This is a genomic window from Rhodohalobacter sp. 614A (assembly GCF_021462415.1).
Taxonomy (GTDB): Bacteria; Bacteroidota; Rhodothermia; order Balneolales; family Balneolaceae; genus Rhodohalobacter.
On the sequence record NZ_JAKEDS010000001.1, the window covers coordinates 1,719,727 to 2,163,934 of the forward strand.

At 42.4% G+C, this 444,208-nt stretch carries 394 protein-coding genes, 1 tRNA gene and 2 riboswitches (1 of these 397 cut by a window edge); of the genes, 142 read left to right on the top strand and 253 right to left on the bottom strand.

Annotation, left to right across the window (positions count from 1 at the left end; all coding sequences use genetic code 11):
- The 7 genes from L0B18_RS06950 to L0B18_RS06980 form a co-directional block, all read left to right on the top strand.
- Window positions 1-2,062, top strand: partial view of a carboxypeptidase-like regulatory domain-containing protein gene (locus tag L0B18_RS06950; RefSeq protein ID WP_234570691.1) — the 3' end only. The gene continues 3,857 nt to the left of window position 1, outside the view; 2,062 of the gene's 5,919 nt are visible here — the last part of the coding sequence; its start codon lies beyond the left edge, outside the window; its stop codon occupies window positions 2,060-2,062.
- Between the two features lie 22 nt (window positions 2,063-2,084).
- Window positions 2,085-4,172 (top strand): fibronectin type III domain-containing protein, encoded by a 2,088-nt coding sequence (locus L0B18_RS06955; protein ID WP_234570693.1) that lies wholly within the window; start codon window positions 2,085-2,087, stop codon window positions 4,170-4,172.
- 102 nt (window positions 4,173-4,274) lie between these two features.
- The gene (locus L0B18_RS06960; RefSeq protein WP_234570695.1) at window positions 4,275-5,648 is read left to right on the top strand and encodes a hypothetical protein; all 1,374 of its coding nucleotides are present in this window, start codon (window positions 4,275-4,277) and stop codon (window positions 5,646-5,648) included.
- Window positions 5,649-5,806: 158 nt separating this feature from the next.
- Complete coding sequence (gene mnmA / locus L0B18_RS06965; RefSeq protein WP_234570697.1) at window positions 5,807-6,943, top strand: tRNA 2-thiouridine(34) synthase MnmA; 1,137 nt, start codon at window positions 5,807-5,809, stop codon at window positions 6,941-6,943.
- A 39-nt stretch (window positions 6,944-6,982) separates the two neighbouring features.
- A complete protein-coding gene (locus L0B18_RS06970; protein WP_234570699.1) occupies window positions 6,983-7,738 on the top strand; it encodes a hypothetical protein in 756 nt (251 codons plus the stop codon).
- Window positions 7,739-7,744: 6 nt separating this feature from the next.
- The gene (locus L0B18_RS06975) at window positions 7,745-8,464 is read left to right on the top strand and encodes a 5'-nucleotidase C-terminal domain-containing protein (protein ID WP_234570701.1); all 720 of its coding nucleotides are present in this window, start codon (window positions 7,745-7,747) and stop codon (window positions 8,462-8,464) included.
- Window positions 8,464-9,393 (top strand): bifunctional metallophosphatase/5'-nucleotidase, encoded by a 930-nt coding sequence (locus L0B18_RS06980; protein ID WP_234570703.1) that lies wholly within the window; start codon window positions 8,464-8,466, stop codon window positions 9,391-9,393. The genes L0B18_RS06975 and L0B18_RS06980 overlap by 1 nt, the downstream gene beginning before the upstream one ends.
- Window positions 9,394-9,408: 15 nt before the next feature.
- Here L0B18_RS06980 and L0B18_RS06985 read toward each other — a convergent pair whose 3' ends face one another.
- From L0B18_RS06985 to L0B18_RS07000, 4 genes are all read right to left on the bottom strand, one after another.
- Window positions 9,409-9,822, bottom strand: a complete 414-nt coding sequence (locus tag L0B18_RS06985; protein WP_234570705.1) for a TonB-dependent receptor plug domain-containing protein — start codon at window positions 9,820-9,822, stop codon at window positions 9,409-9,411.
- A gap of 101 nt (window positions 9,823-9,923) precedes the next feature.
- Window positions 9,924-10,337 carry a TonB-dependent receptor plug domain-containing protein gene (locus L0B18_RS06990; protein ID WP_234570707.1) on the bottom strand — a complete coding sequence of 138 codons (414 nt, stop codon included), beginning with the start codon at window positions 10,335-10,337 and terminating at the stop codon, window positions 9,924-9,926.
- 59 nt (window positions 10,338-10,396) lie between these two features.
- Window positions 10,397-10,810, bottom strand: a complete 414-nt coding sequence (locus L0B18_RS06995) for a TonB-dependent receptor (protein WP_234570709.1) — start codon at window positions 10,808-10,810, stop codon at window positions 10,397-10,399.
- A gap of 215 nt (window positions 10,811-11,025) precedes the next feature.
- Window positions 11,026-12,111, bottom strand: a complete 1,086-nt coding sequence (locus tag L0B18_RS07000) for a branched-chain amino acid aminotransferase (protein WP_234570711.1) — start codon at window positions 12,109-12,111, stop codon at window positions 11,026-11,028.
- A 222-nt stretch (window positions 12,112-12,333) separates the two neighbouring features.
- On the opposite strand from L0B18_RS07000, the gene L0B18_RS07005 reads away from it, so the two are divergent.
- Window positions 12,334-13,680, top strand: coding sequence for a M24 family metallopeptidase (locus L0B18_RS07005; RefSeq protein WP_234570713.1), 1,347 nt, complete (start codon window positions 12,334-12,336; stop codon window positions 13,678-13,680).
- 74 nt (window positions 13,681-13,754) lie between these two features.
- Here L0B18_RS07005 and L0B18_RS07010 read toward each other — a convergent pair whose 3' ends face one another.
- From L0B18_RS07010 to L0B18_RS07020, 3 genes are all read right to left on the bottom strand, one after another.
- Window positions 13,755-14,816 (bottom strand): hypothetical protein, encoded by a 1,062-nt coding sequence (locus L0B18_RS07010; RefSeq protein ID WP_234570714.1) that lies wholly within the window; start codon window positions 14,814-14,816, stop codon window positions 13,755-13,757.
- A 168-nt stretch (window positions 14,817-14,984) separates the two neighbouring features.
- Window positions 14,985-15,635: a hypothetical protein gene (locus L0B18_RS07015; RefSeq protein ID WP_234570717.1), complete on the bottom strand. Its 651-nt coding sequence runs from the start codon at window positions 15,633-15,635 to the stop codon at window positions 14,985-14,987.
- Between the two features lie 118 nt (window positions 15,636-15,753).
- Window positions 15,754-16,170 (bottom strand): DUF1801 domain-containing protein, encoded by a 417-nt coding sequence (locus L0B18_RS07020; protein WP_234570719.1) that lies wholly within the window; start codon window positions 16,168-16,170, stop codon window positions 15,754-15,756.
- 105 nt (window positions 16,171-16,275) lie between these two features.
- Between L0B18_RS07020 and recQ the strand changes: the two genes are divergently transcribed.
- Window positions 16,276-18,453: a DNA helicase RecQ gene (gene recQ, locus L0B18_RS07025; RefSeq protein ID WP_234570721.1), complete on the top strand. Its 2,178-nt coding sequence runs from the start codon at window positions 16,276-16,278 to the stop codon at window positions 18,451-18,453.
- On the opposite strand, the gene L0B18_RS07030 is transcribed toward recQ, so the two are convergent.
- Window positions 18,450-20,141 (bottom strand): TolB family protein, encoded by a 1,692-nt coding sequence (locus L0B18_RS07030; protein ID WP_234570723.1) that lies wholly within the window; start codon window positions 20,139-20,141, stop codon window positions 18,450-18,452. The two genes, recQ and L0B18_RS07030, sit on opposite strands and share 4 nt — an antisense overlap.
- Here L0B18_RS07030 and L0B18_RS07035 point away from each other — a divergent pair.
- Window positions 20,140-20,808: a uracil-DNA glycosylase gene (locus L0B18_RS07035; RefSeq protein ID WP_234570725.1), complete on the top strand. Its 669-nt coding sequence runs from the start codon at window positions 20,140-20,142 to the stop codon at window positions 20,806-20,808. The two genes, L0B18_RS07030 and L0B18_RS07035, sit on opposite strands and share 2 nt — an antisense overlap.
- Here the strand turns inward: L0B18_RS07035 and L0B18_RS07040 are convergent.
- From L0B18_RS07040 to L0B18_RS07055, 4 genes are all read right to left on the bottom strand, one after another.
- Window positions 20,792-23,437 (bottom strand): TonB-dependent receptor, encoded by a 2,646-nt coding sequence (locus tag L0B18_RS07040; RefSeq protein ID WP_234570728.1) that lies wholly within the window; start codon window positions 23,435-23,437, stop codon window positions 20,792-20,794. The two genes, L0B18_RS07035 and L0B18_RS07040, sit on opposite strands and share 17 nt — an antisense overlap.
- Window positions 23,438-23,445: 8 nt before the next feature.
- Window positions 23,446-24,423, bottom strand: coding sequence for a FecR family protein (locus L0B18_RS07045; protein WP_234570729.1), 978 nt, complete (start codon window positions 24,421-24,423; stop codon window positions 23,446-23,448).
- 67 nt (window positions 24,424-24,490) lie between these two features.
- Entirely contained in the window at window positions 24,491-27,703 is a 3,213-nt protein-coding gene (locus tag L0B18_RS07050; protein ID WP_234570731.1) for a DUF5666 domain-containing protein, read from the bottom strand.
- 187 nt (window positions 27,704-27,890) lie between these two features.
- Window positions 27,891-28,484 carry an RNA polymerase sigma factor gene (locus L0B18_RS07055; protein ID WP_234570732.1) on the bottom strand — a complete coding sequence of 198 codons (594 nt, stop codon included), beginning with the start codon at window positions 28,482-28,484 and terminating at the stop codon, window positions 27,891-27,893.
- Between the two features lie 142 nt (window positions 28,485-28,626).
- Between L0B18_RS07055 and L0B18_RS07060 the strand changes: the two genes are divergently transcribed.
- From L0B18_RS07060 to L0B18_RS07070, 3 genes are all read left to right on the top strand, one after another.
- Window positions 28,627-29,475: an LEA type 2 family protein gene (locus L0B18_RS07060; RefSeq protein WP_234570735.1), complete on the top strand. Its 849-nt coding sequence runs from the start codon at window positions 28,627-28,629 to the stop codon at window positions 29,473-29,475.
- Between the two features lie 162 nt (window positions 29,476-29,637).
- On the top strand, window positions 29,638-32,832 hold the full coding sequence (locus L0B18_RS07065; RefSeq protein ID WP_234570737.1) for a sensor histidine kinase: 3,195 nt from the start codon (window positions 29,638-29,640) through the stop codon (window positions 32,830-32,832).
- A gap of 329 nt (window positions 32,833-33,161) precedes the next feature.
- Window positions 33,162-34,385 (top strand): PQQ-dependent sugar dehydrogenase, encoded by a 1,224-nt coding sequence (locus tag L0B18_RS07070; protein ID WP_234570738.1) that lies wholly within the window; start codon window positions 33,162-33,164, stop codon window positions 34,383-34,385.
- Between the two features lie 110 nt (window positions 34,386-34,495).
- Here the strand turns inward: L0B18_RS07070 and L0B18_RS07075 are convergent, their stop codons facing one another.
- From L0B18_RS07075 to L0B18_RS07085, 3 genes are read right to left on the bottom strand one after another with little or no spacing between them, the layout of a single operon-like run.
- A complete protein-coding gene (locus L0B18_RS07075) occupies window positions 34,496-35,914 on the bottom strand; it encodes an NAD(P)(+) transhydrogenase (Re/Si-specific) subunit beta (RefSeq protein ID WP_234570740.1) in 1,419 nt (472 codons plus the stop codon).
- Window positions 35,914-36,201: an NAD(P) transhydrogenase subunit alpha gene (locus tag L0B18_RS07080; protein ID WP_234570742.1), complete on the bottom strand. Its 288-nt coding sequence runs from the start codon at window positions 36,199-36,201 to the stop codon at window positions 35,914-35,916. The genes L0B18_RS07075 and L0B18_RS07080 overlap by 1 nt, the downstream gene beginning before the upstream one ends.
- 33 nt (window positions 36,202-36,234) lie before the next feature.
- Window positions 36,235-37,362 carry a Re/Si-specific NAD(P)(+) transhydrogenase subunit alpha gene (locus tag L0B18_RS07085; protein WP_234570744.1) on the bottom strand — a complete coding sequence of 376 codons (1,128 nt, stop codon included), beginning with the start codon at window positions 37,360-37,362 and terminating at the stop codon, window positions 36,235-36,237.
- A gap of 198 nt (window positions 37,363-37,560) precedes the next feature.
- On the opposite strand from L0B18_RS07085, the gene trxB reads away from it, so the two are divergent.
- Entirely contained in the window at window positions 37,561-38,541 is a 981-nt protein-coding gene (trxB, locus tag L0B18_RS07090) for a thioredoxin-disulfide reductase (RefSeq protein ID WP_234570746.1), read from the top strand.
- A 113-nt stretch (window positions 38,542-38,654) separates the two neighbouring features.
- Here trxB and L0B18_RS07095 read toward each other — a convergent pair whose 3' ends face one another.
- The gene (locus L0B18_RS07095; protein ID WP_234570748.1) at window positions 38,655-39,050 is read right to left on the bottom strand and encodes a DUF4342 domain-containing protein; all 396 of its coding nucleotides are present in this window, start codon (window positions 39,048-39,050) and stop codon (window positions 38,655-38,657) included.
- Window positions 39,051-39,142: 92 nt separating this feature from the next.
- Here L0B18_RS07095 and L0B18_RS07100 point away from each other — a divergent pair, with 92 nt between their 5' ends.
- Window positions 39,143-40,684 carry a YifB family Mg chelatase-like AAA ATPase gene (locus tag L0B18_RS07100; protein WP_234570750.1) on the top strand — a complete coding sequence of 514 codons (1,542 nt, stop codon included), beginning with the start codon at window positions 39,143-39,145 and terminating at the stop codon, window positions 40,682-40,684.
- A gap of 188 nt (window positions 40,685-40,872) precedes the next feature.
- Here L0B18_RS07100 and L0B18_RS07105 read toward each other — a convergent pair whose 3' ends face one another.
- Window positions 40,873-41,592 (bottom strand): SDR family NAD(P)-dependent oxidoreductase, encoded by a 720-nt coding sequence (locus L0B18_RS07105; RefSeq protein WP_234570751.1) that lies wholly within the window; start codon window positions 41,590-41,592, stop codon window positions 40,873-40,875.
- A 158-nt stretch (window positions 41,593-41,750) separates the two neighbouring features.
- Here L0B18_RS07105 and L0B18_RS07110 point away from each other — a divergent pair, with 158 nt between their 5' ends.
- The 9 genes from L0B18_RS07110 to L0B18_RS07150 all read left to right on the top strand — a co-directional run bounded on the left by L0B18_RS07110 (window position 41,751) and on the right by L0B18_RS07150 (window position 51,493).
- Entirely contained in the window at window positions 41,751-42,734 is a 984-nt protein-coding gene (locus L0B18_RS07110) for a TRAP transporter substrate-binding protein (protein WP_234570754.1), read from the top strand.
- Window positions 42,727-43,236 (top strand): TRAP transporter small permease, encoded by a 510-nt coding sequence (locus L0B18_RS07115; protein WP_234570756.1) that lies wholly within the window; start codon window positions 42,727-42,729, stop codon window positions 43,234-43,236. Before L0B18_RS07110 ends, L0B18_RS07115 begins: the two co-directional genes overlap by 8 nt.
- On the top strand, window positions 43,236-44,531 hold the full coding sequence (locus L0B18_RS07120; protein WP_234570758.1) for a TRAP transporter large permease: 1,296 nt from the start codon (window positions 43,236-43,238) through the stop codon (window positions 44,529-44,531). The genes L0B18_RS07115 and L0B18_RS07120 overlap by 1 nt, the downstream gene beginning before the upstream one ends.
- A gap of 11 nt (window positions 44,532-44,542) precedes the next feature.
- Window positions 44,543-46,066 carry a tagaturonate epimerase family protein gene (locus L0B18_RS07125; protein ID WP_234570760.1) on the top strand — a complete coding sequence of 508 codons (1,524 nt, stop codon included), beginning with the start codon at window positions 44,543-44,545 and terminating at the stop codon, window positions 46,064-46,066.
- Between the two features lie 3 nt (window positions 46,067-46,069).
- Window positions 46,070-46,852: an SDR family oxidoreductase gene (locus tag L0B18_RS07130; protein ID WP_234570763.1), complete on the top strand. Its 783-nt coding sequence runs from the start codon at window positions 46,070-46,072 to the stop codon at window positions 46,850-46,852.
- Between the two features lie 20 nt (window positions 46,853-46,872).
- Entirely contained in the window at window positions 46,873-47,511 is a 639-nt protein-coding gene (locus tag L0B18_RS07135; RefSeq protein WP_234570764.1) for a bifunctional 4-hydroxy-2-oxoglutarate aldolase/2-dehydro-3-deoxy-phosphogluconate aldolase, read from the top strand.
- 6 nt (window positions 47,512-47,517) lie between these two features.
- The gene (locus L0B18_RS07140; RefSeq protein WP_234570766.1) at window positions 47,518-48,549 is read left to right on the top strand and encodes a sugar kinase; all 1,032 of its coding nucleotides are present in this window, start codon (window positions 47,518-47,520) and stop codon (window positions 48,547-48,549) included.
- Window positions 48,546-49,952 (top strand): glucuronate isomerase, encoded by a 1,407-nt coding sequence (uxaC, locus tag L0B18_RS07145; RefSeq protein WP_234570768.1) that lies wholly within the window; start codon window positions 48,546-48,548, stop codon window positions 49,950-49,952. The genes L0B18_RS07140 and uxaC overlap by 4 nt, the downstream gene beginning before the upstream one ends.
- Before the next feature lie 113 nt (window positions 49,953-50,065).
- Window positions 50,066-51,493 carry a Gfo/Idh/MocA family oxidoreductase gene (locus L0B18_RS07150; protein WP_234570770.1) on the top strand — a complete coding sequence of 476 codons (1,428 nt, stop codon included), beginning with the start codon at window positions 50,066-50,068 and terminating at the stop codon, window positions 51,491-51,493.
- Window positions 51,494-51,625: 132 nt separating this feature from the next.
- Here L0B18_RS07150 and uxuA read toward each other — a convergent pair whose 3' ends face one another.
- A complete protein-coding gene (uxuA, locus tag L0B18_RS07155; RefSeq protein WP_370647533.1) occupies window positions 51,626-52,816 on the bottom strand; it encodes a mannonate dehydratase in 1,191 nt (396 codons plus the stop codon).
- Between the two features lie 125 nt (window positions 52,817-52,941).
- Between uxuA and L0B18_RS07160 the strand changes: the two genes are divergently transcribed.
- Genes L0B18_RS07160 through L0B18_RS07170 form a run of 3 tightly spaced genes read left to right on the top strand, consistent with a single transcriptional unit; the run spans window position 52,942 to window position 56,741 of the window.
- Window positions 52,942-54,273 (top strand): Gfo/Idh/MocA family oxidoreductase, encoded by a 1,332-nt coding sequence (locus tag L0B18_RS07160; RefSeq protein ID WP_234570774.1) that lies wholly within the window; start codon window positions 52,942-52,944, stop codon window positions 54,271-54,273.
- Window positions 54,274-54,327: 54 nt separating this feature from the next.
- Complete coding sequence (locus L0B18_RS07165) at window positions 54,328-55,719, top strand: 3-keto-disaccharide hydrolase (RefSeq protein ID WP_234570776.1); 1,392 nt, start codon at window positions 54,328-54,330, stop codon at window positions 55,717-55,719.
- 29 nt (window positions 55,720-55,748) lie between these two features.
- Window positions 55,749-56,741 carry a LacI family DNA-binding transcriptional regulator gene (locus tag L0B18_RS07170; RefSeq protein ID WP_234570778.1) on the top strand — a complete coding sequence of 331 codons (993 nt, stop codon included), beginning with the start codon at window positions 55,749-55,751 and terminating at the stop codon, window positions 56,739-56,741.
- A 7-nt stretch (window positions 56,742-56,748) separates the two neighbouring features.
- Here L0B18_RS07170 and L0B18_RS07175 read toward each other — a convergent pair whose 3' ends face one another.
- The 4 genes from L0B18_RS07175 to L0B18_RS07190 form a co-directional block, all read right to left on the bottom strand.
- Window positions 56,749-57,306 carry a DUF6580 family putative transport protein gene (locus L0B18_RS07175; RefSeq protein WP_234570780.1) on the bottom strand — a complete coding sequence of 186 codons (558 nt, stop codon included), beginning with the start codon at window positions 57,304-57,306 and terminating at the stop codon, window positions 56,749-56,751.
- A gap of 152 nt (window positions 57,307-57,458) precedes the next feature.
- Window positions 57,459-58,082, bottom strand: coding sequence for a YceI family protein (locus tag L0B18_RS07180; RefSeq protein ID WP_234570782.1), 624 nt, complete (start codon window positions 58,080-58,082; stop codon window positions 57,459-57,461).
- A gap of 160 nt (window positions 58,083-58,242) precedes the next feature.
- Window positions 58,243-58,830 carry a DNA-3-methyladenine glycosylase gene (locus L0B18_RS07185; RefSeq protein WP_234570784.1) on the bottom strand — a complete coding sequence of 196 codons (588 nt, stop codon included), beginning with the start codon at window positions 58,828-58,830 and terminating at the stop codon, window positions 58,243-58,245.
- A complete protein-coding gene (locus tag L0B18_RS07190; protein ID WP_234570786.1) occupies window positions 58,827-59,750 on the bottom strand; it encodes a YihY/virulence factor BrkB family protein in 924 nt (307 codons plus the stop codon). The genes L0B18_RS07185 and L0B18_RS07190 overlap by 4 nt, the downstream gene beginning before the upstream one ends.
- Before the next feature lie 188 nt (window positions 59,751-59,938).
- Here L0B18_RS07190 and L0B18_RS07195 point away from each other — a divergent pair, with 188 nt between their 5' ends.
- The 5 genes from L0B18_RS07195 (at window position 59,939) to L0B18_RS07215 (ending at window position 66,550) form a co-directional block, all read left to right on the top strand.
- A complete protein-coding gene (locus L0B18_RS07195; RefSeq protein WP_234570788.1) occupies window positions 59,939-60,673 on the top strand; it encodes an NUDIX hydrolase in 735 nt (244 codons plus the stop codon).
- Between the two features lie 113 nt (window positions 60,674-60,786).
- Window positions 60,787-63,453, top strand: coding sequence for a DNA mismatch repair protein MutS (mutS, locus tag L0B18_RS07200; RefSeq protein ID WP_234570790.1), 2,667 nt, complete (start codon window positions 60,787-60,789; stop codon window positions 63,451-63,453).
- A 178-nt stretch (window positions 63,454-63,631) separates the two neighbouring features.
- The gene (locus L0B18_RS07205; RefSeq protein ID WP_234570792.1) at window positions 63,632-64,492 is read left to right on the top strand and encodes a TIM barrel protein; all 861 of its coding nucleotides are present in this window, start codon (window positions 63,632-63,634) and stop codon (window positions 64,490-64,492) included.
- 43 nt (window positions 64,493-64,535) lie between these two features.
- A complete protein-coding gene (locus L0B18_RS07210) occupies window positions 64,536-65,564 on the top strand; it encodes a zinc-dependent alcohol dehydrogenase family protein (protein ID WP_234570793.1) in 1,029 nt (342 codons plus the stop codon).
- A gap of 92 nt (window positions 65,565-65,656) precedes the next feature.
- Window positions 65,657-66,550, top strand: a complete 894-nt coding sequence (locus L0B18_RS07215) for a GntR family transcriptional regulator (RefSeq protein ID WP_234570795.1) — start codon at window positions 65,657-65,659, stop codon at window positions 66,548-66,550.
- Window positions 66,551-66,608: 58 nt separating this feature from the next.
- Here the strand turns inward: L0B18_RS07215 and L0B18_RS07220 are convergent, their stop codons facing one another.
- Window positions 66,609-66,956, bottom strand: a complete 348-nt coding sequence (locus tag L0B18_RS07220) for a four helix bundle protein (RefSeq protein ID WP_234570797.1) — start codon at window positions 66,954-66,956, stop codon at window positions 66,609-66,611.
- A 102-nt stretch (window positions 66,957-67,058) separates the two neighbouring features.
- Between L0B18_RS07220 and L0B18_RS07225 the strand changes: the two genes are divergently transcribed.
- Window positions 67,059-68,978 (top strand): DEAD/DEAH box helicase, encoded by a 1,920-nt coding sequence (locus L0B18_RS07225; RefSeq protein ID WP_234570799.1) that lies wholly within the window; start codon window positions 67,059-67,061, stop codon window positions 68,976-68,978.
- 147 nt (window positions 68,979-69,125) lie between these two features.
- On the opposite strand, the gene hemF is transcribed toward L0B18_RS07225, so the two are convergent.
- The 8 genes from hemF to L0B18_RS07265 all read right to left on the bottom strand — a co-directional run bounded on the left by hemF (window position 69,126) and on the right by L0B18_RS07265 (window position 77,726).
- The gene (gene hemF / locus L0B18_RS07230; RefSeq protein WP_370647534.1) at window positions 69,126-70,034 is read right to left on the bottom strand and encodes an oxygen-dependent coproporphyrinogen oxidase; all 909 of its coding nucleotides are present in this window, start codon (window positions 70,032-70,034) and stop codon (window positions 69,126-69,128) included.
- A gap of 164 nt (window positions 70,035-70,198) precedes the next feature.
- Window positions 70,199-71,248, bottom strand: a complete 1,050-nt coding sequence (hemE, locus tag L0B18_RS07235) for a uroporphyrinogen decarboxylase (RefSeq protein WP_234570803.1) — start codon at window positions 71,246-71,248, stop codon at window positions 70,199-70,201.
- A gap of 11 nt (window positions 71,249-71,259) precedes the next feature.
- Entirely contained in the window at window positions 71,260-72,012 is a 753-nt protein-coding gene (locus L0B18_RS07240) for a uroporphyrinogen-III synthase (RefSeq protein WP_234570805.1), read from the bottom strand.
- A 46-nt stretch (window positions 72,013-72,058) separates the two neighbouring features.
- Window positions 72,059-72,973, bottom strand: coding sequence for a hydroxymethylbilane synthase (gene hemC, locus L0B18_RS07245; RefSeq protein WP_234570807.1), 915 nt, complete (start codon window positions 72,971-72,973; stop codon window positions 72,059-72,061).
- On the bottom strand, window positions 72,966-74,225 hold the full coding sequence (gene hemA / locus L0B18_RS07250) for a glutamyl-tRNA reductase (protein WP_234570809.1): 1,260 nt from the start codon (window positions 74,223-74,225) through the stop codon (window positions 72,966-72,968). The genes hemC and hemA overlap by 8 nt, the downstream gene beginning before the upstream one ends.
- Window positions 74,226-74,228: 3 nt before the next feature.
- Entirely contained in the window at window positions 74,229-75,344 is a 1,116-nt protein-coding gene (hemH, locus tag L0B18_RS07255; protein ID WP_234570812.1) for a ferrochelatase, read from the bottom strand.
- A 161-nt stretch (window positions 75,345-75,505) separates the two neighbouring features.
- Window positions 75,506-76,903 (bottom strand): sensor histidine kinase, encoded by a 1,398-nt coding sequence (locus L0B18_RS07260; RefSeq protein ID WP_234570814.1) that lies wholly within the window; start codon window positions 76,901-76,903, stop codon window positions 75,506-75,508.
- Window positions 76,904-77,024: 121 nt separating this feature from the next.
- A complete protein-coding gene (locus L0B18_RS07265; RefSeq protein WP_234570816.1) occupies window positions 77,025-77,726 on the bottom strand; it encodes a response regulator transcription factor in 702 nt (233 codons plus the stop codon).
- Window positions 77,727-77,880: 154 nt separating this feature from the next.
- Between L0B18_RS07265 and L0B18_RS07270 the strand changes: the two genes are divergently transcribed.
- Together L0B18_RS07270 and L0B18_RS07275 are read left to right on the top strand one after the other, a co-directional pair.
- Entirely contained in the window at window positions 77,881-78,675 is a 795-nt protein-coding gene (locus L0B18_RS07270) for an SDR family oxidoreductase (protein ID WP_234570818.1), read from the top strand.
- Between the two features lie 250 nt (window positions 78,676-78,925).
- Complete coding sequence (locus tag L0B18_RS07275; protein WP_234570821.1) at window positions 78,926-79,468, top strand: hypothetical protein; 543 nt, start codon at window positions 78,926-78,928, stop codon at window positions 79,466-79,468.
- A gap of 42 nt (window positions 79,469-79,510) precedes the next feature.
- On the opposite strand, the gene L0B18_RS07280 is transcribed toward L0B18_RS07275, so the two are convergent.
- A complete protein-coding gene (locus L0B18_RS07280) occupies window positions 79,511-80,431 on the bottom strand; it encodes a DUF58 domain-containing protein (RefSeq protein WP_234570824.1) in 921 nt (306 codons plus the stop codon).
- 201 nt (window positions 80,432-80,632) lie between these two features.
- Here L0B18_RS07280 and L0B18_RS07285 point away from each other — a divergent pair, with 201 nt between their 5' ends.
- The 4 genes from L0B18_RS07285 (at window position 80,633) to L0B18_RS07300 (ending at window position 86,128) form a co-directional block, all read left to right on the top strand.
- Window positions 80,633-81,529, top strand: coding sequence for a dimethylarginine dimethylaminohydrolase family protein (locus L0B18_RS07285; RefSeq protein ID WP_234570826.1), 897 nt, complete (start codon window positions 80,633-80,635; stop codon window positions 81,527-81,529).
- 349 nt (window positions 81,530-81,878) lie between these two features.
- Window positions 81,879-84,302, top strand: coding sequence for a penicillin acylase family protein (locus L0B18_RS07290; protein WP_234570827.1), 2,424 nt, complete (start codon window positions 81,879-81,881; stop codon window positions 84,300-84,302).
- Window positions 84,303-84,348: 46 nt separating this feature from the next.
- On the top strand, window positions 84,349-85,353 hold the full coding sequence (locus L0B18_RS07295; protein WP_234570829.1) for an amidoligase family protein: 1,005 nt from the start codon (window positions 84,349-84,351) through the stop codon (window positions 85,351-85,353).
- Window positions 85,343-86,128 carry a gamma-glutamyl-gamma-aminobutyrate hydrolase family protein gene (locus L0B18_RS07300; protein ID WP_234570831.1) on the top strand — a complete coding sequence of 262 codons (786 nt, stop codon included), beginning with the start codon at window positions 85,343-85,345 and terminating at the stop codon, window positions 86,126-86,128. The genes L0B18_RS07295 and L0B18_RS07300 overlap by 11 nt, the downstream gene beginning before the upstream one ends.
- A gap of 138 nt (window positions 86,129-86,266) precedes the next feature.
- Here L0B18_RS07300 and L0B18_RS07305 read toward each other — a convergent pair whose 3' ends face one another.
- Window positions 86,267-87,061: a tryptophan 2,3-dioxygenase gene (locus L0B18_RS07305; protein ID WP_234570833.1), complete on the bottom strand. Its 795-nt coding sequence runs from the start codon at window positions 87,059-87,061 to the stop codon at window positions 86,267-86,269.
- A gap of 65 nt (window positions 87,062-87,126) precedes the next feature.
- Window positions 87,127-88,884 carry a DNA polymerase/3'-5' exonuclease PolX gene (polX, locus tag L0B18_RS07310; protein ID WP_234570835.1) on the bottom strand — a complete coding sequence of 586 codons (1,758 nt, stop codon included), beginning with the start codon at window positions 88,882-88,884 and terminating at the stop codon, window positions 87,127-87,129.
- A gap of 255 nt (window positions 88,885-89,139) precedes the next feature.
- Here polX and L0B18_RS07315 point away from each other — a divergent pair.
- Window positions 89,140-89,223 (top strand) — tRNA-Leu (locus tag L0B18_RS07315).
- A 204-nt stretch (window positions 89,224-89,427) separates the two neighbouring features.
- On the opposite strand, the gene L0B18_RS07320 is transcribed toward L0B18_RS07315, so the two are convergent.
- The gene (locus tag L0B18_RS07320; RefSeq protein WP_234570837.1) at window positions 89,428-90,210 is read right to left on the bottom strand and encodes a hypothetical protein; all 783 of its coding nucleotides are present in this window, start codon (window positions 90,208-90,210) and stop codon (window positions 89,428-89,430) included.
- A gap of 356 nt (window positions 90,211-90,566) precedes the next feature.
- On the opposite strand from L0B18_RS07320, the gene mscL reads away from it, so the two are divergent.
- Window positions 90,567-90,971 (top strand): large-conductance mechanosensitive channel protein MscL, encoded by a 405-nt coding sequence (mscL, locus tag L0B18_RS07325; RefSeq protein WP_234570839.1) that lies wholly within the window; start codon window positions 90,567-90,569, stop codon window positions 90,969-90,971.
- Window positions 90,972-91,026: 55 nt separating this feature from the next.
- On the opposite strand, the gene L0B18_RS07330 is transcribed toward mscL, so the two are convergent.
- The 4 genes from L0B18_RS07330 to L0B18_RS07345 form a co-directional block, all read right to left on the bottom strand.
- Complete coding sequence (locus L0B18_RS07330) at window positions 91,027-93,363, bottom strand: TonB-dependent receptor (RefSeq protein ID WP_234570841.1); 2,337 nt, start codon at window positions 93,361-93,363, stop codon at window positions 91,027-91,029.
- Window positions 93,363-94,172 carry a FixH family protein gene (locus tag L0B18_RS07335; RefSeq protein WP_234570843.1) on the bottom strand — a complete coding sequence of 270 codons (810 nt, stop codon included), beginning with the start codon at window positions 94,170-94,172 and terminating at the stop codon, window positions 93,363-93,365. The genes L0B18_RS07330 and L0B18_RS07335 overlap by 1 nt, the downstream gene beginning before the upstream one ends.
- Window positions 94,173-94,264: 92 nt before the next feature.
- Window positions 94,265-94,690 (bottom strand): hypothetical protein, encoded by a 426-nt coding sequence (locus L0B18_RS07340; protein WP_234570845.1) that lies wholly within the window; start codon window positions 94,688-94,690, stop codon window positions 94,265-94,267.
- 235 nt (window positions 94,691-94,925) lie between these two features.
- On the bottom strand, window positions 94,926-95,564 hold the full coding sequence (locus tag L0B18_RS07345) for a hypothetical protein (protein WP_234570847.1): 639 nt from the start codon (window positions 95,562-95,564) through the stop codon (window positions 94,926-94,928).
- A gap of 663 nt (window positions 95,565-96,227) precedes the next feature.
- Between L0B18_RS07345 and L0B18_RS19830 the strand changes: the two genes are divergently transcribed.
- The 7 genes from L0B18_RS19830 to feoB all read left to right on the top strand — a co-directional run bounded on the left by L0B18_RS19830 (window position 96,228) and on the right by feoB (window position 102,787).
- Window positions 96,228-96,983: a P-loop NTPase fold protein gene (locus L0B18_RS19830; RefSeq protein WP_234570848.1), complete on the top strand. Its 756-nt coding sequence runs from the start codon at window positions 96,228-96,230 to the stop codon at window positions 96,981-96,983.
- Between the two features lie 8 nt (window positions 96,984-96,991).
- On the top strand, window positions 96,992-98,500 hold the full coding sequence (locus L0B18_RS07355; RefSeq protein ID WP_234570850.1) for a hypothetical protein: 1,509 nt from the start codon (window positions 96,992-96,994) through the stop codon (window positions 98,498-98,500).
- A gap of 247 nt (window positions 98,501-98,747) precedes the next feature.
- Window positions 98,748-98,903: a hypothetical protein gene (locus L0B18_RS07360; RefSeq protein WP_234570852.1), complete on the top strand. Its 156-nt coding sequence runs from the start codon at window positions 98,748-98,750 to the stop codon at window positions 98,901-98,903.
- Complete coding sequence (locus tag L0B18_RS07365; protein WP_234570854.1) at window positions 98,893-99,909, top strand: 6-bladed beta-propeller; 1,017 nt, start codon at window positions 98,893-98,895, stop codon at window positions 99,907-99,909. The genes L0B18_RS07360 and L0B18_RS07365 overlap by 11 nt, the downstream gene beginning before the upstream one ends.
- A gap of 273 nt (window positions 99,910-100,182) precedes the next feature.
- Window positions 100,183-100,401: a FeoA family protein gene (locus tag L0B18_RS07370; protein WP_234570856.1), complete on the top strand. Its 219-nt coding sequence runs from the start codon at window positions 100,183-100,185 to the stop codon at window positions 100,399-100,401.
- Between the two features lie 8 nt (window positions 100,402-100,409).
- Window positions 100,410-100,625, top strand: a complete 216-nt coding sequence (locus tag L0B18_RS07375; protein ID WP_234570857.1) for a FeoA family protein — start codon at window positions 100,410-100,412, stop codon at window positions 100,623-100,625.
- Between the two features lie 11 nt (window positions 100,626-100,636).
- Window positions 100,637-102,787 (top strand): ferrous iron transport protein B, encoded by a 2,151-nt coding sequence (gene feoB, locus L0B18_RS07380; RefSeq protein ID WP_234570859.1) that lies wholly within the window; start codon window positions 100,637-100,639, stop codon window positions 102,785-102,787.
- Here the strand turns inward: feoB and L0B18_RS07385 are convergent.
- The 4 genes from L0B18_RS07385 to L0B18_RS07400 form a co-directional block, all read right to left on the bottom strand.
- Window positions 102,780-103,067, bottom strand: coding sequence for a hypothetical protein (locus tag L0B18_RS07385; protein ID WP_234570861.1), 288 nt, complete (start codon window positions 103,065-103,067; stop codon window positions 102,780-102,782). The two genes, feoB and L0B18_RS07385, sit on opposite strands and share 8 nt — an antisense overlap.
- A gap of 193 nt (window positions 103,068-103,260) precedes the next feature.
- Window positions 103,261-104,091: an outer membrane lipoprotein-sorting protein gene (locus L0B18_RS07390; protein ID WP_234570863.1), complete on the bottom strand. Its 831-nt coding sequence runs from the start codon at window positions 104,089-104,091 to the stop codon at window positions 103,261-103,263.
- Between the two features lie 488 nt (window positions 104,092-104,579).
- The gene (locus L0B18_RS07395) at window positions 104,580-105,227 is read right to left on the bottom strand and encodes an NUDIX hydrolase (RefSeq protein ID WP_234570865.1); all 648 of its coding nucleotides are present in this window, start codon (window positions 105,225-105,227) and stop codon (window positions 104,580-104,582) included.
- Between the two features lie 5 nt (window positions 105,228-105,232).
- Entirely contained in the window at window positions 105,233-105,700 is a 468-nt protein-coding gene (locus L0B18_RS07400) for a nucleoside deaminase (RefSeq protein WP_304622016.1), read from the bottom strand.
- A gap of 173 nt (window positions 105,701-105,873) precedes the next feature.
- On the opposite strand from L0B18_RS07400, the gene L0B18_RS07405 reads away from it, so the two are divergent.
- The gene (locus L0B18_RS07405; protein WP_234570867.1) at window positions 105,874-106,794 is read left to right on the top strand and encodes a PfkB family carbohydrate kinase; all 921 of its coding nucleotides are present in this window, start codon (window positions 105,874-105,876) and stop codon (window positions 106,792-106,794) included.
- 4 nt (window positions 106,795-106,798) lie between these two features.
- Complete coding sequence (rdgB, locus tag L0B18_RS07410; RefSeq protein ID WP_234570868.1) at window positions 106,799-107,389, top strand: RdgB/HAM1 family non-canonical purine NTP pyrophosphatase; 591 nt, start codon at window positions 106,799-106,801, stop codon at window positions 107,387-107,389.
- Between the two features lie 21 nt (window positions 107,390-107,410).
- Here the strand turns inward: rdgB and L0B18_RS07415 are convergent, their stop codons facing one another.
- Window positions 107,411-107,803 carry a GxxExxY protein gene (locus tag L0B18_RS07415; protein WP_234570869.1) on the bottom strand — a complete coding sequence of 131 codons (393 nt, stop codon included), beginning with the start codon at window positions 107,801-107,803 and terminating at the stop codon, window positions 107,411-107,413.
- Between the two features lie 166 nt (window positions 107,804-107,969).
- Here L0B18_RS07415 and L0B18_RS07420 point away from each other — a divergent pair, with 166 nt between their 5' ends.
- On the top strand, window positions 107,970-109,517 hold the full coding sequence (locus L0B18_RS07420) for a sodium:solute symporter (protein ID WP_234570871.1): 1,548 nt from the start codon (window positions 107,970-107,972) through the stop codon (window positions 109,515-109,517).
- A gap of 12 nt (window positions 109,518-109,529) precedes the next feature.
- On the top strand, window positions 109,530-110,462 hold the full coding sequence (locus tag L0B18_RS07425; RefSeq protein ID WP_234570873.1) for a beta-1,6-N-acetylglucosaminyltransferase: 933 nt from the start codon (window positions 109,530-109,532) through the stop codon (window positions 110,460-110,462).
- Between the two features lie 12 nt (window positions 110,463-110,474).
- Here the strand turns inward: L0B18_RS07425 and coaBC are convergent, their stop codons facing one another.
- The 7 genes from coaBC to L0B18_RS07460 form a co-directional block, all read right to left on the bottom strand.
- Complete coding sequence (coaBC, locus tag L0B18_RS07430; protein ID WP_234570875.1) at window positions 110,475-111,674, bottom strand: bifunctional phosphopantothenoylcysteine decarboxylase/phosphopantothenate--cysteine ligase CoaBC; 1,200 nt, start codon at window positions 111,672-111,674, stop codon at window positions 110,475-110,477.
- Between the two features lie 2 nt (window positions 111,675-111,676).
- Window positions 111,677-111,970 carry a DNA-directed RNA polymerase subunit omega gene (locus L0B18_RS07435; RefSeq protein WP_234570877.1) on the bottom strand — a complete coding sequence of 98 codons (294 nt, stop codon included), beginning with the start codon at window positions 111,968-111,970 and terminating at the stop codon, window positions 111,677-111,679.
- 5 nt (window positions 111,971-111,975) lie between these two features.
- Entirely contained in the window at window positions 111,976-112,548 is a 573-nt protein-coding gene (gene gmk, locus L0B18_RS07440; protein ID WP_234570879.1) for a guanylate kinase, read from the bottom strand.
- Entirely contained in the window at window positions 112,541-113,422 is an 882-nt protein-coding gene (locus tag L0B18_RS07445) for a YicC/YloC family endoribonuclease (protein ID WP_234570881.1), read from the bottom strand. The genes gmk and L0B18_RS07445 overlap by 8 nt, the downstream gene beginning before the upstream one ends.
- Before the next feature lie 86 nt (window positions 113,423-113,508).
- Window positions 113,509-114,855, bottom strand: coding sequence for a phosphoglucosamine mutase (gene glmM, locus L0B18_RS07450; RefSeq protein ID WP_234570883.1), 1,347 nt, complete (start codon window positions 114,853-114,855; stop codon window positions 113,509-113,511).
- Window positions 114,856-114,986: 131 nt separating this feature from the next.
- Complete coding sequence (locus tag L0B18_RS07455; protein WP_234570885.1) at window positions 114,987-115,529, bottom strand: cob(I)yrinic acid a,c-diamide adenosyltransferase; 543 nt, start codon at window positions 115,527-115,529, stop codon at window positions 114,987-114,989.
- A 50-nt stretch (window positions 115,530-115,579) separates the two neighbouring features.
- The gene (locus L0B18_RS07460; protein WP_234570887.1) at window positions 115,580-116,197 is read right to left on the bottom strand and encodes an IMPACT family protein; all 618 of its coding nucleotides are present in this window, start codon (window positions 116,195-116,197) and stop codon (window positions 115,580-115,582) included.
- Between the two features lie 206 nt (window positions 116,198-116,403).
- Here L0B18_RS07460 and L0B18_RS07465 point away from each other — a divergent pair, with 206 nt between their 5' ends.
- The 5 genes from L0B18_RS07465 (at window position 116,404) to L0B18_RS07485 (ending at window position 122,923) form a co-directional block, all read left to right on the top strand.
- Window positions 116,404-117,108, top strand: a complete 705-nt coding sequence (locus tag L0B18_RS07465; RefSeq protein ID WP_234570889.1) for a succinate dehydrogenase cytochrome b subunit — start codon at window positions 116,404-116,406, stop codon at window positions 117,106-117,108.
- 30 nt (window positions 117,109-117,138) lie between these two features.
- On the top strand, window positions 117,139-119,058 hold the full coding sequence (locus tag L0B18_RS07470) for a fumarate reductase/succinate dehydrogenase flavoprotein subunit (RefSeq protein WP_234570891.1): 1,920 nt from the start codon (window positions 117,139-117,141) through the stop codon (window positions 119,056-119,058).
- An 18-nt stretch (window positions 119,059-119,076) separates the two neighbouring features.
- On the top strand, window positions 119,077-119,817 hold the full coding sequence (locus tag L0B18_RS07475; protein ID WP_370647535.1) for a succinate dehydrogenase/fumarate reductase iron-sulfur subunit: 741 nt from the start codon (window positions 119,077-119,079) through the stop codon (window positions 119,815-119,817).
- 260 nt (window positions 119,818-120,077) lie between these two features.
- The gene (locus L0B18_RS07480; protein ID WP_234570895.1) at window positions 120,078-120,803 is read left to right on the top strand and encodes an outer membrane beta-barrel protein; all 726 of its coding nucleotides are present in this window, start codon (window positions 120,078-120,080) and stop codon (window positions 120,801-120,803) included.
- 185 nt (window positions 120,804-120,988) lie between these two features.
- Window positions 120,989-122,923: a RecQ family ATP-dependent DNA helicase gene (locus tag L0B18_RS07485; protein WP_234570897.1), complete on the top strand. Its 1,935-nt coding sequence runs from the start codon at window positions 120,989-120,991 to the stop codon at window positions 122,921-122,923.
- Here L0B18_RS07485 and L0B18_RS07490 read toward each other — a convergent pair.
- Complete coding sequence (locus L0B18_RS07490; protein WP_234570899.1) at window positions 122,899-123,297, bottom strand: DUF4296 domain-containing protein; 399 nt, start codon at window positions 123,295-123,297, stop codon at window positions 122,899-122,901. The genes L0B18_RS07485 and L0B18_RS07490 overlap by 25 nt on opposite strands.
- Window positions 123,294-124,013 (bottom strand): SDR family oxidoreductase, encoded by a 720-nt coding sequence (locus tag L0B18_RS07495; RefSeq protein WP_234570900.1) that lies wholly within the window; start codon window positions 124,011-124,013, stop codon window positions 123,294-123,296. The genes L0B18_RS07490 and L0B18_RS07495 overlap by 4 nt, the downstream gene beginning before the upstream one ends.
- Window positions 124,014-124,150: 137 nt before the next feature.
- Between L0B18_RS07495 and L0B18_RS07500 the strand changes: the two genes are divergently transcribed.
- The gene (locus L0B18_RS07500) at window positions 124,151-124,912 is read left to right on the top strand and encodes a type III pantothenate kinase (RefSeq protein ID WP_234570902.1); all 762 of its coding nucleotides are present in this window, start codon (window positions 124,151-124,153) and stop codon (window positions 124,910-124,912) included.
- 9 nt (window positions 124,913-124,921) lie between these two features.
- Here L0B18_RS07500 and udk read toward each other — a convergent pair whose 3' ends face one another.
- The 5 genes from udk to L0B18_RS07525 form a co-directional block, all read right to left on the bottom strand.
- Complete coding sequence (gene udk / locus L0B18_RS07505) at window positions 124,922-125,548, bottom strand: uridine kinase (protein ID WP_234570904.1); 627 nt, start codon at window positions 125,546-125,548, stop codon at window positions 124,922-124,924.
- Entirely contained in the window at window positions 125,541-126,794 is a 1,254-nt protein-coding gene (locus L0B18_RS07510; protein WP_234570906.1) for an N-acetylmuramoyl-L-alanine amidase family protein, read from the bottom strand. The genes udk and L0B18_RS07510 overlap by 8 nt, the downstream gene beginning before the upstream one ends.
- A gap of 112 nt (window positions 126,795-126,906) precedes the next feature.
- On the bottom strand, window positions 126,907-127,365 hold the full coding sequence (locus L0B18_RS07515; RefSeq protein WP_234570907.1) for a hypothetical protein: 459 nt from the start codon (window positions 127,363-127,365) through the stop codon (window positions 126,907-126,909).
- Window positions 127,366-127,410: 45 nt separating this feature from the next.
- Complete coding sequence (locus L0B18_RS07520; protein WP_234570909.1) at window positions 127,411-128,520, bottom strand: fatty acid desaturase family protein; 1,110 nt, start codon at window positions 128,518-128,520, stop codon at window positions 127,411-127,413.
- 226 nt (window positions 128,521-128,746) lie between these two features.
- Complete coding sequence (locus L0B18_RS07525; RefSeq protein ID WP_234570912.1) at window positions 128,747-129,763, bottom strand: cytochrome-c peroxidase; 1,017 nt, start codon at window positions 129,761-129,763, stop codon at window positions 128,747-128,749.
- Between the two features lie 206 nt (window positions 129,764-129,969).
- On the opposite strand from L0B18_RS07525, the gene L0B18_RS07530 reads away from it, so the two are divergent.
- A complete protein-coding gene (locus tag L0B18_RS07530) occupies window positions 129,970-130,128 on the top strand; it encodes a hypothetical protein (protein WP_234570914.1) in 159 nt (52 codons plus the stop codon).
- 9 nt (window positions 130,129-130,137) lie between these two features.
- Here L0B18_RS07530 and L0B18_RS07535 read toward each other — a convergent pair whose 3' ends face one another.
- Complete coding sequence (locus L0B18_RS07535; RefSeq protein WP_234570916.1) at window positions 130,138-130,620, bottom strand: hypothetical protein; 483 nt, start codon at window positions 130,618-130,620, stop codon at window positions 130,138-130,140.
- A 211-nt stretch (window positions 130,621-130,831) separates the two neighbouring features.
- On the opposite strand from L0B18_RS07535, the gene L0B18_RS07540 reads away from it, so the two are divergent.
- On the top strand, window positions 130,832-131,992 hold the full coding sequence (locus L0B18_RS07540; RefSeq protein ID WP_234570918.1) for a DUF2911 domain-containing protein: 1,161 nt from the start codon (window positions 130,832-130,834) through the stop codon (window positions 131,990-131,992).
- Between the two features lie 102 nt (window positions 131,993-132,094).
- Window positions 132,095-132,616: a DinB family protein gene (locus L0B18_RS07545; protein WP_234570920.1), complete on the top strand. Its 522-nt coding sequence runs from the start codon at window positions 132,095-132,097 to the stop codon at window positions 132,614-132,616.
- Between the two features lie 61 nt (window positions 132,617-132,677).
- Here the strand turns inward: L0B18_RS07545 and L0B18_RS07550 are convergent, their stop codons facing one another.
- The 3 genes from L0B18_RS07550 to rsmB are packed head-to-tail and all read right to left on the bottom strand — an operon-like array spanning window position 132,678 to window position 137,155.
- A complete protein-coding gene (locus L0B18_RS07550) occupies window positions 132,678-135,368 on the bottom strand; it encodes a valine--tRNA ligase (RefSeq protein WP_234570922.1) in 2,691 nt (896 codons plus the stop codon).
- 48 nt (window positions 135,369-135,416) lie between these two features.
- The gene (locus tag L0B18_RS07555) at window positions 135,417-135,791 is read right to left on the bottom strand and encodes a GxxExxY protein (RefSeq protein WP_234570924.1); all 375 of its coding nucleotides are present in this window, start codon (window positions 135,789-135,791) and stop codon (window positions 135,417-135,419) included.
- A gap of 44 nt (window positions 135,792-135,835) precedes the next feature.
- Window positions 135,836-137,155: a 16S rRNA (cytosine(967)-C(5))-methyltransferase RsmB gene (gene rsmB / locus L0B18_RS07560; protein ID WP_234570925.1), complete on the bottom strand. Its 1,320-nt coding sequence runs from the start codon at window positions 137,153-137,155 to the stop codon at window positions 135,836-135,838.
- 474 nt (window positions 137,156-137,629) lie between these two features.
- Here rsmB and atpD point away from each other — a divergent pair, with 474 nt between their 5' ends.
- Together atpD and atpC are read left to right on the top strand one after the other, a co-directional pair.
- On the top strand, window positions 137,630-139,123 hold the full coding sequence (gene atpD, locus L0B18_RS07565; protein ID WP_234570927.1) for a F0F1 ATP synthase subunit beta: 1,494 nt from the start codon (window positions 137,630-137,632) through the stop codon (window positions 139,121-139,123).
- A 14-nt stretch (window positions 139,124-139,137) separates the two neighbouring features.
- Entirely contained in the window at window positions 139,138-139,536 is a 399-nt protein-coding gene (atpC, locus tag L0B18_RS07570) for an ATP synthase F1 subunit epsilon (protein ID WP_234570929.1), read from the top strand.
- A 71-nt stretch (window positions 139,537-139,607) separates the two neighbouring features.
- Here atpC and ade read toward each other — a convergent pair whose 3' ends face one another.
- The 4 genes from ade to L0B18_RS07590 all read right to left on the bottom strand — a co-directional run bounded on the left by ade (window position 139,608) and on the right by L0B18_RS07590 (window position 145,839).
- Window positions 139,608-141,224, bottom strand: coding sequence for an adenine deaminase (gene ade, locus L0B18_RS07575; RefSeq protein WP_234570931.1), 1,617 nt, complete (start codon window positions 141,222-141,224; stop codon window positions 139,608-139,610).
- A gap of 7 nt (window positions 141,225-141,231) precedes the next feature.
- Window positions 141,232-141,735, bottom strand: a complete 504-nt coding sequence (locus L0B18_RS07580; protein ID WP_234570934.1) for an OsmC family protein — start codon at window positions 141,733-141,735, stop codon at window positions 141,232-141,234.
- An 83-nt stretch (window positions 141,736-141,818) separates the two neighbouring features.
- Complete coding sequence (locus L0B18_RS07585) at window positions 141,819-145,043, bottom strand: S8 family peptidase (RefSeq protein ID WP_234570936.1); 3,225 nt, start codon at window positions 145,041-145,043, stop codon at window positions 141,819-141,821.
- A gap of 154 nt (window positions 145,044-145,197) precedes the next feature.
- A complete protein-coding gene (locus L0B18_RS07590; RefSeq protein WP_234570938.1) occupies window positions 145,198-145,839 on the bottom strand; it encodes a class I SAM-dependent methyltransferase in 642 nt (213 codons plus the stop codon).
- A 329-nt stretch (window positions 145,840-146,168) separates the two neighbouring features.
- On the opposite strand from L0B18_RS07590, the gene L0B18_RS07595 reads away from it, so the two are divergent.
- The 3 genes from L0B18_RS07595 to L0B18_RS07605 are packed head-to-tail and all read left to right on the top strand — an operon-like array spanning window position 146,169 to window position 148,698.
- Window positions 146,169-147,692, top strand: a complete 1,524-nt coding sequence (locus L0B18_RS07595; RefSeq protein WP_234570939.1) for a polymer-forming cytoskeletal protein — start codon at window positions 146,169-146,171, stop codon at window positions 147,690-147,692.
- A gap of 12 nt (window positions 147,693-147,704) precedes the next feature.
- Entirely contained in the window at window positions 147,705-148,142 is a 438-nt protein-coding gene (locus L0B18_RS07600) for a hypothetical protein (protein WP_234570941.1), read from the top strand.
- Between the two features lies 1 nt (window position 148,143).
- The gene (locus tag L0B18_RS07605; RefSeq protein WP_234570943.1) at window positions 148,144-148,698 is read left to right on the top strand and encodes a hypothetical protein; all 555 of its coding nucleotides are present in this window, start codon (window positions 148,144-148,146) and stop codon (window positions 148,696-148,698) included.
- Between the two features lie 341 nt (window positions 148,699-149,039).
- Here L0B18_RS07605 and L0B18_RS07610 read toward each other — a convergent pair whose 3' ends face one another.
- The 12 genes from L0B18_RS07610 to L0B18_RS07665 all read right to left on the bottom strand — a co-directional run bounded on the left by L0B18_RS07610 (window position 149,040) and on the right by L0B18_RS07665 (window position 162,205).
- On the bottom strand, window positions 149,040-150,272 hold the full coding sequence (locus L0B18_RS07610; RefSeq protein ID WP_234570948.1) for a type II secretion system protein GspD: 1,233 nt from the start codon (window positions 150,270-150,272) through the stop codon (window positions 149,040-149,042).
- Window positions 150,273-150,284: 12 nt separating this feature from the next.
- Window positions 150,285-151,157, bottom strand: coding sequence for a hypothetical protein (locus tag L0B18_RS07615; RefSeq protein ID WP_234570950.1), 873 nt, complete (start codon window positions 151,155-151,157; stop codon window positions 150,285-150,287).
- A gap of 3 nt (window positions 151,158-151,160) precedes the next feature.
- Window positions 151,161-153,431, bottom strand: coding sequence for an SPOR domain-containing protein (locus L0B18_RS07620; protein ID WP_234570952.1), 2,271 nt, complete (start codon window positions 153,429-153,431; stop codon window positions 151,161-151,163).
- Window positions 153,432-153,443: 12 nt separating this feature from the next.
- Window positions 153,444-154,667, bottom strand: a complete 1,224-nt coding sequence (locus L0B18_RS07625; protein WP_234570954.1) for a type IV pilus twitching motility protein PilT — start codon at window positions 154,665-154,667, stop codon at window positions 153,444-153,446.
- Window positions 154,668-154,674: 7 nt separating this feature from the next.
- Entirely contained in the window at window positions 154,675-155,181 is a 507-nt protein-coding gene (locus L0B18_RS07630; RefSeq protein WP_234570956.1) for a cyclic nucleotide-binding domain-containing protein, read from the bottom strand.
- Window positions 155,182-155,553: 372 nt separating this feature from the next.
- On the bottom strand, window positions 155,554-157,338 hold the full coding sequence (locus tag L0B18_RS07635; protein ID WP_234570958.1) for a GspE/PulE family protein: 1,785 nt from the start codon (window positions 157,336-157,338) through the stop codon (window positions 155,554-155,556).
- A gap of 573 nt (window positions 157,339-157,911) precedes the next feature.
- Window positions 157,912-158,199, bottom strand: a complete 288-nt coding sequence (locus L0B18_RS07640) for a type II toxin-antitoxin system RelE/ParE family toxin (RefSeq protein ID WP_234570960.1) — start codon at window positions 158,197-158,199, stop codon at window positions 157,912-157,914.
- 14 nt (window positions 158,200-158,213) lie between these two features.
- Window positions 158,214-158,432, bottom strand: a complete 219-nt coding sequence (locus tag L0B18_RS07645; protein ID WP_234570961.1) for an addiction module protein — start codon at window positions 158,430-158,432, stop codon at window positions 158,214-158,216.
- A 638-nt stretch (window positions 158,433-159,070) separates the two neighbouring features.
- Window positions 159,071-160,423 (bottom strand): type II secretion system F family protein, encoded by a 1,353-nt coding sequence (locus L0B18_RS07650; RefSeq protein ID WP_234570963.1) that lies wholly within the window; start codon window positions 160,421-160,423, stop codon window positions 159,071-159,073.
- Between the two features lie 48 nt (window positions 160,424-160,471).
- Window positions 160,472-160,912: a hypothetical protein gene (locus L0B18_RS07655; protein WP_234570965.1), complete on the bottom strand. Its 441-nt coding sequence runs from the start codon at window positions 160,910-160,912 to the stop codon at window positions 160,472-160,474.
- A gap of 86 nt (window positions 160,913-160,998) precedes the next feature.
- Window positions 160,999-161,430 (bottom strand): hypothetical protein, encoded by a 432-nt coding sequence (locus L0B18_RS07660; RefSeq protein ID WP_234570967.1) that lies wholly within the window; start codon window positions 161,428-161,430, stop codon window positions 160,999-161,001.
- A 511-nt stretch (window positions 161,431-161,941) separates the two neighbouring features.
- Window positions 161,942-162,205 (bottom strand): hypothetical protein, encoded by a 264-nt coding sequence (locus tag L0B18_RS07665; protein ID WP_234570969.1) that lies wholly within the window; start codon window positions 162,203-162,205, stop codon window positions 161,942-161,944.
- A 202-nt stretch (window positions 162,206-162,407) separates the two neighbouring features.
- On the opposite strand from L0B18_RS07665, the gene L0B18_RS07670 reads away from it, so the two are divergent.
- Window positions 162,408-163,667 carry a M16 family metallopeptidase gene (locus L0B18_RS07670; RefSeq protein WP_234570972.1) on the top strand — a complete coding sequence of 420 codons (1,260 nt, stop codon included), beginning with the start codon at window positions 162,408-162,410 and terminating at the stop codon, window positions 163,665-163,667.
- Between the two features lie 492 nt (window positions 163,668-164,159).
- Here L0B18_RS07670 and L0B18_RS07675 read toward each other — a convergent pair whose 3' ends face one another.
- Both L0B18_RS07675 and L0B18_RS07680 read right to left on the bottom strand, forming a co-directional pair.
- Window positions 164,160-164,357 carry a PID-CTERM protein-sorting domain-containing protein gene (locus tag L0B18_RS07675; RefSeq protein WP_234570974.1) on the bottom strand — a complete coding sequence of 66 codons (198 nt, stop codon included), beginning with the start codon at window positions 164,355-164,357 and terminating at the stop codon, window positions 164,160-164,162.
- 12 nt (window positions 164,358-164,369) lie between these two features.
- Window positions 164,370-166,580 carry a choice-of-anchor E domain-containing protein gene (locus L0B18_RS07680; RefSeq protein WP_234570976.1) on the bottom strand — a complete coding sequence of 737 codons (2,211 nt, stop codon included), beginning with the start codon at window positions 166,578-166,580 and terminating at the stop codon, window positions 164,370-164,372.
- Window positions 166,581-166,906: 326 nt separating this feature from the next.
- On the opposite strand from L0B18_RS07680, the gene L0B18_RS07685 reads away from it, so the two are divergent.
- Both L0B18_RS07685 and L0B18_RS07690 read left to right on the top strand, forming a co-directional pair.
- Window positions 166,907-169,075, top strand: a complete 2,169-nt coding sequence (locus L0B18_RS07685; protein ID WP_234570978.1) for a sensor histidine kinase — start codon at window positions 166,907-166,909, stop codon at window positions 169,073-169,075.
- A complete protein-coding gene (locus L0B18_RS07690) occupies window positions 169,053-169,694 on the top strand; it encodes a response regulator (RefSeq protein WP_234570980.1) in 642 nt (213 codons plus the stop codon). Before L0B18_RS07685 ends, L0B18_RS07690 begins: the two co-directional genes overlap by 23 nt.
- A gap of 46 nt (window positions 169,695-169,740) precedes the next feature.
- Here L0B18_RS07690 and L0B18_RS07695 read toward each other — a convergent pair whose 3' ends face one another.
- Complete coding sequence (locus L0B18_RS07695; protein WP_234570982.1) at window positions 169,741-172,449, bottom strand: T9SS type A sorting domain-containing protein; 2,709 nt, start codon at window positions 172,447-172,449, stop codon at window positions 169,741-169,743.
- Between the two features lie 328 nt (window positions 172,450-172,777).
- Between L0B18_RS07695 and L0B18_RS07700 the strand changes: the two genes are divergently transcribed.
- Window positions 172,778-174,277: an asparagine--tRNA ligase gene (locus L0B18_RS07700; RefSeq protein ID WP_234570984.1), complete on the top strand. Its 1,500-nt coding sequence runs from the start codon at window positions 172,778-172,780 to the stop codon at window positions 174,275-174,277.
- A gap of 130 nt (window positions 174,278-174,407) precedes the next feature.
- On the opposite strand, the gene L0B18_RS07705 is transcribed toward L0B18_RS07700, so the two are convergent.
- Together L0B18_RS07705 and L0B18_RS07710 are read right to left on the bottom strand one after the other, a co-directional pair.
- Window positions 174,408-177,116, bottom strand: coding sequence for a serine/threonine-protein kinase (locus tag L0B18_RS07705; RefSeq protein ID WP_234570986.1), 2,709 nt, complete (start codon window positions 177,114-177,116; stop codon window positions 174,408-174,410).
- A gap of 194 nt (window positions 177,117-177,310) precedes the next feature.
- On the bottom strand, window positions 177,311-177,886 hold the full coding sequence (locus tag L0B18_RS07710) for a sigma-70 family RNA polymerase sigma factor (RefSeq protein ID WP_234570988.1): 576 nt from the start codon (window positions 177,884-177,886) through the stop codon (window positions 177,311-177,313).
- Window positions 177,887-178,211: 325 nt separating this feature from the next.
- Here L0B18_RS07710 and L0B18_RS07715 point away from each other — a divergent pair, with 325 nt between their 5' ends.
- From L0B18_RS07715 to L0B18_RS07735, 5 genes are all read left to right on the top strand, one after another.
- Window positions 178,212-179,327: an OmpA family protein gene (locus tag L0B18_RS07715; protein ID WP_234570989.1), complete on the top strand. Its 1,116-nt coding sequence runs from the start codon at window positions 178,212-178,214 to the stop codon at window positions 179,325-179,327.
- A gap of 116 nt (window positions 179,328-179,443) precedes the next feature.
- Window positions 179,444-180,013, top strand: a complete 570-nt coding sequence (locus L0B18_RS07720) for a DUF3570 domain-containing protein (protein ID WP_234570991.1) — start codon at window positions 179,444-179,446, stop codon at window positions 180,011-180,013.
- A 50-nt stretch (window positions 180,014-180,063) separates the two neighbouring features.
- Window positions 180,064-180,615, top strand: a complete 552-nt coding sequence (locus L0B18_RS07725; RefSeq protein WP_234570993.1) for a collagen-like triple helix repeat-containing protein — start codon at window positions 180,064-180,066, stop codon at window positions 180,613-180,615.
- Between the two features lie 48 nt (window positions 180,616-180,663).
- Window positions 180,664-181,386 (top strand): hypothetical protein, encoded by a 723-nt coding sequence (locus L0B18_RS07730; protein WP_234570995.1) that lies wholly within the window; start codon window positions 180,664-180,666, stop codon window positions 181,384-181,386.
- 86 nt (window positions 181,387-181,472) lie between these two features.
- Window positions 181,473-182,012 (top strand): collagen-like protein, encoded by a 540-nt coding sequence (locus L0B18_RS07735; RefSeq protein ID WP_234570997.1) that lies wholly within the window; start codon window positions 181,473-181,475, stop codon window positions 182,010-182,012.
- A 49-nt stretch (window positions 182,013-182,061) separates the two neighbouring features.
- On the opposite strand, the gene L0B18_RS07740 is transcribed toward L0B18_RS07735, so the two are convergent.
- The 6 genes from L0B18_RS07740 to L0B18_RS07765 form a co-directional block, all read right to left on the bottom strand.
- Window positions 182,062-182,862: a dienelactone hydrolase family protein gene (locus L0B18_RS07740; protein ID WP_234570999.1), complete on the bottom strand. Its 801-nt coding sequence runs from the start codon at window positions 182,860-182,862 to the stop codon at window positions 182,062-182,064.
- A 111-nt stretch (window positions 182,863-182,973) separates the two neighbouring features.
- Complete coding sequence (locus L0B18_RS07745) at window positions 182,974-183,972, bottom strand: hypothetical protein (protein ID WP_234571001.1); 999 nt, start codon at window positions 183,970-183,972, stop codon at window positions 182,974-182,976.
- 15 nt (window positions 183,973-183,987) lie between these two features.
- Window positions 183,988-185,013: a PorV/PorQ family protein gene (locus L0B18_RS07750; RefSeq protein WP_234571003.1), complete on the bottom strand. Its 1,026-nt coding sequence runs from the start codon at window positions 185,011-185,013 to the stop codon at window positions 183,988-183,990.
- Complete coding sequence (locus tag L0B18_RS07755; protein WP_234571004.1) at window positions 185,010-186,059, bottom strand: OmpP1/FadL family transporter; 1,050 nt, start codon at window positions 186,057-186,059, stop codon at window positions 185,010-185,012. Before L0B18_RS07755 ends, L0B18_RS07750 begins: the two co-directional genes overlap by 4 nt.
- Window positions 186,059-187,639, bottom strand: coding sequence for a FlgD immunoglobulin-like domain containing protein (locus tag L0B18_RS07760; protein ID WP_234571006.1), 1,581 nt, complete (start codon window positions 187,637-187,639; stop codon window positions 186,059-186,061). The genes L0B18_RS07755 and L0B18_RS07760 overlap by 1 nt, the downstream gene beginning before the upstream one ends.
- Before the next feature lie 91 nt (window positions 187,640-187,730).
- Entirely contained in the window at window positions 187,731-188,354 is a 624-nt protein-coding gene (locus L0B18_RS07765; RefSeq protein ID WP_234571008.1) for a sulfotransferase family 2 domain-containing protein, read from the bottom strand.
- Between the two features lie 144 nt (window positions 188,355-188,498).
- Between L0B18_RS07765 and L0B18_RS07770 the strand changes: the two genes are divergently transcribed.
- Window positions 188,499-189,824, top strand: a complete 1,326-nt coding sequence (locus L0B18_RS07770) for a hypothetical protein (RefSeq protein WP_234571010.1) — start codon at window positions 188,499-188,501, stop codon at window positions 189,822-189,824.
- A gap of 307 nt (window positions 189,825-190,131) precedes the next feature.
- On the opposite strand, the gene ftsZ is transcribed toward L0B18_RS07770, so the two are convergent.
- The 13 genes from ftsZ to mraZ form a co-directional block, all read right to left on the bottom strand.
- Complete coding sequence (gene ftsZ, locus L0B18_RS07775) at window positions 190,132-191,481, bottom strand: cell division protein FtsZ (RefSeq protein ID WP_234571012.1); 1,350 nt, start codon at window positions 191,479-191,481, stop codon at window positions 190,132-190,134.
- A 116-nt stretch (window positions 191,482-191,597) separates the two neighbouring features.
- Window positions 191,598-192,857 carry a cell division protein FtsA gene (ftsA, locus tag L0B18_RS07780; protein ID WP_234571013.1) on the bottom strand — a complete coding sequence of 420 codons (1,260 nt, stop codon included), beginning with the start codon at window positions 192,855-192,857 and terminating at the stop codon, window positions 191,598-191,600.
- A 40-nt stretch (window positions 192,858-192,897) separates the two neighbouring features.
- Window positions 192,898-193,629, bottom strand: a complete 732-nt coding sequence (locus tag L0B18_RS07785) for a cell division protein FtsQ/DivIB (RefSeq protein ID WP_234571015.1) — start codon at window positions 193,627-193,629, stop codon at window positions 192,898-192,900.
- 1 nt (window position 193,630) lies between these two features.
- Entirely contained in the window at window positions 193,631-195,046 is a 1,416-nt protein-coding gene (gene murC / locus L0B18_RS07790; protein ID WP_234571017.1) for a UDP-N-acetylmuramate--L-alanine ligase, read from the bottom strand.
- Window positions 195,046-196,206, bottom strand: a complete 1,161-nt coding sequence (gene murG, locus L0B18_RS07795) for an undecaprenyldiphospho-muramoylpentapeptide beta-N-acetylglucosaminyltransferase (RefSeq protein WP_234571020.1) — start codon at window positions 196,204-196,206, stop codon at window positions 195,046-195,048. The genes murC and murG overlap by 1 nt, the downstream gene beginning before the upstream one ends.
- Window positions 196,203-197,396, bottom strand: coding sequence for an FtsW/RodA/SpoVE family cell cycle protein (locus tag L0B18_RS07800; RefSeq protein WP_234571022.1), 1,194 nt, complete (start codon window positions 197,394-197,396; stop codon window positions 196,203-196,205). Before L0B18_RS07800 ends, murG begins: the two co-directional genes overlap by 4 nt.
- A 79-nt stretch (window positions 197,397-197,475) precedes the next feature.
- Entirely contained in the window at window positions 197,476-198,834 is a 1,359-nt protein-coding gene (murD, locus tag L0B18_RS07805) for a UDP-N-acetylmuramoyl-L-alanine--D-glutamate ligase (RefSeq protein ID WP_234571023.1), read from the bottom strand.
- Window positions 198,834-199,970 carry a phospho-N-acetylmuramoyl-pentapeptide-transferase gene (gene mraY / locus L0B18_RS07810; RefSeq protein ID WP_234571025.1) on the bottom strand — a complete coding sequence of 379 codons (1,137 nt, stop codon included), beginning with the start codon at window positions 199,968-199,970 and terminating at the stop codon, window positions 198,834-198,836. The genes murD and mraY overlap by 1 nt, the downstream gene beginning before the upstream one ends.
- Entirely contained in the window at window positions 199,970-201,457 is a 1,488-nt protein-coding gene (locus L0B18_RS07815; protein WP_234571027.1) for a UDP-N-acetylmuramoyl-L-alanyl-D-glutamate--2,6-diaminopimelate ligase, read from the bottom strand. The genes mraY and L0B18_RS07815 overlap by 1 nt, the downstream gene beginning before the upstream one ends.
- The gene (locus L0B18_RS07820; RefSeq protein WP_234571030.1) at window positions 201,458-203,602 is read right to left on the bottom strand and encodes a penicillin-binding transpeptidase domain-containing protein; all 2,145 of its coding nucleotides are present in this window, start codon (window positions 203,600-203,602) and stop codon (window positions 201,458-201,460) included.
- Window positions 203,599-204,045, bottom strand: a complete 447-nt coding sequence (locus L0B18_RS07825; protein WP_234571032.1) for a hypothetical protein — start codon at window positions 204,043-204,045, stop codon at window positions 203,599-203,601. The genes L0B18_RS07820 and L0B18_RS07825 overlap by 4 nt, the downstream gene beginning before the upstream one ends.
- Window position 204,046: 1 nt before the next feature.
- Window positions 204,047-204,967 carry a 16S rRNA (cytosine(1402)-N(4))-methyltransferase RsmH gene (rsmH, locus tag L0B18_RS07830; protein WP_234571034.1) on the bottom strand — a complete coding sequence of 307 codons (921 nt, stop codon included), beginning with the start codon at window positions 204,965-204,967 and terminating at the stop codon, window positions 204,047-204,049.
- 1 nt (window position 204,968) lies between these two features.
- Window positions 204,969-205,433, bottom strand: coding sequence for a division/cell wall cluster transcriptional repressor MraZ (mraZ, locus tag L0B18_RS07835; protein WP_234571036.1), 465 nt, complete (start codon window positions 205,431-205,433; stop codon window positions 204,969-204,971).
- Between the two features lie 382 nt (window positions 205,434-205,815).
- Between mraZ and L0B18_RS07840 the strand changes: the two genes are divergently transcribed.
- Window positions 205,816-206,439 carry a porin family protein gene (locus tag L0B18_RS07840; RefSeq protein WP_234571038.1) on the top strand — a complete coding sequence of 208 codons (624 nt, stop codon included), beginning with the start codon at window positions 205,816-205,818 and terminating at the stop codon, window positions 206,437-206,439.
- A gap of 54 nt (window positions 206,440-206,493) precedes the next feature.
- Window positions 206,494-206,652, top strand: coding sequence for a hypothetical protein (locus L0B18_RS07845; RefSeq protein ID WP_234571040.1), 159 nt, complete (start codon window positions 206,494-206,496; stop codon window positions 206,650-206,652).
- 50 nt (window positions 206,653-206,702) lie between these two features.
- Here the strand turns inward: L0B18_RS07845 and L0B18_RS07850 are convergent, their stop codons facing one another.
- From L0B18_RS07850 to L0B18_RS07875, 6 genes are all read right to left on the bottom strand, one after another.
- Window positions 206,703-207,728, bottom strand: coding sequence for a hypothetical protein (locus L0B18_RS07850; RefSeq protein WP_234571042.1), 1,026 nt, complete (start codon window positions 207,726-207,728; stop codon window positions 206,703-206,705).
- Window positions 207,729-207,780: 52 nt separating this feature from the next.
- The gene (gene metX, locus L0B18_RS07855) at window positions 207,781-208,827 is read right to left on the bottom strand and encodes a homoserine O-acetyltransferase MetX (RefSeq protein ID WP_234571043.1); all 1,047 of its coding nucleotides are present in this window, start codon (window positions 208,825-208,827) and stop codon (window positions 207,781-207,783) included.
- Window positions 208,828-208,904: 77 nt separating this feature from the next.
- Entirely contained in the window at window positions 208,905-210,233 is a 1,329-nt protein-coding gene (locus L0B18_RS07860; protein ID WP_234571045.1) for an O-acetylhomoserine aminocarboxypropyltransferase/cysteine synthase family protein, read from the bottom strand.
- 191 nt (window positions 210,234-210,424) lie between these two features.
- Window positions 210,425-210,555, bottom strand: a riboswitch (SAM riboswitch).
- Window positions 210,556-210,794: 239 nt separating this feature from the next.
- Window positions 210,795-211,886 (bottom strand): hypothetical protein, encoded by a 1,092-nt coding sequence (locus L0B18_RS07865; RefSeq protein WP_234571047.1) that lies wholly within the window; start codon window positions 211,884-211,886, stop codon window positions 210,795-210,797.
- A gap of 97 nt (window positions 211,887-211,983) precedes the next feature.
- Window positions 211,984-212,865: a GTPase Era gene (gene era, locus L0B18_RS07870; protein WP_234571048.1), complete on the bottom strand. Its 882-nt coding sequence runs from the start codon at window positions 212,863-212,865 to the stop codon at window positions 211,984-211,986.
- 51 nt (window positions 212,866-212,916) lie between these two features.
- Window positions 212,917-213,642 carry a pyridoxine 5'-phosphate synthase gene (locus L0B18_RS07875; protein WP_234571050.1) on the bottom strand — a complete coding sequence of 242 codons (726 nt, stop codon included), beginning with the start codon at window positions 213,640-213,642 and terminating at the stop codon, window positions 212,917-212,919.
- A gap of 110 nt (window positions 213,643-213,752) precedes the next feature.
- Between L0B18_RS07875 and L0B18_RS07880 the strand changes: the two genes are divergently transcribed.
- The 3 genes from L0B18_RS07880 (at window position 213,753) to xylA (ending at window position 217,227) form a co-directional block, all read left to right on the top strand.
- The gene (locus tag L0B18_RS07880) at window positions 213,753-214,313 is read left to right on the top strand and encodes an NlpC/P60 family protein (protein WP_234571052.1); all 561 of its coding nucleotides are present in this window, start codon (window positions 213,753-213,755) and stop codon (window positions 214,311-214,313) included.
- 92 nt (window positions 214,314-214,405) lie between these two features.
- Window positions 214,406-215,899, top strand: coding sequence for a xylulokinase (locus L0B18_RS07885; RefSeq protein ID WP_234571053.1), 1,494 nt, complete (start codon window positions 214,406-214,408; stop codon window positions 215,897-215,899).
- 14 nt (window positions 215,900-215,913) lie between these two features.
- Window positions 215,914-217,227, top strand: coding sequence for a xylose isomerase (xylA, locus tag L0B18_RS07890; RefSeq protein WP_234571055.1), 1,314 nt, complete (start codon window positions 215,914-215,916; stop codon window positions 217,225-217,227).
- 76 nt (window positions 217,228-217,303) lie between these two features.
- Here the strand turns inward: xylA and icd are convergent, their stop codons facing one another.
- Window positions 217,304-218,551 (bottom strand): NADP-dependent isocitrate dehydrogenase, encoded by a 1,248-nt coding sequence (icd, locus tag L0B18_RS07895; RefSeq protein ID WP_234571057.1) that lies wholly within the window; start codon window positions 218,549-218,551, stop codon window positions 217,304-217,306.
- A gap of 286 nt (window positions 218,552-218,837) precedes the next feature.
- Here icd and L0B18_RS07900 point away from each other — a divergent pair, with 286 nt between their 5' ends.
- The 3 genes from L0B18_RS07900 to L0B18_RS07910 all read left to right on the top strand — a co-directional run bounded on the left by L0B18_RS07900 (window position 218,838) and on the right by L0B18_RS07910 (window position 222,252).
- Window positions 218,838-219,041, top strand: a complete 204-nt coding sequence (locus L0B18_RS07900; protein ID WP_234571059.1) for a hypothetical protein — start codon at window positions 218,838-218,840, stop codon at window positions 219,039-219,041.
- Window positions 219,042-219,071: 30 nt separating this feature from the next.
- Window positions 219,072-220,904, top strand: a complete 1,833-nt coding sequence (gene mutL / locus L0B18_RS07905) for a DNA mismatch repair endonuclease MutL (RefSeq protein ID WP_234571061.1) — start codon at window positions 219,072-219,074, stop codon at window positions 220,902-220,904.
- A 217-nt stretch (window positions 220,905-221,121) separates the two neighbouring features.
- On the top strand, window positions 221,122-222,252 hold the full coding sequence (locus L0B18_RS07910; RefSeq protein ID WP_234571063.1) for a tRNA-queuosine alpha-mannosyltransferase domain-containing protein: 1,131 nt from the start codon (window positions 221,122-221,124) through the stop codon (window positions 222,250-222,252).
- 3 nt (window positions 222,253-222,255) lie between these two features.
- Here the strand turns inward: L0B18_RS07910 and L0B18_RS07915 are convergent, their stop codons facing one another.
- The 11 genes from L0B18_RS07915 to L0B18_RS07965 all read right to left on the bottom strand — a co-directional run bounded on the left by L0B18_RS07915 (window position 222,256) and on the right by L0B18_RS07965 (window position 231,715).
- Entirely contained in the window at window positions 222,256-223,185 is a 930-nt protein-coding gene (locus L0B18_RS07915) for a polysaccharide deacetylase family protein (protein WP_234571065.1), read from the bottom strand.
- Window positions 223,186-223,192: 7 nt separating this feature from the next.
- On the bottom strand, window positions 223,193-223,681 hold the full coding sequence (locus L0B18_RS07920) for a GyrI-like domain-containing protein (RefSeq protein ID WP_234571066.1): 489 nt from the start codon (window positions 223,679-223,681) through the stop codon (window positions 223,193-223,195).
- Between the two features lie 24 nt (window positions 223,682-223,705).
- Complete coding sequence (locus L0B18_RS07925) at window positions 223,706-224,173, bottom strand: cytochrome B (protein ID WP_234571069.1); 468 nt, start codon at window positions 224,171-224,173, stop codon at window positions 223,706-223,708.
- Window positions 224,174-224,363: 190 nt separating this feature from the next.
- Window positions 224,364-225,629, bottom strand: coding sequence for an MFS transporter (locus L0B18_RS07930; protein WP_234571070.1), 1,266 nt, complete (start codon window positions 225,627-225,629; stop codon window positions 224,364-224,366).
- 48 nt (window positions 225,630-225,677) lie between these two features.
- A complete protein-coding gene (locus tag L0B18_RS07935) occupies window positions 225,678-226,397 on the bottom strand; it encodes a type 1 glutamine amidotransferase (protein WP_234571072.1) in 720 nt (239 codons plus the stop codon).
- A 63-nt stretch (window positions 226,398-226,460) separates the two neighbouring features.
- Window positions 226,461-227,012 carry a GNAT family N-acetyltransferase gene (locus L0B18_RS07940; protein ID WP_234571074.1) on the bottom strand — a complete coding sequence of 184 codons (552 nt, stop codon included), beginning with the start codon at window positions 227,010-227,012 and terminating at the stop codon, window positions 226,461-226,463.
- A gap of 186 nt (window positions 227,013-227,198) precedes the next feature.
- Entirely contained in the window at window positions 227,199-228,512 is a 1,314-nt protein-coding gene (locus tag L0B18_RS07945; protein ID WP_234571076.1) for a lipase family protein, read from the bottom strand.
- Window positions 228,513-228,713: 201 nt separating this feature from the next.
- Window positions 228,714-228,869, bottom strand: coding sequence for a hypothetical protein (locus L0B18_RS07950; protein ID WP_234571078.1), 156 nt, complete (start codon window positions 228,867-228,869; stop codon window positions 228,714-228,716).
- Window positions 228,870-229,104: 235 nt separating this feature from the next.
- Window positions 229,105-230,019 (bottom strand): helix-turn-helix domain-containing protein, encoded by a 915-nt coding sequence (locus tag L0B18_RS07955; protein WP_234571080.1) that lies wholly within the window; start codon window positions 230,017-230,019, stop codon window positions 229,105-229,107.
- Between the two features lie 55 nt (window positions 230,020-230,074).
- Window positions 230,075-230,803: an SDR family oxidoreductase gene (locus tag L0B18_RS07960; RefSeq protein ID WP_234571082.1), complete on the bottom strand. Its 729-nt coding sequence runs from the start codon at window positions 230,801-230,803 to the stop codon at window positions 230,075-230,077.
- A gap of 18 nt (window positions 230,804-230,821) precedes the next feature.
- Window positions 230,822-231,715 carry an NAD(P)H-binding protein gene (locus L0B18_RS07965; protein ID WP_234571083.1) on the bottom strand — a complete coding sequence of 298 codons (894 nt, stop codon included), beginning with the start codon at window positions 231,713-231,715 and terminating at the stop codon, window positions 230,822-230,824.
- Window positions 231,716-232,038: 323 nt separating this feature from the next.
- Here L0B18_RS07965 and L0B18_RS07970 point away from each other — a divergent pair, with 323 nt between their 5' ends.
- From L0B18_RS07970 to L0B18_RS07985, 4 genes are read left to right on the top strand one after another with little or no spacing between them, the layout of a single operon-like run.
- Window positions 232,039-233,340: a gluconate:H+ symporter gene (locus tag L0B18_RS07970; RefSeq protein WP_234571085.1), complete on the top strand. Its 1,302-nt coding sequence runs from the start codon at window positions 232,039-232,041 to the stop codon at window positions 233,338-233,340.
- Between the two features lie 6 nt (window positions 233,341-233,346).
- Entirely contained in the window at window positions 233,347-233,805 is a 459-nt protein-coding gene (locus L0B18_RS07975; RefSeq protein WP_234571087.1) for a RidA family protein, read from the top strand.
- Window positions 233,805-234,893, top strand: coding sequence for a D-TA family PLP-dependent enzyme (locus tag L0B18_RS07980; RefSeq protein ID WP_234571089.1), 1,089 nt, complete (start codon window positions 233,805-233,807; stop codon window positions 234,891-234,893). Before L0B18_RS07975 ends, L0B18_RS07980 begins: the two co-directional genes overlap by 1 nt.
- 14 nt (window positions 234,894-234,907) lie before the next feature.
- Window positions 234,908-235,987 (top strand): dipeptidase, encoded by a 1,080-nt coding sequence (locus L0B18_RS07985; RefSeq protein WP_234571090.1) that lies wholly within the window; start codon window positions 234,908-234,910, stop codon window positions 235,985-235,987.
- Window positions 235,988-236,056: 69 nt separating this feature from the next.
- Here the strand turns inward: L0B18_RS07985 and L0B18_RS07990 are convergent, their stop codons facing one another.
- The 3 genes from L0B18_RS07990 to L0B18_RS08000 all read right to left on the bottom strand — a co-directional run bounded on the left by L0B18_RS07990 (window position 236,057) and on the right by L0B18_RS08000 (window position 239,652).
- A complete protein-coding gene (locus L0B18_RS07990) occupies window positions 236,057-236,329 on the bottom strand; it encodes a hypothetical protein (protein WP_234571092.1) in 273 nt (90 codons plus the stop codon).
- A gap of 483 nt (window positions 236,330-236,812) precedes the next feature.
- Entirely contained in the window at window positions 236,813-238,321 is a 1,509-nt protein-coding gene (gene dnaB, locus L0B18_RS07995) for a replicative DNA helicase (protein ID WP_234571094.1), read from the bottom strand.
- A 344-nt stretch (window positions 238,322-238,665) separates the two neighbouring features.
- Window positions 238,666-239,652, bottom strand: a complete 987-nt coding sequence (locus L0B18_RS08000; RefSeq protein WP_234571096.1) for an aldo/keto reductase — start codon at window positions 239,650-239,652, stop codon at window positions 238,666-238,668.
- Between the two features lie 270 nt (window positions 239,653-239,922).
- Here L0B18_RS08000 and L0B18_RS08005 point away from each other — a divergent pair, with 270 nt between their 5' ends.
- The 6 genes from L0B18_RS08005 (at window position 239,923) to L0B18_RS08030 (ending at window position 245,270) form a co-directional block, all read left to right on the top strand.
- A complete protein-coding gene (locus L0B18_RS08005) occupies window positions 239,923-241,665 on the top strand; it encodes a PAS domain S-box protein (protein WP_234571098.1) in 1,743 nt (580 codons plus the stop codon).
- A 367-nt stretch (window positions 241,666-242,032) separates the two neighbouring features.
- Window positions 242,033-242,350: a hypothetical protein gene (locus tag L0B18_RS08010; RefSeq protein WP_234571101.1), complete on the top strand. Its 318-nt coding sequence runs from the start codon at window positions 242,033-242,035 to the stop codon at window positions 242,348-242,350.
- Window positions 242,351-242,388: 38 nt separating this feature from the next.
- A riboswitch (TPP riboswitch) is annotated at window positions 242,389-242,490 on the top strand.
- Window positions 242,491-242,561: 71 nt separating this feature from the next.
- Window positions 242,562-243,287: a class I SAM-dependent methyltransferase gene (locus tag L0B18_RS08015; protein WP_234571103.1), complete on the top strand. Its 726-nt coding sequence runs from the start codon at window positions 242,562-242,564 to the stop codon at window positions 243,285-243,287.
- A complete protein-coding gene (locus tag L0B18_RS08020) occupies window positions 243,284-244,348 on the top strand; it encodes an AIR synthase family protein (protein WP_234571105.1) in 1,065 nt (354 codons plus the stop codon). The genes L0B18_RS08015 and L0B18_RS08020 overlap by 4 nt, the downstream gene beginning before the upstream one ends.
- Window positions 244,345-244,998 carry a thiamine phosphate synthase gene (locus L0B18_RS08025; protein WP_234571107.1) on the top strand — a complete coding sequence of 218 codons (654 nt, stop codon included), beginning with the start codon at window positions 244,345-244,347 and terminating at the stop codon, window positions 244,996-244,998. The genes L0B18_RS08020 and L0B18_RS08025 overlap by 4 nt, the downstream gene beginning before the upstream one ends.
- Window positions 244,995-245,270 (top strand): Trm112 family protein, encoded by a 276-nt coding sequence (locus tag L0B18_RS08030; protein ID WP_234571109.1) that lies wholly within the window; start codon window positions 244,995-244,997, stop codon window positions 245,268-245,270. Before L0B18_RS08025 ends, L0B18_RS08030 begins: the two co-directional genes overlap by 4 nt.
- A 134-nt stretch (window positions 245,271-245,404) precedes the next feature.
- Here L0B18_RS08030 and L0B18_RS08035 read toward each other — a convergent pair whose 3' ends face one another.
- Window positions 245,405-245,923 carry a ferritin gene (locus L0B18_RS08035; RefSeq protein ID WP_234571111.1) on the bottom strand — a complete coding sequence of 173 codons (519 nt, stop codon included), beginning with the start codon at window positions 245,921-245,923 and terminating at the stop codon, window positions 245,405-245,407.
- Between the two features lie 94 nt (window positions 245,924-246,017).
- Window positions 246,018-247,052 (bottom strand): aldo/keto reductase, encoded by a 1,035-nt coding sequence (locus L0B18_RS08040; protein WP_234571112.1) that lies wholly within the window; start codon window positions 247,050-247,052, stop codon window positions 246,018-246,020.
- Between the two features lie 237 nt (window positions 247,053-247,289).
- On the opposite strand from L0B18_RS08040, the gene L0B18_RS08045 reads away from it, so the two are divergent.
- Together L0B18_RS08045 and L0B18_RS08050 are read left to right on the top strand one after the other, a co-directional pair.
- Window positions 247,290-247,994: a glycosyltransferase gene (locus L0B18_RS08045; protein WP_234571114.1), complete on the top strand. Its 705-nt coding sequence runs from the start codon at window positions 247,290-247,292 to the stop codon at window positions 247,992-247,994.
- Window positions 247,991-249,715, top strand: a complete 1,725-nt coding sequence (locus L0B18_RS08050) for a glycosyltransferase (RefSeq protein WP_234571116.1) — start codon at window positions 247,991-247,993, stop codon at window positions 249,713-249,715. The genes L0B18_RS08045 and L0B18_RS08050 overlap by 4 nt, the downstream gene beginning before the upstream one ends.
- Here L0B18_RS08050 and L0B18_RS08055 read toward each other — a convergent pair.
- From L0B18_RS08055 to L0B18_RS08130, 17 genes are all read right to left on the bottom strand, one after another.
- The gene (locus L0B18_RS08055; RefSeq protein ID WP_234571118.1) at window positions 249,699-251,708 is read right to left on the bottom strand and encodes a hypothetical protein; all 2,010 of its coding nucleotides are present in this window, start codon (window positions 251,706-251,708) and stop codon (window positions 249,699-249,701) included. The genes L0B18_RS08050 and L0B18_RS08055 overlap by 17 nt on opposite strands.
- Window positions 251,709-251,719: 11 nt before the next feature.
- Complete coding sequence (locus L0B18_RS08060; protein WP_234571120.1) at window positions 251,720-252,700, bottom strand: restriction endonuclease; 981 nt, start codon at window positions 252,698-252,700, stop codon at window positions 251,720-251,722.
- Window positions 252,701-252,735: 35 nt separating this feature from the next.
- Entirely contained in the window at window positions 252,736-253,683 is a 948-nt protein-coding gene (locus tag L0B18_RS08065) for a tyrosine-type recombinase/integrase (protein WP_234571122.1), read from the bottom strand.
- Between the two features lie 141 nt (window positions 253,684-253,824).
- Entirely contained in the window at window positions 253,825-255,540 is a 1,716-nt protein-coding gene (locus L0B18_RS08070) for an IlvD/Edd family dehydratase (RefSeq protein WP_234571123.1), read from the bottom strand.
- A 348-nt stretch (window positions 255,541-255,888) separates the two neighbouring features.
- A complete protein-coding gene (locus tag L0B18_RS08075; protein ID WP_234571125.1) occupies window positions 255,889-259,014 on the bottom strand; it encodes a glycoside hydrolase family 2 TIM barrel-domain containing protein in 3,126 nt (1,041 codons plus the stop codon).
- A gap of 119 nt (window positions 259,015-259,133) precedes the next feature.
- Window positions 259,134-259,865, bottom strand: a complete 732-nt coding sequence (locus L0B18_RS08080; protein WP_234571127.1) for an SDR family NAD(P)-dependent oxidoreductase — start codon at window positions 259,863-259,865, stop codon at window positions 259,134-259,136.
- A 46-nt stretch (window positions 259,866-259,911) separates the two neighbouring features.
- Window positions 259,912-260,307, bottom strand: a complete 396-nt coding sequence (locus L0B18_RS08085) for a DUF2255 family protein (protein WP_234571129.1) — start codon at window positions 260,305-260,307, stop codon at window positions 259,912-259,914.
- Window positions 260,308-260,319: 12 nt separating this feature from the next.
- The gene (locus L0B18_RS08090) at window positions 260,320-260,547 is read right to left on the bottom strand and encodes a tautomerase family protein (protein WP_234571131.1); all 228 of its coding nucleotides are present in this window, start codon (window positions 260,545-260,547) and stop codon (window positions 260,320-260,322) included.
- A 1-nt stretch (window position 260,548) separates the two neighbouring features.
- Window positions 260,549-260,947, bottom strand: a complete 399-nt coding sequence (locus L0B18_RS08095; RefSeq protein WP_234571133.1) for a (R)-mandelonitrile lyase — start codon at window positions 260,945-260,947, stop codon at window positions 260,549-260,551.
- A gap of 70 nt (window positions 260,948-261,017) precedes the next feature.
- Window positions 261,018-261,878 (bottom strand): aldo/keto reductase, encoded by an 861-nt coding sequence (locus tag L0B18_RS08100; protein WP_234571135.1) that lies wholly within the window; start codon window positions 261,876-261,878, stop codon window positions 261,018-261,020.
- Between the two features lie 46 nt (window positions 261,879-261,924).
- Window positions 261,925-263,130, bottom strand: coding sequence for an NAD(P)-dependent alcohol dehydrogenase (locus L0B18_RS08105; protein WP_234571137.1), 1,206 nt, complete (start codon window positions 263,128-263,130; stop codon window positions 261,925-261,927).
- 179 nt (window positions 263,131-263,309) lie between these two features.
- A complete protein-coding gene (locus tag L0B18_RS08110) occupies window positions 263,310-264,176 on the bottom strand; it encodes a helix-turn-helix domain-containing protein (protein WP_234571139.1) in 867 nt (288 codons plus the stop codon).
- Between the two features lie 59 nt (window positions 264,177-264,235).
- Window positions 264,236-265,396 (bottom strand): aldo/keto reductase, encoded by a 1,161-nt coding sequence (locus L0B18_RS08115; protein WP_234571141.1) that lies wholly within the window; start codon window positions 265,394-265,396, stop codon window positions 264,236-264,238.
- 139 nt (window positions 265,397-265,535) lie between these two features.
- Window positions 265,536-265,703 (bottom strand): hypothetical protein, encoded by a 168-nt coding sequence (locus L0B18_RS08120; protein ID WP_234571142.1) that lies wholly within the window; start codon window positions 265,701-265,703, stop codon window positions 265,536-265,538.
- Window position 265,704: 1 nt separating this feature from the next.
- Window positions 265,705-265,839, bottom strand: a complete 135-nt coding sequence (locus tag L0B18_RS19690) for a hypothetical protein (RefSeq protein ID WP_255695579.1) — start codon at window positions 265,837-265,839, stop codon at window positions 265,705-265,707.
- A 52-nt stretch (window positions 265,840-265,891) separates the two neighbouring features.
- On the bottom strand, window positions 265,892-266,647 hold the full coding sequence (locus L0B18_RS08125) for a hypothetical protein (protein ID WP_234571144.1): 756 nt from the start codon (window positions 266,645-266,647) through the stop codon (window positions 265,892-265,894).
- Between the two features lie 127 nt (window positions 266,648-266,774).
- The gene (locus L0B18_RS08130; RefSeq protein WP_234571146.1) at window positions 266,775-267,359 is read right to left on the bottom strand and encodes a DapH/DapD/GlmU-related protein; all 585 of its coding nucleotides are present in this window, start codon (window positions 267,357-267,359) and stop codon (window positions 266,775-266,777) included.
- Between the two features lie 379 nt (window positions 267,360-267,738).
- On the opposite strand from L0B18_RS08130, the gene L0B18_RS08135 reads away from it, so the two are divergent.
- Window positions 267,739-269,679 (top strand): glycoside hydrolase family 97 protein, encoded by a 1,941-nt coding sequence (locus tag L0B18_RS08135; protein WP_370647536.1) that lies wholly within the window; start codon window positions 267,739-267,741, stop codon window positions 269,677-269,679.
- Window positions 269,680-269,773: 94 nt separating this feature from the next.
- Here L0B18_RS08135 and L0B18_RS08140 read toward each other — a convergent pair whose 3' ends face one another.
- The 6 genes from L0B18_RS08140 to L0B18_RS08165 form a co-directional block, all read right to left on the bottom strand.
- Entirely contained in the window at window positions 269,774-270,658 is an 885-nt protein-coding gene (locus L0B18_RS08140; RefSeq protein ID WP_234571150.1) for a helix-turn-helix domain-containing protein, read from the bottom strand.
- A gap of 93 nt (window positions 270,659-270,751) precedes the next feature.
- A complete protein-coding gene (locus L0B18_RS08145; protein WP_234571151.1) occupies window positions 270,752-271,246 on the bottom strand; it encodes a cupin domain-containing protein in 495 nt (164 codons plus the stop codon).
- A gap of 135 nt (window positions 271,247-271,381) precedes the next feature.
- Window positions 271,382-273,142: a glycoside hydrolase family 9 protein gene (locus L0B18_RS08150; protein ID WP_234571153.1), complete on the bottom strand. Its 1,761-nt coding sequence runs from the start codon at window positions 273,140-273,142 to the stop codon at window positions 271,382-271,384.
- Between the two features lie 142 nt (window positions 273,143-273,284).
- On the bottom strand, window positions 273,285-274,349 hold the full coding sequence (locus tag L0B18_RS08155) for an imelysin family protein (RefSeq protein WP_234571155.1): 1,065 nt from the start codon (window positions 274,347-274,349) through the stop codon (window positions 273,285-273,287).
- Complete coding sequence (locus L0B18_RS08160) at window positions 274,346-275,767, bottom strand: di-heme oxidoreductase family protein (protein WP_234571157.1); 1,422 nt, start codon at window positions 275,765-275,767, stop codon at window positions 274,346-274,348. The genes L0B18_RS08155 and L0B18_RS08160 overlap by 4 nt, the downstream gene beginning before the upstream one ends.
- 126 nt (window positions 275,768-275,893) lie before the next feature.
- Window positions 275,894-277,084 carry an imelysin family protein gene (locus L0B18_RS08165; protein WP_234571160.1) on the bottom strand — a complete coding sequence of 397 codons (1,191 nt, stop codon included), beginning with the start codon at window positions 277,082-277,084 and terminating at the stop codon, window positions 275,894-275,896.
- Between the two features lie 229 nt (window positions 277,085-277,313).
- Between L0B18_RS08165 and L0B18_RS08170 the strand changes: the two genes are divergently transcribed.
- From L0B18_RS08170 to L0B18_RS08180, 3 genes are read left to right on the top strand one after another with little or no spacing between them, the layout of a single operon-like run.
- Window positions 277,314-279,725, top strand: a complete 2,412-nt coding sequence (locus L0B18_RS08170) for a TonB-dependent receptor (protein WP_234571162.1) — start codon at window positions 277,314-277,316, stop codon at window positions 279,723-279,725.
- A gap of 20 nt (window positions 279,726-279,745) precedes the next feature.
- Window positions 279,746-281,011: a DUF4374 domain-containing protein gene (locus L0B18_RS08175; RefSeq protein ID WP_234571163.1), complete on the top strand. Its 1,266-nt coding sequence runs from the start codon at window positions 279,746-279,748 to the stop codon at window positions 281,009-281,011.
- 11 nt (window positions 281,012-281,022) lie between these two features.
- On the top strand, window positions 281,023-282,225 hold the full coding sequence (locus L0B18_RS08180; protein WP_234571166.1) for a PepSY-associated TM helix domain-containing protein: 1,203 nt from the start codon (window positions 281,023-281,025) through the stop codon (window positions 282,223-282,225).
- Here L0B18_RS08180 and L0B18_RS08185 read toward each other — a convergent pair.
- Entirely contained in the window at window positions 282,222-282,737 is a 516-nt protein-coding gene (locus L0B18_RS08185; RefSeq protein ID WP_234571168.1) for an NUDIX hydrolase, read from the bottom strand. The two genes, L0B18_RS08180 and L0B18_RS08185, sit on opposite strands and share 4 nt — an antisense overlap.
- A gap of 131 nt (window positions 282,738-282,868) precedes the next feature.
- Here L0B18_RS08185 and L0B18_RS08190 point away from each other — a divergent pair, with 131 nt between their 5' ends.
- A complete protein-coding gene (locus L0B18_RS08190) occupies window positions 282,869-284,152 on the top strand; it encodes an APC family permease (RefSeq protein ID WP_234571170.1) in 1,284 nt (427 codons plus the stop codon).
- Between the two features lie 76 nt (window positions 284,153-284,228).
- Here L0B18_RS08190 and L0B18_RS08195 read toward each other — a convergent pair whose 3' ends face one another.
- On the bottom strand, window positions 284,229-284,888 hold the full coding sequence (locus tag L0B18_RS08195) for a BON domain-containing protein (RefSeq protein WP_234571172.1): 660 nt from the start codon (window positions 284,886-284,888) through the stop codon (window positions 284,229-284,231).
- Between the two features lie 105 nt (window positions 284,889-284,993).
- Window positions 284,994-285,869, bottom strand: a complete 876-nt coding sequence (locus tag L0B18_RS08200; RefSeq protein WP_234571174.1) for an AraC family transcriptional regulator — start codon at window positions 285,867-285,869, stop codon at window positions 284,994-284,996.
- A gap of 238 nt (window positions 285,870-286,107) precedes the next feature.
- On the opposite strand from L0B18_RS08200, the gene L0B18_RS08205 reads away from it, so the two are divergent.
- Complete coding sequence (locus tag L0B18_RS08205) at window positions 286,108-288,447, top strand: ABC transporter permease (protein WP_234571177.1); 2,340 nt, start codon at window positions 286,108-286,110, stop codon at window positions 288,445-288,447.
- Between the two features lie 186 nt (window positions 288,448-288,633).
- Here the strand turns inward: L0B18_RS08205 and L0B18_RS08210 are convergent, their stop codons facing one another.
- Genes L0B18_RS08210 through L0B18_RS08220 form a run of 3 tightly spaced genes read right to left on the bottom strand, consistent with a single transcriptional unit; the run spans window position 288,634 to window position 291,789 of the window.
- Window positions 288,634-289,530, bottom strand: coding sequence for a sugar phosphate isomerase/epimerase family protein (locus L0B18_RS08210; RefSeq protein ID WP_234571179.1), 897 nt, complete (start codon window positions 289,528-289,530; stop codon window positions 288,634-288,636).
- Window positions 289,531-289,553: 23 nt separating this feature from the next.
- On the bottom strand, window positions 289,554-291,263 hold the full coding sequence (locus L0B18_RS08215) for a GMC oxidoreductase (RefSeq protein WP_234571182.1): 1,710 nt from the start codon (window positions 291,261-291,263) through the stop codon (window positions 289,554-289,556).
- A gap of 4 nt (window positions 291,264-291,267) precedes the next feature.
- Window positions 291,268-291,789, bottom strand: coding sequence for a gluconate 2-dehydrogenase subunit 3 family protein (locus L0B18_RS08220; protein ID WP_234571184.1), 522 nt, complete (start codon window positions 291,787-291,789; stop codon window positions 291,268-291,270).
- Window positions 291,790-292,016: 227 nt separating this feature from the next.
- On the opposite strand from L0B18_RS08220, the gene L0B18_RS08225 reads away from it, so the two are divergent.
- Window positions 292,017-293,012 (top strand): LLM class flavin-dependent oxidoreductase, encoded by a 996-nt coding sequence (locus tag L0B18_RS08225; RefSeq protein WP_234571186.1) that lies wholly within the window; start codon window positions 292,017-292,019, stop codon window positions 293,010-293,012.
- A 116-nt stretch (window positions 293,013-293,128) separates the two neighbouring features.
- On the opposite strand, the gene L0B18_RS08230 is transcribed toward L0B18_RS08225, so the two are convergent.
- From L0B18_RS08230 to L0B18_RS08295, 14 genes are all read right to left on the bottom strand, one after another.
- Entirely contained in the window at window positions 293,129-296,479 is a 3,351-nt protein-coding gene (locus tag L0B18_RS08230) for an efflux RND transporter permease subunit (RefSeq protein WP_234571188.1), read from the bottom strand.
- A 19-nt stretch (window positions 296,480-296,498) separates the two neighbouring features.
- Window positions 296,499-297,542: an efflux RND transporter periplasmic adaptor subunit gene (locus L0B18_RS08235; RefSeq protein WP_234571189.1), complete on the bottom strand. Its 1,044-nt coding sequence runs from the start codon at window positions 297,540-297,542 to the stop codon at window positions 296,499-296,501.
- 16 nt (window positions 297,543-297,558) lie between these two features.
- On the bottom strand, window positions 297,559-299,094 hold the full coding sequence (locus tag L0B18_RS08240; protein ID WP_234571191.1) for a TolC family protein: 1,536 nt from the start codon (window positions 299,092-299,094) through the stop codon (window positions 297,559-297,561).
- A complete protein-coding gene (locus tag L0B18_RS08245; RefSeq protein WP_234571193.1) occupies window positions 299,091-299,744 on the bottom strand; it encodes a TetR/AcrR family transcriptional regulator in 654 nt (217 codons plus the stop codon). The genes L0B18_RS08240 and L0B18_RS08245 overlap by 4 nt, the downstream gene beginning before the upstream one ends.
- A gap of 301 nt (window positions 299,745-300,045) precedes the next feature.
- Window positions 300,046-300,516 (bottom strand): GbsR/MarR family transcriptional regulator, encoded by a 471-nt coding sequence (locus L0B18_RS08250; protein WP_234571195.1) that lies wholly within the window; start codon window positions 300,514-300,516, stop codon window positions 300,046-300,048.
- Between the two features lie 106 nt (window positions 300,517-300,622).
- The gene (locus L0B18_RS08255) at window positions 300,623-301,498 is read right to left on the bottom strand and encodes a hypothetical protein (protein ID WP_234571197.1); all 876 of its coding nucleotides are present in this window, start codon (window positions 301,496-301,498) and stop codon (window positions 300,623-300,625) included.
- A gap of 4 nt (window positions 301,499-301,502) precedes the next feature.
- On the bottom strand, window positions 301,503-302,324 hold the full coding sequence (locus tag L0B18_RS08260) for a class I SAM-dependent methyltransferase (protein ID WP_234571199.1): 822 nt from the start codon (window positions 302,322-302,324) through the stop codon (window positions 301,503-301,505).
- A gap of 79 nt (window positions 302,325-302,403) precedes the next feature.
- A complete protein-coding gene (locus tag L0B18_RS08265; RefSeq protein WP_234571201.1) occupies window positions 302,404-302,604 on the bottom strand; it encodes a hypothetical protein in 201 nt (66 codons plus the stop codon).
- A gap of 557 nt (window positions 302,605-303,161) precedes the next feature.
- Entirely contained in the window at window positions 303,162-303,824 is a 663-nt protein-coding gene (locus L0B18_RS08270; RefSeq protein WP_234571204.1) for a hypothetical protein, read from the bottom strand.
- 2 nt (window positions 303,825-303,826) lie between these two features.
- Window positions 303,827-304,270 (bottom strand): RNA polymerase sigma factor, encoded by a 444-nt coding sequence (locus L0B18_RS08275; protein ID WP_370647537.1) that lies wholly within the window; start codon window positions 304,268-304,270, stop codon window positions 303,827-303,829.
- 22 nt (window positions 304,271-304,292) lie between these two features.
- Window positions 304,293-305,351 (bottom strand): alpha/beta hydrolase, encoded by a 1,059-nt coding sequence (locus L0B18_RS08280; protein ID WP_234571207.1) that lies wholly within the window; start codon window positions 305,349-305,351, stop codon window positions 304,293-304,295.
- A 124-nt stretch (window positions 305,352-305,475) separates the two neighbouring features.
- Window positions 305,476-306,729 (bottom strand): RNA polymerase sigma factor, encoded by a 1,254-nt coding sequence (locus L0B18_RS08285; protein ID WP_234571209.1) that lies wholly within the window; start codon window positions 306,727-306,729, stop codon window positions 305,476-305,478.
- 24 nt (window positions 306,730-306,753) lie between these two features.
- Window positions 306,754-307,095, bottom strand: a complete 342-nt coding sequence (locus L0B18_RS08290) for a YciI family protein (protein WP_234571211.1) — start codon at window positions 307,093-307,095, stop codon at window positions 306,754-306,756.
- A 50-nt stretch (window positions 307,096-307,145) separates the two neighbouring features.
- Complete coding sequence (locus L0B18_RS08295) at window positions 307,146-307,532, bottom strand: DUF2784 domain-containing protein (RefSeq protein WP_234571213.1); 387 nt, start codon at window positions 307,530-307,532, stop codon at window positions 307,146-307,148.
- A gap of 377 nt (window positions 307,533-307,909) precedes the next feature.
- On the opposite strand from L0B18_RS08295, the gene L0B18_RS08300 reads away from it, so the two are divergent.
- A complete protein-coding gene (locus L0B18_RS08300; protein WP_234571215.1) occupies window positions 307,910-309,781 on the top strand; it encodes a sensor histidine kinase in 1,872 nt (623 codons plus the stop codon).
- An 11-nt stretch (window positions 309,782-309,792) separates the two neighbouring features.
- Here the strand turns inward: L0B18_RS08300 and L0B18_RS08305 are convergent, their stop codons facing one another.
- The 6 genes from L0B18_RS08305 to L0B18_RS08330 form a co-directional block, all read right to left on the bottom strand.
- Entirely contained in the window at window positions 309,793-310,254 is a 462-nt protein-coding gene (locus L0B18_RS08305) for a GNAT family N-acetyltransferase (RefSeq protein ID WP_234571217.1), read from the bottom strand.
- An 8-nt stretch (window positions 310,255-310,262) separates the two neighbouring features.
- Complete coding sequence (locus L0B18_RS08310) at window positions 310,263-310,991, bottom strand: class I SAM-dependent methyltransferase (RefSeq protein WP_234571219.1); 729 nt, start codon at window positions 310,989-310,991, stop codon at window positions 310,263-310,265.
- A gap of 66 nt (window positions 310,992-311,057) precedes the next feature.
- Window positions 311,058-312,074 carry a Hint domain-containing protein gene (locus L0B18_RS08315; RefSeq protein WP_234571221.1) on the bottom strand — a complete coding sequence of 339 codons (1,017 nt, stop codon included), beginning with the start codon at window positions 312,072-312,074 and terminating at the stop codon, window positions 311,058-311,060.
- A 7-nt stretch (window positions 312,075-312,081) separates the two neighbouring features.
- The gene (locus L0B18_RS08320; protein WP_234571223.1) at window positions 312,082-313,269 is read right to left on the bottom strand and encodes a pyridoxal phosphate-dependent aminotransferase; all 1,188 of its coding nucleotides are present in this window, start codon (window positions 313,267-313,269) and stop codon (window positions 312,082-312,084) included.
- A gap of 21 nt (window positions 313,270-313,290) precedes the next feature.
- The gene (locus tag L0B18_RS08325; protein ID WP_234571225.1) at window positions 313,291-314,871 is read right to left on the bottom strand and encodes a flavin monoamine oxidase family protein; all 1,581 of its coding nucleotides are present in this window, start codon (window positions 314,869-314,871) and stop codon (window positions 313,291-313,293) included.
- A 139-nt stretch (window positions 314,872-315,010) separates the two neighbouring features.
- Window positions 315,011-316,159, bottom strand: a complete 1,149-nt coding sequence (locus tag L0B18_RS08330) for a DNA integrity scanning protein DisA nucleotide-binding domain protein (protein ID WP_234571227.1) — start codon at window positions 316,157-316,159, stop codon at window positions 315,011-315,013.
- Window positions 316,160-316,392: 233 nt separating this feature from the next.
- On the opposite strand from L0B18_RS08330, the gene L0B18_RS08335 reads away from it, so the two are divergent.
- Window positions 316,393-316,986 (top strand): outer membrane protein, encoded by a 594-nt coding sequence (locus L0B18_RS08335; protein WP_234571229.1) that lies wholly within the window; start codon window positions 316,393-316,395, stop codon window positions 316,984-316,986.
- Window positions 316,987-317,097: 111 nt separating this feature from the next.
- On the opposite strand, the gene L0B18_RS08340 is transcribed toward L0B18_RS08335, so the two are convergent.
- The 10 genes from L0B18_RS08340 to L0B18_RS08385 form a co-directional block, all read right to left on the bottom strand.
- Entirely contained in the window at window positions 317,098-318,858 is a 1,761-nt protein-coding gene (locus tag L0B18_RS08340) for a sensor histidine kinase (protein WP_234571231.1), read from the bottom strand.
- The gene (locus L0B18_RS08345) at window positions 318,855-319,898 is read right to left on the bottom strand and encodes an ABC transporter substrate-binding protein (protein WP_234571232.1); all 1,044 of its coding nucleotides are present in this window, start codon (window positions 319,896-319,898) and stop codon (window positions 318,855-318,857) included. The genes L0B18_RS08340 and L0B18_RS08345 overlap by 4 nt, the downstream gene beginning before the upstream one ends.
- Window positions 319,899-320,259: 361 nt before the next feature.
- Window positions 320,260-321,405 (bottom strand): acyltransferase family protein, encoded by a 1,146-nt coding sequence (locus L0B18_RS08350; protein ID WP_234571234.1) that lies wholly within the window; start codon window positions 321,403-321,405, stop codon window positions 320,260-320,262.
- Window positions 321,406-321,512: 107 nt separating this feature from the next.
- Window positions 321,513-322,355 (bottom strand): LytR/AlgR family response regulator transcription factor, encoded by an 843-nt coding sequence (locus L0B18_RS08355; RefSeq protein ID WP_234571235.1) that lies wholly within the window; start codon window positions 322,353-322,355, stop codon window positions 321,513-321,515.
- 104 nt (window positions 322,356-322,459) lie between these two features.
- Window positions 322,460-322,849, bottom strand: a complete 390-nt coding sequence (locus L0B18_RS08360; RefSeq protein ID WP_234571237.1) for a VOC family protein — start codon at window positions 322,847-322,849, stop codon at window positions 322,460-322,462.
- Window positions 322,850-322,869: 20 nt separating this feature from the next.
- A complete protein-coding gene (locus L0B18_RS08365) occupies window positions 322,870-323,451 on the bottom strand; it encodes an O-methyltransferase (protein WP_234571238.1) in 582 nt (193 codons plus the stop codon).
- Between the two features lie 67 nt (window positions 323,452-323,518).
- Window positions 323,519-324,229, bottom strand: coding sequence for a hypothetical protein (locus L0B18_RS08370; protein ID WP_234571240.1), 711 nt, complete (start codon window positions 324,227-324,229; stop codon window positions 323,519-323,521).
- Window positions 324,230-324,244: 15 nt separating this feature from the next.
- Complete coding sequence (locus tag L0B18_RS08375; RefSeq protein WP_234571242.1) at window positions 324,245-324,598, bottom strand: VOC family protein; 354 nt, start codon at window positions 324,596-324,598, stop codon at window positions 324,245-324,247.
- A 177-nt stretch (window positions 324,599-324,775) separates the two neighbouring features.
- A complete protein-coding gene (locus L0B18_RS08380; protein WP_234571244.1) occupies window positions 324,776-325,765 on the bottom strand; it encodes a quinone oxidoreductase family protein in 990 nt (329 codons plus the stop codon).
- Window positions 325,766-325,901: 136 nt separating this feature from the next.
- On the bottom strand, window positions 325,902-326,825 hold the full coding sequence (locus L0B18_RS08385; protein WP_234571246.1) for an SMP-30/gluconolactonase/LRE family protein: 924 nt from the start codon (window positions 326,823-326,825) through the stop codon (window positions 325,902-325,904).
- Window positions 326,826-327,104: 279 nt separating this feature from the next.
- Here L0B18_RS08385 and L0B18_RS08390 point away from each other — a divergent pair, with 279 nt between their 5' ends.
- Entirely contained in the window at window positions 327,105-328,040 is a 936-nt protein-coding gene (locus tag L0B18_RS08390; RefSeq protein WP_234571248.1) for a D-2-hydroxyacid dehydrogenase, read from the top strand.
- An 18-nt stretch (window positions 328,041-328,058) separates the two neighbouring features.
- Here the strand turns inward: L0B18_RS08390 and L0B18_RS08395 are convergent, their stop codons facing one another.
- Entirely contained in the window at window positions 328,059-328,520 is a 462-nt protein-coding gene (locus L0B18_RS08395; RefSeq protein ID WP_234571249.1) for a methyltransferase family protein, read from the bottom strand.
- A 147-nt stretch (window positions 328,521-328,667) separates the two neighbouring features.
- A complete protein-coding gene (locus tag L0B18_RS08400; RefSeq protein WP_234571251.1) occupies window positions 328,668-329,669 on the bottom strand; it encodes an amidohydrolase family protein in 1,002 nt (333 codons plus the stop codon).
- A gap of 232 nt (window positions 329,670-329,901) precedes the next feature.
- On the opposite strand from L0B18_RS08400, the gene L0B18_RS08405 reads away from it, so the two are divergent.
- The 3 genes from L0B18_RS08405 (at window position 329,902) to L0B18_RS08415 (ending at window position 331,997) form a co-directional block, all read left to right on the top strand.
- Window positions 329,902-330,324, top strand: a complete 423-nt coding sequence (locus L0B18_RS08405) for a hypothetical protein (RefSeq protein ID WP_234571254.1) — start codon at window positions 329,902-329,904, stop codon at window positions 330,322-330,324.
- The gene (locus L0B18_RS08410; protein ID WP_234571256.1) at window positions 330,321-330,515 is read left to right on the top strand and encodes a helix-turn-helix transcriptional regulator; all 195 of its coding nucleotides are present in this window, start codon (window positions 330,321-330,323) and stop codon (window positions 330,513-330,515) included. Before L0B18_RS08405 ends, L0B18_RS08410 begins: the two co-directional genes overlap by 4 nt.
- Before the next feature lie 84 nt (window positions 330,516-330,599).
- On the top strand, window positions 330,600-331,997 hold the full coding sequence (locus L0B18_RS08415) for an alpha/beta hydrolase family protein (protein WP_234571257.1): 1,398 nt from the start codon (window positions 330,600-330,602) through the stop codon (window positions 331,995-331,997).
- A 39-nt stretch (window positions 331,998-332,036) separates the two neighbouring features.
- Here the strand turns inward: L0B18_RS08415 and L0B18_RS08420 are convergent, their stop codons facing one another.
- The 9 genes from L0B18_RS08420 to L0B18_RS08460 all read right to left on the bottom strand — a co-directional run bounded on the left by L0B18_RS08420 (window position 332,037) and on the right by L0B18_RS08460 (window position 339,071).
- Window positions 332,037-332,468, bottom strand: coding sequence for a GNAT family N-acetyltransferase (locus tag L0B18_RS08420; protein WP_234571259.1), 432 nt, complete (start codon window positions 332,466-332,468; stop codon window positions 332,037-332,039).
- 120 nt (window positions 332,469-332,588) lie between these two features.
- On the bottom strand, window positions 332,589-333,407 hold the full coding sequence (locus tag L0B18_RS08425) for an alpha/beta hydrolase (RefSeq protein ID WP_234571261.1): 819 nt from the start codon (window positions 333,405-333,407) through the stop codon (window positions 332,589-332,591).
- A 69-nt stretch (window positions 333,408-333,476) separates the two neighbouring features.
- Window positions 333,477-334,262 (bottom strand): hypothetical protein, encoded by a 786-nt coding sequence (locus L0B18_RS08430; protein ID WP_234571263.1) that lies wholly within the window; start codon window positions 334,260-334,262, stop codon window positions 333,477-333,479.
- Window positions 334,263-334,377: 115 nt separating this feature from the next.
- Window positions 334,378-335,055 (bottom strand): hypothetical protein, encoded by a 678-nt coding sequence (locus L0B18_RS08435; protein WP_234571265.1) that lies wholly within the window; start codon window positions 335,053-335,055, stop codon window positions 334,378-334,380.
- On the bottom strand, window positions 335,052-335,948 hold the full coding sequence (locus L0B18_RS08440) for an ABC transporter ATP-binding protein (RefSeq protein ID WP_234571266.1): 897 nt from the start codon (window positions 335,946-335,948) through the stop codon (window positions 335,052-335,054). Before L0B18_RS08440 ends, L0B18_RS08435 begins: the two co-directional genes overlap by 4 nt.
- A gap of 5 nt (window positions 335,949-335,953) precedes the next feature.
- Window positions 335,954-336,319, bottom strand: a complete 366-nt coding sequence (locus L0B18_RS08445) for a GntR family transcriptional regulator (RefSeq protein ID WP_234571268.1) — start codon at window positions 336,317-336,319, stop codon at window positions 335,954-335,956.
- Window positions 336,320-336,467: 148 nt separating this feature from the next.
- Window positions 336,468-337,547: an endonuclease/exonuclease/phosphatase family protein gene (locus tag L0B18_RS08450; RefSeq protein ID WP_234571272.1), complete on the bottom strand. Its 1,080-nt coding sequence runs from the start codon at window positions 337,545-337,547 to the stop codon at window positions 336,468-336,470.
- Window positions 337,548-337,781: 234 nt separating this feature from the next.
- Complete coding sequence (locus tag L0B18_RS08455) at window positions 337,782-338,717, bottom strand: matrixin family metalloprotease (protein WP_234571274.1); 936 nt, start codon at window positions 338,715-338,717, stop codon at window positions 337,782-337,784.
- 168 nt (window positions 338,718-338,885) lie between these two features.
- Window positions 338,886-339,071, bottom strand: a complete 186-nt coding sequence (locus L0B18_RS08460; RefSeq protein ID WP_234571275.1) for a hypothetical protein — start codon at window positions 339,069-339,071, stop codon at window positions 338,886-338,888.
- Window positions 339,072-339,095: 24 nt separating this feature from the next.
- Here L0B18_RS08460 and L0B18_RS08465 point away from each other — a divergent pair, with 24 nt between their 5' ends.
- The 3 genes from L0B18_RS08465 to L0B18_RS19695 all read left to right on the top strand — a co-directional run bounded on the left by L0B18_RS08465 (window position 339,096) and on the right by L0B18_RS19695 (window position 342,933).
- Complete coding sequence (locus L0B18_RS08465; RefSeq protein WP_234571278.1) at window positions 339,096-340,079, top strand: helix-turn-helix domain-containing protein; 984 nt, start codon at window positions 339,096-339,098, stop codon at window positions 340,077-340,079.
- A 356-nt stretch (window positions 340,080-340,435) separates the two neighbouring features.
- Window positions 340,436-342,805, top strand: coding sequence for a TonB-dependent receptor (locus L0B18_RS08470; protein ID WP_234571280.1), 2,370 nt, complete (start codon window positions 340,436-340,438; stop codon window positions 342,803-342,805).
- A 2-nt stretch (window positions 342,806-342,807) separates the two neighbouring features.
- Window positions 342,808-342,933 (top strand): hypothetical protein, encoded by a 126-nt coding sequence (locus L0B18_RS19695; RefSeq protein WP_255695580.1) that lies wholly within the window; start codon window positions 342,808-342,810, stop codon window positions 342,931-342,933.
- 101 nt (window positions 342,934-343,034) lie between these two features.
- Here the strand turns inward: L0B18_RS19695 and L0B18_RS08475 are convergent, their stop codons facing one another.
- The 6 genes from L0B18_RS08475 to L0B18_RS08500 all read right to left on the bottom strand — a co-directional run bounded on the left by L0B18_RS08475 (window position 343,035) and on the right by L0B18_RS08500 (window position 346,719).
- Window positions 343,035-343,199, bottom strand: a complete 165-nt coding sequence (locus L0B18_RS08475) for a hypothetical protein (protein ID WP_234571282.1) — start codon at window positions 343,197-343,199, stop codon at window positions 343,035-343,037.
- A gap of 165 nt (window positions 343,200-343,364) precedes the next feature.
- Window positions 343,365-344,597, bottom strand: a complete 1,233-nt coding sequence (locus L0B18_RS08480) for a sulfotransferase family protein (RefSeq protein WP_234571283.1) — start codon at window positions 344,595-344,597, stop codon at window positions 343,365-343,367.
- 155 nt (window positions 344,598-344,752) lie between these two features.
- Window positions 344,753-345,181, bottom strand: coding sequence for a hypothetical protein (locus L0B18_RS08485; RefSeq protein ID WP_234571285.1), 429 nt, complete (start codon window positions 345,179-345,181; stop codon window positions 344,753-344,755).
- 260 nt (window positions 345,182-345,441) lie between these two features.
- Window positions 345,442-345,630, bottom strand: coding sequence for a type II toxin-antitoxin system RelE/ParE family toxin (locus tag L0B18_RS08490; protein WP_234571287.1), 189 nt, complete (start codon window positions 345,628-345,630; stop codon window positions 345,442-345,444).
- Window positions 345,627-345,860 (bottom strand): addiction module protein, encoded by a 234-nt coding sequence (locus L0B18_RS08495; RefSeq protein WP_234571289.1) that lies wholly within the window; start codon window positions 345,858-345,860, stop codon window positions 345,627-345,629. The genes L0B18_RS08490 and L0B18_RS08495 overlap by 4 nt, the downstream gene beginning before the upstream one ends.
- 157 nt (window positions 345,861-346,017) lie before the next feature.
- The gene (locus L0B18_RS08500) at window positions 346,018-346,719 is read right to left on the bottom strand and encodes a hypothetical protein (protein ID WP_234571290.1); all 702 of its coding nucleotides are present in this window, start codon (window positions 346,717-346,719) and stop codon (window positions 346,018-346,020) included.
- 293 nt (window positions 346,720-347,012) lie between these two features.
- On the opposite strand from L0B18_RS08500, the gene L0B18_RS08505 reads away from it, so the two are divergent.
- On the top strand, window positions 347,013-347,669 hold the full coding sequence (locus tag L0B18_RS08505; RefSeq protein ID WP_234571293.1) for an O-methyltransferase: 657 nt from the start codon (window positions 347,013-347,015) through the stop codon (window positions 347,667-347,669).
- A 134-nt stretch (window positions 347,670-347,803) separates the two neighbouring features.
- Here the strand turns inward: L0B18_RS08505 and L0B18_RS08510 are convergent, their stop codons facing one another.
- From L0B18_RS08510 to L0B18_RS08525, 4 genes are all read right to left on the bottom strand, one after another.
- Window positions 347,804-348,187 carry a hypothetical protein gene (locus tag L0B18_RS08510; RefSeq protein ID WP_234571295.1) on the bottom strand — a complete coding sequence of 128 codons (384 nt, stop codon included), beginning with the start codon at window positions 348,185-348,187 and terminating at the stop codon, window positions 347,804-347,806.
- Window positions 348,188-348,217: 30 nt separating this feature from the next.
- On the bottom strand, window positions 348,218-349,795 hold the full coding sequence (gene glsA, locus L0B18_RS08515; protein WP_234571297.1) for a glutaminase A: 1,578 nt from the start codon (window positions 349,793-349,795) through the stop codon (window positions 348,218-348,220).
- A 15-nt stretch (window positions 349,796-349,810) separates the two neighbouring features.
- Window positions 349,811-350,212 (bottom strand): hypothetical protein, encoded by a 402-nt coding sequence (locus L0B18_RS08520; protein WP_234571299.1) that lies wholly within the window; start codon window positions 350,210-350,212, stop codon window positions 349,811-349,813.
- Window positions 350,213-350,395: 183 nt separating this feature from the next.
- Window positions 350,396-352,066: an alpha/beta fold hydrolase gene (locus L0B18_RS08525; RefSeq protein WP_234571301.1), complete on the bottom strand. Its 1,671-nt coding sequence runs from the start codon at window positions 352,064-352,066 to the stop codon at window positions 350,396-350,398.
- A 294-nt stretch (window positions 352,067-352,360) separates the two neighbouring features.
- Between L0B18_RS08525 and L0B18_RS08530 the strand changes: the two genes are divergently transcribed.
- Window positions 352,361-352,894 (top strand): hypothetical protein, encoded by a 534-nt coding sequence (locus L0B18_RS08530; protein WP_234571303.1) that lies wholly within the window; start codon window positions 352,361-352,363, stop codon window positions 352,892-352,894.
- Window positions 352,895-352,916: 22 nt separating this feature from the next.
- Here the strand turns inward: L0B18_RS08530 and L0B18_RS08535 are convergent, their stop codons facing one another.
- From L0B18_RS08535 to L0B18_RS08630, 20 genes are all read right to left on the bottom strand, one after another.
- The gene (locus L0B18_RS08535; protein ID WP_234571305.1) at window positions 352,917-353,288 is read right to left on the bottom strand and encodes a hypothetical protein; all 372 of its coding nucleotides are present in this window, start codon (window positions 353,286-353,288) and stop codon (window positions 352,917-352,919) included.
- A gap of 229 nt (window positions 353,289-353,517) precedes the next feature.
- Complete coding sequence (locus L0B18_RS08540; protein ID WP_234571306.1) at window positions 353,518-354,969, bottom strand: 2-oxo acid dehydrogenase subunit E2; 1,452 nt, start codon at window positions 354,967-354,969, stop codon at window positions 353,518-353,520.
- A gap of 12 nt (window positions 354,970-354,981) precedes the next feature.
- Entirely contained in the window at window positions 354,982-357,654 is a 2,673-nt protein-coding gene (aceE, locus tag L0B18_RS08545) for a pyruvate dehydrogenase (acetyl-transferring), homodimeric type (RefSeq protein WP_234571308.1), read from the bottom strand.
- 343 nt (window positions 357,655-357,997) lie between these two features.
- Complete coding sequence (locus L0B18_RS08550; RefSeq protein ID WP_234571310.1) at window positions 357,998-358,855, bottom strand: restriction endonuclease; 858 nt, start codon at window positions 358,853-358,855, stop codon at window positions 357,998-358,000.
- Between the two features lie 168 nt (window positions 358,856-359,023).
- The gene (locus L0B18_RS08555; RefSeq protein WP_234571311.1) at window positions 359,024-359,650 is read right to left on the bottom strand and encodes a hypothetical protein; all 627 of its coding nucleotides are present in this window, start codon (window positions 359,648-359,650) and stop codon (window positions 359,024-359,026) included.
- Between the two features lie 328 nt (window positions 359,651-359,978).
- Window positions 359,979-360,761 carry a uracil-DNA glycosylase gene (locus L0B18_RS08560; RefSeq protein ID WP_234571314.1) on the bottom strand — a complete coding sequence of 261 codons (783 nt, stop codon included), beginning with the start codon at window positions 360,759-360,761 and terminating at the stop codon, window positions 359,979-359,981.
- 256 nt (window positions 360,762-361,017) lie between these two features.
- On the bottom strand, window positions 361,018-364,392 hold the full coding sequence (locus tag L0B18_RS08565) for a DUF4175 family protein (RefSeq protein ID WP_234571316.1): 3,375 nt from the start codon (window positions 364,390-364,392) through the stop codon (window positions 361,018-361,020).
- A gap of 113 nt (window positions 364,393-364,505) precedes the next feature.
- A complete protein-coding gene (locus tag L0B18_RS08570; RefSeq protein WP_234571318.1) occupies window positions 364,506-365,387 on the bottom strand; it encodes an MBL fold metallo-hydrolase in 882 nt (293 codons plus the stop codon).
- A gap of 212 nt (window positions 365,388-365,599) precedes the next feature.
- Complete coding sequence (locus L0B18_RS08575; protein WP_234571320.1) at window positions 365,600-365,908, bottom strand: cytochrome C oxidase subunit IV family protein; 309 nt, start codon at window positions 365,906-365,908, stop codon at window positions 365,600-365,602.
- Window positions 365,909-365,927: 19 nt separating this feature from the next.
- On the bottom strand, window positions 365,928-366,587 hold the full coding sequence (locus L0B18_RS08580; RefSeq protein ID WP_234571321.1) for a cytochrome c oxidase subunit 3 family protein: 660 nt from the start codon (window positions 366,585-366,587) through the stop codon (window positions 365,928-365,930).
- Between the two features lie 18 nt (window positions 366,588-366,605).
- Window positions 366,606-368,345, bottom strand: coding sequence for a cytochrome c oxidase subunit I (gene ctaD, locus L0B18_RS08585; protein WP_234571323.1), 1,740 nt, complete (start codon window positions 368,343-368,345; stop codon window positions 366,606-366,608).
- Window positions 368,346-368,349: 4 nt separating this feature from the next.
- Window positions 368,350-369,291 (bottom strand): cytochrome c oxidase subunit II, encoded by a 942-nt coding sequence (coxB, locus tag L0B18_RS08590; RefSeq protein WP_234571325.1) that lies wholly within the window; start codon window positions 369,289-369,291, stop codon window positions 368,350-368,352.
- A complete protein-coding gene (locus L0B18_RS08595; RefSeq protein ID WP_234571327.1) occupies window positions 369,288-370,124 on the bottom strand; it encodes an SCO family protein in 837 nt (278 codons plus the stop codon). Before L0B18_RS08595 ends, coxB begins: the two co-directional genes overlap by 4 nt.
- Window positions 370,125-370,139: 15 nt before the next feature.
- Window positions 370,140-370,649, bottom strand: a complete 510-nt coding sequence (locus L0B18_RS08600) for a transposase (protein WP_234571329.1) — start codon at window positions 370,647-370,649, stop codon at window positions 370,140-370,142.
- 21 nt (window positions 370,650-370,670) lie between these two features.
- Window positions 370,671-371,870, bottom strand: a complete 1,200-nt coding sequence (locus tag L0B18_RS08605; protein ID WP_234571331.1) for a hypothetical protein — start codon at window positions 371,868-371,870, stop codon at window positions 370,671-370,673.
- Between the two features lie 24 nt (window positions 371,871-371,894).
- Entirely contained in the window at window positions 371,895-372,893 is a 999-nt protein-coding gene (locus tag L0B18_RS08610; protein WP_234571332.1) for a c-type cytochrome, read from the bottom strand.
- Window positions 372,894-372,903: 10 nt separating this feature from the next.
- Entirely contained in the window at window positions 372,904-373,455 is a 552-nt protein-coding gene (locus L0B18_RS08615) for a DUF3341 domain-containing protein (protein WP_234571334.1), read from the bottom strand.
- A 7-nt stretch (window positions 373,456-373,462) separates the two neighbouring features.
- Complete coding sequence (nrfD, locus tag L0B18_RS08620; protein WP_234571337.1) at window positions 373,463-374,893, bottom strand: NrfD/PsrC family molybdoenzyme membrane anchor subunit; 1,431 nt, start codon at window positions 374,891-374,893, stop codon at window positions 373,463-373,465.
- 5 nt (window positions 374,894-374,898) lie between these two features.
- Window positions 374,899-377,967: a TAT-variant-translocated molybdopterin oxidoreductase gene (locus tag L0B18_RS08625; RefSeq protein WP_234571339.1), complete on the bottom strand. Its 3,069-nt coding sequence runs from the start codon at window positions 377,965-377,967 to the stop codon at window positions 374,899-374,901.
- Window positions 377,968-378,022: 55 nt separating this feature from the next.
- Window positions 378,023-378,667 (bottom strand): cytochrome c3 family protein, encoded by a 645-nt coding sequence (locus L0B18_RS08630; RefSeq protein ID WP_234571341.1) that lies wholly within the window; start codon window positions 378,665-378,667, stop codon window positions 378,023-378,025.
- Between the two features lie 445 nt (window positions 378,668-379,112).
- On the opposite strand from L0B18_RS08630, the gene L0B18_RS08635 reads away from it, so the two are divergent.
- Entirely contained in the window at window positions 379,113-379,682 is a 570-nt protein-coding gene (locus L0B18_RS08635) for a DUF420 domain-containing protein (protein WP_234571343.1), read from the top strand.
- Window positions 379,683-379,757: 75 nt separating this feature from the next.
- Here L0B18_RS08635 and L0B18_RS08640 read toward each other — a convergent pair whose 3' ends face one another.
- Window positions 379,758-380,465 carry a metal-dependent hydrolase gene (locus L0B18_RS08640; protein ID WP_234571346.1) on the bottom strand — a complete coding sequence of 236 codons (708 nt, stop codon included), beginning with the start codon at window positions 380,463-380,465 and terminating at the stop codon, window positions 379,758-379,760.
- A 175-nt stretch (window positions 380,466-380,640) separates the two neighbouring features.
- Between L0B18_RS08640 and L0B18_RS08645 the strand changes: the two genes are divergently transcribed.
- A complete protein-coding gene (locus L0B18_RS08645; protein WP_234571348.1) occupies window positions 380,641-381,318 on the top strand; it encodes an L-threonylcarbamoyladenylate synthase in 678 nt (225 codons plus the stop codon).
- Here the strand turns inward: L0B18_RS08645 and mtnA are convergent, their stop codons facing one another.
- The gene (gene mtnA / locus L0B18_RS08650; RefSeq protein ID WP_234571349.1) at window positions 381,319-382,371 is read right to left on the bottom strand and encodes an S-methyl-5-thioribose-1-phosphate isomerase; all 1,053 of its coding nucleotides are present in this window, start codon (window positions 382,369-382,371) and stop codon (window positions 381,319-381,321) included.
- A gap of 237 nt (window positions 382,372-382,608) precedes the next feature.
- On the opposite strand from mtnA, the gene L0B18_RS08655 reads away from it, so the two are divergent.
- Entirely contained in the window at window positions 382,609-382,815 is a 207-nt protein-coding gene (locus L0B18_RS08655) for a YgaP family membrane protein (protein WP_234571350.1), read from the top strand.
- Between the two features lie 129 nt (window positions 382,816-382,944).
- On the opposite strand, the gene L0B18_RS08660 is transcribed toward L0B18_RS08655, so the two are convergent.
- From L0B18_RS08660 to L0B18_RS08680, 5 genes are all read right to left on the bottom strand, one after another.
- Window positions 382,945-383,547, bottom strand: a complete 603-nt coding sequence (locus tag L0B18_RS08660) for a DUF1801 domain-containing protein (RefSeq protein WP_234571351.1) — start codon at window positions 383,545-383,547, stop codon at window positions 382,945-382,947.
- Window positions 383,548-383,669: 122 nt separating this feature from the next.
- Window positions 383,670-385,124, bottom strand: a complete 1,455-nt coding sequence (locus tag L0B18_RS08665; RefSeq protein WP_234571352.1) for an OstA-like protein — start codon at window positions 385,122-385,124, stop codon at window positions 383,670-383,672.
- Entirely contained in the window at window positions 385,124-385,768 is a 645-nt protein-coding gene (gene lptC, locus L0B18_RS08670; RefSeq protein ID WP_234571353.1) for an LPS export ABC transporter periplasmic protein LptC, read from the bottom strand. The genes L0B18_RS08665 and lptC overlap by 1 nt, the downstream gene beginning before the upstream one ends.
- Window positions 385,662-386,300 carry a uracil phosphoribosyltransferase gene (gene upp / locus L0B18_RS08675; RefSeq protein WP_234571354.1) on the bottom strand — a complete coding sequence of 213 codons (639 nt, stop codon included), beginning with the start codon at window positions 386,298-386,300 and terminating at the stop codon, window positions 385,662-385,664. Before upp ends, lptC begins: the two co-directional genes overlap by 107 nt.
- Complete coding sequence (locus L0B18_RS08680) at window positions 386,293-387,942, bottom strand: alanine/glycine:cation symporter family protein (RefSeq protein WP_234571355.1); 1,650 nt, start codon at window positions 387,940-387,942, stop codon at window positions 386,293-386,295. The genes upp and L0B18_RS08680 overlap by 8 nt, the downstream gene beginning before the upstream one ends.
- A gap of 186 nt (window positions 387,943-388,128) precedes the next feature.
- Here L0B18_RS08680 and L0B18_RS08685 point away from each other — a divergent pair, with 186 nt between their 5' ends.
- Window positions 388,129-388,413 (top strand): HU family DNA-binding protein, encoded by a 285-nt coding sequence (locus L0B18_RS08685; protein WP_234571356.1) that lies wholly within the window; start codon window positions 388,129-388,131, stop codon window positions 388,411-388,413.
- Between the two features lie 73 nt (window positions 388,414-388,486).
- Here L0B18_RS08685 and L0B18_RS08690 read toward each other — a convergent pair whose 3' ends face one another.
- The 7 genes from L0B18_RS08690 to L0B18_RS08720 all read right to left on the bottom strand — a co-directional run bounded on the left by L0B18_RS08690 (window position 388,487) and on the right by L0B18_RS08720 (window position 402,587).
- A complete protein-coding gene (locus L0B18_RS08690) occupies window positions 388,487-389,287 on the bottom strand; it encodes a glycoside hydrolase family 16 protein (RefSeq protein ID WP_234571357.1) in 801 nt (266 codons plus the stop codon).
- Window positions 389,288-389,381: 94 nt separating this feature from the next.
- Window positions 389,382-392,750, bottom strand: a complete 3,369-nt coding sequence (locus tag L0B18_RS08695; protein ID WP_234571358.1) for a peptidase MA family metallohydrolase — start codon at window positions 392,748-392,750, stop codon at window positions 389,382-389,384.
- A gap of 18 nt (window positions 392,751-392,768) precedes the next feature.
- Window positions 392,769-394,919, bottom strand: coding sequence for a ribonuclease R (gene rnr / locus L0B18_RS08700; RefSeq protein ID WP_234571359.1), 2,151 nt, complete (start codon window positions 394,917-394,919; stop codon window positions 392,769-392,771).
- Window positions 394,920-394,943: 24 nt separating this feature from the next.
- Window positions 394,944-399,584, bottom strand: coding sequence for a translocation/assembly module TamB domain-containing protein (locus L0B18_RS08705; RefSeq protein ID WP_234571360.1), 4,641 nt, complete (start codon window positions 399,582-399,584; stop codon window positions 394,944-394,946).
- Window positions 399,585-399,653: 69 nt separating this feature from the next.
- Window positions 399,654-400,745: a 3-dehydroquinate synthase gene (gene aroB, locus L0B18_RS08710; protein ID WP_234571361.1), complete on the bottom strand. Its 1,092-nt coding sequence runs from the start codon at window positions 400,743-400,745 to the stop codon at window positions 399,654-399,656.
- Window positions 400,723-401,268 (bottom strand): shikimate kinase, encoded by a 546-nt coding sequence (locus tag L0B18_RS08715; RefSeq protein WP_234571362.1) that lies wholly within the window; start codon window positions 401,266-401,268, stop codon window positions 400,723-400,725. The genes aroB and L0B18_RS08715 overlap by 23 nt, the downstream gene beginning before the upstream one ends.
- Complete coding sequence (locus tag L0B18_RS08720) at window positions 401,265-402,587, bottom strand: NFACT RNA binding domain-containing protein (RefSeq protein ID WP_234571363.1); 1,323 nt, start codon at window positions 402,585-402,587, stop codon at window positions 401,265-401,267. The genes L0B18_RS08715 and L0B18_RS08720 overlap by 4 nt, the downstream gene beginning before the upstream one ends.
- Window positions 402,588-402,892: 305 nt before the next feature.
- Here L0B18_RS08720 and L0B18_RS08725 point away from each other — a divergent pair, with 305 nt between their 5' ends.
- The 11 genes from L0B18_RS08725 to purB all read left to right on the top strand — a co-directional run bounded on the left by L0B18_RS08725 (window position 402,893) and on the right by purB (window position 415,727).
- The gene (locus tag L0B18_RS08725; protein WP_234571364.1) at window positions 402,893-403,543 is read left to right on the top strand and encodes a hypothetical protein; all 651 of its coding nucleotides are present in this window, start codon (window positions 402,893-402,895) and stop codon (window positions 403,541-403,543) included.
- A gap of 413 nt (window positions 403,544-403,956) precedes the next feature.
- Window positions 403,957-405,306, top strand: coding sequence for a lysine-sensitive aspartokinase 3 (gene lysC, locus L0B18_RS08735; protein ID WP_234571365.1), 1,350 nt, complete (start codon window positions 403,957-403,959; stop codon window positions 405,304-405,306).
- Window positions 405,306-406,001, top strand: coding sequence for a dihydrodipicolinate reductase C-terminal domain-containing protein (locus tag L0B18_RS08740; RefSeq protein ID WP_234571366.1), 696 nt, complete (start codon window positions 405,306-405,308; stop codon window positions 405,999-406,001). Before lysC ends, L0B18_RS08740 begins: the two co-directional genes overlap by 1 nt.
- Window positions 405,998-406,876, top strand: a complete 879-nt coding sequence (dapA, locus tag L0B18_RS08745; RefSeq protein WP_234571367.1) for a 4-hydroxy-tetrahydrodipicolinate synthase — start codon at window positions 405,998-406,000, stop codon at window positions 406,874-406,876. The genes L0B18_RS08740 and dapA overlap by 4 nt, the downstream gene beginning before the upstream one ends.
- 188 nt (window positions 406,877-407,064) lie before the next feature.
- Window positions 407,065-407,811 carry a 2,3,4,5-tetrahydropyridine-2,6-dicarboxylate N-succinyltransferase gene (locus L0B18_RS08750; protein WP_234571368.1) on the top strand — a complete coding sequence of 249 codons (747 nt, stop codon included), beginning with the start codon at window positions 407,065-407,067 and terminating at the stop codon, window positions 407,809-407,811.
- A 74-nt stretch (window positions 407,812-407,885) separates the two neighbouring features.
- Window positions 407,886-408,329 carry a single-stranded DNA-binding protein gene (locus L0B18_RS08755; protein ID WP_234571369.1) on the top strand — a complete coding sequence of 148 codons (444 nt, stop codon included), beginning with the start codon at window positions 407,886-407,888 and terminating at the stop codon, window positions 408,327-408,329.
- A gap of 169 nt (window positions 408,330-408,498) precedes the next feature.
- A complete protein-coding gene (locus L0B18_RS08760) occupies window positions 408,499-409,824 on the top strand; it encodes a hemolysin family protein (protein WP_234571370.1) in 1,326 nt (441 codons plus the stop codon).
- Window positions 409,825-409,842: 18 nt separating this feature from the next.
- Window positions 409,843-410,883 (top strand): UDP-N-acetylmuramate dehydrogenase, encoded by a 1,041-nt coding sequence (murB, locus tag L0B18_RS08765; RefSeq protein ID WP_234571371.1) that lies wholly within the window; start codon window positions 409,843-409,845, stop codon window positions 410,881-410,883.
- A gap of 2 nt (window positions 410,884-410,885) precedes the next feature.
- Window positions 410,886-412,766 carry a DUF2779 domain-containing protein gene (locus L0B18_RS08770; RefSeq protein ID WP_234571372.1) on the top strand — a complete coding sequence of 627 codons (1,881 nt, stop codon included), beginning with the start codon at window positions 410,886-410,888 and terminating at the stop codon, window positions 412,764-412,766.
- A 64-nt stretch (window positions 412,767-412,830) separates the two neighbouring features.
- Window positions 412,831-414,321 (top strand): M48 family metalloprotease, encoded by a 1,491-nt coding sequence (locus L0B18_RS08775; RefSeq protein WP_234571373.1) that lies wholly within the window; start codon window positions 412,831-412,833, stop codon window positions 414,319-414,321.
- Between the two features lie 110 nt (window positions 414,322-414,431).
- Complete coding sequence (purB, locus tag L0B18_RS08780; protein ID WP_234571374.1) at window positions 414,432-415,727, top strand: adenylosuccinate lyase; 1,296 nt, start codon at window positions 414,432-414,434, stop codon at window positions 415,725-415,727.
- A 67-nt stretch (window positions 415,728-415,794) separates the two neighbouring features.
- Here the strand turns inward: purB and L0B18_RS08785 are convergent, their stop codons facing one another.
- Window positions 415,795-416,307: a Fur family transcriptional regulator gene (locus L0B18_RS08785; RefSeq protein WP_234571375.1), complete on the bottom strand. Its 513-nt coding sequence runs from the start codon at window positions 416,305-416,307 to the stop codon at window positions 415,795-415,797.
- Between the two features lie 155 nt (window positions 416,308-416,462).
- Here L0B18_RS08785 and L0B18_RS08790 point away from each other — a divergent pair, with 155 nt between their 5' ends.
- Window positions 416,463-418,346: an AMP-dependent synthetase/ligase gene (locus L0B18_RS08790; RefSeq protein ID WP_234571376.1), complete on the top strand. Its 1,884-nt coding sequence runs from the start codon at window positions 416,463-416,465 to the stop codon at window positions 418,344-418,346.
- Window positions 418,347-418,367: 21 nt separating this feature from the next.
- On the opposite strand, the gene L0B18_RS08795 is transcribed toward L0B18_RS08790, so the two are convergent.
- The 5 genes from L0B18_RS08795 to L0B18_RS08815 form a co-directional block, all read right to left on the bottom strand.
- Window positions 418,368-418,742 (bottom strand): hypothetical protein, encoded by a 375-nt coding sequence (locus tag L0B18_RS08795; RefSeq protein ID WP_234571377.1) that lies wholly within the window; start codon window positions 418,740-418,742, stop codon window positions 418,368-418,370.
- Between the two features lie 5 nt (window positions 418,743-418,747).
- The gene (locus L0B18_RS08800; RefSeq protein ID WP_234571378.1) at window positions 418,748-419,155 is read right to left on the bottom strand and encodes a DUF1499 domain-containing protein; all 408 of its coding nucleotides are present in this window, start codon (window positions 419,153-419,155) and stop codon (window positions 418,748-418,750) included.
- Window positions 419,156-419,267: 112 nt separating this feature from the next.
- On the bottom strand, window positions 419,268-419,807 hold the full coding sequence (locus L0B18_RS08805) for a TIGR00730 family Rossman fold protein (protein ID WP_234571379.1): 540 nt from the start codon (window positions 419,805-419,807) through the stop codon (window positions 419,268-419,270).
- Between the two features lie 147 nt (window positions 419,808-419,954).
- Complete coding sequence (locus tag L0B18_RS08810; protein WP_234571380.1) at window positions 419,955-420,611, bottom strand: hypothetical protein; 657 nt, start codon at window positions 420,609-420,611, stop codon at window positions 419,955-419,957.
- 84 nt (window positions 420,612-420,695) lie between these two features.
- Window positions 420,696-421,856, bottom strand: coding sequence for a cysteine desulfurase family protein (locus L0B18_RS08815; RefSeq protein ID WP_234571381.1), 1,161 nt, complete (start codon window positions 421,854-421,856; stop codon window positions 420,696-420,698).
- Between the two features lie 343 nt (window positions 421,857-422,199).
- Between L0B18_RS08815 and L0B18_RS08820 the strand changes: the two genes are divergently transcribed.
- Complete coding sequence (locus L0B18_RS08820) at window positions 422,200-423,393, top strand: phosphoglycerate kinase (RefSeq protein ID WP_234571382.1); 1,194 nt, start codon at window positions 422,200-422,202, stop codon at window positions 423,391-423,393.
- A gap of 180 nt (window positions 423,394-423,573) precedes the next feature.
- Entirely contained in the window at window positions 423,574-424,125 is a 552-nt protein-coding gene (locus L0B18_RS08825) for a hypothetical protein (RefSeq protein WP_234571383.1), read from the top strand.
- Between the two features lie 19 nt (window positions 424,126-424,144).
- Here L0B18_RS08825 and L0B18_RS08830 read toward each other — a convergent pair whose 3' ends face one another.
- The 7 genes from L0B18_RS08830 to L0B18_RS08860 form a co-directional block, all read right to left on the bottom strand.
- Complete coding sequence (locus L0B18_RS08830; protein ID WP_234571384.1) at window positions 424,145-424,513, bottom strand: helix-turn-helix domain-containing protein; 369 nt, start codon at window positions 424,511-424,513, stop codon at window positions 424,145-424,147.
- Window positions 424,514-424,527: 14 nt separating this feature from the next.
- Complete coding sequence (locus L0B18_RS08835; protein WP_234571385.1) at window positions 424,528-424,821, bottom strand: type II toxin-antitoxin system HigB family toxin; 294 nt, start codon at window positions 424,819-424,821, stop codon at window positions 424,528-424,530.
- Between the two features lie 302 nt (window positions 424,822-425,123).
- Complete coding sequence (gene drt3b, locus L0B18_RS08840; protein WP_234571386.1) at window positions 425,124-427,181, bottom strand: antiviral reverse transcriptase Drt3b; 2,058 nt, start codon at window positions 427,179-427,181, stop codon at window positions 425,124-425,126.
- A 4-nt stretch (window positions 427,182-427,185) separates the two neighbouring features.
- Window positions 427,186-428,520: an antiviral reverse transcriptase Drt3a gene (drt3a, locus tag L0B18_RS08845; protein WP_234571387.1), complete on the bottom strand. Its 1,335-nt coding sequence runs from the start codon at window positions 428,518-428,520 to the stop codon at window positions 427,186-427,188.
- A 214-nt stretch (window positions 428,521-428,734) separates the two neighbouring features.
- Window positions 428,735-430,843 carry a ComEA family DNA-binding protein gene (locus L0B18_RS08850; protein ID WP_234571388.1) on the bottom strand — a complete coding sequence of 703 codons (2,109 nt, stop codon included), beginning with the start codon at window positions 430,841-430,843 and terminating at the stop codon, window positions 428,735-428,737.
- 239 nt (window positions 430,844-431,082) lie between these two features.
- On the bottom strand, window positions 431,083-431,499 hold the full coding sequence (locus tag L0B18_RS08855; protein WP_234571389.1) for a YobA family protein: 417 nt from the start codon (window positions 431,497-431,499) through the stop codon (window positions 431,083-431,085).
- A 71-nt stretch (window positions 431,500-431,570) separates the two neighbouring features.
- On the bottom strand, window positions 431,571-432,392 hold the full coding sequence (locus L0B18_RS08860) for a hypothetical protein (protein ID WP_234571390.1): 822 nt from the start codon (window positions 432,390-432,392) through the stop codon (window positions 431,571-431,573).
- Window positions 432,393-432,452: 60 nt separating this feature from the next.
- Between L0B18_RS08860 and L0B18_RS08865 the strand changes: the two genes are divergently transcribed.
- From L0B18_RS08865 to L0B18_RS08895, 7 genes are all read left to right on the top strand, one after another.
- Window positions 432,453-433,349 (top strand): DUF4835 family protein, encoded by an 897-nt coding sequence (locus L0B18_RS08865; RefSeq protein ID WP_234571391.1) that lies wholly within the window; start codon window positions 432,453-432,455, stop codon window positions 433,347-433,349.
- 116 nt (window positions 433,350-433,465) lie between these two features.
- Window positions 433,466-434,176 carry a sugar phosphate nucleotidyltransferase gene (locus L0B18_RS08870; protein WP_234571392.1) on the top strand — a complete coding sequence of 237 codons (711 nt, stop codon included), beginning with the start codon at window positions 433,466-433,468 and terminating at the stop codon, window positions 434,174-434,176.
- Window positions 434,173-435,045 (top strand): dTDP-4-dehydrorhamnose reductase, encoded by an 873-nt coding sequence (gene rfbD / locus L0B18_RS08875; protein WP_234571393.1) that lies wholly within the window; start codon window positions 434,173-434,175, stop codon window positions 435,043-435,045. Before L0B18_RS08870 ends, rfbD begins: the two co-directional genes overlap by 4 nt.
- Before the next feature lie 28 nt (window positions 435,046-435,073).
- A complete protein-coding gene (gene rfbC, locus L0B18_RS08880) occupies window positions 435,074-435,622 on the top strand; it encodes a dTDP-4-dehydrorhamnose 3,5-epimerase (RefSeq protein ID WP_234571394.1) in 549 nt (182 codons plus the stop codon).
- Between the two features lie 27 nt (window positions 435,623-435,649).
- Entirely contained in the window at window positions 435,650-436,660 is a 1,011-nt protein-coding gene (rfbB, locus tag L0B18_RS08885) for a dTDP-glucose 4,6-dehydratase (protein ID WP_234571395.1), read from the top strand.
- Window positions 436,661-436,763: 103 nt separating this feature from the next.
- Complete coding sequence (locus L0B18_RS08890) at window positions 436,764-438,227, top strand: M20 family peptidase (protein WP_234571396.1); 1,464 nt, start codon at window positions 436,764-436,766, stop codon at window positions 438,225-438,227.
- 72 nt (window positions 438,228-438,299) lie between these two features.
- Window positions 438,300-438,773: an EVE domain-containing protein gene (locus tag L0B18_RS08895; RefSeq protein ID WP_234571397.1), complete on the top strand. Its 474-nt coding sequence runs from the start codon at window positions 438,300-438,302 to the stop codon at window positions 438,771-438,773.
- A gap of 34 nt (window positions 438,774-438,807) precedes the next feature.
- Here L0B18_RS08895 and recG read toward each other — a convergent pair whose 3' ends face one another.
- Window positions 438,808-440,874, bottom strand: a complete 2,067-nt coding sequence (gene recG, locus L0B18_RS08900; RefSeq protein ID WP_234571398.1) for an ATP-dependent DNA helicase RecG — start codon at window positions 440,872-440,874, stop codon at window positions 438,808-438,810.
- A gap of 191 nt (window positions 440,875-441,065) precedes the next feature.
- Between recG and rpsL the strand changes: the two genes are divergently transcribed.
- The 3 genes from rpsL to fusA are packed head-to-tail and all read left to right on the top strand — an operon-like array spanning window position 441,066 to window position 444,118.
- Window positions 441,066-441,440: a 30S ribosomal protein S12 gene (gene rpsL, locus L0B18_RS08905; RefSeq protein ID WP_234571399.1), complete on the top strand. Its 375-nt coding sequence runs from the start codon at window positions 441,066-441,068 to the stop codon at window positions 441,438-441,440.
- Between the two features lie 21 nt (window positions 441,441-441,461).
- Window positions 441,462-441,932 (top strand): 30S ribosomal protein S7, encoded by a 471-nt coding sequence (gene rpsG, locus L0B18_RS08910; RefSeq protein ID WP_370647538.1) that lies wholly within the window; start codon window positions 441,462-441,464, stop codon window positions 441,930-441,932.
- A 41-nt stretch (window positions 441,933-441,973) separates the two neighbouring features.
- Window positions 441,974-444,118, top strand: coding sequence for an elongation factor G (fusA, locus tag L0B18_RS08915; RefSeq protein ID WP_234571401.1), 2,145 nt, complete (start codon window positions 441,974-441,976; stop codon window positions 444,116-444,118).
- Window positions 444,119-444,208: the final 90 nt, after the last annotated feature.

Here is a 444,208-nt window from a genome sequence, read left to right on the forward strand (position 1 = left end):
GGAAGGTATTGGGGAAGATGAACTTGTAACACTGACAAGCGATGGCTCTTTCCCTTTTCCTGATATTGGGGTGCCGGACTTTGAACTTCGTTTTGGTTCAGCCAGCGAGACAATTGAGTTGTATGGTTTTGATGTGACTCTGAATCTCAATGAGAGCGTGCTGAAAAATGACGGATTTCATATGAACGGTGATATTACTCTGGCTGGCATTCCATTGCTGGACACTGCAACCCTTTCTTTACAGAAGTTTTGGATTGGAACGGATGGTACCGTTCGGGAAGCAACTCTCGATCTGGATCCCAAACCAGAACTTGAACTTGCAAACTGGGCGATGGAATTGGCTTCCGGCGGGTTGTCAGAAACCGGGTTTTCTTTTGGAGGCTCTGTAGAATTGAGCGTTCCGGGATCCGATCCCACCGAAATCACCTTTTCTGATCTGTCTATTTCACCGGATCAGATATTCGGCGGTCAATTTTCGTTGCCATCAACCGGTATCGATGTATACGGCATTGTTCAGCTTCAATCTAAACCGGGCACGGATATTTCATTCGGAAAAGTACAAAATGAGGATGTGTATTACATTACCGGTGCAGCTAAAATTGATCTTCCAAAATATATCGATGAGAGCCTTGTGTTTCGGGAATTTCTTGTTCGAACGGACGGGCAATTCAGCGCAAACATTGCAGCCGATTTTGAAGCAGACTTCTTCGGTTTGGCCGATTTAACGGTCAACGGAGTTACATTTGAAAACATTGGAAGACCCAGTATTTATGTTGACGGTCAATTTGGTTTGAGAGCTATTCCGTTTATCACGGCTCAGGCAGGAGGCATCACTTATGAACCGGGTGGAGATGTCTCTCTCGATAAGATTGATCTCGATTTTGATGTCGGCGGAGTGGCAAGTGTTGGAGCCGGTATAGGGTTTGTAGATACGGCCCAGCGAACCGGATTCAGTGGAAGTGGAAATTTCGGAATTAGCGGTACTCCGCTCGACCTGGAAATAGACTTTTTTTACGAACAGGTAAACAGCGGCGGGATTTCATTTGGTGTTGATGTTAACACAGGCCTTCCACCCATCCAGCTCGGCACGGTAGCTCTGTCTGGCATAGGTGGAGGATTTAAGTACACAACCTCAAATACCGAAATGGAAATAACGTTGAGGGGAGTCATTTCAGTGGCGCCGGGAGCTGAACATGCTATTGCTTTAGATCCTCTTCAGGTAACGGTTGAAGCCGGAAACGGAGCTCCCGTTATCACAGGGCTTGCCCAGGTTGCAATTATGTCTCAACAGATTGCAGACGCTAAACTTACCATCGATTTTGGAAAACCATTTTTCGATTTAGAGGTAAATATTGGGTTCGAAAAACTGCAGGATGTGAATATCACCGTTGATGGCTCTTCACGGCTTGTACTCAGCGGGGAACAGGGAGATCAGTATTGGTTTGTAGGAGCCCGGTACGATGCTTCCTTGTTCGACTTATTTAATGCCAATGCAGACATCCTCGCAGCGTGGAATCTGGATGTCAGTTCTCACCCGGAATACCAGGAATACACCAGTTTCGTCTCATCAGATTATGTAACCGGCGGCGAGATAAATGGCATTCATTTAGATGTAGCTACAGAGTTTGGAATTCCCAAGAAAGACAAAAAATGCGCCGGTTTTCTGGTTGGTGAAGCGTGTGGCTGGTTTCATAACAGCACCCGTTGCCAGTTAAATGCAGATTTCGGAGGTGGAAATTATGGGTTCTTTTTGGGTAGCGATTGGAGCGGCGGGGGGAATGTAGACTTTTTAGGATTTGATGTTATCGGTGCTGATGTCTCTGCCAGTGGCTCGGTTTCGGGGAGTTATATCAATAATGTATGGCGGGCAAACGGCCGGGCAAGTGCTAAAGTTTCCGGGTATATCGGGGACTGTAAGGTGGGTTGCCAAACCAAATTTTGCTGGCCAAGTTGTGGGCTTTTTGATTGCCCTATACCCAAGGGTGCCAGCCTGTGTGTGAGCGGCAGTATTGAGGTAGACTATCGTTCAAACCGTGGTTTACAGGTTTCACTTGATCTCTAAAAATCTTAAAAAATTGACTTCAATGAATCAAAAGAATCGTTTTAGACTGTTACTCATTTTTTTTCTGGCGGGTATTATCATTTCGCCAGCTTTGCTTCGAGCCCAGCAAACCAACGTTCAATATGTAGAGGATATGGTAAACTGGACGGAGAACGGGATGGTTGTTTTTGTATCAGATGCTGCTCTTTCTCCGGACATGCCGCAAACCGGGCGGGTTCAGGGAATTATTTACCGGAGTGTCGGCGATTCTACATCGTACGAAGAGATAGGGAGACTGGGACGGGCAGAATCACTGGAGGAATTTAAAGAACGAGCTTCCGATGATTTAATGGCTGCACTTCTTGAAAGTACTGATGCAGAGACGGAGGAAGAGGTATGGGAGTTTGTTAAAGAACATCCAAAATCAGATGATTATGGATTTTTAGCATTTGATTCTGATTTCTGGAAAGCGTTTGGTACGGCATATTTTGATACGGAAAGTATTGAATTTCCCGAGGGAGAAACGGTGTATTATCAAATAAGATACCTGATGGACGATGGTAGTGTGTCAGATTACAGGATGGTAAGCTCTGACGTGGTAGGCCATCAACCCCGATTGCTTCGCCCGCAGGTGATCGACAGAATGGAGAGAGATAGTTTGGTGAGCGGCACATGGTCATCTCCTATTGAGGGGTCTGAAGATGCTTTTTTCGGCTATATCTATAAACAAATGGGGGATGACGGTGAATTTGAACGGTTACCGGAGCGCTTAATGGCCAGGAGAAATGAAGACAGTCTGCTGGTTTATCAATGGGAGGAAGCTGTTGAACCCGAACGGGCGTACCGCTATTTCATTGAACCTGTTGATCTTGTTGGGAATACCGGCCCTCGTTCTGATACGCTGACAGTTATTTCCGTTGATTTTGAGAAGCTGCCTCTTTTAGGGAATGTAACAGCAATAGACACCACAGCCGGAATTCATCTCAGTTGGGAGAAAATTCCCCAGAAGCCCTATCTCACAGGAATCGAGATTCGGCGTTCGCGCGATGCCCGGAAAGAATTTATCACGTTAGATACATTATCAACCCAGGCAACGGAATATTTGGATACGCAACTCATTCCGAATAAATCTTACTATTACGAATTCAGAATTGTAACGATGCGCCCCAAAAACGAGCTGCCATCTGCCGTTGCGAGTGCTTCGTTTAAAAACGAAATGATGGCTCCGGCGCCACCTTCGGGACTTACAGCGGTTCGGGAGGGAGAAGGAATTCGTTTAGACTGGGATTCTGTTGAAGAGCCTGATCTGTTTGCTTACTACGTCTATCGTGGTACAAGCCGGTACGATTCTCTGGTTGTCGCCTCTCCGGCCATCAAAGATACAACCACATTTTTCGATGATAACGAAATTTTGAGCGGACGAACGAATTATGTCTACGCCGTTAAAGCTGTGAATTTAAGTGAAATGGAGAGTGATTTGTCGGAGATGGTGGTGATTCGTCCCGATCGTGTGGTTCGTCCACCGGCCCCAACCGGAATTGAAGGATATGCCGAGCAGCAGCGAATCCGGCTTGTTTGGCGCGATCAAACTTCACGAGATAACGCCGTTGAAGGCTATAACATTTACAGGAGCAGATCGCCTCTGGAAATGACACCAGACAGTGCTGCTGCCGCCGACCAGGCAGAACAAGCCGGGTTTGAGAAAATAAACGAAGAATTAATAACAACTACGGCTTTTGATGATACTTCCATCGAATCCGGACAAACATATTATTACGCACTCTCATCTATGGATGCATTTGGAGTTGAAAGTTTAATGTCGAATCCGGCGGGATTTACAGGTTCAACACTATCTCTTCGGCCGCCATCTCAGGTAAGTGTAAGACCCGTTTCGGAAGGGATTGAACTGAGGTGGAACCAAACTCTCCAGGATGGCGCAACAGGTTACCGGATTTTTCGGCGAAGCCGTGGCCAATCAGAGTCCACTGCAATCGGTCTCAACGATCTTGAAGAGACAAGATTCCTGGATCAGGATATTTCATCGGGAGAATTGTATTGGTATTCAGTAGCGGTGGTTGGGGAAGAACGAGAGAGTTTTACAAGCCGTGAAGAATCTGTCCGGGCCGATTAAAGCCATTTTTAGGAATCATTTTTGATAGATTTTTTCTGTGGATTTCGCATAAGACCACAAGAAATCATTAAAAAAACGAACCCCACATTTTAAAAACCGATTATGAAATTTATCTACTTATTCCGGTCTCTTCCTGCAGTTGTAATAACTTCGATGCTTCTTCTTTCCTGTTCATCATCAACCGGTCCTTCTGATGATGATGAAGGAGAAACCAATCAAAAAATAACGGAGCAAGGTGTAGATGCAGAACTTGGAGATGAAACGGAATATATAGATGATGAGACCGTAGAATCGGCCATGACCGAAGCTGACAATGAAAATCAAACCTATTCATTTAATCAGCAGGCACTGGCAGATGCCGGAATTGAGCTGGAAGTAGGAGAAGTTTTATTGATTTCAAAAGTGGCACTGGGACGAATTACATCCGTGAGCGAAAATAATGGACAGGTCCAGGTAAAAACAGAATTTGTTGCACTCAATGAAGCTTTTGAGAATGCCGATATCGAGTGGAATCAAACGTTTGAATTTACAGATGAAGTACTGGAAAAATCAGTAATGGTTTATAAAGGTAAAGAATACCATCCTAAAGAAGATGATACCGCTTGTGCAGGGCTTCAGGCCGGGTGCATCGGGTGGAGTTTTGATGTTGGCGAATATAACCTGAAAGGACGGATTGTTGGCCAGGGAGCCGAAGCAGAAGTGATTGTAATCATGTCGAAGCAGGTAGGCGGAGAGAATGTGGCATTTCGCGCAGAGAGTACGATTCAATCCATCGACAATTACACGAATATTCAGATTCGGGATCATGAAACTCAAAAGTTTGATTTTTCAAATCCCAATATGCGGGGTGTGGCTAAATTAAGCCTGGCAGCAGCGGCAGGAGGGTTTACGCAGGATTTAGGTTTTGGGCCTTATACCATGATTCGTTTCCCTTATGCAGTTGGCCCGATTCCGGTAGTACTTGCCATAAAAGTGCGTACAGTTGCTAAATTGGATGTGCAAAGTAGTGCTTCTGCCACTGCTTCCGTTACTTTTTCTTATGGAGGGAGTGCAGGGCTTACCTACGATGGCAAAGATATTACTATCAATGAAAATAAAGGGCTTGAAAACCCACAAATTAGTGAAGGTGCCGGAGATTTGGCTGCTGCTATTGGGCTGAATGTGAATGCTCAATGGGGCTTTACGGCGCCTGAGCTCGAATTGCAGTTGTTTGGAAACGTGTTGGTGCCATATTTGCGGCCCGAATTTTTTCTGGGAGCCAATCTTTGGTGGGGGCCCGTTTGCCAGAATGTAAACGTTCGTTACAATGTAAGTTCGGGTATTGATTTACACTTTCTTGGAAAGAGTTTATCTACCCTTGTAGAAACGCCGGTGGTAGAAGAACAACGCTGGGACTACTCATCACCTGAAAATTGTCATCAACAACATCAACAAAAACAACTTGCCGATCAGGGATATTTAATATTCAGGAATTAAATTACCCGCAATAGAGGTTTATAATTCAAAGCAGAGAATATTTTCTCTATTAAACTCTGATTTGATATATGAAAGGAAAACTCTGCCCGTTGTTCACTACGTGAATTCTACACAGAAAAGTGTTATTTTTTGTGGCTAATCCAAATAGATAAACAGGTATGAGTAAAAAAGGGCGCGTTCTGGTTGCGATGAGTGGGGGAGTGGACTCCTCTGTTGCAGCCGTAATGCTTCACAAACAAGGATACGAGGTGATTGGCATCACCATGAAAACGTGGGATTACCATCGAAGCGGTGGTAACGACGGGAAAGAAACGGGTTGTTGTACCGTGGAATCCATGAATGATGCTCGCCAAATAGCGGTTCGCCACGGTTTTAAACATTTTATCGTAGACATTCGTGATGAGTTTGGGAATTGGGTGATTGACCGGTTCATTGAAGATTATACAAGCGGGCGAACACCTAATCCCTGTGTGCTTTGCAATACGCATATCAAATGGGCCGCCTTGTTGAGACGAGCTGACAACCTGGGGTGTGATTATATTGCTACAGGTCATTATGCAAATGTGCGTGAAGAGAACGGGCGATATATCATTTCAAAAGGGAAAGATCACAATAAAGATCAGTCGTATGCGCTCTGGGGAGTTTCGCAAGAACATCTTGCAAGAACCATTTTTCCGCTTGGTAAATACCGGAAGACTGAAATCCGCGAAATTGCAGAAGAATTTGGTCTGTTGAATGTTGCCACCAAGCCGGATTCGTATGAAATCTGTTTCATTCCTGATAATAACTATCATCGATTTCTCAAGGATAAAGTGGATGATCTTGAAGAACGGGTTAGCGGAGGTGTGTTTGTTGACCAACAAGGCAATGTAGTTGGAGAGCACAAAGGATTTCCGTTTTATACCATTGGCCAACGTCGTGGATTGGATCTGGCGATGGGCAAACCTGTTTATGTGACTCATATCGATGCCGAGAATAACGTGATAACCATCGGCGAAAAGGAAGATCTGATCAGTACAACATGCAAAGCCAAAGAGATCAATCTGGTGAAGTACGACCGGATTCCCGGCGGTGAAATGGAGATTACAGGAAAAATCCGGTATAATGACAATGGCGCTATCGGAACGATCAAGCAATTATCTGATGATGATATACAGATTACATTTCCCGCAGGAAGAGAAGCAATCACTCCCGGACAAGCCGTAGTTTGTTATGAGGGTGATGATGTAGTGGCCGGTGGATGGATCCACAAAGTGAATGTGAAAATGGAACATCAGGTTGAGTTTGAAGTCTGATGTTTAGGTTGTTAAATGAATCTTTTTTGCTTTTTTAATATGTATCCACGCCTGATTTTTTTACTAATTATTACTCTTTCATTGGGTGTAAACGCAGCTTTTGCCCAGTTTGAAGGTGAAATTCGTTTCCGCGTCTTTAACCCGGATCAAAAATCGGAAGAGACTGTGAATATGGAAATGACTTTTACGAAAAATCGGATTTTTATCGATTCAAATACCTCCACAAATGTAATGGCGGGATTGCAGGCCAAAGGCGTATTGGTTCGTCATGATCTTCAGGATTTTGTTGTGATTACGGATCAACAGGAAGCTCTAAAAGTTGCAAAAAGCGATTTGGAGAGTTTGATTAACCTTCTCAACAGAATGAAGGGACGTGAAGAATCAACAGCCAGCCAGCCCTTTCCGTGGGAAGAGAGATTGGTGCAGACAGGCGAGCAAAAAGAAATTTTGGGATATAATGCCCATCAGTTTATTCTCAAAGGAAATGCCGAGGGAGAGTATGCTTCTGTCTGGTTGACCGAGGATATTGTTGTTGACTGGGGATTACTCTCAGATGCCTGGTATGCCATCGGTTCAAAGCAGATTGATCAGGAAGTGCCTATCGAAATTGTGATGAACAACCAGAGTTTTCCTTTATTGATTGAAGCCTTTGAGAAGGATGAGCTGGTTTTTAAAGCAGAGTCCGTTTCTGTTGATGAAAATACTTTTGACCGGTCAAAAACCCGGCTTTCTTCAGATTTAAAAGTGATTGGGCTTACTGATTTGATGATGAACATGTTCATGCAGCAGAACTAATTTCCAATGACATTCAAAAGCTTCCGGTTACTCGGATTTTGCCTACTTCTTACCGGTTGCGCCTACTTTTCCAAAAGTACAGAGATAGAAGAAGTGCCCGCTTCAGTATATCCGTTGCCAGATCCTGAAATTGCTGAAAAACTGGATTCCTATCGTGATTTTTTAAATGAATTGATGGGACAAAAAGTGGCAACCGTAGAAGATACACTCAAATTTGGCAAGCCTGAAGGATCTTTGAGCAATATTGTGGCTGATGCCCTTCGTTTCCAGGCTGCTGCTGAATTACGAAGTTTTGTACATGTTGGCGTTATCGGGGAAGGTTCTTTTCAGCTTTTTCTGCTTCCCGGGGACCTTACAGTAGGCGATGTGTATGAATTTATGCCCTATGATAATCACCTTGTGATATTAACCATGAAAGGATCTCGTTTAATGGAACTCATTGAACAAGTAGCTGAAGTGGGAGGCGCGCCCATAAGTGGTGTACGTTTCAGGATTGACGAAGATGGGAATCCAAATGGGGTTTTGGTAAATGCAGAAGTATTAGACCCGGACCGGAAATATCTTGTTGCTACCAGTAGTTGGTCGGCAAACGGTGGAGATCAATTCCCAGCATTGTGGAATATCTCCGACCGAATGGATTTGGAAGTATCCATTCAGGATTTGTATATAGAATATTTCCGAAACCAGGTAGTGTTAACTACCTCAACCGATGGGCGAATCCGGTAATGATTTCAAGAAAAGAGTTTATAAAACAGTCGGCATATTTGGCCGCCGGTTCCACCTGGCTTGCAGGGTGGGGAAGTCTGGCTGTAAATGATTTTGAAGGCGCATCAATTACAATTCTGTATACAAATGATACACATTCCCGCCTGGACCCTTTTCCATCCAATGCCAGGGAATTTTCGGGGCTTGGCGGAATCGCAAAACGGTCATCTCTGGTTAATAAAATTCGTGCAGAAGAGGATCATGTTCTTTTGCTGGATGCCGGGGATGTATTTCAGGGAACGCCTTGGTTTGATGTGTATGGTGGAAAAGTAGATTTCGAGCTCATGAGTGAAATGGGGTACGATGCGATGGCTATTGGGAATCATGAGTTCGATCTCGGGCTTGAAGGATTTGCTGAAGCAGCTCAACTGGCCAATTTTCCTTTTTTGGCCGCCAATTATTCCACACTCAATACTCCCATCCATCCATTCGTGAAACGTCAGATCATCAAAGAATTTGATGGGTTTAAAATTGGAATATTTGGACTGGGAATTCAATTCGATGGAGTGATTGACCGCTCTCTCCATGAGGGGGTGAGATATCGTGATCCATCTATCATTTCAAAGAGAGTTGTAGAAAGTCTTAAAAATTTTCATCAATGTGATTATGTAATTTGCCTGAGTCATCTTGGATATCAGTATGAAGGAAACAGAATTGATGATGTTAAGCTTGCCGGTTCAGTATCCGGCATAGACCTGATCATCGGTGGGCATACCCACACTTTTTTAGAGGAACCTGTACCGGTAGAAAATCCTGATGGATCAAACACGCTCATCACCCAAATGGGACATGGTGGAGTACACTTGGGAAGAATAGATCTGAAGGTTTCTGATGAATCGGAAAAGCCGACCATCACCAGTCAATATTATACAATTGGAGAAGAAATATAGGCTTGGTTTTCCGGGCTAAATCTTTCTGGTTACTATTTCAACAACTCCATTACCGCCACGAACCCCGTATATGGCAGCTTCATTCCCTTTCAGAACACGTACATAATCAATATCCCGAGGATTAAGCATTCGGTTTGCTTCTGAATAGGAGTGACCAATAGCATGACCATCAATTACAAAGAGCGGAGTGGTTCCGGAGGTGAAGGAATTTACACCCCGAATGTTAACAGAAGCATTATTTCCAGAACCATTAACATTTACCCCGGGCACTTGCCGTAAGTAATCAGCAAGGCTTTGGTAATAATTCATATCGTCGGAAATACTGCCTTCAGGTCTTCCGCTTTCTTCAGATACGGAAGTTCCCACTGATGAACAACCGGCAAACATGAGAGAAAGAGTGATAATCGATAGAAATAAAATTTGTTTCATTTTATTTGACAATTTTGGTTGATTGATTTCCATGATGTAAATACCATAGACTTATACGCCAATTTCCTTCAACTAAAATAATAGACAGATACCTCAACTGGCTATGATTTTTTAGTAGCGATCTCAATGACTCCGTTGGCTCCACGTACCCCGTAAATGGCGGCATCGGGTCCCTTTAAAACGCGAACGTAATCAATATACTTCGGGTCTAATAATCTATTTGCCTGGGAATATGAATTTCCCACAGCCTGACCATCAACCACAAAAAGAGGAGAGTTGCCTGAACTAAAAGAACTAATTCCACGAATAGTTACGTAGGCATTATCTCCTGAACCCCTTACACTTACTCCGGGAACCTGGCGCAGATAATCGGCAAGGCTTCTGTAATAATCTTTATCATCGGTGATACTGCCTTCCGGTCTTCCATTCTCATCAGCTACCGTATTGCTTACTGAGCCACACCCCGCAAATAGAAGTGATAAAGAAAAGAAAGATAGCAGTAGTATTTGTCTCATGTTTCCTCCGCTCTGGGAATGACTTTATCATCGAACTGCTCAGAATAGTATTTTTCAGTTTAGATTTTCCTGGTAACAATTTCAACAACTCCGTTGCCTCCTCTTACTCCGTAAATGGCTGCATCGGGCCCTTTTAAAACGCGTACATAATCAATATACCTCGGGTCAACCATTTTGTTAGCCTCATTATACGAGTAGCCAATGGCATTTCCATCGATAACAAAAAGTGGTGTAATTGGCGAATACCGGGAATCAAATGAGTTGTATCCCCTGATTGTTACTACACCTGAATTAATATTTACACCCGGCACTTTCTGCAGATAATCAGCCAGGCTGGTAAAATAGTCATTATCATCTGAAACACTTCCCTCGGGTCTGTCATTATTTTGTCCTGCAACGGAAGACCCAACAGATGAACAACCAGCAACCAACAGTGAGAGTGAGATGAGTGAAAGAAGGATAAAAGTTTTCATTGTAGTCTGCCTTAATTTAAAAGGGTTATACAGGATAAACGTTTAAAAACAACGCATTGTATTTGCAAACCTGAGGGGAGATAAGCTTTACACATTCACATGAAAAGCTATTTTAAGCAAACAATAGTTTAAATATGAGTGTGGCTACTCATACTCCTGAACCCGTAAAGCTATACTAATCAAGAAATATCAATCGTGCAATTCAAATACAGTTTTTAATACAGAACTGCCGTGCTGATTTGAACAGGATGAATCCAGCCGTGAGTATCTTCAATATTTCCGTACTGAATACCTGTAATAGCATCAAACATTTTTTTGGCAAACGGACCTATTTTCTCGCGGTCCAATGTTACTGTTTCTCCTTTATGATGGATCAAACCAACCGGTGAAATAACAGCCGCAGTTCCGGCTCCAAAGATTTCTTTGAGTGAACCATTTTTGTGAGCCTCAAAAACTTCATCGATAGAGATTCTTCGCTCTTCAACATTTAAGTTCCAGTCTTTTGCAAGAGAAATAACAGATCGGCGTGTGACACCGGGCAAAACAGTTCCAGCCAATTGGGGAGTTATCAATGTATCGCCAATCAGGAAGAAGATATTCATTGTACCAACTTCTTCAACGTATTTGTGTTCTTTAGCATCCAGCCAGAGCACCTGTGTAAATCCCTCTTGTTGTGCTTTCCTGGCAGGGAGAAAACTTCCTCCGTAATTACCGGCAGATTTGGCTTCGCCTGTTCCACCTTTAGCAGCACGAACATACTCATCAGATGTTGTTAAAGAAACCGGGTTGAAGCCTTCTTTGTAGTAAGCAGCAACAGGACTTGTGATAATATAAAATCGGTACTCTTTTGAAACAGTTGCCGCAATATATTCTTCGGATGCAAACATAAACGGGCGGATATAGAGTGAGTGCCCGTGCGTTTCAGGAACCCACTTGTAATCAAGCTGCAGGAGTTTTTCCAGAGCTTCCATAAATACTGATTCTTCAATTTCCGGCATGCACAACCTTTTGGCAGAATTGTTCAGGCGTTTGTGATGATCGGTCGGCCGGAAAAGGTGGATGGTATCCTCATCAGCATAATATGCCTTCATGCCTTCAAAAATCGCCTGGCCATAATGAAGTGCCATCAGAGACGGATCAAATGTAATAGGTCCGTACGGCTTAATTTCAGCTTCCACCCACTCGCCATCGCGGTAGACCATTTCAAACATATGGTCTGAGAATACACGACCGAACTCAAGGTTATTGAAGTCTAATTCTGAAATTCTGCTTTGATCTGTCTGGGTTATCTTTATATTCATGGCTGCCGGGTTAAATTCAACAATACTACGGATTTTGAGTTACCGAATATTTTATCTTCGCTTCGTTCATTGAGATATTATGTAATCCCCCTTTGGACAAAGAGGAGTAAGAATGAATGAAGGCGAAAACAAATTCACACTTATAAATCCTCTCTAAAGATAATGTGTTTTTTTAAAACTGTTTAGCAAAGAATTCTATTGTCAAAAAAAATCAGTAAAAAAATGAAAAAAGCTTTTTTCCTGTTGTTCGCGATCTCTTTTTTGATGCAAAATCCGTCTTTAAGCCAAATCAGGAACGATATTCAACCCGATATTCTCTCAATGCGAGACCGGGCAGCAGTGATGGATCAGTGGACGGAATACCGCCTCGACAATCTGATTCCAGAGTTAATGAGGCGTGAAGGTATTGATATGTGGGTACTTGTTGCGCGTGAATACAACGAAGATCCGGTTCTTTTGACGATGCTTCCGGCCACGTGGCAATCATCCCGGCGCACGACTATTTTGGTTTTTTTTGATGATGGAGAATCGGTAGAGAGACTTGCAGTTGCGAGATATAATATTGGTTTTTTTGAAACACAATGGGACCCGGAAGAAGAACCGGATCAATGGAAACGTTTTGGTGAGGTAGTGGCAGAGCGAAATCCTGAAAAGATTGGGGTAAACATATCAGAGAATTTTGCTTTAGCAGACGGAATCAGCCATACGGATTTTCTGGATGTGAAAAACAGTTTGAGTCCGGAGTTGCAGGATCGCATTGTTTCTGCCGAAAATTTATCAATCGGCTGGCTGGAGACCCGAACCGGGAAGGAGATGGTGGTCTATCCGCAAATCAACAGAATTGCACATTACATTGTGGCGGAGGGATTGTCAGAAAAAGTGATTACACCAGGCGTTACAACTACGCAGGATGTACAATGGTGGTATCGCGAGAAGATTCGGGATTTGAATTTAACGACCTGGTTTCATCCGTCTGTTTCTGTACAGCGAAGTGAGAACGAAAGGCATACGGGTAATTTTGCTGATTACTTTGTGGATGATACGGATGTCATTATGCCGGGAGATTTGATCCACATCGATTTCGGAATTGAGTATTTGGGGCTTTCTACCGATACACAACGAAATGCTTATGTTCTTCGCCCGGGAGAAACCGATGCTCCTGAAGGTCTTAAAGAAGCTTTAGCAATAGGTAACCGGCTGCAGGATATTTTAACGGCTGAATTTAAATCCGGAAGAAAAGGAAATGAGATTTTAGCTTCATCCCTTGAAAAAGCGGAGGCGGAAGACATTAACGCTACGATTTATACGCATCCCATTGGCCATCATGGTCACGCTGCCGGACCTACAATTGGTTTGTGGGATCAGCAGGACGGCGTATCCGGTAATGGTGATTATCCGCTCTACCCGAATACGGCCCACTCAATTGAATTAAACGCTGAAGTTCATATTCCTGAGTGGGATCGAACTGTTCGAATCATGCTTGAAGAAGATGCTTTTTTCAACGGAGACGGTGTTCGTTACATTGACGGACGGATGCAAGAGCTGTATTTAATTCCCAGACAGAAATAAAATTTTCAATTAATTTTACGAATCTAAACCCAAAAATTCGGCAGCAGTCTGGATCCGGCGGTTGATATTTTTATTCAGTTGTTTCGTCTGTTATTACCTCTGCTACTGCTGCGACTTTTACTTTTTTTGTCAGCCCTCTCCCTTTTGACGGTGCTCCGACTTTTTTCGCGATTATTTTCTTTTCTTACGGTTTGTTTGGAATTTCCTCTATCCCGACTGTTTGGGCGAATAGATTCTGACCGACGGCTTTCGGTTCTTTTAACGTTCGAGTTTCTGTTATTTCTCACTCCTTGATCTTTATCCATCGTGGATCTGGATCGTGATCGAATGTTAACCTGTCTCGTTGGCGTTTCTCTAACGTTCGAATTTTCAATAGTTCGACTTCGGCGTGAATTTTGTACTGTTCGGGATGGAGTATAATTTACCTGTGGTTGCTGCTTCACCCTTTGTTTTGCCTGTTTTCTGTCAATCCTTGAAACCTTTTCTATTCTGCCAGTGCGATATCCGTTTCGGCCTCTTTGTTTTTGATAGTTGTTTCGTTCTTTATAAGCTTCTTGTCTAAAGCGATTCAATCGTATTTCATAATCTCTTTCGATTCGAACAAAATAGCGGTAGTCCCGATCATTGTATTGATGGCGGTGTTTGTGCCAATGTCTGTATTTTATAAAGAGTGGATGAGAGTGTCGTTCCCAGTGGCGTGGTAATCGTTGTTCCGGTACCTGTAAAAAAGCAAGGCTTAGTCCACCAAGCCAAATTTGTACGGAGTAGTAGGGAGAGTGGTAATCATCATATGCAAATCGATGCCGGTAATACCAATCATATCCTCTTAAACGGATCATTAAATCGCGATCTCTGTAACCATCTCTGTATCCGGCCTCATAAAGATCGATATCCCACACCATGTCATAAAACCGGTAATCGTTATAGTAGGCATCATTAACGCCATCCATATAACCTTTAAGATAGGCCGTATCATATGGATCCTGGTAGAAACCAGATGAATTGCTCAGTTCAAGTTGAAAGTGGATAAATGGCCGGAAGGATTGATAGCTAAATTCTATATAGGCAGATTGTGCGGTAATCGGTGCACTCAAAACTCCAATCAACAGTATCGTAGCACATAGTCTTTTAATCATAACATCCTCTGCTTAGGTGCGGTTTATATATTGCTACTAATAGATATCAACTATCCGTTAGCGCACCAATAGCATGATAATGCTAAGCTGTTCTAATAAAATAATCAGAGCTATAGAGAATACTTTTTACAGAAAAGAGTAGAAAAATCATCTACTCATTCTATTCTGTTAATCAATCGCAAAACAGTAAAACAGTCCATTGCCACCCGTTCCCTGAAGGTTTGACTGGCTACAACCCCGCGATCCATGAGCGGAATTCCAGGATGTTGGATTCTCTCCGCCACCTGTTCGGTCATGATGACCAACCTGGGCACTGCCATCTTCAGTGCTGCTTGTCCAGTCACTGCACGTTGTGTCTTCATTACCATCAAAAGCCATTCCATCCAGTGTTGAACCGGTCAGGATATCGTGCATGTTTGGATCGTCTCCACGACCATTGACCATTTCACCATTCTCGTCAATGGAGTTTTCTTTATTGAGATTGTTCTCATCACCATGCAGGTGATCCACATTTTCAGCAACCAATATACCGTTAGCGTTGTACCAAGGCCCGTTACCGATACGATCGCGTGCGTTTACAATGGGGTCGGTAGTACTCAGGTAAGCTTTCCAGGTTTTATCGCCTGCACCGGCTTCTTCAGCCAACATCTGGCAGTGTTGGTCAGCTCCTTCAAGACCTCCCAAATCAGCACCATTTCCGGGCCCAACACTTGTAATGAAAAAGCTCATCGGGGAATCCGATTGTGCATGTATTAATGGAACATTCAGGGATAGAAAAATAAGTACGGTTAAAAGAAGAGGAAGATGTTTGGTTCTCATGGCGATAGGATTTGAGGGTTGAAGAAAAAAGCTTGATTTTACTTTACTTAAAATAGTTGAAGTGAACTATCGATACAAATATAGGTAAACTTTATTATTGCTGAATTACCGATCACTTTTAGCCATATTTCTCATCCACATACTTCACAGATTCTTCCACCATCTCTCTCAAGATATCCATATCAATATCATCCAGTTTTTTTACATAGAGGCACGCTTTGCCGGTTCGGTGTTTGCCAAGTTTTTGGAGAAGTTCTTCCTGGCGTTTAAACCCGGACATAATGTAAATAGAAAACTCGCGTTTTCGTGGAGAGAATCCTGCTTTTAGCATATTGCCTTCGCGGCCGCTCTCGTATTTATAGTAATATTGATCGAATCCGATGATGCTCGGTCCCCACATTTTGGGGTCGCAGCCGGTTACTTCTTTCATCAGCTTTACAAGGGAATAGGAATCGGCTATTTTTTGTTGATCATCTAAAGCCTCAATAAAAGATTTTACAGATTGGTCGGTTGGTTGAGTTTTATTTTCAGCCATAACTCAGGTTCTTTAGTTTTAGGACGAATTTTGTAAGGATTTGCAAAAATTGATCTCATATAGATACGAGAAAACTCAAAATTATTCACAATTACAATTCAATAAATGATAGATAAAGCACGAGAAATCCTGCGGCAAACTTTTGGTTACGAAGAGTTCAGACCGTTGCAGGCAGACATTATTCAGAACGTATTACAAAAGAGAGATTCATTGGTCATAATGCCAACGGGGGGTGGAAAATCAATTTGTTACCAGATTCCTTCTATGATTTTTGACGGGTTAACGGTCGTTATTTCTCCGTTGATTTCCCTAATGAAAGACCAGGTAGAACAGCTTGAAGAGTTTGGAGTTCCGGCGCTCTATTTGAACAGTTCTCTAACGCCTGAGCAGTATCAGCAAAACATAGCGAAACTCCGGAGAGGCGAGGCCAAACTCTTGTATCTCGCACCGGAAACTCTGATGATGGACTCTACCCGGCGATTGTTAACAGAATTTACAGTCGACTGTTTTACGATTGATGAAGCCCATTGTATTTCTGAATGGGGACACGATTTTCGCCCCGATTACCGCCAGCTTGCTGAGGTTCGTAAAGATTTCCCAAATGCTGTTTGTTTAGCGCTGACGGCTACGGCTACGCCACGGGTTCGTGATGATATTCAGCAGATTCTTGAGATGAAAGATTCGGCTCGATTCGTGGCCAGTTTTGATCGAAAAAATCTGCTCTTGAAAGTGGTGGATAAAGATAATCCGCTCGATCAAATTCTGGATTTTCTTTATACAAGACCCGATCAATCCGGGATTATTTACTGTTTTTCCAGAAGACAGGTAGATGAACTCTATGCCGATTTGAAAGCAAATGATCGTTCCGTTCGGCCTTACCACGCAGGGCTTTCAGAAATGGCCCGATCCCGAAATCAGGAAGCGTTTATTCGCGATGATGTGGATATTATTGTAGCAACCATTGCATTTGGAATGGGAATCAACAAGCCGGATGTGCGTTTTGTAATTCATCACGACATGCCGCAGAATATTGAATCGTATTACCAGCAAATCGGGCGGGCGGGCCGCGATGGGATCCAGGCAGATTGTCTGCTTCTGTACAGTTATTCAGACAAACAGAAGATTCAGTATTTCATCAACCAAAAAGAAGGACAGGAGAAGGAGGTTGCCAAAAAGCATCTCTATTCAATCATCGATTTTATGGAATATGACGGTTGCCGCCGGATTCCGTTGATGGAATATTTTGGTGAGGAGTACGAAAAAGAGAACTGCGGAATGTGTGACTACTGCCTGAAACAGATGGGAGACAAGCAGGATTTTACCGAGCAGGCTCAAAAGTTTTTGAGTTGTATTGCACGGACTGATCAGCGATACGGAGCGTACCATATTGCCGATGTACTGCGCGGGTCGAAGGCAAAGAAAGTACTGGAAAGTGGTCATGACCAACTTTCTACATATGGGATTGGAATGGAATGGAGTAAGAATCAATGGATTCAACTGTCGCGCATGCTGGTTCGAAAGGGGCATCTGAAGAAAGATCCTGAACACGGAAGTTTGCTTTTGACGGATGAAGCGAAGGCTGTCTTAAAAGGTAATGAGCAGGTAAGGGGTATTCTTGACCGGACTCAAACTACTTCCCCTGAAGAAGCGATGCCGCGAACAGACAACGAGGTTGAGAACAAGTATGATGAACACCTGTTTGAGGAACTTCGCAAGCTTCGGAAAGAGATGGCTGACGAGCAGGAGATTCCGCCATACGTCATTTTCCCGGATACAACGTTGATGGAAATGTCGTATTACTATCCGCAGGATGAGGACAGCCTGATGGGGATTTATGGTGTCGGTTCCATGAAACTGAAGAAATACGGGGATGATTTTCTCGACATCATCAAAAAGTATTGCGAGGAAAATAATGTAGAAGAGCGATCAAAAGTACTTCGCAAAAAAGTGAAGAAAACCCAGTCGAAGCAAAAATATGAGCTGGTGGGAGAGGAGTACAACGAAGGAAAGTCCATCGAACACCTGGCCGAACAGTTTGGCGTGAAGGAAGTGACGATTCTTAGCAACCTTAAAAAGTTCATAGATGACGGGCACAAGATCGATCCCTCCGGATTGCTGGCGGCTTCATCCCTTTCTGAACGGAAAATTGACGAGGTGAACGAGGCAATGGAAAAAGTTGGCCCCGAAATTCTCAAACCGGTCTATGAAGAATTGAATAAATCTGTGGATTACAATGAATTGCGAATTTTACAATTGGCACACATTGCAAGGAATAGGGATTAATCTAATGGTATCCACTTTGCACAGCATCCTTCAGCTCCCATATTATTTTTCTGAGTTCCATCTACTTTCATTATAAACAGATGATTTTCAGGTTCATATTTATCGAAATAATCAAAACGATTAAAAATTATATATTTTCCATCGGGTGACCATTTCGGCCGCTGATTAAGAATGCCGGGTTTTGTATTTGTTAAAACAGTTACATCAGAGCCATCAACATTCATTGTATATATTCTCATACTTTCTTCCTTGGTTTTTGAAATGTATTTAACATATACAATTTTAGATCCATCGGGTGCCCAGTCTGGATAATTATTACTACCATCCTGCTCTTTAGTAATATTAATGATTTGAGAAGTTGTTGTGTCGAAAACAAATAAATTACCTGACCTACTACTAAAGATAATTTTAGATCCATCTGGCGACCACAAAGGACTTGAATAATAATCATTTTCTGAATTTGTAAGATTGATAATATCTGAACCATCAGAATCAATGACATAAATGTCAGCTAAACTGGTATCGTTTTTTTTATAACCACTAAATACAATATTCATTCCATCCGGAGACCAATCTGTTCCACCTGAATGGATTGTTTTATTATCAGTAAGTTGATTTAAACCAGATCCATCAATATTGATGACATATAAGTCTCCCGAATTAGAGAAGGAGATTTTATTACTATCTGGTGACCAAGAGAAACTAATAATCTCTGGATCTTCTGGAGAATGAGTGATTTGTGTTAAATTCGTACCATCCTTATCTATTATGTATAGATTAATTATATCTTCATTTTTTTTTGATGCAGTGAACGCAATTGTGGAATAGTCAGGTGAAGGTGTAATCTGATGAATATATTCATATTCAGGAGATACTATTTCTGTTGTTCCATCAGCAAGTAAAAACCGGAGAGATTTGAAATGATAAGATTTTGCATTCTGGTATACAAATTTATAATTAAAAATGGTTTGGCAGAAAACATCAAATGATAAGTCCACAGTGAATTCGGTTGTTACTGGAATTTCCTGTGGGTTATTTCCTCTGACAGTACAATTTGAAGGAAGATCGCCCAATTCGATTTGATAGGTATCGGGGGCAATATTTTCAAAGAGTAACGTGTCGTTGGCGCCGATTTCATACTGTTCACTATTAATAAAAACAGAGTAGATTTCCTGGGAATTGATGAGTGATGTGCTGCTTATGATTTCAAGAGTTCCAGTCTTATTTAAAGCATCTCCACAATTTATTTCAAAAGTTACACTTTCTTTAGGAGCGTCTTCAATTTTTACCGTTACCGGGTTTAAACCTACTACCGAACATTCTTCCGGTAATTCAAGCAGTTCGACTTTGTAAGTTCCATTATTCAGACTTCCTGATTGAAGGGTGTCGTTGGCGTCCACATGCATTTGTTCTTCTCCTTCGATCCTGACTTCATACCCGGCGGCATTTTCTCCATGAGTGATTGTGATGATTTCGATACTTCCGTTACCCAAATCAGGGCCGGAGTTGTCATTACACCCAATCCATCCGATTAGCAAAAATAAAAGAATAGTTATGAACTGAAATAAATGAGGAGTTTTCATAGACTCCGGGTTGAGTTCCTGATTAATAGTCATTTTCTTTATCTCACTTATTTTAAGTAAGAGATTTTCTGTTTTTAAAGCAACAAATACGAAAGTTTTTAACATGATTGATGAATTTATAAGCTCTTTGAAATATAACCCGGAAGGTCTGTTTAACCCGTGGTACCACAGGGATGAAGAGCATGATGAAATTACCGAAGCTCCCGAAATTCGCCGAAATCAGCTTAAAACATACCTTAGTGAGCGAATCGGAAAGGCGAAGTATCTGTTTATTGCCGAAGCTTTAGGATACCAGGGCGGACATTTCACCGGAATTGCTATGACTTCCGAACGGATTTTGCTGGGGCACCAGGAACCGAAGTATGGAGTGCGGCCCGAACACGTCTTCAGAAATGTTGCTCCGCGCCGGACCAGTTGCCCAACCGTAATAGAAAATGGAATGAGCGAACCCACGGCTACCATCATGTGGGGAGCGTTGATTGAACTTGGCATTAATCCCTATGAAATTGTTTTGTGGAACGCCGTGCCGTGGCATCCCTACAAACCGGAAAAAGGTTTGCTAAGCAATCGAACGCCTACAACAGACGAACTTGAATCGGGATTAAAGCACCTGGAATCTTTTATGAATCTGTTCAGTGATGTGAAAATGGTAGCGGTAGGGCGGAAATGCGAATTGAGTTTATCACAACTTGGGGTAGATCATATTCCGGTACGGCATCCGGCCAATGGCGGAGCCCCAAAATTCAGGCAGCAGGTTAAAAATCTATTTTGATTTCAAACGAAGGCTGAATTCCAAGATCGTAAACCGTTACAATTTCTGAACGGATTGCAGGAACGGTATTTCTTGTCACAATTACCGGCTGATATTCCCTGTACCACGGATTTTGTTCATCCAAAACATTGAAGACCGAAACTTTGGCTGAGAGATTATTCTCCCCGAAATTCCTTGTAAAAAGTGCGGATACATCCAGCCGGTGATAGGGGGCAAGACGGTTAACCTCACCCGTTGCAAAATCAAACGTTCCGGTTACAGAACCACTTGCCACAATGTACGAAGCAAATAACTGCACACCTGACAGCAGTTCAATCCCCAGGTTGGTGGTGCTTGTATGGCGGCGATCCCACGGAGCGTAAAACGGTTCTCCCTCGTTGAGGAATTCGTTCTGTAGCTCGATGGACGAAAGAGTATAGGTTTGGGTAAGTGTGAAAAATCGGTTTCGCGTTCTGGCAAGAAATTCTATTCCTTTCCCGTCCCCGCTATTTTGGAAAAACCATGGTGAATCGTTGAACGTATTTGTAAGGGACTGCGCATTCAGCTCGTGTGATCTCAGGTTTCCATAACTTTTCAGATATCCTTCAACCTGCAAATAAAGTCCTCGAAATGGCTTCAGATATAATCCGGCAGTAAACTGGTCAACAGATGATGGAGGTTGTTCTTCGCCCGACAAAATCCAGACATCGGCCGTAACGGCATTGCTGAATCCAATTCTGTTGATAAACTGATAATTTTTACTATATCCAAGAGAGAATGAAATACGTTCACTTGCAAAAAAATCAGCCATCAAACGGGGAGATATTTTAAAGTAGTTTCCGGCTGAATAGTAATGGCTGCGAACACCGGTTTGAAGATCTAAAAATTCTATAGGAGAAAAATCCGTTTGAAGAAAAAGATCTCCCTGAAATGATGATACGTGCGTATAGAATCGAGAGCGTTCGAACGAGTTTTCCTGGTATTCTCCCCTGTGATAAATTCCTGTAAAACCTGCTTTCAAGTTGAAGTTATTGGTGAAAATGTCAAAAGTTTGATCAAACTGACCACGGTTCATTGTGCTCCTGTTCGTCAAAGGATAGGTAAAGACCGTTGTCTGAGTTGACTCTCCGATTTGAGTTGTATTCGTATAAAGAAAGTCATCTTTACTGAAATAGGTTTCGTAAGCACTCACTGCCAGAGTTGTGTTACTGTAAACGGAAGTTGACAATGAACGTTGATGCTGGCCTGAAAAAGCAAAATTATTCCAGCGATTTTCAGTTTCTACCTCAACATTCCGGAAGCGTTCTTCAAGTGAATTGTTTCTTGTCAGCCGGTTGGCTAAATGGCTGGTTCGGTCTCCGCCAAAGTAAACGCTTGCCATATTACGGCTTCCATCTGTTTGTTCATGGTAAAATTTACCGTGCAGATCAAAATAGTTTACATCGGAATCCAGGGGGGTAACAAGCTCGGTATTGATATTTGGATTGGTACTCATGCTGGTTTTAGGCCGGTTGATATCGAGTCCCCAGTGGATCAGCTTATTGTTATTAAACCAATCCACCTGGTTCATGTAAGATGTACGTCCGGAAATCAGCCAGCTGCTTTTACCTTTTTTGAAAGGGCCGTCGACAGTAGCGCGGACACTCGAATTGCTAACGCTTCCCATTGCATTGATTTCATTGAGCGAGCCGGTGCGGGTGGTCAGAGAAAGTTTTCCGCCAATGGGTGCATTGATGTGTGCGGGTGCTACATTATAGAAAAAGCCGCTGTTTATAACGGCATCTTCATTAAAACTGTCTAACAGGCCAAAAAGGTGGCTTTGGTTAAAAATGGTAATGCCGTCCAATTCCAGGTGAAAGCCGTCAGGAGTACTGCCCCGAATATGTAGTCCTTCATTCATGGCAGTTGTGGGAGCTACGGATGGAAGAACCTGGAGTGCCCGTACCGCATTTCCATCTCCCAGCGGACTAAACCGGTCGGTTTTTATCAAACCTGTGAGGGATGAATCCTGGGGAGAATAGTAATTATTTCCGATTACAATAATTTCGGTTCCCGTAACGGACTGTGGCTGGAGCCGGATCGTAAGATCTGTAATTTGATTGGTTGTGTTGAGGTCAAGAGTAACACTCGATTTTTCGTATCCGACAAAGGATGCGTAAAGAGTGATGAAAGGTTGATTGGCCCCGATTTTAAATTGAAACTGTCCGGCCTGGGATGCAACGGTTCCTTTGAATATTCCCTCTTCTCTCCATGAAAGTGTGCTAAATGGAAGGCGTTCACCGGTTTTAGCATCAACTACCTGGCCGGAAATGAGGATGTCAGCCGTCTTGGTTTGTGGGGTTTGGGTAGGCAGCACTAATAGCTGTTGACCGACAGAATCCACCCTGACTATCAAATCCACAGAAAGCAGATTTTCAGTTAAATCGGCAATTAATGTTTCTTTGTTGGTAGAAAAAGTCAGGTTCAACCCGGAAATTAACGACTCTCTGTAGAGAAAACTGTATTCTGTTTCTTCCTGTATCTGGTTAAAGATTTCAACAAGGGGTTCATTTTCGAAGTTAAAATCCTGGGAAAAAGTAGTCGCAGAAAAAGCAAACAGAATCAGAACAAAGCAAATTAGACTTCGTGCTAGCCTGGGCAGAATTGTCATACTTGGTATTATTCAACAAATTGATACGTGTTGTCCCCAATTGAAGAAAAATTTCCGCCTAAAACAATTCCTAAATTTTCGAGGCTTACAGAACGGTTTTCGAGGGATAATGATCCGCCTAAGACCTCGTTTTTGATATGCCCGGGGATGTTGATCTCAATAGAATAATGGTATTCAAGTTCTTTGATAATAGACGCGGCTGTTCTGTTGTCAAAAATAATTTGATTTTGCTGCCACGAAAGAAATTGTTCAGGTTCAGCTTTTACAGGTTCAGTAATGGATTGATCATTCGCAGCAGCCATTTCTCCGGATTCGAGGGTAACCTGTTTTGATCCGTTTGAGAATTGTACGGATCCTTCTTGCAGGTACACGATGGTTTCATCTCCCCATTCTCTAACATTGAATGATGTGCCCGTTACTTCAACGACTGCGGTTCCAGCCTCAACTAAAAATCGCCGATCCTGATTTGGGGTTACTTGGAAAAAGGCTTCGCCTTCAAGCTTATATTGGCTTTCTGTGTCCGTTTCGTTCATCAAATAAAGTGTAGAACTCGGGCGAAGTTGAATGCTGCTGCCGTCGTTAAGAGTATATGTAACCTGTTCTGAATGAGACTGTGTTAAAATTTCCGGCTGATTATCTCCGGATTGAAGCAAGAATATCGTCAAGAAAGCAGAAACCAGAAGTACGGCGGCTACTTTTAAAAGTGTTGATTTGTCAGTAAAGAGCGAAGATATACTTTGCTCACTTTTCACGTGAGCCTTATGCTTTCCCTCTGTTTGAATAAATGAAGATATTTCTCTCCAGCTTTTTTCCTTGCTCTCAGAGAGTTCATTCTGATAGGTTGAATAGAGAGTTCTTTTATGATCGACAATTTGATCAATCAGGTAGTTGTCGGCAGATAATACGGACCTGTTTTCCTCAAGGAGAGAGCCGATCTTTTGAGCTAATTTACGATCATTTTCCGGTATTTGATTTTCTTGAGACATTGGATGTAGTAAACAAGAACAAGCTGGAATACAGTCAGTTCCCGTTAGTTATTAGGTTTAAGGTCAATTAATCGTCATTCCCTTCAGATTCAAACTCAACTTCTATGACTATATTTTCGTCACTATCGTTAACATAATATTCGCCTTTGGCATCAACTTCATCGCCGTTATTCAGGGCGTCCGCAAGTTCCTGTATGGTGTCGAAATCTCCGTCTATTTTGGAGTTTTCGGTAACGGTAAAGCTTTCTCCCTCGATAACAAAAGAGGAAGAACCGGCTGAAGATACAATCCCTTCAAAATCGAACTCTTCTTCGCTGTCATCGCCACCATTGCCATTATTATTCTTTTTGTCGATGTCGAACTTTACGCCTTTCACAACATTGTTGCCGTTTTCGATATAATATTCGCCTTTGGCTTCAATGTCATCACCGTTGTTAAGTGCATCAGTGAGTTCCTGCATAGATCGGATATCATTTCCCCGGAATTTTGTGTCATCATTCACAAGGAACGTTTCACCATCTATGACAAATGATGAAGACGTTGCAGAGTTAACAATCCCTTCAAATTTAAACTCTTCTTTGTTTTCATCGTCATCACCGTCATCGTTGTCCTCATCATTTTCTTCGACTTTAAATTCAACTTTAATGACAATATTATCTCCATTCTCGATATAATAGTTACCTTCGGCTTCTACATGATTGTCATCATTCAGGGCATCGATGAGTTCCTGCATAGTGGATACATCTTTCCCTTTAAAATTTGTGTTACCATTTACGAAGAAGGTCTCTCCATTCAGGATAAATGACGATGAAGTAGCAGAGGAAACAACGCCCTCAAAATCAAACTTTTCAGGGTCTTCATCACCATTATCATCGTCTCCATCATCACCGTCGTCATCTTCTTCCACTTCGAATTTCACCGAAACCACAATGTAGGTATCACCATCTTCAGAATAATATTCTCCTTCAGCTTTTACATTATCACCGGTATCAAGAGCATCTTCAACTTCCTGGAAAGTGAGGAGATCACCATCATTCTCAATAATCGAATTTCCATCGAGAAAATAAACGCGTCCGTTTGTCAGTTCGAATGAGTTTTCAGCAAGATCTGAAGAACGTATTTTGCCTTCAAATTCACCTGTTTCGCTGTTTTCATCGTCTCCGTCATCATCACCCTCATTATCATCGTCAGTTTCAAATTCTACTTTGATTACAATATTGTTATCCGATTCGTCGATGAAATATTTGCCTTTCGCCTGCACACTATTTCCATTGGTTAGGGCATTGGCTACTTCTTCAAGCGAGTTCAGGTTATCGTCATCAAATTTGGTGTCATCATTAACCTGGAGAGTGAGGCCACCAGAGAGTACAAATGTTTTTGAAGAAAGATTAACCGAGGTAACATCAGCTTTAAAGTCGAATTCTTCCGGCTCTTCTTCGTCATCATCCTCATCATCACCTTTTCGGTCGACCTTAAACTCAAGTTTAACTGCAATATTTTTTTCGCCGTCATTAAAAAATTCACCATTCACATATACATTGTCACCACGCTGAAGGGCTCCTGCCAGGTTGCCGAGTGATTGTATATGATCATCAAATTCTGTGCTCTTCAGGATATGATAGGTGACTCCTGAAACCACAATCGTTTTGGCCGAGGCATCTGCTGAGTTTACTTCTCCTTCAAACTCCAAAGTTTCGGGGACATTGCCATTGTCATCATCTTCAAAATCGTCTGATTTGAAATTCACTTTTGATACAAGCCATGTGCCGTCTGGTTGAGGAGTATATTCCCCTTCGGCTTCTACTTCACCCCCTTCAGAAAGAACTGTAGTCACCTGATGAAGGCTGTCTAGATCTGATTTTTCGTGAATGATCGTGTTCTCGTTGATGACATACGTCTGGCCGTCAGCAAGGGTAAATGTTTTTTCATCGGGGTTTGCGGACTGTACATCTCCCGCGAACTCAAATCCATTTCCTTCGAATTCAAATTTCACATCCGTGACGATTAATGAATCTTCTTCACCCGGAACAAGTTCTCCTTCAGCTTTTACTTTGAATTTATTATCAAGAGCCCACAAAACCCCGGCAAGAGTTGTTAGGTCTCCATCGCTATCGTAAATCGTTTCGTCATTCACATAGAGGAATGTCTCATTTGCAAGTGTGATAGAGTTGGATGTCACATCAACCGTTTCCACAAAATCCTCGAATTCCAGGTCTTCGTCCTCGTACTCAAATTTCACAGTTTGTACGATATGGGCACCATCTGTATTGTCTGTAAAACTACCTTCTGCTTTGATCCGGATACTGGTTCCGAGTGCTGCGAGAACTTCGTCAAGCGATGTCAGGTCTCCATCGGGATCAACCTGCGTATCTGCATTAAAGAGATAAATTTCATCATCAAACAGAGTAAAACGTCCATTTCCATCTGTATTTACCGATCGTACAAATCCTGCAAATTCATTGTCAGCAAGAAGATCGCCTTCTTCCAGTTTTACTTTAAAATTATCCAGTGCATTCTGGAACCGGAGTAGTGCTGTGCCATCGCCATTAAATTCAATGGTTCCGTTGATGGTTTTCATGCTTTCGTTGCCATTCACATTTTTGCTGATAAACATTTCATAGGCAAGCGCTCCTTCAACTCCTTTTTGAAGAGAACCGTCTGTAGAGACAAGCTGATTATTGATTTTCACATCAAGAAATTCAACGGTAAGCGTATAGCTTCTTTCAATTGTATCTCCATTGTCTCTTGTAACCTTGTATTCGCCGTTTCCTTCGTGAGTCCCTGAAATACTGATGATTCCGTCCGAAGCCGTTAGCCCTTCAATCGAAAACTGATCATGGCGCTCGTATGTAGAAATTTTATTGGTGGTAACGATGGAGCCACTTCGTGTGCCGATGTATTCGATCATTTCAATTCTATCACTCTCAAGCCTTGGAGAATAGATAAACGATCCGTCATTGGCATAATAGATGTATTGCAGTTCAGCGTTGGATTCTTTTGATAAATTTTCATTATCAATCGTCCGGCTGATGTTAATCAGGTGCACGCCAGACTCAGGGTTATAACTATAGTTATAATTGCTTTCTGAATTGGAACTGTTCTCTTTATTGGCAGCCACAAAAATTGGCGAGGCGTATTTTTCTGCGATTGCCTCATCCGAAAGATTATTGTTTGAGGGGAGAGTGAATGCATCATTCAGGCTGGCAAAAATCCCATCTTTCTCATCCGACAGAGATTCTGCAATAATCTGGCCGGCAACTTCAAGTTCTTCATCAGTCAAATCTTCTGAAACGGACGACCTATTTGAATCGCTTATATCGCACCCGTTTAGGAGGAGGGCCGCCAGGGAAAAAATTAAAATCCAAGAGCTCTTATTTCGCAGATGTTGATACATATTTCCTGATTGATTTTTATGCTGTGTTCCTTCCTTATACAGAAGCAAACAGTGACAACCCCTAAAGACGTATTTAATTTTCTTTAAAAACCTCTAATGTTTTTCGCAGGTCTTTAAAAGCCAGGGCCATGTGGTTTTCAACCGTTTTAATACTGACCGATAAATTTTCTGCCGTTTCCCGATATGTTAAATCTTGCAAGAAACAACTTTCAAAAACAATTCTTCTTTTCTCCGGCATTCTGGAAACCGCTCTCCGGAATGCTTTGTTTAATTCTTTAAACTCTACCAAATCCTGCGGGGTTCTCGAATTCCCGTTTGTATATTTTTCCAGCTCCAGGAAATGGTGCTCCTGCTCAATATGGTTTAGCATTCTTGTGTAAGCAATGCGAAAAAGGTAGGCTTTTAAAGAGAGTTCCGGTTTAATCTTATGCCTGTTCTTCCAAATATAGATGAATGCTTTTTGAATAAGATCTTCAGCAACGTCACGTCTAACATTCCGGCTCCGGAGAAATACAAAAATAGAATCGTAATGCTCCTCAAAAAAAACTTTAAAAGCTTTTTCGTCTCCGTCTTTAATAGCCTTATATAAATCTTTTTTTGAGTCCCATTTGTCCAGTGAAAGCAGAATAAAAAGGATTAAGGCCTCAATCGTGGGAACAGTAAACATGCTGTATTATTAAATTCCTTTAATATAAAAAAATAGTCAATGATTCGCTTTAGTCAGTATATTTGGACGTAAATTGTTCTGCTATTGTTTTTGTTGATGTGTTGAACTCCCCGAATATTGATTGAACATAACTAATTATTATATGAAGAAGCTCATTTTCACAGTTTTAATTTTAAGTTTTCTGTCTGGCTGCAATACCATAAAAGATCTGGCAAATGTTCAAAAACCCTCTGTAAGGTACAGCAGTATGTCTATCGAGGATATTTCCTTCAGCGATGTAACATTGATATTCGATTTCGATGTAACGAACCCCAACAGTTTCGGAGTGTCTGCGGATCAATATCAGTATGAATTTTTTATTAACGGGAATGAGTTTGTAACCGGTATTCAGAACGAAAAGTTCAGGATTGCTAATAATTCTACAACTACGATTCAGGTTCCCGTATCCCTAACCTTTTCGGAAGTATTTGAAACAGTCAGCTCTGTCGCACGGCAGGATTCCATGGCGTACAGGCTGTCCACAGAAGTGCGATTCGATATAGCAGGTTTGGGAAAACAGCGAGTACCGGTAAGTACACAAGGAGAATTGCCTATTCCAAAAATGCCAAGAATTGAACTCAATAGTTTTGAGGTGGAGGATTTGTCGCTAATGGGAGCAGATTTAGTGGCGGCCTTCCGTATTGAAAATCCCAACCCGTTTGGAATTTCATTTGCAAACACTTTTTACAATATAGAAGTAAACGGAAAAGATTGGCTCAATACTACTCTCGAAAGAAATATCAACCTCAACGGTTCAGAAAGTGATCTCATTACAATTCCAATTCGTCTTAATTCCTCTCAAATGGGTTCGGTGTTGATGGATATGCTAAGGGGTGAAACAGAGTTTGAATATCATCTTACAGGTTCAGCCGAGGTTTCCGCTGATATCAAAGGATTTACCGGCATGGATACAATATCGTTTGACCGCACAGGGACCTACAGAATGGATTGATTTTTTGGGATATTCAGTAAAAGAAGACGGGGCTAAGTTTGCCATTAATACCTTATAAGGAATATAAACGGCTGATTATTAAATAATTATAATTAAAAAAATTTATAGAATTGAGGGATTTTTTTGTAATCTGTTTTTGAAAATCCATTTCAGTACCATTCCATGGCGACGAAATTTTTTTTTCGAGAGTACTACTTGCTTTTTGGTTTTATTATTCTCCTTTTTTCCCCGATCGATATTTATGGACAAGTTTCTGGGTCTGCAAAGATCATTGATCACCAATATATAGTTGGGCGGGGATTTACTACGGAAAATGGCCTGCCGGCAAATGGGGTTAATAGTGTTTTTCAGGATCGCAACGGATATATCTGGGCAGCTACTTATAATGGTTTGGTACAATATAACGGCTCGGATTTTAAGCTTTATAATACCTCCACTCTTAAAAATCTTCGTTCAAACCGTTTTACCGCTGTAACACAGGATCTGGAGGGAAGAATCTGGGCCGGATTGGAATACAGTAACTTCCTGATGATTGATGAGGAAAACGACTCCACAATCACTTACCTCATAAATCAGGAAAAATTTGGTCCAAGTGCCAAAACAAATACCATCACTTTCGACTCTGACAACCGGCCGTGGATTGGTACAACCGGAGGCTTAATCACGATCTGGAATGATGAGGTAAAATATCTGAATGATTTGCCAAACCAGATTGTAAAAAAAGTGATTCATACGGAGGATTTTATCTATGTGCTCTTTTCTGAAACGCTTATGCGGTTAAATAATGACGGCTCTGTAGATAAGATAATAGCGAGACTTTCAGATGATACGATATACTTCGAAAATTCATCCGTGGATGATTTCCAAAATGTAGTTAGTCTGGTCGATTTTGAAATACTGGATGAGAGCATATATCTGCTGAGTGAAGCCAGTCTTATAAAATATGATGATGAACCTGTTGTGATACTGAACCGAGATCAGGTTGGCCAGAGTTCATTTCAGGGTTTTAATGTATATAACGGAACATTTTACATTTATGGAAGAGACGGACTGTTGGAAACGAATTTGTCTGATTCTGATTTTATCTACAGCTCTCATTATAGTGTAGTAGATTTGATATTAGATCACGAAGAGTCCATTTGGATCGCCACGACTTCGAACGGCATCAGGCAATACACATCTACTCCCATTTATCAAGGGCCTGATTACGAAATATTGGATGAACAGGGGATAACAGCCGTGCTGAACGGAACCAATGGCTCTGTGTATGTTGGCACAAACTGTGATGGTGTTTATGAATTTAACGGCACGGATGTCAATCATTATTCCGTTGAAAACGGTATTGAAAATGTTTGTGTGTGGTCTTTGATGGAAGAGGAGGATGGCACACTCTGGGCCGGCACCTGGGGCGGTGGCGTGTATTATAAGTCACCCGGCCAAACAATGTTTGAAGAGTTTACACCACCAATGTTTGAGAATGTCAGTGTATTTTTGGCGCTATATAAAGATCGAAAGGGAAATATCTGGTTTGGTACATATCATAGTGGATTGTTTCGTTATGACGGGACAAATATTGAAGCCATTTTTGATGAGGATGGAGAGCTTCTCTCAGCCGTTCGTAATATCTATGAGACCGAAAAGGGAGGGATAGTTGTAGCCACTGATGAGGGAATAGGTCTTCTTACCGATCATAGAATTATAGAGATTGAGGAAGTAAATCTTTTGGAAACATCCAATTTCAGAACCATTGCGCAAGACAGCAACGGACGTTTTTATTTCGGCAGTTATGGTGGAGGGTTGATTATTTACTCGCCCGGAGAAAATCCAATAACCCTTTCAACCAGGAATGGTCTTTATGATGATACGGTTTCTCAGCTCAATTTTGATAAGAACGGAAATCTCTGGTTAGGTGGAAATTTAGGCATCTTTTTTATTGAGAAAAATCAGGTTGAGCAATATATAAATGGAGAAATCGAGAATGTAAGGGTGTCGCGGATGGGAGTTGAAGAAGGAATGACAATTCGCGAGACAAATGGTGGCTTTATGCCATCGAGCCAGATGACTGTGGATGGCAAACTGATCATTCCCACGGTTCAGGGTGTGAATGTGGTCGATACAAATCAAATGGAGTTAAATAGTCAGGCTCCGGGTGTTTTTGTTGAAGAAGTAGAAATAGATGGTGAAATATTCTTCCCGGGCCAGATCAAATCAATTCCATACAGTGCCCAACGAATTATTTTTCGCTTTTCTGCTCTAAGCTATCAAAATCCGGAATACAATCGATACGAATATCGGCTCGAAGGCTTTGATAAAAATTGGCATCAGGCAGGGAATGAACACGAGGCAATTTATTCATCTCTTCCGGCAGGAAACTATTCCCTAAAAGTTCGGGCCTCGAATAATGACGGCTTTTGGAGTGCGGAACCTGCTTCTATATCTTTCCAAATTTTCCCGCCTTTTTGGCAAACAGCTTGGTTTTATCTTTCAATGGTGCTTTTATTTGGTGCTTTTTTGGTAGTTGCCTACAGGTACAGGGTAAGAAGTATTCAGAAAAATAATCGTGTACTCCAAAACATGGTAGACGAGCGCACCGAAGAGTTGAGTGTTTCAAACCGCGAGTTGAAAAAACATATCGAAGACAGAAACAAACTCCATTCCATTCTGGCACACGATCTTCGCAATCCCTTTGCGGCAATTTTAGGATACATTGAACTCATTAGAAATGAGTTTGAAGCCAAAGACGATCGCGAGTATGTTGAAATGATGAATATGCTGCTGGATTCGGGAAGAAATACCTTGAGTTTGCTCGAAAACCTGCTTCAATGGTCAAGTGCCAAAGAGGGAGGACTTGAAGCTAATTTTGAAGCCGTGGATGTAACAAAACTGGTGGATGAAGCGATTTCAATGACTGATGCACAATCGGCTTTTAAAAATATATTTGTCAGGAATTTGATAGACGAGTCTCATTACGTTTGGGCTGACCGCAATATGATTTTATCCGTTATCAGAAACCTTCTGTCGAATGCGATTAAGTTTTCCGGACGCGATTCTATAGTGGAGATTTCTCTCCGGGAAGAAGGTGAAAAAGTCATTGTATCCGTAGAGGATTCCGGCGTTGGAATTCCCGAAGAAGAAATACACACCATATTTTCGTCTGATAGCAGAATTCAGCAGAAAGTTGGAACTCAGGGAGAAAAAGGAATTGGAATGGGCCTGGTGCTTTGCAAGGAATTTATTGCTAAACACAGTGAAAAGATTTGGGTTGAAAGCACGCCCCGAAAAGGCAGTACTTTTTCATTTTCTTTGAAGAAAGTTCCTGAATATCAACAGAGAGAAATTAATAGACCTACAAATTGAGGTACTTTTTAAACCTCAGGAGCTGTTGACCTCAAATAATTATCCCAAATGAGTCGAGGAGTTTTTGTATCCTCACACTTCCGTTCTGCACTTACATTATTTCTTTAACATCTCTTAGACATCAGTTAGATGATCTCTGATACATAAAAGTGAGATTAGAAGTATTTAAAAGATAAAAAGTGTAAAAAAATTCCAATCAAATACGTAAGTAGCTGATTTTAGGAGAACTATTAAGGAATAATTTTATATTTGAATCAGTTTGGTGAGGAAACAATTGTTGGTTCACCATTAAAAACGGAACCCAGAGTGCTATTAAATTGATACGGATTATGCAAAAATTTCACACTTATGTAAAGTTTTCATCCCTGACAGTTATGCTTTTGATATACGCATTTGCCTGTACGGGACAAGATCATGAGGCTGTCCCGGTAGGCGAACAGGATGTTAATGTGACCTATCAGTCAGATCATTACTTTTCACTTCCTGATACAATTGAAGAAATCTATGAATCGGAAGAGCTTAACTTTCATGTTCAAACAGTTGTTGAGGATGTAGGGGTTGTTTGGGGAATGGCTTTCTTGCCAGACGGGAGTATGATTATTACAAAAAGAGATGGAGACATGCACCTGATTCAAAATGGAGAATTAGTTGAAGAACCCATATCCGGAGTACCGAAAGTTTGGGCACAGGGACAGGGTGGCCTGTTGGATATTGAACCTCATCCCAATTATGAAGCGAATGGTTGGCTTTATTTCAGTTATTCAAAACCAGGACCCGGTGGAGCAAATACAGCGATAATGAGAGCCCAATATGATCCAGACTCTCATTCTTTAACGAATATTGAAGAATTATATTCAGCTACTCCTTTTACGGACAGAGGACAGCATTTTGGCAGCCGTATAAAATTTGATGCGGACGGATATCTCTTTTTTAGTATTGGTGACAGAGGCAATCGTGATGAAAACCCCCAGGATGTGACTCGTGACGGAGGTAAGATTTATCGCCTGAATGATGACGGCACTATTCCGGAAGACAATCCTTTTGTAGGAAGTGAGGGGCTGGATGCAGTCTATACATACGGAGTTCGGAATCCACAGGGAATGGATGTTCACCCGGAAACCGGAATTATATGGACAAACGAGCACGGTCCGCGCGGAGGTGATGAAATCAACGTTCACAAAGAAGGTGGTCTTAATTTTGGATGGCCGGTAATTACTTACGGAATCAACTACAGCGGGACTACCATTACGGAAGACACCGTTAAGGCGGGAATGGAACAACCGGTTTGGTATTGGGATCCATCCATTGCACCTTCGGGAATGGCTTTCGTTACATCAGATCATTATCCCGGTTGGGAAGGTAGTATTCTGAATGGAGCACTGTCGTTTCAGTTGATTTCGCGCATTGTTGTAGATGGAGAAGAGTTTGTACGTGAAGAACGAATTCTGGATGGAATCGGTCGTATCCGTGATATTGAAGAAGCGCCTGACGGTTATATCTATTTCACCAACGAATCGAATGGGACGATTAACCGGATTCTACCGGTCGACTAACGAGCTGATTTGTCTTCCCTCCCAGTGGCTGCAGGAATTAGCTGTTGCCACGAGGAGGAAAGGACTCCAATCTGCGTACAAAAATAATTCTGAGTTGGCGGAATACTATATCAATCCAACTCTTTTATTGCTGTAGCCAATTCTTGCAGCGATTTCTTTGCATCTCCGAAGAACATCTGGTTCTTGTCACTGTAAAACAGTTCATTGTCAATTCCCGCGTATCCCGGACTCATACTTCTCTTGAAGACGATGGTTCGTTTGGCTTCATCTACATTTAAAATTGGCATGCCGTAAATAGGGCTTCCGGGCGATGTTTTCGCAGCTGGATTTACCACATCATTTGCTCCGATAATCAAAACCACATCGGTGGATGGAAAGTCAGGGTTGATCTCATCCATATCATAAAGTTGATCGTAAGGAACATCCGCTTCTGCTAACAGAACGTTCATGTGTCCGGGCATTCGGCCTGCTACGGGGTGAATCGCATATTTTACAGTTACTCCCCGTTCCTCAAGAAGATTCGCGACCTCTTTAAGTACGTGCTGGGCCTGGGCAACTGCAAGTCCGTAGCCTGGGGCAACCACCACTTTTTTGGCATATGCACACTGAATAGCCACATCATCGGCAAATGTCTGCTGAACGGATTTGTCCGAATCTCCGCTGGTAGCAGGACCGCCTTCATCTCCGCCGAATGCTCCGAACAACACATTTGTGAGCGTCCGGTTCATGGCTTTGCACATAATATTTGTGAGGATCAAACCTGCGGCTCCAACCAGTGCACCACTAATAATGAGAAGGTTGTTTCCGAGAACAAATCCAGCCATAGATGCTGCGATACCGGAGTATGAGTTCAGAAGTGATATTACAACCGGCATATCTGCGCCTCCAATGGGGAGCACTGTCAACACACCGATCAGGAGTGCAAGTCCGAACAATACCCAGAAAATGACCTGGCTTGTAGGGTCGGCAGTGAATAAACCCACCAGTACCAAGGCTCCAACAGTTAATACCAAATTGATGATATTTTGCCCCGGCAATGCAATTCGTCCGCCACCGATAAAACCCTTCAGTTTTCCAAAGGCGATAAAACTACCGGTAAAGGTGATAGAACCAATCAGAATACTCAGGCCGGTGGTAACTAATGCCTGAATGTCGAAAAGAGCGGGATCTAACCGGGCCATTTCACCCCAGGCAACAAGTGCTGAAGCGCCCCCGCCAAAGCCGTTGAAAATGGCTACCATTTCCGGCATGGCGGTCATTTGTACTTTTTTAGCGGCTACTGCTCCAATCAGCGAGCCGATGACAACTCCCGCCACGATGAATTCAAAACTGATGATTTCATGGTCGAAAAGTGTAACTGCCACTCCAATAAGCATACCAATCGCGGCAAGCTGATTCCCCGAGCGGGCTGTTGCAGGAGATCCCAATCGCTTGATTCCGACAATAAAAAAGCCGGTGGCGATCAGATAAATTATTTGAATAATATCAGGTAGAAAGGTTTGAATAGATTCTGGAAAAAACTGGCTCATTATTCATCCTCCTTTTTTTTGAACATCTCCAACATGCGGTCGGTCACCATAAATCCGCCAACCACGTTAATAGTGGCAAAAATAATGGCTGCAAAACCAATCCATTGTGAAAAAACACTGCCGGTGGCTCCTGATATAATCAGCGCACCGATGAGCGTAATTCCCGAAATAGCATTAGCTCCGGACATTAGCGGTGTATGAAGTGTTGGCGGTACTTTGGAGATGAGTTCAAATCCAACAAAGGAAGCAAGCACAAATATAAACAGGTTGAAAATCAGGTCTTCCATAGGTTTGTTAGCGTCTTAAATTTTAATTGTTGCCTAACTGTTTTCTTTCACAAAGGGAGAGATAATTTCACCTTCGTGAGTAATAGTAGCATTCAAGATGATTTGGTCTTCGAAATTGAAGTCCGGTTTGCCGTCTTTAATCAGCAGCTCTAAAAGAGATAACAGGTTTTTTGAATAGAGCTTGCTGGCGTGGAATGCAAGGGAGCTCGGAATATTCAGAGGTGCGGCTATCACAACTCCGTTATGTCGAGTAATTTTCCCGGGGTCGGTTACTTCGCAATTTCCTCCTTGTTCAGCGGCAATATCCACCACTACAGAACCCGGATTCATATCTTCGACCATGGCTTTTGTAACAAGCAATGGAGCAGGTCTTCCCGGAATCAATGCCGTAGTAATAACAATGTCCGATTTCTTGACATGCTCGTGAATTACTTCGCGCTGTTTCTCTTGGTTTCTTTGTGAGAGCTCCTTGGCATATCCGCCTTTGGATTCAGTTTGTTCCTCTTCGAGCGGAACTTCAACAAAGGAAGCCCCCAGGCTTTCCACCTGCTCTTTTACCACAGGGCGGACGTCGAAGGCTTCAACAACGGCTCCCAAACGTTTGGCAGTAGCAATGGCTTGTAACCCTGCAACACCAGCGCCAAGAACAAGAACTTTTGCAGGCCGGATGGTACCGGCGGCGGTCATCATCATCGGCATGTATTTATCCAGTTGATCGGCTCCGATCAATGCGGCTTTGTATCCGGCTATGTTACTCATAGAGGAAAGAGCATCCATCGATTGAGCCCGGCTGATTCGCGGAATGGTATCCATTGCCATGGCTTTAATTCCTTGCTGTTTCAGCAGATTAACATAATCTCCATTCTGAAGCGGCCAGATAAAAGACACCAGAACGGTATCCTTTTTTAATTTCTTTACAGTTTCTTCGTCCGGCGCCTGTACGGCTAAAAAGAGTTCACTTTTCTCCAGAACAGTCTCTCTTTTTGATTCGATGGAAGCGCCGGCTTCTGTATATTCTTTATCCGTATAGCTTGATTCAACACCGGCACCTTTTTCGATGATTACATCCAGGCCAAGCGAGATCAATTTTTTTGCACCCTCAGGCGTTAAAGCCACACGTTTCTCATTTTCCTTAGTCTCCTTACAAACTCCAACTGTCAATTTTAGTCCTCCGTTGTCATGGTTTCAGGTAACTTAGCGATTTTTATTTTATTTGCAAGACGAGGTTAGTCTTTAAAACTTTTCTTCCTGAAATTTATAAAAACTTATCCAAAAGTTATCATGTTGATAGAGATAATCGACTATAACATCGCATGAATTTTCTTACCTTAACATTGAAAAATAATAAAGATTAGCAAAATGGAAGATATTCAAGATAAAGTATTAGATGTTGTTATCATCGGAAGCGGTCCTGCCGGTTTAACTGCGGCGCTTTATGCTGCACGTGCAGATCTGAAACCGGTTGTTTTTGAGGGTCCCGAGCCGGGCGGCCAGCTCATGCAAACCACTGACGTTGAGAATTTTCCGGGATATCCCAACGGAGTGATGGGCCCCAAAATGATGGACGATTTTCGTGAACAAGCCAAAAAGTTCGGGGCAGATTGCCGCTATGGATATGTAACGGATATTGATTTTGAAAAACGCCCCTACAAGGTAACCGTTGATGAAGAGACAACCGTTTTTGCCAAATCCATTATCATTTCTACGGGGGCATCAGCAAAATGGCTGAACCTGCCGAGCGAACAGCGTTTGCGCGGTAAAGGAGTCAGTGCATGCGCTACATGTGACGGTGCCTTTTTCCGGGAACAACATGTAATTATTGTTGGCGGGGGTGATACAGCTATGGAAGAGGCTACATTCCTCACAAAGTTTGCATCAAAAGTTACAGTGATTCACCGCAGGGAAGAACTGCGTGCATCAAAAGCCATGCAAAACCGCGCCTTTAAAAATGAGAAAATTGAGTTTATGTGGAATTCCGAACTCCACGAAGTATTAGGAGATCCGGTGGTAGAGGGCGTTAAAATCCTCAATACAAACACCAATGAAATTACAATTCTTGATGATGTAACGGGCGTATTTGTAGCGATTGGTCATAAGCCAAACACCGATCTTTTTAAAGGTGTGCTTACAATGGATGAGGTTGGTTATATCCAGACAAAAGGTCAGTCAAGCGAAACCGATCTTCCCGGAATTTTTGCCTGTGGTGATGCAATGGACCCGATTTATCGCCAGGCGGTAACTGCCGCGGGAACAGGTTGCCGGGCAGCATTAGATGCGGAACGGTTTTTAGCCGATAATGAAATTGATGAGGAAGCAATTGCCCAGGAGCATTGGAAGTAGCCAAAATGGCTTCCTTTATTCTTGAGGGTATTAAAAAAAGAATCATCGGATGAGAGACTGAATTGGATTTTCTGATCCGTACTCATCCGATGATTTCACTTTTGGAAGGAAAACTATTTCTCTTCGGATTCTGAATCATCATCCTTCGATTTGGACTCAGATTTGGTTTCTTTCGTCTCTTCTTCGTCTTCATCTTGAATTTCAATCACTTCCGCTTCCACTTCGTATTCATCATCATCTTCGTCAACTTCTCGCTCAATAAAGACTTTGGCATCATTAACAAACAAGAGAATGGTAGAAATGGCTGTAATCAAGGGAGCATAAACAGCCAAAAGAGCTAATCCAGCAGCACCAATTGTTAACTGACTCTGGAAGAGGGTTTTTCCTGTTTTACTCTTGATGAGGATTCGCCGAACATTTCCTTCTCTGATTATTTTTTTTACCTGAGCAATGATTTCATCAACGGTTCCACGAATTTCTTCAAAGATGGTTTTCTGCGTTTTTTCCATGACTTCACCGTTTCTTTTAGATTTTTTTGTAAGGGATTGGCTTTTCATAGTTCATACTACGAGAAGACCTATAAAAAGATACAATCCCGATTATGCTTTCAAGAGTCTATTGCGCATCGACCATCGGGGTGGATGCCCGTTTGATTGAAGTAGAGGTAAATATGAGCGGCGGTGTTCCCAAATATTTTTTAGTGGGGTTGCCCGATCGTGCCGTCAGCGAATCCAAAGACCGGATTGATGCGGCCCTGAAAAATGCCGGGGCCACTTTTCCACGTGGGAAAATTACCGTAAACCTGGCACCGGCTGATCTTCCCAAAGAAGGAAGTGCTTTTGATCTGCCGATTGCCGTTAGTCTGCTTGCCGTTTCAGGACAAATTGAAACGGACAAACTGGAGCGATCACTCATCGCCGGTGAACTGGCACTGGACGGACAACTTCGTCCCATCAAAGGAATTTTGCCGATGGTGGTTGAAGCCCGAAACCGTGGCCTGAAGTATGCCCTTGTTCCAAAAGATAACGGGGCGGAAGCCGGTGTGGTAGAGGGAATTCATGTGATGGCGTTTGATAGTATACACCAGGTTATGGAATGGCTTGAAAATGAACATGCTTTCTCTCCGGTTGAGATCGACTTAAAAAAACTGTTCTACACGAATGGGAAACATGAAATTCTTGATTTTGAAGATGTTCGCGGCCAGGAAAATGTAAAAAGAGCATTGGAAGTTGCGGCAGCTGGTTCGCATAATTTAGTTATGGTCGGCCCGCCAGGTTCAGGAAAAACAATGATGGCAAGACGGTTACCCACCATTCTGCCGCCACTTTCTTTGGATGAAGCACTTGAGACAACAAAAATTCATTCAGTAGCCGGTTTGGTTGAACCCGGAAAATCGTTGGTTACACAGCGTCCGTTTCGCAGTCCGCATCACACTGTTTCGGATGTGGCACTGGTGGGCGGCGGAAGCATCCCCATGCCGGGCGAAATTTCGATGGCACACAATGGTGTTCTGTTTTTAGACGAGCTTCCGGAGTTTAAACGAAGCGCGCTGGAAGTGATGCGCCAGCCGCTGGAAGACGGAATCGTGAATATTTCCAGGGCCAGAATGAGTGTGAGCTATCCAAGCCGGATTATGCTGGTGGCTTCCATGAATCCCTCGCCAACCGGAGATTGGTACGATCCCACTGATGTAAATGGTGCAACTAACATACAGATGCAACGGTATTTGAGCAAAATCAGTGGACCACTTTTGGATCGAATTGACCTGCATATCGACGTAGAAAAAGTGAGTTTTGACGAGCTGTCGGCCAAAGCCAAGGGAGAGAGTTCCAAACAGATCCGCGAACGGGTTATGGATGCCCGCGAAATCCAAAGCCGGCGGTTTATGGGAATTGAGCACGTACATTGCAACGCGCAGATGAATACAAAACTGGCCCGAAAAATCTGCAAAATTGATCAGGCCGGGGAATCAATGTTGAAAAAAGCGATGAATACGTTGGGGCTTTCGGCACGGGCCTTCGACCGAATTCTCAAAGTGTCCCGAACCATCGCTGACCTCGAACACTCGGAAGGGATTCGAAGCCATCATATTGCGGAGGCGATTCAGTACAGGAGTTTGGATCGTGAGGGGTGGTTAGGATAGCTCAGTATATCTAAACCCATTGTTTGGGAACAAAACAAAAAACCATTCGTACCAAAAAACAAGATGATCACAAGAACAAAAGACGAAAGCAATGGATCGCAATTACGGAACATATTGGAGGGGAAATTGGGTTTTTACTTTGCCATTTATCCTTTTGTTGCTTTACCTGTTTATGTTTTAAATGAGAGTTAAAGCCTGTCAATAATCCAGTTTGGTGTGAGCTTGATGAGCCATGCTACAAAACGCCAGCGCCTGGTTATATAAGAATAGGATTTCTTTTTCTCGATATCGGTTAGCATTTGTTTGACGGCCTTATCCGTCTCCGCCACCCAAAAAAGTCCTTTCTTCCCATCAATCATTTCACTTTTTACAAATCCGGGTTTAACATCGGTAATCGTTATGTCGAAACCTGCCTGATTGCATCGCTGACGATATGCCTGCATATAGGTTGAAATAAATGCTTTGGATGCACTGTAGGGGGCTGCTCTCGATGAACCAAATAAGCCGGCAATCGAAGAAATGCCCACAATTTGTCCGTGTTTTTTCTGGCGAAAGTATTGAAAGGCTTCCCCGAAAAGCTGAACAAATCCGCCCACATTCACATCTATAATTTCCTGTTCCATAGAAATAACAGAGGAAGCAGGATGACTCGAAATTCCGGCGTTCAGCACAATGATATCCATCCCGTCCAATTCTTCAATCAGAGACAATAATTGAGAGCTGGCATTCATCTTTTGTGCTACATCCATTTCCCGAAAATGGAAATTTTCACCTAATTCTTCTCTTAACTGTTCAAGCCTCTCGAGTCTTCTGCCGGTACCGCCAACTATATATCCTTTGTGAACTGCAAGTCGGGCCAGGGATTCTCCAATCCCGGATGTGGCCCCGATGATAATCATTTTTTTCATAACAGAATTAATCTTTGATAATGCGTCTTCTTTAAAGATTATTTCGATTCGCAACGTAAACTATCACTTATTGCCATAAGATGTGTTTGGAAATTTTTCCGATAACCGTTAGAATAAAGATTACTTAACCGGTTAATTTACGGGAGTGTTTAATTCAAATGAGACGATCTGCCATATTCATTCTGTCGGTTTTATCCCTCTTTCTGTTTTCTTGTGGGAGTGAGAGTGATGTTCGTGTACTAAAATTAGGCCACGGCCTCGATAACACCCATTCCGTTCACAAAGCTATGGAATTTATGGCCAAACGGGTTCATGAAGAATCCAATGGGAAGATGAGAATTGATATCTATCCAAGCCAGCAGTTGGGTTCCGAACGGGAGCTTCTGGAGTTGCTGCAAATTGGCAGTCTGGATATCACCAAAGTTTCTTCCAGTGTGATTGAAGGGTTTGAGCCGCTTTATAAAATTTTTAGTGTACCATTTCTTTTTGAGGATAAGGAGCATCGATTTGCCGTTTACGATGGTGAAATCGGCCGCGAATTACTGGAAGCGGGACAAAATATTCGGCTTGTTGGACTTACTTATTACGATGCCGGAACACGAAGTTTTTATACCAAAGATCGGCCGATTCGGCATCCTGATGATTTAGAAGGCATGAAAATTCGTGTTCAGGAAAGCCCGGCTTCTCTGCGGATGGTAAATATGCTGGGTGGTTCAGCGACTCCAATTTCATTTGGTGAACTGTATACGGCTCTTCAACAGGGAATAGTTGATGGGGCTGAAAACAATCCTCCGAGCCTTCATCTGACAAGGCATTACGAAGTTGTGGATTATTACAGCCTGGACGAACATACAGCTGTTCCCGACATGCTTTTTGCCAGCCGGTTTACATGGGAGCGATTAACCGATGAGGAGAAAGAAATCCTTCAGAATGCGGCTCAGGAATCGGCCATTTATCAACGAAAGTTGTGGGAAGAATCCACAAATGAAGCTATGGAAGCTGTTCAGGAAGCAGGGATGGAAATCGTCTATCCGGATAAAGAACCATTCCGGGAAAAACTCCAGCCAATCTACGATGAATATGAACAGGATGAGGAGCTGAACTCTTACATTCAACGAATCCAGGAACTTGCCAATGAATAAACTGATTTCGATTATCGACAAATTTCTGGAATGGTTTATGGTTACGCTGATGGCCGTGCTGGTTGTGGATGTGACCTGGCAGGTTATCTCACGTTATTTGTTGGGAGAGGCGAGTTCATTTTCGGAAGAAGTGGCAAGATATCTCTTAATCTGGATTGGACTTTTGGGATCGGCTTACGCTTATCGAAGAAAAATGCATTTGGCATTTGATCTGTTTACGGATAAGGCCACAGGCAAAGTCAAATACTGGATGGAACTTGTCATTCACTCTTTTGTCATTTTCTTTTCGGTGATTGTTCTGATTTTTGGAGGCTGGTATCTCGTGCAGTTAACCTGGGAGTTGAACCAACTTTCGGCATCGCTTCAAATCTCGCTGGCCTACGTCTATTTTGCCCTGCCTTTAAGCGGCGTATTGATTGTGATCTATGCCCTTGATTTTATTCGCCAGATCGTAAACGAAGGCCCGCAGGAAATAAAGCAACAAATGGATGAGGTTGTCTGATGGAAATAACCGGAATTTTAGTGCTCATAATCAGTTTCGTTTTTCTGCTTTTGATTGGAGTACCCATTGCATTTTGTATTGGCATAGCCACTCTTTTTACGATGTTGGTTAGCATTCCATTTGATCCGGCCATTACCACCGTTGCCCAGCGAATGGCTACCGGTCTCGACAGTTTTGCGCTTCTTGCTATCCCGTTCTTTATTCTCGCCGGGCAGATTATGAACCAGGGCGGGATTGCCCGGCGCCTGATTGATTTCGCAAAATCGGTTGTGGGAATGCTGCCCGGCGGACTCGCTTACGTTCAAATTGTAGCCGCGATGTTGTTTGCATCCATCTCCGGATCTGCGGTAGCCACGGCTTCTGCAATCGGTGGATTTATGGGGCCTCAAATGAAAAAAGAAGGGTACGATATTGAGTTTACAACAGCTCTCAACATCACGTCTTCCACTACAGGTTTGATTATTCCGCCAAGCAACATTCTTATTATTTACTCTTTAGCCAGTGGTGGCGCGTCCATTGCAGCACTCTTTTTGGCGGGATACCTTCCCGGAATTTTAGTTGGATTATCCCTGATGTTTGTCTCAGGTTATTTCGCCGTAAAAAGAAATTATCCTATAAGCGGGAAAGTTTCTTTTAAAGTTGCATTCAGAAAGTTTGTTGACGCACTGCCAAGTCTTTTTTTGGTGATTTTGGTAATTGGAGGAATCGTAATTGGAATCTTTACGGCAACCGAAGCTTCAGCCATTGCCGTTGTTTACGCACTGATATTATCCTTCTTCTACAAAGGCGTGGATTTGAAAGAGTTGAAGGAGGTTTTTCTTTCGAGCTGTAACGTAACAGCGATTGTTGCCATTTTGATTGCAACATCTATGGCAATGTCATGGATTATGTCTTATGAAAATATTCCACTCATCATCAGCGAAAGCCTGATTGCTTTGAGCGATAACCCCATCGTTATTTTGCTTATCATCAACATCATTCTGTTGGCGGTTGGAATATTTATGGACATGACGCCTGCCGTTCTTATTTTCACGCCGATTTTTTTACCACTCGTCGTAGAGATGGGAGTCGACCCCGTTCACTTTGGAATCATCATGATCCTGAACCTCTGTATTGGTGCCTGTACACCACCGGTTGGAAGCGTACTTTTTGTGGGATGCGGAATTTCAGAAATATCCATCACAAGGGTGATAAAACCTCTGCTGCCGTTGTTTGCCGCTATGATCATTTCACTGCTGATCGTAACCTATGTATCTGAAATCACGATGTTCCTGCCTGATCTGTTTGGCTATTAATTCATCAAAAAATGAATAATCAAAAGAAAAAAAATACAAATAAAGAGTGCCGGGAGGTATTAGACTACTTTGATAGTGTTTTGGTCTATGATAATTCTCTTCATTACCAGAACGGTTACTGCTTTTTCCTGATTAAGGATGGTCTCGAAAAATTCCTCATATTGATGAGTGATGAAGCAGATCTCAATGAATCGGGATTTACCGGAGAGATTCAAACGATACACTCCCAGACTTTTTTGAAATGTAAACTAACCCATGAGAATGCAGTAGTTTTACGTTCCAAATTCCATTTTACAAATCCGGTTCTGATTGGAAAAGTTGATTCATACGGGTTGGGAGATCGTCTTGGAAACGCCGGGCCAGCCCATCTTCGTGCAATTATGAATTCAGAGTTTCAACCTGTTCTGGCTCAGCAATCTATTCGGGAACTTGAGCGGACCAAACGAACCGCCGACGAAGTTCTGGACGCGGCAAGCTGGGCGGTTTTTCAGGAAGGATTTACGGAAGGATTCGGAGCCGATGCCGACCACCTCAAAACCACGGATGATATCGACCGGATGGTAAAAGCCGGTTATACGATGTTCACCATCGATCCGAGCGATTTTGTGGTAAATGATGCTGTTGGAATGGATTTGGAGGAACTTCAAGATCAGTTTAAAAAACTTCCATGGGATGCTTTAGGCGTTCAGCCGGATGTACATCTTTTAAGTTATTTTAGAACCTCATTACCTCTTCGGAACGGTGAAATTCTGAATCCATCCGAGAAAGAAGTACTAACCGGAATGGTGAAGTACGGAAACGTGATTGTCCACACCAAAAAGCTGGTGGATTATTTGAAAGAAACGTATCCCGAACATCCGGCTGAATTTGAACTTTCTGTTGATGAAACGGATCAGCCAACCACACCTTTTGAACATTATCTGATTGCCGCAGAAATGAGTCGCTTGGGAATTGACCTGGTTAGCCTTGCTCCACGGTTTTGCGGTGATTTTGAAAAAGGAATTGACTTCAAAGGTGATCTAAAACAATTCCGCGAAGAGTACGAACTGCATCTTGCCATTGCAGAGAAGTTTGGCGGATACAAGCTCAGTATTCATTCCGGAAGCGATAAATTTTCAGTGTATGAAGCCATTGGATCTATAGATTCAGGAACCGTTCACGTAAAAACGGCCGGAACCAGTTATCTCGAAGCATTGCGTACTATTGCCGAAGTAAATCCTGATCTTTTCAAAGAAATTCTCGAATTTTCTTTAAGCAGATTTGATGAGGATAAAAAAACCTATCACATTTCAGCAGATGTGAGTCAAATTCCGAATCCTGATCATCTGAAAAATGAAGAGCTTGTAGCGTTGTTGGATGACAATCATGCCAGACAGGTTCTGCATGTAACATTCGGGTCGGTTTTGTCGGGATCAGATCCGACAGCGGAAACATTTAAAGAGCGGCTTATGAAGTCACTTACAGAGAATGAGAATCTGTATGAAGCGAATCTCGAGAAACATTTTATCAAACATTTAAAACCATTTAAACAATAAATTATGAGTTATTTGACCGATTTATTTGGTCTTGAAGGAAAAGTTGCGGCCGTGATCGGAGGCAGCGGAGTTTTGGGCGGAAAGATGGCCCAGGCACTTGCTGAAGCCGGTGCTAAAACGGCCGTTCTCTACAGCGGAAGCAAAGAAGGCGCAGAAGAACAGGCCGGAGAAATACGAAAAGCCGGTGGAACGGCGATGGTTGCCAAAGCAGATGTCCGGGATGAATCGTCACTCCGCGATGCGTTTAAAAAAATAAATGAAGAATGGGGCAGCATTGACATTTTAGTAAATGCACCGGGAGTGAATTCCACAACAGATATTATGGAAATCACCGAAGAGGAATGGTATAAGATTCTGGATATCAACATGAAAGGAGTTTTTCTAGCCAGCCGGATTGCCGCAGAATATATGATGGATCAGGGTGAAGGTGGCAGCATTATAAATATTACATCGGCTTCATCAGAAATTCCCCTGACCCGTGTTTTTACATACAGTGTTTCGAAAGCTGGAATTGATACAATGACCCGATACATGGCTCGCGAATGGGCACCACAGAATATTCGGGTGAATGCCATCAAACCAGGATTTTTTCCTGCGGAACAGAATAAAAAAATTCTTGATGAAGAGCGTGTGGAGTCAATTATGAGACACACACCGGTCAAACGATTTGGGAGACCCGAAGAACTTGCAGGAGCAGTCATTTGGCTTGCCTCCGAAAAAGCAGCCTCATTTGTAACGGGAGCCATTATTACAGTGGATGGTGGGTTTACAGCGATGTCAATTTAAATCAAAAAAGGAAGTTAAACGTGAACAAGGAAGAAGTTTTATCAGCGATTGAAAAGTTTAAAGCAGTAGCCGTTATTCGTCTGCCGGAACCGGATATGGTAGATCCTGTTTTGGATGCACTATATGAGGGTGGTGTTCGGGTGGCAGAAATTACGATGACGGTACCGAACGCCATCTCATTAATCAGAAAAGCAGTGGCGAAAAGTGCGGATGATTTTGTGATGGGAGTCGGCTCCGTTACCGACGCAAAAATGACCGAACAGGCTGTGGAAGCCGGAGCAAAGTATGTGGTCAGCCCGATCATGAAAAAAGAAATTATTGAGAAGGCAAATGAATTGGGTGTTCCGGTCATGCCGGGAGCATTTACACCCACGGAAATTCAGCAGGCGTGGGAATGGGGCGCGGATATCATTAAAGTATTTCCGGCAGATATTGTGGGAATGGATTTTATCAAAGCGGTGAAAGCGCCATTGCCACATTTAAAATTAATGCCGACGGGCGGTGTGACCCTGACAAATGGCGGCGAATGGATTAAAGCCGGTGCTTGTGCTGTGGGAATCGGAAGTGCACTTGTGAACAAGGAAGCGATTAAACGAGGCGATTACAACACCATCCGGAATAACGCAGAAATTTTGATGTCAAACTTAGGAGTTGAATAACATATTATGGGACAAATTGTAACATTTGGTGAGATTATGCTTCGGCTTTCCACACCGGGACATTCACGATTTATTTCTACAGATATTTATGAAGCCCGGTATGCCGGCGGGGAGGCCAACGTTGCTGTTTCACTGGCGGTATTTGGCCACAAAGCCTGGTTTGTATCACGATTGCCGAACAATGAAATCGGAGATTCAGCTCTTTATGCCGTTCAGAGATATGGTGTAAATACAGATTACATTGTTCGCGGTGGAGATCGTCTGGGAATTTACTTTCTGGAAAGTGGCGCAAGTCAGCGTCCCTCAAAAGTGATATACGACCGGGCGGATTCTGCCGTCAGCCAAATGGATTCAAGTATGGTTGATTGGGATGCAATCTTCGAAGAAAAAGATTGGTTTCACTGGACGGGAATCACCCCCGCTTTGGGAGAAAAACCTCGAAAAGCTGTGGTTGAAGCATGTAAAGCCGCCAAAAAAGCGGGAGTAACGGTGAGCTGTGATCTCAATTTTCGATCGAAACTTTGGACCGAAAAAGAAGCTCAGGCCACAATGAATCCGTTGATGGAATATGTGGATGTCTGCATCGCAAATGAAGAAGATGCACAAAAAAGTCTTGGTTTTGAAGCCGGTGAAACCGACGTGGAAGGCGCCGAACTGGATAACGAAGGATATTCAACACTGGCGCGATCTCTGAAAAAAGAATACGGATTTGATACGGTTGCGATCACTTTACGGGAAAGTTTTTCGGCAAGTATGAACGGCTGGAGTGCGATGTTACACGACGATAAAGATTGCAAAAGCCCTGTGCGGTCCACAAGATATGAGATTGATATTGTAGATCGTGTTGGCGGTGGAGATTCGTTTGCAGCCGGGCTGATTCATGGATTGATAACGAAATCCAATTCACAGGATGCACTTGAATTTGCAGTGGCCTCATCCTGCCTGAAACACACAATTCCGGGTGATTTCAACTTAACGAGTGAAGCTGAGGTTGAGAAACTGGTAAAAAGTGGCGGTTCCGGCCGGGTAGAGAGATGAGAAAAGAATTTATCCATAGTGATTTTCTTCTTCAGAACAAAGCAGCCCGGGAGTTATATCATCATTACGCAGTGCATTTGCCAATTATCGATTATCATTGTCATTTGCCGGCGGAAGAGATTGCAGAAGACATCAACTTCAGAAACCTGACGCACATTTGGTTGGATGGTGATCACTATAAATGGCGTGCTCTTCGAACCTGTGGTGTGGATGAATCGTATATCACAGGCGATAAATCCGACAAAAAAAAGTTTTTGAAATGGGCGGAGACGGTTCCAAAAACGATCAGAAATCCGTTATATCACTGGACACATATGGAGCTGAAGAATCCCTTTGGGATAACCCGCTTGCTCAATGCAGAGTCTGCCGAATCGATTTGGGAAGAGTGCAACGAGATGCTTCAACAGCCGGAATGCTCCACCAGGGGACTCATTAATCGAAATAAAGTGGAAGTGGTGGCAACCACAGATGACCCGACTGACAACCTCGAACATCATAAAAAGTTTAAACGTGAAGAGGGAACAGGTTTTAAAATGGTTCCTACGTTTCGTCCGGATCGGGGAATGCAGATTGAGAATGGAGAAGAGTTCCAAAAGTGGGTCAAAAAACTTGAAAAAACTTCCGATTACTCCATAACAACCTTCAGTGATTTTTTGGATGCTTTGAAACTTCGGCATGATGAGTTTGATGAACTCGGTTGTCGGGCATCTGATCATGGAGTGGATGAGCCCTATTCGGATCCGTTCACCGATCATGAGCTTGAAAGCATTTTTTCGAAAGTAATGCAGGGAATCATGGTTGGCGAAGATGATGTTCGTGCATTTAAATCTGCATTTCTCTATTACTGCGGGTTGATGGATGCTGAAAAAGAGTGGGTTTTTCAACTTCATGTCGGCGCTCTGCGAAATAACAGCTCTCGAAAGATGGAGACTCTTGGCCCCGATACGGGATTTGATTCTATCGGGGATTTTGAAATGGCGCGGCCGCTCTCGCAACTTCTGGATCGGCTGGATGCGGAGGATCATCTTCCGAGAGTAGCTCTTTACAATAACAACCCAAGAGATAACGAACTTTTTGCAACGATGATCGGAAACTTCCAGGATGGAACGGTTCCGGGAAAATTGCAGCATGGACCGCCATGGTGGTTTATGGATCAGAAAGATGGTATTGAACGGCAAATTGAGTCACTTTCAAACATGGGGATTTTGAGCGAGTTTATTGGTATGACCACCGACTCAAGAAGCTTTTTATCGTATTCACGACACGATTATTTCCGACGCGTTCTCTGTAATATACTGGGAGATGATATTGAACAAGGATTGATCCCCAACGATATAGAACTAATTGGGGAAATTGTTCAGAAGGTTTGTTATCAGAACGCCAGAGATTTTTTTAGATATTAAAAGCTAAAAGCATAGAATTTACATGGGATAACTTTTTTAAAATAACTGCTTTAGCATTTGTTTTATCGGTATAAACGGAGTTTTATTAATCAGCTACCTAAATAATAACTGCCATGAAAAAAGATCACTATACCAGGAAGCAATTCTTAAAATCAACCGGAGCCGCAGTAGGGGGAGCATTGATTGCGGGGCCGGCATTTTCACAAATCAGCAAACCGCTCAGCTATTTCAACAAAAGAAGGGTTGCTTTGGTGGGTACCGGTATTCGGGGGATTACCTTTTGGGGACAAAGACTTCAGGAACAATATGGCGATGTGATTGAGTTTGTCGGTTTGTGCGATATCAACCCCGGACGATTGGAATTTGGCAAACAGTTTATTGGTACAAACTGCCCGACTTTTACCGATTTTGATGAGATGATGGATACCACAAATCCGGATCTTTTGATTGTAACGACGGTGGATGCCACTCATCACCAATTTATCATCAATGGCTTGAAACGAAATATTGATGTGATTACCGAAAAGCCATTGACTACCGATGAGTTCAAATGCCAGGCCATTCTGGATGCCGAGAAAGAATCGGAAGGAGAACTGATTGTAGGATTTAATTATCGGTACAGCCCGCATCATACAAGATTAAAAGAGTTGCTGATGAACCAGCGGGTTGGGAAAATTACATCGGTGGATTTTCACTGGTATCTGAATGTTTATCACGGTGCTTCTTACTTCCGGCGCTGGCACGGCATTGAAGCAAGCAGTGGATCGCTTCTGGTTCACAAGGCCACTCATCACTTTGATCTGTTGAACTGGTGGCTGAATTCCGACCCGGTAGAAGTTTATGCTGAAGGAGCATTGGAGCATTATGGAAGTAATAACTCTTTCCGGGGGAATAAATGCCGGGGCTGTCCTCACCAGGAAAACTGCGATTATTACTGGGACATTACTCAGGATAATTTTCTGATGGACTTGTATGTAGATCATGAACACCATGACGGATATCTGCGGGACGATTGTCTTTGGCGACACGAAATAGATATTTATGATAAGATGTCCGTTCAGATTAAGTATGCGAACGACGTTCAGGTTACGTATTCCCTTACAACCTATTCGCCCTACGAGGGAATGAAAATTGGCTTCAATGGTTTTGACGGGCGGATTGACGCCTGGCATGGAATTCCGTGGAGAGAGCAGGAAAAAGTCGATCAAAGTGCTCTGCATTCCCAGGAGATGTCACAGGAAGAGATTGATGAAGCGACTGATTTCGAAGAGATTATGGTGATGGATAATTTTGCATCAGATTACGAGCACATTAAAGTACGCCAAAGCGGAGAAGGGCATGGCGGTGGAGATACCCGTCTTCAAAACCAGATTTTCAGAGATACAGAAGAGGAAGATCCACTCAACCTGGCTGCCGGTAGTCGTGACGGCGCCATGTCAATTCTGATCGGAATTGCTGCACGAAACAGTATCAAATCCGGAAAACCGGTGCGTATAGAGGATTTGACTACATTAAAACCACATCCCACAAGAATGAAGTAGGATGTGAAAGTAGAGTTGTGCTGAAAAAGTAAAACGAATGAAGAATCTCATGGTTCATAGAATGCGCTTTAACCTCGGGATTCTTCTTCATTAACTGGAAAGTTTCATAATCTGCAGTTGAGTGACCGTCGTTTATTCCAGTTCTAACGCAGTTCGAATCCCAATTTCCAATCCGCGCAATTCTGCCAGTCCCCGCATTCGGCCAATACAAGAGTATCCCGGGAATGTTTCTTTTTCAAGATCGTCCAGCATTTGATGTCCGTGATCGGGACGAAAAGGAATATTCAAATCTGTGTGCCCTTCATTCTTTCTGCGGTGTTGTTCCAGGATTAAGGCTTTCATGACTTGTGCTAAATTTCCATCGCCTTCCAAATGATTGGCTTCATGGAATGATCTTCCGGACTCACGCTTCACACTTCTCAGGTGAACAAAATTGATACGGTGTCCTAATGATTCAACCATTTTTGGCAAGTCATTATCAGCTCTGGCACCATACGATCCGGTACAAAATGTCAGCCCGTTATTTGGAGAATCTACCGCCTCAATCAAAGTTCTGGCATGTTCTTCTGTACTTACAACCCGCGGCAAACCAAACAGTGGAAAGGGCGGGTCATCCGGATGAATGGCCATTCGAATTCCCGCTTCTTCAGCCACCGGAATAATTTCCCTGAGAAAATAGATCAGGTTTGATTGAAGGTCCGTGGCTGTGATTCCGTCATAAGTCTTCAGCATTTCCCGAAACTCCTCATATGAATAACCTTCTTCAGAACCCGGCAATCCGGCGAGAATAGTTTTAGTCAGCTTCTCTCTTTCACTTTCATCCAGTTTCTCTGCGAAATCTTGAGCGGGTTTGATGACGTCCGGGTAATATTCGCTCTCGGCCCCTTCTCTTTTCAAAATGAACAGATCAAAAGCAGCAAGGGCAATTTCATCAAATCGTAAAGCCGTTGAACCGTCTGGCAAGAGGTGTTGCAGATCCGTCCGGGTCCAGTCCAAAACAGGCATAAAATTATAGCAAACCGTATCAATTCCGCACGTTCCTAAATTTCTAAGAGTCTGTTTATAGTTTTCAATATACGTATTGAATTTTCCGGTGTGCCGTTTGATATCCTCATGAATCGGAACGCTCTCAACAACCGACCAGCGAAAGCCGGCATCTTCAATTTTCTTCTTGTGAGAATTGATTTCATCAACCGTCCAAACCGAACCGATTGGCAAATGATGAAGAGCTGTTACAATTCCCGTTGCTCCGGTTTGTTTAATGGCTTCAAGTGAGGTTGTGTCATATGGCCCAAACCACCGCCATGTGTGCTCAAATTGCATTTTCATTTTGTTATTGTGTTAAATTTTATTCCCTGGATATTTTCGTTGCTTGAACGTTAGATTATGGTTCATTAGATTACTCTTCTTAACCGGTAAAGTAAATACCATAATATAATTGAAAAAATATGACTTCTCTTAATAGACGGGATTTTATTAAAACAACGGCACTGGCCACAGGAGGACTTGCTTTGGGATTATCAGCGAAGAGTTACGGTCGGGTAATCGGAGCGAATGATCGGTTGAATGTAGTATTCATGGGATGCGGACGACGTGTACCGGCTTATTACGATAGTATTGGAGAGACGTACAACTCGCAACTTGCCTATATTTGTGATGTGAAGAAAAGTCAGCGAGACAGAGTTTTTGCCGAACTTGGAAATCGCCTGGACTACAAACCTGAAGGCATTGAAGATATTCGGGTGGCCCTGGATGACAGCAATGTAGATGCCGTATTTATTGCGACTCCTGATCACTGGCATGGCCCGGCCGCATGGATGGCAATGGAAGTGGGAAAACACGTGTATGTGGAAAAGCCGCTGACTCATAATGCGGCCGAGGGTGAGTACCTGATTCAGGCGCAGCAGAAATATAATCGTGTGCTGCAAATGGGGAACCAGCAACGTTCGTCTTCTCACACCAAAAAAATTATTGAAGAAATTCACAATGGAGTTATCGGTCGGCCATACAAGGCTGTGGCATTCTATACCAATCAGCGTGGCAGAGTGCCGAATCAAAAGCAGCAGGCTCCACCGGCTGACCTGAACTGGGATCTGTTCCAGGGGCCGGCTCCAAGGCGTTCCTACACACATGATACCTGGAATTACAACTGGCATTGGTATGGCTGGGATTATGGAACGGCCGAAAGCGGCAACAACGCTCTTCACGAACTGGATGTAGCCCGATGGGCGCTTCAGGCCGATTATCCGGAGAAAGTGTCTGCAGAAGCATTTAAAAATCATTATCCGGATGATGGCTGGGAAATGTATGACACCATGTACGCCACTTATTATTTTCCGGATGATCGGGTGATTAACTGGGATGGAAAAAGCCGAAACGGTTTTAATACGTACGACGGAGGCCGTGGCACCATTATTTACGGAACAGAAGGCACCGTTTGGGTAGACCGTTCTTTGTACAAGCTGTTTGACCGTGGTGGAAACCTGATACGCGCGGAAGCATCCGGAGGATCAGAGTCTGGGACGGCACTGGGTGGCGGTGGAGATATGTCAACCGCACATGTTGGCAATTTCTTTGATGCAATTCGTGGCCAGGCAGATCCGGTTTCACCTGTGGAGCTGGGAGCAAAAAGTACGCATCTGTGTCACCTTGCAAACATTGCTTACCGCTCGGACAGCGATTTAAATATAGATCCCTCCACCGGAAGAATTCTGGACAACCCAAATGCTATGCAATACTGGGGCCGGGACTACGAACCGGGCTGGGAACCGAAAATGTAATCTTCCTTTGAAGAGAGGCTTTTAATTTTTATTTCATTTTAGCTTAAAACAATCATGAAAAAAACTACCATAAGTTTACTTACCCTTTCATTAATAGTGCTTTTACTACCCATTCAGGCCTGTTCTCAGGAAGATCAGGGTTGGCAGCCTATGTTCAACGGCGAAAATCTTGACGGCTGGACAAAACTGAATGGAGATGCCGAGTATCAGGTTGACGGCAGTACGATTACCGGAATCGCCCAGATGGACACACCCAATACGTTTCTGACCACAGAGGAAACCTATGGGGATTTTATCCTGGAGTTTGACGTAAAAGTGGATCCCCGGCTAAACTCCGGCGTCCAGATCAGAAGTCTGAGTACTGATGATTATATGAACGGCCGTGTTCACGGTTACCAGGTGGAGATTGACCCGTCTGATCGCGCGTGGAGTGGCGGGCTTTATGATGAAGCCCGAAGAGGATGGCTTTATCCTGTCACCGATAATAAAAGGTGTAGCAATGCCTTTAAGAATGGACTGTGGAATTCCTATCGCGTGGAAGCGGTCGGGAATGAGATCAAGACCTGGGTAAACGGTGTTCAATGTACAAATTTGTACGACGATATGACTGCGGAAGGATTCATTGCACTGCAAGTTCACAGCATCAACGATGAGGAATTGGACGGCGCTACAGTACAATGGCGGGACGTGAAAATCATGACGGAAAACCTCGGGGAACACCGAATGAAGGATGATCCGGGCGCGGAAATAGTCAATTGGGTTGCCAATACACTCACTGAGACTGAAAAAAGGCACGGCTGGCGGCTTCTTTGGGATGGCGAAACCACAGATGGCTGGCGACAGGCAAATGGCGGGGAATTCCCGGACCGGGGCTGGGTTGTTGAAGATGGCACGCTTACGGTTATTGAATCGGATGGCACAGAGTCGCCTTTTGGAGATATTGTTACGGAACAGGAGTTCAGTGATTTTATTTTCGAGGTTGAATTTAAGATCACAGAAGGTGCAAACAGTGGTATCAAATATTTTGTGATGGAGGGTTTGAATCCCGGAAGCGGCTCGGAAATCGGTCCTGAATTTCAAGTTCTTGATAACGATAATCACCCTGATGCGAAAATGGGCGTTGCCGGCAACCGAACGGTAGGTTCGTTATATGATATGATTACTGCTACGAATTTATCCGAAGGAGACAGAGATGACATTCGATTTAAAGGAATTGGCCAATGGAATAAGGCAAGAATTGTAGCGAAGGGAAATCATGTGGAACACTGGCTGAATAACATCAAAGTTGTGGAGTATGAACGCGGCTCTCAGATTTACCGCAATTTGGTTCAGAAAAGTAAATACAATGTTTATGAAAATTTTGGTGAAGCCAAAACAGGCCATATTCTTCTGCAGGATCATGGAAACCGGGTCTCATTCCGGAGCATCAAAATCAGGGAACTATAGAATTTGATCACCATCAACAAAGTGATCGCATGAAAAAAAACGTACGTCTGATCGATATCGCGGAGAAGCTGAACCTTACGAAAGTAAGTGTATCAAAAGCTCTTCGCGATCATCCTGATATCTCGGCAGAGACCCGTAAAAAAGTTAAACGCGTTGCCCGTGAAATGGGGTATCGTCCCAATCTGGTAGCGCGATCTCTTACCTCTCAAAAATCTCAGCTTATTGGTGTTATTATACCCAAAATGGCCAATTCCTTCTTCGCATCTATTGTGGAAGGGATTTATAGAATGGCCAACCAGAGTAGATATGAAGTAGTTTTGGGAATCTCACTTGAAAATGAAAAACTCGAAAAGAAGCACATCGAGTCGATGCTCAATATGCGTGTAGACGGGCTATTGGTCTCCATCACAGAACAGACAAGAACCCCGGATCGCTTTGAGATTGTTCGCCAAATGGGAATTGATTTGGTTTTCTTTGACAGGGGATTTGCCAATTCCGGATTTACATATCTTCGCGTTGATAATTATGAGAGTACCAAAAAGGGCGTCCTTCATCTCATTAATAGTGGGGTTCAGAAAATCGCCCATCTTTCAGGGTATGAGCATGTTGAAATTGGGAGGGAGAGAAAGGCCGGATATTTGGAGGCTTTGAAAGAGTCAGGGATTCATATGCCGCCCCAAGCCATAGTGGAAGGCGGATTTAATGAAAAAGATGGATATGCAGGATTTGAACGTTTGTTAAAAGAATATGGTAAACCGGAGGCAATTTTTGCCGTTACTTATCCTGTGGCGCTCGGGGCTCTTGAGTACATGAAAGATCATGGAATAGATCCCGGGGAAATACCAATCCTGGCTTTCGGAAGTAGCGAGTTTAACAAACACCTGGCGAATCCCTTCATCTGTATTGAACAGCCAACCTATGAACTTGGACGAAGGGCGTTCGAGCAAATCATCAAAGAGATGAATGCCAAATCAAAACCATCTCCTGAAATTATCCAGTTAACTTCAGAAATAATCAGCTAAATAGTACTCAGGCTTCAACGGGTTGAAGAGCCGGATAAGCTGCTTTTATCCATTCGTAGGCGCCAAACAGTACAGCGGAATAAACTACATTACCGGCAATCGTATAATGAAAGAATGGAATTGCTGCTGTGTAGCAGGCCATCAAGCCTTCAAAACTCATTGGGTACATTGACCCGCTGACCCAAACACCGAAGTTGCTGATAATGAAAAAGATGACGGATGCTCCGAGTGCACCGCCAAGAACTCTTCCGAAGGTAATTTTTTTGAGGAGATAATATCCCAGAATTACAATCATCGCGATGCTTCCGTACAAGTAAAGAAATCCACCTGTAAACCAGGTAAAGCCATCATAATATTCAGCGTATGTGATATTATTGAGAAGCAAATCACTGATCCAAATTGCAATAAGCGGAACAATCAGGGCCCACTTTTTCCTGGTAAAATAAGCTGCGCCAAAAAGGGCAATTGCACCGATTGGAGTGAAATTATATGCGTGTGGAAGCAGGCGGGTCAGTGCTGCAAAAATGATCAAACCCGTAACAATAAAAATCGTTTTTTTATTCATTGACTCACTAATAGTCGTTCATATTAATTCCTTAAATATAACAGAAGATTCGCAAAAGTGTGAGCTCGAAAATATATAATTGTGAAATAAAAAAAGCCGCATTTCACAACTCAGAAATGCGGCTGATTTCTACCTTAAATATCGCTTGAAAATTATTCGCTTTTTGGTGCGGTTAATTCCAGATTTAATTGAATATCAACCTCATCCCCAACAACAGCGGTGGCGGCCCAATCGCCAACTCCCACACCATAATCGGTTCGGTTGAGCTTGGCATTTGCGGTGATTCCCGCCACTTTTTGTCCTTCTCGCATCGGGTGGTCCATAACGCCAAGCAGTTCAAATGGAAGTTCAAAATCGCGGGTAACGTCGCGGATGGTCAGTTCGCCATGAGCAACAAATTGATTTTCACCGGTTTGCTCAATGCTATTACTTACGAAATGAATGTTTGGCCATTCCTCAGCATTAAAGAAATCTTCAGATTTGAGGTGATTATCCCTTCTTTCGTTTTCTGTATTGATGCCGGATACCGGAATCGTTACATCGATACTGCTGTTTTCAAGATCGTTTGGATCGAATTGAATATTTGCAGTGTACTCCTCAAAAGCTCCGTCAACCGGAGTGAAGAAGTGAGTGATGGTAAAATTGACATTACTGTGAGATTTGTCAATGCTCCACTCATCAATCAGAAGAATGTCTCCATCAGTAGCAAAGCTTTGAGAGAGTGTAATAAGTGTGATGGTAAATAATGTGACTAAGGTTTTTTTAAATACTTTCATTTGTGGTTCAGTTTATTATTAATTTGTTTAATGTTGAACTAAATAATTATTTCAACCGTTTCGTTCCATTGCATTTTTCTGTCGGAAAGTAACAGTTGATTCTGGTCGAAATCTGAATGAAATCTGTAGGAATTTTGAAATTTATAGTGAGAAAAACAGTTTACTCAATAACAAATCGCCACGGTTTGAGCGCGTCTTCTTCGGCATAGTCTACACCAATACGAGGTGTAATTTTGATCTCCTTCTCCTGGAATTCAATTCCGCGGTCTTCAATCCAGAGAGGAGGTTTGGATAGATTTACTGCATTCAGGCCGGTTGTAATTCCCAATGCCTGCGTGAGTTTTCCGGGGCCATTCGCCAGGTTTTTATGATTCGTAATATTTCGCCGCTCTATCATTATATCCACTCCTTCCAGTGGACGAACACCCCGAATCAAAACGGCGTCAGCCAATCCTTCCTGATTTGTAACCACATTTAAGAGATGGTGAATGCCATAACACAGATAAATATAGGCATGACCCGGTTCTCCATACATCACTTCGGTTCGGGCAGTTCGAAGGCCGTTATTTGCGTGGCAGGCTTTGTCGTTACGTCCGCAGTAAGCTTCGGTTTCTGTAATTATTCCGGCTGTAAACCCTGAATGAATATTTGTACAGATCACTTTGCCAAGGAGTTTTCTGCTGGCGTCAACCACGTCGGGGTTCTCATAGAAAGATTTCGGAAGTACTTTAGATGAATCAGGTTTCACGAAATGGCTGTGTATGGATTTTTCTCGATAGCAGGTGCCTGTTCAAGGTACACTTCCTGAAAGGCTCGCGCCATGATGGATGTAATTACAAAAAGAGCAGCTGTATAAAATGCCCACAGACCAATAATCAGGAGAGCGGCATAGCCCTGATAGTAGAAACGGTAAGCTGTAAACGCATATTCCAGGTAAATACTTACCCCGCTTTTTGCCAGTTCAAATAAAAGGGTATAAAGCAGGGCCGCAACAAATGCTACTTTGGCATTCATACGGCGTTCACTGATGTACCTGTAAATCACATAAAAGAGTACAAATGTAAAGAGGATGGGGACGATTCCCGTCAGCCAATCTGAAATCCATCCAAACTCGATAACAATTTCTGTATAGGGGATAGCATAATCATCAAAAGAAAAGAGTGAGATAAACGAGACGGCCATTGTAAAAAAGATGAATACGCCTCCCACAACACCAAATGCAAAAAAGTTATAGACGAGCTCCATAACGGCACTTTTTCGGTCTTTGATATCAAAAACTTCGAACAGCACGTGTTTGAGCGTATGAAAGAGGCCCTGGGCAAAAAACATCAAAATAATGATCCCGGCAATCCCAAAAATTTGACGTGCACCAACCAAAGGTTGAATGAGTGCCTCAATGGTCACGGCGCCTTCAAAAACATCTCCGCTTTGAGTTTCAAAACTGAATTGAGGTAGCAATTCCCTGCCGTATCGAACCAACTCACTGAAAGCCGCATCAATGGATAAAATATATCCCAGGATAGAGATGATAATCAGTGTGAATGGAACAGCACAGGTGAAAAGATTGAAAGTAATAGCCGAAGCATTGAAAAAAACATCTTTCTTCATGCTCAGCTCTCCAACCAGCTTCCAGAAACGCTTAAATTTGTTTTTTTCGAATTCAAACATAGCAAATTTGAAAATAAGCTGATCCCTCTTCAAACTCAAAGGGATGGTTTTACAGATTGTGCGAAATATGAAAGGGGCAGAAATAAATAGCTCTTATTTATAGTCGAAAAGTTCTATTTTATAACCACTTGAAAGTGTAAATGTGTACGTTAAAATTTTGAACCTCTGGATAGTCAATTGTAGTAGGAATGGGGCAACAAGAGCTAAAAAAACCAACTGAAGATTTTTGGGACAAATACCAGCCGGGGTTGGCAATTGATTGCGTCATAGTGGGATACCATGAACGGGAGTTGAAGATTTTGATCATGGAATACGAGAATACCGATTTGTATGCATTGCCTGCTGGATTTATCGAGAAAAATGAAGATTTAGATACGGCGGCTTCCCGGGCACTTTACGAACGCACAGGATTAAAAGATATTTATCTCAGCCAGTTTCATACGTTTGGGAAAAGTGATCGAAACGATACTGAGGCGATGGAAATCATCATGAGAAGTAACGGATTGGATTTTGATAAAGACCATTGGTTGTTGAGAAGGTTTGTATCCGTTGGCTATGTGGCTTTGGTTGATTATAAAAAAGTTAAACCAACGGCCGGTTTTTTATCGAGTCAATGTTCATGGTGTGATTTGGATTCAATTCCGCCACTGATCCAGGATCATCAAAAAATTATAGATAAAGCTATTCTCTATCTGAGAGATCATGTGGATGATAAATTGCTCGGCGCCAATCTCCTGGTTGATACCTTTACAATGAAAGATCTGCAGAAACTTCACGAAACGATTTTGGGTGAGAAATTACACCGCACAGGATTTCATCGCAAAATGATGGATTCCGGTCATCTTGAGCGTCTCGGGAAGAAGAAAACAGGCAAAGCACACCGTTCTCCCTATCTGTATAGATTCTCGAGTGATAAAGAGTAAAGGCTTATCTTAAAAGTACCTGATTTAGTTTGACAATAATGCCCACTTGTTAGTATAAAGTGTACAACATTTTATACCTTGGAGTGAGCAAAAATTAGTGCACAAATCTCAGCATGAGTAAGAAGAAACAGACGCCGTTGATGCGGCAGTATTTTGATATTAAAGAGAAGCACCCCGGAACCATTTTACTATTTCGGGTCGGTGATTTTTATGAAACCTTTTCGGATGACGCCCAACTGATTAGCAAGGAACTGGGTATCACTCTTACAAAACGAAATAACGGGGGCGATCAGACTCCTCTGGCCGGGTTTCCCTACCATGCCCTGGATACGTATTTGCCAAAGCTTGTTAAACGTGGCTATCGAGTGGCCATTTGCGAACAGACCGAAGATCCCGATGAGGCGAAAAAAGCCGGACGCAAAATTGTTCAGCGCGAGGTTACCGAGATCACTACTCCAGGTGTTACGCTCTCAGAAAAATTGCTCGATCACAAGCGAAACAATTATATCGCGTCGATTCATTGGGTGGGCGGAACCGCAGGCATCGCATTTTCAGATATCTCAACCGGAGAGTTTGCCCTGAGCCAGGTTTCCAAAGGAGAATTGGATGCCCTGATGCAATCGCTTCAACCATCGGAAATTCTCCTTCAGAAAAAGTACAAGAATAATCTTCCTGATGAAGTTTCCCGATATAATGCCACTTTTATAGATGATTGGGTGTACCAGGGTGATTATGGTTACAATTTATTGACCGACCACTTCAATACCCACTCGCTTAAAGGTTTTGGGGTTGAAGAACTGGAAATTGCTCACCAGGCGGCCGGTTCACTTTTACACTATATGCAGGAGACGCAGAAGTCTTCGCTGGCTCATTTGCGAAGATTGTACGCCTACGAGAATACTGATTATATGTCGCTGGACGCTTCAACGAAACGGAATCTCGAACTGATTACCACCATGCAGGAAGGCGGAACCGATGGCACTTTGGTTTCCATACTGGATGATACGGTTACGGCAATGGGAGGGAGGCTTCTCCGAAAATGGATCAATCGGCCTCTGAAGAAAGTGAAGTCCATTGAGAAAAGACTGGTAGCGGTTGATTGGCTCTATAAAAAACATGAACGAAGACATGAACTTCGTGAAGAGCTTGGACAGGTTGGAGACTTGGAACGCCTGATTAGCCGAATCAGTGTTGGAAGAACCAATGCACGGGATTTAAAGCAACTTCAACTTTCTCTGGCTCAAATTCCGAGAGTAAAAGCCCAGATTTCCCAATCCGATAATGAACTGTTGGATTCAATTAATGGCCGTTTGAAACTATTGGTGGATGTTCAGGAACGGATTGAAAATGCTATTGAAGAAGATCCGCCGGCCAGTATTCGTGATGGTGGAATTTTTGCTGACGGATTTGATAAAAACCTGGATGAACTTCGGGAAATTGCCCGGAACGGGAAACAATACATCGCCAAGATCAAAGATGGACTGGCGAAGGAAACCGGCATTTCATCCCTGAAAATCGGGTATAACAAAGTTTTTGGCTATTACATTGAAGTAACCAATACTCACAAAGACAAAGTGCCTGACCATTTCATCCGGAAGCAGACACTCGTTAATTCTGAAAGATACATCACACCTGAACTCAAAGATGTTGAGGAAAAAGTTCTCTCTGCCGAAGATAAGAGCAAAACACTGGAAAGTGAACTTTTTGAAGAGCTTCGGTTGTATGTTGCAGAATTTGCCGATGAGATTCAACAGGTTGCAGCAGCATTAGCTGAACTCGATTGTTTGGAATGTTTTGCGGAAGTGTCATTCAGAAATAATTACGTAAGACCCGATGTGAACGATGAGGATCTTATTGATGTGAAAAAAGGCCGTCATCCCGTGGTTGAAAAAACCCTGCCTGCGGGCGAGCCTTTTATTCCCAATGACATTTATCTGGACAATTCCGAATACCAGATTTTGATGATTACCGGTCCGAATATGGCTGGTAAGAGTATCATATTACGTCAGACTGGTTTGCTGGTACTGATGGCTCAGCTTGGTTGTTTTGTCCCGGCTGAAAAAGCAACCATCGGTTTGGTGGATAAAATCTTTACGCGTGTCGGTGCATCCGATAATCTTGCCGCCGGTGAAAGTACATTTTTGGTTGAGATGAATGAGGCAGCCAATATTCTCAACAATGCCACGCCAAAATCGCTTATTCTTCTGGATGAAGTAGGGCGGGGAACCAGCACGTTTGACGGCTTGAGTATCGCCTGGTCATTATCCGAATATCTCCATAACAAACCTGAAGTGGCCGCAAAAACACTTTTTGCAACACACTATCATGAACTGAATGAACTGGAGAGCCGATACGAACGGATCAAAAATTTCAATATCCAGGTGAAGGAGCACGACGGCAAAGTAATTTTTATGCGTAAGCTGGTGCGTGGCGGAACCGACCATAGTTACGGAATCCAGGTGGCAAATATGGCAGGATTGCCGCAGGCGGTGATCAATCGGGCAAAAGAGATTTTATCAAACCTGGAGAGTCACTCGCTTGATGTGAGCCATGAAGGAAATGGCGCCATCCAAAAAACAGCGGCCAAAAAGAAAGCGGCCAGGAAAACAACCCAAGAGGTTGAAAAACAGGAACAACTTCCCCAAATGACGTTGTTTGATACCCATGTTGATCCCAAGATAGAAACCGTCATCAATAAGCTGGAAGCCAGCGATCCGGAACGGATGACACCCATCGAAGCCCTGTTGCTGCTCAGTGAATTGAAAAGAATTGTAAAATAAATGGCCCGGTTTCTCAGGGGATCATAAATGCTTCCTTCTTACATCTTTTGAGTATATCTTAATTGAAGGTGTACATTTTCTTATGTATTCTACTTATCTGATTGGGTTTAAAAAAGTTGCAGGGGTATTCGCTCAGCTCAATCAGTAATAAAAACAGGCAACCAAAATAAAAACAGATATGGAATTTACACGTCGTTCTTTTCTCAAAACATCAGGTCTTCTTGCCGGAGGAGCGGCATTAAGCAGTTTGCCCTTTTTGAAATCATGCGCTGCTGCCGAAATGGAGACAAATACGTTTGGAATACAACTTTATACGTTGAGAGATATCATTGGAGATGATCCGCAGGGAGTGATTCAAAGTCTTGCCGAATTTGGCTACAAACAAATCGAGAGTTATGAAGGCCAGATGGGAATTTTCTGGGGCATGAGCAATACTGAATTCAAACAGTTTCTGGATGATAATGGTCTGACCATGATTTCCACCCATGCAAATGTATTTCAGGATTTTGAACAAAAAGTAGAGCAGCTTTCGGAAATTGGCGTTCCTTACATCACCTGTCCGTACGTAGGACCACAGGAATCAATTGATGATTTTTACTCACTTGCAGAGCAGTTCAACGAAATGGGACAAATTGCCAGCGATGCGGGAATGAAGTTTGCTTATCACAATCATGCCTACTCATTTGAAGAGCAGGATGGAGAAATTCCACAAGTGGTCATGATGGAAAATACCGATCCGGATTTGGTCAAGTTCCAGATGGACATCTATTGGGTGGTTGCAGCCGGAGAAGATCCTGCCGAATGGATGAGAAGATATAGCGGAAGATTTACCAGCGGTCACGTAAAAGACTCTTCAGGCGGTGACGATCCTGAGTCCGTTATTTTGGGTACAGGTACGATTGATTATCCGGCTATCGTGGATGTGGCTCAACAAAATGGAATGGAGTATTTCATTGTAGAGCAGGAAGCTTACACCGATACAACTCCGCTGGATGCTGCCCGCGAAGATGCTGCATACATGAAAAACCTGGATATTTAATCAGCAGCATTTCAAGTTAATTTGATAAAAATGATTCCGGTTTATGAAAGCAATGCTTTTACATGGTGTTGAGGACTTAAACCGGAATCACTCTCCTTTAAAGCTTGCCGATATTCCAAAGCCAAAACCGGGAAAAGGCGAGATTCTCATCAAAGTATCGGTGTGCGGTGTTTGCCACACAGAACTGGATGAAATTGAAGGCAGAACTCCGCCCGAAATTTATCCCGTTGTTCCGGGGCATCAGGTTGTTGGAACTGTGGAAGAGTATGGGGAAGGTGTTGGAAATTTCAAGAAAGGCGAACGCGTCGGTGTCGCGTGGATCTATTCTGCTTGTGGTGAGTGCTATCATTGCAAGGAGGGAGAAGAAAATCTTTGCAAAGATTTTACAGCCACCGGCCGCGATAAAAACGGTGGTTATGCAGAATACATGACCGCTCCCACCGATTTTGCCTATAAAATTCCGAATGAACTGAATGATGAAGAAGCCGCTCCGTTGTTGTGTGCCGGCGCGATTGGGTATCGATCTTTATCACTGACAAACTTATCGGATGGAAAACGGCTTGGCCTGACCGGATTTGGGGCTTCAGGCCATTTGGTTCTTCGAATGGTCCATTATTTGTATCCAAAAAGCGACGTATTTGTATTTGCAAGAAACCCGGATGAGCGGAAGTTTGCACTCGAGCTGGGTGCTGTTTGGGCCGGGGGAACGGAAGAGACAGCCCCCGAACCATTACATGCGATTATCGATACAACCCCGGTTTGGAAACCGGATGTGGAAGCCCTCAGAAATCTTGCTCCCGGTGGACGTCTTGTCATCAATGCCATTCGCAAACAGGATTCAGATATCGATTATCTTCAGAAGATTGATTATTCCACGCATTTATGGATGGAGAAAGAAATTAAATCGGTGGCGAATGTCACCCGAAACGATGTAAAAATGATGCTCAAAATCGCCGCCGAAGCCGGCATCAAACCAGATGTTCAGTTATTCCCGTTGGAGAAAGCCAATGACGCCATCATGGAAATCAAACAGGGAAAAATTAAAGGCGGTAAAGTTTTGCAAATATGTTAGTATTGTAAACTCCGAAGAATCGCGAGCACAAGCGGGATGCTTGCGCTATCTTGTTCCCTGAATCCTGAATCCTGAATCCTGAATCCTGAATCTTGCAACACTCTGCCAAACATATTGCCGATCGAATCCGGTTGATGATTTCCACCAAACAGTTCCAGGTTGGAGAAATGCTGCCTTCCACACGTGAATTGGGAAAACAGTTGGGAGCAAGTTTTCACACGGTTCGGAAGGCTTACCAGCAGTTGGCTGATGAAGGATTGATTGAAAGCGAGCAGGGGCGAGGGTTTATTGTTACCCATCAAAGCACCCAGCTTGATAAATCGGAGCGATTAGAGTTGGGGGCGGAAAAAATCCAGATTTTGCTGGAAGAGCTCATTGGGTACGGTTTGGATGAATCTGAAGTGGAGGCAATTTTCGAGGAGCAGATGAGCTTTATGGAGTGGCCGGACCGAATTCAGAGCATTGCCACAGTTGGGGAAACGATTGAACTGGCCAAGTTGCTTTCGGATTCGATCAAAAATCAGATTGGAGTGAAAAGTTCCGTTATTAAATCAGCAGATTATGATGACCTGATCAGGTACGACGCCCTTTTTGTGCCGATCTATTTGGTCAATGAATTCCGAAATTTAAGTGAATCGATCCGTGTGTTGCCGGTTGTTTTTCATTACGACGCGGATGTTCTTCTTTCTATCATCGATCGATCCGGAATTGAGGCAATTGGTTTGGTTACAGCCGAGGAAGAAACCATTCCAAAAATCATTGATGAGCTTAAAACATTAATCAAGTTTGAAGGGGCATTTGTAGCCGGCGCAACGTATGGAAAATCGTTGCCGCTTTTTGTCCGAAATACGGATTTGATCGTCTACACGCCTGCCAGCGCCCGTTTGGTAGAGGCAAAAATCCCCGAGAAAAATCGCATTAAACTGGAATATATCATTTCAGAAAAAAGTGCCGAGACGATTCGGGCTGAGTTGTGGGATCAGTAGTGAAAAGTGAGAAGTCAAAAAGTGAAAAGTGGGCTTTTACTTCATACATTTTCAACTCTTATTTTGTGAGTGATGATAACATGGCGAATGTTTCATTGGTTAGTTTATTTAAAGAACTGACCTGATCTTTTGATAAGTAATTAAGAACTAAAGCGATTTCAATTTGAGTATCTATTTCAACTAAAGATGATCTTGAAATTTCAAAGAACCTCTTTCTTTCAAGTTTAGATTTTCTCGCCGCTCCTTCAGATATATTTGATGAGATGGAGACAGCCGCTCTTCTAAGCTGGCTGACCAGGCCAAATTTCTCATGGTCTGGTAGTAATTTTGTGACTTCATAAAGTTCTGTGACAAGCTCAATACTTCTTTTCCAGACATTTAATTTTTTGTGATTGAGATTTAACATTTTTTGAAAATTTATTTGGGTTCATCTGTAAGAACCAAGAACTTTAAAACCCTTACAAAACCAAACTTTTCACTTTTTGACTTCTCACTTTTCACTTAAAGAATGAACATCAAGGAACTGATCCGCCAAGCGAAGTCTGCTCTGGAATCGGAGATTGAAACCGTCCGGGAAAAACCATCCACCGAAATTTTGTTTAATGGAGAGCTTGTGAATAGCGGCGTGGGTGATTACGCGGATTATAGTTTTGAATGTCATCAGCCCTCAATACGATTTGCAGAAGAGATTAAAGCTACCATTGATGAAAAGGACTGGTCGATTCATCCGGTTTCGTTTGAAGAAAAAACTGTCGTGCTGAGATTCCCCGAAAAAATCGGGACAGCCATCGAAAAGGTGGATTTGGAATGGGAGAATGATTTTGTACTGAAACGGACACTTTCTGAGCTTGACAAACTGCACGATAAAAAAGAGGACGCGTCAAAACGGCTGGAGAGACTTTTTAATCCGGCAGAGGAAATTATTCCGTCGAATGGTGAAATCATTCATGACGAGAAGAGGAATGAAGCTCAGGCAGATGCCATTGAAAAGGCGATGAAATGCAGGTCGCTTTTTATCTGGGGCCCGCCCGGTACGGGTAAAACCGATACACTTGGATATATCATAGCCAATTATTTGGCTCAGGGTAAAAAAGTACTGTTTGCATCCAATACCAATCGCGCGGTAGATGTGGGATTGTTGAGTGCTCTCCATGCATTGGACCAAATTGAAGCGCATATCAACCAAAATAGGATTACACGGTTTGGTGATGCAGTGCTGGATCATGATAGGCTTGATTCCTACCAGTTTTCAGTTCAAATCGAAGAAACCCATCAGAAGAAAAAAGAAGAAGCTGGTGAATGGATTGACCTGTTGAGCCGAAGAGAGGCGGCATTAAGATCTGTTGAGAAACGACTTCAAAACGGGAAACAACCAACATCGAACCAGGAACTGGAATTGAAGTTGATTGACCAGAAGCTGGAAGATGCCGGTGGGAGAGATCAGCTTGAGACAAAGATTGAAGAACTGACTCAAATCAGTGACCGAAAAGAGCTTTGGAAAAAGCAGTTGGTTGCTACGACTCTTGCCAAAGTTTGTACGTCCGACCTCTTTCACGATCTTGAATTTGATGCCGTGGTGGTAGACGAAGGCTCGATGGCAAATTTACCTTATTTGATGGTGCTGGCGTCGCACGCCAAATGGCATATGGTGGTGGTGGGTGACCCCATGCAGTTGCCGCCGATTGCATTGACATCGGACCAGGAATCCCGCGATTTTCTTGAGAAGGATATTTTTACAACCGTTGCTAATGCAGGTAGCAGCGAAGATCTTTTTGCATGGCATGACAATCACCCGGAATTCACTTCATTTTTTGATACGCAGTATCGGTTGGAGTCGTCACTCGCAGATATCATCAGTACGGTTTTTTATGAAGGGCGGCTCAAAACAGGAAAACTGAAAAAAGCTTCGCTGAGTGAGCTTTCCGACCGGGCCTTTCACTTGGTGGATACCTCAAAATACAGACCGGTTTTAGAACAGAAATCGGGTGAGAGAGGATTTAAACCGGTGAATTTGATTCATCAAAGTGTGATAGAACGGCTCGCTAAAAACATGCAAGGGCGTGGCATTTTTATGGAGCAGGTTGGGATTATCGTGCCGTTTCGAAGTGTGGTTTATGATTTGAGAAATCGACTTTATGATGCCGGAATACGAAATGTAGAAGTCGGCACGATCCACACTTTCCAGGGACGTGAAAAGGATTACATCATTTTTGATACGGTAATGAGCGGAGAAGAACAGAGAGGCCGGACAAGACATTATTCAGTGCGCCCGTTTGATGAAGAGAAAAATGGTATGAGCGTACCACGTCTTTTAAATGTTGCCTTCTCCCGAAGCCGGAAAGAGTTGGTTGTGATTGCCGATATGAATCACATCAACAAAATGTATGGGAATAAGTTTTTGGGGCGGTTGTTAGGGAGGATGGTTTAAAACGAGATAGGATATGTCATTCAGAACGAAAGCGAACGGAGAGAGCTGAAGTGAAGAATCTCATTGTAATGGGACATAAACCTACACAACGAGATTCTTCAGTCGTCCAGAAAAAAGCACTGGCCTCGTTCTGAATGACAGCTTTTTTTAAACCCATTCCTTCGGATTTTTCAAAACCTCAATCAATTCTTCCTCACGACTTCCTTCTTGAGGATTGTAATCATAATCCCATCGAACTTCCGGTGGTAAACTCATCAAAATGGATTCTATTCGTCCACGGGTTTTTAAACCGAAAAGCGTTCCGCGGTCGTGAATAAGATTAAACTCGACATATCGGCCGCGACGAATTTCCTGCCAGTATCGTTCTTCTTCACCATACTTCTTGTCCATTCTCTTTTTTACGATTGGAATGTATGAATCGAGAAAAACTTTACCTGTGTCTTCAACAAAAGCGTGCCAATCTTGAAGACTTCGTTTGTCATCAGCACGAAGATAATCGAAGAAGAGTCCGCCAATTCCCCTGGCTTCACCACGATGTGTATTGAAGAAATACTCGTCACACTGTTGCTTAAAATTTGGATACAGATCCTCGCCATGCTTATCACAAACACTTTTGTACGTTTGATGAAAGTACCGGGCATCTTCTTCAAACAAATAGTATGGCGTTAAATCCGCACCGCCGCCAAACCATCCATCCACCTGGTTTGTCATATCTTCATCATCATACAATTCGAAATAACGGAAATTGGCGTGTACAGTTGGAATCATTGGGCTTTTGGGATGAATCACCAGTGAAATTCCCCCGGCCCAGAACCAACCGCCATCTACATTGAAATGCTTTTTGATGGGATCGGGAAGCTCACCATAAACGGTAGAAATATTCACACCGCCTTTTTCAAATACGGTTCCTTTTTCGATGACACGGGTTTTACCGCCACCGCCGCCCTCGCGGTCCCAGTTATCCTCACGGAACGTTGATTGTCCATCAATTTCCTCAAAAGAAGAACAGATCTCGTTCTGCAGGTTTTGGATGTAGGTTATGAATTGTGTTTTTATGGATGACATGTAATTGGTTTGATTCTAGCGAAGGGTGTGTTTGCTGTGCGTGAGATTCGATACAAATTTGATGCTTACTCAACGTTCAACACACCCCAGAGATTCATCGCTGAACACTCTTGAATTCGTCCCTTCTAAAGAGGGGAGGTTTTTCGTTTGCCTTTTCACGGTTCACTTTTGTAATTCTTCACCGTTTCAACAAAAGCCCTTGCGTGATCAACCGGCACATTCGGTAGTATTCCATGACCCAAATTGGTGATGTATCGTTGAGTTCCAAACCGGTCAATCATGCGCTTGGTTTTCAACTCAATGTCTTTGATGGGTCCCAGCAAATGCGTTGGATCAAAATTCCCTTGCAGGGTTACGTTGTTTCTTGTTTTTTCGCGTGCAAATTCAGGAGAGATGGTCCAGTCGAGGCCCAGTGCAGAAGCGCCGCTTTTGAAAGCAAGCCGTTCCAGCGCATACCAAGCTCCTTTGGCAAACACAATGACAGGCACTTCCTTAATGGCATTTGAAATTTCCATGAGGTAGGGAAGAGACCACTCGTTAAAATCGTCAGGGCTCAAGATCCCCGCCCAGGAATCAAAGACCTGTATAGCTTGTGCGCCAGCGGTTATTTGTGCTTTTAAATAGTCAATGGTGGCTTTTGTGAGTTCTTTCATCACATGGCGGGAAGCATCCGGTTGTTGAGTCAGGAAAGCTTTTGCTTTGTCAAAATTCCGTGAGCCTTCACCCTGAACCATATAACAAAATAGCGTCCACGGAGCGCCGCCAAAACCGATTAAAGGAACTCGTCCATTGAGTTCTTTTCGGGTAAGTGTGATGGCATCCATCACATGCTGCAACTTCTTTGGAACGTCTTCGGCAAGAATAGAAAAAGCGTCATCTACGGTTTTGATGGGATTTCCCATTACCGGCCCTTTACCGGGGACCAGATCAACATCAATTCCCAGTGCTTGTGGGATCGTCAAAATATCCGAAAAGATGATCGCTGCATCCGGTTCCAGCTCATCAATGGGTTGAATGGTGATTTCACAAGCGAGTTCGGGAGTCTCAACACGCTCAAAAAAGGAGTATTTCTCCCGCAGTTTCATATACTGAGGTAGATAACGCCCTGCCTGGCGCATCATCCAAACGGGAGGACGTTCAACATCTTTACCCTTTAAAGCCCGAAGAAACAGATCATTTTTAAGTGGGGGAAATGTCTGGCTCATTCAATAAATCCTCAAGAGAGAACTTCAGTCTTCTCTTTATTCAGCACGTCTGCAACATGTTGCAGGAGATCCTTCGTGTTTGGTTCCGGCGATACATGAACATGCTTGCCTGTTTCGATGCTAAGCTCTTCGGCTGTTGTTTCCCCAATGGCAAAAAGTTCAGGAAGGTTCTTGTTCCAAAAGCCACCACTGTCGCGAAAGGCCTGCACGGCGCTTGGGCTGTAAAAAAGAATTCCATCAGTTTTATGATTCGGAAGCCGCATGTTTTTCAAAATGGTATTGTAAACCACCATGTCTCTTACATGAACGTCAGAATCGCTTAAAAACTGGCGGAATTCATCACGCCGTTTGTCTCCGCAGAAGTGGAGAACGGTCGGTTTTTCTGAATCCTTCATTTTAGAGAAATCTTCAGCAATTTTTTCGGCCAAGCCTACTCCATTTTGTTGCTCGGGCACAATGGCTTTAAATCCAAGCTTTTCGATTGTTTCTGCTGTTTTTTTGCCAACGGCATAAAAGGTGGCGTCTTTGGGGATTTTACCACCCGTACTTTGGAAAAATTCTATTGCTTTTACTGCATTCTGGCTGGTTAAAGCGATAACCGGTTTCTTTGTTGATTTAAATGTCATTTCAATTGCGAACCAATCTTCCCGGAATTCAATCTCAATAGCGGGTTCAATGACAACATTAAGGCCGAGTTTTTCAGCATATTCAATTTGTTCGTCTGTCAGTTCGCGGGTTGCAAAAATATCAAGTGGTTGATTCATGTGTATTTTATTATTCAATAATAGTATTCAAAAGACTGGTACACAGCTACTCCTTCATTTCTTGTACCAGTTTGTCTGCGCCCTGTTCCAATAGTTCTCGGGCGGCTTTTCGTCCCAGGCCCTCAGCCTGGTCTGAAGGAATTTTAAGTTCAATATCGTACTGTAAAGTTCCATCTGTCTTCAATGCAACAGCATGGAGGATAAGATCATTTCCATCAATCCAGGCAAATGCTCCGACAGGTGCACTGCATCCGGCTTCCATTTCGTTGAGCAATTCCCGTTCAATACTGGTACAAAGAGCTGTTTCGGTATGATTGAGTTCTGAGACCACGGAATACGCTTCAGCATCGTCTTCTCTGATCATGACGGCCATAGCGCCTTGTGCAGGTGCAGGAACCATCCAGTCCAGGTATTCGGATATATGATGGTCTAAATTGATTCGCTTTAAACCGGCTGCGGCAAAAATAGCACCCTGCCACTCGTTTTCTTCAACTTTCCGAAGGCGGGTATTCACATTTCCGCGGATATTTGTGATGGTATGATTCGGATAGCGATGAAGCCATTGCGCTTTCCGTCGGTTACTGCTTGTGGCAATCACGGCTTCGATGGAATCATCATCCAAAAAATCTGTTCCTTTTGGAGATACAAGTGAATCCCGCGGATCTTCCCGTTCTAATACAGCCGCAATTTTTAACGGGAGCGGATTTTCTGTGGGTAAATCTTTGTAGGAATGAACGGCCAAATCAATTTTATTGGCGAGAAGAGCATCATCTAAAGCTTTGGTGAAGACTCCTTTTCCGCCCATTTCCGGTAGAGGAGTAGTCAGATCCAGATCTCCTTCGCTCTTCACAAAAATAATTTCTGTAGAATGTCCGGCTTCTTGTAATTTGTTGGAAACGGTTTGTGCCTGCCAGGTGGCGAGTTGACTGTCCCGTGTTCCAATTCGGATGGGATTATTCATGACCGTTTTTCGACTCGAGTTTGAACATTTGTTTTACCATATCGGCAACATCATCTGATTGATAATGGTTTCTTAAATGTTCAATGCTATATGCAGCCAATTTGTTCACGATTCGGCGAGTCAAATTGTCAATTTTATCAAAATCGTCGGTTTCAATTTTATTTCGGAAGAACTCCAGTTCATCTTCGCGAATATTTTCGAATTTTTGGGTAAGCGCCTTAATCGTGGGTACAACCCGTTGCTCATCGAGCCAGAGTTTATAATTTGCAAACTCGTCTTCAATAATCTTCTTCACCAGTGGAATTTCTTCCTGCCTTTTTTTGTATGCTTCGTCCGTTACATCACTGAGCATATCCATATTGGCCACATCTACAAATTCAAGCGAGGAAACTTCCGGATCAATATTTCGGGGTACGGACAAATCCAGCATAATTTTGAATCTCGGCTGGCCGATGGAAGGTTTCATATGCTCCAGCTTAATAATTGGTGTCTCTGCGCCTGTAGCCACAATCACAAGATCGGCCTCTGCAATTTGTTCGGGAAGATCGTCAATGTCGGCTACTTCAAGGTTAAATTTCTCAGCTACAAATTCGGCGCGGTCACGCGTACGGTTGATCAACGTGAGTTTGCCCGCACCAAGGTTAACCAGGTTCTTACAGGTAACTTTACCAATTTTTCCCGTGCCTACGAGAAGAATATTTTTGTCTGTAAGATTATCAAACGTTCGGGTGGCAAACTTAACGGCGGCATAAGCAACGGTTGCGGCTCCGTGCCCCAGGGAAGTTTCGTTTCGGGAGCGTTTGTGAGCGCGGAATACGTGCTGAATGAGCCTGTGCAATTCTCCTGAAATCATTTCCTGGGTGGCGGAATATTCATAGCCTTCCTTCACTTGTTTTACGATCTGCAGATCGCCCAGGATTTGAGAATCGAGCCCGGTGGCTACTTTAAAAAGGTGCCGGATGGCCCGCTCGCCTTCCAATTCAAATCCGTACCTGTGAAATTCATTGAGAGTGCCGTGGCTGTAGGTTGTTAATAAACGAATGACCTCATTGGCCGTAGCGTTTTGGGCAAAAACTTCAGTGCGGTTACATGTCGAGACGATAAACATGCTTTCAATACCTTCGCGTCTCGAGCCCTGAAGCATCAACTCTTTTCGTTCTGTGTCAAGGCTGAATTTCTCTCGTATTTCTACAGGAGCATCCCAGTGATTGATCCCAATAGCTATAAAATCCTGAACGGTTGGATGAACCATTTGCTAAACGTTAACAACTTTTTGTGATTCCTTACTGTCTGAAAAAACGTCTGTTTTGATCTCGTGTTTTAAGCAATTTACGGTTTCTTCAGCTAATGCTTTAATAAAATCGGGATGATCGTTGAGGCCATCCATCACTTTCATATTTTCAAATATAAATCCCTCTCCTTCCAGATTTTCGACGAGCTCCACACCCAGTTCATATAACGTTTCAATGTGATCGGTTACAAAGGCAATCGGAATCATCAAAAAGTTTTTGATTCCATATTCCAAATGTCGTCGCACGAGATTTTCAGTATTTGGTTGAGTCCATTTTTGGGGGCCGACTTTCGATTGAAAACTGAGCCAGTAAGAATTTTTATCATCCCGCCGATCCATAACAGCTTCCACCGTTTCCTTGATTTCAACGGTGTACGGATCTCCGCTGCGAACTTCAAGAAGCGGGGTTCCGTGAGCGCTGAAAATGAAGTGCGTTTTTTGACGGGTCTCTTCATCCATCTCGGAAAGAGCCTGATCAATCCGGTCATTGATCGCTTTTAAATAGTTCTCATTCCGGTGGTAATTCTTTACATGAAATTCCTGCCATGGTTTTTTCCCGTTCGGGAACTTTTCTTTAGCCACGGTTTCCCAGTCGCGGAAACTGCTTCCGGTGGTTGTCCAGGAAAATTGGGGATAGAGAGGCATAAGAACAGCGTGTGTAATTCCATCTTCAACCATTTCATCCATGATTGTATCGGCAAAAGGCAGCCAATATCTCATACAGGTGTACACTTTTACATCAACATCCGGCACATTTTTTTTGAAATATTTTCTGAGAGAACGCCGCTGTCTTTCCGTCAATCCGTTGATTGGAGAACAACACTCTGATACAACTTTGTTTTGTTTGTTGAAGCAATATTTGCTGCCTGTACAACCTTTCGGGCAGCCGTTAATTTCTTTGTAATCTTCGGCCACGTTCGGGGCACGGAATTTTGAGATCAGGTTGGCAAAAATATTTTGTGCAGTGCCACCACCCAGCTTGATGATATCTTCATCGCTGAACAGATTTTTCAGGAAGATTCTCACATTATCTTCATTTGTGGGACCTCCCAGATTCATCAAGACAACACCAATTTTCATACAATTCTCAGATTTAAGACAGACGGTTCCTTTACAGTCGTGTAAACAACCAATTTATTATGAAGGAATCGTGAAGAGTGGCTTACTTAGATTTGGTCTACTCAAGTTGAGATCGAGATCCGAAAATGCTTTCATTGAGATGAAATGGCCGATTTTTAAAATCATGCGTTCACCCGTTCAAGCCGGAACCAGAACTTCGATCCCATACCGGGTTCACTCTCTACATGAATTTCCGTGCCGTGTGCGTTTAAGATGCCCTTCACAACAGCCAACCCCAAACCGGTGCCGCCCTTATCTCTTGATCGTGCTTTGTCGGTGCGGTAGAAACGGTCGAATAACCGATCGAGATGTTCTTTTGAGATTCCGATCCCGGTATCTTCCACTTCAACAATCACAGAGTTTCCTTCAGTTCGGGTGTTGATCTGAACCGACCCTTCCGAAGTGAATTTGATTGCGTTTGATACCAGATTTTCCAGAACCTGCTCAATTTTATCGGGGTCGCCAAACACACGATTCGGTTCGTTGTCGCATTTTAAAGAAAGTCCTTTTTCCTGGGCTTCCGGCTCCAGCATCTCCTTCATCATGCTGACCATGAGCTGCAGATCAAATGGCTTTTTCTCGATGAAATGGTCATCAGAATCATATCTTTGAAGTGTGACCAAATCTTTAAACAGCCGGTTGATGCGGTGTGTTTGACGCGATGCCGTTTTGATATACTTTTTCTTCATATCCTCATCAAGTTCATGCATCTCCAGCATTTCAAGTGCACCGGAGATTGTATGAAGTGGATTTCGGATTTCATGCGCGATATCTGCAAAAAACTGGCTCTGTTTTTGGTACATACGTTTCAGTTCCAGGTTGTCAGCGCGAAGGCGGTCGGCCATCCGGTTCAGGGAATCGGCCAACGTTCCAAATTCGTCTTTTCGGTCCAGGTTCAGTGTTTGATTTGTATTGCCTTCTGCTATATCCCGGGCGGTGGATTCGAGCTCAAGAATGGGTTGGGAAATGTATCTGGAAAACAAAATGCTAACAACGATGACCAGCCCGATCGAGATAAACATGCCGGTATAAATAATCCACCGAATGGTTTTGATGGGGGCATAAACCTGGTCTTTAAAAATGCTTACCCTCAAATATTCGGCAGGATTCTCAGTTCCCTCCAGATGGGTAAATGTGATAAATTGTTCCGACTCGGGATTATCATTCAGAAGAACATCGTCAGTTTGCCGAAGCCTTTGAGTCAGCGAATCTGGCAATGACTCCTCGGCCCTCATTTCTGCATTGTAAGGTACCTCAGCATAAATTCTTCCATCAGAATCATAAATGGCAAGATGATATCCCGACGTGCGTGCGGCTTCATTCAGATTGGTTTCGAAATTCCCGTCAACTTGTAAATTTTGGATGGTTATAGCCAGCCATTCCGAATCGTTAAGGAGCTGGCGTTCACCCTGATCCAACAGATAATTGCGGATAAAAAGAATAGAGTAACTGCTGATGGCTGTAATCCCAAAAATGAGCAGAAGAATAAACGTCCAGGCAAGTTTCGAGCGGATACTCATTTGTTTCTGTTGGTTAGTTGTTTTTTCGTTGTGAGTGGTCAGTTATTAGGTGTCAATTTTTTTCTATTGATTTTAGGCATATTCAACGGCTACACACAACTAACCACAAGCCACTAACAAATTAAACAGTCAGCAGGTCCCGGTTCAGCCCATAACCAATTCCCCGGTAGGTTTTTATCATATCGGCAGCATCGCCCAATTTAAGCCGCAGATTTTTGATATGAACGTCCACTGTACGGTCGAAAACAAACTTGTCATCACCACCAATATGCTCCAGGATTTCCTGGCGGCTGTAAACACGTTTAGGGTTTTGGAAAAAGAGTTCAATCAGCGAGTATTCGGTAGACGTCAGGTCAATACGTTGATCTTTATGGTAGAGATCTTTGCCATTAGTGTCCAGAAGAAGGTCTCCGTGATGAATCCATTTGCTGGTTTGAGGCTGTTGGCGCCTCAACAGAGATTCAATATGTGCCTTCACGAGTTTCAGGCTGGCCGGTTTGGAGATGTAGTCATCGGCCCCGAGTTCTAATCCCTCAATTTCATCTTTTTCTTTATCCTTGGCCGTAAGGAAAATTACGGGAATATCACCCAGCACGGGATGTTTGCGAATGACACTACAAATTTCTTTTCCGTTGACGTATGGAACCATAATGTCGAGCACGGCAATATGAATATCGCTGGCATGTTTATCGATCAAATCGAGTGCTTTTCTCCCATCATGTGCAAGCAATACATTGTAGTCATCCATTTCAAGATAGTTGGCCAACATTTCTGCAGGTTCTACCTCATCTTCTACCAATAATATGGTGTGTTTCAGAATCATAAATTGGAACGTTCATTTAAAATAATTAAGCTAATGCCCAAGGGTATAAAATAATCATTTGAATGGAAGATTCTTTACGAACCTTTCAATCGAATCTGCCTGTCGTAAACTTTATATTTGAGCAAAGAATAAACAATTATAAAAAAAATACTCAATGGATTTACCAAAAAAAGTCGTTTGGATTACCGGAGCATCTTCAGGAATTGGTGAAGCGTTGGCTTATGAGTTTAATAAAAAGGGCGCGAAAGTGATTCTTTCCGCACGGCGTATTGAAGAATTACAGCGGGTAAAAGACAATTGTGAGAATAGTGAAGAAATGGTAAAAATTATTCCCCTGGATTTATCGGAAAGCGAATCTTTTCCGGACAAAGTGGAAGAAGCAAAAGCTCAATTCGGATCCATAGATATGCTTATCAATAATGGCGGGATGAGTCAGCGGGCATTTGCTGTAAACTCTACCATGGAATCCATTCGCCGGTTGATGGAAGTGAACTTTTTTGGCACCGTAGGCCTGACGAAAGAGCTTTTGCCGACATTTATTGAGCAGAAATCAGGCCATATTGTGGTGATTAGCAGTGTGATGGGCAAATTGGGAACACGATATCGTTCGGCATACGCAGCAGCTAAGCACGCTTTACACGGTTGGTTCGATTGCCTTCGCCAGGAAGTGTATGAATATGACATTGATGTGACACTCGTCTGTCCCGGATTCATTCAAACACATATATCTGAGAATGCATTAACCGCCGATGGAAGTAAGTACAACAAAGTAGATGATGCAATGGAGAAGGGAATGCCGCCGAAAGAATTTGTGCGTAAACTTCTGCCCAAGCTGGCAAAGAAAAAAATGGAAGTGTATATAGGCGGTCGGGAAATTCTGGCAATTTACGTGAGGCGTTTATCCCTGCGTTTGCTCAATAAAATCCTGAGGAGAGTAAACGTAACGTAAAAAAAGTTTATGCCAGTCGTTTTCGTTTGTTGAGATAAGCAAGAAGTGCGAGATCAAATGGGCTCTGGGTGTCAATCTCTTCGAAATCCACACCGGCTTCACTGCAGGTTATGAACTTCTCTTGAGTTATTTTTTTCCGTGTGACAAGCTTGACAGGTTTAATTTTGCAGTATAGTTCAAATCTTGTAAGCTTTTGTGAACTGATATTTATCAACGAGAACAAAATCATTTCAACCCAATTCGCAGAATAATGGGCTATAAAAGCAATTCATCATCAAAGATCATCAGTTTATTAATCATAGCATTCTTTGTTGGATGTAATAATAATAATAATGGAGATACAAGACCCGAATTCGTTAAGTCGCTTTATCAACGAGACCAGCTTCCCGACAGTGTGAGACTTGAAGCACGTATTGAAATAAGTAAAGCTCAAAATGACAGTATCCATTTTGTGTTTTTTATAACGAATGAAAAGGAGGCGGATCAGGTGATTATCCATTCAGGAGATTTTGCACACATAGCCATCTATAAAGATTCCAAGCTTATCTTTCCCAATTTTGATCCGAGTAAGATGGTGTATCATTCTGACTACAATGAGTCTGTTATTCCCTCACAGGATCAAATTCAGGTCGGCACAATAAAGTTACGTTTGCCTGAATTCACAGGCGCAAAGGCTGTGGGGTTTGCGCCTTTGAAAATTAAACCGAAGCACCTTAAAGATGTAGACCCACACAACAGCACAGTAAATCCTAAGGAATACTGGCTTATGACTCCGCCTATAACGATTGAGTGAGAGCTTGGAAAGAAGTGATGAGTTTTACAAAGATTTGGAATTTTAAACCAACCGTTTCCTCTTATTAAGATAAGCAAGAAGAGCCAAATCAAACGGGCTTTGGGTATCAATCTCTTCGAAATCCACACCGGCTTCGCTGCAGGCCACTTTAAATTGTTGGGTATACTCGGCTACTTTTTTCTGGTAATCTTCTTTTACCTGGGCCGGAATTACTTCCAGTTCTGACCCGGTTTCCATATCCTCAAACAGGAATTTTCCATCCGGGAAATCGAGCTCGCGTTCACTTTTCTTTTCAAGAATATTGAATAGAAGAACTTCATGTTTTTGATGTTTGAGATGTCTCAGTGAAGAGATCAGGTCACTATGGCCCTGAACGTTTTCAAACAAATCACTAACAATTACCACGAGGCTTCTGCGCTTCAGGGTTTCAGCGAGTTTGTGGAGTGCTTTGGCCGAAGCAGACGCCCGTTTTTCGGTAGCTTTTTTGGGCTCTCCATCCAGAATTTTTTCCAGCTCGTTAAACAGCATACGGATATGGCTGTAGGATGATTTCGCGGGGAAATTATGAATAATATCCTCATCAAAAGTTACCAGCCCGCAGGCATCGCGCTGCCGATGCATCATATGAATGAGAGCCGCAACATAGTGAATGGAATATCGAAGTTTGCTCCATTCAGCAAAATGCTTGAAATACATGGAACTGCTCACATCAAGTACAATATGGGCTCTGAGGTTTGTTTCTGCCTCATACCGTTTCACATAAAAACGTTCGGTTTTTCCATACACTTTCCAGTCGATGTGTTTGAAATCATCTCCCTGGTTGTAGGGGCGGTGCTCGGCAAACTCCACGCTAAATCCGTGATACGGACTTCGGTGTAATCCCGCAATAAAGCCCTCTACAATAGTGCGGGCTTTCAGGTCGAGCGGGGCAAGTTGTGTAAGCAAATTTGGATCTAACAGCATGGAGTTTAAGCTAACAGTTTCGCGGAGATTCGCCAAGTGCTATAGAAACGTTTTGAAGTTGGAGAGATTGCAAAGTTTCTGTCAATGCCTCTGCTGGAAAGATCTTCCACCATATTTATTTGGCTTGAATAAACCGTATATTTATTCGACAATTCTATTGTGGCTAAAAAGCAGTCAAGCACCTCTAAAAAGTATTGAAGCATGAGTCGTATTTATACATCAGTTGATGAAATTGATTTTAAACTTTCCAATTTACCAGCCATGCCGGCACCTGACCGTGTGCTCATGGTCAAGCCCACCTATTTTGATGTGGAATATGTTATAAATCCACATATGAAAGGCCAAATTGGAGATGTAGATAAAATACAGGCCCAGAATGAGTGGGAGCGTCTGATGGATGGTTTTCAGGAATTATCTCTGGATGTTCAGGTTATTGAAGGGGAAAAAGGCCTGCCGGATATGGTTTTCTGTGCGAACCAAAGTCTGCCATATGTAGATAAAGCCGGCAATAAGAAAATTGTAATGGGCCTCATGCGAACCCCGCAACGTAAACCCGAAGTGGAGGCCATTGAAAAGTGGTTTCGAAAACAGGATTACGAAATTCTGCATCTTGATACAGAACGGACTCAGTATTTTGAAGGAATGGGTGATGCTCTCTGGCATTTTAAAAGGCAATTATTATGGGGCGGATTCGGATTCCGGTCTTCCATAACGGCGCTGGAACAGGTTTCTGATTCGTTGGATGTACCCGTCCTCGCCCTTGAATTGACGGAAGAGGCATTTTATCATTTGGATACATGCATGTGCATTTTGAATGAGTCGACGGTTTTGATCTATCCGGATGCCTTTACAGAAGAGGGACTCAAGCTCATCCATAAACTCTTTGATAATGTCATTGTCGCAACCAGATATGAGGCTGAAAAATTACTTGCTGTAAACGCTACCTGCCCGGATGGAAAAAACGTATTCATCCAACAAGGTTGTACAGATGTAAATAAAAACCTGAGAGATGCCGGGTTTGCCGTTCATGAATTCAGTACATATGAATTTCTGAAAAGTGGTGGCAGCGTGTTTTGTATGAAGCTGCTGTTTTGGTGAGTTTGGCTCAGAATTGGCGTAGAGTCATTGCGAGCGAAGCGCGGCAATCTTACCGTTTATTTACACCAGGAATTGCGTCACTTTATCCGCAATAAAAATCACAAAACAAAAGGCCGGGCTTTTACACCCGACCCCTGTGTGTTGGGAAAGAAACAAAACTCATGGACCGATTTTCAAATCGTGACCTGAGTCACTTATTTATGATCGGGATTAATGGATCTAAAACCATCACAAAAGAATCAAATAATCATTTTTACACATGGATTGAATTCTTTAAAAACCGATTTTGAATCACCTTTTTTAGTTAAATCTTTTTATGTTCTTTCGTCCCTTACTCAAATAAAATTCTATGTTGCAGAAAATTTCTCTGTTTATCTCCACAGCCATTCTTGCAGTTCTTCTTTTTGCACTTTCAACACGATTTGGTTCTGTGCCGCCTCTTGGGTCTTTTCTTTCACCAATCCAGGGGTTTTGGGGAAATGCTGAAACAGGTGAGTTAACCGGCACCATCACATTGAATATGAATGATCTGCAGGAAGCCGTTGAGATCTATTTTGATGAAAGGGGAGTGCCGCACATCTTCGCACAAAATGAGCATGATCTTTATTATGCCCAGGGATACATTACTGCGCGGGATCGCCTTTTTCAGATGGAGCTACAGACATACGATGCCGCAGGTCGGCTATCTGAAATTATCGGTCCTTCTATTTTGGACAGAGACAGACGCAACCGCCGATGGGGCATGGCCTACGGTGCCGAAAAAGCCATCGAAGAAATTCAAAAAAATCCTCAGATCTGGGAAGTGGTTACTGCTTATTCTGATGGTGTAAATGCATATATCGAAAGCCTGACTCAAAAAAAATATCCTCTCGAGTATAAAATTCTTGATATAGCTCCCGAAAAATGGGAGCCGCTTAAAACAGCACTATTGCTTAAAAACATGTCGCTGACGCTGGCAGGGCGAAGCAATGACGACCGTACCAGCAACACCATGAAGTATTTTGGTCAGGATTTTATTGAAAAATGGTTTACGGTTAAACCCGAACTGACCGATCCGATTATCCCGCCTTCCAGAGAATGGGATTTTGAAGCTGAACTTCCACCAGCTCCCGATTCGATTTACGTACCGGCTTCTGCACGGGAAATCAGTCCGTACGAACCGCCGGAAGGTGTTGGCAGCAATAATTGGGCGGTAGACGGTACCAAAACGCAATCAGGTTACCCGATTTTGGCGAATGACCCGCATCTCAGCTTAACCCTTCCTTCGATTTGGTACGAAATTCAACTCAATGCTCCGGGCATCAATTCGTATGGGGTTACACTGCAGGGTGCTCCGGGAATTGTTATTGGATTTAATGAAAATATAGCCTGGGGCGTGACCAATGTCGGGGCGGATGTTCTGGACTGGTACGAAATTCAGTTCAGAGATGAATCCAAAGAAGAATACTGGCACGACAATCAATGGAAACCCACAACTTTCAGAATTGAAGAATATGCCGTTCGAGGTGGAGAGACAGTAATTGATACCGTCGTTTATACTCATCACGGGCCGGTGACCGAAGTCACTTCACAAATGGATGAAAATCGTGAACCCGCTTACCATGCTATGCGCTGGATTGCCCACGAAGGCTCCAACGATTTAATGACCTTTTATGGTTTGAACCGTGCGGAAAATTATGATGATTATGTAGAGGCATTAAAGAATTTTACAGCACCGGCACAAAATTTTGTGTTCGCAAGTAACCAGGGGGATATCGCCCTTTGGGTGAATGGAAAATTCCCTAAAAAGTGGAAGTACCAGGGGCGAACAGTCAGTGATGGAACCGATCCTGCTTACGACTGGCAGGGATGGGTTCCGCGAGATCAGGTGCCGCATATCAAAAATCCGGTACGCGGATTTGTAAGTTCGGCAAACCAGGAATCGACCGCGCCAGATTATCCCTATTACCTGGACGATGATTTTGCTCCATTCGAAAGAGGCCGGCGCATTAACGATTTATTGGGCCAGATGGAAAATATCACAATCGACGATATTCAATTCATGCAGATGGATTCCTACAGTTATTATGCCGAAACTTTGCTTCCGTCGCTGTTGGATTGGGTTCAGACAGAAGATCTGGACGAAGGGGAGATGGAGATTTATAATACTTTGATTGAATGGGATTGGTACATGGAAGCGGAGGAGAGTGCTCCATCCGTGTTTCGAAGTTGGGCTTCAAATTTTTACGAATCGATATTTTATGATGAGTATGAGACAACGGAAGCCATCCTGCGTTACCCGGACCGGGATCGATTTGTGGAAGTGATTAAAGATGAGCCGGACTTATCATTCATCGATGATATTACCACCGAAGAAGTTGAAACGCGTTCTGAACGGGCTACCACATCCTTTATAGAAACCATCGCAGAACTCACAGAGGAATTTGGTGAATACGGTGATAGCTGGAAATGGGGGCATGTCATTAATAATGATATTCATCATCTTGCCTACTTGCCGGGGATGGGCATTCAGGATGTGTTTAGCAGCGGGGCATCAGATGCAATCAATGCTACAAACGGTACTCACGGACCTTCATGGAGAATGGTAGTGGAAGTGGGACCTGAAGTCCGTGGCTATGGTGTTTATCCGGGCGGCCAAAGTGGAAATCCGGGATCTAAAAATTACGATGAATTTATTGAGCCATGGAGAACCGGACAGCTTTTTGAACTTCGTTTCTTAAAAAATAAACCTGAAACAGGAGAAAGTTTCCCCCTTCTCATCTCAATGGAATAATTTTTCTTTTCAGGATGTTCAGTTAAGAAATGAACCTTATCACAATATGAAACAGGAGTTTTTAAAACCTCCAAAAACTACAAATTCCGAAGGAAAAGAACGCTCTGCCGGATTTGAGTTTGAGTTTACCGGCGTTGAAATGGATGATGTTGCAGCCATGATTTCGGAGCTGTATGGAGGGGAAGTCAAGCAACTTTCTACGTATGAATTCAGCATCGAAAGAACCCGTTTTGGCGATTTCGGACTGGAATTAGATGCACAGCTTATCCGCGAAAAGAAATACGAAAAGTTTCTTGAAACGATTGGTATTGACATTTCAACCGCCAAAAATCAGGAGACATTTGAGGATTCGTTAATGGAACTCGCTTCTTCCATTGTTCCTTATGAAATTATCACACCTCCGGTTCCACTTTCTCAGATTATGGAATTGACCAGGATGGTTGACGAACTGAGAAATCGGAAAGCAAAAGGAACCGGCAGTTCATTTGTGTATGCTTTTGGCCTGCATATCAATCCGGAAATTCCGGATAACTCAACCCAAAGTATTTTAAATCATTTACGGGCATTTGTTTTGTTTGAACCGTGGATTCGAAAACAGGCAAATATCGACGTAAGCCGGCGCCTGACACCATTTATCAATCGTTATGAGAACGATTATATACAACATATTTTGAATCCCGGTTATCAGCCTGATCAAGCACAATTCATCAAAGACTATTTTGATTATGGAAATAACCGAAACAGGCCGCTGGACATGCAGCCGCTATTTATGTTTTTGGATGAAGAACTAACGGCTGGTTTTCTTGAGGATACACTGACATCAGCAAGACCGACCTTTCATTATCGGTTGCCGAATTGTTCGCTGGAAGATGAAACGTGGACAATGGCAGCAGAATGGAATCGCTGGGTTCTTGCTGAAAGACTGGCTGCAGATGAGGATAAACTGCATCAATTGAGCAGCGAATATCTGAAAATGTGGAGCGAAACGATGATTCGGTTTGAAGCAAAATGGCTTGAAAGAATAGGTGAATGGGCTGAGGATGTTTGGTAAAGAGAGAGCTGTTATTGGTGTTTGCGGACCGGATGACGGCGGCCGGTTTGCCTGGATGTGCACTGCTTTTTGTGTCTGGATTGCAGGTGGAAAGGCGAAGAGAATCCGGCCTAAAGAACCAGCTTCCATCGGTCAGATTGATGGGTTGATATTAGGAGGCGGCGCTGATATTGAACCCGATAAATACGGCCAGGAACGCGAGGTAAAAGGGACGCTTAAAAAAAGTGAGAGAACCATTTTCGAATGGATATTGACCATACTTTTCTTTCCCGTTTATTGGGTTGCGAGATATTTTCAGCACACAAAAAAACATCCGGTAGATCCCGCCCGCGATAAACTTGAATTTGATCTTTTAAAAAAAGCCCTTGACCTGGAAAAACCCGTACTGGGAATCTGCCGGGGAATGCAGTTGATTAATGTACATTTCGGCGGTTCCCTTCACCAGGATATCAGTGGATTTTATGCTGAACAACCGCAGGTATCGACGATTTTTCCCAAGAAAAGAATCACGATTAAAGCCGGCTCGAAATTGGAAAAATTGCTTCAAACGGAGACCTGTGATGTGAATGGGCTTCATAACCAGGCTATCGACAAATTAGGAGAGGGATTGCAGAAAACGGCAAAAGAACTTTATTCAGGTGTCTGGCAGGCCATTGAACATACTGGTTATTCCTTTGTGATCGGTGTTCAATGGCACCCCGAATATTTAATGCAGATCTCCCGCCAGCGAAATATTTTCAAAGAATTGGTTGTGGAAGCGGGAAGAATAGTGTGAAACCGTCATTGCGAGTAACGCGAAGCCCCGAGGTGATTCCTATGGGGCAATCTCTTCTATAAAAAAACAGGAATCGCCACACGATGAAAACATTGGGCCCGCGATGACAGGAGAGATATTTTTTTCATTGACATTGAATTAAAACTTCGCACGGATCGCCCATAAATCCGGGAAGATTGGGTTGTTCAGTGTTTGGCGCAGATATTTTGAGCCATCGGATCCGCCGGTTCCCCGTTTAGTGCCGATCGTTCGTTCCACCATTTTTACATGGCGATATCTCCATTCCATCAAGCCTTCATCATAATCTACAAGCAGTTCACAGAGAAGAGCTGCTTCGGGATCATCTTTCATAATCTCAACCAATTTTGTTTGATTATATTCGGATGGATTATGAACCAAACCCTGTTCGTTGGCTCTTTCTGGTATTTTAATATTATATCCGCGTTTTTGCAGATAGGCACAGAAGCTTTCCCAAAGAGTAGATTCTTTCTCCCGATCCAGAAGGTTTTGCTGAAGATCAGGTTGAGATTCGTGTACGTTGATGACATGAGGCGACCGCATTCCACAGATGATTTCCATTTCGCGAAATTGAACCGATTGAAATCCGCTGGCATTCTGTAAAAATCCCCGAAAACTGTTGAATTCAAGCGGAGTCATCGTTTCCAAAACATCGATTTGTGAAACCATCGTTTTTAGAATGGTGAGAACCCGCCGCAAAGTTTTGGCCGATGACCACGTTTTGCCGGCCTCAAGATCAACTCTCAACTTGTCGAACTCATGCAGAATCTGTTTGAACCAAAGTTCATAAACCTGGTGGATAATGATAAACAGCATTTCATCATGTTCCTCCGGTTCCGATTCAGGCTGTTGCAGTTCCAGCAGCTCTTTGACTTTCAGATAAGAAGTATATGTTAAACTCTTGGATGGATCCATGTTATTTCGTTTAATTGAAGCTTGAATACATGTTTGGCACAATCTCCATACTTATGACCCGATACTCAATACTCGCCTTTTATCCATTTCCCAAACTCTTCCGCACTCCAGGTATTTAGAACGCGATCTGGGCCAAACTTTGCTTTTCGTGCGATCATCACGCCATAGCGAATATCATCAATTCCGTCCGTGCTGTGTGCATCCGGGTTGATGGACGTCATCAAACCAACCTCTTTTGCCTTATTTCCAAACCGCCAGTCAAGATCCAGCCGCCAGGGATTTGCGTTAATTTCAATCGCCGTGTTTTCCTGAACAGCAAGTTCAATCAATTTATTGAGATCGAGTTTGCTTCCTTCCCGTCTTAACAAGAGACGGCCCGTGGGATGTCCTACAATCCGCGTATAGGGATTTTTGATGGCGCTTTCGAAACGCATCATCATTTTATCAAGAGGTAATTCCAGAGCGCTGTGAACACTGGCAATTACAAAATCAAACCCGGCCAGGATTTCTTCGGGATAATCCAGTGATCCGTCTCCCAGGATATCCGACTCAATTCCTTTGAAGATTTTGAAATTCTTCCCGTCATTTTTAAAGGTTTCGTTGAGTTCATCAATTTCATCCCATTGTTGTTTAACCTCATCAATGGAAAGTCCGCCGGCGTAAGCGGCTGTTTTAGAATGATCGGAAATGGCAAGATACTCATAGCCTCGCTCCATGCTGGCTTCCGCCATTTGCTGGATGGTATATTTGCCGTCGCTCCAGGTGCTGTGGGCATGTACAACTCCTTTGATGTCGGATTCCTGAAGGAGATCCATCTCATCATTTTCCTCGTAATACTCAAATTCACCACGATCTTCGCGATGTTCCGGCAGGATAAAGTTCAACCCAAGTTTCTGATAAATATCCGATTCCGATTCGGTTTCCACCGGTTGATCAAAATCGGTCTCTTTATCTTCTGTGAGCTTGAAAAGCCCATATTCGTTAAGTGCCATTCCCCGTTCGCGGGCACGCTGTCTTAAAACAATGTTATGCTCCTTGCTTCCTGTGAAATACATCAGTGCCGCCGGGTACTCTTTGGGTTTTACGATTCGAAGATCCACTTGCCGTCCGGTTTGCGAGCGAACCGAACTCTTGGTTTCACCGCGTCCTAAAACTTCTACCACCAATTCATGAGTGACGAATGCATCAAAAACAGCCTCGGTATTTTCCTGTTCTGCAGATGCAAGAATGTCAATATCGCCAATGGTTTCGCGCGAACGGCGGAGCGAACCTGCGATATCCGCCTGAATCACACCATCGAGGTTTTTCACAAACTCAAAAATAGGCTCGGCAATCGCCAATGCATCATTCAGGTGGCAACGCTCGCCATACTCTTCGAGATAGGCGATGGACTTCAGAATTTTATCGGCGGACTTTTGTCCAAGTCCTGAAAGAGCAGCAACCTCACCGTTTTTGCAAGATTCTTTGAGTTCTGCAATAGTAGTAATTCCGAGTTCCTTATGGATTTTGAGGATATTTTTTGGGCCGAGTCCTGAGATGTTCGTCCATTCAATCAGCCCGGCCGGAACCCGCTCTTTCAAATCTTCAAGTACCGGCATGGTGCCGGTTGCATGATACGCTTTGACATCATCCGCGATTGATTTTCCAATTCCCTTAATATCCGTCAGCGTGTCTTCTTCAATATGTTTGAGGATTTCATCATTTAGTCCTTCGATGGTTTGTGCTGCCCGGTCGAAGGCAATGGCCCGGAACCGGTTTTCACCCGCCAGCTGCATCAGGGTATATACTTCGCGAAGTTTATCGGCTACTTCCTGGTTGGTCATGTTTGGTAAATTTTTTGGTTTGATGATAAACTACGAAAATTCGGTTCGTTCATCATGGAGAAATTTCAATTTCGGGAATCAAGAACGTTGAACAGGGAAGTCAGAACTTTGAACAAAGCGTTTGAAGATCGTCATTCCTTGTTTCGTCTTCAATATTCAAATTTCCTTTCTATAAAACTTTCCATTTAAAGGGAAAAACCCTTACCTTTTAAAGCTCTGAAAGGAGCATTTTAATTTATTGATTTTAGATACCAAGCCCTCGTGGTGGAATTGGTAGACACGCTGTCTTGAGGGGGCAGTGCTGGAAACGGCGTGCTGGTTCGAATCCAGTCGAGGGCACTCAAAAGCCCGCAATTTATAAATTGCGGGCTTTTTTTATTGGCTATGAATCCGATCAGTTTTTAACTAGAACTAGCAATTTATCTCCCGGGTGGAATAGCAAATCCCCAGAGTGGAAATCATCTGAATATCAATCCCATCAAATAAAAAAGCCGAACTGGAATAAACCAATTCGGCTTTTTTTTGGGCTTTTAAATCGCCATATCAACAAGGAGTGTCTTGTAAATTACCATCCCAGCATTTACGCTCGGAGTCTGTTTCATAATAACCTTCCTGGGTATCTGTATTCCAGTGGACAGCAGAACCACTTCCACTTTCAAGCCCTGAGACCGTCATCATAAAGTCACTTGCATCCTGGGTATAAGTGTAGGAACCTTCAATAGCGCCTCCATCTCCGTAAAAGTTAGTTTCAATATTAATCTGAGAGTCTCCTTGTTTTTCCCACTCAGAAACCAACAATGGAACCTCGTTAGATCCATTCGAAGACAGTGCATTTAGTGTCCAGCTGCCACTTGATCCGTCTTTTGTGGTTCTTCCGGATATAAGGGTATAATTCTCAAAACTTCCTTCCGGGCCATTATAAGACATCGTCAAATCCCACAAGAGTTCGTTACCGGTTTCTCTTGATGTTAAAACAACCGAAGCAACTTCTCCTCCATAGGAGTAGTCATAGTCCCATACCCATGCACCATTTTCCATTTCGGCTTGAGATTGTGAAGCACCCTGGAAGAATCCGGTGTAAATCTGGCCGAAAGAAGAAAAATAGCTTAATGATAATGCAAGGTTTTTAGCTACACTAAAATTAGCTGACGTCTGTGTCGCTTTTTGCGGATTATTATTGAGGAAAAAAGACAAGTCTGGTTGAATGTTTTCGAGAGAAGGAAGAGTTGGAGCGCTTCCGTCATCGGAACCAGATGGAGAGTCATCACCACAGGAAACAAGAAGTAGTGCTAAAACAGCAATCATGGCTATCTTTTTAAAAAACATATATGATCTCATTTTTAAGTAAAATTTGGGGTTATTTATTTTTTTCTTGATTGGTTGCCATATACAGAGGTGCTGTGTTGGCTATTGGTATATGCGAAGTAAAAAGGGAAATTGTGTCAAAAAAAGAGAACTATTTTAAAAATCAGGAGACAGGTTCAGTATTGTACACTAAATCATTGAAAAATATTGATTTGAAGGGATTTGAATGTTTGGTGTCTGAGAAATTACTTTTTATACAGGAAAGAATGGGCATGCAAATAGAGTGAACCGGTGAATTCTGTCTCCAGCATATTGCCTCCAATTCCGAAAAGTTGTAAAGTAAACAACAGCTTACCACTAACTAACACGAGACAATTATGAGCATGATCAGTGATTTTAAAAAATTTGCAATGCGGGGGAATGTACTGGATCTCGCCGTTGCCGTTGTGATTGGAGCCGCATTTGGCAGAATTGTCACTTCTTTTGTGAATGATGTTTTGATGCCGCCGATAGGCCTGCTTTTGGGCGGGGTGGATTTTACTTCTTTTATGATCACACTGCAAGAAGCCACCGAAGAAGCTGCAGCCGTTACCATTAATTATGGAATGTTTATCCAGCAGGTTGTGGATTTTATCATTGTTGCGTGGGCTATTTTTATGGTGATTAAATTGTTTGAAAGAACGGCCAGGAAAGAACCGGATGCTCCTCCAGCACCCACCGAACCGCCGGCAGATGTACAACTTCTGACGGAAATTCGGGACCTCTTGAAAACGCAGAAATAGAATGCTTTAAATCCGCGAGGCTGCTAAACCTTCGCGGATTTTGATCCCCTTTTGATTAAAAGCCGTAAGAAACGGTAATCATCACCCGCCGCCCGGCTTCAGGAATATTGCCGATGCTTGTGTGGGTGTGATAATAGTTGTCCGTAAGGTTGCTGACCAGAATGGACGTGTTGAGTGTATTCTTCATCCACGAGCGTTCAAAAGCGATGTTCGCAATGGCATACGCATCGGTTTTATCCTCTGAAGAAGTTGATTCTGCTATCCGGTTTTGTTCGGCCGACCATTCCAGTTCAGCAGTCAGTGTATTTTGATTTTTTGTGATGCTGAGCGTGCTGATTCCTTTAAGCGGAGGAATTAACGGCAACGGTTCGTCCAGCGTCAGGTTTTGGGCGAACAGATATGAGATGCGGTTTTCCAATCTCAGGAATTGTCCCACATTGTTGATGGACCTCAACTCTCCACCCAGGATCATGGCATCGCCGACATTGTCATACCGCTTAAACTGGAAATCAAAATTGCTGATATTATCCGCATCAGACATCACTCCGTCGATATAGTGATAGTATCGTTTGTGAAACAGAGAAAGTGAAATCGATTGGTCGTTCATTTCCCAGGTTGTATTAAGATCACTATTCAGGGAATGTTCGGTTTTAAGCCACGGATTTCCATCATAAAAATAACCGTCCGTATAGTTGTAGATATAGTGTCCGAAAAGCTCGATATGATTCCCCATCCGCTGTGAATAAACCAGGTTTCCTGAAAAGCTCCATCGGTCATTCAGCATCCATAATACGCTTCCCGAAGCGGAGACGAGTGGTTTTGTTTGTGTACTCAGTTCCCGGTCGTATAATCCTTCAAAGAATGAAGCGTGAGTCTCGCTGTTGGTGCCCAGGCTGTTTACCCGAATATTTTCCTCGAATTTCAACATGACGGTTTCAGACAGATCCAGCCGGTGGCGCAAACCAAGGCTTACAGAACGGGTGATCACCTCGTCCATATTGTAAATCATCATATCTTCAATTTCCGGGTCCAGCGGTTCCATCAACATATCTCCGTAAGCTTCAGAATAGAAAGCATTAAAAAACCAGTTTACATTGTGATTTTTCAACATAGCATGTCCGTTGACCCTCGTTCCGAACGTTTTTGTAGTTCCATACATGGGCATGTACATTCCGCGCATGACGGAGCGATTGGCAACATCGCGGTCGTAATCGTCCATCGTGTGGCGGATCGCATTCGCGTAAAACTGAACCGTTTCAACATGAACGTTTTTTTGATTCGGGGCGAATTGGAATTGAATCTGGCCAATATCCGCCAGCGCTTTCGTGGCATCCATCAGCAGGGCAGGATAACCCACATCATACGCTTTATCTGTAATGTAATTGGCTTCAACTGAATGGCCGGATGAAAACGTATGCTTGTAACTGAGGTTCAGGTTCATTTTTTCAAACTGGGTGTTTGCAATGTCCCGGTCACCACCGGCCACAAAATCATCCGCTTTTTTGTATGTGCCTGATAACCGAAATGCATGTTTTCCGGATGAATCTGATCCATTGGCTGTTGCACTCAGCGTTCGATAATTGTCCGGCGCCCGGTAGGACGAACTCAGGTTCATGGAAAATGGAGTTGACTTTGCCTTTTGTGTGATCAGGTTCACTGTGCTGTTTCCGTTTCCATTTTGGGCGATGCCCGATCCGCTTTTATCGATGCTGAGTTTTTCAAGGTTATTGGTTTCCACGTACGATGTAATCGGATCCATTTTATCCACACAGGCTTTAAACACCTGCATGCCGTCGATCATCAGGTTCATGCGCTGATCACTTTGTCCACGAACGACCGGTTCCCAGCCAAAAGCTCCCCGTTTTGTAGCGGTGATTCCATCGATGTTATCTAAAAATTCATCCATGCTGTGGGCTTCATGCCGGTTCTGATAGGAATGAATATTATTCTCCTGACCTTTTGAGCCAACCACAATCAGTTCGGATGTATGCCGGAAAATAACCGGATCGAGAAAAATTAAATTACCAATGCCATCAAGGCTGATTTCTTTGTCTGAAAATCCCAAAGCAGAAATTGTGATTTCGGCATATTCATCGGAATTGATTCTGAACAATCCATTTTCATCCGTGATTGTAATAACCCCCCCGTGGTGATCTTTGATATGTGCACCCATAACGGGTGTTTTTGTACGGTTGTCCTGAACTTCAATGGATCGGGTTTGGGCAAAAAGGTTCGCGGTACTGATGATGATCAGTGTGGTGAAAAAGAATATTTTTTTCATGGCTGTGACCGGAAATCTCAGATTCTCTTTTATCGGGTAGTCTTTGTGATTCGAATATTCTCCCCTCCAAAACAGGAGGGAAGGTTTCCGGATATTCGTTTGGTTTTCCATCACTTCGCCTGAACACTGTATTCAAAGACAACTTCAGGCAGCGTTTCTTCACCAATCGTAAGTTCAACCGAGGTGGTCCAGACTCCACTCATGCTATAGTTGATATCTCCCTCATAAAAACCATTTCCGGTGGCGACTGGAGGCGTGAAATCAGTGGAATGCCCCGATCCGCCTCCCATATCCATATAGGGGTAAACAACCATTTCTGCGTCCGAAACGGAAGGAAAATCCATCATGGTGTTTCGGGTGTGGACCAAGAATGTGAGATCGTTATTTCCGCTGACCGGTTTTTCCGGTGCATACCACGTGATAAAATAGATGCGATCCTGGCTGTCTCTAACACTTGTGAGCCTCCATGAAGAAGCCACATCAATAGGGATATTTCCGGATATGGTTTCACCGGTTTGAGTCTCAAGTTCAAACTCAACAAACCAGCTTCCCATTTCTCCGCCCGGCATAATGAAGACAGCCATATTTTGCATGTACTGGTCATCTTCCTGCGAAGTGGTGGGCTGATCAAAAGGGGTAGAGTGCATCATTTCGCCCATATCCATCATTGGGGAAATGCTGAAAGATTGCGGATGAACAACCTCGCCATCTTGCTCAATTTTCCAATAAAGATCATTTGCCCCGGTTTCGAGTGCTTTTTCTGCGAATAGCGAAATTTTATAACCATCCACAGTAACGGAGTTGACAGGAAGTAAATTCAGGTCGGAATCAGAATCATTTGAAGTGGTGTTACAAGAAACGGCGGCAAACACCAAAGCCGCCACGGCCGCAATACGGCCAAAGCTTTTAAGCGTAATCATAGTTAAATACCTTTTTAAGTTTTTTGAAATAGAACAGAATCATCCTGTAAAAACAGGTTATTCTGAATACATATGAAGAGACGGGTATTTGCCTATGCGCGGGGAGGTTTCAACAATTCATCCGCAATACCGGAAGGAAGAGAGGGTTCGCGAAGAATTTCAAGCCGGTCGGTTTTGTAGGAATAGATCAACGGAGTATCCGTCATATAAACGGCGTTCAATTTGTTGAATTCAATCAGAACGGTCGGGATGCTTTGTGCCTGGTTATGATTGGCTGAGAAATAACAAAAACCGGCTTCTTCGTGAGGAGAAGGTTCATGATGGGACTCAGCCATATTGTTGTCATGGCTGTGATTCATATGCTGCAATTCCGGGTGATGGCAGGTACAGATTTTTTGACCTTTCTCCACGTTGCATGAACAAAAAGTGATTTCACAAAAATGGCCGTCTTTTTGCGTGTGGAGATGATTCACCACCAAACCTGAAACCAGTGTGCCGGCAAAGTTCCAGCAAAGCAACACGATCGTGAGGATGCTGATAATTCTTTGATATGTTGAGGGGGAATGCAATTCCTCGGGGACGCTGATAAACGGGGTTATTATTTAGACGGAGTAAAAATAACACATTTTAAACTCTGTTGTTGAGGAAAATAACAGATGTAACCCGGTTTGAATGGGAAATATTGGTTAAAGAAAGTAAAAGCTTTTTATGTGAATATATTTCAGGCAGTTGAATGCTGTTTATTCTATATCGTCAGGAACGAGGCGAGAGTAATTTATGGATCAGTTCACTGGTGGCAGCCTCATAAAACTCCCGGTCGCTTTGGCGAATAACCGTATATTCTTCTTCCTCAACCAAAGCTGTTGATGCTCCTTCCCAAACTACATTTCCGTTGGTGGCATCCCACAGCAGGCCGTAAATCCGCACATTTTTCTCCCTGGTGGTGTATACATCTCCGTCATAATCACTTTCTGTATCTGTTGCGCTGTTCAGAGAACCAATCTGGATTTTTAATAAATACCGCGCTTCGATCGCCTCACCGATTTTCTTCATTTGAGAATTGTCAATCATCCCGCTGCTGTGATAATTATTGATCATTTCCTGGTAATCGCGAACCAGTCCCCGGTTGTTTAGTTGATTGGAAACCTGGCGACTCCCCGCATACCTGCTGAATTGATAACTTCGCAAAACGCTATCTGCCGCCATCGAAACCACGCTGTTAAAAGTTTGATTGGCCCCGGTAATGGGCAACAGTGCGATGCCATCCGTGCTGATGGATTCTGTTGTGAGTGATCTTTCACGGTATTGCTCTTCGGATGCTGTGTACATCGTAGCCGTACAACCGGACAGAAAAAGAAGCAACAGGGCGAAAGAGCAGAACATTTTTTTCATGATGATTAATCTGGTTTATGATTGAATCCATTCAATCTAATTTCTCTGGAAAGGAGTGGATTATCAATCACATTTTCGTGTGAGGGTTGTATATAACTTCAAGAATTACTGAACTCTTAATTCTATTATTATCATCTTTAGTTAAAGAATTATAATATTCAAAACTATTTTCTGATGAGTAAATTGATATATAATATTACTCAAAAGATATAGATGGTATTCTACCTACGACACTTACAAGTAAATTTTAAAATTATTTGGCGGAATTTTTTAAAGACCCTAAAGAGAATAGTTAATTGGTCTATTTACCATAAAGGTTACAAAAAACTATTATTGGTAGTTTTTCTTGTGTTAATTATAGCTCTTTATAACTCTTTCATAGAGGATATACAAAGTGCGATAGTGAATGATCTATCTTTTCTATTTTGGGATATCAAGAATTTAGAAATATTTCATGTCCTACTTTTATACCTCTTTCTTTTCCTTTTCTTTTTAATATTCGGTAATCGGTGCCATTCATATATAAAAAGACTTTTCAAATCATTCAGGATTTTCGGTACTATTTTTCAACACTATTTAGTATTTGGATCGCTAGTTATTTTCATTTCAAGTTTATTATTAAGTACAGATACGTACCAATCTTATTATTTTTTTAGAAGTGACGTGGTACTAGCAACAATTCTGATAGTGCTTTTAGCCACTCCAATTTCGGTCTATTTATCAAGAAAAGAAGAAAAATTAAGAAGGGATAAATTCTATTCTGAGAAAAATTATATTGAAAAATTTCCTATTCAAAAATCCATTCAAGATAAGATTGGGTTTGAAGGACAGGTGTCAATAATTTTTTCTGATATAATTTCTTATGATCATCGATTTAAAGCACAATCATATTTATTGCTAGGAGAATGGGGGAGCGGTAAAACTTCTTTGTTAAATTTACTGAGAGAAAAAATTATAAACTCGGAGAAAGATCGAGAGGGAAGAAATTTTAATACACTTGAGACTATATATTTTGACGTTTCCCAATTTGAGGATACCAATATTTTATACTTACACTTTTATAATAATATAATCGAAGAGTTAAGTGAGCGATTTATTATACCAGTTTTTGATCGGTATAAGATCATGCAAAGTATCGTGGGAGCATTTGGAAAAAATAATTACTTGAATTCACTCATCAGTTATTTTCTGAGTAAGCAAAGTCCAGGAAAAAATTTAAAGAAAATCTCAAGGTGGTTATATAGCCTAAACCTAACCTTCGTTGTTCAGATAGATGAAATAGATAGATTAAAGGAACAGGAGATTAATGGAGTTTTTAAATTGATAAGGCTTGTAAAAAGCAATATGAGTAATATTGTTTTAGTCAGTGCAACTACTAATAAGGTTTTATATGATCAGTTATCAGAATTAAATAAATAGAGTGAATAATGGATCAGTTTAATAGTTTTATTGGAAAGTATTTTGACAAGGTTTATCAGGTTCCATCTATATCAAATGAAAAATTAAAAGAACTTTTTTGGGATTTGATTAATGAAGTAATAGAAGAATTTCAGAGTAGTTATGATCAAAAAAGTATTAAAGAAGAACTAAATCAAGATATCAAAACCATATTTAAACACTATCAAACTTATGTAACAAATTTTCGAAATTTTAAAAGCTTTGCACAAATATTAAAATCAAATTTTAAAAAACTGAAGAGAGATCTATACACCCCTGATTTAATACTTATGTCATTGATTGAAGCTATGGATTTTAAATTGTTTAGTTTAATCAAAAACAATGGCAGCTTTTTTATTTGTGATGGATTGATATCAACAAGAGAACATCTTTATTTAAAAGGAATTTATCATGAAAAGCGCATTTTTTTAGAGGGGGTAAATAAAACCTACGGTAGTAAAAGGCTTGTAATACTCTATGATCTCTTTCCACTCCTTAAGCTCGTGATGGAATCCAGTTTTGACGAAAACTATAATGAAGAATCTTTTAGACGAAATAGATTACCAATATTAGAGGAGATTGAACAAAAGCAAAAAATTTCTCATCCGCTAATTTTTCCTTTGTATTTCTATTCAGCTTCTAGTGATAAAGTTATTCAACAATTAGCGAGTAAAAATTTTAAAGAGGATATTTTAAAAGCAGCGAAGGATGCTAAATCAATAAAGGATATATGTGATAAATTAAAGGAACTTTTTCCAAAAGAAGACTCTTTTGAAGGATATCGTAGACTTTCATTGAATTGGGTTCACAGAATAATAAGAAATGAGGGGTTATTAATTGCTAAAAATATTTTAATAGCCATATCTTGGTTGGCTAAGGATCTTAAAAATGATGCTGGAGCATTTTATTTATCTGAAAAAAGAGAAGCTGCTTATTTAATTGCGACATATTTAAGTCGGAAAAAAGATGATTATGAACTTTTAATAGAGTTACAGGGGGATAAATCATCGGATGAATTTGCTACAACAGTTATTTATCAGATTATGGATGAAGACAATGCACAAGAATATTTTCATTTCGATGAAAATATTAAAGGTACCATATGTTTTCATTATCTATTGAGAATTAAGCGCAGGCTGGAAAAGAAGGATAGCATATTTAATCAAGATATATTTGACGACTACAAACAATCAATCTGGAGGTGGATGGATGCTGAGGCATTTCTTTTAAAAAATGAGGAGAAGAATCCATTGGATTTCAGTCTAAGAGATTATTTAACAAGGGAACTAAAAGAATCAATCAACTACCTGGACTTATTTTTAGATATGGTGGTTACCACCGACTATGGTCGAAAATTACAAGTACATCTCGACACTTTAAAACAGTTAATGACTGAAGATGAGTTTAAAAAGGTGTTATTTTATTTTAGAAGAAAAAATGAGTTGAAAAATCTAAGCCAAAAAAACTATTTAGCCATCCATAATTCATTATTTTCATAAACATTTTTTTCTAACCAATCACCTCTCTACAAAATCAAACAATCCCTGAACTAAAGATGCAACCAGAGCTTAGGGAACCATATCTTATAAATAGATAAACAGGAAAGAACTGTTTGCCCCATTTCAACAAAATTGAAACGTTGCCGGATACGGTTGTTCTTTTTATTTCAAAAAAATGATTTTCTATCTTGAACCTCCCTGCTGAATAATATTAAGAATAAATATCCGGAATGAGGACGCTACTGTTTTGTGCGCTTTTTTATGCATTGTTGCTATGCGGGTGCCGGAATACGAACTCAGGAGATATCCCCAAACATGTCCGGGAACTGCCAAACGTGACGATTTTTCCGAAAAACACCGCAGCGAAGAGCTCAATAAAGTTGAACCGGGAGATGGTGTTTAGCGACTCACTTTTGCTGGATGAAATTCCCTCTGTAGCTGTTGATGATTCCGGCAATGTCTTTTTCGCGGGGAAATCGTGGGAGAGAAGAGTGATACATCTTTTCGGGCCGGATGGTATCTATCGCCGATCCATCGGGAATTATGGCGAAGGTGAAGGAGAATTCCTGGAAATCAGCGGTATTCAGTTGCGCAATGATAGTCTGTATGTTTTTGATGACGAACTTGAGCGAGCTACCGTTTTTTCATCTGAAGATGGTACGCTTTTAGAAGCCTTCAATCTTAGGCCCGGGAAAATCAACGCGGCAGAAGAGTCAGGTGAAATAAGGTGGAAGCCGGTGTGGGCACGAGAAGACGGAACTTTTCTTGTGCAACGAAAAGAGGAGAAGAATCCTGCATATTATCCCAACCGCTTTCTAAGATATTTCACTATCAACCGGGCCGGCGACATCATTTCAGAAAAGCTTCTTGAGCAGAAGGATACAAAATTTCTTGTGGGAAACTACGCCGGGCGTCCTGCTCCGTTTACGCTCGATATACCGGAACGCTCCCTGTTGGCGATGTCCAATGATCATGAGCTCTATTCAGCATGGACCGGTGAATTTTTGATAAAAGTGTTTGATGCCGATGGAAATTATCTGCGGGCGTATTATCATCCCTTCAATCGGACTAAACTGAATCCTGAAGAGGTTATTCACCCGCGTTACAGCCATAACGTACAGCTCAGACGCATCAGAGAAACAACGGAATATCCGGAGGAGTGGCCGGCACTTTATTCCCTGCGGGTTGATGACAAAAGCAGGATTTGGGTTTCAACGGTTATTGATGACGACGATCACTTTGAATGGTGGGTAATTGACTCAAATTCCGTTTTTGCAAGATTCAAATGGCCGAAAGAGAAGCCTGTTCAGTTCATCAAAGATGATTTTGTTTATACCGTTGAAACAAATTCCGGAGGTTTTAAAGAGGTGGTTCGTTACCGGATTGAAGGAATTTCCGATTTGTATTAATGTTCGGAGATTGCCGCGCTCGTTTTACTCGTTCTCAATGACAGAGGAAGATCTCTTTAGAAGCAGAACGGTAAGCCAGAAATTTGTTGATGTTGTATCAACTATTTTTACAATTTTCCTCACATTTTCTAAAACCGACAGTTGTAAATCCGGCTTATTTTTCAACTGAATAAGAATTCGGATTATTTTATCTTTTTTTATAAATAACTACCCACTTTTTCTTCAATTCCATATCTTTATTTAGATTTATTTCAAATAGAAAAAAGACACTCAATGCTTCCGCTAACCATTACAAAACCCGGCGAAAACGTAAATATTTGCAGTCTTACCTGTAGTTTTGACGAAGCAAAAAGATTGCGTGAAATGGGTTGCGTAGAGGGATCCAGTGCAGTTATCATCTCCAATCAATCCAATGTAATTTTGCAGGTGGGAGATACGCGTCTTGCGATAAACGGAAATTTGGCACGAACAATTTTGGTGAGTCCGGAATAAGTGAAGTGATGAAAAAATTATCTGATCTTAAGAACGCAGGTGTAACAACCATCAGAAATGTGAAGGGTCCTGAAATGCTGCGATTACTTGAAATGGGGTTAACCCCGGGCTCAAAAGTAGAAGTTGTTCGGGCAGCACCGCTGGGCTTTCCAATCGAAGTAAAAATTCGCGGGTATCTGCTTTCTCTTCGAAAATCGGAAGCGGAGTGCATAGAAATTGAATAGGAGTTTTAGAAGTGCAGAGAGAAACCACGATTGCGTTAGTTGGCAATCCAAATACGGGAAAATCTACTCTTTTTAACGCTTTAACGGGATTGAAACAGAAGATTGCCAACTATCCCGGTGTGACGGTTGAAAAGAAAGTGGGCCATGCCATTCTTAATGGAGAGAAGTACAGGATTATCGATCTCCCCGGAACCTACAGCCTGAACCCTAAACAAATTGATGAACGCATTACCTACCAGGTTATAGCCGGAAAATATGAGCATGAGCCGGAGCCCGATCTTGTCGTAGTGATGGTGGATGCCAGCAATCTCGACCGGAATCTTTACCTGGCGACACAAGTAATGGATTTGGGGCTCCCGGTAATCGTGGCCTTGAGTATGATTGATGTGGCTGAAGACCGCGGAATCAAAGTAGATGCGAACAGAATTTCGAAAGGGCTTGGAGTTCCTGTCATTCCAATGGTGGCGAAGGAGGAAAACGATGTACAACAGCTTCGAGAATATATCTCCTCCCATACGTTGGAATCGCCCGGAGTACTCCAATGGGAACCCGGTGAACCGTTGCGAAATGCAATTGAGATCATTATCGAAAAATGGATCAAACCTCATATGGACGTACCCGAACGGGCATGGACGATTGAAGCCCTCCGGTTTATAGGCGATGACCAGGCGATCAATTTAATTCCCGATATCGAGAGGCAGCATCAACTGCGCGAAATTGTTCAGGAAGCGCGAAAAATTCTTGAGGATGCCGGAAAAAATTATGCCGCTGAAGAAGTTTTGAAACGGTATGATTTTATCGAAAAATGCACGGCAGGTTCTGTGCATAAATCGTCCGAAGAGAAAACCACGCTTTCAGACAAAATTGATGAATATGTAACCCATAAAGTGTTTGGGCCCGTCATTTTTGTGATGGTTCTGCTTTTGATGTTCCAGTCCATTTTTTCATGGGCTGAACCGTTTATGAACCTGATTGACCTGTTTTTTATTGAAATGGGAAACTGGATGGCGTCAAATCTTCCGGAGGGAATTTTGAATGATCTTTTGGTTGAAGGTGTAATTGCCGGGTTAGGGGGTGTTGTAATCTTTCTGCCCCAAATCATGTTTCTGTTCTTCTTTATTTCCATTCTTGAAGGAACCGGCTATATGGCACGTGCGGCTTTTGTGATGGACGGATTTATGACACGAATTGGTTTACACGGCCGATCAGTGGTTCCGCTGATGTCGGGCTTTGCCTGTGCAATTCCGGGAATTATGGCCGCCCGAACCATTGAAAACTGGCGGGACCGGATGATCACAATTATGGTGCTGCCATTTATGGCTTGTTCGGCAAGATTGCCTGTTTATGCATTGATGATTGCGGCATTCATACCGGCCACCAAATTCCTGGGAATTTTCACGCTCCAGGGAATTACGTTTTTTGGCCTTTATATTTTTGGAATCGTGATGGCCATTTTCGCCGCGCTCGTGATGAAACAATTCATCAAAACAGATACTCCTTCTCCTTTTATCATGGAACTGCCGAGCTATAAAATCCCAAAATGGTCAGGCGTTTTTCAGAATGTGTTCGATCGCGGAAAAGTGTTTGTTATGGAGGCAGGAAAAATTATTCTGGGGATTTCCATTGTTCTCTGGTTCCTTGCGTCGTTTCCCAAAACGGAACTTCCTGATTCGTTTACTGCAGAAAATTCTGTTGAAAATGTTGAGGACAATCCCGATCAAAGCGCACAAATGGAAGCTTCATACCGGCTGCAACAGAGTTATGCCGGTCAGTTCGGCCAGTTTATCGAGCCGGTGATTAAACCACTGGGTTTTGATTGGAAAATTGGCATTGGTTTGATTACATCATTTGCCGCCCGTGAGGTTATGGTAGGAACACTGAATACCATTTACAGTGTGCAGGATCAGGAGGATGCGGTCTCCCTGCAAAAGAAACTCCAGCGGGATGTGGATAGTGAAACCGGCGAGCCAATATACAATGTATGGACGGCCTTGTCTCTCATGGTTTTCTTTGCTCTGGCCATGCAATGCATGAGTACGATAGCCATCGTAAGAAGAGAGACAAATTCCTGGAAATGGCCCGCCATAATGTTTACTTATATGACTGCCCTGGCATATATCTGTTCATTCGTTGTGTACCAAGCTGGAACAGCTTTTAGTTAAATTTAGATTTTGCTTTGGCGTACGATTGTTTTAATTCATCGGTAGCTTTATCCAGCCCACTTTTAATATCGTCCCACGCATCTTCGCCGGCGTCTTCGAGTTCTTCCAATTTAGCCCGTACACGTTTTTGATTCTTCCTGATCTCATCCATGTATTTGGATGTGTCAATTTTTCTGTCGGCCTGTTTTTGTTTTATTTGGGCCCGCAGCTTATCAACATCTGCTTTCCATTCGTCTAATTGTGCTCTTACTTTTTGTTTATATGCTTCTCTGTTAGCCATAGATAAATGTGATTTTATTCTTGATTTGTTATAAAAACAGAAGACATAACCTATGCGTTCATCTGATTGTTATACAAGCAGTTAGTCTTTCAGGAGAGTGAATATTTTGGAAAAAAGATCAGCCGGATGCGGATAAGTAAAAAAAGAGGATATGAAATAACTCATATCCTCAGAAATAACAACGTAGTAAAAACTATTCAGGGATCGTTACATTGGTCTGAACATCCATCACAATAGTTCTCATGGTCATGGATCCCTCCTCAAGAATTTTTTGAAGCCTTTCCATTTGCGGCTTTAGCGTTTGTTCCATGATTCGTTTTTGCAGGCCGGATGCATTCTTCATTTGTTCTTCGAACTGTGCCATACTTTCTTTGGCCTGGGCCATATCTTCGGCAGACATGGAACTTGAAATGCCGTCAATTTGCATTTCCATCTGGAAAGGAATCATCATGCCGTCAACATTTCTGATATCAGACATTACGATATCCGCCGTCCCGGTATACTCTTCATCATAGTTGATATCAAAGCTCATTCGAAGTGGAATGTAATCCTCAGCATCAATGTACATTCGGCCACTTTGCGGTTCCGCTTGCTGCTGCTGTTCCTGGCCTTCCGGTGTGGTCACCATATCATTATAGAGAGCAGAAACATCTTCAATAAACAGTACATGAGCCCTTCGTCCGTTGACTGTTTCGGTGCCCTCATAAGTGGCATTTTCAACCAGGGCATCATAATTTTCCTGAATGTTGTAGTAGTTTGTTGCCGGTGCTTCTGATCCCGAACTAACCGCCTGCATATTTGGAAATCCATCGGTAACCACTTTTCGGTAATAGGTGGTATCCGGCTCGCTTTCCATAAATCCTTCCATGCGTGTAATCATCATCATGGTTTCTACATCTGCGATAGAACTGGTGTATTGTTCAATCATTTCGTCTAGAATCTCTTCGGGACTTTGAGCAATTAATGAGCTTGAACAAACAAACAGCAATATTGCAGTAATAATTAGGGACTTGATCTTATACATTTTCTTGAAAGTTTAATTGATGAGAATGTGACAAAATGTTATTTCTTTTGATTTGAAACAACACTGGTTTCTTTCTAAGGCGTATTTTTTTTCAGAACTGATTCATATTGTTGATAAATAAATGGTTGTCTGAATGAACCGTAATTTCTGTAAGAATTAGTGGCTGAAAGTATGAACGAATGGAGTTAAAATTTAAGTATTGCTCTCAAACCCGGACTTTTTGGGGCATTCATTTTTGAGTTCGGTTTAAATGTTCATCCTTTATTCAACTCCATCTTAACAATGAAATCGCTTTTCTGAATAGATTAAATTAATAAGTGAACAAGCGTTGTTTTACTTATAAAAAATTGCATTAAATAAATTGTACTATGATATTTACAGAACCAGGTAGATTTAATGAAATTATTATTGATTTAAATCAAAAAACCGAGGCATCTTATATTAAGGAGCACCAAATAATGAGGTCAGGTGCTCCTTACTTTCTATTCTTAGAAATTATCCGCCTTTCTGAATTCATTGTACAACACTAACAACTCACTCATCATCATGGCAGTAGCGCCCCAGAGTGGAACATGATGAATATTCCAATAGGGAACATGGAAGGTGGTATAGGAAAGCTCCCAATCTTCCTCAACAAAATTCTCATCAGAAAGAAGTTCATTCAACGATACCGTAAAAGCTTCTTTTACCTCAGCAGGATTTGGAATCAGTTTTGGTTTCTCTTCCAGGAATCCTACAAAAGGGGTGATTTGATTATCCGTTCGATGCAGATAGAGCGGCGTTATACTGGATGCAAGTTTAACATTGCTTCGCTGAATTCCGATTTCTTCCTCCGTTTCTCTCAAGGCGGTTTCTTCGGGGGATTCAGTTCCTTCCCGGCGGCCTCCGGGAAAACTGATCTGCCCGGCATGACGAATGCTTTCTGTGCGGAGAGTTAAAATAACATGAAGGTCATTATTGGAATCAGGGAATAGAGGTATCAAAACACTGCTGGGATGCGCGGTATCCGATTCTGTACGTGGCAATACAAAATCAGGATCGAGTGGTACGGGCGACATCTTTTTTTGAGCCTCAAAACCGGGGAGTTCTTTTTTTGAGCGCTCTTTTAAAAACTTATGAAAGGAATGCAATCCCATTTAGTTTAGTACTGTGTTTTGTCTTCTTTCAGATCCCATTCTTTAAAAAGGTCAATAGCTTTTTTTCGTTCAGTCTGAATCATCGGGATTCTTCTTTCTTCAGGCGAAAGGTCCAGCTCTTTGTAAATAAAGTCATCATCGAAACCGGCTTTGGCTGCATCTTCTCTATTGGCAGCGTAATAAACACGTTTTGGACGGGCCCAGTAGATGGCACCAAGACACATGGGGCAGGGTTCGCAGGATGTGTAGATTTCACAATCATTGAGCTGAAAACTGTTAAGAATTCGACACGCATTGCGGATGGCAATAATTTCGGCATGAGCTGTTGGGTCATGATCAGAAGTCACACGGTTGTTCCCTTCGGCAATGATTGATCCATTTTTTACGATCACACACCCAAACGGTCCGCCTTGGTTCTTCTTCATTCCCGCACGAGCTAATTCTAAGGCACGATTCATAAACTTCTTTTCCATAAATCATAAAACTTTGATTCGGGCAATAACCTATGAAAAATAAGATTTAAATCGGCAGGAAAAGAATCAAAACTTTGGGTATGCTTTCCTGAAAATTGAATACTACAAAACAGTTGTAAAAGCTGTATTTTTTGCCCTGCATTACAATTACTGAAATAAATTGATCAGATTTTATGTCTCTATTAGTTGTTGGATCTGTGGCTTACGACGGAATTGAAACTCCTTTCGGAAAAGTTGACAAGATTCTGGGCGGTTCCGCTACTTATATTTCTCTCACCTCATCTTATTTTCAAAAAAATGTGAATCTCGTTGGCGTTGTCGGGAAAGACTTCAAGCAGGAGGATATCGATCTCTTCAAAAGTAAAGAGATTGACTTACAGGGCCTACAGATGGATGAAAGTGGAAATACATTCTTTTGGAAAGGAAAGTACCACTATGATTTGAACAACCGGGATACCCTGGATACGCAACTGAATGTGTTTGAGCATTTTGATCCTGTGATTCCTGAATCGTACAGAGATGCCAAATTTATCGCGCTTGGAAATATTGAACCGAGTTTACAGCGTAAAGTTTTGGATCAGGTGGACAATCCCGATCTGGTTGTGATGGATACCATGAACTTCTGGATTGAGGGCACGCCCGAAGCGTTGAAGGAAACACTGAAAGCAGTGGATTTATTGGTGATCAATGATTCTGAAGCCAGGGAACTCGCCGATGAACCCAATCTCATTAAGGCGGCAGAAATGGTTCGTGAAATGGGGCCTGACTTTCTGATCATCAAAAAAGGAGAACACGGAGCGTTGTTATTTACGGAAGACGAAATTTTTTCAGCCCCGGCATATCCCGTTATCGATATTTTTGATCCAACCGGCGCCGGCGATTCTTTCATGGGCGGCCTTTTGGGATGGCTTTCTTATACGAATGATTTGTCGTCCCAGAACTTTAGAAGAGCCGTTATTTTCGGGTCTGTAATGGCCAGTTTTTGTGTGGAGGAATTTGGTCCTGAACGCATCAAAAATCTGACGGAAAAAGAGATTTATGATCGGTACAGGGAATTCCGTCGGTTGAGTGAAATTCCTGAAGTAAGCTCCTGATTGTATGTCGAAACCCACAGAACTGTTTCTCGCTTCCGGGAATCCACACAAAATTGAGGAACTTCAGCAGATTCTGAAGCCGCTTGGTATCCATTTAAAATCAACATTGGATTTTCCGGATGCTCCCGAGGTAGAAGAAGATCAACCCGATTTGCAAGGAAATGCATTAAAAAAGGCTCGGTTTTGGTTTGAGAAAACCGGCTTGCCATCCATCGCCGATGATACTGGTTTGGAAGTAGAAGCTTTGGGCGGTGCTCCCGGAGTCTATTCAGCAAGATATGCCGGAGAGAATGTAACCTACCAGCAAAATGTAGATAAGTTGTTGCGGGAGTTGGGAAACGAAGAAAATAGAAAGGCACAATTCCGAACAGTCATTGCCTATCTGACAGATGACGATGAATACGTTTTTGAAGGTGTATGCAAGGGACAGATCCTTACCGAACAACGAGGGGAGAAAGGATTTGGTTACGATCCTGTATTTCAGCCAACAGGTTATGACAAAACCTTTGCCGAGCTGGATTCTGAAGAAAAAAACAAAATTAGCCACCGGGGAAAAGCCCTGGAAAAATTTCTGCAATTTTTAAAAACAGATTAACCGCAGAGACTCAGAGAAGCATTATTTTAATCGTTCATATAAATTATTGGCTACTCTTTTTATTCCATATTTAATTTTTGGGGTTTGAAAGTTTAATAAGTAGCCGAGACGACAATGTGTTAATTTTAGATAGGTAAGTAACTGGGCAGTATGGATATCAAGTAGATTTTCTACTGTTTTGATTTCTATGACAATTTTTTCATTTACCCATATATCTATTCTATAACCACAATCTAGTTTGACATCTTTGTACCTTAGAGGTAAATGAACCTCCGATCGAACATCCAAATTTTCATTTTTCAATTCATAGATTAAGCATTTTTGATAAGCAGACTCCAGAAGCCCCGGACCCAGTCTTGTGTGAACTTCATAAGCAGCATTAACTACAAGAGTTCCAATTTCATTTTCAGTCATTTCTTAAAATATTTAAATAGTAACTTAACCGTATGAACCGCCTTAAAGTAAATCCTTACAAATTTTCTCTGTGACTTTGTGACTCTGCGGTTAAATCCCTTTTGATTCAATGTCGGAATTCTTTTTCTTTCCAAGGCAATTAATGAGATGATAAATGGTATTTGGAATGGGATTTACTCTGATTGACGGCCTTGTTATTGTTCTGTATTTGATTGTTGTGGCCGTATTTGGAATTTGGTCGGCGGGGACGCAAAAAACGACTACCGATTATTTTTTAGGAGGACGCGAAATGCCTTGGTGGGCTATTCTGTTCTCCGTTGTGGCTACCGAAACCAGCACGCTTACATTCATCAGCATTCCGGCTGTTGCCTATGGCGGAAACCTGATGTTTCTGCAACTGACCTTTGGTTATATCATCGGGCGAATTATTGTAGCTTTTTGGCTCCTGCCGGGATATGTTCATGGTGAGTTGACTACCGCGTATCAATATCTGGAAAAGCGATTTGGTTCCGGAATGCGGAAAGCCGCCAGCTCTACGTTTATAATCACTCGCTTGTTAGCTGATGGTGTTCGTCTCTTTGCGACAGCCATTCCTCTCGCCATTATTTTTCGTTTTGCAGGCGCTTTCAGCGATTGGGGAGACATGGGAATTTATCTCCTCGCCATCTCTGTGATCGCAGCCATTACATTGATTTATACATTTTTAGGCGGTATCAAGGCCGTAATCTGGATGGATGTTGTTCAGATGGTTATTTATATCGGCGGAGCTCTTTTTGCACTGGCACTTCTTTTTGGGAAACTTACTATTCCGGTTTCCGAAGCTTTTGCCGTGCTCAGTGAAGCTGGTAAATTCCAGATGTTTAATTTTGGATTTGATTTGAGCTGGAGTGAATTCCTGGCAGATCCCTATGTGTTTTGGATTGCCATCATCGGAGGGGCTATTTTCTCCATTGCATCTCACGGTACAGATCAGTTGATTGTACAACGATTGCTGGCAACCGGGTCGCTAAAATCAAGCCAGAAAGCATTGGTATGGAGCGGAATTGTAGCCAGTCTCCAGTTCGGGCTTTTCCTCTTTATCGGTTTGATCCTGTTTGTATTCTATGGCGGACAAAGTGCTGCCGATATCGGGCTATCCACAACGGATGAAGTCTTTGCCCGTTTTATTGTCGATCACATGCCGGTTGGTGTTGCAGGCCTGATTGTGGCGTCTCTTTTTGCGGCTGCTATGAGTAGTTTGAGTTCATCACTCAATGCATTGGCTTCATCAACTACATACGATATTATTAAACCGCTGTCCGGTTCAACCTGGGATGATGCCAGGGAACTCTGGGTCTCCAGGATGGTGACAATTTTCTGGGGAGTTGTTTTAACAGGTTCAGCCTTTCTGTTTACATGGCTTCAACTAAGTGGTGATGACCGCCCGGCAATTGTCGAATTGGGGTTGGGAATTGCATCATACACCTACGGCGGACTTTTGGGAATCTTTGTTCTTGGCAAGATTTTTCCAAAGCCGGATAAGACCGATGCCATGATTGGATTTTTCACAGGATTGATTTCCCTTTTGTTTATGGTTGAAGGCGCACTTCAGCAATTTCTTCCGGGGGATGGACTGACCATCGCCTGGCCGCTTTACACAGCTGTTGGCGGAATTATCGTTGTAACCGTGGCTAATCTGAGCTACTTTCTGAGATCAAAATTCGGGAATTCATAAGAGAAACTCGGGATGAGTAAAAAACCATTTCTGGGATTTGTGTTGTTGACACACGAAAAACCCGCTCAAATCTTACGGCTGATAGAACGCCTCAATTTTATGTTTGATGACCCTCCAATCGCCTGTCATCACGATTTTTCAAAATGTGAACTGCCACTTGATGAAATTCCACAAAACGTATCGTTTGTAAAACAATATGTAGAAACCGCGTGGGGAGATTGGTCACTTGTAGATGCAACTCTGAAAGGCATTGATATTCTTTATAGCCGGGATGACGCTCCCGAGTGGTTCATTCTTTTGAGTGGGAGGGACTATCCCATTAAACCGGCGGATCAAATCATTAAAGATATTAAAGATTCTGATTGTGATGCCCACATGTCAGTATTGAAGCTTGTAGAATCCGAACTGGAAAGTGAGATTGAAAAGAGAGCTTTCAAAAAGTATCATAAACTTGAGTTTCGATATCCATCACTCATTCACTTATTACAGTCGATTCGATTCCTCAAGTGGTGGCGGAAAGATATTTACCTGAAACGGTCGATGTTTACAGAATGGGTGATTCCATTTTCAAATGAGTTTAACTGTTTTTATGGAAGCCAATGGTTTTATGCGAATCAAAAAGCAGCGAGTGAGATTTTAAAATTTTATAAGTCTGATTTCAGAGTTCAGTTTTATTACAAAAGAGTTCATGCTCCGGATGAATCTTACTTTCACACTGTTTTGGGAAATTGTAAAGAGTTGAAAGTATGCAATAAGAACTGGCGGCATGTTAATTGGGCTCCGGGTAGTTCACATCCAATAGAGCTTTCTATGGATGATTTGGAAACTCTGATACAATCGGATGACCATTTTGCCCGGAAATTTAATATGGATAAATACCCGGAGATTTTAGACCGGCTGGATGAGCATATTGGTTATGTTGATAAAACCAGAGCAAGAAATTGAAATGCGGGTTTTCTACCCTTTGCCAAATATTCTTTCCAAAATTTCTTTTGCAATCTGATTTTTGCTGCCGGAGAATGTTTGTTCACTATCTGTTCCCAAGAGAAGAATGGTATTCTTATCAGACTCAAATCCTGAATCTTCACCGGACAGATCATTTGCACAGATCCAGTCAAGATTCTTCTTTTTGATTTTTTTCTGGGCATTCTCTTTCAGGTTTTCTGTTTCCATAGCAAAGCCAATCAGAATCTGTCCCTCTTTTTTTTGATTTCCCAGCCATTCAAGAATGTCCGGGTTTCGGGTGAGTTTTAGTTCATTGCTGCCATTCTCCTTTTTTATTTTCTGCTTTTCGACAGATGCTGCTTTAAAATCCGATACAGCCGCAGCCATAATAATCACATCTGCATCAGAATTTTCTTTAATCAGGTTGAAAAGATCATCCGCCGACACAAACGATTTTCTCGGAATTCGATCCGGAATTTCAAGAGAGATGGGGCCGTGGAGTAAAGTGACATCTGCACCTGAAAGTCTTGCAGCTTCCGCCATTGCAAGTCCCATTTTACCACTGCTGGGATTTGAGATATATCGAACGGGATCAAAAAACTCACGTGTTGGCCCGGCACTGACTACTACTTTCTTACCTGTTAGTGGACCTTTGATCCTATGTTTTTTAATAATGTCCTGAGCTTTTTTTAGGATCTCTTCGGGCTCTGGAAGTCTGCCTTTCGCTTCCAGTCCGCTTGCAAGGTAACCTTCCGTAGGTTCCAAAATATAATGTCCCTGAGCTTTTGCCCGCTGCAGGTTTTCTGTAACAGAACTGCTTTCGTACATTTCGCCGTCCATTGTCGGGCAAATCAAAAGGGGACAGCGAGCGGCGAGAACTGTGGAGGTCAGCATATTGTCAGACTGGCCCTGAACAATTTTGGAAAGAGTATTAGCCGTACAGGGAGCAATTACAAAAAGGTCAGCCCAATCACCCCATTGAATGTGTTTGGTCCAGTTTTTACCGGGATTCTCGTTGTTAAAAACTTCAACGGCAACTTCATTCCGGCTGAGGGCAGCAAATGTTTCTGTTCCAACAAAGCGGGTTGCTGAAGGAGTCATGGTTACCCGCACCTCGGCACCCGCTTTTTGAAATTCACGAAGAAGGTACGCTGCTTTATATGCAGCTATACCACCGGTAACGCCCAGTATAATGCGTTTACCGGCAAACATGGTTATCGATCTTCGTTAGGGTATCGGTAGGTTACTTTTCCGTCCAGCATTTCATTTACAGACCGCTGGGTAGCGTGCGGAAGCTGTTCAAATGCTTTGGAAATTCGTTCTTGTTCTTCGTTGAACGTAAACTCGTCTTCATCTTCAAAACCTTCGAAGTACTTCAGTTTTTCGTCGAGTTCGAGTTTTTCCTGGGCGGCAATTTGTCGGGCGCGTTTCGACATAACTACGATTTTCTCGTATTTATTTCCTTCCTTTTCGCCCAGAGATTCAAGATCCAGTGTCTTTATCGGCATAATGCTTATTGAGTTATAAAATTGGTAACAAGTTCTTTGATCTGACTATACGCCTCTTCCAAATCATCGTTGATAACAACATTGTCGAAGCGATTGGCATAAGCCATCTCTTTTTTTGCACGATCGATTCGCGTCTCGAGGGTTTGTACATCCTCGGTTCCGCGTTTAAGCAACCGCTCTTTCAGGACATCAAGCGAGGGCGGCTGAATGAAAATGGCAAGCGCTTCATCGCCAAAAATCTTCTTCACATTCAGTGCACCAAGTACTTCGATGTCAAGCAGAATAAAATATCCTTTTTCAAGCTCTTTTTCAACGTTTGAACGAAGCGTTCCGTATAGAGTGCCATTGTAAAATTCTTCCCATTCAAGAAAGTCGCCGTCATCAATTCGTTCCTGGAATTCTTCTTTTGAGAGAAAATGATAGTGAACGCCATCTTCTTCGCCCGTTCGCGGCTTTCGGGTGGTAGCGCTCACGGAAAAACGAATGTTATCAAAATCGTTGAGCAGACGTTTGGTCATGGTCGATTTTCCACCGCCGCTGGGAGATACCAATACCAGGATCTTGCCTTTTTTACTCAATGTTCTGGACCTGTTCCCGAATTTTCTCGAGTTTCTCTTTTCCTAATACGATATGGTGTGCAATCGTAGAATCGTTCGATTTGGCGCCGATGGTATTCAACTCACGGTTAATTTCCTGTGAAAGAAAGTTCAGTCTGCGGCCAACGGGTTCATCATTATCCAGCGCTTCAAGGAAAAACTTGAGGTGCGATTGGAGGCGAATGATTTCTTCGTTGATGTCCATCTTGTCCACCAAAAGTGCCACTTCCATTTCAAGCCGGTCGGGATCGATATTTTCTTCGTTGATCATACTGCTGATTCGGTTTTGAAGTTTTTCCCGAACTTCCGGCGCACGTTTTTCAGATAGGCCTTTCACAGTTTCTACAATTTCAGCAATTCCTTCAATGAGCTCCGAGAGGTCGTTTCTCAACTCTTCACCCTCTTTTTGGCGCATTTCATTCAACAGAACAATGGACTTTCCAAGAGCGTATTGAGTACATCGCCATATAACTTCAATATCTTCTTCATCTTCTTCCTGGCTTTCAAAAATATTGTCGAACCGAAGAAGATCTTTCATCTGAATGGGTTCTTCAATACCGGCCAGGTTTTTTACTTTGGTCAGCATTTCTGTGTAGGCTTTGATCAACTCTTCGTTGTAAGTGATGTCCGGCGATAGCTGTTCCGTTTTGTCCACATTCACATTTACATGAACTTTTCCGCGGGAAAGTTTTTTTTGAATTTCTTCTTTGATGTCGAACTCGTATTCCTGGATGCTTTGTGGAACCCGAATGGAAACATCGAGATAGCGGCTGTTGAGAGTTTTAATCTCAACGGTAACCTGGAAGCCGTCGGATGAAGATTCCCCGCGGCCAAATCCTGTCATTGATTTGATCATACCGGATGGTTAAATGAAAATTTTTGTTAAAATAATAAAGCTTGGTGACGAAAGCTTGTAATTATAGACCCCGGAAGTGCGCAAGTTTACCGGATGATTGAAAGTACGCTTGCGGCAAGTTTTTCAGCTTCGGCTTTTGTTTTTGCTTCGCTGTACACTCTTACTATAGGTTCCGTATTCGATTTCCGAAAATGAACCCAGCCCTCGTCGAAGTCTATTTTTACTCCGTCTGTTCGATTGATTTTTTCGTTTTGATAGATATCGGCTACTTTATCGAGCAATTCGTCGGCATTCACGCCAAGAGAGTTTAGCTCAATTTTTTGTTTACTCATTTCGTAGTCAGGTAATTCACTTCGGTATTCTGAAGCACTGATTTCCCGTTCAGCCAAAAGCTGTAAGATCATGGTGGCGCCCACTAACGAATCCCGCCCGGGATGCAGATCCGGGTTAATGACACCGCCATTCCCTTCGCCACTGATAACGGCGCCTTCTGCCTGCATTACTTTCACCACGTTGATTTCTCCCACGGCAGATCGATGACAGGTTTGGTCGTATTTTTTTGTGATGTCATCGGCAGCCCTTGAAGAAGAGAGATTGGTGGCCGTATCGCCTTTGTTTTTACTGAGCATAAAATCGAAGGCGGCTACTTGTGTGTATTCCTCACCGAAAAAATTTCCGTTTTCATCTACAAGTGCGAGGCGGTCACCATCAGGATCCGTCACAATTCCCAAATCGCAATCATTTTGTTTCACATAGTCACAAATATCGCCAAGATTCTCGGGAAGAGGTTCGGGATTATGGGGAAATATTCCATTGGGTTCACAATAAAGCTTATGAACATCACAACCGATGGCTTCCAGCATTTCGGGTAGTGCCAGTGAAGCTCCACCGTTCACAGCATCTACAGCTACTTTAAATGATTTCTTCCGGATCAGGTCGGCATCAATATAAGGTAATTCCAGAATTTTTTGGATGTGATAATCAACCGCTTCGTGATCTTCACTGATCGTTCCGATTTTATCATATTTTTGATATGTAAACGTTCCTTTTTCAGCCAGATCCAAAACTTCTCTTCCCTGGTCTGCATCTAAAAATTCACTTTTATTGTTGAGCAATTTTAGTGCATTCCATTGAGCGGGGTTGTGGCTTGCTGTTAAAATAATGCCACCGGCGGCTTTATGTTTCAGAACGCCCATAGCCACGGTTGGAGTGGGGACGATCCCAACTTTTACAACATCACAACCGGTACTTTGGAGCGTGGCACAAACAATGTCTTCACAAATTTGGCCTGTCACCCGGGAATCCCGGCCAACAACAACTGTTCCGCCTTCAAGCCAGGTGCCATAAGCGGCTGTAAATGTTACAAGATTTTCCGGGGTAAGATGCGATCCAAAAATGCCCCGAATTCCCGAGACAGAGATCATTAAAGCCATAGTAAAATAAGTTTTAAAAAAATTGTTTAGCGTTTATTCTATTCAAATATTTTATCAGCAATCAGCAATCAGCAATCAGCAATCAGCAATCAGCAATCAGCAATCAGCAATCAGCAATCAGCAATCAGCAATCACCTACTCTTCCATTGTGTTTCCGGTTCCCCGGCATGTTTATTTTCGTAGCGAGCCATTACAAAAAGAAGGTCTGAAAGGCGATTGAGGTAGATAATAACTTCCTCAGAAATAGGATTGTCTGTCTTCAGGGCAACCGCATGACGTTCTGCACGCCTGCATACGGTTCGCGCCTGGTGAAGCGTTGCTCCCGCCGGAGCGCCACCCGGTAAAATGAATGAGGTTAGAGCAGGCAATTGTTCATCTAACGTATCAATCCAGCTTTCCAGTTTTTGAATTTCTCTGCTTCCGATCCGATCAATTTTTGTTTTTTTGGATGGAAGTGTAGCTAAATCGGCACCCAGCACAAAAAGCTGATTTTGGAGCTCCTCCAGAATTTCTTTTCCATCATCACTCAACGAATATGTTAAGACAATGCCCAGGATGGAATTTAGTTCATCCACTGTTCCATATGCGTGAATTCGCATACTGTTTTTTCCAATACTCGCACCACCAAATAAGGATGTGGTGCCTTTGTCACCTTTTTTGGTATAAATCTTCATAAGCTCATTTTTTTATGAAGGTAAGAAGCTTGGCGGAGTTTGTCAGTTCTTTATTCTTCAATATGAAAAGATTCTCCTGCCTCCTCAAAGCCAATGAGTTGGTGCATTTGAGCAGATACAGTTTTCTCAAATAGATGAAATTGATTTTTGGGGCATCCGAGAGTCAGTTCAACGGTTTCAAGGTATGATGAATCCAGTTCCATAAGTTCAAAGCTGTTTCTCCATTTATCAACCAATGATTGAAGAGAGTAAGCGTATTTTAAAGTGTAAACTTTAATGGGAACCAGCTTTTTTAAAGTGGCAGATCGGATGGTTTGTTGAGCTGTTGTTTGATAGGCGTCAATAAGGCCGGCTTTTCCCAATTTAGTACCGCCATAATATCGAACGACAATCAGAATTACATTTATCAAATTTTGGGATTTGAGCGCATTGAGAATTGGCAATCCGGCAGTTCCGCCCGGTTCTCCGGCATCCGTAGAGAATTCAACCGGGCTGTTTGGGTTGAATTGATAGGCGTAGCAATGGTGTGTGGCGGTAGGATGTTCTTTCTTGATTTTTTCGAGATGGGTTTCAATTTCGGTGTCATCCCGGGAAGGACAAAGGAATCCCAAAAATTTTGAACTTTTGACCCGGTATTCGGATGTAAAAACAGAGGTTACAGTTACCACAGGTGATTCATTTAAATATCAACAATAAGTAATAATTTAGACCTTTTCTTAATAAGCGTGAAATAAGTTTAGAAGTGCTCTAACCTTGCCTTTTATGGTAAAACAAACGAATTTATAAATAAGATTTTTTGAACTGAAATATCGTTCATCTTGCTAGAATATCATTTTTTTAAAAAAATCTTCAGACAACAAACTAATTTAACCATATGCCATCTTTTACTGACGCGCTAAACTCGCAAGTTGGCCGAAAGTTTTTAACCGGAATTACCGGACTTTTGCTCGTCTTCTTCGTCATTTTTCACTTGCTTGGGAACCTGGCTATTTTTGGGGAACCGAATGCCATGAACAGTTATTCGCATTTTTTGCATGAACTGGGACCGCTTTTGTGGGTTGCCAGAATCGGGTTACTGGTTGCTTTCTTGCTCCACGCCTGGATTGGAATTTCAATCTGGTGGAATAAGAAGAAAGCCCGCCCTCAAAAATATAAAGTGTACAGCAGCAAAGGCGGCCCCAGCAAACAGAGCCTGAGTTCGAGAAGTATGGCCTTTACGGGCGTCGTACTTTTTATATTTGTCATCGTTCATGTGAACACCTTTGCTCTTGGGGATCCCGGCTCCATAGCCGTGGATGGAGTGGAAATGCATGATCTGAAAACGTTAGTGCTGGAAACGTTCCAAAGTCCTGTGTATGCTTTTGGGTATACTATCGTGATGATACTTCTGGGTGTTCATCTTGGTCACGGGGTGTGGAGTGCATTTATTTCATTAACGATGCGCAGTAAAACAACATCGGCCGTTATTTATACGATCGGGGTTGGTTTAGCAATTCTTCTCGCCATTGGATTTTTGTTCATACCGCTGTACATCTATTTTGGCGGTGGCTGCGAGGCTGCACTCATCAATTGTAATTAACAGTTTGAAAACTATCATACAGAACTCACTATGAATTTAGATTCGAAAGTACCTCCTGGCCCGTTAGAAGAGAAATGGAACAGGCATTTAAAGGATATCAAACTTGTCTCTCCGAACAACAAACGCAAATATAAAGTCATTGTAGTGGGGACAGGACTTGCCGGAGCCTCAGCGGCAGCAAGTCTCGCTGAACTCGGTTACAATGTTGTCTCATTTTGCATCCAGGATTCCGCCCGGAGAGCCCACAGTATTGCGGCGCAGGGTGGCATTAATGCTGCAAAAAACTATCCAAATGATGGAGACAGCGTCTGGAGACTTTTTTATGATACAATAAAAGGCGGTGATTACAGAAGCCGCGAAGCAAATGTGTATCGTCTGGCTCAAAATTCAAATGAAATTATTGATCAGGCCGTAGCGCAGGGTGTGCCTTTTGCCCGTGAATACGGCGGGCTTCTGGACAACCGTTCATTTGGTGGCGCCCAGGTTTCGCGAACATTTTATGCCCGTGGCCAAACAGGTCAACAGCTTCTTTTAGGAGCCTACCAAGCCATGATGAAAGAAGTCCATTCAGGAAAGATTGAATATCATGCGCGTCATGAAATGCTGGATCTTGTTGTTGTAGACGGCAAAGCCCGTGGCATTATAACCCGGGATTTGGTGAAGGGAACCATCAACCGATGGGATGCCGATGCCGTGGTACTTTGTACCGGCGGATACGGCAATGTTTTCTACCTCTCTACCAATGCCAAAAACTCGAACGTTACGGCTGCCTGGAGATGCCATAAAAGAGGTGCTGCATTTGCAAATCCATGTTTTGTACAGATTCACCCAACCTGTATTCCGGTTTCGGGCGATTATCAGTCCAAACTTACATTGATGAGTGAGAGTTTGCGGAATGACGGACGGGTATGGGTTCCCAGAAAGAAAGGGGATAGCCGGCAGCCAAATGAAATTCCTGAGGACGAACGGTACTACTATCTCGAAGAGAAATATCCAAGTTTTGGTAACCTGGTACCGCGGGATGTGGCTTCAAGAAATGCCAAGATTGTAACGGATGAAGGACTCGGAGTTGGCGAAACAGGAAAAGCCGTTTATCTCGATTTCCGCGATGCCATCAAACGGGACGGTGAAGACACAATTCGAGCCAAGTATGGAAACCTGTTTGATATGTATCAGAATATCACAGATGAAAATCCGTATAAAGTGCCGATGAAAATTTTCCCGGCCGTTCACTATACCATGGGCGGGCTTTGGGTTGATTATAACCTGATGAGCAACATTCCAGGCCTGTTTGTAGCCGGTGAAGCCAATTTTTCGGATCACGGAGCGAATCGTCTTGGAGCCAGTGCTCTTATGCAGGGGCTTTCCGATGGATACTTTATCATCCCCTACACCATTGGAAATTACCTGGCCGATACCAAGTTTGAGAAAATCTCAGTTGATCATGAAGCTTTTGATGAAGCAGCGAAAGCATCCGAAGATCAGCTCAAAAAACTACTCTCTGTTAAAGGAGATAAGACCATTATTGAATTCCACAGAGAACTTGGAAAAATTATGTGGGATAAGGTTGGAATCTCCCGAAGCAAAGAAGGTCTTGAAGAAGCCATCAAAGAAATTCGCGCCCTTCGTGAAGAGTTCTGGACGAATGTTCGCGTGCCGGGCGAGATGAATTACTACAACAAATATCTTGAATTTGCTCTTCGCGTGGCAGACTATTTCGAACTTGCCGAACTGATGGCTATGGACGCCCTGGATCGGGATGAGTCGTGCGGATGCCACCTGCGTGATGAATATCAAAGCGAGGAAGGCGAAGCTATCCGAAATGACGAAGATTATTCATTTGTTTCCGCTTGGGAATATTTGGGAGTCAACGGCAAACTCAATACCAAACTTCATAAAGAAAATCTTGAGTTTGAATTCGTGGAACTGAAACAAAGAAGTTATAAATAACAGGTTTTTATGAGCACAATGACAATTCACCTCAAAGTATGGCGACAGAAAAACGCAGATGATCCTGGTCGTTTTGAGGATTACACATTGAATGAGGTTAACGAACACATGTCTTTTCTGGAGATGCTGGACGTTCTCAATGAAAACCTGATTAAAGAAGACAAAGATCCGGTTGAATTTGACTATGACTGCCGCGAGGGAATTTGCGGTTCCTGTAACCTTGTAATCAACGGACGGGCTCACGGCCCCAAGCATCAAACAGCCGTTTGTCAGCTTCACATGAGAAATTACAGCAATGGCGATACCATTGTTATTGAACCGCCGCGCGCTGCCGCTTTTCCGGTGATTAAGGATTTGGTTGTTGACCGATCTGCTTTCGACAGAATTATTGAAGCAGGCGGATATGTTTCCGTGAAAACGGGGGCAGCTCCTGAAGCAAACTTAATTCCGATTGCACAAGAAACATCCAATATTTCATTCGATTATGCTACCTGCATTGGCTGCGGGGCATGTGTGGCTGCTTGTCCGAATTCTTCTGCATCGCTGTTCACAGGTGCGAAACTTGCACATCTGAACATGTTGCCTCAAGGCCAGCCAGAGAAGAAGCAGCGAACAATGGCAATGGTTGAACAGATGGAAAAGGAAGGATTTGGAGATTGTTCAAATCATGCCGAATGTGAAGCTGTGTGCCCGGTAGGTATCCCAATTTCTGCTATTGCAGAGATGCGTAAAGAGTATCTGAAGGCAACAATTTTTTAAGCTATGTTGTGATTAGTCATTGCGAGTAGAGCGAAACAAGCCCACAGTGTACGCAAGTGAGTGACTTCACCTCGTTCGTAATGACAAGACTTGACTTCTTAAAGCCCTGATAAATGTCAGGGCTTTTTTATTTTTTGAGCAACCCGGAATTCTCCACCAACGTATACAAGCGAAACAGGCGTTCTACGTAAAGTCGAATTCAATAGGGTAGGAAATGGCTTCTTCGTCTGGTTCAATATGAATGAAATAATTGAGTTAATATGAATTTCAAACAAATTACATTAACAGCACTTCTCTTCTGTTTTGGTTTGGCGGGTAACGTTTATTCACAAGAACTTCAGGCAGCGTTAGATTTAGGAGTTGGTATTCCCCAGGGAGACTTCAGAGACCAATCTGATCATCTTGGTGGCGGAATTAATTTAATGGGAGGATACCGTTTTGCAAACTCACCGGTAATGCTTGGACTGGAATTTGGATTTATGAATTTTGGTACCGACACACGTGAAGAACCTTTGAGCACAACGATTCCGGATCTCACTGTGGAAGTTGAAAACAGCTATAATCTTGTTCATGGCGACTTTCTGGTTCGTCTGATCGCACCGCCATCAACATTTCGGCCTTATGTGGACGGACTCCTCGGGTTCAACTACTTCTTCACAGAAACTGTAATTCGTGATCGGGATGATTTCTTTGATGAAGAGAAACTGAGTGATACCAATTATGAGGATACAGCTTTAAGCTATGGGTTTGGTGCCGGAACTCAAATCAGGCTCTGGCAAAAGAAAGGGCCGATGACCAGCGATATGGATGATGTTGAGCCTTCTTCCGTTTACCTGAATTTAAGAGCACGATATATGTTTGGCCGTGAAGCCGAGTACCTGCAAAAAGGTTCTATTGAAATAGAGGATGGAGAAGTTTTTTATGATGTTAGCCAGTCTAAAACAGATTTACTTCATATCAAAATTGGTGTGGTTGTAAACTTTTAAAATCAGGATGGGTTTTGTAATCTTGTAAAAGGTAAGGCATAAGACATGTCATTGCGAGTAATCCGTAATTAGACGGATTACGTAGCAATCTCAAACATCCAGTAGTTCTTAAACACTAAAAAGAGATTGTTTCGCTTAGTTTGCAATGACAGGTGTCTCGTTTTTAAGACAATCAAATATCCGACTTGACAGAAGACAATCCTTTCAAAAAAGCAGAACAAGCACTCCAAAAGTATTGGGGATATTCATCGTTCCGGCCGGGGCAAGGAGATGCCATTCGGTCTGTTCTGTCCGGTAAAGACACCCTTGTTCTTTTTCCAACCGGTGGTGGTAAATCTCTCTGTTACCAGGTGCCTGCTGTTGTCCAAGATGGTTTAACCGTAGTGATATCTCCACTAATTGCTTTGATGCAAGATCAAGTTGAACAGCTCAATCGTGTTGGTATCCGGTCCACATTTATTAATAGCACGCTTCCGTCGTATGAGGTTGAGCAACGTTTGGTTAACGCCCGGAACGGCATGTATAAATTGTTGTATATAGCACCTGAACGTCTTTCTACGGATCTTTGGAAAGTTGAACAACCCAACCTGAATATTGAGTTGGTTGCAATTGATGAAGCACATTGCATTTCTGAATGGGGACACGATTTTCGTCCGTCATACCGCGAGATTCGGCATGAACTTGAAGATTTACCTTCTCAAACCAAATGGCTCGCCCTGACTGCAACTGCCACCCCCGAGGTGAAAAAAGATATACTGGAAAGTTTACAGTTTGAAGATCCGGTTGTGGTGACGGGTGGATTCAAGAGAGAAAACCTGCATTGGTGGGTTTCCAAGACCGAGAAGAAACGAGAGATGCTGAAGAAAACCGTAAAAAAGGCGTCCAGTCTTGGAAGTGGAATTATATATGCGTCCACGCGAAGAGATTGCGAAGAGTGGGCGGACTATTTCACACGACAGGGAATCCCGGCAAAATCTTATCACGCGGGCTTAAAAAGTGAAACAAGGGAACAGGTCCAAAAAGAGTGGATTGACGGCACTATTCCACTTGTGGTGGCGACCAATGCTTTTGGCATGGGAATTGATAAGTCTGATTGCCGTTATGTGGTCCATTACACAATTCCTTTTTCGCTGGAAGCATATTATCAGGAAGCCGGCCGTGCAGGTCGCGATGGAGAAATCAGTTATCCGATACTTCTTTTTAAGGAGAGTGATGTAGATTATTTGAAAAGCCGTGTAGAGCAAAACTATCCTGATTCCGAAACACTTCAAAAAGTGTACGACGGACTTTGTGATGAATTGGACCTCGCCGTGGGAACTCAGCAGGAATCACCGGAGGAAATTCACCTGGAAAATATTTCAAAACGAATTCAACTTCCGTCGTCTCAGATTTCAACGGCTGTCAATCTGTTACAAAGGTTGGACGTGCTTACCCAAATTGATCTTCACGAGCCGAGGGTTGGCATTCAATTCATTGTCAATACAGACTATTTGCTGGATTTTATTGATGAATCGGATCCGGAAAAAGGTCGTTTTTTAGATACTCTTTTTCGGCAATTTGGTCCGCAGGTTTTTTCTGACGTTCAGTATTTGAATGTTTCCTATCTGGCAGAAAAGCTGGAAGTCACTTCCAATCAGTTGTTTAAGGCTCTTAAAGTTTTTGCTGAGCATGATCAGATTTTGACCTTCAAATGGCAGGAAGAGACCCGGCTGGTGCAGGTAAAAGACGCACGATTGGTTAAGCTTCGGGTTGATACAGATCGTGCATATCATTACCGGGACATCCTTTTGAAGAAAATTGACTACATGTCGAGATATGCTTCAACCAATGCTTGCAGGGAAGTTTTTTTGAGACGCTATTTTGGTGAAACAAACTGTGAACCGTGCGGAACATGCGACAATTGTGTTTCTGAGGAGAAGCTTATGATGTCCGTGACAAATAGTGATGTTCAAATTGTTCGGGATGTTGTGCAAAATGAAAAGAAATCTTTTAGGGAAATTTCAAAAAGCGCAAACTGGAACCGTAAAAAAACCCAGCAGGTTCTGTCTTATATGCTTCGGGAAAATTACCTGGAAAATGATGAGTCCGGAGATTTTTATTCCCTTCCCGGCAAAGTCTGACGGAGGCTGTCAAGTTTTTCGCGTGGAGTGGTTTCGAATTTTCTTTGGATAACCTGAATCGAATCGCGTTCCTCTCGCAGTATTTTGTTGATTTCTTTGACCCGTTCAATTTGTTCCTCAATATTTCGCTCATAATATTCATGAGAGATGCGAAATTCATCTTCAGAAACCCCATAAGATTCATACACTTTGGTGCGCAATTCTTCCTGGGAAATGTTGTTTAAAAGTTGCTGGTCCAGCTGATTAATGATCGCAAACTCAATGAACATGCGTTCGTAGGTTTCTTCATTAATGATTTCGTCAGGGGCAGATGATTCAGGTTCGCATCCCCAAAAAATGAGACCAGCAACTATGACAAAGAGAACTTTTCTCACTTCTCGTTCGGGTTTTTGGGATTTAACGGACGAAGCGTAATTTCATTGACCAGGAAATTATCAGGGGTTTCCAAAAGATGAATGAGAGTATCGGCAACATCGTCCGGTTGAAGCATATTATCGTGTGTTTCACTGCCAACCTGATCAAAAAAGTGCGTGGAAATGGAGCCGGGAAACATGGCCGTTACTTTGATTTTGTCATACCGAAGCTCTTTAAAGAGCGCTTCGCTGAAACCCCGAAGTCCATATTTTGTGGCATTATATCCTGAGAGCTGTGGGTTGCCAAGGAGTCCCGCAACTGATGAAATGTTGATAATATGGTGGTGCTCCTCAGACGCCTTCATAAAAGGAACCAGTTCATGAGTGAGGTAAAAAACACCATTCAGGTTCGTTTCAACCATTGTATTCCAATCAGCCACCGAAAGTTTTTCAACATTGCCAAAAATACCAAGACCGGCATTATTGATGAGGACATGGGGGAGATTTTTTTCTGAGAAAGTTTCCTGTACCCACTGGTGAATGTCGTTCGGCTTGGTGACATCCATTTTAATGGGAATAAACTGGTTGCCAAGTTTTTCCTGAACTTCAGAAAGCTTATTCAGCCGGCGGGCAAGACCATAAACTTTGGCTCCTTTTTCGATCAGTTTTTTGCTGAATGAAATGCCAATTCCACTGCTTGCTCCGGTTACGATGGCGTTTTTATTTGATAAATCCATAGAATTCGTTCATTGTTCGTTGAGTGTGGATCATTGTATATACTTTACTTTTTCGGGATTACAATGAATAACAAACCACAACCAACTGACTTTTATTTCAAAATACATTTAAGTAATAAACAAGTTACCTTCACTTGATGAAAAATCGTCAGGCGAAAGCTAAGAAAATGAAAGAACTTTATCTTGATATCGGGAACTCTTTTCTGAAGATGGCTACCCGTAAAAATTCGGATTGGCAGAAAATTTTTGATGGGGAACATGAACGGCTGGATGAGCTGTGTCGTATCATTACATCTTATGGTGAATCTCCAGAAGTTCGGATTTCTTCGGTTCGGAAAGATATTACAAAGCGCCTGATGCAGAACCTTCCGGATATAAAAGTCAGCGAGTTTAAAACCGCAGATATTCCTCCCAAAATGCTCGATTACAAGACTCCTGATACATTGGGTTTGGATCGGTTTTTGGTTTGCCTGGGAGCGATAAAGGAAGCCAGTGACAGAAATGTAGTTGTTATTGATGCCGGTAGCGCATGCACCGTTGATTTGATGACAAAAGAAAACGTGTATTCCGGCGGTGTTATCATGCCGGGGCTTAAAATGATCCGTAACGCGATGGAACATCGCCTGCCGGAATTACCAACCGCCCCTGAGTCCATTCCTGAAACCTGGCCGGGAAAGTCAACCATTGAGAGTATTGAATGGGGTGTGAATGGTAGTTTTGTACATGCAATTAAAGGATTTATTCATCAATACCGATCATCGGTGGGGGATATTGATATTTTTGTTACCGGTGGTGATGCCAGTCTGCTTTTAAAATGGATGGGGAAGGATGAGAAATTGATTCACCGAAAAAATTTGATTTGGACAGGAATGGAAGAATTCGGTTTCCTCATCAAGTGAGAAAATTTCTTAATTCTGATTTAATCTCTCATTAATCAATGCAATCACCATTTGAAGGGCAACTTTGTTTTCGCCACCTCGGGGAATGATAATATCCGAATAGCGCTTGCTCGGTTCTACAAATTCCAGGTGCATGGGGCGTACAAATTTTTCATATTGGTTTAGTACTCCATCCAAATCCCGGCCTCTTTCACAAATATCGCGTCTCAAACGCCGGAGGAGCCTCACGTCATCATCGGTATCAACAAAAATTTTGATATCCATTTTATCTCTCAACTTTGGTTCACTAAAAATGAGGATACCATCCACAAGGATAATTCTCTTTGGTGAGACAGAAACAGTTTGATCTGATCGCGTATGAGCTACAAAATCATAAACGGGAATCTCAATTTTATAACCGTTTCTCAACGCATCAATATGGCGAATCATTAATTCGGTTTCGAGAGACGAAGGATGATCGAAATTCTGTTTTTTTCGCTTTTCCAAAGGCAGGTGACTGAGGTCGCGATAGTAGGAATCGTGTTCCATCAAAAGAACATTATCTCTTCCAATGCTCTTTACTATTTTGCTGACCACCGTCGTTTTTCCCGATCCGCTACCGCCGGCCACGCCAATAATTAAAGGCGTTTCACTCATTGCTGGCTGTATTGTTTTGATAAATACTTCGGTCGTATTCCTGTTTAAAGTCCCGGATTGCCCGGAAAATAGCAGACGCTAAAATTGTTTGGCCATATTCGCTGTTCATGTAGCGCGCCTCATTAGGATTGGAAATAAATCCAAGTTCTACAAGAACGGCCGGGGTAGAGGCATGCCAAAGAACCATTAATCCGGCTTGTTTTACTCCCCTCGATCGCCGCATGGCTCTGTTTCGGAACTGGTGTTCGACCATTGCTGCAATTCTTTCGCTGACAGCAATATTTCCTGCATTGGCCAGCTCATAGATGAGAAGTTCATCTTCCCCAAGTTGGACAGGTCCGCCATTTTTTTCGAGATTTACCACGCTGTTTTCCCGTTTCATAATCTCAAGGGCCGATTCACTTCGGTGCATTCCAAGAAAGAAGACTTCCGAACCGTACGCCCGCTCATCCCGAACGGCATTGAGATGGATTGAAAGAAAGAGATCTGCTTTTGCCCGAGTTGCGATCAATCCGCGTTCTTCCAGTTCAACAAAGGTGTCGTCATCTCTTGTATAAATGACTTCCATATCCGGTAGATGTTCTTTAATATAATCGCCGACCTGCAGAGCAACTTCAAGTGCAATATCTTTTTCTTTCAGCCCGAGTCGCCGATTCATAGAACCGGGATCATGTCCACCATGCCCCGCGTCAATTACAATCGTATTGAACTCCTTTCCTTCTCTCAGAGGAACGAGGGCATTATCTTCAGAATAAACAAATTCCATTGAAGGGGGCTGTTCAAAATCAAACCAGTAGATAAAATTCGTTTGATCGGCAATTTTGTTAATCTCTTCCTCCGAAGCGTATTCCAGTGCCAGGAGCATATCATTGCGATCACGATCCGGGTAGGCCGTAGCTTTCATAAAGGTATTTTCACTCAGAAAAATATCTACGCCAAAGCCATCAACATTTTTATGATAGTCGATGTGAGAGTAGATTTCAGAATCTTGCGGGTGTGTAAAATCAAGGGTATCCAGATATGGTGAGTAAAGCATAAACTGGATGAGATCCGGAGACGGTTGGGATACAGCAAACGAGTCTACTTTTTCAGTGAGATGATATCGAAAAACATGGCCTTTGCCATCACTCCGTTCGTGGAGAGAAAGCCGATCCAGGGTAGCTTGTGCAGACAGATTTCCCGGTGCCCATAAAAATAGCAAGGCAAGAAGAGATAAAATGGTAAGAATCGGAGTTCTTTCCATCATATTAGGCTTTTGAAGTCGAGAAAATTGTCTGGATGATATTGCTTAAATGTACTGAATATTTTGAGATTAGGTAAATTTAATGTTGAAGGTATCTCAAAATTGTTTGGAGGTTTTAGTCCTCATCGGTAATTCCGTTTTGTTCTAAAATAAAATGGGGATTCCACGCGTATGGTCCGCCACCGTTACAGCTACCATTTTCAAGAGTAAGGTTCGGCGGTTGGGCCATATCACAAGTAGAAAATCTTTCGTCTTCAGCATTTCTGATTTTGTCCAATTCGTCGTATCTCTCAATCAGATTTTTCAACCTGTCTTCATTAGTCTCTTGTGTGGAGTACACAAGATAGCCCCACGGACCGCCACAAGGTTTTGCCCCGATCGGCAAAATGCTGCAGTAAGAAACCTGTTCGGCTTTTGCCTCACCCACTTCGTTGTTGATGGCAATAACAACTTCATGTAAATCCATTTCTTCAATGTTTGAAGAAGAACCTGAATTTCCGAAAAAAAGAAAATCTGAACAGGAAATAAAGGATAGTAATCCAAAGATGGATAAAAGGAGAAAAGTATTTTTCATGGATTTAACCTTTTTTCCTTTCAACGGGCAGGATTGGACAATCGTCTATACTTCCGCGGGAGCGTACTGAAAATTCGGATCGCCAAACTTTTTCAGCGTTCGGTAATGAGAAGCAATAGCCTCTCTAAATGTATCGTGGTGATTGTAGGGAATATTAAACTCCTGTGCTGTTTTTTCTACGATCGGGCTGATGGCCGGATAATGAACGCTGCAAACTTTTGGAAACAGGTGATGCTCGATCTGGTAATTCAGACCTCCGATATACCATGAAAGAAGTTTGTTTTTACGGGCAAAGTTATTGGTTGTAACCATTTCATGGATGGCCCAGTGTTCGTCAATCATGTTGTTTTCATCAGGTTCCGGGTGATCGGTAGACTCCACCACATGAGCAAGCTGGAATACAATGCCGAGAATCAGACCGGCGGTAAGATGCAGAGAAATGAAACCAATAATGAGTTGTATCAATGTGATGTCCAGCACCAGCATGGGAATCACAAGTGTATAGCCATAATAAACAAGTTTTGTAATAACCAGGGTAACCCATTCAGAAAGCGGGTGTTTTTTGTTTTCATAGGGCCCCAGCGGATTTTTAAAGAAGTACCAATAATCCTTTACAAACACCCAGAAAAGCGTCGCAAAGCTGTAGGCAAAGAAAGCAAGAATATGTTGAACCCGATGAACCGGCTTGTATTCTGAATGAGGGGAGAGGCGAATGAATTCGGCAACTTCCAGGTCTTCATCATGCCCGTGAATATTTGTATAGGTATGATGGATGATGTTATGCGTAATTTTCCAGATGTAGCCGTTGGCTCCCATCAAATCAAACGTATAGCCAATTAGTTTGTTGACGGTAGAATTGGATGAGTACGCGCCGTGCAGGGCATCGTGAGAGATCGAGAATCCTATTCCCGCCATTCCGATTCCCATCACAATACAGAGAAACCACATCCAGCCAAGAGAAAGTTGCCCCGATAAAATCAGAGCATAGGCCCCAAAATAGACTCCGAGTAGAATCACAGTTTTGGAAACCATCTCGAAATTTGCGTGCCTGGAGAGATGGTTCTCCTCAAAATATTCATTAACACGTTTCTTAACCGTTTTACTGAAATCACGGCTAATTTTATTATTAAATGTAACCTTTGTTACTCCTCCCATAAGAACACACCAAACTATTTAAATACAATTCTTTCAAAATTAACTGAAAAAGCCGACAATCAATAATAATTGTTTCTAATTGTATCTAAGAGCATAAATTGAGGTGCGGCACAACGTCCCTCTGCTATGCCTGCAACAAAGATTATCACGTAAACAGACTCCCTCAAATCGAGTGAATTGCTTGCCTATTATAAATTTGGATGAAGCTCAAAAATTAAAGCTATCCTTATCTCGGCAACACAGGGTGTGGCACAGTTGCAAACTCTCCGGTCAGCGTTTTAAGGAATGCCACAATCTGGTTGACTTCTTGCTCATTGAACCGTCGGTCAAGTTGACTTGTACCCATTATAGACACCGCTTCCTCCAGCGTTTCGGCGGAACCGTCATGGAAATAGGGATACGTCATTTCTACATTTCTTAATGGAGCAACACGAAATACATATTTATCGGCTTCCTGTCCGGTTACATTGTAGCGTCCCATATCATCACCCTCCTGTTGTGCGGCGTGAGAAAAGAGCATAAATGTTTGTCCTCCTAACAGGGGGCCGTTGTGGCAGCTCATACATCCATTATCCATGAAGAGTTGCAGTCCGGCTACTTCATCTTCAGTCAGGGCTTCCCGGTCTCCCTGCAGGTAATCATCAAAAGGAGATCCGTGAGTAATGAGTGTTCTCTCAAAAGCTGCAATAGCTTTGGCAAGGTTGTCGAACGTAAAATAGTTGCTCTCCTCAGGGAAAGCTTCTCTGAAGTAGGGTCGATATCCTGTTTTTTCAAGACGTTCCATCGCCTCTTCGGGAGTGAGATCCATTTCAACATGTGTTTGGATAGGGCCAACGGCCTGTTCTTCCAGTGTTGCTGCGCGGCCATCCAAGAATTGAGCTCTGAGGAAAGCGGCATTGTACACGGTAGGTGTATTTCGCGGGCCAAGGCGTCCGTGTTCGCCGATTGCCACATCACGGTGATCCACACCTGCGGCGCCAACTACGTGACAGGTGTTACACGAAATAATACCAGAACGGGAAAGCTTTGGTTCAAAAAAGAGCTTATGTCCCAAATCGATTTTTGCCGGTGTCATAGGATTGTCTTCAGGAACCGGTGCTTCAGGGGGAACAGGTTGGAAAATGGCCGCTGCTTCTGGTTGCCATTCCTCCGTTTCGCTGCATGCTGTGAAGTACACACTAAAACTAATGAATATGAATAGAGTTACAGTTAGAAGTAAGATAAATCGAACAATCTTTGTCATCTTGATTTCTCCCGAAATTTAAAGTCTTTGTTTTTATAGAATTGAGGTTTATGTGATTAGTAAACCCCGTTAAGATATTCCGGCTTAATTCTTGATTTTTTCAATCGCCGGAAGTGTGATCTCATCTTTTTCTTATACTTAAATGTACCCGAATGGTTAACGATTTGCAATAAAAGTGCGGTCTATTTGATTAAAAACCGTAAAAAATGCTGGCAATTCATTACCAATCTTTCAGCCGATCCATTCGCCGTGCTGTTGTAAATAAATCAGGACCTATTTTCGCCAATGCCCAAATTTGTGTCGGTACTATTCCTCCGGAAATTCTGGTGATGAGAGTTGGAAAAGGTTTTGAAAAAGTTGAATGATAAAGTGATCTACTGATCCACCCCGTTCACTCCCGCAACTTTTAAACAAAGAGTAAGTGTAATGCCGTAACTGATGTGCATTACGATTCCGCCTATCAAAATTAAACCGGGAATCCAGGTGTCTGTATAAAAGATTCCAAACGACTCCCCGGCTGCTTTTGCAAAAAGAGGAGAAATCACCAAACCGGTTACAACCGAAATGATGATCCCGTAAATAATTCCCTGGATAAACCAGTTGCCGGGAATTCGGTTTTGGAGAAATGCCACCCAAAAGAGCGCCATCAAAACACCGCCAACATTAAATGCTGCATTTCCCCAAATCAGGCTGTACACTTCATCTCCATGAACGTGATTGAATGTCTGTTTTAATATGTGTCCGATATCAATGGCGGGCAGCCCGATTCCGCCCTGGAGAAAGGACACCATTGTCATGGTAAAAGTAGCAATAAGACCGCAGATAACGGTTCGCCAAAAAGTAGTTGAACTGATCATAAAAAGCCTCCGAATAAAGTTGATGAGCCATGCCCAAAATTGAGGCCCAACGGTTTGGTTAGCAGTTGATAATTAATATGCTAAAGATGAATAAGATTTTAAAGTGAAGAAATTGAGCAAGTCAATTTTACAATCCTTTAAACCTTGTTTCTTGTGAATTCTTCAATTTTCAAATAGATTCAACCATACTTTCAAATAAAAACAGGGATTTATGAAAAACTTATTGATTGCACTTTTTGCAGTATTTGTGATAGCTGCCTGCGAATCTACAACTAATGATGATAGACGCCAGGTTGGGTTTGTTACACTTCTGGGAAATGACACACTCGCTGTCGAGCAGTTTGAAATGAGTGATTCAAGTATTACGGCACAGGTAATTTTGCGAACGCCGCAAACTACCTTTTCATCTTTTGAACTCTTATTGGATGAAGCTGGTGGAATTCGTGAAATGACACGGACGGACTTTTCATTGGAATCCGGTTTTGAAAGTGAGGGTGAAGTCATCCAGACAATCCACCGCCAGGGAGACAGTCTTTGGGTTGAAACGCAAACAGATGAGGGACTGCAATCTCATTCAGCTCCTTATGAAGAGGGGGTACTGCCGTTTATCGACATGGTTCATTGGCCGTTTGAAGTTGCTTTTGTACATGCGGCGGATGTTGACGCTGATACAATTAACCAATCCATGCTGACCTGGAATAATATTTCGAATTTTGTGATTGCGCAAATTGAAGACGATTCGATGACGGTTCGTCACCCATTCCGTGGTGTAATGGGGGTAGATGTAGCTGACAACGGAGGTATTGAATTGCTGGACGCCGGGCTTACCACACGCAAGTTAAAAGTGTACCGAACGTCCGGGCTTGATATGAACGCTATCGGGCAGAGATTCGCGGCATCCGATCAGCAGGGAAATTCTTTTGGTGAATTGTCGGGTGCAGAAACATCTGAATTTTCTTTCCACAATACGAATTTTAGGGTTGATTACGGATCACCTCAAAAACGAGGGCGCGAACTCTTCGGTGGAATTGTTCCATGGGGCGAACGATGGAGAACCGGCGCAAACCGTGCAACACATTTCTATATCTCGAATGATTTACAGTTTGGAGACCTTGAGGTCCCGGCAGGCGAATACACGCTTTATACAATTCCCGAACAAGATGGAGGTGCGTTAATCATCAACACGCAAACCGGACAAAACGGAACCAGCTATGATCAATCCATGGATTTAGGGCGTATTCCAATGGAAATCTCCACTCAAAATGAAAGTACCGAAGCGTTTACAATTACGGTTGAAGAATCGGGTGATGGCGGCGTTTTGAAACTGATTTGGGGAAACACGGTTTTCTCTTCTCCATTTGAGATTCAGTAAAAGTGGAGATAGATTTTGCGATGATGAATCTGCCTGGATATTGTAAGTGAACCGGCAGTTTACCATATTCCATAACCTATCAACCAATAAAATCAACCAATTATGAAAAAATCTACCATCGTTCTTACGCTGTTACTGGCATTGCTAATGGTGATACCGGTTCAGGCGCAGAATGAAGATCACAGCATTAAAAGTCTTTTTCAGCAACAGTTCAGCTATGCATCACGTGTACTTGACCTTGCCAAAGCCATGCCCGCCGATACCTATTCCTGGAGTCCGGAAGAGGGCGTTCGTTCCGTTGGAGAAGTCTACACACATATTGCACAGGCAAACTATATGATGATCGGCACATTTGGAGTTTCAGCTCCTGTTGATGTCCAAAGTTTGGGATCACTCACTGATAAGGATGAAATTGTCGCTGCTCTGGAACAGTCAAATGAGTTTGTTCTTTCTGCCGCTGCAGATTTGTCTGATGAGCAGCTTTCCAACACTTACGAGTTATTTGGACGTACTGTGAATGGGGAAGGGCTTTTGGTGTTTATCCTGAATCACATGAGCGAGCATGTTGGCCAATCCATAGCTTATGCCAGATCAAATGGTGTTACGCCGCCGTGGAGCGAGTAAGTTTTTACTTTTTGATACCATCAGACTTTCGTAAGGGCAATTTGTGAATTGCCCTTACAATCTATCCTTCGAATTCTGTTAATTGCTTTTGCAACTTTTCCAGGTTCGATTCTGCGTCCGATTTTTTCTTCCTCTCTTTCTCTACCACCGCATCCGGCGCATTTTTTACAAACTGTTCGTTGGCGAGTTTTTTCTCCACACTTTTCAGGAATCCTTCAACTCTGTCGATCTCTTTTTGAATGCGCTCACGTTCTTTTTCCAAATCAATCAACCCTTCAAGCGGAATGTAGATTTCGGATCCATCTACAACGGACGCTGCCGAAGCTTCGGGTTTTTCTGTGTCCACATCGAATGTGATGGAATCAATTGTCAAAAGCTTCCTGTAAATCCACTCCGCAGATGATAATTCATCAGAAAGGGATTTATTCTTTGGTTTGATGAAAATCTTTAGTTCCGCTTTGGGTGATACATTCATCTCTGCCTGGATATTTCGAATGGCGGAAATCTGGGATTGAACGGTGTTAAACAGAGATACAGATTCATCAAACGTTTGGCCAGAGATTTCGGGCCACGAACTAATGGTCAGGGCTTCATCTTCCGCACGATCCTGAATTTGCTGCCAGATTTCTTCAGTGATGAACGGCATAAACGGATGCAACATTTTCATCAAAATCTCAAAGAAACCGAGAGCACGTTCCAGGTTTTCTTTCGGGATATTCTGACCGGCCTGATCCGCTTTGCAAACCTCGATATACCAATCACAAAAATCATCCCAAACCAGTGAATAGATTTTCTTTAAAGCATCGTTAAGCCTGAAGTTGTCGAAATCCTTATTCATCTCTGCCAGCGTCGTCTGAATGCGTCCCATCATCCATTTGTCAGCAAGGTTATCCGGATCGATTTCGGTTGTAGGTTGGTAATTTTCGTTCTCGTCCATATTCATGGTGAGAAAACGGAAGGCATTCCAGATTTTATTGGAGAAATTTCGTCCTTGTTCGCACAGGGCTACATCAAACAGCAAATCATTTCCGGCGGGAGAGGCAAAGAGCATACCCACGCGGGTTCCGTCTGCTCCGTACTTTTGCATCAATTTGATTGGGTCAGGCGAATTTCCCAGCGATTTCGACATTTTACGCCGTTTGTCATCCCGTACAATTCCTGTGAAATAGACATGGCTGAATGGTTTCTCGCCTGCAAATTCATATCCAGAGATAATCATTCTGGCCACCCAGAAAAAGATAATTTCGGGTGCGGTCACCAAAACATCGGTAGGGTAGTAATACGCAAGATCTTCATTAGCCTCTTTTGTTTTGATAAAATCGGGATCAAAAACAGACATCGGCCAAAGCCATGAAGAAAACCAAGTATCCAGCACATCTTCATCCTGGCGAAGATCACTTTCCGGGAGATTTTTATCACCGGATTTTTCCTTTGCTTTTTGAAGAGCTTCCTCTTTGTTTTTAGCAATTACATAATCATCGGCTCCCTCGCCATAATACCAGGCAGGAATTCGATGCCCCCACCACAACTGGCGTGAAATGCACCAGTCGCGAATGTTTTCCATCCAGTGCTTGTAGCTGTTTTTGAATTTCGATGGATGAAACTGAACATCATCATTCATCACGCTTTCGAGGGCCGGTTTACTCAGTTCATCCATCTTAAGAAACCACTGCAGTGAAAGCCGTGGTTCGATGACTACATCAGTTCGCTCGGAATAACCAACTTTATTGGCCATTTCATCAATTTTTACAAGAAAGCCCGCTTTTTCAAGATCGTGGGTGATCAGTTTTCGGACTTCAAACCGGTCTTTGCCAATGTAATGTTCAGCATTTTCAGAAAGGGTTCCATCCGGGTTCAGCATATCAATGATTTCGAGCCCATGCTTTTGCCCGATCTCATAGTCATTCGCATCATGGGCCGGGGTAATTTTCAAACACCCCGTTCCGAATTCGGGATCTACATATTCGTCGGCAATTACTTTTACTTCACGATTTACAATCGGAATGATCACGGTTTTGCCGATCAGTTCCTGATAGCGTTCATCATCGGGATTTACACAAACCGCCGTGTCGGCAAGAATGGTCTCGGGCCGGGTGGTGGCGATGGTTACAAATTCATCCGAAGCCTTGATAGGATACTTCACATAATAGAGTTTGGACTGAACCTCTTTGTGAATCACTTCTTCGTCACTCAAAGCAGTTTGAGCGGCTGGATCCCAGTTTACCATCCTGAGTCCGCGATAAATGTATCCGCGATCATAAAGTTCAATAAAACAGTCGATGACCATCTCATAGAGATCGTCTTCAAGGGTGAATCGTGTTCGTTGCCAGTCGCAGGAAGCTCCAAGTTTGCGCAGCTGTTTCAGGATGATTCCACCGTGTTCTTCGGTCCAATCCCATGCGTGGTTGAGGAATTCGTTTCGGCTCAGGTCCCGTTTGGTAATTCCCTTCTTTCGAAGCATTTGAACAACTTTTGCTTCGGTTGCAATAGACGCATGATCGGTTCCCGGAACCCAGCAAGTATTTTTGCCAAGCATTCGTGCCCGGCGGACCAAAACGTCCTGGATGGTATTGTTGAGCATGTGGCCCATATGCAGGACGCCGGTAACATTGGGAGGAGGAATGACAACCGTATACGATTCCCTTTCATCTGGCTCAGAATGAAAATAGCCATTCTTTTCCCAGTAATCGTACCACTTTTCTTCCGTTGTGGAGGGATCGTATTGCTTGGGGATATCCTGTGCTTTACTCATAAAGAATATTACCACAGAGGGCACAGAGGTGCACTAAGTGGGTTTTGTTTAATTAATAATTCGTTTTATACCTTTTTTCATCAAAGGTACATTGAAGTTTAAAAGTAGCCATAACTTAAAACCTCCCAATTTCAGGTAGGTTAGTACTTGGGCATAATGAACAGGGCTGAAATGTTCTACAGATTTTATTTCCAGTATAAGTTTCTTTTCAACGAGCAGATCTATCCTATAACCGCAATCTAATTTTATATCTTCAAAAGATACTGGAATGGGTTTTTCCTTCTCAACAATTAACCCCTCTTTATTTAAAACATAGAAGAAAAGGTATTCTTGATATGCAGATTCTAATAAACCAGGGCCGGGTTCTTTATGAACCCGGATGGAAGCGCCAATTACTTTTTCCGTTATATCACTCAGAAGCATGTTTAAAAATACTCAGTGAAACTCTCTGTCCTTAGTGGTTTCACCTATTTCACTCTGACTAACCGTACTCCAAAATGTCCATCGCAATCATGGATGTGGGGGAGGGTTTGATAGGCTAATCCGTCCTCGGTCAGTACGCTCTCCGGCAGAAAATCCTCCAGCGGCTCAAGCTCAAAATTGTCGTATTTATCGAGGAATTTTTGAATTTGCTCCCAGTTTTCTTCTGGTTCGATAGAGCATGTACTGTAAATAAGACGACCGCCACGTTTTACGTGATTGGCAGCTTCATCCAAAAGTTCTTCTTGGAGCTTGATGCAATCTTCAAGGTCTTGCTGGGTTCGTTTCCAGCGGAGGTCCGCCCGTTTGCTCAGAACTCCTGTTCCGGTACAGGGTGCGTCTAACAGTACTCCGTCTGCCAGTCTCAGGTCGAGTTCCCTGGCATCGGCGCGGCGGATTTTTATATTTTCGGCATGATAATCCATTGCACTTCTGGCAAGAAGTTCCAGCCTGTCTGAGTTGATATCAACAGCGGTGATAGATCCTTCTCCTTCCATCATATCCGCCATAACAATACTTTTCGTGCCGGGAGCTGCACAAATGTCAAAAATAGTTTCGCCCGGCATTGGCTCAACAATAGTAGGAGCAAATCCGGCTGCAATATCCTGTACCAGGCAAATGCCTTTTTTGATCAGATCCTTGGAAATAAACGGGGCTACAGAATCAACTTTAAAATAACCGGGCAACCAATCACTTTCTTTGTATTGAATGTCCAGCTTATCCATCCGCAATTTAAAGTTTTTGGTCTTTGTGCGAAGGTTATTCACGCGAACATAATAATGGGGACGTTGATTGTTCGCCTGCATCAACTGAAAAGCTTCGCGTTCCCCAAAGCGTTTTACCCATCGTTTTACCATCCATTCGGGATGAGAAAAGGTAGTGGCTACCAGTTTGGTCCGGTCTTCAAATGCCGGTTTTGGAAGCTTGTCAATATCACGCTGAATGTTTCTGAGAATGGCATTAACAAGGTCACCGGATTTCGATCCTAAATTATATTTAGCAATATTAACGGCTTCGTTGATAGAGGCGTAGTCAGGCGTACCGCCCATAAATACAAGTTCGTACAATCCAAGGCGCAAAATGTTTTTCAGAAGGGGTTTCATCTCCTCAACTGTAATACTGGAAAATTCATTGATAATAAAGTCGAGGTAACTCCGTCGTCTCAGAATATTTTGAACATATTCCCGAACCTGCGCACGCTCCCTGGGTTCAAGGTCATTCGCCTCTGAATAGTCTAAGATACCCTCCTTGTCAAATATTAAAAGTAGATCAATACTTACCGATCGTGCAGTAGCTTCCGTTTCCAATTATGTCCGTAAAGTTTAGAAGTTTGAATTCGCTTGAAAATCGGCCTTTTTGCAGCCAAATCCTATATAATAAAACAGTTGTAAATATAGAGGTTTGATCATCTTTTTGCTAATCGTCATAAAGAATATCTGAGTGGTGTTTTTGGAATTGTGGATGTTATTCTGAGGCTTGAGATTACAGGATGGGAGAGATGGAATAGGAGCTAAATAGATGAATTATTCGCAGATTTATGCCGGGCAATTGTTTTTGTAAATTTTTCGAAGCTGAGTCAGCAGTTCGATTTATAAATTTCTAAAACGAAAAACATCATTTAAATAAACTTTGAACAGATAAAACCACCCCATATTTTTTGATTTTTGAAATAGAAAGAGCTAACTTTTGAAGCTGTCATGATTAGTATAATCCATGACAAATAATTCAAGAAATTTTGAAAATTCTATCCTGGCTACAATTGCCATAAAACAACAAGTTGAATGAATAAAGGAACCGTAGCACAAGTTATTGGACCGGTCGTAGACGTTGATTTCGATCATGGTCAACTCCCCAAAATTTTAAATTCTTTATATATCGACAGAGAAGACGGCACCCGGCTCTACCTCGAGGTCGCTCAGCATTTGGGCGAAGACAGAGTTCGTACCATTGCCATGGACTCTACCGATGGTGTTGTGAGAAAAACTGAAGTGATCGATACCGGTGGTCCTATCTCCATGCCTGTGGGTGAAGATATTCGTGGCCGTCTTTTTAATGTTGTTGGCGAAGCTATTGATGGTATCAAACCGCCGGAAGGAAAACGGTCTTATCCCATTCACCGGGAAGCCCCGGCCTTCGAGGACTTGGCTACCAGTACGGAAATGCTTGAAACCGGTATTAAGGTTATTGATCTTCTTTGTCCATATGCCAAAGGTGGTAAAATTGGATTGTTTGGTGGTGCCGGTGTTGGTAAAACCGTTTTGATCCAGGAATTGATTAACAACATTGCAAAACAGCACGGTGGTTTGTCGGTATTTGCCGGTGTTGGTGAGCGAACCCGTGAAGGAAACGACTTGCTTCGTGAGTTTATCGAATCAGGCGTTATCAATTACGGTGATGAATTTAAGAAAGCGATGGAAGAGGGCGAATGGGATCTCTCCAAAGTGGATGAAGAAGTACTTCAACAATCGCAGGCAACTCTTGTGTTTGGCCAGATGAACGAGCCGCCGGGAGCACGTGCACGTGTGGCACTTTCCGGGCTGACAGTTGCCGAATATTTCCGTGATGAAGTTTCCCGGGATATTCTCCTCTTTATTGACAATATTTTCCGATTTACACAGGCCGGTTCGGAGGTATCTGCACTTCTCGGTCGTATGCCTTCTGCTGTAGGTTATCAGCCAACACTGGCTACCGAAATGGGTGACCTTCAGGAGCGAATTACATCTACCAAGAACGGGTCCATTACTTCGGTTCAGGCTATTTATGTTCCTGCCGATGACTTGACCGACCCCGCTCCGGCTACAACATTCTCTCACCTGGATGCTACAACCGTATTGAGCCGTGCACTTACACAGATCGGTATCTATCCGGCTGTGGATCCGTTGGATTCATCGTCCCGAATTCTTGACCCGAAAGTAGTGGGCGAGGATCATTACAATTGTGCGCAGAAAGTGAAGCAAATTCTGCAGCAGTACAAAGACCTTCAGGATATTATCGCCATTCTGGGTATGGATGAACTTTCTGATGAAGATAAACTGGTTGTATCGCGGGCACGACGTGTTCAGCGTTTCCTCAGTCAGCCATTTTTTGTGGCTGAGCAGTTTACAGGTCAGTCCGGTGAGTATGTGAAAATTGAAGACACCATCAAAGGATTCAACATGATTCTTGATGGTGAATTGGATGACTTGCCTGAAAACGCATTCCACCTTGTAGGTACGATTGAACAAGCCCAGGAGAAAGGTGAGCGAATTCTGGCTGAAGCAGAAGCCGAAGCTTAAAACAGACAGGAACCGTGGCAAAAACCTATCAGGCACAACTTTTAACACCCGAAGGCTCACGATTTCAAGGAGAAGTAGTGAGCGTTCAGGTACCCGGCAGTGACGGCAATTTTCAAATGCTCTATAATCATGCCCCGATTGTTTCTTCTTTAGGGATTGGAAAAATCACGATCAAACAAGAAGGCGCAGAAGAATTGAATTTTGCTGTCAGCGGTGGATTTGTTGAAATGAGTAAAAACGAATTGACGATCCTTGCCGAGAAAGCAGAGAAATCAACCGACATCGATATTGAAGAAGCCGAACGGTTGAGAGATGCAATCAAAGAAAGAATCGAAGCGCTAGATTATCGAACCAGGGAGATTGAGACCGAACTGGAAGTTGCAGAAAATCGGCTAAAGGTTGCCGAATCGTAATCTCTGATTCATGTTTTTTATAAAATCCACATCTGTCCCGATGTGGATTTTATGAATGAAATACTTTTTTTTTACTGCTTCACAAACTCAAACGTCTCACCATCAAAGAGTCCTTTATCACTTAGTTTGAGACTTGGAATCACAAGCAGAGCCATAAAAGAAATCAGCATAAATGGGGCGTTCAACGAACTTCCCATGGTTTTGGACATTTTACTGAGGCGTTCATAACCGGCAGCAACATCTTCTCCTTTTTCATCACTCATGATTCCTGCAATGGGAAGCGGAAGAATGTCTTCCTTCTCATCAGAAACGGCGGAAATTCCACCTTTTTGTTCCATAATCATGTTGACGGCTTTGCAGATGAACTCATCAGAAGAACCCACGGCAATAATATTATGCGAATCATGGGCTACAGAGGAGGCTATAGCCCCGTTTTTTAAGCCGAAATTTTTGATGAATGCAATGGCCGGCGGTTTTTTTTCATAGCGGTTTACTACAGCAATTTTCAGGATATCCCGGTCGGGATCCGGTTGAACAATTCCATTCTGAATGGAAAGTTTAGCAATCTCTTTTTTTGTTACTAACTGCCCGTCTTCGGCCACAATCAGGGGTTGATTTTCGTTGTCTGATTTCAGAATTACATCTTCCGGCGTGATTTTATGAGAGGTGAAATGATTAATCTTCCTGGCGTTAACTTTTGAGAAGAGAACTTTGCCATCCTGGAATACCGGCTCTCCGTCAATCCAGGTTTCTTTTACCTTCATCGATTCAGGCTGATCAACAATAATGAAATCGGCCGAATCACCTTTCTGCAGCAGTCCGACCTTCAAGCCGTAATGACGAATTGGAAGAACGGATGAAGCGTGAAGAATATCAAAAAGATCATAACCATGAGAAAGGGTACGTACAACAAGCTCATTAATATGTCCTTGAATTAAATCATCCGGATGTTTGTCGTCCGAACAGAACATCAACTTATCCGGATATGTATCAAATAGCTTAACGAGAGCATTGTAGTTTTTTGCAGCACTTCCCTCACGAATGATAATCAACATACCGGCTTCAAGTTTATCAATCGCTTCTTCAATGGTAAAGCATTCGTGATCGGTAGATATTTCGGCGGCCGCGTATTTTTTTGCTTTTTCTCCTTTCAGTCCCGGCGCGTGTCCGTCAATTGGTTTTCCAAGCTTTAAAGCTGCATCAATCTTAGCCAGAACATCAGGATCATCATTTAAAACTCCCGGCCAGTTCATCATTTCGGAGAGGTAGTGAATGTCATCGCGTTGCAGAAGTTTCTCTACATCTTCTTTGTCAAGTTCTGCTCCGGCGGTTTCGAAAGTAGTTGCGGGAACGCAGGAAGGCACGCCAAAATAAAATTTCAAGGGGACTTTCTTTCCATTTTTGATCATATACTCAACACCCTTTTTCCCACACACATTGGCAATTTCGTGGGGATCAGAAACGGTGGCTACGGTGCCATGTCGGACGGCAAGCCTGGCAAATTCAGACGGAATCAACATCGAGCTTTCAATGTGAATGTGCGAATCAATAAGGCCGGGCATAATATACTGGTCGGGCACACCGTCTGTCTCCCGAACATCTGATATTTTGCCATCTTTAATTTCAATTTCTCCGTTAAAGATTCTTCGCGAAACCGGATCAACTATTTTTCCCTGAACTGTTTTCATAATCTCTCTATTTACTGTGATTGATGGTAATTGACGGTTTTGAAACCAAGGTTTGATAAACAACACAATAGCGTTCGGTCAGTTTCAGGAGGGTTTCAATTTGGTCGTCGGAAGCCTCCGTTTTCAAATCAAAATGGAGCCGGATTTCTTTAAAACCAACCGGCGCTTCTTTGGAGACTCCCAAAGTGCCCCGAAAATCCAGGTCTCCCTCAGCCGAAATGGTGGCGTCTTTCAGCGGACAATCAATGGCTGTGGATACGGCATTTAGAGTAACGCCGGCACATGCAACAAGAGCTTCGAGCAGCATGTCTCCCGAACATACCGCCATGCCGGAACCGCCGGTTGCAGGATGAAGGCCGGCTTTGACCATTGCCTGTCCCGTCTCAATTTTGCAGGAAACTCCTTCTTCCAATTTTCCGGATGCCTTTAATGTGATGAGGGCCGATTCAGGGTCTTTTTTATATTTTTCTTTGAGGGGAGCCTGAAGATCACGTATTGCTTTTGAATCCATGGAGTCTGGTTAAATTCTTTTTCTAAAAGGTATGAGGAAAATGGGTGAAGGTCACCTCAAATCAAAGAAGAAGTGTAGCGGTGTTATTTGATTAAAACCATTTTTTTGGACACCACAAACTGTCCTGTCGTTAGCCTGTAAATGTAAACGCCACTCGACAAATTTGATCCGTCAAACGTAATGGTGTGATTTCCCGCATTTTGAGATTCGTTCACAAGCGTTGCTACTTTTTGTCCGTCAATGGTATAAATATCCAACTCCACACTGGAAGTTTCAGGCAGTGCGTAACGAATGACGGTTGAGGGATTAAACGGATTCGGATAATTTTGTTCGAGATTAAATTCCGATGGAGTTTCCTGTGTTTGATTGATAGCCAGTGGTTCCGGGTAAATAGTCAGAGTAAACCGGGTGTCAGCTGTAGAAGTTTTATCCACCGTCTTCAATTTCATGGAATAGGGGAGCGATTTTACTTTGGCTTTCGATTCAGACAATGAGAAAAAATAGCGGTCTGATTTTTTCATATCGATCACCGAACCGTTTTGATGGTCTGAAAGTGTTAGCGTCCAGGTGGACGGGATATTTTGAAATTCCGGCCAAACCAATTCTACAGAACCGGCCAAAGGAATATATCCGTTGTTATCGGGCTGCCACGCATCCACAGAAATTGGAATTTTTAGAGGTTCCTCCAGGGAAACGGGTAAATTTTTAATCAGGTAACCGATATCATCCACTTCAGACCGAAGAGAAAGGAATGGCTTATAATCCAGAGGATAGAGGTAGGGAGCGTCATTCTCATTTTTTTCAAGAGAACCTGAATCGGAAAAGCTGAACCAGGTATCGGCGGAGTATTTTCCATTTATCTGGGCGGCTATCTGGATAACAGGCGTCGGGCTCCCTTCTTTATGGAACGTAGAAGAAGCACTGGTTTTGGCAGTTGTTGGAATGGTAAGAGTGGGTGTGCTGCCGTGGGTTGAGACAAAAAATCCCTGGAAGGGAGCTATAAGCCCATTTGAAAGACTGCCGCCACTACCGTTCCATGCCCGAAAGCCACCGCCGGCATCGCCGCCGGATGCATCAGGATCTACAAATGGCTCCGGTTGAAAATCATGGTCGTACACATAAACGATGTTTCCGACCTCACTGTTTTTAACAAACTCATCAAAATCTATCGTTGTAGCAAACGGGTTGCCAAGCAGAGTAAACGAAGAATCCGAAGGAGTGCCGGAATATAAAAGATCACTCACGTCCACATCGTTAAGATTCTCTATCCCATTAACAGTAACCGTTTTTGACCAACCGTCTGGTGTGCCGTCATCATTATCATCTTCATAAACAAATACAGCAAAGCCGCTGCCGATACCCACAGAATTTTGAAGGTCGGATACGGCAGGATAACTGTCATTTGATCCGTCAAAAGTTCTGACATTTGAACTTGGGGCAGGTGGATAATCGGAATTCGTCGATCCTTGAGTCCAAAGGGGATCAAGGAATTCCTGGTAGGTTGTTGCCAAAGGAGAACTGAAAAATCTCCAACCTTCTTCCGTTCCGGTAATTTGCTGTTGATAATCTACGCCTTCGTTTCCGGTGATGATGAGAGATAAATTTTGGCTGCCATTTGTAAGCGAATTTTTATGAGTAATAGTAACGGTATAAATCTCATCCGCCGTGGGAGCACTGATATTCACCATCTCAATATTGTCGCGAATATTATCACCTGTTGTGGCATCATCGCCGGGAATTGAAGGATTCAGCGTATAGGGTTGATGGGTTGTTGAACTCTGGTCCTCAAGTTGCAAGTCCAGGTCGTTTACCAACATAAGGTTGGTTGGATTTAATGTTCCATAGGCTGCCGGAGTACCTGGCGGATCTGTCCATGCCATTGTGATTCTCAGGTCTTCAGAACCAGAAGCCTGAACTGTAAATGAAATCGTTTCACCGTCTTGCAGCGTTAATTCCTTGATGTGAAGTCCGCCCTCGGAATTATTCAAGCTCATTACTTCGGCTGCTTTTTGAGTATCCATCAACCCCCAGCCAAATGTATAATCGGGGCCGGGGTTTCCCAGGTCTTTTGCTGTATGAAGAACCAAAGCCTTCAGTGTGGACGAAAGAAGAGTTTCTCCCGGTTGCAGGTTCTCCTGATGTTCTAATAATAACCCGATTGACCCGCCGATCATTGGAGCGGAAAATGAAGTTCCCGAACCAGTACTATAAGCACTATTGCCAGAACCACTGGTAGAATATACATCCACACCTTTGGCTACGATATCGGGTTTAATTCTACCGTCATCAGTTGGGCCAAGTCCGGAATCAGAAGATAAATCTTCGTTTGTATCTACAGATCCCACGGTAATTACATTTTTTGCAAGGGCATTGTAGGTAATACTGTCAAATCCGTTAGTACCGCCATCATCTTCGTAATTATTGTTACAACCATTGCCGCTGTCATAATTGGAGCAGAGAACATAACCATCCGTTTCATAGACAAAATAATCTTGGTTGTCTTTAATGAGTGAGGGTGCTGTATCTCCCCGTTGATTTCCGGCAGGTGTAATAATGAGGTAATTGGGTGCATTAAAGGCAATTGTATCCCATACTTTCGCGAATGTCTCGTCATAAAACCCAAATGAAAAATCCTCAGTTGCGGTGGCGTCACCTTGCCAGTACCAATCACTTCCTATCATATTCCATCCGGCTTCATATCCATAAGGATGAACGGATAACAATAGCCCTCCTGCCGCTGCATCTACCATTTCTCCATGATCATCATTCCAGTCATAACTATTCAAGTTCGCTTCAAATGCCATGCCTTTGGCATCGGAATCCAGACCAGAAGCAATCATAGTTCCTGCAACTCGTGTTGCGTGATTATTGACAGAGGCAGTATTATCAATGACAGTTACTCTTCCTGAAAACTCGGCATGTGTATCACGAACGATTCCAGCATCCCAAATCCCGAGTGTTTGTCCATTGCCGGAAAGACTTAATCCTGCGGCGCCACCGGAATAAACTTCGTCAGTATTAAGGAGATCGGCGCCATCCGCATTAAACGTGGTTGCATAAACCGGTCTTCCATTTACAAATCGTCTTAACTCAGTTACACGTCCGTTTTCAAATTCGTGGCGAATCGGGATGCCAAGCGAATCTGCCAGTTTCAGGGCTTGTTCTTTTTCTTGCTGAAATTGAACAGAATATGTTTTTGAGAGTTGGTTGAGCTTTACCTGGTGAGCTTTATTTTGTGCATTCAGCTCCGCAACCTGGATGAGAAGAAAAAGAGAAAGCAAAATTAAAAGTTGAAAAAACCGCCCCATGTGTAGTGAAAGTAGATTTAGGAAATAATCAGCTCTTACTCAAAGAGTATAAACGATTTTAAGTTAATTAAAAATCATTAATAAAAAATAAGGGGAGTTCATCATTACCCGGGTGAAGCCCAATCTCGATCAGAACTTATTTTAAAAATATAGATTAGATGTCCCGTTTATGTAGAAGAATAACTCTGTCCCCAAGAATAGTCAGCCCAGCGGATAACTGATTTGCCAACCAACGAAATGTTTTCTCAGAATAAAGTGAAACATGAGTGTCTTCTTTTATATAGTACCATTCGCCAAAAGGTTCATCTTCAGGTCTCAGAAGGGTCATAATGCCGAGATTCCCACCCGGTTTTAATAACTTCCATAATCTCTCGAACTCCTTTCCGGGATCGTAGAAATGTTCTGCCGTTTCAGTTGACGTGATAAAGTCATAGCTGTTATTAAATACAGAAGGGGTATTAGCATAAAACGGATCAAACGTCTCCACCCGATGTCCAGCCTCTTCAAACATAATACTTAGTGTTGGCCCCGGGCCTGAACCAAAATCCAAGCCATAGCTGTTGGGTTCAATTCTATCTTTAAGCGGATCGAATATTTGGCTCAAAAAATCCCGGTAGTTTGGGTCGTTGGGATCATTTTCATGATTGTCGTACCGCTGTTTTTCATCGGCAGGAGGGAGCCTTTCTTCCGGGGTTACAAACACCAAATCACAAACAGGGCAGTGTAAATAAGTATAAATGTCATTTCTATGATAATGAACGGCTGTGTTTTGATGGCAAAGCGTGCAAACCGGCATGAATACAGGGAATAGTGGTTAAGCTTAAAAAGAATTTTGTAACTAACAATGGACGAAGATGTAAACTTAATCATGTTCTTTAGAGTGAAAAATGATCATGACTGAAGCAAATGTTAAAAAAGAAAAAAGTTTTGTGATCAAAAATATTGGTAAATTATGATTCAACTGGTCATTTATAATATTTTTTTATAATATAAAAAACTATTTTGGGGTAGTGTGCCGTTATAGTTGTTTCAATTAGAATTTTTGATGTTCTGGTAAAAAACGCGATTTATAATTGATCAGGAAGAATTTAATAGATTCATACTCTTTTTAAATAAAGGCTTTGTATGGGTAAATACGCAATTTTTATAGTCTCTGCTCTCATTTTTTCTCTTCTTACGTACTCAAGTGCATTGAGAAATGCTCTTTTTATGTCTAACACACGGACCGTCGAAAGTCATGGTACGAATCAGGCGTATAATATTGCGCAAAGCGCGATGATGATTGCTGCGAAGGATCTTGTTACGAATGGGGAGGGTAGTTCTTTTTATCCACCTGACAGTACATACGCTTATCCCTCAGTGAATGGGTTTCAGAATTGGGGAGGTATGCATGGATCCTATAATATATTTACGAGAAACCAGGGAGACACATTATTCACAATCCAATCAACTGGTAGATTTGATGGCAGTACATATATTGTATCACTTGGAATAATAAAGACTACTACAGGCGGCGGAGGTGGATTCCCATGGCCTGCTTTTGATGCCGCTATCTATACTGAAGAAGATTTTGACTATAAAAATGGTGTAATTACTGGTGATGTATATTCTGGGGGAAAATTTTCACTATTATCTAATGGAACTGTTAAAGGAGATGTTTTTGTTCCAAATTCTGATATCTCAGAAGCTGTTTATATGAACAGTGGCACAATAGAAGGTAGCCTCTATACTAATAACATACATGCTAACGCAGTAGAATATGATAATTGGGGTGCAACAATAATCGGAGACTTAATGGTTGGTCCAGGTGCTGACCCATCAGAGGTTGCCCCCCCGATTAGTCAATGGCATCCGGGGCATGTGCAGGGTACTCAAGGGGCATTAAGTGAACCTATACCTGAAATAAATATGCCTCAACCCGAATTTCCTGAAACACCTTCTACTTCACTTAGCTTACCACCTATCTACGTAAGCGGTAATACAAATCAAACTTTAGATTTAACTTCTGGAAGCGCCTCAATCTCTTCCATTGATATTCATAATGATACAAATTTGACAGTGTATGTTGGAGATCAGGACAGAACTCTTGTTGTGAATGATTTCAATGTAACACAAGGACATTTAAATGTAGTATCTGAGGGTGAAGGACGGTTACAGCTTTTTATTCAGGATAGCTTTACTCTTAATTCAGGAAGTACAATGAATCATAATTTAAATCCAGGTGGAAATCAGCGTGATCCATTGAGTTTGTTAATTTCATACGCTGGTTCCGGGGGGATAGAATGGAGTGACAATCAAAGGGTCAATGCTAATTTATTCATTAAAGAGGCTGATTTTGCAATAGGAGGGAGTACAGATATGAAGGGAAATATTATAAGTACAGGTGAATTTTTAAAATTTTATGGAGATTCTGATAATTTCTCTCGACTTATTTATGCTCCGAACGCTCATATTCAAATGGGTAGAGAAACATGGGGTGGAGGTTCACCGACAATCCTGGGAAGTATCGTTGCAAAAACAATGAATGCCCCGTCAAATATAACTGTTACATATTCTACTGATTTTGAAGATACATTACCGGATTTACCAGGTAGTGGCGGAGGTGGTGGTGCCGAAACCACAGAATTTGCAATTACCTATTGGAATTAATGGAGAGGTAAAATGTCAACCGGACAAGTTTTTCTTACTTTAGCATCGCTGGTTCTTCTGGGATACATCGTGTTAAACATCCATCGAATGTATGCCGGATCTGTTGAAAGCACAGTGGATATGCAAATGACTTCCGATGCGGTAAATTTTGGTCGTGATTTGAGTGAGGAGATACAGTCTTATGCCTATAAGTATAGTCAGCTGGACGCCGATTTTGCGGATCTGGACGATCCCACGGATCCTAATGCGCGACGTTCCGATACCTCACAGGTGGGCCAGATTTTTCATGCAACAGTGAACCTTCTTGATAAAGCAGATCTTTTGCCAGATATGGCCGGTAATCAGCCAGGGAAAATCGCAGAAATTCGGGTATATGAGGAAGTGGATGACACTCTCCAGTTTAAAGCTGAATTAGTAACTTCAGTCATAGATATGAATTCAGGATCATAATATGGGAGTACAAATTGATTTAATAGTACCACCTATTATCATTGGATTGTTGATTATTCTAATCTTCAGGCTCAATGCTTTTATTATGGAAACATCGGTTGATAACCGTCTCAATAATGATATGCAAACGTTTGCTGAAGTTACTTCACGGGTTATACAAGAAGAAGTTAAAAAAGCATCAGAAATCGACAGTCCTGGCGGTGCTGGTATTCCTGATACAGTACTTGAGTTTATAATAGCTGACCCTTGGGGAGTAAGTCTGGGTGAGAAAGTTACGATTCAAAGATCAGGAAGAAATCTTGAAGTAATTAAAGAGAACCTTGATACGGCTACTGCGGATACAGTCATTTATCCATCAAGCCTTTCTGTGCTTGAATTTAATATGGAAAGGAAACCTGACACAGCTCCGCAACCATATTATTTGAATGTAAAAATAGAAACTGAGAGTAATCCAAATCATCATGCCTCTATGAGAGACTTGGATAAAACTGTAAAAGGCTTTGCAGAAAATGAGATTTATTTGAGAAATGTTCATCGAATTTGTTGCATTCCTTAATGAATGAATTTCATGTTTAGCCTGAAATAAGCGAGAGCCTTCTTTTAACAACATCGCCAATTGCTTGCCAAATGGTTTGAAAACAGTGTAAAAGTACACTGGTAATTTGTCGAAGGTGTACCAAGGATGATACAAGGATGCCCCAACCTATCTCTATCCCCATCCGTTTCTTTATGAAAGGCGGCAAGCTTCGTGAGTCATCAATTGAGTATATGGAATTGAAGATATGTGTGAAGTTGGTTCACTTATCCAACCAATGACTCCCTGATTAATTTATTACAGCGTGAAAGCGAAAACCACCGCCTGATGGATAGATAATCAGAATGTAGGATCTCTCTTGTTTAATCGTTATCCGTTTTTCCTTCAAGGGATTGTTGGCTTTGCATCCGCTGAATTTCTTCCCTGAATTGCTGCCGGGTTTCATCCAGCAAATCGGGTCGCTCTCTGAAAGGCTGATTGAAACGTTCTTCAAGAGATGGCACCAATTCAACTTTCAGAAGTACAACCAATTCCTGTATGGTTTGCTGGGTAGAGTTAAATCCAAAAAGGTATCGCAATCCCAAGAACCACCACGGAAGATCCTTCAAAAAGGGAACGCCCCGACGAAGTGTCTCTACATTCGTTTCATATAAACCTGCTATGACTGTACTCTCTCCGCTCAGCAAGAGTACTTCGGTCATTGCTTCCTGTTTGTTCACAATTGTACTGACAGGATCAGGTTGAGCGGTACTACGTTCCGTCTCAACAGTCATGTAGATGAATGGAGTTCCGTCTTCTGAATAGTAGACATTTGGAGTTACATTCAGAATGGTCCCGGTGCTAAAAAATTCATCGGTAATATTTCCTGCAAAGTCTCGCTGTTTGATTGAAAAATCCTGGCCAACCTGGATGTTACCGGTTCTGCCGTCTAATACCTTAATGGATGGGGATGAGAGTACTTCACCATTTCCACTCTCTTCAAATGCCCGGAAAAGCGAGGTAATATCCCATCTTCCGGTCGAAAAGATTTCACTCCAGTTTACTTCCACATCAAACATTTCACGCTGTACGTCGATGGCAGATGCCGTTTGTACCCGAACTTCGCCGTTTTGAACGGCAGACCAATCGATACCTAACTGGCGAAGCATATCCCGATCTCCCTGGAAGAATGTCGCCGAAATTTTTATTTCTCTCGATCTGAAATCAACGTCAATCTCTTCTTCGTCCTCTTCTTCTTCATCCGTTCCCTGTTCCCGATCCAGGGGGATATTGCGTATTTCATAATACTTTTCGTACTCGGTAACATATAAATTATTGAACTCGGCAATTCTGCTTAAGGCATCTTCCCAGTGCATTTGCGGAATATCCAAACCAATTGCTCCCTCAAAACTAGACTGATTAACAAAAATCTTATTTCTGAATTCAATAGAGAGTTCTTCAAGAATACTTAACGCATCTTGAAAGGCGATATCTTTTGAGAGGACCACAAGTTCATCAGGGTTTGTGTATTCTCTGACAGGTAAGCGATCCTGGCCCAAAACCGTTTGAACCCCCATCAAAAGTATCAGTATTGAAAAAATAATTGGCTTTTTCATGTTGTTATCCATCTAAGGATTATCAGAATTTTCTTGTGAGAGTGAAAGGGTAACTCTGTCAATAATACCCCCTTTGTTTAGTTGAAATACAGCTTGTTGGTTTTCGAGATTAATGCTTATAAGTCTGCCCAGGTAAACCCTGTCGCCTACTCTGAGACGTTTTAATACACCGGTTTGGTCAATAATATGTGCAGTGTTACCGGTTAATGCAATCAGTCGGCTACTTTCAACATTAGTTAAATTTTCAATATTAGGCGGAATGGGGCGAATCAATGGATAATAAGGATTGTGCAGGATACTACCCAGCGGAGAAGAGGTTGACAGATCTGCTCTGTAACTGCTCCAGTCTCCTCTTCGATAGTAAGCACTTAAGACAACCTGGAATTGAACGATGTTTAATTTCTCCAATTCAGACATATTTGTAAGCTGAACGGAACGGATTTGAATGAGAGGTCGGCTATACTCAATCCTGTATAAAAAGTTGGTTAAATTTTCGTAGTTGCCTTCTCCTTCTATATCTGCATTTACAATTCCATGGTCGTCATTTTGTATGGAGTCGGCAAAAGAATAATTTAGCTCTGTAAAAGAAAGCCCCTGGTTTAATTGTTGCAAATAATCATACAGCGCACTCGAACTGTGAGAGGGAAATAATTCTTTGGGATGATTGATTCGGCTGTAAATGGCGTCATTGTAGTTAGCCTGCGCCGTGGAGAACTGATTTGCGTAGTTCTGTACTTCCTGGAGTTCATTCTGTTTTTGATTCAGTGACTCCCGGGTGGTTATAATTTCATCATCAAATCTATTATGTATATACAGCCATCCGCCACCTACCATTATGACGAGGGTCAGTAATAAAATGATTGTATTTCGTATACTATATTTCATTGTCTATTGTCCCTCCCTGATGCGAATGATAAAATTACGCTCCCTGTACTCATCAGGTAGTTCTTGCACAGCTTCCAAAGCTGAAGAAACCGTTTCAAATTGTCCAACACCGATTCGCCACCACGTTCGGTTATCTGCCAAAATTACATCCCATAAGGTAGCTTTATATCCTTCGTCTTTCAGAGTTTCTTCTTCCTTTTTCGCTCTTTCGCTATCGGTGATGGAGTGCAGGACAATAGTATAGGCTCCTTCTAAAAGCTGTTCTTCGGGCCCCATTAATCCGTAAGAACTCGAAGAATTAGTTGGGGATACAATAGCCGGGACTGATATTTCGCGTTGCGGCTCATTTGTGGCTTCAGTATTTGCCTGTACCGGGTTGGAAGTTGGAGGTTGAGGGGTTTGTGAAGAGGTGTTTCCCTGGGAACCGCCAGACACCGGATCTGGTTGTTCAGCAGTGGCTGGGCTCTGAGTTACATTTCCACTCGATTCATCATAAAATTCCTGCTCCGGACCCTCATCGGTTGATGAGTAATTAATCTCGATTTCAGAGCCTTGTTCTGCATCATAATTCCGTTGTGGCAAATCAATGAGAAACGGTTGCATATCCTGGCGAATATTATTTACCCGCATGGTAAAAGAATATACCGTTTGTCCTCTAATATCCGTTTCAGATACGCTTTGAATATTGCCATCCGTAAAAAGAGAAGCGAATTCAGGAATCTGTTCACGAGTCAGCGAGAATCCTTCAAATTGCAGACTATTATTATTTGAAGTGCTGAGAGAAGTCAGCCAGAGATTGGGTATCTCGAAGACGCCTTCGTTTAGCATCCGGATTGTTTCAGACCATTGCTGGCTGTACTGGGCCAGTGAATAAAGGCGTTCATTCTCAGTTTGTATTTCGGCTGTTTCAGCCATCAGGTCTTCCGTCATGGTGGCCACAGGCCGCAACTCATCAATCTGTGTGTTAAGAAGCCGTATTTCCTGCTGCAATTCCGTTAGCTCATTAGAACGGGTTTGGTACAGGTAATTGAGAAAAAGCGGGGTTAATGCTATCAAAATGAGGATGAGAATACCGTGCCATTCCAGCTTCAGAACCCGTTGTTTTTCACGAATATATTCGGGAAGAAGTGAAAGCTGAGAGAACTCTTTTTCGTGCACACCACTTGCAGCCCATGCCGCGCCAATGGCTGTCATGTATGGCTGAAGGTAGACGGGAGAATTCAGGATTTCATCCGCATAACTTAAATGTTTGTGATGAGGTGTTAAAAAATCAACCTCAACATCCTCAAATTGTGTTGAGAAATATTTCTTGGCTTTTTCACTCATTTTTGCGGAGCGAACCAACAGAAGCCTGTTGATTCTAGGGAGATCACCCTTGTCGATTTCAAATAGTATTTTGCTAAATATCGTATTCAAAATATCATTTGAACTTTCCCCTTCGGTGATGATGGGTAAAACATTTACAATCTGTTTGCCCTTCATAAACAGAACTCTGCTGGAGGAGGAGCCGATAGCAATCAAGCCCGTAATATCGTCTTTGGCCAGTGTGTAGTTTGTTCGTGCAAGACCCGCCCAAATAGCTTCATCAGGTAATAACTCGTGGATGAGTACTTTTTTCTTAAGATAAGTTTCAGAGAGCTCAAGAAGGTTGATGAAGTTATACTCATCAGCACTATAGGCAAGAAGGCAGTTGTTCTCGTCAATCTGTACCCACGAATACTGATCGGGATTGATCTCCTGATCGTACACCGGCTGTAATTTATCCCTGAAGAATTCGTGGCGTTCACTTTTCTTCATGGAACCCGGGTTCGCGTTTTTTAAAACCTGGAAAGTAGTTCTCCCAAATGGGATATGGGTACCGATTCGAATTTTGTTATTACCATATTGGGAGAGATAGTCTGCAAGAAGTTGTTCATTATCTCTTTCTGCTTCCGCCTCATCTTCAGTTTTGGTCATATCAAAACTGTCTTCCAGATCGGTAGATTCTTTTTTCTCAAGGGACGTACCTGATCCGGATCCATCAAAGTCATTGAAATCATCAAAGTCCGATCCACTCTTTGATGAAGGATTAGCAGGGTCTAATTCAAAAATCTCTTCATAATCTTCAGAAAAATCGAGATCGCCAATACCGGGTTCATGGACTGTACTGATCGGGTGGGGGAGGTCAATGGTATCTACCTCAAGCAGTTCCAGCCCATTTTTGACAACTCGCAAACGTGCCATTCGAAGCCGGTTATCTTCGTATGTTAAGCCTATAAATTCTTTTTTAGCCAAAGCAGTTATCTTTTATCTTAAAAGTTGTTTGATGCGAGTTTTATTGTTTGCTTGGTTAATTGCTTCTTCGGGACTAATTATTCGCTGATTTACCAATCGTACCAAATCCTGCTCTAACGTATGCATGCCGAACTGACCGCCTTCATTCAACATCTGGTAAATCTCTGAGACATTATTATTCTTAATAGCTGCCCGTACAGGCGGAGTGGCAAGAAGTACTTCTTTTGCTAACACACGAGTTCCTTCAAGAGTATTAATCAATTTCTGGCTAATTACACATGTCAAAACATCGGCAAGACGAACCCGAACCCGTTCCTGTTCATTTAAAGGAGTTTCACCAATAATTCTGTCAATACTCTCCATAGCCGAAGCCGTATGAAGGGTTGAAAATACTTTGTGTCCTGAGTCAGTCACCTCAAGTGCATTCCGAATGGCTACATCATCACGAAGTTCTCCAATAACTACAATATCCGGATCCTGTCGCATGGCCTGAACAATTCCATCCCGAAATGACGCAACATCCTTTCCAACTTCCCTGTGCCGAATGATACACTTTTGTGGTTTATGAACCAACTCTATCGGGGAGGCAACGATAACAATATGCCCTCTGACAGATCGGTTATTTGCATCTATGATTGTATCCAGTGTGGTTGATTTACCGGACCCCGTAATACCGGTTACCAACGTTAAACCGTATTTTAAATATTTGAGGCTTAAATGCCGTGCAACTTCCGGGTGAAGATTCAACCCGGAAAATGGCCTGATTTCATTGTTAATCTGGCGCATGTTCATCGCAAGATTATCCATGTCGAAATAGACGGTAGCACGATAACGGCGGTCTCTGTCGAATGAAAGCGAATATGAAAAGTCGATACTGCGATTCATCACAAGATGCTCCATCTGTTCATCACTGAGCAAATTGAGAATCAATAAATTTGTTTCAAGTAATGTATACTGCTGGCTTTTCTCCCAGGCTTTTTTCGTGCCATGAATACGATACCATACCTTCCCGTTACAGCCATCTCCTCCAAGATCAACATCCGATGCTTCAACTTTTTGCATACGGTTTAAATACTCTTCTATATGATTTCTGAGCATTTTTCGCTCATCGGAGGGCAACTCATATACAAGATTGATCAGATATTGAACTACATCCATTCCCCTAAGCTCTTCGGGAACCACCGATAAGGTTTTGTCAAAATAGGATTTAATATCCTCTTGTACTGATGTAGCCATAACTCCCTTAGTTATCCTCGTTAGGTTGATGAATCAATTTCCGTTGAATATACAATAGTTTTTTTCCTGCGTAAATAAGCTTTTGATTTTGCAGGTCTATTAAATTCATGATAAAGATCTTAAATAAGCGATCAGGCCTTCCTTCAAAGAATTTTAGTACGGTTTCCCGCTCAAAACGTATGACTGCTGCGGGCCTTGTAGCGATCAATGTACCTGAGGGAGCCCTGTTTTTAAATAAAAAAGTCTCACCGATAAAATCCCCAGCCTGAAGTTTAGCTATATAAACATCTTCTTTAAAAAGAGAAACACTGCCATCTGTAACCAAAAAACCGTCATTTACAAAGAGGTCTTTTTCAGAAACTATGGTATCACCCGCATTGTATTCTTCAAGTTTTCCACATAATAAAAACTCTCTGAAATCTTCCGGCGGAAATTTACGAAGCAGGAGTGGAGTTACATCCAAAACCTGTTGTACTCGCTGATGATGTAACAAGTCATTTTTTTGACTATCCATTATTCGCCAATCTTAGATTATCTTTTTTCATCAAAAAACATTTCATTTTTGATATCAAATTGCACCCAAAATTTCAGATATCTTGAGCGTAAACAGTCTGATCATTTTTATGTAAGAGAGTTAGCAAGTAACTTCTTTTTTGCTTTTAGCATAAAAGCACGAATAGTCCCATTCGCGCCATTCATTAAATTGGCAGTAAACATATTACCGGCCAAGTCAATCACCCCCGCAAAAATCCAAAGTACTGTTTAGCGTAGTATTATCTTAATAATCAAATATTAGTAATATTAATAATTTTTAATAAATAAATCTTATATGCACTGAATCCTTTTGTTATTTCTTGCAAAGTTTTTCAAAAGGTTTGTTATTTCATTAATCTTCTAAAGTGATGGCCATCACTTCGTCGATCGTTGTAATACCATTTCTGATTCGTTGTCGCCCTGATGCTCTCAGGGTTAACATCCCCTTACTGGTGGCATGTTTGCGAAGTGCGTCTTCATCAATTTCGTCACCTGCATCGAATATCATTCGTTTTATTTCATTATCAAAAAACAAAGCTTCCATTATGGCAATTCGCCCATCATAGCCATTGTTACATTTATCACAACCAACGGCCTTGTAAAAAGTGATTTTATCAATTTCGTCATCTGTAAATCCAAGATTTCGGGCAGGCTGCCTAATCGCATCTTTATCAAAAGGCTGTTTACAGCGAGTGCAGAGTTTTCGGACAAGCCGCTGAGCCATCACCAGGTTAATGGCATTGGCAATAAGGAAAGGTTCCACACCCATTTTAAACAAACGCGATACGGCACTGGGGGCGTCATTGGTGTGAAGTGTGGAGAAGGTAAGGTGACCGGTATTGGCAAGTTTAATGGCAATTTCTGCCGTTTTGAGATCCCGAATCTCACCTACGAGTACAATATCAGGGTCATGCCGCAAGATTCCGCGCATTGCCTGATCAAAGGACATGTTTTCTGAAATTTTTAACTGGCGCGCTCCCTTAATCAGGTATTCTACGGGTTCCTCAATTGTCAAAACATTGAATTCAGAACTCATAACCGTATGTAACGCAGCAACCAAAGTGGTCGATTTACCAGATCCCGTCGGGCCAGTGATTATAACGATTCCGGAAGGCTGATGAATGGCCTTGTTAAAATCTTCATGAGCCTTTTCCTGCAAACCAAGCTTGTTAAGGTCCGTAATAACCTTTCTATCGTCCAATACCCGGATAACAACAGACTCGAACTTACGCTCAAACTCTTCGCCTACCATTGGCATGATCGATACGCGGAACCGAATATTTGTGGCATCAATTCTACGTTGTATGTAACCATCTTGTGTAGAATCTCTTTCGAAACGGTCCACATTCATTGTTTTGTCTTTTACGACAGCTGACAGGGCTTCAGGTTTTATATTTGGCTGTGTATGCCACACCCTGAGACGGCCGTCCAAACGGAAAAGGATGTCCGTCATATTTTTTTTACCGGGAATAATATGAATATCACTGGCGCCTTTTCGAACAGCCTCAACCAGCATACCCTCCACAAGGGAGTTAAGCATGCTTTTATTAATCTCGGCATCAAGTTCTTCCTCATCCAGCTCTTCTTCTGTGATTTCCGGCTCTTCGTATTCAATATCATCCAGAATTCTGAGAAACTCGTTTCTCTGCTCATAAACTTTATTGATAATGAATTCAACCGTTTCCTGTTTACAATAGGTTAATTCATAAAGTTTATAGGGCAGCTCAGAAGCAATGATGGAAAGCTGAGGGTCTGTTGGATCTGCAGCGGCAAGAATTATAAGATCTTTATCGGCTTTAAAGGGTACCGCTTTACGATAGATCATTTCATCCCCAACCTCTTCAGGAATTTCATCCATCATTTTTCGGATGTTCTCTATCAATTTTTTTGAAGGGGAACCATTTGGCAATACCTCCCGAAAAGCATAAAGACGGGAGATCGTCTTCATTACTTCATGGCGGTCTGCACCAAAATCTTCAACAATAATGGAACTGAGGCGCCGGCGAATAGAAGCTGGCTCTGATTGATGGGTTTTTATAGCCTTTTCCAGATTCTCACGGCTGATAATATCGCTTTCGATAAGAGCTTCTCCAAGCCGTTTTCGAACGAAGAAGTTATTTTTTTTAACGGTGTTCATGTTGCAATGAAGTGTGCCTTACAGCCAATAATGTGAAGGGTGACCTGAATCCTGTAGACCTAATAATATACTTAATATTCAATTATTTACAATATAAGCGTTTTTTGAGTAATTAAGTATTGAGACCGATTGATATGGGAATGCAGTAAAGAAGAAGCGGTTTGCTTTTACACTTTACAAGTAAACGTTTATTCAGAGTTTAAAGTATGAAATGAGGTTGATAAATTGAATAAACGCGTTTCCAGGGCGGGGGATATCTCATAAAATTAGCCTTTGTCTTTATAAAAGATCTTTCAACTCCATCCCGTCTCTCTACGTTTGTCTGCATTTCGCTTAATATTACAGATTTTAAACATAATGCATCACATAGCCTTGTATTGGTTTTGTCTTGTTATTTTTGGACCGCCAAAAGTAACCAAAAACTCTCAGCTGTGATTTCTCCGGCGCTTTGTTTCAAACCATAAATACACCAATCAAGGCTTAAGAATTGGAAGTCCAACAGCGTAACGTAATATAAAAGCAGAACCTCCAGGGAAGGATTACGAAGGAGACCATTGTAACCAGAAAATACATTCATGTCTCAATCCGATCTTTCCAATAGCCAGGCTTTCTGTGGAGGTGTGCAATAGCAACTATCAATATGAGATTTTCATCTATAATTTGATAGATTATTCCATAAGGAAAGCGGTTTGTCAGACATCGATGTGTTCGCTTTGAAAAGGGAGTCCATGCTGTGGGATTTGTTCGAATTCTTTTAAAGGCAGCGAGAATGTCATCGATAAATTCAGAACCCAATCCACGAATCTGTTTTTCATAAAAATCGAATGCATCTTCCAGTTCTTTCTCTGCTGGAGTTAACAATCGTATTTCCAAAATTACCGATTTTTAAACTTCAAGATCGCTTCTTCAACCGATACGGATGAAATCTTTCCTTCCTGATAAGCATTTATCCGGCTTTCGGCTTCCTTTTTCCAAAGACGATCAATAGCCTCATCAGGCACGTGTAGGCTCTTAATGAGAAGATCAATTATCTCTGCTTTATCTTTAACAGGAAGAGCTATAACCTCATTGATAAGTTTCTCTTTATCTCTCATACAAACTAAAATAAAATTCAGGGTTCACAGATCAACTTTACGCTAAACGTACAAATACAACACAAAAGATGATACCCTCGGTATGGGATATATTCGTGGCTCTCTGTATTTGTCTGCATTCCGCTTAATATTACAGATTTTAAACATAATGCATCACATAGACTTGTATTGGTTTTGTCTTGTTACTTTTGGACCGCCAAAAGTAACCAAAAAAACTCTCAACTGTGATTACTTCCGGAGGCACGATTTGCACACAGATTCACAACATGATGACTCCCAAGTGAGCCGATACTGCGATTTCTCCCGTGCTGTGTTCAAAACGTTATACCTCTGCCAATCAAGGTTTACTTTTCATGTTGAACAGAAGTTCTTTGCTTTTACTTCGAAATAGCTTGTCCCAAACAGCCGGGGAAGTTGAAATGTGTTTTCGACTCCGTTCCGACTAAAAAAAGTAGAAACGACGCTCAACCTGACGATGTACAATAAATTTTATATCGAACTCACATTAAAGAATGGTAGAACCGAACCGAGGGATACGAAGGAGGTCTTCGTATCCAGACAAACGATAAAAGCGGAATTTCCGGTGGGATTACAAGATCCCCGAAGCATGGCCGTACTTATACTCACTCAAGAGAGAATTATACTCCATATCCGCCGCTACCGTAATTCGGTTTAATGATAGCCGCTTCAGAAGACACAATCGTGATGTAAATAAGAGCAAGGAAAATAATTAAATTAATGAAAAGATTAATCCAATTAATCACCGATTCCATTTTATAGGTTGTCTGCTTTTCGTAATAATCGGCTAGCTGGCCCGAATTTTCTTTCAGAGAACCGGATTCGGCGCCAAGGCGATAACGGCTAAGTGCACTTTTTGGGAATACTCTTGTTTCTTCGAGGGCTTCAATTAGCCCGGCTCCGTCTTCAAGCATTCTGCGAATGGCTACTTCTTTAATTTGCTTTTCGATATAGGTATTCCGGCAGGCTTCTGCGGCGATTCGTATTACTTCAATATTTTGCCCCGAACCACTATAAAGAGTATGAAATACTCGAGAAAAAATTTCAATACTTGTTTTATGTAGCAATTCTCCGATAACAGGGATTTTTAAGAGAAGACGATCAAGAAGCAAACGCCCCCTTTGGTTTTTCCACATAACGTATAAAACTACAAAAGGAAGGATATGTGCCAGGGTAACAAGAAACCAGTTGTCCTGAAGCCAGTAGCTGATGGCCAGCGCCTGGGCTGTAAGGGGCGGCAGTTCGATGTCAAATTCAAGAAACATTTCAGCGGTAATAGGAAATACGTATCCAACAAAAAACAGCAATGTGGCAATCACGGCCAGAAGTGTAAATGTTGGCATAAACAGTGCCCGCCTCAGATTTTTTTTGAAGTCGGCATCCCGCTCCACAAATTTTGCCGTACTTTCAAATACGCTTGCCATATTACCGCTTGTAGAAGCAACACCCAGCATATAGGCCGCAAACTTTCCAAAGATGTCTTTGTGTTTGCCATATACTTCTGCACCTTCCTTACCATCCCGGAGGTCTTTTTGAATGGCCCGTATAACCTCCTTCATAGAACGGTTGGTGGTGTCTTCATAAAGAAGGGTTAAAATCTGGTCGTAGGGCAGTTTTTGCCGCAAAAGGTCAGCCGAAAGGCGAATAAAAGTAACTACCTCGTCTTTGGGCACCAAACCCTTAAAATCAAACCATTTTTTGCGCACGTAGTCTACGCGATAGCCCATTTTTACAAGGGCGCGTTCTACATCTTCAGAGGAATAGGCCTCCTGTTCTCCGTCTATCGGTTTGCTGCCATTTCTGCGGACCCGGTACAGAAATAATTTTTTTTCGTCGATGGAGTCTACTTTTAAAGACCGGGTTTGGGCTAATTTATATACTCTCTCTTTTGCGGCCTTTTTGGTCGGCGCATCAAACTCACGTAAAACGGTTTTACCCTGGGGTGTTTTTCCTAAGAAACGGAATTGAGGCATTTTGTTTCTATGAGTTCTTATTTAAAACTGCCAATGAATGAATATTTATTAGTTACTTGCACTCTGCTCTGAAATGCTATACATCCACTGATTTGTCTCCGAGTCTCTGGAGACAGTAATTTCTATATTACCTCCACCTGATCTGGGTTCTCCAGTAATACTTAGACTTGTAGAACTTTCAATATTGACTCTGTATAGTCCGTTTTCATTCTCAACAGATGTGCTATCAATAGCTAATTCGCCAGGTATATTTAAGCGGTATAATATTGAACCAATTGTTAGATTATTAAAATCACGCCCGGCTCCACTCATCATCAATGGACGCTCCCAAAGGGGTTGAATGTTGCTGGCAGCGGTAACCAAGTCTTGACGCATTGCGTCTCTGTTTGCATTATCAGCTCCTATCCCAAGGACGTTAACAGCAACAATCGTTGATATACCAACGACGATGACTACTAATATCACCAACAATAATTGTTGTTGTCCCATGTGATTAAGTTATATGCTTAAAAAAAAAAGAATTGAGGCAATAATATTATTGCCTCAATTAAATTAAACAAATTATTTAAACTCTGCTATTGCTCTGTTATAGTAACTTCCCATTCACCTGTAGTTGCATTTCGTTGAACAGTTGCTGTTAAGGTAATGTTTGGGTTACTCTCAGGAATTCCATCGATTTCTATTGCATCTGCTGCTGTAGCCTCAGCAGTGTATGTTGCATTTTCATTTTCAACATTTGAGCTATCTGCTGCTAAAACTCCAGGAATGTTAAGTCGAGCCAAAATTGTATTGTCAGTAACATTCTGAAAATCTCTATTTGCACCATTCATTAATGTTGGTCTTGTCCAAATAGCTTGTGCTTGAACTGAAGCAGCCATTAGATCCTGTCGAACAGCGTCAATATTCGCTTGGTCGGCAGCTGTTCCGAAGATATTGATAGCAACCACAGTGGCGATACCCACAATAATGGTTACCAGAATTACGAGTAAGAGTTGTTGTTGACCCATTTTAATTCACCTTTTGGTTATTTATGGTTTAGATCGTTATTTGTTAAAATTTAAAAATGTTTCGAAGAAGTGACAATATTATCTGAATTTGAGCAAATGAATCGCAAGATACGAATCCATTTGGTTTGAAGAATCTAAACTCGGTATCTCTCTGTTTAGTCTGTCAAATATTATAGATAATAGAGCCAACTTTCTAAGAACTAATTTATTAAAAAAAATTAATATTAAAAATTCTTGCTGAAAATCCGCTTACATCCTTATTTCCAGGCTGTAAATAACAGCTGAACTAACAAATATCAGTAATTAATTTTTAAAACATCAACAATATTAATATTAATTAATGCTGGCATAGAATGCTCTAATTTGCAAATTCTTCTAACCATTTAATAAGCAATGGTTTAGCCTAAAAAAGAAATAATATTATTAGCGAATTTTAATATTAATGTGTTTTAAGGAGGCTTGTCTTCGTGATTTGTTACAGAAAAGGTTGATGTTTAACGTGAATTTGAATTTAAAAATGGTAAAAATGTATAGAATGAATTCGTCCTTCCTTATTGAACATCCCAAAGGGATCCCTTCGAGACACTTTATAAATATCTGCTTTTATAAATGGTAGAAGCACGATTTTGTCGGGCAAGGGAAGCATCAGGAGATCCCTCACATTCGTTCGGGATGACAGTGTATTTGGGGTGTATGAAAGCGGCATATCAGGAATGGATATAAGGTAGGATTCTGCCTGTCGCTGCTTTGACAGAATTTTCAGTGATCTTGTCATTCAGAGTGAAGCCAACCGTGAGGAAGGCAGAACGAAGAATCTCTTAGGAGAAGACCTTTCATATCATAGTTGAGTTGTCTTTTTCACCTGCTAATTAAGAAGCATATGGCTCGAATTCAATGCGTTTATTTGCCGATTTATTATTAACCTTGCTTCTTCGTATTTTTTGCTCAAATAAATGATTGAGATTTAAACCCATTTTATGACACAGACGATTACTGACACCAAACAAAGTGTTCAAAAAACCATTCTGCCAAACGGCCTTAAAATAGTTACCGAACATATAGATAGTATTAAAAGTATTTCTGCCGGTATCTGGGTAAAAACCGGGAGCCGTAATGAACCGGACGCCAAAGCGGGCATCACTCACTTTTTGGAGCATATGCTTTTTAAAGGCACCGAAAACCGTTCAGCGTTTGAAATTGCCCAAAGTATGGAGTCGGTGGGTGGTTATCTTAACGCTTTTACTTCCACAGAGTACACATGTTATTATGCGCGGTGCCTGGACAGCAAACTGGAAGATGCGATAGACGTACTGAGTGATATGGTTCGCCACTCCACATTTCCGGAAGAGGAAATGCAGAAGGAGAAGAACGTTGTGCTGGAAGAGATGAAAATGTATAAGGACAGCCCTGACGACGTCATCCTTGAAGAATTCAGTAATCAGATTTTTCCGGATCATCCTATTGGCAGACCGGTTTTAGGGTTTGAGGATACGGTAGTGTCGTTTACCAGTGAGAGTTTATTTGATTATATAGAAGAGAGATATCAGCCGGATAATTTGCTGGTAGCTGTGGCCGGAAATGTAGATCATCAGGAAGTAGTGCATGCAGTTACCCGGTTGCTGGATCACGAGATGTCTAAGCCTACCGTGAATGAAGAACAGCCGTTACCTCCGTATGAAGTTACCCAAAAAGAAATTACCAAGCCGATTGAACAGGCTCATATGATTCTGGGCCGGCGCGCCCTGAATTACGATCATCCCGATAAATACCTATTGCTGCTGGCCAATACGCTTTTAGGAGGAGGGATGAGTTCCCGGCTTCATCAAAACATTCGCGAAAAATACGGGTACTGCTATTCTATTGGACCATTCAACCAGTCTTATCTCGATTCCGGGCTTTTTGGAGTGTATATCGGCACCGATAAAGATTATGTGCCCCATGTGCGTGAACTGATCAATAAAGAATTTGAACGGATGCAGAACGAAAAAGTGGGTGATAAAGAATTACAGGAAGCGAAAGCACATCTAAAAGGTAAGCTTCTTCTGTCACAGGAAAATACCAGTAACCGGATGACCCGGATGGCAAAAAGTGAAATCTACTTTAATCGTTATGTAACACTCGATGAACTTGTAGAGAATATCGATGAAGTGAATTCCGGTGATCTGCAAAACTTTTCGAAAGACTTTTTTGATCCTTCGATGTATTCAGAAATTTTGCTTGTACCTGAGAAAAAATAATGGCCTCGGATCGAGTGGAAGTAGATCTTTTTGCTTGATGTTCGAAAGTAGATTTTCAGTACAAGCAAAATAATATGGACTCAATAGAAATCTATTGAGAATTGTCAGTTTGAGCGTAGTTTCGGCCTCTTTTTTGGGTCGGAACGGAGTCGAAAATACACTTAGAACTTACATCAGATAAAAGAAAGATTAGTCAGTGTATCTAATTTGAAAAGCAGAATTCAACTGCTTTCAGGGAAATGCCTCATAAAGTAAAAAGAGTACGGGATAAATGTAATCAACAACGTCAATGAAGTCGAACATCATATTTCGACTTCATTCCGGTGGAAAAATACCATCGCGGAATTGTTCCGAAGGGATTCCTTCGGGGCGCTCAAGATGACGAAGTGATTTTAATGCTTCTACCTTATCCCGAACTCAAGTGATGATAAGGGGATCAATATCTGGCTTACCGGCAATGAGAGATATCTATTGCCGGCTTCACCTTTTCTGTTAAGCTTTCTTGTCCCGAAGCTTTTTAATAGCATATCCACCGCCAGCTGCTGCAAGAAGAAACAAACCGCCATCAATAGGGGTCTGTTCGGGTTTGCTTGGTGGTGGTGGTGGCTGGGCTGATGCCAGTTCCGGAAGTATAAATACTGCCGCTACAATAATGACTAAAACCAAAAGTGCAATGTGTAATTTCTTCATTTTATTGATCTCTTATTTAATCAGTGTCAGTTTACGGGTAAGTACAGTTGATCCGGCGTGCAAGCGGTACATGTAAACACCACTGGAGAGGCGAGACCCATCGAAGTCCACCGTGTGGGTTCCCGCGTTTACACTTTCATTAACAAGTGTGGATACATGACGACCTGCCATATCATAAACTGAAAGGGTAACCTCCGATTGTTGTGGAAGCTGGTAGGTTATCTGTGTAGTTGGGTTGAACGGGTTTGGATAGTTCTGTTGCAGATCATAGGCCGATGGCTGTTCCGATCCGCTGTTGATGCTTGCCTGAGTATTAATTAAAAAGCGGGGACCCGTATTTTTGTTCACACCTGCAGGCCTGGTTAAGCCTGTGGGGGCAGTCAAACAGCCCACAATAGCTTTGGCCGGAGCACCATTTGGGGTGAAGGTATACTCAGCTCCCTCGGTCAGCTCTATGCTTTCTCCGGTAACGGTGTCATGCAAGTAGAGTGGTGCCGTTACCCCAATCTTCAAATCGGTAAGGCTCAGAGTCATCGGTTTGTTAGAAGTGGTTTCAATTGAAAGGGGAATGCTTACCTGTTCGCTGGGATAAGGGAAATGCCCGATATCCATCATTTCTCCTTGTTTTACAGTAGAAAGCACAGCATAATCTTCTTCAAAGGGATAAAACTGTACAACGTCACTACTGGTAATTTCAGCGATGCTACCGTTATTGGAAAGCTGTACCCAAGCTGAGTTATAAACATTTTCTCCGCGAACTTCTATGCGCAAGTGGTCCGGCTTATCAGCCTTTTTCCCATAAAATGTTCCGGTTTTGGGAATTTTAACAGGGTCCTGAAAGTCAACACTGGGTGTGCCAGGAATCGCTGTATTTTGCACAACAAATCCCTGGCCGGCAGCGATAATGCCATCCGTTAAGTCTCCGAGTCCCGCATCGTTGGTGGAGACCCATCCGCCACTACCGCCATCAGCGTTGCGATCGTATACCCAAGCGGCCTGCTGGATACCTGTGGCATTCTCATATAAAAGGTTGAAGTCAATGGCAGTGTTAAATGGATTTCCTAACATGCTAAACCCGGCGCCTGCACTGGTAGTGCCATTGGGGGTTCCCAATGTGAGATTGGTGGGGCTGCTAATATCACCGAAATCGGCTACTTTTGGAAATCCGGCTGAGCTTGCGTTTTCAAACTCATCCTGCTCAAATACAGAGATAAGCACTCCGGTACCGGCCGGCATGGTTGCGTTCAAGTTGGTAACAGGGGTCCAATCAGTTCCGTCACTGTTTAATGTAAATACATTTGCACCTCCGGTAGAAGAACGAGCACCGGTGATACCACTTCCTTGTGTCCAAAGGCCGCCGTAGTTTGTGCCACCTGTTTCAAAAGCGCCAAAAAAGTCTGCGTAGCTTTGTTCTTCAGGTGAGGAGATAGTACGCCAGCAAGGGCCTTCAGTGATGGTGATGTTTGTAGGACTAGGTAAGTAGGTATACGTAATTTCCATCCCGCAACCGGCACTGGTCACTTGATCTGATTCGTTATTACCACCAGTAAGAGCAGTATTTAGATAAGTACCAGAAAAGCAGGTGACCTCGAATGTTCCTCCGCCAGCATTCTGGAAGGCACCGAAATCACCGGAAGAGGGGCTGAAGGATTCTGTATTATCCTCTACATTTTGTGTTAATGTACCAGAACTCACTGATTCACCTGGTTCAAGATTAGAAATGGGATAAGAGAATGTTATCTCCAAAGGGGCCTCCCAATCATAATAGCTAGTAGGGGCAGTGTTTACGTTTGGAGTTGTTAGAATTACCTCGTCGATATCAGGATTGGTAGACGTATAAAACATATTTAATGAGGTTGCGACACTTCCATTAGCACTTGAACCAGATCCTGCGAGATTAGAAACATTTATCACCGTTTCGCCGAAACCTGAATAAGTGATTTCAATACCGGTCAGTATTCCCAAATCCGAATCGAAGAGCTGTAACGTTCCAGTCTGATCATCGAAATCTGTGGATTGTAAATCACCCAGAAAACTCCCGCCAGAAACGGTTTCAAGCTGTGCATGGGCTTGGGGCACAACCGTCACCATCGAGGCGAGAACCATCAACAACGAAGCCACGCTGAAAAAAGATGTGCGCCTAATCTTGTGAAGCCTCTCGGGCCGGTCATATACTGTCAAACCAGTAAAAATCTGAATATATTCTTTATTTAATCTCTTCATTAGACTATCCATGTCGAAATATTGAATTTTGAAAACTATTGATCTTGAAATATCAAAGTTGAAGTCTATCTTTTGATCGTGCAGTTTAACTGAGATGAAAAGACATTTTTTATGAGTTGATACTTTCGATAAATGTTAACTTTTTCTAAGCCGAACATATGACATAGTAATTCTGAAATTGAGTGTCATAAAATTTATTACATAAGATTTTATTTCTTTGGGGTATGATGTAGTTCAGTTTGAAAAAAAGAATGTCAAAAAATGTTAGGGGATTCGTAGAGTTGCCTGGCTTCTTATTACATTGGGCAGAATGACTTAGAGGCGCTATGCAGATACCCTTATTTAAAGCTTTTAAAACCGATTATCATTTTAGGACTTCTACCGGTCTTGCGGGGATCCTGGTTGTATTGGTTTTGTTTGGAACGGCTTGCCAATCTCCTCAAAATCAAGTGCCATCCGATGCCTTGGTGATGCAAGAAGTTGAACAAATAAACGCTTTGGTAGATAGTCTTGTAATCAACGAAAACCCGGATCCTGTCGGCTTTATCTTAAGGATGAAACCGAAGAGGGAAGAAGCACGTTTTTCGGACGAGTATAGAAAATATATGGCGGCGATGTATTACCATATATACAGAAGAAATTTTGATGTGGCACTCCGATATGCCGACCGTACACTTCAGCTTTTTGAAAATAAAAGTGATGATCCGGCCGTACAGAGGCATTATCTCTATGCAATTCTTGGAAAGGTGGATGTATTAAGAAGGAAAAAACTTTATGGTACATCCATACAATATTTGCTCCAGGGCTGGCAAATGATCAATGTGGATGAGACGCCATGCCTTGCTTCTCTATATTTGGGAAGATTGGCTACGGTAAGCTACATGCAGGAGAATTATCATAATGCAATTGATTACCGGAATAAGGCCTGGAATGCCACAGAAGTATGTGAAGATTCATCCAACTTTTCGTATTCAGAAAAGAAATTCCAGTATTTCCAAAATATTGCATCCGCTTATTCGGAAGTAAGCCAGTCAGACAGTGCTCTGTCTTATATAAACCTCTCTTTAGATGTTATTGATACTGAACTGGAGGAAAAGGCTAAAACGGAGGCGAATCGCCATTTTATAGAAATGGCAAAAGGAGTTGCCCTGGGTAACTATGCAAATGAGCTTTACAAAGTAGGTGAACAACAAAAAGCTGAAGAATTCTGGAAAGAGAGTATCCGCATAAATCTGCAACCGGGCTTTGCCGATGAACACGCACAGTTTATGAGAATTTACCTGGCAGAATTTTACATTAACGCTGGGCGAATGATTGAAGCCGACACATTACTCAACAATGTGAAAACGTGGCTGGATTCCAATACGAGTGAGACCGGGAAAAGAAGATGGCTAAAAGCTTCCTGGCAATGGTTGGAAAATAATGGAGATTACAGGCAGGCTTATGAGGTTTACCATCAATATGTGGAGTTACAAACCTCTGTGTATGAATCCAGAAGAGAACTTGTCACACTCGATTTAAACAGTCAAATACAATTGCTTGAGAATCAACATCACCTTGAGCAGATGGAAGCAGATAGCCAACTACGCAACGCCTATTTCATTTTTATACTTGTAATATCAATGATGGCATTGGCTATTCTTTTTCTGGTGTGGAGAAGCTGGAAAAATTCCCAAAAAAGCGTCTTGCGGTTAAAAGATCTGAATTATGCCATTCGTAAAAAAAATCTGCAGCTTGAGGAACAAAATAGGGCGATATCAAAAATAATGAGTATTGTCAGTCACGATCTTCGAAGCCCGTTATCGGGTGTTCGGGAAATTTCTGCAGTTATGAAAGGTGATGAAACATTAGGAAAAGAACATCGAAAATGGGCGGGTCTTATTCATAGTACCACCAACCAATCCCTCAAACTTATGAAGGAAATCTTGAATTTTAACCTTCATAAAACCGGAAATAATGGCTTTAAGCGAATCCCCGTATTAAAAAAATCAGTCTCGGTACGCTCATTTTTGCAAAACTGTGTTGATCTTCTTCAGTTGAAGGCAAACGAAAAAAATCAAACCATTCATCTTGAATGCCCAGCCAAACTTAACGCTTATATGGATAAGGATAAGATGACAAGGGTGATAAATAACGTAATTGACAATGCTATAAAATTTAGCCCGAGAAATACCTCCATTGAGGTGAAAGCTGAAAAAAAGCCTTCATCAATGCTCATTTCGATTACTGATTACGGTATAGGTATTCCAGAACAAAAGATAGATGAAATATTCGACATTCATTCCCATTCATCAAAAAGGCGTGGCACAGATAATGAAGAATCCCATGGCCTCGGTCTGTCGATTTCAAAGGAAATTGTTGAAGCTCATGGAGGAGCTATCTGGTTGGAAAGCCAGGAATTGGCAGGAACCACTTTTTTTATTGAACTCCCCACTAATTCGTCAAAAAATGTTAAAGCGCTGACCCCGAGATATGATAAAGATAGTAGTAGCTGACGATCATGTACTCACTCGTGAAGGACTAAAAAACCGTATTCAAAAAGAAGCTATCGACATGAAAATTGTTGATGAAGCTTCTAATGCTTCGGAACTCTTGAAAAAGATCCATGCAGAGCAACCCGATGTGGTTATTCTTGATATTACCCTTCCGGATAAAAACGGCCTGGATGTATTGAAGGATATAAAAATCAATTATCCCAAAATAAAGGTTATTGTGCTGAGTATGCATCCCGAGGAGAGGTATGCTGTTCGGGCATATAAGGCTGGAGCGTCAGGATATCTTTCAAAAGACAGAGAAAATCTTACCAGCGAATTGATTAGAGCCATTCGGGTCATTATATCCCAAAACCGGAGGTATGTCACAAAGGAAGTAGCTTCCCAGCTTGCCGAGTACATCCAGAGTTCGGGCTTTAAAAAACATCTGGAGCTGTCTGATCGTGAGTTTCAGGTATTTTGCTTGATTGCTATGGGAAAAACCATCAAAGAAATTGCGAAGCAACTTTCAATTACCATTCAAACCGTTTATACCTATCGGAATCGGGCAAAAGAAAAGCTGGATCTTGAGACAGATGCTGATTTTACCCGATACGCTATTCAGCACAATTTGATTGACTGAAGTGAAGCTTTTGGGCGTTCTCATTTGATACGAAAACGCCTTTTATTTATTTAACGACTGTCAATTTCCTGGTGAAAACCTGTTGGCTGCCATTAGATCCGATAGCAGTCAGCCTGTATAGATAAATTCCGCTGGTCAGGTGGGAAGCGTCAAAATTAACCTGATGTTCTCCGGCTTCTATCATTCCATCAACAAGTGTAGCAACCTGTCGCCCAATCATATCAAAAATTTCCAGGCGTACGGTGCTACTCTGTGGCAATTCATAACTAATAATGGTAGAAGGATTGAACGGATTTGGGAAGTTTTGTTTGAGACGAATGTCTTCTGGCAATTCGCTTGTACTATTATTCTGAAGAGTCGTAATCAAAAACCGATCAGCCGCCACGGTGGTTTTAGCCTGTTGTGGAGTAGCCGTACAGGGAACGATTCCCTCCGTATCAGGTGAAGTTTTCTCCTGTTGCAAAAGGGTAAAGGAATAGTCAAGAGAGGAAGTAATCGGAACCGATTCTCCCGTGTGTTGATCGTACAGGTAAAGTTCTGTGCCAACAGGAATATCCAGGTCTGTTGCGGAAATGGAGTAAGTTCCGGGTTGTGTAGCCTGAACGGAAACAGGAATATTTATTTCTTCAGTCGGCATGGGAAAATGACCGATATCAGAGAGAGTGCCATCCACTTTTCGAGAGGCAAATAAAGCATATTCTTCAGAAAGCGGTTGAAGCTCAATTGCATCTCCATACACGCGCTCTTCAGAGCCACGGTCAGAGAATCGAATCCAAAGGGAGTTGACACCGGATGGCCCTCGTACTTCTAATCGTACAAAATCTCGCAATTCGTTCTTTTTGCCATAAAACTGTCCACCGGTTGTTTGGGTGGCTTCTGTGAAGGTGAGGGATCCGTCTCCGTTATTTTGGACAAAAAAGCCTTGTCCCGAAGCAATAGCTCCATCAATCAGATCTCCATAATTTTCCGTGTCCGTACTTCGCCATCCACCGGTTCCATTATAATTACGGTCATAAACGTAGGCAGCGCCTGTGAGTTGGTCGGTCGTTAAGGCAGAAAAACTAATGGGGTTGGCATAAGGATTTCCAACAAGAGTCCACCCGCCGTTGGTGTCGTTCATCGGAGGAGTGACATCTCCTTGATGAGCCGCTCCTAACAGAGAGATGGTTTTGGCAAATGGATCTTCAGGCTTCTCGGGACCATCATAGTCGTCATCGGCAAACACACTGATGAGAAATCCGGTGCCGGGAGTAATCTCCTGGTTGAGTGTGGTGGGGGCAATCCATCCGCTTTCATTATCAGAAACGGTGTTATTCCAGACAAATACATTGGAATCCCCCTGTTCATACTCAGCCCCGGCGACCCCTTGCGTCCAAAGTCCATCCAGCATTTCAGCATAGGTCAAACCATCAACGGGAGAAGAAAGCATCCGCCAGCAAGGGCCACCGGTTAATTCTAGGGAAACACTTGCCAAAGAAGCTGTATCTGTATTATTTAGTTGGTTAGGGTCAGATTCATCTCCCGTAACAGTAGCTGAATTTTCGTAATTGCCAGAGGCATTAACTACAGCCACAATTTCTAATGTCTCACTTGCTCCATTTGCAAGAGAGCCGATATTCCATTCACCTGTCAAAGAATTATAGGATCCCCCGGAATTATCACTTTGATAGGTATATCCACTGGGCAACTGATCTTCTACGACAACATTTGTGGCATCTGAAGGACCATTGTTGGTCACTTCCACGATAAACGTAATCGTATTCCCGGAACTTACCGGTCCTGTTGGAGAAATTTCTTTCGTGATTTCCAAATCGGATAAGACGAACGTAATGGTATTTTCATTGTAGGATCCTACAAAAGCAACATCAGATTGCCCGCCGAGAATATGAACAAAAGTAGTTACGTCATCGACATTCGAAGCATTTAATCCAAAATCGGCCAGATCAAAAACACGCAGCCGAATGGCACGCGTATTCTCTGCAGGATTACTATTGCCCGGCTGACTTGCCGTATACTGGAAGGTGCCGGGATCAAAAAATGCCCAAATGGATTCTCCCACAGGATCAATATCTCCTAACGCGACCTGAACTTCATTCCCAACGGTTGTTCCGTTAGTATCCACAAACCTGAAGGTGTCGGTCGCACCGGGATCACCCATTTGCGTAACAATAATATCCGGCGATGTTTCAGTGCCAATCTCATTTGCATCAATTGATTCAACAGGATATTCTGAGTTAAAGCCTTGTGCTATATTAAATACAGCGGTTCCCAGCTCCAATCCCTGATCGCCATCTGTTAAGTAGTAGATATAATTTTGATAGGGTAATGTTTGATATCCGCTATTCGATCCGCCTCCTTCCTGAACAACACCCTGCCATCTGTATGGAATTCCGATAAAGGTACTTCCACCTGTTTGTATCTCTTCTACAGGCAAGGCTCTGAATTCGGTATTTTCATAAGAGCTGGCACCCAGTAAATTTTCCAGGATAGTATTATTAACCCCGGTTGAATAGGTTGTACCACCTACAGTAAATCCCAGCAGGATACTTGAGTCATCCGTTGGAGTTGGGTTTAAAGCTCCTACACCGGAACTCCATCCGCCGTTGTAATTCGTATAGATGTGCGTAATATCCGAATTTTGCGACTGTGCCTGGAAGGGGATAAAGCACAAGATCAGTATCACCCAAAAGTATTTGCCATTTATTTTCTTGTGCCCTGCAAAAGGGGTTTTTTTATCAACTGGAGAACAAGCCACTACTCAATTTTTTTTAATGAAAAGATGCTTTCAGATATATTTGTGGGGGTATTTACCTTGATGAATTTGTCAAGGAAACTAAAAAATAAGACTTCTGATACCGTTTTATAATTAGATATTACTAATGAAATGCTTGCCTGATAATGGTTGCTACTACCAAACTTTTATAGCTGGATCTCTCTATTATTTATAAAAAGAGGAAATGGATTCCAGTGAATTGAGATCATCAAAAAGACTTTGTTAGCCCATCAGGAAATTTTCCGGCGTATCTTGTATTTTTACATCAGATCATCCATCTACAATTCTAAAGATATTTAAGAAGGTATTTATGAGTATAACTTACATTAAGAGTCTGGCCAACCATCAGGATCAAAGCGTAACTCTAAAAGGTTGGATTTATAATATCAGAAGCAGCAAGGCGATCCACTTTTTGGAAGTTCGGGATGGCACCGGGCTTTGCCAATGTATTGTAGCGGCAGATGATGTTTCTGAAGAAGTATTTGAAGCGGCCGGTCATCTAAAACAGGAGAGTTCACTGGAGATCACCGGAAAGGTGATAAAAGATGATCGAAGTATTGGCGGATATGAATTGCATGCAACCGATGTAAAAGTGATTCAAATTGCCGAGAATTACCCGATCACTCCCAAAGAACACGGTGTGGAATTTTTGATGGAAAACCGCCATCTGTGGCTTCGCAGTCAGCGGCAATGGGCAGCTATGAGGGTTCGAAACGAAATTATTTTCGCTATTCATACTTTCTTCCAGGGACGCGGATTTGTGCAGATGGATTCGCCCATTTTTACCGGAAATGCCGCCGAGGGAAGTACCACTCTTTTTGAAACCGATTATTTTGATGAAAAAGCTTACCTGGCCCAAACCGGTCAGCTATATGGAGAAGCTCTTGCCATGGCCCATGGATTGATTTATACATTCGGGCCGACTTTTCGTGCCGAGAAATCCAAAACCCGGCGCCATTTGACGGAATTTTGGATGATGGAGCCGGAAATGGCTTTTTATGATCTGGAAATGAATATGGATCTGGCGGAAGATATGATTAAGGCGGTTGTCTCCACGGTTCTGGAAAAACGGCAGGAAGAGCTGAAAATACTGGAAAGAGATACTTCTGTGTTGGAAAAAACAGCATCAGATGCGTTTAAGCGAATGACATACACCGAAGCGGTGGATAAATTGAAAAGTGATCAAACTGCTGCTTTATTGGATGAGATGGCCGAATCCCGCGAAACAGAAAAAGATGAAATCACAAAAGAGCGCGAAGAGATTAAAAAAGAGCACGGCTCGGCCAAAAAATGGAGAAAAGCCCAGATTGATCAGCGGATCAAAGACATTGGCGCGCGATTGGACCAGATCGAAGAAGACCTCAGAAATATTCCGGGATGGAAAGAGTCGGCCCGAAATTTTGAATGGGGAAATGATTTTGGCGGCAGCGACGAAACCGTTTTAATGATGCAATATGATGTTCCGGTTATTGTAACTCACTGGCCGGCTGAAATCAAAGCCTTTTACATGAAGCGCGACGAAACGGATAAACTGGCTTTGGGCATGGATATTCTTGCACCTGAGGGATATGGAGAGATTGTAGGAGGGAGTCAACGGGAAGACAGTCTGGAAGTTCTTGAAGAACGAATAGCAGAGGAAGACCTGGATAAAAGTGTATTTGAGTGGTATCTCGATCTCAGGAGATTTGGGTCGGTTCCACATTCTGGTTACGGGCTTGGATTGGAACGAACCGTGGCATGGATTTGCGGTTTGCAGCACGTACGGGAGACGATTCCTTTTCCACGAATGCTTGGAAGACTTCGGCCTTAGTCTTTATGGACCCGTGAATTTTAAAAAGTTTGCGGGTCTGATTCAGTGCTGTTTTTCGTATACAATTTATTTCCAAAACAGAAACAGATATCACCTGTTGTTGAAAAGCATTTCAAAAAAATCTGCTTTATTAGTCGTTGCGGCTGGCAATCAAAGCACGATATTCGGCCGCTTTTTCAGGTTTGTTCCAAGTATCATATAATTCAGCTAAATATCGGAAGCTTGTCTGCGTGTCAGGATGATCATTTCCAAGAAGTTCAACACGCTGTTCTAAAGCTTCTAAGAATAAACGCTCTGACTCGGCAAATAAATGTTGTTTGACTTTAATCTTCGCAAGATTGTGGATACTTCGGGCTAATCGGGGGTGTGGTTTCGTAAAAGCTCTTTGATGAATTGAAACAGCACGTTCCTGTAATTGGGATGCTTCTGTAAGTTGCCCCAAATTAAATAGAGTTTGAGCCAGATTATTCAGGTTTGAGCCAACATCAGGATGATTCTTATCCAGTATGGCCTCGCTCATTACTACCGCTTCGCGCAGATAAGGTTCGGCACTGGCATAATCTCCATTAAAATAGAAAGACATACCCAGGTTGTTAAGAGTCAACGCAATTCTTGGGTGTTGTTCTCCCAACAATTTTCGCTGAATCTCAAGTACTTTGTGATAGGTTTCTTGTGCTTCTTTCATCTTACCCTGATTTGCCATTGTAACGGCAAGATTATTCATCGTTAAGGCGACATATGGATGCACATCTCCATAAAGTGCGGTCTGAATTTGTAGCGCTTCAAGGTAGAGAGATTCTGCAGCCTCATAGTCTGCTTTGGAATCGAGCAATGCCCCTAAATCGTTTAGTGTTGTAGCAATCCTGGAATGATTTTCAGGTAATGTATTTCGTTGGATCTGCAACGCCTCACGGTAATAGTTTTCAGAGGTTTCATAATCTCCAAGAAAATAACGTGTACTTGCGAGGCCACTTAAACTTTCAGATACAAGAGGGTGTGAAGTTCCTAATGATGTTTTTCGTATTGTCAGAGCTTTATTATAGAGGGAGTCGGCCGTCTCGTATTCTCCCATATGGCGCAATGTTATAGCAAGACTGTTTAGAGTTTGAGCAATTTCCGGACTATCCTTCCCAAACAGATTTTCTTGCATGACTAATACCTCAGAATAAAGTGAGTCAGCTATGTTGAAAACTCCTTGCGCCCGGTAGAGATCAGCTATGTTTCGTTGACTTTTCGCTACTTCGGGGTGCACTTCACCGTAGGTTTGTCGATTGATTTGAAGCGCCTGAGTAAATAGCGTATCGGCATTTTCGTAGAGAGCAAGGCTGTAATAAGCACGACCAATCACACCAAGCATCTGGGCTTGTACCTCTGGTTGCCTGTTTAGTGCTCTGGCTTGTTCTGTGCCGAGTCTCAGAAGGTGACGAGCTGTGAGTGTATCACCCATCGCCTCATTTGGGTTTCCGGCTTCAAACAGACCCAGCATAAATTCTGTTACTTCTGTGGCTTTTTCGGCTTCCAGTTGTGCCTGTGTACGTTCGGCCGTAATGCGGTAGGAATAAAAAACAGCAAAGCCAATGGCCAGAATCAGAAAAACAGCGGCAACAGAAATCCCCATTTTATGACGCCGAAATAGTTTTCCGATGCGATATTTTATGGTGTCGTTACGGGCAACAAGAGGTAATTTTTTTTGATAATTGTCGAGATCGTCGAGGAGTTGCCCTACCGAGTGGTACCGGTATTCAGGTTCTTTCCGGATGGCTTTGAGGGTTAATGCATCAAGATCGCCGGAGAGTGTTTTTACCAATTCTGACGAAGAGATTCTCCGCAGGTATGCACACGTTTTTAAATCTTCTTGCTGTATTTTTTTGCTTGGAGGAACAGCAGCTTCTTCCTGGACTGCCCTGCTAATCTCCATTAAATTTTTTTCCTTCAAATCCAGTGGATAGGCATCAGCCAGCAATTTGTAGAGCAAAATTCCCAGAGTATAGATATCCGTTGCGGTGGTGATGGCTGCCCCTTTTACCTGTTCGGGGGCGGCATATTGAGGAGTCCAAAATCGTTGTCCGGGCTGCGTTTCAACAAGGGTTGTTCCGTCAAGCGGATCGGCGAGGAGCTTTGCCACACCAAAGTCCAGTATTTTCACAACACCATTCTGATTCACAAAAATATTCTGGTTTTTTAAATCCCGGTGAATCACAAGGTTGTTGTGAGCATATTGTACAGCAGCACAAACCTTTTTGAACAGGTTGAGCCGTTCGTCAATGGTGAGCCGATGTTTGTTGCAGTATTGATCAATTGGAACTCCATCTACAAATTCCATAACAAGGTATGGAATCCCTTCGGTGGTGACCCCACCATCAAACAATTGGGCAATATTTGGGTGATTCAGCCTTGCAAGAACTTCCCGTTCCATCTTGAACCGCCGGATATTCTCTTTGGAATCTACCCCTTGCTTGATGAGTTTAATTGCAACTGTGTGATGAAATTCTCCATCCGTTCGTTCGGCTTTATAGACGGTTCCCATTCCGCCTTCACCGATAGATTCTAAAATGCGATACGCCCCGAATTCTTTCCCTATATACGTTGCTCCTGTATAGGTATTTTCCGCGTTATTCCCCATATCAGCAACAATAAGTTCTTGGTATCTGCCGGATAACGGTTCAAGGAAATTAATTTTTTCTGATTCCTCAATCGATCGGAGCAGTTCCTGAACTTCCTTAAGAAGATCGGGAGAGCCTTGACAAGCAGTTTTGAGGTAAGACTCTTTTTCCTCACCAGCAAGTACCATTGCTGTATCAACAATGGTTTTAATTTTTTCCCATTGACTGTCTTTCATACTTTCATAGAAATTGGAGAAGGTAACTTTCGGTTTTTAACCTACAAACGGAACCATAAATCAATCCGACGATTGTATTTCTTGATGGTTGATATTGTAAAAATCGCTTTAAAAAAGAAAGGACTTATTTTTAAAGCTGCACTTCCAAAAAGACTCGATCCTCAAAAATTCTAAACTACAATGTTTAGGCTGGATCAGATTAATTGTTTTTTGAGCTCTTTATAGAGCCAACCCCGGGCTACTGCCCAATCCCGATACACTGTTCGGGGGGAAAGATTCATGACTTCAGCGATGTCCTCAAAATTCATTTCTCCGAAAAAGCGTAGTTCCACAATTTTTGCCAATCGTTCGTCATAATCGTTCAGTTTGTTAAGAGCTCCATCAATCTGGATTAACTCTTCGGCTTGAAACTCTGCCTTCATTATTTCATCGATAAAAGTAATCTCTTTTTTATCTCCACCTCGTTTTTGTCGACTCATTTTTCGGGCGTGATCAATGAGGATTTGCCGCATGGAGTGTGAGGCAACAGCAAAGAAGTGTGTTCTGCCTTTCCAGTCTATCTGGTCGTGGCGTACCATCTTAAGATACACTTCATGTACAAGCCCGGTTTTGGACCAGGTATGTTCCGCTGGCGAAGCCGAAATCCGGCCTATCTGAGTGTAGGCCAAGTGGCGGAGACGGTCATATACAACGGGAAACAGTTTGTTGTAAGCTTCTTGTGAACCGTTACTTATCTCGGTCAACCGTTCTGTTACTTCTTCTATTTTCATACTGCTCAAAAAACTTTGTCAGTTATTCGCTCATAATGACGTATTAGTATTAAACGGATATCCGGAATGATCAATGGATATGCTTATGAATACCCAAACCCCGCAGGTTTGTTGCTGCGAAAAAGAAGCAGGGTTAAAAAGTCAAATCAAGCATGTTGCTGATCTTTTGGGTCTATGTTTTGCAATGCAAAACGTAACAGAATACAAATCTAATTATACCATAAACCATCAACAACTAAAAAAATGAGTCTTTCCGGTTTGTATCCCATAGAATTAAAAGAAGAGTCTGCTATCGCTAAAAACTATAAGTCAACGGACGAATATCATGCATAGAATAATCAATACCCCATTACAAAATACTTTTTGGTTTACAGCCCTGTTTTCAGGATTTCTGTTTCTTATAAGCTGTTCAATTACAGAGGATGCTAACGCACAGGATGAGGCGGAATCTGGAAATAACATCTCGACGAGCTATGGCTTTACACCGGGCAGCCGCGTTCTCTTTGAAGACGATTTTTCCGACACTCCCATTGGCGATTTTCCGCATCGTATGACCTTTAGAAATGGCTCAATGGAAGTCGTTAACTGGGATGATCAAAAAGTCTTTCAACTCCAGGAGGGGTGCCAGTTCGAAATCCCACTGCCGGAAACTTTGCCCGACAGATTCACCCTCGAGTTCGATATTCACGACTCCAAAAGCTCCGTTGATACAGGCTGGACAGCCATCTACTTTGCGGAACCGGCTGCCCGCGGCTTCTATCCCAATCGACCGGGCGGACCGCCGTTTCTCCGGTTCGCTCATTTTCACGGGTCAGGCTTGCATGCCACAAATTCGAACCAAATTTCAGGGGTTTATAACAGCGGAGGAACGGGTAATACACATCCGGCTCTGGCTGAAGATCTGATGCATGTTGAGGTGCAGGTAGACGGCGAGGCAATCAAAGTATATGCTAATCAGGAGCGAATCGTGAATGTACCGAACGCAGATTTGGGCCGCCATAATGCGATTACAGTTTTGTGTGATGCCAGGGCAGATCCCACATATATCGACAACATTCGGGTGGCGGCAGGTGGTATGGACCTTTACAGTTCCTTAGAATCTGAGGGACGTGTAGCTACGAGAGGTATTCTTTTTGAGACGGGGAGTGATCGCATTCAACCTGGTTCTGCAGCAACACTTGAAGAGATTCTCGGAATGCTCAGGCAGCATGCTGATCTGCGGTTACGTATTGAAGGACATACCGATAATGTTGGTAATACATCATCCAACCAGGAGCTTAGTCAGAGCCGGGCGGAAGCCGTTCGCGATTACCTCGTGGAACAAGGCATTGATGCTTCCCGTCTCGAAGCCATCGGTATGGGTGAAGAACATCCAGTTGCGGACAACAATACGGAAGCCGGGCGCGAACAGAACCGTCGTGTGGAATTGGTTCGCCTGTAGATTTATGTCGGGTTTCCCCAGTAAAGAATTGAAATATGATAAGCATTTGAAAACAGGGACAAAAAGTATCTCACCCCCGAACAACCAACATTCAATATCATCAAACTCAACTTATTATGATTCGTTTTAGCTTTATCCTGACTTTTCTTCTTGCACTTGTGAACCTGTCATCAGCTGATGCGCAAGATACTTGTTATCTGGGCTCATGGGAGTTCGATGCCGCATATACTTACGAAAACGGAGAGTATAGTCCAGGCGGTTCTATGGCCAGTATGCCAATAGAGTTTACGCAGGCTACCGGCAGTGCATTTCTTACATTCGATAATGAAGGTGATTTTACCTATACCTTCGACAGTTGGTCGGCCACCTTTCAAAGCAACACGGGCCCTATTACAACAGAGGTCCGGGTAAATCTGCATGGCGATGTCTGGGGACGTTACAGTCCGTCCGGCGATACATTTCTTACTATGTTTATGAGTGGGGATGGCGTACCAGAACCTAACATTGAATCCTCTACAGTGATCATCCTGGCCGGCCGATCTATGGATGGTCCCGACAATTTCGAGAGCTTTTTCGGGCCGCAAACTTTTGGCGTGGAATACCGCTGTGAAGGCGATTTTCTTTACATCAATGGAGAAAGCGGGGGAGGTGCCTTCAGAAACAGCCGGTATATGCGGGTGAATTGATGAAGAATTAATCTCAACAACAAAAACTATCCAGCAAAAAAAAACAAACCATGAAAATAAAACGAACAATTCTATTTGTACTTCCGATAATGATAGGTCTTATATGTTTCTCTTGTGAAGGGCCGGAAGGTCCGGCGGGTCCGCAAGGTTTACAAGGAGAGGCAGGAGAGCCAGGTCCGGAGGGATCCCAGGGCGAGCCCGGAACCGCCAACGTCATCTATTCTGAATGGATTGATAGTGAATGGACGGAATACACTGCAAGAGAATGGCAAATGTTAATAGAGGATTCCAACATTTCTGTGGATTTTTCCAACAATGGTGGTACGGTGCTGGTATACAGGAGAAACGGTCCGTTGGATGATGCCTGGATTTACCCGCTCCCAAGTGGAAGTGCATACCCGGTAACTTTTGCCATTGATCCTGTAAATACTACCCTGCTCATTGCAGTGGAGTCATCATGTTGTGACATTCCCAGTTGGTTTCATGATGTGCAATTTCGGTATGTGCTGATTCCTGGCGGCGTACTGACGAATGGTAAACAGGCAAAGCTGGATCTGACAGATTACCAAGCCGTAAAAGCCTTTTATGGCATTCCGGACTAAAAATGGTTTATGCCGAAAAATGTCCAAAAAACCATTAATCCACAAAGGATGACCAGAACACTTTCTTGCTTATTTATAGTATTTGCTTTTTCCCTTCTCACACTCTCCTGTGATACAACAGACAGTGGAAATGATCAGGAAGAAATACGCTTTAAAGACGGAATTCCTGTCGAAGTAATGAACCTGTTGGGAGAGGACATGCTGAAGGTGATTGAAAATGACCTCAAAATGCCTATTCACAGGGGCGATAATCCACCGGATATCGTGGCCATGCTTTCGAAAACAGCTCAAGAAAAGTCATCGGGTGCTGTGGGTAAAACCGTCGTAATGTCACCTCTTTTACTTCTTGAAACAAATGTTCCGAGCGATGCGGGTAGCTATGAGCCGGGCCACGAATTTATCGATGAATATTTTCGATTGAGTTCAAACCCAGACGAATTTTTGGTCATTGTTGAAAGGCGTAGTGTTAGTCCATCTGATGGAAAAATTTATGCCACTTCTATTCCGGCTGACTTTATGGTTGGGGGTGAGGGAAACAGATTTACTATATATGGTCAGAATGAAACCGTGTATGAGGATAAGGAAGGAACGTCTTTGGCAATGCGCATTTTTTCCGGGGTTTTTACTGAAGATGGAGCCATTTCTTCCCCGCACTACAGCATATTTATGATTGATGATGGTGGAGTCGAAGACATCATTCCGAGTGGAACAGGCCGTTCATTTATGGATGGAGACGGTTTTGCCACAGTTACCACCTGGCCGGAAGAATAAGAGTCTTCCGGCTTTTAAAATTTGATAAGATCAATCCCTGATTCCGGAATCAAAAAAATAAATAATCATAAAAAAGTAATCATATCATGATGATAATAAATCGAACAACTTTATTTGTATTTCTGATAATTATAGCATTGGCTGGTTTCTCCTGTGAAGGCCCGGTCGGACCAGCTGGCTCCGAAGGTCTAACTGGTCCCGAAGGCCCGCAGGGAGAAAAAGGAGACCCGGGCTCAGTGGATATTATTTATTCAGATTGGTCTCAATTGGATTGGAATTTAAATGATAGCTCTACCTATTTGTATCATAAAATGGAAGTAAATGAGCTTACAGAGGAGTTTATAGAAAGTGGCGGAGTTCTACTCATGTATATCAAGTTTGAAAACCATATATATCCTATCCCTTTTTCAGGTGGAAATGATTACATCAATTATAATATTTCCATACCGGGCAATCTTATGATATCTGTTGGTACCTATGATGGTTCAGGTGTTGAGGCCTTCTTGAAAGAAGGAGAATATCGCTATATACTCATTCCCGGCGGCGTGCTGGCGAATGGCATCCAGGGAAAGCTGGATCTGACGGATTACAACTCTGTGAAAGCCTATCATGGCATTCCGGATTGAAACGGTTAATCCCAATAATGAGTGAAATCTTTGACTTGGAAAATCAAAATCAATCAATCTCAGAAAGCAGATTTTTCAATCGCTCCCAAGCGGCATTCCGGGCGTTTTTGCTTGCCGGGTCAGCATTTGGATCATCACCGGCACGCATAAAAGCATGGCCGGCTCCATCATAGATTTCATACTCGTATGTTTTACCGGACTCCTCCATCATCTTTTGGATGTATGGTATGCCTGAATTGATGCGCTGATCATTTTCTCCGTAAAATCCGTAGACCGGTGCGCTGATATTTTGTACAGCCGCAGCATCTTCCGGAGCGGAGCCATAGAAAACCATAAATGCTTCGGGCACATCATCATTTGTGGCAAAGCGGAATGATTGAGATCCGCCCCAGCAAAAACCGGCAACAACCACGTTACCGTTGGATGCGGGTACACTTAAAATATATTCCTGTACGGCTTTGAGATCTTGCGTGATTTGCTCGGGATCGAGGTTGTAGAGCGCCTCGCGGGCTCCATCAGATGTAGAAAAATCTGATGTTTTTGTGTATTCCTCACTAAACTCTGAGAGGAGGTCGGGAGCAATGGCAATGTAACCGGCAGCGGCAACCTGGTCTGTAAAGCTACGCGCCCACTCATTCAAACCCCGGTTTTCGTGGATGACGATTACGGCTAACGTCTCTTCATTGGTTTCTGGATAGGCTACAAAACTGTGAACGGTACGGCCGTCATATTCCACTTCCACCCATTCATGATGGCGAGGTGAATTTTCCAGTTGTTCGATGGCATAATCCTGCGCCATTAATCCGGTTGTAAGCAGAAAGCTGGCAAGTATGATGAAAAGTGATTTCATAGAATGATGAGGTTTGAGTGGCAGTTGTTGTTCAATAGCAACCAACAATAAATGAATAATCATTCCCCCGCAATCCCGCAAGAGCTTTTACAAGCTTTTAAACATGCTTTTTTATAGCTCCCGAATAATTTCTTTCAACTCATCCTGTGTTTTGAAATGAATGATATTGTCATTCTGTAGATCGCTAAGGCAACCCTTTTGGGGAAGAATAATCGTTTTGTTGTAGCTTTTGGCAAGCGGCACTCCGCCGGAAGTCAGCACTTCCCGGTAGTTAAAAACAAGATAATCGGCGGCGTTCATAAACTCCGGTACACAATTTTCTCTGATGAATTGCGGGATCAGAATTACATTTTCCAGTTTTTTTGTTGTCCTCCGGATCGTTTTATAATACTGCATTTGTCCCTTCTTTACCGGACCTACTACAAGCAGTTTATTATGAACAGGTTCGTCAGCGAAAATTTTGCAAACTTTATCGATCTGTTTATAAGGGCTTATGTGACCAAACATCAAAAAAATCTGGTCCTGGATCTTAATATTCACCTGGTATCTGTGATTGATGGCTTCTATCGCGGCTGCCCGCGGCATCAACTGAGGTGGATATCCCGGATGAGTCCATATCCTGAATTTTTTAGGGGATGTATTGAAGTAGGTGGAGAGTTCACTCACGGCAGACTCACATTCAACAACCAATCGATCGGCTTTTTTTGCAAGCCATTTCCTCATTTTGAAATGCAGCCATTCATGAGAACAATCCGGAGGCAGTTTGTTGTGCACCGACCAAACAAGTTTCCCGCCTAATAACACGTAGAAATAGATGCACATCAGCTTAAAAAAATAGCTCATGGCCGACCAAAATCCCGAATATTGGATCCAATGATAATGCAGAATTACATCTTTCTTGAAAAGCTGATAGAGAACAAATTTTAGATGACCGATTACACTTACATCTGAAATTTTATAATCGGCGGAGGAGAGAATTTTTTTATAAAATAAATAGAGATAGTCTGATTTTTTGTGAGTATAGCGGATTGCCGGAGCCACAAACAAGGTTACCGGATTGGCTTCACTCAAATCATCATAAAGCTCTTCCAGACGATTAATTTGATTCATAACAGTTGTTAATAATCAAAAATAGTATTGAACTCCGAATGAGTGCACAGTTCCGAACCCGGTTGAAAAGGGAACCAATGCATAATTCACTCTGACGGATTCGATGGCCAAACCAAGTCCAACGCTAAAAGGACGCTCAGTAGGTCCCCAGCGATAACCGCCCTGAACAAACAAAAGATCTCCGATATTTACGTCCATTGCAAGACTGAAATAACCTTCATCTTCATTATTTTCAATAAAATCGCTGCTTGGGTTCTCCTTAATCGGTTGACTCCAATCAGCTATTATGCTTAACAAAACAGGCAGGTCATTTTCTCCCGGGGTGGAAAATTGAATCAGGCTGGCGGAAGCTCCTACATTTAAAGAAGAAGGAAGAGAGGTGGATTCTTCGTCCAGACTGTCCATATTTCCAAGGTTTTTTACAGCAACGGCAGCACGAATCTTATCATCCAAAAAAGTGGATGTGAGTCCAAGGTTGAATGCATATCCCGATGCGCGAAACTGGAATACTTCTTCGCGTAAGTACTGCCCTGTAACGCCGATGGAGAAAGGCCCCAATCGTTGAGCAACAGCTCCTGAAAGTGAAAGATAGCGAATGGAAAATTCGCCGGCGGATGGCCCGGGGCGATCTCTGGCTTCAAAACCGTTACTGCCCGATGAATAGACACCGAATGCAAACGCCCGGTCGTTCCGAACAAAATTCATAGCCGCAAACTGGTTGTTTACATTGGCGATCCAAAGAGTATAACTGGCGTCCAGGCTGGATCGGTTTTCTAAAGCCAGTAGAGATGGATTGGAATAAATGGCAGATGGCCCCAGGTTGGCAGCAGTCGTTGCCTCGGATATAGATAGCATCCGCGAAGATGGACCGATATTCAGGAAATCGAGACCGCTTCCGGTATCCTGGGCATAACTTTTTGGGATTGAAATGAAAATAAAGACGATTGTCAATGTTATGGAGGCTATCAACTCAGACCTTGCCAACACAGAGCGGTGGAACGAGTGTAGAAATTTTATGAATGGTAAAAATGCTCTTTTCATAGATTCAGCCTGATTGCGAACACGTGCATGGTTGAAAGTCCTGAGGGTTCTCTGACAAATGCGTAATCGATGGATGGCATAAGCGCATCGTAGGGTAAATGTATGGAAAATCCGGCACTGGGTTGAAAATCATTCGCTTCACCCAGTTCGTTCAGTTGTATACCGCCTCTCAATGTAATTCGTTCATGGATTTGATAGCTTGTACCCGCCCGTAAAAAATTTCCGACCGATGTTAATTCTTCCCGGTTAACGGAACGAGTTTCCGTTGCGGGCTGATCCCCTACACCCGGTAAAGACTCAAAATTTTGCCGGCGGTTTTCAAAATCCATGCTGAGCATCCAATCTTCATCAATTTCATAAGAAATTCCGGCGAGGAGTCGGAGAGGAAATAATTGATGGTTCGTGGATGAATCGGTTCCGTACAAATCGGAGGTGTTAAACTGGTAAGAAGCTAACAAATCCTGAATGGACAATCCCAGCCGTAATTTTGATATCGGCTTCAAAAGAATTCCAATGTCAATGCCAAGTCCTGATGAGGTGGGTACTTCGGGATGATAGCGTGCAAGGTTATACTTTAATCCCACACCTCCCCAGAATGAATCGGAAAAACGAATTCCAAAATTTCCGGCGATTTGGAATTCATTTGTTGAAAGAATTTCGGTGTGATATCCGTTTTGATCGCGCCCGTCAATATTTCCAACACGGCTATGGAGTAGGCTGATTGAAAAACCGGCAGAAGGAGGCAGCTGAAAATGAGAATGAACCATATTGAGCTGGCGGTCGAACCGGAGTACGGCCGTTCCGGCATCTACCTGGATAACATCGGACTTTAAGGCAGCAAATGCCGGGTTGTAGTAACCATAACTTCCTTCAGATAATACGGCGGTCATGGCATTGCCCATCGCCATTCCTCTCGGCGAAAATCCCATTCTTGAAAATGATCCCGCAAAACCACCGGATAACTCCTGTGCATACAGGTTTGAAATGAATCCCGAAGTGATGAAAATCACGGCAAAGAAGAGTGATATGGATTTACATTTTTTCATCAGTCAAGCAGCAAGATTTTTCCGTTTGTAAATCCATCCGACGTTTCAATGGAGTAAAAATAGGTTCCGTTGGATGCGATTCGCCCATTTTCAGTGAGGCCATCCCAAACGGTTTCATAAGATCCCGACGAAGAAACTGTCGGCACGCGAATCGTCCTGACGGAGTTCATTCCAAAGTCAAAAATCCGGATTGTGGCCGGGCCCGGCTGTTCCATTCTATATTTAATTCGAACAACCGAATGTTGCGATGGAGAGAAAGGATTCGGATAGGCATAGGTTTCAACATCCGGCGCATCGGGTTGATATTGATTTCCTCCCGCCAATGGAACATCAACCCGAAGAATTTGCCAGGTTTCGCCGCCATCTGAAGTCGAAGCAACACCATCGGAAGTTCCAACCCATAAACTTTTTTCTGTGGATGCTACCGAAAAATATCGGGCATTTGGTTTAATAAATGTATTTGGGCTGGAAATCTGAGGAATTTGTTCCCACGTTTCTCCATCATCTGTGGAAACGTAAAGTCCGTCATCCGCGGCTACATAAATATCCCCATCCAAAAACCCGATATCATTTGCACGAATTCCTTTCAAAAATTGGTGGAAAGTTTTGCCTTGGTCATCGGTATAAACAATTCCGTATTCATCACGGTTTTCATTGTCCGTGATCCAGTTGGTCATCCAGATGCGTTCGGTTTCAGGCTGCTGACGAATCGTTACCACCCAATTAGAAAGAAGGCCACCGGATATTTCGGGACTCCAGAATAAATGTTTCCATCTGATTTGATCGGTTGGTGCTGTCAGTGCATTATCAGAAATATTAATTCCGGCTGCCGTTCCCATCCACACGCGCTGTTGATCATCAATCAAAAGACCAAAACCGAGTAGGTTGTTATCAAAGCGTGGATCGTAGCGATTTACAACTTCTTCACCCGAAGTCAGCGAAACCCATCCGTAGGATTTCTCCGGCACGAGAGTTAAAACATTCGATGGAGGCAAAATAATCCGTTCCCACGTCTCCCCATGATCCCGGCTTCGCAGTAATCCTGAAGCCCAATTGACGGACAAAAAGGTGTCTTGATAAAAATCCACTTCGTAAGGCGGGGATTGCTCGGGAACCGTAATTCGCGTTCGGATATAGGTTTCATCTCCATACTGAAATTCAATGTCGCAGGGCGGGCCGACGGAAGACGCGTTGCAGGTTTCGTTGTCTGCTTTTTCATCAAGGAGAAAAGGAATAAAATTCCAGTCATTGCCGAAATTATCAGAGAAATAAAAACCCTGGGCTGCGTTGGTTGATTCTCCACCTGCGGTTGATGTAAATCCCAGTCCGGCAAGAATTTGTTCGTTTTGAACTTCAAGCGAAAATACACGGCCGCGTCCGTCAAAAACACTATCGGCATTGGTGGGGACATATATTTCTCCGGTCATTTCATCAAAGGCATTTAACCCGGGACCAATCCAAACCATATTTGCAGAAGATTCAAGCGTTGAACCGGAATTTTGCCGGATGGTTATGGAGCGTTCAGGGATCGGTCCGAAAGTCTGTGCCTGCAGCGAAGTATGTACGGCTGTAACGAACAAAAAAATCAGTAAACAAAAAGAGAAAAAGGAGTTTCTGGACTGCATTTGGAAAAAGTATGAGTGTGGCTTCTCGAAATCAAATCATTAAAATTCAGAATTCATAGCCAAATAGTTCGATGTCGGGTTGAAAGAAATCCTGAACCAATTTTCGGGTTTCATCTGTATAATATTCTCTGTAATGAGTTGTATTGGAAATATTGAGATGCGGCAACTTTTTGGGCTGTATACCAATCTTTTTGCAGATTGTCTTAAACTCCTCATTAATGTTTTCAAACCGTGCAATGTAATCAACCAGTTTCTCTCCATTTTCTGAATAGATGAAATCTTTTTGGAAATCGTGCGGGACAGAACACTTGTGACGGATAAATTCATCGAAATCCTTCATGTTTTTTACCGCTTCGTGCTGATGGTGTCCCTCGTCTTTTAGCATGTATTTGTAAAGAGAGACATTCCAATCCCAGGGATTTCGAACAACAGCAAAGGAAAAGTATGATTGAAAGCTATCATGCCCCATCTTGCGGATTAGGGACGAGGCTTTTATGTGTTTTGAATACGGAATGGGATCCAGATCAAATATTCCAAATCGTTTAAGAACACGATGTGTAAAAAGATGAGCAGGATTGGAGCAATATGGAATGAGTGCCCTGGTAATACTGCTGCCCGCATTCTTATAAATATGAATAAAAATAAAATGGTGTTTTTGGGAAATGAGCATTCAGGATATCGGGCAATAAGCCTATAATTTTAAATCTATAACTATAATATAACCAGTTGTTTAGGGAATCATCTCTTAAAAAAATGGAACAAGAAAATTTAAACCTGATTCAAGAGAGTAACCAGATAATTAAAACAACAATTTATGAAGTCCAAATTTAACTTATTAATTGCGACACTAACACTTTTATTCTTGTTTAATTTAACGGGTTGCTCAGATGATAACAGTACCGGAGACGAGGGAGAGGAGCCGGGGTCTCACGCTACCATTAATGGTGCTATTCAAGATGAATTTTCTAAAAGTACTACTGACACGAGAGCGAAAGTGCCAGAGAATACTGTAGTAACAGCCGCTACAATTAGCTCAAGCGGATCGCTTGAAATGATGGAAGAAACTGAAACAGAAGTAGAGACTTCCGGAGAATTTTCGTTGGAAGCTGATGTGGAAACTGCCGAAGAGGTTGTCGTTGTGGCGGAGAGCAATGGCGAACAATTGAAGGGATACATTTCTTCTGAGGTTGAGAATGAAAATTCTTACACCATCAAACCGCTGAATGTAGAATCATCAGCTGAAACGGATGTTTACGCACGCGTTAAAACGCAGGGAAATAGTGACATGGTTCATAAATCTGATATTGAATCGGTTATTACCGCAAATAGTTCTGCAGATATTTATGGCGATGCAACAGCAACGAATGAAATTGCAACTGCTATTTCAAATAGTGCCCAGGCACGGGCGGATTTCTTCGCAGAGTTTGGGGAAGATGCAGAGTCTGATATAGACAGCTATTTTGAGACAATGACTGATGCCCAGTTTGAGTATGAGGCAGCATTGAACTCAAGTTCATCGAATGATCAAGATGAAGCGGCATTTGAAGCTTTTCTTGAATCGAAGGTGAATGCTTATAGTGACGCCGGTCTTGAAGCCAAAGAAAACGCCGAATTTTTACGAGTACAGGGACGTGCAATTTTAAACAGCATGAGTTCCGTGTCTTCAGAAGTAAAAAATGAAGCTCGTCATACCTCGTCATTTATGATTGCCATTGCTACCGATAATGCTGTGAGGGCAAGGGCAGAATCTTCAGGAATGGCACAAAGTACGGTAGATGCAATTGCTGATGCGGGCGTAACGCTTCGGGTAGATGTTCATGGAAGTGATGGATCCGAATCATCCGTAGAAGCTGCTTTTGAAACGTATCATGATGAAGTGCGTGCGGCTATGGAAAGTGATTCTTCTGTTGAGGGAGCCATCATAGTAACCATTGATACCGAAATAAATGTAGCTTCAGGTGTTAAAGCAGCTCTTCATTCGGCTTTATCAGGCGTGGCAGAAGCTTCACAATTGATTGACGCATATATTCAGTTCAACAGCGATGTAGATGCTATTGTTGATGCCAACTCCACTCTTCTCAGCGAAGTGGATGCCGAAGTACTTTCTGATATCATGGTGTTGATTAATTTATCCTCGTAAGCAGTGACCAGTTGAGGAATTTGTGAAATGATATCGGGCCCGGGACTACTATGGTTCCGGGTTTTTATTTGAGTACAATTAGAGTGAGAAGTGAAAAGACAAAAAGTAAAAAAGAGGGATTTTCTGCTTTTGTCTTTCTTATAAAACAGTTAGTTATTTTTAATATTTTTAGGCTAACTTAAAAAAAAGAAAAAAGCCTCCGTTCAAAGAGGCTCCTTTTTGATTTAGCAATCTATAGAGTGGGCACAAGGTGCCCATCTTTTTTTATAAAGCAATCATTAGAGTCATGGAATCCATGGCATTTCTGTTAATCCATGATTTTTCTGAGAAACGCAGGTTGATCACTGTCGCGCTTGTCGATTCGTTCCGAACGGTTATTCAGCATGGACGAATCGTCATTGCCGGCTGCTTTGCGTTGTTCTTGTCTGGAGTCAGAGATTTCCTCATCTGCCTCAACATCATCATTCGTGCGAATGTGTTTGAGGCTTCGCCGGTGGATGGCCGGTGAATCGAGGTTCTTCAGGTTTTTCTCACCTTTGTAGAAATTGCTGTCCAGAGTTGTTCTTCGTTGAGCAATTTCACTGGCTCTGGGTAACATTGTTGCCGGTTTCTTTTCGCTAACAACTTCTTTTCGATGGTTCTGTGGACTGTTTTGGTGAGTTTTTGCCTTCACGTTGCTTTCGTCAAACTCAAAGCCCGTTGCAATCACGGTTACGCGCAACTCATCGTCAAAAGATTCATCCAGAACACTACCGAGAATAATTTCCGCATCATCTCCGGCTTCCTGCTGGATAATTCGTGTGGCTGTTGTGGTTTCTTTAATTCCGAGATTGGATCCCGCTGAAATATTCACAAGAACATTACGCGCTCCGCGGATGCTTACTCCATCAAGAAGGGGAGAGTTAATTGCCTCACGTGCAGCAATTTCGGCACGATCCGGTCCGCTGGCTGTAGCCGATCCCATAATGGCAGCTCCACCATCAATCATGGTTGTTCGGACATCAGCAAAGTCGAGGTTGATGAGACCCGGCATCAAAATCAAATCAGAAATACCGCGGGTTGCATTGTAAAGCACCTCATTGGCTTTGTCGAACGCTTCCACAAGTGTTGTGTTTTCGTCAGCAATATCCAGTAATCGTTCATTGGGGATTACAATGACGGTATCACAATTCTTTTTCAGTTCAGCAATGCCATCAATGGCATATTTCATCCGAACTTTTCCTTCAACCAAAAATGGCGTGGTGACAATACCAACAGTCAAAATTCCTTTTCGTTTGGCAATTCCGGCTACAACAGGAGCTCCGCCCGTTCCGGTTCCGCCACCCATGCCTGCCGTAATGAAAATCATATCGGCATTGTCAACCGCTTCATCCAGTTCATGGCGATTTTCCTCCACAGCCTCGCGGCCAATTTCGGGTCGTGCACCGGCTCCCAAACCTGAGGTCAGATTTGCTCCAACCTGGATGGCAATATCAGCTGCATTATTTTTCAGTGCCTGTGCATCTGTATTCAGTGCAATATATTCAACACTGTCTAATCCTTTCCTGATCATGTTGTTGATGGCATTACCACCGCCACCGCCAACACCGATCACTTTGATCTTCGCATTATCCTGACCTTTCTCGTCAAAACTAAAGCGTGATGTTACGTATTCCATAGTTAACTCCGTTTATGATTGCTATCTGTAATGATTATTTGCTTTCTTGTTTTCTCTGTTCTCGTAAGGGTAATTCATGAATTACCCCTGAGTGTTGGGGTTTGTCTGTATGATTGCTAAAGTTCTTTGAACCAACTCTTCATTCGTTCGGCAATGCTGCCCATTACCTTTTCCACTCCGGTTCCTTTGGATGATGGAGGAACCATCTCGTGTTCTACGCCCTCTGCTTTCAGTGCATGCAAAACCAATCCAACACTGGTAGCATAAATGGGGCTGTTTACCTCTTCGATGAGCCCGCCGGCCAGCCCGAGTGGACGCCCGATCTTGGCATCCATTCCGAGCACTTCGTTTGCGAGCGGACAAATATTCTTGATCAGCGAACCGCCGCCGGTGATCACAATTCCGGCACTTAATGAATCGGCATAGCCACTGCGTTTTACTTCAATAGCTACGATTTCCAAGATCTCTTCCATTCTTGCCTGGATAATTTTTGATAAAATACTTTTTGTGATTTCTTTGGGAGGACGGCCTGCAATTCCCGGAATGGTGATGGATTCATCATCTTCAATCAGGTCTACAAAACACTCGCCGTGCTGATGTTTTAATTTCTGGGCTTGATCGTCCAATACACTCAAGCCAATTTTGATATCATCCGTTACTTTTTTTCCGGCAATGGCGATAACTGCCGTATGGCGAATGGTGTTTTCTCTGAACACGGCCAAATCCGTGGTGCCGCCGCCAATATCAACCAAAACTACTCCGGCCTCTTTTTCCTCGTCATCCAAAACGGCATAGGAAGAGGCAAGAGGTTCAAGGATAATATCTGCAACCTGGTAACCGGCGCGTTCTACACATCGGTACAGGTTTTTGGTAGCTGATACCAAACCGGTAATAATGTGTACTTCGGCTTCCATCCGCATGCCGCTCATACCAACGGGATCGCTGATACCGTCCTGTCCATCAACCACGAATTCCTGGGGAATCACGTGCAGAATCTGTTGATCGGGCGGAAGCATAATTTGTTGGCAATCTTTCAGGATTCGATCAACATCGTTTACCGTAATTTCTTTTTCCTTATTGTTGATGGTAATAACGCCCTTGCTGCGAATACTTCGGATATGGTCGCCGGCAATACCCACATTCACAGAATTTACCTCGATCCCCGATGCCAGTTCTGCCTGCTGAATGGCCGTTCTGATGGCGTTCACGGTCTTATCGATATTTACAACAACGCCACGGTTCAGGCCCTCGCTGGGCGCTTTACCCACCCCCAAAATGTGGATCTTATCCTGTGTATTGATAGATGCCACTACGGCACAAACTTTGGTTGTGCCGATATCGAGTCCTACAACAATTCGTTCATTTTCCTGTTCCATATGCGGTATTGGTCTGTTTTTAATTGCTAAACTTTTTGAATTATGAATTTCGTGTTACAATTTGGTCTTTAAAGCGAAGGTCGATACTCGTGAATGCACCCATCCCTTTTTGGGAGACCACATCGGTATAAAAAGCTTCCCAGTTTTTTATTTTTTCAGGGAACTCATTCCGGCCAAAGAGTAGTTTTACTCCATTTTCATACGTGAGTGCAACCACGCCTTCACTTTCATTCCACGACACTTCGCTGATGGTGATCCATCCCAGTTCATTTTCTTTTGCAGCGATCATAAAATCTTCAACCTGCCTGTATGATTCTGATTTCAAAGTGTCGCTTAAAGAGCGGGCCGAAAAACCGTAAACAAGTGGTACATCCTTCACTTTTTCCGGGATGATGGGAAGCTTGAGTCCGCCTTCAGTCAGATATACTCTTCGGTTTCCATCCACAAGCAGGGCAAACGGTTCTCTTTCATAAATGCGGAATGTCAGTGTTCCGCGAATTCCCATACTCACTGTTGCATCTTTCACATAGGGCAATGTTTTCAAATCCATGAAAAGGCTGTCGAAAGAAATACTATCGGCATACATTCCAACAGGAGATTTCAAAGCATTTTCCAGAGACTCAACATCGGTGTAGTAATTGCCTTCAAACTTTACTGCTTCTATTTGGGTATTGCTTTCGATATAAAGTCCGCCCAAAATAGCACCAGTCAACAGCGCTATTGAAAGGAAAATCCAGATCGCATTTCGAACTTTGCCTGATTTTTTCGCCATCTTATTCACCTCCTCTGTTTATGAGTTCGATGAATTCTTCCCCGTACTTATAAACATCACCGGCGCCCATTGTGATGATGATATCGCCGTCTTTCAAAATTTCCTTCAGTTTTTGAGGAAGCTTTGATTTCTCCTTCACATAGTGAACATCTTTATGGCCATAGTTTTTGGCGATATCTGCTATCATTTCTCCTGAAACACCTTCAATTGGTTTCTCGCGCGATGGATATACATCGGTTACAACAAGCACCTCAGCATCAAAAAAGGAGAGGCCGAATTCTTTGTACAATTGTTGAGTTCTTGAGTAAAGATGAGGCTGAAAAACAGCAATAATTCTTCTTTTTTCCCATCCTTTTCGTGCAGCCTGAATGGTAGCCTGAACTTCGGTCGGATGATGCGCATAGTCGTCAATTACAATCAGATCATCGGAGTTTACTTTTACCTGGAACCGCCGGAAAACACCCCGGAACCGCTCGAGTCCGGATTTGATGTCTTCAAAAGAAATTCCGAGTTCAAGCCCAACGGCAATGGCAGCCAGTGCATTTTTTACATTGTGATCGCCCGGGGCATTCAGATAAACTTCTCCAAGTTCCTTGCCGGATGAAACTACTGTAAATGTACTAGTCAGGCTTTGGTGTGAAACATTCACTGCCCGAATTTGTGCTTGAGGATTGTATCCGTAACTGATCGTTCTGCGCCCAATATTCGGTAAAATACTTCTTACTTCGGGGTTGTCGAGACAAACCACAACCGCACCATAAAAAGGAACTTTATTGGCGAAATCAGTAAATGCCTGCTTTACATCATCCAGATCTTCATAGATATCCAAATGTTCGGCTTCAATATTGGTAATGACAACCATCGAAGGGGAGAGGCGCAGAAAAGTGCGGTCATATTCGTCGGCTTCCACGATAATGATGTCACCTTTGCCAACAACAGCATTTGTCTTATCGAAACTGTGTACGCGGCCACCCACGATAATTGTGGGATCGAAACTCCCGTCCTGTACAACATGGCCGGTCATGGTGGTGGTTGTAGTTTTACCATGTGTTCCGGCAATACCAATTCCGTATTTCATGCGCATCAGTTCGGCAAGCATTTCCGACCGTTTAATGACCGGAACCTTCCGGGTGATGGCTTCTTTGGTCTCTACATTTTCATTGGCTTTTACGGCACTTGTATAAACCACAACGTCGGCGCCGTCAATATTGGATGCTTCATGCTGAAAGAAAATCGTTGCGCCTAATTCCTCAAGCCGTTCGGTTGTCTCAGATTTGCTTTGGTCCGAACCACTGACTTTATATCCGCGAAGAATCAGAATTTCAGCCATTCCGCTCATACCAATCCCACCGATGCCCACCATATGGATATGGCGGGTTCGTCCAAAAACGGGTTGTGTTTGAATGGATTTAGTCATCAATTCTGATTCTTTAAAAATGAAAAAATTTCTGTTGCAATCTCTTCAGAGGCTTTTGGTTTTGCCAAGGATTTCATGGCCGATGACATACTGCTGAGTTCGTTCTTATCACGAATCAGCTCGGTCACAATCGAATAAAAAGAGTGTTGAAGTGTCTCTTCTTTTAAAAGTTTTGCGGCTCCCGCATGTACCAAAGACTGTGCATTTTTGGTTTGATGATCTCCTGCTACATTGGGGGAGGGTACCAGTATTGCCGGTTGACCGATTGTCTCAAGCTCACTGCAGGTTCCGGCTCCGGCGCGTGTTACAACAAGATCAGCCACGGCGTAAGCTGCAGACATGTCATCAATGAAAGCGGTCAGTCGTAAATTGTGAAATCTTTCCGGCTTTACTTTTTCAATCAGGCCATCAAAATATTTTGGCCCACATTGCCAGATGATTTGCAGATTCGCCGAATCATGAAGTTGCTCAATTTCTTGCGTCATAATATCATTCAGGGCTTTTGCTCCGCCGCTACCGCCAAGAATTAAAAGCACCGGTAAATCTTCCGTAAAATTGAATGATTGCAGTGCTTTACTTCGATTAGAAACTTGTACCTGACCACGAACAGGATTGCCGGTCAGCTTAATTTTTTCTTCCGGCAAATACTGTTTTGCATCATCAAAAGCGGTGAAAATGGTTGTAGCATGTTTGGCCAGCATTCGGTTTGTAACACCCGGGAAACTATTTTGTTCTTGCAGAAACAGAGGAATTCCCAACTTTACGGCCACCCATCCAATCGGGCCGGATGCAAATCCGCCGCAGGCAATTACAATATCCGGTTTGAAAGATTTCAAAATTAAAAAGCTTTGAATGATACTTGTTACAAGCTTGGCCGGAAATAGCAGGTTCTGAATTGTCAGTCGTCTGTGAACGCCGCTAATCCAGATACTTTTAATTTTATATCCGTATTTCGGGACGATTTCCCACTCCATTCGGTCTCGTGTTCCAACAAACAAAAATTCCGCATCCGAGTGCATTTCTTTGATCGCATCTGCAATGGCAATGGCCGGGTATACATGACCACCCGTGCCACCGGCTGCCATGAGCACACGAAGGTTGCCCACGGCAGCGGTGAGGGTGTCTGTAGATGATATGTCCTTTGCAACGGTTGCGATCATCCGTTATAAAACCTTGTTTTTATGTTTGCAATGTGTCTTGAAATATTTAGCAGAATGCCTGCCATCGCTCCGGCAAACAACATGCTCGATCCGCCATAACTCACAAATGGCATTGGTAATCCTGTCACAGGAAATAATCCTGTTGCGACCCCGGCATTCACAAAAGCGTATAGCGAAATCAACAGCGTGCAACCAAGGGCCATCAGCGTGCCGAGGATATCCGGCGCCTGGCGGGCAATGACGGCAACCCCGCGATAGAGAATCAGCAGGTAGGCAAATATCACCGTTGCTGCTCCTATAATTCCATACTCTTCTGCGATGATGGCGAAAATAAAATCGTTGTAAGGTGCCGGCAGAAAATCGCGTTGTGTGCTCTTGCCAATTCCAACTCCAAAAAGTTGTCCCTGTGCGATGGCTATGTGTGCCTGTTGAGCCTGGTACCCTTCTGATGTTTCAAAATCTTGATTATTGATTTCTGTGATCTGGGCCACGTACTGATCAATCCGGCTCTGTCTTTCGGGCGAAATATAGATCATGGAGACGCCGCCAATCAGACCGATGAGTACCAAAGCGGATATCTGAGGAATGCTGATTCGGCCTGCAAACATCATCAGAATACAGATTCCCATCAGCACTGCTGCGCTACTAAAGTCTTCTGTGGCAATCAGTAAAAATGTGACAACAACCCAGAACATGATGGGTAGAAAAGCACGTTTGAAATCCTTGATATATTCCTGTTTTTCATACAGCAGTACGGCTACATGTACAATCAGGGCGATGGCTGCAAAGGAAGTGGGTTGAAATGAGAAACTTCCGATAGACAATGAACGCTGAGCTCCCCATGTAATATCCCCGTAACCGAGCATAATGATGAGCAAAATCCAGCTTAAAACCATTGCAGCCCGGCTAAATCGTGCAAGAACCCTGTAATTGATTTTTGAAACAAATACCATCACAAAAAAGGCGATAACCAGTTTTATAGCATGACCTGAAACCAGTTTTACAGCGGTGGTTTCATGAGACTGAGCAAAGAAAGCGATGGACGAATACACAGCCAGGCAGCCGAAAATCATCAGCCCGATGATCGTCACAAGCAGAACCTGGTCACTACTCCTGTCCGGAGCTTCCAGTTCATCTTTGGTGGTGCCAAAAATAGATCCGACTTTGCTATTTGGTGTTGTGTAGTACAAATTCAGTTATCAGTTATCAGTTATCAGTTATCAGTTATCAGTTATCAGTTATCAGTTATCAGTTATCAGTTATCAGTTATCAGAGGTCTAAAACAGCTTGTTTGAATTCGTTTCCGCGGTGTTCGTAGTTCTCGAACATGTCGAATGAGGAACAGGCGGGGCTCAGCAAAACCACTTCGCCTCGTTTGGCTTTCTTTTTCGAGAGTTTTACGGCCTTTTTCAGCGTATCTGCTTCCATGTAATTGGGTACAACTTTTCCGAGCTGATTTTTAATTGCTGCCCTGGCTTCGCCGATAGCAACAATTGTATGCACCTTTTCTCGGATTTGATCTTCAAGAAAACTCCAATCGTTTCCTTTGTCACGGCCGCCAAGAATCAGCACAACCGGCATGTTGAAACTATCCAGCGCATACCAAACCGCATTGATATTGGTCGCTTTGCTGTCGTTCACATATCGCACGCCTTTCAGAATTCGTACCTCTTCAAGGCGGTGCTCAACGCCTTCAAATGTTCGGAGGCTTTCACGGATAAACTCGTTTTTGATTTCCGAGGCTCGTGCAGCCAACGCCGTAGCCATTCCGTTCTGTAGATTATGTTTCCCGCTAAGGCCGATTTCGCCAATTTGCATGAGTTGTTCCTCTTTATTGTTGATTTTTAAAATCAGTTCGCCTTCCCTGACAAAAGCACCGTTTGATATCTCTTTGTTACTGGAAAATGCCAGCAAACGTGGTGCCCGTTCTTTTTTTGATAACTCCTCTGCGTGATCGGAGAGGACGGGATCGTCGTCGTTGTAGATGAACCAGTTCGAATCGTCCTGGTTTTCGGTGATCCGTAACTTGGATTTTGCATAGAGTTTGAAATCGTTTTGATATCGATCCAGATGATCTTCCGTAATGTTCAAAATGATGCTTACATCCGGTTTAAACCGGTCGATATGGTCAAGCTGGAAACTGCTCACTTCAAGAAGAACATCGACATCATTAGCCGTTTCGTCGATATGATCGGAAAAGGCCGTGCCGATATTCCCGGCTAGCAAATGTTTCTGATTAGCCACTTTCCATGTATGCGCCAGCCAGTTTGCAACAGTCGTTTTGCCATTGCTTCCGGTCACCGCTACAACAGGGGACTTGTTAAACCAGCTTGCCACCTCAATTTCAGAAAAAACATCTTTTCCGGAATTCAGGTAATGCTGCGCAATTTTGGATGATGTGGGCACACCCGGACTCAAAACAAGAAAATCTCCATTCATCGCTTTTTCCGAATGTTGATTTTGTTCGAATTCGATCGATTCAGCCTCCAGTTGTTTTACAAAATTCGGGTTGATCGAACCGAAGTCCGTCACAAATGGAATGGCGCCTTTCCTTTTCAAAAGTTTAGCCACAGCCACACCACTTCTTGCGGCACCTGCAACGACGATATGTTTATTCTCTACATTCATTATCGCAGCTTGAGGGTTAAGAGGCTGATAATTCCAAGCAAAATGGCAACAATCCAAAAGCGAATAACGATCTTGGATTCCGGCCAGCCTAACTTTTCAAAGTGATGGTGAATCGGGGTCATCAAATAGACTCTTCGTCCCTCACCATATTTCCATTTTGTGTATTTGAAATAGCTGGTTTGAATGATCACCGAGATCGTTTCCACAACAAAAATTCCACAGATGATGGGAAGTAACAATTCCTTGTGAATCATAATCGCAATTGCTCCCAAAGCTCCACCGATTGCAAGTGAGCCTGTATCTCCCATAAAAACGGAAGCGGGATACGTGTTGTACCAAAGAAAACCGAGACAGGCTCCCACCAGTGATGCTGCGAAGATGGTCAGTTCGCCGGAACCGGGCAGATACATGATGTTCAAGAAGTTTGAGAAGTCCGTCCGTCCGGAGACGTACGCGAAAATCCCCAAAATGACTCCCGCAATGGCCGAAGTACCTGAAAGAAGTCCGTCAAGTCCATCCGTCAGGTTGGCGGCATTGCTAACACCGGTAATAATAAATACGACCACCGGGATATAGATCAGCCATCCTGTTGATTCGCCCAGGAAGGCATAATCAATGTTTACCTCCTTGAGAAAGGGGACGGTTGTCAGGGTGTTATATTCATGGAATTCGGGCCAGAAATAAAGTGTGGCTCCTAAAACGATTCCGACAAATACTTGGCCGAAAACTTTTATCCACCCGTGGAGTCCCGATTTATTTCTTCGAACCACTTTGATGTAATCATCTACAAAACCAACTACACCAAGAACCAGCACAACAAAAACAATCATCCATGTGTAAATGCTGTACATGTTCATCCATAACATCGCCGGGATAACTGTGGCCAGTATGATAATGACTCCGCCCATGGTTGGAGTATCAACCTTGTTTAAATGGGTGTGGAGGCCAATATCTTCCCGAATCACTTCTTTAAGCTGCATTTTGATCAGCCATCGAATGATCTGGCGGCCAATGATTAAACTAATTACCAATGCCGTTGCAGCCGCCAACGCTGTTCGGGTAGTGATAAAATCGAAAGCATCAAACCCGGGCGGTGCGTAGAGCTCATTTATCCATGCTAGCAATTCGTATAACATCAGATAGCCCCCTCTTTTTCAGTTTTGTCGTTTCGCTCCTGAAGGGCTTCCCGAACTATTTCACTATCATCAAAATGAATGCGTTTGCCATTAATTTCCTGGTAGGTTTCGTGGCCTTTTCCGGCAATCAAAACAATCGAACCTGCTTTTGAGGAAAAAACAGCTTCGCGAATGGCTTTTTTTCTGTCAGTAATTCTTGCCACTTCCTCCGGATTCTTAAAACCCTCCATGACCTGGTCGATAATCAGATTCGGATCTTCTGTTCTGGGATTGTCGGATGTTACTACCACGCGGTTCGCATAAGATTCAGCGATTTTGGCCATTTTGGAACGCTTGGTTTTGTCGCGATCGCCCCCGCATCCAAAAACACAAATCAATTTTTGATGACGTGTTTTCAATTCCTTCAAGGTAGAGAGCACATTTTCGAGTGCGTTGGGTGTATGAGCATAGTCAACAAAAACAATCGGTTCGTTGTCGATTGATAAATCACTATTCACACGTTCCATTCGCCCCGGAGCGCCGTGGCAGTGTTTCAAAATTCCAGCGGCACTTTTGCCGTCAATTCCCAAAGCCGTACAGGTTAAAAGTGCTTCAACAACATTGTAAGCATTAAATCGGCCGACCAACGGGGTTTCAATCTCAGTTTCATCGATGGATATGGCCATGCCGGTTGCATCCGATTTTAAAATCCTTGCCTGGAGCAACCCTTCATCACCAAAACTAAAACTCAGAACCTTTGCAGGAGTTGAGTTTACAATCCACTCGCCGCGTTCATCATCGGCATTGGTAATGGCCCAGCTTTTACTGTCTAATGAATTAAATAATTTCTTTTTGGCGGAGGCATACTCATTCATTGTTTCATGATAATCCAGGTGGTCATGACTCAGATTGGTAAAAACCGCTACTTTGAATGAAATTCCTTTGGTTCTTCTCTGATCAAGTGCGTGAGAAGAAACCTCCATTGCGAGATATTCTGTACCCGCATCAACCATTTCTCTCATGGCTTCGGCCAGTTCAATCGGGTCGGCGGTTGTTAAACGGCTGGGTAATTTTTTATCAAGAATCCGTTTTTCAATAGTTCCGAGCAGAGAGGCCTTGTAATTGAGTTTCGTTAAAATCTGCCAAACAAGGGTAGCAACGGTGGTTTTTCCGTTTGTACCTGTAACGCCGATGATTGTCAGTTTATCGGCAGGATTTCCTTCCATTTTCTGCGCAAGTTTCCCGAGCAGTTTTCGGGTTTTCTTCACTTGCAGAACGGCGGTGTCACTGTCGGTATCCAGTTCCTGCTCTGATATAATTACACTTGCACCGCCTTCAATGGCTTCATCGATGAAATTGTGTCCGTCTGACTTCGTTCCTTTTACAGCTATGAAAACGTCGCCCGGCTCAATCTCTCTGGAATCCTGCCGTAACTTTCCTATGGTATCCGGTTCAGATCCGGAAACGGAAATCGGCTTGCAAAATGCTATGAGTTCCTGGAAGTTCATTTAATTGGCAGCAATCGATTGAGATTGATTCATGGATTTTGATTTGCCGCGAACAGTAACTGTCCGGCCTTTTTTCATAAAATCGCCGGCTCTTGGGAATTGTGTGTAAATAGTTCCTGAGCCGATTGTTTCAATTTCAAATCCACGGTTGAGCAATAAATAAGTAGCCTGTCTCATGTTCAGATTTGTCAGGTCGGGTATTTGGGCATACCCGTCGGGAATAGAATCTGCTGATAACGTAGCTAACTTAATTTCAATTGGTTTGTTCGGGGTAATTTCTTCTCCTGAGACAGGATTTTGTTCAACTACGTGAGTGCCTTTCCCGGTTGCCTGAAATGGAATACCGTTCTCTTTTAAGAGAGTTGAAGCATCCGCGGCTAAAAGTCCTGTAAGTTTTGGCGCTACATTCGGTAAATTTTTTGCGATGACGTCACGTGTATCTGGCGTTTCAATTGCATTATCCAATCCTGAAATTCTCGTGGCAATTTCTTTGAAGATTGATCCGGCTGTAAATCCGCCGTAAATACTTGTTTTAGGCTCATCCAACAAGACCAGGATAACATGCTTGGGATTCTCAACAGGGAAAAATCCTACAAAAGAAGCGCGATATTTTGTTCGGTACCGGCCATCCTTGAATTTCTGAGCGGTTCCGGTTTTTCCGGCAATTCGAAGACCTTCTACCGATGCCCATCCTGCTGTTCCGGAATCAGAAACCACATCCTCAAGAATGGGTATCAGTTTTTTGATCGTCTCTTTCTTAGCCACACGGCGGACACTCATCGGTTTTCTTTGCTTTAAAATCTCACCAAATTCGTCTCTAACCGACTCCACAACAAAGGGTTTCATCATAACACCTTCATTTGCAATGGCGGCATAAGCCTGGGCTAACTGAATAGGAGTGACCTGGACTTCATAGCCGATGGACATCCAGGGCAACGTAACAAGGCTCCATTCATAAGGCCGTTGAAGGCGGCCTTCGGTTTCTCCTGGTAAATCAATCTGTGTGGGAGTTCCAAAACCGAGATTCCGTGCATACTGGTAAAACGATTCCGGTTCCATTCTCATCGCAATTTCAGATGTGGCAATATTGGATGACTTGGAAATTACTTCCTGGAAAGTCATGGTTCCGAGCGGATCATGATCCCGCATCGTTTGACCGTGAATCATTTTGTACCCGGTGTCGGGTGTTTCAAATTTTTCATTGAAATCAACAAGGTCTTGCTCAATAGCGGCTATTGCAGTGGTTACTTTAAAAGTTGAACCGGGTTCGATTTGGTCGGAAATCGCATAATTCCGCCGATTCTCATTTTCGATAGTAGCCGGAGAATTGGGATTGAAATAAGGAAAGTTCGTCATCGCTTCCACCGCACCGGTTTTTGGATCCATGATGATAACCGTTCCCTTTTCGGCCATATGCCGTTCAACTCCCGCTTCGAGTTCTTCTTCTGCAATCGCCTGCATTTGGGAATTGATCGTTGTATGAAGCGAATATCCTTGCACAGGCTGTCTTCTGGGGGCGCCTACATAAGCAAAAATATTATTGAATGGGTCTTTTCTAACCTGTTGAAGGCCATCTGTTCCTTTCAGTAAATCGTTGTATTCAGCCTCAAGGCCGGCCATTCCTTTCATCTCATGATTTACAAACCCCAGAACGTGAGAGGCAAGAGAACCGAAATTGTAGTTTCTCCGGTATTCTTCTTCCAGAATCAATCCCCGAATGCCCAGTAAATTTAAATCTTCAAATGTCTGAACGGGTACACTTCGCTCCAATACTACATACTGAGATCTGGAGTCGGCATTTTGGATCTTCCTTAAATAATAGTTAGCACTTCTTGAAGTATGGTTGCTAAGGGTCTGTGCAATTCGGTGAACATCCTGGGATGATCTGCCAACGGTTTTAGGATCAATCGCTACTTTATAAATAACGCGGTTTGTGGCCAGAAGAGACCCGGTGGTATCATATATGTCACCGCGTTGAGCCGGGATTGAGACGTAATCGATGGCCTGCGAATTCCAAAGCTCACGTAGTCCATCCCCTTCCGCAACATTTACACGAAGCAGCTGAAGGAGTATGCCTGCAGGGAGAAGCAGCAGAAACCCGAACAGTAAAAACATTCGGTTCATAATTGAACTTTGTTCACTCATTCTTTGTCCGTACGAATATATATGATTTGGTCTGCCGGCCCTGCATTTTCAAATCCAAGCTCACGCGCTTTTTGGTAGATCACCTTGGGTCCGGTCAAACGTTCGTATGCAAGTCTGTTTTCCTGATATATTCGTAATGCCTTGTTATACTCATTTTCGAGTTGATTCACTTCTTTAAGTGTTTGCTGAGTATTAAAGACGTGGCTGATGTAAATAATCCCGCATATTCCGATCAAGAAAACTGCGAGGACAATCTTCCAGGGGGTGAAAGCCGGAAGTTTTGATATTTTACTTGTTGGGTCTGTTTTAACACGTCTGCCATATTTGGGGGCAGAGCCGTCTGTGTTAAATCCTTTAATGAGGAAGTTCTTCCTTTTATTTTTAGCGGGCTGTCCGCCGGAAATTCCTTTTTTCTTATTTTTTGAAGGTGTCTGTACAAACATCTTAATCCTCCTTCACTTTTTCGGCTACTCTGAGTTTTGCACTCCGTGAGGCCGGATTCTTCTCAATTTCTTCGTCGGAAGGGGTGATGATCTGTTTGGTAATTACATTGATTGGTTTCACGGGATTTCCAAAGAAATCCTTTTCAATCTCCCCTTCAAAATTTCCACTTCTGAAAAAGTTCTTCACAATTCTGTCTTCAAGAGAATGGTAAGAGATGGCTACAATGCGTCCGCCGGAATGAAGAATGTCGAGTGAATCCTGTAATCCTTGCTTTAAAACATCGAGTTCGCGGTTCACCTCAATACGAATACCCTGGAAAACCCGTGCAACTGTTTTAATCGTATGGCGACCGTATATTACATTCTCAATCGATTCCCGCAATGCGCCGGTGGTTTCAATGGGGCGGTTTTTTATGATTTCGCTGGCAATCTGTCTGCTTAACCGTTCTTCGCCGTAGTGGTAGATAATATCCCGCAGCTTTTCATAATCGTAATTGTTCACAACATCATAAGCCGATACACCACTGAGTTCACTCATCCGCATATCCAGCGGACCATCATTCTGGAAGCTAAACCCACGTGAAGCTTCTTTTATTTGATGTGTGGAAACTCCGAGGTCAAACAGAATACCGGAAACCTTTCCATGGTATTTGGGAGGAATTAATGTGGTAAGATGACCAAAATTCCCTGAAATGGTTTCCAGGCGTGGATCATCGCCAAGTCGTTTTTTGGTCGCTTCAAGAGCTTCTGCATCCTGGTCAAGGCCGATAAGCGTACCGTCTTCTGCAAGAGATTCGAGAATCTTTTTGCTGTGGCCTCCTCCTCCGAGAGTTGCATCTATATAAATGCCAGACTCGTCGGTAATCAGGAATTCCACAGTAGGCTGCAACAAGACAGGTGTATGGGGATGATATGTTGTCATGCTAATCTCCATTCTCAGGTTCATCTCCCATTACTTGTTCAAAGAGGTCAGCGTAGGCTTCATCGTCAAGCATTGAATCGATCTCATCAAGCTTCTCTGGTGACCATATTTCAATTCGTTCTCCACTGCCAATAAAGATTGCGGTTCCATCAATCTGGGACCATACTTTGAGGTGAGGTGGTAGTGAAATCCGATGTTGCTTGTCGAGGGTTACATCTTCGGCGTACCGGAGAATGTTTCTCTTTACGGTTCTCCCTTTACGGCTGAAGCTGTTGATTTTATCCAGTTTGTCTTCAACCTCTTTCCATTCATCCTGCGGGTATATATAAAGGCAGGGATCAACTCCGCGTAGAATGGTATATCGGTCTTCAGCTTCAGGACTGACGTTTTTGCGTAGCTTGGCAGGAAAGGCAACGCGGCCTTTATTATCTACACTGTGTTCATATTGCCCTTTGAAGCTTGGCACGAGAATTCTCTATTTTTGATTGCTTAAATCTTAGGGTAGTAAGTGAATGATCAGGTGCTAGCTTAACCCACTATCCCCCACTTCTCCCCACAATGTACCCTATTGAGTCCTAATATGTCAAGAAAAATGTTTGGTTTATTTGAAAAATTTGTACACTTAAAAAAGTAAAAAATGCCCATCAGGGGATTTGAAGACTGTTTTTTAAAACTGGGCAGACGGAGTGGTGCGTTGTGGGGAGGAAAAGTGGGAGAGTGTGGGGCATTTATAAAGCGAAATCGTTCTCTTTAACAAGATTTCAGATTACCTTTAATAAGGTAGAAGAGTCAAGTTCGATAAATACTCAAATTAATTATTCAAAGCTAATCATCATTGGAGTATAAATATGGAAAAAATTATATCGATAATTCTGGTTACGTTTTTTTTAAACGTAGTGTTTTTTCAAAATGGATTTGCTCAAGAACACCGCTATGGAATAAAAGGAGGAATTACATTTTATCAAATACATGGAAAGTATGTTCTTGTTCAGGGAGGTGAGAGGACTGATTTGGATTCTCATCACGTATCGGGGATTGAAGCAGGATTTTTTGCTGAATTTCGAGTCAACAAAATGTTTTCTATTCAACCGGAAGTTGTATTTGCACAAAAAGGAGGGAGTTCTATTACTTCACTTGATGTACAGAAAGATATCAACCTTAACTATATTGATTTACCGGTCTTATTAAAATTCCGAGTCCCAGTCACCCAAAAATTTATCCCTTATATTTTTGGTGGGCCGTACGGGAGTATTCTGGTGAGGGCCCAAGTTGATTTGGGCGAATATGGTTCGGATACAATTACTGATCAGTATACAAAACTGACTTACGGTGTAAAAGTTGGGGTCGGAGTTGAGATTGGGAGGTTTATCATCGACGGTCGATATGATCTGGGAATTTCAGAAATTTATAAAGAAGATGGTTCTGATGAATATGTTCGGGGGTTTGTTATAAGTATAAGTAGGCTATTCTGATTTACTCATAAAAATGAAGTAGTTGAAGACTTACATTACGGCCTTAAAGTTGGCTTGGGTATTAATCTTGGGCAATTTGTAATAGATGTTCGTTACGATATGGGCATTGCCGATCTTTATGCCAATGAGGTAGAATTCGCCGGGGGAGACGAAGACAGTGATGTAAAACTAACTACAGAAGGTATTGTGCTGACTGCAGGAATAACTTTTTAAAAAGTAGCTGCAAAAAACCTCTCATCAATCTCCTGACAAGAGGTTTTTTGTTATTCAATAGTAAGAATATCTCCAAGAATACCGGCCGCCGTAACCTCTTTGCCGGCTCCCGGACCTTGTATGACCAACGGCTGATCGTAGTATCGTTTTGTTTTTATCTGAACCAGGTTATTGGTTCCGGTCAATTGACCAATGGATGATTCTTTTGCTACAGCTTTGATCCCGATTTTGATCTCTCCATTTTTCAAAACTCCAACATATCTCAATTTCTTTCCGGCCTCATCAGCTTTAGAAATTTTTTCACTCCAATCCTTATCAAACTTATAGAGCTCTTCCAGGAATGTAGTGGAGTCCACATCTTTTAATTGTTCGGGGATTAATGACTCAACTTTCAAATCGTCCCGTTCCAGTTTTAATCCGCAGATTCTTGCCAGAATCATGAATTTTCGGGCTACATCTTCGCCGGAGAGATCATCGCGGGGATCGGGTTCAGCATATCCCAAGCTGCGCGCTTTTATCACAGCTTCACTGAAACTGTTCCCCTTGTCCAATTCAGAAAACAGGTACGTCATGGTTCCCGACAGAACACCGCTGATTTCAACTATTTCATCCCCGGTTTGAATGAGGCTTTTGATGGAGTTTAGAATTGGCAATCCTGCACCTACATTTGTTTCATACAGAAAATGAACGTCGTGCTCTTCAGCAAGTTGATGCAGCGATTCAAACGATTCCTGGCTCTGTGTATTGGCAAGCTTGCTCGGGGTAACTACATGGATTTTCTCCTTCAATAGTTGAGGATAAAGTTCAGTGGTATCGAGGCTGCCGGTTGCATCTATAAAAATTACAGATCCTTTTTCGTAAGAAGACAATTTATCGATGATAAAGTCCCAGTCTTTTTCGGGGCCTTTCAAGAGATCTGTCAGTGTGTAATTACTTTGGGTATGATCGTACCACAAAACATGCTTGCGATTGCAAACCCCAAGAACCCGCAGTGATTTTTTGTGGCCGTTAACGGAGACCTGTTTTAAAAGTGTGCTTCCAACTGCACCAACGCCTGCAATGAATATTTTTTTCACTTGTTTCGCTTGATCTGCAGTTGCTTTCTTATATGCTTTCAATTGTGACATATTAATAGCTGAGGCTATGTTTCTTTTGGATAAATGATTCAATAATTTCATTGATCTGATCAAATTCTATCAGAAAAGCATCGTGTCCGTACGATGATTGGATTTCATGGTATTCGCCGTTTTTCAATAATTTGGCAAGATCTTTCTGTTCCTGGATGGAATAAAGGTGATCGGAATCAATTCCAATAACCCGTACCGGAATATTCACCCGGCCAAGTACTTCTTCAAAAGATCCCCTTCCCCGCGATACATCATGCGAATCCATCGCTTCCGTTAAGATGATATAGGAGTGCGCATCAAATCGCTCGGCAAGTTTCGCGCCCTGATAATCCAGGTACGATTCAACCTGAAATTGAGAAGAATCAGCCTGGAGATTTCGTCCGAATTTTTTGTCATAATCAGAAGGGGCCCTGTAGGTAATCATCGCCATCATGCGAGCGGTGGCGAGTCCCTCTTTCGGGCCTTCTCCTTTTTTATAATGACCGTTTTTCCATTCGGGATCGGTATAAATTGCTTTGCGCTGGGCATGGCTGATTCCAATGGCCCACGGACTGTGTGATTTGCCCATGGCAATGAGGGCGGCGGATTGAATACGCTCATCCATCACTACAAATTCAAGTGCCTGCATTCCTCCCAATGAACCGCCAAGTACCAGCTCAATTTTTTTGATTCCAAGCTGATCCAAAAGTTGTTGCTGGAAGCGGACCATATCGCGGACGGTAATATCCGGGAAGGAGTTTTGATAAGGTTCTCCGGTTTCAGGATTTGTAGACCACGGTCCAACAGATCCGTAAGGACTTCCCGGTACATTTATACAGATGATGAAGTTTTTTGCAGGATCACAAACTCTTCCCTCCCCGAAAATTCCGGGAAACCATTCATCAGCGGCGGCGTGGCCTGTAAGGGCATGGCAGATCAAAATAACATTATCTTTCTCTTTGTTGAGAGAGCCCCATGTTTTATATGCCACTTCCGGTTCTTCAAACCGGGCACCGGCCTCAGTGATAAAAGGCTTTTTTAATTTATCTGTGATAATTCCTTCATTCATTAAATCGGATGATTTTTAAAATTTCCCACCGGGTTTCAACAAACCGGCGGGAAATTAAGTTCAAAACCAATAAATCTCTATGCCGGTTGTTTGATTTTGTTAAATGCCTGCTCGAAATCACCGATGATATCATCGATGTGTTCGATTCCGACAGAGACACGAACCAGGTCACCTTTCACGCCACTCGCTGCTTGCTCTTCTTCAGTAAGCTGCTGGTGAGTGGTAGAAGACGGATGAATAACCAGGGTTTTGGCATCGCCCACATTAGCAAGGTGGCTGGCAAGCTCCACACCTTCGATGAAGGAACGGGCTGCGTCATAGCCGCCTTTCACGCCAAAGGTAAATACAGAGCCAAATTTGCCTTCCTGCAAGTACTTTTTGGCATTTTCATGATGCGGATGATCGGTCAGGCCGGTATAGCTGATCCACGAAACGTTGTCGTTATTTTGTAACCACTGGGCAAGTTTCAATGCATTTTCATTGTGCCGTTCAGCCCGCAGAGAAAGGGTTTCAAGGCCTTGTAACAATAAGAAACTGTTGAATGGAGAAAGGGCCGGTCCAACATCACGCAAACCATCAACCCGTGCCCGGATTGCAAATGCGATGTTTCCGAAAGGTCCGTCTTCACCGAATACTTCCCAGAAATTTAATCCATGATAGGAGGGGGAAGGTTCTGTAAACAGCGGATAATTTCCATTACCCCAGTTGAAATTGCCGGCATCTACAATAATTCCGCCGATGCTGTTTCCATGGCCGCCGATCCATTTGGTTGCAGATTGTACCACAACATTGGCACCATGCTCAATAGGGCGGGCCACAGATCCGGCCATTCCGAATGTATTGTCTACCACAAGTGCAATTCCGTGTTTTTTAGCAACAGAAGAGATGGCCTCAAAATCGGGCACATTTCCACGCGGATTACCGATAGATTCAACGTAGATCGCTTTTGTATTGTCATCAATCAGGGCATCGAACGATTCAGGATCGTCGTTTTCTGTAAACTTCACATTAATCCCAAGCCGGGGAAGAGTAACCTTAAACTGGTTATACGTACCACCGTACAGGTTTTGAGTAGCTACAATATTATCACCGGCTTGTGCAAGATTTGTGATAGCCAGAAATTGAGCAGCCTGGCCGGATGCCGTTGCTACAGCAGCAGCGCCTCCTTCCAGAGCAGCAATACGTTTCTCAAAAACATCCGTGGTCGGATTCATGATCCGGGTGTAAATGTTACCGAACTCTTTCAGTGCAAAAAGATCGGCAGCATGATCGGCATTGTTGAATTGGTAAGACGTTGTTTGGTAGATCGGTACTGCACGTGATCCTGTTGTAGGATCCGGCTCCTGGCCTGCATGAAGCTGCAGCGTTTCGTATTTGTAGTGTTTTTCTTCTCCGTTGTTACTCATGTTGTTCCTGTTATTTAATGTTAGTTGAAGTTCTGGGTAATGCTAACTTTGTTGTAATGGTAATCTGGCATTAAAAAAATCATATCATGTTGTGATTTGAAATCCTCAGCAAATAAAAAAAGCCTCTTCCGAAATCCAGTTCCCGTGGGAAAGATTTTCAGAAGAGGCTTTTTGTTTGATCGTGCCTTATCGTCTTATCTTCCCCAGGTTATAACGAAAATGTTAAAACCGGGCAGGATTTAGCACCTGACTTCACGCAATTCCTGCCTGAACGGTTGCTAAGGTTTCTCAGGGCCTGTCCCTCCACCTTTCTGGATAAGATTTCAATTTGTTAAAGAACTCATCCGCGGCTTGCGGCTAACAAAAAAGCCCAGCTGGCAACCAGAGGGCTTTCAATTTCTTTCGAAAAAAAAGACGTTCCCTCTGCATTACGTGCTACAACAACACATACACATTATGCAGATACAATAATCAATATTATTCGTCAAATTTTTCATTACTCAATAATACGAGAGAAACGTCTATACTTGCAAGATTTTTTTAGAGATACATTTAAAATCTTTAAAAACGAATTTCGGTGATAATTTCCAGTCTTGAAATATTATCGGTTTCCCCATTTTCCTGATACCAATTTCGGCGCACATTGAAAATGATTTTCGAATGATTGGGAAAAATGTAAGCAACACCGCCAACCGCTTGTCTTTCAATCCAATTGTTAAGATCCCGGTTAATGATCTCATCAAACCGGTTGGTTAGTGCAATGGGCAGATTGTCGAATGGTTTTATTTCGAGAAACATACTCCATCCCTTTAAATCAATCGGTTGGAGAGACTGTGTCACAAATTCACCGGAGGCATCTCCTGTACTAATAAATCCCTGAATGACAGAAGCCCAATGCTTTGATTCATACGATAAAGCTGTGCCTCCAAGCCTGAAATCCGGGCTTTCCGGTATATTTCCTTCACCGACCGAACCGATCAGGCTGGTTTGAAAGCCAGGCAAATGATCGGGCAAAGGCCGGAGTGTAAAACGGCCTTCAAGCAGCTTATTATTGTTGCGTTCCAGGGCTGAATATCCGCCTCCGTTGTAGACTCCAAAACTCAGGCTTCCGTACCTGCCGGGGTAAGATGATTGAACTTCTTCCTGGTATTCCTCATCAAGTTCTCCTCCTAAAAGTGAGGAGAAAGTGACACCGTAATCGGCGGAACTTACAATTCCGTTTTGATCCAAAAACATTGATTCCTGCGAGCGGTAGTCGTTTATCTTTTGCTCAAAATCAATCCAGGGCCGATGAACAACACCGAGTTCCAGGTTCGGGCTAGTGAAAAACCCTTTGTCTTCGAAGTTGAGTTTCAGGAGAGCATATTTTAAACGGAGCTCAATATTTCCTTCGCCATCGCCTTCCTGGTCGATCGATACATCCTGAGTGAATCGAATTTCTGCCATTTCCGACAAATTCTTCCGAAAAGTTATGTATCCCCGCTGAATAGTGAACTCATTATTAACCGCTTCATCTTCAAAAATTCGCTCAAAAGAAAAAAAGAACTGGCCGCTGAAATCGACGGTTTTATCAAAATCTTGTGAATATAAAGCAGAGGGAAACAATAGCAATCCCAGTAAAACCCATCTCATGGCAGGAAATTTGGTAATCATATAACGGTTTAATTTTGATCAAAAAAATAGAAGTTTCAGAACTCTATTTGAAGTTTTTCTTTTTCTTGGCGCCGTCAACTCCAGAAGAATGTTGTTTTTAATAACCGAGATTTCTCACCCAATTTTCATTTTCACGCCATTTTTCTCGGACTTTCACGTGAAGGTCCAGGAATACCTGTTTTCCAATAAATTCTTCGATGGTTTCCCGGGCTTTTATCCCAAGTTCTTTGATGGCTTTTCCCCCTTTTCCGATTAACATTCCTTTTTGGGATTTTCGGTTTACGATGATATCTGCCGAAATATGGTCGATGTCGATATCCGCATCATAGGAGACAATATCAACCGTACAGGAATATGGGATTTCCTGTTGAAATTGAAGAAAGATTTGCTCCCGAATCAACTCAGAAACAAAGAATCGAATCGGATGTTCGCTCAAATCTTCTTTGGGGTAGAAGGGCGGACCGGGTTGCAAGTGAGACCGAATGTCTTCGATCAGTTCGGGAATCCCTTCGCCTGTCAATGCAGAAAGATAGTGGGAAGAGGAAATTCTTAGTTTCTCTTCAATTAAAGAAGCTTTTTGTTGGGCATTTTCCTCCTTCATGATATCCACTTTATTAACCACCAGGATGATTGGCTTATTGATTGATCGAAGCAATTCAATCACTTCATCGGTGGGATGCTTATCCGTTGGATCAAAAATAAAAAGAAGAACATCGGCGTCGGCCCGGGCCCGGTTTACGGTATTCATCATCGCCCGCTGCAGCTCGTATTTTGGGGTGATAACCCCGGGCGTATCCAGGAAAACAATTTGAGTATCGTCATCAGAATAGATGCCAACAACCTGGTGACGGGTGGTCTGCGCTTTATGCGTTGTGATGGAAATCTTGGTTCCCAGAATCTGGTTCATCAATGTAGATTTTCCGGCATTCGGTTTCCCGATAATGGCTGTATATCCGGATTTATGATGTTTTTCAGGCAAAATTATGAATGTTGATTTTGAGTATTGAATGTTGATTTATAATCGGCTCATTTATGATTCAACATTCATAATTTTTAAATACTCCTTCACCGTTCGTTCCAATCCCCAGAAAACAGCTTTTGATACAAGCGCATGGCCAATGCTGACATCCTCTAAATAGGGAACATTTTCAATCAGAATAGGAAGGTTTTTTAAGTTTAACCCATGACCAGCATTCACCGTCATTCCAAGACTATGGATCATCTCGGCTGCATCGGTCAGACGGTTTAACTCATTTTTTTGAGCATCACTATCAACGGCATTGGCAAATGTGCCGGTGTGAAGTTCGATGGCATCAGATCCCAGCTCGTGAGCCAGTTTTATGTCCTCCGGGTTAGGGTCGAGGAAGAGGCTGATTTTTATCCCGGTATCTTTGAATGCAGGGAAAACGCGGTCTTTAAAATCATCATAAACCAATTTCATATTGAGGCCGCCTTCCGTTGTAAGTTCTTCACGCCCTTCCGGAACCAGCGTACAGAGATGTGGTTTTACTTCTTTACAAATTTCAATCATTTCATCAGAAGCAGCCATTTCAAAATCAAGGGTGCCTTTAACGGATTTCTTTAATCGATAGACGTCTTCGTCCCGAATGTGGCGACGGTCTTTTCGAAGGTGAAAAACAATTCCAGTAGCACCGGATTCTTCACAAACGGAAGCGGCTTCAACCGGATCGGGATATCCTTCTCCACGAGCATTCCGCAATGTAGCAATATGGTCAACGTTTACAAGTAACTGCATCACTGTTTTTGATTAAATCTGTAAAAGTGAACATTCATATTTTCAGAAATCAAAATTATTCCAAATATTTATCAATAATATCATACAGAAGATACAATATCCCCAGCCAAATGTTTAGTCTGCTCTCAACTACAAAAACCGTTCAGTTTACACTTCTTGGAGTGTTGTTTTTTTATGTGACCGGATGTGGAATGGCCAACCGCGCAACCATCCCCGATGAACCGGTCCAAAACGAACCAAAAGAAGAAAGCCAGCCGTCTTCGCCATTAATTATGGATGTTTCCCCTTCGGTAGAAGATGTAACGGACGTCCGGCAACAGTTGCAAAATGCTCACCAGCAGTGGCAGGGAACTCCCTATAGATATGGTGGGGAAAACAGTAACGGAATAGATTGTTCTGCATTTACCCAGAGAGTTTTTCGGGATTTTTTTAATACCGATTTGCCAAGAAATACACGAAGTCAATTGACGGAAGGAGCAGGGGTTCGCAGGCGATCGATTCAAACAGGTGATTTGATCTTTTTTAAAACGGGCAGAAAATCGCTTCATGTCGGGATTTCGATGGGAAATGGAAATTTTCTCCATGCATCTCAATCCTCGGGCGTGATGGTTTCGAACCTGGGAGAACAATATTGGGCTGTTCGGTATCTCGGAGCCCGAAGAGTTTTATAGTCTTTTTTGTAAATGATAAAATGATACTGCATTTTCTAGGTAGGTGGTCTCAAGTCATCTGAAAGTAAGGTCATTATTATAGTCTATCATGAATGGGTAAAAAAGTTTTAATTGGATTTGACGTTGGGAGTTCGTTTGTCAAGGGATCAGTAATTGATGCGGACAACAGTAATTTGATTGCAACTGCCTCTGCACCAGACAGGGAAATGATGATGAAATCACCCGAGCCGGGAATGGCTGAGCAGGATCCCGGAATGTGGTGGGAGCAGATAAAGACGATCACCCACAAGTTATTGGCTGCAAAAAAGTTCACAAAAGACGATGTAGCCGGAATAGGAATATCTTATCAAATGCACGGATTGGTTGCGGTTGATAAGGATAAGAATGTATTGCGCCCTTCAATTATTTGGTGCGACAGCCGTGCAGCGTCCATCGGCCGAAAAGCATTTCAGGATTTGGGAGAGGATTTCTGCCTGAAGAATTACCTCAATTCGCCGGGAAATTTCACCGCTTCTAAACTAAAATGGGTGAAGCAGAATGAGCCTGATATTTATGAAAAGATCTGGAAAATCATGCTTCCGGGAGATTATATCGGGATGAAGCTCACCGGTGAAGTTTGTACGACAACATCCGGTTTGTCTGAAGGGATTTTTTGGGATTATGGCATTCATGATGTGGCCCATTCTCTATTCGAATATTATGAATTGTCTGAAGATCTTTTGCCCGAACACCTTCCCTCATTTGGCGATCATGGGACGCTAACGAAATCGGCTGCCCAAGAACTTGAACTAAAAGAAGGCACGCCGGTCACTTATCGTGCGGGAGATCAACCCAATAATGCGTTTTCACTGAATGTGATTGATCCCGGGGAACTGGCAGCAACTGCAGGTACATCCGGGGTGATTTATGGCGTGACAGACCGGCCGGTTACAGATTCAAAATCAAGGGTAAATACATTTGTCCACGTCAATCATGCACCCGGGAACGAGCGCTACGGAATGCTTCTTTGTGTGAATGGAACAGGCATCCTTAACAGCTGGATTAAAAAACAGATGGCTGACGACAGTTTTACCTATGAAGAAATGAACGAGCTGGCAGCAAATGTACCCATCGGTTCAGAAGGATTAAAAGTTTTGCCTTTTGGGAATGGAGCTGAGCGTGTTTTAGAAGATAAGAATGTTGGTGCCCAATTCAGCAATATTGATTTTCACAGGCATAGCAAAGCACATATGTTTCGTGCTGTGCAGGAAGGAATTGTTTTCTCTCTTAATTATGGTCTCCAAATCATGGAAAAAACCGGGATTGAGGTCAGAACTGTAAAAGCGGGTCATGCCAATATGTTTTTGAGTCCCGTGTTCAGGGAAGCTTTTGTGAATACGACAGGAGCTATTCTGGAATTGTACGATACCGATGGCGCTCAAGGTGCGGCACGTGGAGCAGGTGTAGGTGCAGGTGTATTTAGCAACATCGTTGATGCATTCCGTGGACTTGAGAAAATTGAGACCGTTTCACCTGAAAAAGAGAAACAGACAAAATATCGGGAGATGTACACCGAATGGATTCAGACATTACAATCAAAACTATAAATTCAAAAGAAAGAATGAGTAACGAATATTTTCCTGGAATCGATACGATTAAATACGAAGGGCCGGATACGGATAACCATCTGGCATTTTGCTATTATGATGAAAATAAAGAAGTAGCCGGCAAAACCATGAAAGATCATTTCCGGTTTGCCATTGCATATTGGCACTCTTTTTGTGGCGACGGCAGCGATCCTTTTGGCATTGGAACACACAATTTTCCGTGGGATAAAACCAGTGATCCGGTTGAAAATGCAAAGTACCGCCTGGATGCTGCCTTTGAATTTTTTACCAAACTTGGTACGCCTTACTACTGCTTTCATGATCGCGATCTTGCTCCGGAAGGAGATTCTATTGAAGAATCAGAAAAAATTCTTCAGAGCCTGGTTTCAAAAGCCAAAGAGTACCAGGAAGATACCGGTGTAAAACTTTTATGGGGAACGGCGAATTTGTTTACTCATCCCCGTTATATGAACGGTGCTGCGACCAATCCGGATTTTGAAGTGGTTTGTCACGCTGCGGCACAAGTAAAAGCCGCACTTGATGCCACGGTAGAACTGGGTGGCGAAAATTATGTGTTCTGGGGCGGACGCGAAGGTTATATGAAATTGTTAAACACCCTGATGAAAAAAGAACAGGATCATTTGGGTGAGTTCCTGCGCAAAGCCCGGGATTATGGACGAAGCATCGGTTTTGAAGGGAATTTTCTGATTGAGCCAAAACCCATGGAGCCGACCAAACATCAGTACGATTTTGATTCGGCTACTGTAATTGGTTTCCTCCAGGAACAGGATCTTATAGATGATTTCAAACTGAATATTGAAGCCAATCATGCTACGCTTGCCAGCCATAGTTTTGCTCATGATTTGACAGTGGCTGCTGAACGCGGATTGCTTGGAAGTATTGATGCAAACCGTGGCGACAATCAAAACGGCTGGGATACCGACTACTTTCCAACCAACCTATATGATGCTGTTGAAGCGATGATTGTACTTCTGGAAAACGGGGGAATTGAACCAGGCGGGTTTAATTTTGATGCAAAAATCCGAAGGAATTCAACCGATCCCGAAGATTTGTTTCACGCACACATTGGTGGGATGGACACATTTGCACGTGGATTGATTATCGCCGACAAGATTATGAACGATGCGGATTTCAAAAAAATCCGGTATGGCCGGTATGCATCTTTTGATGAAGGAAATGGTAAGAAGTTTGAGAATGGAGAGCTGTCTTTGGAAGAACTGCGCAATCTTGCAGCGAAATCAGGAGAGCCAAAAACGATCAGCGGCAAACAGGAACTTCTCGAAAATATCGTGAATCGGTATATCTAAGTTATTGAACCAGAAATAAAAAAGGAGGCGACCGATCAGGCCCCTCCTTTTTATTAGTAGTTGAAGAAATAGAGGATTACATTCCTTTTACAATCTCTTCTCCAAATTCAGAACACTTCAGTAGAGTTGCTCCTTCCATCAGGCGTTCGAAATCGTAGGTAACGCGTTTGTTGCTGATGGCTTCTTCAAGGCCTTTTTCGATCAGGTCGGCGGCTTCTTTCCAGCCGAGGTATCGAAGCATCATTACGGCTGAAAGAATCAGCGAACCCGGATTTACTTTATCCTGGCCGGTGTATTTTGGAGCCGTTCCGTGAGTTGCCTCAAAAACAGCAATTCCCGATTTGTAGTTGATGTTGGCACCCGGCGCAATCCCGATTCCGCCCACACATGCTGCAAGTGCATCAGAAACATAATCGCCGTTCAGATTCATGGTGGCAATCACATCGTATTCGTCAGGACGGGTGAGAATCTGCTGAAGGAATGCATCGGCAATCACATCTTTGATGACAATTCCATTCGGTAATTTACACCACGGACCTTCGCCAATTACTTCTGCATTGAATTCTTCTCTGGCAACTTCATATCCCCAGTTTTTGAAGCTACCTTCGGTAAACTTCATAATGTTACCTTTATGAACCAGGGTTACACTGTCTCGTCCTTCTTCAATGGCATAATTGATAGCTGCACGAACCAGCCGCTTGGTTCCTTCAATGGAAATGGGTTTGATTCCCAGAGAGGATGTTTCCGGGAAACGAATGCTTGTGGCTCCTAATTCATCAATCAGGAAGTCTTTCAGTTTGGTATTTTCGGGTGTTCCGGTTTGGTACTCAATTCCTGCGTAAATGTCTTCCGTATTTTCGCGGAAAATCACCATGTCAGTCAACTCAGGTTGTTTTACAGGGGAGGGCGTTCCCTTGTAGTACTTCACGGGACGAACACATGCATACAGGTCCAGTTTCTGGCGAATCGCCACATTCAAAGACCGGATACCACCGCCGACCGGAGTGGTCAGAGGACCTTTTATACCAACTAAATACTTCTCAAAAACTTCCAGTGTATCATCCGGAAGCCAGGTATTGTCTCCGTATTTTTCAACGGCTTTTTCACCGGCATACACTTCAAACCAGTTGATTTTCTTCTTGCCGTCGTAGGCTTTTTCAACAGCACTGTCTACAACGTTTTTCATGGCAGGCGTAATGTCAATTCCAATACCGTCGCCTTCAATAAATGGTATGATAGGATCATCTCCAACTGAAAGGGAACCATCCGCATTTTTCTTGATAATGGTTCCTTCAGAAGGTTCTTCTAATTTTTTAAAACTCATTCGTTAATGGTTGTTTCTTTTGGGTTAGCAATTTCAGTCATTTAAAATAATGAAATTAGATTGGATTTTATATTTAACTCTGGAAACATTGTATTTCTTTTTTCAAATTTTTGCTGAATAAAATTAAATCAACGTATCAGTAATCATGTTTTTGCTTTAAATAGAAATGGGATGTTGTGTCCTGAAGATTCTCTGAAAAAAACTGCAAATTCCGGTTCTCAAATTGTATCTTTAAAATAGTTTGTAAACCGAGTCGTTTAAAGAAAAAACGAAAAACGGAGAAGACATGCTAAAACCCATGTTCGGCTTCAATGCCAAGCCCAGAAAATTTGACATGCCCTTGCGGTATTACGATCCCGAGAAGGAAAAAAAACGCCGACAGCGAATGCGTTTTGAATCTAAACGAAAACGTCATCGGTCTCAAAATATCCGGGTTGTATTGTATGCACTGGGCTTGATCATGGTTATTTGGATCATCACAGTTCTGTAAGCTTCATCTTTAAAATTTGGAACGAGTTTTTTGAATCAACAAGGAGAAATCGGGCAATCGGTCATACGTACCATGCCCCCCGAACTTTCCAACAAAATTGCCGCCGGCGAAGTTATTCAACGCCCAGCCTCTGTGGCTAAAGAGCTTCTCGATAATGCGATCGATTCCGGCGCCGATCATATCAAACTGATTGTACAACAAGCCGGCCGTACGTTGATACAGGTTATTGATAACGGCTGTGGAATGTCTGAGACAGATGCCAAACTGTGCTTTGAGCGGCATGCCACATCCAAAATTGAATCGATTGATGATCTGTTCCGTGTACGAACGATGGGTTTTCGCGGGGAAGCGATGGCGTCTATTGCGTCTGTCTCACAAATTGAGATGAAAACCAAGCGGGTTGAAGACGATGCCGGAACCCTTCTTGAAATTTGGGGAGGAGAGGAAAAGCGATTTGAACCGGTGGGAGTGGACGATGGCACATCCGTAGCCGTTCGGAATTTATTCTATAATGTACCCGCACGCCGACAGTTTTTAAAAACGGATGCGACCGAACTGAAACATATCATCCAGGCATTCCAAAACAGTGCTCTTGCCAATGCCGGTATTGAATTTGAAATGCATGCCGACGGCGACCGAATGTATCACCTCCCAATACAGGGTTTGAAAGAGCGAATTCCGGCACTATTCGGCAAACAATACAGGGCGAGTTTAATTCCATTTGAAGAGGAAACCAGCTATGTGAAAATTCATGGTATACTGGCTGATCCTAAACTGGCGAAGAAAAGCCGTGGTGAACAATTCCTGTTTGTAAACGGGCGTCCATTTCAGCATCGATACCTGACGTATGTAGTTCTCAGCCTTTTTGATACATGGACACGCCAAAACGAATATCCTTTTTATACGATCTATTTTGAGATTGACCCGACCCAGGTAGATGTAAATGTTCATCCCGCAAAACTGGAAGTGAAATTTGATGACGAACGAAGCATTATTCAGCTTGCGAGATCCGTTATCAAAAAAGCCATTAATGAATATTTTGCCGTTCCCGATGTGGAAACGTCCAAACGGGTTGAAAATGATTTTGATCTCTCGCTGGATCAATTTACCGGTGGACCTAGCCGGTCTGATAGATCGTCGGCTAAACGAGATCCCATTCACCTGCCCTCGCGAATCAATTTCGGGAATGCAAAGATTGACGGAGATGAATCAGCGAAACGCCTCTATGGCGATACGGATACCGAACGGGAGGAAACCGCATCCGGTCAGCAGCAGTCATCCAAAAAACAGAATCAATCTACAGAAAAAGGTTTCTGGCAGTTGCACAACCGGTATATCCTTACGCAAACCCGAACCGGTTTGTGTGTGATTGATCAGCATGCGGCTCATAAACGTATCATTTTTGAGAAAGCGATGAGCGCCACGGAAGAATCACTTCCCGGAACTCAACAGCTTCTGTTTGCACAAACCGTTGAGCTTTCGGCGTCGGAGTTTTCTCTTCTGAAAGAATTGTTGCCAATCATCCAGCGAATGGGATTTAGTATCCAGCTTTTGAGTGGAAATACTGCAATCATAAACGGCGTTCCCGCTGACATCGAAATTGGTGATGAAAAAGCAGTGTTGCGCGAGATGTTGCAGCAATATCGTGAACTCAGCAAAAAGCCATCCCTCGATGCCCGCCGGAAAGTGGCCATTGCATTTGCTTCCAGAACAGCCATCCCAAAAGGGAAAAAACTTACAGGCCAGGAAATGGAGATGCTCATCGACCAGCTTTTTGCCTGTGATGAACCCTACATGGATCCGCTTGAAAAACCCACGCTCGTTACCATGTCGCTAGACGAAATGAAGCGGCGTTTCAGGTAGCAAATTCCAGGGACAGGTATTAGGAAACAAGCTTTTCGTCATTGCGAGCGAAGCGCGGCAATCTCCCATCATCATTTCATTAGAAGATTCCTTCATTTCATTCGCAATGAGTGATACATATTTGCATTATCTTAACAGAATATAGTTGCTTCTGAGTCTTCTACTCATTTATTTCGGGTAACTTTAAATCAACATCTATAGCTATCGGAGATTGTTCGTGAATATACTTGCAGTAGAACCTTTTTATAATGGATCTCACCGTGCCTTTCTGAAAGGTCTACAGGAACATTCACGGCATAATATTATCCCGATTAAGCTCGACTACCGGCGTTGGAAATGGCGAATGCATGGTGATTCGGTAAAACTCGCAGAGATGTCGGCCGAAGTGAATGAGGAAATTGACCTGCTTTTGGTGAGCAGTATGGCCAACCTTCCAGCCTTTTTGGCGCTGACCAATCCGCGATTTGCCCACACTCCAAAAATTATGATGATGCATGAAAATCAGCTCACCCAGCCCATGCCGGAAGGAGAGGAACGTGACATCACCTATTGCTATATCAACTATTTGAGCATGTTGTCGGCAGATAAGCTTTTATTTTCGACAAGGTTTCATCTGAACGATTTGCTTGAAGCTCTGCCTGCATTCCTGGAAAATTTTCCGGATGACAAGCACTATAAAACTGTGGATCAAATCAGGCAGAAGAGCCTGGTAATGTATCCCGGATTAGACCTGAAGGTTTTTGATGAACAACCGGATATCCGCCACAAAAATAAACGCCCGGTTATTGTTTGGAACCAGCGCTGGCAGTTCGACCGCAACCCGGCCATGTTTTTTAAAGTGCTGAACCGCCTGAATGATATTGACCTGGAGTTCGACCTGATTCTTGCAGGAGATACCAAACATCGCAAACCGGAAGAGTTTGAGCGTGCCTGGAAACGGTTTGGCGATCAGATTACGCATTTTGGTTACGTCGAAAATGTTGAAAATTACAGCAGGCTTCTTCATGCCGGCGATATTGTTGTATCCACAGCTACGTACGAATTTTTCTGTGTGGCCATTATGGAAGCTATTTATTGTGGGTGTCATCCCTTGGTACCCAACCGGTTGCATTATCCCGAACTGATTCCTGAGAGTTTGCACAACCCTTTGTTACATGCTCCTGTGTTGTATGATACGGAGGATGACCTCTTTCACAATCTTAAAAAACTGCTCACAGGAGAAACCAAACCTCTGCCCAAATCATCCCTTCAAAATGTGAATAAACACTTGGATTGGAGTCAGATGATTGATCGTTATGATTCTCTTTTTGATGAACTGAAGGAGACAAAGAGTGTGGCTTCTTTTTAACCTCTATTGAGCTGCTTCCCGAACGAAGTCTGGCGTTACAGGATCTCCCTTGAAAAAATCGCCCCGTTTTCCCTGGCTCAGTGCCCATCGGTCTATCCATGAAATTCCCCAATCTCCATAGACAGTTACAGGATGTTGATACGCTTCATCTTTCAAAACCTCACTCTGGGAGACAAATTCATACCCGTGTTTTTGGTACATCTCTGCGAGATCATCCATGTAGCGGGCATTCAGAAGGCTGGCATGCGTGAGGAGAGTTTGGGCAATCAAACGGTCGAAAAGTTCATGGGATAATCTCTCGTAGAAAAGCAGTTTTTGTTCCATGTAATCCACATAGGCAGAACCTATTTTTTCCATCGATTCGGAATCGCTGCGTTCATAAGCTCTGTGATAAGCCAAAGCAAAAACATAATCTTCATTGTCGATGGTAACAGGAGCTTCGGTATACCCGTTTTGATTCAGAAAATTTCTCAGAGAGTCTGCGTGAGATTGTCGAAGTCCCATTCTTAAATATGGATGTCTAAAAAATTGGTACTCGGAATTATATTTCTCTGCCAGTTTCCTGGTTACTTTTTCACCTTTCAAAATATTTTCAGTGAAATCCTCAAACGGCACCTGATGGAAATTTGGATGAGAGTAGGTGTGATTGCCAAGTTCGTATCCGTTTCTCAGCCACATTTCAAGAAGATGAACCTGGTTTGAATTGAGTTCTCCATCGTTATACAGCTTCACTTCATTCACATACCCGATAGCCGGAATTTCATATTCGTCAAACGTATTGATCAGGTTTTGGGTGAGATCTTTTGCAAATTCGGGATCGTCAATACCGTACGTTACGACGGGTAGGTCATCTACGGTGATGGCCATTTTTTTGGTTTGAGCTTGTGCAACTGAACAGATAAGAACAAGAAGAAAGGACAGGTAAATTTTCAAATCAGACTCAGTTTTTTAAAAGTACAGGTACCCAGACTTCTTCCTCAGCAAGAGGATCGTCTGGCCTGTAGTTTTCATTCATGATTTCGAAATGGGGGCGGTTGTCAAGTTCAAACCCGGAGTTCGGAAGCCATTCGCCAAAAATATATCGGGAGGTTTCCGGAAACTCGCTCGGCAAACCTCTATGGATGAAAATTGCATATTTGCCGGCAGGGATTGTATAAGTCTCTAATCCCTCAGGAATTTCATCATAGGATTCGACTTCTGCAGCCGCCCATTTTTCAAAGGCCGTTTGCGGGGTGAACCGGCTGAATTCCAAATCTTCATCAAACACCTGGATGGAATAGAGATCACTGTTCTTAAGATTTGAGATCTCTTTTAGCCTTAGATGAAATTTATTCCACAACTCGAAAGTTCTGTTCTCGGCAAGTGACGTTCGGATCTTCATGCCGACCAGCTTTCTTTCGCTGATGGTTAATATCGTTGGCTCATCCATAGATCAAAAAAGTATGGAGATTATTTAAAAAATCCGGACCCAGGGACGGGCATCAATGGGAGAAAACGGCCACGGGATAGACACAAGAATAATCAGCAAACCAATGGTAAACCAAATGGCGATGGTTTTGAATTTCTTCGTATCGTCTGCAAGCCGTTTGGCTTTTGCTGAACCGATGGTGATCAGAACAATGGCTATGATCATCAAAATGCTGTGTTCCATTCCGTAAAACCGTACGGCACTCTGCTTAACGGCATCACCAAAATTCTGGAAAAGGTTGTGAATGATGGGACTTAGAGCATATAAACCAATCCCTACAAGCAACTGTGTATGGGCGATGATTACCGTAATATTTCGAAGTTTGTCATCTCGGGTGGTAAACACGTCGCCGGAAAACCATCCTTTATACATTCGGTACATGGTATAAATCAGGCTGATGAGAACAAACCATCTGAGCAAAGAATGAAGAATCAAAAGAATCGTGTAGATCATAGCAGACAAATAGGGGTTTTACGGTTTTAACGTCCGTCACAAAACTATGAATAAATCATCTATTATGTACCTTAAAAATTGTAATTATTCGGAGCCAATGACGTCCAAAATCTCCTGCATAATGATGGTTGGTTCTATCAATTCTTACAAGTTTAGCGGAAGGAAAGAATCAACCTGTTAACAGACGTGTTTATTGACTTGTTTGTGCATGAGGTACCTGGGAATAAACAAGAATAGCTCCAAAAACAGCTAATATCGCTCCAACGGCAAAAGGTGTTAAAAATCCGAAGCGGATGGAATATCCGGAAAGAAATGCCCCTGATGAAACTCCGATACCGAACGATACAGTTAATATGGAAAGCTGGGTACTGACCTGTCCTTTTTTAGCGAGATCGCCTGCAAGTGCGAGCGCCGGTGCAAACACGGATGCTGCGCAAATTCCCTGAAGGGCGCGGGCAATAATCATCTGTAAGGGAGTGGTAACAAATCCTTCGGCAAGAGTTATGGGAGCGAGAAATATCAAGCCGGTGACAATAAATATTTTTCTCCCGTAAACGTCGCTCAACTTTCCGACAAGCGGTTGTACAATAGCCATCATTCCGATAAGTGCACTGAATTCCAGCGAAAACATAAAGGCGCCCTGCGAAAGGCGTTGATTGACCTGCGGTTCGATGGCGGCTAATAATGCAAATCCTGTACTCATAATAAATGTAGCCAGTCCGAGAGCGAATATGGGATCAAGTGTTTTTCCCGGCTCGTCACTTGTAAAGCGAATTTCTACTCCACCGCTGCTTGGGCGTGTCTCTTCAGGATCCTCTACGAGAAAAGCGACAAGTATTGCGCTGACGAGTGCGGCAAATCCGGCGATCATAAATGTGGCGACAAATCCGCTGATTTCCCCAATAAAAGGTAATGTGTAAGGACCGGTTTCCAGGATAATTCCGCTGGCCAGCGGACCTGCACCAAAACCAAGCAGACGAAATGAATTATAAACTCCCATATTGCTGCCCCGGCTTTCCCGGCGACTCACTTCACTGACCAGCGCCACACTTGCGGTAATTGTTAAAGCGGCTGCAATTCCCTGAAGAGTACGAATGGCAAGTAAGGCTGCATAACTGTGTGCCACGATATACAACAGGTTCGTAAACATAAAAGCGACCAACCCGAACAATACAAACGAACGGCGCTTGCCAATGCGGTCTGAAAACCGTCCGGTAAAAGGCTGGCAAAAACTACTTACCAGGCCGAATAATCCCAGTACAATTCCGGTTACAAGGGATTCTGAGAAACCGAGAAAATTTCCGGTTACATTCCCGCTTGCTATGTAAAGGGGCAGAACCACAATTAAAAATGAATTCCCCATGGCATCAGCCATGCGTGCAAACCCGAGTGCAATTACTCTGCGGTCGATTCCAAAAATGTCAGTACTTGTTGCGTCTATTACTTCTTTGCTCATCAGATATTTTTTACATCATTAACTAGATGCAAACGAGACCCTGTCTCCTTAAGTTCCCATATTAATTCTTTCGCTGGATTTATTTTTTAGCAAATATGAGAGAAGACGGTTCATCACTTCCCGGGTAATTTTATAACGATTGGCATTGGCTGAAAGAATCTCCTGCTCAGACTGCACAAATGTTGATGGAACTAACTCATCCCTGCAATTCGCAACGAGTGCCTGCACAACATCCGGTGTCATTTCCAGGTGAAACTGAAGCCCAATAACTGAAGGTCCAATTTGAAATGCCTGATTTTTACAGGCGTTGCTTCCGGCCAATAGCGTAGCTTCTTTTGGGAGATCAAAAGTTTCACCATGCCAGTGAAATACACTAAGAGAATAAGGAAATGTGAAACATGATGATGTTTCAGGCAATACACTGGTGACGGGAAACCAACCAATCTCTTTTTCAGAATTTGGATACACTTTCGATCCCAGGGCACTGGCAATAAGTTGTGCTCCGAGGCAGATCCCCAGAATGGGTTTTCCTGTATCAATCATTTCCCGAATAAATTTCTTCTCTTCAACAAGCCAGGGGTATTTTTCCTCTTCATTTACGCTCATTGGACCACCCATTATTATCAATACATCTATGTCATTTGGGTCAGGCAGAATAGTCGATTCAAAAAACCGTGTTCCGGTTATCTCAAAACCTTGATCCAGAAGCCAGGCTTCGATAGTGCCCAGCCCTTCAAACGAAACATGTTGCAGATAATGAGCGCGCATGGGGAGTTTATTCTAATAGGGGTAGTAAAGTAAGTCGGGGCCTTAAGATAGATGAATCGGAAATTAGTTTCTTTCGAAATATTCCTTTTTTGTGATTCGATACTGAATCAGGCTGAGATATTGATCGTCTTTTCGAATATGATCCACCAATTCCCCCTCTTTAACCATTCCGTTTTTGATCATGACTTTACCCGAAGCAGGATTTTCAATCAGGTGGGTGGCGTAAATTTTATGAAGACCGGCTTTTTCGAATCCAAATTTCAAAACCTCACCGGCCGCTTCGGTTACAAACCCCTGATTCCAGAACGGTTCGCCAATCCAAAAACCAAGCTCCGCATTATTAAAACGTTTGTTAACTCTGAGACCGATGCCTCCCATGAGTTCATTATCCGCCAACCGACAGATTGCAAACACAAAATGATTTTGATCTTCAAATCCTTCATTCGCCATATTTATCCAGAAAATGGCGTCTTTTTCGCTGTATGGATACGGCATGTTCAGTGTCATTCGCGACACCTTCGGGTTATGTGCGTACTTCACCATATTTGGGATATCCCTGGCTCCGGGTATTCTTAACCTGAGGCGGGTGGTTTCTATGACGGGAAGTGAATCCAATGTTGTACAGCGTGGATGTGGTGAATGGATTTTAAAGCAAGTTGTTCATCAAACCTTGGTTAAAAATAGATAGTAGCTGAAAAATTACAGCCAAGCAAGAAATGTAAAGTAAAAGTCGGGCGTGGAATGAATTTTACGGACCAGCCAAATTATCCAACTCTGAAAGCAACGTTTTTGTCGACTGATTTATCCTTGTAACCATTTCAGCAAAATAGGCCATGTCCACCTTGTAAACAGCCAGTAACACAAATATGGAATTCCCAGGATCAGGACAAGGGCAATGGCGCCTTTAAAAAACCACCCGGTTATTGTTACAAATAAAGGTGGATCAGGTATTTTTAAATCATTCGTGATATTCCCTAAGTCATCTTCAAACTTTGTGGTTTCATCAGAGAAATAGTTGGCATAGTTATTCTTTAAATGCGAATAGCTTGAACGCATGAGGTACAGCAAAACCCCGGCAAGTAAAATAAATGGCGCAATCATAATGAAAATGCCCTGAACCGGAAATTTGATAAAGGGTATATATTTTTCTGCCTGGTTATACCAATGCAACAGGCGTTCACCAAAAGATGGTTTGGCGGGTTTGGTTTCAAATGCAGACTTCGAAGTGAGGGATGAGTATGATCCAAGATCTGAAAATGACCCGTATTTTAGTGCGTTATTTTCCTGCATAAAAAGCTGGTAAATCGGTTCAAGAAATCCCTCATCGGATTGTTTATTCTTTGCTTCATCTTCAAAATATACATGGCCATCGGCACTTAAATAGACAAGTTTTCCTACATGGTTAAAACCCTGCCATGAGTAGGGGACTTTAGAAACCAAATCAAGTTTGTTTACCACACGCAGCGTAACCGAACCAAGTGTCTTTTTGGGATCGGACTTGAGTTGAAAATTCTCATATGAATCAGCAGTTGACAAAAAACTGGAACGCGGGGCGCCAAAGGTGACAACTTCGGTTATATCATACTCAGGAGCTAATTCCAGTGCGGCGACATGGGCAATTGCACCCCCGAGGGAATGTCCGAAAATAGCGATGCTGCTAAATTTATCCTTATTTTCATTGAGCCAGTTCTGTACCTCTTTACGTACACTCCGCCATGAATGCCCGAAGCCGAAATGTACGATAGGCCGATACCACGGGATAAAAAGCAAATCTACGGTGGCATCGCGTAAAATATCGGGCCATGAATCAGTTCCGCGAAATGCGATATACGCTTTTTGATCGCGCACGCAACACAAACCTTGTGTACCCACCCAACTGTTTAGTGGAAAAAAATCTGTAAAATTGTGATCAGCCAGGTATTTCTCGGCAACCTTGCTATGACTGTAAGCTATATAACTGAGCCGCAGTCCTTCCCTGATTTTCGAAATCTTTTCTTGATGGAGCTTTTTTTGCTGTTCTTCAAGCTCTTTCTGTTTCTCAGCAGCCTTCTTTTTTAGTTCTTCCTCTCGTTTTTTCTTCTGATCAAGCAGATATTTGGCGCTAATAATTTCCATAAATCCCCCGCGATTTTGGAATCAGGTTGTCGTTTAAAAGCTCGGTTTGTCAGGTTTTAAAGCGTCGGATGAAAACTTCTAAGGATAAGCCAAAATGAAACAACCTCTTGACGTGCCAACGCCTGATGTAATTATTATCAATTTCCTTCAAATATTCCAATTCTAAATGGAAGATTTCTGGCTGTTCATCCTAAACCAGAACTACGCTTTTGAAGGTGTATATTTGATCGCTTTGAAAATAACGATTAATAAGTAAACCAAATAAACACCAATATTAACGATTCCTATCCTGATGATTTGGGCCAGGTCTATCTCTCCTGAATATGGATCTAACTCAGTCATAACAAAATACGTCATGAGTAAACTGATTAAAGCAAAAACTCCCAACGTAAAACAAAGCCACATGTGTGTTCTTAAATTTTTCATACTAGTCTTGATGTAGAAGTTAGAAGCCCGAGTTTTGAAGCGTAGAGGGCCAACGGATCATATAAATGTGTGAAAAGAAGCAGTTGCAGGCAAGCCTGAATGATAGATGAATTCTTGCATATACATTAACCAAAGGAGTCAGTTTTTAGCCATCAGTGCTATTTTTTTAATTAAACGACTGACGGAAACCGGAAGGAGAGAGGTTGGTTTTGCTTTTGAATAATTTGCTGAAAGACTGCGAATGTTCAAATCCCAATTCGTAAGCAATTTCGGTAATCGACAAATCCGTCGTGGAGAGTTTTTCTTTGGCTTTTTCGATCAGCTTGTTGTGGATATGCTGCTGGGTGGTTTGACCGGTTAACACCTTGAGCAGCGAGCTCAGGTAATTTGGGGAAAGGTGCAGTTCATCCGCTATTTGTTGAACAGTTGGCAGGCCTTTGGTTATCAGGTCATCACTATCAAAATAATCCGCCAGTATCTGTTCTAATTGATCAAGCACCTGGTGATTACTTTTCTTCCTTGTGAGAAACTGTCGATGATAAAACCGTTGTCCATAATTGAGCAAAGTTTCCACCTGTGAGACAATAATTTGCTGGGAAAACGAATCAATATTGCCGTGATATTCCTGCCGGATGTTTTCAATAATACCCAGCATGGTGGCTTCTTCTTTTTTGGAGAGAAAAAGCGCCTCATTTACGGAATAATCAAAAAAATCATATTCTTTCATCTTTGCGGCCAGATGTGTATTCCACACAAAATCAGGATGAATAAGCAGCATCCACCCGGATCGTTCGGGCGAATCTTCAGGATTTCCGGCAATACTAAATACCTGTTGCGGAGCAATGAAAAACATCACTCCTTCATCAAAATCGTATTCCTGTTGACCATATTTGAAAATGCCGTTCACCTTCCGCTTCAGTGAAATGGAATAAAAATCGAACACCCATCCCACGCCCATCAAATCCGCATTATGTCGGATAGCGGCATAATCAACAACACTGATTAGAGGGTGTTCAGGTTCGGGCAATCCACGGGAGCGGTGAAATTCACTGATGGTTTTTATACGGTGAACACTAGCCATGTTTTTCGGTTTTATTCGGTCTGTTTACAAACATTTTATGGGTGATGGAACATTCCTACCATGCCACTTCGCCTTCATCTTTAAAAAATCCGCCGGTTTGGCCTTCTGCCGGAAGAGTGGCAAATTTGACGATCGGTCTCGCTCCTTCCTCTACTGTTTTTGATCCGTTATAGTTGTTGAAATCGGTCGCGGTGTGGCCGGGTGTTACGCTGTTGATTTTAAATGGTGTGCCCCTTAATTCATAGGCCAGTGCTACAGTATACGCGTTCAATGCAGATTTTGAAATATTGTAGACAGCAAATTGTTTCACTCTGTCATATTTCTCCCAGTAAGAATCACTTTGCAGAGTCAGTGATCCCAGTTCGCTGGACACATTCACAATTCGCGGTGCTTCCGACTTTTTCAGCAGAGGCAAAAAAGCCTGGGTCGTACGGATGACGCCATGCACATTCGTATCAAATACATGTTTAATATTTTCAATGGATACCTCAGAGGGGATTTGTGGTAAATCACCCAGGATTCCTGCGTTATTAATCAGCACATCCAGCGACTCGATTTTTGATGCTAAAACCTTTGCGGACTGCTGAACAGACTCCGGATCTGATACGTCTATCCCCAGGCTTTCGGTTTGTGTAAATCCTGCTTCATGCAGTTTTTTTACGGCGTCGTCTCCTTTGGATTTATTCCGGCTTCCCACATATACAAAATATCCGGCTTCAGCCATCTGTTTTGCGGTTTCGAAGCCAATGCTTCTGTTGGCACCTGTAATTAATACGGTTTTCATTTTCCTATTCTTAATTTTTTATGATTTGTGATAAACGGCGGCAAAATCTTTTGCGAAATCTGTAAGCTTCACATTACCCAATTCGGGTTTATTTTGATTGTAATCTGCATACAACTCATTTCGTCTGCCGGCATTCATTTCAGTGAGCCCTTTGGCTGCCTGGGGACTAAATCCAACATCGAGTAAACCATTTTCAAATTGCTCATCGGAAATAACGGTCCATGTCAGATCCGGTATACCAATCGCTTCACCCAGAGTTATTGCAACTTCATTGGGTGAGGCTTCATCACTGGCAATGTATCGGATAGTCCGGCCTTCAAAAGGTGTATCCATTTCTTCGGAAATGACAGCAGCAATATCCAACGGAGATACCCAGGGTTCTTTTTCAACTCCACCATAATTTTGGATGATGGTTCTCTGCGCTTTGATCGTTGGAATGAACGCATACATATTGTAGTAAAATCCCACCGGCCGCATGAATTTTATGGATACATTTTCCGGCAGATCCCGGAGAATGTTTTCAACATGATGATGAACATTCAGCATTCCGTTTCCTTCATCTGTATGAGCACCAATACTGCTGAGGTGAACCACTTTTTGCACACCGGATTTCTGAACGGCCTGCTTATAATTTTCAGCAATGTCAGTCCAGAACGTTTTCATATCCTGGTTTTCATCCCGGAAATTGACGGGTGGTTCCATAAGATAAACGACATCAGCACCAGTAAAAGTTTTTGTGAGAAAATCCCGATCTTCGATGTTCCCAATAGCCGGATTTGCACCCAGTTTTTCAATCTCATCTTTCCGTTCCGGACTGCTGCTGATTACGGTTACCGTATGATTTTTCTCAAGCAGTTTTTGTGTAAGCGGTTGACCAATCCGGCCCAACGAACCTGTTAAAACAATATTCATCGTCTTTTCCTTTTTGTCTGCGGTTAAAAATTATTTAAGCAAAAAGGTACCGGTTCAGAAAAAGAAGCTCGTAGCCTGATTCTTCTTTCTCGTAGCCGAAACAGAGATGGGATGCGGGAAGGGATAAACAGAACACTGGGATTCAGAAAAGAATACGTCAGCTTAGAGTTTTGCTTGAACGCCTTTAAATTTAATTCATATATCAACCACAAAATGAATCATTCGCAATTCTTTTGAAAAACAAAATTTACAAGTTAGCCTCCGATCAAATATATTCATTGCGGTAAAATATTGGATATCAAAAAATAAGATACTGAGTTCTTATGGAGTTTCTTCCTGCCATCATTGGGATTGTGGTTTTAGTACTATTGGTTACCTGGCTAAAATTGGATGCATTCATCTCATTTATGCTGGTTTGTCTGCTGGTTGGCGTGATGGGAGGATTGTCCATCGCAGATACTGTTGATGCTATTGAAAGAGGAATCGGTAATACGCTTGGCGGACTCGTGATTATCCTGGGGTTTGGCGCCATGCTTGGAAAACTGGTGGCCGAAAGTGGGGCGGCAAATAAAATCACAAATAGCCTGGTGAGCAAATTCGGGAGAGAACGGATTCAGATTGCCCTGATTATTACCGGTTTTATCGTGGGGATCCCGATGTTCTATACCGTCGGGTTTGTGATTCTGGTTCCGCTGGTCATTGCTATCGCTTATAATACCAAATTGCCGTTGTTGTATGTGGGTTTGCCCATGCTGGCTTCTCTTTCGGTAACTCATGGATTTCTTCCGCCGCATCCCGCTCCCACAGCTATTGCAGATGTCTATAGGGCAGATTTGGGACTCACGCTTATTTATGGAATACTTGCTGGTATACCGGCTATTCTAACGGCAAAGTTTGCGCTTAAAAAAACGATGATGCGGATACAACCGGAGTTAAATCGTGAATATATTGTGGAGGAAAATCATGATTACCCGGTTCCCTCTTTGGGAATTTGCCTGCTCATTGCCTTAATGCCGGTAGTATTTATAGGAGGAGCCTCTTTGCTACAGGCGTTAATCGGGGAAAGCAGAGTACTGACGGCTTTGGGAAATCCGTCCCTGGCAATGCTTTTATCGGTTCTTGCCGGGATCTATTTTCTTGGAATCCGCACCGGACGGAAAATGAAGGAAGTGATGAGCTATCTTTCCAGTGCAATCGCCAGCATAGCTGTTGTATTGTTGATTATTGCGGGGGCGGGGGCATTCAAAGAAGTGATGGTGAGTACCAATATTAGCGAGGCATTGGGCCAGGCTTTGGGGAATCTGGGGATGTCGCCGATTGTACTGGCGTGGCTTATTGCCGCGATTATCAGGGTAAGTGTGGGGTCGGCAACAGTGGCAGCCTTAACCGCAGCCAGTATTATGGCCCCGATGATTGGAAATACGACTGTAGCTCCTGAACTGCTGGTTTTGGCCACCGGTGCCGGAAGCATCTTTTTCTCGCATATTAATGATGGCGGTTTCTGGCTGTTTAAAGAATATTTTAATGTAAGTATCAAAGAAACCCTGCTTTCGTGGACTCTGATGGAAACAATCGTGTCTGTAGTGGGGCTGTTAGCAGTATTATTAATAAACTTTATAGTCTGATTATTTATGAACCTTGAAGAACGAATCAAAGAACTGAACCTGGAATTACCACCCGCTCCGCCTGCCGGAGGTGTTTATCATCCTGTTTTAATGATTGACAAAATGCTGTATGTATCGGGACAGGGACCGGCTCAAAAGGATGCCAGCCTGATTACCGGAAAGCTTGGCAAAGACCTGACTACCAACGAAGGATACGCAGCAGCGCGCCAGGTGGGATTAACCATGCTCTCTACCATGCAAGAACAAATCGGCGATTTGAGTAAAATTAAACGGATCGTAAAAACTCTTGGAATGGTGAACAGTACGCAGGATTTTCATGAACAGCCGCAGGTTATCAACGGTTTTAGTGAACTTTTTGCTGAACTGCTGGGTGATGAATACGGAAAAGGTGCACGAAGTGCCGTTGGAATGATTTTGCCCGGAAATATTGCCGTAGAAGTGGAAGCCATATTTGAACTTCATTGATGATGAACTATTGGTTTGAGATAAAAAATGAAAACCAGATTTTGAGTCCGGCCCTTCTTTTTTACCCGGACCGAATCCGGAAAAATATTCAAAAAATGATCGGGGTCGCCGGATCGCCCGACCGGCTGAGACCGCATATCAAAACCTACAAATGCCGTGAAATTGTGGAGATGCAGAGGGAAGTCGGTATCCACAAATTTAAATGCTCCACATTGGCAGAAGCCCAAATGATGGGAGAATGTGGTGCACCAGATGTATTACTGGCGTATCCGCTGATTGGGCCAAATCAGAAGAGATTCATCCAATTGACGGAGCAGTATCCGGAAACGACTTTTTCTACGCTGATCGATCATCCGGATCAGGTAAAACAATGGAAAACACACCTGAAACAGCCGCTGAATATTTTTATAGATCTGGATGTTGGAATGCATCGCACCGGCGTAAAAATCAGTAATTTGAAGAACTTACTTGAGTCGGTCAATAATGAGCGTTTCCATCTTCTTGGATTTCATGCGTATGATGGCCACATCCGCAGCAAAGATTTGAAGGAGAGGAAAGAGGATGTGAAAAAATCATTCCGCAAAGCAGAAGAGTTTTTGAATGGTTTCGATGGCCCCAAAACCTTTATCACCGGAGGCAGTATCACATTTCCGATTCATGCCGGTTATTCTGAGCGGCAGTTGTCACCGGGAACAACGCTGTTGTGGGACCGGGGCTATGGCGAAAGTTTTCCGGATCTGGATTTCGACATCGCGGCCGTTCTTTTCACCCGGATTGTAAGCAAGCCGGACGATAATTTGCTTTGCATCGATCTTGGATATAAAGCGGTGGCATCGGAGATGAAAAACCATCCACCGGTATTTTTTCCTCAGATTCCTGGTAGTAAAATTGCCGGTCACAGTGAAGAACATCTTACGCTGAAAACTGGTCAGACGGACCAATGGAATGTGGGAGACATTTTGTACGGATTTCCGTGGCATATTTGCCCCACGGTGGCTCTTCATGAAAAAGCGGGAATTGTACAGGATGGTTCTGTGACAGACTTTTGGGAGATTGAATCCCGAAACCGACTCTATTTTTCAGATTGAACGAGACAAAGGAAATGAAGAAACAACCATTGATTTTTGATGCTCATCTTGACCTTTCGATGAATGCCTTGGAATGGAATCGCGATTTACGGTTGCCCATTGATGAAATCCGCCGCTCGGAGAAAGGCATGACAGATAAACCCGATCGTGGCAGGGGAACGGTCTCTTTCGGTGAATTGCGAAAAGGAAATATCGGCATTGTTGTGGGCACACAAATCGCCCGGTTTACAAAAGAAGCGAATAAAATGCCTGGCGCCAGTTGGAATTCTCCCGAGCAGGCGTGGGCACAAACGCAGGGGCAACTGGCCTGGTATCAGGCAATGGAACTGGATGGAAGCATCACTTCCATCACCAATGCAGAAGAGCTGGACGCTCATTTAAAAAATTGGGAAAATGACCCCGAAAACACGCCAATTGGCCTGATCCGAAGTCTTGAAGGAGCCGATTCTATCATCAGTTTTGAACATCTTCAAAAAGCGTATGACGATGGATTGCGGGCCATTGGTCCGGCGCACTACGGACCCGGTGTGTATGCGCAGGGCACGGATGCTACCGGCGGAATTGGGAAGAAGGGAAAAGAGCTTTTGCGGGAGATGGAGCGCCTGAATATCATCCTGGATGCGACCCATCTTTGTGACGATAGTTTTTGGGAAGCTCTGGATCATTTTAACGGACCGGTCTGGGCCAGCCATAATAACTGCAGGGAGCTTGTTGATCATAACCGGCAGTTTTCGGATGAGCAGATTAAAACATTGATTGAACGCGGGGCCGTTATCGGTGCTGCTCTGGATGCATGGATGCTCACCGAAGGATGGGTGAGAGGAACGTCCACACCCGATGGTGAAAATGTCAGTTTGCAGAATGTGGTTGATCATATCGATCATATTTGTCAGTTGGCGGGAAATTCAAAACATGCTGCGATCGGGTCCGACCTGGATGGCGCTTTTGGGACCGAGCAAACGCCCAAAGACCTGAATACCATTGCCGATCTTCAGAAAATTCCACTCATCCTCGAAGAAAGAGGATATTCGGATGAGGATGTTGATAATATCTGCTCTCACAACTGGATTCATTTTTTACGAAGAGCGTGGTAGCAGGAAAATTATGTCTGAATAGTTTGTCGAAAGATTGTGAAGGATCAAACAGCCAGATTTAATGTACGGCTAATTTTTATTCTGCTCTCTTTTTTGTGAGATTTCATCCTTATTGTCATTGAAATGAGTTCGAAGGTTTTTCAAACCATCTAATGTTTCATTGTAAGCATCCATGTGTTCTTCAGTAGGTTGAAATTGATACTCAACATTTTCTCCCCAATCAATAACTGCATCTAAAATCAGGATGAGATTGTCGATATCTTCCGCCAGTTTATAATTGATTTTAGAACCAATTACGCTTTGTAGAGAGGCAAAAAGAGCCGGATCCTCACTGGGATCCAAATCAGGATTCACTTTTAAATAGTACCGGTATCGAAGCTGACCCAGGTAAAAAAGAAATCCGGCATCATTGAATTGTTCTTTTTCATAAAAATTGCCAACAGCCAGGTAAAAGCTACTTGCATAGATAATAGCTGAAACACTCGTTTATGGCAAACAGGTTCAATATTTTGTACGAATAAACCGCCGAATAAATTTTATTTTTCACGGATGAGATTTTCAGAATGTTGGCTCATACAAATAAAGAATGTGGCCGGAAGAGCAACTTGCTAACTCAGCTCAAAGAGAAAATAAAACGGGCGAATTACAGCTGTAAAATCGAAAAACCTTTTCTCTAATGGATTGCTCGTTTTATTAGATTTCATAACTGAAAACACCATTTATACAGATGATTTCAGATTGAAGGTCACCGATCTTAGATTTGCGATTTCAGAAAATCAGGGATCGAATATTGGGAATCAAAAATCTTCAATTGCAAACCATCAATCAAAAAGGAGCCTCTTCATCATCGCCGCCGGGATTATGGGTTGGAGGAGGAAGTGATGATCCGTTGTCGGGTTCTGAAAGATAGTCATCACCACCGGGCCCACGGTCAATTCGTGATAAACGTTCAAATCGAGCATACTCTTTCACGAAGAACATGCGTGTGGTTCCAACAGGTCCGTTACGTTGTTTCCCGATAATCAGTTCTGCCAAACCATTCGTGGATTCGCCTTCAGCCGTAGTGGTAATTCCATAATATTCAGGCCTGTAAAGGAAGCAAACCACGTCGGCATCCTGCTCGATGGAGCCGGACTCACGAAGGTCACTCAACTGCGGACGTTTATCACCGCCGCGCTGTTCTACCGCACGGCTGAGCTGTGCAAGAGCGATTACCGGCACATTGAGTTCTTTTGCCAACGATTTTAAACCCCGGGAAATGGTGGCAATTTCCTGCTCACGATTTCCGATATCGCGAGAATTCGCGGTCATAAGCTGAAGGTAATCCACCACAATCAGGCCGATGTCATGTTCACTTTTTAAGCGCCGACATTTTGTGCGAAGCTCCATCAGGCTCAGGCTGGGCGTATCATCAATAAAAATGCGAGCGGTAAAGAGGCGGCTCGCTGCATCAATCAATCGTTTAAAATCTTCGTCTTTCACGCGGCCGGTTCGGGCATCCTGCGCATTGATGCGGGCTTCCATAGTGAGGAATCTCTGAACCAGTTGCTGCGCCGACATCTCAAGACTGAAAATGGCCACATTCGACTGCATATCTTCATTGGGATGAAGCGCTGCATTCCGGGCGGCCGTCAGTACAAAAGCCGTTTTACCCATGGAGGGACGTGCGGCAATAATGATCAAATCCCCATTTTGCCAGCCAGAAGTGAACTTATCTACGTCCAGCCCGGAAGGAACTCCCGTAACGCCTTCCGGTTTTCCGCGCAAATCTTCCAGGTATCCCAGCGTATCTTTCAGAATATCGCCGATAATGGTAGCGTTGGCGCGGGTTTTATTATTGGACAGATCAAAGATTCTCTGCTCCGCTTCGTCCAATACATCGGAGGCATCGGAGGTGGTATCATAAGCGGCTTTTATAATGTCATTGCAATGCAAAATCAGGTTTCGCTTGATTGCCTTTTCAGCAATAATCTGCGAATGATAATCGATGTTTGCAGCCGAACTAACTGATCGTGTCAGATCTGCGAGATAACCGGTTCCGCCTACCGTATCCAAGAGATTTTTATCACGAAGCTCATTTTCTACGGTAAGCAGGTCAAGCGGGTTGTCCCGTTCGTAGAGTTCGAAAAGGGTTTCAAAAATGTGCTTGTTGGCCGGTTTGTAGAAATCTTCAGTCCGCAAAAGCTGAAGCGCAATGGTTGCCGCTTCCCGTTCGATGAGCATGGCCCCCAAAACAGCTTCTTCCACTTCCACAGCCTGGGGAGGAATCCGTCCTCCTTCATGTTGAAGAGACTGCGAACTGCCGGATGAATTAGACCCGTTTTGGTTGGGCATATACTGCTTAATTTAAAAAATGAGAATTGAATGGATTTGTCGGGACGTTTGAAATGAGCCTGCCGCTACTCAAAGAATAAAAAGTAAGAAATATGTGAGAAAATATTTTGACGACTTATTAACAAAGGTATCCACAACTATCGATTAGTTATTAACAATGATGTGGATAACTTTTACCAACAACAAGATCTTCTCTCCGTCACATAGAGCGCAATGGAGCAACAGCGGAATGAAGTCGAGAAGTAAACTATCAATAGTATGACGAGATCTCGACTTCCTTTTCGTTTACTTCGTTACACTCAAAGTGCGCTTGATCTGACGAGTCCTGAAACCCGAACCTTGACTCACCACCTTTGATGTACATGCGGTTTGATCATCTCTTCGTAGATATTATCTATTTCGGACATGATTTCATCTGCAATCGGAGGTGTTTCGGAAGCATCACAATTGGATTTTACATGTTTATCGGATGAAGCGCCGGGAATCCCCACGCTCACTTCGTCACGCATCAATGTCCAACGTAAAGCCAGCTGGACCAAATTTGTATTTGGACCGACAACCTCTTTCAATCGTTCCACAGCTTCCACTCCCGTTTCATAAGGAATGCCTGAAAAAGTCTCGCCCACATCAAAGAATTTTCCTTCCCGGTTGAAATTGCGATGGTCTTTTTCATCAAACGTAGTGTCTTTAGAAAATTTGCCCGTCAGAAGTCCGCTGGCTAAAGGTACTCGAACGATAATTCCAACATTATTCTTTTGAGCTTTTGGAAACAGTTCTTCATGTGGCCGCTGCCTGAACATATTATAGATCACCTGGATGGTCGTCACATTTTCATACTCAATGGCTTTCAATCCTTCTTCTATTTTTTCGATACTTACACCGAGATTCAGGATTTTTCCTTCTTCTTTTAGTTTCTCAAATTCTCCGAAAATTTCCGGCCGGTAATAAACCTCCGTCGGCGGGCAATGAAGCTGAACCAAATCAAGCACATCTACATCCAGACGTTTTAAAGAATCCTCGACATACCCGCGAAGAGCTTTTGGCGTGTAATTTTCGTTGATATGAGGATTGATTTGCCGCCCGCACTTGGTGGCTACATAAATTCGTTGGTCTGCTTTTTTGATCGCCTTTCCAACCTCAATCTCACTTTCAGTGTCTTTGTACACATCAGCCGTGTCAATAAAATTAACACCATTTGCGAAGGCTTCCTCTAACGTTTTTTGAGCAGTTTCGGCATCAAGACTCTGTCCCCATTTACCTCCAAGCTGCCACGTTCCAAGGGAGATTTCAGAAATTTCAAAGCCGGTTTTACCTAATGTTCTATATTTCATAAACCTGTGTGTTCAATTATACTTTCTCATTAAAAGTAAACATTGTAAAATCGGTTATCATTTTCTTACTTGTTAATTTTTCTTGCTTATTTTGTAAACAGAGAGATGATTTTTCAATCAATTTCATAGAAATTATTGAGCGCAAATTGTGTGATTACAATTAGATATTGATAAAGTGGAACAAATCGATTTTAAAATTGTTAGTTCTACTTCAGTATGGGTACGGGTATGAATTCGAAGATTTGACTTTAAAAAGTTAAGTTACTGGTTATGGGTAAACAAAAGATTGAGCATCTTGAGATTTTCCTGAAATGTAACTTGGGTCTCGATGGGGTATTGAAGAGGGTTCCAACTCAGTTTTGTACATTTCTGGAGTACACCGAACAAGAACTAAAAACAGAACCGTTTTCCAAATGGGTGCACCCGAAGGATCAGGAAATATGGTCTGAGTTTTTTGGTAAAATTATCAGCGAAAAATCCGGTGATTTTGAATCAGAAATTTCCCTTCTGACAAAATCAGGTGATTCTGTATCTGTTTTTATATCCGGAATACTTATCCGGGATGAGAAAGGAAATGCAGATTACATTGCCTGTCACATTCAAAATCTTTCAAAGCAACTGAAGATTTTTCAAAAGCTGGAAGAAAGAGAACAACAATTCAACTCGCTTTTCAGGAATAATCCCCACCCCGTTTACTATTTTGACGTTGAGGGCAATTTTGAAGGAGTAAATAATAAGCTGGTAGAATTTAGCGGGATTAGTGAGAAAGAATTACTCAGCAAAAGGTTTGAGGATTTTATTCACGAAGATGACCTTGAACGAACGAAAAGACATTTCCAGAAAACGCTAGATGGAAGTTCGGGCCAATACGAAATCAAAGTAAAGGTTAAGGATGGCGTAAAAAATATCCGGGTTACCAAGTTCCCCAAATATTCGGGAGATAACGTAGTGGGTGTTTTCGGTGTTTTCCAGGATATCACAAAAGAGAAGAAAACAATACAAAAGGTTAAGGAGAGTGAAGAGCGCTGGCAGCAATTATTGCGGCAAAATCCGCAGCCGGTTCAAATTGTACAGGATGGAAAAATCGTTTATATCAACCAGGCCGGAACAAGATATTACGGGGCCCGATCACTGAGTGAGCTTATCCGGAAGCCCATTATGGACTTTGTGCATAATGATGATGCAGAGAAAGTTTTAAAACGGAAAAAATTGCTTGAACAAAATCAGCATATAGCTCCGGCCGTGAATAAGATTGTGCTGCTCAATGGTGAACAAAGATATATTGAAGCGCACTCCATCCCGATTTCTTATAAAGGTAAACCTGCCATCCAAACCGTTGTTCACGACATTACGGATCTGAAGCAGAATCAGGAAATGATCGGGAAATCTCTAAAAGAAAAAGAGACTCTTCTGAAAGAGATTCATCACCGGGTAAAGAATAATCTGGCGATGATTTCATCCATGCTCGAGCTTCAGATCATGCAGTCCACGGATCAATCTGCAACAAATGCCCTTCGGGACAGCCAGCTTCGGATTCGTTCCATTGCCATGATACATGAGAAGCTCTATCAAAACGAATCACTTTACGGCATACGGTTCGATAATTATCTGAAAGAATTGGTTGATACCATCAAGCAAACCTACCTTACATCCGGGAGAGAGGTCGACGTATTTCTTGATCTTGATTCAATATCACTTGATATCAACCAGGTTATTCCATGTTCTTTGATTGTAAATGAGGTGGTGGTCAATTCTTTTAAACATGCTTTCAACGGTATGCAAAAAGGAGCTCTCCGGATTTTAATGAATTCTGAAGATTCCAACATTGATTTAGTTATTTCTGATGACGGCCTCGGTCTTCCCGAAAATTTTGATATGCATAAACAACAATCCCTGGGCATGACTCTGATTGACGCCCTATCCAATCAACTCGAGGGAAGGGTTAGTTTTCATGAAGGTGCTGACGGAACCGGAACTGTTTTTCGCCTGCGATTCAAGAAAAAGGCGGATTAGAACTCGAATCAAAAAACCTCCGTTTCACCATTTTTTTGGTCATCGGAAGATGTAAAATAGTCAAGTTACACAGGAGTTTGCTGACGAGGATTATATCAGAATATCTCTTTAAATGCTTTTAAAGGAATATTTTTTGATTGTATAAACGTACCCGCTCTTCTTATTTAGATTCATTTTAAATAAAGTTTGAACTGCTTTTCCGGGGAGGGTATATTTGGATCGATCTAAATGACGTACCATAAATCTCAAATCCGGAGAACACGAGTAGTGTCATACGCGGGAAATCCTGGTTGAGTGAATCAACCGGGGTTTTTCTTGTTAAGTGAATCAATCCAGAGGAAAGCAACAACAAATGGAAAATTCGAATATGAAGGTATTAGCAGAGTCTGAACCTGATGCTCTGCAAATTGTACAATTTAAAGCATGCGGACATATTGGCCTTCGATTTAATAACATGCTTTTGACCTTTTCTGTAAAATCATTCAAAGACTTTGTAAAGACATACGGAGCCATCAATTTTGACCGCTATTCCATTCTTTTTCCTGATGACAGAAACCGGTTGATTATGAATACCGTTGTGGAAGAGGTGCAATTCTGTTTTACATGTGAAGAGTTCGAAAGGCTGCAACAGGCATTAACCGAAGCTTCTCTGATTCTTGAAGCCAATACATTGATTCAAAATTAAATTCTCTTTCGATTTAATTGTCCTTTAAAATCTCGTATTTTAAAGAAGTGGGGTGCTTGGCGAACGTCGTCAGGCTGAGATCAAACCCAGTGAACCTGATCCGGATAATGCCGGCGTAGGAAACCATTCTGACTCATCAAGTTTGGATAGATAAGTCGTTCACTGTAAGTGATTATTTCCCCTCCTGAAGTTAAATATCCAATTGAGATTTATGAGTGACATTGAAAAGAAGCAGTTCGACCGCGTTACGAAGACCCTGGAACAGTGGCAGGATCGTGAGGAGTGGTTTTTTAATCGCGAGTACACAGATCGGTATGAAGATTATTACGAAACACGATACAAACGGGCCGAAATCTGGCAGAAAAAAACACTCGCAAAGCTGATCACAAAAGACGAGCGTGTAAACACTCTCCTGGAATTCGGCTGTGGAACCACACGATTTACGCGCTGGTGGAACGAGATCGGGATTGAAGCATCCGGCGCGGATATTTCACCATTTATGCTGGGTCAGGGAGCGCATCTTTTTGATGGTGATTTAGCGTTGGCCGATTCTCATCACATGCCGTTTAAGGATAACAGTTTTGATGCTCTCGCCTTTATTGCCACGTTCGCTTATTACAAAGATCCAATTAAGGTGATTCGCGAAGCCGTTCGTGTTGGGAAATATGGAATCATTTTTGGGATTATGAACCGGAACTCAACCAAAGTTGTGAGACGGCGAATTCAGGAAGTATTCAACAAAAATGAATACTACAAAACGGCCAATTTTTATACACCCGATTCACTGATCGAAAAAATTCATGAAGCACTGGAGGGCCGCTTATATGAAATTGAGTGGACGGCAACCGGACTGCCCAAATGGTTTCCCATGCAGCAGTGGGGATTTCCGATTGGTGATTTCTTTGCTCTTCACGTAAAACTAACCGATGTAGAATGAGTGCTTTTGAAGACAACTTCGGCAAGATTGGCAGTTCAAATCTGAGTGATATTCTTCTTCCCCGAACCGGGAAAAAGAGGAGGGAAGTCCGAACCGGTCCCGGTTTTGGAGTGGATACATCCGTCATAGATCTGGGAAATAACCTGGGCTTGGCTATCTCAAGTGATCCGTTATCGCTGATTCCATCATTGGGTTTGAAAGAATCGGCCTGGCTTTCGGTGCATCTTTTGGTGAATGACATGGCGACAACCGGATTTTCTCCGCAGTATGCTCAATTTGTTTTAAACCTGTCGCCGGAACTTTCAAAAGAGAAATTTGAGGAGTATTGGGAATACATCCATCAGTTTTGCAAGGAAGTTGGCGTTGCCATTACCGGCGGACATACGGGGCAGATCGTGGGACAGAATTCAACGATTCCGGGTGGAGGGACAATGTTTCTATCCGCTCCGCTGAACGAAATCATTACAAGCGATGGAGCCGAACCGGGAGATTTGATTGTCGTAACAAAAGAAACCGCGTTGAACTCAACAGCCATACTCGCCATGAGTTTCCCCGAAACGGTGAAAGAAAATTTGGGCGAGGAGATCTATCAAACCGCTTGTGATAATTTTTACCGGACATCGTCTCTTCCGGATGCTTTAGCGGCATCCGAAATTTTGGAAAATAAAACTGAATTAAAAGCGATGCATGATGTAACCGAAGGCGGCGTTCTCGGAGCGATCGCGGAGATGGCCGAAGCCTCTGATTGTGGATTTATCGTTGATGATGCCAAAATACCCGTTGGTGAAGCTCCGAAAAAGATTGCCGAACTGTTTGAGATTGACCATCGGTTTTGTGTAGGAGCCGGGTCGATGATTATGGCTGTGAAACCGGGATGCGATGAGAAACTGGTTGAATATTTGGAGAGCCAATCGATTCCGGCAACAATCGTTGGGAAAATGACAGACGTATCGGAAGGAAGAAAAATCATCGAACAAGAAGAAGTGAAAGAGTTTTCATTTGATGGAACAGATCCATATTGGGCAGCTTTTTTCAATGCAATAAAGGAAGGGAATAAATGATGAAGAAAGAGATTAAGGGTGGAATTTATCTGGTTTTAGATCCATCCATCAACCAAAAAGAATTATTGGAAAAGTTAAAACAGGCTTTGGACGGAGGAGTAGATATTATCCAAATATGGAATCATTGGCCGGAGTCGTTTTCACAATCAGATAAAATAGGAGTGATTGAAGAAATTGTGGAAATCACCCAAAAATATAGCATTCCTGTTTTGATCAATGATGATTGGGAGCTGCTTAAAGAAACAGATTTGGATGGCGTCCATTTCGATGAGATTCCCGAAAGTTTTGAAGAAATTCAGACTGAAATTTGGCGAGAATTCATTGCCGGGATTACTTGCAGTAATGATGTAGAAATTATTCAATGGGCGGATGATCACAACTTCGATTACATCTCTTTCTGCTCCATGTTTCCATCCAAATCGGTAGATACCTGTGAGATCGTTCGTCCCGAAACGGTTCAAAAGACGAGAGAAATAACAAATCTGCCTCTGTTTGTCTCCGGGGGCATTACAACAGAAAATCTCGGCGATTTGAATGAGTTGGACTTTCAGGGAGTTGCAGTGATTTCGGGGATTTTAAGCTCGGATTCGCCTGAAAAATCGGTAACGGAATACCAGGAAGTTCTTAACAATTTAAATTCAATATCATGACAGAATCATTTGCCAAAAAACTGTGTTGCCCGATCGATAAACACGATCTGAATATGCGCGTATTTGTAAAACATGAAAACGGGGAGATCATCGAAGCGTTGTTGAGCTGTCCCGAGTGTAGCCGTTACTACCCGGTGATTTATGGAATTCCAATTATGACGCCGGATGAATACAGAGACAAATCCATCGAAGCCCCGACTTTGAAGAAATGGGGATTGCAATTGAAGGATTCGAACTCTGAGAAATTGTTGCTAGAAGAGAATATTAGATAGGAAACAGGATTGTGATGTTTGTAATACTGTAATACAATGATTGCAATGTTTCGATAAGCGTGTGAATCAGAACCCCGGGTGGAGCGTTCCGAAGGAGTTACCTTCGGAACGAGTTGAAAAATGATTCAATGGATCTATTCAGTTCCGCTATTCCCGGGAATTTCAGCTCGACGCTGACCCAATTCTTGGTCCAGCATATAAAGACCGGGACCTTTTTCCCCAAGAATATTCAGTTTGTCTAAAATGGTGCGGAAAAGATCTTCTTCTTCCACTTGTTCGTCCACATACCACTGAAGGAACTGATCGGTGGCGTGGTCTTTCTCCTCTTTTGCAGCCTCAACAAGTACGTTGATTTTTCGGGTATTTTCTTGTTCCAGTTCCAATCCGCGTTCAAAAAGATGGCGAATTGAATCAAACTCGCTGTCCGGTTTGGCGATTGACGGAGCGATGGCATGGCCATCACGATCATTCACATAATGGAAGATTTTCATCGCATGAAAATGCTCTTCTTTCGACTGTTCCAGGAAAAAACTGGCGGTTCCGTGGAAACCATTTACTTCAGCCCAGGAAGACATCGATAAGTACCAATTTCCTGCTTCAAACTCGTGTTGAACCTGATCGTTCAGCAATGATTCAATTTTTTCAGAAAGCATATTTTAACTCTTAAATTTTAAGATCTTGTACGCCAGAAAGATACAATAGAATCCAGAGAACACCAGTATTCCAGAGCACTTTCAGCCGTGTATTCTATTCGTTGGACCCAGGAATTCGATCTGAATCCTGACGATCGACCATCCAGAAAGGATAGCGTTTGGTCGTTGAAGAAACTTTATTTAATTCACTCAACTCATCATCAGTTAAATCTACATTTGTTGAATTGATATTCGACTCAAGCTGAGTAATGTTTTTTGTCCCGATGATGGTACTGGTCACGCCCGATTGTAACCGAACCCAGGCAAGAGCCACTTCAGCTACAGAGCAATCCTGGTTCTCTGCAATTTCTTCCATCACATCTACAATATCGTAGGTTTGTTCTTTATTGATGGGAGGGAAGTCGAATTCATCGCGTCGGGAACCGCCGCCGGCTTTTTCATTATCCCGGGTGTATTTTCCGGAAAGAAATCCGCCAGCAAGTGGGCTCCACGGCATGAATCCAAGTTTTTCAGACTGACTCAATGGAATCAATGCGTCCTCTGCATCACGCCCTGATAGAGAATAGAAATATTGCATGGCTTTAAATTCATGCCATCCTTCCTGCCGAGCAATTCCGAGGGCTTTCATCACCATCCAAGCCGGCCAATTACAAACGCCTACATAACGGACTTTGCCGCTTTCCACAATATCATTCAATCCACGCATGATTTCTCTGATGGACGTAACGGAATCCACGCCATGTACATAGAGAAGATCGATATGGTCTAATTGTAATCTGTTTAAACTTTTTTCAACAGAATTGAAAATGTGATATCGGGAAAGTCCCTGGTTATTGGGTTGATCTCCCATTTTTCCACGGAGCTTGGTTGCAATGACCAGCTCATCGCGGTTTAAATCAAGATTTTTAATACTGTTTCCGAGAATCGTTTCCGATTGACCAAACGAATAGACATTGGCTGTATCGATAAAATTAATTCCGGAATCCACTGATTTCTTGATCAGTTCATCCGCTTCACCCTGTTGCTGTTTTCCAACATGTTCCCACATCCCTTCGCCTCCAAACGTCATGGTTCCAAAACAAAGTTCGGAGACAAGCAGGCCGGTATTACCTAATAAATTGTATTTCATCTGTACTTCTTTTTTGTTGAATGTTAGCTGATATCAAAACATATAAACAAGAGAAAGTGTTCATTTCCCTTTATCATAGTTCCTACTTAAAAGAGTCTTCAAAATTCAGAAAATGTTAAAATATTGATCAATAGCGGAAAGGGAAGACACTACGTTGTTATGTAGTTTTTAAATTCGGGATTTATTGTTTAATTGGAGGGAAGTACTATTTTTAATGAAGGATAACTATTAATTATCATGCCTAAAATGTTTGAAGAGAGTAGTAATAAAAAAGTAGGGAAAAGTAACGTTTTAATTATATCATTACATGCTGATCCGATAGAGCCTAGTGGTAGTGGAGAAGGAGGAGGAACCCATTCTTATATTCGCGAGCTTCTTCGGCGCTTAGCGTATGAATCTAGGTATGCAAGCGTTGTAACAAGACATATTGATATTAAGCTGCCTGTATTTCAACGACTTTCAGACTATACCTCCATATATCGAATAAAGTTGGGAAAAATTGAACCCATGGATAAGCGTTTTTTAAATAAATATCACGACCTTTCTGTACAATTGATTAAAGAAATCATTAAAGAACTTCATTGGAAAGTAAATATATTGCAAGGAGTATATTGGTATTCTGGATATACGGCCATGACACTCTCAAAAGAATTGTCTATCCCCTTTGTTCAAACTGTTATTTCAAATGGAAAAAGAAAGCGAAGTGAAGGCTGCCTAGATGATGATACTGAGCGAATTCTGGTAGAGAAAGAAATTTACGATAATGCTTCTGCAATTTTCTGCATTTCAGGAGAAGAAAAAAAGGATTTAAGAGAGCTATACAAAATCGATTCTAGCAAATTAGTTGTGGTAGGAAGGCCAGTACCTCTTCCTTTCCTCGAGTATATATATAATTCTGATAAAACACCTAGATATATAAATTTAATTAACCATATAAATTGAGTTCTCCAAAAATAGATCAGATTCTAAGATGGTACTCGAATCGAGCTTATATCTATTTTGGTCGTTTAGCACCATCAAAAGGACTAGATATTATCCTCAAATCTTGGATTAGACTTGCTAAGGATAATCCTAATTCCTGTCCGCCCATTTGGATAATTGGTGGAACACCAAAAGAGATCGTTAAGATTAAAAAATATTCTGGAATTAATAATGAGATAGATCTATATGAAAACCAAAAAAAAATCATATGGTGGGGATACATAGATCAAAAAGGAATAAGTACGATCTTATCAAAGGCATTAGTATTAGTCACCCATTCCCGTTATGAACCAGGAGGAAGGGTAATTTTAGAAGCGATGAGTAGAGGTGTACCAGTAATAGCAACCCCTCATGGGTTTGCTTGTGATTTAGTTGCTGATTGGATTTCGGGTTTTATAGTTAACTATGAAGATATACACATGCTTCAAAACCGTATGTCGCTATTCTTTAAGCAACCTTTTTTAACCCAGGCATTAGGAGAAAGAGCTAGATATATTGCTAAAGAAAAAATAAAAGAATGGGATTTTTATAATCGCCATTTTCAAACTTATGATGCTATAGTGACTGATAGGCCCCTTCAAATTAGTTCAAACTCAAATTTATTGCATGATTTTGAGCCTATATATAAACGTAGATTTGTGCGTTTATTCGGCGACAAAGGTGAGTTTGATAATTCTTCTGATCTAGTATTGAAATGGGCAGACTCAATTGTTGGTCCCATTAAGTCTTTAAACGCTCAAAAGGTAAACGGTAAGTCTCAGGCTTGGATTGCTAATGGTGAAAAGGACTCCATTTGGATTAAAAAAATCCATAATCATTTTTGTATGACCCCAATCTGGTTGCCAGAAGGTACTTCTCAGTACTGCCACTCAGCTCTACAGAAATTCAAGAGTGAGATATATAACAAAAATGAAAGCTTGATTAGGACCATCGCATCGAATAAGGATTATTTGTTAGTTGCATTTCCTATATATCGAGCACTTCCTATTGTTTATCAAACTCATAATATTATTGAAATTTATAAAAGACCTCTTAAAAATTTGGCTAATAATTCTAGGATTGAAAATGAGGTAGATTTAGAATCGATAGTTAAAAAGTGTATCTCTTCTTATGAAAATTTTGATATAAAAAAAACCAATAAATTACTTGGATCTACTTTACTCAATAAAATTTCACCTACTCCAATAGACTATCGATTTAGTATTAGAATTTATCTTATATATCTAATGAAAGCGGCAAGCAATGAATCTATATTGGTTCCTCAATCTATGAATGCAGAATTCATCAGACTATATTCCAAACTTAAAATCTTAGCGGAATGTGAAGAAAAAATGCCAATAGTACTAAACCATAATGCCGCTAAACCTCATCATTTTGTTCAATCTGATAGAAGGATTATACTAATAGATAAAGAACGCCTTTCCTTTGGTTTTATGGGAAAAGATGGCGGTCAACTAATAGCTAATTTAGCTCAAGAATATAGCTATGAACAACTCAAACGAACTCTGAATATATTCTCTGACTCAGACGAAGAAAAAATTATTATAGCTATTTGGATAGGAGTACATTTAATAGAAGAAGCGGGATTTTCCTTGGCGTGTGAACAAAACAACAAACTCAAGAAAATAATTTATGCTTGGAATCATTGGTATCGATATATATCAACTACCCTGTTACCATAATTTTATTTCCATGAACATGTGATGTTTCGGAAAGAAATTTTTTAGGCCATTTTTTATTTCGTAAGTATTGCAGATCTTTTCTGAGTTGAATTATTTGAGTTTTTGCTACTAGTTCATCAGCAAGTTCTCTTTCGTCTACTAGATCCAATGAGCATAATATTGAAAGCAGCCCTGCATACCATCTTTGACGATACAGCGATTCATTATCAAATCTATTCTTGCGCGGTTCAGTAATTAAATGATAAGCATCCAATGCATTTTGTATTGTGACATCTTTTTTGTTTAACTCTGCAAAAATTGCCGCTGCGTTTGTTTTCATTCTCCATAGGAATCGAAAATAAAAGCTCTTTTCCGCAGTGAAAGTGGCCAGCTCTATTTGGTTAGCTGCTGCAGAAATTTTTTTATCCACCCAATAACAGCAAGCTAAGATATTCCTAGCACGTGCCTCTTGGGTCTCAAATCCATTTGACAAAGAATTGGCTACGGCATTTTCGGCATGTACTGTAGCATCCGTATATTTTTTTATCAGAAAGTGTGCCATAGCTATATCTACTTTTACATGTAGCATAGTAAGTAATGATGCCTCAGCATCATTTTCTAACAAAATCCGAATCTTTTTATAAAAAGAAAGTGATCTTTCGGGATTACTACCGAGATAATTGGCAGCAAGATTTGAATATCTTTGTACTTTTAGCTCTAAATTTTCTGGAATTTTTTTTACTGCCTTATCATACACAGCTTGAGCATGTTCTTTCTTTCCTAATCCTTTTTTGGTAAGTGCTAAAGAAGACCAAATCGAAGCTTGTATTTTTTTATCAGTTTTTGTGATTAATCTTTCCAGTAATTCCGCAATGTCGTTAGCTTCTTGAAATTGCTCAAGTAGAAAATATCGTTTCCACTTTAGGAGTAAAAATTTTGCTTTCAAAGATTCATTTTCAATGAGTTCTGGTGTCAAAGTAATATGAGTCTCAAGGGCGGCTAGTTTTCCTTTATTCCGGTCAAGTTGTATTCTATTACGTAATTCTTCAACTTTAAGAAGTCCTAGTAATGAGTGGCAAATATGTTTTTCACGATCAACTATTTCATTTTGATATAGTTCAGCGGCATTATAAGCTACTTCCCACATTTCGCTCGCTAAACTCATTTGTCCTTCCTTAAGATATTCATCTGCGCAATGAGAGGCTTGGTCAAAAGCTTCCTCTAAATCTCCAGCAGTAAGGGACAGACTTGCAACAAGATTCTGTTTATGAAGATCTTCGTATGAAAAGTCTAAGACTAGTTTTTTCAATTTATTTGAAATTTCTGCGGTAAGAAAAGGATTGTCATCCGATACAGTTGAAATACATTCTTTTAATAAATCATGACGAATTCGTAAAGAAGGAAAAGTCGAGAAATTCTTTACAAACAAGCCTGTTTGTAGAAGCTTATCCGCCAAAATATTTCCGTTTTGAGTTGAAGTTATATGGCCTAAGAAGCCTAAGGGCAATTCACCTTTTAGAAGACCAGCCGCTAATATCACATATCTATATGCTGCGTTTTTGTGATGTACCCAAAAATCAATATGGCTTCTAACTACTGTTATAGCTTTTTCAGGAGTAATTCCTTCAAAAAAAACTTCGAGATTTGATATAGAAGTATATGTCCCAGATGAAAGGGTGACTATTTTGCGGTTTTTTAACCAATGGCAAGTAGTTTCAATAAGAAAAGGGTTCATTCCGATTCGCTTGAGGATGACTTTGGCTCTCTTGCTTCCCAAACCAGGTAGCCAATATTCTACAAATTCAATCCCGTCATTTTCATTTAATTCGGGTACTTTTAATTGTTGCAGTGTTGTTGACCTTTGTAAAATATTCTGAAAAGAAATCCAGTCTGAGGGAGAGGTTTTAACAGCAGAACCATCAGTTCTTAATTCGAGCAAACTTACACAATATGGTTCTATTTTATTTATAACAGCAACTAAAAAATCTAATACCTCAGAAGTAGATTTGTTCAAGTTTTCAAAAATTAAGAGAAAGCTTCGACGATATCGTATGATTGATGAGCTCCTATAGCCATTTCAAGTATTTTTATAATACTTTTTTTATTCTTGCTATAAGTAGAATTAATTAACCGCAAATCAATGCTTGTAATCTGTTCAAATACAGTAAAAAAAAGTTGATTTACTGTACTCATAAATGACATATCAATAGAAGCAATACGTTTACTATCAGTAAGTGAATTAATAGCATGACTTAACAAAAAACTTTTTCCTACGCCTGATCCTCCTTCTAATACAGCTATTCCAGCCTCTGAACTTATGCATTGAATCAAATCCTCTACAAAAAGCTGACGTTTTTGGCCTATAATGGGTTCTAAATCAACAGATTCTTCAGAGATTATAATTTCACATGGTAGCAAAGAACCATTTTTATTTGTACCTATTGAGAGTTCAGCCTTTATTCTTGAGTTAGTATTTGCATAAAGATCTAATTGAAAAGTTCTTTGTTTCTCTGATTTATTTTGACTTATAGTCACCCAATTCAAAAGCTCTTGTGAAAAACCCATTGACTCAAGTCGGTGATATTCATTTTTTACCCACGTCGCCATAGCAATGCCATCAATAAGTCTGACCTGCATGTGGGTGGCTTGGGCAAATCTTGCCACTTCTCGAAAAGCTTGAGGAGAAAAAAGTTGATTTGAAGTTATAATAAGAGCACCAGCTGCATTACTATGTGCTATCACAAGCGTTGCAGCAAATGTTCTTAAACCAATTTTTTTTTTCGTTGAACTTAGTTTTGCTTCTAATAAGACTTTAAATGTCAAGTCCAAACTATTTTCATTTCCTAATTGGAAATGAGCAGCTGCATCATATCCTCCATCACCCTTAGCAGGGGTAAGATGGAGAAGAGTGGGTTCCATCTTAAATTGTTCCTTGATTAACTCTACGCTAAGCTCTTCAAACTCTCTCCAATATTTCTCCGCCTTTGATTTTACTTTCTTAGGCATGATAATTAATAGTTATCCTTCACTCACCTAACTATTTATGCCAACCTCAACCGATTCCTCGGATGGTTTTTTGCCAAAATTTCTTTCTGTTTTTTGTTGCTGACGTGGGTATAAATTTGAGTCGTCATGATAGAACTGTGCCCCAGGATTTTTTGGATGTATTTGATATCGACTCCTTCTTCAAGAAGCATGGTGGCAAAGGTGTGGCGGAAGGAATGGGGCGTAACGGTTTTACGAATCGTTGTTTCGGCGACATACTTTTTGAGCATAAATCTGACGGATTGGGTGGAGAGAGGTTTTTGAAGCCGATTCAGAAAAAAATAGCCACATTTCTTAGATCGGAGAGGTAAGGAGATCTTGTGGTATTCTTCCAAGGCATTCAAAAGTTCTGGATTGCAGAGCTGGATGATTCGCTCTTTACTTCCTTTTCCATTCACCTTAATAAATCCCCGGCTTAAGTCAATATTGGAGCATTTTAAACTGCAAAGTTCTCCGACCCGAATGCCGGTGGCAAATAGAAGTTCAAGAATGGCTATGTCCCGTATGATAGTTTTGTAAAAATAGGACTCCTGATTCTTCGCTTTTTTTTTTCGTTTGTAAAGAACATTAAAAATTTTCTGTATCTCTTTGAGATCCAAAACAACAGGAAGATGAAAAGGTTCTTTCAAGTGTAGCCTTACCTTTCGGAATGGGTTTGAAAAAATGACATCATCGAATTCCAGATAGTTAAAAAAAGCTTTTACGGTAGCTACCTTTCTTTTGACCGATTTGATGGCATATTTTTTGGTCAGATGAGCTACATAGGACTTGATCTCTTGTTTGCCAATGTCCGTGATTTCCCATGATTTTACAGTTCTTTTTGTTAAGAATTTTTTGAACTGACGGAGGTCAATTTGATAGGCTTTGAGCGTTTTGGGGCTAAGGTTTTTTTCGTATTTGCAGTGTGAGAGAAATTCGGAGGTTCGTAAGTCTATGTCCTTCATGAGTTTATTTTGTGAGCATTAAAAAAGCCACAAATATGTAAACTCATGAAGGATTTTACCAGTGCTGAAAAGAATAACTAAGTTTTAATTTATCTTCTGGTAGGGAATGTGATAATGAGTCTCTCCTGGGACAACCAATCCTCAATGTGAATCTTTCGGAACGTAACTCCCGGAACCACCTCTGAGGAAATCTAAATCTGCTCCAAGGTGTGCTCCCTGAACATGTTTTTGATAGAGCTGTACATATCCTCTTGGCAATTCCTCATGGGTTGCTTCTCTGTTTTTCTTTCGCTCTTCGATCTCTTTGTCGGAGACATTCAACTGAAGCAGGCGTTTTTCCACATCAAGAATAATTTCATCTCCGTTCTGAACAATGCTGAGTGTTCCGCCTTCGGCTGATTCTGGTGAGACATGCAAAACAACAGTTCCAAACCCGGTTCCGCTCATTCGTCCGTCCGAAATCCGGACCATATCCTTAATTCCCTTTTCGAGAAGTTTTGGTGGCAGCCCCATGTTTCCAACTTCCGGCATCCCTGGATATCCTTTTGGCCCCACATTTTTCAAAACCATAATGCTGTTTTCGTCAATTTCCAGATCGGGATCATTGATTTTTGCTTTATAATCGTCAATATCTTCAAAAACTACAGCTTTGCCGGTATGTTTGAGAAGAGATTTTGTGGCTGCATTCGGCTTGAGAACCGCTCCATTTTCAGTAAGATTTCCTTTTAATACCACCACGCCCGACATCTCATTAAACGGTTTTTCCATGCCCGAGATAATATTTTCATCGTAGCATTCGGCCTCGTCAAAGTTCTCTTCAACGGTTTTCCCGTTTACAGTCATGCACTCCTTGTGAAGATGCGGAAGCAATTCTTTCATAATTGCGGGAAGCCCTCCAGCGTAGTAAAAATCCTCCATAAAATAATCACCGGAGGGCTGAAGATTGGCGAGAAGCGGGATGCCGTTAGACAGTTCATCAAAATCTTCGATGGCCAAATCAACACCAATTCGGCCGGCAATGGCCAGCAGGTGAATTACAAAATTGGTGGACCCTCCAATCGCCGCATTTACCATAATGGCATTTTCAAAAGCTTCCCGCGTGAGAATGTCGGAGAGTTTTCGGTCTTCCTGAACCATTTTCACGATTTCGGATCCTGAATGATGAGCCAACACTTTACGGGCAGCATCGGGAGCGGGAATAGCTGCGTTGCCGGGAAGTGAGAGTCCCAGCGATTCCACCATACAAGCCATGGTAGAGGCCGTTCCCATTACGGCACAGTGGCCATCGCTTCGGCAGATTCCGGCTTCGGCGATGCTCATTTCCTGATCGTCAATCTCGCCCGCACGATACGCATCACTAAACCGCCAAACGTCGGATGTACTAATACTTTTCCCCCTGTATTTACCAGTCAGCATCGGTCCGCCGGAAACCACAATCGTTGGCAGATCCACACTACATGCGCCCATTACGAGAGATGGAGTGGTCTTATCACAACCGCACAAAAGTACAACACCGTCCAGCGGATTTGCACGAATGCTCTCTTCCGTATCCATCGAAGCGAGATTGCGGTAGAGCATGGCGGTGGGTTTGAGGAGCGTTTCACCGAGTGACATCACAGGGAATTCTACAGGAAAACCACCTGCTTCGTAGACGCCTTTTTTTACATGTTCGGCAAGATCTCTGAAATGCGAATTGCACGGGGTTAATTCTGACCATGTATTGCAAATTCCGATCACCGGTCGGCCGTCAAATTCATGTGCGGGAATTCCGCTCTTTTTCATCCATGCGCGGTAAATAATTCCATCTTTTCCCTTTCGTCCGAACCATTCATGGCTTCTCAGTTTCTTATCATCCATAATAAATTTCTTCAATTATTTTTTGCTTCCGGCAGACATCCGTTCTTTTAAAGTATGTAATTGTATGTGGGAAAGAAATTGGCAATATGAAAAATCCGGAAACAAGAGCTGTTTTTTTATATGCCTACTCTCAACAAAAATGATTGTTCAATGGACTTTCTTCTTTCCGTATTCGAACAATTGAGCCGATCTTGCTGATTTCATCATAAAGCAGATCGATTCTGATCAATTTATTCACAAGAAGTCAGTTAACAGAGTTTAATCGTGCTTACAGTCTCTCAGAAATTGGACTTCATTCATAAATAACACATTCAAAAACAGTGGATAACAATGATAGAGAGCTGTTATTTATTTTCGCATAGTGCGCTTCGAAATAGGTCGCAGGACAAAACTGTAATTATACTGGCTATCTAATAGTCGATATTTATCGAGTGGCATGGCACCCCAGGTATTGTCCCCACCCAGTCCCCGTTGTTTGAGATCGATATGCAATTCAATCATGCTGCGGACCGGCACTTGGTAGTAGTAATTTGTTTGTGGAGCTGTAAGGTCATCCATACGATAGTGATGGGCGTTCACACTGAGAGGCATGTCGTAACTTTCTACCCGGAGTCCAATATCGTCTTGATCCTTCAGCTCCACCCAGCGGACGCCGGTCTTATTACCGTTCTCCTGCGGTTCGATATAGGGCACAAACTGATCGATCACCTTTCCGGAGTATTTTCCGATAAAAGCGCCACTATTGCGATCCTGGTAACTTTCATGGGGACCGCGTCCCAGCCAGGTCATGTTCTCATAATCACCGGCCAGCTCCATTTTCATACCCATACGCGGGAGCTCGGGGAGCGAATCGTGGGCAGCCGTAAATTTGACATCCACTTTAATGGACCCGTCTCCAAATACGGTATAATTCGCATCAAAGCTGGAACCGCTCTTTTCAAAATTCGATTTAGTGGAGAGATAAATTTCATTATCCGAACGCTGCTCTGCGTCAATTAACTCGATTTCGCGCTGACTCTGTACATCACGCCAGACGGATGCGCGCGAAGGCAGCCTGTTACCGTAATCAGCACTCGTTGGTGCTCGCCAAAATTCAGGTTTGAGACCATCTTCAAGAAGATGCCGACCTTTCCATACATACGTCTTTAGAAATCCGCCTTCTTTGTCAAAAATGATGCTAAAATCGGTTCCTTCAATGCGGATATCGCTTTCATCTTCATGCAGTGCTATCGGACCTCCACCGCCCAGTTCTGGCGTTTTATGCTCAAATGGTAGCTTAAACTGTTCTTTCGCCACGACATGTCCTTTCTCGATGAGATCCGTGGCATCGCGGGTTTGGGCATATATATTCAAAAAATACTCTTTCTGTGGATTCGGCTGAATATCCTGGATCGGTAGCTGAACATTTTCCTGCCCACCGGGAGCAATCGGCTCGTCAAATTGGATGGTCCCTTTCTTGATCACTTCACCATCTTCCTGCAGCTCCCACCGAAAATTGAAATCGTCAGAATGGGTAAAATGATAGTTATTCTGAATGGTAACGCGTCCTTGTTCAAGATCAGCAGGCTCAAATTTGAGGTACTGATACACTTTTTTGATTTCCCACAGAGCCGGGGTTGGTGAGCCATCTGAAAATACTAATCCATCCATACCCGTACCATCATTGGGCGTATCTTCGGGACCAAAATCGCCACCAAAGGCCCAGTAGGTGGATCCGTCGGCGAGCTCTTCTCGGATACCCTGGTCGCGCCAGTCCCACACAAAACCGCCCTGGAGTGAAGGCTCTTGCTCAATCAGGTTCCAGTAGTCCACCAGGTTGCCTGTGCTGTTGCCTCGCGAATGCGCATACTCACATAAAATCATTGGCCGATCAGGATTGGAGTTTGCATATTCTTCCATATCCCAGGGGCGATGATACATTGGCGCCACAATATCGGTATAATCATCTTTATAGGCCTGCTCGTACTGCACCGGACGAGTTGAATCGTTGGATTTAATCCAGTGATATGCCTTGCGGAAGTTTTCGCCGGCACCGGCTTCGTTCCCCATTGACCAGATAATTACGGATGCATGATTTCGATCACGTTCCACCATCTGTCTCATGCGCTGGAGATGAGCGTTGTACCAATCAGGACTATCTGCAAGCTCGTTGCTCATCCGATAGCCATATCCCGGAAAATCATAAACGCCCATACCGTGTGACTCGATATTAGCCTCGTCCACCACATACATTCCATACTTGTCAGCGAGTTTATACCAGTACGGATCGTGCGGATAGTGGGCCGTGCGCACCGCATTAAGATTGAATTTCTTCATTGTCTTGATTTCTGCAAGCATATCTTCACGACTGACAGTATGCCCTTTATCAGGATCATGCTCGTGGCGGTTTACGCCTTTCAACAATATATACTTGCCATTCACATGCAGCTGACCGTTTTTAATCTCAATCTCCCGGAATCCAACTTTATGGGATAACCGCTCATTTCCAAGGCTTACAACCAAAGTGTAGAGATGCGGTTTTTCGGCCGACCACTGCAGTACGTTATCGATCTGCTCCTCGAAACTGACCGTAGCGGTATCTTCGCTCGCTACATCAAAATTACGGCTGCCGCTTGCTACGGAACGGCCCGAGGGATCCAGCAGTTCATACTGAATTTGCTCGTCACGGTTTTGCCCGGCTTGGTTCGCAAGCATCAGATCGAGACTGAATTCGCCATCTTCATACTGATTATCAAGACCGGCTTTGATGTGATAATCTGCTATGTGCAGTTTTGGGACAGAATAGAGATAGACATCCCGCTGAATGCCGCTCATCCGCCACATGTCCTGCCCTTCGATATAAGTGCCATCGGACCAGCGATAGACCTCAACCGAGAGCGTATTATTGCCTTCCTTCAGGTATGATGTAATATCAAACTCGGCGGGCAGCTTGCTATCCTGAGAATATCCCACTCGTTCCCCATTCACCCAGACATACATGGCTGAAGAAACACCCCCAAAATGGAGTATTATTTGTCGACCCTTCCAGCTATCCGGTATTGTGAAATCTCTTTTATAGGAACCCACCGGATTGTGTTTGTGCGGAATGTAAGGTGGATTTTTTTCGAAGGGATAGAGCATGTTTGTATAAATTAACGTGCCGTAGCCTTGCATTTGCCAGCTTCCGGGTACGGTGATCTGCTCCCAGTCAGAGAGATCAAAATCATCCCGGTAAAAATCGATGGGGCGCTTGTCCGGGGTACGGCTCCATGCAAATCGCCAAGGCCCGTTTAGGGAATGGTAAAAAGCGGAAGTACGGATATCGCCATCCCGGGCTTTGGTGGCCGCCTCAAACGGCACGATAGTGGTGTGAGGTGCACGTTTATTGATACCTGTCACGAGGGGATTTTCCCAGTCAGATCCTGAATTTTGAGCTGACAGGGGAATTGTAAGAAATAGAATCAATAAAAGAGTCAGGCACCCTCGACTAAACATAAACAGTTACGTTTCTATAAAGATTTTCAGTAAGCTACAACCACAATCTCACTTCACCAAGAAATTTCCTTACAAGGGTTTGATCGAAATATCCTGACTATCTAGACTTTATTATAAAGTCACCCTTTTAGCGCAACATTCGTAACTTCTTTACAGATGTCAAAAAACTCTTCCTGCAATTCGGTATTATCAGCTATGGACTGATACATTGCTTCTTTTTTATGATAAAAATAGCGACCGCTGACCTTCGCTTTCTCATCGTCACTCGCTGCCAGCCATACCTGCGTTTCGTATCCTTTGTCGAGATTATCCGGAGCACCGGAACCACCCATTTTTGTGGGAACCCAGCCGGGGTCAACGGCATTGGCATATACCTCCGGCCATTTTCGGGCCACGGCTTTCGCTAATAAAACTACATGCAGTTTAGAATCGGAATAACTGATAGGACCACCTGATTTTATCTTGTCAAGGGAGGGATTTCCCTGCTTATGCATTCCGGAGCTAAGGTAGATCAGTCTTTGAGGCTTTTTCATCATACACGTGAGGATATAGGGAGACAATGTATTTACGGCCAATATCTCTTCCCCTGAAGCACGGTAAACTCCGGCATTATGGATAATGGCATCAAAGTATCCGAGAGCGTTAGCGGCTTCAGCCAGTTGTTTGGTCTCTTTGGTATTTGTCAGATCTGCAATTAATACACTACTGACTTTTGGTAACTTCTGTCGGACTTGTTCCGCCCGCGCTGAGTTTCGGGCATGTACAACAACTTCATGACCGGCTTTGATTAACTTTTGAGCAGCTAAGAGCCCTAATCCATCGGTAGAACCTGTGATAAATATTTTAGACAAAATTATTCTTTCCTTTTTTTTAAAACTGTACCAATCAATGGTTGGTTTAGGCCGGTCGATGGAACGGGAGTACCTTGACAGTGGCTGCTTTGGCTCGACTATTAATCATGGAATTGAGATATGGACTGCCACTATATTTCTCGCAATAAGCTTCATCAATTTTTTCATTGATCTCTCCAGCCACGGGTTCGAATCGTACTTTCTTTACCATACCGGCAGCTTCTATTTTTCCCGCTTTCTGCCGAATTGCGGATTGATACCATCTTGAGGCTGTCCCGTTATACGCTCTCACAAAAAGCTGACCATCTACAGCTACCACCCAAATCCAGGTTGGTGTGCCGTATGTTTCACCATCCTCGCGAAATGGAGCAATATGGAAGTCATCTTTTCGGGCGATTTTTTCGGTTTCTTCTCGTGTTAATACTTCTGATAATTCACTCATAGAAAATTCTGATTATACATTGTATCCCGGCTTTTTATAGAGAATATCTTTTCGGCCATCTATTTCTTGAGGATAAATATTGTTTTTCCACTCATCCCATGAGAAATCCTCAATGGTCACCGAGTACGATTCATCACCATACCCGATGACTTTCTGAGCGGCTTTGACGACTTCTTCAGCAAGTCTTTGCTTCTGCTCTTTCGACTTGCCTTCCAGGAGTTTGATTTGAAAATGTGGCATCTTATTTCGATGAATATTGTTCGTCGGATACTTTCTCCATCCACGTAACCACATCCCCATCCACTTCTTCCTGAATCGCAATATGGCTCATCGCTTTATCGGGAGAGGCTCCATGCCAATGCTTTTCATCGGGTTCAAACCAAACGATATCGCCCGGACGAACTTCTTCAATGGGTCCGCCTTCTTTTTGAACCCAACCAAACCCTGACTGAATAATCAGGGTTTGTCCGGCCGGATGCGTATGCCAGGCCGTTCGTGCGCCGGCCTCAAACGTGACCAACGCACCTGCCGCTTTTGTTACCTCTTTTTGTTGAAATAACGGATCTATTCGAACCGAACCCGTGAACCAATCTTCCGGCCCCTGTACGGATTTTAGTTCTTCATTTTTGATGATTTTCATAATGTTTTCCTTCTAATTTGATTGCTTTGACGTTTTTCAGTCCTGATATAATTGAGAGAATCAATTGGAATTAACCTTCAGCAAATACGGGAAATTTGCTGGCTTCACCGTAATCTTCGAGAGGCGCCCTGTTTTTCAGGGTATTCATATCTTCATCCGAAATTTCAAAATCCACACCGGCATTATCTTTCATATGCTCAGGATTGGCGGTCTTCGGTAATGGAAGAAGATCCAGCTGCAGGCAGTAACGAATGCATAACTGTGGCACTGAAACATCATACTTTTTCGCCATCTCTTCTAAATCATCCGCTTTTAACAATTCTCCGTGGCCGATGGGAGAGTACGCTTCAACCAGGATATCATTCTCTTCACAGAATTCAATCAAATCGAAAGGTGTATTGCTAATATGTGCCAACACCTGATTGACCATCGGTTTTACGGATCCATTTTCAAGAATATTCTGGACATCCTCTTTTTTGAAGTTTGAAAGACCAATCGCTTTAAGTTTTCCGGCCTCATAGGCTTCTTCAAGAGCTTTCCACGCTTCAAGATTTCCTTCTTCGTAGCGGTCTTCGCTCCCGAATTCTGCCCATGGCTGCGGACTGTGAATAATCATCAGATCAATATATTCAAGCCCCATTTTTTCCAGTGATTCATCAATGGAAGCAACAGCTTCATCATAGGATTTTACTTCAGCCGCAAGCTTGGTAGTTACAAAGATATCCTCTCGATCTAAACCAGACTCACGGACACCTTTCCCAACTCCTCGTTCATTTTGGTAGGCTTGAGCTGAATCAACATGACGATAACCGATTTTTACAGCATCTTTCACAGCTTGTGCCGCATCATCATCACTAATGAACCATGTTCCGAGCCCTAATTTTGGAATCTCAACTCCGTTATATAGAGTATATTTTTCTTGTAAAGACATACTTATTATCTCCTTTCTTTTTATTTATCTATTAAACTATTCTTGATTAAAATGTTGCTGCATCAATTACATACCGGTAACGTGCTTTTTTGTTAACAACATTTTCCCAGGCATCATTTATCTCTTCAGCGTTGATAACCTGGATTTCCGGATGAACACCATTGTCGGCACAGTAATGAACCACTTCCTGGGTTTCTGGTATTCCTCCAATCAAAGATGCATTAAAATTTACGCGGCTTGCTGCCAGAGCTATGTTGCTCAGATTAATTTGAAACCCTTCCGGCATTCCCACATATGTAAATGTTCCATAGGGTTTTAGCGTTGCGACATATGGTGCGGCGTTGAACTGGTAGGGAATGGTGCAGATCATATAATCCAGCATCTTACTGTAATTTCTGAGATTGCTCAAATCGTCATTTACAACGATCACTTCTTCGGCTCCCCAGGATTTGATGTCTTCAACCTTATCTGCTGAGGTTGTAAACGCATACACTTCGGCACCTTTGGACACCGCAAGCTTCACAGCCATGTGTCCTAAACCCCCAATTCCAGCCACACCCACTTTATCTCCAATTTTGAATTGAGCTTTCATCAATGGAGAATACGTGGTGATACCGGCACAGAGGAGGGGAGCTGCCTCCTGAAAACTAATATGTTCCGGAATATGAACCGCGAAGTGATCTCTTACCACAATTTTATTGGAATAACCGCCCTGGGTAATACCGGTTGGTGAATCTTCCGTTGGATAACCATAAGTAAACAATGTTTCTCCCCGTTCACAGTGTTGTTCCTCACCATGTGTACAGCTTTCACACTCCATACAGCTGTCAACCATACAACCAACACCGGCTCTGTCACCTACTTTAAATTTCGTTACATTTGTACCAACGGCGGCTACCACACCCACAATTTCATGACCCGGAACTTGTGGGTATTGTTGAGGGGCCCAGTGGCCTTTCATCTGATGAATATCCGAATGACAGATGCTGGCATATTTGATGTCGATCAAAATATCATCATCGCCAACGGGTCGGCGTTCAAACTCCCACGGACTCAATTTTCCGGATTCGTCCGTTGCTGCATAACCTCTTGTTTTTATATTTGTATTCATAAAATCATCTTCGCGTTGATGTGGTTTAGAAAAAAGTTGGATGGGACTGGTCAGCGTTAATCCTGCTCCTGCCAACGCTGTTCGCTGAATAAATTCTTTTCTTGTCTGAGTTTCTTTCCGGGTAATCTTTTTTTCTCCCATAGCACATTTAATTAATTAGTGGTTTCAGTTGAACTAAAACTGCCAAGGTCAGTACCAGAATAAATACTGCTCATTTCACCCTGCCCTCAGGCTTCATTTTCAATACATCAAGAAGATAGCAGTGTCTTTTCTTTCCTGGTTAAAGACTTTCAAACCATTAATTAAGATATTCAAACCTTTTACCGGTACGAGGTAGGATTGGTGCCGGTCTGCTTTTTAAAAAAATTGTTGAAGTAGGTAGGATATTCGAAACCAAGGGAATAGGCGATTTCCGAAATATTCCAGTCAGTATGTTGTATAAGAGCTTTTGCTTCGTTTACGATGCGCTCGCTGATATGATCGGTAGTTGGTTTCCCGGTAATTTTTTTAATGAACCGGTTTAAATAATTGACATGAATGTTCAGATCCTCTGCAAAATCCTTTGCTGTTCGTAAAGGCATAGGTTGATCTTTTGTCTCAATCGGAAACTGGCGCTCCAACAACTCAAGAAATACACGCGTGATACGTGAAGCTGCATTTTTCTCGGCATCATAATTTTCCGAAGGTTGCAGCTTCAGGGCTTCATGAAGAATCAAATTAATATAGGTTCGGATCAGGTCGTCTTTGTAATTATAATCCGATTCCTGCTCCTCCATCATCTTCTCGAAAATGGAGTTCAGGTATTCCCGCTGCTCTTGCGTTACATTCAAAATGGGTGTTCCTCCAATCTTGAATAATGGAGATTTCAACAAACTCTCGGAATGATCAGACAATTGAAGAAATTCTTCCGAAAACAAACAGGTATAACCAACATAACGGGTTGAAATCGTCTCCCATGAATAGGGGATATGGGGATTTCCGAAGAACAATACCGTTCCTTCAGCCTCAAAACTCCGGTCAGCGTAGTGGATTTTGCTTTTCCCGGTAGTCAGGCAAATTTTATAGAAATCTTTTCTGCTGTACGTTCGGGTCGCCTCACTATCGTCTTCAATTCTAAAGACATTAAACCCTTTAAGCTTTAGTTCTTGATTAAAATTGGAAACAATACGTTCTTTTGCAGTTTTCATAAACTGAAATTAAGGAATTCAAACTTAATTGTACACAAAAACTACAAATCCTGAAACTCTTATTGATCCACAAGAGCCGATTCAAAGGATCGGACTCCGGCCAGTTCAATGGCCTCGAAATCCTCGCGGAATTCTTTCATCTCTTCATCCGTGAATTCAACATCAAGTGATCCGAGATCTTCTTTCAGATGATGGAGTTTAGTCGTTCCCGGAATGGGCACGATAAACGGTTTTTGAGCCAGCAGCCATGCGAGTGAAACTTGCGCAGGTGTTGCATCCTTACGTACGCCCCAATCCCGAATCAGATTTAAAAGCGCCATATTTTGTTCCAAGTTTGCGGGAGAAAACGATTCAACAGAGCTGAGCCGGGCATTTTCAGAAAAGCGGCTGTATTCGTTAAACTTGTCTCCAAAAAAGCCACGTGCAACCGGTCCCCAGGGTACAAAACCGATTCCTAATTCTTCGCAAGTATCCAGAATCTGGTTTTCAGGAAATCGTTCTAAAAGTGAGTATTGAGTTTGAAGTGCCGCAACGGGCTGAACAGCATGTGCCCGGCGAATGGTATCCGGTGCCATTTCCGAAAGCCCAAAGTGAAGAGTTTTTCCTTCATCAATCAAGTCACGAACGGTTCCCGCAATATCTTCAATTGGCACATCAGGATCGAGTCGGTGGCAATAAAGCAGGTCAATTCGATCTGTTTGGAGCCGCTGAAGCATTCCCTCGACAGCCTGGCGAATGTGCTCCGGCCGGCTGTTTCGTCCACCTCTTCCCCCATTCCCCAAATCGAACCCAAACTTGGAGGCTATCACCACATCATCCCGAACGGGCGCTAATGCTTCCCCGACAAGTTCTTCATCTGTAAATGGTCCATAAACTTCTGCCGTATCAAAAAAAGTCACGCCGAGATCCACAGCCCCGCGAATCACGGGAATCATCTCTTCATTGGCGCGAGGCGGGTTGTAGGAACCCGACTTCATACTCATACATCCCAACCCAATGGGCGAAACTTCAAGATCACCAAGCATTCGGGTTTCCCCGGCAGATTGAATACGGCTCTTTTTAGAATCTATTTCAGACACCTCTGAAGAATTCGCTCTGGAAGATGTCCATGCTAATGAAGCCAGTGTTAAACCGGCTCCTGCACCCGCCGTTTTTCTCAGAAAATCCCTGCGGCTGGTTTTATTCATTTCCGTATTGGATGATTCTTTCTCTTTTTTCATGATTTTGGCTTTTGGTTGAGGGTTTTAAAAAGGGTTTATTCCCTGAAAAAGTCATCGCGAACGGAGTGAAGTCCCGAAAAGGGATGCCTTTGGTGCAATCTCCATATTTGATCGCTGCCAGGAGATTGCCGCGTCGTCGCTAAACTCCTCCTCGCAATGTCAAAAAATATTCAATGGGTTTACTGTCATCGCGAGTTCCGTGATTTTCGGAACGTGGCGATCTCCATGCATCAACAAAGTTTTTGGCATAATTACGTTCGGGGACTGCCGCGGCCGCAGGCTTTCTCGCAATGACTTTTGCATTCATTTTAATTACCCGTTATTTCTTCCAATTCCTTCGGATATCTCGCGCCCTGTACGTCTATTTTTGATAAAGCGTTTTCAATCTGATCACGATCATCAGATGTAAGCTCAATCTCAGCCGCTCCAATATTACTCTCCAAATGTTTCAGCTTTGCAGTTTAGATTTCAAACACTGCCTACTACATAATAATACTAAAAACGAAACGAGTAATTTAAACTGATATTCCAGAGCGGGTCCGTGTTGGTAATCTCCGTATCAATCACTTTGTTAATGGTTGATGAAACGGTAACCGGAATATTTTTCATACCCAGCGCAATGCTTGCAGCTACATAAAACCCGTCAATTTTATCGATTTTTAAATAATAGATCTGCGGTCTTAGATTCATGTACAGATCACTAAAAAGAGGAATATCAGGAATACTTGTAAAAAAACTCAGGTAATGGGTTTGATCGGGTACGGAGGACTCAAACCCGTGTCCAAGTAAATAATAAAATCCAATATCAACATTTTCAGCTACTGAATAACTTGTGTTGATATCACCTGCTAAAAATTGGCGTGCTTCCATAATTTCTTCTGATTCATCGGCTTCATCAATGAGTGCAGGAACGGTTCGAAAATTATACGCCGGATGAGCTCCTATCCGGAATGAAAATTTATTATTTCTAATAATATCATATCGAAACCAAAACAGAAACGACCACGGTTTGCCTTCTAGTGAAAACCGTAATTCCGGCTCAAACCGAAACCGTTTCCCTACGGACAAATTGTAGATCATGGCCGGTTCGCCAAGCGACAGTGAGGGAACTGTGGAAATCCCTTCGTTCATCACACTAATACTTCCTGATACATCCAGTTTTTCCGTTGAATTTTCTTGTGAGAACCCCACCGTTGCCAAGCTTACAATGATTATTATCAGAAGGGTGATTCTGAGTACAGTTTTGGTCATCGTTAAATTTTCTTTATTTAGAATTATGAAATAAATGTATACCGACAATCCTCCATCTAATTATTCTTATCAAACAAACCCTTACAAAATTCAAACAATCCATTCATTGTTTACTAAACCTGTTTTATCACAACTCTTTCATCACTTTTGCCGGTACACCCGCTACAACCGTATTCGCCGGTATGTCTTTAGTAACTACAGCGCCGGCCGCCACCACAGAATTTTCTCCGATCGTAATACCCGGTAATATCGTCGCAGCCGCACCAATCCATGCATTGCGTTTGATCAGCACCGAACCGGGAACCATTGTTTTTCGATTGGTTACTTCCACAGGATGATTCTCAGATGTAATATTTACTCTTGGACCAATCATTACATCGTCTTCAATAGTGATACCACCCAAATCCAAAAATGAACAGGCGTGGTTGATAAACACATTTTTACCCAATCGAATGGCCTTTCCAACATTGGTATAGAAAGGAGGAAAAACCGTGGTGCTTTCATCAACTTCTTCGCCGATTATTTCTCCCAAAAACTTTCGTACTTCATCTATATTCTTCGATGCATTCAGTTTGCCGGATAATTCTATCGTTCGGTTTACTTCTTCACGGATTTTAGTATAATCAGGATCATCCATTGAAATCATCTTTCCGGCTTTCAGCCTTTCAAAAATGTCTTTCCCGTTTTTTATTTCCTTTTCAGAAGGCATCATTAAAAAAATCGTTTTTCATTTCTAAGTATAGGAAGGGTAAGTAAGTTGTCATTGTGGATTTGTGTTTTGAGACATGGCAAACTCCCTGCTTAAGTGATTGCCACAATACGTTCAATCAACGACAAAAAATCCCATTCAACAGAAAGCTATGAAGAAAGGAGAAACCGAAAATATACGATTTACAGAAAGGTTTATAGATTTTACTTCTATTTGTTATTCTGGATATCATACTGGGAAATTTCGATTCCTGATTTTCTGAATTGAGATAAAGCAGGAGTCTTATTTGTAAACGGGAGAAGCTAAAATGAAAACGTTGCAATATTTAAAATGAATTTTTAATTATTGGAGATATCCAATGCAGATAAAAATCAAAACAATGATGAAAAAATACTTGATGACCGGTTTCATGTGCGTTATGTCTTATTGTGTGATGGCCCAGGAACCGGTGAAAGTGAAAGGGCCTGATGGCTTGTTAGAAGTTCAAATAGAGGAGAACAATGGATCGCCTGTTTATACAGTTTGGTACAACGGTAAGAACTTCCTCAATCCTTCACCTCTGGGCCTCAAAACATCCATTGGAAACTTTGCTGATTCTTTGTCTTTTACCTCTCATTCCGTCCGATTAGTGGAAGAAACCTATGAGATGGATAGAGGTAAGTTTAGCCGCATACACTACAAAGCCAATGAACTTACCTGTAAATTTGTGAATGCTGCCGGAGATACGTTGCATACCATATTTCGGGTAAGTGACCATGATGTGGCTTTTTCTTATCGGGTGACGGCTGCAGATGACAAAACCAAGCTTAAGGTTTTTAGTGAAGCTACCGGATTTGATCTGCCGGATCACAGTACGACATTTATTACCCCGCAGGCATTACCCATGACCGGCTGGCAAAATACGAAGCCAAGTTATGAGGAGGAATATACGTATGATGAACCCGTAGGCACGCCATCAAAAAATGGAGTGGGTTATACATTCCCGGCACTTTTTAAAGTTGGTGAAGAAGGCTGGGTGTTAATCTCTGAAACCGGTGTCGATAGCCGATATGTTGGAGCCAGGTTAGGTGAAGGCACAGAAGATGGTTTATACCCGCTAAAATTTCCCCAACCGGGCGAAAATAATGGCATCGGAGAAACCTATGCGGCGATGGGCTTACCGGCTCAAACGGCATGGCGTACGATAACGGTTGGTGAATCTCTGAAACCAATTGTAGAATCTACCGTGGCCTTTGATGTTGTGAAACCGCATTATCAACCCTCAATAGATTATGAGACGGGCCGCGCTACCTGGAGTTGGATTGTATGGCAGGACCTAAGTATCAATTACGAAGATCAGCTCAGGTTTATCGATTTGGCGGCGGAATTGGAGTTTGAGTTCGTGCTGATCGACAACTGGTGGGATCGTAATATTGGACGAGACCACATTGAAGAACTTGTGGACTATGCCGCATCAAAAGATGTAGGAGTAATCCTATGGTATAATTCCAATGGCTGGTGGAATAATGCCCCTCAGACTCCACAAGATCGCATGAATACCGCCCCAGCCAGAATGAAGGAAATGGCCTGGCTACAAAGTATTGGAGTCAAAGGCCTAAAAGTAGACTTCTTTGGCGGTGATAAGCAGCAAACCATCGAGCTCTATGAAGATATTTTGACGGATGCCAATAAGTACGGACTTACGATTAACTTTCATGGTTCTACCTTGCCCAGGGGATGGCAGCGAATGTATCCCAATTTTGTAACCTCCGAAGCCGTTTTGGCTTCTGAAAATCTTATTTTCAATCAAGAGCATGCAGATAAACATGCTTTTAATGCAACTATACTTCCGTTTACCAGAAATGCTGTAGGAGCGATGGATTTTGCTCCCGTCTTTTTTAATAAGAGACTTTCAAAAGACAATAGCTCTGGCAATATTCGTAAAACAACTGATGCTTTTGAAGTAGCTACTTCCGTTTTGTACTTCTCTCCAATACAGCATTTTGGGATGACACCCAATAATCTTGAAGAGCAACCGGAACACGTACTCAATTTTATTAAGGAAGTACCCACGACATGGGATGAAACAGCGTTTATCGATGGATACCCCGGAAAGCATGTCGTAATGGCCCGAAGAAAAAGCGAAAAATGGTTTGTTGTAGCAGTAAACGGCGAAAGAAAAGAAAAGGAGCTGACGGTGACACTGCCGATGTTGGCGAATCGTGAAGTGAATTACATTTTTGATAAAGAAGATCGATCGGCTGGCATTAGAAAAGTGAAATTGAATGATAATGGAGAGGTACGTTTGAAGCTTCAATCGGAAGGGGGCGCGGTCCTCTATTAATATTCTCTTGTATCCTTACAGTTAATGAGGTGCTTATAGACCGTAGAAATTGACCACTACAAGTGGATTTATTCGGACTCAATAACAAAGAATATCATGCGCCGGCGAGTTTGGATTTTTGTCTCTTCCTGAATTCAGAGGGAGTAAGATCCGTATGATTTTTGAAGAATTTGGAAAAATTGTTGGGATACTCAAAACCTAATTGATAAGCAATCTGAGACATGTTGGAATGGCCATCTCGAAGGAGTTTTTTCGCTTTTTGAAGAATAAACTCATGAATAGTTTCAATAGCCGTTTTTTCGGTGTGATGTTTTACAATATCCCCCAAATAATTCGGCGATAAATGGAGTTTATCCGCAAAATATTGAACGGTTGGTATCTGATTAACTTCTTTGTTATAGTAATCCCGCAGCAATTGCTGGAACTCTGTAACAATGGGGTTGTATTTTTTGATGTCTGTAGAAAATTGCCTGCGGTAAAAGGATTCAATCAGTGAAACCAACACATGTGTGTAAGAGATGAGAACGGAGATATTCTCCGGGTTTTCGTGATAGTGACGGTTCAATGCGCTAAAAATCTCTTTAATCTCCCTCTCTTCGCTTTCGTTTAAACCAAGCACCTCATGGCTGCCGTATTCCATATAATTCTGGAAAAGATATCGGTGTTTATTGATGATGTCTTTACTCAACTGCAAATAAAATCCTTTAATGGGTCCCTCAAGATCCCATTCAAGACGAGTGCTTGGGCTGTAAAAAAACAGGCCGGAAACAGGATCAGGATTTTTCGGGTCGTAATAAGGGGCCGCCCGGTTCACATAGTTTCTCTTGTAAGAAATGCGGTAATAATCAATTTTTACAGGTTCGGATATCAATCGGGGTGAATCAGAATCCTGGTATCGTCCCAAATCAATATGCTCATTCCGGGGCTCAGGCATCCCCACATATCGATTGTAATCTTTAAAATTGGTAAACGTCTTCATGAAATCCCGATGTTTATTCCTTTTCAGAGTTTGAATAAACGTCGATATTTTCGATTTCATTTCCAAAATGGAATGAAGAACATCGTGTGATACTTAATTCAAAAACTCCTCGTCTGTAACCGGATCACCCCAATTCACAATTCCTTTTTCTGTATTCGGAATCAGATAGATATGATTCATTCCACTGTCTTCTGAGGCCCCATGCCAGTGATTAACATTGGGTGGGCATTGTACAACATCCCCTTTTTTGATGATCTCTTTTTCCTCACCTTCAATCTGGTGATATCCTATTCCGGAGGTGACAATTAAGATTTGTCCGGCCGGATGCGAATGCCAATTGCTTCTTGCTCCCGCTTCAAATTCAACATTTCCGCCTAACATGTTATAGACGTCATCATTTTCAATCAAACCGGTTACCCACACATTACCCGTAAAAAACTGTTCCGACCCTAATTCACCTTTAGGAAAAATAGCTTCATTCTCTGCACTCGTGCCTGATTCTTGTCCATGTGCATAATCCACAGAGTGGAGTAAAATCATAAGAGTTCCAATAATTGTAGCTGATTTTCTTATGCGTTTTTTCATCATGAATAGTTTGAATTAAGATTGTAATTCTTTCCGGAAAGGAAAATCTCACACTAATCTAAAAAAATAGGAATAGCGAAAAATATCCAACCTACAGAAAGCCGTATATATTTTACGGCTTTGTAAACTTTCATGAGATTATTCTTGATTAGATAATCCGGCTTGATATTGCAACGCTTCCAAAGCAGCCGATAAATAAACCATTGGTGCATTCCAGTTAATAGCAATTTCGTTGGATGCATACGAGCAATAATCATCCAGATAGGAAAGAGCGGGAAGGTCAGACGGATACTCACAGCCATCCTGTTGCCCCGCATTAGGTCCGCCGGCCAACAAACCGGGCACCGGTTCAGAAATCAGATGGGCACCTGACGGACGATGATGAATGTTTATGGGAGTTTTATCGCCAAAGCCTGTTAGGAATGAATAGCCCGTTGCATTTCGCCCCAGAAGATAATCCAGGTTTGAAAGTGCATGATCGAGATAATCGCGGTGTTCTGTAATAAGATACGCCTGAATCAATACAATTCCCTGGTTAGCTGCAGTCGATGAGCTTCCCCAAATGTAATTCCCGGCGCTTCGATCCATGACAGTTTGATAGCCGGTTTCTGTCCCGCTGTTAATTAAACTATCTGCCAGCGAAACGATTATCTGGCTGGCTTTGGTGATATCATCCGGAGCAGTTTCAGAGAGATCATCAGACAGGCGAGCTATAGTATAGTAAGCGAGGGAACGTACATTTTGCCAGCTTGGAACCGTGGCCTGATCCGACGGGAAAAGATCGATTGCATTGTAGAAAAGAGAATTTTTTGTTGTAGCAAAAAGCTCCGTTGCCGCCCAAATAAATTCATCAGAAGCATCGCTGTCACCATATTCACCGGTAGTGATATCAGGGTCAAACTGATCGTTCAACTCATTTTGATTGTATAGTTGATCCTGGTTTTGACGAGCCCACAGCCATGCGTTGAGTGATGCGATGACGGCTGAATCCGCGAAGGCAGGTGCTTCACCCGGATACTCCCGAAACACCCGTGCGGCTTGTGCCATCACCGCGGCAAAGTTTAACGTTCCGGTGACGCTTTTTTGAATAACATACCTTGCATTGGTGTCCTCAACCGGCATTACTTGTCCGGAAAAGTTTGCGGACGTCAGTTTGTGATAGACTCCGCCATCGGCAGGATCCTGCATTTTCATATACCAGCGGAGATTCCAAAGCACTTCATCCAAAATATCGGGCAGCCGGTTCTCGCTTTCGGGAATATCCGTTTCAAACGTTTGCATGAACTCCGGAAAATCTTCGTACAAAGAGAGAAGTGTGGCCGTTGAAATTCCTGAGTTTACGGCGTATTTGTTGTAATCTCCGGCATCATACCAGCCTCCGGGAGCCGAAATTGTGGAATCAACCGGACGATTTGATGAGGCTGCCGAGGGATGAATCAGAACCACATCATCCGGGTGGCCGGCAGGTCGGGCCCACTTTCCACCGTATTCAAATGGAATGGCAGTTGATGCTCTTTGAAAATAGAATCCTTTCAATGCAGCTTTGGCGACGTCTTCATGAACATTTTCTGAAATTGAAAAGGAATAGGAGTAGCCTAATTCTGGAATCCAGACGATGTATTGTCCGGTTTGATTTAATTGAGAAAAATCAGCGATTCGAACTGTTTCACCGGAATTTGGAGATTCAAAACTGTCGCTGAGTTGACCGGTGTGAAGTGTGTCTGAAAAATCCGGTGAGACAATGTAGAAAATTCCCGAAGCGCTCTCCGGCACTACAGCCATTTTTTGCGCTTCCGGATAAAATCCGATTTGATTCAGTTTAATGTCATCAGTGAGCCGCTGTGCGGAAACTATTTGAGTAAGCAGAAATGAACAAATTAGAAATACAATTCTTTTCATGATAATGCATTTGGTAGACCGTCTGTTTGAATGAAATGTAATTCATTTAGATTGTAAATCAGACAAAATTAGTTGAAAAAATTAGCTAATTACTGTCTGCTTTGCTTCCAGAAAATTGGCAGTATATGAGGAGGGGAGAAATTTAGTCTCCATCATTATCACTAAAAACGGTCAAGATGCCAAGCTGGGAAATCATGTCAATGTCGGTATAAATATATAACTGGTTGATGCTGTCAATCAGCTCCTGTACCGTGGATTTTTGATTGAGGATGGCATCTTCCAGCGAGCCGTCTATTTCATCAAGAATAAGAAAAGCATTTTCGTATTCCCGGTTGACCGCTTCAGAGAGCAGTTCACCATTTTCATCTTCAATTCCGAGAGCGGCGATGTAGTCATCAAAACCACTTCCTTCGCCGCCATTGAATGTTTGTTGTGCGGAGATGAGATTTTCACGAATCAGTTCTTTGGTAAGATTAGCATGAACCGATTCCAGCATTTGAAGCCGTGGGGTGCCTTCCGTTTGTGATCCAAATGGTATTTCAATTTTTTCCATTCTCACTTTTTGAAGCATGTATCCCAGCTCATTTGCCAAAAGCGTAATTCCTGAATCTGCCTCATTCCCGGTTTTGCTGATAAATTCTTCGGCATATCCGGAATTCCACTCCTCAAGAATAGCAGAACTGTGCTGTGTGAGAGCTTCCGTCAACAAATTGAGATAAGTTTTTCGATCAGCATCCGAAAATTCTTCGAGGATAACCGGCCCTTCATCATGAAACAGCAGGTACTCAATAGCCGGCAGACCTTTTCGGTTGCTTCCGATTCTGATCAGGTAATCATCTGATCTGTCAAAATCTTCAATTGCCTGTTCAATTCCCCGTTCGCTTGTTGGCCAGCGGTCAATGGCGGTTACCAGAACCAGCGATTCAACCGGCCCAAAATTATACACTTCCGCTCGTTTCCAGGATTTTATGGATCGCTCCCATGCCGTTTTTAAATCCGCAAGAGTTTGGGGTGAGGGATTTTCCGTAAAAGTTAAAGAAGAAGAATGAAGGGCATCCGCCGTTTGATTGAAATCTTCGTATGCAGGAATAATCAGGTTATTGGTAACATTTTCGAGGATCAAAGAGCGATCGAAATTGTTGCCTGAGCAGCCGCTAATCAGGAAAATTATAAAAGCAGCAATTGTAAATTTTTTGATGAGGCTCATAACGAATTCAAAAATTTAATGAGATTATCGCGCTCTTCTTTACTGAGTTGTTTGAAATTTTGTTGGCTTTGTTCGGCTTCACCGCCGTGCCATAGAATGGCCTCTTCAAGATTTCGGGCACGTCCGTCATGAAGAAAATAGGTGTGGCCGCTTACGGTTTCCACCAGACCGATTCCCCACAGCGGCGGCGTTCTCCATTCGGTTCCGGTGGCTTCGGCATCCAGGGCGTTATCTGCCAGGCCTTCTCCCATATCGTGGAGAAGCAGATCCGTATAGGGATAGATAATTTGATTCGAAAATTCTGGGTGTTCAGGATGCTCGCCCGTTTGCAATTTCGGAACGTGGCAAGATGCACAACCAATCGTATGAAAAGCCCGTTTGCCTTTCAAAACATCTGGTTCATCCCAATTTCGCCGGGCAGGGACGGCAATCGTTTCCATGTAAAGGGCTACCCGGTCGAGGATATCTTCGGTGAGTTCAGGATCGCCGCCAGATCGCGCTTCTTTACATTCGGTTTGAAATTCAGCACAAAGTTCATCCGGGAAAAGTTCGGAAGTAATTCCAATATCTTCACGAAAAGCCACCGCTGTCTGTTGACGAACCGAGGGCTGATTCGCTTTCCAGCCAAATCGCCCAACCTTCAACTCTTCCGATGCATAATCATACACATAGTTGAGTTTGCCGGAAATACCGTCTCCGTCAGAATCATCAGGATCAGCCAGCGACTTTAAAGTCTCTTCATCTATCGCTTCGAGCAGGCCAAGCCCCACAAGGTGTTGGGCAATCCGTGGAGAAATCATGATATCATCCGGAAACGCGCCATACTTTAAATTCTTAAACTCATAGACAGGTTCGCGAAGAGTATAGGACATTCCATCGGGATACTCTCCGGAAATTTCATTGTAGGTGACCTGCACTTCGCCCTCAGGTTCAACTCCCAAAACAGACAGATGATTGAACTGGCGTCCATAGTTTTCATCCGGTATGGTGCGGATGCTGTCCGGCGCAGGCCGGCTCAAACGGAAGAGCAAATCAACGGGATGCTCATCCGGACTTTCAGGCGGCGCGCCTTTTCCATCAAGATTATGGCAGCTTGAACAAGAGCGAGCATTGAATAGGGGGCCAAGCCCGTCCAGGTCTTCTGTAGATGCGGGAGCCGTGACCCAATTTCGTTTGAAAAAAGCATTTCCCGTTACGAAGAAAAGATCCTTATTACCTGTAAGATTTGGTGCTGCCTCTCCAAACGCATTCACTGATGTATTAAAAACAGTTGTTTCACCACCGCTTAATTGTTCGCCTTCCTCACGCCATTCAGAGAGCGGATCGAAAAAACCGCGGCTGAATGCAAACGCAAAACCGACAAACAGAAGAACGACAAAAAGTGCCGTTCCTATTTTGGTGATCTTACCTTTTTTCAATGTGATTTGGATTTGGATTGCATGAGCAAAGTCTTGGGACCTATTCGTGGTTCCTTCTCATCGCGGTTTGGCTGACGTCGCATTGAGCACAACGAAACGCAGTCGAAATATCGCCAAATTTGTTTATTAAATGGCATCCGGATCAACAGTAAATCCGAATTCTGCAGCGGCTTCTGCAATCAGGTCACCTTGTCTTCTAAGAAGATTGATGGTTTCCATAATGCGCTGGCGGCCTTCCTGGTTCAGGATTTCCTGGTCGAAGGGAGCCTGGATCTGCATGCTCGAAGAGACACTTTCAGTAACTGTATCGCGTAACTCTGCAGCTAATTCAGGATCTTTGTTTTCGATCAATTGCAAAATACTGGGACCGCTTATTAAGGCGCCATTTGAGCGCGTGTACATTCCGGTCAGAACACTTTTGATTCCAATCGCATTTGCCACGATATCCCGGTGAGTATTATCGCTAAAGCAAGAGTGTTCATCTTCTTTACTTCGGAGATCAAGAGAAACAAACATTCGTTCACCGGCCAGTTCGCCTTTGCTCAGTTTTCCAATCCCATTCAAAATTCGTTCAACAGAATTCATTAATTGATCTTCGGAAGTGAAAAAAGCCCGGTAATTGTCGCTGTCTTCTTCCCATTCATTCACCAGCATTTGGAGATCATCCAGAATAAGTGCCGAGGTTTCAGTCAGGTATTCAGCCCGGCGTTCCTGGTTCTCGTTTGTTCCTTCACTGCCGGTTACATAATCCGTATACGGACGCTCACCACCACCGGGACCAGAGCTCAAATCCTGTCCCCACAGCAAAAATTCTACAGCGTGATAACCCGAGCTTACATTTGTCTCGCCGCCCCGTTCATTCAGAGACGCAATCAATTCCTTGTCAATCTCTGGAAACTCTTCCGGGCTGTTGATGATATTGGCTCCGTTGGATTCCAAATCCCCGTTGGCCGGTTCCACAACATAATCGATGTAGGATTCGTCAAGCGGCCATGCGTTGAGTTGTGCTTCGGGGCCTTCTTCATCATCAATAGGGCCGCCATAAAACCGGAATGCTTCGGTCTGTCCATAGGTTTCCCGCGCTGCAAGCCAGGCATCTTTTGCAGACTGTAAAGTGGATTTCGACGGATTTTCAACAAATTCGTTGATGGCCTGATCCATTGCTTCTGCATCTGCGAGTGCATCCTCATAGGAGGCCAGGGCTATATCAGCATAGTTTTCAATGACCGGCCTTACATCGGTGTCAGAACTGCAAGATGAAAAGAGAAATACTAAAACGATGAGGGAAAGTGTGGAAGGAAAAAAAATCTTATTCATGAAAGGTTGAGTGATTTTGGAATGGGAGCGACTGTCGCCAAGAGTATTATTTAGATTGATTACAGATAAGGTAAGGAATTCAAGAAGAGTTCTAAAGAAAATTGACCGATTTAGAATGGAATGCTGAAGCAAGAGAAAAAACCAAATATTATTTATATTAAGTCTAAATAAGTATTATATTTTCCCTCGCAAATTAACCTGCAATGTAAATGATTTTGAAGTTTTTGTAATGAAGTTTTCTACGGTTCTGTTTGCAGCAGTCATCGCGTGTTTTTTTTCTACCGAAATTCTTTTTGCTCAAACCGGCTCCATTTCAGGAATGATTACAGATGAGTCGGGAGAATCCCTGCCCGGGATAACTATTCAATTCAAAGATAGTCCGAAAGGTGTGGCGACGGATGCCACCGGTTTTTTCATTATCGAAAATATTCCTGCAGGTAGACATACATTTGTCGTATCTGGCGTTGGATTTAGCCGACAGGAATTCGAGGCTGAAATACGGGCCAATGAGAAAACGGACGTAGAAATTACTCTCAACCGAAGCACCACTGAGTTAGAAACGCTGACTGTTGAAGCGAAATCAGAAACTCAGGAGATTCGTGAACAGGCTTATTCTGTGACATCTATTGGTACCCGAAGCATCGAAAACCGGAGTACCAATATGAATCAGGTTTTAACCCGTGCCGCAGGTATTCGGGTACGTGAGCAGGGTGGGATGGGCTCGAACTTTAATGTTTCCATTAATGGCCTGTCTGGCCGTGCAGTTCGGTTTTTTGTAGATGGTAAACCCATTGATCGGTTTGGATCTGCATATGGTATCAACAATTTTCCAATTAATCTTGTAGACCGTATTGAAGTTTACAAAGGTGTTGTGCCGGCAGAATTTGGAAGTGATGCTCTTGGCGGGGTGGTCAATCTGGTCACCAAATCGGGCTACAATAATTTTGTCGATGTCTCTTATAGTATCGGTTCTTTTGGAACGCATCAAACCTCGTTTTTAAGCAATTGGCAACACCCCTCAAATGGCCTGTCTTTAAATTTGGAAGGGTTTTTCAACTATTCGGATAATAATTATGAAGTTTGGGGAGAAGGTGTAGAAGTGGGCGATCCGGAGACGGGAAGAGCTATTGGTATTCGCATCGAGCGTTTTCATGATGCGTATCGTTCGTGGTCTGGCAAAGCGGAAATTGGACTGAATGATAAAAAATGGGCGGATACATTTACGGCAAGTTTTATTTATGCGGATGATAAAAATGAAGTTCAACATGGCGCTACAATGGCCAGTGTTTATGGGGAAGCGGAACGCATGGAAGAAACCATTGGCCCCTCAGCATATTATCTGAAAGATGATCTGTTTGTTGATGGATTGGGCGTTGAGCTTTATTCATCATTCACATGGTTAGAAAGTACAACAGTTGATACAAGTTCACGGCGATACAACTGGGCGGGAGAAGTGATTGATGAACGTCCGACCAATAGTGAGATGGGAAGTGGCAGAAACGGAAAATCCCTGTTGACTCTCAGTAACGAAAATCAACTTTATCAGGGATCTGCCTGGTATGAAATGAATGATAATCATCAACTGAGGTTCAATGTCACGATCGATCATACAGAGCGGGATGGTAATGATCCTTACATATCAAACCGAACGGCTTCATTCAGAGAACCCCAGGAGATCAAAAAAAGAGTTGTATCTCTAAGCTATCAGGCCGATGCATTGGATGATAAACTGAATCAAACTGTATGGGCCAAAAATTACGATTTCAAAGCCTATTCAGTTGATGAAGAATATGTAACAGATTCTTTAGGTCACCGCCCCGTAGCATTTCCGGTTGAAGGGAGCACCAATGATTTTGGATATGGATACGCTGTTAAATACTCTTTTAGTGATGATCTGATCGCAAAATTTTCAGCAGAAAAAACGTACAGAATTCCCGATGCTGATGAAATTTTAGGGGACGGACTTTTTGTTGCCAACAGTCCGAACCTCGAACCTGAAAGCAGTTTAAACTTTAACCTTAGTTTTCTTGCGAACAGGCTGAAAATAGGGCAAAGCCGAATCTCATTTGAGCCCTCCTTTTTTTACAGGAATACAGAAAATTTAATTCTTTATATCGTTCAGGAGAACAGGAATTCCGGCAGCTACTCAAACATTGGGAAAGTGCGTGGAATGGGAGCCAGTCTGGATGCAACCTATGAATATCAACATTGGCTTAATCTGAATGCAAATATTACCTACCAGGATTTAAGGGATTGGAGAGAGACCATTGGGCCGAACCGAAATCAAACCTATAAAGATCGTCTGAGAAACACACCTTATTTGATGTCGAACGGAGAACTCAATCTTCGGAAAACAGAATTTTTCAGGGAGGATGATGAAGCGTCATTCTTCTGGTCTGTAAAATATGTTCATGAGTTCTTTTTAAACTGGCCGAGTCTTGGAAATCCAAATACAAAGTCTGCCATTCCTGCTCAACTGGTGAATGATATTGGCGTGAACTACTCCTTTTCTCACGGGACGTACAATGTATCGTTCGAGGTTCGAAATCTACTGAATGAACAAGTATACGATAACTACTTACTGCAAAAACCTGGACGAGGATTTTACCTCAAACTCAGAACTTTTTTTAATCAAAAGTAACATAATCTATAACGAATCAAATGAATCAAACGAATCATAATCTTTTAAGAAAATTATCAAGGCTGCTAAGCATTGCTCTTGTATTTACCGTTATATCCTGCTCAGATAATTCCACATCACCTGATCCTGAGCCAGAGCCCGAACCTGAAAACCAATATTTTACCATGGGGATTGGTGCCGGAGGTGGTAACTACCTTTTAACCTCCGATGAATTACTGACGGGCGAAATTTCCCCTGAAGGAAATGGCCTTGAAGTAGGTGCCGGGCGAGATCTGCTATCTGAAGGAAGGTATATTTATGATTTCGATCGAAACACCAAAAATTTTATTCAATATGAAATGATCGAAGATGGTACCATTCAGGAAGTAGCTACCATTCTCGGAACGGAGTACGTTGCCGATCGTGCAAACTCCAAAAACAAACTTGATGAAAACACACTCCTGTATTTAGATCCCGTTCAGTGGGGAGAGCCTGAAGTAAAATGGGTGAGAATCAGCATTCCGGAATTTACAGTTCATAGTTCCGGTAGCTTTAATTTGCCAACCATTGCTCAAACCGAGGATGTCAATTGGCAGGTAAATGTTGGGCGTGCAACTGTGCATGGAGACAAACTTGTCATGGGTACCGTTTATTACGATTTGGATGGCAATTATTTGGAAGATGCTCATGCAATTGTTCTGGATTATCCCGGTATGACAAACCCTGCACTTATTGAAACGGATAAGCTCAATGCAGAATTGGGAATTACCAGTGATGCAAATTATGTACACACAGATAATGGTGATCTGTATATTAAAGCCAGTGGCGGAAATTTTTGGGGGAAACCAGGTACCGAGGATCAGCCCGGTGGAGGCATTTTGAGGATTAAAGCAGGAGAAACCGACTTTGATGACAGCTATTTTCTGGATCTGACTGAAGTACTTGGGGAACCCACCAACATCATGCACCTGAACCATGTATCTGGTAACACAGCCATCGCTATGCTTTTTAATCCATCGGAAATGGATTGGAGCAACTACGAAGGAGATCACTACTATTATGCTAAAATAAATCTCGAAACACAGGAAGTAACTCCGTATGATGTCCCCACCTCAGGCTCCAGGCTTTCCCGATATCCATTAGTGCATGACGGAATGTTTTATACATTTCTGAAAAGCGCCGCCAACAGCACAACCCATGTTCTTCGAATTGACACAGAAGGAGGTCCTGATGCATACACCGTAGGAGCTCGGCTTGTTGGAGAGAATATTATTGGCTACTCCATTTTTGCCCATCCAACGGAGTAATCCAAGTATAAATGCAGAAATACTCCTTTAAAAAAATTGTTGGAAAAATACACCTCTGGCTCGGGCTTGCTTCCGGGCTGGTGGTGTTTATCGTTAGTCTTACAGGTTGTATTTACGTATTTCAAGAGGAGATTAGCAGAGCTTTAAACACCAATGTATGGGTAGAAGTAGAACCCCAAAATCAACCTTATGCCTCCGTTGAAACATACATCAACAAAGTAAAAGAACAGTATACAGGAGAATTAAACCGTATTACGTTTGATATATTTTATTCTCAAAATGATGCTGTAGTAAGCTGGGTTGAGGATCTGGATGATAACAACAAGGCTTTTATTTTGAATCCGTACACGGGAGAGGTGATCAAAAGCTTTGAGTATTCCGTTACATTTTGGGCATTTGTTCGTTCCATGCACGTTTCATTGTTAATTCCCGGAATTGGCGATGATATCGTAGCTGCATCAACACTTATTTTTTTGATATCTCTGATTTCCGGATTGGTACTTTGGTGGCCCCGAAATAAAAAAGTGGCTAAAAAACGAGTGTCTTTCAAATGGCAGAAGCGAACCGGAATGAAGAGAAAAAATTATGACCTGCATAATATTCTGGGATTTTACTCCATTTTTGCTCTGATTTTTATTACTGTTTCCGGCTTAACGATGGCATATGACTGGATGGACCAGGCCGTTATGTGGACGGTAAACGGCGGATCTGTTAACAATCAGGAAGAAATTACAGAACCTACTCTCTCTGAAAGCTTGCAAAACAAACAGCAAGAAGAGTATTCTCTTGGAGTTGATGAAACTCTGAAATCCATTCGGGAATCTTATAATGGATTTAAACACTTCTTTATAATTTTTCCCGAAAGCACTGATACAGTTTACGTTATGGCTGAACCCACAGAGGATTCGTTTTATAACAGAACTGATATTTATAAACTCGAAAGAAGTAGTGGCAGAATTGCCGGATATGAACTCTGGGAATCCAAAAATAACGGAGAGATCTATCAGGGAATGGAACTCGACATCCATGTGGGTTCTGTATTGGGGCTGCCGGGAAAAATTTTAGCCTTCGTAGTTAGCTTGATTGCTGCAACCTTACCCATTACCGGATTTTATATTTGGTGGGGCCGTCGGCCAAAGAAATCAAAAAGAAAACCTGTCAAAAAAAACCAGAGGTCGCGTAAGCCCAACAAAGTTGCTGCATCTGTTTCTTAATGATTTTTTAGCTCATCCAGGTTATCCGACATCTCATTGATATTCAGGTCTTTATCATAATCTACATCAAGAAAAAAGAATTCTTTGGCTAAAATCTTTTTGTAGATATAAAGATCCGTTTTAGGAATCGGGATTGATTCCAGCCGGTCTTTATGAATCCATTCCAGTTCACCTTCATCCGAAATTGGAGGTTCAACACGATCGATGTTGTACGAAAAAATCAGGCTGATCCAGTTGTACTTTACCGGGGAGGATTCAACCATCACTCCGCCTAAAACAGGGGGATCAATATCAAATCCGGTTTCCTCTTTTACTTCTCGTACAATAGCTGTTTTGGGAGATTCGTGAGGATCCACTTTTCCGCCAACCGGGCAATAAAGTCCCTGGTGCGGATCTTTTTTTCTTTTGATGAGGAGCAACTCATTTTCGCAAATCAGGATACATGAAACCGCGGTAACCTTAAATCCTGAATGAAGGAGCGCCGCTTCCAGTTTTTTGTCGGATGCTTTCATAGATCGGTTATCATTAGAGGCGTGAATATATCGATTTCAAGAGCAAAAAAATGATCTATTCGGGAGATACCGGAACGTGGTTTTACATCAGTATGTTTTTAAATGGAATAACAAATAAACCAAGTTGTTCAATGTCCTCAGAAAAGAAACTTTCACTCTTTGATGCCTGCGGAATGGCCATCGGGGGAATGATCGGGGGAGGAATTTTTGCAGTATTGGGAGAAGGTGTCATGACCGCTGGAAACGCTACCTTCATCAGTTTGGGAATCGGGGGGATTCTGGCATTAATTACCGGGGTTGTTTATGCGCGGCTTACCACAAAATTCGATGAATCTGGCGGAGAGTTTATTTTTATGGAACACATTGCGGGCGTTCGGTTTGCAGGCACGATCAGTTGGTTTTTGATTTTGGGATATGTATTCACAATCAGTCTTTATGCTTACACATTTGGTGCTTATTCCGGACGGCTTTTCGGGATGGAATCAGGCCCAAATTTTTGGCTGGGTGGGGGAATCATTCTGCTGTTAACCGGTCTGAATCTTTCGGGAGTCAAAGAATCCGGTATTTCTGAAGACATTCTGGTCTATACGAAAACGGCCATTCTGATCGGTTTAATTGCACTTGGTTTCTACACGGTTCAACCCGATAAAATCTACCCGATTGCGAATGAAGGTGTTGGTAATATGATTAAAGCCGGTGCCCTGGTGTTTGTAGCCTATGAAGGGTTTCAGCTCCTCACGTATGACTACAATACGATAGAAGATCACAAAAAGAATTTGCCCAGGGCCATTACCATATCCATCATAACTGTAACTCTCATTTATATGTTGATTGCATTTGTTCTGACCGGCTCGCTGGCACAAGATGTAATAGCCGAGCATAAAGAGACGGTTTTGGCAATGCTTGCACAACCGGTAATGGGGCAATTGGGAATTGTTATTGTACTGATAGCAGCTGTTTTTTCAACCTCATCGGCCATCCTGGCTACGGTCTTTGCAATCTCCCGGCTTGGTAAGCGAATCGCAAAAGACGGTCAGCTTCCACATCAGCTTACTGATCGCCAGAGTTCAGGGGTACCGGTTTACTTTTCACTGATGCTTGCAGCACTTGCCATACTTGTTCAGTTCTTCGGCAACCTGGAGCAGATCACCACGTTTTCCAGCATTACTTTTCTTTTCGTTTTTTCTATTGTCAACTATATGGGATACAAACACAGTGTTTTTAATGGTTGGAATAGAGCTGTGCCACTGTTGGGATCATTCGGTTGCGCTTCGGCAATGCTTGTTCTTTTCTATGAGATGTTCGTCTCAAACCGACAGACATTTTATCTCGTACTTGGAATAGCCGTTGTACTCTTGCTTTGCCGTGAAGCGTATATTTGGTTTCATTCAAAATATAAAGGGAAACGGGACTGATTCTTTCTTTAAAAATATCTGAATAAATAAAAAAGCCTGTCCGTAAAGACAGGCTTTTTTGTGAAACAGTTTGGAATTAACCCACTACAATTCTGTTATTCACACCGGTAACTCCCGGAGTGTAAAGCGCAGATTCAAAAGCAGCGTTTCTTGCACTAAACGTTTTTACAGATCCAGAAAGAGTTACACTGCCATTCATTACCGTTACTTCGATATCATCGGCAGTCACCTGAACATTCCGTTCAAGCGCATTTACAATCTCTTCCGCAATGATTTCGTCTTTAAAATCATCCGTGGGAACCACTGCAAGATTATTGCTGACACCCAATACGCCGTTAATATCAAGCACTTCTTTTTCGGCAGAGATTTTCTCCCAAAAAGCATCAACAGTGCCTTCGAGAGTTACCCAGCCATTATCGACTGTTACATCAATAGAATACGATTGCACATCACTATTAATACTTAGCGAATTGCGCACATGTTCTTGAAGTTGTACATCACCCGGAATGGTATGGGTTGATATCATTTGTACGTCCAGGTTGTTCGCTACGGAAACAACGCCATCAACCTGTTGAGCATCATCGTACGCTGCAGATTTGCCCGTCATTGTTGGGACTTTTCCTTCAAGGTCTACATTTCCGTTCATGACCTTGATACTAATTTCTTTCGATTCGATTCGGTCATCCCAGTCTAATTGATGGGCTACGTCTGCAAGTATTTTTTCATCATCTCTCATAATTATTACCTCTTTTGATTTATGATTCTTCCATTTATTTCTATGTCTTATAGCAAAGTGAACGGTTGAATCATTCCATTTTTCAATAGATTGGAAAACAAGCCGTTAGGAAGCTTTTTTAACCGGAATCCAGATTTCGCTGTATTGTTTATCTGAGGAATTTTCAATCTCTTTATTCAAGAGCATTTCAGGTCCTTCGGATAGTTCATACCGGGATTCGGGAAACCACTCCGAAAAAATTCGTCCCCATGTGTTTTGGATTTTTTCTGCTGAAGAATCCTCAATTTCGAAGACAGCCCACGAAGATGACGGAACCTGAAGAGTTGCAAAATCCTTAACAGCCGACTTGGTTGTAGCTACTCCGATGTAATGATCTAATTCCCCATTTTCCTCCATCCGGCCTTCGTCAAAATTCGTGGATGCATGAATCAATCCCCTGGGTTCAGTATTGCAAAGGGATGTGAGCTCCGCAATTGTATCAGTATCCAGGCTCTTTCGCAGATCGACAATTTCCTGGTTCACTCCCTCAAAAATGATTTGAATCCGTTTCATCACTCCGACGATGGTAAAAGCTTCTTTTTTGATAATTCGATGGTTCATTTCAGTACCTCCTTTTATGGACATGTGAAAACTCATTCGAGGATAGGCTTTGATCGATTGCCCGCCTTTTTGGACTTCTGATGGTGTGATGCCATGCCAGTTTTTAAACGCCCGGGTAAAAGAGTCTGGCGAGTCATAACCAACCTTTTGGGCGATAGTTGCAATAGACAGTTCCCTATCAGATAGTTCAGAAGCAGCAAGGGAAAGACGCCTGCGGCGAATGTATTCCGACAGAGAAATTCCTGTCATAAAGGGAAACATCCTTCGGAAATGATATTCTGAGCACCTGGCAACCCGGGCCACTTCAAAATAATCGACCTCATCCGTCAGATGATCTTCGATATAATTCATGGCACCGTTCATCTTATCAAGCCAATCCATATGAATGGTTGTTCGTTACTATTTCTTGTTCAGAGGTAAATTAAAAGCAGTAAACCGACAGTTCATGTACAAGTTTGCAGGGTGGCAGTGAAATTTATAGTAAGATGTTTCCTCAAAATCACTTCCTCTTTAATGTAGAAAGACTGATCTTTAAATAAGAGGATATAGTTTTTCTGGAAATAGGTGGTACTCCTCTGGTTAAGCATTGCTTTTTTTAAGAAGGTTAAACCAAGAGATCATGATCAAATATAACTTCTATAGAGCTGTAAAAAATATATTCAGGTTCAGGAGTCATTACATCATTGGAATTAGCGGCCTGGTTTTGGGAATGGCCAGCGCATTGGTCATTACGGCCTGGGTTATACAGGAAATGAGTTACGACAGATTTCATGATCGTAGTGAGTCCATTTATATGGTTACCACCGATATTAAAAATAATCAAGGAGATGATAACCGATTCCCGGAGACGCCACCGCCTCTGTCTGATGCTCTGGAAGAAGAAATACCATCTATTACCAACAGCACTCATTTCGTCTACTTATATGGAGGCCGGGAATTACAGTCAGGCGATGTACGATTCAACGAAACGGGCATTGCTGCAACTTCAAGTTTTTTTGATGTTTTTAATTTTGATTTAGAAACCGGGAACCCAAAATCTCTTGAAGAACCGAATAGTATTTTTCTTACCCGGAATTTGGCCACTAAAATTTTCTCTCATCAAAATCCCATTGGTGAAACAGTGGTATACAATGGGGATAAAAACCTGACGGTAAGAGGGATTCTGAGCAATATTCCAAAAACCTCAAGTCTGAGATTTGAATACCTTATATCCTATACGCTTGAAAATGAAAATCAGGAGGAGTGGTGGCAGTTATCCGATGCGACTTTTATCAAAACCAGGGAAAATGCGGATCAGAATGAAGTGAAAAATCTATCCCAGCAGGTGTTCAGGAAACATATTACGGATGAACAGTATAACTTGAACCTCATTCCAATAACAGATCTGCGATATAAAGCTGATTTTAGTTTTTTTAATGCCGAACACGGCAGTTACAAGAAGCTGTTAACATTGGCGTTTGTAGCTGTTTTGATCTTGGTTTTAGCATGTCTTAACTATACAAATCTTATCTCGGCGTATGCCTATAAAAGAAGAATGGAAGTAATGGTAAGAAAAGTGAATGGAGCCAGCTCAAAGCAACTATTCTACTTTTTTTTGATGGAATCTATCGTGGTTTCAGTTCTTGTGTGGGGATTGGCTGTTCTGGTCTCAGAGTTTTTCAGTTTTGGATTCCAGTCGATTTTGGATGTTGAACTTACACGCTTCTATTTCAACCGTAGTATTTTAATCACATTTCCAATTTCTGTTATACTGATTGGAATCATCTCCGGATTATTTCCTGCAATGCTCGCAAGTTCGATGGAGGCTATAACAAAAACCGGCAGGATGCACGTTAACTCTTTTTTTTCGGGGCGGGTTCGCAATGCATTTATTCTGAGTCAGTTTGTGGTTTCTATCGCGCTTACAATTTCCTGCCTTGTAATATGGCAACAGGTTCATTTCATGGAGAGTTATGATGTTGGATACAAAAAAGAGAACATCATTGAAGTTGTTCTGCCGGATAATCCACAGATAAATCTTGAAATTATCAGGAGTGAACTGCTTGCAGAACCAAACATTACCCAGGTAAGTTTGGCCGGGACTTCCCCGGTGAATCTGCCACCTATTTTTACCACGGAAGGCTGGCAATGGGAAGGCCTCGAAGAAGGCGCGCACACATCTGTATATCGAATTTATGCTGATGAAAATTATGCCGGTCTTTTCGAAATAAATTTGGTTGAAGGGCAATTTTATTCCCCCGAAAAAACAAATGAGAACAAAATTGTGATCAATGAAACGTTTGCCGGACTCATGGGATTTGCAGATCCGGTTGGACGAATAGTAGAACACAACGACAAAAAATATGAGATAGCCGGGGTGATGGAAGACTTTAATTATCAGCATTTGTCCAATTCCATTCAACCGATGGCTGTTCTGTACGACAAATCCAGGAATAAAATATTCATTAAAACGGAAAATATTTCTGAAGATGCGCTTGAAAACATTTCTGATATTCTTACTTCTTTTACCGGTACAACGATCTCCTATTCCCTCGTTTCTGACGAGTTCAGCAAACTCTATTATGGTGAAAACAAAATTATAGAAGCTCTTCTGGCTTTTACATTGTTAACAATTCTATTGTCCGGAATGGGTATGATCGGTATGATTACGTTTACCATTGAAAGAAGAACGAAAGAGATTGCAATTCGAAAAATCAGCGGAGCAAAAATCAGAGAAATCATGATGTTGTTGAATAAGGGAATTGTAAAATGGTTTTTGCTCGGTTTTATAATATGCATCCCATTTACTGTGGCTGGTTTAAACTACTGGCTTGATAATTTTGCCTTTAAAGTTTCCCTGAGTGCCTGGATATTTATTGAAGGAGCAGCCATCATTTTATTAATAAATCTATTGACAGTTAGCTGGCAAACGTGGCGTGCCGCTATTCAAAATCCTGCAAATTCATTAAGGCAGGAGTAGATGATTTTGTGGGTAACACCAGAGTTGAATTTTTGGTTTTTCGGATCCACCCTCCGGCTCCCTCCCTATGACGAAAAGCACGTCACAAGGAGGGAGGGACTTTCGTCAATGGTTGATTTTTTAAAAGCCACTTCTTGTCACGACTGTTTTTTGTCGGGATAGGGAGGGGTTTGGGGTGGGTTTATCCTACATATTCTCAAACTCGTACACATCATCTTTTGTCAGGCTCTTCAGATATTCAATGGTTTTTGGAACCTGGTAGAGAGGATCACTGCTTTCGTCTTCGATAAACATGTAATCAATGCCAATTTCATTCGCAGTGTTGATGATATTTGGGATATTAAGTTCGCCGGTTCCAAGAATTACATCGTTATCTGTGTCGGTGAGGCCGGTATGGTCTTTCAGCGTGCCTTTGCGAAGATCTTTCAGATGAAGGGAAACCCATCGGTCGGGATACTTTTTGAGAAGGTGTTCAGGATTCGCTCCGCCGAAATGAGCCCAGAGAATATCCATCTGGAATTTCACATTGTCGGGATCGGTGTTTTCTACCATATAATCAAACAGGGTTCCTTTGCCATGAGGCTGAAATTCATATCCGTGTGCATGATACATCAAGGTAAGACCGTTTTCTGCCATTACTTTACCAGCCTTGTTGAAAACTTCAACGGCTTCGCTTGCATTCAAAAAATTGAAATTTCCTACTTCATGATCGATCCATGCATTCATCACAAATTTTGCTCCAAGTTCTTTCGCACGGTCGGCTACCGCCTGGGGATTATCACGCAGCTCACCAAACCCTGATCCGGTTGAAATCAATTCCAATCCCCGTTCATCCAGCATTTGGAGATACTCTTCGGCAGTTTGCCCCTGGCCCGGTCCCCCTTCAATATATTTGATGCCCATATCGGCAACGATATCGAGTGTCTCTTCTAATCCCTTTTCAGGAATTACATTCCGGAACGTGTACATCTGAATGCCAAATTCATCGGTGTATATCGGTTCGCCAGAATTTTGGGCAACTGTAAACTGTGTTGTAAGTAGAGTTACAAAAAACGTTATGGTAAGAATTACATTTTTTTTCATAGTAATGATATGGTTGATAGTTTTTAAATATTTCCCTTCTTCAATTCCTCCACAGCATGATTTGCTGCACGAGCGGTCAGTGCCATAAATGTTAGTGTGGGATTTTGGCTGCCGGTCGATGTCATACAGGCACCGTCGGTCACAAAAACATTTTTGGCGTGATGAAGCTGATTCCACTCATTTGTAATCGATGTTTGAGGATCATGTCCCATTCGAACGCCGCCCATTTCGTGGATGTCTGATCCGGGAGGGGAGTTCGAATCTTCCACTTCCACATTAATAAAACCGGCTTTCTCGAACATGGCCGTTTGTTCCCGGATATAATCCTCGGTCATTTTATCATCGTTTTCATCCCACTCACAAGAGACAATCAACTGCGGAATTCCGTATTTATCCGTTTGATCTTCAGATAACCGAACATGATTTTTCTCCAGCGGTACGCATTCTCCCATCATCCAGCTGCTGATGTACCACGTGTCGTTCAGTTCCGGATGCAAGATATTTTCGCGGAGTTCATCGCCTATAGGATTTGTGTCTGTATTTGTACCCCGCCCGGCACTGATTCCAATGGCATATCCCCGAAGAAAATCTGTTTCCTGTTGAAAAACGTTTCGGAATCTCGGGACATATGCATAGGAGGGACGGCGTCCATCGGTTTTCTTATGGCTAAATCCGGGGACCACCGCACCGCCTTTCCCACGATAATTGTGCCAGGAGATATATTTTCCGAGCAGCCCGTTATCATTGCCAAGTCCGTTAGGGAATCGCTGTGATTTGGAATTCAGCAGAATCATATTACTGTTCAGGGCCGAGGCATTCACAAATATGATATCCGCATAAAATTCCACCATCTCTTTGGAATGGCGGTCAACAATTCGAACGCCGGTAACCTTCTCTTTCTCATCATCATAAATAACAGAGTGAACCACCGAATCGGGACGCATCGTCAGGTTTCCGGTTTTCATCGCCCACGGAAGGGTCGAAGCATTACTGCTAAAATATCCGCCCAGATTACAGCCCCGGTTACACATGGTTTGATGGAGACATTTCGCCCGTCCCTGCTCCAGATGAATTTGTTGCGGATCGGTCAGATGAGCACAACGCGCAGCAATCAGGTGGCGGTCATTTCCGTAGTGTTCTTTGATTTTTTCCTTGAAGTAATGCTCCACAACATTCAGCGGAACGGCAGGTTGCACCTCGCTGTCAGGAAGTTCCGGCAAGCCGTCTTTGTCTCCGGCAATTCCGGCAAATTTTTCAACATGATCGTACCATGGTTCAATATCCTTGTATCGGATCGGCCAGTCAATGGCAAAACCGTCACGTGCGGGACCTTCAAAATCGTAATCACTCCAGCGTTGGGTTTGGCGTGCCCAAAGCAATGATTTTCCACCCACGTGGTATCCCCGGAACCAGCGAAATGGTTTTTCGGCAATGTACGGCTGCTCATCATCTTTGAGTTGCCAGTGGAGTGTTTCCATTCGTAAGTATCGGCCGTTGCCGTATCCCGTTCGTTTATCCAGAGGCACAGAACCACGGAATTCAAATTCCCAGGGAGCTTTGGAAGCTGTCGGGTAATCTTCAATATGTTTTACATCCCGTCCCCGTTCCAGGACCAGTGTGTTCAATCCATTCTCGCACAGTTCTTTAGCCGCCCATCCACCCGATGCACCGGAACCGATGACAATCGCATCATACGTTCGTTTATTTTTCGAATCGATATTAAAATTTGCCATTATCCTACGCTTCTACATCCACATTTCCGTTATAAAAACCGGGCATCACACTGTACCCGTAAAAATCCTGCATCACCACTTGTGTGGTTTGAAATCCCCGTATGGTTTCTGCTTTCACCAGGTCGAAGAATTCTTTTTCAGGAGCATGTTCGGAGTTGTTAAAGGTTAGCAGAAATTCCTCCCGTTTTTCCTGCTCACAATCGGTAAAAGATTTTCCGGATGATTCTCCCGCTTTTTCATCCAATTTGGCCAATTGCGATTTGATGTTATCGCGAACCGGTTCTTCATAACATTCATCAAAAAGCCGAATCAAAAATTTATCTACTCCCTGAGGAATCGCACCTAACGAATCTTTTTCCGGCAGAATGGTATCGGCAACGGACGACAGCAATCGTTGTTCTTTGGCGCTAAAAGAAGTTGAACCCGGAACAATCTCCTGCGAGGTCCAGTCCCGTGCGCAGGAGGGGAGAGCTACTAATCCAAGAGTTGCAAAACCGAGCGTCTTCAGAGCTTCACGTCGTTTCATAAAGTTGAGGTTTTGATGAGCGGTTGAACATTGAGGAGAAAATTATTTAAAAGAATAACCCACATTTTTCTCCATCCCGAAACAGATTGAATCAATTAACACAATCACGGTTTAAAAATCCAGTAAACGGGTTTGATGTATCTTGATTTTAAAAGGGCACTAATCTTAAAAAAAGCTTGTTTATTATGAATCAAACAAGCACTTACAAGAAGTTTAAAAGTATAATTATGACGAAAATACCATACTCTGTGCTGGATTTGGCGATTGTGACAGAGGGAGATTCCCTGCGCGATGCCATCCAAAAAAGCAGGGAATTAGCAGTACATGTTGAGGAATGGGGATACACCCGTTTCTGGATGGCCGAACATCACAATATGGAAAATATTGCAAGTTCAGCCACGTCCATTTTATTAGGATATGTAGCGGAAGCAACAAAATCGTTGCGAATTGGATCCGGCGGTGTGATGCTGCCGAATCATTCGCCGCTAATTATAGCCGAACAGTTTGGAACCCTGGCAACCATTTACCCGGGGCGTATTGATTTGGGATTGGGCAGGGCACCCGGTACCGATCAAACCACAGCGAGCGCCATTCGCGAAAACCGGATTCAGGAAGTGCATAAATTTCCGCAGAATGTGAAGCTTCTTCAAACCTATCTGTCATCTGAAAATAAAAAAAGTAAAGTCCGTGCCATTCCCGGAGAAGGTACCGACATTCCACTTTGGATTTTAGGTTCCAGTACCGATAGTGCGTACCTGGCCGCTGAATTGGGACTCCCGTATGTGTTTGCGAGCCATTTTGCTCCGCAACAATTTGCCCCGGCAATCCGGATTTATCGTGAGCATTTTAAACCGTCGGACCAACTCGATAAACCATTTCTCATGCCTTGTGTAAACGTAATCCTGGCAGATACGGATGAGCAGGCTGAATATCTTTCCACATCCATGAAACAGATGATGATGGGAATTGTAACCGGCGAACGAAAACCGATGCCTCCTCCCGTAGATGATATAGAGAAGGTATGGAGTCCCCATCAGAAAATGGCCGTTCAACAGATGCTTACCTATTCGTTTATTGGAAGCCCTGAAACAGTGAAGAAACAGATCTCCCAATTCATAGAAAAAACAGGCTCTGATGAAGTGATGATTGCCTCTTATATCTATGATAAAGATGAGCGGTTGAAATCATATCGTTTGTTTTCCGACATGATGAATGAGTTATAAAAATCACTTAATAAATAGTGAAGGTGAAATAAAAAACCCCTCTCCCGGCCAGGAAGAGGGGTTTAACTTGATCTTAGATGGGAGTTATGTAAAGATCAAGAGTTGTGTTTGGTGAACTATTCACTAACCTTATTGAATTTCTGTTTGAACCATACTTTGGAGTTTACACCGATGTAGTACATGGACGGGACGAGGAACAGAGTCAGGAATGTGGCGAATCCGAGTCCGTAAATGATGGTCCATGCCAGTGGCCCCCAGAAGTCGGCGTTATCACCTCCGAAATAGATATTTGGCTCAAAGCTTGCAAACAGACCGTAGAAGTCAATGTTCAATCCGATGGCCAACGGAATCAAACCGAGAATGGTAGAAGCGGCTGTCAATAAAACAGGGTTTAAACGTGTGGCCCCGCCTTCAATCACAGCCGTTTTCAGGTCGGCTCCCTCATTTCGTACAATGTCGATATAATCAACGAGGATAATTCCGTTTTTCACCACAATTCCGGCAACGGCAATAATACCCATCCCGGTCAATACAACCGAAATATCCATACCGAATGTGGAAAAACCGATGAATACACCGATCAAACTAAATATCACCTGCGACATAATGATTAATGGTTTACCGATAGAGTTGAATTGAGCAACCAATACAAGGAAGATCAATCCGACAGCTGCCACCAGGGCAACCATCAAGAATTGTCCGGTTTCTGCCTGCTCTTCCTGTTCACCGGTCAGGGAAATTTCGTATCCCTGCGGTACTTCAAAATCTTCGAGAGCCTGGCGGATCTGGGTATTAATCTCATTGGCATTGTAGCCGGCCAGCACGTTGGATGATAACGTTGCCACGCGCTCCAAATCAATCCGGTTGATGGCACCGTAACTGGTTTCGAATCGTGGTGTAGCCACAGCTGAGATCGGTATGTAGCCGGTTGGTGTGGCCACAGTCATGTTCATAAGGTTGGTAATATTTGATCGATCTTCTTTCTGCAAGCGCAGTGTTACATCAAATTCATCCTCGTCTACCCGATAGGTGGATATTGGTGAACCCAACAGAGCCGTTCGAATGGCACTACCTACCTGAACATTGCTGATTCCATAACTATTTGCTTTCTCATTATCGATATCTACGATGATCTCAGGATTGGTTACCTGCAGGTCTGATCGCAACTCTTCAATTCCGGCAATATTCTGATCTTCGATATAACTTTTGAATTCATCCGTCAATTCAATCAGTTGAGAAAACTCTTCCCCGGAAATTTCAATATTAATCGGTTTACCAGTTGAAGGACCCGATTGCTCTTTATCAACCGTTATAATCGTGTTTGGAATATCCTGTACATTTTCGCGGATTTCATTCAGAAGATCCTGAGTGGATACGCCATCTCGATCCTGGTAATCCACAAACTCCACACTTACTTTACTTTTTGTGGGAGATGGGGTTGGATCGATACTGCTTGGCGGATTTGCCCCAATGGCTACGTTTGAAATCACCGATTTTACAATGGGATTGTCCTGGCCAACCACTTCATACACGCGCTCTTCAATGAGCCGGTTAACCCGGTTGGTTTCATCCAGGTCTGTACCGGCCGGCATTTCGTTGTACACGTACACAAAATTGGGATCACTTTCCGGGAAAAACACCACTTTTGGAGAAACAATCCCCAGCATGAAAATACTTACAAACAGAAACACAACCGTACTGCCTAAAATAATCCAGGGCCAGCGTCCATTGAGTATAAACTGGATACTGTCGTGATATCCTTTCTGAAGTCTGGGAAGAGCCGATTCATTGAATTTTCGGATCATTGGTTTCAGAACAAATCGTTCAAGCACCCATAATAAATAGATGAAAATAAGAAGGTTGGCGACAAACATTCCTCCTGTCAGGTACAGAAAAATGGCAATAACTCCAACAACTGCGGTTGCAATCCATACAAAACGATTATCATGATAATGCTTTTGTGTGATGTGATCTTCATCATCGTTCATAAATGACACCGCAAAAACCGGGTTCATTATAAGAGCTACCAGCAGCGAGGCTACCAGCGTAAGAATCAACGTAACGGGCAGATACATCATAAATTTACCGATAATACCTCCCCAGAACAGAAGCGGAACAAACGGAGCAATTGTGGTGAGAGTCCCGGTAATAACAGGAAGTGCAATTTCACCCGCAGCTTTTTTGGCGGCTTCGATCTTGCTGAGATCGCCTTTGGTCACATGCCTGTAAATATTTTCAACGATCACAATGGCGTTATCCACAACAATTCCCAATCCCAAGATCAATGCAAAAAGAACAACCATGTTGATGGAAAAATCGATGGGAGGCATCACTGCGAATGCAATCAATGAAGAGAGCGGAATGGCCAGCCCTACAAAGACCGCATTCTGAACGCCCATGATGAACATCAATACCAGCACCACAAAAAAGAAACCGAGAATAACGGTATTAAACAGGTTGGAAACCTGGTCTTTGGTATCCTGAGACCGATCTCCGGTGATGTTGATATGCAAATCTTCCGGGAATTGTGTTCGTTGAAGTTCTTCCACGATAGCTATACTCGCTTCGGAAGTTTCAATCAGGTTACCACCGCTTTTCTTCTTCACATTGATGGTAATTACCGGCTCGCCATTCAAACTGGCGTAACTTTCCCGGTCGGCAAAATCATCTTTAATCTCTGCGATGTCTTTCAGGTAAACTTCATTTCCCTGATTATTTTTGATGATAAGGTTTTCCAAATCACTGGCCTGTTCAATTTCGCCATCCACCCGAACAGATCGTTCCATGGCACCGATATCAAGCTGACCGGCAGAAATGGTCATATTCTTATTGATTACCGCTGTCTGTATATCATTAAATGTAATACCAACGGCCTGCATTTTGTGCAGATCTACATTAATCTGGATTTCCCGCTCTAATGCCCCTACAATTTCAGCTTCGTTTACATCGGTGAGGCTTTCGATCTGATCTTGAATTTCATCGGCAAATTCTTTCAATTCAACCAGGTCGAAATTTCCAAACAGGTTGATGTTAAGAATCGGTTGGTCATCAAGGTTAAAGTCATTGACTTGCGGCTCCTGGGTAAGCTGTGCCGGAAGTTCTACCCGTGCTTTTTCGACGGCATCATTTACCTCTTGCTGAGCAACCAGTTTGTCTTTGCTTGTCTGAAATTCAATCGTAATGATTGAGGTGGCCTGCTTCGACACACTGCTGATTTCATCAATCCCGTCAATGCTTTTTAACTCCTGTTCAATCGGACGGGTAATCACATTTTCGATATCCGCCGGAGAAGCCCCCGCATAAATGGTAACTACATTAAAAATAGGGATTTCCACTTCAGGAAACGACTCTTTCGGCAACGTAACATATGCAAAAACGCCGATGAGTGTTATCAAAACTGTCAGCAAATAAACCGTTGTACGGTTGTTGATTGCCAGACTGGAAAGTTTAAATTCTTTAAAATTCATGTCTTAAATGCTCTTGCAATTAATTTTCTTGAATCGAAATTGGACTGTCATCAGAAAGGTTTGCATACCCGGCTGTGATTAACATATCGCCCGGCTCCAATCCTTCTGTAATGACCTGGTCATTTTCGTAATTATAACCGGTGGTAACTTCTCTGTTTACAGCTACCCAACCGTTTTCGGTTTCTTCAGCAATGAATACAAAGCTTTTATCATTGGCCTGCTGAACAGCATTAATAGGAACCACAATCTGATCATTTTGCGTGATGTCATTAATGCTGACTTTAGCCATCATATTTGGCCGGATATTTTCGCTGTCGTTTGAGATATAAACCTCAATGCCAAATGTTCGGTTTGAAGGATTGATGGCCTTGCTAACCACATCCAGTTTTTTATGAATGGTTTCATCGAGGCTGGGAAAGCTGATTTTTACACTATCGGTTTGTTCAATCCGGGTGATATATGCTTCCGAAACCTGTGCGGTAACTTTCAGTGCGTCTGAATTTGCCAATTGAAAAACCGGAGCTGAAGGGCCAACAGTCTCCCCAACTTTCAGATCCACTCGGTCTACCGTTCCGGAGATGGTAGCGCGGATGGTGTAATTTTCATACTGCTCGGTTAACGTAGCCAATTGATTCTGGGCAGATTCATACTGAGTTTTTGCCTGCAGGAATTCCACTTCAGAGCCAATATTCTTTTCCCGAAGATTTTGCTGTCGTTCGTAGAGTGTTTCTGCCAAATCAAGTTGGGTTTCCACTTCCTGAATCTGGCTGCGGGTAATTTCACCGTCGAGGCGGGCCAGAACATCTCCTTTTTGAACCTGGTCGCCGGTACGAACCAGTATTTCCTCCACAGTTGCAGTGGTTTTTGGGGTAATCATAATTGTTTTATCCGATTCCACAGTCCCCTGGATATTTACATAGTGTTTGAAATCAGAAAGTTGTAGTTCCTGAACATAAACCGGAATTGTTCGGGTGGTTTCACTTTCGCTGTTCTCGGTTTGATCGCCATTACCACAGGCTGTAATCAATAAAAACAGCGACAAGATTGAGAGTTGGAATTTCATAGTTGTAAGGTTCATATTAGTTGAGTTCTATATTATTTTTAATTTCCTGTACATCTTTTCCTACAAAGGGCACCTGGCCAAGAGCCTGATCATATTGTGCTTTGGCATTCAGATAGTTGAAGACTGTTTGCGCGTAGCTATTTTCGGCCTGGCGAAGCTGTAGATCGGCATCGGTTACTTCTGCCTGGGAGCCAACCCCGTTTTGGTATCTTACCAATGCCCGCTCATAACCCTCACGGGCCTGTTCCAAAACGTTTTCTTGAGCTTCAATTGTCTCAAATGCTTGTTCAATCCCCTGCTGTGCCGAGAGAATTTCTTTGCGTGCAGTTTGTTTGGTTTGATTTTCCTGTATTTCCAGATCTTTCAATTGAATCTTTGTTCGCTCGATTGCAGCATCTCGGCTGAAGCCCTGGAATATAGGAACACTCAGGCTCAGCATTACAGTTTGCGAGCGTGCCCGTTGATCTTCCGTCCCAAAGAAATTTGGAGTTCCGGGTTGGGAAGCTGTCCACTGGAGATTGTAGTTCGCAGAAAGCGTTGGCAGATATTGGCTTCTCTGAGCTTTTAATTGCCGGTCTTGTAACTGCTGCTGAACACCAAGGATTCGGAGATCTCCGCGAAGATCAAATGCCTGCTGGGCGAGAAGTGAATCCCGTTCAAGCTGGATAGGTACGGATTTGTCCACTTTTTTGAGGGATTCATTCGCTTCCGATTCAACCGTGGCAGTAAAAATGTTATATGTATTCAACTCGCCTTTCAGGTCAATGGGCAGGTGGAGGGGTAGTCCAAGAATGTCAAGCAGTTCGCGTTTGGCGGTGTTTACTGAAAAACGCGCACCGGTTAATTGCGGTTGCAAATTACCGAGTTGAACTTCCAGTTGGGTGACGGCATAATCATCCACAAAACCCTCTTCATATCGTCCTTGAGTATCATTCAGATTATCTTCAATCCGGCTCATCTGTGCTTCAATCAGGCGAACCTGTTCTTTGGCAATTAATACCTGATGGTACGCCAACCGGGTTTGTGTTACCACTCCCTGTGAGGTCGCCCGCAGATTTTCCGACTGAGCCGCTTTATAAACTTCCGAACTGCTGATTCCCACAAAAGCCTGTCCGCTGAAAATAGTCTGGGAAACGGATAAACCTCCCTGCCAGTTATTGTCCGTACCAAAAGCAACGGGCATTAAATCATTTGGATCCGCTTCGGGATCAAAAATTACGGCCGGAATAAAATTCACCGGTACCTCAAGGTTCCGGGTGTAGTTAGCAGAGGCGGAAACGCTTGGCATCACCTCGCTCCATGCGGTTCGTACTTGTTGATCGGCATCCCGAACGGTAAGCAGTGCCCGTTTCATTTGCGTATTGTTTGCAAGTGCTATTTGAATGGCTTGGGTGAGGTCAATCACGGGGCCATTATTCAAGCTATCCGGCACAGCTGTCGTATTTTGTGCAACAGCTATTTGAGAAGCCATTGCCACAATTATAACCAAGGCAACCGATTTCAAATAAAGGGTGAAAGAGTTAAGATTTATTTTCAAGTGTTTGATATTCATTTCTGTTCAGTTTTTCGATCCGTATCAATTTGATTTAACAGTGCGTCTATAAAAAGTTTTAGCATGCTGTGAATGGTGAGATTGTGTTCATCCATTACTTTGTTTATATGGCTTTGAGTGTTACTGAGGTGAAACTGTAAAATGCCCCGCATAATGAAACCAATTTGGATAGCCAGGATTTTGGGTTCAATCGTAGAGGGTATACTTCCGTCCTGAATGCCGATCTGCAGGGCTCGTGTCAAAACTACGCGGAGTTCACTTTCAACCTCTTCAATGTCTTCAACATCAGTGGGTTCAACCTGACTTGAATGTTGGGCAAGAGCTTTGCTCAGAACCTTTTTTTCTTCCATAAATGCTAAGAAACTTTCCGCCATTTTCTTCACAAGTACAGCTCCCGGTTCATCCTGCTGAATGATTTTCATGAACTCTTCACTCAGAGTCCGGATGCTTTCTCTGCGAATAGCCCTGAAAAGTGCGGATTTATCTTTAAAGTAGAAGTAAAGAGTGCCTTTACTAAGCTCTGCCCGTTCCGCAATTTCGTCCATCGTGGTTTTTTCAAACCCATGCTCTTGAATTGATTCAATGGCGGCGAGCAATATTTGCTCCCTGCGGTTTTCCTGTTTTCTCGATGCCTTATTACTGGTTTTCATTTTTTTTGAATCTCGATTTTTCATTCATTCTTCTGGTGTAATTTTACTAACTGTACTGTCAGTCAATGAATGAGTCATGTCAAAGATATCATTATTTCAATTAGTTTACTAATTAGTAAACAAAGTAAACTTACGAATATTCTATGCTGATGTTGCAGAAAAGGTGATTTTTTTTCTGACAATCTAATAAAAAAGTGATGGTAGCGGTTTTTTAAAGACTTAAGGCAGATTGGCGGACAGGTATGTCTTTAAAAAAATTTTACAGTTTTTTAACTCTCAGTAGAAAAAGAAGAGGTGTATATCAGAAATTGTGTTCTTTTTTGAATTTTTCAATTAATACTGGGAATTCTCTTGAGAGGAATGTGTGAAATTTAAACATCCGATCAAGCCGGTACGGGTCCGTTCCTTTTTTTTCCTTTACAAGTTCCAAAGCCTTTCCGGAGATATCCTTCAGGTCGGTAACCAATTGCATCTGTCGTTCCATAAAATCGGTTACCGACCCTTCTCGAATGCGAAAATAGATTTGCCGTTCTCCTGTAATTCTCACTTTCTCAATCAGGCCCGCTTCAAGTAACATTCGGGTAATATTACTAACGGAAGCCTTACTGATTCCAAGGTTATCCATCAGGTCAGGAAACGACTGATGAGGAGGGTCGCAAATCAAGAGCCAGCCAAGTATTTGCCCATAAATTCGGGGATGCCCAATCTGCTCCATTTTAAGACTGAATTCATCCACAAAATCTATTTTGCTCGCATAACATTCTTCGCTCATAAATATTGATTCCTGATTGAGTATGAAAATTAATTGACGTTATTAAAATAGTGAACAAATTTAAATGTTTGAATTTTGGGAGGATCTTCGGGAAAGAATTTTCTGATCAAACATCAAAATAACTGTAAAGTCCTTCAGCCCGGTACTTGCGCCGTTGCATCATCTCCCGGTTATCAACCAGGTTGGGTGAAGATCCTACGGTTTTGTTGGCATCAAGCAGAATGGCTTCACCGTCAACCACAACATAATCGAATTTACCGTAATCAAAATGCAATTTTTTGCGCATCTCAATGATTTTCGGATGCGGTTCTATCGGGTGTTCCACAACTTCTGCCGTTCCACCGGTTACAATTTGAAATTTGCCCTTTAATCTTGAGCAAGTGATCCGGTCGCCAAGGAAACTCATATATCTCAGACAGTAATATTCGTTTTCACGTTCAGGAATGAATTTTTGAACGATTAAACCGGGATGATAAAAATAATGGCGCGGCACTTTGCTGATATGTTCGTAGATAGGGTAATCATACTGGGATTTTATTCGCGGAGAAAACAGGTGCAAATCGCTGTGGTCAATATCAAAAACGGAAAGAAGTTTATTTTGAATTTTTTTGAGGTAACCACCGCGCCATCTCTCCGGAACACCTGCTGCATTTCTATCCGTTTTTACGATGACCTGGCCATCCCAGGAATCATTGGGACGAAGAAGATTCTGGCTGAACGTAGATTTTTTTATGTTGCTGATTTTCCCGTTCACAGCCACAGGATATTGGCTGGCAAAGTCGAGATAAGACTCCGGAACTTCCGTCAAATCGATATGAACGATGATTAAATCGGCAGGCACAAACCGGTTTATTCCAAACAGGTAGAAAACATCGTGTCCGTCTTCCCTCCAGAGTTGTACGAACTGGTTGATAAGATAGCGCTGCACTGTATTTATATTATCAGTTTGATACATCAAGATTGCAATGTGCCGCTTTTTCATCCGATTACACTTTGCATGTGAGGGTAGGACAGCGTTCTCCCAATTCGTATGCTGGTTCTGTACAGCGTAGTATTTCAAAACCGCTTTCATCCAAAATGGCCAGAATTTCCTGCAGTGTTGGAAAACTGTAAATATCATTCTGTCCGCGATAGGCTTCAATCGTATTAATTTGCTCAACCGGCCATCCACATTTATCTGAAAGCGTTTTACTGCCGGGGCCATTGTGTTCCCATTCCTCCCAAACATCGCCTGTTCGAACACCTGCTCTAGAATCCGGTTGCATGGCCATAAGAAGCCGAAGTTTAAAAACATGAAAGTTGCCGATATTTCCGTTCAGGGCCGCCTCATAAATTTCAGAAGCTTTTTCCTCTTTTTCCGGCCGGGCAAATATTCGGAAAACAAAAATGCCGTCCGTCGTGAGGACTCTTTTTAGCTGTTTCAGTACATCATAATATTCATGAGGAAACCGCAACACGCCAAATGGACCATCACTCACAGCCAGATCGCGGGAGTGCTTTTCAAGGGGAAGATCCAGCCAGTTTCCACACAAAACACCTTCGCCGGGATTTGGATAACCCGGCCAAACGCTGTCAATCATGTGCTGTGATTTGTCCACGGCTAACAAATCGGTTTCATCAGGCCATTTCAGGCGGGCCATTTCTGGTGTAACACCCATCACAAGAGCCCTGAGTCTTTTCTTTTTTGAGGCCACTTCATGAATGCCCCGTTCCATTAATTGATGATCTTCCAGGCATGGCCGCAATGGCGGCCCAACCCGATCCCATTGGGATGATTGGTTGGTCCAAACACCGGTTGATGAATTCATACAAAATGTTTTGATATTAGGCTTAACAGAATGTATATGAAATGTTTTTTAAAGCAAATTTCTTAATATTTAAAATTTCTTAAAGTTTAACTTCCGGGATTTTTGAATCCTCTCCATTCTTGTTTTGTGGTTCAAAGAGCTCAATTTTGATTTCTGTACCATCGTCCTTTTTGTAAACAGGTACAATGGGTATGCCGCCGGTGATGCCGATGCCCAGTGTAGCGAGGGTAATCAGAAACACCAGCCGCAACACACGGAGTGTTTTACTGAATTTCTTCATATTTATACAGGAATTTTGTGAGATTGCCGAAAGGCAAAAATAGTTTTAGAAGGTCAGAGTCTGGGTTAGTGGAGTTGCGTGGCTAACCTATGTGGAAAGAAGAGGGATCTTCATCAGAATTCTGATGAAATATTTTTCTGAACCTTTGAAAAGAAGAGATATGGTGGGAGTAAAACTTTTCCGATAAATCATGAAAAGCTATGGTGAAATGTATTTTATGATGGAGAATGATATTCCCTTCATAATCTCTTGATCTTTTAACAGTTTTAAATGGATGTGAAACCGTAAGTGCCTTGTAGAAGGATACCGGCTGATCATCCTTTGAAGAAACAACCTCTTCAATTTGGCTTGGCAGCGTTTGTCGGGCATTGGCCGGAACAGGGCTTAAAGAAAAAGCAAAACAACTTACCGCTACGAAAAGAGGCATCATCCATTTCAGAGAATTTCTTTCCGGATATATGAATTGCATTATCATAATGCAAGATAATCGAATCTTTGAATTCCTCCTAAAAAGCAGATCCACGACGCCGCAACAATTCCGTGGATCTTTTTTACGATCAGGATTCTTTTTCGAACTCATCAATCTCGTTTAAGAACTCAAGTGCATCATTCACCTGGCTGCCGCTTCCCTGAATCAGCCAGTTCAACCAATCTTTGTCAGCGGTTTTTGGGTTCAATTTCATATGGATCCATCCGGCAACAAAGATCAAACCAATACTGAGTATGCCATTCCAGAGCAGGAATTCCGGTTCAGCTTCTGTCAGTAAATCGATTCCCCAAAAAACCTGAAATCCTACGATAATGAATGCCATATTAAACGGGAGTAACCATCCGGCCATTCGCAGGTTTTTAATGATTGAAATTTTGATATTCATTAAGCTCTTTTGAAGCTGGAGAACCGGCATGGAATAATCCACGCTAAGAATAAGCTGAAGTTTATGAACAGCCCTGGCGCTGGCGATAAATGACCACAATGCCAAAATTGCCCCGGAAACTACGTAATGCCATTTATCCCAATGCGTTGCAGAAAAGTACATAAACCATGATCCTGCCAGGGTGTAGAAAAAGATGGCAATTGATTCCTGCCAAATTAATCCGCTCATTTTTGATTTGGCCTTGTCGAGGCTCACTTTTCTTAACAGTTGGAGATTCAACCGCCGGTTTTGATCCAGTTTCTGTTCAAACCGGTGCCACGTTTGCTGTAAATTTGTAAGTTCCATTGCTATATAGTTTTAAAGTGTTCTTTTAATCTATGTTTAATCCGGTGGATTTTTGTTCCCACGTTGCTCACCGAAATATCGAGTACCTCGGCAATATCTTCGTGGCTGTTTCCATCCAGGTACAAAATCATGATCGCCCGGTTCAGTTCATCCAGGTTTTGAATGAACTGACGAAATTGGAGCACTTCTTTGTCCATCGGCTCATTTTCTTCTTCTTTGATTTCCATGATCTTTTCCGGCATCTGCCCGATGTATTTCTTTCGGGTTTTAGATTTCCTGAAAAAAGAGATGGATACGTTCAATGCCACACGATACATCCAGGTTGTTATTTTTGAATGATGATTAAACCGGTCGTATCCATCCAACAGGTGGTAGATAATTTCCTGGACCAGATCTTCCTGTTCATTCGGATCATCGCAGTAACTGTTAACCACCTTGTAGATAATTCCTTTGTTTTGCTTTCCGTCATCAGTTCAGATTATTTGATTCGGTCCACTTTTTGATTTCGCTCATCGCTTCTTCACTATGCCGTATTCCGTTATGTGAGGCGCCTTCAACAATCAAAAGTTGCCCGTTGGAATACTCGTCAATGGCAGGTTCAAATTTTGATGCGTCCATCACTTCATCCTCCGTGCCTACGATTATCAGAAGAGGTTTGTTTATCGCCTGCAGGCCATCCTTGTAATCGGCCGGCGCATTGCTCACATTGCTCCTGTGGCTGTAACGAGTAACCGGGCTGTTTTCAGGAAGGTTGAAAAAGAGAACATCCAGAGAATCATACTCATGAATTCCCAGGGAATTAAGCATCGTCAAACCTATCATTCGTTGAATATGAAGCATCATAAACGGTTCTTCAGAGTCAACAGGTTCCGTTCGCATCGTCGGATTGATGTGCCCCAAAGTAGGAGCCGTTAAGAGATATCCATCCACTTCCGGGAAATCATCTCTCATGGCGTATCGAAGAGAAATTCCACCGCCCATGGAATGTCCGGCAATGATGATTTTATGATCCGGTTTTCCCTGTTTAATCTGAGCAACGATATCTGCAAGATCATCTTCATACTGACCGATGTAATCCACATCGCCGGGACGTCCGCCCGATTGTCCGTGACCGCGGATATCCAGCGCATAGACTTCTGCTCCAGTGGCATCCCTCAAAAGGCCGGACATTTTGTTAAACAGAAAACTATTTCCCAAAACACCGTGAGACAAAAGTATGGTTGTATTCGATTCGGCAGGGAAATGCCGCGCAAATAATTTCTGGCCATCCCGCGCTTCAAAAAATGTTTCGCTGAATGAATAGGGCTGCTCAAATCCCAAATCGGCAAAAGCTTTGGGATCCATGGTAGCCGGAGGCGGATTCTGAAATTCAGGTTCTGGTGAATGGATCAATGCCAGGGCTTCCTGCACGATAGACACACTATCCTTTGGAGCCTCGGATTGAGCAAAGGCATGTTGTGATACGGAAAGAAAAACTACCAATACAAACAGGTTCCAGAAGAAGGTTTTTTTGATTGATATTCTCATAATCTATGATTTTTAAAGGTTCATTTACTCTATGAGTCGCACGACCTTCAAAAAATCACAGAATTATTTTCAAGGGATAGTGAATGGCATTTTGATGCTAAACCAGTTGGAGTGGATGTGGAGTTTAATTGCTGGAAATATTCTTTCGGTCGCATTCCTCCATTATTGACCGCAGGAATTGTTTATCCGCTTTGGAAAAGGCTGTATCGCATGCAACCTGGTAGTATGATTTTGCCTTTTCGTACATCCCGAGTTCTGCATGCATCTCCGCTTTGGCTGCGTAAAGCATAAATTCTTTACCCATTATAGAATACAAGTCAATCATTTCGAGAGCTTTTAACCCGGCTTCAGGTCCAGCAACTTTGCTACGTGCTATGGCATAATTCAGCCGGATGATTCCCGATTTTTCCATTCGCAGTAATTTTTTATAGAGTGATACAATTGTTTTCCAATCGGTTTGGAAATAATCGGGTGCCGAACAGTGGATGGATGCAATGGTACTCTCAAGATGATACTTGCTGAGAGATTCGCTTTTCCTGGATAATCGTAAATGGTGAGTAGCTGCATTCAGGAAATCTTTATTCCATAACGAGCGATCCTGAATTTTGAAATCGACAATCTCTCCTTCATTTCCGGTTCTCGCCGGGAACCGAGCCATAGAAAAATACATGAGTGAAAGAAGTGCGTGTGTTTTTCCGTGATTTACATCTGGAATTTCCAACAGCAATGTCGCAAGTCGTGCCGCTTCAAAACAGAGATCTTCACTGATTACATTTTCTTCATAGCTCCGCTTATATCCTTCCGAAAACATCAGGTAAACAACCGCGTAAACCGTATCCATCTTCTTTTCAGAGCTGCGGATGTTAGCCGTTGAAATGGTGTCGTACTTCGCCTGAATCTCTTTTTTGGCCCGGTAGACAGCTTTCTTTACAGCATCGGGAGTCATTAAAAGAGCACTGCCGATTTCTGCATTACTGAAACCACAAAGCGTTTTCAGTATGAACAAAATTTGTGTCTTTTCAGGGAGTTCAGGATAGCAACATGCAAACAACATTCGTAACTGGCTGTCTCTAATCTCATGTTCGAGAAAAAACGGATCAATTTGATGTGATTGCTCTAAACCATCGCCATCAAATTCAGTCAACCTGTTTGATCTTTTGATGGTATTGAGAGCTTTATTTTTTGCGACTTGCATCAGCCACGCTGAGGGATTCTCAGGCTGACCCTTAAGCGGCCATGTTTTTAATGCAGTGAGAAAGGTTTCCTGGACAATATCTTCGATGAGATTTGAATTCCGGAATCCAAAAATTCGGGTTAAAATGGCCGTCATCTTTCCCGATTCCGTTCGGAAAAGATGATCAACCAGCGAGTTTGTCATATGTGGTTTGGACGAGTTCAATAATCACATATCCGTTTCCATAATCTCGCGAACTTCAATACTGCCTCCGAGTTGAAGAACGGGGCATCCTTTGGCAAGTTCTGTTGCTTCTTCCAGACTACTTGCTTTGATGAGATAGTAGCCTGTCACCAATTCTTTCGATTCAATATAAGGGCCATCCGTAACCACAGCGTCTTTGCCTTTTACAGTTTTTGCGGGTTGTTCCAGCGGTTCGCCGGAATCATAATGTTCACCAAGTTCCTCAATCCACTTCATGTGAACATCAAATTCCTTTTGCATGTCCTCGGGAGAAAAATCAGTGTAAGTATTTTCATTTTCGAAAAGAATAAACATAAATCGTTTCATAGCAATCCAGTGTTTTTGAGTTAGAGTTCACAGGTATGACAATTCAGAAATTAAAAAGGGGACAGATTATTTTTCTTTTTCCAATCACGCCAATTCAACCAGCAGGATAGAAGTAGAGCAGCAATTCCACAACAAGCGGTTATGATGTCGATTGTATACGGATCCCAATCCATACCTGTCAGGTAATCCGCATAATATTTGATGTATGAAGCGGGCAGGTTCTGTTCACCGAGTTGGCGTTTTACATCCCAGTGCCAATCCGTACAAGGGCAGTATCCCAGACCATAGAAAAGACCAAGGCCAATCCACGAAAGAATCGTTAGGCTGATTGTATAAAGATGCAGCCGGCGTGTTCTCTTCCATGCCCAACCGGTTAGGTTGAAAAGCGTCAAACCACCATGAAAAATCACAAAGAAATAATTCAGAAATACGTACATCTCAAATTTTTAAACTGTTATTGTTTGAAGGATTATAATGCATGATGATGCGGTTTTTCTAATGAAGAAATTGATCTGTAAATCTTACACAAAACTATGGCATATATGGTAAAGTGATAAAATCAAACTGAAAATTAAAGCATAGGTTCTATTTGGTTTGGGAATATCAAAAGAGGGAAGAAACGCATTTTCTATTGGCGCACATATAGTTACTGAAGTCGGGATAAATTCGGGTTTTTTCTGATTTTAGAATGCTGTTCAAAGAGTTTCTATAAATCAAAAAAATTTCTTAGAGTTGGGGAATTCCAGCTACAAATATGTTTCCGCGGTAATTTTAAAAAGAGATCCATCAAAGAAGGTTTGGCAAACTTTTGGGTATGAAGAATTTTGAAAATTACAGGCTTATAATTTCGGTGGGTATCGGGTTGTTTTTAAGCATCCTTGCGATGGTTATTTGGCGTGTAAATCAAACAAAACTTGAATCCTCTCTGGCCGGCAAAGTAACGGATACCGGAAGGCTTATATCGCAGCAATTCGATGTTACTTTAAAAGAAAATGTTAGCCGGTTGGAAAATCTAAAAAGGCGTCTTGAAATGACCGACGGTGCCTATTTTGAATATTGGAACCGCGATGCCGCACAAATTGTGGAAACGGAAGAGACGTTCAAATTTGTGGAGTGGATTGACAGTACGATGACCATACAGAGAGTGGAGCCGTACGAGGGAAATGAAGAAGCGGTAGGGCTGGATATCTCCCGGCTGGATTACAGGAGGTCAGACTGGTTACAGGCACGAAACGATTCCATATTTAATATGACGCACTGGCTTGAATTGGTTCAGGGCGATAAGGCTTTTCTTGTGGATGAGCCGGTATACATTAATGGCACTTTCTATGGTACCATTACAGCCGGGATGGACTTTACCAAGCGGTTTAATGATATCATGCGGGGACTGGATGAATACCATGTCAGGATAACCGATGAAAGGGAAGTTATTTTTTATACGTTTGGGAGTTCGAAGGGAACCGATGTGTTCACTGAAATGGCCGTAAATAGTACAATTGAAGTTGGCGATGCAAATAACGGTGTTTGGTCGGTTACAATGATTCCGAACCACCTTTTTGCCGATATAAATTCTATCTCGGACAATACGCTTGTATTGGCTCTTGTGGTCATCCTCAGTGTATTGGTAGCTATTAGTTTCTTTTTAACTCAGAAATCTTCTTCGGCTCAGCGGACTTCAAAAATAGCAAATGATCAGTTCAGAGCTTTTATAAATGCAGCGCCGATAGGCATTTATGTAATCGATTCAGAAGGTATTGTTCTGGATTTTTGGAATTCGGCTGCTGAGAAAATGCTGGGATGGAAACAGGAGGAGGTTCAGGGAAAATTACTGCCGCACATTACCCATGAATATAAAGAGGACTTCAAGAGAATTATGCGTGACGTCAGGAAAAATGACGGGGTTCTTAACTACGAGGTAAGAAGAAGGAGAAAAGATGGTATTGAGAGAGTGTTTCGTATGCATGTGAGCAATGTAATTGGAGAAGAAGAGCGTATGATGATACTCCTTGAGGATATTACAAAGGAAAAAGAATATGAACAGCAATTGGAAAATTCTCTTGAAGAGAAAAATATTCTTCTCTCAGAAGTCCACCACCGGGTAAAAAACAACCTGGCAATTATTGTTGGGCTGATTGAGTTGCAAAATTCCGAAGTCGTCAGTGAAGAAACGAAATTGAACCTTTATGAGACAAAAAACCGAATCTACTCAATTTCGGCTGTTCATGAGTTACTCTATCAAACCGATAATTTCTCTGAAATAAGTTTTGTTGAATATATAAATGAATTGGTAAGTCGTCTAAAGCGAACCTACGACGATGGCAAAAATCCCGTAACCATTAAAATGAATATTACCGGATTAAGTGTAAATATTAACCAGGCCATTCCTCTTGGTTTGCTTCTTAATGAATTGATCACCAACTCTTACAAGCATGCATTTAGCGGCGTTAGTAACCCTGAAATTTCACTTGATTTGAAAGAGCAGGAAGGCTTTATAGAAATTCAATACGTGGATAACGGAAAAGGTTTTAAAGTAGATTTTTTTGAAAAAGCCTCCTCACTTGGGGTCACGATTGTTAAAACGTCGTTAGGCCAACTCGGAGCCGAATACGAAATTTTCAGCAATCCGGGATTTGGAATTCGATTTCGTTTTCCTGTTAAATCAAAAGGGGCACACTCCAATCTATAGCATCGACGTTTTTATAACTGTCTTTTCATAACCAGAACTTTTTTTCCATTGTACTTCGCGCTGTTAACCGGTGTCCAGCCGAGGCGTTTATACAGCCCCCCGTCAAGTTTTTCGGTTTGTAAATAAAGTGTTTCGACCATGTAATATTTTGCTACTTCAACAGCTTTCTTCACAAGCTTTTCGGCTATCTTTTTCTTTCGATGTTTGTCCGATACATAAACCCCGCCAAGCCAATGTTCTTTTTCGGGGTAAAGATTCATCTCATAGAATTTTAGCTGAACAGCACCCACAATTTCATCATTTTCAACAGCAAGGAGGATGAGTGGAATTTTGTCCCGGTTTAAATATTGATGCAAGAGTTGAATGGTTTTCTCTATGGAACTTACATCCTGAAGATATCCCCACTGGTTAAAATACCATTCGGCAATCGTGGGAATGGCATCAGGGCGATCCGCTAAATAAACGAAATTCATGATTGATTCTAATCTGTTTTAACGGCACCGAAAGCCGCGAAACAAGAGTTCTTGTGCAAAATATCTACATGGCTAAATCCGGATTTTCTCAGCAGATCAAGCTGCCAGGTGACTGGGCGGGGGGTATCCTCTTTTTCGATATAGGAAAAAACTTTGTTCCTGTAATCATCTCCGCCAATCGATTCGAGGTAGTTGCCATATCTTTCCCACATCATTTCGTGGACAATCTCATGCTCATGACTGATCAGATCAGTAATCCAGATGCTTCCACCGGGGGCAGTCAGGTCATAGATTTTCTGGAAGGCTGTTTCCCAGTCGTTGTCGGATCGGAGATGATGAAGTACCGCCGCCGCAATAATAATATCGTATTGTTCTGAAGGAAGGTCTGCTTCTCTGAAATCTGACTGGAAGGTCCGGATTTTACCTTTGCAAATTTCGGAGATTCGTAACTCAGCACGTTCCAGCATGGGTTTGCTGAGATCTACCAAATCACAATTCACATGAGGAAGCAGTTCAAGCAGTTTGAGTGTATTATTGCCGGCTCCGCAACCGATATCTAAAATATTTTTTGCATCAGGATTGGTACTGGCGGCCGCACGGGTGATGAGTTCCATGGCCAGCGGCGCATCAATCGTTGCCTGCTGGCCCGTTTCAAGGTTTGAGAATCGTTCAACATCATGATCAAAACGCTGACGAATATCCTCAATAGTAGATTTGTTTTCAAAAGAAGTCTTCATAAGTAGCAAGTTTGTTTATTACAAAGAATACAAATCCTTCGTTTTACCTGCTATATAGAATTCAAATTACTTCTGCCGGACAACCACTCCATTAATTAACAATGTAGATCCTTTTTCTGCTTCAATACTATAAACCGGCTGAACACCGTCTGTCAGTTCACGGGTATTAAATACAGTGTAGGATTCATAAGATTTATTTTTTGGATTCCAGGTCAAAACTTCTTCGCCCTCCCGGATTTTTCCAATCTCTTTTTTGCCTTCATTTGTCATCATTGGATGATTGGGTGTTGCCTTGAGCGTTTTAAAACTCAGGTTAATGAACAGGCCTTTTTCCGTTTGATTTTTTTCATCCTGAAGAAGTGTAAGTTCAGAAATGGCATAATTTTCAGGAGTATGTGAAACAAGCTTACTGACTTCAATCATTGAGCTGTTTCCTGAAGCCGGATCAAAAGCTATAATTTTGTCGCCTTTTTTAATTTGGTGTAAAGGCAAAGATTCGCCTGAATCAAGTGTTACAAGCTGATCGCCGGGAAAGCAGATGTCTGAGCCGTACGTAGCATGTTCCGTATCGGTCAATTGGCCGTTATTCATGCCTTTGTACATCTGGAAAGCCAGCTCTCTGGAGATCACGTAAGAGAGTTTCAGAACAAAATTTTCTTCCGTGTTGTTGATACTATGAATGTCTTCAAAGTAACGTTCCCAAACGTCTCCGCTTGCCGTATAGTTGGGAACCAATGCTTTGAAAAGCTCATCTTTTTCATTCGTATAAAAAATCATAGTACCAAGTTCCTGAAGGCCGTCCCGGACAATAAATTTATAGATATCCACCCGTTTTCGGAGGCCGTCGTCACCGGTAATATAAATCGGCTTTCGCATTTCGTAACGATCAAAAATGTACTGGCCATCATCAAATTTGACATACGTTACATTGTCCAGATCTTCGATGGTTTGAGTATGAGCCAATTCATATTCTTCCAAGGTAATCGGCCTTGGATTGACATCAGAACCGGCTTGGGCTAAAACCCCGAGAGGCAATAAAACAGATATGAGAGATATGAAGAGAGATTTTTTTGGGTAAAACATAGTTTAATTATGAGATTTGTGTAAAAGCGTCAGCGAAAAATGCCATTTCTTCCATCTTGCCAATACTGACCCGGCACCAGGTTTTTCCTTCAAAAGCCCATGAACGGATTCCAACTCCGCGCTTTCTCATCTCCATGATAAACCGTTCTCCATCCATATGGATTGGAAACAAGACAAAATTTGTATCTGAAGGAATCGGTGAATATCCTTCCTGCTTAAGCGTTTGGAGTAAAAAATCCTTGCTTGCGGCCGATTTGGCTTTGGCATCCGACATATACTCTTCATCCATATAGGTAGCTGCAGCGGCGGCCAAAGATGTAGCCGAAATTGAAAATGGGCCGGGTGTGTAAGGTGCCAAAGTCTCAATCATTTCTTCGCTTGCAACGAGATAACCGACGCGAAGACCGGCAAACCCATATAGTTTCGAAAATGTTCGGGCAATCATCACATTGTAGCCTTCTTTTACCAGGTGTATCATACTGTTTTTATCCGGTTCATCCAGGTAGTCGATGTATGCTTCATCAATAAAGACGGGAGTTTTTTCTGAAACACGTTTGCAGAAAGATTCAAGCTCTCCGGCTTCCAAACTTGTACCGGTGGGGTTGTTTGGGTTACAGATGTAAATGAGGCTTGTGTTTTCGTCAACAGCTGCTTCCATTGCTTGCAGATCCAGTTTGTATTCATCATTCACCGGAATCCATCGAACTTCAGCCCCAAATGATTCCGCCGATTCAGGAAGATCTGCATAGCTGGGTTCACCTGTAACAATATTCCCCAATTGACTGAAATGCAGAGAAGCAGCTAACAAGAGTGGGGATGATCCGGCGGCGAACATGAGATTTTCCGAAGGAAGTTGTTCATATTCAGCGATCTTCCCTGAGAGCATGCCAATTTCGCGCATCGCATAGCGATAACTTCCATCAATGGAATCTCTGATAGCTTGCTTGGCTTTTTCGGATGGCCCGAAAGGGTTTTCATTTGCAAAGAGCCGCGCTTTGATTTCGGGTGGCATCATCTGTCTGCCAAATTCCTCATCAGAGATAAACCTGCGGGGAGAAGTTATCGGTCGCAAGGGTTTGTTCATTTTTGATCTGCCATTTAAGAGACCAATCGGGAGCGCTGCAAATCCAAGTCCGCCGGCCATGACGGTTCCTGCAGATTTCAGCCATTCTTTTCTGTTCATTTTATGAGCCATGATGTGTTCCTGTTTAATGGATTAACCACTGGTTTTGGGATATTCAAAATGTTGTTCGTTAACGCGGCTGTGAATTTTACCTACAACACTGCGGGCCGATTCAAATGCGCCTGCCATCCAGGCGTTAAGGTATGTCATATGTTCTCCCGCAAAATAGACGTTCCGTTCCGGTTCTTGCAGAACCTTGTAGATGGTTTCGCGGGTCTGGGAATTGTATTCTGCCCAACCGCCCAGGTTGAATTTTGTTTTGTGCCAGCTTACCGAAAAAGAGCTTTCAAATTCATCGCTGTATTGGGGATGAATCATACGGCCTTTTTCAAGTGCAAATTGTTCGCGTTCGGGGTACGAGAGGCGTCCGATACGATCGGCGCTGTCACCAAAATGATAGCTGCCAATCAGAATTCCTTTTTTTGATTGATAATCATTTGAGGGATAAAAAATTTGGGTCAGATCGTTATTGGTTCGGGTGATTCCGCCATAAATTCCTTCATCTTCTTCCCAAAAGCGCCGTTTGAATTGAAGGCCTATTTTACCTGTAGTGTTGTAGGAAGAATAATCGATGGCCCGCGTCACATTCCCGGAAAAATTATGATCCAGGTACGTCAGGACTGATAAGGGAATTGTGCAGATACAGAAATCTGCTTCGATCTGAGATTCGCCTTCAGGTTTGGAATACGTTACCGTAACTCCATCCTCACTATTCTTGATAGATGAAACTTCTGCCCCAAGATGAATATCAGCATGAACCTGTTCACCCAGTGCCTGAGCAATCCGATCCATACCGCCAACCGCCTGGAACATTGTCATTTGGAGCTCCAATGTATATTCGGCAACATTGTAAAAATCGGGCTCCATCAACCCGGAAGAAAGATATTCGCTCAATCTATAAGCTTCAGAAACTTCACCGGGCTCTGTTCCGGGCGATGTTTTATATCCCCGGCGGGCAGATGCTTTGTACAGTTTGTCAACGTCCAATCCTCCCTCAGCCCGCAGGTATTGAATGAATTTTTCCACGTCTTGGGGTGACATACTTAAATTCAGCGCTTGCTGATCCACAGCTTTGGCAAGGAGTTCTGCCATATGTCCGCGTACATCATTATGGATTTCGCGGGCACGAATTTTTTGGTTGGAAAGCGGGCCTTCTCCTTCACTGAAAAAGTATGCCGCTTCGTTGATGTTATTATAGATTTCCAGCGGAACATTCAGTGTTTTGCAATAATGGAGCGTCAAATCATGGTGATGCGGAATACGGCTTGGGCCGGCATTGAAATAGAGGCCGTCATCAAAAGAAGCTGTGTGCGAACCCAAATCCGTTTCTTCATTGGAACTTCCATTTCGAACGCTCCAACATCTTCCGCCGATTCGGTTACGCGCTTCCAGGATTGTGCAATGATATCCCAGCTTTTGAAGTTCGTAAGCGGCTGTTAATCCCGTTAGTCCCGCGCCAAGAATGAGAACATGTTTGGCATCATGGGTTTCGGATAAATCAAACCTGTGGACGGGCGCTGCTTTTAAAAGATCTAAAGCCAGAAGTGAAGTATAGGCACCGCCAAGAAGGGTACCGCTTTTGATAATAAACTCTTTTCGGGAAAGACTGCGCAAGAGGTATTAAAATTTGATTAATAATAATTAAGCAATTATGGTATTGCATATAATTATTTAATGCAATTTTATTATTGATCAAAATAAAATTAAATACAAAAAGAAGGGCGTTATCTTATTTGAAAAATCGAATCAATTTTCACGAAATTTTTTTCAATAAAATCTGATCGATTTTAAAACAATTTGCTGAATCAATCAGGTTGCCGCAGACATCACAATTGGCGTTTTTTTGTTCTTCCCAACCGGGGAAATCCAGAACGGTGATGTGATAATGTTTTCCGCAATTAGTGCATTCCCTTTCGTATTCATCTTCAGAGGCGGGTATGTCGTTATATTCGCGTACAATTTCAATCAACTCTTCATTGGGTTGAATGGAGGCATAGTCGAGCGTAACAAGGTTGCAGCCATCAGAAAAGATGGACACCGGTCCGTCCATGGAAACTGTTACAATGATGGCTTGTGGATAGTCGTAGCTGAAACGCCGTGCAGATGTATGGCGGGTTCCGGCGTACGCTTCAATCATTTTTTTGCTGGCCTCGCTGTATGACAGATGGGTTTGGCCGCCTAAAATTCTGTTTTCATGGTTGATAATGACGGCACCGTCGTTATATGTAATGTACTGTTTCAGCATCTGTTGGTGACTCGGGGTATTAAAGTCGAGGTTAAAGGTATCTTTAATGGGAGACGCTGTCTGTTGATATTTTGAATCCAGCCAATACACAATCGTTGCCCCAATTCCCCGAAGTGAAAGTTCGTAATAGGCAAACCTCAGTATTTTTGAGAAATTTTCGGTATCGAGATCCGGGAAATGCATCTCGATTTTTTTGAGCGCAGTATTCAGTTCGCCAAGAGTGCGCCATAAACGGTGTTCACAAATATGAATCTTTCCCTGATGGTAAATGGACAGGCGTTTATCGGACCGAATCAGAACCGCCTCGTGGTCGGATTTACAAAAGCTTAAAATTTCAGAATCGAGAAGAGCGTGATCAAACGCAGCCGTATAGATGGTATCTCTGCCCTGGATACTGAGTCCAAAAGTTACTTCTCCGTCGCAAAAGGTAGGTGTATATTCATCAATAATTTCTGTGGTTTCTTCGGGGAATTCATCCATAAAGAACATTCCCCATTTTGGCATTTGCTCTTCATGTGGTTTGGCAAACATGGCAGAAGCAAGATAGTTTTTGAATTCAGGAAATTTTTCAAGGATTTCACCGATATAGATTCGGTTTATCTCCAATTCCTTATCCAAAAGTTCAATCTCCTTCGAATATGCCTTCTTAAACATCATAGTTGAGGAGTCTAATTACCTTGATTTTTTACCCCGAAAAGCGCTGTTGAAACTCATTTAAAGCCAGTTAAAATTTTAGCGAAAAAACTATTTGCAAGCAACTTTCAATCATATGTGCACTTTTTTGGCTTTAATGAGCTCATAAAGGCCGAAACAAAAAAAGTGGGAACATATCCACATTCACCGTGCTTTAAGTAGTGTGAAGTTGAAATAATCAAGAAAACAGAAATATCATGAAGAAATCATTATTACTTCTGACGTTTTTAATGGGAGCACTTACAGTAGCAGCAAGTGCTCAGAGCGCATCAGATCGCGCAGCAATTAAGGATGCATTTGGTATAGGTCCTCGCTTAGGATACTATAAAGCAACAGATGCTGACGAAGGTAATTTTTATGGAGGATTGCAGGCACGGCTCAGATTGGGCGCAGTGGTGGGTCTTGAAGGAGCTGTGGATTATCGTGCAGGGCAGGAATATGGTTTTGGTGACTATACCGTAAAAACCAGTTCTATTCCTGTAACGGCATCACTGATGCTTTTTGCACCAATCAGCAACAGTTTTTCACCTTATGGATTAGCCGGTATTGGCGCGTATTACACCAAATACGACTATGAAGGGGCCTTAGCAGAATTTGCAGAGGATGATGACAGCAGTTTTAATATGGGTTATCATCTTGGGTTTGGAGCTGAATTTCCATTCAACGAAAAAGTTGCCCTGAATGTGGACTACAGGTACATCTTTTTAAACCCTGATGATAATGAGGAATCATTCGAAGACGCAGATCTGAATTCAAATGCATTTACTGCCGGACTGATGTTTTATTTCTAACGAGAGAATATCAGAAGTGAGCAAAAGAGCCTGTTGCTTCTTAATGGAGTAGCAGGCTTTTTTTATGGAAAAAATAAAATGTGGTCTTTTTATAGAGGTTGCCCACGCCGCTTACGTGGAATGGCCTGATGGCTTGCTTTCAATTTTTTTAAACTGAAAACGGGCAGCGGTTCCTCTATCATTCTTAATTTCGAATGTACCTTCCACCTGTCTGATAAGGGTTCGTACAATGGTGAGGCCAAGCGATGTCCCATCTTCTCTTAGAAAAACGTCGGGAATTCCTATTCCGTTATCACGCACGGCAAACTCTATATCTCCATTTTTTTGATGGACAGAAATATCAATCAAACCGGTTTCCTGATTTTTAAAAGCGTGTTTGTAAGAGTTGGAAATCAACTCATTCAGAATCAAGGCACAGGGAACGGCCTGGGTCACGTTAATTGCAAAAGAATCAGAAGAAATTGTCACGTCTATGTTTTTCTCAGGGTCCAGGCTATTTTGGATTAAATTTACAAGGTTTCCGATGTATTCATCCATAGGGATGGAAGACAAATCAGATGAACTATAGAGCAATTCGTGAATCAGAGTCATTGTCTTAATCCGCCGTTCACTTTCCCCTAACAGGTTTTCAATTTCGGGATTATCGGTGGAGACTCTTTGCATGTAAAGAAGTCCTGATGTTACTGCCAGGTTATTTTTCACACGGTGATGAACTTCCTGAAGCAGGATGGTTTTTTCTTCGATGGATTTCTCCAGTTCATTTTCATACTTGATATAATCCGTGATATCTAATCCTACTGTTTGAGATGCTTCACGCCCAAAATACCGGATGGGGACAGATTCTATCTGTACAAAGCGTTCAATTTTATCGAGGCCATATACTTTGCGAATTGCCGGTGTGTTAATTCCGTTTCTTTTATTGGGTTTATCTGTTTTTCTTTTTATCTGAGATTCACTTTGAAGGAAAAAATCATAGGCAGATTTTCCGATGAGTTCTTCGGGTGTGGAGGCTCCCATCATTTGAGCACCCGCAGGATTAATAAACTGAATTTCACCGTCTATGTGAATCATAACCAAATTCGGATCCTGTTCAACAAGCCCTTCCCATCGTTTTTGATTTTCCTCAGCTTTTTCGCGTGCCTCCCGTTCTTTATTAATTTGCTCCTGGAGGCGCTGGGTCATCAGGTTAAAATTCTCCGCCAACCGTTTGTGTTCGTCATTGCCTTGTAGTTCAACCCGTAAGTCAAGATTACCTTTGGCAATTTGTTGAGTTCCTTCCAGAAGTTCTTTCAGAGAATTTTTGATACGGGTTCTTAGCTGGTACAAAAGATATCCGAGAAGCGTCACCACCGGAATCATAATCATCAGGAAGTTGATTTGCTGGCTGACCTGTATTTCCCGTATCGTTTCTCTGCGGTTCGATGCAATATTATGGGAGATAGTCAGCAGCATTTGTATATCGGATCGTATTCGCGACTCTGCCCGCTCAAGGAGCCGGTACCGGTCAATGATATCCGGATAGGCCTCGGGATTTTGCCTGATTTTTTCAATCAGCTGAAATGCACTTTGGATTGAAGACAAAGAATTGGAAATAACATTGGTTTCGGAGAGATCTTCAATGTTTTTTTCGTAATAGGTCAACCGGTTAAAAAGAATATTCCAACTGTCCAGATGGCGTTGTTCCCTGTACTCAAGGTAGTTATCAATAACCAGGTTTAGTTCTGATACCGTTTTTGTAAAATCGCTGATCTGGTCAATTTGCTCAAAATGCTGGTCGACCTGGAATGTGGAATACCACAAGTAAAGATAAAGGCCAATAACGGAACCTACCGATAGAATTGTTACGATATTCAGGCGTGATTTAATCGTCATCTTACCACTGTGATTCCGCGAGGGTGAACGTCCTGCATGGGTCTGAAATTCACAAATTGTTGCATGTCTTCGATGGTTCTATCAGCATAATTATTACGAATCATCCATCGGCCCTGGTCTTCAAGTAAAGTGAGCATTCGTTCACTGAGTGATAGTTCAAAATCAATTTCACTCCAAAGAGATTTGACTACTTCTACAGGAGTTCCGGTCCGTTGTGCCAAAAGTTCCTGCGTATAGTCGGGATTCCTTTTGATATAATCCTGCGCTGCCTTAATGGATCGCAGATATGAGCGTAATACTTCGGGGTGAGATTCGGCATACGAAGCGTGTGTTGTTGAAAGCCATAAAGTGGAATACGTCAGATCTGTTTTAAGATATGTTGCATTTTCCCCCAGCTCATTTTGAGCAAATGAAGCATAAGGTTCCCAAAGTACGGCCACATCAATTTCTCCATTTTTAATGGCTTCCACCTGCTCTTTCGGATCCATGTTAATCGTCTCAAATTCATCATTAGAGATCTGGTGTTCCAGCAGGAAAGAGTCAAGGAAGTAATCGAGTTGTGTGCCTTCAAGCAAGGCTACCTTTTTGCCGACCATATCAACAGGTTCGGAGATTCCATGGTCTTTTCTTGCAATGATTTTCTGAATCTTATTGGAGTAGACCATATCAGCAAAAATTTGAAAAGAAGGGGCAGATTCTCCCGAATAATAACTTGTGTCTAAAAGCGAATAGAGAACTTCTGTTTCTGCTACATGAGCTATTTGAACAGTACCATCAAAAAGATCTTTCAGCGAAACTTTTCCCGAGGGATTGGATTTTAAAGTAACGTCTAATCCATTTTTTTGGAAAAAACCTCTATCCAAAGCAACATACGTAGCGGCCTCCCCCTGATAGGTAGAAGTGATGCCAATCTGAAGCGGTGTTAATTCCTGTGTATTGTCAACATTTGGTTGAGCACATCCAGTAAGTATCAACCAAAAGAAGACGGAAAGGAGCCCTCCCCAAAACTGGCAATGATATTTGCTTCGTACGTCTTTCATTAAAGGGGAGAGAATAATTTTCAAAGTACCCTCAGCGATAATTCAATGCCAATACAATCAATTCTAAAGAATTATTATAATAATTTAATACTGTATGACTTGCAAATAGCTGAAATATTTGATTTTCAAAGAGTTAAGAGACTTTTCTAAAAAGAAATTTTGCCGTCTGTGTCGGCAAAATAGATGGCTGGTGATCCAAAAAAGAAATTACATCATTTACTAAGAAATGACTGAATTGAGCTTCACTGAAAAATAGGAGTACCTGAAACTAATTGCCAGTTATCGCGACTCTTTCAATAAATTCTGAAATATTTTTCAATTTGTAATTGACTGTACGTATAGATTGGTCTGGCGACGCGATTCAAATTTTTACCTTTACTCCGAAAAGGGGACGAAGAATGGCAGATCTTCGGATCAAAAATTCGTAAATAAGCCAACTGATACCAAAGGTTCCGATCACCATTAACGCGAATTTTGGAGCCAATCCCCAATTAAGATCCATCAGGTAAAAACCAATAATAACCGTTATGGTTTGATGCAGAATATAAAAAGGATAAACGGCCTGGTTGCAGTATTGAACCGCATAACTTTTACGATTTAAATAAACCGCAGCATATCCAAAAAGAGTAAGAATCCACGACCAGAGATTGACCACTTTAAAAGCTGCCTCTGTAAAGTGAACAGGTGTGGAATCTTCGAATATCATCCGAATTCCAATCATACAGCCAAATGAAATGATGCCAATCCAAAGCGTTTTGTATTTGATCTGATCAACCGCGATCCAGAATTCCTGCTTCACACTGATCAACAGAAAACCATAGAGGAAAAGTGTAAGGCTGCTTATGAAATTAAACCAATCCCATACCAGGTTATGAGTAATCGGGAAGAACGGTTCCATAAGAGATTCAAAGAGATAAAGAGGAATTATAAAAAGGTAAAGGCTGAAAGGATTTTTAAGCAGCAACTTTCTCAATCCATTTAAAAAAATGTTTTCGGGATGATTACGAAAGTAAAGAAAAACCGGCGCAAGAATTATTGAGTATACCAGCAGATAAGGCAGAAACCACAAATGATGCCAGCTAAAATTTCCTTCAGGATAAATTCCTGTATAAGCCGGACCCATTAAATAATCAAAAAAGGAAGCTGTAAATGAACCGTAAGCAAGGCGTTCTACATAAACCTGGGGCGGTACAATAACCAGCATGCCAAAGAGCAGTGGAATAAGCAGACGAATATGGCGCTCTTTTATAAATTGCCAGCCGGATCGGTAGGAGAGGGCAAAGGCTGTTCCCATCCCGGAGATGACGAAAAGTATTGGCAGTCTCCACTGGTTGACAAAGAGCATCGGCCAGCGAAGCCACTCGTAAATTTCGTTGTTTTTGATATGCCATCCCCAGGGCACAAAAAACATTCCGACGTGGTACAAGATTAAAAGTGCAAAGACAATGACGCGAAGCCAGTCAAGATCGTATCGGCGGATTTTTTTAGGTTGATTAGAGGTTTCCATGAATCATTTCAGATTTATTATTTCTGTTTGATTCGAATCTACGTTGCCGAAATGGACAGGTTTAGGCGTTGTGATGAATGGCAAGCTTTTGTTACGAATAACAAAGACTACCCAAAAACCCGGTCAAATAATTCAATTCGGCTGCGGGAAACCGGTACCTGGAAATCCAGGTTTTTGATGGAAAGTTGATACCCCTGGGCATTGCCGGACACTTTTTCTACCTGTTGAATATTGACCAAATATGCCCGGTGTGTCTTGATGATAAAAGCATAGGAAGACAATTGATCTTCAGCACTTTTTAGCGTCATCCTTTTAACTTTCTTTTGAGATTTCTCTCCGTTTTTAAGAAAAAACTCAAGATAGTTTCCGTCTGATTTGATACAAAGCAAATCGGCCGGCGGCAAGTCAAAGTGATCTGAAGTGAGTTGTGCCTCGATTTTAATTGTATCAGGATCGGATTCAATTTCCATTTTAGGGACAGAGATCTGATTTGCTCTTTGCTGATTTCTCTTCGTAAGAAACTTCAGGTTGATTACCGAAATAATAAAAAGAATGATCGTCCCAACGAGATATGTGTTTTTAATCTCTTCAATAAAATACCGTAGCGATACATTAAACGGATTATCATAAATCATTTCTCGTATGAAAAATTGCCCGCTTCCGATCAGCAAAAAAAGAATCATAAAAAAGGAGATCTCTTTATAGATTTTCCAGTCCTCTTCATTGATGAATTGAGAGGCAGCGAAAGAGAAAAGGATGTAAATGGTGGCAGCATTTGCTGAGTGAAGAAGGCTTATAATCCAGTAGCTGAAATAGTGTTCACTTCGAGCAACATTAAATGGTTCCAGCAAAAACTCGAAAAGAAATGCAAAAATAAGGATCAGGGCAGCGATGGTCAGCAGTTTTTTGCCCTGATGAAAAAATGGATATGGTTGTTTTAGAAAGAGCATGAGAATTTTGTATCGGGACCCTCAAAAAAGGTTGGTACGTAAACAAATGTTAGAAAAGAGTGCCGTTAACCGCAAGATTCTGAAACGTACATTTACGGACAGGATCAAGTTGTAATCTCTACTCGATTTCCATCTGGATCGGAAACCACACTTTCATAATATCCATCACCGGTTCTTCGGGGGCCATCCAGGATAGGAAAGCCGTCATTTCTCAGGATTTCTGTCAGTTCATTTACTTTTTCTTCTGAATCCACTGAGATCGCCAGGTGAGCATATCCAAAGTATTCTTTTTCGGGGGATTTTGATGCGGATTCGATATCAGGTCGCTGCATGATTTCCAGCCGGGCTCCGGAGTCAAATGTTAAAAAATAGGATTGAAAGTTCTTCTTTTGATTGGTGTAAAGCTCATTTGAAGTTGCATCAAAATAGTTCTCGTAAAATTCTTTTAACTGTTCCAGGTTTTTGGTCCAGATAGCGATGTGTTCAATTTTCATGGAAAGTAATCTGTTTCGAATTATGAAAGCCGGGTGCAGATGACAACACCGGTAGCCCATTCAAGCTGACAAACGGAAAAGTTTTCTTTTTGATGCAAAATTTCCAAAAGCTGGGCGGCCTTTTGGTCATGACCTTCCGGCCAGTTGGATTGAGGCAGCATATCATCAATTACATAAAATCCGCCAGGCTTTAAAAGCTCAAGAGTTTCATCCAGTAAGAAATATTTTCCCGGCCAGGCATCCGCGAAAATCAAATCAAAGGATGCTGCTTTTTGATGTTGTATAACTTTAAATCCATCTTCACAAAGAAATGTTACACGGGGATCGGAGTCCAGATATCGGACAGCAATTTTTTGAGGAGCTTCATCATTATCAACAGAAAGCAGGGAAGAATTTGCACACATTCCAGAAAGAAGCCAGGCCGTGGAAAGTCCGGTTCCTGTACCAAGTTCCAGAAATTTTCCGCCCGGTTTTGAAGAAGCCAGTGTCTTCAGAAGTGAGCCGGTTTTTCTTTCAGACGGCATGGAGAAGCCGCTTTCATTTGTAGCAATTTCAATCTCCCCAAGTTGTTCAGGAAGCTTGTGAAATATGAAATCATTCATTTTAAAAAATTCATTTATTAACGCAGATTGATTTCCATACGAGTCATATCCGTCTTCGTGTACAGAACTATTTGATCCTGTACGTAATCCCAAAACGGAAAAACCGTGAGTACCGCTCTCTGTTACCTCCGATTAAATCTGCCGAATAGTTGTGTAATCCATAGGAATATCCTGCCGAAATTCCCCAGCTATTATAGTATACCGTCAGGGATGGCGTAATTCTGATATCGGTTCCGGGACTATTTCTTTCTGTATCGGTTTCAACTGTAGTGTTATTTCCGAGATTTGCTTCGCCTTTCTCCCGGGTAACGGTGTTGAATCCAAATTCCGGGCCAATTACCAGATCGGCTTCAACTTTAGTAAAGGTGAACCTTTTTCCCAGATGAGGATAAAGGGTCATAAATCCATGAGAGAGTACTGTGTGGCCATCCAGAACTTCAGGTGTTACTGAATATTCACCGGACACACCATTGATATGGACTTTGCTTTTTAACATTTCATACCCGGCTTGAAGTCCTGCAAGCAATCTGCGATCGGTTACACGCCTGATTTGTGCTGCCATGCCATACGAAAAGGCACTTTCCGTTCCATATGGATTATTCGTGTAGTTATCGATCGAGCCGATATCACTGACAATAATGATTGAACTCTTCGTTGCAGATTCGCCTCCAAAAGAGAACAGTCCTGAATTCAGGTGAACAGAATACTCTGTGTTTTGAGCAGTGACGCACTGGATGATGAACAGCGATAGTAAAATCAAAAAACCAAACTTCTTCATGGTCCAATTAATTTCCTAATTATCGGACCATACTGCAAGTTCATTTCCACTTGGCTCGGTAAAATGAAACCGGCGGCCACCCGGAAATGAGAAAATTGGTTTGACTATTTGTCCGCCTGCACTCTGAATTTTTTCCTGAGTGGCTTCCAGATCGTTACTGTAAAAAACAATCAGAGTTGCACCATTTTCTGTTAAGGATTTTTTATCTGATTTGTAGAATCCGCCATCCAGATGGTCTTCCTTAAAAGCGGTGTATTCATGTCCGTAATCCTGGAAGGACCAGTTGAAAACCGTTTCAAAAAATTTCTTTGTTGCCATTATATCGCTTGCGGGAAGCTCCAGATAATTGATAGTGTCAGGTCTATTCATAGAGCAAAGATTTTTTAATATTTAAAGATGAACATCCTCTTTAAACAATTGTCGTTTAGAATCTTGTGAAAGTCAATAGGATTACATCAAAACAAGATGCAGGAACAGCGAAGAAAGGGAAATGTTTTCGAAAGTCTGTACAATTCCTGCAATTTGGCTTTTTGCAGGTTTCGTTTTTTAAATAACCTCAAGGACAAATTTTCCAACATAATGATCGTTCATCTGCCGATGCGCCTCTGCCGCGGCTTCAAGGGGAAAGCTTCGCGCGATATGAACATGGAATGTGTCTTTTTCAATTAGGTTATTCAGTTTTTTGTAAACCTCAGGCGATGAGTTCATACTATAAGCCTGAAGATTTATTCCTTTAATAGCTTTCGGTTCAGGATCAATTCCGTTCGGATAAGCTGCACGCCCGCAATCTTTAATCATTTTCATGGTTTCATTTGCCGCTTTTCCACCGGTTGTAAACAATGCAGCATCAAAACCATCCGGGGAAAAATCTTTGACAGTTTTTATAAAATGTTTGTCATGCCCGTTCACAACACCATCTGCGCCCAGTTTTTGGACAATATCTACACCATCTTTTCCCGAGGCGACCCCGAAAACTCGTGCTCCCATTGTTTTTGCAAGCTGTACGGCAAGGTGACCAAGTCCTCCGCTTGCTCCAAAAATGATGATTGTTTCATGCGGCTGGAGTTTTAAAATGTCGTCTAATCCGGTCAAAGCCGTGATAGCGGCAATCGGAAGGGCACCGGCTTCGAGCATACTGAGGTTTTCGGGAATCGGCATGACATGCTTTGCTTTTGCCGTTGCATATTCAGCATACAAATTTGCCGTGGGACTCGGCGAGCCATTTATGTAAACTTTATCGCCTTCATGAAAATGCATTACATCATTCCCGATTTTTAGAATCGTTCCTGAAGCTTCCCGCCCCAGCGTTTTGGGGAAATCGGGATTTTTACCACCATTCGCCTTCGCAAATAAACCTTCCCGTTCTTTGGCGTCCCAGATACCTACACCGGCGGTATGCACACGAATTAACACTTCGTCCGGTGCTATTTCAGGAATTGGGAATTCCTGTATCTGTATCTCATCAGCGCCACCAAATTGATGAATGGCTACAGCTTTCATTTTATCGCCTTTTTGGGGTTTTGAAATCTCAGTCATCACTCTTCTTTGTTATCAAAAAAATCGTTTATTGATTCAATTGTTTAAACCTGATAGCGGTTGGAGACATTCCAAAAGTTAAACGGAGATATAAAAAAACCTGATTTAAATAATCATGGTTTAAAAAAGCAAATAATCATTCCGTAGGGAGTTGCCAAATATCTACCCGGTTAAGGGCAATATAAGGTACAGCCACTTGCATTCTTTGCGTATCCAGACCAATATCTGCCGGTCGTCCCGGAGTATGGATTGTTATATAATTTTCTCCTTCATAAAACACATGCAGGCTTGAATCTGCCTGGCTTGCTGCAATCATACGTCCGTTTACGAATTCAATTCCGTCAAAATTACCGCCGCTTTGGGCATTGGTGTATTCTGCATATCCTTGGTCGCCCACAACAAGAGTGGGGAACATAGTTGCTCCTTCCCAGGGGGCGAGAATCAGGTTGTTATCGGCATCAATCGTTATTCCATTGGGAGGAGCGGGGAGATCTTCAACCAGAACAGTGGGAGTTCCGTCTTCTACTCTATAAACAGCAGATTTCCCAGTATCGGTGATATAGAGATAACCGTCAGCCCCCAAAACCACATCATTTAGAAAGCCGGGTTCGAGATTTGTGAAATCTATAAATTCCAATAACTCTCCGGATTCTGTATCAAACCCGTGAACGCCATGCGCATCAGCTGCCCAAAGTGTATCCCCGGAAATGTACATACCACGAGGACCATGCAGGGGGTGCATTTCGGATCCGGTCATGAATCGCAGTGAATCGATGGTTCCGTCTGGAGTAACCCTGGATATAAATCCGTTGGCATCGCCGGCAGCATCTCCATTAAAATTGGAAACAAAATAGACATCATTGTCCGGATCGTATCGAACGGCTTCCGGCCCGGAAAATCCAGTAATACTCACCAAAACATCGGTTGTATCCTGCACCGAATCCCATGTTAAACGATTTGATTCCATTTCATCTGGTTGTTCTTGCTGTTGCGTGCATGAAAGTGCTGCAAAACCTATCAAAAGCGCGGCCGGTAGAATTTCTGTGAGTATTCGTTTCATAATTTGAAGTCCTGTTTATGGATTAAGGAGTTTTTTGATTCATCTACTGGATCATGAGAATCAAATACACCTGCAAGGCAAAAGCTATTTTACCCTAAGGCTAATCTACTGATATAATTGGGCTTACTTTAAGAGCTGATAGATAATAGTTAAAGACCTGAAAAACAAAAAGAAGCTAAGGCAGGTAATTTCTCGGATGCAAGTTTTCCTTTCTTTCAAGCGACTCAGCATAAAGTTATATTTCACTTAAAATTCCAATAGAATTAAAAACTTTTTGAAATGAATATTGTATTTCTTGATACCAAAACCGTGGGCGATGTCCCAAATCTTGAAGATCTGAAGAAGCTGGGGGATACTACGTTTTACCAGACAACATCTCCGGATCAGACCGGGGAGCGAATCAAAGAGGCGAATATTGTTATTACGAATAAGGTAGTTCTGGACAGAGATTTGATAGTAGGAGCCGAAAATCTCAAGTTAATCTGCGTGGCTGCAACCGGCATGAACAACATTGACCGGGATGCCGCAAAGAAGGCAGAAATTCCGGTTAAAAATGTAAGCGGATATTCCTCCAACAGCGTGGCCCAAACTACATTTGCCATGATTCTTCATCTGGTTCAGAAAGTTGCCCGGTTCGATGAATTCGTGAAAAGCGGTAACTACGCCAAACACGATATTTTCACCAACCAGGAAATTACCTACTCCGAGCTTAACGGAAAGCGGTTTGGGATTATCGGGCTTGGAAATATCGGGAGTAAAGTTGCATCCATAGCAGAGGCGTTTGGGGCAGAAGTCGTCTATCATTCAACATCGGGAAGAAACTTGGATCAGCCCTATCATCACAAAGAGTTGAATGATCTGTTGAAAACCTCTGATTTTGTTTCCATTCATGCACCACTAAATGAAGATACAGAAGGGTTGATAAGTTATCCTCAGTTGGAAACGATGAAAAGTTCTGCTTACCTCATCAATACAGGGCGGGGTGGAATTGTGAATGAAGCCGATCTGGCAAAAGCTCTGGATGAAGATCTAATTACCGGCGCAGCACTGGATGTTTTTGAGCAGGAACCCATGAATGCCGAAAACCCGCTGTTAACGGTAAAGAATAAGCATAAGTTGGTGATGACACCCCACATTGCGTGGTCGAGTATTGAGGCGCGAACTGAATTGATTGCTGGAGTGATGGAAAATATTAAGAAGTTTTTGGGTGAATAGATTTTCTGTGGAGAGGGGCTAAATCCATCTGCGAACGGATTTCTTGTACTCTACGAATTCAGTACCGAAATTTTTGATCATCGCTGTTTCTTCCGGAATAATCTGAAACCGGTTCATGTAGATGATGAAACCAATCAGACAGAAAATATTCAGGAGATTGCCGAGATAAATACACCAGCCAACCAGACCCAAAAGCAATCCGAGATACATTGGATTGCGGCTGATTTGATATACTCCTGATGTTACAATTTTAGAGGCGTTTCCAGGTTTTTGGGGATGAACAGTGGTTTTGGCTTTCCGGAATTGTGCCAGGCTGATCAAGCCAATAATCACAGCGATGGTAAAGACCCCAAATCCCAACCATTTCTGTCCCGGAAAATCGTAGTTAAAATCCGGAATATAATTTGATATGATCCAGATGAAGCCAGCAAAAGATAAAAACACGAGTACGGGTGGAACCTTTAGTTCAAGGAATTTCATAGGGTAAAGACTATGAAATTTCTGTTTGAGTTAAAAGGACACCTCGACTCCGTCGCTTCACTTTTTCGATGCGCCCGATCACGGGTATTGCCAAAGTAAATAGAATAGAAGCCGTCCGTTCGGGTACAGTGAAGCGGAGTCGAAAACTCAATCCATCGAACTTACTTCTTCAGGCCAGTCGAAATCGCTCTTCTCCATTCTGAAAAATCGAGCTGCATTATTAAACATGATATCCCTTTTTTGTTCTTCCGAGAGATACTGGGCGTTTTCAATCAAACCCATAGAAGTCTCAAAAAGCCTCGGCCACATCATAAAATCCGTTCCATAAATAATTCTTTTACCAAATCCGGCCTGAACCAGTCGCTGAACATAGTGATGAATTTCGGCTTTCGGATAACTCCAGATCATGCCGGCAATGTCTACATATACATAAGCGTTGGCTCCCATCAGGGCAATCATTTCGTCAAGCATTGGGTAACCGGCGTGCATCACCCAGATTTTAAGTTTGGAGTGACGAGCAAGCAGATCCTCAAGCAAAAATGGATTTCCAAGTGAAGCCCGGTATTTTGGTTGCGTAATATTAGCCATGCCGTTGCCCCCGGTTCCCATATGGATTCCAACCGGTATATTCAGTTCCTCGGCTACTGCCAGGTAGGGAGCATAAACAGGATCGCTGGGGGACATCCCCTGGTACTGCGGGGCAAATTCAGCCACAACTTTATAAAAACCACTTTCGAGGGCTTCACGGAAATCCTGTACACTTTGTGTGGTATCAATCCCGATAGCGGGGATCACACGGCCGGGAGGAGCGGCTTCATGCCAATTCCGTAAAACTTCATCATCTCCATAAGCCACAATGGTCATGTTCCAATCGTTAATTCGTTTGATAACTTCGGCCTGCATTTCTTCATCGCTTTTTGCGGGTTGAAGCGGATCAAGACATTCCAGATTCATAAAACCTGGCGGTTGTTGTGTCGGGTCGGCACCGGGCATATCAGACAAAAACCAGGGACACATAGGGGAAGCCCAGTTTGGATTTACTTTCATGGTATGAACATGAATATCAATAATAGGTGGACGTTGGGTTTGTGCGATGAGAACTTGCGAAAAGCAACTTACCAACGTGAATAGGAAAAGAGTTCGTTTCATGTTATGAGTATTTAGATCTGCGGTTTATACCTTCATATTATACAATTTTTCTTATTGTCACACAGTGAAACTTTAAAGCCCGTCTTGTTCCACATTTTCAGATAAATCATTTCTGAGAACTGAAGTTGAAGTAAAGCAAACTAAATATTTAGTAAACTAAGCTTTACATTATACTTGGGTTATTCTACTTTAAGTAAAGTTTACTTAACATAAAGACAAATAGTATAGACTTATGGAAAAGCGAAATGTAAATTCAGGTGAATGGGCAAGACAAACCAAAAAGTCTACAGCCCGTCTTGCAATCTGGACGATTTTATGGGTTTTGACAGTTGCCATACCTGCTTTTGGTCCGGTACTTTTTTGGGGAGAAAATAATCTGATCAATCTTTCGGTAATATTGCTGAACATAGGTGTAGGCATTGGGATGATCAATGCAAATATCAAACACCTGAATACGCTCGATGAGATGATGAAGAAGGTTCAGCTCGAAGCAATGGGAATTTCTTTGGGAGTGGCCGTTGTAGGTGGAATTGCATACTCCATGCTGGATGCCACAAATGTAATTCCCTTTGATGCAGAGATCGGTTTCCTGGTGATGTTAATCGGTATCTCTTATATGATTTCATTAGCCATCAATTTGAGGAGGTATAAATGAAAAATCGGCTGAAAGTACTACGAGCAGAAAGAGACTGGACACAGGCCGACCTGGCCCATGCACTTGATGTATCACGGCAGACAGTAAACGCGATAGAAACAGGGAAATACGATCCCAGCTTGCCTCTGGCTTTTAAAATATCGCGGCTTTTTGAGAAGCCAATTGAAGAGATTTTTGAGGATGAGGAATAACCGTCTCACCATTTCGCAATAAATATGAATAAAGCATCAATTTTGGTGTAGGATAGAAAGTTAAATCAATCAAAAAAATTAGTGATGGTAAAGAAAATAATAACATTTATTGTGGGCCTGGTATGTCTTTTGATATCAAGCCTGGAAGCCCAGGATATTACGGGCGGCTGGAACGGGGTTCTTGAAGTTATGGGAACTCAGGTAACGTTGGTCTTTCACATCCAGGAAACGGACAGTGGATATACGGCAACATTCGACAGCCCGGATCAGGGGGCAATGGGTATTCCATTTAATGCCGTGGAATATAATGACGACAAACTCATCCTCAGGGCTGCAAATATCGGAGCTTTTTATGAGGGAGTGCCTGCAGCCGATTCCATTTCAGGAATTTGGAACCAGGGAGGCCAGTCATTTGAACTCAATATGTATCGGGAAAAGGTGGAGAAGAAAGCCTATCATCGTCCACAGGAACCGGAAAAACCGTATCCCTATGTTGAAGAAGAAGTTACTTTTGAGAACAAAAGAGACTCATTGACGTTGGCAGGTACGCTCACACTTCCCCAAACAACCGGTTTATTTCCGGCGGTTATTTTGATTTCAGGCAGCGGACCACAGAACCGAAATGAAGAAGTATTTGGCCATAAACCTTTTCTTGTTTTAGCAGATTATTTGACCAGACAGGGAATCGCCGTGTTGAGATATGATGATCGTGGAACGGCGGAGTCGACTGGGAATCACGCAACCGCCACATCACAAGATTTTGCCAGTGATGTGATGAGTGCCATTAATTACCTGAAAAAAAGAGAAGACATTAATCATCACGAAATTGGATTGATCGGCCATAGCGAAGGTGGTTTAATTGCACCGATAGTAGTAAATCGAACGGATGATGTGGCATTTATGATTTTGCTTGCGGGAACCGGTGTGCTGGGAAAGGAAATTTCACGGATGCAAGGACGCACGCTTCTGGATGTTAAGGTCTCAGACCGGGATGCTTACAATCGGTTTATTGATAAAACCATAGAGATTGCATCATCCGATAAATCTACGGATGCAAAAAAAGTAGAGCTGACTCAGCTCTACCACAATTCAAAAGAGGTGCTGAACGAACTGCTTCCGGACGGCATAGATTTTGATACTTTTGTCGGGCAACAGGTTGAAGGGGCTTTAAGGCCATGGAGCCAGTTTTTCTACAATCATGATCCGGTTGATGAACTCAGTAAAATAACTATCCCCGTTCTTTCTTTGATTGGTTCGAATGATGTACAGGTTCCACCGGATATGAATCATCCGCCAATCCAAAAAGCGCTAGAGAAAGCCGGCAATAAGGATGTTACAATCAAAGAATTGCCGGGACTCAACCATATGTTCCAGGAAAGTGAAACGGGTTCGATATTGGAATACGACGAAATTGAGCAGACATTTTCCCCGGTTGCTATTCAAGAAATTTCTTCCTGGATAAAGGCCCGCGTTCAGAAGTAGGACGGCTTTCTTTTACCTGTTTTCGGAAAAAGTGCAGATTCATGAAGAATGATTGATTTGAAAGATTTTCTGAGATTTTATCTCCTCAAAGCCCTGTTCTTTATAAAATTGATGAGCTTCTTTACGAACGGCATTTGCCCGAATTCTGATTTTCTCGCAACCAGATTGCTGTATCCACAGCTTTGCGTTGTTGAGTAATCTGGTTCCAATTCCCTTACCACGAAACTCTTTTTTAACAACCAAACTGACAATTTCTCCGATCTCACCTTCAGCTAATCTCAAATCGACAAAGGCATGTACACACCCTGTTACTTCGCCGCTTTCATCAACAGCCACAATTACCCGGCCGTTACGTTGTTTGATGTTATCCAATCGGTTTTTTATAGATTCAGTATCAGTCGGATAGCCTAATTCCTTCATCAGTTCAGCGATATCGGGCACATCTTTTTTTGAGGCAAATCTTAGTTCCATAGAATGATGAGTTTATTGTAAGATCATGTAAGAATTCTGGTACGGGAGATTGTTATATAGATTTAAAAATCAGAGAAAATAAATTCATCTTAAAGCTGAGAATCTCAAACCATCACTCATTTATTGAAATACAGTTTCAATTCCTTTTTGGATGGATATTCCTACTACCGACTCGTGCGTTTCATCTTCGAAAATTTCAAACCCTACATTCAGATCCGAGTAATTCCTGCTTTTCAGCTTCTCAAACATTTTGTTGGTATTGTTAATCATTCCCTGGGGGCCGTCTGCAAATTCCCTGGAACCCACGGAAAGAAATACTTTCTTTGCCAGATTTGAATTCATGTTAAAATAGTTTTCTTCAGACTCAAAAATAACGGCATCGTCCCACCAGATGGATGGACTGGCAATGACATACCTGTTGAAAGAATCACTATGATTGAACAAAACGTACAAACCGAAAAGGCCGCCGAAAGAGTGTCCCACCAACGTCTGATTGTATTTATTCACGTTGTAGGTTTCATTGATGAATGGTTTCACTTTATTGTCGATAAAATAAAGAAAATCTTCGGCATGGCCACCAGACCCCTGCGGCCAATCATCATCCTGGGTCGGAGTAAGGTCACGGGTATAAGCTGCAAATGAATCAGTCGGATTTCCGTCTTTATCAGCAAAATCAATCCCGATGATGATTTCTCTCGACATTTCAGAAACATGCCGTAACATCGCAGCCATCACTGCATTCGGCCGGCTATTCAGAACATAGATCACCGGATATTTTGGAAACTGAAACTCACTTACTTTGGGTTGATATCCATTAGGTAAGAAAACATCAATCAAATAATACTGCTGGAGTTTTTCAGAATACAACAAATGAGTTTCAGTGTCTTGCAATGTGACCGGTGCCTGCCCCTTTACTTCGGCAAAGCTGCACCAAAACATGATTGCGAGCAAACCCGGTAAGATCTTTTGAAGCTTTTTGATTTTCAAAATAAACCCGTCTCCCAAATGTTACTGGTCAATCTGGCTTTGAATTTCTGCCGGCAGTTCAAATGCGTTATCCGGAAGGGCGTCATAAGAGATAGAATCTGTTTCTATAATTGTTTCGACGCCACCTTGTGAACTAATAATTTTCCGTGCTGTTTTTACACCTTCGAATTCAACATAGTTACTGAGGCGAACTTGTGTAGGAACCTTACCCGTCATACCGAATTGCATTTTGTCTATACCACTCAGTAAACCTGTGTCTTTGGAAAAATAGATGAAGCTCTCCTCTCCGTTGGTATTTACCATCAGAACTTTAAAATGCTCGCCATCTTCAAATGTCACCGTTTCGATTGTTCTCTGTTGAATGGCATCTCTTCCTAAATGTAAATTATCAGCGTAATAATCGGCGGTTTCGATCATTCCCTGTAAAGCTTCTCCTTCAAGGATTCTATTGCCGGACATCGGATCCATACTCCAGGCTATTGTACCGTTGTAACCCGAACGGCTGGTCCCGAATTGTCCTAATCCAATCGTGGTCGAAACTTTATCCGGCGCCTCGGCAACGATGTGTAAATCTCCATCTATATTATAGGCGCTGATCGTCAATTTTCCATCGATAGTCCGTTCGGTATGAGCGCGGAGAGCTTCTTCGCCGCCCATTGCCTCAATGTGTTTCGCAATCAAAGTGCTCGGGAGCGGCAAGTTATCGGCTGCCGATTCTTCCACAGATTGGCTATACGCATTAACTACAGATCCAAATGTTGCAGCTAAAAATAAAATTACGGCGAGGTATTTATTTATTGTTTTCATGATATGGTATCTCCTTATTTAAGTGATTAAAAAATGGATTGTAGGTTAAGAATTCGTTGAGGAGTGTTTCCCTTCTAGGGAGCATTTATAGCATTCTCCTTATCCTGAACTCCCGTTAAATAAAATCTTTCTTGCGAAATTGAATCATGACTGTCAGTACAGGAATGATGATGGCGATGAGCACCTGCGCAATCATGATGCTGTAAACAGTAATATTCCAAACAGCTTGGTTTCCCCAAACGTAGGTACCGACAGAATCCCAATAAACAACCGCCCAAAGATAAGCCGGCGTTGCAAAGCTTGACGTTACGGCTGTAACTACGGTATAACCGATCGACTGGGTGATAATGCATACTGAAAGTATCAATGAATAGAGGGGTAAAACAGAGAGTAAAACCATACACATCATGGGTAAACTGCCCATGGGAAGTATGCCTTGCGAAAATGTTACATAGATACAAACCGCCGAAAGCAAAGCCCACATCACGTAAAATACTCCAATGTTTACCAGGAGTTTGGAGAGAGTATACTGCTTAAAGGTTACGGGCAAACTCATAATAAATATGTGCGTGCCTTTTAGATGATCAAACAATACCGTGTGAGTGACCATATGAATGCCCGCCCCAATGATTGCGCTGGCTAACAGGCAGAAGCCGATGTTCGCCGCTACCAGGCCGGGAATCAAATTGGCTGTCAAAATGCCGGCAACGGCAGGGAGTGACCATAACAGTATTGGTGTCTGATTAATTTTTAAATCTTTTTGAATGAGCTTGTATATCATTGAGTCCGTCATACCGGCACCCCCTTTGCATATTTTACGTTGTTGAGAAAAATCTCTTCCAGTGTCAAACGCTCAATCGTCTCTACGGACATCCCCGTGTTCCTGAATTCTTCCGGAATTTGGTCGTTGTAATTATTTACGGTTACCGTGCACAGTTTGCCACTCTGTTGAATATCTCTGATGTTCGGTAAATCGGGTAATTGATTGCGATTCATATTTATCAGGCGCAATCTTCGCCAGCTGTCCAGAAAATCTTCCTTATTCCGCGAGTCAATAATCTGGCCGTTGTATATAAAGGTGATATAATCTGAGATTTGTTCTACATCTAAAGTATTATGAGATGAAAACAGAATAGACCGGGTTTCATCTTCGAGGGCTTTCATCATTTCGTCGAGAACTTCCTTTCTTGCTGCCGGGTCTAATCCCGTTGTGGGTTCATCGAAAACCAGTAATTTCGGGCGACGAGCCAAGGCCAACAGCAAAGTGGCTTTCACCCGCTGACCATGGGATAATCCCTTAACTTTCTGCTTTTTTTTAAGATCAAAGCGGGGCAGCAATGTTTTGGCATATTCATCATCCCATGAGTTGAAAATAGATTTCATGAAATCCATGTGGAAAGCAATCGTTTCGCTGTCGTATAGACGCATATCTTCAGACACAAAACCGATATTTCGTTTCGCAGCAATTTGTTCATCAGGTATGGAATACCCCAGTACATTGATCGTCCCGCTATCCGGGGTCACCAGTCCCATAATCATTCGTAATATTGTTGATTTCCCTGCACCATTGGGCCCCACCAATCCCATAACAGTGCCTTGTTCGAAAGACAGGTCTACATTTTGCAGTTGAAAATGCGGATACTGTTTTGCGATGCCTTTACAGTTTACCGCCAAAGGTATGTTCATGATTTTTATATATACTTTTTAATCATTTTCAATAATTCATCCTCAGGTATATCCAGGGATTTCGCCAATTTTCCAGCTTGTTCCAGATGCTGGTTTAACTTTTCGCGCTGAAGCTCCTTCAAATTTTGGGAATCATTTACCCAACTTCCTTTTCCTTGTTGGGTTGAAATAACCCCTTCGCGCTCCAATTCCATATAGGCACGTTTTACGGTAATGATGCTGACCTTGACCTCCGTTGCCAGCTCCCGAATGGAAGGCAAAGGGGTTCTCGGCGACCAATCTCCTACAGCAATGCGTTGCTTTATTTGCTCCATGATCTGTTGATACATGGGGCGTTTATCGGTTTGAGAGAGTATAAAATTGTAATTCATAATTAAGTATACACAGTATACACAGTTGAAATAAATAAAACAATACCCAAACTTCCAGACCAAACGAACAAAGCCGTTTATTGAGAAAGGGATTAAAGCTGATTCAGCTTATGGAATAAAAAAAGGATTGATATTACACTCTTTTAAATCACAATTTATCCGTGTCAATATCCACTGTGACCAGGAAATGATCGGATGCATACCGGTGTTTTCTCCAAACCATTTGACCGTCGGGCAATTCTTCATGAACCCGAGCATTGCTTATCCAGGATTTCGGGCGGTTTCGGGAATAAAGAATATGGTCGATCCACACATCGCGGTAGTTATCAAAAATGGGATCTTTAAAGCTCGTTGTGTGAATGGGAGAGAGGTTGATTTTCCATTGGTCATCATCATCAAGCGCATCAAAAAGAGCGTTGCCAAGGCACAGACCGGGTTTCCAGACGGTTCCCATCAGCCGCTCAATTCCGCTTACGTTCAGTTTCTTTTCGCTGGCATCCTGGCCCGGCCCGTCGTTGATATCCCCACAAATAATGAGTGGAATATCGCGTGTTGAATTTTCAGTGAGGTAGTAGTCCAGAAACTCAAGCCGAAGCTGAGTGCATTGTGCTACAATTTTCTTTCGGTTTGCATCTGCCTGCGACCACCATTTCGACCATTCATATGCCTGGAAAATTCCTTTGCTTTTCAGGTGAAGTCCAACCACCCGGAATTTTTTTCCGTCAATCAGGTTGATTTCTGCATACAGCGGCAGGCGTTCAAACCGGTGAAGTTCCCGGATGTCGTCATCGTCCGTATCAATGGCAAAATCTGTGGTTGCATTGCTGAGACGTTCACTCTCGCCGCCCTGTCCCTCGCCGATATGAAACCGATCAAAAGAATTACCGGAAAAATGTCCCTTATCCGTTCGCACGGCAATACCTACAATCTGCGATCCCCCTTTCGTAGGTTGAACATCGCAGGCCCAGGTTCCGTTAATATCCGTATCAAAAAATAACTGGAGTTCATTGGCTTTATTTGGCCCCTCAACAACAACCAAAACATCCACATCCACTTCATTCAGAACACCCGCCAGTGATTCCCGCCGGTCTTTTACCGTAGGTTTATCGCGCTCATTCCTGGGATTGGGCCCGCGCACTTTCTTGTCATCATCCTTAAAAGCCGGTCCGTCCGTAAATAGGTCGTTCATCCATTCCATATTCCACACACCAAACCGAAGATTCGCCATAATTTTCCCATTTTGATTTAGATTTACAGCAACGGAAGCGAAATACAGGTAACCGTTCTCTCCATCGCTTGTATGGATGATGATATAAAAAGCTGTTGGTTACAAAAAAATTTGGCCAAGAAGATAGAGAGTACAGAAAAAAGATAGCTTTAATCAGTAATCAGTAATCAGTAATCAGTAATCAGTAATCAGTAATCAGTAATCAGCAATCAGCAATCAGCAATCAGCAATCATTCAACTCTGGCACCGGGTTTGAATTTCCCGGATATCGTCATCCGTGAGTTTCAGGGATTCATCATTTTGCAATTGCATTCGCTCATGCATAATTGCCGCCGGGTTATCCACATGGCTGAAGCCTAAAGCGTGGCCCACTTCATGTGCTAAAACAAGCCCCAGCTTATTGAGGTTATCAAACTGGTAGATATTGATCTTTTTTTGATCAGCAACGTTAATATAAATAGCTTGGTGAAATGTCTTCCATAAACTAAATTGGTTTTTGTACTGGTAGATCACCTCGTTGATTTCATCCGCATAAGCATTCAGCTCTTCAGAGATTTGAGTCATCTTTTCGTCTTCCGTATTTACTTCCACTTCCAGCGGATCCAGTTTTCTCTCCAGGAATTCCATCTCTTTTTTGAGTTCTTTGAGCTGTTCATCTTCATTTCGGGAGATAACACCGGTACTTGTCATGCGTGACAAAAGGGTGTTGTATAAATTCACTTTTTGAGCATATTCAGAAAACAGGTTGTTGTAATTCGTCAGCTTCATCTGAAATTTGCGGGATTCTTGCTGGTAACTCATCCGCATTGCCACGTATTTCTTTCTCATTTCGTTGATGCGATCAGACATCTGCTGCTCATCTTCGGTATACTGTTGATTATCGCTGTAGATGAGATTGAGCGCAACTTCGCCACTGTCGCTGTAAGCAATCAATTCCGTTCCGGCAGCATCCGACCAAAGTTTGCTCACATCTTTCATGATGCGTTTGAGCGTCTCCTCACTAACACTAAACCGGGAATCAATTCTCCCGATTCTCCAGGTAATTGGTTCGGAACAACTGTTGGTAATCGTTTCGTTTTTTGAAGGATGATTTTCACCGGAGACAGACAGTCTGATTCCATCCAAAAAAAAGAAAGCAAAACAGAAAATAATGACCAGGTTATATTTCATCCTCAAGTCTCCTTGAATAATATCTGAGGGTTCTTTCAGTAAATATAACGAATTGTTGAGGATCGGATTATTTTAAGTTGAGAGTTGCCTTGTTAAAAAACCTTTGATTCGTTTAGCCATTCCCGAACACGTATTTTTTCTGTTGATCAAAGCAAGAAAAGGGCGATATCATTCAAGAGAGATATGTAAATTCAAAAGTACGATTAAAGTGACTAACACTTCGGCTGCATGGGTACTATTTTTACCATCGGAATTTTCTTGTGCTTTTTCCTTCAGTTTCTGCTGTTGAGCAAGAAGAACAAATCCATTCCCGATAAAATCCTTGCCGTGTGGATGTTTATCTTCGGATTTCATCTGTTCAGTTATTATCTCTACTACATGGGTTACTGGGATCGCTACCCGCACCTGGTGGGCATTCATCTCCCGGTTCCATTGTTACACGGCCCGATGTTGTACCTCTACGTTTTGTTTTCTCTGCGATCCGATCAACGGTTTACGTGGGAAAATTTCCTCCATTTTTTACCTGCTGTGGGTTGCTATCTTTATATGATGCCGTACTTTTTTTCGTATTCGGCCGAGCGAAAAGCGCTGCTAAACGCCGGATTAATTGATGATTATTCCACGTTCATAATTGTAGCACTCTTTTCATTTTTCATTTCGGGAATTGGTTATTCTGTTGCATCCTATCGTCTTTTAAATCGCTATCGTGACCTGACCGACCAAAATTTTGCCTACCGAGAATCCATTGATCTAAACTGGTTGAAATTTTTTATTTGGGGAATCGGGTTGATTTTCGTGCTTGCGGCTATCGTTTCAATTCCAACGGAAGCAATGGGCATCGACTTCGGATTCAACGCCGATCCCATTTTCTATTCAGCAATCATTCTCTTCATATTTTTTCTCGGTTATTCAGGAATCCGCCATCAGTCTATTTTTTCTGCAGACGTTTCTGAAAACAGCCAAATTGTGGAACCGAAAACCACGGGAGAATATAAACGATCGGGCCTGAAGGAAGAGGATGCACTGGTTTATCATCAAAGACTGTCGAAGATGATGAAAACTCAAAAACCTTACCTGGAACCAAAACTGACACTCGGAACGCTTGCCGAGGAACTTGATATTTCAGCGAATCATCTATCGCAAATCATTAATCAATACGAAGAAAAAAATTTCTACGATTATGTGAATGGTTATCGCGTGGACGAGTTTAAAGAGAGAGTTTTAAAACCGGAGAATCGTAACTACAATATCTTGTCAGTAGCTTATGATTCCGGGTTTAATTCCAAGTCGTCTTTTAACCAGGTTTTTAAAAAGATCACCGGCCAAACTCCTTCACAATACCTGGCAAAAGCCAAAGACTGATTTTCGGCATTTCTTTTTGAGCGGCCAAAAAAAGACTTCATTTTTAAAAAGTTATATAGTTAGAAAATTCAGTCACTTAAAGTCCTTCTGAAAGTTCATTCCTACCCGTTTGGACCAGTTCATTGTTCACACTTACAGGTTCGGACGATTGATAAACAGCCCCTCCGCATCTTTCTGGAAATCAATCATCCAGATATGAAAAGATTCAAAAAAGTTACTGGTAAGATTTTTCAAAACGTGGGTTTTGGAATCCTGATCATAATCAGCATTGCAATTATGGTTCTGGTACTCTGGATCAATTTTAAACGGTGGTTGGGATAAATGGAAACCCCATAGAATTTTTAAACAACATTATCATGAAACGAGCAATATTTTTAATCCTTACAATATTCATACAGCTGTTTATCTACATACAACCAGAAGCATTATCACAACCTATTACACAAACCATTAAGGGAACGGTTTTTGATGTAAAGACAAATGATCCGCTTCCGGGTGCCTCTGTAATGATTCTTGAATCGATTCCGCTGCTTGGCACAATTGCCGATACTGATGGAAATTTTTCCATCCAAAATGCAAGATTGGGAAGACAGTCGATTCAGTTTAGTTATATCGGGTACGAGCCCGTGATTATCCCGGAAGTGCTTGTGACTTCAGGCAAAGAAGTCGTTTTAAATATCGGGCTGGAACCCTCGCTCACAGAACTGGAAGGAATTGTGGTGACGCCTAAAGTCCGAAAAGATCAACCCTTAAATTCTCATGCAAGTGTTAGCGCGCGGTCATTTTCTGTGGAGGAAACGCGGCGGTATGCAGGTGGTATTGATGATCCTGCACGGCTGGTATCCGCTTTTGCCGGTGTAAGTGTGGGGAATGTTCAGGAAAATGCAATTATCGTTCGGGGAAATTCGCCCAAAGGTGTATCGTGGCGGTTAGAAGGTGTTGAAATCCCGGCTCCTCATCATTTTGTAAGTGGAAACGTCGCAGGAGGGGGAATGGTAACCTTGTTCAGCAGCCAAATGCTGGCGAACTCTGATTTTCATACAAGTGCGTTCCCGGCTGAATATGGAAATGCTTTGGCCGGTGTTTTCGATATGAATCTTCGAAACGGCAATTTTGATAAACGGGAATACACCATCCAGGCAGGAACGATGGGATTGGACTTTTCATCTGAAGGTCCGCTTTCTGCAGGTTCGAATGCATCTTATGTGTTTAACTATCGTTATTCGACGCTCGGGCTGCTTGCAGATCTTAAAGCAATCCCGGATGAACAGGTGATCAAATACCAGGATCTTTCCTATAAATTTAATATGCCAACCAAACGGGCCGGTACTTTTTCTTTATGGGGGATTGGCGGACTGGACCTGAGTACGCAGGAGTTTGAAACGGATTCAACTCAATGGGAAATTGACTGGGACAGAGTGGGGTATGACTGGAATATTGCGATGGGTGCCGCCGGATTGAGCCACAGGATTTATACCGGCGACCGTGCGTTTGTTCACACCACATTTGCCGTTACCGGATTGAAAAACAAGATGGAAGCGGATCGCCAGGACAATCAACTGGTTCTGCGCCCGTATCTTATGGCTTACGATTATTCCGGAAAAATAAGCCTGGGGACAGCTTTCAATTATACGTTTGGTTCCCGGCATTCAAATCAGACCGGGGTCACCTACAAACGACTTATTTACGATCTGGATATCAACAGTACTACGATTGAAAACAGGCCGGAAACGTACCAGAATATTTCGAATCAACAGGGAGCAAGCGATGTATTGGAAGTCTATACTCAATCAACTGTGGATCTTTCCCAAACCGTAACGCTTAATGCAGGCGTCAATACCGGCTATTTTGGATTGAACGAGAAATATTCAGTAGATCCGAGAGTTGGATTGAAATGGGACTTCAGCGAAAATCAGGCACTGAGCCTGGGGTATGGAAAGCATAGTCAGATGGAAGATCTCAAGATCTATTTCGTCACAAAGCAGATCGATGGAAAAACAGAACATCCCAATAAAGACCTGGAATTATCAAAGGCACATCACTTTGTACTGGCGTACGACTGGCAGGTCAATCAAAACCTCCGTCTCAAGATTGAACCTTACATTCAACTGCTGTACGATATCCCCGGCATTGCCGACAGTTCTTTCTCGATGATTAATTATAAGCAGGATTGGGCGTTTGACGATGCTCTTGAGAACAATTCCATCGGAAGAAATATTGGGATTGATGTGACCTTTGAACGCTTTCTGAACAACAATTACTATTTCCTGGTGACCGGTTCATTGATAAGCTCCCGATATAAAGCAGATGATGGAATCTGGCGGGATACACGTTACAACAAAACGTTTGTAGGAAATGTATTGGCCGGTAAAGAGTTCTTCTTTGGAGAAAATGGCAGGGTTCTCGGTATCAACGGGAGAGTAAATTTTGTAGGCGGAGAACGGGTCAGCCCGATTATGGAAGCAGAATCAAGGGAGGAGGAACGCGTGATTTTTGATGAAGACCGGGCATTCAGGAATCAGTTGTCATCCATGCTTTATGCAGATCTGTCCGTAACCTATCGTATCAACAGGGCTGGACATTCAAGTGTGTGGGCGCTGCAGGTAAAAAATATTCTTGGCCGGGAAATGCCCGAAGGATATAACTACAACTATAAAACAGAAAAAGTGCAACTGGATAAAAGTGTGATCGTTATACCAAGTTTGAGTTATAAGATTGAATTTTAGAAATGACGTACACCATGGAAAATGAATCGACTTTTACAAATATCAGGGTACTTTTTCGAAATCTGGATTTCGCTATCGAGCAGTATGTAAGTTATTTAATTGAGGAGTTGGATAAAGGACAAGCCTGACGGGTCTGAATGACGATTGGAATTCCATAATCGTCATTCACCTTGCCCCTATCCTGATGTATAAATCAGGCTAAGGCTTCGGGTATCTATTCCCGGAAAAACTACCTGATTTTCAACCTGCTGACGAGAATAAATCCCACGCCGGATAGAATCGAAGCGATATCATACGTCAGCACTCTGGAATCGTCGATGATATTTCCGATGCCGTTGATCAACAAAAGAATGCCAATAACAAGCAGTGATATTTTGATTGATTTGCTCATCATTCATTTCTGTTAGTAATCGGTTTTCTCTTTTCATTTTAAAACTGAATTATGAAAAAATGAGGTATTTAAAGTGTGGGTATGAAAACAAATTCAACATCACGAACCCCGCTCATTTTTTGAATGCGAAATCTAAGACCAAAGAATAATTGTACAGTAATTGATTTTCTAATGAGATAAATCAAAATGGTCACTATAAAATTGTAACCTTTCCCTGATCATCCCTTCTGATAAACCAAAATCTTCCGCTGAATATGTATGTTTTCCATGCTTTTCCTTTGCATTATTTTGGACATACTCATTCACTTTTGCCTCAATACATTGATCCCATGCCAAGCCAAAGTGTCTGTAAATATCCCGGGTAGTTTTGACCGGTTCTTTCACAAATGATTTGAAAAATACATCATATACCCGTCTGGGATTTTTCTCCCGAAAAGCGATGTTTCCTTTGAGCATCACTTCGTACAGATCGAGGATGGAATGGGCCATTCGTTTGATATCTACCTGTTTTGATACGGCCAGGTGATACGTATACAAAAGACTGCAAACACTGCTGACGCATGTTACAGGATCACGGTGAGTCTGAACAATCATAGCATCCGGCAGCGTCTGAACAATCGAATGCAGATGGCCGGTATGAACCGGTGCCTTCAGTGTAAACCGTTTTGCCGGATCTTTTGATTGAAAAACCTGGAGCAGCCAACTGTATTCCGTATATTTTTGGAGCGTATTTTCCTGGCGGGTGTACCAGTCGATGTAGCTGTACACCGGCAGAAGCGTTCTGAAAATCAGGCTGTTGAATGTCAGGCCGAACGCAAACATGCACTCCTCGGGCGTCTCGGGACGCGAATAGTGAATGGCATCAATTCCCGGTACCATCGGCAGGATAAAACGGTTCGATCGTTTCATCTTTTCTAACCGCGGATCAGGTCGATCTCTTTCTTCGTTGGGTTCCGGAAAAGGACGCATCAGCAGCCACTGGGGCAATGCACGATGGTTGGGATCCACAGAAAGTAAACGGTGAAGAAAGGTTGTACCGGACCGTGCCATTCCGACGATAATGATCGGTGGCCGCAGCGGTTGCTCAAAAATTTCGGGGGATGTTTTTCGCGTTTCTGTCAGATACAAACGCTGAACGAGATAATTGGTCACAATCTCATCCGTCATATACCGGCCGAGCGGGTGCAAATTGGCATCGTTTTCGGCTGATTCCAAAAGCTTCAGCAATCCTTCTCTGTAATACGGATCGCCAAAATCTGAAAGCCCGGTTCGCTTTTTGGCCATTTCGGCCAGGGTTTCCTCATCAAGCCGCAGGGAAGAAATTCCGGCCGCTTGCAATAGTTTTCCAACGCTATTTGCCGCCCGATAGGAAAAAGGCAATTGTATATTTCTCTTCTTCATTTTCCTGGTTCACTCTTGAATTAATAAACCAACATCGTTTATTACAGAATAAACTTTTTAAACTAAAATAGGTATCAGTGATTTTGAAAAATCAGCAAACGCCGGATAAAAAGAAGAGCCTCAGAACTTAGAGAAGTGTATTTACTTTGGCTTTATCAGGGTTGAGAAACAACACAGGTTCCGTTTTCCATACTTTCCTGTAGCGGGTTCTCAACTTCTTTGCCATTGATTGTATACGTGGTGGTCTGCTCTCCGCTTTCGTCCAAAGATTGCGAGGTTTGGGTTCCAAATGAGTCCGCTCCGGACAGATCCCGATAATAGCTTGCAACAGATTTTCTGGCTGCTTCGGAGAAAGTACACGTCATTAAAAACCCGTTCGGCATACTCTCCGTAAGTGTACACTCCGCATCACTGGTTTTTGTGATGTTCCTTTCGAGAGTATCTCCGGTAAAAGGATGCTCAAATTCCTGGGTAAAGGCGGAACACGTTTCAAGATTATCCGCAAGCTCTATGAGCTTTTCCTGTTGATTTTGTGCGAACAAGGTGGCGGGTAGAAATAGTAGGAAAAGGAAGGTTATTTTCATTTTAGATTTTTCTTATGGGGTTTTATCACAAATAATGGCTTGGTGTATAATGAGCGCAAGTATTGGCATTTCTCAGAAGTAATAAAATTAATTTCTTATAAATGAATTTTGATCATACCCTGTCTGTGGCCGATGTAAAACACCTCATTATTTTTACGTTATTTTCTTGCTTCCCAATAGCCCGGTTTTCGTTTTATATGCTTGACAGCAGTAATCGTGATTATATTTTCAGAAATGTCATAAATAATTTCATAGGGAAATCAATCAAGTAAAATTCTTCGATCTTGTTCAGTTAATAAAGATCCAGATTGAGGATGCGCCAATGCCTGAGCGATAGCTTCTTCTATTTCATCAAGAAATTCAGCACCAAGACCGATAGATTTTTCTTCGTAATATTGAATGGAACTCGTTAACTCTTTTGCTGCTTCAGGATGATATTGAAACTTCATTTTTTAAGAAGTTCTCGAGCAGCTTTATGTACCTCTTGTCCAGAAATTGGAGTTACTTTACCCGATTTGATTTCAGCTTTTCTCAGTTTGATTTCATCAAGCCAGGCTTCCTCAACATCTTCATCAATTTGTTGATCAAGGCTGTTAATAAGCTTTTTTGCTAATTCAGCGCGATGTTTTTCGTCTAATTCGAGAGCTGAATGCTGGATTTTTTTATAATCTGTAATCATAGCTTTGGGGTTATTTCTTTCTCCAATCTATCGAAAAACGGACAATTCTGACAATTATTTATTCAGTGGAAGAGTGGTAATAACATATGATTAATCTCCTGAATATGGTTGTATAATATTTTAAACCTCTCATCAGAGCAAAAATTCCACGTCTTTATTAATTTCGGCCGGGAAACCGGTTGAGTGCCTGAAGGGGAGAGGAGATTTGTAAACCGCTGAGTTCCTGGCTGCCGGCAGAATGTACAAACCAGCTTATGATACTTGCGGCAATGAGCTCACCTCCGTCTTCAAGTATACCCAATGGCATGTTTGTCCAGGGAAAATGGCCGGCTAATAGGTTATGTAATATGTCAACTCCAACTCCAAATGCAGCGAGTAAAATCACTCCCAAAAGGATATAAAAACCGATGGTTTGTGCAAGCAAATCACTATGGCGGTAGGCCAGCCATCCGGAAACCAGGAAAAAAGTGCCGACAGTTACAGAAACGATTAATTCTCCGAAGTCCTGTCCGCGAAGGTCGAATGCCTGCTGCAAGTTGAAAAACTCAGAAATAGAATGTCCAACCGACTCGTGTAGTGTGAGGGAGTCATCAAGCAGAAAATAAAAGAAAAGTAATGAACCGACAAAATAAAGTACTTTCCGTTTCTCAAATCCGAACCAGCTTAACATGATTGCGATCCACAGAAACTTGGCATATTGGTATAATTCGGCGTATCCCCGTTCGGCAGCAAGTGCAAATCTGGGGTCACCCGCAAATCCCATAGAAATCCGGATTCCAAAGCCAATCAGGATGAGATCAATTGCAATGAGAAGTATCAAAAGCAAAAGTGACCAGGAACGTGAAGGAGAGCTGTACATAAATTGAAACCTCTAAACGAAGATTTTTTTTGTACCTGTTCCAAATAGCATCAATATCCCCCGGTCCAATAACTTGTGATTAACCTTACGTAGTAAAAATTTACAGGCGTGTATGATACTCAAATAGCCGGATTTGCGACGGTTTTTTTGGCTTAATTCGTAATAATTAGAAAAGAATAATATATCGGCGAAGCTTTGCGATAAATGATCGAAAACTCACCTACAATTTTCCTACAAATTTATATGGTATGTTGTCGCAGAAAAACTGGTATAGAAACGAACGGAGAGGATGTATGAAAACAGTAAATTTTTTCACTCTGACAGGTTTAATGATTGTGCTGGCACTCAGTCTGATCGGCAATTCCCTTTCGGCACAAGAACTAAACAGCAATCCTGAACTGGACGAACAGGTCCGGAATTTCCTGGATGAGAATAAGCGTTCATGGCATGATCTGAATATTCCTTATGTAGACGGACAGATTCTTCATGATATCATCGTGGAAAACGGCTACACGAATGCACTTGAAATCGGCACTTCCACCGGGCATTCGGCAATCTGGATTGCCTGGGCACTCAGCAAAACCGGCGGCAAGCTGATCACCATAGAAATTGACGAAGACCGCTACAACGAAGCACTGCAAAACTTTGAGGAGGCAGGACTTTCCGAATATATTGATGCACGGCTGGCCAATGCCCACGAGCTGGTCCCGGAACTGGAAGGTCCGTTCGATTTTGTCTTCTCGGATGCCGACAAAGAGTGGTACACCAATTATTTCAAAGCGGTGGATCCCAAACTGGTGGTGGGCGGCTGTTTTACGGCTCACAATATCGGCAGAAGTCGCGGCGGAACCGCTGAATTTTACGACCACATTTCAAGCCTGTCAAATTATGAAACCACGCTAAACAGTTCCGGAAATGGAGTTTCGATTAGTTATAAGAGGGAAGAGTAATCTTTTTGATTGAGTGATTTTCGATCTGCATGACCAAAATCGCTAAATCGAATATGAGAAATCTTCTGAATCGTTAAATCAAAGATGAATTAAAAAACGTTGTTTGAAGGCATTGACCTCCCAATCTACTCCTCCTATGCACGATTCGGCTTTACCTTCGAAAAGGCAATCACAGATCCGCAAATCATGGCTGCTACACCAGCCGCCCCGATTCCGGGAATGATGATAAAAGCCAATTCGGGAACGGATACAATCAGGTGGGCAGGAGAGACATTCTTTGCAAAAAGTGCATCCAGCGAATGATAGAGGCTTTGTAGATTCCAGCCATTTGTAGTCATAAAACATACAATAGCCAGTACAAACGTGGCTACACAAAATGCCATATAGCTCATTCCAATTGTATTTATAACTTTTTTCCTGTCAGAAAATCCGCCATAAAACAGTTTTGCAGCCACCGGTATCAAAAGTATGATGACGGCCGTAGTAATTCCGATTAAGGTTGTAACTCCGGTACTCATTTTCTCTTTTATTTTAGTTCGTTTTCGGTTTTACCGGTGTTTTGTGATTCCCGTTTTTTTGGTTTTGAGGGCATTTTCCAGCATCTCCTGAATCTCTTTATGTTTAAATTTTTTGGCATCATCCAGCGGAGTATTTCCCCAGCGGTCTTTGGGTGAGAGAAATACATTCTGGTCAATCAAATGCCGGACAACCTCTGTTTGTCCTTCACAAGCGGCCAAATGAAGAGGCGTTCGTCCGTCATAATCCGCCGTATTTGGGCTGACACCTTCTGCCTCTAACCGAAAGATTTCATCCAAATCACCATGGCTTGCGGCACGAATCAATTCCATCACTTTGGATGCCATGATTTCACTCTGCTTTCTCCGGGGATTGATTTTTGATGAATGTCCGACGAGCGAGTCGTATTGATGAAAACTGAATCGCTCCACAAGCCGCTCGCAAAATTCTACACCACGAACCGTATTGCCAAGATGATCCAGCCTTGGCGACCAAATGCTGATGCCCATCAGGTTTGGAATCACCAGCATTAATGCGCCAGAAACGCCACTTTTTGCCGGCAGACCAATCTTGAAGGCAAACTCCCCTGAAAAATCGTACATCCCACAACTCAGCATCAGCGAAAGACAATTTTGTACGGTGGACGGTTTGAAGATCACATTGCCCGTAAGTGGATTGGTACCTGCATTGGCCAAAGTTGCAGCTGCAACGGCAAGATCATACGTACAGGATTCTATCGAGCAGCACTGGAAATAGAATTCCAGGGTTTCGGTCAGGTTGGTGTGCTCAGGAAATGCGTGTTTCTCTCTCATGAAATAAGCCAGTGCAAAATTCCGGTCAGCGGTCTGGCGCTCAGACAGATAAACAGCATTGTTAAAACTCACAGCTTTATCCCCGCAAAGTGCTTCCCATGTTTTATGAACCTTATCAAATCGATCCGCGATGTTGTTTTGGCGATCAATCAGAGAGCAGCTCATCATGGCTCCGGCGTTAATCATGGGATTATGAGGAAGCCCTTTGCCGTTTAGAGTGAGTTCGTTAAATGAATGTCCGCTGGGTTCCCGCCCCACATGGCTGTGCACTTTCTTTTCCCCAAGTTCTTCCAGTGCAAGACAATAGTTGATCGGCTTGCAGGATGATTGCAGGCAAAAGTTGGTTCTGGAATCTCCCATCGAGAAGCGTTGTCCGTCCACCGTACAAATGGAAAGGGCAAAGTGATCCGGGTTTACACGGGCAAGCTGTGGAATATAATCAGCCACATTTCCTCTGTGGTTTTTCTTTGTATCCTGAAATATTTCCTCAACCTGTTTACAGAATGCTTCAAAATCCGGGATAACCAGGTTTTCTGTGAGTGACTTCTTAATCAATGCATTCTGTTTCAGAATTTCATTGAATTCGGCTTGGGTAATGGTCGGACTTTTTCTCTCTTTCAGTTCTTCAATCCGGAAATTTCGAAGCAATTCCTGGATACGGGGATCATCAGGCAGAATTCCGGTACGCGCCAGTCTATTCAAGAATTTATCCTGATCAACCGATTTTTTCTTTCCTGATTCGAGGATTCTGAACAGAGAATCTGCAGTATTATTATCGATTTGTGAGGTGGTAATCATGGAATGGTAGGTTTGTTAACGTCGAACGTTATCTGTGGTTTTTGATAGCAGGTTGATTCGGCGAATAAAATTCTTTCCGAGAATACCTTTTGGCCCGGCATATTGACCGGCGGTAACCGTATTTGAAGAATCAACTTCTGCCCGGCGCAGGAAATGTTTGCCAAGCGGTCCTTTTGTATGCGAAAGCTGATCGGCTGATCTTGTGGTTGTTTCAGGCTGAAGATCAACCCGTTGAATGAAATTCTTGCCGAGTGGCCCTTTAGGCCGTGTAGTTTGATCGACTGTTACTAATGATTCAGAGTAAGCATCAATCCAGCGAAGAGTATTTTTGCCGAGAGGTCCCCGGTGATGTTGCTGGGCGATACTCATACTTGTGAGAGTTACTAAAAGTGTAACGGTTATACATACATGTTTCATAATGATCTATTTTTGCTTTACAGAAATGATATTCTCTTTTGATATCACTCCTTGATTTTTTTGACGATGTAAAAATAGACAGGAGAAGTGTGGAAGCGTTATCAAAAAAGCGGAAAATGCATGTACATTTCCGCCAAACTCACGTTACAAATCCGACAGACTATAACAAATCCGACAAAAAACTTATGCCTGAGTTTGCAGGAGGGCAGAAGGGCTTAAGCCAAACTCTTTTTTAAAACATTTGGAAAAGTAAGAAGGACTGGAGAAACCGGTTTGGTACGCAATTTCAGCAATGTTCTGGTCGCTCCCCAATAACAGTTCTTTAGCGCGATGCAGGCGAACGGAAGAGATCAGTTGAATTGGTGATTTGTTCGTTACGGCTTTTAGCTTCCGTTGCAGCTGGCGTTCACTGATGCCGATCTCTTTGCAAAGTGTTTCCACTCCGAAAGATTCATCATCTAAATGAGAATCGATGCTTTGAAGTACATTTTCGAGCAGCGAACCATTTTGTGGGAATTGTTTTGGATAAGGACTGGCCTGATGATTGCCGCCATCCATTTGGTCGATAACACTGAACAGCGAGAATGTTTCACCCGATTGTGTGTCGAAAAAAGTTTTGAACGGGTTGAATGATAGTCCGGCGCCCGACAGAAGATTTTTGACCGTTTGGGTCAGTAATATTTGGTTTCGCTGAGCTTGCTGAAGAATTGAATCAAAAAACTTTTTGGTTTCGTCGCGGATAAAGTGAGCTTCATCCACAGCGGCTTCTTTAATATGAATGGCTGTAGAAAGCCCCGCATTTTTGTCTCGAAAAGCGTCCATCAAATCTATACTGCAATGAACGGCTTTGCTGGGGCCTTCAAAAGTGGCAATAAAGGTATGGTTATTCCACTGGACAATATTTCCGCGGTATTGTTCAACGTATTGTTGAATCAGTGCCTGATAATCAACACTCTTGTTTTCGGGAGAGGTGATTCGGGTTGCAACAATAGTGAAAAGTTGTTCCTGGTAACTTCGTGGCGGCTTAATATTCAGGATGAACGATTTCATCTCTTCCAGGATCTCATTTGTATTTCCCGCCCAAAACAAGTGATCCTTGCCGGGAAATTCTACAAATTTCGCTCCCTTGATACGCTCCGCAATAAACCGTCCCTCCTCAATTTTAACATCGATATCATTGGTGCGCTGCATGATTAACGTGGGTACTTTTATGGAGCCCAAAATATCAATGATATCAATCTGAGTATTCATTTTCGTGAGCACCATTGCCGCACTGGGACTGGCTCCGGATCGGAAATAATTCGCCAGCCAATCCATGAAAGTCTTGTCATGTGCTTTGGACGGTGCCAGGGTTTCCAGATTCATTTCACCGCTTCCCCAGCTGTTTTCAATCATATCGTACACAACCTGGCGCTCTTTATCAGTTGGCGCCCAGGGATATTCCGCGGCATATCGCCGTTTGGCAAATATCCCAAAAGTGATCAATGAAATAACACGGTTTGGGTAAGTGGCAGCGAAAAGGGCAGAAACTGAACCTCCTTCCGAATGGCCAAACAAAACGGCTTTTTCAGATCCGACGGCATCCATCACAGCGCGGATGTCATCCATTCTCTCTTCCAGTGTGGAAAGCTCTACAACCCGGTCCGAAAGTCCGGTTCCGCGTTTATCAAACAGAATCACACGGGCTATCTTGCCCAGTTCCTCCAAAAAATGTACAAGTTCGGGGCACGTCCACATCCAGTCGATATTGGAAACCCAACCCGGAATATAAACCAGGTCAATGGAACCTGAGCCAAAAACCTGGTAGGCAATATTAATACGTCCGCTTTTTGTGTATTGAGTAGTGGGTTTCATAAATCTCTTATGATTGGCACGTCCTTCAACATGCTTGAAAAACCGTCATATCAGAAGCTTTATTGATGTTACCTGAGACAGTAATAGGGTTTTGGGATTGGATCAAACTCCCTTGTGTAAACTCTTTAAAAATTTCGGGAAACATACTCCATTTCGAAAACATCTGCAATCTATCTCATCCACATGAGGGCCGATTTCTTTGAAGAAAGACTAAATCTAAGTTTTCAAACGCTTTTCAGATCAAGACGTCTAATCATCAAGAGCATAAACTCAGAAAACCAAAACAAGAGAAAAATGACTAATAAAAATACGAATGGGAAAAAGAAAAGCATCAACTATTATATGCGGGTCCTTCACCGGGATATTGGCTTTTTCATCGTCGGACTGATTGTTATCTACTCCATCAGCGGAATTGTGCTTACCTACCGCGATACGGACTTCCTGAAATCAGAAAGGCAGGTTGAACGGCAACTGGAACCAAACATGGAAGCCGACCAATTGGGACAAGTGTTGAGAATGCGGGGATTTCGTGTTGAAAGTGAGAATCTGGAGATTATTAACTTCGAAAGCGGAACTTATAACAAGGAGACCGGCCTTGCCACTTATACAGTGAATGAACTTCCAGCCATCCTGGAACGTTTTGACCGGCTTCACAAAACAGCAAGCAGCAGTGCCGCCAGTCCGTTTACAGCGATATTGGGATTCCTTCTGCTTTTTATGGCCGTTTCTTCTTTGTGGATGTTCAAAACCACGTCTCCACATTTTAAACGTGGAATAGTTTTGACGGTGGCAGGCGTTCTGGCTTCGATTGCTTTACTGGTATTTTGACTTTTTTTAAAGAAAAATCCGGCTATAAAAAAGCGTACATCAGGAAGGCACCAAAAGCAATGGCGAGCAGTCCGCCAATATAACGGTACGGTTTCAGGAAGTTTACAGCCCATTCGACCAAATGCTGAAAATTATTATGCCCGATAAGTATCAGAGCCACGGCGGCGATGATAGCAAACCATCCAATGGCTTCCATAATGAGTGGATAATCAGAAATCTCAGCAAAATAGATCAGAAGAATTCCGATAATCATCCGAATTGCGATTGCAAAATAATGGAGTTGAACATTGTTTGATTCGCTCTTCAGAAAATCAAAAATGAAATCGGGTTTGATGAGCAATGCGATTCCGGCTGCAATAACCAGTCCACCAAAAAAGACAATGATTAGCTCCATAAGTATAGCTTTTAGATTTGAAAAACTACTACTCTGTTTTGGAATCTACTGATGTTCAGAGTTATGTCAAAGTGTTGCTAAATTGTAGTGGAACTTCGGGATGGCGTTCACCAAGCAGAGTTTAGGAACAAGCTTCTCATCTGCAAAAGTATGAACATCTGAATGCAGATTTCAGAAGAGCTCTACTTCTGCCTTCGGATATTCGCTAATCTTCATTCCTTACTATGTTTTACTCACCCAAGAGCGCCTTGTACGGATCTTCCAACGCATTGCAAACATATCTCAGGAAACGCGCGCCCTCGGCACCGTCTATTAGCCTGTGATCGTAGGAAAGGCTAAGCGGGAGTGTCAGTACAGGTTCAAATGATCCATCTTTGTAAACCGGTTTTGCGGTCATTTCCGAAACGCCTAAAATGGCTACCTGCGGATGATAAATCACAGGTGTGAATTGTGTTCCGCCAATACCGCCAAGATTGGAAATGATAAAATTTCCACCTTCCATCTCTTCACCTGAAAGTTTGCCTTCACGGGCTTTTTCGGCCAGTTCTGAGATTTCAACAGAGATATCAATGATCGATTTTCGATCCACATCTTTCACAATCGGAACCAGTAATCCTTTTTCCGTATCCACGGCAATACCGATGTGCGTGTATTTTTTGAGGATGACTTCCTCACTTTCCATATCGATGCTGGCGTTGAACTTCGGAAACTGGTGCAGAGCAGTCGCAATCATTTTGGTGAGGACAGCTGTGATTGTCAGCTTGCCGCCCTTTCCCTCGGCTTCTTCCTGGTGCTCTTCCACATATTTTTGAATATTGGAGACATCAGCTTCATCAAACTGTGTGACATGTGGAATAGCTTGCCATGATTTTTGGGTCTGTTTAGCCGTGGCTTTACGGATGGCGGACAAGGGTTTTCGCTCCACTTGTCCCCACTGACTAAAATCGGGCAACTCACGATCTGACTTTTTCTTTTCGCTGCTTCCTCCGCCGGATCGCTTCACATCTTCTGTTGTGATGAGGCCGTTTGGTCCGGTTCCCTTTACATTTTTCAGGTCAATTCCCTGTTCACGGGCAAACCGTTTTGCGCCCGGAGCGGCCAGAATTTCATCACTATCAGAATCTTTTTTGGCTGATTTTTCACCTGATTTTTCTGATTCCTCAGGCTCTTCATCATCATCTTCTTCTTTACTCTCTTTTTTATCCTCTGATTCGTCTTCACCCTCATCCTCAGAAGATTCTTTCTCCTCGGATTCTTCTGGTTCTCCCTCTGCTTCATCAGACGATGCTTTTTTCTCTTTATTCTCATCATCTTCCGAATCGTCTTCGTCTACATCTTCATCCTTTTCATCTTCGTCCTGATCTGCTTTGTCTTCATCTGTCTCATTTTCTTTAGATTCGTTCTCTTCTTCGTCACCGGATTCATCCTCCTCTTCATCACTTTCATCGTCTTCAAGAAGTAAAATTACATCCCCGGTTTTGATGGAATCTCCCTCGCTGACTTTTACCTCTTTCACGGTTCCGGCTTCAGGTGAGGGAACTTCCACCGTTGCTTTATCACTTTCTACGGCAATGATGGAATCGTCCTTTTCGATGGTATCGCCTTCTTTTACAAGTACTTCGGCCACAGAGCCTTCGTCGGCATCTTCGGAGAGTTTTGGTAGTGTAATTTCTTTCGCCATCTTGATAAAAAGTTAGGATGTTCGGGGATTCATTTTATCGGGATCGATATGTAGATTTGTAGCAGCTTCATCCAATAATTGTTTCTCAAATTCACCTCGTTCGGTCATTTCGAAGAGCGTCGCAAATACGATGTGTTTGGCATCCACTTCAAAGAAATCGCGGAGAGCGGCAACGGAATCACTTCGACCAAATCCGTCCGTTCCAAGTACAGTGACCGGCTCCGGAAACCATTTGGAAATGCTTAACGGCAAAGCTTTCACATAATCGGTAGCGATCACAAAAACACCTTCGGTATTATCTAATGCAATCTCAATATTTGAACGCTGTCGATTCAGGTTTCGATTGATCCTGTTTTTGCGGTCCGTATCTATTGCATTGTCATACAATGCTTTATAACTGGTAACGCTCCAGATATCCGTGGAAACGTCGTAGTCATTTTCTAAAATTTCAGCCGCTTCAAGGACTTCTTTCATGATCGCGCCGCTTCCAAAAAGATGAGCTTTTTTACCACTCTCTTCCATCTCCGATTCCTTAAACCGATACATCCCGTTGATGATATACTCATCGATATTTTCAGGCTCATCCGGTTTGGGAGGCATTGGATAAGTTTGATTGGTCACGGTGATGTAGTAGGACAAATCTTTCTTATTTACATACATCTCTTCAATTCCATTCCGAACAATCACTGCGAGTTCATATGCAAAGGCCGGATCGTAGGCTCGTATTTTCGGGAAAGCCAAGGCGTACAGATGACTTTGTCCGTCCTGGTGCTGCAAACCTTCGCCCGACAGAGATGTTCGTCCTGCAATTCCGCCGATGTAAAATCCCTTCGCTCCGGCATCACTGGCGGCCCAGACAAAATCGCCGATGCGCTGGAAGCCAAACATCGAGTAGAAAAAGAAGAACGGAATCATATCGATTCCCAGATGGCTGTACGCCGTTCCGGCCGCAATAAACGACCCCATACAACCGGCTTCGGTGATTCCCTCTTCCAGAATGGCGCCCTGTTTATCCTCGTGGTAATACATTAGGCTGTCTTTATCAACGGGATCGTATTTCTGACCATCAGCCGCATAAATTCCAACCTGTCTGAATAAAGATTCCATCCCAAACGTTCGTGATTCATCCGGAATGATCGGGACGATATGATCACCTATATTTTTGTCTTTCAATAACTTGGACAGAATTTGAATCATCACGGTAGTCGTGCCGGCTTCGTCATCACCGGAACCTTCGAAGTAGCTTTCAAAAATTTTCGAATCCGGTTCGAAGAGCGGCTGCGTTCTGTCTTTTCGTTGAGGTAAAAATCCTCCCAGCTTTTCCCGTTGATTCAACAAATACTGAATTTCATCACTATCTTCGGCGGGTTTTAAAAAAGGCACTTTCTCAATCTGGGCATCGGTAACAGGCACATCAAAAAAATCGCGGAAATGTTTCAGTGCATCGCTGTTTAATTTTTTGGTTTTGTGAGCCACGTTGCTGGCTTCTCCTGCGGCGCCCTGTCCATATCCCTTTACAGTTTGGGCGAGAATTACGGTTGGACCTTCCTCAAATTCAAGAGCCTGTTTATAGGCATTGAAAATTTTAATGGGATCATGACCACCCCGACGCATCAGTTTCAGTTCTTCGTCAGAGTAGGACTCAACCAGTTTTTTCAATTCTTCGTCCTGACCGAAAAGATTTTCGCGGATAAATTCGCCATCTGAAAACGCATATTTTTGGAGCTGACCATCGGGGAGATCGGTGAGAATTTTGGTCAGTTTTCCTTCTTGATCCTCTTCAAAAATCGGATCCCAATCACTACCCCAAATCACTTTGATGACATTCCATCCGGCGCCTTTAAATTTTCCTTCCAGTTCCTGGATCACTTTATGATTTCCACGAACCGGGCCGTCCAACCGCTGGAGGTTGCAATCAATGACAAAAGTAAGATTATCCAGGTTTTCATTGGCGGCCACGGCTAAATTTCCGGTGGCTTCGGGTTCATCCATCTCACCATCGCCAAAAAATCCCCACACATGCGGAAGTTCTTTTTTTGCTAATCCACGGTTTTCGAGATACTTATTAAACCGGGCCTGGTAGACCGCCATCAACGGACCGAGGCCCATCGACACGGTTGGATTATTCCAGAAATGTCTCATTAAATGAGGATGCGGATAGGAAGTAAGACCACCTTCTTCATCAAGTTCACGGCGAAAATTATCCAGTTGTTTTTCGGTGAGACGGCCTTCAAGAAAGGCTCTTGAGTAAATGCCCGGAGAAGCATGTCCCTGGAAATAAACGATATCGGGAAGTCCTTTATCGGAAACTTTAAAAAAGTGATTAAACCCAACTTCAAACAGATCGGCAATGGAGCCATATGTGGAAATGTGGCCGCCGATGCCTTTCAGTTTTGTATTGGTCCGGACCACCATCGCCATCGCATTCCAGCGGATGAGGGCCATGAGCTTTTTCTCCATTTCAAGATCGCCGGGATAGCCACTTTCGAAATCCGGAGAAATGGTATTTACATAGGGTGTTTTTAGAGACTTGGAAAGGTCAATTCCATACTGCTGAGCCTCTCTCTGCATCAGCGAAAAAAGCTCTTGGGCACGTTTTTCCGATCGGTTATTGAGAATCCACCGTAAAGAATTGAGCCACTCCTGATTCTCAATTTGTGGGTCGTCAGCATCATCCTTACTCATAAATCTTCACTTCGTTTGGTAATCAATCAACCATTCATCAAGTGAAACAGAGATTGGGAAAGATAGTTCCCTTATGGGGGAAGAGCGAATAGAAGATTTCAGAGTGCAGATTTCAGAAGTAGTTTTTTACTACAATCTGCACCCTGATTGGATGTGTTTTATGATTTAGCTACAGATTTTGCTGCGATACGTTTACATTTATTTTCTAGTGCACGTGGCAATCTGGGAACCGTAATGACGATATAAAGCTTGCTGTATTGTAACCGTTTTTAATAAACCCAGTATGTATTAAGAATCTGGATAATCGTTTGCTATGGTGTGTTTTAAAGTTCTATAGCTTTTATTATGAGTCGTATTTTTTTTCTTCTATTGCTCGTCTTATCCAATCTTCGAGTTCCTTTTTACCTCGAAACTCAAAGCGATATTCATCTTTTCTTATCCATTTAATTGCGTCTCTGGTCAATCGGTTGGTGGTCACTATAACTGCTTTGGACGCCTTACTTTCCTCCCGAGCAGCGTACAACTCACGAACTTCGTTAAGTCTGACTAAATTTTTGGGCCCATATTTTTTTGCTTGCCAAATGGATTTAATCAACCCTATATTTCGATCTTCTTTAATTCCTATTACGTCAATTCCGCCATCCTTTGTAGCTTGAGTAACATTTACTTTCCACCCATCATTTTCTAGGAGATATCCAATCAAATTTTCAAAATCTCTCCAAGTTAATTCAGATAGATGTTTACCTTTTTCAATAAGATCTTTTGCAATAAGAAAATATGAAGGTGAAAGATCAACCCATGAGGGCGTTATCAGTTCATTTGAGGGAGCCCAAAGTTCAGAGCTATCAGGTGAACCATAAATGATTTGAACCCAAATTGGCTCGTCTCCCCCAAGCCATGAGTTATTGTTAGCCCAATCTTCAGTCATTTCTCTGAACGCAGAAATCCATTCGTCTGTAGCTTCTCCAAATTTTGAATGGAATCCCAATAATCCTGGATTTGATAATTGTTCGACTAATTCTTGATCATAAAGCTGATTAGAAAGAACAAAATCAGTTACTTCTTCTTCGGAGGGAGGTTCGTTTATATCATTCATATCTGGAGGCAGAAACTTTTCATCTATAGAAGACCTTCTAAGACTGATTGAAGGAGCAATCAGTTCTTCAATAATTTCTCTGAGATATGATGCACTAATTTTCATTTCTTATAATAAATAACATTGGTATAAGACCAACTGTATTTATGTTACGACTCAAATATTGAGAGTAATATGAATAAAGAAGAATTAATTTAAAAATAGGAGTATTAGCTTATACTCAGAGAAGTGGAAGGGAAGCAGAGCTTCGGAACAAGTGAAATTACTCCTGCATTAAAACTGATACCCGATGAAAAACCAGAGGTTATTTGTTATTAAATGTCGATTGACTATTGAGTCTCCAAGTTCAGTTTCTTCCAGAGGAGAAAAATAATATCTAAACGGAATAGCCAAATTGAAATAAAGACCATTTACCTTAAAAAGATTCGTTTCTCTATAACTGGGAGCTAACCCGATAGTCCAGGTAGTATTTTTAACAGACTCATCTGATGTTGTATGTTCATAATAATCATCTGCATAACCCGTGGATAATCCAAGATAAAATTTACTGGTTGATTTTATCCCAAATACGTTAAAATCATAGAACACTTCGTAGCTTTTCATCAGGCCACGAATATTTTCACCCGTTACTGATTTAGCAAAATTACTGGAAAGATGTTTTTCTGAGAGCTTTACATTCTGATACACAAATCGTATTAGATTGTCGTTTTGAAAAAGTACTCCCGCTTCGCCACTAAAATTCCGGAAATTATTGAATGCCATTTCACCTAATTCGTAGGCTAAAAAAACTTTAATTGGTTGACGATCATTTGTGCTTATTCTTTTAGAGTCTTGTTCCTGTGAAAAAGCATTGCCAACAGGAAATAAGACGATTAGGCATAAAACTATTATTGCTTTCATAGTAGAATTTTTAAAGGTCGTTTTTCAATGACCGCTAACATTGGCATGACATCAATGCCATTCATGCTTCGTACGCAAGGTTTGTTCATGTTATGATTCAAATGGTGAGAGTAAGTTGAATAAAGCCGGTTTAATATCAAAGGACGAACCTCACTTACGTTTATATAAATAGAGAAGCGGAAGGGATGGAAGCAGGAGCTTCAGGTGGGTGTTCCCAGGCAGAGCATGGGAACAAGTACTTGTAAAAGTATGAACAACTGAAGACAGAATTCAGAGATCAGAAGTACACTTCTTCATTCAGATGCTCGAAAATCTGCATTTTGACTTCCTACGGCTTCCCGCCTAATGCGTCATATTTTTCCCGAACTTTCTGAACATCTTCCCATGTCGGCCGTTTCCATTGTGGATTTCGGAGAAGAGCGGCAGGGTGATACGTAACGGTCAACTCAGCACCATGAAACGGGTAAAATTGTCCGCGCAGATTTCGCAGCGATTCTTCTTTTTTGAGAAGCGTCGTTCCAGAAACTCTGCCGACACAAAGAATCACTTTGGGCTGAATGAGTTCAATCTGACGAAGCAGATAGGGGAGACTCCGAAGCCGCTCATCGGGATTGGGATTTCGGTTTCCCGGCGGACGATGTTTGAGAATATTGGCGATATATACATCTTTCCGTTCAAAGTTGATGGCTTTCAAAATCTTATTCAAAAGCTGACCGGCAGCACCAACAAACGGTTCTCTCTGGCGATCTTCTTCCTGTCCCGGTGCTTCGCCAATAATCATCAAATCCGCATTGGGATTTCCCACACCAAAAACGAGGTTGGTATTTTCAAGATCGGTTTTGAGTTCCTCGGCATCTTCGCACAATTCTCTTAATTCCTCAAGGGTAGAACAGGCTTCCAGCTTTTCTTCAAGGCTCATCGGTTGACTCTCTTTTTCTGCATGATACACTTCGGTTTCTTCCTGAACAGCAGGTTCAGGCAATTCCTGTTCTTTTAGTTCATCGTGAATATCAGGTTCCGATTCTGATAATGTAAACGGTCCATACACCTCTTCCTCATATTCCAGAAAATGGAGGATATCTTCGTAAAGTTCTTGTTCTTTATCGCTCATGTTGATTGGTTTTAGAAGAAGGTAATTGGTGGGGGAGATGGAATCAAGTTTTGCCCACTCCCTTTTGCCCCATCCCTATTCCGTAAAAGAACGGAACAAGGAAGGGGAGAAAAGAAGTTTCATTTCTGAAGATAGCGCGAGCGTCTCGCTCGTGCCTGGAAAAAGGGCACAAATAAGGATGTTTGCGCCATCAGGTTACTTCAAAGTCCCTCCTTGTCCGTCAGCCGACGGATAGGAAGGGGTTGGGGTGGGTTGCTTAAGGCAACGATTCTTGTTCTAATCTTCTCAATCGTTCAAAATACTGTTCTATCAGCCTCTGATATTTTTCAGAAAAACGTGTAAAATTCGGATCCTGCATTCGGGCACGAATTTCCTGCTGAAGCTCTTCCAGGGTTATATCAGGCGGAAGAATCCGGTCAAATTCGGATCGGGTGGTTCCTTCGCGTTCATCTTCCTCACCACGTTGCTGCATCGACTCTTCCGCACTAAGCATTCGGGATAAAATGTTTTGCTGTCGTTCAATCATGAGCGGATCGGTTACGCCACCACGCATGTCATTAATGGAATCCTCCATATCTTCCATCATGCGCTGCAACTCACTCAGCATGCGATCGCCTTGTTGTAAGGCTCCATTTCGTTGCAACTCTTCAAGCTGCTTGCGAATTTCGTTTTGCTGTCTGGCCATCTGGTTCAGGCGTTCCGACTGTTCCCGGGACAAGCGATCTCCCTGCGCGTCATTGATCATCTGTTGGAGCTGCTGATTTAGCTGCTGCTGATTACCGGACATATTTTGCAACTGCTGAATCATTTGCTGCATGGTCATCCCTTTGCCCATTCCGCCACCACCTTGCTGATTCATTAGTTGATCGAGCAACGAGGCAACCATTGAGGTCAGGTCATTAATCCCCCCCAAAGCTTCTCGTGATGCAACGGTAGATCCACGCTGACTTCTATCCACCATTTGATCCATGGTTTGATTGAGCCTTCGTTCCACATCCTCTTTCTTTCGGTTGATTTGATTGGGAATCCCGGGCAATTCCGCCGAAACTTCAAAAAGGGTATCGGCAACGGCAGAAAACTGATCATTTACATTCTGTTGAACTCTTGCCAAATCCACATAACCCTGACTACGGCTTCGGGTGTCTGCCACACTTTGAGCCAGATATTCTTCCATTTCTGAAAGTTCAAGTAATGTGTAAAGCGAGCGTTGTAAGGCCAAGATGTTTACCTGGATTTGCTGCCCGCTCATTTGTTGCATGGCTGAGCGGAATTTTTCAGCCTCTTTCTTCAGATTTTCGCTGATTTGCTGCTGCTGTTGCTGCATCTGTTCGCTTGGAGAGTTTTCTCCCTGCTCGCTTTCACTTTCTCCCTGTTCCTGAAGCTGGTTCATCTCCTGGCGTGTGGAGTCAAGTTGTTGTTGAGAACTCTCCTTAAGCTCCCTGAGTCGCTCTTCTGAATTTTTTGGAGGATTGGTATCGAGTTGTTCCAGTTGTTCCTCAATAGATTGCAGGTCTTCCCGTACAGTTTCCATTTCATTGGAGAGTTGTTCCAGAGAACTTCCCTCTTCCGGCTTCATCCGTTCAGCCATATCCTCATACTGTTGCGCCAGCTTGTCCAGATCGCTATTCATCTTTAGCCGCTTGAACAACTCAACGGTTCGTTGAAGCCGTTCACGATATAGATTTTCGTTGAATGATACATTCTCCATTGCCTGTTCAACTTCCTGTGGAGAAAGGTTTTCGAGTGCTCTTTGGAGTTCTTCCATAGCTTCGCGGAGAGAGGGATCGTCCAGCTCTTCCATCAATTGCTGGAGTTCGCGGTATGACTGTTGCGTCTCTTCAGAAACGCGATTGCTCTGTTCCATTTCATTTCGCAACTGCTGGAATTTCTCATTCAGGTTTTGCACTGTTTCATCAATCTGCTGCTGGCGTTCCTGAACTTCCTCAAGCATCTGTTGTTCTTCAAACCCGCCCTCAGGATTTTGCCGGAGTTTATCCAAAAATTCCTGGTACTCTCTTTCGATAGTTTCGAACTGATCCGATACTTCCTCAAGCTCACTTTGCACATCCTGTTCGCGGTCATCCAGTTCATCGAAATATTCGGTGAGTGATGGAATCTGTAACACTACTTTTTCAGACTCGCTCATTTTTGAACCGGCAATTTGATCATTATCCCAAACGCGAATGCTGAATGTGAGTTCATCACGAGGCCGCAAATCGAAATTCTCCAAATTCCATTGATACCGCGTTACTTTTCCATTGCCGGGACGAGATAGCCGAATGGACCCGGTTTCCGGTTCTTCCGTGAAAGCACGCGTATGGCTCCAGGTTAAATCGGCCCGTGACAAGCCAAAATCGTCAGTTGCCTGGTAAATAAGCTGCAATTCCGAAGGCTCGGTTTGCATCACGGTTCCGGTTGGTTCCTGAATCACAATGACCGGGTACTGGTCTTCCCTGATATTTAATATGGTTCGAAACGGATTTCTGTTTTTCAGGCCTTCCTGGTCAGTCATCGCGAAGGTAAGTGTGTCTGTCTTTTCCGGGTTGATGGAAATCTCGAATTGATTATCAACGGTATCGGATCGTTGTAAATCCAAAGTTTCTTCGGCCTGATTCAACCGTACAAATTGAACAGGTTTATTGGTAATTCCCCGGAAGATGAGTTCCGATCCGGGATACATCGGAATTTCTGAAAACGGATATTCGTATTCGCTGACCGGTAGTCCGGTGTAGGAGGGAGGTGTAACCGTTGCGGTTAACTGATCAAAACGCGGCTGTAGCTGAACATCAATCGTAAACTCCTCGCTTTGAAATCCATCCATGGTTACCCGATAGGTAATATCGTTGGTCAGTTCAATTTCGGATGACCGGAAAGTTCCCTCTTCTGCCGCCTGCATTTGTCTCTGGCGATAGTTTTCCTCAACATTGGTTTTAAATTCCAGGACAGATTCACTCGGATAGCTTCCATTTTGATATTGAATCCCAACGGTTATTGCCGATCCATGTTCGATGGTTGTATCGGCCGGATGGACGGTAAACGTAAACGGATTGGGCTGATCATAACCATTCCAAAAGTGAAGAGCCCGAACACTTTCGTTCGGGAGAGAAAGAGCCACAATTACGGCTAAGATCAACGACAGACCGCAGGCAATGGAACTGAATGTTGCTCCTTTTGAAATTTTGGATTGATCAATATAATCTTGAAGATCAGAAGAGAGTTTTTGAGTTTTTACATCTTTCAGATTTGCATGAATGGCCGCCGTATAAAACCTGGATTTTTTTTGATTGTCATCCAGATAAAGGTCAATCGCACTTAAAACTTCTTCCTGTCCGCGTTTGGTAAAGAAATCTTCATAAAAAGAACGGAAAGAATCAGTCTTGTATGAATTGGAAAGCTTTATAACGGCACCAACCGCTCCAATCAAAAACAAAAGAAGTACACCGGATTTGACCCATGCCGGGAAATAGAAACTGCCTTCAAAAAGAATCAGAATAGAAACTGAAGCCACCAGAACGGCGATAAATACTGCAATTTTTGCAATACTTTTTTTGCCGTCCAGATGTTGATGGTACTTCTTAAGGAGAGAGACCACCTCACGGGCTTTCGATTCTGATGGATCGTTTTTTTGCATTATAGATTTAAATCTGAATGAACCTGCTAAGGATCGGCAGTGTTAATTGGCACTGGTTAAAGATAGAATCAGCCGGAAATTCCATACATGTGGCTAACGGACAAAATGTAATTTTATGAGATTTCAGCAAGTGAAAGTGTATTTTTTAACATAAATTTTCCATTCTCCTTTTGCACGGTAACCACTTCGTGATCAGCATCGTGTTCCAAAAAGAGATGCCAATTTTCGTCCGCTGCCTGGTTTAAGAACGCCTCTTTTTCCTCTAACGTTTGAATCGGTTTCATATCATACCCCATAACCCATGGAAGCGGAATGTGGGTGAATGTGGGAATCAGATCGGCGGCATACACAAGGATTGTCTCGCCATTCCTTAGAACAGGAAGTTGTTGTCCGGTGGTATGGCCATTCATGATTAGAGTGTCAAGATTGGTTTCAAACTCATGATAATCATCAACCAAATTCAGGCGGCCGCTGTTTTTAATCGGATCGAGATTTTCGGGAAAAAAGCTTGCTTTTTCACGGGCGTTGGGATGGTTTGCCGTTTCCCAATGCCGTTTGTTTACATGATAGGTGGCCTTCGGGAAAACTTCAGAAATTTTTCCCTGTTCATTATACGTTGTTGTGCCACCGCAATGATCAAAATGGAGATGTGTGAAAATGATATCGGTAATATCAGCAGGTTCAAATCCACAATTTTTGAGGGATGAAATCAAGTCACTGTGGTCGTAATCAAGATCGTAAATGGAAGCCATTTTATCGTTGAATTTATCACCGCTTCCATTATCAACAAGATAGGCTTTATCTGTTTTTTTTGATTTGATCAGGAGACATCGCATTCCCATTAAGATACGGTTTTTATCATCCGCGGGGATCTGCTTGCTCCAGAGCGTTTTTGGAACCACTCCAAACATGGCTCCGCCGTCTAATCTAAATCGTCCTGCTTCGATGGGGTAAAGCTCAAAGTTTCCAAACTCAACCGGTTTTACATCAGCCATAATTCTTTATCACGTACTTGTTGATGGTTAACTCCTTAACGCAACAAAATACAAAATAATAAATTGGAGACGAGCCACGAACTCTTAATTATGTGGTTTGAATATTGGCAATGATTTGGCAAAAAAAGAATTAGAATTGATGATCACATCGCGGAAACAAAAAAAGCCGGCTTCATTGAAGCCGGCTTTTGAAATTCTGTGAAATACGTTTCTTAAAAAGCTGGAATAGGGTCTGTTCTGAAAAGTGTATCTAACAAGGTTAGCCCAATCAGAAGCCCGAAAAAGATAAGGGATGTGATGAGCAGCATGCCGTTGAACTTTGAATCCCAATAAAGGTTCATGAAAAATGCGGCTACCAGAGTAGCTTTTACAACTGCAATACTAATTGCCACTACAATATTCCAAGGGGCGGGAAAGTGAATATAGGTTACTGCAACGGTAATCACTGTAAGTATGAAAAGAGCAATCCCAATACCCCATAAGAATTTTGCTGATGAAATGTGATGATCGTGTCCGGACATAGTCAGTAAAGTTTATCGGTTAGTCAATTAAGTATAAAAGTGGGAAGAGGAAAATCCAGATGATATCCACAAGGTGCCAGTATAGGCCGGTGATTTCAACCGGAGTGTAATATCCACTGTGCAAGGCTCCCCGTTTTGCTTTCACAACAAGCCATATCATCAGGCCGATTCCAATGGTAACGTGAAGGCCGTGAACACCTGTCATCATGTAGTAAATACTGAAAAAGATATTCGCTTTTTCGTGTGCAATCCCTTCGTAGGTGTAGTATGAACCGGGATAGATTCCAAGGTGGAATTTATGGCTGTATTCAAAAAACTTAATCACCATAAACACGCAAGCCAAACCGATCGTGATATAAAGGTTGTAAATCAATCCTTTAATCTGATTTAACTGGGCAGAACGGATTGCCATAGCCACTGTCAGCGAACTACCGATGAGTACAACCGTGTTTACACCACCCCAAAGGGTATTTAATTCTTCTGAAGCCATGGTATAGAGTTCGGGATACCAGGATCGGTAAACGATATATGCGGCAAAAAGCCCGCCGAAGAAAAGTATTTCCGTTACAAGAAAGATCCACATTCCCAGTTTTGCCGATTCAAATTGTTGATCGGAATCTATAAAATGGTGTTGCAGATGTTCCGTTCTATGCTCACCTGTTGCAGTAGTTACAGCCATAGTCGTGCGATCTAATATTTATGCTTTTTCTTGTTCAGGTTTGATAACGTCCACCGGCTCGTCTGCATGGTGACCGTTGTGGTGGGGTGTTGCAATCCCAAGTTGAAATTCAGACATGGGTTTGTGGTAATCATAAGGCCCGTTGATAATAACCGGCGTATAATCAAAATTGTGAAGTGGTGCCGGTGATGGTGTTTGCCATTCAAGTGAGCGGCTTCCCCACGGGTTTGCCGGAGCTCTTTCACCTTTTTTGAGTGAGTAAAAGAGATAACCTGCCATCAATAAAAATCCAACGCCCATTGTATAAGCTCCCAAAGTAGAGAACTGGTGGAACGGCTGGAATTGATCGATATAGTTGAAATATCGTCTTGGCATTCCCTGAGCTCCCATCACAAACTGAGGCAGGAATGTCATGTTAAATCCTGCAAACACAATTCCACAGGCAATTTTTGCGAGTCGTTCGTTGTACATTTTACCGAACATTTTTGGCCACCAGTAGTGCAGTCCGGCAAGAAATGCCATTACCATTCCACCCATCATCACATAGTGAAAGTGGGCAACTACGTAGTAGGTATCGTGGAGGTGAACGTCTACGGCAAGGGCTCCCAACATAATGCCGGTAAATCCGCCAATGGTAAACAGGAACAAAAACGACATGACATAAAGCATGGGCGTTTTTAGTTCGATTGAACCTTTGTACATCGTTGCCAGCCAGTTAAAGATTTTAATACCTGTGGGAATTCCTACAAGGAAAGTGAGGAATGAGAATACCATACTGGCAAGGGTTGACTGACCAGAGGTAAACATGTGGTGTCCCCAAACCAGGAATCCGATAAAAGCAATGGCGAGAGATGACAATGCAATGGCCCAGTATCCAAAAATCACTTTCTTTGAAAAGGTGGAGATAACTTCCGACACAATACCAAAGCCGGGAACAATCATAATGTATACAGCCGGGTGAGAGTAGAACCAGAAAAAGTGCTGATACAGAACCGGATCGCCGCCAAGAGCGGGATCAAAAATACCGATTCCCAAAGCCCGTTCCATCGTAAGAAGAAGAAGCGTAATAGCCAGAACAGGAGTAGCAAGAATCTGGATCAAACTGGTAGCGTAGAGTCCCCAAAGATTCAGGGGAAGTTTATCCCACGTAATACCGGGTGAGCGGAGTTTGTGAATGGTTACAATAAAGTTCAATCCTGTCAGGATCGATGAAAATCCAAGAATAAATACCCCGAGTGTCATCATCATAACACTTCCTCCCGTGGTGGTACTGTAGGGAGTGTAGAAGGTCCATCCGGTATCAATTCCGCCGGTGAAAATAGCTGTCAATGTAAACAGAGCACCAATTACATAAATGTAGAAACTGGCGAGGTTTAATCGGGGGAAAGCCACATCCTTTGCTCCCAACTGTAGCGGCAAAATAAAGTTACCTAAAGCAGCGGGTACAGACGGAATCAAAAAGAAGAAAATCATAATGGCGCCGTGCAGTGTAAACACCTGGTTGTACACATCGGCGGTCATGAAATTACGGGCAGGTGTAAGCAGCTCGGTACGAAGAAGGAGAGCTAAAACGCCGCCAACAAAGAAAAACAAGGCAACTGACATGAGGTACATCAGGCCGATCTTCTTGTGATCAACCGTTGTGAGCCATGCCCATAGACCTGTTTCCTGGTTTAAATAATGTTTTTCAGGATATTCTTCCGGCTTGAACCGTTTTACCTGAATCTTTCGGGTGCTAATTGCTTCGTTCGTAGCCATGTACTTATTCTAAGGTTTTAATGTACTCGATAATTGCATTGATCTGATCGTCGTCCAGTGTGCCGGCAAAAGCAGGCATTACCGGTTGAAAGCCTTCATGAATTTTTGCCTGTGGATTGAGAATACTTTCGCGAATGTAGTTTTCGTCAGCAACAACGGTTTCTCCACTTTCAAGTGGCCTTTCAGAGCCAAATAAGCCCTGGAAAGAGGGGGCCTGTAAAATACTTCCGTCGGTTGAATGACATGTTGTACATGCATTTCTTTGCGTAAGTACTTCTCCAAGTTCAACAGGTGGTAAATCGTCATCAGCAGAACCTGCATTTGCAAGCCAGGTTTCGAAATCCTGTTGGGTGTGAACGAAAGCGGTAGCCATCATATTCGAGTGGGCATTTCCACAATATTCTGTACAGAACACAACAGATTCCCCGGTTTCGGTAGCTTCAAACCATAAAGATGTGTACCGGTTTGGAAGAACATCCTGCTTTACGCGGAAATCGGGAATGTAAAGCGAATGAATAACATCCACAGAACTCATAACCAGTTTTACAGGCCGATCTACGGGGACGTGTAATTCACCAACACTTACATGGCCGGTTGGGTAATGAAATTCCCAGAGCCATTTTTTTCCAACAGCACGAATCTCGTAGGAATCATCCGGTGGAGTGGCTTTGTTCATATAGCCTGTATATCCCCAGCCAAATACAATAATTACCAAAATCAGCGGAATAACCGACCAGGTAATTTCAAGCCTGTTATTATGGGTAATAACAGGAGTTACATCGTCTTCTGATTTGCGTCTGTATTTCCATGCAAAAAAGATAATTGCAATGGTGATACCAATCAGGAAAACCAGACTGGTAACATTAATGAAATTGAATAATGCATCCGTTTGTCCTGCCACAGTACTTTTGGCAGGTGGGAGCATAAAATCACTAAGATTATTCATCGATTAATTTCAATTTTTGGTGGTTTGGAAGAGTTCCGCTCGCGCTTCCAGAAAACGCCAAGAAATATACCCAGAATAATTACGGTAGCCAAGCCACCGAGCTTCATTATATTGAGCGCAACGGGTACATAACTTTTGGAATCCGGATCGTAAGTAAAACAGTATAAAACGACTTGATCGACGGTTGAGCCAATGGTTCCGTCGGCAGCTTCGTAGAGTGCATTCCGTAAATCAAATTCACTGAATGTTGCTCCGTAAAGATACCGCACGATTTCGCCCTCCGGGCTGAGCAGCATAATGCTTGCCATGTGAATATATTGGTCTTTGTCTTCGTCGTATTTATAACGAAAACCGATGGCTTCCGTCAATTTATCAATGGATTCTTGAGAACCGGTTAAAAAATGCCAGCCTTGTTCGGCACCGGGCCTGTTTAAATCCGATAAATATTGTTGTTTGCTTTCAGCAGCAATCGCCGGTGTTTCACCGGGATCTATGCTGAAGGATATAATGGTATAATCTGTACCGGGTGTCCATTTCAATTCGTCAGCTACTTCAAAAACTCCATCAAGAACAACACTGCAAAGTACAGGGCATTCATAATACAATGGATTCAGAAGTACAGGTTTTCCTTTTTCAATCAGATCGCCAATGCGAACAGAGTCGCCCTGAGAGTTAACAAAACGGAGATCCAGGGGAATGGTATCTCCAAGATTCTCATCAACGCCAATCTCATCGAGAATGGCAGGCTTACCCTGGTTTAACTGTGCATGTGAACTATCAAAAAGAAAAAACACTGAAAGGTACGCCAGTATGCTCAGTGTCAGTTTTCTCATATTTGATAAAAAACGCTATTCATTTGCAATCTGTGTGATTGCACTATCTATTGGGATTCTGTAAATACCCGCTTCGGCATCTACAACACCAAAGGAATTGAGCGTTTCCTGTTCATTAAGCTTCATTTCGTCAATTTCGTAGAATTGGCTTTGCTCAGATCGAAGAATGGTGGCCGAGGATTCGGTATAATTATGTATAAACATAATAGACTGGATAATGACCAACATCATAACAATTCCAAAAACGGACCAGAACATTAATCGTTTATAGTTGAGCCGGTCAAAATTGGCTCCATAATTTACAGACTCTATAAACTCCTCTGTAGCTTCCAGGGAAACGTCTTCTTCCTTGGTAACAGTTGCAACGTCGCTGACGTCGGTTTCGCGTATCCAATTTCTAATTTCTTCTTCAGAAACACCATGTTTTTCAGAAAGCTTTGTGATGGCATCTTCGCCACCGGAGGCTGCCTCTAAAGCAATCTGCTTTTTTTCTTCATCAGTAAATGTTTTTTGCTGCTTACTCATACTGGTAAAATTTACAAATGATTATTGATGATACGTTTTGTGAAGTGAATCCGAAAGTTTGGGATCGTTCACCGGAACCATGTTGTGTTTCTTGAACCGTTGGAAAAAGAGTCCCATAAAAATGCCGCCGAGACCGATCAATGTGGCAAAATCAAGCCAGCTAAAAGAAATTCCGTGTTGGTGCAGTGTTGGCATCGCAATCCAGTACAATTCGAGGAAATGCATGACAATTACAAGTACGGATATACCGATTAATATTTTGTGATTGTGTTTGGTATCGCGGTTTAACAGAACAATAAACGGAATGGCAAACCGGCAGATAATCAAAGCATAGCTGATGTAAGCCCAGCTTCCTTCAAGCCTGTGATAAAACCAAAGAGTTTCTTCCGGAATGTTTGCGTAATAAATCAAAAGTAACTGGCTGAATGCGATATATGCGTAGAAAACAGTGAATCCAAAGAACCAGGCTCCAAGATCGTAAATGTGGGATTTTTGGATGGTATTTTCGAGAATACCTTTTCTGTGCATCCAGAAAATAAAAAGAATTAAAATAGGGAAGAGTGCCTGGAAGCTCATCGCAAAAAAGTAAACGCCGAACATCGTTGAAAACCAATGTGGATCGAGCGACATCAACCAGTCAAAACTTGCAAATGCAACGGTTAAGGCAAAGGCCAGAATACCGGGTGCACTCAGTTTTTTGAGCAGCTCCGTAAGGCCCCAGTCATTCGTTCTGTCCATCTTCACAGATACCTGATGCAGTTTATAACCCAGGAATCCCCAAACAGCGAAGTAGATAAACTGTCGAATAACAAAAAACGAGGTGTTTAAATACGCTGTTTTTTGGGATAAAATAGGATCATGTGCAACGGCATCAACATGTGTCCAGTGGTAGAGGCTATGCATTCCCAAAAGTACAGGGATAACAAAGATGGACCAAATCCAGAGGTTTGAAGCAAAGGATTCAGGAATTCTGCGGATCACCGTTCCCCAGGATGATCGGGTAATATGATGAATCATCGTAAGAATGAGGGAAGCAAGTGCAATACTTGTATAGAAGGCAAAACTCGTCAGGTACGAAAAGAAGAACTGCTCTGAGTTCAGAAAATAACCTACGCCACTGGCAATTAAACCAACAATGCCAAACCCATAGAATGTTTTGGAAACGTCCAGGTTTTCCGGGAATTGGATTGAATCAGTAATTTTTGGACTTGTTGAAGCCATTTATTCTAAAATTTTTGATCGAAATTATTCTTCAGATTCAGACTGGTCAGATAATGATTTAATGAATTCGATAAGCGATTCAATTTCGCTGTCGCTCAGATAATCGAACGGCACCATAGAAGGTGCAAACCCTTGAACAATCTGGGAGTTAGGTTCCCGGATAGATTGCCTGATGTAATCCTCGTCTGCAACTACGGTGGAACCATCTTCTAATGGTACATCATGACCAAAAAGATTCTGGAAAGTAGGGCCAACCAATCGTGTTCCGTCGGTTGAGTGACAGGTCTGGCAGGCATTTTGTGTATAAAGTTGTTCTCCTCTTTCAGCAGAAACTTCATCGCTTGCACCGGCGCTTCTTGCTTCTTCAAGGGCTGCCAGCTCTTCTTGTTCGGCCTGGTATTCCTGCTGAAGTTCGGCAAGGTCTACATCAAAACGACCCATTTCAGATTCAGGAACATTCTGACTTCGCTGCAATGCCCGGATATACGCAACAATAGCCCAGCGGTCTTGAACCTTAATCTGGGTAGCGTATGAAGGCATGGTTCGAATTCCGTTTGTAATAGCTGAGAAAAAGTGTCCATCCGGCATTTGGCGAATCAGATCGGTATGGAATGATGGTGCGGGTACATATCCGTATTGACCTGTCATAATAATTCCGCGACCGTTACCTACACCTCCGTGGCAAACGCTGCAATAAATGTCATATCGTTCTTTTCCGCGGTAGATCAGCTCTTTGGTTACTTCAACCGGAATTTCTGCGACCAGATCGCCACTTTCATTTAAACCCCGGTAATAGGCATCGTCTTGTTTAAGCATGCCGCGTGCAATGGTTCCTTCAACCTGGCGTCTCATCGCCATACTGTCTTCAAAAAAGGTATTCACTTCCTGCGCATTATACCGTTCCTGGAAATCCATATTAGGATTTGGGTGAATCGGTGGCTTTTCAGAGATGTGCCCCCGGCAGGAGAGCATAAACAAACCCGATAAAAGAAGGATGCTGATATTTTTCTTCGATAATCTCATAGTTAAGAAACTATTCATCATAAATGGTTTCGATGTTTGTAGCTCCGGCATCTTTGAGGAACTTTGTCACTTTTTCTTCTTCGAACTGTGGATCTTCTGATTCTATGCAAACAAAAAATCCATCATCAGTTGCTCGTTGAAAATTTTCTGAATTAAAAAGAGGATGATTGAATTTTGGCAAGCCATTCAGGAAAAACATTCCGAAAACAGCTCCAAAAGCCGAAAGTAATACGGTGAGCTCAAATGTGACTGGAATCCACGCCGGCACATTCGCCAAAGCCTTACCACTGATATTCATCGGATAGTCGAAAACCATAGTAAAGCTGATTAATGACAGAGCGCCAAGAAAACCGAGCATACCATGACCGAGAACAATCCATCCCAGTTTCGACTTTTTCAGGTTCATTGCCTTGTCGATACCGTGAATGGGAAAGGGGCTGAATGTATCAAAATGCTGATAGCCGCTTTCAACAATAGATTTTGACGCGTCTGTCAATTCCTTTGGATTCCTGAACTCAGCAAGAATACCATAGATCGTCTTTTCTGAATTGTCTTTATTCATGACGTTATCAATTAGTCTGATTTTTGTATGGTTCAGGGACTTCTACCTTCGGTGGTACATATTCACCGTTCTTATCATAATTATGAGGATCTGCCTGTGGCATGACTCCTTTTATTTCAGCAACCGCTACCATCGGCAAGAACCGAAGGAAGAGCAGGAAGAAGGTGAAGAACAAACCGAAGGTTCCAATATATGTTGCCATATCCCAAATAGTGGGAGAGTAGTATCCCCAGGATGAAGGCAGGAAGTCGGTTGAGAGGGATGTAACGGTAATTACAAATCGCTCAAACCACATTCCAATATTCACAATGATTGAGATGACAAACGTAAATGCTACGTTTCGTCGTAATTTCTTAGACCAGAAAAACTGGGGTGAGAATACGTTACAGGCAAACATAATCCAATAAGCCCAGGCATAAGGTCCGGCGGCACGAAGCATAAAAATTGCTTTCTCATATTCTACACCGCTATACCAGGCAATGAATTGCTCCATAATGTAAGCGAAACCGACCATGGTACCGGTAACCAGTATAATCATATTCATCTTTTCCATATGATCGATGGTCATAATATCCTCAAGACCATAGATTTTTCGGCAGATGATCATCAGGGTTAATACCATGGCAAAACCTGAAAAAACAGCTCCGGCAACGAAGTAAGGAGGGAAAATTGTAGTGTGCCAACCAGGAATGATGGACACGGCAAAGTCGAACGATACAATGGTGTGTACCGAAAGTACAAGTGGAGTCGCAAGACCCGCAAGAATCATATAAGCTTTTTCATAATTCCACCAGTGTCGGTTACTTCCTCTCCAGCCGAGGGCAAAGGTTCCATAAGCCATTTTTCCGATTTTGCTTTTGATACGATCTCTGATCGTGGCAAAATCCGGAACAAGGCCTACGTACCAGAATAAAAGCGATACTGTAAAATAGGTTGATACGGCAAACACGTCCCAAAGCAGCGGACTGTTAAAATTAGGCCACATCGACATTTGGTTTGGAATCGGGAATACCCAGTAAATAACCCAGATACGACCTACGTGAATGCCCGGAAATATACCGGCACACATTACGGCAAAAATGGTCATAGCTTCAGCAAAACGGTTAATAGCCGTTCTCCAGCCCTGACGAAACAGGAATAAAATCGCTGAAATCAGTGTTCCGGCGTGACCAATACCCACCCACCATACAAAGTTGATAATTGCCCAACCCCAGCCAACAGGAGCATTAAGTCCCCAAATTCCGGTTCCTTGCCAAATGAGGTAGGCTATTGAAACAAGCAGAAGTAAGAGAAGCATGTTGGCAATGCCGAATGCAATGTACCACCCTTTCGGGGTAGGCCGGACATTAATGTCCGTAATCATTGCAGTTATGTCTTTAAAATCATGATTCCCCTTTATAAGAGCGGGCTCTGGAACGTATTTGTACGTTTTACTCATGTTTACTAATGTTGCGAGTGAGTATCGTTGGTGGTTGTTTCTAATTCGGAATTCGGATTGCTCAGCTTGGCCAGGTAAGAAGTTCTTGGCCGAACATTCATTTCCTCGAGCATTACATAATTTCTGCTATTCATCTTTTGCTGAGAAACTACGCTGTCAGGATCTGTCAAATCGCCAAACGTAATGGCATTAGACGGGCAAGCCTGCTGGCAAGCGGTCTGAAAAGCTCCGTCTTGCGGCCTTGGTGTACCACGTTCAATCTTGGATTTGATTTTAGCCCTGTTAACGCGCTGAACGCAATAGGTACATTTTTCCATCACACCACGGAAACGAACCGTTACATCCGGATTCATTGCCATCTGTATAATTTCAGGATCATCTCCGGTGGTTAAATATTCTTTCGAGTAATTAAAGAAATTGAACCGGCGGACTTTAAATGGGCAGTTATTTGCACAATATCGGGTACCAATACACCGGTTGTATGTCATTTGGTTCATGCCATCTTCACTATGTGTAGTGGCTGCAACCGGACAAACCTGCTCGCAAGGAGCCATTTCGCAGTGCATACATGGTACCGGCTGGTGGTATGCTTCGGGATTTTCCATGTCACCCGCATAATATCGGTCATTTCGAATCCAGTGCATGATTCTTCGCCGGGCTACTTCCCGCTTACCTACAACAGGAATATTGTTCTCAGCCTGGCAGGCAATGGTACAAACTCCGCATCCAAAGCATGAGTTCAGGTCAATAGCCATTCCCCATTGCGGTTCGTGGTTAGGGCCATATTGTTCATTAAAAAGCGAAATTGGCCCTTTTGAATCTCCTTCGTGAGCTGCTTCTTCCAAACCGGGAACTTCATAACCGTGTTGACTTTCATAAGAAGCAAAGTCCGGGTTTTCTCTGTACTGTTCGATAGACGCTTTTCGGATCATGTCCCGCCCTTCGAGGCTTTGATGATCCTGTGTACACGCAATGGTGTATGTAGAACCTGTTGCTTCCACTTCAGCAGCCTGGAAAAACAGATTTGAAGAGGTTCTTAATGGGAAGGTATTAACACCCACTCCATCGGCTACGCGCCCAATATTCTCGCGTCCATATCCTGTTGTAAGTGTAATAGAATCATCGGCATGGCCAGGTTGAACCCACGCTGCAATTTCAATCGCAGTATCTTCATTAACCGAAATTCGAACCATCGGAACTTCGTCACTGCTAAAGCTTCTTTCAGGATCAATTCCTAAACTTTCAGCGGTAGCCGGGCTCATTAGTGCCACATTATCCCACGTTACTTTTGTCATGGAATCTGGTAATTCCTGAAGCCAGCTAATATTGGCAAATCGTCCGTCGAAAAGTTTGCTATCTGGTTTGATAACTATTTCGATACCATCGACCATTTTGCTGCCCTGATCTTCCTGTATGGCCTGTGCAAAATTACCCGTTAATGAAACAGCAACATTGTTGAACCCGCTGTCTGCATCAATACCGTCATGCAGGATCTGTTCCCATTGATCTTCAAAATTTCCGGGAAGCGAGCCTTGCCAGGTTTCTCTGACGAGATCGTAACCAGAGGGTTCTTCTCCGCTGAGAATGGCATCTAATAATTCAATTTCACTGATTCCGCCGAACAAAGGCTGAATTTGAGGTTGAATAATAGAGCGTTGGCCGGAATAAGAGAGGCCGTCACCCCAGGATTCAAGAAAGTGTGCACGATTCACATGCCATGTACACAGGCGTGAAGTTTCGGTCACATAATCAGACAGATGGATCGTGGTATCTGTATTTTCAAGTGCTTCCACGATACCCAAATCAGAAGGAGCTGTATAGGCTACATCGGTTCCAATAAGAACTGCAGTAGAATAAGTTCCTGATTTTAGATCACTAATAGCTGTTGAAAATGCCTCATTTTCATTTCGGTCATTCTGGAATGGCAATTCGTGATACGTTACAGTAGTATCTACATTGCCAAGAGCCGCATTCATAGCTGCAACAGCTGCATGAACGGCCGGTGAATACTGAGAACCAACGGTAAGAACCGAGCTTCCCTGATTATTCAGTAAATCATCAACAAGAGCATTCATCCAATCGCTCTGGCTATAGTCGTTGGAAATACCTCTGAATGCATCCAATCCGCTTACTTGTTGAGACAATCGTCCCGCAAGCGCATAAATAAAAGAAGGGATGTGAGAGGTTTTAACCCGTAACCTGTGATCAGCAAAAGAACCGGTACTTGTGAAACTGTTTTCTACACAGTAAATCCGTGAAATTTCGTCTTCAGGAGAGGTAACCTTACGGGTTTCATTTACATTGTAGACATTCTCAACGCTATTCTTATTGGCATGCGGACTCATGAAGTCATCATCGAGCGAGACAATAATATTTGCGCTTTCAAAATGATTAACTGTTCGCAGCCGCTGTCCAAAAGCGATTTGAGTACCTTCAATCGCATTGTTATCGTTGAATGGTTCAAATGTTACCCATTCGGCATTTGGAAATTGTTCTAAAATCTGTTCCTTCAGCCTTTGATAGGTAGGCGAGGAGTTTGCTTCATCAATAAAAAGAATGGGTTGTTCGCGATCTTCAAAATGTTCTGCCGCAAAAAGTACAAAATCTGCAGTGGTTGAATTTTCTCCATTTAAAATAGGAGAGCGTGAACGATCGGGATCGTATAAACTGAGAATGGCGGCCTGGTGATAAATATTTGTACCGCCGTGGCTGCTGGGATGCTCCTCATTCCCTTCAATTTTTCTGGGACGCCCTTCAATGGTTTCAACTAATAGTCCTGTAACAGCATCCTGAAAAGGCATGGCTGTTGCGTAAAAAAGAGGTTCTCCCAACACAACATCTTCCGGCATTTTCGAAAATGGAAGAATTTTTTGAACCGGTTTACGGCAAGAAGCGAAACCCGCGAGAGCAATAGAAGCGCCCATAACCCGAAGGAAACTTCTTCGGGATACCTGGTCAGTCATTTCTGTGGCATTCTCGGGAAATTCTCGTTCTACATATTTTTGATACTCTTTATTTTGAGCAAGCTCGTTTAAGCTTTTCCAGTATGTAGTTTGATTTGACTGATCACTCATTCTTTACAGAATATTTTGTTTAAAACTCATAATTAATAAGGGAGCGAAACAACGGTTAGTAATGACATCCCTGGCAATACGTAGGAGCACTGATGTTGTGTTTAGCAACCAGCTCAAGTCCAAGTTCAATTTGATTTTCAACACTGTAACCCATCGTGGTTACTTCAGATACGGGACGCAGATGTTGTTCCGGCGCCCGGTGGCAATCGAGGCACCAACCCATACTAAGCGGTTTGGCCTGGAAAACCTGTTCCATTCTGTCGATTCTTCCGTGGCATGATTCACAACCAACTCCAACGTTTACGTGCGCTGCATGATTGAAATAAGCATAATCGGGAAGCATGTGTACCCGTGTCCATTGCATGGGCTCTCCGGTCTCCCAGCTTTCCCGAATGGGCGCAAGATTTTCACTGTCCGTTAAAATCTGGCTGTGACAGTTCATACAAGTTTGTGTTGCAGGGATATTTGCATATCGTGACTCTTCAACCTGAGTGTGGCAGTATTTACAATCCATTCCCAACTGGCCGGCATGAATTTTATGGCTGAACGGAACCGGTTGTTCTGGAGAATAGCCAACGTCTATAAATTCAGGAGAGAAGAAGTACCAAATACAAAAAACGATAGCATTTAAAAATATAATAGAGCCTAAAAGAATTCGTCGGGGTGCTTCGTTTGTCCACTTAGGAAAAATCTGAGCCATAAATGAATTTGGATATAACCTGTTTCAAAAAAATGCTTTGGTATTTAGCGTCAAAAGGTACCGAATATATTCAAATCTGCATACCTGATTTGCACTCAAAATTAATATTTAAAATGAATCTAAATAACCAAAGGTGTTATTGATTAAAACCTCATTGAAAATGCGGCAGTAAGATAGGACACAGAGCAAATAATTGCTCATAAAACAGCAATTTTTTTTGAGTTTTGGTTTGAAAGCGAATGAGGTTTGAATTCGAACATGACTATCACTTTAAAAAATCTTGAATGATAGGTATTTAGCAATTGTAACAAACCGAATGAAATGGAGATAAACAAATGTTTATTTCGGGAATTTTTGATGAACCGATGGAATTATACTCATCAAAAAAGTAATAAAACCGTATTTTTGTGCGTGGAAAATTTTTTAAAATTCTAAAGAAGTTTGAATGAAATCGACATTAGATAAAGAACTAACGGTACAATTTTTAAAAGAAATTAGTGTCAAGAAAGCAATTGCTACCATTTTAGTAGTGAGCCTTGCTGCGTTCCTGTTTTTAATTTACCTGCTTTACTTCAGTGATTCTGCCGGCGCTTCGGAAAGCTGGGTTCGGCAATTGCCGGCTCTTAATGCTTTTTTAAACAGCGTAAGCACTGTTCTGATTCTCTCAGGATACGTGGCTATTCGAAAGAGGAAATACAAGGTTCATATGCGGTTTATGCTTACTGCCTTTATTACATCGAGTTTATTTCTGATTAGTTACCTGGTTTATCATCATTATGCCGGTGATACACCCTTTCCCGGTCAGGGATGGATTCGGCCGGTCTACTTCACCATTCTGATTTCGCACATTATACTCTCAGCATTTGTAGTGCCATTGGTTTTAACGAGTTATTATTTTGCATTCTCAGGCAAGTTTAAGACACATCGAAAAGTTTCGAAGTGGACATTCCCAATCTGGCTCTATGTTTCTATAACAGGAGTTGTGATTTTCTTTTTGTTGAATGCTTATGTATGAAAATAAAAATGGCGCAAGCGAAACGCTTGCGCCATCAAAACAGGTTCGCTGACCTGCAAAAATGATTGGTGTACTCTAATCACCTAAAAATTGTTCACCTGCTTTTGGAATCAGAACTTTTGTATCCGAGTATTCTTTGGTGAACTTTTTGAATTCCTTTGGATCCCCAGTTAAAACCGGAAAGGTTCCATAGTGGATGGGTACGGCAATTTTGGGATTCAGCATCTCGATGCACATCGCCGCTTCCTGAGGCCCCATTGTATAGTAGTCTCCTATGGGGGCAGCTACAACATGTGGTTCATACATTCCCCTGTAAAAATCGAGGTCGGCAAAAATGTTTGTATCTCCCATGTGGTAGAAGCAAATATCATCTTCAAAGGAGATGACAAGTCCGCCAGCTTCACCGGCATATTCGCCCTGATAAGAAGAGCTGTGATTTGCATTGACCAGAGTTACAGAGAAATCATCATAATGAATCGATCCGCCTTTATTAAATTCTACAGCCTGATCTTCAAGCAGCCCATGTTTTTTCAGCAATCCGGACAGTTCCACTTGTGAAACTACTTTACACCCGGTTTTTTTGGCGAGATCAACCGTATCGCCCACATGATCTCCATGCCCGTGTGTTAGAAGTATAAAATCAATATCGTTCGGGTTTTTATGCTCATCTGGCGTAGATGGATTATCCGATAAAAAAGGATCGATATAAATGACCAGTCCTGACGGCGATTCAAGTCGAAAAGCCGAGTGTCCCAGCCACCACGCTTTTATGTTTGTCTTCATCCTGTTCCTCGTATTTATTATTGTTTATTCTCAAAATATGTAACACAAAAATTCTTTGAATCGTTGGAATCGGTTTTTCCATTTTCTTCCAAAAAATGATGCAACTTTTTTCCATTAAAAAGATTTAATTGTAGTAGACGATCATATCCAACAATCATAAATCATGTAATATTTTATGGCAAAACGAATTAAGATTCATCCGGATACCCCTCATCGTGACAAAATTTATGAAATCAGTGATGATTTAAGGAAGGAGGCGGTAGCACTATTACCAACCGACAGCCAATATGCTTTGATTTGTGATTATCAGAATAAAAAGGGGATGGACCGAATCCGTAAGATCCGCCAGATGGGGAAGAAGGATCATCTGACTGTAATGTGCCATTCTCTTGAGCATGTTTCTACTTTTGCCCATTTGAGTGATGACAATTTTAAATTGATAAAGCGCCTTATTCCCGGGCCTTATACGTTTATTCTGCCCGCTACACGCGAAGTGCCGCGGTTATTAACGCATCCCAAGAAACGAACGGTGGGCATACGTGTACCGGAGTATCCAATCTGTCTGGAGTTGATCAAAGAGCTTGGCCGGCCGGTTTTGGCAATCACTGCAAAACTGAAAGGAGTTGAGCATGGACACCCGGAAGATGGAGATCGTGAGCTCTTTTTGAGTCGGTTTGATAAAATTGTGGACGTAATCATTGACAACCAAGAGCCCCTTGTTGCAGACGAAACAACCATTCTGGATCTTACCAATCAGCCATCACAGCTTTTACGTGAAGGCTTGGGGATGGATCGCCTGAATGAAGCTTTGGCCTTGGAAACCCGTGAACTCGAAGGATTTGAAGCCGTTTAATTAGCTCAACAGGCCTTCAAAATTCTTTTTAAAGTCCGGTTTTATCAACCCTTTTTCTGTGATAAAACCTGTTATCAGTTTATTGGGGGTGATGTCAAAGGCGGGATTGTATACATCAATTTTGTCAGGGGCGGTTTGTTTATTGCCGAAATGAGTTACCTCGTCCGGTTCACGCTCTTCAAGTTCAAATTCATCGCCTTTTTCAAGGTTCATATCAACGGTTGAGAGCGGGGCCGCGATATAAAAAGGGATATGATGGGCATTTGCCAAAACGGCCAGGTTGTATGTACCAATTCGGTTGACAGTATCGCCATTTTTCGAAATCCGGTCAGCTCCGGTAATCACCAAATCAATCTTGCCTTCTTTCATAAGGATTGCTGCGGCTGCGTCGACATTCAGGGTGTGCGGAATTTCTGATTTTTTAAGCTCCCATGTTGTCAGCCGGGCACCCTGTAAAAGCGGACGGGTTTCATTTACCCAAACCATTTTCAGTTTCCCGGCATTGTGAGCATGTGAAATTACCGACAATGCCGTTCCGTATTCTCCGGTGGCAAGTCCGCCGGTGTTGTCATGAGTTAGAATACCGGCATTTTTTGGAACTATATCCAGGCCATTCTTCCCAATGGTTTTGCACATCCGGCGATCTTCCTGGTGAATGGTTATAGCTGTATCAAGTACTTTCTCTTTTATAAGATTAATATCTTCTTCTTTGTGTGCAAAAATGGTTTTCAGCACTCTTTGTAATGACCAGGAGAGATTCATTGCGGCAGGCTGGGCCGATTTGATGTAATCTGCAATCCGCTGGCACTCGCTGTGAAAGGTTTGGAATGCTGAATCGGGCAGGTTCAGAACTCCGAAATAAAGCCCATAAGCTCCTGCAATTCCTATTGCCGGGCCTCCGCGGAGTTTTTGTTTCTTGATGGCATCCCATATTTGTCCAACTGAATTCAGATCAATATAAACCTCGCGGTCGGGCAGAAATGTTTGATCGAGTATGGTTAAATGGTCGTCTTCCCATCGAAGAGATTGAAATGATGAATCATCCTGAGACATAGAGCAAATTACTTCCGTTTAAATTGGCGTCCCCTAAACATAAGTAATTCAAAAGAGAGTATAGGAAAAATCCTTACATCAAATTAAGGAGGCACCTTAGAGTACGATCAGGTTTGGTCTCTTCACTCTTCAGCAGAGAAATTTTTACTATTTAAATAGCATTGAGAGAGAAACTTATTGAGAGATTTTAGCGGTACCATAACTTGAGTATTAAAAAAAAGACTTGAGGTGATCGCCATGATTATGAAGAAAAATGTAGGATACTGGGATTCAATAATCAGAACAATAGCAGGTGGGATAATTGTCAGTTTAGGTTTGTTTTATGAGAATTATTGGGGATTGGCAGGCCTGATTTTGATCTTTTCCGGAGTAGTGGAGTTTTGCCCGATTTATCGGCTGCTTCATTTTACTACCATGGATCCCAATCTGGAGAGAGAAAATTAACGAATGTTACTCTCTGGTTTCTTGATACCATTCATATCATAACCTGAGTTCAATCATGGAATAGAAGGGGAGCCGGATTATGTTCGGCTCCCTTTTTAATTTGAACCACTTATTTTGATAAAGTCGTTGCTACCGATATTTGTCGTTCAGCCCAATTCCTTGTCGAATCAAATCAAGCGATTTTTCCAGACGACGTTGCTTGGTGGTATCCCGTTTGGCTGTTTCAATGTGTTCGATGAATTCTTTCTTTTTGTAATCGGGAAACTTATCAAATTCAGTTTTTGCTTTCGGGTCAAGCGAAAGTGCATTTTGAAGCAAATCTGATGAATATTCTTTCTTTTCCGACTTGTCTGGTACCGTTAATTCTCCATTTTCTTCCTGAAACTTCACCGCTTCACGGATCAAATCACTGAGGGCATCTACATTCAAATCTTTGATACTGTGAAGAATATATTTTCTCATGTATTTGGTATCGTCAGAACTTGCTTCCAGCAGATTTTCGGGATCATCAAAGAAAGCGCCTTTATGGAACCATACCGCTGCAAATTTTTTGAATTTTACCGTGGTCATCATAATCCCGTTATACTCGTAGGAAGGAGAACCCCACTTGATGGCTTCTTCTACCTCAGGAACTATTTCAAGAATCATCTCATGGATTTTGGAGAGTATCGGATGAGCAAAAGTACCTTCGGTTGCCGAAATATATTCATCAATAGTTTTTGGTTTCGCCATAGTGTTCTGCCTTGTTAAGATTCGCTGCCGAATCATTCATGCCGATGGTTTATACGGTTTTGAACAGGTAAATAAACATAATTATATGAATGATAGAAATATGAATCCTTACCTATCAAATCTTAGTTCTCATCGGGTTCACGTGTTCTAACCTCAGCATTTTCTACACCTGGTTGATTTTCGAGATATCTCAAATATTTAGGAGGCAGTTCAAAGGGCCGTTCTTCTGGGATGGGAGGGAGGCGTGGTGTTTGAACGTCGGGTCTCTCAGGTCTCAGATCCGGGTTCCATTGAAAATTATCGAGTCTTCGCTGAACATTTGTTGAGTCTTCAGGAAGATAGGAACCATCAATGTTTTGTTGAGCTTTAAAGAAATCAAATTCTCCATTTTCGAAATACATGATGGAAGGACCGGCAGAGATAAGCTCTATCAAACCGTCAGGCTGATCATTTTCGTCCCGTTGGTGGAAAATAATTTCTGTATTGTTAAAGACCCGGATTCGCTCCAACTCGCCCTCTTCAAAATAGGCATTCAGCGTATCGCCGGTCATTTGATGCAACCGGCCGGTCAGAGAGTCCTCCTGAACAACAATTGGCCGTGGAAAGGATGTCAGAAATCGAATATTGTCATCCTCCATGTACGCTTCTGTATAGGGACCGCTAAGCTGGATATTTTCGTGCCAAAGTTTGGGTGACGAACGCAAAATAAACTGGTCTAAATCATCTCTGTAATTTGCTGTATCAGCAATGGCCGAAAATTCAAGCGACCACATTCTCACGTTACCAAAAGCATCCATGTAAGATACCGTATCCACTTCCGTCAATTCAATGGTTTCTGCGAAAAGGTGGGTGGTATCTTCTTTTGATTCACTTACTTCCATCAGCCAGGCATCGTCCTTCAGCAACCGGTAATCGGTTGAATCTGCATACAGATATTGACCAGAGAACCGGACGTCATCCTCATAATCGTGAGCAAAAACATTTCCAAACATCTCGTACAAATCACTCGTTCGATTCATGAATAACGAATCTGCTTCGATGTATTGAGTGGTATCGGATAACTGAACGTTTCCCCTGAAAACGGCGCTATCAACTTCCTGGTAATAGAGTCCGCTCTGTGCGATCAGTGTTCCGTCCTGGTCCTCAAACCTAACGGGTACTTCAAATGTGGCAATATCGGTTTCCATATCAACATCAATGGAATCGCTGAACATAATGTTTTGGTCGGACTGGACAATAACACGGCCACGCAGCCGGCTGAATTCTGCTTCCGTATCGTGGTACAGAGTATCAGCCCAGATCATTTCGTTATCGGTTTCAATCTGGATGTTGAATGCCATCAATAAATTTCGGTCGATATATTGGTAGACGCTGTCCGTTTCGAGAACCATTTCGTCCGTAGTAAGAATGACATTTCCAAGGATTTTCCGAACACTTTCGCCATCAATAGTCACCCCCTCAGCCTGGTCGGCCTGGTTGATGATCACCCGGTTCTGAGCATTGACAGATTGAGTGAACGCCAAACAAATCAGCGATAAGGAAATAGAAAGAAAACAATATGTGGCAAATGTTCTCATTAATCGACGATTAACCGGCCTCGGGGTTCGATAATTGTGTATGATGTAAGATCAGTCTGTCCATCAAAACCGCGGCCCGAAATACTGTCTGTGGGGGTTATGATTGTAACAAATTGCGGAGATGAAATGCGATCAGAATCCTGAATGTATTTTAAATATTCGGTATATAATTGCCGGTCATCCACAGTTTGAACCCGCACAGAATCAATCAGCTCAAACTCTCTCACATCTTCCAAATAGACAGCTTCTTTGCTCCATGCCTCTGTTTCAAGGGCTCCAGTAGTATCATATAGTTGGACATAGACCGGACCATCTATCGTAGTTCTTTTATTCTCTTCACTTTGATATTGAACAGCATGAGAGCCTTCAATAATCATACGGGTTCGACCTTCACGCAACAATGAAATTTCTACATCCCAGCTTTCTGAAGTGGTAATGAGAGAGTCGTTGAGAGCGGCCTGAACCTGCTGGTTATCGTATTCGGAAAGTTCGGTACAGGAAAACGTGAGAAATACAGCCGGTAAAATCAGTCCGTATTTAAGATTCCGTCCCGAAGTAACGGTCTCCGGCGTCACCCAATCCCGGAACGATGTAAGCATTGCTGTTAAGTTTTTCATCCACGGCTGCTGTAATAATCTGTACATCGGGAAAATTCTTTGAAATTCGTTCCAATCCTTCCGGGGCTGAAATCAGGGAGATAAAGCGAATATTTTTTGCTCCTTTTTTCTGAAGGAATTCAATAGCGTCCTTTGCACTTCCGCCGGTTGCCAGCATCGGATCCACCAAAAGAACCATCGCTTCATCCAGCCCATGAGGAAGGTTTGAATAATAGTCAACGGGCTCGTGGGTGGTTTCGTCTCTATACATGCCCAGATGCCCAACTTTTGCATCGGGTACAAAATCAATAATAGCATCTACCAGGCTCAAACCCGCTCTTAAAATAGGAACAACGATAATTCTTTTGTCGATCTCATATCCCTTGGCGGTTGTAATGGGAGTCTGGATTTCTTTTTCCGACAAGGGAAGGTCTTTGAGAGCAAAATAGGCTAAAATCCTTGCAATTCTCGCCATCGCCATCCGAAAATCTGCCGTTTTAGTACCAGAATCCCTGAGGATTGTGAGATCCCTGGCTACAACCGGATGTTGAATGACGGTTGGCTCATTCGAATTATTCATTGTCTTCAGAATCCTTCAGCCGTTGGAAATAATCTTTTGTTGTGGCATAGACGACTCCGGAGAGAGCGAATAATGCAATCAGGTTTGGAAATGTCATCAACCCAAGGGCAATGTCACCAATTGCCCAGATGGTTCCAAGTGCTGTAATTGCACCAATAAAGTGCAGAATAACATATACACCTTTATAGTAGATAATGGATTTATCACCAAATAAATATTGAATGGAACGGTCTCCATAGTAACTCCAGGATATGGAAGTTGATATCGCAAAAAGTAACACAGAAATGGTTACAATATATTTGCCTCCCGGGAAAAGAGGTGCAAGGCCCCGTTCAAATCCTTCGGAAGTGAGTGTCGCGCCATTATAAATTTCATTCCCATACACAATTCCACTTTGTTCACCACTTGCATCGCTTCTGGCAGTTAAGTTTTGTGTGTTGATGGTTCCAGTGAAGTATTCTGTTTGCTCTAAGTTGGCAAAAACCGTGTCAATCGGGAAAGCACTTCTAAGCATCGTTCCATTTTGAATGATTCCTTCTTTTACAACGAGAGTGGTTTCATCATCGAGAGTTTCTGTGATCTGGAATTCGAGATCCGGTGAATTCAAGTTTACTTCCGTGGCATGTTTCATATCCCATACTCCGGTTGAAATAATTACAAGTCCGGTCATGGTACAGATCAAAATGGTGTCAATAAACGGTTCAAGAAGGGCCACTACACCTTCGCGGACAGGTTCTTCCGTTTTGGCGGCGCCGTGGGCAATAGGCGCGGACCCCTGGCCGGCTTCATTCGAAAAGAGCCCCCGTTTTACGCCCCAGACCATCGTGGTGATAAACAATCCTGAACCAACGCCCCAAGTTCCGGCTTGAGGATTAAATGCGTTGGAAAAGATGGTCCCGAAAGAGGGAATGATTTGATCATAATTTAAAAGCAGAATAAAAAGTGCTCCCAAAACATAAACAAGAGCCATAAATGGTGTGAGGCGTGCCGTCACATAACCGATACGTTTTATTCCGCCGATGATAACAATTCCTACAATTGTAGCGGTAATGAGGCCGGTTACATAGGTGGGTACAATGATGAAGAATGAATTTTCCATCACATCGGCCACAGTGTTGGCCTGAATTGCATTACCCGTAAAAAATGAGCAGATAACGGCAAGGCTGGCAAAAATTACAGAGAGCCATTTCCAATTGGGGCCAAGTCCTTTTTCTATGTAGTACATCGGGCCGCCGGAAACAGATCCGTCAGCATTTTGTATTCGATATTTTACGGATAGTGTACATTCAGAAAACTTAACGGCCATGCCGAAGAAAGCGGTCACCCACATCCAGAAGAGTGCCCCGGGTCCTCCAAAGTGAATGGCGATAGCTACTCCCGCAATATTACCAATTCCAACAGTTGCAGAAAGTGCGGTAGAAAGTGCCTGAAAGTGATTTACATCTCCTGTGTCATCCGGGTTATCATAAAAACCACTTACAACTTTAACACCATGGGTAAATCTGCGTATTTGAATGAAACCCATTCTGAGCGTTATAAATATACCATAGCCGAGCAGCAGAATAACCATGGCGGGTAAAACTTCAGGTGTATTCCAAACAAGATTATTTAAAAACCCAACGATTCTTTCTAATACTTCCATCTGTTCCTTTTAAATTCCGAGTTGAATTCAAAACGAAGGTATAAAAGATTTGACAAAACTTTTTATAAAATTTCGCATTAATAATGAACGATTAGGGGTAAGTTTGACATTAACTGTATTACATTATTAAGAGCTATATCGTTATCAGCACTACTTAGTTAAGAATAACAGATCAAAAGAAAAACTATGACAAAAGCCGACATTGTAGATGTAATCGCATCGTCCACGGGGTTAACAAAAGTAGAAACCGAAGCCGTCGTTAACGGGTTTATGGATACGGTTATTGATGCCATGAAACGAGGTGAAACCATTGAGCTCAGAGGATTTGGAAGCTTTAAGGTGGTGAAACGTGCACAACGGGTTGCAAGAAATCCTAAAACCAACGAAGAAGTAATTGTACCGGAGCAATATGTGCCCATGCTGAAAGTCTCGAAAGATTTTAAGCAGGCAGTTAACGAAGCCAATAGCTAAGGCATTTTTTTAAGGGTACAAAGCGTGAGGGTTTTTCGAGTCCCAAATTACAATTGGGGACAGACTGTTCTTATTATTTTTGATAAACCCTTACATAATCCACGATAAATGCTTGAGGGAATTCTGTGGATTCATCCGGATTTGGAAGGAAATCTCCGCCAACGGCTAGATTCAGAATGATATAAAACGGCCCGGAGAAGGGATCGAACTCAGCTTCAATTTCTTCGAAAGGAATGCGTTGATACTCTTGGTCATCCAAATACCAAATGAGTGCATCATTTGTCCATTCAAGGGAATAGGTATGGAATGTGTCGTTTAACTTATTTTCTTGCGTAAACTCTTCAACAAAGAATTTCCGGCATTCAACGGGATTCCCTTCGCATTCTTTTTTCCAGAAGTGGATGGCCCCGCTGGTGGTGTATGGTTCATTGCCGCGGTATTCCATGATATCGATTTCACCACTTCTGGGCCAGCCCAGATCTTTGATGGGCATCAGCCAAAATGCAGGCCAGAATCCTTTTCCCTCGGGCATTTTTAATCGGGCTTCAAACCGGCCCTGCTCCCATCCAATACTTGTGCTATCCGTAGATATTCTCGCAGATGTAAATCCTCTGCCCATATAATTCTCTCTATGTGCTTCAAGATAGAGTTTTCCATCTTTGATATAGGCGTTTTTACTTCTGGGAGTATAGTACTGAAGTTCGTTATTGTACGCCGTTCCCTCCCAGAATTTCCACGTTTCTGTATTAATGGCGTCTCCGTTGAATTCGTCTGACCAAACCAGTTTGTATTCTTGTGGGAAAGCCGGCTTGGTTGCCACCAACATGAAGGCAAGGCAGAATAAAAAAATGCCGGAAAAAGATGGTTTATTCATCACCAATTTTTCCCGGCAAGTTATAAATCTTATCAGTTTGTGCCAACAAGTTCAGTTGGTTATCTGACACCTGAAATATATAAGTTCAAATTGCTTAGAAGTCTATTCCGATAGTAAAATAGTGGATAGGTTTGCCCTGGAATCCACCCCGGCCGTAAGGCCAGCCGATATCATATCGGAAAGGAAGCCCCAGAAGAATGGTTCGAAGGCCAAATCCGGCACCGATCAGGATATCACCATCAACAAATGTTGTTTGAATATCACCCTCTACAGGTTCTCCATCACGAAGCTGACCAGTATTTGGGTTGATATATTCCGTTCTTTTTGTTCCAACGCGCCAGTCGAGTTGGGAGGGGTTTTCATAATAAACAATCGGATTTCCATTTTGGTCGGCAAATCTTGAATATGGTATATCAAAACCCCAGGCAGCCCCTGCATCCACAAAAGCCACTCCTGTCAAATTATAAAGCGGTAACAGCGGAACCGGACCAGGCAGAATAGCTGCAAAAAGCGGGAACCGGAACTCTGCATTTACCATGCTAAACTTGTTACCAAAGGTAGTATTAAATTCGTGTCCGCGAAGGGGTGTGGCCGGCAGTGTAAAGAACGTATCGGCAAGCCGGTCGAATGGAATTTCGGCATCAGACCATTTCTGATTTATCCATCCGAGCATCCCGCCCATAAAGAATGTCTGCGAATCCCGGCCAAAAGATGCAGAACCGGTTCCGCGAACGGCGACTGAATATCTGCTTCCAAGATTAAAATATTTGCGGAAATCACCGAGAACAGTTGCAAATTGTGGAATGTCTCCACCTAATGGCGGGCTGCCAGAAAACCCAATGGCATACCTGGTTCCGCCGGAGGGTGTAATAAAACCGGGGATTGTATAATCACCCGTAAACGTTACCTGCGGGTAGATAAACCATGTATTTGCGTTGCTAGGCCTGTTCAAACCTCCACCAGGATTAAAAAAGGTGCTGACTGTACTGAAATCTCTTGCAATTCCAATGGCAGATACCCCGTAATCAATACGCTGGTAACGATTCAGCGGATATTGGAAATCGATAGATCCACCAAAAGTTCTGAACCTCAAGAGCTCACCGTAATAGGTTTGGTAATTCCTGGATTGGTGAAAGAATGATGCAAAGAAGTTGGTTCGGCCCCCGAGGTAACCATACTGAAATGTGTAATCGCTATTTCGGAGGTCAAATACGAGATTGGAACCAAACGAGATCTGGTGGTCGCCAAAGAGATCCGTCAGGGATACAAAAGCGTATGCCGAGGTTCCATAATAAGTACTCAATTGCCCCGCAGAATAACTGAAATTAGGCGAAAATCTTAGTTTGTATTCTTTCGGCTGAAAGAGCCCTTCTGCAGTTACATTGCCTTCGGGTTCAAAATTGCTGGGGTCGTCCCGAAGTTCTAGCGTTGAATCCCGCACAACAGCTTCTCCAAATTGATAATTTCTAAAATCAATTCGGTCGGATTCGGATACCTCCGTTGTATCTTGTCTCTCCGGTGCGATATATCTGTTGAAACCGGATAACGACGGATCCGTAATCATTCGCGATGAAATAGCGTTGCCCTGAGTTCTGGCATTAATCATTTCCTGAACATATTGTACTGCCGGAACTCTGTCACCGGGATTTTCCTGTTGCCTTTCCTGTGCCCATGTGTTTGGCGTCAATGTGTCTCTCCGTTGGGTGAGCGGGGATCTCATCATAAAAATATCAGGGTAGCCTTCATTCAGCGAGTTGAATACCAAACGGGTGCCATCCGCAGAAACTGACATTTGCATAATTCCCGATTGTAAATCCGTAAGTGGATACACGGACCGGCTGGATAAATCATACTCATAAATATTAGGAATACCATTTTGATCGGAAACAAAAAGAAGTTCTCCGTTTCTGGTCAGTCTTGGATTTGTTTCAGACCAGCTTGGTGTATTGGTAAGCCGATCTATCCTGCGTGTATTCGTGTCAATTGAATACATATCACTCTGGAAAAATGAATTCTCTTTCATTCCGGAATAACCGGCAAGAAAAGTGTTCGGTTGTGTGTGCTCTCCCCGGTTTGATATAAAATAGATAGTTTCGGAATCCGGTCCCCAGGCTGCTTCAACATCCGTAAACACATCATTTGTGAGATTTACAAAATCACTCGTTTCAAGATTGTAAACAAAGATATCCTGGTAAGGCCCGATATTGCCGTCAAAGGCAATTTTGGTACCGTCCGGAGACCACGCCACAGAATTGATGGCATCCAATTTGGGAAAGCGAATTGTGCGCGTATTCTGGGTTTCATAGTCTACAATTGCAAGGTTATAAGATCCCTGGGATTTACTTGAAAGCGCAATTTGAGAACCATCGGGAGACCATGAAAGGTTTGGGTTCAAAATATTAAGTTCTTCAAACATGGGATTGTCGGCCCCGTTTACAATGGTTTTCAGCCTTTCACCAGTATTTGCATCAACAATTACTACATCGAATACCCCTCTTCGGTTGGTAATCATAGCGATACGGTCGCCTCTTGGAGAAATGGAGGGACTGGTGTTGTATGATCCGGAACGGGCTCTGTTTGTGATTTGTGTAGCCACACTACTCAAAGATTGCCGATTGGCAACTTCGGGAAAATATCGTTGCCTGTAATATTCGTGCCAGCGGTCGGAGAGCTCTTCAAGATCTAATCCCAACGACTGAACCAGCGATTGCGGAATATTTCGCGTGGTTTTTATTCTCTGCAGAATTTCTGTGATTTTAGGCCGGCCGTATTGATCTGCAATGAAATACCAGAAAGACTGGCCTCCACGATATGCCATAAACCCGCTCAGTTGATTCAATGGAGGAAGGTAATCATTTAGTGTGGCATCACGGATGTACATATCGGTTTGGGTATCCCATTCAAGGGCTAGAAATTCTGCAAGCCCCTCTTCGAACCATGTAGGAAAAACAAGCTGAATATTATTCGACATGATCGATTGTACAGAACCGCCATAATAAACGTCATTAATATAAGCGTGGGTCAGCTCGTGATGAATGGTTCGGCGGAAGTCGGCGTAATCAGCCATGAAAGGTTGGGTCATGCGGTTTTTATACTTATCCGTTACACCGCCAATTCCCTGGGCATCTACCGGAAGGCGAACCACATTGGTTTGGGAAAAATCGCTGTGAGAATCATAAATAATAACCGGTATCCGCTGGGTGAGCTGATCTCCAAAATCTTCATTCAACTGTTTGAGGCCGGATTCAACAGATTCTGCTGTAAATTGAGCGAGGTGATAATTTTTGGAGTCGTAGTAATAAACGTCGAAATGATCGGTTTCAATAAACCGCCATTCGAACTCTTCGTATTGAACCCGGTTCTTTCCGAAATTAAAAAATTGGGCCGACGCCTCTTGTATCGCTGATGCTGTAAATAGAAAAGCCATCAGCGAGATGAGTAATGATTTGGATAGTGTACTCATATAAAAACGTAATTATGATTAGAAATCAGATAATGCCAGATCAATTTGCCTTTTTTCAAGGTCTGTTCGTGTCACTTTTGCTTTGATGGTATCGCCAAGCCGGAATTTCTTACCCTTCGATCTTCCCACCAAGCAGTGCATGTTCGGATTATAAATGTAATAATCATCAACTAAATCACTAACGCGAATCATGCCTTCACAGTATATATCGTCAAGCAGAACATACAGACCGTTTTCGGTAACTCCGCTGATGGTACCCTGATAGGTTTCACCCAGCCGTTCGGAGAGGTATTCTACCTGTTTCAACTTCACCGAATCGCGTTCTGCTTCAACAGCATAACGTTCGCGCTCGCTACAATGTTCGCCAATCTGCTCAAGTTGTGTATATGTATACTCTGTTGAACCTGAATTGTAGCGTTTTAAAAGCCGATGCACAACTACATCCGGATAACGGCGAATGGGACTTGTAAAGTGTGCGTAATTTGCGAAACCCAGCCCAAAATGCCCGATGTTTTTGGGAGAATATTCTGCCTTGGACATCGCGCGAAGCATCAGGTCGTTAATGATTTTTTCGATAGATGTTCCTCCCACCTCTTTCAATAATGCATTGATTTTACTTGAGCTTATAGAACCGTCTACATCAAAATGAATACCTAATGGTTTGGCAGTTTCCCGGATGTTATGAAGTTTTTCCAAATCGGGTTTGTCATGGACCCGGTAAAGATACGGATGGTCATTTTTCACGCTTTTGCCACCTTTCTTTCGTAATGTATTTACATGATAGGCTACTGTTTTATTTGCCATGAGCATGCATTCCTCAATCAGTTTGTGCGCGAACAGTCTTTCCTTTACGATCACGTCAACGGGTTTGCCGTTATCATCCAGGATGAATTTGGGTTCAGGTGTTTCAAAAGCGATCGAACCTTTTTTGAACCGCTGATCCATCAATGTATTTGCAAGTTTTTGGAGAATTTTGAGCTGAGGTTTCAGCGAATGATCATTCTTTCCGTCAAGAATATCCTGAACTTCATCATACACAAATCGCTCATTGGAATGGATTACGGTTTCTTCGATCGAATAATCCACAAGTTTTCCATTCGGAGCAATTTCCATAAAACAACTATAGGCCAGCTTGTCCTCACGCGGTCGCAAACTACACATGTTATTACTTAATCTTTCCGGCAGCATCGGGATGACACGATCGACCAAATAGACGCTTGTTCCACGATCAAAGGCTTCATCATCCAGTGTAGAGCCGCGGGGCATGTAATGAGTTACATCGGCAATGTGGACGCCGAGATAGTAATTGCCATTATCCAGGATTTCTATACTCAGTCCGTCGTCAAAGTCTTTGGCATCGGCCGGATCGATGGTGAGAACTACTTCATCACGCATATCCCGCCGGCGCTGGATTTCCTGCTCCGGGATTTGATCGGGAATATTGGCCGCAAACTGTTCAACTTCCGGAGGAAATTCTGCATGAAACTGTTTTTCGGCAAGAATGGACAAAACATTGGCTTCGTTTGATCCGGATTTTCCGAGAACCTGTACCACTTTGGCTTGAGGATATCCGCGAACATCATCCCATTGTATCATCCGGCAGGATACTTTCTCTCCGGGTTTTGCACCATTCAAATCGTTCAGTTCCACAAAGAAATCCACCCGGGAAGAATGGGAATCCGTTTTTATGATGTACGTGTTTTTTGCTACCTCATCGAGGGTTCCTACAAAAAGGGTACTCGCTCTCTTAATCACTTCTTCGATCCGGCCGAGAGGCTTATTGCTTTTTTTGTGATACCCCATGAGTTTTACTTTCACGATGTCGCCATCGAGAGCGGTGCTCATATATTTTCGGGAGATTTTTATATCCTGATCCCGGCCTTCAACAATGACGTATCCATCGCCGTGGCTGGTTACATCAAGTTTGCCTTGTACAATATTTTTGTCGCCCGATGCCGTTTCATTCAGCCGAACCAGGTTTCCTTTCGATACCATCACATGCTCGAGCTGTTTCAGCCGATTGATAGCGTTCTTTAACTTTCTTTCCCCTTTCTTTTTAGACAGGCCAAGTGCTTCTACCAAAAGGGGTATAGGAATGGAAGCATCAGGATAGGATTGAAGGATTTCAATGATTTTCTTTTCTAGTGAACTAAGGTTGTTTTGAGACATTAAGTTATTTATAAATTTCTTCAGTTAATTTTCTACTATTGATTGGTCGTCCTCTTCATCCTTCGTTTCTATGCCAAACAACGACCGAAATGCGTTTGAGATTCTGGCTCTCAATTTTTGCCATGTGTTAAATTGAACCTGCGCTTCAACTCCAATTCCATTCATTTCCTGGGCTTGCTGGGTTTCAAAGTCGCTGGTGTTCGTTATCGTCGGATCCTGCCGGTGAAAGGCCGTCAGTGAAAATGTTTGATTGATACGATAGGTGGCACCGATATCACCAATTTCACTTTGTTCACCGGTGATCTGACCTTCACGCCGGAGAACAATCCGGTCATCAAAAAGCCGTAAGGCTACACCCAGATCTACTTCGTTTAAGGTGTTAAGATTTACATCAATATCAAATGTTACATCACTTCTAAGGAGTGAACTGATTTGATTTGAAAGAAGAGGGTTGATTAATTGGCTGGTAATGAGTGGATTTACAACAACCGCCGTACCCGAAAAACTTTCAGTGAGCCCGAGGCCCTGCGTTTGAGATGGAGGCAGGAAGTTTCCGCTCAACAAAATGCTGGTTGCCTGGATCAGTTTCTCATCTTCATTTTGGTTCAAGTTGCTGATCTGAGTAGCAATCGTGGGATCTGCATTGCTTTCGATTCCGGTAGGCATGCGAAAAAAGAAATCGTTCTCTACCGATGTCATCGTACCGGTTATTTCAAGGACTAACTCAACAGGCACGCGTTGAGCCGGTCCCTGGCTTGCCGCATCTACACCGGTTACCTGTAACGTATTGATATTTGGCCTGGCCCTGTAAACAGCAGTCACATCTAAATCTGCATCGGCTAAATCCCCCGACCAGCTGATGGAACCGCCTTCTTCAAGTGAAAATCGCCGGGTAAAAATGTCACCACTTACAAACTGGTAGGTTCCGCTTTCGATATTGAACCGGCCAAACATGCTTACATTCTGATCATCGAGGATTAACCGCATTTGTCCCGTTCCATTTGCGTCGATCATATCATTGGTAACGCGATCAAAAATCACATCCACATTAATGGGATTATTTGCCTGGAACTGGAGATCCATCGTAAACCTCTCCATGAACGAGAGTTCTTCGGTTAATTCTTCCTGTCCATTTTCGCCATTTATCGGCGAAAGGCTGCTTTCCCAATAGGGAATGTCGAAGGATTCAACAAACCGGATAAAGCGATGATCTTGTTCGTATTCGGTTGTTGGCTCAAGCGGAATGGAAATACTGGAATTTGACGAAATGGCTAACGGACGAATTGTACGCAACAAGGGTTGAAAATTGGTGCCTGTGATTTCCGCCCGGCCGGTACCAAAAATACTTCCGTAGAAAGGAATGTCGGGATCGTATGGATTATTCATGAACTGAAGGTCATCCAGATCAAGAATAAGATCGATGTCTGTTACCGGCGCGAAATTATTCAGATCCACCTGCCCATTCAGTGTGCCGGTTCCTCCGTGTTGGTCGGCAAGTTGCACATCCTGGAATATAAGTCCATCGGTTTTGTTGAACCGGATATCACCATTCAAGGTATACTCAACATTGGTAAAAGCCGGAACTCCATACACATCATTTGTATTGAAGGTGGCATCAAAGTCGAAATCAGTTGCATTTCCCCGGATGTATCCGTTGCCGGTAGCACTTCCCTCCATATCTATGATAATATTGGGGACAATTACGGAAACAATCCACATATCGATTTGCCTGAAATCAGCATCGAAATTGAAAAGTTCTTCATCCGGAGGAGTGTTTTCGTTCGGCAGTTTAAAATAGCCGTCAAGTCTAAGATCCTGCCCAATTCCGTCATTTCTATTGTAATATCGCTGATATTTTTGAGGATCGGTATAAATGTGGACGTTGGTATCAAACCGTTCAAGCTCACTGTTAAATGTACTATTGAGGGTTACATCTCCAACAACCCGTCCCAGCATTCTTCCCTCTTCAATCGCCAGGTTACCGGTAATAGACGGTATTTGTGAAAGAGTACGGGTTTCAAAATCGCCATTCAGCATTCCTGAAAACGTAACCCGACCGTCAATAAGACCGGATATTCGGCTTAAATCCAGGTTTTCGATTTGGTAGTTTACCGAATCTTCAAAGTTGTCACTGTAGGTTCCGTTGATTTCTATGTAATCGGTATCGCTGACCAATACAAAATTGTCTACTACAAGGCTGTGTTGATTTGTGTAGGCAAGTTTGGGAATATTTTGAGTTGTCCATTTATAAACCGATGTACCCATTGCAAAATTTTCAAGTGTCACTTCAACTGTATCCGCCCGAAGATGACCGTTGAAAACCGACTCAAGGACAAGATCATCTTCCAATCGTTCAAAATTTTGATGAACACGGAACGAATCATCCCGCATCGTAAAATTGATGGAACTTTCTTTGAGGTTGAGATTTTTGAATCCGGCCTGCGAACTGTTAATCTGGAGATCGACGGTGCTTGAAGATTTTAAATCTGCATCGTGCCGGAGACTTGCGGTAAAAGTGGTATTAAAATTTTCCGCATGAATTTGTTCAGTTCGGAAAGACTGATCGGAAATATCCCCGGTTATTAGCAGCCGTTCTGGCGAGGCATTCACGGATGCAGTTAACCGCGCTTCACTTTCAATTTCCGGAAAATCAGGATAATATTTTCGGAAGAGAGAAAGGTCTTTCACATTCATGTCAACGGATATATCAACGGCAGAATCTTCACCATCACTGAAAACCGGGGTTTCTAATTCACCAAAATAATCGGGGTTAAAAAGAAACTCCTGCTCAATTCTTTCCCGGAGATAGGCATTCCAATATTGAAACTGTTTGCGGATGAGGCCGAAGGTGAGCGTGCCCTGCATTTCGCCATCAAAGAAAGACGAAGTAAAACGAAACGTTCGGGTATTGTCTGGATTTTGATTGATGTCCGCATAAAACTGGTGTGGACGCAAAGTGTCCGCATCAATGGTGGATTGCTCCATTTCAAAGCTCACCCTTCCCACTAAATCATCGATGGATGAAGCTTCAACATCAGCGGAAAACGTACTATTAAAACTGGTCGAGTTGGCGTGAAATTCCGGGTAAAACTTGTTGATGTCCATATTTTGAACATCTCCGTCTGACGTGAAAACATGCTGGTTCCCTTCTTTGCGATAGTTGCCGTCAGCAGAGACAAAAAATTCACCGTCGCTTGCATCAATATCATACTCCAGTTCGCCGGTATCAAAATCGAAATCAGCGATAAATGATTCCAGATCTACAGCCAGCAACGTGCTCTCACTCAAATCAACAGAACTTGTAAAACGGGCATTACTTCCCGTTCCTGTTCCCTCCAGGGTCACATCTCCCTGGATAACCGAAGCTCTTGTGGTATCACTCAAAAAGGGCGTGATATCCAGCGAATCTACTTCAAACAGTAAATTGTAATTAAGCGGCCGATTAAGTGAAAGAGAACCATCCAGATGAAAGGCACCGGCCTGTGTTTCTGCCTGGAAATTGGCGGCCAGTTGTTCGGTGTCGCCATCCAACTCGCCGCGAATAGTACTCAATTGGTAACGCTGAAGATTGTATTCGTGATCAAAATAGTTTTCGGAAACCCAATCGAGCATGTTCGGCTGAATGACCACATTGTCCAGTTGAGCGTGATACGAAAAATTATCGGCAAACAGGTTTTCTGCCCGGGCCGTAATTAAAAATGATGACTCGCCGATATTTGCCTGTAAACGATCCAGGAAATATTCATCGAGTGTTCCTTCTGATTGCAACACGATTTGAAGATCGTCCTCAAACGGCGGATATTTGTCGGCAAAAAGGTTTACAAATGATGTGGCAAATGAACTGTTGCTTATTTGAAAACGATAGGTAGCATCTTTAAACTGCTGGGCCAGACTGTCGTTATAGAGCGATACGGGAGATGCTTCAAAACTGAAATCGGTTTCGCTGATGGCCGTACTCAATCTGAACCTGTTGAGTTCGAAAAATTCATCATCATTGTAAAACTGACCGCTCATCTGGAAAAACCGGTAAGATGTGCCGGGGATATCTGCGTAAAAGTTGGGCAGATCAAAAAAGATTTGTGATTCAGTGACTTCGAGGAAGACTTCCAAATCCACATTTTCAACATTAAATGGAGGATTAAGATGAAGTTGTTCCGGCAGGCGAACGGATCGGTCAACCACAATTCTTCCATCCAACACCTTTATTTCCGGCGCATAAATATGGATTCTTTCCAGGATTCGTATTTCTCCTTCAAGAATATCGGGTTGTTGCTGTTCAGGCAACTCTCTTTGTTTCAGGGCATTGAAGAAAGTAATCTCACCGTTCTCATTCTCTTTCAAGTGAAAAGTGGGTTCAGAAACTTCAAATGAAGAGATAGATAGATTTTGCTGAAGTAATTCCCACATGTTTACACGGACCTCAGCTTTGTCAAATGAAAAAACGGCCAGCGTTGAATCGGATGGAGAATATATTTTCCCATTTTCCACACTGGCAGAAAAAGGCAGAAATCCTCCTACATCTTCCACTTCCAGGCTGCCCTCAAATTGGTTGTTGAAGGCAGTAATAACCTCATTTTTCATGTAATTCTTGCTGACGGGAAGTTGAAGAGCTCCAATAGCCAGAGGAATGGTAATCGCAACAAGTGCGAGCAGAACGAATACCATTCGCCAAAAGAAAATCCAGATTTTATGTAGGTATCTTAGAAACAATCGCGATCAGAAAGATTTACACTGTTATAATTCATCAAATACAACATCCCAGGCCTGATTGATGAATGCTTCATTTTCAACTGTTTTTACCTGTGGATGTTGCCAGGATTTAAGTAGAACAAATTTTATATGCTGATCGGTTCTTTTTTTATCCGATTTCATATACTCGTTTAACCGTTCGTAAGACAATTCATCTTTCGAAATCCTGTATGCATAAAGAGAACGGTACAAATCGAGTTTCGTTGTTTCGAGACGGCCTCCCGTTAAAGTTGACAGTTTTTGAGCCGCCAGCATTCCCAGGAAAACGGCTTCGCCGTGGCTAATCGTATCAAAATCACAAGCCTTTTCCAGCGCATGTGCAAAAGTGTGGCCATAGTTCAGAAAAGCCCTGACTCCGCTTTCAAACTCATCTTCTTCAACCACATCGGCTTTTATCTGAATACATTTGGCAATCAATTGAATCAGTTTTTCCGGATTGATGGATGATAAATCTGGTTCCAGAAATATTTCCGCCTCTTTGAATATTTTATCGTCACGGATTGCTCCATACTTCAAAATTTCGCTCAGCCCGTTAATCCACTCTTTTTTGGGAAGTGAACTCAGAAAATGAATATCTGCAATCACCATATCGGGTTGGTAAAACGATCCAATCAGATTCTTTCCGGTGGTGTGATTCACTCCGGTTTTCCCGCCAATTGAACTATCTACCATCGCGAGAACGGTTGTTGGAATGTGAATAAGCGGTACACCACGGAGGGCCGTTGCAGCTGTAAAACCACCGAGATCTCCGGTTACGCCGCCGCCAATAACTACAATCGGGATGTTTCTGCGAATCCCTTCGTTGAGCAAAAAGTCGAGGGTTTTTTGCCACATTTTTATTGATTTACTGCTTTCTCCCTGCGGCACTTCCAGGTAATGAACCTGTTTCACAAGTCCGGACAATACGGGTTCAATGAAGCCCCAGTGTTGCTTAAAAACATTTTCATCGATCAGTACAAACAACTTATCTGCGTTTTTGTCATCGAGATATTCTGCTAAACTTTCTTCCAGAATATTTTTTCCAACAAGAGCTTTGTAGCTGCTTGAAGTTGCATTAATGGTAATCTCGGCCTTCATAAATCTTCAGCTTTTTTACTATTTCGGTGGTTACCTGTTCTACGGATTTTTTTTCGGTTTGGATGGAGAAATGAGCCTGCTCATAAAATTGCATTCGCTGATCAAACAATGTTGAAATGCGTTGTTCGAGTTCAACAGAATTTTCGAGCATGGGGCGGCCGGTTGTATCACTCAGTCGGTTCAGTATCTCAACTTGAGAAGCATCGATATACACCAGCCATCCATACAACTTCAGGTGATCTACAATCTGTTGGTTTTGAAGCGATCCGCCGCCTAAAGCTACGACACCCTCCACAGAACCGGCAATTTTCACAATTTGTTGCTTTTCAATTTCCCTGAACCTTTTTTCTCCCTTTCGATTGAAAATTTCGGGGATAGTCATCTTTTCAGATTCTTCAATCAGTTCGTCAAGATCGGTAAACGGTACTTCCAGGTCTTCTGCAAGTTGTTTCCCAATGGTGGACTTTCCGGAGCCCATCATGCCGCAAAGAAAAACAGGATGAGAAATAGTTTTTCGGTTCATGAGGACATTTTTTGCGGTTTCACTATTTCTACTTCTTCCCGGTTCACGCGTACAGATCCTGCAGGTGCGCCTTTCGGTTTTACAACATATTTTCGTTTTGTGATAATAACCGGCGCCAGACCCGAACCCCTTGCTTTAGAATTCCAGGCAGCAACGGAAGCTGCTTTTAATAACGTACTTTTCGGCGGCATCTCTTTGTGATTATCCATTCGTATAACCAAATGAGATCCGCTTACACCTCGGGCATGCATCCATACATCTTCTTTGTGAGCATCGGTCGTCAGCTGATCATTACTTTTGGCATTTTTACCCACCCAGATTTCATAACCATCAATTTCAAGCACGCGATAGGGCGGGGCTTTTTTGGCAGCTTCGGCTTTCAGAACACCAGCATCTAACAATTCCTGCTCATGGTTTTTGTACCAATCCTGGAACTCGTAAAGTTTATCAACCTCATTGAGAGAGGTTTGCAGTTCCTTCAAATGGTCCAATTTCTTTTCAATTTCTCCAAGACGTCGCCTAGACTCTTTTACATTTCGTTTCGATTTCGCCGATTTTTCGTAATAATATTGCGCATTTTCAGCCAGTGAAAGTTCAGGTTTTACAGGTATTTCAACTTCATCTTCAGGACTATAAAGATCGGGAAATGTAACCGAATCATTAAACGCTTTTTTTTCGTGAGCGTGCGCCATTAAAATATGTCCGTATTTTTCGTATTTGTCAGCCCGTTTCAATCCTTTATCAGCTTTTTGGAGTTCCTGAAGGGTTGATTCGTACTTGTTGATCATCTTCTCCATTCTCGGGCGAATGGATTGCCGTTGACTTTCCAAACGTCTTTGGTAAGATGATTTGTAATAAGCAAAGCGAATAGCATCATTCACATCATCAAAAACCTTGAGATTGCCATAGGGGAGGAGGTCTTCCGGAATCAAACAGAGGTTTCCATTTTCGAGCACACGAAACTCCGGCCGATTCAGCATGGCGTGGATGAGCGAATCAACAACTTCTTTAATTTCTGAAATGGATTTCTCTTTAAGTCCAAACTCATAAATAATCAGGGGAATCAGGTGCCGCGGGAATTTTGGATCGAGTTTGGTAATAACTCTTTTTACCGAATCATCAGAATTTGGTGATTTTGCCACCGAAGCCTGGCGGGGTTTTGGCGCAGGTTTTCCTTCAAATTCATCGGGTGACTTGAAAGATTCAATAATTTCATCATTTTTTAATAGAAAGATATTCGGAGTATTTCCAAAAATTTGGAACATTAAGGAAAACTCCTGATCAAAGATGAAAGTGATGTAGCGATCATTATCTGCCATGATAACGTCGCGTATTGTTTTTCCCGAAAGGGAATCAAAAAAGCTTGTGATATTGGCCTTCTTGGGAGGTCTGTCGGAATCGATGAAGAGAGCTGTCTCAGCTGGATCGGACGAAAATTTTATTCGAAATCGATTTTCTTCGAGCGATATATATGCATCCCAGACATTTTTATGCGGCGAGATACTAAATTGAAAGGATCGGCCTTTGCATTTGTTTTTTAGTACCTTCGTTAGATATATTAGTGCATAGAAATTATTCATTGGGATGAGAACTGATAAAAAAAGTTTTCAAATAAAAAGTAAGCATGCAGTATCCTATTTTTCAGTCCGTTGTTAACAAAATTAACGGCTCATTAAACAAGAGGAATATAAATGTTGTTAAGTTTAAAACGTGGGAAGAATCAAAGATAAATGCTGCAGGACTTGAAATTCTGATTGATCTGAAAGATTCCACGAATCACTTAACACATCTTTCTATTAATTTCGACTGGGACAGTTTTCGGGAAGCCGCCATGGCTAATAAGTTAGACGGTACCGGCGATCATCCCATGTTGAAGTCGAAGCGTTTAATGGAAGCCAATGTGGTGCCTTCTATCGACATCGAGCTTGTCTGGCATTTTGATGTTCAGCGCTGTCAGCCGGAAACGGGTACAGATGATGATAATTACAGAATTCAGATGGCAAGCGAGTGGATGGACCGAGCCAGCAAGAAAGTGAATGAGCTGCTGATTTCAGATGATATCATCACCCGATGGCATATTGAAATTGACGGTGATGAATATGGGAAATATCTCACTGCCATCAACCTGCTTTCCTATTTTCAATTCTCCATCGGCAATCTGGATAGCCTGAATGAGGTTCACAATTACATTGGTAGAAAACTCACACATTTGTTGTATAAGGCTAATAAAATCATCAAAATTGCCGACAGCAGTGTTGTTGTAAATGCCGCCTGAGTTGAGTATGGCCATAAAAAAAGGGCACAAAAAATTGTGCCCTTGAAATGGTTCTGACCTAAAAATTACTTTTTCTTTTTATGCCTGTTTTTTCTCAGACGTTTTTTGCGTTTGTGTTTCGCAATTTTTGCTCGTTTTCTTTTTTTTCCGCTTGGCATAAAATCACCCGGGTTATTTTGTTAAGCTTCCAATTTCTTCTGTTACAGGGAACAGTCGTGTATTGACACAGACAAACAAAATAAGAAATGTTTTCCAGAAATCTATACAGGTTTCATTATTTGAAAAGGGATGGTTCCTGAAACCCATCAAAAATTACACCGGTTACAAACATTTTAGAAATTTCCTTCAAAACAATTCTGCCAAAGGGCTTGAAATTCATTATTTTGGATGCTTGAATATATTTTAAAATCAACATGCCAGATTTAATTAAAGTAGCAAAGTTCGGAGGCACCAGCATGGCAGATCTTACCGCCATGAAACGATGTGCCTCCATTGTTTCATCTGATCCCGATAAAAAAGTAATTGTAGTTAGTGCCACCTCCGGTACAACAAATTTGCTTACAGAATTATGTACCGAAGAATCGGTTGAAACCAGGGTTGAAATTGTATCACAAATCAAGGAGAAGCATCTTGCTATTTGTAAGCAATTTGGAAATCCAAAGACACTCCTGGATGAAGTAACGGCCTTATTAAGTGAGCTTGAGGCCATTGCTTCGAGAAAACAGATTATGACGAAAATGCTTCGTGATGAGATCCTGTCGTTCGGTGAACGGCTCTCGTCCAGAATATTTTCCGAAGTTTTAAAGGTGGATTCCGGTGACGATATTCAATGGCTCGACGCCAGAACCGTCATAAAAACGGATAACCATTATGGGAGTGCAGAACCGGATATTGATGAAATCGGAAAAGCTTCATCAGAGATATTACAGCCGTTGCTAAAAGATGCGAGAGTGGTAACACAGGGGTTCATCGGATCCGATTCTAAAGGAACCACCACCACACTGGGACGCGGCGGAAGTGATTACTCAGCAGCACTTTTTGCTGAAGCTGTGGATGCTGATGTGCTTGAAATCTGGACTGATGTCACTGCAATCTATACAACCGATCCGCGAATTGCGCCGGATGCTCGTCCCATTACAGAGATCAGCTTCGATGAAGCCGCGGAGCTATCCGTTTTTGGAGCGAAAGTTTTGCATCCGGCAACAGTTGTGCCTGCTATTCGGAAAAATATCCGGGTGTATGTAGGATCCAGTATTCATCCCGAAAAACCGGGAACCTGGATTGTCCGGGATACAAAAGAAAAGCCGGTCATTCGGGCCATTAGCCTGCGCCGAAGACAAACACTGGTAAAAGTTCATAGCCTTGATATGCTTCATCGGTATGGCTTTCTTGCAAAGCTCTTCCAGGTTTTGGGCGATCATAAAATTAGTGTGGATCTCGTAACAACGAGTGAGGTTAGCGTGGCTTTGACACTCGACTCGGACATTAATAACCCCGGTCAGCCGATGCTCGGTGAAGAAGTTTTAGAGGAACTACAAAAGTTCAGTGAAGTAGAAATTATTAAAGACTTGTCGCTCGTGGCGCTTGTTGGAAATAATTTGAATCAAACGGCTGGTTTAAGCGGCCCGATTTTTGGATCTCTTCTGGATGTTAATATTCATCTGATCTGCCACGGCGCCAGTTCATACAATTTGTGTTTTCTTGTTGCTGAAGAGGATGCCGAAAACGTTGTACAAGTATTGCATAAACAGTTTATTAAGTAATGAAGGAATCTACCAAAAATAGAAAATATGCCGTTATAGGAACGGGAAAAACGGGTGGAACAATAGCGGATCAACTTGAAGATGCGGCCATCCCGTTTGATGAGAACAATAAACCAACACCGGAAAAACTTTCAGAAGCCGATGTTGCGATTGTTTTCGTGCCCGGAGAAGCAGCCGAAGAAGTAATTGAAATTTTAATGGAAACCAAAATTCCCGCAGTGTTTGGAACTACCGGTTACCAATGGCCACAGGAGTTACCGGATCGGGTAAAGTTAAAAGGCAATCGCTGGGTGATTGGATCGAACTTTAGCCTTGGTATGAATCTTGTCAGGAAGGCCATCAATATTTTGGGCAAAGGATCGGAATTTCTGGATAATCCACAGTTTCATATTCATGAAATCCACCATGTTCATAAAAAAGATGCCCCGAGCGGTACGGCGCTTTCCTGGAGAGAATGGCTCGGGAAGGATGCGACTATTTCGTCTGATCGTCAGGGCGATGTAAAAGGAATTCACAATTTACATGTAAAGACATCCGGCGAATCCATCTACCTGAAGCATGAAGCACACAGCCGTTCCATTTTTGCCGAAGGCGCAATTTGGACCGCAAATTATATTCTCGATCACCCGGAAATTGAACCGGGAGTTTATCCTTTTTCTGAATTGTTTGATCGTGCATTTAAAGAACTGTTATGACTGATATTCAACTTTGGACAGCGCTTATTACTCCCATGTATGAGGACGGGAGTATTCACTTTGAAGATCTCGAACGGCTCTTAAACCGCCAGGAAGATGCGGGAAACGGTATTCTTATTCTTGGAAGTACGGGAGAAGGTCTGGCTCTTTCTGATGATGAGAAAAAACAGGTTGTAGATTTTGTTTCGGAACGCGAAAATTTGTCTCCAATTATGGTTGGTGTTGGTGGATTTAACCTTCAGCATCAGACCGAATGGATCCAATACTGCAACCAGAAAAATATTGATTGTTTTTTGTTGGTGAACCCGTTGTATTCAAAACCGGGTTTAAAAGGGCAAATTGAATGGTTCCGGTCATTATTGGATGCATCTGAAAAACCATCCATGATTTATAACATCCCGTCACGAACGGGAGTGAAGTTATTTCCACAGGTTTTGAAGGAGCTTGAACATCACAAAAATTTATGGGCTGTAAAAGAGGCGAGCGGAAGTATTGAAGAGTTCCAGCAGTTCAGGAAAACAGTGCCTTCGATTCCATTGTTTAGCGGCGATGATGGATTAATGCCGTTCTTTTCAACGGCTGGTGGCAGCGGATTGGTATCTGTGGCTTCCAACGTTTGGCCGAAAGAAACAAGGCTCTATGTTGAAAAATGTCTGAAAGGAGATGTAGTTTCGCTGTTTCCAATTTGGACGGATGCCGTTAAAGCACTCTTCTCTGCTTCAAACCCGATTCCCTTAAAGGTTTTAATGAAAGAAAAAGGATTGATAGATACATCCGTTCTTCGATTGCCTTTGACGGATAAAGAACTTTCGGATACGGAACATTTACACGCTTCTGATGGAGCGATTGCAAATTGGTATGAATTGAATACATAGAATCAATTCATAAAGCCTTGTGCGATTCCAATAATCCGCCATATTGAATGAAAATTCGAGTGTGCGTTTCCTGAGTTTTTTGACTTCCTTACGATTTGGGACAGACTTTTTTACAAAAGTGATCGAAACCGCGCTTAATCTGATGTTTACAAATACAATTAATCGAATAAATTTTATAAAAAATACAAATGGACTGGGAAAAAATTTTAGATCAACTTGAAGAAGGAACTGTTCGTGCAGCCACACCCGAAGGCGACGGGTGGAAAGCAAATGTTGAAGTAAAAGAAGCCATTTTGGCTGCGTTCAAAGCCGGCAAAAACGTGAATTACGGGGGTATCTATGAAGGGTTTGTTGATAAAGGCAATCTCCCGCCCCGGATGTTCGATTCAAGTGATGGCGTACGCCTGGTACCTGGCGGATCATCTGTGAGAAGAGGAGCTTATGTGGCTAAAGGCGTAATCATGATGCCGCCGGCGTACGTAAATATCGGTGCGTATATAGATGAAGGATCCATGATTGATAGTCATGCTTTGGTGGGTTCCTGTGCTCAAATCGGGAAAAATGTGCATCTTTCCGCCGGAGTACAAATCGGAGGTGTTCTGGAACCCGTAGGTTTAAGCCCCGTTGTAGTTGAAGACGACTGTTTTATTGGAGCAGGCTCGGTGATTGTTGAAGGAATTTTAGTGAAGAAGCGGGCTGTTATTGCCCCGGGAGTTACTCTGTCAAAATCTGTTCCGGTTTACGATGCCGTAAACGAAGAAATTCTTGGAAAAGGAGCTGCGATTCCGGAAGGAGCAGTAGTGGTGCCGGGTACACGCCCCATCAATACTGATTGGGGAATTGCAACAAAATTATCCGTCTCTTGTCCAATTATTATAAAGTACAGAGACAAAGACAGCGACGCTTCTTTAGTGCTTGAAGATGCCCTCAGATAAAAAAATCTGTAAGGGATTGTAAAATTTCAGTTCTTACAAGTAGAACAATAACGAAAAATGTAAATACAATTATTATGAGTTCATTAAACAAAGCGATGATAATAGGCAGGCTTGGAGCTGATCCGGAAGTCCGTTATACGCAGTCTAATACGGCTGTTGCTACGTTAAGTGTTGCCACAACCGAGCGATATAAAGACCGAAATGGTGAACTGCAGGAGAGTACTGAGTGGCACAGAATTGTGGCATGGGGACGTCTCGCAGAAATTTGCCAGGAATATCTTAAAAAAGGATCGTTAGCTTATTTCGAAGGCCCAATTCAAACACGTCAGTGGGAAGATAAAGATGGTCAGAAGAAGTATACAACTGAGATCAAAGCATTGACCATGCAGATGCTGGACAGCCGCAGTGATTCAATGAGTGGAGGAGGAGCCCCGTCCTCCAAACCGGGTAAAAGTGCCGCTACATCGGTAGAGATTGATGACTCATTCGATGACATGGATGACGATCTCCCATTTTAAAAAAGAAGTTTCGTACATTTAGAGGTGGCGGTGGCTTTCATCGTCACCTTTTTTTATTCATATTTAGTCAGGTTTTACCTATCAACCAACAAAGTCATTATTGGAATCTTTAGACGAACCTCCGAGTCATAATTTCAGATTTATTCTTGTGCTCACCGCATTTTTTTTGATGGCAGCTGATCAAGTCGGGTCTCTTCAGATCGGTGAAATATCTCTTGAGGTAGGAGTGATGATTGTTGGCCTCATCCTCAGTGCACTCTATTCAGGATCAGAAGTAGCCTTCTTTTCTCTCGTTAATCAAATGGAGAAATTGAAGGATACGGGTTCCCATGCCCGGAAGGATGCCAGAATCCTTACAATGTTAAACAAGCCCCGCCGATTACTGGCTACTATTTTGATCGGAAATACGTTTGCCAATATTGTGAGTTCCGTCCTTGCAGCGGTTCTTGCAGGAAAGATTGCCGTGTATTATGATCTCTCGACGGTTGTGATTTACACTATCCAGATTTTTGTGCTCACATTCATGATTTTGATTCTGAGTGAAATCACTCCTAAAATCATTGCAATTAATAATCCATTGCGGGTCTCCCGGATTATGAGTGGATTCGTTTACTTTAATTTTATCTTGTTTACGCCGGTCTCCAAGTTAATTGCAAACAGTACGTTAAGCCTCGAAAAAAATCTTCCGAAACCGGATAACCGAATGACCGCCCAGGATTTGAAAACCATGGCAGAAATGGGAGAGAAAGAAGGATCCATCAGGGGTGATGAGCGTGAGATTATCGAGAACGTCATTGAGTTTGGAAATACAACCGTTCGTGAAATTATGACGTCTCGTGTAAATATTGTTGCGGTAAACGTTCATGCCACGCTTTCGGAAGTAATATCTGTGATCAAAGATAAAGGATTATCCCGAATGCCCCTGTATGAAAATGATCTGGATACAATTTTGGGCGTCATTTATTCCAAAGATGTTCTTCCTTATATCAATACGAATTTGGTGAAGAGCGGAATCAATTGGAAAACCATTGCGAGAAAGGCTCTTTTTATTCCGGCCACAAAAAAACTGGATGACCTTCTCCGTGATTTTCAGCATGAAAAAACACACATTGCCATTGTGGTGGATGAATATGGCGGAACCGAGGGGATTGTAACACTGGACGATATTCTCGAAGAAATTGTGGGAGATATCGGAGATGAATATGATGAGGAAGAGGAGAAACTCTACACCAAGTTCAAAAATGGAATTTACATTTTTGATGCAAAAATAGACCTCGATGATCTTGACGAGATTCTCGGAACTACGATTTCTTCAGCGGGTGATGAGTTTGAAACCCTGGGTGGGCTCGTATACCATTTAACTGAGCGAATTCCCAATGTGGGCGAACGTGTTAATTACAAGAATCTTGAGCTTACGGTTCACTCGGTGAAAAATAATCGTGTAAGAAAACTGAGAGTGAAACCACCTGCATCTGTTACAAATCCGGAAAATTAAACGACGTAATTCTTATTTGTGATTAAGAAAAATAGTCTCAAAATCTGTTCTGACGTAGATCTCTCTTCTTATAACACACTCGGGGTTTCTGCTGTAGCATCTGTTTTTGTAGAGATCACTTCGCGGGATGACCTTTTAGTTTTAGCTGACCAGGATTTTTTTAAACATCATCAACCGTTTATTCTAGGAGGCGGCAGTAATGTTCTCTTTCTTGATGATCCTTCCAAAGCCATCATCAAGATGTCTGTTAAGGGAAAAGATATTGTGGATGAGGATGCTCAATATGTGAAAGCTCAGATTGGTGCAGGCGAAAACTGGCACGAATTTGTATCCTGGGTTGTGGAGAATAACTTTGGAGGTGTTGAGAATCTTGCCTTAATTCCGGGCACTGTTGGGGCGGCGCCCATCCAGAATATTGGTGCTTATGGAGTAGAATTAGAACAAGTGTTTGATTCCCTGGAACTCTTTGATATGCAGACGGGTACGTTCAAAACCTTTTATAAGAAAGATTGTGATTTCGGGTATCGCGACAGCATTTTTAAGAATGAGCTGAGAGGACAAGTAATTGTAACGAATGTTACACTCAGGCTCTCAAAATTGAATCATATAATTCATGATAGTTATGGTTCACTTCAATCTTATCTTCAGGAGAAAAGTATTCAAAATCCGGGGATAAAAGACGTTTACCAAGCGGTTATTGATATTCGAAGATCAAAACTTCCCGATCCAAAGGATATTGGAAATGCCGGAAGCTTTTTCAAAAATCCTGTTGTAAGCAAAGAAATATTTGAGGATTTACAATCTCGATTTGAAGACATGCCTTTCTATGAAGTAAGTGAAAATGAGATAAAAATCCCGGCCGGGTGGTTGATTGAAAAAACGGGGTGGAGAGGTAAACAAATCGGCCATGTTGGAACCTATCAAAATCAGGCGCTTGTGATTGTAAATCATGGGAATGCAAGCGGATCTGATATCTTTCATTTTTCAAAACAGGTTCAAAAATCTGTGAAAGAAACTTTTGGAATTGAACTGGTACCTGAAGTGAATATCGTGGAGTAACTATGGCCGGGAAAGATACCATTTTAATAAATGACGATCTTTTTCAACAGACGATATCCTGTCCCCTCAAATTTACTCATATCACGAAGAGCCAGAAAGCGAGAAGACAGTCCGGCATGTTGTTTCGACAGCGAAACAAATTGCATATTCGCGATGCGATTGCTCATCAGTTTGAGAATTGCAGGTATACTTCCAGCCCGACTCAACAGGCACATGAAGAAACAGCAAATTGGTTAAAGCAGGATTCCGTAGCTATTTGCGGCGCAGTTGTTAACAAGGGAAATCTCCTGACAAGAATTCCAATTTTAATCAAAGAGAATAATCACCTTACAATTATCCAGGTTCACGGGAAACTTCGGAAACGATCTGAAGGCGATGAAATTTCTCCAACGATAAATAAGCGAAGCATTCTGCGCTATTTATTGAAAGCGGCATATCGTATGGAAGTTCTCAAGAGAGTTTTTCCTGAAAGTGATGTAAAAGTTGACTTTTACTTTCCAAACAAACACTTCAAATCATCGTTGGATCATCTTCATTTATTTTTAAGCGAGGAATTTGAAAACGATGACGATATCCGGTACGAATTCAAAGAATTGTTTTCGAAAGTGAAAGCAACGGATGCAGTTGTAAAAATAAATGAGAAGATACCTGAATCTATTGCTCACCAAAGCTTTGCCGATTTGAGTGTTGCAAAAGCTATTGAGCAAATGATGAATTTAAATCAGGATCAGTCTGAAAAGACTGAGATCAATAGACATACGGGGTGTAAGTATTGTGAATTCCGGTTGCCGGAGATGGAAAAAAAGGATGGCTGTTGGAACAAGTTTTTCTTCACAAAAGAGCTCCATCATCCGGAAAAACATGTGTTTGAATTGATTGGACACGGCAATAGCAGCGAAACGGATCATGGCACTTTTTACCAGGAAGAGGCAGAACTTTCCAGAGGATTCACGTCTTTTGAAGACACTCAAAAATATGGCGGATCAAACATTACCATTCTGCAGCGGCGAAATCTCCAAATTTTACAGGCCAGGGATGAATCCGTGCCCTCACTTTGGATGAAGCCGGGAGTTAAATCCCTGGAAAAATTGGAGTATCCGTTACATTTTCTGGATTTTGAAGCGGCAACCTACGCCATCCCGCTGAGGGGCGAAAATCGTCCATATACCCCAATCTTCTTCCAGTTTTCCTGTCACACATTAAAAGAAAATGGTACGCTTGTTCACACCGAATGGCTCGATCAGCAGGAGGAGGAAACTTATCCTCATGTGGAGTTTGTAAATCAACTCGGAAAAATTCCTGACATTTTTGAGGGAACAATTATGCAGTATTCGCCCTTTGAAAAACAGGGAGTTAACCGATTGATTGGTGATTTAAAAAGAGAACCGAATCAATTTCAAACTCAAATTGAAATTCTTGAAAAAATCAGGAAATCTGAATTTCCGGGTTATGAAAATCGTTTTTTTGATATAAGCAGAATCATTAGTGATTTCTACTTCAATAAATTTTTTAATGATGGATTGGGGTTAAAACAGGTGTTGTCGAGTATTTTACTTTGGGAAAAAACATTCGGTAACATGGATTTACCCCAAATAAGAATTGATGATAGTGTGATCGATATGAAGGCTTCGTTCAGCAACGGAGGAATTCCTGATCCATATAAACAAATACAGAATTCTGATTTTTTAATTGCTGATGGAGCCGCTGCAATGAATGCCTGGCTCTCTTTCAAAAACGGTTTATTGAGCGGGGAGGAAGAACTTCAAATCCCTAAAATGTTGAGAAAGTATTGTTCCCTGGATTCGTTTGCATTGTATGTGATTTATCGTCACATCAGGAAATTTACGGATTCAATTGAGAACGAAGATTTGATACTATTTTGATTAAAATGGTTAGGAAAACCTGTATGATTAATTTTGAATTTAATGACAACATAAATTGGTGAATATGCGACGATTGCAATCTTATTTATTAATTTTTATTTCCCTGTTTGTTTTTTCCAGTGCATGTACCGTTCAGCGAAGTCCGGTTACCGGAAAGAAACGTGCGTACGGATACTCATGGGAAGAGGAGAAACAAATTGGTGCCGACGCTGATAAACAAATTCAGCAGCAATATGGTATTTATGATGACGAAGGCCTCCGAAATTACGTAGATGATGTAGCTCAGGATGTACTTGCGAACAGTGATATGCGCGGAGATGATGTTGATGAGATGTACCGCACCACTGAATTTACGTTTCGTGTACTTGACAGCCCCGTAGTGAATGCTTTTGCACTTCCCGGCGGATATGTATATGTGACCCGAGGTTTACTTGCAAATCTTAGAAATGAAGCTCAATTGGCTGTGGTTCTGGGTCACGAAATTGGTCACGTTGCAGCTCGCCATGCATCCCAACGGGCTTTTGAACAGCAAATTGGTCAGCTTGCATTAATTGGCGGAGCTGTTGCAGGACAGGAATTATTAGGCGTTCCGGGAGAAAGTATTCTGAATTTGGGAGGTCAGGCTGCACAATTAATGTTCCTGAAATATAGCCGTGACGATGAAAGTGAATCTGATAAATTAGGTGTTGAATACGCCGCAAAGACAAAGTATGAAGCGGCTGAAGGTGCAGACTTTTTTACGACGCTGAAAAGGCTTTCGAATCAGTCCGGGCAAAGCATTCCAACCTGGGCATCTACTCACCCCGATCCGTCTCAGCGAGAGGAAAGAATTCCACAACTTGCAGAAGGCTGGCGCCAGCAGGGATACGAAATGAATATTGAGAACATGGATCGATTCATGGGCCAAATTGATGATATCGTTTATGGAAATAATCCTCGGCAAGGTTTTACTGAGGACGGTGTATTTTACCATCCCGATCTGGAATTTAAATTTCCCTATCCCGAAGACTGGCAATTGATCAACACTCCAACAGCAGTTCAGGTTGTGAATCCGGATCAGAATGCAATTATGATTTTTCAGATTGACGGCCAGAACAATAGCGCTCAGGCATCTGTACAGGAATTTTTGAACCAGGAAGGGGTGAATGCAGTGAATAGTTCCTCTGCTTCCAATCATGGTCTCAGCGGGTATGAAGCTGTTGCTACTGCTCAAACGCAAGAAGGCGCTGATGTGAGATTATATTTGTATAGCGTTGAATACGATGGGAATATCTACCGGTTTGTAACCTACACATTGGCCGATCAGTTCGATTCTTACGACGATATATTTATGCGAACATCCAATGGATTTGATGAGTTGAATGATTCAAGAATTCTCAATATCCAACCGGTTCGGCTGAATGTGTTCAGAGCAAATCGAACGGGTTCACTTCAATCCTTCCTTCCATCCAATCTCCCTATGGATATTACTCCGGAGGATGTGGCCATTGCCAATCAGGTTGAGCTTGATCAAACCATTCAGGAAGGGACATGGATTAAAATTCCTCAGCAATAGAAAACGGGTAATTTTTTAAAATGAAATGACGGATCTGCATTTGTAACCTGTCATTTATCTGTATTTCTGCTATTTTTGATGCTGGATTTTAATCGTATAAAAAGAATCACATGATAGAACGTTATTCCCGAAAGGAAATGTCTGATATCTGGTCGGAGCAGAACCAGTTTCAGGCATGGCTTGATGTTGAACTTGCTGCTTGTTGGGCATGGAGCCAGATGGATAAAATTCCAGCTGAAGATGTCGAAAAACTTTATGAAAATGCTTCCTTCGATATAGACCGAATCAAAGAAATTGAGAAAGAAACCCGGCACGATGTGGTTGCCTTTACCCGGGCTGTTTCTGAAACACTGGGAGACGAAAAAAAATGGGTGCACTACGGCTTAACATCCACGGATGTTGTAGATACCGCAAACGGTTATCGCCTCAAACAGGCGAACGAGCTGCTCAAAGAAGGTTTGAGTCGATTTTGTAACGCACTCGCTGAAAAAGCCAAAGAGCACAAACTGACGGTAATGATGGGCAGAACTCATGGAGTTCACGCTGAACCGACAACATTTGGGCTGAAGTGCGCGCTCTGGTATGCTGAAATGCAACGAAATGTGGATCGTTTTGAACGAGCCGCTAAAGATGTGGAATTTGGAAAGCTTTCCGGCGCTGTGGGCACCTTTGCACACATTCCGCCAAAAGTGGAAAACCTGACTTGTGAACGGCTTGGCATCCAGCCCGCTTCAATTTCCACCCAGACTTTGCAGCGGGATCGCCACGCATATTATATGGCCACGCTGGCGGTAATCGGATCCACTCTCGAAAAAATTGCTGTGGAGATTCGTCATTTACAGCGAACCGAACTTCGCGAAGCGGAGGAATTTTTCAGCAAAGGACAGAAAGGCTCTTCTGCCATGCCTCATAAACGCAATCCCATCAGTTCGGAAAATATTTCGGGATGTGCCCGGGTACTTCGCGGATATATGGTTTCATCGTACGAAAACATCCCGTTGTGGCATGAGAGAGATATTTCCCATTCTTCTGTGGAACGAATTATTCTGCCGGATGCCACCATTCTGCTTGATTACATGCTCAACCGTTTTTCCGGAGTGATTGAAAAATTGATGGTTTATCCGGAAAACATGAAGGAAAACATGCAGAAGACTCATGGATTGGTTTTTTCTCAACGGCTTTTATTGATGTTGATTGAAAAAGGCCTTTCAAGAGAAACTGCTTACGATACGGTTCAGCCTCTTGCCATGCAAGCGTGGGAAGAAAAACGACCATTCAGGGATCTCGTGGAATCGGATTCTACCATTCAGGAAAACCTGTCATCAGAAGAAATTGATGACGCTTTTGATGTGAGCTATCACACCAAACGGGTGGATGAAATTTTTGAGCGGGCAGGTTTGAGATAGATAAATCTTGAGAATATCATCCTGGGTCACACTCAGGATGATTTTACATGGGTTTTTACCCTAATAATCAGGCCTGTTTCTCTTTTATGGATTTGATCTTGTCGCCGCTCTCTTTTCTGCGTTGGCACGCTTCCCGGTCATTACACCGTCCAAAAAGGTGCAAAGAATGCCCTTCTACTTCGAAGTCATGGATTTTCTCCATCAGGTTTTGAATTTCAAGAATTCGCGGATCGCAGAATTCAATCACTACACCACACTCTTTGCAAATCATGTGGTCGTGTTGCTGGTATGCATATGACCGCTCGTAATAGTACTGGTTCTTTCCAAACTGCTGACGTTGAACAAGTCCGCATTCAATCAGAAGGTCAAGCGTGTTGTAAACAGTTGCGCGAGAGACTCTTGTGCCTGCTTTCTTCATGTTGAAAAAAATATCGTCCGCGTCAAAATGTCCGTCTGACCGGTAAATTTCTTCCAAAACCATGAACCGCTCCGGAGTCTGGCGTTGATTTCTCTCTTTGAGATAGGTTCTGAAAATCTGTTTTACTAATTGTATAATCTCTTCAGGTGCCTGATGTGCCATGGTAAACGTTTTTAAATGTGAAAACTGTTGATATTCAAAACGAATTGATTGAAATGTTCTTGCAGAATATATTGCTAAAGATTTTACAGAAGTATACTAAAAAAGCTCGAACATTTTATCTTATTGAAATCTACCATTAAACGAATTGGAAAATTATGCCTACAGTCGTTGCTTTTGAAACTCTGACGGATCTTTATCAAAATCTTACCAAAAAATACGAAAATTCTGATAAAACAGCTTTCGCTTATAAGCCGTCTCCGAATAAAGCGTACAAGACGGTTACATGGGATACTGTTAAACAAGATGTGACAGCGGTGGCCTCTTATCTTCTGGAACAGGAAGTGCAAAAAGATGACCGGATTGCCATCTTGAGCGAAAACAGATATGAATGGATGGTGGTAGATTTGGCTATCCAGATGGTAGGCGCTATAAATGTATCTCTCTACACAACTCTTCCTCCGAATCAATGCGAGTATATTCTGAAAGATTCCGAAGCCAGAATCTTTTTTGTATCGACCGGAATTCAATTAAAAAAAGCAGTCAAGGTTTTTGATAACTGCCCGGATTTGGAGTCCATTATTGCCTTCGACCAGCCAAAAGTAAAAAAGTATATGAAGGGTGATGAAGTAAAGTTGTTTGACACCATCTGTGCGGCCGGAATGAAAGCTGAGCAAAAAGTAGCCGGCGAGTTAAAAAAACGTTCAAAAAGCGTGACTACTGAGGATGTGGCTACACTCATTTACACATCCGGAACAACAGGACAGCCCAAAGGAGCCATGCTTACGCATCGGAATATAGTTAGTAATGTAAAGGCTGCTCATGATGCAATTGACATTTCAGAAGAAGATCGGTGCCTGTCTTTCTTACCGCTTTGCCATTCGTTTGAGAGAACCGCCGGGTATTATGCAATGATTGCCGGCGGGGCAGAGATTTATTATGCAGAGAGTGTTGATACGGTTGCCAGGAATATGACGGAAGTTCATCCTACAATCGTGATAAGTGTACCGCGCTTGTTCGAGAAAATTTACAACCTTGTGAATAAGAGTGTGAAGGAAGGCAGTGCCGTTCAGCAGTATATTTTTTCCTGGGCTTTGGAAGTTGGAGAACGATATTGGAATGGACACAGGGGACTGACAGCTCTGCAAAAAACGATCGCAGATCGACTTGTCTTCAACAAACTGAAAGAGCGAACCGGTGGACGAATTCGTTTCTTCGTATCGGGCGGAGCAGCCTTACCCCCGGAGATTGGCATTTTCTTTATGGCGGCCGGACTAAATATTATTGAGGGATATGGGCTGACCGAAACGTCTCCGGTGATGTGTTGTAATCCCTATGGCGGTGAGATTATCGGTACGGTAGGACAAGTGCTGAATGGAATAACGGTGGGGATTCAAAGCCTGGAAGATAATAGAATACTGGCCCAGGTAAGTGGTGAGGATTATCCGACAAATGTAACTTCTGAAGCCGGAGAAATTTTAAATCGCGGGCCAAATACCATGAAGGGTTATTGGAAGAACGAAGAAGCGACCCGCGAAATGATTGATGAAGATGGATGGCTGCATACCGGTGATGTCGGGAAGTTTGTGAATGGACGGTTGAAGATTACCGACAGAATCAAGCATATGATTGTAAATGCCGGAGGCAAAAATATCTATCCGGGCCCGATAGAGGATATGTTCAAAACCAGTCCTTGGATTGACCAATTGGTTGTGATTGGCGAGAAAAAAACCTTTATGGCAGCTATCATTGTTCCGGATTTTGAAGCTCTTGAAAAATACGCCAAACAAGAAAATATTGAGTATTCAAACATTGAAGAGCTTCTCCAAAAAGAGTCGATACAAAATATTTACAGCAAAGAAATTCGTGAATTCTCAAAAGAGCTTGCTTCCCACGAAAAAATCAGGGATTTCAGGTTGGTTGCCAATGAGTTTACAGTTGAAACCGGAGAACTGACACCAACACTGAAAGTGAAACGGCGAATTATTGAAGAAAAATATGCGTACCTGATCAATGATATTTTTGAGAATGACCAGGATTGATGCGGCACATTTAATTTTTTCTTATTGAGCTTTTCTCGCGGCAATAAATGATTTGATTCCGGCAATCAAAAAGATAATGCATAGAACAGCCATGATAGACTGACTGACAGCAGCGCTCATGCGTTCCGGCATAGTTCCTGAAATGGCACCAATCAGCGCGATAAGTCCGCTGAAAGAACCGAAAAGACCCAACAAAGCCAGTAATAGAGCGGCATGCATGGCGTGTTTTCGCATGGACTCGCTACTTTTTGCAAGGAATCCAAGTCCGGCGAGAACAACTCCAAAGAATGCCGGAATCAGGGCGGTAATACTTACAAAATCAGTCAAAATAAAAGAGAGGATTCCCAGTAAAGTCAGAAGAATCCCAATGTTAATGGATAGTTTCGGTACGCTCATAATAACTACGTTAATTGTTTATTTACGGCTGATAAAATTTGTTTGATTCGACGTCTGTTTACTCCCAAATCACTTCTGCCAACCCGGCTGGCGCTTTTGATATGCAACATACTTTTGGCTGATTCAGCGGGTTGAATGATGATTTTTACATCATCTTTGAAACCAAACACACGTATCCGAAATACAGCATTTATTTGAAGAGATTGTGAATTTTCTTTCAATTCAAAAGGGGAGAGCTTTTGTAGTACAGACTTTGCGATGTTAAAAAGTTCTTTTTCATTCAATGGATATTCGACAGCATGGATCGTACAGTTCGGTGAATCCGGACAAGGTTTGAATGGATGATTTTTAGTATCAGGTTCAAAATCACCGGGTGTTGAGCCAAAGAAATACTTGATGACGGAGGTTATCAAAAGTAAAGTATTTAAATTTTCAGAAGATGATTTGCAGTCATTGGGAGTTTGTGAAGCAATCTCCTCCTATCATTTATGTTTGGGGATTGACGCGCTTCGCTCGCAATGAATTTTACAATTCCTGTTCACAAAACTTCATACAATCCTCAAGCGTTTCAGCAACGCGCAGAATTTTTCTGTTTCCCGGTTTGATGAATCCAACATCCACAGCGTGATCAATCATCTGAATCAATGAATCGAAATAGCCGTTCAGATTATACACCACCACCGGTTTGCTGATGATTCCGATTTGATTCCAGGTAATGATTTCAAACAGTTCTTCGAGTGTACCGAATCCGCCGGGAAGGGCAAGAAAAGCGTCGGCACGATCTGCCATAATCGATTTTCGCTGATGCATTCCATCCACCGTAATGAGTTCTGTAATTCCCTTGTGAGCAACTTCCTTTTTGAAAAGATTCTTTGGAATAACACCCACAACCTCTCCGCCATTCTGCATGACAGAATCTGCCAGAACTCCCATAATTCCGCGAGACGCACCGCCGTAGACTAAATGATGGCCCCGCTTACACATCAATTCTCCCAAAGAGATAGCTTGTTCTTTAATCTTCTCATTCTTGCCAAGGGACGATCCGCAGTAAACACAAATATTCATATATATAAAAATTCAATCTTCGTCAGGTCAAGCGCATCTTGAGCGAAGCGAAAAGGAAGTCGAAACCTAATGCGGCCATCAGAAACCTTTCGACTTCGATACGCTGCTCTCAAAATGACATTTAGTAGTGCAGTCAAAGGAATTAATTTACAATCCCCACCAGGAAAAGACGAGCCAGTTTTCGGCAGAATCGGCGTATTGAGAAACCAACTCCCGATTGACTTGAGGAACTTGTTGTTCCATCTCGTCCTGTTGTTTCTCGTACTCCTCCAGATTCATGTTGAAGTTACCTTCACTCGCAGCTTCAGCAATTTGGTCGATATTATAGGAAAAGAGCTCCATTCCAAGTGCGTTGTAGAACGATTGCTGAACAAAGCGATACTCGGTTAGAGAGAAATCATGTTCATTGAGGGCTTCCACCTGGATTTGTTTGGCGTCGGAATAAAGATCAACAATATCGCCCCAGGCATTCATAATTTCGGTAAGGGTTGGTTCACGATTCTGAAGTTCAGAATCAAGCTCTTCGTATTTTTGTTCGAACTCGGCCAGGCGTTCTTCAATTCCACTTTGAATTTGTTGCTGGACAGATACAAATCGTTCAACCTGGTTTTCGGTCAGTTCATTATCAGCCGGAGGCTGGTAGGTCGACTGATTGTCGATCTGTTCATTTTTTTGATGAATTTCCTGCAGAGAAGAAACACTGCCCATTACAGGTTTGTAAACAAAATTGTAAGTAAGAAGGCCTCCGCCGATCAATACAACCAGCCCGATCACCAAACATCCGATTGCTATTTTTTTTCCCATAAGATATACCTGTCGTTTTTTAAGTTATATGCGAATAAGTTGAGAAAAATCTCTCATTGCCAACATTTTCCGATGATAGCCAAATCAACCGGCGATAGCCAGCATTCTATCCAGAATATTTTCGAGCTTTTCTGACAGGGTTTCAATTTCTTGTATGGTATTGTGCTTCCCAAAGCTGATGCGAATACTTGAATTAGCACGATTCTGGCTTAACCCGATTCCGCTCAATACGTGAGAGGGTTCCATCGCCCCGGATGTGCATGCCGAGCCGTTGGATACACAAATCCCCTCAATATCCAGGTTCAGCAAGAGCATTTCCCCGTCAAGACCTCTTCCGTCTGGCGAGAGGAAGGCAATATTCAGAATATGGGGAGCGGCGTTCGAACGGGGACCATTAACATAAAAGCGATCTCCAAATTGTTCTTCCAGCTTTTCAATGGCAGATTCCCGTAAATTCTGGAAGTGTTTTGTATTTGTATCCATCTCCTCAATGGCAAGTTCCATTGCTTTCGCAAGGCCTACAATTCCGGGAACGTTCGAAGTTCCGCCACGTCTTTTTCTCTCTTGCGATCCGCCTTGCAGCCAGGGCTCCCATGGCGTACCGTTTTTTACGTAAAGAACACCAATTCCTTTCGGGCCATAGATTTTGTGAGCACTTACACTCAAGGCGTGAAGGCCGATTTCTTTCACATTAATGGGAATCTTGCCAATACTTTGTACAGTATCTGAATGGAAAATCACATTTTTTTCCCTGCAAACGTCTGCAATCTCCTTAATGGGATTGATAGCCCCAACCTCATTATTCACATGCATCAGGCTGACAATCGCCGTCTCTTCAGAAATGGCTTCCTCAACCTGTTGGGCCGTTATTATTCCTTCCTCATTTGGTTGCAGATAAGTTACCGTAATTCCATGAGGTTCAAGTGATTCCGCCGGGTGAAGTACTGCATGGTGCTCAATCGGTGAAGTGATAATCTCCTTTTTTCCGGTTCCGGCTACAACGCCCTTTATAATTGCATTGTCACTTTCCGTGCCTCCGCTGGTAAAGATAATTTCAGACGGCTCGGCACCAAGCATTTTGGCGATGTTTTCCCGGGCATCTTCAATCGCTACTTTTGAGGTTCGCCCCAGTTGGTGGGCAGAATTGGCGTTTCCGTAACTTTCGGTCAGATACGGCATCATGGCTTCAAGCACTCTTTCATCAAGAGGTGTTGTTGCAGCATGGTCAAAATAAATAGAATTCATCCCTTTTTTGTTGGCTTAGCTTTTCAATTCACAAAATATCCAAAATGATTCTCAAATACAGGTTAAAATATCTTCTGATTATGGTGACTGTGAGACTCCCCATTCATCGGTTCCCCCCATAATTTTATCAGTTTAAGAGAGTCATCGGATGAAGGTCAGAGCAAAATCCATCATGTTAAGTTTGCTACATTCATATAGTAACCGATTAGGGATAAGAATTACGAAAAAATGGTCAACAATATTTTTTTGTTAAGTGCTAAAAAAGTGGAAGGAAACTTTCTTTTCGAGCATTTAAACCTGTATTTTTAAAAGAAATTGAACATCAATTTAAACAACTATCATAATGGCTAAACTAACACTGAAAGATGTTGACCTGAAAGGGAAAACAGTATTAATGAGAGTTGATTTCAACGTGCCGATTAAAGAGGGAGTAATATCTGACGATAACCGAATGGTGCAGGCGTTGAAATCCATCAATTTTGTAACCGATGCAGGAGCAAAATTGATTTTGACGAGTCACCTTGGCCGGCCAGCGGATGCGCCCGATCCTGAATTTAGTTTGAAACCGGTTGCCGAACATCTCAAGACTTTGGTTGATGTACCCGTACATTTTGCAAGTGATTGTATTGGCGAAGAACGGGAAAAAGTAGTAAACGAAGCCAAACCCGGAGAAATCGTATTGCTCGAAAATGTGCGATTCTATGCCGAAGAGAAAAAGAACGATTCCGGCTTTGCTGAAAAACTTGCCAAAGGCGCCGATCTTTTTGTGAACGATGCGTTTGGAAGCAGCCACAGGGCACATGCTTCTGTAGCAGGCGTAACGGATTATTTGCAGCCGGCCGTTTCAGGATTTCTGCTTGAGAAAGAGATAAAATACCTCGAGGAAAGTGTAAATAACCCCGAACGTCCGTTTGTAGCGATTCTTGGCGGAGCAAAAGTTTCCGACAAAATCGGTGTGATAGAAAACCTGCTTGGGAAAGTAGACAACATCCTGATTGGCGGCGGTATGACGTATACCTTCTACAAAGCCAAGGGACTACCGATTGGAAACTCTCTCGTTGAAGAGGATAAAATTGATTTGGCAAAAGAGCTGCTTGAAAAAGCCGAAGAAACCGGCGCCAACGTGATGCTCCCGGTTGATTCCGTTGTAGCCAAAGAGTTTAAAAATGATGCCGAACATAAAGTAGTTGGCGAAGACGGAATTGAAGACGGCTGGATGGCATTAGACATCGGTCCTGAAACAACAATTGCATTTGGAAACACCATCAAAAATGCAAAAACGGTTGTGTGGAACGGACCCATGGGCGTTTTCGAAATGTCGAACTTTGCGGATGGAACGATCGAAGTTGCCAAAGCTCTGGCTGAAGCAACCAAACAAGGCGCAACCACTATTATTGGCGGGGGAGATTCTGCATCCGCGATTAAGGTGGCGGGACTTGAAGATGAAGTTTCCCACGTTTCAACCGGTGGGGGAGCAAGCCTCGAATATCTCGAAGGAAAAGAGCTTCCGGGTGTTGCTGTTTTGACGGATAAATAAATATTCGACCTTACATCGTATTTGCTAAAGGCCATTTTGAGTTGAACTCGGAATGGCCTTTTTTTGTGCCTTCCTACATCTTCTCAGTTGCCAAAAAGCTTCATTTTGATTTATTTACATAAGTATAGAGGTCTGGTTTTGGTATTTAAAATTATTCATCGAGTAAAAATAAGTTTCGTTATGAAGATTGCCCGCTTTTTGTATCTGCTATTTGCTTTAACAATTATGCTTGGAGCAAATTTATATGCTCAAGACTATCCTCAACCTTTTCCGGATCCCCGGGTTCAAGATCCGCCGGATGACTGGCTACTTGAGATATTCCTCAATAATTCATTTAGAATAGGCGGAGTGGAAACGGGAATCTCAACTTATGGCGGGCAAGTTGGTTTGCCAGTACTTTGGGCAGGAGATCAGTTAAAAATTGTTCCCACGCTGGGGTGGTTTTGGGATACTCCGAATGGATGGGGAGCAGAAGCTGCCCTCGGCGGAAGAGTTTTGTACTATCTTAGCAAGCAAGAAGATTTGGAGAGGGGAAATATGAATCCATACGCCGGAGGTTTTTCTTTGATGCAGGGAAGCGGTCTTCATAATAGCGGAATTGCCATTGGGCTTGAGCCGCGTATCTCAAAATATTTCAAGCTTGGTTTTGAAATACAAGCGGGACTCAGATCCAGGCATGAGGAAGACAAAGCTTTTGGAGGTGCCGCCATTACAATTGGTTTGGGATGGTGATGATCTTGATTTTTTCTACTCATGACACAGGTTCTGCGTCTTGGATTAAAACTTCGGCAGGAATCCCCAGCTTTTTATACAGCAGTTTAATTTGACGAAGAGAAAGCGAGCGTTTGCCCGAGAGTATTTCACTGGCCCGGGATTTCGAGCCTAATATTTTAGCCAAATCTTTTTGTTCCATTCCCAATTGTTCCATACGAAATTGAATGGCTTCAACCGGTTTTGGTGCTTCAATTGGGAAGCTTTTTTTCTCGTATTCATCTACCAAAATGCCAAGAATTTCCAGTTCATCTCCTTCTTTACTTCTGGGTTTTGCATCAAAGATTTCTTCGATACGCTCTAATGCTTTTTGATAATCTTCTTCGGTATGTATGGGTTGAATATACATGATTAATATCCGTTTTAAATTGTCGTTGCATCAATTTTGTCGTATTCAGCATGAGTACCTACAAAACGGATGAATACTTGCCCGTAATCATAATTAATTTTGACTTCTAACCGATAATTATTGCCCTTGATATTGAATACCACTCGATTGTCAGAAAGAATACCGGCATGTGGATAGGTTCTCTTTATATCAGAAGGGGATTTCCATTGGGAGTTTTCCGCTTCAGAAAACCACGCCTTTAAAGCACTTTCACTATCCGAATGATGAATCCAAAACTCACGTAATGTTTTTCGGGCAAATACTCGCATAGAAGAATATAGAAAGTTCCCTTATTGGGAACAAGTGAAGGGTGGGTTACGTAACGGCCTGCGGTTTAACCGGCTTGGCCTTTTTGGTCAGTAATGTAATTAAATCTCGAAATTTCTTTTAGCCAACCAATTTTGAAACTGACAAACAGCGGCCAAGTCCGCGTTGAAACCGTTGTTATAGGGCCGGACTATGATATAAAAAAAGCAGCCCGTCCCGGCTGCTTCGTGGCTTTTATCTCAATGTATATGAGACAAAAGCATGCGCTTGTGTGTGATTATTATGCTAGACGGAGCGCAAAATATTAATAAACCTCTTCACTTTTCTTTGCTTCCAGTGCTTTTCCAAAATCAAAGCCAGTCCATTTAGTAAACCAATTCTTTTTATAGTTAATTATTGCTGATCGCAAGAGACCATCTTGGCCTGTCAAACCGTACAGATTGAAGAGTTCATTTTTAAAATTTCGTTCTAAAAAGGGACATGAAATTAAGTCAAGAAGCATGAGAGTTAATTCACTTGATTTACCCCTATTTTCAAAACTAACTTTTTTAAATTTCGACAAGATGTGTTTTCTAAGAATAAGTTTTATTGGTCTATAACGCTTCTTGTTTTCAATATAAAATAGTAGAACAGTGATAGAAAAGTAATTTAAATCCCTATTAGTAACTTTTTCTTTTATGTCTATGCCAAAATATTGAGATAAAAGATTTTCATTAATTCTATAATCACTGCCAAGTTCTTTCAAAGTAATTAGCAAATAAAGAGTTTCAAGCTGTGTATGCTCTGTATTTTGATATTTATTTAAGACCAGAAATATTTCATCATATATTTTCTTAAATATTAGATGCCTATTATCGACATTAAAATTACCTTTAATCTTTGTGAATTTTATAACTTTACTAAGTATCAGGCAGAGCTTTATTGTTGTGTTAACTCTTGGTGTAACGGTGTATAAGAAAAATGTAAAATCTAGAACCTCAATAAATGATTTAAGAACTTTTTGTTCATAAGCTGTTTTATCATTTATGCCACTGTAGATTTTAATTAATTTTTGAACCTTTCTGTCCACACATGCCAAAGTGTAATTAAGAATATTATTATAAGTAATGTCAGTTTCTTTAATGATGCTTTTGAATCGAGTAATTAATCTGTTTGAACTGACATAGAATGAATACTTTTTTTCTTTTTCATTTTCTTCATTTACATCTGTGCTTACCTTGAAAGTCAAATTCTCATTAAGTAAATCAGTAATTTTTAATTTTGCTCTCGTAATTCCTGTAATAATAGGCTTTTCGAAATTGCTTGTTTTTTCATCATTGATATACAGCTTATAGTTTTTTAGCTCTAGTCTAAATTCTTTTAAAATTTTATCTTTATCTGCCTCATTGTTGTAAAAGACGAAATAATCGTCAACATATCTGAATACCTCAAAATCTCTTTTATGGTATAGGGATGGATCATTATCTTTTAGGTTGTTTAGAACCGTCTTGTCAATTTGCTGTAAAATTAATTCAGCAAAAATTCTTGAAAACTCTGGTCCAATTACAATTCCATTTGTCTCACCGTAGTTTGCACTTCTTATAAATTTGTCGAATGCATCAGAGAATGATTTGTTTTTTTTATCCTTACTAATTTGATCTTTAACCATCTCGTTATTTAACAAGGCCCAAGAAATCGAATGGGTGTAAATACTATCAAAGCATTTAGAAATATCAAACTTGAACATATAATCATACTTTTTCTCGCACCTTTGATATCTGTATGATTCGTAGAACTTGTAAATATTACTTATGCTTTTGTAAACAAAAAAGGTCTTCAGATTTTCATACTCCTTATTAAATTCTTCTACAGTTTTATGTTCATGGTCATGAGCAAGGTTCTCAAAGTGAGTCTTATCTTTGTGGTAAGTAAATTTTGCAATTTTAAATGGTTTTCTTAAAGAAAATTTACTGATACCAGAATAATAAAGGATTAATGCTTTGTACTTTTCATAAAAAGTAATCAACGAGAGTTGATTTATTGGGTGTATAACAGTCAGCTCTCGAAAATCAATGTTTTTATGCGATATTTTGAAGCCAAAAGGTTGAGTTGTTATAGCTTGATGTGAAATTTCAATCTTGTTATCAGCTTCATTCTTGATTTTATTCTCATCAGTAAGACCAAATATTAATTTTATAATCCACTTTAATGCAGGATTATCTCCAGACCATGTTATTGTGTTATTTTTTAGTTCAATATCATTGTCAATTAGAAAATCATAAAAGGATTTATTACTAAAAGTAACAGGCACTTCATATGGAAGAATATCAGATAGTAGAACTCTTTCTTTTTTATTTCTTATTTGTTTTTTCTTCTTAGCCATATGCCTACCAGATAGATTTGATTTCTTTTAAATCCTTAGGTGTAAATGGTGAGAATCTTTTATTTAAAAACCCTTTTTTAAAACTGTACTTGCTCAATCTCTTAATTGCTCTATTGTTCTTGACTTTTGACCTAATATGAGCATTTAGGCTAAGGTCAAGACGCTCAAGACCATCGAGTTCGGTTAGCTGACTATTTGAATAGTATATACCAACTAAAATGTTCTTTTTGTTGTTTGAGAGCTTTGTATTACCTGTTATATATCTAATTCTTTTGACAAGAATCTTACGTGCATTTTTCTCATCTACCTTGCTTAGGTTTTTATAATGATCAAAGGCTAATTTTAATCTACTCTTATATTTTTCGATTTTTTTGTCAGTCAAATAAGTTCTTAATTCATTCTCTCCAAATCTAATTTTATACCCTAAATATTCCATTTCGCAATCTGCTTTTGAATATCTCAGATCAAAAGTATCAGTCTTTTCAGAACTGGGACTCAATTTCAAATTATACTTCTGTGATTCAACAATATTTCTTACCTCTTTTAAGTACTCTCTACTAATCTCAGTAGGAGTTGGAGTAAATACGATTACAATATCATCCACAAATCTTGAATAGTAAGAAACACCACTTAAATTTTTAATCTCTTCATCTATATCTCGCATATATAGTTCAGCTAAATATGCACTTACACCAATACCTCGAGGAATCCCCTTAACATTCCCTGATAATCTTTTATACTCATTTAATAAGTTTATTAAAAGGTTTCGTGAAAAAGGAGTTAAAAGATTGTCTTCATTGATTATTCTTAATAACCGATCATGAGGTATACTTTCGTAGAAATTCTTTAAATCCGTTTTAATAACAAATTTTGGAAATTTATCATCTAGTATGATTTTAAGTTGGCTTATGATATTAAATCTGTTTGACTGCTTAACACCATATAACTTAGATATATTTCTTTGCAACTGTTTTAGAGCGAAATAAAACTTGGGAGAGTTTTTAGTTACGTAAAGAGGTTTTTTTGATGGGATTGTGACTTTGTTCAATTGAATTCTAAACCCTTTTGTCGTTACTTGTTTGCTAATATTTTCAAGTTCAGCTTCAAGTTCCAACTCTTTCTTTTTACGTAGAGATTTCTTCTTCTCATACAGCTTGTTTACATCTAGAGATATTTTCCCCTTTTTAGCATCTCTAATGTCTTTATTACAGTCTCTAATTGATTCGTTTATTTTTCTAACTTTAGTCATTGACAGCTTGTCCTCTAAATGAACACCTTTCCGATTTTCTATATCTAGAATGGTTCTGAAGTTTTTTGCTGAAAATGACTGGTCTAACATTCTGACTTATTAGTTAGTTTTACTTAGGCCCTATAACATATAATTCCACGACAAGTCACTTGTCACCTTTTATGTCGCAGAATATTTTATTCGTTTCATAATAGCAAATAAACCCCGATTTCTTGCATGTTACACGACATGGTTTCTAATATGAAAGTCGTGTAATAGCAACAAAACGACTCTCTTTAAAAAGAATATTTGTCTGAGAATGATTTCAAAACCTCACCCTCGCCTGGATTCCAACATCACTTCGTCGATTTCCTTTGATCTCATTCAAACCGCTGCTGATGATGTTTCTGTCTTCATAAATCGTGGTAGAGAGCTTCATCCATAGCTCAAGCCACTCGGTCGGTTCATAGTTGAAGAGAATATACATTCGCTGACCCTGGTCAAAAAGCATACTGTTGGATAGGACGTACAGCAGATCATTTTCAAACTGGTAAACCCGGGAATCATAATCATCCGTATCAAACATGGTAACACGGACATCAATCTGTAATTTCTCGCCAGCGTAATACCGGATGTCCTGGAAAACCAAATACCCCCAGCTTGTGTCGCTGTTTGGAGGCTGGGCTTTTGCTAAATCAAACCGGGTTCGCAACCGTATTTTTGGGTGAACTTTATACTCCGCCTGGAAGCGAACGGTACTTCGGAGATCATCATCCAGCAGCCGCACTTCCCGGCCAAATTCATCCGTGGTGGTATACTCTTCTTCTCTTGTTTTGGATCGGAATAACAAATACATGTTTAGATCAGGATTGGGTGTGTACTCAATCATCCCGAGCCAATCATATCCGGAGGTTGGCTGACTTTGCAAAAATCTCGGAGCGGGAAACCGAAATTGATCGAAATAACCCGCGAGTTGAATTTGGTCCGTCAGTTCATGTTCTATTCCAATGTAAAATCCTTCTTCATTTTCAGGAGTACCGGATTGCTCACCAAAACCGGCGCCAAAAATAGATTGAAGTTTTTTGTCGTAATAACGGTAGGAAAGAGCGAGGTTGGTTCGGTTCCCAACTTCGAAGTCCGCTCCGGATAGCAATCCGTAACCACCGTTATCGGTATAGGCAAATTCTCCGAACAGGATAACAGATTGAATCAAGAACCGGTAATCAGCCGAATATCCCGAAAGCTTTTTTCCTGAAAAATCATACATCTGGTAGGGTTGAGTTCCGGCTTCAATCGTCTGATCAAACCGGTTGTGAAATGCAGAAACTCCCAAAAATCCAATGGGAACCTGTGCCCGGATTCTTCCGCCGAAAGTCTCCTGGCCAAGATTATTTCGTCGGTTTATTTCATTTGTTGTGCGGTGATATCCGGTTACCGTGGGAAAATTCACGACATTCTCTTCAATCACACTGGCCGTTCTGTTGCGATTGGAATAGAAGCCGGTGACCTGAATATTTTCTCCATATGTGGCGGCAACTCCACGAAATCCAATCGCTTCCTGGGCAGAAGTAAATGGCCGGATTCCACGCTCATTTTTGGAAACGCCGTTGGTTACATCCCGGCCTTTGCCAAAGGCGCCGCCGCTCCATAATAACAATCCCTGGCCGAAGGAAATACTGTAATCACCAATAACCAAATTCTGCAAATTACCAACGTCATTTACACCGATATGCCACGATGTATAATCAAAATCCGTTGGCCCGTTTAAGGTTTCTCCGGGATCTTTGTCTTGGGTGATATTTAGTGAAAGATGGTTGCTGGTATATCGAAATCGCTGGTAGTATTTGGCTGGGCTTCCGAGAAATCCGCCGAGCGAATCCGGACGAAGATAGCCCTCCTGTTCCTGGATGGTTTGTTGATACCGGGAATAACCTTCAAACCGGCCGTTATTTGTCCAATAATTTGGATTCAAGTATAAGTCCCTGCTCAATTCCAATCCGGTACCGGCTGTAATATATGGTCGAATTCTGCTGAGGGTAGCCGTTCCTAATCCGTCTACATCAACCAAATCGTCAACAGATGAGAAGGGAGCAATATTGGATCGATACTGAACAATACTTTGGGCAAGACGAAAGTTGAGCCCGGGAATCTGCATCAGGTCATCCACGGATGCACGATTGATGTTGATTGGATTCGTAGCAAGGTTTTCCAAAAAGTCGACGAGTTCTTCCATATCCAGATCAGATTCTTCCGGATCGATCTCTTCAATGGCTCGTTCCAGATCACGTTCTATTTGGGTTCGAACTGTATCGGCTTCCTGAGCAAATAATTGCCTGGGAAAAAGAATTCCGGATATAACAAGGCAAACAAAGCCAATCAGTACCGGAAAAAGAACTTCTCGAGTGAATATTTTTTTGCTGATCATGTCTCTCATTGAAAGCGAATTAAGACAGCAAGATGAATTGCCAACGATGTTTAAAAGGATATCCCGAAAATAGTCTCTCCGTGAATATATAAAATCAAAAGTCTAAAATCTGATGACTTTCTTAGATGCTACCTCATGTAGGTCATCCAGATCATGATATTTATTCTCAATGAATCAATTACTTACCCCAAATAAAGAGACACAAAGAAATTAAAAAGATTATACCTGTGACAAGTAGCACGGAAGATCTACTTTTTAAAAACAAGGATTCGTTTTGCACCACCTTGCTGTGGATAAGAATCTAAAACAATGCCATTTATTAACCAGCCACTTGCGATCTGACCCACTTTTAAATCCTCTTTGGGATAATAATAGACATTTCCGTTTTGTTTCAGGCTAAAGATCTCGGTGGTTTGGGTTAGTGTAAGACTGATTTTCTTACCTCCGGATTGAAGAGGTTCCTGAACGGATGGATTCTCTTCGATAAGAATTTCCAGGTATGAATCCTGTCCAGTATTCTTGTGTCCAATATGGGTAATTTTACCGGTAATAAATGGATCTTCTGCAAAGATTTTGATATCTGACTTATAGGGTCTTCCGCTGTCCGTTGTATTGCAAGAAATAAAAGTAATTGCCAGAAATGTGATTAAAAAAGTTTTCATCATCTTGAGAAAATTTAATTTCAGGTACTTATGAATACACATCAATCATGTTTGATGCCTACCTTGGCATCCGATCAAAATTTAACGGCCAAATCTAGCGCGGGACTTAAGCCCAGAGGATTATGCTGTTGAAGTGCAAAATTTACATCCCATCTGTTGGACTCATATCCAAAACCAAATGAGTACGTTTCCGGCTGGGTTGTGATACCGGCCCGAATAAAAAGTGATTGAATGACTTCAAACTGAACACCGCTTCGAAAGGAAAGAGGAAACATCACATCTTTCACAATTTCTGCTGTGACAAGAGCTTCTGGCGTAAGCAGATAACTTAAACCCGCAGCCAGTTCGCGGGGAAGCTCCTCATCGGTATCGCCATAAGAAGGTTGATTGAGATTGGTGGCACGTGCTCCAAACCAAAGATCATTTGTAATTTCAGCCGCCAGCCCTGCATCGAATCCGATTGCTCCTGCCGTGCCATAATCACCACCTTGATAAACATGGGTGTAAGAAACAGAAGCACCATAATGGAATCGGTCCAGGTTGTTTTTGTAGGCAAGCAGAAACCGGTTTTCACTGAAAAGGTTAAAACCATAGCGGTGAACCCCGGCTCCTAAAGTTCCCCAGTGGGTTTGGCTGACGAGATTTGCAGCCATATCTGTAATTTCAGCAATGCCCACATATCGGAAGCCATAAAAAGAAATACGGTTTTCATTCGTTGACATCAGGGCAGGATTGGTAAATAACGACCAGTTGGAATTGGGAATGGCAACGCCGGTTTGACCCATAGCTACAGATGTGGCACCCATGCTGTTTTGTGCATGTACTTGATGCGCTATACCCCAAATCCCCAAAATCAGAATAGCCATCAGGTATTTAATCCTGAAGCTTTGTATCATATGAATAATCTAAATTGACTCTGGTAGTATCCGTATATGGGAGCTAAACATCAACAAAACATGCGATTTTTTTTCATTTTTGTACTTGTTGGAATGATTTTGCCGGTTGTTTCGATGGCACAGGAATTCGATTGTGAGGTGACTATCAACGACCGTCAGATCAGCGGTACCTCGTATGATTATTTGTCCGAATTGGAAACCGATCTTGAAAATTACATCAACGGACATCGATGGACGAACGACCGCTACCAGGATCATGAACGCATTCGCTGCAATTTTCAAATTGTGTTAACAGGCGTTGACGACAATTTTAACTATACGGCTGAAATTGCTCTTACAATGCGTCGGCCCATTTACAATACCAACCAGGAATCTCTGGCACTTCTTTTTAGTGATAACAACTGGCGGTTTTATTATCCGCAGAATAAAAACCTGGTTCATGACGAACTCCAGTTTGACGACCTTGCAAGTTTTCTGGATTTCTATGTGTATATCATGCTCGGGTTTGATTATGATAGTTTCTCAGCACTTGGCGGTACAAGTTTTTATGGCGAAGCCCAATCTGTTTTTGAACTCGGGCAGAACTCGGGATCGCAAGGCTGGGGGAGATCTATCGGGGCACAGAGAAATCGGTACGGATTGATTATGGATATCAACAGTCCGGCGTACGAAGATTTCAGACGGGCGTTTTACCGTTATCACCGGCAGGGGTTAGATCAGTTTACCACGCAGCCGGAGGAGGCAAGAAATGAAGTTTTAGCCGCACTTGAACTCATACAGGAAAACAAACAGCTGACCAACAATAACTACCTTTTCGATATTTTCTTCAGCTCCAAGTACACAGAAATCGTGGCTATTTTCCGGGATGCCGATGCCGACATTCGAACCCAGGCATACAACATATTGAGAGATGTCGATCCTGCGCACACATCCGAATACGAAAAGCTTCAATCGTGAGGCGTGCGTTTATTGATAAATACCTTCAAAAACCGGTTCTTGCTTACGATAAATTTTCCGTATTCTTCATCAAGAAAATAGACGGAATACAACACTAAAATCGAGACAAATATTTCATGAAAGGAATTGTTTTAGCCGGAGGAACAGGATCACGGTTATATCCGCTAACAAAAGTCACGAACAAACATTTACTTCCAGTCGGTAATAAGCCGATGATCTACTATCCTATTGAGAAATTAACCGGAATCGGAATCGAAGAAATTCTCATCGTAACGGGAACCGAGCACATGGGAGATGTGGTAAATCTTCTTGGTTCAGGGAAGGATTTCGGTTGCAGGTTTACCTACAAAGTTCAGGATGAAGCCGGCGGAATTGCACAGGCACTTGGCCTGGCGGAAAACTTCTGCGGTGATGAGCCGATGACCGTTATTCTTGGCGATAACATTTTTGAAGCGGGTCTTTCCAAAGCCAGGGAGAATTTTGACGGAACAGGCTCTCAGATTCTTATCCAGAAAGTGGAAGATCCCGAACGATTTGGCGTAGCAGAACTGGAGGGCGACCGGATTGTGGGAATTGAAGAGAAGCCAAAAGATCCAAAATCGGAATATGCCGTAACCGGGATCTACATGTACGATTCGCAAGTTTTTGATTTGATTAAAAACCTGAAACCATCGAAACGCGGCGAGCTTGAAATTACGGACGTCAATAACCACTATATTGAAAACGGCACTATGAAATACTCTATTCTTGACGGATGGTGGACGGACGCCGGAACGCCGGAATCGTACAAGGTAGCAAACAACCTTGCCCACAAATTAATCGGATGATGAAGTTTTTGGTCACCGGCTCTGCGGGGCAACTTGGCCGTGAGTGGGTCCATTTTTTACAAGAAAAAGGACTGCCATTTGAAGCGTTTAATTCCAGTGAGTTAGACATTACCGATCCCAATGTTGTTGCCGAAAAAATCACACAAGTTCAGCCCAATGTTCTCATAAACTGTGCTGCTTATACAAAGGTGGATGGCGCAGAATCTGAATCGGAAAAAGCTTTTCTGGTAAACGAAAAGGGAGTAAAAAATCTGGCAGATATTTGTGAATCAACAGGTGTAAAACTGGTTCATTTTAGTACCGATTATGTCTTTTCCGGGAGTGATGAAGACCGTGCCAATTATCCTGAAGGATATCCAGAAGAGGCCGATACCAATCCAATCAACAGCTATGGAAAATCGAAAGAAGCCGGCGAGAAGGTTTTGAGGGAATCAGGCTGCGATTGGTTACTGATTCGCGTTTCCTGGTTGTGCGGCCGATACGGTTCAAACTTTGCAAAAACCATGCTTCGGCTTGGAGCGGAACGGGATGAGCTAAGTGTTATTGATGATCAGATCGGCTGCCCTTCCTTCGCTTTTGATGTTGTGGAGAAAACCCATCAACTTTTGAAGTTGGAGAAGACGGGTATTTATCACCTGAGTTGTAAAGGAAAAATTAGCTGGGCTGATTTTGCAGAAGAGATTTTTAAACAAAGCGGACTGAAAGTAGCTTTAACCAGAATTTCATCGGAAGAATATCCGTTTGTAGCAGAAAGGCCACGATTTACATTACTCTCAAACCAGAAAGCAGAAAAAACAGGTTTGCATACATTAGCGTGGGAGAAAGGTTTGAGACAACTTTTGGAACAAGTTGAGGAAAACCGGAGTTAAGATTTAAAGGTTTTATCAAAGATAGAATATGGAATTTGAAAGTACATCACTTCGTAATGTTTGGTTAATCAAGCCAAAGATTTTTAAAGATGACAGGGGGCATTTTCTGGAATCCTTTCGAAGAGAAATTTTCAAAGAGCAAGGTGTGGAATATAACTTTGTGCAGGATAATATCTCTTCATCCGTGAAAGGAGCCATTCGTGGATTGCATTATCAAAAAAATCCTCAAAGTCAGTCAAAATTGGTGATGGCTGTGTATGGAGAAATTCTGGATGTAGCTGTTGATATGAGAAAGGATTCGCCTACTTTTGGGGAGCATTTTTCAGCTATTTTAAATGATGAAAACAGAAATATGTTGCTCGTTCCTTCAGGATTTGCTCATGGTTTTTCGGTACTTTCCGAGAAGGCAACCGTACTTTATAAATGCGACCAATACTATCACAAAGCATCGGAAAGAGGTGTTCTCTGGAATGATCCGGCGCTTCAGATTGACTGGGAAGTGGAAAACCCAATTCTTTCCGAAAAAGATAAAGATTTACCATTACTTCGGGATGTAAATCCTGATGATTTTTTCTAAAAAAAGCAGAATAGAACAGGCAGAAATATGAAGTTGATTGTAACAGGCGGAGCAGGATTTATCGGATCAAATATGATTCTCCACCTGCACAAAAATTACCCGGATGTTGAAATTGTAAACATCGATAAACTGACGTACGCATCAGATTTGAGTTACCTTGAGCCTATCAAGCAGTCTGATCGCTACCGGTTCAAAAAGCTGGATATTGTAGACCGTGATGCTGTTCACGATTTTTTCCAAAAATGGAATCCGGACGGGATTATTCATCTCGCTGCAGAATCACATGTTGACAATTCAATCAAAGGACCGGAACCGTTTGTATACTCAAATGTTGTGGGAACATTTAACCTTCTGGAAGAGAGCCGTTTATTGTGGGAGAAGAATGAAAAGACGCTCAATCCAAGACGGTTTTTGCACATTTCTACGGATGAAGTTTACGGTACTTTGGGAGACGAGGGAAGCTTTAACGAAACGACATCTTATGCTCCAAATTCCCCATACTCGGCATCCAAAGCCAGCAGCGATTTTTTGGTGAGATCGTATCACCACACGTTTGGAATGAATACGGTGATTACCAATTGTTCAAATAATTACGGTCCGCACCAGCACGATGAAAAACTGATTCCCACGGTGATTCGCAAAGCACTTGCCGGGGAAGAAATCCCGGTGTATGGAAAAGGGGATAATGTACGGGACTGGCTTTTTGTGGATGACCATTGCAACGCTTTGGCAACGGTTTTCTTTAAGGGGAAAGCCGGCGAGCAGTACAACATTGGCGGAGATAATGAGTGGATGAACCTGGAACTGGTAAATCATATTTGCCAGATTTTGAACCAGGAATATGGTGAGGGACCAGATGGCGATTATCGAAACCTGATCAGTTTTGTAACAGATCGCCTTGGCCATGACTATCGCTACGCTGTGAATGCGTCCAAGATCAAGAAAGAATTAGGATGGAAACCTTCGCAGGATTTTGATAACATGCTGAGACAAACCGTCCGTTGGTTTATGAAAAAATACGGTTATTTACAGTCGTAAAGACTCATCGTATTTATGATTTTATAAATCGAAGGGATTTACCATTTTCCGGTTGATATTTTCGGGATCATCCTGTTAATCATAATTTTATCTATTCTGCGATATGGGCAAAAAAATTCTATTGGTACTTTTGGGTGCATTTCTGACATTTCTTGTGGTTGTTGTTGTAAGAACCTTTCAGCTTGGAGATACGCAAATAGATCCACAGGCAAATCCGCAGGTAGCATGGGATGAAAATGCAATGATTCGCCGTTTTTCCGATGCCATTCAGTATCAAACCATTTCGGGAGATGAAGGCGCAGAGTTGGACTCGGCCGCATTTAATAATTTTCTTACTTTTTTAAGGGTTTCGTTCCCGCGTGTCCATAATACAATGGACGATACTCTTTTCAACGATTATACTCCGCTTTACTATTGGGAAGGAACAGACAGATCGCTCGACCCGATTTTACTGATGGGTCATTATGATGTGGTACCCATCGACTCTACCGATATAGACGGTTGGACGCATTCCCCGTTTTCAGGAACAATTGAGGATGGATACGTTTGGGGCCGTGGCTCTATGGACGATAAATTCACAGTAATGGCTTTGCTGGAAACAGCTGAATATCTGATCGCCGAAGGATATCAGCCGCAACGAAGCATTTACTTTGCTTTTGGACATGATGAAGAGATTGGAGGGGAGGAAGGCGCAAGAACTGTTTCGAGATATCTGCAGGATAATGATGTATTTCTCCATTCGGTTTTGGATGAGGGAGGAGCCATTATTGATGGAGCTTTGCCGGTGGATCGCCCGGTAGCCATGGTTGGAATTGCTGAGAAAGGATATTTGTCACTCGAACTGGTCGCACGGAGTGCAGGCGGTCATTCATCACGGCCAACAAAAGACAACGCTGTAGCAATTTTAAGCGAAGCGATCACAAAGTTGAATAATAACCAGTTTTCCGCTCGCATTGACGGAGCTGTTGAACAGATGTTTGAATCGATTGCTTCCGAAATGCCGTTCAGTTTTAAAGTAGTTTATTCAAACCGATGGTTGACGGATGGTTTTTTTCGGAACCAATTGCTCTCCGATCCCTCTACCGCTGCGATGATTCAAACAACAATAGCTCCTACTATGTTGCGGGCCGGTGTTAAAGACAACGTTTTACCCAATGAAGCACGGGCCGTAGTGAATTTCAGAATACTCCCGGGCGATACATTTGAAACAGTGACCGAACACGTTAGATCGGCAATTGATGATGAACGGATTACAATTCAGCGATATGGCGAAACACAGGTGTTGCCCTCAGGTATTTCCAACGTGAACAGTTCCGGTTTTGAAGCACTCCAGCAAGCCATTATGGATGTAAAACGGGATGTGTATGTAGCTCCCTATCTTGTTTTTGGTGCAACGGATTCCCGGCACTATTCATCCGTGTCCGATCAGATCTATCGTTTTGCTCCCATGGTGCTTGCGGCTGATGATATGAGCCGGATGCACGGAACGAATGAACGGGTGAGTGTAGATTCTTATCTTGATTCAATCCGGTTTTACTCCCATTACATTCGGATGAGTACGGAATAAAAATGTGGGAATGCACGATTTTTTGTGATTGTTGTTAAGCCGTAAATCATAAACAAAGAACAAATTTGTATCATGAGTAAAAGACAGTATTGGCTAATGAAATCCGAGCCCGAAGCGTACAGCATTGACGATTTAAAACAGGACGGAAAAACGCCCTGGGACGGTGTTAGAAACTATGCTGCCAGAAATTACATGCGCGACGAGATGAATATCGGCGATCGTGTATTGTACTATCACTCGAATGTAAAACCACCGGTTATTGTAGGTATTATGGAAGTTTGTAGTGAACCTTACCCCGATGCACTTCAATTTAATCCTGACAGCAAATATTTCGATAAAAAAAGCAGCGAAGAAGATCCAACCTGGCAATTGGTAGATGTTAAATTCGTTCAGAAATTTGAGAAGCCCGTCACACGAGACGAGCTAAAAGAAGTCAAAGAACTGGATGATATGGAGCTCTTCAGACTCAATCGTGTTTCCATTACACCCGTAAGAGAGCATGAATACAAAAAAATTCTGGAAATGGCAGGGGCAGAAGAGAAATAAAAAATACAGATAAGTTACCCTTCGATGGGAGATCTCACCCAATCCCAAAAAATTCGGCTCTTTCTTTATAATAGGGTTCAAATACTTCTTTAAGTTTTTGATGCTTGGACGATTTCAATTCGGGATCAGATTGAATGACATACCGCGCCGAATTTTTTGCACTTTCCAGCAATATTCTGTCTTCAACAATATCAGCATATTTGAATTCGGGAAGGCCGCTCTGTTTGGTTCCGAGAAAATCTCCGGGACCGCGAAGTTTTAAATCGGCTTCAGCAATTTCAAATCCATCCGTTGTTTCTACCATTTTTTTGAGGCGGTATTTGGCTGAGTCGGTCAGTTTTTGATCCGGCAGCAAAATGCAATAACTCTGTTTTTTGCCACGGCCAATTCGCCCCCGAAGCTGGTGAAGTTGGGAGAGCCCGAATCGTTCGGCATGTTCAATCATCATGATCGTGGCATTTGGTACATCCACACCCACTTCAATCACTGTGGTTGAAACTAAAATCTGAGTTTCTCCTTCAGAAAATTTTCGCATTTTGGATTCTTTTTCGCCGGAATCCATCTGGCCATGTAGCAGATCAATGTTAAAATCTGGATAACGCTTTTTGAGTTTCTTAAATCCCATGGTGGCATCTTTCAGATCCATCGCCTCAGATTCTTCGATCAATGGAAAAATCACATACACCTGATCGCCTTCTTCAACTTGTTGTTTGACGAAATTGTAAACGCCTTCCCGTTCGCTGTCGGACCGAACCGCCGTTTTTGCCGGTTTTCGTCCCGCAGGTAAATCTTTGATGACGGAGATATCCAAATCACTGTAAATGGTCATCGCCAACGATCGTGGAATTGGGGTGGCAGACATCACCAGCAAATGCGGATGATTTCCCTTTTGAAGGATTTCGTTTCGCTGCTTAACTCCAAATCGGTGCTGTTCATCAATCACAACCAGACCAAGTTTATTGAACTGAACTTTCTCCTGGAAAATGGCGTGTGTGCCCACAGCAATCTGGCACGTTCCCCCGGCAATATCAGAAAGAACATCGTTCCGAAGGGATGTAGATTGGCTCCCGGTGAGTAATCGAAAATTGATGCCGAGCGATTCAAGATACTCTTTGATTGTAAAATAATGCTGCTCGGCCAGGATTTCAGTGGGGGCCATGAACGCAGTTTGCCAGCCGTTGTCGAGCGCCATGAGTATCGCGCCAATTGCCACAATCGTCTTCCCGGCGCCAACATCACCCTGGATCAGGCGATTCATTTGATTTCCGGATTGAAGATCACTCTTAATATCGGATAGAGAATTTCGTTGGCCATCCGTTAATTGAAAGGGGAGAATTTCATTAAAGAATTTTTTGGTCAGATTCCCGGCCTGTAACTGGATTCCCGGTGCACGTTCAATACGCTGGCGTTTAATTTTCATCATGCTCAGCTCAAATAGGAAAAACTCCTCAAATTTAAATCGTTCGAGAGCATGGCTTGCCGCTTTCCTTGTTTTTGGCTGATGTATAGTTTGAAACGCTTCTCCTCTAAAATGAAATTGATTCTCAGAAATAACGTTATCCGGCAGAAATTCCTCAAACGTAACTGATTTTAAAATATCTGTGATCCATCCCGTTAAAATTTTGTTGGAGATATAGGCTTTGGAAAAATGTTTGTTTGAGGGATAAATAGGAATCAACGTATCCGGGATTTTCATTTCATCCAGCGATTCAAGTTGTTCCACTTCGGGATGGGCCATGCTCATATATTTCCCATATTTTTTTGCGGTGCCGTATAAAGAAACCCATGAATTTTCTTCGAACAGGTTGATAAAGTATTTCCAGCCTTTAAAGAACACTGCTTTACAAACTCCCGAGTTATCTTCAATCAGAACTTCAAGCCTCCTTTTATTTTTGAAACCGGCCACATTTTTTGATTTTACTTTTCCCACAATCGTCACAGGATCGGTATGCTGATATAAATTGCGGATTGGCTGAATATTGGATTTGTCGATATATCTTCTGGGAAACAGGTACAATAAATCCGCCGGAGATTGAATGCCGCTTTGATGAAGAGCCTTCAGACGTTTTTGATTTAAATTATGGAGGTCGAGTAGCTTCAAATCGATATATTGTTCTATATCAGTATTATATATTTTTTAACCATTTAGGGGTGTCAATATGTCCTTCAGAAACAAATATGAAGGAAACGGCAATAAATAGAAAAATTTAGCGCATTTTTTTTGCAATCTGTGACAAAAAATTACTACCTTTATGAGCTATTGATTTTACGAAAAACAAACAAGGTAAATCCGTGCCAACAATACAACAACTTATTCGCAAAGGTAGAAAAAGCAAGACCAGTAAAACAACTGCTCCTGCTTTGCAAAACTGCCCGCAAAAACGCGGTGTTTGCACACGTGTCTATACAACCACGCCGAAAAAGCCGAACTCAGCTCTTCGTAAAGTTGCCAGGGTTCGATTAACCAACGGTCTTGAAGTGACTGCATACATTCCGGGTGAAGGTCATAATCTCCAGGAACACAGTATTGTGCTTATTCGTGGCGGTCGTGTGAAAGACTTGCCGGGTGTTCGGTATCACATTGTTCGTGGTACGCTGGATACAGCCGGAGTTGATGACAGAAAGCAAGGAAGAAGTCACTACGGCACCAAGAAACCAAAAGGGTAACAAGGATTTTTAACCTTATATATTATGCGAAGAAAAACAGCTGAAAAAAGAGAAATTCAACCCGATCCCATTTTTCATGACAAATTGGTAACCCGGTTTGTCAATAACCTGATGAGAGACGGTAAGAAAGGTGTGGCAAGAAAGATTTTATACCAGGCTTTTGAAATGATTGAAGAGAAAACCGGCGAGCCACCACTCGAAGTATTTAAGTCTGCTTTAAGTAATACAACCCCGGTTGTTGAAGTTCGAAGCCGGAGGGTAGGTGGTGCTACCTATCAGGTTCCTGTTGAGGTTCGTACCGACAGGGGTACAGCTCTTAGTATGCGTTGGATTATTCGCGCTTCAAGACAGCGAAATGATAAGTCGATGGCTACAAGATTGGGCCGCGAACTGATTGATGCTGCTAAAAATGAAGGCGGCGCAGTTCGTAAAAAAGATGAAACACACCGAATGGCAGAAGCTAACAAGGCATTTGCTCATTTCAGGTTCTAAAACAAGAAATTTCCAAACAACTACTCGAAAATTTTTTTGAAATGTCTGAAGTAACGACGAAAACCGATCCAAAAATTATCGACCGCATCCGCAGAACGCGGAACATCGGTATTATGGCTCATATCGACGCCGGTAAGACAACTGTAACTGAGCGTATTCTATTTTATACGGGCCGAAGTCACAGAATGGGTGAGGTGCATGATGGCGCCGCTACCATGGACTGGATGGAGCAGGAGCAGGAGAGAGGTATTACGATTACATCTGCTGCAACTCACTGTATCTGGAAAAATCACCGAATTAATATTATTGATACACCGGGTCACGTGGACTTTACCGTTGAGGTAGAGCGTTCGCTTCGTGTACTTGATGGTGCTATCGGTGTTTTTTGTTCTGTAGGTGCTGTTCAGCCACAATCCGAAACAGTTTGGCGGCAGGCAAATAAATATAATGTGCCAAGAATGGCGTTTGTGAATAAGATGGACCGAACAGGTGCTGATTTTTACAACGTGATTCATCAGATGAAAGACAAACTGAATGCGAATCCTATTCCGATTCAAATTCCTATTGGCGCTGAGGAGAACTTCAAGGGAGTTGTTGACCTTATTAATATGCAGGGAATTATTTGGGACGATGAGTCACTTGGTGCCAAATACGAAGTAGTTGATATTCCTGAGGATCTGCAAGAAAAAGCTGATGAGTATCACAAGATTATGCTTGAAGCTATTGCTGATCATGATGATGAGCTGATGGAAAAATATCTCATGGAAGAAGAAATTTCTGAAGATGAGATTAATGCAGCCATTCGGAAAGCAACGCTTGCGCGATCTATCACTCCTGTGCTTTGTGGTACGGCGCTGAAAAATAAAGGTGTTCAGATTCTTCTTGATAAAGTGATTGATTACCTGCCAAGTCCGATGGATGTTGAGCCTGTAACGGGTCATGAGCCGGGAAATCCTGAGAACAAGATGAAACGAGAGCCTGATGTAAATGCTCCGTTTTCTGCCTTGGCTTTCAAAATTATGACAGACCCATACGTAGGGAAGTTAACCTTCTTCCGGGTTTACTCCGGGACGCTTGAGAAAGGATCTTATATCCTTAACTCGGCAACAGGAGATCGTGAAAGAATTGGCCGGCTGCTCGAGATGCACGCTAACGACAAAAAAGATATTGATGTTGTTCGTGCCGGTGATATTGCTGCGGCGGTAGGTGTGAAAAAAGTAGGTACAGGTGATACATTCTGTGATGAGGAACATCCTGTTCTGCTGGAAAAAATTACTTTCCCTGAACCCGTTATTAAATTAGCTGTTGAGCCGAAGTCTAAAGCGGATGCTGAAAAACTTACAACCGGTTTGATTAAGCTGGCTGAAGAAGATCCGACATTCCAGGTTAAGACTGATGAAGAAACCGGTCAGACTACGATTGCCGGAATGGGTGAATTACACCTTGAGATTATTGTAGATCGGCTGAAAAGAGAATTTAAAGTTGAAGCAAATGTAGGTGCGCCTCAGGTTTCTTATCGCGAGACCATTACCAAGCCTGTTGAACATCAGGAAGTTTACAAGAAACAGACTGGTGGTCGTGGTAAATTTGCCGATATTCAGTTTGAAATTGCCCCGATTGAGCATTTCGACCAATATGCTGATGACGACAAAAAAGTTACACTCAGTGAGGGCTTTAAATTTGTAAATGAAATTGTAGGTGGTAGTATTCCTAGAGAGTACATCCCCTCGGTTGAAAAAGGATTCCGTGAGTCTATGAAGAGCGGTATCCAGGCAAATTATCCGGTTCAAAATATTGGAGTTCGGTTATTCGACGGATCATATCACGATGTTGACTCTGATGCATTTAGTTTTGAGCTTTGTGCCAAACTTGCGTTCAGAAATTCTGCACGGAAAGCCTCTCCACAATTGCTCGAGCCGGTAATGACGGTAGAAATAACAACTCCCGACGATTATATGGGAGATGTGATCGGAGATTTGAACGGACGCCGCGGAATCATCCAAAAAATGGATAATAACGCAGAAGGTTCTGTTGTAAAAGCGAAGGTACCATTGTCTGAAATGTTTGGTTATTCAACAGATCTTCGTTCAATCACGCAGGGACGCGCAGTTTATTCGATGGAGTTTGCTGAATATGTTGAAGTTCCAGCTTCAAAAGCACAAGAAATAATAGAACAACAAGGATAATACATAAACCTAATTAACCATGGCAAAAGAGACATTTCAACGTACCAAGCCGCATGTGAATATAGGTACGATAGGTCACGTAGATCACGG

Coding starts and splice junctions, on each gene's coding strand:
- L0B18_RS08750 (WP_234571368.1), top strand. CDS start 407,065: ATGGACTGGGAAAAAATTTTAGATCAACTTGAAGAAGGAACTGTTCGT.
- drt3b (WP_234571386.1), bottom strand. CDS start 427,181: ATGGCTAAGAAGAAAAAACAAATAAGAAATAAAAAAGAAAGAGTTCTA.
- L0B18_RS08195 (WP_234571172.1), bottom strand. CDS start 284,888: ATGAGAGATGATGAAAAAATACTTGCAGACGTAGCCCATCAATTAGAC.
- L0B18_RS07530 (WP_234570914.1), top strand. CDS start 129,970: ATGCTGGCAATTCATTACCAATCTTTCAGCCGATCCATTCGCCGTGCT.
- L0B18_RS08490 (WP_234571287.1), bottom strand. CDS start 345,630: ATGAAGTTTCAATATCATCCTGAAGCAGCAAAAGAGTTAACGAGTTCC.
- L0B18_RS08205 (WP_234571177.1), top strand. CDS start 286,108: ATGATCAAATATAACTTCTATAGAGCTGTAAAAAATATATTCAGGTTC.
- L0B18_RS08605 (WP_234571331.1), bottom strand. CDS start 371,870: ATGGCTTCAACAAGTCCAAAAATTACTGATTCAATCCAATTCCCGGAA.
- L0B18_RS08740 (WP_234571366.1), top strand. CDS start 405,306: ATGAAGGAATCTACCAAAAATAGAAAATATGCCGTTATAGGAACGGGA.
- L0B18_RS08755 (WP_234571369.1), top strand. CDS start 407,886: ATGAGTTCATTAAACAAAGCGATGATAATAGGCAGGCTTGGAGCTGAT.
- ctaD (WP_234571323.1), bottom strand. CDS start 368,345: ATGGCTACGAACGAAGCAATTAGCACCCGAAAGATTCAGGTAAAACGG.
- L0B18_RS07960 (WP_234571082.1), bottom strand. CDS start 230,803: ATGAAAACCGTATTAATTACAGGTGCCAACAGAAGCATTGGCTTCGAA.
- L0B18_RS08040 (WP_234571112.1), bottom strand. CDS start 247,052: ATGAAATACAATTTATTAGGTAATACCGGCCTGCTTGTCTCCGAACTT.
- glsA (WP_234571297.1), bottom strand. CDS start 349,795: ATGATTACCACCTCACAAATCGATAATAATACTGCAGATTCTCTGTTC.
- L0B18_RS08850 (WP_234571388.1), bottom strand. CDS start 430,843: ATGAGAGACATGATCAGCAAAAAAATATTCACTCGAGAAGTTCTTTTT.
- L0B18_RS07335 (WP_234570843.1), bottom strand. CDS start 94,172: ATGATTACGCTTAAAAGCTTTGGCCGTATTGCGGCCGTGGCGGCTTTG.
- L0B18_RS07655 (WP_234570965.1), bottom strand. CDS start 160,912: ATGGGACAACAACAATTATTGTTGGTGATATTAGTAGTCATCGTCGTT.
- L0B18_RS08075 (WP_234571125.1), bottom strand. CDS start 259,014: ATGTTTAGTCGAGGGTGCCTGACTCTTTTATTGATTCTATTTCTTACA.
- L0B18_RS08775 (WP_234571373.1), top strand. CDS start 412,831: ATGCGACGATTGCAATCTTATTTATTAATTTTTATTTCCCTGTTTGTT.
- L0B18_RS07150 (WP_234570770.1), top strand. CDS start 50,066: ATGAAAAAAGATCACTATACCAGGAAGCAATTCTTAAAATCAACCGGA.
- L0B18_RS07030 (WP_234570723.1), bottom strand. CDS start 20,141: ATGTTAAAAACTTTCGTATTTGTTGCTTTAAAAACAGAAAATCTCTTA.
- L0B18_RS08100 (WP_234571135.1), bottom strand. CDS start 261,878: ATGTCTTTACAAGAAAAATATACTCTATATAACGGAGTTGAGATTCCA.
- murC (WP_234571017.1), bottom strand. CDS start 195,046: ATGACTAAATCCATTCAAACACAACCCGTTTTTGGACGAACCCGCCAT.
- atpD (WP_234570927.1), top strand. CDS start 137,630: ATGAATAAAGGAACCGTAGCACAAGTTATTGGACCGGTCGTAGACGTT.
- L0B18_RS08280 (WP_234571207.1), bottom strand. CDS start 305,351: ATGAGAATATCAATCAAAAAAACCTTCTTCTGGAACCTGTTTGTATTG.
- L0B18_RS07260 (WP_234570814.1), bottom strand. CDS start 76,903: ATGAGTATCCGCTCGAAACTTGCCTGGACGTTTATTCTTCTGCTCATT.
- L0B18_RS08720 (WP_234571363.1), bottom strand. CDS start 402,587: ATGGCAGATAATGATCGCTACATCACTTTCATCTTTGATCAGGAGTTT.
- L0B18_RS08015 (WP_234571103.1), top strand. CDS start 242,562: ATGAGTGACATTGAAAAGAAGCAGTTCGACCGCGTTACGAAGACCCTG.
- hemA (WP_234570809.1), bottom strand. CDS start 74,225: ATGGTTCATCCAACCGTTCAGGATTTTATAGCTATTGGGATCAATCAC.
- L0B18_RS08600 (WP_234571329.1), bottom strand. CDS start 370,649: ATGAGTAAGCAGCAAAAAACATTTACTGATGAAGAAAAAAAGCAGATT.
- L0B18_RS08060 (WP_234571120.1), bottom strand. CDS start 252,700: ATGCCTAAGAAAGTAAAATCAAAGGCGGAGAAATATTGGAGAGAGTTT.
- L0B18_RS08465 (WP_234571278.1), top strand. CDS start 339,096: ATGGGTTACTGGGATCGCTACCCGCACCTGGTGGGCATTCATCTCCCG.
- L0B18_RS08385 (WP_234571246.1), bottom strand. CDS start 326,825: ATGAAACGAATACTCACAGAAATTCTACCGGCCGCGCTTTTGATAGGT.
- L0B18_RS07110 (WP_234570754.1), top strand. CDS start 41,751: ATGAGACGATCTGCCATATTCATTCTGTCGGTTTTATCCCTCTTTCTG.
- L0B18_RS08315 (WP_234571221.1), bottom strand. CDS start 312,074: ATGTTTTACCCAAAAAAATCTCTCTTCATATCTCTCATATCTGTTTTA.
- L0B18_RS07290 (WP_234570827.1), top strand. CDS start 81,879: ATGTTGCAGAAAATTTCTCTGTTTATCTCCACAGCCATTCTTGCAGTT.
- coxB (WP_234571325.1), bottom strand. CDS start 369,291: ATGAATAATCTTAGTGATTTTATGCTCCCACCTGCCAAAAGTACTGTG.
- L0B18_RS07500 (WP_234570902.1), top strand. CDS start 124,151: ATGAAAAATCGTCAGGCGAAAGCTAAGAAAATGAAAGAACTTTATCTT.
- L0B18_RS07100 (WP_234570750.1), top strand. CDS start 39,143: ATGCTTTCAAGAGTCTATTGCGCATCGACCATCGGGGTGGATGCCCGT.
- L0B18_RS08010 (WP_234571101.1), top strand. CDS start 242,033: ATGAAGGTATTAGCAGAGTCTGAACCTGATGCTCTGCAAATTGTACAA.
- L0B18_RS08135 (WP_370647536.1), top strand. CDS start 267,739: ATGAAAAAATACTTGATGACCGGTTTCATGTGCGTTATGTCTTATTGT.
- L0B18_RS08865 (WP_234571391.1), top strand. CDS start 432,453: ATGCGATTTTTTTTCATTTTTGTACTTGTTGGAATGATTTTGCCGGTT.
- L0B18_RS08855 (WP_234571389.1), bottom strand. CDS start 431,499: ATGATGAAAACTTTTTTAATCACATTTCTGGCAATTACTTTTATTTCT.
- L0B18_RS07705 (WP_234570986.1), bottom strand. CDS start 177,116: ATGAAAGACAGTCAATGGGAAAAAATTAAAACCATTGTTGATACAGCA.
- trxB (WP_234570746.1), top strand. CDS start 37,561: ATGGAAGATATTCAAGATAAAGTATTAGATGTTGTTATCATCGGAAGC.
- dapA (WP_234571367.1), top strand. CDS start 405,998: ATGACTGATATTCAACTTTGGACAGCGCTTATTACTCCCATGTATGAG.
- L0B18_RS08495 (WP_234571289.1), bottom strand. CDS start 345,860: ATGATTACAGATTATAAAAAAATCCAGCATTCAGCTCTCGAATTAGAC.
- L0B18_RS08760 (WP_234571370.1), top strand. CDS start 408,499: ATGGCAGCTGATCAAGTCGGGTCTCTTCAGATCGGTGAAATATCTCTT.
- L0B18_RS08210 (WP_234571179.1), bottom strand. CDS start 289,530: ATGAAAAAAAATGTAATTCTTACCATAACGTTTTTTGTAACTCTACTT.
- L0B18_RS07925 (WP_234571069.1), bottom strand. CDS start 224,173: ATGATCTACACGATTCTTTTGATTCTTCATTCTTTGCTCAGATGGTTT.
- uxuA (WP_370647533.1), bottom strand. CDS start 52,816: ATGCAATTTGAGCACACATGGCGGTGGTTTGGGCCATATGACACAACC.
- L0B18_RS08235 (WP_234571189.1), bottom strand. CDS start 297,542: ATGAAATTCCAACTCTCAATCTTGTCGCTGTTTTTATTGATTACAGCC.
- L0B18_RS07120 (WP_234570758.1), top strand. CDS start 43,236: ATGGAAATAACCGGAATTTTAGTGCTCATAATCAGTTTCGTTTTTCTG.
- L0B18_RS08795 (WP_234571377.1), bottom strand. CDS start 418,742: ATGAGCGTACCGAAACTATCCATTAACATTGGGATTCTTCTGACTTTA.
- fusA (WP_234571401.1), top strand. CDS start 441,974: ATGTCTGAAGTAACGACGAAAACCGATCCAAAAATTATCGACCGCATC.
- L0B18_RS08390 (WP_234571248.1), top strand. CDS start 327,105: ATGAATATTGTATTTCTTGATACCAAAACCGTGGGCGATGTCCCAAAT.
- L0B18_RS08805 (WP_234571379.1), bottom strand. CDS start 419,807: ATGAATATTTGTGTTTACTGCGGATCGTCCCTTGGCAAGAATGAGAAG.
- L0B18_RS08290 (WP_234571211.1), bottom strand. CDS start 307,095: ATGAAACGATTTATGTTTATTCTTTTCGAAAATGAAAATACTTACACT.
- L0B18_RS08030 (WP_234571109.1), top strand. CDS start 244,995: ATGACAGAATCATTTGCCAAAAAACTGTGTTGCCCGATCGATAAACAC.
- L0B18_RS08690 (WP_234571357.1), bottom strand. CDS start 389,287: ATGAATAAACCATCTTTTTCCGGCATTTTTTTATTCTGCCTTGCCTTC.
- L0B18_RS08355 (WP_234571235.1), bottom strand. CDS start 322,355: ATGCTCTTTCTAAAACAACCATATCCATTTTTTCATCAGGGCAAAAAA.
- L0B18_RS07630 (WP_234570956.1), bottom strand. CDS start 155,181: ATGGATAGTCAAAAAAATGACTTGTTACATCATCAGCGAGTACAACAG.
- L0B18_RS07690 (WP_234570980.1), top strand. CDS start 169,053: ATGATAAAGATAGTAGTAGCTGACGATCATGTACTCACTCGTGAAGGA.
- L0B18_RS07875 (WP_234571050.1), bottom strand. CDS start 213,642: ATGCAGTTACTTGTAAACGTTGACCATATTGCTACATTGCGGAATGCT.
- L0B18_RS07755 (WP_234571004.1), bottom strand. CDS start 186,059: ATGAAAAAATGTAAATCCATATCACTCTTCTTTGCCGTGATTTTCATC.
- L0B18_RS07710 (WP_234570988.1), bottom strand. CDS start 177,886: ATGAAAATAGAAGAAGTAACAGAACGGTTGACCGAGATAAGTAACGGT.
- L0B18_RS19695 (WP_255695580.1), top strand. CDS start 342,808: ATGACGTACACCATGGAAAATGAATCGACTTTTACAAATATCAGGGTA.
- L0B18_RS08155 (WP_234571155.1), bottom strand. CDS start 274,349: ATGAGCCTCATCAAAAAATTTACAATTGCTGCTTTTATAATTTTCCTG.
- L0B18_RS08450 (WP_234571272.1), bottom strand. CDS start 337,547: ATGGCGAATCTTCGGTTTGGTGTGTGGAATATGGAATGGATGAACGAC.
- L0B18_RS07040 (WP_234570728.1), bottom strand. CDS start 23,437: ATGACAATTCTGCCCAGGCTAGCACGAAGTCTAATTTGCTTTGTTCTG.
- aroB (WP_234571361.1), bottom strand. CDS start 400,745: ATGAAGGCCGAGATTACCATTAATGCAACTTCAAGCAGCTACAAAGCT.
- L0B18_RS07175 (WP_234570780.1), bottom strand. CDS start 57,306: ATGAATAAAAAAACGATTTTTATTGTTACGGGTTTGATCATTTTTGCA.
- L0B18_RS08435 (WP_234571265.1), bottom strand. CDS start 335,055: ATGACGGACTCAATGATATACAAGCTCATTCAAAAAGATTTAAAAATT.
- L0B18_RS07000 (WP_234570711.1), bottom strand. CDS start 12,111: ATGAATATAAAGATAACCCAGACAGATCAAAGCAGAATTTCAGAATTA.
- L0B18_RS08500 (WP_234571290.1), bottom strand. CDS start 346,719: ATGTACAGCTCTCCTTCACGTTCCTGGTCACTTTTGCTTTTGATACTT.
- L0B18_RS07295 (WP_234570829.1), top strand. CDS start 84,349: ATGAAACAGGAGTTTTTAAAACCTCCAAAAACTACAAATTCCGAAGGA.
- recQ (WP_234570721.1), top strand. CDS start 16,276: ATGATAGATAAAGCACGAGAAATCCTGCGGCAAACTTTTGGTTACGAA.
- L0B18_RS08305 (WP_234571217.1), bottom strand. CDS start 310,254: ATGAATTTCGTTTATTTAGCGGATCGCCCTGATGCCATTCCCACGATT.
- L0B18_RS07080 (WP_234570742.1), bottom strand. CDS start 36,201: ATGGAAGACCTGATTTTCAACCTGTTTATATTTGTGCTTGCTTCCTTT.
- L0B18_RS08225 (WP_234571186.1), top strand. CDS start 292,017: ATGACGAAAATACCATACTCTGTGCTGGATTTGGCGATTGTGACAGAG.
- L0B18_RS07660 (WP_234570967.1), bottom strand. CDS start 161,430: ATGGGTCAACAACAACTCTTACTCGTAATTCTGGTAACCATTATTGTG.
- L0B18_RS08130 (WP_234571146.1), bottom strand. CDS start 267,359: ATGATGCCTTCTGAAAAGGAAATAAAAAACGGGAAAGACATTTTTGAA.
- L0B18_RS08510 (WP_234571295.1), bottom strand. CDS start 348,187: ATGAGTACCGGAGTTACAACCTTAATCGGAATTACTACGGCCGTCATC.
- L0B18_RS08705 (WP_234571360.1), bottom strand. CDS start 399,584: ATGGTATTCGTTCTGCTCGCACTTGTTGCGATTACCATTCCTCTGGCT.
- L0B18_RS08065 (WP_234571122.1), bottom strand. CDS start 253,683: ATGAAGGACATAGACTTACGAACCTCCGAATTTCTCTCACACTGCAAA.
- L0B18_RS07815 (WP_234571027.1), bottom strand. CDS start 201,457: ATGAACTTCCAGGAACTCATAGCATTTTGCAAGCCGATTTCCGTTTCC.
- L0B18_RS08380 (WP_234571244.1), bottom strand. CDS start 325,765: ATGACTGAGATTTCAAAACCCCAAAAAGGCGATAAAATGAAAGCTGTA.
- L0B18_RS07510 (WP_234570906.1), bottom strand. CDS start 126,794: ATGATGGAAAGAACTCCGATTCTTACCATTTTATCTCTTCTTGCCTTG.
- L0B18_RS08770 (WP_234571372.1), top strand. CDS start 410,886: ATGGCCGGGAAAGATACCATTTTAATAAATGACGATCTTTTTCAACAG.
- L0B18_RS08115 (WP_234571141.1), bottom strand. CDS start 265,396: ATGAAAAAAGAGAAAGAATCATCCAATACGGAAATGAATAAAACCAGC.
- L0B18_RS08265 (WP_234571201.1), bottom strand. CDS start 302,604: ATGAAGAAATTCAGTAAAACACTCCGTGTGTTGCGGCTGGTGTTTCTG.
- L0B18_RS08020 (WP_234571105.1), top strand. CDS start 243,284: ATGAGTGCTTTTGAAGACAACTTCGGCAAGATTGGCAGTTCAAATCTG.
- L0B18_RS07665 (WP_234570969.1), bottom strand. CDS start 162,205: ATGACAAGATCACTGAAAATTCTGTCAAAGCAGCGACAGGCAGAATCC.
- L0B18_RS08250 (WP_234571195.1), bottom strand. CDS start 300,516: ATGAGCGAAGAATGTTATGCGAGCAAAATAGATTTTGTGGATGAATTC.
- L0B18_RS06980 (WP_234570703.1), top strand. CDS start 8,464: ATGATTTCAAGAAAAGAGTTTATAAAACAGTCGGCATATTTGGCCGCC.
- L0B18_RS08820 (WP_234571382.1), top strand. CDS start 422,200: ATGGCTAAACTAACACTGAAAGATGTTGACCTGAAAGGGAAAACAGTA.
- L0B18_RS08535 (WP_234571305.1), bottom strand. CDS start 353,288: ATGGAGCTAATCATTGTCTTTTTTGGTGGACTGGTTATTGCAGCCGGA.
- L0B18_RS06960 (WP_234570695.1), top strand. CDS start 4,275: ATGAAATTTATCTACTTATTCCGGTCTCTTCCTGCAGTTGTAATAACT.
- L0B18_RS07265 (WP_234570816.1), bottom strand. CDS start 77,726: ATGATTCTGAAACACACCATATTATTGGTAGAAGATGAGGTAGAACCT.
- L0B18_RS07955 (WP_234571080.1), bottom strand. CDS start 230,019: ATGGCTAGTGTTCACCGTATAAAAACCATCAGTGAATTTCACCGCTCC.
- L0B18_RS07625 (WP_234570954.1), bottom strand. CDS start 154,667: ATGGCTACATCAGTACAAGAGGATATTAAATCCTATTTTGACAAAACC.
- L0B18_RS07225 (WP_234570799.1), top strand. CDS start 67,059: ATGAACATCAAGGAACTGATCCGCCAAGCGAAGTCTGCTCTGGAATCG.
- L0B18_RS08475 (WP_234571282.1), bottom strand. CDS start 343,199: ATGATGAGCAAATCAATCAAAATATCACTGCTTGTTATTGGCATTCTT.
- L0B18_RS08440 (WP_234571266.1), bottom strand. CDS start 335,948: ATGAACATACCTTTGGCGGTAAACTGTAAAGGCATCGCAAAACAGTAT.
- L0B18_RS08320 (WP_234571223.1), bottom strand. CDS start 313,269: ATGGCTCATAAAATGAACAGAAAAGAATGGCTGAAATCTGCAGGAACC.
- L0B18_RS07880 (WP_234571052.1), top strand. CDS start 213,753: ATGTTTAGTCTGCTCTCAACTACAAAAACCGTTCAGTTTACACTTCTT.
- L0B18_RS07130 (WP_234570763.1), top strand. CDS start 46,070: ATGAGTTATTTGACCGATTTATTTGGTCTTGAAGGAAAAGTTGCGGCC.
- L0B18_RS07355 (WP_234570850.1), top strand. CDS start 96,992: ATGGATCAGTTTAATAGTTTTATTGGAAAGTATTTTGACAAGGTTTAT.
- L0B18_RS07650 (WP_234570963.1), bottom strand. CDS start 160,423: ATGCCTCAATTCCGTTTCTTAGGAAAAACACCCCAGGGTAAAACCGTT.
- L0B18_RS07010 (WP_234570714.1), bottom strand. CDS start 14,816: ATGATTAAAAGACTATGTGCTACGATACTGTTGATTGGAGTTTTGAGT.
- L0B18_RS08340 (WP_234571231.1), bottom strand. CDS start 318,858: ATGACGATTAAATCACGCCTGAATATCGTAACAATTCTATCGGTAGGT.
- L0B18_RS07165 (WP_234570776.1), top strand. CDS start 54,328: ATGAAAAAAACTACCATAAGTTTACTTACCCTTTCATTAATAGTGCTT.
- L0B18_RS08460 (WP_234571275.1), bottom strand. CDS start 339,071: ATGAAATCCGAAGATAAACATCCACACGGCAAGGATTTTATCGGGAAT.
- L0B18_RS07075 (WP_234570740.1), bottom strand. CDS start 35,914: ATGAGCCAGTTTTTTCCAGAATCTATTCAAACCTTTCTACCTGATATT.
- L0B18_RS07125 (WP_234570760.1), top strand. CDS start 44,543: ATGAATAATCAAAAGAAAAAAAATACAAATAAAGAGTGCCGGGAGGTA.
- L0B18_RS07375 (WP_234570857.1), top strand. CDS start 100,410: ATGAAAAAATTATCTGATCTTAAGAACGCAGGTGTAACAACCATCAGA.
- L0B18_RS08420 (WP_234571259.1), bottom strand. CDS start 332,468: ATGGAACTAAGATTTGCCTCAAAAAAAGATGTGCCCGATATCGCTGAA.
- L0B18_RS07055 (WP_234570732.1), bottom strand. CDS start 28,484: ATGTTTACTGTTCCCACGATTGAGGCCTTAATCCTTTTTATTCTGCTT.
- L0B18_RS08610 (WP_234571332.1), bottom strand. CDS start 372,893: ATGAGATTATCGAAGAAAAATATCAGCATCCTTCTTTTATCGGGTTTG.
- L0B18_RS08400 (WP_234571251.1), bottom strand. CDS start 329,669: ATGAAACGAACTCTTTTCCTATTCACGTTGGTAAGTTGCTTTTCGCAA.
- L0B18_RS08785 (WP_234571375.1), bottom strand. CDS start 416,307: ATGGCACATCAGGCACCTGAAGAGATTATACAATTAGTAAAACAGATT.
- L0B18_RS08540 (WP_234571306.1), bottom strand. CDS start 354,969: ATGGCGAAAGAAATTACACTACCAAAACTCTCCGAAGATGCCGACGAA.
- L0B18_RS07180 (WP_234570782.1), bottom strand. CDS start 58,082: ATGAAAGTATTTAAAAAAACCTTAGTCACATTATTTACCATCACACTT.
- L0B18_RS08890 (WP_234571396.1), top strand. CDS start 436,764: ATGGGCAAAAAAATTCTATTGGTACTTTTGGGTGCATTTCTGACATTT.
- L0B18_RS08070 (WP_234571123.1), bottom strand. CDS start 255,540: ATGGATGATAAGAAACTGAGAAGCCATGAATGGTTCGGACGAAAGGGA.
- L0B18_RS08625 (WP_234571339.1), bottom strand. CDS start 377,967: ATGAGTGATCAGTCAAATCAAACTACATACTGGAAAAGCTTAAACGAG.
- L0B18_RS07320 (WP_234570837.1), bottom strand. CDS start 90,210: ATGTTTTTTAAAAAGATAGCCATGATTGCTGTTTTAGCACTACTTCTT.
- L0B18_RS07195 (WP_234570788.1), top strand. CDS start 59,939: ATGGGGCAACAAGAGCTAAAAAAACCAACTGAAGATTTTTGGGACAAA.
- L0B18_RS07475 (WP_370647535.1), top strand. CDS start 119,077: ATGACAATTCACCTCAAAGTATGGCGACAGAAAAACGCAGATGATCCT.
- L0B18_RS07415 (WP_234570869.1), bottom strand. CDS start 107,803: ATGACTGAAAATGAAATTGGAACTCTTGTAGTTAATGCTGCTTATGAA.
- L0B18_RS07720 (WP_234570991.1), top strand. CDS start 179,444: ATGATTCGTTTTAGCTTTATCCTGACTTTTCTTCTTGCACTTGTGAAC.
- L0B18_RS07190 (WP_234570786.1), bottom strand. CDS start 59,750: ATGTTTGAATTCGAAAAAAACAAATTTAAGCGTTTCTGGAAGCTGGTT.
- L0B18_RS06955 (WP_234570693.1), top strand. CDS start 2,085: ATGAATCAAAAGAATCGTTTTAGACTGTTACTCATTTTTTTTCTGGCG.
- L0B18_RS07285 (WP_234570826.1), top strand. CDS start 80,633: ATGAGTCGTATTTATACATCAGTTGATGAAATTGATTTTAAACTTTCC.
- rdgB (WP_234570868.1), top strand. CDS start 106,799: ATGTCGAAACCCACAGAACTGTTTCTCGCTTCCGGGAATCCACACAAA.
- upp (WP_234571354.1), bottom strand. CDS start 386,300: ATGAATAATTCGAATGAGCCAACCGTCATTCAACATCCGGTTGTAGCC.
- L0B18_RS08895 (WP_234571397.1), top strand. CDS start 438,300: ATGAGTAAAAGACAGTATTGGCTAATGAAATCCGAGCCCGAAGCGTAC.
- L0B18_RS08335 (WP_234571229.1), top strand. CDS start 316,393: ATGAAGAAATCATTATTACTTCTGACGTTTTTAATGGGAGCACTTACA.
- L0B18_RS08725 (WP_234571364.1), top strand. CDS start 402,893: ATGCAGTATCCTATTTTTCAGTCCGTTGTTAACAAAATTAACGGCTCA.
- hemE (WP_234570803.1), bottom strand. CDS start 71,248: ATGAGCCAGACATTTCCCCCACTTAAAAATGATCTGTTTCTTCGGGCT.
- L0B18_RS07170 (WP_234570778.1), top strand. CDS start 55,749: ATGAAAAAAAACGTACGTCTGATCGATATCGCGGAGAAGCTGAACCTT.
- L0B18_RS07420 (WP_234570871.1), top strand. CDS start 107,970: ATGGGATTTACTCTGATTGACGGCCTTGTTATTGTTCTGTATTTGATT.
- L0B18_RS08680 (WP_234571355.1), bottom strand. CDS start 387,942: ATGGAAGTATTAGAAAGAATCGTTGGGTTTTTAAATAATCTTGTTTGG.
- L0B18_RS06995 (WP_234570709.1), bottom strand. CDS start 10,810: ATGAAAACTTTTATCCTTCTTTCACTCATCTCACTCTCACTGTTGGTT.
- udk (WP_234570904.1), bottom strand. CDS start 125,548: ATGAGTGAAACGCCTTTAATTATTGGCGTGGCCGGCGGTAGCGGATCG.
- L0B18_RS08230 (WP_234571188.1), bottom strand. CDS start 296,479: ATGAATTTTAAAGAATTTAAACTTTCCAGTCTGGCAATCAACAACCGT.
- L0B18_RS08715 (WP_234571362.1), bottom strand. CDS start 401,268: ATGAACCGAAAAACTATTTCTCATCCTGTTTTTCTTTGCGGCATGATG.
- L0B18_RS07330 (WP_234570841.1), bottom strand. CDS start 93,363: ATGGAAAACCAAACGAATATCCGGAAACCTTCCCTCCTGTTTTGGAGG.
- L0B18_RS08175 (WP_234571163.1), top strand. CDS start 279,746: ATGAATCAAACGAATCATAATCTTTTAAGAAAATTATCAAGGCTGCTA.
- L0B18_RS08665 (WP_234571352.1), bottom strand. CDS start 385,124: ATGAGAACATTTGCCACATATTGTTTTCTTTCTATTTCCTTATCGCTG.
- L0B18_RS08615 (WP_234571334.1), bottom strand. CDS start 373,455: ATGAATAAAGACAATTCAGAAAAGACGATCTATGGTATTCTTGCTGAG.
- L0B18_RS07015 (WP_234570717.1), bottom strand. CDS start 15,635: ATGAGAACCAAACATCTTCCTCTTCTTTTAACCGTACTTATTTTTCTA.
- L0B18_RS07635 (WP_234570958.1), bottom strand. CDS start 157,338: ATGAACACCGTTAAAAAAAATAACTTCTTCGTTCGAAAACGGCTTGGA.
- mscL (WP_234570839.1), top strand. CDS start 90,567: ATGAGCATGATCAGTGATTTTAAAAAATTTGCAATGCGGGGGAATGTA.
- L0B18_RS07615 (WP_234570950.1), bottom strand. CDS start 151,157: ATGAAATATAGTATACGAAATACAATCATTTTATTACTGACCCTCGTC.
- rfbB (WP_234571395.1), top strand. CDS start 435,650: ATGAAGTTGATTGTAACAGGCGGAGCAGGATTTATCGGATCAAATATG.
- polX (WP_234570835.1), bottom strand. CDS start 88,884: ATGACCAACCAGGAAGTAGCCGATAAACTTCGCGAAGTATATACCCTG.
- L0B18_RS08505 (WP_234571293.1), top strand. CDS start 347,013: ATGAAAACAGTAAATTTTTTCACTCTGACAGGTTTAATGATTGTGCTG.
- L0B18_RS07825 (WP_234571032.1), bottom strand. CDS start 204,045: ATGTTTGTACAGACACCTTCAAAAAATAAGAAAAAAGGAATTTCCGGC.
- L0B18_RS07745 (WP_234571001.1), bottom strand. CDS start 183,972: ATGAATCAAATTAATCGTCTGGAAGAGCTTTATGATGATTTGAGTGAA.
- L0B18_RS07005 (WP_234570713.1), top strand. CDS start 12,334: ATGAAAAAAGCTTTTTTCCTGTTGTTCGCGATCTCTTTTTTGATGCAA.
- L0B18_RS07725 (WP_234570993.1), top strand. CDS start 180,064: ATGAAAATAAAACGAACAATTCTATTTGTACTTCCGATAATGATAGGT.
- ftsZ (WP_234571012.1), bottom strand. CDS start 191,481: ATGGAATACGTAACATCACGCTTTAGTTTTGACGAGAAAGGTCAGGAT.
- L0B18_RS08570 (WP_234571318.1), bottom strand. CDS start 365,387: ATGGCTGATGTAAAACCGGTTGAGTTTGGAAACTTTGAGCTTTACCCC.
- L0B18_RS07365 (WP_234570854.1), top strand. CDS start 98,893: ATGGTGTTTAGCGACTCACTTTTGCTGGATGAAATTCCCTCTGTAGCT.
- L0B18_RS08270 (WP_234571204.1), bottom strand. CDS start 303,824: ATGGAACTTACAAATTTACAGCAAACGTGGCACCGGTTTGAACAGAAA.
- L0B18_RS07470 (WP_234570891.1), top strand. CDS start 117,139: ATGAATTTAGATTCGAAAGTACCTCCTGGCCCGTTAGAAGAGAAATGG.
- dnaB (WP_234571094.1), bottom strand. CDS start 238,321: ATGCCCAACCAAAACGGGTCTAATTCATCCGGCAGTTCGCAGTCTCTT.
- L0B18_RS08630 (WP_234571341.1), bottom strand. CDS start 378,667: ATGGCTCAGATTTTTCCTAAGTGGACAAACGAAGCACCCCGACGAATT.
- L0B18_RS07160 (WP_234570774.1), top strand. CDS start 52,942: ATGACTTCTCTTAATAGACGGGATTTTATTAAAACAACGGCACTGGCC.
- L0B18_RS08285 (WP_234571209.1), bottom strand. CDS start 306,729: ATGACAAACTCGCTGGTTGATCATCTTTTCCGAACGGAATCGGGAAAG.
- L0B18_RS07520 (WP_234570909.1), bottom strand. CDS start 128,520: ATGGGAGGAGTAACAAAGGTTACATTTAATAATAAAATTAGCCGTGAT.
- L0B18_RS07735 (WP_234570997.1), top strand. CDS start 181,473: ATGATGATAATAAATCGAACAACTTTATTTGTATTTCTGATAATTATA.
- purB (WP_234571374.1), top strand. CDS start 414,432: ATGATAGAACGTTATTCCCGAAAGGAAATGTCTGATATCTGGTCGGAG.
- L0B18_RS07730 (WP_234570995.1), top strand. CDS start 180,664: ATGACCAGAACACTTTCTTGCTTATTTATAGTATTTGCTTTTTCCCTT.
- L0B18_RS08005 (WP_234571098.1), top strand. CDS start 239,923: ATGGGTAAACAAAAGATTGAGCATCTTGAGATTTTCCTGAAATGTAAC.
- L0B18_RS08200 (WP_234571174.1), bottom strand. CDS start 285,869: ATGGATTGGCTTGATAAGATGAACGGTGCCATGAATTATATCGAAGAT.
- L0B18_RS08180 (WP_234571166.1), top strand. CDS start 281,023: ATGCAGAAATACTCCTTTAAAAAAATTGTTGGAAAAATACACCTCTGG.
- L0B18_RS07535 (WP_234570916.1), bottom strand. CDS start 130,620: ATGATCAGTTCAACTACTTTTTGGCGAACCGTTATCTGCGGTCTTATT.
- L0B18_RS07935 (WP_234571072.1), bottom strand. CDS start 226,397: ATGCGCGCTCATTATCTGCAACATGTTTCGTTTGAAGGGCTGGGCACT.
- L0B18_RS08105 (WP_234571137.1), bottom strand. CDS start 263,130: ATGGGAGAAAAAAAGATTACCCGGAAAGAAACTCAGACAAGAAAAGAA.
- L0B18_RS08815 (WP_234571381.1), bottom strand. CDS start 421,856: ATGAATTCTATTTATTTTGACCATGCTGCAACAACACCTCTTGATGAA.
- mutS (WP_234570790.1), top strand. CDS start 60,787: ATGAGTAAGAAGAAACAGACGCCGTTGATGCGGCAGTATTTTGATATT.
- L0B18_RS08260 (WP_234571199.1), bottom strand. CDS start 302,324: ATGAATTCATCAACCGGTGTTTGGACCAACCAATCATCCCAATGGGAT.
- drt3a (WP_234571387.1), bottom strand. CDS start 428,520: ATGTTAGACCAGTCATTTTCAGCAAAAAACTTCAGAACCATTCTAGAT.
- nrfD (WP_234571337.1), bottom strand. CDS start 374,893: ATGAGTAAAACGTACAAATACGTTCCAGAGCCCGCTCTTATAAAGGGG.
- L0B18_RS08825 (WP_234571383.1), top strand. CDS start 423,574: ATGAAGATTGCCCGCTTTTTGTATCTGCTATTTGCTTTAACAATTATG.
- L0B18_RS08595 (WP_234571327.1), bottom strand. CDS start 370,124: ATGAGAAAACTGACACTGAGCATACTGGCGTACCTTTCAGTGTTTTTT.
- L0B18_RS07465 (WP_234570889.1), top strand. CDS start 116,404: ATGCCATCTTTTACTGACGCGCTAAACTCGCAAGTTGGCCGAAAGTTT.
- L0B18_RS08870 (WP_234571392.1), top strand. CDS start 433,466: ATGAAAGGAATTGTTTTAGCCGGAGGAACAGGATCACGGTTATATCCG.
- aceE (WP_234571308.1), bottom strand. CDS start 357,654: ATGAGTAAGGATGATGCTGACGACCCACAAATTGAGAATCAGGAGTGG.
- L0B18_RS07115 (WP_234570756.1), top strand. CDS start 42,727: ATGAATAAACTGATTTCGATTATCGACAAATTTCTGGAATGGTTTATG.
- L0B18_RS08470 (WP_234571280.1), top strand. CDS start 340,436: ATGAAACGAGCAATATTTTTAATCCTTACAATATTCATACAGCTGTTT.
- L0B18_RS07345 (WP_234570847.1), bottom strand. CDS start 95,564: ATGAAAAAAATGTTCTGCTCTTTCGCCCTGTTGCTTCTTTTTCTGTCC.
- ade (WP_234570931.1), bottom strand. CDS start 141,224: ATGAAAACAGTTCAGGGAAAAATAGTTGATCCGGTTTCGCGAAGAATC.
- L0B18_RS07920 (WP_234571066.1), bottom strand. CDS start 223,681: ATGGATGAGCCAACGATATTAACCATCAGCGAAAGAAAGCTGGTCGGC.
- L0B18_RS07700 (WP_234570984.1), top strand. CDS start 172,778: ATGAGTATAACTTACATTAAGAGTCTGGCCAACCATCAGGATCAAAGC.
- L0B18_RS07555 (WP_234570924.1), bottom strand. CDS start 135,791: ATGCTTCTGAGTGATATAACGGAAAAAGTAATTGGCGCTTCCATCCGG.
- L0B18_RS07975 (WP_234571087.1), top strand. CDS start 233,347: ATGAACCTTGAAGAACGAATCAAAGAACTGAACCTGGAATTACCACCC.
- L0B18_RS07985 (WP_234571090.1), top strand. CDS start 234,908: ATGAAGAAACAACCATTGATTTTTGATGCTCATCTTGACCTTTCGATG.
- L0B18_RS07770 (WP_234571010.1), top strand. CDS start 188,499: ATGAAGTCCAAATTTAACTTATTAATTGCGACACTAACACTTTTATTC.
- L0B18_RS07515 (WP_234570907.1), bottom strand. CDS start 127,365: ATGAAAAATACTTTTCTCCTTTTATCCATCTTTGGATTACTATCCTTT.
- L0B18_RS07020 (WP_234570719.1), bottom strand. CDS start 16,170: ATGGCTGAAAATAAAACTCAACCAACCGACCAATCTGTAAAATCTTTT.
- L0B18_RS07970 (WP_234571085.1), top strand. CDS start 232,039: ATGGAGTTTCTTCCTGCCATCATTGGGATTGTGGTTTTAGTACTATTG.
- L0B18_RS08150 (WP_234571153.1), bottom strand. CDS start 273,142: ATGAAAAGAATTGTATTTCTAATTTGTTCATTTCTGCTTACTCAAATA.
- L0B18_RS07400 (WP_304622016.1), bottom strand. CDS start 105,700: ATGGAAAAGAAGTTTATGAATCGTGCCTTAGAATTAGCTCGTGCGGGA.
- L0B18_RS08660 (WP_234571351.1), bottom strand. CDS start 383,547: ATGGCGAAACCAAAAACTATTGATGAATATATTTCGGCAACCGAAGGT.
- L0B18_RS07095 (WP_234570748.1), bottom strand. CDS start 39,050: ATGGAAAAAACGCAGAAAACCATCTTTGAAGAAATTCGTGGAACCGTT.
- L0B18_RS08810 (WP_234571380.1), bottom strand. CDS start 420,611: ATGGGAAAAAAAATAGCAATCGGATGTTTGGTGATCGGGCTGGTTGTA.
- L0B18_RS07820 (WP_234571030.1), bottom strand. CDS start 203,602: ATGAGTGAACAAAGTTCAATTATGAACCGAATGTTTTTACTGTTCGGG.
- L0B18_RS07280 (WP_234570824.1), bottom strand. CDS start 80,431: ATGCTGTTAGATCCAAATTTGCTTACACAACTTGCCCCGCTCGACCTG.
- L0B18_RS08095 (WP_234571133.1), bottom strand. CDS start 260,947: ATGAAAATCATCAAAAATGAAGAACTAAAATCCGTACAGGGGCCGGAA.
- L0B18_RS08555 (WP_234571311.1), bottom strand. CDS start 359,650: ATGAAAGCAATAATAGTTTTATGCCTAATCGTCTTATTTCCTGTTGGC.
- L0B18_RS07540 (WP_234570918.1), top strand. CDS start 130,832: ATGAAAAACTTATTGATTGCACTTTTTGCAGTATTTGTGATAGCTGCC.
- L0B18_RS07595 (WP_234570939.1), top strand. CDS start 146,169: ATGGGTAAATACGCAATTTTTATAGTCTCTGCTCTCATTTTTTCTCTT.
- L0B18_RS08190 (WP_234571170.1), top strand. CDS start 282,869: ATGTCCTCAGAAAAGAAACTTTCACTCTTTGATGCCTGCGGAATGGCC.
- L0B18_RS07220 (WP_234570797.1), bottom strand. CDS start 66,956: ATGTTAAATCTCAATCACAAAAAATTAAATGTCTGGAAAAGAAGTATT.
- L0B18_RS07275 (WP_234570821.1), top strand. CDS start 78,926: ATGGGCTATAAAAGCAATTCATCATCAAAGATCATCAGTTTATTAATC.
- L0B18_RS08530 (WP_234571303.1), top strand. CDS start 352,361: ATGACTAATAAAAATACGAATGGGAAAAAGAAAAGCATCAACTATTAT.
- L0B18_RS08240 (WP_234571191.1), bottom strand. CDS start 299,094: ATGAATATCAAACACTTGAAAATAAATCTTAACTCTTTCACCCTTTAT.
- L0B18_RS08035 (WP_234571111.1), bottom strand. CDS start 245,923: ATGCTTTCTGAAAAAATTGAATCATTGCTGAACGATCAGGTTCAACAC.
- L0B18_RS08640 (WP_234571346.1), bottom strand. CDS start 380,465: ATGAAGACAAACATAAAAGCGTGGTGGCTGGGACACTCGGCTTTTCGA.
- L0B18_RS08300 (WP_234571215.1), top strand. CDS start 307,910: ATGAAGAATTTTGAAAATTACAGGCTTATAATTTCGGTGGGTATCGGG.
- hemC (WP_234570807.1), bottom strand. CDS start 72,973: ATGAATAATCCCATCCGAATTGGAACACGGGACAGTCAACTCGCCACC.
- L0B18_RS07980 (WP_234571089.1), top strand. CDS start 233,805: ATGATGAACTATTGGTTTGAGATAAAAAATGAAAACCAGATTTTGAGT.
- rsmH (WP_234571034.1), bottom strand. CDS start 204,967: ATGACAACATATCATCCCCATACACCTGTCTTGTTGCAGCCTACTGTG.
- L0B18_RS07965 (WP_234571083.1), bottom strand. CDS start 231,715: ATGAATATTGTTTTAACAGGTTCGTTGGGCCGGATTGGTCAACCGCTT.
- L0B18_RS07070 (WP_234570738.1), top strand. CDS start 33,162: ATGCAAAAATTTCACACTTATGTAAAGTTTTCATCCCTGACAGTTATG.
- L0B18_RS07950 (WP_234571078.1), bottom strand. CDS start 228,869: ATGACGTATTTTGTTATGACTGAGTTAGATCCATATTCAGGAGAGATA.
- murG (WP_234571020.1), bottom strand. CDS start 196,206: ATGATCGCAACCGTTGCAAAGGACATATCATCTACAGACACCCTCACC.
- L0B18_RS07140 (WP_234570766.1), top strand. CDS start 47,518: ATGGGACAAATTGTAACATTTGGTGAGATTATGCTTCGGCTTTCCACA.
- L0B18_RS07385 (WP_234570861.1), bottom strand. CDS start 103,067: ATGGCTAACAGAGAAGCATATAAACAAAAAGTAAGAGCACAATTAGAC.
- L0B18_RS07785 (WP_234571015.1), bottom strand. CDS start 193,629: ATGGCGAAAAAATCAGGCAAAGTTCGAAATGCGATCTGGATTTTCCTT.
- L0B18_RS08350 (WP_234571234.1), bottom strand. CDS start 321,405: ATGGAAACCTCTAATCAACCTAAAAAAATCCGCCGATACGATCTTGAC.
- L0B18_RS07900 (WP_234571059.1), top strand. CDS start 218,838: ATGCTAAAACCCATGTTCGGCTTCAATGCCAAGCCCAGAAAATTTGAC.
- L0B18_RS08255 (WP_234571197.1), bottom strand. CDS start 301,498: ATGAAAAAGCGGCACATTGCAATCTTGATGTATCAAACTGATAATATA.
- hemH (WP_234570812.1), bottom strand. CDS start 75,344: ATGAAAATTGGTGTTGTCTTGATGAATCTGGGAGGTCCCACAAATGAA.
- L0B18_RS07270 (WP_234570818.1), top strand. CDS start 77,881: ATGGATTTACCAAAAAAAGTCGTTTGGATTACCGGAGCATCTTCAGGA.
- L0B18_RS08295 (WP_234571213.1), bottom strand. CDS start 307,532: ATGTACGTATTTCTGAATTATTTCTTTGTGATTTTTCATGGTGGTTTG.
- lptC (WP_234571353.1), bottom strand. CDS start 385,768: ATGTACAGATTATTACAGCAGCCGTGGATGAAAAACTTAACAGCAATG.
- L0B18_RS08085 (WP_234571129.1), bottom strand. CDS start 260,307: ATGAGTGAATTATCAGAAGTATTAACACGAGAAGAAACCGAAAAAATC.
- L0B18_RS08170 (WP_234571162.1), top strand. CDS start 277,314: ATGAAGTTTTCTACGGTTCTGTTTGCAGCAGTCATCGCGTGTTTTTTT.
- L0B18_RS07060 (WP_234570735.1), top strand. CDS start 28,627: ATGAAGAAGCTCATTTTCACAGTTTTAATTTTAAGTTTTCTGTCTGGC.
- L0B18_RS07390 (WP_234570863.1), bottom strand. CDS start 104,091: ATGTATAAGATCAAGTCCCTAATTATTACTGCAATATTGCTGTTTGTT.
- L0B18_RS07205 (WP_234570792.1), top strand. CDS start 63,632: ATGGAATTTACACGTCGTTCTTTTCTCAAAACATCAGGTCTTCTTGCC.
- mnmA (WP_234570697.1), top strand. CDS start 5,807: ATGAGTAAAAAAGGGCGCGTTCTGGTTGCGATGAGTGGGGGAGTGGAC.
- L0B18_RS06985 (WP_234570705.1), bottom strand. CDS start 9,822: ATGAAACAAATTTTATTTCTATCGATTATCACTCTTTCTCTCATGTTT.
- icd (WP_234571057.1), bottom strand. CDS start 218,551: ATGAGTTTTAAAAAATTAGAAGAACCTTCTGAAGGAACCATTATCAAG.
- L0B18_RS07370 (WP_234570856.1), top strand. CDS start 100,183: ATGCTTCCGCTAACCATTACAAAACCCGGCGAAAACGTAAATATTTGC.
- L0B18_RS07645 (WP_234570961.1), bottom strand. CDS start 158,432: ATGAGAGATAAAGAGAAACTTATCAATGAGGTTATAGCTCTTCCTGTT.
- L0B18_RS08415 (WP_234571257.1), top strand. CDS start 330,600: ATGGTAAAGAAAATAATAACATTTATTGTGGGCCTGGTATGTCTTTTG.
- L0B18_RS07740 (WP_234570999.1), bottom strand. CDS start 182,862: ATGAAATCACTTTTCATCATACTTGCCAGCTTTCTGCTTACAACCGGA.
- L0B18_RS08835 (WP_234571385.1), bottom strand. CDS start 424,821: ATGCGAGTATTTGCCCGAAAAACATTACGTGAGTTTTGGATTCATCAT.
- L0B18_RS08830 (WP_234571384.1), bottom strand. CDS start 424,513: ATGTATATTCAACCCATACATACCGAAGAAGATTATCAAAAAGCATTA.
- L0B18_RS08310 (WP_234571219.1), bottom strand. CDS start 310,991: ATGAAGACTTCTTTTGAAAACAAATCTACTATTGAGGATATTCGTCAG.
- L0B18_RS07765 (WP_234571008.1), bottom strand. CDS start 188,354: ATGCTCATTTCCCAAAAACACCATTTTATTTTTATTCATATTTATAAG.
- L0B18_RS07610 (WP_234570948.1), bottom strand. CDS start 150,272: ATGAAAAAGCCAATTATTTTTTCAATACTGATACTTTTGATGGGGGTT.
- L0B18_RS07600 (WP_234570941.1), top strand. CDS start 147,705: ATGTCAACCGGACAAGTTTTTCTTACTTTAGCATCGCTGGTTCTTCTG.
- L0B18_RS08215 (WP_234571182.1), bottom strand. CDS start 291,263: ATGGCAAATTTTAATATCGATTCGAAAAATAAACGAACGTATGATGCG.
- L0B18_RS07035 (WP_234570725.1), top strand. CDS start 20,140: ATGATTGATGAATTTATAAGCTCTTTGAAATATAACCCGGAAGGTCTG.
- L0B18_RS07865 (WP_234571047.1), bottom strand. CDS start 211,886: ATGATTACCAAATTTCCTGCCATGAGATGGGTTTTACTGGGATTGCTA.
- L0B18_RS07105 (WP_234570751.1), bottom strand. CDS start 41,592: ATGAAAAAAATGATTATCATCGGGGCCACATCCGGGATTGGAGAATCC.
- L0B18_RS07480 (WP_234570895.1), top strand. CDS start 120,078: ATGAATTTCAAACAAATTACATTAACAGCACTTCTCTTCTGTTTTGGT.
- L0B18_RS07395 (WP_234570865.1), bottom strand. CDS start 105,227: ATGGGATTGCATTCCTTTCATAAGTTTTTAAAAGAGCGCTCAAAAAAA.
- L0B18_RS07455 (WP_234570885.1), bottom strand. CDS start 115,529: ATGAAGATTTATACCAAAAAAGGTGACAAAGGCACCACATCCTTATTT.
- L0B18_RS08125 (WP_234571144.1), bottom strand. CDS start 266,647: ATGACCAAAACTGTACTCAGAATCACCCTTCTGATAATAATCATTGTA.
- L0B18_RS08395 (WP_234571249.1), bottom strand. CDS start 328,520: ATGAAATTCCTTGAACTAAAGGTTCCACCCGTACTCGTGTTTTTATCT.
- L0B18_RS08430 (WP_234571263.1), bottom strand. CDS start 334,262: ATGAAAACAATAAATAAATACCTCGCCGTAATTTTATTTTTAGCTGCA.
- rnr (WP_234571359.1), bottom strand. CDS start 394,919: ATGTCTCAAAACAACCTTAGTTCACTAGAAAAGAAAATCATTGAAATC.
- L0B18_RS07305 (WP_234570833.1), bottom strand. CDS start 87,061: ATGGATCCATCCAAGAGTTTAACATATACTTCTTATCTGAAAGTCAAA.
- L0B18_RS08025 (WP_234571107.1), top strand. CDS start 244,345: ATGATGAAGAAAGAGATTAAGGGTGGAATTTATCTGGTTTTAGATCCA.
- L0B18_RS08455 (WP_234571274.1), bottom strand. CDS start 338,717: ATGAAATATAACCTGGTCATTATTTTCTGTTTTGCTTTCTTTTTTTTG.
- L0B18_RS07445 (WP_234570881.1), bottom strand. CDS start 113,422: ATGATCAAATCAATGACAGGATTTGGCCGCGGGGAATCTTCATCCGAC.
- L0B18_RS08110 (WP_234571139.1), bottom strand. CDS start 264,176: ATGAAAACTGCAAAAGAACGTATTGTTTCCAATTTTAATCAAGAACTA.
- L0B18_RS08550 (WP_234571310.1), bottom strand. CDS start 358,855: ATGAAAATTAGTGCATCATATCTCAGAGAAATTATTGAAGAACTGATT.
- mraY (WP_234571025.1), bottom strand. CDS start 199,970: ATGTTATACGAATTGCTAGCATGGATAAATGAGCTCTACGCACCGCCC.
- L0B18_RS08185 (WP_234571168.1), bottom strand. CDS start 282,737: ATGAAAGCATCCGACAAAAAACTGGAAGCGGCGCTCCTTCATTCAGGA.
- L0B18_RS07300 (WP_234570831.1), top strand. CDS start 85,343: ATGTTTGGTAAAGAGAGAGCTGTTATTGGTGTTTGCGGACCGGATGAC.
- L0B18_RS08520 (WP_234571299.1), bottom strand. CDS start 350,212: ATGAAACATGTATGTATAACCGTTACACTTTTAGTAACTCTCACAAGT.
- L0B18_RS08145 (WP_234571151.1), bottom strand. CDS start 271,246: ATGATGAAAAAACGCATAAGAAAATCAGCTACAATTATTGGAACTCTT.
- ftsA (WP_234571013.1), bottom strand. CDS start 192,857: ATGGAACAGGAAAATGAACGAATTGTTGTAGGACTCGATATCGGCACA.
- L0B18_RS07585 (WP_234570936.1), bottom strand. CDS start 145,043: ATGGGGCGGTTTTTTCAACTTTTAATTTTGCTTTCTCTTTTTCTTCTC.
- L0B18_RS07045 (WP_234570729.1), bottom strand. CDS start 24,423: ATGTCTCAAGAAAATCAAATACCGGAAAATGATCGTAAATTAGCTCAA.
- rfbD (WP_234571393.1), top strand. CDS start 434,173: ATGATGAAGTTTTTGGTCACCGGCTCTGCGGGGCAACTTGGCCGTGAG.
- L0B18_RS08245 (WP_234571193.1), bottom strand. CDS start 299,744: ATGAAAACCAGTAATAAGGCATCGAGAAAACAGGAAAACCGCAGGGAG.
- L0B18_RS08405 (WP_234571254.1), top strand. CDS start 329,902: ATGGAAAAGCGAAATGTAAATTCAGGTGAATGGGCAAGACAAACCAAA.
- L0B18_RS08645 (WP_234571348.1), top strand. CDS start 380,641: ATGGCAAAACGAATTAAGATTCATCCGGATACCCCTCATCGTGACAAA.
- mtnA (WP_234571349.1), bottom strand. CDS start 382,371: ATGTCTCAGGATGATTCATCATTTCAATCTCTTCGATGGGAAGACGAC.
- L0B18_RS08220 (WP_234571184.1), bottom strand. CDS start 291,789: ATGAAACGACGTGAAGCTCTGAAGACGCTCGGTTTTGCAACTCTTGGA.
- L0B18_RS08410 (WP_234571256.1), top strand. CDS start 330,321: ATGAAAAATCGGCTGAAAGTACTACGAGCAGAAAGAGACTGGACACAG.
- L0B18_RS07670 (WP_234570972.1), top strand. CDS start 162,408: ATGACACAGACGATTACTGACACCAAACAAAGTGTTCAAAAAACCATT.
- L0B18_RS08860 (WP_234571390.1), bottom strand. CDS start 432,392: ATGATACAAAGCTTCAGGATTAAATACCTGATGGCTATTCTGATTTTG.
- xylA (WP_234571055.1), top strand. CDS start 215,914: ATGAGTAACGAATATTTTCCTGGAATCGATACGATTAAATACGAAGGG.
- L0B18_RS08370 (WP_234571240.1), bottom strand. CDS start 324,229: ATGAAGAAGTTTGGTTTTTTGATTTTACTATCGCTGTTCATCATCCAG.
- glmM (WP_234570883.1), bottom strand. CDS start 114,855: ATGGCTTTAATGATCTCTGTCTCGGGAATTCGGGGCATTTTTGGATCG.
- L0B18_RS07685 (WP_234570978.1), top strand. CDS start 166,907: ATGCAGATACCCTTATTTAAAGCTTTTAAAACCGATTATCATTTTAGG.
- L0B18_RS07715 (WP_234570989.1), top strand. CDS start 178,212: ATGCATAGAATAATCAATACCCCATTACAAAATACTTTTTGGTTTACA.
- L0B18_RS08560 (WP_234571314.1), bottom strand. CDS start 360,761: ATGAGCGATAAAGAACAAGAACTTTACGAAGATATCCTCCATTTTCTG.
- L0B18_RS07545 (WP_234570920.1), top strand. CDS start 132,095: ATGAAAAAATCTACCATCGTTCTTACGCTGTTACTGGCATTGCTAATG.
- L0B18_RS07065 (WP_234570737.1), top strand. CDS start 29,638: ATGGCGACGAAATTTTTTTTTCGAGAGTACTACTTGCTTTTTGGTTTT.
- L0B18_RS08580 (WP_234571321.1), bottom strand. CDS start 366,587: ATGGCTGTAACTACTGCAACAGGTGAGCATAGAACGGAACATCTGCAA.
- L0B18_RS08790 (WP_234571376.1), top strand. CDS start 416,463: ATGCCTACAGTCGTTGCTTTTGAAACTCTGACGGATCTTTATCAAAAT.
- L0B18_RS07435 (WP_234570877.1), bottom strand. CDS start 111,970: ATGCCGATAAAGACACTGGATCTTGAATCTCTGGGCGAAAAGGAAGGA.
- L0B18_RS06975 (WP_234570701.1), top strand. CDS start 7,745: ATGACATTCAAAAGCTTCCGGTTACTCGGATTTTGCCTACTTCTTACC.
- L0B18_RS08575 (WP_234571320.1), bottom strand. CDS start 365,908: ATGTCCGGACACGATCATCACATTTCATCAGCAAAATTCTTATGGGGT.
- L0B18_RS07580 (WP_234570934.1), bottom strand. CDS start 141,735: ATGGATTCAAAAGCAATACGTGATCTTCAGGCTCCCCTCAAAGAAAAA.
- L0B18_RS07675 (WP_234570974.1), bottom strand. CDS start 164,357: ATGAAGAAATTACACATTGCACTTTTGGTTTTAGTCATTATTGTAGCG.
- L0B18_RS08425 (WP_234571261.1), bottom strand. CDS start 333,407: ATGTTTTGGTGCAGCTTTGCCGAAGTAAAGGGGCAGGCACCGGTCACA.
- metX (WP_234571043.1), bottom strand. CDS start 208,827: ATGAATGAAGGAATTATCACAGATAAATTAAAAAAGCCTTTTATCACT.
- L0B18_RS07840 (WP_234571038.1), top strand. CDS start 205,816: ATGGAAAAAATTATATCGATAATTCTGGTTACGTTTTTTTTAAACGTA.
- uxaC (WP_234570768.1), top strand. CDS start 48,546: ATGAGAAAAGAATTTATCCATAGTGATTTTCTTCTTCAGAACAAAGCA.
- L0B18_RS08655 (WP_234571350.1), top strand. CDS start 382,609: ATGATTATGAAGAAAAATGTAGGATACTGGGATTCAATAATCAGAACA.
- L0B18_RS06970 (WP_234570699.1), top strand. CDS start 6,983: ATGTATCCACGCCTGATTTTTTTACTAATTATTACTCTTTCATTGGGT.
- L0B18_RS07210 (WP_234570793.1), top strand. CDS start 64,536: ATGAAAGCAATGCTTTTACATGGTGTTGAGGACTTAAACCGGAATCAC.
- murD (WP_234571023.1), bottom strand. CDS start 198,834: ATGAATGTAGAGAATAAACATATCGTCGTTGCAGGTGCCGCAAGAAGT.
- L0B18_RS08365 (WP_234571238.1), bottom strand. CDS start 323,451: ATGAATGATTTCATATTTCACAAGCTTCCTGAACAACTTGGGGAGATT.
- L0B18_RS08330 (WP_234571227.1), bottom strand. CDS start 316,159: ATGATGTTTAAGAAGGCATATTCGAAGGAGATTGAACTTTTGGATAAG.
- L0B18_RS07860 (WP_234571045.1), bottom strand. CDS start 210,233: ATGAGTAACAACGGAGAAGAAAAACACTACAAATACGAAACGCTGCAG.
- L0B18_RS07945 (WP_234571076.1), bottom strand. CDS start 228,512: ATGGAAATTATTAGCGCCAAATATCTGCTTGATCAGAAGAAAAAACGA.
- L0B18_RS07550 (WP_234570922.1), bottom strand. CDS start 135,368: ATGAGTAAAGCACAGGATATCCCCAAGCAATACGATCCCTCCACAACG.
- L0B18_RS08345 (WP_234571232.1), bottom strand. CDS start 319,898: ATGAAAGACGTACGAAGCAAATATCATTGCCAGTTTTGGGGAGGGCTC.
- coaBC (WP_234570875.1), bottom strand. CDS start 111,674: ATGTTTGCCGGTAAACGCATTATACTGGGCGTTACCGGTGGTATAGCT.
- L0B18_RS08485 (WP_234571285.1), bottom strand. CDS start 345,181: ATGAAAATAACCTTCCTTTTCCTACTATTTCTACCCGCCACCTTGTTC.
- L0B18_RS07240 (WP_234570805.1), bottom strand. CDS start 72,012: ATGAATCAACCACTTGATATTTTTGCAACCCGCGAACTGACAGACGAA.
- lysC (WP_234571365.1), top strand. CDS start 403,957: ATGCCAGATTTAATTAAAGTAGCAAAGTTCGGAGGCACCAGCATGGCA.
- L0B18_RS08685 (WP_234571356.1), top strand. CDS start 388,129: ATGACAAAAGCCGACATTGTAGATGTAATCGCATCGTCCACGGGGTTA.
- L0B18_RS07930 (WP_234571070.1), bottom strand. CDS start 225,629: ATGAGCAAAGAAGTAATAGACGCAACAAGTACTGACATTTTTGGAATC.
- L0B18_RS08565 (WP_234571316.1), bottom strand. CDS start 364,392: ATGCAAAAAAACGATCCATCAGAATCGAAAGCCCGTGAGGTGGTCTCT.
- L0B18_RS08480 (WP_234571283.1), bottom strand. CDS start 344,597: ATGAAGAAGAGAAATATACAATTGCCTTTTTCCTATCGGGCGGCAAAT.
- L0B18_RS07495 (WP_234570900.1), bottom strand. CDS start 124,013: ATGGATTTATCAAATAAAAACGCCATCGTAACCGGAGCAAGCAGTGGA.
- L0B18_RS08375 (WP_234571242.1), bottom strand. CDS start 324,598: ATGAATAGACCTGACACTATCAATTATCTGGAGCTTCCCGCAAGCGAT.
- rfbC (WP_234571394.1), top strand. CDS start 435,074: ATGGAATTTGAAAGTACATCACTTCGTAATGTTTGGTTAATCAAGCCA.
- L0B18_RS08045 (WP_234571114.1), top strand. CDS start 247,290: ATGCCTAAAATGTTTGAAGAGAGTAGTAATAAAAAAGTAGGGAAAAGT.
- L0B18_RS07885 (WP_234571053.1), top strand. CDS start 214,406: ATGGGTAAAAAAGTTTTAATTGGATTTGACGTTGGGAGTTCGTTTGTC.
- L0B18_RS08090 (WP_234571131.1), bottom strand. CDS start 260,547: ATGCCACATTTTCAAATCAAACTCCTGGAAGGCAAGTCGAAAGAGCAG.
- L0B18_RS06990 (WP_234570707.1), bottom strand. CDS start 10,337: ATGAGACAAATACTACTGCTATCTTTCTTTTCTTTATCACTTCTATTT.
- L0B18_RS08120 (WP_234571142.1), bottom strand. CDS start 265,703: ATGAATGCAAAAGTCATTGCGAGAAAGCCTGCGGCCGCGGCAGTCCCC.
- L0B18_RS07425 (WP_234570873.1), top strand. CDS start 109,530: ATGAGTAAAAAACCATTTCTGGGATTTGTGTTGTTGACACACGAAAAA.
- L0B18_RS07590 (WP_234570938.1), bottom strand. CDS start 145,839: ATGCCGGTTTGCACGCTTTGCCATCAAAACACAGCCGTTCATTATCAT.
- L0B18_RS07750 (WP_234571003.1), bottom strand. CDS start 185,013: ATGAAAAGAGCATTTTTACCATTCATAAAATTTCTACACTCGTTCCAC.
- L0B18_RS08000 (WP_234571096.1), bottom strand. CDS start 239,652: ATGAAATATAGAACATTAGGTAAAACCGGCTTTGAAATTTCTGAAATC.
- L0B18_RS08695 (WP_234571358.1), bottom strand. CDS start 392,750: ATGAGTACACTATCCAAATCATTACTCATCTCGCTGATGGCTTTTCTA.
- L0B18_RS08525 (WP_234571301.1), bottom strand. CDS start 352,066: ATGAAACCCACTACTCAATACACAAAAAGCGGACGTATTAATATTGCC.
- L0B18_RS07525 (WP_234570912.1), bottom strand. CDS start 129,763: ATGACAAAGATTGTTCGATTTATCTTACTTCTAACTGTAACTCTATTC.
- L0B18_RS08140 (WP_234571150.1), bottom strand. CDS start 270,658: ATGAAGACGTTTACCAATTTTAAAGATTACAATCGATATGTGGGGATG.
- L0B18_RS07605 (WP_234570943.1), top strand. CDS start 148,144: ATGGGAGTACAAATTGATTTAATAGTACCACCTATTATCATTGGATTG.
- L0B18_RS08635 (WP_234571343.1), top strand. CDS start 379,113: ATGAAATCGACATTAGATAAAGAACTAACGGTACAATTTTTAAAAGAA.
- L0B18_RS08360 (WP_234571237.1), bottom strand. CDS start 322,849: ATGAAAATTGAACACATCGCTATCTGGACCAAAAACCTGGAACAGTTA.
- L0B18_RS08165 (WP_234571160.1), bottom strand. CDS start 277,084: ATGAATAAGATTTTTTTTCCTTCCACACTTTCCCTCATCGTTTTAGTA.
- L0B18_RS07680 (WP_234570976.1), bottom strand. CDS start 166,580: ATGAAGAGATTAAATAAAGAATATATTCAGATTTTTACTGGTTTGACA.
- L0B18_RS07405 (WP_234570867.1), top strand. CDS start 105,874: ATGTCTCTATTAGTTGTTGGATCTGTGGCTTACGACGGAATTGAAACT.
- L0B18_RS08445 (WP_234571268.1), bottom strand. CDS start 336,319: ATGAATTACAATTTTATACTCTCTCAAACCGATAAACGCCCCATGTAT.